This is a genomic window from Variovorax sp. Sphag1AA (assembly GCF_014192575.1).
Classification (GTDB): Bacteria; Pseudomonadota; Gammaproteobacteria; order Burkholderiales; family Burkholderiaceae_C; genus Variovorax.
Genome location: NZ_JACHYC010000003.1, coordinates 113,991 through 565,088, shown reverse-complemented (window position 1 = coordinate 565,088; position 451,098 = coordinate 113,991). Strand labels below are relative to the sequence as shown.

429 protein-coding genes, 6 pseudogenes and 1 riboswitch (2 of these 436 running past the window's edge) are annotated in these 451,098 nt (G+C 66.1%); of the genes and pseudogenes, 220 read left to right on the top strand and 215 right to left on the bottom strand.

Features of this window, described 5'->3' with window-relative positions; all coding sequences use genetic code 11:
- The 4 genes in view from FHW64_RS14500 to FHW64_RS14485 are tightly spaced (at most 39 nt apart) and all read right to left on the bottom strand, a layout consistent with a single transcriptional unit that may run on beyond the window.
- Positions 1-393, bottom strand: the beginning of a protein-coding gene (locus FHW64_RS14500; RefSeq protein WP_184527275.1) for a phospholipase D family protein. The gene continues 1,170 nt to the left of window position 1, outside the view; only the first 393 of its 1,563 coding nucleotides appear in the window; its start codon is at positions 391-393; its stop codon lies off the left edge, out of view.
- A gap of 17 nt (positions 394-410) precedes the next feature.
- The gene (gene ppk2, locus FHW64_RS14495) at positions 411-1,286 is read right to left on the bottom strand and encodes a polyphosphate kinase 2 (RefSeq protein ID WP_184527273.1); all 876 of its coding nucleotides are present in this window, start codon (positions 1,284-1,286) and stop codon (positions 411-413) included.
- A 28-nt stretch (positions 1,287-1,314) separates the two neighbouring features.
- Complete coding sequence (locus tag FHW64_RS14490; RefSeq protein ID WP_184527271.1) at positions 1,315-2,205, bottom strand: DUF2950 domain-containing protein; 891 nt, start codon at positions 2,203-2,205, stop codon at positions 1,315-1,317.
- Positions 2,206-2,244: 39 nt separating this feature from the next.
- Positions 2,245-3,702 (bottom strand): DUF3300 domain-containing protein, encoded by a 1,458-nt coding sequence (locus FHW64_RS14485; RefSeq protein WP_184527269.1) that lies wholly within the window; start codon positions 3,700-3,702, stop codon positions 2,245-2,247.
- A gap of 164 nt (positions 3,703-3,866) precedes the next feature.
- Between FHW64_RS14485 and FHW64_RS14480 the strand changes: the two genes are divergently transcribed.
- Both FHW64_RS14480 and FHW64_RS14475 read left to right on the top strand, forming a co-directional pair.
- Positions 3,867-5,501: a 3-(methylthio)propionyl-CoA ligase gene (locus FHW64_RS14480; protein ID WP_184527267.1), complete on the top strand. Its 1,635-nt coding sequence runs from the start codon at positions 3,867-3,869 to the stop codon at positions 5,499-5,501.
- A gap of 215 nt (positions 5,502-5,716) precedes the next feature.
- Positions 5,717-6,076 (top strand): putative quinol monooxygenase, encoded by a 360-nt coding sequence (locus tag FHW64_RS14475; protein WP_184527265.1) that lies wholly within the window; start codon positions 5,717-5,719, stop codon positions 6,074-6,076.
- Between the two features lie 14 nt (positions 6,077-6,090).
- Here FHW64_RS14475 and FHW64_RS14470 read toward each other — a convergent pair whose 3' ends face one another.
- Positions 6,091-6,951 carry an oxidoreductase gene (locus FHW64_RS14470; protein ID WP_184527262.1) on the bottom strand — a complete coding sequence of 287 codons (861 nt, stop codon included), beginning with the start codon at positions 6,949-6,951 and terminating at the stop codon, positions 6,091-6,093.
- Positions 6,952-7,066: 115 nt separating this feature from the next.
- On the opposite strand from FHW64_RS14470, the gene FHW64_RS14465 reads away from it, so the two are divergent.
- From FHW64_RS14465 to FHW64_RS14440, 6 genes are all read left to right on the top strand, one after another.
- Entirely contained in the window at positions 7,067-7,978 is a 912-nt protein-coding gene (locus tag FHW64_RS14465) for a LysR family transcriptional regulator (protein ID WP_184527260.1), read from the top strand.
- A gap of 25 nt (positions 7,979-8,003) precedes the next feature.
- Entirely contained in the window at positions 8,004-8,441 is a 438-nt protein-coding gene (gene trxC / locus FHW64_RS14460; RefSeq protein WP_184527258.1) for a thioredoxin TrxC, read from the top strand.
- A gap of 37 nt (positions 8,442-8,478) precedes the next feature.
- On the top strand, positions 8,479-9,030 hold the full coding sequence (locus FHW64_RS14455; RefSeq protein WP_184527255.1) for a nucleoside 2-deoxyribosyltransferase: 552 nt from the start codon (positions 8,479-8,481) through the stop codon (positions 9,028-9,030).
- A gap of 73 nt (positions 9,031-9,103) precedes the next feature.
- Positions 9,104-9,388 carry a hypothetical protein gene (locus FHW64_RS14450; protein WP_184527253.1) on the top strand — a complete coding sequence of 95 codons (285 nt, stop codon included), beginning with the start codon at positions 9,104-9,106 and terminating at the stop codon, positions 9,386-9,388.
- 181 nt (positions 9,389-9,569) lie between these two features.
- Positions 9,570-10,361, top strand: coding sequence for a dienelactone hydrolase (locus FHW64_RS14445; protein WP_184527251.1), 792 nt, complete (start codon positions 9,570-9,572; stop codon positions 10,359-10,361).
- Positions 10,362-10,469: 108 nt separating this feature from the next.
- Entirely contained in the window at positions 10,470-12,173 is a 1,704-nt protein-coding gene (locus FHW64_RS14440; RefSeq protein ID WP_184527249.1) for a phospholipase D-like domain-containing protein, read from the top strand.
- A gap of 3 nt (positions 12,174-12,176) precedes the next feature.
- Here the strand turns inward: FHW64_RS14440 and FHW64_RS14435 are convergent, their stop codons facing one another.
- Positions 12,177-14,933 (bottom strand): LuxR C-terminal-related transcriptional regulator, encoded by a 2,757-nt coding sequence (locus tag FHW64_RS14435; protein WP_184527928.1) that lies wholly within the window; start codon positions 14,931-14,933, stop codon positions 12,177-12,179.
- A 124-nt stretch (positions 14,934-15,057) separates the two neighbouring features.
- Between FHW64_RS14435 and FHW64_RS14430 the strand changes: the two genes are divergently transcribed.
- Both FHW64_RS14430 and FHW64_RS14425 read left to right on the top strand, forming a co-directional pair.
- Positions 15,058-16,893 (top strand): feruloyl-CoA synthase, encoded by a 1,836-nt coding sequence (locus tag FHW64_RS14430; protein ID WP_184527247.1) that lies wholly within the window; start codon positions 15,058-15,060, stop codon positions 16,891-16,893.
- A 5-nt stretch (positions 16,894-16,898) separates the two neighbouring features.
- A complete protein-coding gene (locus FHW64_RS14425; RefSeq protein WP_184527245.1) occupies positions 16,899-18,764 on the top strand; it encodes an alkyl/aryl-sulfatase in 1,866 nt (621 codons plus the stop codon).
- A gap of 6 nt (positions 18,765-18,770) precedes the next feature.
- Here the strand turns inward: FHW64_RS14425 and FHW64_RS14420 are convergent, their stop codons facing one another.
- Positions 18,771-18,971 (bottom strand): hypothetical protein, encoded by a 201-nt coding sequence (locus tag FHW64_RS14420; protein WP_184527243.1) that lies wholly within the window; start codon positions 18,969-18,971, stop codon positions 18,771-18,773.
- 459 nt (positions 18,972-19,430) lie between these two features.
- Here FHW64_RS14420 and FHW64_RS14415 point away from each other — a divergent pair, with 459 nt between their 5' ends.
- Positions 19,431-19,859 (top strand): gamma-glutamylcyclotransferase, encoded by a 429-nt coding sequence (locus FHW64_RS14415; RefSeq protein WP_184527241.1) that lies wholly within the window; start codon positions 19,431-19,433, stop codon positions 19,857-19,859.
- On the opposite strand, the gene FHW64_RS14410 is transcribed toward FHW64_RS14415, so the two are convergent.
- The 3 genes from FHW64_RS14410 to FHW64_RS14400 all read right to left on the bottom strand — a co-directional run bounded on the left by FHW64_RS14410 (position 19,851) and on the right by FHW64_RS14400 (position 22,173).
- A complete protein-coding gene (locus FHW64_RS14410) occupies positions 19,851-20,216 on the bottom strand; it encodes a hypothetical protein (protein ID WP_184527239.1) in 366 nt (121 codons plus the stop codon). The two genes, FHW64_RS14415 and FHW64_RS14410, sit on opposite strands and share 9 nt — an antisense overlap.
- 66 nt (positions 20,217-20,282) lie before the next feature.
- Positions 20,283-20,492 (bottom strand): hypothetical protein, encoded by a 210-nt coding sequence (locus tag FHW64_RS14405; protein WP_184527237.1) that lies wholly within the window; start codon positions 20,490-20,492, stop codon positions 20,283-20,285.
- A gap of 76 nt (positions 20,493-20,568) precedes the next feature.
- Positions 20,569-22,173 (bottom strand): GMC family oxidoreductase, encoded by a 1,605-nt coding sequence (locus FHW64_RS14400; protein ID WP_184527235.1) that lies wholly within the window; start codon positions 22,171-22,173, stop codon positions 20,569-20,571.
- 194 nt (positions 22,174-22,367) lie between these two features.
- On the opposite strand from FHW64_RS14400, the gene FHW64_RS14395 reads away from it, so the two are divergent.
- Genes FHW64_RS14395 through FHW64_RS14380 form a run of 4 tightly spaced genes read left to right on the top strand, consistent with a single transcriptional unit; the run spans position 22,368 to position 28,822 of the window.
- The gene (locus FHW64_RS14395) at positions 22,368-24,026 is read left to right on the top strand and encodes a DUF1302 domain-containing protein (protein WP_184527233.1); all 1,659 of its coding nucleotides are present in this window, start codon (positions 22,368-22,370) and stop codon (positions 24,024-24,026) included.
- Positions 24,027-24,034: 8 nt separating this feature from the next.
- A complete protein-coding gene (locus tag FHW64_RS14390; RefSeq protein WP_260303829.1) occupies positions 24,035-25,399 on the top strand; it encodes a DUF1329 domain-containing protein in 1,365 nt (454 codons plus the stop codon).
- A complete protein-coding gene (locus FHW64_RS14385) occupies positions 25,399-26,358 on the top strand; it encodes a YCF48-related protein (protein WP_184527231.1) in 960 nt (319 codons plus the stop codon). Before FHW64_RS14390 ends, FHW64_RS14385 begins: the two co-directional genes overlap by 1 nt.
- Positions 26,359-26,383: 25 nt before the next feature.
- The gene (locus tag FHW64_RS14380) at positions 26,384-28,822 is read left to right on the top strand and encodes an RND family transporter (RefSeq protein ID WP_184527229.1); all 2,439 of its coding nucleotides are present in this window, start codon (positions 26,384-26,386) and stop codon (positions 28,820-28,822) included.
- Here the strand turns inward: FHW64_RS14380 and FHW64_RS14375 are convergent.
- Positions 28,819-29,721 (bottom strand): LysR family transcriptional regulator, encoded by a 903-nt coding sequence (locus FHW64_RS14375; protein WP_260303826.1) that lies wholly within the window; start codon positions 29,719-29,721, stop codon positions 28,819-28,821. The genes FHW64_RS14380 and FHW64_RS14375 overlap by 4 nt on opposite strands.
- 126 nt (positions 29,722-29,847) lie before the next feature.
- Between FHW64_RS14375 and FHW64_RS14370 the strand changes: the two genes are divergently transcribed.
- Entirely contained in the window at positions 29,848-30,525 is a 678-nt protein-coding gene (locus FHW64_RS14370) for a type 1 glutamine amidotransferase domain-containing protein (protein ID WP_184527227.1), read from the top strand.
- Between the two features lie 3 nt (positions 30,526-30,528).
- On the opposite strand, the gene FHW64_RS14365 is transcribed toward FHW64_RS14370, so the two are convergent.
- The 4 genes from FHW64_RS14365 to FHW64_RS14350 are packed head-to-tail and all read right to left on the bottom strand — an operon-like array spanning position 30,529 to position 34,418.
- Positions 30,529-30,927 carry a cupin domain-containing protein gene (locus FHW64_RS14365; protein ID WP_184527225.1) on the bottom strand — a complete coding sequence of 133 codons (399 nt, stop codon included), beginning with the start codon at positions 30,925-30,927 and terminating at the stop codon, positions 30,529-30,531.
- A gap of 24 nt (positions 30,928-30,951) precedes the next feature.
- Positions 30,952-32,322 carry an NAD-dependent succinate-semialdehyde dehydrogenase gene (locus FHW64_RS14360; RefSeq protein ID WP_184527223.1) on the bottom strand — a complete coding sequence of 457 codons (1,371 nt, stop codon included), beginning with the start codon at positions 32,320-32,322 and terminating at the stop codon, positions 30,952-30,954.
- Positions 32,323-32,338: 16 nt separating this feature from the next.
- Positions 32,339-33,310 (bottom strand): tripartite tricarboxylate transporter substrate binding protein, encoded by a 972-nt coding sequence (locus FHW64_RS14355; protein WP_184527221.1) that lies wholly within the window; start codon positions 33,308-33,310, stop codon positions 32,339-32,341.
- Positions 33,311-33,347: 37 nt separating this feature from the next.
- Positions 33,348-34,418, bottom strand: a complete 1,071-nt coding sequence (locus tag FHW64_RS14350; RefSeq protein WP_311733306.1) for an Ldh family oxidoreductase — start codon at positions 34,416-34,418, stop codon at positions 33,348-33,350.
- A 102-nt stretch (positions 34,419-34,520) separates the two neighbouring features.
- Between FHW64_RS14350 and FHW64_RS14345 the strand changes: the two genes are divergently transcribed.
- A complete protein-coding gene (locus FHW64_RS14345) occupies positions 34,521-35,444 on the top strand; it encodes a LysR family transcriptional regulator (protein WP_184527219.1) in 924 nt (307 codons plus the stop codon).
- A 1-nt stretch (position 35,445) separates the two neighbouring features.
- Here FHW64_RS14345 and FHW64_RS14340 read toward each other — a convergent pair whose 3' ends face one another.
- The 4 genes from FHW64_RS14340 to FHW64_RS14325 are packed head-to-tail and all read right to left on the bottom strand — an operon-like array spanning position 35,446 to position 37,724.
- On the bottom strand, positions 35,446-36,174 hold the full coding sequence (locus tag FHW64_RS14340; RefSeq protein WP_184527217.1) for a YceI family protein: 729 nt from the start codon (positions 36,172-36,174) through the stop codon (positions 35,446-35,448).
- A complete protein-coding gene (locus FHW64_RS14335) occupies positions 36,171-36,737 on the bottom strand; it encodes a YceI family protein (RefSeq protein WP_184527215.1) in 567 nt (188 codons plus the stop codon). Before FHW64_RS14335 ends, FHW64_RS14340 begins: the two co-directional genes overlap by 4 nt.
- A complete protein-coding gene (locus tag FHW64_RS14330) occupies positions 36,734-37,321 on the bottom strand; it encodes a cytochrome b (RefSeq protein WP_184527213.1) in 588 nt (195 codons plus the stop codon). Before FHW64_RS14330 ends, FHW64_RS14335 begins: the two co-directional genes overlap by 4 nt.
- Positions 37,299-37,724, bottom strand: coding sequence for a hypothetical protein (locus FHW64_RS14325; protein WP_221220708.1), 426 nt, complete (start codon positions 37,722-37,724; stop codon positions 37,299-37,301). The genes FHW64_RS14330 and FHW64_RS14325 overlap by 23 nt, the downstream gene beginning before the upstream one ends.
- Positions 37,725-37,900: 176 nt before the next feature.
- On the opposite strand from FHW64_RS14325, the gene FHW64_RS14320 reads away from it, so the two are divergent.
- A complete protein-coding gene (locus FHW64_RS14320) occupies positions 37,901-38,644 on the top strand; it encodes a DUF899 domain-containing protein (protein ID WP_221210355.1) in 744 nt (247 codons plus the stop codon).
- On the opposite strand, the gene FHW64_RS14315 is transcribed toward FHW64_RS14320, so the two are convergent.
- From FHW64_RS14315 to FHW64_RS14305, 3 genes are read right to left on the bottom strand one after another with little or no spacing between them, the layout of a single operon-like run.
- A complete protein-coding gene (locus tag FHW64_RS14315) occupies positions 38,632-39,402 on the bottom strand; it encodes an adenylate/guanylate cyclase domain-containing protein (RefSeq protein WP_184527207.1) in 771 nt (256 codons plus the stop codon). The two genes, FHW64_RS14320 and FHW64_RS14315, sit on opposite strands and share 13 nt — an antisense overlap.
- On the bottom strand, positions 39,402-40,481 hold the full coding sequence (locus FHW64_RS14310) for a hypothetical protein (protein WP_184527205.1): 1,080 nt from the start codon (positions 40,479-40,481) through the stop codon (positions 39,402-39,404). Before FHW64_RS14310 ends, FHW64_RS14315 begins: the two co-directional genes overlap by 1 nt.
- Before the next feature lie 57 nt (positions 40,482-40,538).
- The gene (locus FHW64_RS14305) at positions 40,539-41,453 is read right to left on the bottom strand and encodes a LysR family transcriptional regulator (protein ID WP_184527204.1); all 915 of its coding nucleotides are present in this window, start codon (positions 41,451-41,453) and stop codon (positions 40,539-40,541) included.
- Between the two features lie 105 nt (positions 41,454-41,558).
- Between FHW64_RS14305 and FHW64_RS14300 the strand changes: the two genes are divergently transcribed.
- The 10 genes and pseudogenes from FHW64_RS14300 to FHW64_RS14260 all read left to right on the top strand — a co-directional run bounded on the left by FHW64_RS14300 (position 41,559) and on the right by FHW64_RS14260 (position 52,732).
- Complete coding sequence (locus tag FHW64_RS14300) at positions 41,559-42,527, top strand: tripartite tricarboxylate transporter substrate binding protein (protein WP_184527202.1); 969 nt, start codon at positions 41,559-41,561, stop codon at positions 42,525-42,527.
- A gap of 48 nt (positions 42,528-42,575) precedes the next feature.
- The gene (locus tag FHW64_RS14295) at positions 42,576-43,946 is read left to right on the top strand and encodes an MmgE/PrpD family protein (RefSeq protein ID WP_184527200.1); all 1,371 of its coding nucleotides are present in this window, start codon (positions 42,576-42,578) and stop codon (positions 43,944-43,946) included.
- Positions 43,947-43,973: 27 nt separating this feature from the next.
- Positions 43,974-45,053: an isocitrate/isopropylmalate family dehydrogenase gene (locus FHW64_RS14290; protein WP_184527198.1), complete on the top strand. Its 1,080-nt coding sequence runs from the start codon at positions 43,974-43,976 to the stop codon at positions 45,051-45,053.
- Entirely contained in the window at positions 45,046-46,038 is a 993-nt protein-coding gene (locus FHW64_RS14285; RefSeq protein WP_260303821.1) for a zinc-binding dehydrogenase, read from the top strand. Before FHW64_RS14290 ends, FHW64_RS14285 begins: the two co-directional genes overlap by 8 nt.
- 89 nt (positions 46,039-46,127) lie before the next feature.
- On the top strand, positions 46,128-46,889 hold the full coding sequence (locus FHW64_RS14280) for an ABC transporter substrate-binding protein (RefSeq protein ID WP_184527918.1): 762 nt from the start codon (positions 46,128-46,130) through the stop codon (positions 46,887-46,889).
- A gap of 43 nt (positions 46,890-46,932) precedes the next feature.
- Positions 46,933-47,910, top strand: coding sequence for an MBL fold metallo-hydrolase (locus FHW64_RS14275; protein WP_184527196.1), 978 nt, complete (start codon positions 46,933-46,935; stop codon positions 47,908-47,910).
- 165 nt (positions 47,911-48,075) lie between these two features.
- Positions 48,076-50,337: a type I secretion system permease/ATPase gene (locus FHW64_RS14270; RefSeq protein WP_184527194.1), complete on the top strand. Its 2,262-nt coding sequence runs from the start codon at positions 48,076-48,078 to the stop codon at positions 50,335-50,337.
- Positions 50,334-51,005, top strand: a complete 672-nt coding sequence (locus tag FHW64_RS14265) for a biotin/lipoyl-binding protein (RefSeq protein WP_184527192.1) — start codon at positions 50,334-50,336, stop codon at positions 51,003-51,005. The genes FHW64_RS14270 and FHW64_RS14265 overlap by 4 nt, the downstream gene beginning before the upstream one ends.
- Positions 50,936-51,157, top strand: a pseudogene (locus FHW64_RS34835) (hypothetical protein); the annotation flags it as partial. The gene FHW64_RS14265 and the pseudogene FHW64_RS34835, both read left to right, overlap by 70 nt.
- 21 nt (positions 51,158-51,178) lie before the next feature.
- Complete coding sequence (locus FHW64_RS14260; protein ID WP_184527190.1) at positions 51,179-52,732, top strand: calcium-binding protein; 1,554 nt, start codon at positions 51,179-51,181, stop codon at positions 52,730-52,732.
- Positions 52,733-53,074: 342 nt separating this feature from the next.
- Here FHW64_RS14260 and FHW64_RS14255 read toward each other — a convergent pair whose 3' ends face one another.
- The 3 genes from FHW64_RS14255 to acs all read right to left on the bottom strand — a co-directional run bounded on the left by FHW64_RS14255 (position 53,075) and on the right by acs (position 57,738).
- Positions 53,075-54,127, bottom strand: coding sequence for an Ldh family oxidoreductase (locus tag FHW64_RS14255; RefSeq protein WP_184527188.1), 1,053 nt, complete (start codon positions 54,125-54,127; stop codon positions 53,075-53,077).
- Between the two features lie 13 nt (positions 54,128-54,140).
- A complete protein-coding gene (locus FHW64_RS14250) occupies positions 54,141-55,658 on the bottom strand; it encodes a DASS family sodium-coupled anion symporter (RefSeq protein WP_409350623.1) in 1,518 nt (505 codons plus the stop codon).
- A gap of 88 nt (positions 55,659-55,746) precedes the next feature.
- On the bottom strand, positions 55,747-57,738 hold the full coding sequence (gene acs, locus FHW64_RS14245) for an acetate--CoA ligase (RefSeq protein ID WP_184527186.1): 1,992 nt from the start codon (positions 57,736-57,738) through the stop codon (positions 55,747-55,749).
- 149 nt (positions 57,739-57,887) lie between these two features.
- Here acs and FHW64_RS14240 point away from each other — a divergent pair, with 149 nt between their 5' ends.
- From FHW64_RS14240 to FHW64_RS14210, 7 genes are all read left to right on the top strand, one after another.
- Positions 57,888-59,873: a PAS-domain containing protein gene (locus FHW64_RS14240; protein WP_184527184.1), complete on the top strand. Its 1,986-nt coding sequence runs from the start codon at positions 57,888-57,890 to the stop codon at positions 59,871-59,873.
- Entirely contained in the window at positions 59,870-60,637 is a 768-nt protein-coding gene (locus tag FHW64_RS14235; RefSeq protein WP_184527182.1) for a response regulator transcription factor, read from the top strand. The genes FHW64_RS14240 and FHW64_RS14235 overlap by 4 nt, the downstream gene beginning before the upstream one ends.
- Before the next feature lie 110 nt (positions 60,638-60,747).
- Positions 60,748-61,122 (top strand): hypothetical protein, encoded by a 375-nt coding sequence (locus FHW64_RS14230; RefSeq protein ID WP_184527180.1) that lies wholly within the window; start codon positions 60,748-60,750, stop codon positions 61,120-61,122.
- Between the two features lie 24 nt (positions 61,123-61,146).
- On the top strand, positions 61,147-62,181 hold the full coding sequence (locus tag FHW64_RS14225; RefSeq protein ID WP_184527178.1) for an XVIPCD domain-containing protein: 1,035 nt from the start codon (positions 61,147-61,149) through the stop codon (positions 62,179-62,181).
- 87 nt (positions 62,182-62,268) lie between these two features.
- The gene (locus FHW64_RS14220; protein WP_184527176.1) at positions 62,269-62,598 is read left to right on the top strand and encodes an XRE family transcriptional regulator; all 330 of its coding nucleotides are present in this window, start codon (positions 62,269-62,271) and stop codon (positions 62,596-62,598) included.
- Positions 62,591-63,832, top strand: a complete 1,242-nt coding sequence (locus FHW64_RS14215; RefSeq protein WP_184527174.1) for a type II toxin-antitoxin system HipA family toxin — start codon at positions 62,591-62,593, stop codon at positions 63,830-63,832. Before FHW64_RS14220 ends, FHW64_RS14215 begins: the two co-directional genes overlap by 8 nt.
- Before the next feature lie 6 nt (positions 63,833-63,838).
- Complete coding sequence (locus FHW64_RS14210; RefSeq protein ID WP_184527172.1) at positions 63,839-64,588, top strand: metallophosphoesterase; 750 nt, start codon at positions 63,839-63,841, stop codon at positions 64,586-64,588.
- Between the two features lie 21 nt (positions 64,589-64,609).
- On the opposite strand, the gene FHW64_RS14205 is transcribed toward FHW64_RS14210, so the two are convergent.
- Positions 64,610-65,116, bottom strand: coding sequence for a Crp/Fnr family transcriptional regulator (locus FHW64_RS14205; protein WP_184527170.1), 507 nt, complete (start codon positions 65,114-65,116; stop codon positions 64,610-64,612).
- Between the two features lie 124 nt (positions 65,117-65,240).
- On the opposite strand from FHW64_RS14205, the gene FHW64_RS14200 reads away from it, so the two are divergent.
- A complete protein-coding gene (locus FHW64_RS14200) occupies positions 65,241-65,549 on the top strand; it encodes a DUF485 domain-containing protein (protein ID WP_184527168.1) in 309 nt (102 codons plus the stop codon).
- Complete coding sequence (locus FHW64_RS14195) at positions 65,546-67,279, top strand: cation acetate symporter (RefSeq protein ID WP_184527166.1); 1,734 nt, start codon at positions 65,546-65,548, stop codon at positions 67,277-67,279. Before FHW64_RS14200 ends, FHW64_RS14195 begins: the two co-directional genes overlap by 4 nt.
- On the opposite strand, the pseudogene FHW64_RS34435 reads toward FHW64_RS14195, so the two are convergent.
- The 7 genes and pseudogenes from FHW64_RS34435 to FHW64_RS14165 all read right to left on the bottom strand — a co-directional run.
- Positions 67,280-67,351: pseudogene (locus FHW64_RS34435) on the bottom strand (3'-5' exonuclease); the annotation flags it as partial.
- A gap of 39 nt (positions 67,352-67,390) precedes the next feature.
- A complete protein-coding gene (locus FHW64_RS14190; RefSeq protein WP_184527164.1) occupies positions 67,391-67,606 on the bottom strand; it encodes a YSIRK-type signal peptide-containing protein in 216 nt (71 codons plus the stop codon).
- Positions 67,607-68,057: 451 nt separating this feature from the next.
- Positions 68,058-71,768, bottom strand: a complete 3,711-nt coding sequence (locus FHW64_RS14185; RefSeq protein WP_184527161.1) for an RHS repeat-associated core domain-containing protein — start codon at positions 71,766-71,768, stop codon at positions 68,058-68,060.
- Positions 71,769-71,841: 73 nt separating this feature from the next.
- Entirely contained in the window at positions 71,842-72,477 is a 636-nt protein-coding gene (locus tag FHW64_RS14180; RefSeq protein WP_184527159.1) for a 3'-5' exonuclease, read from the bottom strand.
- Positions 72,474-74,315: a putative nucleotidyltransferase substrate binding domain-containing protein gene (locus tag FHW64_RS14175; protein ID WP_184527157.1), complete on the bottom strand. Its 1,842-nt coding sequence runs from the start codon at positions 74,313-74,315 to the stop codon at positions 72,474-72,476. The genes FHW64_RS14180 and FHW64_RS14175 overlap by 4 nt, the downstream gene beginning before the upstream one ends.
- 28 nt (positions 74,316-74,343) lie before the next feature.
- Complete coding sequence (locus tag FHW64_RS14170) at positions 74,344-75,576, bottom strand: aromatic ring-hydroxylating dioxygenase subunit alpha (RefSeq protein ID WP_184527155.1); 1,233 nt, start codon at positions 75,574-75,576, stop codon at positions 74,344-74,346.
- Between the two features lie 16 nt (positions 75,577-75,592).
- Complete coding sequence (locus tag FHW64_RS14165; RefSeq protein ID WP_184527153.1) at positions 75,593-76,609, bottom strand: tripartite tricarboxylate transporter substrate binding protein; 1,017 nt, start codon at positions 76,607-76,609, stop codon at positions 75,593-75,595.
- A gap of 83 nt (positions 76,610-76,692) precedes the next feature.
- Between FHW64_RS14165 and FHW64_RS14160 the strand changes: the two genes are divergently transcribed.
- Both FHW64_RS14160 and FHW64_RS14155 read left to right on the top strand, forming a co-directional pair.
- Positions 76,693-77,616 (top strand): LysR family transcriptional regulator, encoded by a 924-nt coding sequence (locus FHW64_RS14160; RefSeq protein ID WP_184527150.1) that lies wholly within the window; start codon positions 76,693-76,695, stop codon positions 77,614-77,616.
- A 28-nt stretch (positions 77,617-77,644) separates the two neighbouring features.
- The gene (locus FHW64_RS14155; protein WP_221210327.1) at positions 77,645-78,082 is read left to right on the top strand and encodes a DNA-binding transcriptional regulator; all 438 of its coding nucleotides are present in this window, start codon (positions 77,645-77,647) and stop codon (positions 78,080-78,082) included.
- A gap of 64 nt (positions 78,083-78,146) precedes the next feature.
- Here the strand turns inward: FHW64_RS14155 and FHW64_RS14150 are convergent, their stop codons facing one another.
- The gene (locus tag FHW64_RS14150) at positions 78,147-78,617 is read right to left on the bottom strand and encodes a MarR family winged helix-turn-helix transcriptional regulator (protein WP_184527914.1); all 471 of its coding nucleotides are present in this window, start codon (positions 78,615-78,617) and stop codon (positions 78,147-78,149) included.
- 123 nt (positions 78,618-78,740) lie between these two features.
- Between FHW64_RS14150 and FHW64_RS14145 the strand changes: the two genes are divergently transcribed.
- A complete protein-coding gene (locus tag FHW64_RS14145) occupies positions 78,741-80,639 on the top strand; it encodes an FAD-dependent monooxygenase (protein ID WP_184527146.1) in 1,899 nt (632 codons plus the stop codon).
- A 16-nt stretch (positions 80,640-80,655) separates the two neighbouring features.
- Here FHW64_RS14145 and FHW64_RS14140 read toward each other — a convergent pair whose 3' ends face one another.
- Entirely contained in the window at positions 80,656-81,702 is a 1,047-nt protein-coding gene (locus FHW64_RS14140) for an alkane 1-monooxygenase (protein WP_260303818.1), read from the bottom strand.
- Between the two features lie 131 nt (positions 81,703-81,833).
- Between FHW64_RS14140 and FHW64_RS14135 the strand changes: the two genes are divergently transcribed.
- Complete coding sequence (locus FHW64_RS14135) at positions 81,834-82,082, top strand: hypothetical protein (protein WP_184527144.1); 249 nt, start codon at positions 81,834-81,836, stop codon at positions 82,080-82,082.
- A gap of 44 nt (positions 82,083-82,126) precedes the next feature.
- Here FHW64_RS14135 and FHW64_RS14130 read toward each other — a convergent pair.
- Positions 82,127-82,264 (bottom strand): annotated as a pseudogene (locus FHW64_RS14130) (glycerate dehydrogenase); the annotation flags it as partial.
- A gap of 5 nt (positions 82,265-82,269) precedes the next feature.
- Between FHW64_RS14130 and FHW64_RS14125 the strand changes: the two are divergent.
- Positions 82,270-82,581: pseudogene (locus FHW64_RS14125) on the top strand (LysR family transcriptional regulator); the annotation flags it as partial.
- An 11-nt stretch (positions 82,582-82,592) separates the two neighbouring features.
- On the opposite strand, the gene FHW64_RS14120 reads toward FHW64_RS14125, so the two are convergent.
- Both FHW64_RS14120 and FHW64_RS14115 read right to left on the bottom strand, forming a co-directional pair.
- On the bottom strand, positions 82,593-82,799 hold the full coding sequence (locus tag FHW64_RS14120) for a hypothetical protein (RefSeq protein ID WP_184527142.1): 207 nt from the start codon (positions 82,797-82,799) through the stop codon (positions 82,593-82,595).
- An 88-nt stretch (positions 82,800-82,887) separates the two neighbouring features.
- Entirely contained in the window at positions 82,888-83,400 is a 513-nt protein-coding gene (locus FHW64_RS14115) for a hypothetical protein (RefSeq protein WP_184527140.1), read from the bottom strand.
- A 357-nt stretch (positions 83,401-83,757) separates the two neighbouring features.
- On the opposite strand from FHW64_RS14115, the gene FHW64_RS14110 reads away from it, so the two are divergent.
- Positions 83,758-84,153, top strand: coding sequence for a hypothetical protein (locus FHW64_RS14110; RefSeq protein ID WP_184527138.1), 396 nt, complete (start codon positions 83,758-83,760; stop codon positions 84,151-84,153).
- Positions 84,154-84,162: 9 nt separating this feature from the next.
- Entirely contained in the window at positions 84,163-84,735 is a 573-nt protein-coding gene (locus tag FHW64_RS14105; RefSeq protein WP_184527136.1) for an isoprenylcysteine carboxylmethyltransferase family protein, read from the top strand.
- On the opposite strand, the gene FHW64_RS14100 is transcribed toward FHW64_RS14105, so the two are convergent.
- From FHW64_RS14100 to FHW64_RS14085, 4 genes are all read right to left on the bottom strand, one after another.
- On the bottom strand, positions 84,693-85,493 hold the full coding sequence (locus FHW64_RS14100; protein ID WP_184527134.1) for a hypothetical protein: 801 nt from the start codon (positions 85,491-85,493) through the stop codon (positions 84,693-84,695). The two genes, FHW64_RS14105 and FHW64_RS14100, sit on opposite strands and share 43 nt — an antisense overlap.
- Positions 85,494-85,713: 220 nt before the next feature.
- Positions 85,714-86,076, bottom strand: coding sequence for a hypothetical protein (locus FHW64_RS14095; protein WP_184527132.1), 363 nt, complete (start codon positions 86,074-86,076; stop codon positions 85,714-85,716).
- Positions 86,076-87,116, bottom strand: a complete 1,041-nt coding sequence (locus FHW64_RS14090) for an FUSC family protein (protein WP_260303817.1) — start codon at positions 87,114-87,116, stop codon at positions 86,076-86,078. Before FHW64_RS14090 ends, FHW64_RS14095 begins: the two co-directional genes overlap by 1 nt.
- A complete protein-coding gene (locus FHW64_RS14085; RefSeq protein WP_184527128.1) occupies positions 87,106-88,203 on the bottom strand; it encodes a site-specific integrase in 1,098 nt (365 codons plus the stop codon). Before FHW64_RS14085 ends, FHW64_RS14090 begins: the two co-directional genes overlap by 11 nt.
- Positions 88,204-88,350: 147 nt before the next feature.
- Here FHW64_RS14085 and FHW64_RS14080 point away from each other — a divergent pair, with 147 nt between their 5' ends.
- Positions 88,351-89,382, top strand: a complete 1,032-nt coding sequence (locus tag FHW64_RS14080) for a DNA-binding protein (protein WP_184527126.1) — start codon at positions 88,351-88,353, stop codon at positions 89,380-89,382.
- 1 nt (position 89,383) lies between these two features.
- On the opposite strand, the gene FHW64_RS14075 is transcribed toward FHW64_RS14080, so the two are convergent.
- Positions 89,384-90,058 (bottom strand): protein-L-isoaspartate(D-aspartate) O-methyltransferase, encoded by a 675-nt coding sequence (locus FHW64_RS14075; protein WP_260303816.1) that lies wholly within the window; start codon positions 90,056-90,058, stop codon positions 89,384-89,386.
- Positions 90,059-90,184: 126 nt separating this feature from the next.
- On the opposite strand from FHW64_RS14075, the gene FHW64_RS14070 reads away from it, so the two are divergent.
- On the top strand, positions 90,185-90,418 hold the full coding sequence (locus FHW64_RS14070) for a DUF2789 domain-containing protein (RefSeq protein ID WP_184527121.1): 234 nt from the start codon (positions 90,185-90,187) through the stop codon (positions 90,416-90,418).
- Positions 90,419-90,520: 102 nt separating this feature from the next.
- A complete protein-coding gene (locus FHW64_RS14065; RefSeq protein WP_184527119.1) occupies positions 90,521-91,390 on the top strand; it encodes a lipase family protein in 870 nt (289 codons plus the stop codon).
- Between the two features lie 10 nt (positions 91,391-91,400).
- On the opposite strand, the gene FHW64_RS14060 is transcribed toward FHW64_RS14065, so the two are convergent.
- Positions 91,401-93,155 (bottom strand): DUF4157 domain-containing protein, encoded by a 1,755-nt coding sequence (locus FHW64_RS14060; RefSeq protein WP_184527118.1) that lies wholly within the window; start codon positions 93,153-93,155, stop codon positions 91,401-91,403.
- A gap of 104 nt (positions 93,156-93,259) precedes the next feature.
- Between FHW64_RS14060 and FHW64_RS14055 the strand changes: the two genes are divergently transcribed.
- A complete protein-coding gene (locus FHW64_RS14055) occupies positions 93,260-94,771 on the top strand; it encodes a DUF4157 domain-containing protein (RefSeq protein ID WP_184527116.1) in 1,512 nt (503 codons plus the stop codon).
- Positions 94,772-94,786: 15 nt separating this feature from the next.
- Here the strand turns inward: FHW64_RS14055 and FHW64_RS14050 are convergent, their stop codons facing one another.
- Positions 94,787-96,397, bottom strand: a complete 1,611-nt coding sequence (locus FHW64_RS14050) for a DUF4157 domain-containing protein (RefSeq protein ID WP_221220707.1) — start codon at positions 96,395-96,397, stop codon at positions 94,787-94,789.
- Positions 96,398-96,628: 231 nt separating this feature from the next.
- On the opposite strand from FHW64_RS14050, the gene FHW64_RS14045 reads away from it, so the two are divergent.
- From FHW64_RS14045 to FHW64_RS13955, 19 genes are read left to right on the top strand one after another with little or no spacing between them, the layout of a single operon-like run.
- The gene (locus tag FHW64_RS14045; protein WP_184527112.1) at positions 96,629-98,182 is read left to right on the top strand and encodes a phage tail sheath C-terminal domain-containing protein; all 1,554 of its coding nucleotides are present in this window, start codon (positions 96,629-96,631) and stop codon (positions 98,180-98,182) included.
- A gap of 10 nt (positions 98,183-98,192) precedes the next feature.
- Positions 98,193-98,711 (top strand): phage tail protein, encoded by a 519-nt coding sequence (locus FHW64_RS14040; RefSeq protein WP_184527110.1) that lies wholly within the window; start codon positions 98,193-98,195, stop codon positions 98,709-98,711.
- Positions 98,712-98,737: 26 nt separating this feature from the next.
- Positions 98,738-99,478, top strand: a complete 741-nt coding sequence (locus FHW64_RS14035; protein ID WP_184527108.1) for a hypothetical protein — start codon at positions 98,738-98,740, stop codon at positions 99,476-99,478.
- Entirely contained in the window at positions 99,475-100,272 is a 798-nt protein-coding gene (locus tag FHW64_RS14030; RefSeq protein ID WP_184527106.1) for a hypothetical protein, read from the top strand. The genes FHW64_RS14035 and FHW64_RS14030 overlap by 4 nt, the downstream gene beginning before the upstream one ends.
- A complete protein-coding gene (locus FHW64_RS14025) occupies positions 100,269-101,486 on the top strand; it encodes a Pvc16 family protein (RefSeq protein ID WP_184527103.1) in 1,218 nt (405 codons plus the stop codon). The genes FHW64_RS14030 and FHW64_RS14025 overlap by 4 nt, the downstream gene beginning before the upstream one ends.
- Positions 101,483-103,468 carry an ATP-binding protein gene (locus FHW64_RS14020; protein WP_184527101.1) on the top strand — a complete coding sequence of 662 codons (1,986 nt, stop codon included), beginning with the start codon at positions 101,483-101,485 and terminating at the stop codon, positions 103,466-103,468. Before FHW64_RS14025 ends, FHW64_RS14020 begins: the two co-directional genes overlap by 4 nt.
- Positions 103,465-103,680 (top strand): hypothetical protein, encoded by a 216-nt coding sequence (locus tag FHW64_RS14015; RefSeq protein ID WP_184527099.1) that lies wholly within the window; start codon positions 103,465-103,467, stop codon positions 103,678-103,680. Before FHW64_RS14020 ends, FHW64_RS14015 begins: the two co-directional genes overlap by 4 nt.
- The gene (locus FHW64_RS14010) at positions 103,677-104,348 is read left to right on the top strand and encodes a hypothetical protein (RefSeq protein ID WP_184527097.1); all 672 of its coding nucleotides are present in this window, start codon (positions 103,677-103,679) and stop codon (positions 104,346-104,348) included. The genes FHW64_RS14015 and FHW64_RS14010 overlap by 4 nt, the downstream gene beginning before the upstream one ends.
- Before the next feature lie 3 nt (positions 104,349-104,351).
- On the top strand, positions 104,352-104,639 hold the full coding sequence (locus tag FHW64_RS14005) for a LysM peptidoglycan-binding domain-containing protein (RefSeq protein WP_184527095.1): 288 nt from the start codon (positions 104,352-104,354) through the stop codon (positions 104,637-104,639).
- Between the two features lie 2 nt (positions 104,640-104,641).
- Positions 104,642-105,778: a hypothetical protein gene (locus tag FHW64_RS14000; RefSeq protein WP_184527093.1), complete on the top strand. Its 1,137-nt coding sequence runs from the start codon at positions 104,642-104,644 to the stop codon at positions 105,776-105,778.
- Complete coding sequence (locus FHW64_RS13995; RefSeq protein WP_184527091.1) at positions 105,775-106,272, top strand: phage baseplate assembly protein V; 498 nt, start codon at positions 105,775-105,777, stop codon at positions 106,270-106,272. The genes FHW64_RS14000 and FHW64_RS13995 overlap by 4 nt, the downstream gene beginning before the upstream one ends.
- A complete protein-coding gene (locus FHW64_RS13990) occupies positions 106,272-106,592 on the top strand; it encodes a hypothetical protein (RefSeq protein ID WP_184527089.1) in 321 nt (106 codons plus the stop codon). The genes FHW64_RS13995 and FHW64_RS13990 overlap by 1 nt, the downstream gene beginning before the upstream one ends.
- Positions 106,592-106,951: a GPW/gp25 family protein gene (locus FHW64_RS13985; protein ID WP_184527087.1), complete on the top strand. Its 360-nt coding sequence runs from the start codon at positions 106,592-106,594 to the stop codon at positions 106,949-106,951. Before FHW64_RS13990 ends, FHW64_RS13985 begins: the two co-directional genes overlap by 1 nt.
- Position 106,952: 1 nt before the next feature.
- On the top strand, positions 106,953-109,421 hold the full coding sequence (locus FHW64_RS13980) for a putative baseplate assembly protein (protein ID WP_184527085.1): 2,469 nt from the start codon (positions 106,953-106,955) through the stop codon (positions 109,419-109,421).
- The gene (locus FHW64_RS13975) at positions 109,418-112,207 is read left to right on the top strand and encodes a putative baseplate assembly protein (RefSeq protein ID WP_184527083.1); all 2,790 of its coding nucleotides are present in this window, start codon (positions 109,418-109,420) and stop codon (positions 112,205-112,207) included. Before FHW64_RS13980 ends, FHW64_RS13975 begins: the two co-directional genes overlap by 4 nt.
- On the top strand, positions 112,204-114,225 hold the full coding sequence (locus FHW64_RS13970; protein ID WP_184527081.1) for a hypothetical protein: 2,022 nt from the start codon (positions 112,204-112,206) through the stop codon (positions 114,223-114,225). Before FHW64_RS13975 ends, FHW64_RS13970 begins: the two co-directional genes overlap by 4 nt.
- A 19-nt stretch (positions 114,226-114,244) precedes the next feature.
- The gene (locus tag FHW64_RS13965) at positions 114,245-117,184 is read left to right on the top strand and encodes a DUF6519 domain-containing protein (RefSeq protein WP_184527080.1); all 2,940 of its coding nucleotides are present in this window, start codon (positions 114,245-114,247) and stop codon (positions 117,182-117,184) included.
- Complete coding sequence (locus FHW64_RS13960) at positions 117,177-117,881, top strand: hypothetical protein (RefSeq protein WP_184527078.1); 705 nt, start codon at positions 117,177-117,179, stop codon at positions 117,879-117,881. Before FHW64_RS13965 ends, FHW64_RS13960 begins: the two co-directional genes overlap by 8 nt.
- A complete protein-coding gene (locus tag FHW64_RS13955; RefSeq protein ID WP_184527076.1) occupies positions 117,878-118,783 on the top strand; it encodes a RimK family alpha-L-glutamate ligase in 906 nt (301 codons plus the stop codon). The genes FHW64_RS13960 and FHW64_RS13955 overlap by 4 nt, the downstream gene beginning before the upstream one ends.
- A gap of 107 nt (positions 118,784-118,890) precedes the next feature.
- Here FHW64_RS13955 and FHW64_RS13950 read toward each other — a convergent pair whose 3' ends face one another.
- From FHW64_RS13950 to FHW64_RS13930, 5 genes are all read right to left on the bottom strand, one after another.
- The gene (locus tag FHW64_RS13950) at positions 118,891-119,760 is read right to left on the bottom strand and encodes an NAD(P)-dependent oxidoreductase (protein ID WP_184527909.1); all 870 of its coding nucleotides are present in this window, start codon (positions 119,758-119,760) and stop codon (positions 118,891-118,893) included.
- A 65-nt stretch (positions 119,761-119,825) separates the two neighbouring features.
- A complete protein-coding gene (locus tag FHW64_RS13945) occupies positions 119,826-120,860 on the bottom strand; it encodes an ABC transporter substrate-binding protein (RefSeq protein ID WP_184527074.1) in 1,035 nt (344 codons plus the stop codon).
- A 13-nt stretch (positions 120,861-120,873) separates the two neighbouring features.
- Positions 120,874-121,752, bottom strand: a complete 879-nt coding sequence (locus FHW64_RS13940) for an ABC transporter permease (RefSeq protein WP_260303813.1) — start codon at positions 121,750-121,752, stop codon at positions 120,874-120,876.
- Entirely contained in the window at positions 121,749-122,783 is a 1,035-nt protein-coding gene (locus FHW64_RS13935; RefSeq protein ID WP_184527072.1) for an ABC transporter substrate-binding protein, read from the bottom strand. Before FHW64_RS13935 ends, FHW64_RS13940 begins: the two co-directional genes overlap by 4 nt.
- Positions 122,784-122,793: 10 nt before the next feature.
- Entirely contained in the window at positions 122,794-123,615 is an 822-nt protein-coding gene (locus tag FHW64_RS13930) for an ABC transporter ATP-binding protein (RefSeq protein ID WP_184527070.1), read from the bottom strand.
- 212 nt (positions 123,616-123,827) lie between these two features.
- On the opposite strand from FHW64_RS13930, the gene FHW64_RS13925 reads away from it, so the two are divergent.
- From FHW64_RS13925 to FHW64_RS13890, 8 genes are all read left to right on the top strand, one after another.
- On the top strand, positions 123,828-124,157 hold the full coding sequence (locus tag FHW64_RS13925; RefSeq protein WP_184527067.1) for an EthD family reductase: 330 nt from the start codon (positions 123,828-123,830) through the stop codon (positions 124,155-124,157).
- 13 nt (positions 124,158-124,170) lie between these two features.
- Positions 124,171-125,898: a hypothetical protein gene (locus FHW64_RS13920; RefSeq protein WP_184527065.1), complete on the top strand. Its 1,728-nt coding sequence runs from the start codon at positions 124,171-124,173 to the stop codon at positions 125,896-125,898.
- 61 nt (positions 125,899-125,959) lie between these two features.
- Positions 125,960-126,862: a LysR family transcriptional regulator gene (locus tag FHW64_RS13915; RefSeq protein WP_184527063.1), complete on the top strand. Its 903-nt coding sequence runs from the start codon at positions 125,960-125,962 to the stop codon at positions 126,860-126,862.
- A 98-nt stretch (positions 126,863-126,960) separates the two neighbouring features.
- The gene (locus tag FHW64_RS13910) at positions 126,961-128,106 is read left to right on the top strand and encodes a CaiB/BaiF CoA-transferase family protein (RefSeq protein ID WP_184527061.1); all 1,146 of its coding nucleotides are present in this window, start codon (positions 126,961-126,963) and stop codon (positions 128,104-128,106) included.
- A gap of 129 nt (positions 128,107-128,235) precedes the next feature.
- Positions 128,236-129,360, top strand: a complete 1,125-nt coding sequence (locus tag FHW64_RS13905; protein ID WP_184527059.1) for a polyamine ABC transporter substrate-binding protein — start codon at positions 128,236-128,238, stop codon at positions 129,358-129,360.
- Positions 129,357-130,448, top strand: coding sequence for an ABC transporter ATP-binding protein (locus tag FHW64_RS13900; RefSeq protein WP_184527058.1), 1,092 nt, complete (start codon positions 129,357-129,359; stop codon positions 130,446-130,448). Before FHW64_RS13905 ends, FHW64_RS13900 begins: the two co-directional genes overlap by 4 nt.
- Positions 130,412-131,323: an ABC transporter permease gene (locus tag FHW64_RS13895; protein WP_184527056.1), complete on the top strand. Its 912-nt coding sequence runs from the start codon at positions 130,412-130,414 to the stop codon at positions 131,321-131,323. The genes FHW64_RS13900 and FHW64_RS13895 overlap by 37 nt, the downstream gene beginning before the upstream one ends.
- Entirely contained in the window at positions 131,320-132,168 is an 849-nt protein-coding gene (locus tag FHW64_RS13890; RefSeq protein WP_184527054.1) for an ABC transporter permease, read from the top strand. The genes FHW64_RS13895 and FHW64_RS13890 overlap by 4 nt, the downstream gene beginning before the upstream one ends.
- A 12-nt stretch (positions 132,169-132,180) precedes the next feature.
- On the opposite strand, the gene FHW64_RS13885 is transcribed toward FHW64_RS13890, so the two are convergent.
- The 6 genes from FHW64_RS13885 to FHW64_RS13860 are packed head-to-tail and all read right to left on the bottom strand — an operon-like array spanning position 132,181 to position 137,753.
- Positions 132,181-133,095, bottom strand: a complete 915-nt coding sequence (locus tag FHW64_RS13885; RefSeq protein ID WP_184527052.1) for an NAD(P)-dependent oxidoreductase — start codon at positions 133,093-133,095, stop codon at positions 132,181-132,183.
- Positions 133,096-133,116: 21 nt separating this feature from the next.
- Positions 133,117-134,364: an ABC transporter substrate-binding protein gene (locus tag FHW64_RS13880; protein WP_184527050.1), complete on the bottom strand. Its 1,248-nt coding sequence runs from the start codon at positions 134,362-134,364 to the stop codon at positions 133,117-133,119.
- 43 nt (positions 134,365-134,407) lie between these two features.
- A complete protein-coding gene (locus FHW64_RS13875; RefSeq protein ID WP_184527048.1) occupies positions 134,408-135,259 on the bottom strand; it encodes an ABC transporter ATP-binding protein in 852 nt (283 codons plus the stop codon).
- A gap of 1 nt (position 135,260) precedes the next feature.
- A complete protein-coding gene (locus FHW64_RS13870) occupies positions 135,261-136,076 on the bottom strand; it encodes an ABC transporter permease (RefSeq protein WP_184527046.1) in 816 nt (271 codons plus the stop codon).
- The gene (locus FHW64_RS13865; RefSeq protein WP_184527044.1) at positions 136,073-136,912 is read right to left on the bottom strand and encodes an ABC transporter permease; all 840 of its coding nucleotides are present in this window, start codon (positions 136,910-136,912) and stop codon (positions 136,073-136,075) included. The genes FHW64_RS13870 and FHW64_RS13865 overlap by 4 nt, the downstream gene beginning before the upstream one ends.
- 16 nt (positions 136,913-136,928) lie before the next feature.
- A complete protein-coding gene (locus FHW64_RS13860; protein ID WP_184527042.1) occupies positions 136,929-137,753 on the bottom strand; it encodes an SDR family NAD(P)-dependent oxidoreductase in 825 nt (274 codons plus the stop codon).
- A gap of 180 nt (positions 137,754-137,933) precedes the next feature.
- On the opposite strand from FHW64_RS13860, the gene FHW64_RS13855 reads away from it, so the two are divergent.
- Both FHW64_RS13855 and FHW64_RS13850 read left to right on the top strand, forming a co-directional pair.
- Positions 137,934-138,842 (top strand): SMP-30/gluconolactonase/LRE family protein, encoded by a 909-nt coding sequence (locus tag FHW64_RS13855; RefSeq protein WP_184527040.1) that lies wholly within the window; start codon positions 137,934-137,936, stop codon positions 138,840-138,842.
- 6 nt (positions 138,843-138,848) lie between these two features.
- Entirely contained in the window at positions 138,849-139,982 is a 1,134-nt protein-coding gene (locus FHW64_RS13850) for a mandelate racemase/muconate lactonizing enzyme family protein (RefSeq protein ID WP_184527038.1), read from the top strand.
- Positions 139,983-140,213: 231 nt separating this feature from the next.
- Here FHW64_RS13850 and FHW64_RS13845 read toward each other — a convergent pair whose 3' ends face one another.
- Entirely contained in the window at positions 140,214-141,647 is a 1,434-nt protein-coding gene (locus FHW64_RS13845) for an aldehyde dehydrogenase family protein (protein WP_184527036.1), read from the bottom strand.
- 149 nt (positions 141,648-141,796) lie between these two features.
- Here FHW64_RS13845 and FHW64_RS13840 point away from each other — a divergent pair, with 149 nt between their 5' ends.
- A complete protein-coding gene (locus FHW64_RS13840; protein WP_184527034.1) occupies positions 141,797-142,693 on the top strand; it encodes a LysR family transcriptional regulator in 897 nt (298 codons plus the stop codon).
- Positions 142,694-142,699: 6 nt separating this feature from the next.
- Here the strand turns inward: FHW64_RS13840 and FHW64_RS13835 are convergent, their stop codons facing one another.
- From FHW64_RS13835 to FHW64_RS13820, 4 genes are read right to left on the bottom strand one after another with little or no spacing between them, the layout of a single operon-like run.
- A complete protein-coding gene (locus FHW64_RS13835; protein WP_184527032.1) occupies positions 142,700-143,332 on the bottom strand; it encodes a glutathione S-transferase N-terminal domain-containing protein in 633 nt (210 codons plus the stop codon).
- Between the two features lie 22 nt (positions 143,333-143,354).
- A complete protein-coding gene (locus FHW64_RS13830) occupies positions 143,355-143,774 on the bottom strand; it encodes an ester cyclase (RefSeq protein ID WP_184527031.1) in 420 nt (139 codons plus the stop codon).
- A 31-nt stretch (positions 143,775-143,805) separates the two neighbouring features.
- Positions 143,806-144,732, bottom strand: a complete 927-nt coding sequence (locus FHW64_RS13825; protein WP_184527029.1) for a glutathione S-transferase family protein — start codon at positions 144,730-144,732, stop codon at positions 143,806-143,808.
- Between the two features lie 28 nt (positions 144,733-144,760).
- Positions 144,761-145,519, bottom strand: a complete 759-nt coding sequence (locus FHW64_RS13820) for an SDR family NAD(P)-dependent oxidoreductase (RefSeq protein ID WP_184527027.1) — start codon at positions 145,517-145,519, stop codon at positions 144,761-144,763.
- A 208-nt stretch (positions 145,520-145,727) separates the two neighbouring features.
- Between FHW64_RS13820 and FHW64_RS13815 the strand changes: the two genes are divergently transcribed.
- Positions 145,728-145,943, top strand: a complete 216-nt coding sequence (locus FHW64_RS13815; RefSeq protein WP_184527025.1) for a hypothetical protein — start codon at positions 145,728-145,730, stop codon at positions 145,941-145,943.
- Positions 145,944-145,953: 10 nt separating this feature from the next.
- On the opposite strand, the gene FHW64_RS13810 is transcribed toward FHW64_RS13815, so the two are convergent.
- The 4 genes from FHW64_RS13810 to FHW64_RS13795 all read right to left on the bottom strand — a co-directional run bounded on the left by FHW64_RS13810 (position 145,954) and on the right by FHW64_RS13795 (position 153,784).
- Positions 145,954-147,363: an efflux transporter outer membrane subunit gene (locus FHW64_RS13810; protein ID WP_184527023.1), complete on the bottom strand. Its 1,410-nt coding sequence runs from the start codon at positions 147,361-147,363 to the stop codon at positions 145,954-145,956.
- Positions 147,356-150,568 (bottom strand): multidrug efflux RND transporter permease subunit, encoded by a 3,213-nt coding sequence (locus tag FHW64_RS13805; RefSeq protein ID WP_184527022.1) that lies wholly within the window; start codon positions 150,566-150,568, stop codon positions 147,356-147,358. The genes FHW64_RS13810 and FHW64_RS13805 overlap by 8 nt, the downstream gene beginning before the upstream one ends.
- Positions 150,569-150,582: 14 nt before the next feature.
- Positions 150,583-151,746, bottom strand: coding sequence for an efflux RND transporter periplasmic adaptor subunit (locus tag FHW64_RS13800; protein ID WP_260303809.1), 1,164 nt, complete (start codon positions 151,744-151,746; stop codon positions 150,583-150,585).
- 112 nt (positions 151,747-151,858) lie between these two features.
- Positions 151,859-153,784 carry a PAS domain S-box protein gene (locus tag FHW64_RS13795; RefSeq protein ID WP_184527020.1) on the bottom strand — a complete coding sequence of 642 codons (1,926 nt, stop codon included), beginning with the start codon at positions 153,782-153,784 and terminating at the stop codon, positions 151,859-151,861.
- 181 nt (positions 153,785-153,965) lie between these two features.
- Here FHW64_RS13795 and FHW64_RS13790 point away from each other — a divergent pair, with 181 nt between their 5' ends.
- On the top strand, positions 153,966-154,928 hold the full coding sequence (locus FHW64_RS13790; RefSeq protein ID WP_184527018.1) for a sulfonate ABC transporter substrate-binding protein: 963 nt from the start codon (positions 153,966-153,968) through the stop codon (positions 154,926-154,928).
- A 15-nt stretch (positions 154,929-154,943) separates the two neighbouring features.
- Here the strand turns inward: FHW64_RS13790 and aroQ are convergent, their stop codons facing one another.
- The gene (gene aroQ, locus FHW64_RS13785) at positions 154,944-155,387 is read right to left on the bottom strand and encodes a type II 3-dehydroquinate dehydratase (RefSeq protein ID WP_184527016.1); all 444 of its coding nucleotides are present in this window, start codon (positions 155,385-155,387) and stop codon (positions 154,944-154,946) included.
- 17 nt (positions 155,388-155,404) lie between these two features.
- On the bottom strand, positions 155,405-156,472 hold the full coding sequence (locus FHW64_RS13780; protein ID WP_184527014.1) for a Gfo/Idh/MocA family protein: 1,068 nt from the start codon (positions 156,470-156,472) through the stop codon (positions 155,405-155,407).
- Between the two features lie 87 nt (positions 156,473-156,559).
- Here FHW64_RS13780 and FHW64_RS13775 point away from each other — a divergent pair, with 87 nt between their 5' ends.
- Positions 156,560-157,489, top strand: coding sequence for a LysR family transcriptional regulator (locus FHW64_RS13775; protein ID WP_184527904.1), 930 nt, complete (start codon positions 156,560-156,562; stop codon positions 157,487-157,489).
- A gap of 13 nt (positions 157,490-157,502) precedes the next feature.
- Here the strand turns inward: FHW64_RS13775 and FHW64_RS13770 are convergent, their stop codons facing one another.
- Positions 157,503-158,819 carry an LLM class flavin-dependent oxidoreductase gene (locus FHW64_RS13770; protein ID WP_184527902.1) on the bottom strand — a complete coding sequence of 439 codons (1,317 nt, stop codon included), beginning with the start codon at positions 158,817-158,819 and terminating at the stop codon, positions 157,503-157,505.
- Between the two features lie 14 nt (positions 158,820-158,833).
- On the bottom strand, positions 158,834-159,853 hold the full coding sequence (locus FHW64_RS13765) for a sulfonate ABC transporter substrate-binding protein (protein ID WP_184527012.1): 1,020 nt from the start codon (positions 159,851-159,853) through the stop codon (positions 158,834-158,836).
- A 118-nt stretch (positions 159,854-159,971) separates the two neighbouring features.
- On the opposite strand from FHW64_RS13765, the gene FHW64_RS13760 reads away from it, so the two are divergent.
- The 3 genes from FHW64_RS13760 to FHW64_RS13750 all read left to right on the top strand — a co-directional run bounded on the left by FHW64_RS13760 (position 159,972) and on the right by FHW64_RS13750 (position 166,626).
- Positions 159,972-160,961 carry a zinc-dependent alcohol dehydrogenase family protein gene (locus FHW64_RS13760; protein ID WP_184527010.1) on the top strand — a complete coding sequence of 330 codons (990 nt, stop codon included), beginning with the start codon at positions 159,972-159,974 and terminating at the stop codon, positions 160,959-160,961.
- Between the two features lie 123 nt (positions 160,962-161,084).
- Positions 161,085-165,029: a GMC oxidoreductase gene (locus FHW64_RS13755; RefSeq protein ID WP_184527008.1), complete on the top strand. Its 3,945-nt coding sequence runs from the start codon at positions 161,085-161,087 to the stop codon at positions 165,027-165,029.
- Positions 164,983-166,626 (top strand): alkaline phosphatase D family protein, encoded by a 1,644-nt coding sequence (locus FHW64_RS13750; protein WP_184527006.1) that lies wholly within the window; start codon positions 164,983-164,985, stop codon positions 166,624-166,626. Before FHW64_RS13755 ends, FHW64_RS13750 begins: the two co-directional genes overlap by 47 nt.
- On the opposite strand, the gene FHW64_RS13745 is transcribed toward FHW64_RS13750, so the two are convergent.
- The 5 genes from FHW64_RS13745 to FHW64_RS13725 all read right to left on the bottom strand — a co-directional run bounded on the left by FHW64_RS13745 (position 166,623) and on the right by FHW64_RS13725 (position 171,771).
- Positions 166,623-168,473 (bottom strand): hybrid sensor histidine kinase/response regulator, encoded by a 1,851-nt coding sequence (locus FHW64_RS13745; RefSeq protein WP_184527004.1) that lies wholly within the window; start codon positions 168,471-168,473, stop codon positions 166,623-166,625. The two genes, FHW64_RS13750 and FHW64_RS13745, sit on opposite strands and share 4 nt — an antisense overlap.
- Positions 168,385-169,032, bottom strand: a complete 648-nt coding sequence (locus FHW64_RS13740) for a response regulator transcription factor (protein ID WP_184527002.1) — start codon at positions 169,030-169,032, stop codon at positions 168,385-168,387. The genes FHW64_RS13745 and FHW64_RS13740 overlap by 89 nt, the downstream gene beginning before the upstream one ends.
- Before the next feature lie 147 nt (positions 169,033-169,179).
- Positions 169,180-170,298, bottom strand: coding sequence for a kelch repeat-containing protein (locus tag FHW64_RS13735; RefSeq protein WP_184527000.1), 1,119 nt, complete (start codon positions 170,296-170,298; stop codon positions 169,180-169,182).
- Positions 170,299-170,350: 52 nt separating this feature from the next.
- Positions 170,351-170,770 carry an FHA domain-containing protein gene (locus FHW64_RS13730; protein WP_184526999.1) on the bottom strand — a complete coding sequence of 140 codons (420 nt, stop codon included), beginning with the start codon at positions 170,768-170,770 and terminating at the stop codon, positions 170,351-170,353.
- A 77-nt stretch (positions 170,771-170,847) separates the two neighbouring features.
- Complete coding sequence (locus FHW64_RS13725) at positions 170,848-171,771, bottom strand: DMT family transporter (protein ID WP_184526997.1); 924 nt, start codon at positions 171,769-171,771, stop codon at positions 170,848-170,850.
- A gap of 90 nt (positions 171,772-171,861) precedes the next feature.
- On the opposite strand from FHW64_RS13725, the gene FHW64_RS13720 reads away from it, so the two are divergent.
- Entirely contained in the window at positions 171,862-172,320 is a 459-nt protein-coding gene (locus FHW64_RS13720; protein ID WP_184526995.1) for a GAF domain-containing protein, read from the top strand.
- Here FHW64_RS13720 and FHW64_RS13715 read toward each other — a convergent pair.
- A complete protein-coding gene (locus FHW64_RS13715) occupies positions 172,308-173,258 on the bottom strand; it encodes a LysR family transcriptional regulator (RefSeq protein ID WP_184526993.1) in 951 nt (316 codons plus the stop codon). The genes FHW64_RS13720 and FHW64_RS13715 overlap by 13 nt on opposite strands.
- 103 nt (positions 173,259-173,361) lie before the next feature.
- Between FHW64_RS13715 and FHW64_RS13710 the strand changes: the two genes are divergently transcribed.
- On the top strand, positions 173,362-174,351 hold the full coding sequence (locus FHW64_RS13710; protein WP_184526991.1) for a tripartite tricarboxylate transporter substrate binding protein: 990 nt from the start codon (positions 173,362-173,364) through the stop codon (positions 174,349-174,351).
- 25 nt (positions 174,352-174,376) lie between these two features.
- Positions 174,377-175,414 (top strand): 4-hydroxythreonine-4-phosphate dehydrogenase PdxA, encoded by a 1,038-nt coding sequence (locus FHW64_RS13705; protein WP_184526989.1) that lies wholly within the window; start codon positions 174,377-174,379, stop codon positions 175,412-175,414.
- On the opposite strand, the gene FHW64_RS13700 is transcribed toward FHW64_RS13705, so the two are convergent.
- On the bottom strand, positions 175,371-177,128 hold the full coding sequence (locus FHW64_RS13700; protein WP_184526987.1) for a glycosyltransferase family 39 protein: 1,758 nt from the start codon (positions 177,126-177,128) through the stop codon (positions 175,371-175,373). The two genes, FHW64_RS13705 and FHW64_RS13700, sit on opposite strands and share 44 nt — an antisense overlap.
- Positions 177,129-177,325: 197 nt before the next feature.
- On the opposite strand from FHW64_RS13700, the gene FHW64_RS13695 reads away from it, so the two are divergent.
- A complete protein-coding gene (locus tag FHW64_RS13695; protein ID WP_184526985.1) occupies positions 177,326-178,384 on the top strand; it encodes a class I SAM-dependent methyltransferase in 1,059 nt (352 codons plus the stop codon).
- 18 nt (positions 178,385-178,402) lie between these two features.
- Here the strand turns inward: FHW64_RS13695 and FHW64_RS13690 are convergent, their stop codons facing one another.
- A complete protein-coding gene (locus FHW64_RS13690) occupies positions 178,403-179,320 on the bottom strand; it encodes a LysR family transcriptional regulator (RefSeq protein WP_184526983.1) in 918 nt (305 codons plus the stop codon).
- Positions 179,321-179,391: 71 nt separating this feature from the next.
- On the opposite strand from FHW64_RS13690, the gene FHW64_RS13685 reads away from it, so the two are divergent.
- The 4 genes from FHW64_RS13685 to FHW64_RS13670 are packed head-to-tail and all read left to right on the top strand — an operon-like array spanning position 179,392 to position 186,121.
- Positions 179,392-180,810, top strand: a complete 1,419-nt coding sequence (locus FHW64_RS13685) for an aspartate aminotransferase family protein (RefSeq protein WP_184526981.1) — start codon at positions 179,392-179,394, stop codon at positions 180,808-180,810.
- A gap of 54 nt (positions 180,811-180,864) precedes the next feature.
- Complete coding sequence (locus tag FHW64_RS13680; RefSeq protein WP_184526979.1) at positions 180,865-181,842, top strand: Bug family tripartite tricarboxylate transporter substrate binding protein; 978 nt, start codon at positions 180,865-180,867, stop codon at positions 181,840-181,842.
- On the top strand, positions 181,839-184,106 hold the full coding sequence (locus FHW64_RS13675; protein ID WP_184526977.1) for a LamG domain-containing protein: 2,268 nt from the start codon (positions 181,839-181,841) through the stop codon (positions 184,104-184,106). The genes FHW64_RS13680 and FHW64_RS13675 overlap by 4 nt, the downstream gene beginning before the upstream one ends.
- A gap of 11 nt (positions 184,107-184,117) precedes the next feature.
- The gene (locus tag FHW64_RS13670; protein ID WP_184526975.1) at positions 184,118-186,121 is read left to right on the top strand and encodes an acetoacetate--CoA ligase; all 2,004 of its coding nucleotides are present in this window, start codon (positions 184,118-184,120) and stop codon (positions 186,119-186,121) included.
- On the opposite strand, the gene FHW64_RS13665 is transcribed toward FHW64_RS13670, so the two are convergent.
- Positions 186,118-187,308: an MFS transporter gene (locus FHW64_RS13665; RefSeq protein ID WP_184526973.1), complete on the bottom strand. Its 1,191-nt coding sequence runs from the start codon at positions 187,306-187,308 to the stop codon at positions 186,118-186,120. The genes FHW64_RS13670 and FHW64_RS13665 overlap by 4 nt on opposite strands.
- Positions 187,309-187,420: 112 nt before the next feature.
- Here FHW64_RS13665 and FHW64_RS13660 point away from each other — a divergent pair, with 112 nt between their 5' ends.
- Positions 187,421-188,224 carry a helix-turn-helix transcriptional regulator gene (locus tag FHW64_RS13660; RefSeq protein WP_184526972.1) on the top strand — a complete coding sequence of 268 codons (804 nt, stop codon included), beginning with the start codon at positions 187,421-187,423 and terminating at the stop codon, positions 188,222-188,224.
- A gap of 47 nt (positions 188,225-188,271) precedes the next feature.
- Entirely contained in the window at positions 188,272-189,216 is a 945-nt protein-coding gene (locus FHW64_RS13655; RefSeq protein ID WP_184526970.1) for a LysR family transcriptional regulator, read from the top strand.
- A 10-nt stretch (positions 189,217-189,226) separates the two neighbouring features.
- Here the strand turns inward: FHW64_RS13655 and FHW64_RS13650 are convergent, their stop codons facing one another.
- The 8 genes from FHW64_RS13650 to FHW64_RS13615 form a co-directional block, all read right to left on the bottom strand.
- Entirely contained in the window at positions 189,227-190,231 is a 1,005-nt protein-coding gene (locus FHW64_RS13650) for an isopenicillin N synthase family oxygenase (protein ID WP_184526968.1), read from the bottom strand.
- A 32-nt stretch (positions 190,232-190,263) separates the two neighbouring features.
- Positions 190,264-191,082: an ABC transporter permease gene (locus tag FHW64_RS13645; protein ID WP_184526966.1), complete on the bottom strand. Its 819-nt coding sequence runs from the start codon at positions 191,080-191,082 to the stop codon at positions 190,264-190,266.
- Complete coding sequence (locus FHW64_RS13640) at positions 191,082-191,879, bottom strand: ABC transporter ATP-binding protein (RefSeq protein WP_184526965.1); 798 nt, start codon at positions 191,877-191,879, stop codon at positions 191,082-191,084. Before FHW64_RS13640 ends, FHW64_RS13645 begins: the two co-directional genes overlap by 1 nt.
- Positions 191,876-192,910: an adenosine deaminase gene (locus tag FHW64_RS13635; protein WP_184526963.1), complete on the bottom strand. Its 1,035-nt coding sequence runs from the start codon at positions 192,908-192,910 to the stop codon at positions 191,876-191,878. The genes FHW64_RS13640 and FHW64_RS13635 overlap by 4 nt, the downstream gene beginning before the upstream one ends.
- 12 nt (positions 192,911-192,922) lie before the next feature.
- Positions 192,923-194,038: an ABC transporter substrate-binding protein gene (locus FHW64_RS13630; protein ID WP_184526961.1), complete on the bottom strand. Its 1,116-nt coding sequence runs from the start codon at positions 194,036-194,038 to the stop codon at positions 192,923-192,925.
- A gap of 220 nt (positions 194,039-194,258) precedes the next feature.
- Positions 194,259-195,494 (bottom strand): FAD-binding oxidoreductase, encoded by a 1,236-nt coding sequence (locus FHW64_RS13625; RefSeq protein ID WP_184526959.1) that lies wholly within the window; start codon positions 195,492-195,494, stop codon positions 194,259-194,261.
- Positions 195,495-195,498: 4 nt separating this feature from the next.
- Entirely contained in the window at positions 195,499-195,852 is a 354-nt protein-coding gene (locus tag FHW64_RS13620) for a RidA family protein (RefSeq protein WP_184526957.1), read from the bottom strand.
- Between the two features lie 107 nt (positions 195,853-195,959).
- A complete protein-coding gene (locus FHW64_RS13615; RefSeq protein ID WP_409350622.1) occupies positions 195,960-196,874 on the bottom strand; it encodes a LysR family transcriptional regulator in 915 nt (304 codons plus the stop codon).
- Between the two features lie 147 nt (positions 196,875-197,021).
- Between FHW64_RS13615 and FHW64_RS13610 the strand changes: the two genes are divergently transcribed.
- Together FHW64_RS13610 and FHW64_RS13605 are read left to right on the top strand one after the other, a co-directional pair.
- Positions 197,022-198,011: a tripartite tricarboxylate transporter substrate binding protein gene (locus FHW64_RS13610; RefSeq protein WP_184526953.1), complete on the top strand. Its 990-nt coding sequence runs from the start codon at positions 197,022-197,024 to the stop codon at positions 198,009-198,011.
- A 5-nt stretch (positions 198,012-198,016) separates the two neighbouring features.
- Positions 198,017-199,561 (top strand): amidase, encoded by a 1,545-nt coding sequence (locus tag FHW64_RS13605; protein WP_184526952.1) that lies wholly within the window; start codon positions 198,017-198,019, stop codon positions 199,559-199,561.
- Positions 199,562-199,569: 8 nt separating this feature from the next.
- Here FHW64_RS13605 and FHW64_RS13600 read toward each other — a convergent pair whose 3' ends face one another.
- Together FHW64_RS13600 and FHW64_RS13595 are read right to left on the bottom strand one after the other, a co-directional pair.
- A complete protein-coding gene (locus FHW64_RS13600) occupies positions 199,570-201,096 on the bottom strand; it encodes an MDR family MFS transporter (RefSeq protein WP_184526950.1) in 1,527 nt (508 codons plus the stop codon).
- A complete protein-coding gene (locus tag FHW64_RS13595) occupies positions 201,093-201,605 on the bottom strand; it encodes a MarR family winged helix-turn-helix transcriptional regulator (protein ID WP_184526948.1) in 513 nt (170 codons plus the stop codon). Before FHW64_RS13595 ends, FHW64_RS13600 begins: the two co-directional genes overlap by 4 nt.
- Before the next feature lie 93 nt (positions 201,606-201,698).
- Between FHW64_RS13595 and FHW64_RS13590 the strand changes: the two genes are divergently transcribed.
- From FHW64_RS13590 to FHW64_RS13570, 5 genes are all read left to right on the top strand, one after another.
- Complete coding sequence (locus FHW64_RS13590; protein WP_311733301.1) at positions 201,699-202,274, top strand: DUF2889 domain-containing protein; 576 nt, start codon at positions 201,699-201,701, stop codon at positions 202,272-202,274.
- A 54-nt stretch (positions 202,275-202,328) separates the two neighbouring features.
- On the top strand, positions 202,329-203,489 hold the full coding sequence (locus tag FHW64_RS13585) for an acyl-CoA dehydrogenase family protein (RefSeq protein ID WP_184526946.1): 1,161 nt from the start codon (positions 202,329-202,331) through the stop codon (positions 203,487-203,489).
- A gap of 7 nt (positions 203,490-203,496) precedes the next feature.
- On the top strand, positions 203,497-204,654 hold the full coding sequence (locus FHW64_RS13580) for an acyl-CoA dehydrogenase family protein (RefSeq protein WP_184526944.1): 1,158 nt from the start codon (positions 203,497-203,499) through the stop codon (positions 204,652-204,654).
- Positions 204,655-204,681: 27 nt separating this feature from the next.
- Positions 204,682-206,238, top strand: a complete 1,557-nt coding sequence (locus FHW64_RS13575; RefSeq protein WP_184526941.1) for a long-chain fatty acid--CoA ligase — start codon at positions 204,682-204,684, stop codon at positions 206,236-206,238.
- 348 nt (positions 206,239-206,586) lie between these two features.
- On the top strand, positions 206,587-207,858 hold the full coding sequence (locus tag FHW64_RS13570; RefSeq protein ID WP_184526940.1) for a porin: 1,272 nt from the start codon (positions 206,587-206,589) through the stop codon (positions 207,856-207,858).
- Between the two features lie 28 nt (positions 207,859-207,886).
- Here FHW64_RS13570 and FHW64_RS34430 read toward each other — a convergent pair whose 3' ends face one another.
- From FHW64_RS34430 to FHW64_RS13550, 5 genes are all read right to left on the bottom strand, one after another.
- Positions 207,887-208,021, bottom strand: a complete 135-nt coding sequence (locus tag FHW64_RS34430) for a hypothetical protein (RefSeq protein WP_260303800.1) — start codon at positions 208,019-208,021, stop codon at positions 207,887-207,889.
- 14 nt (positions 208,022-208,035) lie between these two features.
- The gene (pyk, locus tag FHW64_RS13565) at positions 208,036-209,451 is read right to left on the bottom strand and encodes a pyruvate kinase (protein WP_184526938.1); all 1,416 of its coding nucleotides are present in this window, start codon (positions 209,449-209,451) and stop codon (positions 208,036-208,038) included.
- Between the two features lies 1 nt (position 209,452).
- Positions 209,453-210,742: a glycerate kinase gene (locus FHW64_RS13560; RefSeq protein WP_184526937.1), complete on the bottom strand. Its 1,290-nt coding sequence runs from the start codon at positions 210,740-210,742 to the stop codon at positions 209,453-209,455.
- A 17-nt stretch (positions 210,743-210,759) separates the two neighbouring features.
- The gene (locus FHW64_RS13555; protein WP_221210326.1) at positions 210,760-212,118 is read right to left on the bottom strand and encodes a dicarboxylate/amino acid:cation symporter; all 1,359 of its coding nucleotides are present in this window, start codon (positions 212,116-212,118) and stop codon (positions 210,760-210,762) included.
- A 117-nt stretch (positions 212,119-212,235) separates the two neighbouring features.
- Entirely contained in the window at positions 212,236-213,324 is a 1,089-nt protein-coding gene (locus FHW64_RS13550) for a tartrate dehydrogenase (RefSeq protein ID WP_184526935.1), read from the bottom strand.
- A 113-nt stretch (positions 213,325-213,437) separates the two neighbouring features.
- Here FHW64_RS13550 and FHW64_RS13545 point away from each other — a divergent pair, with 113 nt between their 5' ends.
- The gene (locus FHW64_RS13545; RefSeq protein WP_184526933.1) at positions 213,438-214,367 is read left to right on the top strand and encodes a LysR substrate-binding domain-containing protein; all 930 of its coding nucleotides are present in this window, start codon (positions 213,438-213,440) and stop codon (positions 214,365-214,367) included.
- 19 nt (positions 214,368-214,386) lie between these two features.
- Here the strand turns inward: FHW64_RS13545 and FHW64_RS13540 are convergent, their stop codons facing one another.
- On the bottom strand, positions 214,387-215,049 hold the full coding sequence (locus tag FHW64_RS13540; RefSeq protein WP_184526931.1) for a response regulator transcription factor: 663 nt from the start codon (positions 215,047-215,049) through the stop codon (positions 214,387-214,389).
- A 158-nt stretch (positions 215,050-215,207) separates the two neighbouring features.
- Between FHW64_RS13540 and FHW64_RS13535 the strand changes: the two genes are divergently transcribed.
- Positions 215,208-217,094, top strand: coding sequence for a hypothetical protein (locus FHW64_RS13535; protein WP_184526929.1), 1,887 nt, complete (start codon positions 215,208-215,210; stop codon positions 217,092-217,094).
- Positions 217,095-217,126: 32 nt separating this feature from the next.
- Here the strand turns inward: FHW64_RS13535 and FHW64_RS13530 are convergent, their stop codons facing one another.
- Entirely contained in the window at positions 217,127-217,384 is a 258-nt protein-coding gene (locus tag FHW64_RS13530) for a hypothetical protein (RefSeq protein WP_184526927.1), read from the bottom strand.
- Between the two features lie 221 nt (positions 217,385-217,605).
- Here FHW64_RS13530 and FHW64_RS13525 point away from each other — a divergent pair, with 221 nt between their 5' ends.
- The 3 genes from FHW64_RS13525 (at position 217,606) to FHW64_RS13515 (ending at position 219,729) form a co-directional block, all read left to right on the top strand.
- Positions 217,606-218,058: a MarR family winged helix-turn-helix transcriptional regulator gene (locus FHW64_RS13525; RefSeq protein WP_184526925.1), complete on the top strand. Its 453-nt coding sequence runs from the start codon at positions 217,606-217,608 to the stop codon at positions 218,056-218,058.
- Positions 218,058-219,314, top strand: coding sequence for an MFS transporter (locus tag FHW64_RS13520; RefSeq protein ID WP_184526924.1), 1,257 nt, complete (start codon positions 218,058-218,060; stop codon positions 219,312-219,314). The genes FHW64_RS13525 and FHW64_RS13520 overlap by 1 nt, the downstream gene beginning before the upstream one ends.
- Before the next feature lie 70 nt (positions 219,315-219,384).
- Positions 219,385-219,729: an FHA domain-containing protein gene (locus FHW64_RS13515; protein ID WP_184526922.1), complete on the top strand. Its 345-nt coding sequence runs from the start codon at positions 219,385-219,387 to the stop codon at positions 219,727-219,729.
- Here the strand turns inward: FHW64_RS13515 and FHW64_RS13510 are convergent.
- Entirely contained in the window at positions 219,726-221,141 is a 1,416-nt protein-coding gene (locus FHW64_RS13510) for a sensor histidine kinase (RefSeq protein WP_184526920.1), read from the bottom strand. The genes FHW64_RS13515 and FHW64_RS13510 overlap by 4 nt on opposite strands.
- Position 221,142: 1 nt before the next feature.
- Positions 221,143-221,817, bottom strand: a complete 675-nt coding sequence (locus tag FHW64_RS13505) for a response regulator transcription factor (RefSeq protein WP_184526918.1) — start codon at positions 221,815-221,817, stop codon at positions 221,143-221,145.
- Positions 221,818-221,963: 146 nt separating this feature from the next.
- Between FHW64_RS13505 and FHW64_RS13500 the strand changes: the two genes are divergently transcribed.
- The 7 genes from FHW64_RS13500 to FHW64_RS13470 all read left to right on the top strand — a co-directional run bounded on the left by FHW64_RS13500 (position 221,964) and on the right by FHW64_RS13470 (position 226,979).
- Positions 221,964-222,974 (top strand): ABC transporter substrate-binding protein, encoded by a 1,011-nt coding sequence (locus FHW64_RS13500; protein ID WP_184526916.1) that lies wholly within the window; start codon positions 221,964-221,966, stop codon positions 222,972-222,974.
- The gene (locus FHW64_RS13495) at positions 222,971-223,753 is read left to right on the top strand and encodes an ABC transporter ATP-binding protein (RefSeq protein WP_184526914.1); all 783 of its coding nucleotides are present in this window, start codon (positions 222,971-222,973) and stop codon (positions 223,751-223,753) included. The genes FHW64_RS13500 and FHW64_RS13495 overlap by 4 nt, the downstream gene beginning before the upstream one ends.
- A 39-nt stretch (positions 223,754-223,792) precedes the next feature.
- Complete coding sequence (locus FHW64_RS13490) at positions 223,793-224,647, top strand: ABC transporter permease (protein WP_184526912.1); 855 nt, start codon at positions 223,793-223,795, stop codon at positions 224,645-224,647.
- A gap of 137 nt (positions 224,648-224,784) precedes the next feature.
- Positions 224,785-225,099: a helix-turn-helix transcriptional regulator gene (locus FHW64_RS13485; RefSeq protein ID WP_184526910.1), complete on the top strand. Its 315-nt coding sequence runs from the start codon at positions 224,785-224,787 to the stop codon at positions 225,097-225,099.
- Between the two features lie 2 nt (positions 225,100-225,101).
- Positions 225,102-225,566: an SRPBCC family protein gene (locus FHW64_RS13480; RefSeq protein WP_184526908.1), complete on the top strand. Its 465-nt coding sequence runs from the start codon at positions 225,102-225,104 to the stop codon at positions 225,564-225,566.
- A gap of 15 nt (positions 225,567-225,581) precedes the next feature.
- A complete protein-coding gene (locus tag FHW64_RS13475) occupies positions 225,582-225,998 on the top strand; it encodes a GFA family protein (protein WP_184526906.1) in 417 nt (138 codons plus the stop codon).
- 48 nt (positions 225,999-226,046) lie between these two features.
- Complete coding sequence (locus FHW64_RS13470; RefSeq protein ID WP_184526904.1) at positions 226,047-226,979, top strand: LysR family transcriptional regulator; 933 nt, start codon at positions 226,047-226,049, stop codon at positions 226,977-226,979.
- 14 nt (positions 226,980-226,993) lie between these two features.
- Here the strand turns inward: FHW64_RS13470 and FHW64_RS13465 are convergent, their stop codons facing one another.
- The 7 genes from FHW64_RS13465 to FHW64_RS13435 are packed head-to-tail and all read right to left on the bottom strand — an operon-like array spanning position 226,994 to position 233,607.
- Positions 226,994-228,142 carry a cupin domain-containing protein gene (locus tag FHW64_RS13465; protein ID WP_184526903.1) on the bottom strand — a complete coding sequence of 383 codons (1,149 nt, stop codon included), beginning with the start codon at positions 228,140-228,142 and terminating at the stop codon, positions 226,994-226,996.
- Positions 228,139-228,849 carry a fumarylacetoacetate hydrolase family protein gene (locus tag FHW64_RS13460; protein WP_184526901.1) on the bottom strand — a complete coding sequence of 237 codons (711 nt, stop codon included), beginning with the start codon at positions 228,847-228,849 and terminating at the stop codon, positions 228,139-228,141. Before FHW64_RS13460 ends, FHW64_RS13465 begins: the two co-directional genes overlap by 4 nt.
- 14 nt (positions 228,850-228,863) lie before the next feature.
- On the bottom strand, positions 228,864-230,228 hold the full coding sequence (locus FHW64_RS13455) for an aromatic acid/H+ symport family MFS transporter (RefSeq protein ID WP_184526899.1): 1,365 nt from the start codon (positions 230,226-230,228) through the stop codon (positions 228,864-228,866).
- A 36-nt stretch (positions 230,229-230,264) separates the two neighbouring features.
- A complete protein-coding gene (locus tag FHW64_RS13450) occupies positions 230,265-231,518 on the bottom strand; it encodes an NAD(P)/FAD-dependent oxidoreductase (RefSeq protein WP_184526897.1) in 1,254 nt (417 codons plus the stop codon).
- A 24-nt stretch (positions 231,519-231,542) separates the two neighbouring features.
- Positions 231,543-231,857 carry a non-heme iron oxygenase ferredoxin subunit gene (locus FHW64_RS13445; RefSeq protein ID WP_184526895.1) on the bottom strand — a complete coding sequence of 105 codons (315 nt, stop codon included), beginning with the start codon at positions 231,855-231,857 and terminating at the stop codon, positions 231,543-231,545.
- 11 nt (positions 231,858-231,868) lie between these two features.
- A complete protein-coding gene (locus tag FHW64_RS13440; protein ID WP_184527896.1) occupies positions 231,869-232,342 on the bottom strand; it encodes an aromatic-ring-hydroxylating dioxygenase subunit beta in 474 nt (157 codons plus the stop codon).
- Positions 232,343-232,344: 2 nt separating this feature from the next.
- Positions 232,345-233,607 (bottom strand): aromatic ring-hydroxylating dioxygenase subunit alpha, encoded by a 1,263-nt coding sequence (locus tag FHW64_RS13435; RefSeq protein ID WP_184526893.1) that lies wholly within the window; start codon positions 233,605-233,607, stop codon positions 232,345-232,347.
- A 208-nt stretch (positions 233,608-233,815) separates the two neighbouring features.
- Here FHW64_RS13435 and FHW64_RS13430 point away from each other — a divergent pair, with 208 nt between their 5' ends.
- Positions 233,816-233,983, top strand: a complete 168-nt coding sequence (locus FHW64_RS13430) for a hypothetical protein (protein WP_184526891.1) — start codon at positions 233,816-233,818, stop codon at positions 233,981-233,983.
- A gap of 22 nt (positions 233,984-234,005) precedes the next feature.
- On the opposite strand, the gene FHW64_RS13425 is transcribed toward FHW64_RS13430, so the two are convergent.
- From FHW64_RS13425 to FHW64_RS13390, 8 genes are all read right to left on the bottom strand, one after another.
- Positions 234,006-234,815, bottom strand: a complete 810-nt coding sequence (locus tag FHW64_RS13425) for a hypothetical protein (protein ID WP_184526889.1) — start codon at positions 234,813-234,815, stop codon at positions 234,006-234,008.
- 24 nt (positions 234,816-234,839) lie between these two features.
- Positions 234,840-236,036, bottom strand: coding sequence for a CaiB/BaiF CoA-transferase family protein (locus tag FHW64_RS13420; RefSeq protein WP_260303799.1), 1,197 nt, complete (start codon positions 236,034-236,036; stop codon positions 234,840-234,842).
- 8 nt (positions 236,037-236,044) lie between these two features.
- Complete coding sequence (locus tag FHW64_RS13415; RefSeq protein ID WP_184526885.1) at positions 236,045-236,989, bottom strand: flavin reductase; 945 nt, start codon at positions 236,987-236,989, stop codon at positions 236,045-236,047.
- The gene (locus FHW64_RS13410) at positions 236,986-237,354 is read right to left on the bottom strand and encodes a VOC family protein (RefSeq protein ID WP_184526883.1); all 369 of its coding nucleotides are present in this window, start codon (positions 237,352-237,354) and stop codon (positions 236,986-236,988) included. The genes FHW64_RS13415 and FHW64_RS13410 overlap by 4 nt, the downstream gene beginning before the upstream one ends.
- Positions 237,355-237,365: 11 nt before the next feature.
- Positions 237,366-238,151, bottom strand: a complete 786-nt coding sequence (locus tag FHW64_RS13405) for an SDR family NAD(P)-dependent oxidoreductase (protein ID WP_184526881.1) — start codon at positions 238,149-238,151, stop codon at positions 237,366-237,368.
- A 16-nt stretch (positions 238,152-238,167) separates the two neighbouring features.
- Positions 238,168-239,235 (bottom strand): LLM class flavin-dependent oxidoreductase, encoded by a 1,068-nt coding sequence (locus FHW64_RS13400; protein WP_184526879.1) that lies wholly within the window; start codon positions 239,233-239,235, stop codon positions 238,168-238,170.
- A 198-nt stretch (positions 239,236-239,433) separates the two neighbouring features.
- A complete protein-coding gene (locus FHW64_RS13395; protein WP_184527894.1) occupies positions 239,434-240,387 on the bottom strand; it encodes a tripartite tricarboxylate transporter substrate binding protein in 954 nt (317 codons plus the stop codon).
- Positions 240,388-240,437: 50 nt separating this feature from the next.
- Positions 240,438-241,508, bottom strand: coding sequence for an LLM class flavin-dependent oxidoreductase (locus FHW64_RS13390; protein WP_184526877.1), 1,071 nt, complete (start codon positions 241,506-241,508; stop codon positions 240,438-240,440).
- A 109-nt stretch (positions 241,509-241,617) separates the two neighbouring features.
- On the opposite strand from FHW64_RS13390, the gene FHW64_RS13385 reads away from it, so the two are divergent.
- Positions 241,618-242,580, top strand: a complete 963-nt coding sequence (locus tag FHW64_RS13385; RefSeq protein WP_184526875.1) for a LysR family transcriptional regulator — start codon at positions 241,618-241,620, stop codon at positions 242,578-242,580.
- Here FHW64_RS13385 and FHW64_RS13380 read toward each other — a convergent pair.
- Entirely contained in the window at positions 242,577-243,488 is a 912-nt protein-coding gene (locus FHW64_RS13380; protein ID WP_260303798.1) for an SMP-30/gluconolactonase/LRE family protein, read from the bottom strand. The two genes, FHW64_RS13385 and FHW64_RS13380, sit on opposite strands and share 4 nt — an antisense overlap.
- Before the next feature lie 281 nt (positions 243,489-243,769).
- Here FHW64_RS13380 and FHW64_RS13375 point away from each other — a divergent pair, with 281 nt between their 5' ends.
- From FHW64_RS13375 to FHW64_RS13340, 8 genes are all read left to right on the top strand, one after another.
- Entirely contained in the window at positions 243,770-244,780 is a 1,011-nt protein-coding gene (locus FHW64_RS13375) for a tripartite tricarboxylate transporter substrate binding protein (protein WP_260303797.1), read from the top strand.
- Between the two features lie 31 nt (positions 244,781-244,811).
- A complete protein-coding gene (locus FHW64_RS13370) occupies positions 244,812-245,582 on the top strand; it encodes an enoyl-CoA hydratase/isomerase family protein (RefSeq protein ID WP_184526874.1) in 771 nt (256 codons plus the stop codon).
- A gap of 2 nt (positions 245,583-245,584) precedes the next feature.
- A complete protein-coding gene (locus FHW64_RS13365) occupies positions 245,585-247,726 on the top strand; it encodes an acetate--CoA ligase family protein (protein ID WP_184526872.1) in 2,142 nt (713 codons plus the stop codon).
- Positions 247,727-247,734: 8 nt separating this feature from the next.
- The gene (locus tag FHW64_RS13360; protein WP_184526870.1) at positions 247,735-248,940 is read left to right on the top strand and encodes an acyl-CoA dehydrogenase family protein; all 1,206 of its coding nucleotides are present in this window, start codon (positions 247,735-247,737) and stop codon (positions 248,938-248,940) included.
- Positions 248,941-249,094: 154 nt separating this feature from the next.
- Positions 249,095-250,060 carry an acyl-CoA dehydrogenase family protein gene (locus tag FHW64_RS13355; protein WP_184526868.1) on the top strand — a complete coding sequence of 322 codons (966 nt, stop codon included), beginning with the start codon at positions 249,095-249,097 and terminating at the stop codon, positions 250,058-250,060.
- 14 nt (positions 250,061-250,074) lie between these two features.
- Positions 250,075-250,836 (top strand): SDR family NAD(P)-dependent oxidoreductase, encoded by a 762-nt coding sequence (locus FHW64_RS13350; protein WP_184526866.1) that lies wholly within the window; start codon positions 250,075-250,077, stop codon positions 250,834-250,836.
- Between the two features lie 20 nt (positions 250,837-250,856).
- Positions 250,857-252,080 (top strand): SDR family oxidoreductase, encoded by a 1,224-nt coding sequence (locus FHW64_RS13345; protein ID WP_184526864.1) that lies wholly within the window; start codon positions 250,857-250,859, stop codon positions 252,078-252,080.
- Positions 252,077-252,850: a carboxymuconolactone decarboxylase family protein gene (locus FHW64_RS13340; RefSeq protein ID WP_184526862.1), complete on the top strand. Its 774-nt coding sequence runs from the start codon at positions 252,077-252,079 to the stop codon at positions 252,848-252,850. The genes FHW64_RS13345 and FHW64_RS13340 overlap by 4 nt, the downstream gene beginning before the upstream one ends.
- Here the strand turns inward: FHW64_RS13340 and FHW64_RS13335 are convergent.
- The 4 genes from FHW64_RS13335 to FHW64_RS13320 form a co-directional block, all read right to left on the bottom strand.
- Complete coding sequence (locus FHW64_RS13335; RefSeq protein WP_184526860.1) at positions 252,822-253,784, bottom strand: tripartite tricarboxylate transporter substrate binding protein; 963 nt, start codon at positions 253,782-253,784, stop codon at positions 252,822-252,824. The two genes, FHW64_RS13340 and FHW64_RS13335, sit on opposite strands and share 29 nt — an antisense overlap.
- A 41-nt stretch (positions 253,785-253,825) precedes the next feature.
- On the bottom strand, positions 253,826-255,046 hold the full coding sequence (locus FHW64_RS13330) for a CaiB/BaiF CoA-transferase family protein (protein ID WP_184526859.1): 1,221 nt from the start codon (positions 255,044-255,046) through the stop codon (positions 253,826-253,828).
- A gap of 101 nt (positions 255,047-255,147) precedes the next feature.
- Positions 255,148-256,287 (bottom strand): MaoC family dehydratase N-terminal domain-containing protein, encoded by a 1,140-nt coding sequence (locus tag FHW64_RS13325; protein ID WP_184526857.1) that lies wholly within the window; start codon positions 256,285-256,287, stop codon positions 255,148-255,150.
- A gap of 28 nt (positions 256,288-256,315) precedes the next feature.
- Complete coding sequence (locus tag FHW64_RS13320; RefSeq protein ID WP_184526855.1) at positions 256,316-257,875, bottom strand: acyl-CoA synthetase; 1,560 nt, start codon at positions 257,873-257,875, stop codon at positions 256,316-256,318.
- Between the two features lie 163 nt (positions 257,876-258,038).
- Here FHW64_RS13320 and FHW64_RS13315 point away from each other — a divergent pair, with 163 nt between their 5' ends.
- Positions 258,039-258,818 carry an IclR family transcriptional regulator gene (locus tag FHW64_RS13315; protein ID WP_184526853.1) on the top strand — a complete coding sequence of 260 codons (780 nt, stop codon included), beginning with the start codon at positions 258,039-258,041 and terminating at the stop codon, positions 258,816-258,818.
- Positions 258,819-258,843: 25 nt separating this feature from the next.
- A complete protein-coding gene (locus FHW64_RS13310) occupies positions 258,844-259,284 on the top strand; it encodes a PaaI family thioesterase (protein WP_184526851.1) in 441 nt (146 codons plus the stop codon).
- Here the strand turns inward: FHW64_RS13310 and FHW64_RS13305 are convergent.
- Complete coding sequence (locus FHW64_RS13305; protein ID WP_184526849.1) at positions 259,228-259,794, bottom strand: Spy/CpxP family protein refolding chaperone; 567 nt, start codon at positions 259,792-259,794, stop codon at positions 259,228-259,230. The genes FHW64_RS13310 and FHW64_RS13305 overlap by 57 nt on opposite strands.
- 137 nt (positions 259,795-259,931) lie before the next feature.
- Positions 259,932-260,360, bottom strand: a complete 429-nt coding sequence (locus FHW64_RS13300; protein WP_184526847.1) for an organic hydroperoxide resistance protein — start codon at positions 260,358-260,360, stop codon at positions 259,932-259,934.
- 248 nt (positions 260,361-260,608) lie between these two features.
- On the opposite strand from FHW64_RS13300, the gene FHW64_RS13295 reads away from it, so the two are divergent.
- Positions 260,609-261,409, top strand: coding sequence for an SDR family oxidoreductase (locus tag FHW64_RS13295; protein WP_184526845.1), 801 nt, complete (start codon positions 260,609-260,611; stop codon positions 261,407-261,409).
- A 6-nt stretch (positions 261,410-261,415) separates the two neighbouring features.
- On the opposite strand, the gene FHW64_RS13290 is transcribed toward FHW64_RS13295, so the two are convergent.
- A complete protein-coding gene (locus tag FHW64_RS13290; RefSeq protein WP_184526843.1) occupies positions 261,416-262,036 on the bottom strand; it encodes a DJ-1/PfpI family protein in 621 nt (206 codons plus the stop codon).
- Positions 262,037-262,274: 238 nt separating this feature from the next.
- Positions 262,275-262,652: a helicase SNF2 gene (locus FHW64_RS13285; protein ID WP_184526842.1), complete on the bottom strand. Its 378-nt coding sequence runs from the start codon at positions 262,650-262,652 to the stop codon at positions 262,275-262,277.
- 235 nt (positions 262,653-262,887) lie between these two features.
- Here FHW64_RS13285 and FHW64_RS13280 point away from each other — a divergent pair, with 235 nt between their 5' ends.
- The gene (locus FHW64_RS13280; RefSeq protein WP_184526840.1) at positions 262,888-263,118 is read left to right on the top strand and encodes a hypothetical protein; all 231 of its coding nucleotides are present in this window, start codon (positions 262,888-262,890) and stop codon (positions 263,116-263,118) included.
- Here FHW64_RS13280 and FHW64_RS13275 read toward each other — a convergent pair.
- Positions 263,070-263,774, bottom strand: a complete 705-nt coding sequence (locus FHW64_RS13275) for a gamma-glutamylcyclotransferase (RefSeq protein ID WP_184526838.1) — start codon at positions 263,772-263,774, stop codon at positions 263,070-263,072. The genes FHW64_RS13280 and FHW64_RS13275 overlap by 49 nt on opposite strands.
- 140 nt (positions 263,775-263,914) lie before the next feature.
- On the opposite strand from FHW64_RS13275, the gene FHW64_RS13270 reads away from it, so the two are divergent.
- Positions 263,915-264,838, top strand: coding sequence for a LysR family transcriptional regulator (locus FHW64_RS13270; RefSeq protein WP_184526836.1), 924 nt, complete (start codon positions 263,915-263,917; stop codon positions 264,836-264,838).
- On the opposite strand, the gene FHW64_RS13265 is transcribed toward FHW64_RS13270, so the two are convergent.
- The 3 genes from FHW64_RS13265 to FHW64_RS13255 all read right to left on the bottom strand — a co-directional run bounded on the left by FHW64_RS13265 (position 264,835) and on the right by FHW64_RS13255 (position 266,055).
- A complete protein-coding gene (locus tag FHW64_RS13265; RefSeq protein ID WP_184526834.1) occupies positions 264,835-265,290 on the bottom strand; it encodes a MaoC family dehydratase in 456 nt (151 codons plus the stop codon). The two genes, FHW64_RS13270 and FHW64_RS13265, sit on opposite strands and share 4 nt — an antisense overlap.
- Positions 265,291-265,355: 65 nt before the next feature.
- Positions 265,356-265,502: a hypothetical protein gene (locus FHW64_RS13260; protein ID WP_184526832.1), complete on the bottom strand. Its 147-nt coding sequence runs from the start codon at positions 265,500-265,502 to the stop codon at positions 265,356-265,358.
- A gap of 1 nt (position 265,503) precedes the next feature.
- The gene (locus FHW64_RS13255) at positions 265,504-266,055 is read right to left on the bottom strand and encodes a thioredoxin family protein (protein ID WP_184527889.1); all 552 of its coding nucleotides are present in this window, start codon (positions 266,053-266,055) and stop codon (positions 265,504-265,506) included.
- A gap of 248 nt (positions 266,056-266,303) precedes the next feature.
- Between FHW64_RS13255 and FHW64_RS13250 the strand changes: the two genes are divergently transcribed.
- Positions 266,304-267,608 carry an efflux RND transporter periplasmic adaptor subunit gene (locus FHW64_RS13250; protein ID WP_221210325.1) on the top strand — a complete coding sequence of 435 codons (1,305 nt, stop codon included), beginning with the start codon at positions 266,304-266,306 and terminating at the stop codon, positions 267,606-267,608.
- A gap of 20 nt (positions 267,609-267,628) precedes the next feature.
- Positions 267,629-269,170, top strand: coding sequence for a DHA2 family efflux MFS transporter permease subunit (locus FHW64_RS13245; protein WP_184526828.1), 1,542 nt, complete (start codon positions 267,629-267,631; stop codon positions 269,168-269,170).
- Between the two features lie 18 nt (positions 269,171-269,188).
- On the opposite strand, the gene FHW64_RS13240 is transcribed toward FHW64_RS13245, so the two are convergent.
- A complete protein-coding gene (locus FHW64_RS13240; RefSeq protein ID WP_184526826.1) occupies positions 269,189-270,139 on the bottom strand; it encodes a GlxA family transcriptional regulator in 951 nt (316 codons plus the stop codon).
- Positions 270,140-270,261: 122 nt separating this feature from the next.
- On the opposite strand from FHW64_RS13240, the gene FHW64_RS13235 reads away from it, so the two are divergent.
- On the top strand, positions 270,262-271,395 hold the full coding sequence (locus FHW64_RS13235; RefSeq protein WP_184526824.1) for a thiolase family protein: 1,134 nt from the start codon (positions 270,262-270,264) through the stop codon (positions 271,393-271,395).
- Between the two features lie 18 nt (positions 271,396-271,413).
- Here the strand turns inward: FHW64_RS13235 and FHW64_RS13230 are convergent, their stop codons facing one another.
- Positions 271,414-272,436 carry an ABC transporter substrate-binding protein gene (locus FHW64_RS13230; RefSeq protein WP_184526822.1) on the bottom strand — a complete coding sequence of 341 codons (1,023 nt, stop codon included), beginning with the start codon at positions 272,434-272,436 and terminating at the stop codon, positions 271,414-271,416.
- A 17-nt stretch (positions 272,437-272,453) separates the two neighbouring features.
- Positions 272,454-273,368: a LysR family transcriptional regulator gene (locus tag FHW64_RS13225; protein WP_184526820.1), complete on the bottom strand. Its 915-nt coding sequence runs from the start codon at positions 273,366-273,368 to the stop codon at positions 272,454-272,456.
- 108 nt (positions 273,369-273,476) lie between these two features.
- Here FHW64_RS13225 and FHW64_RS13220 point away from each other — a divergent pair, with 108 nt between their 5' ends.
- The 4 genes from FHW64_RS13220 to FHW64_RS13205 all read left to right on the top strand — a co-directional run bounded on the left by FHW64_RS13220 (position 273,477) and on the right by FHW64_RS13205 (position 278,209).
- On the top strand, positions 273,477-274,712 hold the full coding sequence (locus tag FHW64_RS13220; RefSeq protein WP_184526818.1) for an FAD-binding oxidoreductase: 1,236 nt from the start codon (positions 273,477-273,479) through the stop codon (positions 274,710-274,712).
- A 5-nt stretch (positions 274,713-274,717) separates the two neighbouring features.
- On the top strand, positions 274,718-276,727 hold the full coding sequence (locus FHW64_RS13215; protein ID WP_260303795.1) for a hydantoinase B/oxoprolinase family protein: 2,010 nt from the start codon (positions 274,718-274,720) through the stop codon (positions 276,725-276,727).
- Positions 276,728-276,812: 85 nt separating this feature from the next.
- Positions 276,813-277,811 (top strand): tripartite tricarboxylate transporter substrate binding protein, encoded by a 999-nt coding sequence (locus tag FHW64_RS13210; protein WP_184526816.1) that lies wholly within the window; start codon positions 276,813-276,815, stop codon positions 277,809-277,811.
- Entirely contained in the window at positions 277,811-278,209 is a 399-nt protein-coding gene (locus tag FHW64_RS13205) for a RidA family protein (RefSeq protein ID WP_184526814.1), read from the top strand. The genes FHW64_RS13210 and FHW64_RS13205 overlap by 1 nt, the downstream gene beginning before the upstream one ends.
- A gap of 19 nt (positions 278,210-278,228) precedes the next feature.
- Here FHW64_RS13205 and FHW64_RS13200 read toward each other — a convergent pair whose 3' ends face one another.
- The 3 genes from FHW64_RS13200 to FHW64_RS13190 form a co-directional block, all read right to left on the bottom strand.
- Complete coding sequence (locus tag FHW64_RS13200) at positions 278,229-279,590, bottom strand: homoserine dehydrogenase (protein WP_184526812.1); 1,362 nt, start codon at positions 279,588-279,590, stop codon at positions 278,229-278,231.
- Positions 279,591-279,862: 272 nt separating this feature from the next.
- A complete protein-coding gene (locus tag FHW64_RS13195; RefSeq protein ID WP_184526809.1) occupies positions 279,863-282,907 on the bottom strand; it encodes an FAD-binding and (Fe-S)-binding domain-containing protein in 3,045 nt (1,014 codons plus the stop codon).
- 10 nt (positions 282,908-282,917) lie between these two features.
- Positions 282,918-283,613: a GntR family transcriptional regulator gene (locus FHW64_RS13190; protein WP_184526807.1), complete on the bottom strand. Its 696-nt coding sequence runs from the start codon at positions 283,611-283,613 to the stop codon at positions 282,918-282,920.
- 124 nt (positions 283,614-283,737) lie between these two features.
- Between FHW64_RS13190 and FHW64_RS13185 the strand changes: the two genes are divergently transcribed.
- From FHW64_RS13185 to FHW64_RS13175, 3 genes are read left to right on the top strand one after another with little or no spacing between them, the layout of a single operon-like run.
- Complete coding sequence (locus FHW64_RS13185) at positions 283,738-284,979, top strand: alanine--glyoxylate aminotransferase family protein (RefSeq protein WP_184526806.1); 1,242 nt, start codon at positions 283,738-283,740, stop codon at positions 284,977-284,979.
- A 34-nt stretch (positions 284,980-285,013) separates the two neighbouring features.
- Positions 285,014-285,991 carry a tripartite tricarboxylate transporter substrate binding protein gene (locus tag FHW64_RS13180; protein WP_184526804.1) on the top strand — a complete coding sequence of 326 codons (978 nt, stop codon included), beginning with the start codon at positions 285,014-285,016 and terminating at the stop codon, positions 285,989-285,991.
- A complete protein-coding gene (locus FHW64_RS13175) occupies positions 285,988-286,743 on the top strand; it encodes a fumarylacetoacetate hydrolase family protein (RefSeq protein WP_184526802.1) in 756 nt (251 codons plus the stop codon). The genes FHW64_RS13180 and FHW64_RS13175 overlap by 4 nt, the downstream gene beginning before the upstream one ends.
- A 1-nt stretch (position 286,744) precedes the next feature.
- On the opposite strand, the gene FHW64_RS13170 is transcribed toward FHW64_RS13175, so the two are convergent.
- Genes FHW64_RS13170 through FHW64_RS13160 form a run of 3 tightly spaced genes read right to left on the bottom strand, consistent with a single transcriptional unit; the run spans position 286,745 to position 288,819 of the window.
- Entirely contained in the window at positions 286,745-287,230 is a 486-nt protein-coding gene (locus FHW64_RS13170) for an SRPBCC family protein (RefSeq protein ID WP_184526800.1), read from the bottom strand.
- On the bottom strand, positions 287,199-287,576 hold the full coding sequence (locus tag FHW64_RS13165; RefSeq protein WP_184526797.1) for a helix-turn-helix transcriptional regulator: 378 nt from the start codon (positions 287,574-287,576) through the stop codon (positions 287,199-287,201). The genes FHW64_RS13170 and FHW64_RS13165 overlap by 32 nt, the downstream gene beginning before the upstream one ends.
- Before the next feature lie 58 nt (positions 287,577-287,634).
- Positions 287,635-288,819, bottom strand: coding sequence for an MFS transporter (locus tag FHW64_RS13160; protein ID WP_184526795.1), 1,185 nt, complete (start codon positions 288,817-288,819; stop codon positions 287,635-287,637).
- 134 nt (positions 288,820-288,953) lie between these two features.
- Here FHW64_RS13160 and FHW64_RS13155 point away from each other — a divergent pair, with 134 nt between their 5' ends.
- Positions 288,954-289,901, top strand: a complete 948-nt coding sequence (locus tag FHW64_RS13155; RefSeq protein ID WP_184526793.1) for a GlxA family transcriptional regulator — start codon at positions 288,954-288,956, stop codon at positions 289,899-289,901.
- A gap of 84 nt (positions 289,902-289,985) precedes the next feature.
- Here the strand turns inward: FHW64_RS13155 and FHW64_RS34730 are convergent, their stop codons facing one another.
- Positions 289,986-290,546, bottom strand: a complete 561-nt coding sequence (locus tag FHW64_RS34730) for a YSC84-related protein (RefSeq protein WP_184526791.1) — start codon at positions 290,544-290,546, stop codon at positions 289,986-289,988.
- 95 nt (positions 290,547-290,641) lie between these two features.
- The gene (locus FHW64_RS13145; protein WP_184526789.1) at positions 290,642-291,415 is read right to left on the bottom strand and encodes an outer membrane protein; all 774 of its coding nucleotides are present in this window, start codon (positions 291,413-291,415) and stop codon (positions 290,642-290,644) included.
- A gap of 233 nt (positions 291,416-291,648) precedes the next feature.
- On the opposite strand from FHW64_RS13145, the pseudogene FHW64_RS34420 reads away from it, so the two are divergent.
- A pseudogene (locus FHW64_RS34420) lies at positions 291,649-291,978 on the top strand (aldo/keto reductase); the annotation flags it as partial.
- A gap of 21 nt (positions 291,979-291,999) precedes the next feature.
- Positions 292,000-292,374, top strand: coding sequence for a hypothetical protein (locus FHW64_RS13135; RefSeq protein WP_184526787.1), 375 nt, complete (start codon positions 292,000-292,002; stop codon positions 292,372-292,374).
- A gap of 12 nt (positions 292,375-292,386) precedes the next feature.
- Here the strand turns inward: FHW64_RS13135 and FHW64_RS13130 are convergent, their stop codons facing one another.
- The 3 genes from FHW64_RS13130 to FHW64_RS13120 all read right to left on the bottom strand — a co-directional run bounded on the left by FHW64_RS13130 (position 292,387) and on the right by FHW64_RS13120 (position 296,797).
- Positions 292,387-293,160, bottom strand: coding sequence for an SDR family NAD(P)-dependent oxidoreductase (locus tag FHW64_RS13130; protein ID WP_184526785.1), 774 nt, complete (start codon positions 293,158-293,160; stop codon positions 292,387-292,389).
- A 346-nt stretch (positions 293,161-293,506) separates the two neighbouring features.
- Positions 293,507-295,879, bottom strand: coding sequence for a DNA polymerase II (locus FHW64_RS13125; RefSeq protein ID WP_184526783.1), 2,373 nt, complete (start codon positions 295,877-295,879; stop codon positions 293,507-293,509).
- Positions 295,880-295,882: 3 nt separating this feature from the next.
- Positions 295,883-296,797 (bottom strand): LysR family transcriptional regulator, encoded by a 915-nt coding sequence (locus FHW64_RS13120; RefSeq protein WP_184526781.1) that lies wholly within the window; start codon positions 296,795-296,797, stop codon positions 295,883-295,885.
- Positions 296,798-296,932: 135 nt separating this feature from the next.
- On the opposite strand from FHW64_RS13120, the gene FHW64_RS13115 reads away from it, so the two are divergent.
- From FHW64_RS13115 to FHW64_RS13035, 17 genes are all read left to right on the top strand, one after another.
- The gene (locus FHW64_RS13115) at positions 296,933-297,970 is read left to right on the top strand and encodes an SMP-30/gluconolactonase/LRE family protein (RefSeq protein WP_184526779.1); all 1,038 of its coding nucleotides are present in this window, start codon (positions 296,933-296,935) and stop codon (positions 297,968-297,970) included.
- Positions 297,967-298,956, top strand: coding sequence for a fumarylacetoacetate hydrolase family protein (locus tag FHW64_RS13110; protein WP_184526777.1), 990 nt, complete (start codon positions 297,967-297,969; stop codon positions 298,954-298,956). The genes FHW64_RS13115 and FHW64_RS13110 overlap by 4 nt, the downstream gene beginning before the upstream one ends.
- Positions 298,957-298,973: 17 nt before the next feature.
- Positions 298,974-299,759: a cyclase family protein gene (locus FHW64_RS13105; RefSeq protein WP_184526775.1), complete on the top strand. Its 786-nt coding sequence runs from the start codon at positions 298,974-298,976 to the stop codon at positions 299,757-299,759.
- 2 nt (positions 299,760-299,761) lie between these two features.
- Entirely contained in the window at positions 299,762-300,748 is a 987-nt protein-coding gene (locus tag FHW64_RS13100; protein WP_184526773.1) for an NAD-dependent epimerase/dehydratase family protein, read from the top strand.
- Between the two features lie 66 nt (positions 300,749-300,814).
- The gene (locus tag FHW64_RS13095) at positions 300,815-301,801 is read left to right on the top strand and encodes a tripartite tricarboxylate transporter substrate binding protein (RefSeq protein WP_184526772.1); all 987 of its coding nucleotides are present in this window, start codon (positions 300,815-300,817) and stop codon (positions 301,799-301,801) included.
- Entirely contained in the window at positions 301,794-302,582 is a 789-nt protein-coding gene (locus tag FHW64_RS13090; RefSeq protein WP_184526770.1) for an SDR family NAD(P)-dependent oxidoreductase, read from the top strand. The genes FHW64_RS13095 and FHW64_RS13090 overlap by 8 nt, the downstream gene beginning before the upstream one ends.
- A gap of 101 nt (positions 302,583-302,683) precedes the next feature.
- Positions 302,684-303,871, top strand: coding sequence for a S9 family peptidase (locus FHW64_RS13085; RefSeq protein WP_184526768.1), 1,188 nt, complete (start codon positions 302,684-302,686; stop codon positions 303,869-303,871).
- The gene (locus tag FHW64_RS13080) at positions 303,868-304,839 is read left to right on the top strand and encodes a tripartite tricarboxylate transporter substrate binding protein (protein ID WP_184526766.1); all 972 of its coding nucleotides are present in this window, start codon (positions 303,868-303,870) and stop codon (positions 304,837-304,839) included. Before FHW64_RS13085 ends, FHW64_RS13080 begins: the two co-directional genes overlap by 4 nt.
- A gap of 27 nt (positions 304,840-304,866) precedes the next feature.
- A complete protein-coding gene (locus FHW64_RS13075) occupies positions 304,867-305,844 on the top strand; it encodes a tripartite tricarboxylate transporter substrate binding protein (protein ID WP_184526764.1) in 978 nt (325 codons plus the stop codon).
- A 52-nt stretch (positions 305,845-305,896) separates the two neighbouring features.
- Positions 305,897-306,487 (top strand): cupin domain-containing protein, encoded by a 591-nt coding sequence (locus FHW64_RS13070; protein ID WP_184526762.1) that lies wholly within the window; start codon positions 305,897-305,899, stop codon positions 306,485-306,487.
- Positions 306,488-306,652: 165 nt separating this feature from the next.
- Positions 306,653-306,985, top strand: coding sequence for a PRC-barrel domain-containing protein (locus FHW64_RS13065; protein WP_184526761.1), 333 nt, complete (start codon positions 306,653-306,655; stop codon positions 306,983-306,985).
- A 38-nt stretch (positions 306,986-307,023) separates the two neighbouring features.
- On the top strand, positions 307,024-307,881 hold the full coding sequence (locus tag FHW64_RS13060; protein WP_184526759.1) for a PIG-L deacetylase family protein: 858 nt from the start codon (positions 307,024-307,026) through the stop codon (positions 307,879-307,881).
- A 43-nt stretch (positions 307,882-307,924) separates the two neighbouring features.
- Positions 307,925-308,605, top strand: a complete 681-nt coding sequence (locus tag FHW64_RS13055; protein WP_184526757.1) for a glycosyltransferase family 2 protein — start codon at positions 307,925-307,927, stop codon at positions 308,603-308,605.
- Positions 308,602-309,615 carry an acyl-CoA dehydrogenase gene (locus tag FHW64_RS13050; protein WP_260303794.1) on the top strand — a complete coding sequence of 338 codons (1,014 nt, stop codon included), beginning with the start codon at positions 308,602-308,604 and terminating at the stop codon, positions 309,613-309,615. Before FHW64_RS13055 ends, FHW64_RS13050 begins: the two co-directional genes overlap by 4 nt.
- 8 nt (positions 309,616-309,623) lie before the next feature.
- On the top strand, positions 309,624-310,235 hold the full coding sequence (locus tag FHW64_RS13045; protein WP_184526755.1) for a bifunctional 2-polyprenyl-6-hydroxyphenol methylase/3-demethylubiquinol 3-O-methyltransferase UbiG: 612 nt from the start codon (positions 309,624-309,626) through the stop codon (positions 310,233-310,235).
- Positions 310,236-310,355: 120 nt separating this feature from the next.
- Positions 310,356-311,405, top strand: a complete 1,050-nt coding sequence (locus tag FHW64_RS13040) for a glycosyltransferase family 4 protein (RefSeq protein ID WP_184526753.1) — start codon at positions 310,356-310,358, stop codon at positions 311,403-311,405.
- 14 nt (positions 311,406-311,419) lie between these two features.
- Positions 311,420-313,591 carry an amylo-alpha-1,6-glucosidase gene (locus FHW64_RS13035; RefSeq protein ID WP_260303793.1) on the top strand — a complete coding sequence of 724 codons (2,172 nt, stop codon included), beginning with the start codon at positions 311,420-311,422 and terminating at the stop codon, positions 313,589-313,591.
- A 17-nt stretch (positions 313,592-313,608) separates the two neighbouring features.
- On the opposite strand, the gene FHW64_RS13030 is transcribed toward FHW64_RS13035, so the two are convergent.
- Both FHW64_RS13030 and FHW64_RS13025 read right to left on the bottom strand, forming a co-directional pair.
- Complete coding sequence (locus FHW64_RS13030) at positions 313,609-313,788, bottom strand: DUF3606 domain-containing protein (RefSeq protein WP_184526751.1); 180 nt, start codon at positions 313,786-313,788, stop codon at positions 313,609-313,611.
- A gap of 269 nt (positions 313,789-314,057) precedes the next feature.
- A complete protein-coding gene (locus FHW64_RS13025; RefSeq protein WP_184526749.1) occupies positions 314,058-314,852 on the bottom strand; it encodes a 2-keto-4-pentenoate hydratase in 795 nt (264 codons plus the stop codon).
- A gap of 145 nt (positions 314,853-314,997) precedes the next feature.
- Between FHW64_RS13025 and FHW64_RS13020 the strand changes: the two genes are divergently transcribed.
- Positions 314,998-315,288 (top strand): DUF1330 domain-containing protein, encoded by a 291-nt coding sequence (locus tag FHW64_RS13020; protein WP_184526747.1) that lies wholly within the window; start codon positions 314,998-315,000, stop codon positions 315,286-315,288.
- Positions 315,289-315,311: 23 nt separating this feature from the next.
- Here FHW64_RS13020 and tkt read toward each other — a convergent pair whose 3' ends face one another.
- Positions 315,312-317,366: a transketolase gene (tkt, locus tag FHW64_RS13015; protein WP_184526745.1), complete on the bottom strand. Its 2,055-nt coding sequence runs from the start codon at positions 317,364-317,366 to the stop codon at positions 315,312-315,314.
- Entirely contained in the window at positions 317,363-318,058 is a 696-nt protein-coding gene (locus tag FHW64_RS13010; RefSeq protein WP_184526743.1) for an HAD family hydrolase, read from the bottom strand. The genes tkt and FHW64_RS13010 overlap by 4 nt, the downstream gene beginning before the upstream one ends.
- Before the next feature lie 128 nt (positions 318,059-318,186).
- Here FHW64_RS13010 and FHW64_RS13005 point away from each other — a divergent pair, with 128 nt between their 5' ends.
- Positions 318,187-318,414, top strand: a complete 228-nt coding sequence (locus FHW64_RS13005) for a hypothetical protein (RefSeq protein ID WP_184526741.1) — start codon at positions 318,187-318,189, stop codon at positions 318,412-318,414.
- 6 nt (positions 318,415-318,420) lie between these two features.
- On the opposite strand, the gene FHW64_RS13000 is transcribed toward FHW64_RS13005, so the two are convergent.
- Complete coding sequence (locus tag FHW64_RS13000; RefSeq protein WP_184526739.1) at positions 318,421-318,891, bottom strand: cupin domain-containing protein; 471 nt, start codon at positions 318,889-318,891, stop codon at positions 318,421-318,423.
- 93 nt (positions 318,892-318,984) lie between these two features.
- Entirely contained in the window at positions 318,985-319,917 is a 933-nt protein-coding gene (locus tag FHW64_RS12995) for a LysR family transcriptional regulator (RefSeq protein ID WP_184526737.1), read from the bottom strand.
- A gap of 92 nt (positions 319,918-320,009) precedes the next feature.
- Between FHW64_RS12995 and FHW64_RS12990 the strand changes: the two genes are divergently transcribed.
- Both FHW64_RS12990 and FHW64_RS12985 read left to right on the top strand, forming a co-directional pair.
- Positions 320,010-320,984: a tripartite tricarboxylate transporter substrate binding protein gene (locus tag FHW64_RS12990; RefSeq protein WP_184526735.1), complete on the top strand. Its 975-nt coding sequence runs from the start codon at positions 320,010-320,012 to the stop codon at positions 320,982-320,984.
- Between the two features lie 37 nt (positions 320,985-321,021).
- Positions 321,022-321,948: an amidohydrolase family protein gene (locus FHW64_RS12985; protein WP_184526733.1), complete on the top strand. Its 927-nt coding sequence runs from the start codon at positions 321,022-321,024 to the stop codon at positions 321,946-321,948.
- A 13-nt stretch (positions 321,949-321,961) separates the two neighbouring features.
- Here FHW64_RS12985 and FHW64_RS12980 read toward each other — a convergent pair whose 3' ends face one another.
- From FHW64_RS12980 to FHW64_RS12960, 5 genes are all read right to left on the bottom strand, one after another.
- Positions 321,962-322,690: an alpha/beta hydrolase gene (locus tag FHW64_RS12980; RefSeq protein WP_184526731.1), complete on the bottom strand. Its 729-nt coding sequence runs from the start codon at positions 322,688-322,690 to the stop codon at positions 321,962-321,964.
- A 105-nt stretch (positions 322,691-322,795) separates the two neighbouring features.
- Entirely contained in the window at positions 322,796-323,782 is a 987-nt protein-coding gene (locus FHW64_RS12975; RefSeq protein WP_184526729.1) for a helix-turn-helix domain-containing protein, read from the bottom strand.
- 41 nt (positions 323,783-323,823) lie between these two features.
- The gene (locus FHW64_RS12970) at positions 323,824-325,248 is read right to left on the bottom strand and encodes an amidohydrolase (RefSeq protein WP_184526727.1); all 1,425 of its coding nucleotides are present in this window, start codon (positions 325,246-325,248) and stop codon (positions 323,824-323,826) included.
- Between the two features lie 39 nt (positions 325,249-325,287).
- Positions 325,288-325,509 carry a hypothetical protein gene (locus FHW64_RS12965; protein WP_184526725.1) on the bottom strand — a complete coding sequence of 74 codons (222 nt, stop codon included), beginning with the start codon at positions 325,507-325,509 and terminating at the stop codon, positions 325,288-325,290.
- A gap of 49 nt (positions 325,510-325,558) precedes the next feature.
- On the bottom strand, positions 325,559-326,557 hold the full coding sequence (locus FHW64_RS12960; RefSeq protein ID WP_184526723.1) for an AraC family transcriptional regulator: 999 nt from the start codon (positions 326,555-326,557) through the stop codon (positions 325,559-325,561).
- 104 nt (positions 326,558-326,661) lie between these two features.
- Here FHW64_RS12960 and FHW64_RS12955 point away from each other — a divergent pair, with 104 nt between their 5' ends.
- From FHW64_RS12955 to FHW64_RS12940, 4 genes are read left to right on the top strand one after another with little or no spacing between them, the layout of a single operon-like run.
- Positions 326,662-327,645: a tripartite tricarboxylate transporter substrate binding protein gene (locus FHW64_RS12955; protein ID WP_184526721.1), complete on the top strand. Its 984-nt coding sequence runs from the start codon at positions 326,662-326,664 to the stop codon at positions 327,643-327,645.
- Between the two features lie 2 nt (positions 327,646-327,647).
- Positions 327,648-328,679, top strand: coding sequence for an amidohydrolase family protein (locus FHW64_RS12950; protein ID WP_184526719.1), 1,032 nt, complete (start codon positions 327,648-327,650; stop codon positions 328,677-328,679).
- Positions 328,679-328,999 (top strand): NifU family protein, encoded by a 321-nt coding sequence (locus FHW64_RS12945; protein WP_184526717.1) that lies wholly within the window; start codon positions 328,679-328,681, stop codon positions 328,997-328,999. Before FHW64_RS12950 ends, FHW64_RS12945 begins: the two co-directional genes overlap by 1 nt.
- Positions 328,996-329,988: a fumarylacetoacetate hydrolase family protein gene (locus tag FHW64_RS12940; RefSeq protein ID WP_184526715.1), complete on the top strand. Its 993-nt coding sequence runs from the start codon at positions 328,996-328,998 to the stop codon at positions 329,986-329,988. Before FHW64_RS12945 ends, FHW64_RS12940 begins: the two co-directional genes overlap by 4 nt.
- Here the strand turns inward: FHW64_RS12940 and FHW64_RS12935 are convergent.
- The gene (locus FHW64_RS12935) at positions 329,963-330,724 is read right to left on the bottom strand and encodes a transcriptional regulator (protein ID WP_184526714.1); all 762 of its coding nucleotides are present in this window, start codon (positions 330,722-330,724) and stop codon (positions 329,963-329,965) included. The two genes, FHW64_RS12940 and FHW64_RS12935, sit on opposite strands and share 26 nt — an antisense overlap.
- A gap of 104 nt (positions 330,725-330,828) precedes the next feature.
- Between FHW64_RS12935 and FHW64_RS12930 the strand changes: the two genes are divergently transcribed.
- The 6 genes from FHW64_RS12930 (at position 330,829) to FHW64_RS12905 (ending at position 336,268) form a co-directional block, all read left to right on the top strand.
- Positions 330,829-331,929: an aminotransferase class V-fold PLP-dependent enzyme gene (locus FHW64_RS12930; protein ID WP_184526712.1), complete on the top strand. Its 1,101-nt coding sequence runs from the start codon at positions 330,829-330,831 to the stop codon at positions 331,927-331,929.
- Positions 331,930-331,963: 34 nt separating this feature from the next.
- On the top strand, positions 331,964-333,016 hold the full coding sequence (locus FHW64_RS12925; RefSeq protein WP_184526710.1) for an amino acid ABC transporter substrate-binding protein: 1,053 nt from the start codon (positions 331,964-331,966) through the stop codon (positions 333,014-333,016).
- A gap of 10 nt (positions 333,017-333,026) precedes the next feature.
- Complete coding sequence (locus tag FHW64_RS12920; RefSeq protein WP_184526708.1) at positions 333,027-333,974, top strand: ABC transporter permease subunit; 948 nt, start codon at positions 333,027-333,029, stop codon at positions 333,972-333,974.
- Entirely contained in the window at positions 333,971-335,086 is a 1,116-nt protein-coding gene (locus FHW64_RS12915; protein WP_184526706.1) for an amino acid ABC transporter permease, read from the top strand. The genes FHW64_RS12920 and FHW64_RS12915 overlap by 4 nt, the downstream gene beginning before the upstream one ends.
- Positions 335,087-335,093: 7 nt before the next feature.
- Entirely contained in the window at positions 335,094-335,852 is a 759-nt protein-coding gene (locus FHW64_RS12910; protein WP_184526704.1) for an amino acid ABC transporter ATP-binding protein, read from the top strand.
- Positions 335,853-335,944: 92 nt separating this feature from the next.
- Positions 335,945-336,268, top strand: a complete 324-nt coding sequence (locus FHW64_RS12905) for a hypothetical protein (RefSeq protein ID WP_184526702.1) — start codon at positions 335,945-335,947, stop codon at positions 336,266-336,268.
- A 313-nt stretch (positions 336,269-336,581) separates the two neighbouring features.
- On the opposite strand, the gene FHW64_RS12900 is transcribed toward FHW64_RS12905, so the two are convergent.
- The gene (locus tag FHW64_RS12900; protein WP_184526701.1) at positions 336,582-337,508 is read right to left on the bottom strand and encodes a LysR substrate-binding domain-containing protein; all 927 of its coding nucleotides are present in this window, start codon (positions 337,506-337,508) and stop codon (positions 336,582-336,584) included.
- Between the two features lie 74 nt (positions 337,509-337,582).
- Here FHW64_RS12900 and FHW64_RS12895 point away from each other — a divergent pair, with 74 nt between their 5' ends.
- Genes FHW64_RS12895 through FHW64_RS12875 form a run of 4 tightly spaced genes read left to right on the top strand, consistent with a single transcriptional unit; the run spans position 337,583 to position 342,562 of the window.
- A complete protein-coding gene (locus FHW64_RS12895; RefSeq protein WP_184526699.1) occupies positions 337,583-338,434 on the top strand; it encodes an HpcH/HpaI aldolase/citrate lyase family protein in 852 nt (283 codons plus the stop codon).
- Positions 338,431-339,309: an amidohydrolase family protein gene (locus FHW64_RS12890; RefSeq protein ID WP_184526697.1), complete on the top strand. Its 879-nt coding sequence runs from the start codon at positions 338,431-338,433 to the stop codon at positions 339,307-339,309. Before FHW64_RS12895 ends, FHW64_RS12890 begins: the two co-directional genes overlap by 4 nt.
- A 13-nt stretch (positions 339,310-339,322) precedes the next feature.
- Positions 339,323-341,587, top strand: a complete 2,265-nt coding sequence (locus FHW64_RS34200) for a DUF5624 domain-containing protein (RefSeq protein ID WP_221210323.1) — start codon at positions 339,323-339,325, stop codon at positions 341,585-341,587.
- 15 nt (positions 341,588-341,602) lie between these two features.
- Positions 341,603-342,562 carry a tripartite tricarboxylate transporter substrate binding protein gene (locus FHW64_RS12875; protein ID WP_184526695.1) on the top strand — a complete coding sequence of 320 codons (960 nt, stop codon included), beginning with the start codon at positions 341,603-341,605 and terminating at the stop codon, positions 342,560-342,562.
- Between the two features lie 3 nt (positions 342,563-342,565).
- On the opposite strand, the gene FHW64_RS12870 is transcribed toward FHW64_RS12875, so the two are convergent.
- On the bottom strand, positions 342,566-343,465 hold the full coding sequence (locus FHW64_RS12870) for a LysR family transcriptional regulator (protein ID WP_184526693.1): 900 nt from the start codon (positions 343,463-343,465) through the stop codon (positions 342,566-342,568).
- A gap of 96 nt (positions 343,466-343,561) precedes the next feature.
- Here FHW64_RS12870 and FHW64_RS12865 point away from each other — a divergent pair, with 96 nt between their 5' ends.
- Positions 343,562-344,575 carry an aldo/keto reductase gene (locus FHW64_RS12865; RefSeq protein WP_184526691.1) on the top strand — a complete coding sequence of 338 codons (1,014 nt, stop codon included), beginning with the start codon at positions 343,562-343,564 and terminating at the stop codon, positions 344,573-344,575.
- A 22-nt stretch (positions 344,576-344,597) separates the two neighbouring features.
- Positions 344,598-345,857, top strand: coding sequence for an MFS transporter (locus FHW64_RS12860; RefSeq protein WP_184526689.1), 1,260 nt, complete (start codon positions 344,598-344,600; stop codon positions 345,855-345,857).
- 236 nt (positions 345,858-346,093) lie between these two features.
- Here FHW64_RS12860 and FHW64_RS34415 read toward each other — a convergent pair whose 3' ends face one another.
- Both FHW64_RS34415 and FHW64_RS34410 read right to left on the bottom strand, forming a co-directional pair.
- Positions 346,094-346,750 (bottom strand): MFS transporter, encoded by a 657-nt coding sequence (locus FHW64_RS34415; RefSeq protein ID WP_260304451.1) that lies wholly within the window; start codon positions 346,748-346,750, stop codon positions 346,094-346,096.
- A gap of 51 nt (positions 346,751-346,801) precedes the next feature.
- Entirely contained in the window at positions 346,802-347,512 is a 711-nt protein-coding gene (locus FHW64_RS34410) for an MFS transporter (protein ID WP_311733299.1), read from the bottom strand.
- Positions 347,513-347,631: 119 nt separating this feature from the next.
- Here FHW64_RS34410 and FHW64_RS12850 point away from each other — a divergent pair, with 119 nt between their 5' ends.
- Positions 347,632-348,543 (top strand): LysR family transcriptional regulator, encoded by a 912-nt coding sequence (locus FHW64_RS12850; protein WP_184526687.1) that lies wholly within the window; start codon positions 347,632-347,634, stop codon positions 348,541-348,543.
- A gap of 64 nt (positions 348,544-348,607) precedes the next feature.
- Positions 348,608-349,411, top strand: a complete 804-nt coding sequence (locus FHW64_RS12845; RefSeq protein ID WP_184526685.1) for a phytanoyl-CoA dioxygenase family protein — start codon at positions 348,608-348,610, stop codon at positions 349,409-349,411.
- A gap of 36 nt (positions 349,412-349,447) precedes the next feature.
- On the opposite strand, the gene FHW64_RS12840 is transcribed toward FHW64_RS12845, so the two are convergent.
- Positions 349,448-350,998: a methyl-accepting chemotaxis protein gene (locus FHW64_RS12840; RefSeq protein ID WP_184526684.1), complete on the bottom strand. Its 1,551-nt coding sequence runs from the start codon at positions 350,996-350,998 to the stop codon at positions 349,448-349,450.
- A 141-nt stretch (positions 350,999-351,139) separates the two neighbouring features.
- Between FHW64_RS12840 and FHW64_RS12835 the strand changes: the two genes are divergently transcribed.
- Positions 351,140-351,472: a DUF1161 domain-containing protein gene (locus FHW64_RS12835; protein ID WP_184526682.1), complete on the top strand. Its 333-nt coding sequence runs from the start codon at positions 351,140-351,142 to the stop codon at positions 351,470-351,472.
- Here FHW64_RS12835 and phnE (FHW64_RS12830) read toward each other — a convergent pair whose 3' ends face one another.
- The 12 genes from phnE (FHW64_RS12830) to phnG form a co-directional block, all read right to left on the bottom strand.
- Positions 351,473-352,354 (bottom strand): phosphonate ABC transporter, permease protein PhnE, encoded by an 882-nt coding sequence (phnE, locus tag FHW64_RS12830; RefSeq protein WP_221210322.1) that lies wholly within the window; start codon positions 352,352-352,354, stop codon positions 351,473-351,475.
- Positions 352,351-353,241 (bottom strand): phosphonate ABC transporter, permease protein PhnE, encoded by an 891-nt coding sequence (gene phnE / locus FHW64_RS12825; protein WP_184526680.1) that lies wholly within the window; start codon positions 353,239-353,241, stop codon positions 352,351-352,353. The genes phnE (FHW64_RS12830) and phnE (FHW64_RS12825) overlap by 4 nt, the downstream gene beginning before the upstream one ends.
- 72 nt (positions 353,242-353,313) lie before the next feature.
- Positions 353,314-354,249 carry a phosphonate ABC transporter substrate-binding protein gene (gene phnD / locus FHW64_RS12820; protein WP_184526678.1) on the bottom strand — a complete coding sequence of 312 codons (936 nt, stop codon included), beginning with the start codon at positions 354,247-354,249 and terminating at the stop codon, positions 353,314-353,316.
- 50 nt (positions 354,250-354,299) lie between these two features.
- A complete protein-coding gene (gene phnC, locus FHW64_RS12815; RefSeq protein ID WP_221220706.1) occupies positions 354,300-355,106 on the bottom strand; it encodes a phosphonate ABC transporter ATP-binding protein in 807 nt (268 codons plus the stop codon).
- A 91-nt stretch (positions 355,107-355,197) separates the two neighbouring features.
- Entirely contained in the window at positions 355,198-355,821 is a 624-nt protein-coding gene (locus tag FHW64_RS12810) for a pyridoxamine 5'-phosphate oxidase family protein (RefSeq protein ID WP_184526674.1), read from the bottom strand.
- Entirely contained in the window at positions 355,818-356,957 is a 1,140-nt protein-coding gene (locus FHW64_RS12805; protein WP_184526672.1) for an alpha-D-ribose 1-methylphosphonate 5-triphosphate diphosphatase, read from the bottom strand. Before FHW64_RS12805 ends, FHW64_RS12810 begins: the two co-directional genes overlap by 4 nt.
- A complete protein-coding gene (phnL, locus tag FHW64_RS12800; RefSeq protein WP_221210321.1) occupies positions 356,954-357,727 on the bottom strand; it encodes a phosphonate C-P lyase system protein PhnL in 774 nt (257 codons plus the stop codon). The genes FHW64_RS12805 and phnL overlap by 4 nt, the downstream gene beginning before the upstream one ends.
- Complete coding sequence (gene phnK, locus FHW64_RS12795; protein WP_184526670.1) at positions 357,724-358,527, bottom strand: phosphonate C-P lyase system protein PhnK; 804 nt, start codon at positions 358,525-358,527, stop codon at positions 357,724-357,726. Before phnK ends, phnL begins: the two co-directional genes overlap by 4 nt.
- On the bottom strand, positions 358,524-359,405 hold the full coding sequence (locus FHW64_RS12790; RefSeq protein ID WP_311733312.1) for an alpha-D-ribose 1-methylphosphonate 5-phosphate C-P-lyase PhnJ: 882 nt from the start codon (positions 359,403-359,405) through the stop codon (positions 358,524-358,526). The genes phnK and FHW64_RS12790 overlap by 4 nt, the downstream gene beginning before the upstream one ends.
- Positions 359,406-359,410: 5 nt before the next feature.
- Positions 359,411-360,529 carry a carbon-phosphorus lyase complex subunit PhnI gene (locus FHW64_RS12785; RefSeq protein ID WP_184526668.1) on the bottom strand — a complete coding sequence of 373 codons (1,119 nt, stop codon included), beginning with the start codon at positions 360,527-360,529 and terminating at the stop codon, positions 359,411-359,413.
- Positions 360,520-361,182, bottom strand: coding sequence for a phosphonate C-P lyase system protein PhnH (gene phnH, locus FHW64_RS12780; protein ID WP_184526666.1), 663 nt, complete (start codon positions 361,180-361,182; stop codon positions 360,520-360,522). Before phnH ends, FHW64_RS12785 begins: the two co-directional genes overlap by 10 nt.
- Positions 361,179-361,655: a phosphonate C-P lyase system protein PhnG gene (gene phnG / locus FHW64_RS12775; RefSeq protein WP_184526664.1), complete on the bottom strand. Its 477-nt coding sequence runs from the start codon at positions 361,653-361,655 to the stop codon at positions 361,179-361,181. The genes phnH and phnG overlap by 4 nt, the downstream gene beginning before the upstream one ends.
- 87 nt (positions 361,656-361,742) lie before the next feature.
- Between phnG and phnF the strand changes: the two genes are divergently transcribed.
- Genes phnF through FHW64_RS12755 form a run of 4 tightly spaced genes read left to right on the top strand, consistent with a single transcriptional unit; the run spans position 361,743 to position 365,523 of the window.
- Positions 361,743-362,519 (top strand): phosphonate metabolism transcriptional regulator PhnF, encoded by a 777-nt coding sequence (phnF, locus tag FHW64_RS12770; protein WP_184526662.1) that lies wholly within the window; start codon positions 361,743-361,745, stop codon positions 362,517-362,519.
- Positions 362,516-363,223: a DUF1045 domain-containing protein gene (locus FHW64_RS12765; RefSeq protein WP_184526660.1), complete on the top strand. Its 708-nt coding sequence runs from the start codon at positions 362,516-362,518 to the stop codon at positions 363,221-363,223. Before phnF ends, FHW64_RS12765 begins: the two co-directional genes overlap by 4 nt.
- A complete protein-coding gene (gene phnN, locus FHW64_RS12760; protein WP_184526658.1) occupies positions 363,220-363,786 on the top strand; it encodes a phosphonate metabolism protein/1,5-bisphosphokinase (PRPP-forming) PhnN in 567 nt (188 codons plus the stop codon). The genes FHW64_RS12765 and phnN overlap by 4 nt, the downstream gene beginning before the upstream one ends.
- 6 nt (positions 363,787-363,792) lie before the next feature.
- Positions 363,793-365,523 carry an OPT/YSL family transporter gene (locus tag FHW64_RS12755; RefSeq protein WP_260303792.1) on the top strand — a complete coding sequence of 577 codons (1,731 nt, stop codon included), beginning with the start codon at positions 363,793-363,795 and terminating at the stop codon, positions 365,521-365,523.
- A gap of 10 nt (positions 365,524-365,533) precedes the next feature.
- Here FHW64_RS12755 and FHW64_RS12750 read toward each other — a convergent pair whose 3' ends face one another.
- The 7 genes from FHW64_RS12750 to FHW64_RS12720 form a co-directional block, all read right to left on the bottom strand.
- Positions 365,534-366,688 (bottom strand): M20 aminoacylase family protein, encoded by a 1,155-nt coding sequence (locus tag FHW64_RS12750; protein WP_184527872.1) that lies wholly within the window; start codon positions 366,686-366,688, stop codon positions 365,534-365,536.
- A gap of 65 nt (positions 366,689-366,753) precedes the next feature.
- Complete coding sequence (locus tag FHW64_RS12745) at positions 366,754-368,256, bottom strand: M81 family metallopeptidase (protein WP_184526656.1); 1,503 nt, start codon at positions 368,254-368,256, stop codon at positions 366,754-366,756.
- 32 nt (positions 368,257-368,288) lie between these two features.
- Positions 368,289-369,947 carry an ABC transporter ATP-binding protein gene (locus tag FHW64_RS12740; RefSeq protein ID WP_184527870.1) on the bottom strand — a complete coding sequence of 553 codons (1,659 nt, stop codon included), beginning with the start codon at positions 369,945-369,947 and terminating at the stop codon, positions 368,289-368,291.
- Between the two features lie 31 nt (positions 369,948-369,978).
- Positions 369,979-370,929, bottom strand: coding sequence for an ABC transporter permease (locus tag FHW64_RS12735; RefSeq protein ID WP_184526654.1), 951 nt, complete (start codon positions 370,927-370,929; stop codon positions 369,979-369,981).
- A gap of 10 nt (positions 370,930-370,939) precedes the next feature.
- On the bottom strand, positions 370,940-371,881 hold the full coding sequence (locus tag FHW64_RS12730) for an ABC transporter permease (RefSeq protein WP_184526652.1): 942 nt from the start codon (positions 371,879-371,881) through the stop codon (positions 370,940-370,942).
- 13 nt (positions 371,882-371,894) lie between these two features.
- A complete protein-coding gene (locus tag FHW64_RS12725) occupies positions 371,895-373,469 on the bottom strand; it encodes an ABC transporter substrate-binding protein (protein WP_184526650.1) in 1,575 nt (524 codons plus the stop codon).
- Positions 373,470-373,523: 54 nt separating this feature from the next.
- On the bottom strand, positions 373,524-373,982 hold the full coding sequence (locus tag FHW64_RS12720; protein WP_184526648.1) for a MarR family winged helix-turn-helix transcriptional regulator: 459 nt from the start codon (positions 373,980-373,982) through the stop codon (positions 373,524-373,526).
- A 201-nt stretch (positions 373,983-374,183) separates the two neighbouring features.
- Positions 374,184-374,300: riboswitch (glycine riboswitch) on the bottom strand.
- A gap of 179 nt (positions 374,301-374,479) precedes the next feature.
- On the opposite strand from FHW64_RS12720, the gene FHW64_RS12715 reads away from it, so the two are divergent.
- Positions 374,480-375,184 carry an SDR family oxidoreductase gene (locus tag FHW64_RS12715; protein WP_184526647.1) on the top strand — a complete coding sequence of 235 codons (705 nt, stop codon included), beginning with the start codon at positions 374,480-374,482 and terminating at the stop codon, positions 375,182-375,184.
- A 7-nt stretch (positions 375,185-375,191) separates the two neighbouring features.
- On the opposite strand, the gene FHW64_RS12710 is transcribed toward FHW64_RS12715, so the two are convergent.
- Positions 375,192-376,097 carry a LysR family transcriptional regulator gene (locus FHW64_RS12710; protein WP_184526645.1) on the bottom strand — a complete coding sequence of 302 codons (906 nt, stop codon included), beginning with the start codon at positions 376,095-376,097 and terminating at the stop codon, positions 375,192-375,194.
- A 172-nt stretch (positions 376,098-376,269) separates the two neighbouring features.
- Between FHW64_RS12710 and FHW64_RS12705 the strand changes: the two genes are divergently transcribed.
- From FHW64_RS12705 to gcvA, 4 genes are all read left to right on the top strand, one after another.
- Entirely contained in the window at positions 376,270-377,841 is a 1,572-nt protein-coding gene (locus FHW64_RS12705) for a long-chain fatty acid--CoA ligase (RefSeq protein WP_184526643.1), read from the top strand.
- An 11-nt stretch (positions 377,842-377,852) separates the two neighbouring features.
- The gene (locus tag FHW64_RS12700; protein WP_184526641.1) at positions 377,853-379,070 is read left to right on the top strand and encodes an acyl-CoA dehydrogenase family protein; all 1,218 of its coding nucleotides are present in this window, start codon (positions 377,853-377,855) and stop codon (positions 379,068-379,070) included.
- Positions 379,071-379,105: 35 nt separating this feature from the next.
- The gene (locus FHW64_RS12695) at positions 379,106-380,077 is read left to right on the top strand and encodes a tripartite tricarboxylate transporter substrate binding protein (protein ID WP_184526639.1); all 972 of its coding nucleotides are present in this window, start codon (positions 379,106-379,108) and stop codon (positions 380,075-380,077) included.
- A 307-nt stretch (positions 380,078-380,384) separates the two neighbouring features.
- Complete coding sequence (gene gcvA, locus FHW64_RS12690; protein ID WP_184526638.1) at positions 380,385-381,278, top strand: transcriptional regulator GcvA; 894 nt, start codon at positions 380,385-380,387, stop codon at positions 381,276-381,278.
- 7 nt (positions 381,279-381,285) lie between these two features.
- Here the strand turns inward: gcvA and FHW64_RS12685 are convergent, their stop codons facing one another.
- From FHW64_RS12685 to FHW64_RS12650, 8 genes are all read right to left on the bottom strand, one after another.
- A complete protein-coding gene (locus FHW64_RS12685) occupies positions 381,286-382,512 on the bottom strand; it encodes a CaiB/BaiF CoA-transferase family protein (RefSeq protein WP_184527868.1) in 1,227 nt (408 codons plus the stop codon).
- An 11-nt stretch (positions 382,513-382,523) separates the two neighbouring features.
- Positions 382,524-383,519, bottom strand: coding sequence for a tripartite tricarboxylate transporter substrate binding protein (locus tag FHW64_RS12680; protein WP_184526637.1), 996 nt, complete (start codon positions 383,517-383,519; stop codon positions 382,524-382,526).
- A gap of 39 nt (positions 383,520-383,558) precedes the next feature.
- On the bottom strand, positions 383,559-384,362 hold the full coding sequence (locus tag FHW64_RS12675) for an enoyl-CoA hydratase/isomerase family protein (RefSeq protein WP_184526636.1): 804 nt from the start codon (positions 384,360-384,362) through the stop codon (positions 383,559-383,561).
- A 10-nt stretch (positions 384,363-384,372) separates the two neighbouring features.
- Positions 384,373-385,137 (bottom strand): SDR family NAD(P)-dependent oxidoreductase, encoded by a 765-nt coding sequence (locus FHW64_RS12670; protein ID WP_184526635.1) that lies wholly within the window; start codon positions 385,135-385,137, stop codon positions 384,373-384,375.
- 1 nt (position 385,138) lies between these two features.
- On the bottom strand, positions 385,139-386,284 hold the full coding sequence (locus FHW64_RS12665) for a thiolase family protein (protein ID WP_184526634.1): 1,146 nt from the start codon (positions 386,282-386,284) through the stop codon (positions 385,139-385,141).
- A gap of 17 nt (positions 386,285-386,301) precedes the next feature.
- The gene (locus FHW64_RS12660) at positions 386,302-386,649 is read right to left on the bottom strand and encodes a Zn-ribbon domain-containing OB-fold protein (RefSeq protein WP_184526633.1); all 348 of its coding nucleotides are present in this window, start codon (positions 386,647-386,649) and stop codon (positions 386,302-386,304) included.
- A gap of 176 nt (positions 386,650-386,825) precedes the next feature.
- On the bottom strand, positions 386,826-387,830 hold the full coding sequence (locus FHW64_RS12655; RefSeq protein WP_184526632.1) for a helix-turn-helix domain-containing protein: 1,005 nt from the start codon (positions 387,828-387,830) through the stop codon (positions 386,826-386,828).
- 5 nt (positions 387,831-387,835) lie between these two features.
- Positions 387,836-389,161 carry an MFS transporter gene (locus FHW64_RS12650; RefSeq protein WP_184526631.1) on the bottom strand — a complete coding sequence of 442 codons (1,326 nt, stop codon included), beginning with the start codon at positions 389,159-389,161 and terminating at the stop codon, positions 387,836-387,838.
- A 240-nt stretch (positions 389,162-389,401) separates the two neighbouring features.
- Between FHW64_RS12650 and FHW64_RS12645 the strand changes: the two genes are divergently transcribed.
- The 3 genes from FHW64_RS12645 to FHW64_RS12635 all read left to right on the top strand — a co-directional run bounded on the left by FHW64_RS12645 (position 389,402) and on the right by FHW64_RS12635 (position 392,211).
- Positions 389,402-390,409 (top strand): helix-turn-helix domain-containing protein, encoded by a 1,008-nt coding sequence (locus FHW64_RS12645; RefSeq protein ID WP_184526630.1) that lies wholly within the window; start codon positions 389,402-389,404, stop codon positions 390,407-390,409.
- Positions 390,406-391,386: a helix-turn-helix transcriptional regulator gene (locus tag FHW64_RS12640; protein ID WP_184526629.1), complete on the top strand. Its 981-nt coding sequence runs from the start codon at positions 390,406-390,408 to the stop codon at positions 391,384-391,386. The genes FHW64_RS12645 and FHW64_RS12640 overlap by 4 nt, the downstream gene beginning before the upstream one ends.
- 81 nt (positions 391,387-391,467) lie before the next feature.
- Complete coding sequence (locus FHW64_RS12635) at positions 391,468-392,211, top strand: alpha/beta fold hydrolase (RefSeq protein ID WP_260303791.1); 744 nt, start codon at positions 391,468-391,470, stop codon at positions 392,209-392,211.
- Here the strand turns inward: FHW64_RS12635 and FHW64_RS12630 are convergent.
- Positions 392,208-392,990: a helix-turn-helix transcriptional regulator gene (locus FHW64_RS12630; RefSeq protein WP_184526627.1), complete on the bottom strand. Its 783-nt coding sequence runs from the start codon at positions 392,988-392,990 to the stop codon at positions 392,208-392,210. The genes FHW64_RS12635 and FHW64_RS12630 overlap by 4 nt on opposite strands.
- A 270-nt stretch (positions 392,991-393,260) precedes the next feature.
- On the opposite strand from FHW64_RS12630, the gene FHW64_RS12625 reads away from it, so the two are divergent.
- From FHW64_RS12625 to FHW64_RS12615, 3 genes are all read left to right on the top strand, one after another.
- Positions 393,261-394,250 carry a catalase family peroxidase gene (locus FHW64_RS12625; protein ID WP_184526626.1) on the top strand — a complete coding sequence of 330 codons (990 nt, stop codon included), beginning with the start codon at positions 393,261-393,263 and terminating at the stop codon, positions 394,248-394,250.
- 186 nt (positions 394,251-394,436) lie between these two features.
- On the top strand, positions 394,437-396,029 hold the full coding sequence (locus FHW64_RS12620) for a GMC family oxidoreductase (RefSeq protein ID WP_184526625.1): 1,593 nt from the start codon (positions 394,437-394,439) through the stop codon (positions 396,027-396,029).
- Positions 396,030-396,093: 64 nt separating this feature from the next.
- Positions 396,094-397,110 (top strand): catalase, encoded by a 1,017-nt coding sequence (locus tag FHW64_RS12615; protein WP_260303790.1) that lies wholly within the window; start codon positions 396,094-396,096, stop codon positions 397,108-397,110.
- An 80-nt stretch (positions 397,111-397,190) separates the two neighbouring features.
- Here the strand turns inward: FHW64_RS12615 and FHW64_RS12610 are convergent, their stop codons facing one another.
- From FHW64_RS12610 to FHW64_RS12600, 3 genes are all read right to left on the bottom strand, one after another.
- Positions 397,191-398,051, bottom strand: a complete 861-nt coding sequence (locus FHW64_RS12610) for an oxidoreductase (protein ID WP_184526624.1) — start codon at positions 398,049-398,051, stop codon at positions 397,191-397,193.
- Positions 398,052-398,183: 132 nt separating this feature from the next.
- Entirely contained in the window at positions 398,184-399,119 is a 936-nt protein-coding gene (locus FHW64_RS12605; RefSeq protein WP_184526623.1) for a LysR family transcriptional regulator, read from the bottom strand.
- A gap of 89 nt (positions 399,120-399,208) precedes the next feature.
- Positions 399,209-399,832 (bottom strand): TetR/AcrR family transcriptional regulator, encoded by a 624-nt coding sequence (locus FHW64_RS12600; RefSeq protein WP_184526621.1) that lies wholly within the window; start codon positions 399,830-399,832, stop codon positions 399,209-399,211.
- Positions 399,833-400,008: 176 nt separating this feature from the next.
- On the opposite strand from FHW64_RS12600, the gene FHW64_RS12595 reads away from it, so the two are divergent.
- From FHW64_RS12595 to FHW64_RS12585, 3 genes are read left to right on the top strand one after another with little or no spacing between them, the layout of a single operon-like run.
- Positions 400,009-400,812, top strand: coding sequence for an SDR family NAD(P)-dependent oxidoreductase (locus FHW64_RS12595; protein WP_184526620.1), 804 nt, complete (start codon positions 400,009-400,011; stop codon positions 400,810-400,812).
- A 31-nt stretch (positions 400,813-400,843) separates the two neighbouring features.
- Entirely contained in the window at positions 400,844-401,971 is a 1,128-nt protein-coding gene (locus tag FHW64_RS12590; protein WP_184526618.1) for a DUF5938 domain-containing protein, read from the top strand.
- 7 nt (positions 401,972-401,978) lie between these two features.
- Positions 401,979-403,526, top strand: a complete 1,548-nt coding sequence (locus FHW64_RS12585; RefSeq protein ID WP_184526616.1) for a long-chain fatty acid--CoA ligase — start codon at positions 401,979-401,981, stop codon at positions 403,524-403,526.
- A gap of 40 nt (positions 403,527-403,566) precedes the next feature.
- Here FHW64_RS12585 and FHW64_RS12580 read toward each other — a convergent pair whose 3' ends face one another.
- Together FHW64_RS12580 and FHW64_RS12575 are read right to left on the bottom strand one after the other, a co-directional pair.
- Entirely contained in the window at positions 403,567-404,952 is a 1,386-nt protein-coding gene (locus FHW64_RS12580) for an FAD-containing oxidoreductase (protein ID WP_184526615.1), read from the bottom strand.
- A 13-nt stretch (positions 404,953-404,965) separates the two neighbouring features.
- Entirely contained in the window at positions 404,966-405,643 is a 678-nt protein-coding gene (locus FHW64_RS12575) for an MgtC/SapB family protein (RefSeq protein WP_184526613.1), read from the bottom strand.
- Positions 405,644-405,810: 167 nt separating this feature from the next.
- Here FHW64_RS12575 and FHW64_RS12570 point away from each other — a divergent pair, with 167 nt between their 5' ends.
- From FHW64_RS12570 to FHW64_RS12555, 4 genes are read left to right on the top strand one after another with little or no spacing between them, the layout of a single operon-like run.
- A complete protein-coding gene (locus FHW64_RS12570) occupies positions 405,811-406,086 on the top strand; it encodes a YtcA family lipoprotein (protein WP_184526611.1) in 276 nt (91 codons plus the stop codon).
- Positions 406,083-407,126 carry a multidrug transporter subunit MdtN gene (gene mdtN, locus FHW64_RS12565; RefSeq protein WP_184526609.1) on the top strand — a complete coding sequence of 348 codons (1,044 nt, stop codon included), beginning with the start codon at positions 406,083-406,085 and terminating at the stop codon, positions 407,124-407,126. Before FHW64_RS12570 ends, mdtN begins: the two co-directional genes overlap by 4 nt.
- On the top strand, positions 407,107-409,104 hold the full coding sequence (locus FHW64_RS12560) for an FUSC family protein (RefSeq protein ID WP_184526607.1): 1,998 nt from the start codon (positions 407,107-407,109) through the stop codon (positions 409,102-409,104). Before mdtN ends, FHW64_RS12560 begins: the two co-directional genes overlap by 20 nt.
- Complete coding sequence (locus tag FHW64_RS12555; RefSeq protein WP_184526605.1) at positions 409,091-410,626, top strand: TolC family protein; 1,536 nt, start codon at positions 409,091-409,093, stop codon at positions 410,624-410,626. The genes FHW64_RS12560 and FHW64_RS12555 overlap by 14 nt, the downstream gene beginning before the upstream one ends.
- Positions 410,627-410,636: 10 nt before the next feature.
- Here FHW64_RS12555 and FHW64_RS12550 read toward each other — a convergent pair whose 3' ends face one another.
- Complete coding sequence (locus FHW64_RS12550; RefSeq protein WP_184526603.1) at positions 410,637-411,038, bottom strand: hypothetical protein; 402 nt, start codon at positions 411,036-411,038, stop codon at positions 410,637-410,639.
- 201 nt (positions 411,039-411,239) lie between these two features.
- On the opposite strand from FHW64_RS12550, the gene FHW64_RS34405 reads away from it, so the two are divergent.
- Positions 411,240-412,001 carry a hypothetical protein gene (locus FHW64_RS34405; protein ID WP_260303789.1) on the top strand — a complete coding sequence of 254 codons (762 nt, stop codon included), beginning with the start codon at positions 411,240-411,242 and terminating at the stop codon, positions 411,999-412,001.
- Between the two features lie 57 nt (positions 412,002-412,058).
- Positions 412,059-413,003 carry a hypothetical protein gene (locus FHW64_RS12540; protein ID WP_184526601.1) on the top strand — a complete coding sequence of 315 codons (945 nt, stop codon included), beginning with the start codon at positions 412,059-412,061 and terminating at the stop codon, positions 413,001-413,003.
- A gap of 391 nt (positions 413,004-413,394) precedes the next feature.
- On the opposite strand, the gene FHW64_RS12535 is transcribed toward FHW64_RS12540, so the two are convergent.
- Complete coding sequence (locus FHW64_RS12535) at positions 413,395-413,589, bottom strand: hypothetical protein (protein ID WP_184527954.1); 195 nt, start codon at positions 413,587-413,589, stop codon at positions 413,395-413,397.
- On the opposite strand from FHW64_RS12535, the gene FHW64_RS12530 reads away from it, so the two are divergent.
- Positions 413,570-414,322, top strand: coding sequence for a 5'-nucleotidase (locus FHW64_RS12530; protein WP_311733298.1), 753 nt, complete (start codon positions 413,570-413,572; stop codon positions 414,320-414,322). The two genes, FHW64_RS12535 and FHW64_RS12530, sit on opposite strands and share 20 nt — an antisense overlap.
- 11 nt (positions 414,323-414,333) lie before the next feature.
- Positions 414,334-415,542, top strand: coding sequence for a lipopolysaccharide assembly protein LapB (locus tag FHW64_RS12525; RefSeq protein WP_184526597.1), 1,209 nt, complete (start codon positions 414,334-414,336; stop codon positions 415,540-415,542).
- A 33-nt stretch (positions 415,543-415,575) separates the two neighbouring features.
- Here the strand turns inward: FHW64_RS12525 and FHW64_RS12520 are convergent, their stop codons facing one another.
- Positions 415,576-416,532 carry a tripartite tricarboxylate transporter substrate binding protein gene (locus tag FHW64_RS12520; RefSeq protein WP_260303788.1) on the bottom strand — a complete coding sequence of 319 codons (957 nt, stop codon included), beginning with the start codon at positions 416,530-416,532 and terminating at the stop codon, positions 415,576-415,578.
- Positions 416,533-416,582: 50 nt separating this feature from the next.
- The gene (locus FHW64_RS12515) at positions 416,583-417,497 is read right to left on the bottom strand and encodes a LysR family transcriptional regulator (RefSeq protein ID WP_184526593.1); all 915 of its coding nucleotides are present in this window, start codon (positions 417,495-417,497) and stop codon (positions 416,583-416,585) included.
- Between the two features lie 118 nt (positions 417,498-417,615).
- Between FHW64_RS12515 and FHW64_RS12510 the strand changes: the two genes are divergently transcribed.
- The 6 genes from FHW64_RS12510 to FHW64_RS12485 all read left to right on the top strand — a co-directional run bounded on the left by FHW64_RS12510 (position 417,616) and on the right by FHW64_RS12485 (position 426,332).
- Complete coding sequence (locus tag FHW64_RS12510; RefSeq protein ID WP_184526591.1) at positions 417,616-420,369, top strand: tannase/feruloyl esterase family alpha/beta hydrolase; 2,754 nt, start codon at positions 417,616-417,618, stop codon at positions 420,367-420,369.
- Between the two features lie 20 nt (positions 420,370-420,389).
- Positions 420,390-421,745 carry a hypothetical protein gene (locus tag FHW64_RS12505; protein WP_184526589.1) on the top strand — a complete coding sequence of 452 codons (1,356 nt, stop codon included), beginning with the start codon at positions 420,390-420,392 and terminating at the stop codon, positions 421,743-421,745.
- Between the two features lie 43 nt (positions 421,746-421,788).
- Positions 421,789-422,763 (top strand): tripartite tricarboxylate transporter substrate-binding protein, encoded by a 975-nt coding sequence (locus tag FHW64_RS12500; RefSeq protein ID WP_184526587.1) that lies wholly within the window; start codon positions 421,789-421,791, stop codon positions 422,761-422,763.
- Positions 422,764-423,172: 409 nt separating this feature from the next.
- A complete protein-coding gene (locus tag FHW64_RS12495; protein ID WP_184526585.1) occupies positions 423,173-424,324 on the top strand; it encodes an ABC transporter substrate-binding protein in 1,152 nt (383 codons plus the stop codon).
- A 134-nt stretch (positions 424,325-424,458) separates the two neighbouring features.
- Positions 424,459-425,742 (top strand): alpha/beta hydrolase, encoded by a 1,284-nt coding sequence (locus FHW64_RS12490; RefSeq protein ID WP_184526583.1) that lies wholly within the window; start codon positions 424,459-424,461, stop codon positions 425,740-425,742.
- Positions 425,739-426,332: a uracil-DNA glycosylase family protein gene (locus tag FHW64_RS12485; protein ID WP_184526581.1), complete on the top strand. Its 594-nt coding sequence runs from the start codon at positions 425,739-425,741 to the stop codon at positions 426,330-426,332. Before FHW64_RS12490 ends, FHW64_RS12485 begins: the two co-directional genes overlap by 4 nt.
- On the opposite strand, the gene FHW64_RS12480 is transcribed toward FHW64_RS12485, so the two are convergent.
- From FHW64_RS12480 to FHW64_RS12455, 6 genes and pseudogenes are all read right to left on the bottom strand, one after another.
- On the bottom strand, positions 426,329-426,871 hold the full coding sequence (locus FHW64_RS12480; protein ID WP_184526579.1) for a hypothetical protein: 543 nt from the start codon (positions 426,869-426,871) through the stop codon (positions 426,329-426,331). The genes FHW64_RS12485 and FHW64_RS12480 overlap by 4 nt on opposite strands.
- A 159-nt stretch (positions 426,872-427,030) precedes the next feature.
- Positions 427,031-428,161 (bottom strand): porin, encoded by a 1,131-nt coding sequence (locus FHW64_RS12475; protein ID WP_184526577.1) that lies wholly within the window; start codon positions 428,159-428,161, stop codon positions 427,031-427,033.
- Between the two features lie 264 nt (positions 428,162-428,425).
- A pseudogene (locus FHW64_RS34830) lies at positions 428,426-428,684 on the bottom strand (helix-turn-helix domain-containing protein); the annotation flags it as partial.
- Between the two features lie 108 nt (positions 428,685-428,792).
- A complete protein-coding gene (locus FHW64_RS12465; RefSeq protein ID WP_184526575.1) occupies positions 428,793-429,503 on the bottom strand; it encodes a Crp/Fnr family transcriptional regulator in 711 nt (236 codons plus the stop codon).
- Between the two features lie 289 nt (positions 429,504-429,792).
- A complete protein-coding gene (locus tag FHW64_RS12460) occupies positions 429,793-430,986 on the bottom strand; it encodes a M20 aminoacylase family protein (protein WP_184526573.1) in 1,194 nt (397 codons plus the stop codon).
- Positions 430,983-431,966 carry a tripartite tricarboxylate transporter substrate binding protein gene (locus FHW64_RS12455; RefSeq protein ID WP_311733296.1) on the bottom strand — a complete coding sequence of 328 codons (984 nt, stop codon included), beginning with the start codon at positions 431,964-431,966 and terminating at the stop codon, positions 430,983-430,985. Before FHW64_RS12455 ends, FHW64_RS12460 begins: the two co-directional genes overlap by 4 nt.
- Before the next feature lie 110 nt (positions 431,967-432,076).
- Here FHW64_RS12455 and FHW64_RS12450 point away from each other — a divergent pair, with 110 nt between their 5' ends.
- Entirely contained in the window at positions 432,077-433,120 is a 1,044-nt protein-coding gene (locus FHW64_RS12450; RefSeq protein ID WP_184526571.1) for a GlxA family transcriptional regulator, read from the top strand.
- A 14-nt stretch (positions 433,121-433,134) separates the two neighbouring features.
- Here FHW64_RS12450 and FHW64_RS12445 read toward each other — a convergent pair whose 3' ends face one another.
- The 12 genes from FHW64_RS12445 to nac form a co-directional block, all read right to left on the bottom strand.
- Entirely contained in the window at positions 433,135-433,977 is an 843-nt protein-coding gene (locus tag FHW64_RS12445) for an ABC transporter substrate-binding protein (RefSeq protein WP_184526569.1), read from the bottom strand.
- Positions 433,978-434,027: 50 nt separating this feature from the next.
- Positions 434,028-434,762: an amino acid ABC transporter ATP-binding protein gene (locus FHW64_RS12440; RefSeq protein ID WP_184527860.1), complete on the bottom strand. Its 735-nt coding sequence runs from the start codon at positions 434,760-434,762 to the stop codon at positions 434,028-434,030.
- A gap of 39 nt (positions 434,763-434,801) precedes the next feature.
- Complete coding sequence (locus FHW64_RS12435) at positions 434,802-435,560, bottom strand: amino acid ABC transporter permease (protein WP_184526567.1); 759 nt, start codon at positions 435,558-435,560, stop codon at positions 434,802-434,804.
- 3 nt (positions 435,561-435,563) lie between these two features.
- Entirely contained in the window at positions 435,564-436,265 is a 702-nt protein-coding gene (locus tag FHW64_RS12430) for an amino acid ABC transporter permease (protein ID WP_184526565.1), read from the bottom strand.
- A 40-nt stretch (positions 436,266-436,305) separates the two neighbouring features.
- On the bottom strand, positions 436,306-437,058 hold the full coding sequence (locus FHW64_RS12425; RefSeq protein WP_184526562.1) for an SDR family oxidoreductase: 753 nt from the start codon (positions 437,056-437,058) through the stop codon (positions 436,306-436,308).
- Between the two features lie 88 nt (positions 437,059-437,146).
- A complete protein-coding gene (locus tag FHW64_RS12420; protein WP_184526560.1) occupies positions 437,147-437,941 on the bottom strand; it encodes a LamB/YcsF family protein in 795 nt (264 codons plus the stop codon).
- Between the two features lie 19 nt (positions 437,942-437,960).
- Positions 437,961-438,374, bottom strand: coding sequence for a biotin/lipoyl-containing protein (locus tag FHW64_RS12415; protein ID WP_184526558.1), 414 nt, complete (start codon positions 438,372-438,374; stop codon positions 437,961-437,963).
- A gap of 1 nt (position 438,375) precedes the next feature.
- Entirely contained in the window at positions 438,376-439,362 is a 987-nt protein-coding gene (locus FHW64_RS12410; RefSeq protein WP_184526556.1) for a biotin-dependent carboxyltransferase family protein, read from the bottom strand.
- Positions 439,359-440,078, bottom strand: coding sequence for a 5-oxoprolinase subunit PxpB (pxpB, locus tag FHW64_RS12405; protein WP_184526554.1), 720 nt, complete (start codon positions 440,076-440,078; stop codon positions 439,359-439,361). The genes FHW64_RS12410 and pxpB overlap by 4 nt, the downstream gene beginning before the upstream one ends.
- The gene (gene accC, locus FHW64_RS12400; RefSeq protein ID WP_184526552.1) at positions 440,075-441,427 is read right to left on the bottom strand and encodes an acetyl-CoA carboxylase biotin carboxylase subunit; all 1,353 of its coding nucleotides are present in this window, start codon (positions 441,425-441,427) and stop codon (positions 440,075-440,077) included. The genes pxpB and accC overlap by 4 nt, the downstream gene beginning before the upstream one ends.
- A gap of 4 nt (positions 441,428-441,431) precedes the next feature.
- Positions 441,432-441,875, bottom strand: coding sequence for an acetyl-CoA carboxylase biotin carboxyl carrier protein subunit (locus FHW64_RS12395; RefSeq protein WP_184526550.1), 444 nt, complete (start codon positions 441,873-441,875; stop codon positions 441,432-441,434).
- A gap of 117 nt (positions 441,876-441,992) precedes the next feature.
- Complete coding sequence (gene nac, locus FHW64_RS12390) at positions 441,993-442,931, bottom strand: nitrogen assimilation transcriptional regulator NAC (RefSeq protein WP_184526548.1); 939 nt, start codon at positions 442,929-442,931, stop codon at positions 441,993-441,995.
- Between the two features lie 170 nt (positions 442,932-443,101).
- Between nac and FHW64_RS12385 the strand changes: the two genes are divergently transcribed.
- The 6 genes from FHW64_RS12385 to FHW64_RS12360 are packed head-to-tail and all read left to right on the top strand — an operon-like array spanning position 443,102 to position 448,361.
- Positions 443,102-444,310 (top strand): aspartate transaminase, encoded by a 1,209-nt coding sequence (locus FHW64_RS12385; protein ID WP_184526546.1) that lies wholly within the window; start codon positions 443,102-443,104, stop codon positions 444,308-444,310.
- A gap of 17 nt (positions 444,311-444,327) precedes the next feature.
- Positions 444,328-444,999 carry an RraA family protein gene (locus tag FHW64_RS12380; protein WP_184526544.1) on the top strand — a complete coding sequence of 224 codons (672 nt, stop codon included), beginning with the start codon at positions 444,328-444,330 and terminating at the stop codon, positions 444,997-444,999.
- 9 nt (positions 445,000-445,008) lie between these two features.
- Positions 445,009-446,004, top strand: coding sequence for a D-glycerate dehydrogenase (locus FHW64_RS12375; protein ID WP_184526542.1), 996 nt, complete (start codon positions 445,009-445,011; stop codon positions 446,002-446,004).
- A gap of 3 nt (positions 446,005-446,007) precedes the next feature.
- The gene (locus tag FHW64_RS12370; protein WP_184526540.1) at positions 446,008-446,556 is read left to right on the top strand and encodes a gluconokinase; all 549 of its coding nucleotides are present in this window, start codon (positions 446,008-446,010) and stop codon (positions 446,554-446,556) included.
- On the top strand, positions 446,519-447,304 hold the full coding sequence (locus tag FHW64_RS12365) for a glucose 1-dehydrogenase (protein WP_184526538.1): 786 nt from the start codon (positions 446,519-446,521) through the stop codon (positions 447,302-447,304). Before FHW64_RS12370 ends, FHW64_RS12365 begins: the two co-directional genes overlap by 38 nt.
- A 22-nt stretch (positions 447,305-447,326) precedes the next feature.
- Positions 447,327-448,361: an L-idonate 5-dehydrogenase gene (locus FHW64_RS12360; protein WP_184526537.1), complete on the top strand. Its 1,035-nt coding sequence runs from the start codon at positions 447,327-447,329 to the stop codon at positions 448,359-448,361.
- 27 nt (positions 448,362-448,388) lie between these two features.
- On the opposite strand, the gene FHW64_RS12355 is transcribed toward FHW64_RS12360, so the two are convergent.
- The 3 genes in view from FHW64_RS12355 to FHW64_RS12345 are tightly spaced (at most 23 nt apart) and all read right to left on the bottom strand, a layout consistent with a single transcriptional unit that may run on beyond the window.
- Positions 448,389-448,814, bottom strand: coding sequence for a heme-binding protein (locus FHW64_RS12355; RefSeq protein ID WP_184526535.1), 426 nt, complete (start codon positions 448,812-448,814; stop codon positions 448,389-448,391).
- Positions 448,815-448,837: 23 nt separating this feature from the next.
- Entirely contained in the window at positions 448,838-450,580 is a 1,743-nt protein-coding gene (locus FHW64_RS12350) for a thiamine pyrophosphate-binding protein (protein ID WP_311733295.1), read from the bottom strand.
- 2 nt (positions 450,581-450,582) lie between these two features.
- Positions 450,583-451,098 carry the 3' portion of a Bug family tripartite tricarboxylate transporter substrate binding protein gene (locus FHW64_RS12345; RefSeq protein ID WP_184526533.1) on the bottom strand. The gene runs 471 nt beyond the window's last position, so the window shows 516 of its 987 coding nt (coding positions 472-987); its start codon lies off the right edge, out of view — the gene reads right to left on this strand; it ends in the stop codon at positions 450,583-450,585.

Below are 451,098 nucleotides of genomic sequence, written 5' to 3'. Positions count from 1 at the left end.
GAGATCGTCGAGCAGGATGCGCACGCGGACGCCGCGCTCCGCAGCGCGCATCACCTCGTCGAAGAGCAGCGTGCCGGTCGCGTCGTTGTGCCAGATGAAGGTCTGGATGTCGATCGACCGCGTTGCCGCGCGCGCCAGGGCCATGCGCGCGCCGAAGGCCACGTGGCCATCGTCGATCCCGACCACGCCGGTCTTGTCCGGATGCTGCTGCGCCATCGGCATGACCGCGCTGCTGAGCGGCCCTTGCGCGGAGGGAGCGATCGCGTGCGTCTCGGGCCGGTCTTCCTGCGAGGGCAACGTCGCGCAGCCGGCGAAGAGCGCGAGCGTTGCGATGCAAGCCGCACCCAGCGCGCGATGGATTCGATGACGAAGCCCTTGCAACAGGTGAGCCATCGACGGGGCCGACGTAGCTAGTAGACCTCGGGCACGTACTTGACCGGGTAGCTCGTTTCGTGCGAGCCGCTCTTGATGTGCCGTTTCGGAAGCTTCACCTTCTCGCGCGGTGCTTCCTGGTAGGGGATCTGCGAGAGCAGGTGGCGGATCATGTTCAACCGCGCGCGCTTCTTGTCGTCCGAGCGCACCACGAACCACGGGGCCCAGGCGGAATCGCTGGACTTGAACATGTCGTCGCGTGCGCGGGTGTAGTCGTCCCAGCGGTTGTAGGACTTGAGGTCCATCGGCGACAGCTTCCAGATCTTCCGTCCGTCCTCGATGCGGCCCTTGAGGCGACGGGTCTGTTCGTCGGGATTCACCTCGAGCCAGTACTTGAGCAGGATCACGCCCGAGTCCACGATGGCCCGCTCCACAAGCGGCACGCCCATCAGGAAACCCTTGGCCTGCTGCTCGGTGCAGAAGCCCATCACGCGCTCGACGCCGGCGCGGTTGTACCAGCTGCGGTCGAAGATGATGATCTCGCCGGCGGCCGGCAGGTGGCCGAAGTAGCGCTGGAAGTACATCTGCGATTTTTGCCGTTCGGTGGGTGCGGGGAGCGCCACCACGCGGAACACGCGCGGGCTCACGCGCTCGGTAATGGCCTTGATGGTGCCGCCTTTGCCCGCGCCGTCGCGGCCCTCGAAGACGATGCACACCTTGAGGCCGGCGTGCTTCACCCACTCCTGGAGCTTCACGAGTTCGATATGCAAATCCTTCAGGGCCTTGTCGTAGGCCTTGGTGGACAGCGGGCCCGCTTCTGCGTTCGGTGCCGTGCTGTCGGGCACCGTCTCTGGTGGCTTCGCCTGGGCTGCAGGCTCGGCATCGCTCCGGCTCGACTTCTTGTCTCTCTGCATGGCGACCTCCTCGGTGTCGGATCTGGATCTACTGCACGTTCACCTTCTGCCAGCTCGTGTCGGGATCGAAGCGCGTCATGGCCCGCGCGGTCGCGTCGGTGTTGGGGCCGAGGTTCTTCTCGTACACCACGCCGTCGTGGCTGACCATGAAGCTCATCACGCCGGTCTCGCCGTATTTCACCGGCCACGCGACGAGCGCGAAGCCGCCGCGCATGCGCTTGCCGATGACGTAGTCGTAGGCCCCGCCCGGCGCATTCGCGCCCTGCGCCTTGAGGATCTTGAAGTGGTAGCCGTGATAGCCCTCGCCGGGCCGCACGGGCGCATAGATCGGGCCGAGCGGGCTTTCGGGTTGGCCGGCCGCGGTGGGCCAGTAGAGGCCGTCGTGCTTGCCCGGCGAACTGGCGAACTTCTCCGCGTATTCGAGCACGCCGTTGCCGTCGCGATCGACCTGCGCGTATTCCTTCTGCGCGTCGAAATACGCCAGCACCGCGTTCATTGCCGCAAGCTCGTTGCGGCCGATGCGTCGGGTCTTCATCTGGTCTACACCGGCAGCCGGATCGAAATGCCAACCGGCCGCTGTCTTCACGATGGGGACGGGCAGCGTCCAGTCGGCATTGCCGGCGGAGAGGAGCGCGCGGTTGGGGCCATCAGCCACCACCTTGTGCTGCTTGGCGTAAGCCGCCAGGAAGTCGTAGATGTCTTCGCGGTCGACCTCGCCAGCAGGCACGAAACGCTTCCAGTCGTTGCCCAGCACGGTGCGAAGGGCGCTCTCGTCGTAGTGCGCGATCGCGTCGAAGAAGGCCTGCGCCGCGGCGTCGGCGCTGGGATAGACCTTCTGCGCAAACGCGGGAGTCGAAGCCAGCGCAACAGCCGCAACGGCCATCGCGACAGCATGCTTGATGCGGATGAAATGGGGCATGGTGTGTCCTCGTTCGGAGATGGTTTGCTTCATCGGAGATCAACGGCGTCCGCCGCCTCTGCCGCCACCACCTCCGCGCATGCCACCGCCTCCGCCGCCGAAGCCGCCGCCCCCGGCGCGGGCACCGCCACCACCGCTGAATCCGCCGCTGGCCCTTGCACCGCCACCGCCGCCCATGGATTGCCGGCTTGCTGCGCCACGGTCCATCTGCTGACGGGCCTGGCCGCTGTTCGCGCCCCGCAGCGCGTTGTCGCCGCCTCGGTTCCCGACCTGCTCGAAGCCCTGGCTGCCGCGACCGCCTGCACCGACGCTGCCGCGATCACCGCCGCCGAATTGGCCGCCACGGTCGCCGGCGCCGGCACCGCCACGGTTGGCAACCTGGCCGCGATCGCCGCCGGCACCACCGCGATCACCGAACTGGCCGCCACGGTCCCCGCCGGCACCACCACGGTCGCCACGGCCAGTGCCCTCGGCGGCCCGCTCGGCGCGATCGCGCGTGCCCGGGTCGTTGCGCAGGTTCTGCCGACCCTGCGCCGGATCCATGCCGCGCTGCTGGAGGGCCGACTGTGCCTGCTGGCGTTCCGCGTTGCGTGCGCTGTCGTCACGGCCGCGGAAGTCCGCACGGTTCTCGGCGCCCGGCACGTTGCGGCCGAACTGCTGCTGGCTGCGCTGGTCGCGGTACGGTGTGCCGCGCCGGTTGGCTGAGTTGTGCTGCCAGTTGTTCTGGTTCGCAGAGATCTGCCGGTTGGTGTTGATGCTGTTGTAGCGGTTGGTGTTGATGTTGACGTTGCCGCCGCCCCAGTTGCAGTTGCCCCAGAGCGCACCCACCGCCGCCACGCCGACACCGAACGCGATGCCCGTCGCGAGCGCTGCGCCCGGATACCAGTACGGGGCCGGCGCATATGCATACGGCGGGTAGGCAGGGTAGGGCCACGAACCATAGACCACGGTCGGGTTGTACGAGGGCACGTACACCACCTCCGGATTCGCGGGCTCGATCTTGATGACTGTCTGCTGGGTCTGCGGCTCCTGCTCGACACTCACCTTCTGCTGCTCGTTGCTCTTGAGGCTGCCCTGTTGCTGCGCCTTGGTCCGCAGCCGCTGTGCCGAGTCGAGCACGTCCTTGGACGAAGCGAGGAAGGCATCGCCGAGGTTCTGCACCCAGTCGGGCTGGTCGCCCATCATCTGCAACACCTGCGGGAAGGCGACGAGCGATTGCACGCTCGGGTCCCACGGCTTGTCCTGCACGGCCTTCACGGCCGCGTCGCCTTTCTGGTTGGGGTTGGCCTTGGCCCATTTGGCCGCGTCGGCCACGTCGGCCGGGTAGGTCGATGCCATCAGTACCTGGGAAAGCAGCGAATCCGGATAGAGGGCGATCGGCGCCATCATCTGGTCCAACTGCTCGCGGGTGAACCCCTGCTGTGCCGTGACGGTTGACGAAAAGACCGCCAGCATCAACACGAGGATGCGCGTGAAGCGGCTGAAAAGAAAACGCATGTGTTCGCTCCTCTTCCTGTAATAGCTCGCCGAAGCCGGTCCGGGCGTATGACCCATACGACCCAAAACCGGCGCACCAGCATACGAGCCTCAGGCAAACCCCGCAATTGGATATTGGTGCATGGCGCCTACGATCCAAAGGGCAAGGTGACAAGGAGACATACATGCTGGGACTAATGCAGGACAGACCGCTTCTCATTTCATCGCTGGTGGAGCATGCCGCCACTTTCCACCCCGAGACGGAGGTCATCTCGCGCCGGCCCGAAGGCGGCACCCATCGCACCAACTGGCGAGGCATCCGCGACCAGTCGCGGCAGGTGGCGGGCATGCTGCGCGACCTCGGTGTGCGGCAGGGCGATCGCGTCGCCACGCTGGCGTGGAACTCGGACCGGCACCTCGCGCTTTACTACGGCGCATCGGGTTCGGGTGCGGTGCTGCACACGGTGAACCCAAGGCTCTTTCCGGACCAGATCGACTACATCGTCAATCACGCCGAGGACTCGGTGCTGTGCTTCGACGTGACCTTCGCGCCGCTGGTCGAGAAGCTCGCGCCCAGGTTGAAGACGGTGCGCCACTTCATCGCGATGTGCGGCCGGGAACACATGCCTGCCATCGATGTGCCCAACCTGCAGTGCTTCGACGAACTGGTTGCGGCGCAGGGTACCGACTACACATGGCCCGAGTTCGACGAGCGCACTGCGTCATCGCTCTGCTACACATCGGGCACCACGGGTAATCCGAAGGGCGTGCTGTATTCGCATCGCTCCACGGTGCTGCATGCGCTGATGGAACTCGCGCCCGACACCTTCGGCCTCAACTCCGGCGAGACCCTGATGCTGATCGTGCCGATGTTCCATGCCAACGGCTGGGGCGCGCCCTATGGTGCCGCGATGGTCGGTGCGAGGCTCGTGTTGCCAGGCCAGTTCCTCGATGGCAAGAGCGTCTACGAAATCATGCGAGACGAGAAGGTGAGCTTCTCCCAAGGCGTGCCGACCGTGTGGCTGATGCTCTTCCAATACCTCGATGCCAATCCCGATGTGGACGTCGGCGCATTGACGCTCAAGCGCGTGGGCATCGGCGGCGCCGCAGTGCCGCGTGCGATGCTGGAGCGCTTCGAGAAGCAGTTCGGCGCGGAGGTCGTGCAGGGTTGGGGCATGACCGAGACCAGCCCCATCGGCGTGATCAGCAAGCTGCTGCCCAAGCACGCATCGCTGCCGACTGAAGAGCTGATCAAGATCAAGCTGAAGCAGGGCCGTGGCGTTTGGGGGGTGGACTTGAAGATCGTCGATGACGATGGCAAGCCGCTGCCTTGGGATGGCAAGGCATTCGGTCATCTGCGCGTGCGGGGCCCGTGGATCGCGAGCGGCTACTACAAGGCCGAAGGCGGCGCGGTCACCGATGAAGAGGGCTACTTCAGCACCGGCGACGTCGCGACCATCGATCCCGACGGTTTCCTGCAACTGGTGGACCGCGCGAAGGACGTCATCAAGTCCGGCGGCGAATGGATCTCGTCGATCGATGTCGAGAACGCGGCCGTCGGATGCCCCGGCATCGCCGAGGCCGCGATCATCGGCGTGGCGCATCCCAAGTGGGGCGAACGGCCGCTGCTGATTGCGGTCAAGCGCGCGGGGGCAGAGGTGGACCGTGGTGCGGTGCTCGACTACCTGTCGGGCCGCATCGCCAAATGGTGGCTGCCGGATGACGTGGTGTTTGTCGATGAACTGCCGCACACGGCGACCGGCAAGCTGTTGAAGACGAAGCTGCGCGAGCAGTACCGCGACTACAAGCTGCCGACTTAGAGACATATCTCACGGGCGGCCGCAGACAAGTTTCGGCCGAGTCCGTTAGTTGGTGGACACTCTGACGCATTCGCGCGAGCCAGGTACGCAGCGCATCTTGGGTCGCCAGCGCGACCCGCCCGACGGCGAGTCGCCGAAGTCGACGAGGTACGATAAAAGGCTTCGTCGGCCGAGAAGCCGCCCCACACCAACAAAATATTGATCAGTGAGCCGAGATGGGCAAAGTCTTGCGTGCGTGGACATTCTGGATTCGAGCGGAACTGCGCGGAGAGTGCAGCGACCACCTGGATGCCACCGTACTCCAGCGGCTCAGGGCGGCTAAGGGCAATCAGCGCGCGGCGGCGCTGTTCCGGGACCTGAACGACGGGACGACCGAGGTCGTGGTCGTTTCGGTATGGGATTCGATGGAAAGCATCCGCCTCTATGCAGGCGACCCGCACACGGCGCCGACCATCGATCCGGGCGACGTGCGCAAGCTGTTCGATCGCGAGCCGAGCGTTCGCCACTACGCGCTCTCCGACCCGCACGTGGTCGCGACCCTTCCTGCCGAGTGGACGGTGCCCGACAAGGACTGACCCGTCTCCGGCGATCACGCCTCCGGCGTTTCGCTATCGAAATCCGTCCCGCGCGCGACGGATTCCCATTCCCCCATTTCCTTCAGCAGCGCCTGCGCATGGGCCCGCACTGCGTCGACGGCATCGCCGCCGAGCTGCAGGCGCAGCGGGGTGTGCTCCGCCTTCAGCGCGCGCTCGATCGCTGCTGCTGCCTTGCGCGGATCACCCGCCTGCGTGTTGTGCATCGTGCGTGCGAACTCGCGCGTGCCGCCGACCACCGGTTGATAGTCCTCGATGACGGGCATGTGGCGCATGCCGCTGCCCGCAAGCTGTGTGCGGAACTGGCCTGGCTCGACGATCAACACCTTGATGCCGAATGGCGCGGCCTCCTGCGCGAGCGCCTCGGACGCGCCTTCGATTGCGAACTTGGTCGCGGAATACGCGCTGAACCCGGCAAATGAAAGCTGCCCGCCGAGGCTGGAGATGTTGACGATCGCGCCCGAGCGCTGCGCACGGAGGAAGGGCAGCGCCGCCCGTGTGACCGCTATTGCGCCGAAAAAGTTGGTGTTCATCAGCGCGCGCAGTTCGGCATCGGGCGTTTCCTCGAGCGCGCCCACCACGCCATAGCCCGCGTTGTTGATCAGCACGTCAATCCGACCGAAACGTGCGATGGCGGCCTTGACGGCATCTTCGGCCGCGCCGAGCGCGTCCACGTCCAGGGCACAGGCCAGTACGCGGCTCGGCGCGAGCGCAACGAGATCGGCAAGCTTGCCGGGATCGCGCGCCGTGGCGACCACGTTGTGCCCCTGGGCGAGGGCGTGTTCGGCAAACGCGCGTCCGAAACCGGACGACGCGCCGGTGATGAACCAGGTGCTGGTCGGGGCGGAAGTTGTCATGGCGATGTCCTTTCTTGGGAGTGGGGCCCGGCAGGGCATGGACGTGACTGTTCCGCAATCCTCATTCATCGACTAGACCGTATAAATCGAAAGCACTGCGCGATACGATGCATGAATGGACCGACAACTTCTTCCTCATCTCGCGATCGTCCTGGCCGTGCATCGTCGCGGCGGATTCGCCGCCGCCGCGGGCGAACTCGGTATGAGCGCATCTGCCGTCAGCCACGCGGTGCGGGCGGTCGAGGAGCAGCTTGGCCAGCCGCTTTTCGCGCGCACCACGCGCAGCGTGCGACTCACCGAGGCAGGGGAAGCCTTCCTCGGCGTGCTTGCACCGGCGATGTCGGAGATTGCCGATGCCGTCGATGGTTTCGGCGCGAGCTTCGGGCGCGTAGGCGGGGTATTGCGCATCAATGCGCCGCACGTGGCACTGCCGATGGCCATCACGCCGCTGGTGGCGGAGATGTCGCGGCGCCATCCGGATGTGGAGGTCGAGGTGACTTCCGAAGACGGGCTGGCCGACATCGTGGCCGGCGGCTACGACGCCGGCGTGCGCCTGGGCCATACGGTCGCGCAGGACATGGTCGCGGTGCGGCTCACGCCGCCCTTCAAGGCGATCATGGTGGCCTCGCCGGCGTATCTGGCGTCGGCGGGCATGCCGCGCAGCATTGCCGCGCTCGCCGGACACAACTGCATCGGGTTTCGCTTCGTGACTTCGGGCGGCGCCTATGCGTGGGACCTGCTCGACCGCAAGGCCCATGTTTCCGTCGAAGTGAAGGGCACGGTGCGCGTCACCAATGCGCTCTATGCACGGGATCTCGCGCTTGCCGGCGTCGGAATCGCCTACATCTTCGAGCCGCTGGTGCGCGCCGAGCTCGCCGATGGGCGGCTGCGGCAGATCCTGCCCTCGTCGGCGTTCGAGGAGCCCGGGCTTTTTCTCTACTTTCCGCGCCGGGCCGCGCAGGCGCCAAAACTGCGGGCCTTCGTCGATCTGGCCAGGGAGATGCAGGGCCTTGCGGACTTGCAATAGCCGGCGCAGGCCCCAGTTCCGGGAAATGACCGAATCGCTGCACATCGTCTGCCCGCACTGCCACACCACGAACCGCGTGAAGAGCGACCAGCTCGGCAGCGCGCCGGACTGCGGCAAGTGCCATCAACCGTTGTTTACCGGCCACTCGACCGCACTCGACGAAGCGGCCTTCGACCGGCACGTTGCGCGCAACGAGATCCCGGTTCTGGTCGACTTCTGGGCGCCGTGGTGCGGGCCGTGCCGCCAGATGGCGCCCGGCTTCGAGCAGGCCGCCGCGCGGCTTGAACCGAACGTGCGCTTCGCCAAGGTCGACACCGAGGCGGTGCCGTCGCTGGGCGCGCGATTCGGCATCCGCAGCATCCCGACGCTCGCGCTCTTCAAGGGCGGTCGCGAGATCGCGCGGCAGGCGGGTGCGATGGGCCCGGCCGACATCGTGCGCTGGGTCGAAGCCCACGCGCGCTAGTGGCGATTTCCTGGTTCCGGCCGATACCATCGGTCGGATGACGCCAGAGAATCCCGCCTCCCGGCCGCGCATCTACCTCGCCGGCCCCGATGTCTTTTTCCCCCATCGCGACGACATCTTCAACGACCTGAAACGCCGCTGCGAGCGCGCAGGGCTGATCGGTGTCGCGCCGATCGATGCGCCGATCCAGCACAACGCGGCGGACGGTGAAGAGCACCTCGCGCAAGCCATCTACGACGGCAACGTCGCGCTGATCAAGGCCGCGGATGGATGCATCGCCAACCTTCAATCCTTTCGCGGCCTGGAGCCGGATTCAGGCACGGTATTCGAGGTCGGTTTTGCGGTGGCGCTCGGCAAGCCGGTCGTGGTGTACGGCGTCCCGCCGGGCACTTACGCGGAGCGCGTCGCCGCTGCGCTCCCCTGCGAGCGGGACGCCGCAGGATCGTTGCGCGAAAGAGAGAACGGCACGACCGTCGAAGGGCTCGGCCAGCGACTCAACCTCATGCTCACACGATCCACGCATCTCGTGCCGGATGCTGAAGCGGCGATCGCGTTGATGGCGCGACTACTGGTGGGCGGACATCCCTGAACGTTACTGAAAGTGTTCAGCCCGGCTTAAGCGTCGCGGCCGAGACTGAGGGCATCTCAGAGAGGAATCCGCGATGTCGTCCCAATCACAAGTCCTGAATGCCCGACAGATCAGCCACGTGCTCGAGCTGATCGAGATCAACCTGCTCGCACCCCGCGAGGCGATCCGGAAGCTCGAGGCGTTGACCGCGGATGGTGAATTCACCCAGGCCGAGTGCTATGCGATCCGCATGCTGCTCGTGCTCGACCATGCGGACCTCGTCAACGCGCTGCGCGAGGCGAGCGAAGACGACGAAGCACTGGGCCTTGTGCGCGACCATCTCGTGCACGAGGCGCGCGTGGTCTGCGAAGGGGGCTGAGCTTCGCGGGCGAGACGGGCTGCAGTTGGCGCCAGCGGACGACGTCCGGCGCCTGCATGGCGCAATTCGTCGCAAATCCATGGAACGTCTCCGGTCGATGACCAAGATAGACGGATCGGCAACCCATGGAGATCTCCAATGCTTATCCGTCTTCGGCGCACGATGCTCGTGCTCGGAGTGCTTGTGTCCATCAACTGCCTTGCGGCACGGCGGCACCGAACTCGGGCAGAACAGCCTGGCGGAGGCATTGGCGCGCGACGGCTACCTCGTCGCCGCGCTGCGCCATCCGGGCGACAACTGGCAAGACAGTTCGTTGCTGTCGAAGAGCCCCACGCGCTTCTTTACCGAACGTCCGCAACAGGCTTCGCGTGTGATCGATGCCGTGCTGCAGGACCCCGATTGGAAGGACCGAATCGCCAAGGACGAGAAGGGGCCCATCGTAGGCGCAGTGGGTCATTCGGCGGGTGGCTACACGGTGTTGGCGCTGGCCGGCGGCAGACCTGACCTCGGACTGATACGCGCGCATTGCGATGCGCATCGCGCGGAGGACCCCATCTTCTGTGGCATGGGGAAAACTGGGCAGCCGAGGGCTGCTGCGAGCACTGCTCAACCGATCCCCGCGATCAGTGATGCGAGGGTTCGCGCCGTCGTGGCACTTTCGCCGGTAGGCGTCGTGTTCACGGCGGACTCGTTATCCGCGATTGCGATTCCGACACTGGTCTACGAGCCCGAGCTGGACCGCTTCCTGGTTCCTCGCTTTCACGCGGAGCGCGTTGCGCGCGACGTTCCCGGTGCACAGCTTCGCCGCGTCCCCAATGCCTGGCACTTCGCATTCATGGATACGCCCAACATGCCGATCGAAACGCCGGACGGAGACATCAGGTCTGATCCTCCTGGCTTCGATCGCCAGGCTTTCCTGAAGCAGATCGGCGAAGAGGTTCCAGCGTTCTTCGATCGCGTGTTTCGCAACTAGGACCAGGCGAGTCAGTCATCGGTCAGCATCGGCCGTCTGACCGATTGACCCTGTTGGAGCGCGGACGCAGAGTGCGTACCCAGCAGCATCACAACAGGAGGACGGATCGTGAACATCCAAGCCAAAGCCTATGCGAACTGCGACGAGATCACGATTGCCTGGCGTTGCGATGGAACCATCGCGGACTGTCTCGGCTTCGCGCTTCATCGCGAAGAACAGGACGCCAACGGTGCGCTGACGGAAACCTGCGTGGAGACATGGGTCGGGTTCGCAAGTGATCCGAATGCCAAGTCGGGGACGCACCAGCTCAGCACGGTCTGGCCCATTCAGCGCTACGTCTGGAGCGACTACTTCGCCAAGGGCAGCAAGATCCGCTATCAGGTCGTACCCATGATCGGAAAGCCCGGCAACCTGAAGCCTTCCGACACGGTCAGCAACTGGACGGAATGGGTCACGCTGGGGACCGGACACTCACCCGGGTTCAATGCCTACTTCAACCGCGGCATGATCGCTTCGCAGTGGGTCGCTCGCGCGCTGGCCACGGGCACGGGCAGTTCCACGGCGGTGCTGGGCGAGAGCATCAAGTCGATCGGCAACCCGCTGCGGACGGAACTCGGCGGCTGCCTCATCACCGCGATGGTCGATCTGTTCACCAAGGCCAACCAGGCAGGCATGACACTCTATGCCGCGCTCTACGAGTTGAACGATCCGCAGCTCATCGACTTGTTGAAGGCCTTCGGCAAGCGATGCAACTTGATCCTCGGGTCCGGTGCGTACAAGGCCGGCGAGAAGGACGAGAACGCCGAAGTGCGCGAGGCGCTCAAGGCATCGAACACCGTCACCGTTCTTGATCGGCTCGTCGGCAGCCCGCATTTCGCGCACAACAAGTTCGTGGTGTTCTGCGGCGCCGACGGCAAGCCCGCGAAGCTGTGGACCGGCAGCACGAACTGGACCGTCACCGGCTTGTGCACGCAGGTCAACAACGGCGTGGAGATCCAGGACCCGGGCATTGCGCAGGCCTATCTGAATCGATGGAACCAGATCAAGGCGGCCGGCAGCGGCTATCCCGCGGAGTTGTCGGCGGCCGGCTCGACACCGGGTCGCAGCCAGTTCGGCAGCGTTCACATGACCGCGTGGAACGCACCGGTGAACGGGTTGGTGGACTTGACCGATGCGCGAAGGCTGATCCAGGGCGCGCGGCAGGGCGTGTTGTTCCTCATGTTCAACCCCGGTCCGGCGGGCACGCTGCTGAACGACATCCTGGCGCTCAACCAGCAGCACCTTTATGTGCATGGCGTCGTCAACCAGGACCCGGGTGGCTCGAAGGCGCCCATCCTCACGCTTCACGATCGGGGAACACCTCTCGATGCCTCTCCGGAGGTGGTGATACCCGAACAGATCAAGGGCATCCTGAACCACTGGTTCGGCGACGAGGCGCGCGGGAACATGGTCATGGTGCACAGCAAGGTGGTCGTGATCGATCCCTTCGGACCGCATCCGGTGGTGATGACCGGATCGCACAATCTCGGCCCCAAGGCCAGCGGCAAGAACGACGACAACATGATGATCATCGAGAACGCACCGGGGTTGGCGGCCGAGTACGCGGTCCACATCATGGGTGTCTTCGGCCACTACAAGTACCGCTACAACCTGAAGGTGGGCCAGAACGGGACGCAGGCGCAGAAACAGCAATCGTCGAAATGGGCCGGACTGGAGCCGACCGACGAATGGCAGCAGGGCTACTTCGAGAACGCGAAGCTGCGCGAGATCAATTTCTGGATGGGCGACATCGCGCCGACGCCGGTAGCCTGACGACTAGCCGCCCAGGCCGAGATCCCGCGCGCGGCACACCGCTTCGTCACGGCCGGCCACCTGCAGCTTGCCGTAGATGCGGCTCAGGTGCCACTTCACCGTCTCCGGTGAGAGGCCCAGTGCCCGTGCGATCTTCTTGTTGGGCATGGCCTGCGCGAGCAGTCGCAACACTTCGATCTCGCGCTCGCGCAGTGCCTCGATGCCGACCATCGCGGACGCGCGCCCCTCGCCCGGTTCGGTGGCAAGCGGCGCGACCTGGCTCGACTGGAGCCGTTCGACATAGAAGGCCAGCACCGGGTCCAGCTTCTCGTTCTGCGCCACTTCTGCGATCAGCTTTCTTGAATGCAGGTCGGCATCGAGCAGCGTGCGCATCAGTCCGAGCCGATGCCCGCGTCGCAACGCCTCGATCGCCTTCTCGCGTGCCGTGGCGGTCTTTCCGCGGCGCGCGTCGAGCACTGCGCTCTTGAGCAGCAGGCTCGCCGCGAAGCGCTGCCGCCCGCGCGCCTCGCAACGTTCGACCAGTGCAGCGGTGCGCGCAGCCGCACCGTCCAGATCGCCATGGATCGTCGCGACCTGGATACGCGCGCGCTCGGTCACATCGCTGATCTCGCCAAGCGCACTGTGCGTTGCGCCTGGATGCCGCGCATCGAGCGCTTCGAGCCGCTCCAGCTGGGCCTCCGCGGCCATCAGCTCACCGCCGATGAGCCGGAACTGCACCTGGTCGGCGAGGCTGTAGGCCAGCAGCCGGTCGAGCCCGTAGCGCAGCGCGTAGTCCTCCAGCCGATCCATGTAGGCGAAGGCTTCAAGGCGGTTGCCCGCCAGCCAGTGCGCCGACCACAGCAGTCTCAGTGCGCGCAGCACCGCATCGGGAATGGACATGCGCTCCAGCACTTCGAGCTTGTCCTCGAGCAGCATGCGCGCCGCATGCGTGTCGTTGAGCTCGTAGAGCACATCGCCCAGCAGCGCGATCGCGAAGTAGTAGGTCTCCGCGCAGGCCTTGCCGCCTTGCTCGGCTTCGGCGATGACCGCGCGATAGGTGCGCTCGGCCAGCGTCATGTGGCCTTCGAGTGCATGGCTCAGCCCGACGAGGCAGCGGCCATGCAGTGTCCCGCCAACCGTGCTCGTCAGGGGAACGCCGTCGACCATCTGACGCGCAGCGCTGGTCTGCACCTGTCGCGCCTTCTCGTACTCGCCCCGATGCATGTAGAGCCAGGTGAGCAGGTTGTCGCGCCCGCCGAGCGCCAGCGCATCGGCGTCAGGCGGTGCCTGCAGGATGTCTGGCAGCAGCACGAGCGCGCTGTCGGTGTCGTCGCGCTGCACCGCCAGCGCGGCGCGCAGCATGGCGATGTTGAAGCGCTGTCCCGCATCGCCGCCGCCCACGTCGCGCTCCATGCCATCGACGGTTTGCTCGCATGCATCGAGTTCGCGCTGATAGAGCTGCGAGCGCGCCATCCACAGGCGCAGGCCGAAGCGCTTGTTGATCTGTTCGTCCGGCAATTGGCGCAGCAGAGAAATCAGATGCCGCCGTTCGCCGCGCGAGAAGAGCGATACCGCGCGCTGCTCCACCAGGTCGGCCGCGCGGTCTTCTTCGCCCGCCTGCACGGCATGGCGCACCGCATCGTCGATCAGCCCCCGATCGCGGAACCACGCCCCTGCGCGCGCATGCACGTCGCGTTGGCGTGCGGGAGCGAGCAGCGCAAAGCGACGCAAGAGGGTTTCGCGCAACAGGGGATGCAGCCGATACCAGGTGTCCGGCTCGCCGCCATCCATCGCGACGACGAAAAGATCGTCCGCTTCGAGCCGCACCAGCAGTGCCATCGCGGCTGGTGCGAGGTGTCCGCTTATCGCTGCACAGAGCGCGGCGTTGAACCGGCGACAGGGCGCGAGGCAGGTGAGCGTCTCCAGTGCCTCCGGAGAAAGCTGCGACAGCACTTCCGCCTCGAAGTACCGCGCGAAGCCTTGCGCATCGCGGATCGGTACGTGGTTGAACGCATCGCCTGCCGGGGGCGCACCCGCGGGGTATTTTTTCTTCCATTCGACGCACAGCAGTTGCAGGCCCGCGATCCACCCATCGGTCAGCTCGTGGATCATGCGGGTCGTGCGCGGGTCCAGCTCGCCGACCTGCGTCTTCAGAAAGTCCTCGGTCTCCTGCAGTGAAAAGCGCAGCTCGCGCAGGCCGATGTCCAGCGTGTGCCCCTGCGCGCGCAACCGTTCGAGCGCGAGCCGCACCGTGCCGCGCGACGAGAGCGCGAGATGCAGATTGGGCGGTGCGTAGTCCAGCAGCCAGTCGAGCGCCGCGAGGATGTCGGGATGCGTGAGGTGGTGCAGGTCGTCCAGCACCAGCACCAGCTCGCGCGGATGCGCCGCAATGCCACGCACCAGCGAGACGATGAGCCGCTCGATCGCGTCGTTGTCGTTGCGGTCGCCGCCGAGCAGCGCCGCCTCGCGCACGATGCCCCCGTCGACCTGCGCGAAGCCGGCCACCAGCGCGTCGAGAAAGCGCGAGACGTCGTTGTCCTCCGGCGTCACCGTCAGCCACGCAATGTCGAAACCCAGCGGCACCAGCACCTGCCGCCATGCGGCGAGCAGCGAGGTCTTGCCCGAACCGGCGGGGCCCGAGATCACGATGCAGCGCCGGCGCCGCGCCTCGGCCAGCCGCGACATCAGCGGCTCGCGCGCGATGAAGCGCGGCGCACCGCGGGGCGGGGCCAGCCGCGCGCCCGCGGCGTCATGGGATGAATCGTGGTGTCGCGTCTCCATGCGGTTCGTCATTCTGCCAACTCGGGAGCGGGTGGAAACCCCGCCCCCCGGCTCGGGTGGTTGCCACGGTGGGTGCCGGCGGTACTGTCACGGGCAACGAACAGCGACCCGGAGACAAGACGACATGACCCCAGCTTCCGAGATCCACGTCGAGACGCGCGCCGACGGCACCCTGATCCTGACCCCGAAAGACGCCCTCGCGCCGGCGGACCACCGCAGCTTCGCGGAATTCCTCCCGTACTGGGCCGAACGCCGCGGCGACACGCCGGCGATCTGCGAGCGCGATCCCGCCGGCGGCTGGCGGCGCATCACCTGGCGCGAGTTCTGGCGCCAGGCCCAGTCCGTGGCCGCCGCCTTGCTGGAGATGGGGCTGGGCCAGCAGCAGCCGCTGATGATGCTGTCCGGCAATTCCATCGAGCAGGCAGTGCTTTTCATGGCGGCGGAATACGTCGGCATTCCCACGGCGCCGGTCTCGCCGGCCTATTCGCTGCTCAGCCGCGACTTCGCGCGCCTGAAGGGCGTGGCCGAACTGGTGCCGCCGGCGGCCGTCTTCGTGCAGGCCATGCAGCCCTTCGGCCCCGCACTCGATGCACTGCTGGCCATGTCGCCGCCCGGCGTGCAGGTGATCGCTGGACAGGGCGCAGGCACCGGGCAGGTGAGTTGGCAAAGCCTGATCGCCACCGAACTCACGCCCGAGCGCCGCGCCGCGGTCGAAGCGGCCCACGCTGCGATCCGTCCGCAGGATGTCGCGCGCGTGCTGTTCACCTCCGGCTCAACGGGTGTGCCCAAGGGCGTCGCGACCAATTTCGGCGCGCTGGCCTTCATGGTCCGCTATCTCGACAACATCTTCAGCCACCTCACCGAGCAGGATCCGGTCTTCCTCGACTGGCTGCCGTGGCACCACGCATTCGGGTTGATGGTCAACTTCAACCGTTCGATGCTCACTGGCGCGTCGCACCACATCGACGACGGCCGGCCTGTGCCGGGCATGTTCGAGCGCACGGTGCGCAACCTGCGCGAGGTCTCGCCGAGCGTGTTCAACAGCGTGCCCTCGGCATGGGCCATGCTGGCGTCCGAGCTGGAGCGTGACCCGGCGCTCGCGCAGAGCCTGTGCGCGCGGGTCGTCAGCTTCGGATACGGCGGCGCGAGCCTGCCGCGCGAAGTGTGGCAGCGCGTGCAGCGCGCAGCCACGGCCGCCGTGGGCCGGCATGTTCCCTTCCATACCGGACTGGCTTCGACCGAGACCTGCGGCTCCGGCTGCTTCTTCACCGGCGACGAGGACGACCTCGGCAACATCGGCGTGCCGCGCCCGGGCGCGCAGGCCAAGCTGGTGCCGCTCGAAGGCGTCGACGGGCGCTACGAGATCCGGTTGCGTGCCGGCTTCGACTTCGGCGGCTATGTGAAGCGGCCCGACCTCACCGAAGCCGCACTCGACGAAGAGGGCTACTTCCGCATCGGCGACGCGGTAACGCTGGTCGACCAGAACGATCCGGCCAAGGGCCTGCGCTTCGTGGGCCGCGTGGTCGAGGACTTCAAGCTCGTCAACGGCACCTGGGTCCGCACGGGCGCGCTCCGGCTGTCGCTGGTGGACCAGTGCGCGCCGCTCATCAGCGATGCGGTGATCTGCGGCCACGACCGTGACTTCGTTGCCGCGCTGGCGTGGCCCAACGTCGCCGAATGCCAGCGCCTCGCGCCTGAACTCGCCGGACTCGACGCAGCCACGCTGGTGCAGCACCCCACGGTGGTGGACGCCATTCGCCAGCGCCTGCGGGCCGTTACCGCCACGAGCAGCCTGCGTGTCGAGCGCCTCATGCTGATGGCTGAACCGCCCTCCATCGACGCGAACGAGATCGCCGACAAGGGCTACGTCAACCAGGCCACCACGCGTGCGCGCCGCGCTCATCTCGTGGAAGAGCTTTTTCATCCTCAACCCGCGTCGCATATCGCCTGCAGCCAGTGAGTTCCATGAACGCCATCGACAAGTTTCTCGCCGCTGAAGACAACAGCGATTTCGACAACGCCTCGCGCGGCTTTATCGGCAGCATTCCCGACGCGGAGATCCGAGACCCAAAGGGCCGGGTCGTGTGGACGCTGCGTGACTACGCCTTCCTCGACGACCCGCAGCCTGCGCCCACGGTGCATCCCAACCTGTGGCGGCAGGCGCGGCTGAACATGGCGCACGGCCTGTTCAAGGTCACCGACCACATCTACCAGGTGCGCGGCTTCGACATCGCGAATGTGAGCTTCATCGAAGGCGACACCGGCGTGATCGTGATCGACCCGCTCACCGTTTCGGAGACCGCCGAAGCCGCATTGAAGCTCTACCGCGCGCATCGCGGCGACCGCCCGGTCACGGGCCTGATCTACACCCACAGTCATGCCGACCACTTCGGCGGCGCGCGTGGCGTGCTCGACGAGACCGATGCCATCGCGCGGCGCGTGCCGATCATCGCGCCGCATGGGTTCATGTGGCACACCGTCTCGGAGAACGTCATCGCGGGCAACGCGATGATGCGGCGCGGCATGTTCCAGTCCGGTGCGACGCTGCCGCGCAGCGTGTGCGGGCAGGTCGATTGCGGCATCGGCAAGGGCGCGCCGATGGGCACCATGACGCTCATCCCGCCGACACGGACCATCGAGATGGAAGTCGAAACGCACGTCATCGACGGCGTGGAGATCATCTTCCACCTCGCGCTGGAGAGCGAAGCGCCGTCGGAGATGTTCATGCACTTCCCGACGCTGCGTGCGCTCAACACGGCCGAGATCGGCGTGCAGACGCTGCACAACCTCTGCCCGCTGCGTGGCGCGCAGGTGCGCGATGCGCGACTGTGGTCACGCTACCTCGATGAGGCGCTCGACCGCTACGCACCGACCGCAGACGTGGTCTTCGCGCAGCACAACTGGCCGACCTGGGGCAACGAGAAGATCCGTACCTATCTGCGCCAGCAGCGCGACCTCTACAAGCACCTGCACGACCAGACCGTGCGGCTGATGAACCGCGGCCTCACCGGCATCGAAGTGGCCGAGGCGATGAAAGTGCCGCCGTCACTCGCGGACACGTGGTCGAACAAGGGCTTCTACGGAACCATCTCGCACAACGTGAAGGCCATCGTGCAGCACTACCTCGGCTGGTACGACGGCAACCCCGCGCACCTGCACGCGCTGCCGCCCGAGAAGTCCGGCCCGCGCTACGTCGACTACATGGGCGGCGCCGAAGCACTGCTGGAGCGGGCTCGCGCCGATTTCGCGCGCGGCGAGCATCGCTGGGTGGCCGAGGTCACGAACCATCTCGTCTTCGCGCAGCCGGACAACGCCGACGCGCGCGCTCTCTGCGCCGACGCGCTGGAACAACTCGGATTCGCGGCCGAATCCTCGACATGGCGCAACGCGTACCTGCTCGGCGCGCAGGAGCTTCGCAAGGGTGTGCCCAACATCCGCCGCAGCCATGTGAGCCGCGACATCGTCTCGGTGCTGCCGCTCGAGTTGCTGCTCGATTCCTTCGCGGTGCGCCTCGATGCGGCGCAGGCCGAAGGTCTGCACATGCAGGTCGAGTGGTTCAACCCGGAGACCGACGAGCGCTGGGCGATGACGCTGGAGAACGCGACGATGACCTATCTGCCCGGCGCGTGCCGGGGCAAGGCAACCGCGCGCGTTTCGCTCGGCCGCGCGGCGCTGACGGAATTGCAGATGGACCGCGCCGGCCTCGGCCCTGCGTTCGAGCGGCTCGTGGAGCAGGGCGCGATCAACGTCGAAGGCGATGCGGGCAGCGTCGCGCGCCTCCTGGGGATGCTCGAAGAGTTCGACGCCATGTTCCACGTCGTCGAACCCTGAGGCCGTTCAGGCGTGTGCGAGCCAGTGGGGCATGAGCGTCATCGCGTGGCCCCACGCGCCTTTCGAGTGACGCTGGAATTCAGCAACGACGAGTGAGATCAGGGCACTCACGTCGGCGCTGTCGAAACGTCTCTGATCGCTCGGCACCGTTTGCGCGTCATGCAGCAGATCGGTGATGCATTGAAGGCAGCGCTGTGCATTGCGCATCCCCTCGATTTCGTCCTTGGCCTGTTGCCACGACGCGGCTGGGTCGAGCTCGGTGTGAGACGCGATTGCGCTGTCGGGGGGCGATTCTGGGGGGGCGCGCGGGCGCGCAAGTAGGGTGGACCATGGGTGGCCTCCAGGAACTTCGGTTTGCAACAACCGCCGCACCCGACGCCAATCGGGGGCGGCAGCTCGAACGGGTTGGCGTACCGGGAAGCTCCTGCGAGAACCGGCGAGCCGTGAGGCTCCCCGCCCGAGCCGCCAAAAATGGTGGCACGAACGACGAAGCCGCAGGACTACTGCGGTAGTGGCTGCGGCTTTCGTCGCAGAACTTCAGCGGGACGCCAATCCCGGTCACATCTTTTGTTGACGTGACGCTTTGAAGTATAGCGACGGGTCGTTGGACCTTCGCCTTGCAAGTGAGAGGAGGACAATCGCCGCAGCCTCCTTTCGTGACTTTCCATGCCAAACCTCGTATTCGTCTTCGGAACACTGAAGGAAGGTTTCCCGAACTTCACGACCAACAAGGGCGTGCGCGTCGGAGGGACCTTCATGACAGTGGAGCGATATCCGCTTTACCTGGTCGGTGAGCGCTTTACCCCTTGGCTGGTGGATGCGGCAGGAGAGGGCGAGCAGGTCGTTGGTCAGGTCTTCGAGGTCGATGAACCTGCGCTTGCGGCCATGGACGCTCTGGAGCGAATCACAGAGCCGGACGGCTACCGGCGGGTGACGCTGGAGGTCGAGACGCTAGGGGATGCGCAAAGGACGACGCTTGGCGTGCAGGTCTACATCAAGCCCCGCGAGCAACTAACCCCGACTGAAGTCCGTCTGGGGCCGCTGCAGGAATACACGCTCGAACACGCGAAGCTGTACCGCAGACGATCACTGTGACAGCGGCCTCGACCCGTCGGCGGGGAGGACGATCGTCGAGTCCCCGTCGGGCGACGTGATCATGTCGGAGCCACTGCGGGGTAGTGGTGCGGCTTGTGGGAGGATGACCGTCGCGCGACCATCGGGCGTGGTGATGTCGGTGGCAGACGACTGCCCCCTTCGTACGCGGTCCAATGCCTGCCCGGCATCACGCACACACGCATCGCGCTCCGGACGGGGCAGATTGCCGCTGTTGCATGCGGCGATGGTGCGTTCATAGCGCGCCATTGCGGCGTCGATGTCTTGTTGAGCGAAGGCGGCCGTGCCCGCTGCCAGGGCAACGCCAGAGATCAAGGCTTCCCAGTGACGATGGGCCATGGAGCGTTCCCCGAATGTCCGTCCAGCGGTAAATGCTGCGCCCGTCCGGTCAGCCCGTCAACAAGGTCAATCAGAGCCGCCGCGAAGCGCATCGCGCCCTGCGTCGGTGATCTGGGCGTACACGGTCTGGAAGTCGTCGGGGCCGCCACCGATCATCCTGGTTCGGCGAATCGTGACCCAGCCCTTGCGTTCGTAGTCTTCGGCTCTTCGGGTCTCTTCCAACCCGACGAGCTCCGTCAGTCGATTCGTAGCGGCAATCCGGCGTAGTAGTCGCATTCATAACTCCAGCTTGTCCAGCGGTGACGGAAGCGAGTCATTTTGCGTGCGGGTGGATGCCGGACCTTGATGCAGATCATTGCCCGAGGATCAAATCTGCCGCCTTCTCCCCGATCATGATCGTCGGCGCATTCGTATTGCCGCCGATCAGCGTCGGCATGATCGACGCATCGACCACGCGCAGGCCTTCGACGCCACGCACCCGCAACTGCGGGTCCACCACCGAACCGGCATCCGAGCCCATGCGGCAGGTGCCGACGGGGTGGTATGCGGTATCGGCGCGCGCGCGAATCAACTCGCGGATCGCTTCATCGTCGCTCCCGTCGCATTGCAGATGCGCGTGATGCAGCGGTCGTGCGCCGAAGCGAGCCAGTGGTGGCTGCGCAAGGATGCGCCGCACGATCTTCGTGCCGGCCACGAGCGCGTCCATGTCATGCGGGTCCGAAAGCATGTTGAGGTGAATCTGCGGTGCGCGTCGCGGATCGGACGATGCCAGGCGCAAGGTACCGCGGCTTCGCGGTCGCAAGACGCAGACATGGCATGAATAGCCGTGGCCGAAGCGGTCCTTGCGGTCCACCAGCGCGGGAATGAAGTGAAGCTGCAGATCGGGCTCGGCCAACTCGGGTCGACTCTTGAGGAACGCACCGGCCTCCGCGAGATTGCTCGACCACATGCCGCTGCGACGGCTGTGATAGCGCCCGAGTTCGAGTGCCATGCGCACGCCGCCGCGCCACGAGACGCCGAAGAGGTCGGTCGTCGTGAGCCGCTCCGCGAGCAGCACGTCCACATGCTCCTGCAGGTTCAATCCGACTTCGGGGCTGTCGTGGATCGGCGCGATGCCGAGCGACTGGAGATGCGGGGCAGGCCCGATGCCGGAGAGCATCAGCAACTGCGGGGAGCCGAAGGCGCCCGCGCTCACGATGACTTCTCGGCGTGCGTGCAGCAGGGCTTCGTGCCCGCCGCGCACCACCGCGACGCCGACCGCGCGCTTTCCTTCGAAGACGATGCGCTGCACCTGGCAGCCGGGCAGCACGTTGAGGTTCGTTCGTCCGCGGCCGTGCAGGTACGCACGCGCCGCGTTCCATCGCTCGCCGTTGCGCTGGGTCACCTGGTAGAGCCCGACGCCTTCCTGGGCCGGGCCGTTGAAGTCGTCGTTGCGTGCAAAGCCTGCCGCCTCCGCGGCTTCGACGAAGAGCTGCGAGAAAGGGTTCGGCGAGCGCAAGTCCGCCACGTTCAGCGGTCCGCGTCCGCCATGCAGCGGATCGTCGTCGCGTCCGGCCACGCGCTCATTGCATTCCGAGCGCTTGAAGTAGGGGAGCACGTCGTTCCATGCCCAGCCGCTGCAGCCGAGCGCAGCCCAGCCGTCGTAGTCGCTCGGCGTGCCGCGGATGTAGACCATGCCGTTGATCGACGAGCTTCCGCCGAGCCCACGCCCGCGCGGCTGGAAGCCGCGACGCTGGTTGAGCGATGACTGCCGTTCAGTCCTGAAGGCGTAGTTGCGCGCGCCGCGCTGCACCGCCGTCACAGCGAGTGCCACCGGCGTGGTGACCATGGGGCTGCGATCGTGCGGGCCGGCTTCGAGCAGGGCCACGCTGTGGTTTCCGCCGTCGGCCAATCGTGCGGCAAGTGCGCATCCGGCGGAGCCAGCGCCGATGACGATGAAGTCGTAGTGGGTGGTCATGGGCTCGGAGTAGATCGGCGCACCCACCCATGCGTCGCCACCCGATTCGGGGAGAGCCCCGAGGGTTTGCACTCAGGGGTCAACCCGGCCCCCCGCCTCGGGTGGCGATTCGCACCCACCCACCGACCTACCGTATCGCCCCAGTAGCTCAACACCCCACCAACGAAACGAGGAGAAGACAAGGAATGGCAGGCATGGAAGACAAACGGCAGCGGCTGCGGCAGCACGCACTGGCCAGCGCGGTAGCGGCGCTTTGCGCGGGGCTTTGCGCCGGCGCGGCGGCGTTCGAGATCAACACCGGCAACGACGACGTCGAAATGCGGTGGGACAACACCGTCCGCTACAACCTGGGCCGCCGCGTGCAGTCGCAAGACCCGGCGATCCTGCGCAACATCGGCGCGGACGACGGCGACCGCAACTTTGGCAACAACAGCATCGTCAACAACCGCGTCGATCTGCTGTCGGAGTTCGACGTGGTCTATCGCAAGCAGATCGGGGCGCGCGTGAGCGCAGCGGGCTGGTACGACGATGCCTATGCGGGCGGCTTCGACAACACGAGCCTTGCGACGTCCAATCACCTGGACAACGGCCGGCCGGCCTTCGGCATCAGCGACTACGCGAAGCGCTACTACAGGGGGCCGTCGGGTGAAATCCTCGACGCGTTCGTGTTCGGCAACTTCAACCTGGGCGATGCGCCGACCAGCGTTCGCGCAGGCCAACACACGGTGAACTGGGGCGAGGCGCTGCTCGGCGGCGGCGCGATCCACGGCGTGACCTATGCGCAGGCGCCGCTCGACCAGGCCAAGGCTTTCGCGAGCCCGGGCATCGAGGCCAAGGAGCTGTATCGCCCTCTGAACCAGCTCTCGGGCACGCTGCAGGCCACGCCGGAGCTGTCGTTCGCGGCACAGTACTTTCTTGACTGGCAGGCGACGCGCGCGCCGGAAGGCGGCACCTACCTCGGCTTCAACGATGCGCTGCAGTTCGGCGGCGAGTCGCTCTTCCTCGCGCCGGGCGTGCGTGCGCTGCGCGGCCCGGACATCCGGCCGAAGGACAGCGGCGACTGGGGCCTGGCCTCGCGCTGGAGCCCGCAGTGGCTCGACGGCACGGCGGGCTTGTACGTGCGCAACTTCTCCGACCGCCTGCCGCAGGTGATCGTCAAGACCACCGGGGTGCGTCAGTATTTCCTGGCCTATGGCGGCGACGTGGACCTGTATGGCGTGAGCCTCGCGAAGCAGATCGCCGGCATCAGCTTCGGCTTCGACCTCAACTACCGCCGCAACATGCCGCTAGTGAGCGATGCGGTCAGTGTCACTTCGGTCGCGGCGCTGCCGAAGCCGGGCGATCTGCTCGGTGCGCGCGGCAACACCTCGCACGGCGTGCTCAACGCGCTGGGTTCGCTAGGCTCGACGCCGCTATTCAACAGCGCGACCTGGGCCGCGGAACTGACATGGAACCGCTGGAATTCGGTGACACAGGGTGCTGCCTACTTCAAGGGTCGCGACAACTACACCGCCATCGACAAGGTCAGCCGCGACTACTTCGGCCTTGCGTTCAACTTCTCGCCGACCTGGTACCAGGTGTTCCCGGGTGGCGACCTCTCGATGCCGATGAGTTATTCGCGCGGCCTGTCGGGCAACTCGGCCGTCACCTTCGGCGGCAACGAGGGCGCGGGCAGCTGGTCCGCCGGGTTTGCGCTCGACCTCTACAGCAAGTACCGCTTCGAGCTGAAGTATGTCGGCTACTTCGGCGACTACGTCACGGGACCCACCGGCGCCGTCACCGTGGCGAATGGCAGCACCGCGCTGCTGAAGGACCGCGGCGCCGTCTTCTTCACTTTCAAGACCACGCTCTGATCCGCATCATGAAGACACAAGCATCAGCCATCATCTGCGCGGGAGCCTTGCTCCTGCCGTTCATGCAAATTGCGCCGGCACACGCGGCGCCGAGCCCAGAGGAAGTCAAGCGCCTCGGCAACGACCTCACGCCCTTCGGGGCGGAGAAGGCCGGCAACAAGGACGGCACCATCCCGGCCTACACCGGCGGCCTCACTGCGCCGCCTGCCGGTTTCGACAAGGCCGGCGCGGTGCGCCCCGATCCATTCGCCAACGAGAAGCCGCTCTTCTCGATCGACGCGAAGAACGCCGACAAGTACGCAGACAAGCTCAGCGAAGGCACCAAGGCGCTGATGAAGCTTTACGGCGACTTCCGCATCGATGTGTACCCGAGCTACCGCACCGTCGCCTACCCGAAGTTCGTCATCGACAACACGCTCAAGAATGCGGCGCGCGCGAAGATGACCGACGACGGGCTCGGCATGTCCGGTGCGCGCGCGGGCATTCCGTTCCCGATCCCGGCGAACGGCAACGAGGTGATGCTGAACTTCCAGGCGCGCTACCAGGGCCTGTCGTTCCAGGTGCCGAAGTACTCGGCCTACAACGTCGACAGCAACGGCAAGCTGGTGCTCTCGTCCCAGGGCTCGTGGACGATGGAGTACCCCTACTACGACGAATCGAGGACCGACGAGCCGGTGGTGCTCAACCGCGCCCGTGCGAGCTACACCGGTCCCGCGCGTCGCGCCGGCGAATCGCTGCTCGCGATGGACCCGGTCAACTACGCCGACAAGGGCCGCCGCGCGTGGCAGTACCTGCCGGGGCAGCGCCGCGTGCGCCTCGCTCCGGACATCGCCTACGACACGCCGAACCCCGGCACCAACGGCATGTCGACCTATGACGACGTGAACCTCTTCAACGGCAAGCTGGACCGCTACGACTTCAAGCTCGTCGGCAAGAAGGAGCTCTACATCCCCTACAACACCTACCGCTTCTCGTACAACGACAAGCCGGAAGATGTGTTCCAGGCGAAGTTCATCAATCCGTCGGTGGTGCGCTGGGAGCTGCACCGCGTGTGGGTGGTCGAGGCGAAGCTGAAGGAAGGCCAGCGCCACATCTACTCGCGTCGCACCTTCTACGTGGATGAAGACAGCTGGACAGTGGTCGCGAGCGACCAGTACGACGGCCGCGGCCAGCTCTGGCGCGCGGGCTTCGCCTACCTGAACCAGGCCTACGACGCGAACGCACCGATCAGCACGGCCGGCCATTACGACCTGATCTCGGGCAGCTACTACATCAACATCTGGCCCGGCACCGGAGGCGTGAAGTTCATGAGCGCCTTGCAGCCGGACGGCGCGTGGACGCCGGACAGCCTCGCAGGGCAGGGAGTTCGCTGATGCCGGGTCGGGCCCTTCAGGCGGGCGTGCTGGCCTGCGCAGCGCTCCTTGCGAGCGTGGCCTCGGCCGAGGCGGTGTTCCAGCCGCCGCCGAAGGTGCCCGCGGCAATGACGCAACTCGCGCAGCGCGCGCCGTTCAATGCGCTGGCAATGGCGGGCGGCCGCATCGTCGCCGCCGGGCAGCGCGGGCACATCCTGTATTCGGACGACGGCAGGAACTGGTCGCAGGCGGCGGTGCCGGTGAGCTCCGATCTGACCGCGCTCTGCTTCGTCGATGCGAAGCAGGGCTGGGCGGTGGGGCACGAGGGCGTGATCCTCCACACCACCGATGGCGGCGCGACGTGGGCGCGGCAGAACGATGCCGACCCGACGGCTGATCGCAGTTTTCTCGACGTGTGGTTCGAGGATGCACAGAAGGGCTATGCGATCGGCGCATTCGGCCTCGCACTTCGGACCGTGGACGGCGGCGGGCACTGGACGCTCTTCGATGCCATCGACAACCCAAAGGGCCTGCATCTCTATGCGATGCGTCCCGCAGGCGGCGCGCTCTTCATCGTTGGCGAGCAGGGCCTGGTGCTGCGCTTCGACCGCGAGACCAGACGCTTCGTGAATCTGCCATTCCCCTATCAGGGCACGCTGTTCGGCGTGACCGGCACGGCTGACATGGCGTTGGTCTTCGGCCTGCGCGGCAACGTGTGGCGCAGCACGGATGGCGGCGCGAACTGGAACCGGGTCGCGACCGGCCTTGGCGCGGGCATTGCCGCAGGCACCGTGCGCGAAAGCGGCGCGGTCGTGCTTGCGAGCCAGGCCGGTCATCTGCTCGTGAGCCACGACAACGCAGAGACCTTCCACCCGATCCAGCGCGCGAACCCGACGCCGGTGTTTTCGCTCGCGAGTCCCGGCAAGGGTGCGATGGCGCTCGCCGGCATCGGCGGCGTGCGGATGGAATCCATCGATTGAGCCGGTCGGCACAGGAATCAAGGACATGCAAACAATTCGCGAGCCCGAAGACTTCGATCGCGCATCGGGCAGCCGCATCGAGCGGTTGATCTTCAACCACCGGCTTTTCGTCGTCATCGCCTGCCTGCTGACAACGGTACTGCTCGGCTGGCAGGCTTCGAAGGTGAGTCTCAACGCCGCCTTCGAGAAGACGATCCCGCACAACCAGCCTTACATCCGCAACTTCCTCGACAACCGGGGCGAGCTGCGAGGCCTCGGCAACGCGGTGCGGATCGTGGTGGAGAACAAGAGCGGCGACATCTTCGACGCGGCCTATCTGCAGACGCTGAAGAAGATCAACGACGAACTCTTCCTGATGCCCGGGGTGGACCGGGCCAACGTGAAGTCGCTGTGGATGCCGGTGGTTCGATGGAACGAAGTAACGGAAGAGGGCCTGACCGGCGGCCCCGTGATGCCCGACAACTACGACGGATCGCCGCGCAGCACCGAGCAGCTGAAGCTCAACATCGCCCGTGCGCAGATCGTCGGCAGCCTCGTCGGCAAGGACTTCCGCTCCAGCATGATCTTCGTGCCGCTGATGGAGAAAGATGTGCGCACCGGCGCGGCGCTGGACTATTGGGAACTGTCTCGCCGCCTCGAGGACATTCGCGGGCGCTATGCGAACGGTGCTGACGGTTCGCCGCAGCTCGAGATCCGCATCGTCGGCTTCGCGAAGGTGGTCGGGGAATTGCTCGCCGGCCTGCAGCAGATGATGGGTTACTTCGCGGCCGCTGCGACCGTGGCGGCGATCATCATCCTTGCGTGGACGCGCTGTGTGCGCAGCACGGTGCTGGTGATCGCCTGCTCGCTCGTCGCGGTGGTGTGGCAACTGGGGCTGGTGACGATGCTGGGCCACGAACTCGATCCATATTCGATCCTCGTGCCCTTTCTCGTCTTCGCGATCGGCGTATCGCACGGCGCGCAGAAGATGAACGGGATCATGCAGGACATCGGCCGGGGCATGCACCGGCTGGTGGCCGCGCGCTTCACCTTCCGGCGGCTCTTCCTCGCGGGCCTGACTGCGCTCGCGGCGGACGCAGTGGGCTTCGCAGTGCTGATGCTGATCGACATTCCCGTGATCCGCGAGCTTGCGGTGACCGCGAGCGTCGGCGTGGCGCTGCTGGTGTTCACCAACCTCGTGTTGCTGCCGGTGATGCTGTCGTACACCGGAGTGAGCTCCAAGGCTGCTGCGCGCAGCGTGCGTGCGGAGCAGGGCGAACCGGGTGCGATCTGGCGATGGCTGGAGCGCTTCTCGCATCGGCGCTGGGCGACGGCGGCAGTTGCATCGGCGGTATTGCTGTCCGCGGTCGGCCTCGCAGTGAGCACGCGGCTGAAGATCGGCGATCTCGATGCGGGCGTGTCGGAGCTGAAGCCCGACGCCCGCTACAACATAGACAACGCCTACATCGGCGAGCGCTATGCACTGTCGAGCGACCAGTTCGCGGTGATCGTGAAGACGCCGCCGGAAGGCTGCCTCGAATACGCGACGCTGGTGGAGGCGGACCGCCTTGCATGGACGCTGCAGCAGGTGCCCGGCGTGCAGGCCACCGTGGGGCTGCCGGATGCGGTGCGCAAGATCACCGCGGGGTCGTTCGAGGGCAACCCCAAGTGGCTGACGCTTTCGCCCAACCAGGATGTACTCAACTACGCGGCGCGCACCGCGAGCGTCAGCAATCCGGAGCTGTTCAACAACGAATGCTCGGTGATGCCGGTGGTGGCGTACCTTGCAGACCACAAGGCGGAGACGCTGGACCGCGTGGTCAAGGCCGCCGAGCAGTTCGCCACCGAGCACGACGCGCCCCAGCGCCGCTTCCTGCTTGCAGCGGGCAGTGCCGGCATCGAGGCCGCGACCAACATCGTGGTCAAGCAGGCCAACCTGATGATGCTGGGCTATGTGTACCTGGGCGTGATCGCGCTGTGCTTCGTCACCTTCCGGAGTTGGCGGGCCGTGGTGGTTGCGGTCGTGCCGCTCGCGATCACCTCGATCCTCTGCGAAGCGCTGATGGTGATGCTCGGCATGGGCGTGAAGGTCGCGACCCTGCCGGTGATCGCACTCGGAGTGGGCATCGGCGTGGACTACGCGCTCTACCTGCTCAGCATCCAGCTTGCGCGCCAGCGGGCCGGTGATTCGCTGGCCGATGCGTATCGCCATGCACTGCGCTTTACGGGCAAGGTGGTCGCGCTGGTCGGCGTGACGCTGGCTGCGGGCGTGGTCACCTGGGCGTGGTCGCCCATCAAGTTCCAGGCGGACATGGGCATCCTGCTGACCTTCATGTTCCTTTGGAACATGGTGGGGGCGCTGGTGTTGATTCCCGCGCTCTCCCATTTCCTGCTGGGCCGGGTTGGCAATGCCGGCCGTGCCGACGAGCCTGCGCGCGGGGTGAGCGAGCGCATTGCGCCCGACCCGGCCGTGCGCTTCAGCTAGACGCTTTCCTGCATCGCCGCCAGGAGAAAGTCCCGAAGCAGCCGTGCACTCGGGCCGATGCGCCTGCCGTGCACCAGGTAGATATCGAGTGCGGGTGTCTCCAACTCCGGCAGCACGTGCACCAGTTCGCCGGAGGCGAGTGGTGCAGCGGCGTCGTAGGCGGGTAGACGTGCAATGCCTTCGCCGGCCAGCACGAATGCCAGGCGCGACGCCGCACTGTCGGTGACGATGTCGCCCCGTACCGGCACCTCGATGGACTGTCCGTCGCGGGTTGCTGTCAATGCGCGCTGACTCGGCGGATAGACCACCCAGCGATGCTCCGCGAGTTCTTCCACCGTCGCCGGTGTGCGGTGGCGGCGGAGGTAGGCGGGCGAGGCGCACAGCATCGTCGGCTCACTCACCAGTCGACGCGCGACCAGTTCCGAATCCGCCAGCGGACCGGCGCGCACGGCCAGTTCGATGCCTTGCTGCACGAGGTCGACGTTGGCGTCGTTCATCGCGACGTGGAGGCGGATCGCCGGATAGCGCCGGCGGAAGTCCAGCAACGCCGGAAGGATGCGCTTGTTGCCAAAGTGATGCGAGCAGGTGATGCGGGCTTCCCCACGCGGCTCGGCGCGCAGCAACTCCATGCCACGGATGCCGTCATGTGCTTCGTCGAGCAAGCGCTCGCAGTGCACGCGAAATGCCTCGCCGGCGGGCGTCAGACTGAAGCTGCGCGTGCTCCTCTGCGCCAGAGGCACGCCCAGCTTGGTCTCCAGGCTGCGAACGTGGTGGCTCACCACAGCCCGGGTCAGGCCCAGCGCGCGGGCGCCGGCGGCAAAGCTGCCAGTGCGCACGACGGTGGCAAAGACCGCCATCGCTCGCAGTTCGTCGAGGATCGGCGAGACGGGATGATTCATGGGGTCGATTGTCAAATCGGCTGAGTCAATCCGTCAACATCCGCGCATCTACTCGCGATGCGGTTGATTCCTTAATCTTCACCTCACCCGGTATCGCCGGGCATTCATTGAATCAAGGAGTCAATCATGAGCGTGAAGCATGTACTGTTTGTTGTGACAAACGCAGCGGCCGTCGGCCCGAACAACCGGGCGACCGGATTCTTCTTCCCTGAGATCGCCCACCCGTTCGAGGCGCTGGACAAGGCCGGCATCGCGGTGGAATACGCCTCGCCGCTAGGGGGCAAGCCCCCGGAGGATGGGTTCGATGCCAATGACCCGGTGCAGGCCGCATTCCTGGCCAGCGATTCGTACCGCCGCCTGGCGCACAGCCGCAAGCTGTCCGAGGTCGACGTGCTGGACTACGACGCGATCTTCTTCCCCGGTGGCCTGGGCCCGATGGTCGACATCACCGGCAACCCCGAAGTGCAGGCAGCCGTGCGGCGCGCCTGGGACGCCGGCAAGATCGTGTCCGCCGTCTGCCACGGCCCATCGGCACTGCTCGGCGTCACCCTCGCCGACGGGACGCCGCTGATGCAAGGCCGCAAGGTGGCTGGCTTCTCGACCGCGGAGGAAGACGGCTATGCACGGGCCGACGTGCCGTTCGACCTCCAGGGTGCGCTCACCGACGAAGGCGGCCTCTACGAGTCGTCCGCCCCGTGGACGCCCAAGCTCGTCGTCGATGGACGCCTCATCACCGGACAGAACCCCCAGTCGGGCACCCTGGTGGGCGAGGCGATCGCAAAGGCCCTGGCGGCCAATGCATGAAGCCTACGTGTGCTCGGCGGATACCGGCCGCGTCTCGCCGGTTTCCACCAGCGTTCGCGTTGCATCGACGCGACCGTAGATCCACAGGATCTTCATCCCCTGCGTCTCGGACTTGTTGCGGAACCGGTGCGGCACGCCGGGCGGGATGAAGGTGGTGTCCTGCGCTTCGAGGTCGTAGTGCTCGTCACCGATGTCGAAGACGGCCGAGCCTTCGAGCAGCATCACGCTCTCTTCGGCGTTGTGCGAATGCCAGGCGATCTTTGCGCCGGGGCCGAACTCGGTGATGCCGTTGATGAACGTGGTCGCGCCGAGCTTCGGCGTCACCAGCGGAATCGTGCGAGCGCCGCCGCCGCGCTCATAGGCTGTGAGATCGGCGGGATGGAGGATCGTGGGTTGGGTCATGGCTTGTGGAAGGGAAGGGGAGACTCAGACGGCCGGGCCGGTCCAGACGGTCTTCACGTTGGTGAACTCGTGCAGGCCGTAGATGCCGAGCTCGCGCCCGTAGCCCGAGTGCTTGACGCCGCCGAAGGGCAGGCGCGCATCGGAGGCGACCATGCCGTTGACGAACACGGCGCCCGCGTCGATCTCGCGGGACAGCGCTCGCGCTCGGTCGGCGTTGCCGGTCCAGAGCGCTGCGCCGAGCCCGAACTCGGTTGCATTGGCCAGCGCCACGGCATCGTCAGCGTTGCGCACCCTCAGGATCGCTGCGGCGGGGCCGAAGGTCTCTTCGCGCGCCACGGTCATGTCGGGGGACACATGGTCGAGCACCGTCGCCGGGTAGAAGTAGCCCGGGCCGCTCGGCAACTTGCCGCCCAAGGTCACCGTGGCGCCTTCGGTGATGCTCGCGCGCACCTGCTTGTCGAGTTCGTCGCGCAGGTTGCCGCGTGCCATCGGCCCGAGTGTGGTGGCGTCTGCCAGCGGATCGCCGAGCACCAACTTCGCGGCGCCGGCTGCAAATGCCTTCGCGAACCGGTCGCCGACCGATTCCTCGACGATGAAGCGCTTGGCCGCGATGCAGCTCTGGCCGTTGTTCTGAAAGCGCGCCTTGACCGCCACCGCAGCGGCGGCCTCGACGTCGGCATCCGCGAGCACGATGAACGGATCGGAGCCGCCGAGCTCGAGTACCTGCTTCTTGAGCGCCTTGGCTGCCTGCGATGCAATTGCGCGACCGGCGGGGGTAGAACCGGTGAACGTCACGCCGGCGATCCGCGGATCGTCGATCACGTCCGCGACGCGGGGAGAGCCAATCAGCAGCGTCGTGAACAAGCCCTCCGGGGCGCCGGCTTCGCTGAAGAGGGTCTGCAGCGCCATCGCGCACTGCGGCACGTTGGCCGCGTGCTTGAGCACCACGCCATTGCCGGCGGCAATCGCCGGGACCGCGGCGCGGATGGCCTGCCAGAACGCGTAGTTCCACGGCATCACCGCGAGCACGAGGCCGAGCGGGTCGAAGACCACGCGGCTGTCGGTCGCATTGCTCGCGACACGCACGTCGTCGAGCATCTTCGGCGCGTTGTTCGCGTAGTAGTCGGCCGTGACGGCGCTCTTCTCGACTTCGGCGCGGGCCTCGGAGATCGGCTTGCCCATCTCCAGCGTGGCGAGCCGTGCCCACTCTTCCTTGTGCTTGCGCAGCACCGCCGCGACGTTGACGAGCAGCCTGGCGCGCTCGGCGGGGCTCTTCTTTCGCCAGCCGCGCTGGGCGTCGGCTGCGCGGGCGAGCGCCGCGTCCACGGCCTTGGCATCGGGTTCTTCGAACGAGGCGAGCGTTTCGCCCGTTGCTGGGTTGATCGAATGCAACATGCGGATTCCTTGTGGCTTAGTCGGCCTTGATGTTGTTGCTCTGGATGACCTTGCGGTAGAGCGCGTACTGGTCCTTCAGTGCCGCGCCGAACTCGGCGGGCGTGGTGCCGCGCACGGTGATTCCGAGGTTGACGAGCTGCTTGCGCGTCTCGGCGTCGTCGAGCGACTTGCGCATGGATGTGTAGAGGCGGTCGATGATCGGCGCTGGTGTTCCCTTGGGTGCGACCAGGGCGAACCACGAGTTGAAGTAGAAGTCCTTCAGCCCTGATTCGGTGACCGTCGGCACGTCGGGGTATTGCGCGAGACGCTGAGGTGTCGACACTGCCAGCAGCCGCAGCTTGCCGCCCGCGATCAGCGAGGTGACAGTGCCCAGCCCCTGGAACGCGGCATCGACCTCGCCGCCCGCCACCGCGATGGCTGCCGGCGTCGCGCCTTTGTAGGGCACATGCGTCAGTTCGATGCCCGCGCGCTGCGCGAACATCGCCATCGCCAGATGCTGCGGACTGCCGCTGCCGCCCGAGCCATAGTTGAGCTTCGCCGGGTTGGCCTTCGCGGCCTTGATGAAGTCGGCCACCGTCTGGAAAGGCGAGTCGGGTTTCACGACCAGCCCCCATTCGATGGTGCCGACCAGCGACACCGGCACGAAGTCCTCCAGCGGATCCCAGGTGGCCTTGTAGATGTTCGGCACCATCGTGAGGACGCTGTCGTTGAAGCCGCCGATGGTGTAGCCGTCAGGCGCGGCCTTGGCGACGCGTTCCGCACCGATGAGTCCTGCCGAGCCGGGGATGTTCTCCAGGTAGAACGAGGAACCCAGCTCCGTGCCCATTCGCGTCGTCAGCACGCGCGCGCCGTTGTCGACCGCGCTGCCCGCCGCGAGCGGGATGATCATGCGGATCGGCTTGTTCGGGTACGCGCCCTGGGCTGCCGCAGTGACCGCCGCGCAGGCAAGGCAGGCCACCGCGAGCAGGCGGTTCAGGAAGGATGTCATCGTCTTGTCTCCGTCTTGTTTTGTGTGAGGTGCGCGGCTAGCGTTCCAGCTTTTCGATGCCGAGTCGTGTCGCCAGCCGGTCGAGATCATCGACCAGCGCAGCGGCGAGCGGTGCGCCGCTTTCCGCATTCGCGGCGCGGCGTGTATGGCTCTGCTCGCCTGGCAGCCAGATGCGCTCGACACCGGGCAGGCGCTCGCTCTCGCGGATGTCGCGGACCAGCGTGTCGACGGCGCCCTTGAAGGGCCCCGCGCCGCCGAAAGCCGCGAGGTCGATCACGAGGATGGCTTGTCCGGTGTTGGTCGGTGTCTTCGAATCGACGTTGAAGTCGACCACGTCGCGGCCCATCGCTGCGCCCTGCAGAGTGCCCGCGAGCAACCCAACGATGAGTGCGAGCCCGTAGCCCTTGTGGCCGCCGATGGGCAGCAGGAAGCCTTCGCTCGCGCGGGTGGGGTCGGTGAGTGGACGGCCTTGCCGGTCGATCATCCAGCCTTCCGGCATCTGTTCGCCGCGCTTGGCTTTCGCCTTGACCTTGCCGTAGGCGGCCACGGTCGTCGCCATGTCGAGCACCACCGGCGGCTCGTCGCCCGCGGGGATGCCGGCCGCGATCGGATTGGTGGACAGCAGCATCTCCATCCCGCCCCACGGTGGCAGATGGTTGGCGTTGCCCACTGCGAAGTACAGGCCGATCATGTCGTGCGCCAGCGGCATGCGCGCATAGAGCGACGCCGGCCCTGCATGGTTGCTGTTGCGTGTGCCGACCCAGGCCACGCCTGCATCACGCGCCTTGGCGATCGCGATCTCGACAGCACGCGACACCACCAGGTGCCCCATGCCGTTGTCGCCATCGACCACCGCCATCGCGGCACGCTCATGCACGACGCGGATCTCGGGCCGGACGTTGATGCCGCCGGCCTCGATGCGCTGCACGTACTGCGGAAGGCGGATCGCCCCGTGGCCGTCGGAGCCTTGCATGTCGGCCTCGGTCATCAGCGTGGCGACGCGGTCGGCGTCGGTGTCTGGAAGTCCGACGCGGACCAGCGCCGTGGCGATGAAGTGGCGCAGGCTTTCCGCGCGGGCCCATATGGTTTTGCTATCTGTCGTTGCCACCCATGTCTCCGGAATGTCATCGGGGTATCGAAGGTGACGAGTCTAGGGATGGCCGTCCCCGGCGTCCAATGCCGAATTGGTCGCCAGCCATATCATGTTGATATGAATCTGAAAACCCTGCGCTATTTCGTCGCGATTGCGGATGCCGGCAGCTTCACCGCGGCGGCGTCGGCAGTCGCCATTGCGCAACCCGCGCTGACACGGCAGCTGCGCGACTTGGAAGCCGAACTTGGCGTGCAACTGCTCCAGCGCGGCCCGCGCGGCGTGCGGCTCACGCAGGCCGGCGCGACGCTGTACGAATCGGCACGGCGCATGCTGGCCGAGGCTGCGCGCGTGCGCCAGCAGCTCGGCGGGGAGGGCGCGACGGGCGATCTTTCGGCGGTGCTCGGCGTTTCGCCGACGCTTGCGCGCATCCTGCTGCCCGGCGTGTTCGAGCGCTGCCATCACGGCCTGGCTGGCGTGCATCTCGGCGTGCGCGAGGCCTTCACGCCGCAACTGATGGAAGGGCTCGAGCGCGGCCTCGTCGACATGGCGGTGGTCACCAACCCCGAGCCGCATCGGGCGCTCACGCTCGAGCCCCTGCTGGTCGAGCCCTTCGCGCTGATCTCGCCCGCATCGCGCAAGCTGCCGCCGGTCGTGGAACTGTCCACGCTCGCGCGCGTGCCGCTCATCATGACCAAGCTGCATCGCGGCATCGTCGACCGCATGCTCGCGCCGTTGTCCGCGCGGATCCATGTGGATGCGGAGATCGATTCGGTCGATGCGATCTACGAACTGGTGCTGCGGGGGCAGTGGTCCACCGTGATGCCGGTGTCGGTCTTCAACCAGCCACGACCTGCATCGGTGCGCCTCTCGGAGATCTCGGGGGTGCAGCTCAACCGCATGCTGGTGCTGGCGACGCGCATCGAGCGCGCGCAGAGCCCGGCAATCGCGATCGTGGGCGACGTGGTGCGCGCGGAGGCGGCGAAGCTCGCGGCCGGTGGGGTTTTCAGCTTCGGCGCCAGGCAGCGGCGCAACGCGGCCTAGATCATGGGCTCGCCGGCGCGTGGGCACGGATATCGAAGCGGACTCTGAATGCGTCCTCGACCTGGAGTGCACCCCCGAGCAGCGAGAAGGGGGTGATGCCAAAGTCGGACTGCTTCAGCTCCATCGAGCCGATCACGCGCAGGGCGTCCTGCGTTCTGACCAGTGTCAGTGGCACGGTCGAGGTCCGGGTGGTTCCGAGCAATGTGATCGAGACCGACGCCGATGCCGGGTCCTTCGCGTCCACGTCGCGCACCTGCACAAGCGCATACGGAAACTCCTGCACTCGCAGCACCTTGTCCTGCATGTTGGTCCGCGTGCCTTCGATGTCGGATGCCGTCGGCTGCGTGTCGAGCCCGGCTTCCGTTCGGAGTGCCGGCTCGTCGACGGAGAGATCGTCCAGCGGCATGAAGAGGTCCGCGCGGCCCTGTGCGGGCGCGACGAAGCCCTGCAGCGACCGGCTGGCGATGACGTGGTCGTGTCCGAATCGTGCGAGCGATCCACCGCGCCGCACGGTGATCACCACGAGCGCGTCGGGCGGACTGACGCGATAGACCACGGCGCCCTGCGCCGCCGCGCGCTCGTAGACATCCGCAGGAAAGCCCGGTGGTGCGCGCGCAAGGGCGGCCTGCTGCGCGACCTGGGGCGCTGGAGCGGTTCCGCACGCGGCCAGCGCCACCGCGAGCGACAGAACCGCTGCCTGCGCAGCATGGGCAAGGCGCTTCGATGTCATGCGGCCTTGCGCAAGCGCACCTTGAACGTGACCGTGACGTCCGCGCCGATGGTGGTCGTTGCCGTCCACTCCCCGGTGCCGATGCCAAAGGCAGCGCGCTTCACGACGAACTTGCCTTCCATGTTCGCGGTGCTGCCCGATTCGCTCCACGAGAAAGGAACCTCGACCGGCTGCTTCACGCCCTTGAGCGTGAGCGTGCCGCGCGCGACGAAGGCGTCGGGCTGCACGCGCCGCACCTCGGTCGCGTGGAACTCCGCCTGCCGGAACCGCGCGAAGTCGAACCACTCGGCGCCGGCGATCGCCTTGTTGATGTCGGCACTCGCCATGTCGGCGCTCGCGACGTTGATCGTCACGTCGAGCCGGCCCGCGTCTTCCTTGGTGGGGTCGAGGCTGAGCTTGACGTCGAACTCCCGGAATACGCCCGGCGCCGGCGTCTTCTCGAACGTGGCGGCGAACTCGAGACGGCTGCTGGCAGGCTCCAGCTGCCAGTCGGCCGCGCGGGCCCAGGCGAACGGTAAGGCGAGGCCAGCGAACAGGACGGCGGTGACGGCGGGTGTCCTCATCGGGATGTCCTTCTCCGTGGAAGCATGCGGACCAGCACATCGTCGCGCTTGATGTAGTGATGCCGCAGGGCCGCGCCGACGTGGATCACCAGCAGCACGATCAGTGCGATGCCGAGCGCACCATGGACGTTCCCGACGACTTCGACCAGGTGACGGTCCGTCGGCGCGATCGAAGGCAGCGGAATGCGCCAGTAGATGCTGAACGGCACGCCGGCCGCCGAGCTGACCACCCATCCGGTCAACGGAATCGCGATCATGGCTGCGTACAGAAGAGCATGCGTGAGTGCCGCCGCGAAGCGCTCCCAGCGCGGCATGTTCGATGGCAACGGGGGCGGGTGATGCGTCGCACGCCACGCCAGTCGCAGCACCACGAGCGCGAGCACGAGCATGCCGGTCGACTTGTGCCACACGAAGAGATCCAGCTTCATCGGCGAGAGCCGCCAGCTCACCGCCATCCACCCGACCACGAACTGCGCCACGATGAGCGCGGCGATGGTCCAGTGCAGAAGCTTGGCAATGGCGCTCCAGTTCGCGCCGGTAGACACCGGCGCGTCCGTAGGGTCAGTCGAGCGGCTGGTAGGCATCGATCGCGTCGATCGGCATGTCGCTTCGCAAGGCGCCGACCGGCTCCTGGCCGATATGGGCGATGGCCTGCAACTCGGGCACGAGCGTCAGCAGGCGGCGGGTGAGCCAGTACAGGTGCGAAGGATCGAGCGGGTTGGGCTGCCGGAGCACGGCGATCAGCCGCTGGGGACGGTTGCCGAGGGGGAGGCCCGCCAGGCATTCGAGGAGGGTCGCGAGCTCGCTGCGTATCTGCTCGTCTACGAGGTCATGCTCGTCCAGGCTGCGCCAGATCGCCCGTACCGCCCGTTCGCACTCCTCGGCCTGCGATGACGGCAACGAAGCCTCATCAGAGCGCCATGCGCTCATGGGCATCGCTTGCGCGGACCGTGCCGCGACTTGGACAGGGCTTGTTGGCGAAGGCATGGGTCGCTCCCTCAACGCCGCCCACGATACGCCGCGCCCGTGCCAATGGCAACGTCGGGCCGGCAATGCTTCACAGGAAAGCCGCCAAACTTGTTACTCCCACCGCAGGCCCGTCGGTGACAGACTGGCCTCTTCCAGACCAGGAGATCGCAAACATGACCTCAGGAATCCAGAAGATGCAAACGCCGCCGGTCGTCTCGCCAGAGGCGTGGGAAGCGGCTCGCGAGCAGCTGCTCGTGAAGGAAAAGGCGCTGACCCATGCACGCGACGCGATGGCTGCCGAGCGGCGGCGAATGCCGTGGATGGCGGTGGAGAAGCCGTATGTCTTCGAAGGGCCATCGGGCAAGCGAAGCCTGCATGAGCTGTTCGATGGCCGGCGGCAGCTCATCGTCTATCGCGCCTTCTACGAACCCGGCGTGTTCGGCTGGCCCGAGCATGCCTGCCGGGGCTGCTCGATGGTGGCGGACCAGGTCGCGCACCTGTCGCACCTCAATGCCCGCGACACCACGCTCGTCTTCGTCTCGCGCGCACCGCAGGCAGACATCGCGAGCCTGCAGAAGCGGACGGGCTGGGGGCACATCCCGTGGTTCACCGTCACCGACAGCTTCGACGCCGACTTCGACGTGGGCGAATGGCACGGCACCAACGTGTTCATCCGCGACGGCGACCGGATCTTCCGCACCTATTTCGTCAAGAGCCGTGGCGACGAACAGATGGGCGGTACCTGGAACTACCTCGACATCACCCCGCTGGGCCGGCAGGAAGTCTGGGAGGACTCACCGGAGGGCTACCCGCAGACACCACCCTACAAATGGTGGAACTGGCACGACAGCTACACCCCCGAGGCCGTCCCCGACAAGAAGTGGGTCGAGGTGTCGGACGCGGGCGAGGCAGCGTTCCGCAAGGATCACTCGAGGTAGTAGGTCTGGATCGGTTCCGCCTTGCCCTTGACGATCGCGGGTGGCATCGGCCGCAGGCGGAACTGCTCGTCGAGCGCGCGGCGGATGTCCTCGGTGATCAGCAGGTCGACCTCGTATTTGCTGGTCAGTCCCTCGACCCTTGATGCGACATTGATCGGATCGCCGGTCACGCTGAACTTCGAGAGGCCCGCGGTGCCGATCACGCCGGCCACCACCTCGCCACCGTGGATGCCCACGCCGAAGCGCAGCTCTGGCAGGCCCTTCTCCCGCAGCGTCGCGTTGTAGCGCGCGAGCTCGGCGCGCATGTCGAGTGCGGCCAGCACCGCGTCGCGTGCCTGCCAGGGGTTGGGCTCCATCGCACCGAACAGCGCCAGCAGGCCGTCGCCGACGAACTCGGTCACATGACCGTGGTGGCGGGTGATCGCCAGCGTCATGTGGCGGAAGTAGTCGTTGAGGATGCTCACGGTGACCGCGGGATCGAGCCGGTCGCACAGCGCGGTGAACCCGCGCAGGTCGGCGAACAGCATGGTCACCTGTCGCCGCTCGGGAGCAAAGCTGTCGCCGCCATGGGTCAGGCGCTCCACCACGTCGGCCGGCACGAAGCGCTCGAACTGGCGCTGAAGCTGCTCCAGCTTGTCGTCGGCGGACAGCAGCAGCTTTTCGAGCTGGCCGTTCTGGTGTCGCATGCGCAGCGTCAGCGCGGCCAATGCCGCCACGGCGGCGGCCCCGAGCGCGACCAGCACCCAGCCCAGCGCCATCACTCCAGCAGCATCGCGAGCCGGACAGTGCCGTTCGCGAGCGCTGCGACGCCGATGGCTTCCAGCAGTGCCTGAGGCCCGAGCTCGGCGCCGAGCGTACGGGTCTTCTGCTGGATGGACGAGGGTTCGTAGTAGACCGTGTCGCGAGCCCACGAGAGGAGGCCGTTCTCGCGCGGTGCAAGGCGGGGCGAGCGCAGCGTGCCGATGGCGCTGTCGATCTCGGCCTGACTCAGTCCTTCGTCTTGCAACAGCCGGACGGCTGCCGCTTCGCAATGCGGGCAGGCAACGGTGCGCGCGATGACCGCGAACATCAGCACCTTGGCGCATCGGCTGAGCTCTCCGGACTCGAACGCACCGTCGAGCGCGGCCTTCATGATGCTGGCCGCCCGCAGCCCGGCCAGCGGCGCGAGTACGGCGCCGAAAGGGCCTGACGTCAGCGCAGCCGGGTCAGGAAGTGCTTGAACAGCGGCTTCCGGCTTCTTCATCAATCGCATGGCAAGGCCGATCACCCAGCGCATCGGGCTGGCGGCCATGCGCTCGAACTTCTGTTCGGGCGGGGCAGCCATCAGCGTGCTCACGCGGTTGTAGAAGCAGCCGAAGGAGATCGCAAACGCGATCTCGCCGACCTGCGTGGGTGTGTAGCCGCTGGCGAGCAGGGCAGTGCGCTCGGCGGCAGCTGGGCGTGGCTTGGATCGCGCAAGGCGGCGGCAGAAGGCGATGTACGCGCGCTGCTTTTCGTCGAGCTCGGCCATCAGCACGTCGCGCTCGACCTGCTGGATGAAGGACTCGCGGTAGCCCAACACCTTCATGAAGGCGCGGTTGGCGCCGTAGCAGTAGCGGCAGGCGTTCTCTTGCGCCGTCACCATGCTGCCCATGCGGTGCAGGCGCTCGGGCACGGCGCCGGGGATGTAGTTGGTGGCCTGGTAGGAGGCCTCGCGCAGCCAGCGGACCGAGGCGACACGACGGTCCACCTCGAGGACCTGGGCGCCACGCCGCTTGAGCTCGGCTTCCCATTCAGCATCGGGCGACGCCGGCAGCACCGGATCGCTCCACTGGATCTCGCTCAGCAACATCGCCATCGGCCACTCCACCGGAAATCGAAGACTGGAGCGGATTCTGCCCTTGTCCTGCAGGCGCTACCGGCGTTTCCTGGAATTCAATGCCGCGCGACTCGCATTCGCGAGCAGTTCCGCAAAGGCCTCGGCCGCCGGCGACAGGCTGCGTCCGGCGCGCTTGATGATGCCGATGGGCCGGCTGATTGCAGGCCGCTCCAGCCGCACGCCGACCACCGAACCGGGCCTGAGCGGCAGCGTGAGTTGCGGCACGACGGCAACGCCCGTGCCGTGCTCGACGAGGTCGATCAGTGTCGAGACGTGCCGCACCTCGCAGACGGGGCGGGGCAGGGGCGGCAATTCAGCCAGGGCCTGGTCGATGAAGAGCCTGTTGCGGCTCGCCTGCGACACGCGTGCGTGCGGGTAGTCGGCGAGTTCCTCCCACCCCACCGATCTGCGCCTTGCCAGCGGATGCCCCGTGGGAACGGCGAGCACATAGGGCTCCTTCAGCAGCGGCGTGAACTCGACCTCCGGGTCCTGCATGCCGATGTAGTTGAGCGCGAAGTCCGCCTCGCCCTGCTTGACGGCGGCCAGCACCTCGTCCGCGCCTTCTTCGATGATGCGCACCAGCACGCGAGGGTGCTGCTCGCGGAAGGCGTTGATCACCGGCGGCATGAAGTGGTGGATGGTCGAGAGCACCACTCCGATGGTCACATCGCCTGCTTCCAGCTCTGCTGCGTCGCGCAGGCTCAGCACTGAGCGGTCGAGTTCTTCCATCAATCCGCGCACCTGCCCGAGGAAGCGCTGGCCGAGCGTGGTCAGGGCGACGCTGCGCGTGGTGCGGTCGAAAAGACGCACCTCCAGCATGTCTTCGAGGTGCGAGATGCGGCGGGACAAGGCGGGCTGCGACAGGTACAGCGCACGGGCCGCGGCCGCGAAGCTCTGTGTCTCGGCGACGGTGACGAAGGCCCGGAGGTCCGCGAGCGTTGGCTTGGTCATGGGAATCGATTCATGCAGAAAGTGCAATAAAGCACCAGAAAATTGCAATTTACCGCAAGGACGCGAATGACGAAGATCGCGCCACAAAACGAAGGAGACATCGATATGCAACGCCGCCATCTACTGCAGGCTGCGGCAGCCGCGCTCGCGACGCCGCACCTGGCGTTCGCGCAGAGCTATCCGACCAAGCCGATCCGCTACATCGTCCCGGTGGCTGCCGGCGGCGGCAACGACATGATCGCCCGCGTGGTCGCCGAACGCTGGGGTCGCCTGCTCGGGCAGAGCATGGTCGTCGACAACCAGAGCGGCGGTGGCGGCGTGGTCGCGAGCCAGATCACCGCGCATGCCGCGCCCGACGGCTACACCCTGATGCAGGGCTATGTGGCAACGCACGGCACCACACCCGCGACCCGCAAGGTGAGCTACGACGCGATCAAGGACTTCACGCCCATCGGGATGATCGGCGCCACGCCGAACGTTCTCACGGTCAACGCCTCGGTGCCGGCGACCACGGTCGACGAATTCATCAAGTGGTTGAAGGCGAATCCGGGCAAGGTGAGCTACGGCTCGGCCGGGGCGGGCTCGCTCACGCACCTGACGATGGAGCTCTTCAAGCAGGAGACGGGGACCATCATGGTCCACATCCCCTACCGCGGCATCGCACCCGCGATCACCGACCTGCTGGGCGGCCAGACCCAGGCCATGTTCCCCGGCTTGGCGGCGGCGCTGCCGCACCTGCGCTCAGGCCGCATGCGTGCGCTGGCGGTCACCGGCAAGGCGCGAAGCTCGCAGCTCAAGGATGTGCCGACGATGGAAGAGGTCGGCTTCAAGGGCTTCGACGCAATGCAGTGGTACGGCTCGGTCGGCCCGGCCGGCATGCCTGCGGACATCGTGCGCCGGCTCAACGAAACGCAGGTGGCGGTGCTCAAGGCCCCGGACCTCGCCGAAAAGCTGGCGAGCGAAGCGGTCGAGCCCTGGCCCATGACGCCGGAGCAATTCGGCCAGTACATCACGTCGGAGATCTCACGCTGGAGTGCGCTCGCCAAGGCGCGAGGCATCCGGCTCGACGAGTGACGTCGCACCGACATCCTTTTTCTTCAACCCGCAAACGAATCAGTTCCAGTGGCACGCAACACGCACGTTCCAGCCGACACATCGGCTCCTCCGGTCACCGCCATCCTTGCCCGCTTCGTCTCCGGCCACGCCTCGCGCGGCTGGTCGGACGCGGTGGAACGGGAGGCGCATCGCACCTTCTACAACTGGCTCGGCTGCGCAATTGGCGCGGTATATCATGAAGCAGCGACCGCAGCGCTCGGGGCGGTCCGCCTCCTGCAGCCCGCACCGCAAGCCACAATGCTCGGCAGCAAGGAAAAGCTGGACATGGCCAGCGCGGCGCTGGTCAACGGCATCACGTCGCATACCTTCGACTTCGACGACACGCACCTCAAGACCATCATCCATCCCGCCGGGCCGGTAGCCTCGGCAGTGCTCGCGCTGGCTGAGCACCGCGGCTTGAGCGGCCGGGCGGTGATCGATGCACTGGTGCTCGGCATCGACGTGGCCTGCCGCATCGGCAACACGATGTACCCGGACCACTACGACCGTGGCTGGCACATCACTGGCTCCACCGGCATGCTGGGTGCGGCCGCTGGTTGCGCGCGCCTCCTGGGCCTGGACGAGAAGAAGACCGCGATGGCGCTTGGCATCGCCGCGTCGCAGCCGGTAGGCTTTCGCGAGCAGTTCGGCACCATGACCAAGCCTTTCCATCCGGGTGGCGCCGCGCGGGCCGGTCTCATGTCCGCTCTGATGGCGAGCCAGGGCTTTACCGCCAGCGAACGTGCACTCGAAGCGCCGCGCGGCTTCGTGCAGGTGGCCTCGGACAAGCGCGCGTGGAACGAGGTGACCGATGAGCTCGGCGAGCGCTTCGAGATCTCCTTCAACACCTACAAGCCCTTTGCCTGCGGGATCGTGATCCACCCGAGCATCGATGCGTGCGTGCGTCTGCGCGAACAGGGCATCAGCGCCGATCAGGTGGAGCGCATCGAGTTGCGCGTGCACTCCCTCGTGCTGGAGCTCACCGGAAAGAAAGAGCCGAAGGACGGCCTGCAGGGCAAGTTCAGCGTCTATCACGGCTGCGCCGCGGGCCTGCTCTTCGGCCGCGCAGCGGAGGAGGAGTTCTCCGATGCAGTGGTGAACGACCCGCGCGTCGTTGCGCTGCGCAACAAGGTGCAGGCGACGGTGGACGACAGCATCGACGAAGCGGCAGTGCGCGTTGCTGCCGTGTTGACCGATGGCAGCCGCGTGGAAGTGAACGTGGACCACGCCATCGGCTCGATGGAGAACCCGCTCACCGATGCACAGCTCGAGGCCAAGTTCGCTTCGCTCGTTGTGCCGGTGCTCGGCCAGGCGCGCGCGGACGAGATCACCAGGCACTGCCGCACGCTGGCTTCGATGACCGATATCCGCACGCTCACCGCGCTGTGCGCGGGTTGAAGAGAACCCATTCCCCCGGGACCTGACGTGACACAAACCGCACCCCTCCGCATCGGCATCCTCAACGGCGACGACATCGGCCACGAGATCGTTCCCGCATCGGTCGACATCGCGCGCGCCGCTGCAGAACTGCATGGCGTGCAGATCGACTGGCACCCGCTGCCCATCGGCGCGCGCGCGCTCGAGACGCACGGGCACACGTTGCCGCCCGAGACGATGGCCACGCTCCAGACGCTCGACGGCTGGATCCTCGGGCCCATCGGCCACCGCGCCTATCCCAAGGTGCCGAACGCGATCAATCCGCACCCGATCCTGCGCAAGCAGTTCAACCTGTTCGCCAACGTGCGGCCGACGCGGTCGTACCCCGACATCGGCTGCCTGCATGACGACGTGGACCTGGTGATCGTGCGGGAGAACAACGAAGGCTTCCAGCCGGATCGCAACATGGTGGCGGGTTCAGGGGAGTTCCGCCCCACGGATGACGTGACGCTGTCGGTGCGCGTCATCACCCGCGCGGGCAGTCGCCGGGTGGCGCGCGCGGCCTTCGAGCTCGCACGTCAGCGTCGCGGGCACCTCACCTATGTGCACAAGGACACTGTCTTCAAGCTGAGCTGCGGGATGTTCGTGGAGGAGTGTCGCAAGCTCGCGGCCGAGTACCCGGACGTTCGTGTCGACGACGTGATCGTCGACACCTTCGCGATGCGGCTGGTGCGTGATCCGCAGAGCTTCGACGTGGTGGTCACGACCAACATGTTCGGCGACATCCTTTCCGACGAGGCCGCCGGTCTTGTCGGTGGGCTTGGCATGGCGCCGGGGCTGTGCATCGGCGACGGTGATGTCGCGATGGCGCAGGCCACGCATGGTTCCGCGCCCGACCTCGCAGGGCAGGGCATTGCCAACCCCTACGCGATGATCGAATCGACTCGCATGATGTTCGAGTGGCTGGGCCACAGCCGTCGCAACGAAGGCGCGGTGCGCATGGGCGCATCGATGTCGAAGGCCACCACCGCGGCGCTGGCCGATCGTCAGGCGCGCACGGGTGACATCCGGGGCACTGGCAACACGGCATCGTTCACGCGGGCCGTGCTGAAGAACCTGCATGTCTGAGGGCCCCATGCAGTCCTACTGGATGCAGATGAGCGGATCCGATGCGCTCCTGGAGCTTCGCGATGCGCCGATACCCACCCCCGGTCCGAAGCAGTTGCTGGTGCGCGTGCACGCCTCGTCGCTGAACCGGGGCGAGTTTCTGCCCGGGCACGGCAAGCCTGGCGCATGGAAGGCGATCGGCGGTGAGGGTGCCGGTGAAGTGGTTTCCGCCGGCTCAGGGGTGAGCGGCTTCAACCCAGGCGATCGCGTGATGGGACGATGCGCCGGATCGTTCGCGGAGTACGCTCTGCTGGATGCTGCCGAAGCGATCCCGATTCCGTCGAATCTCAGCTTCGAGCAGGCCGCGAGCATCCCGCTGACGTTTCTCGTCGCCTTCGACATGCTGGTCCTGCAGGGCCGTCTGAAGGCGGGAGAGTGGTTGCTGATCAACGGCATCTCATCCGGTGTCGGCGTGGCCTCGCTGCAACTCGGCAAGGCGCTCGGCGCCAAGGTGATCGGTACATCCGGCTCGGCCGAGAAGCTGGCATCGCTTCGATCGCTGGGCCTCGATCTCGCGCTGTGCACCCGACAGCCCGACTTTGCGCTGGCGGTCCTGGACGCGACCGAAGGGCAGGGTGCAAACCTCATCGTCAACACGGTCGGCGGCACGGTGTTTGCCGAAGACATCCGCGCGCTCGCTTTCGAAGGGCGCCTCGCGACGGTGGGTTATGTCGATGGCGTGGTGCATGCCGACATCGACCTTGAAGCGCTTCACGCGAAGCGTCTGACGTTGTTCGGCGTCTCGAACAGGTTGCGCTCCAAGGAGCAAAAGGCAGCGGCGGTGCCGCGCTTCATCGCCGAGGTGCTGCCGCTCTTTGCCGAAGGCCGCATCGTGCCGCGCATCGACCGCGTGATGGATTTCGCGCATCTGCCCGAAGCCAAGGCGCTCATGGAAGCAGGCGCGCATGTCGGAAAGGTCGTACTGAAAATGCCGCGCGCCACCTAGAGCGCGATTCGTTCAAAAGTGCAAGGTCAAGTCGGATGAAAAACATGTGCTCGACAAGCCGGCGCGCCATATGCAGCGCCGGCGTATTGATGCTCGCCGGCTGCGGCGCGAAGCCCCCGGCCGATCTGCGCGCGGTGCAGAGCGAACTTGCGCCCACGGGCACGCTGCGCGCGGCGATCAACTTCGGCAACCCGATCCTCGCGACGCGCGGCAAGAACGGCGAGCCGCTCGGTGTGTCGGTCGACCTGGCGCGCGAGGTCGCGAAGCGGCTGGATGTGCCGCTCGATCTGGTGCAGTTCAACTCGGCGGGCAATGTGGTCGAGGCACTGAAGGCCGGCAAGGTGGATCTCGCCTTCGTCGCAATCGACCCGGTACGGGGCGCCGACATGGACTACACCGCGCCTTACGTGATCATCGAAGGCGCCTACCTGGTACGCAAGAACTCGCCCTTGCAGCGCAACGAAGAAGTCGATCGTGTCGGCACGCGCGTGGTGGTCGGTCGCGGCAGTGCCTACGACCTGTTTCTCACGCGCGAACTCAAGTCGGCCACGTTGGTGCGCGCGCCGACCTCGCCCGCGGTGACCGACATGTTCCTCGCCCAGAACATGGAAGTGGCCGCCGGGGTGAAGCAGCAGCTCGAAGCCGACGCGCAGCGGGTCGGCAACGTGCGCTTGCTGCCCGGCCGCTTCATGGTGATCGAGCAGGCCATGGGTGTGCCGAAGGGGCGTACCTCGGCGCAGCTCTGGCTCAGCGACTTCATCGAGCAGATGAAGCGCACCGACTTCGTGGCTGCCGCGCTCAAGCGGCACGCCGTCGAAGGCGCGGCAGTCGCGCCACCGCGCGCCGGCTGACCGCAGACAAACCCGTTCTTGCAACCCTGTTGATGGAGATTCCATGAAGCGACTGAACCGACTGGCCGCCATCGGCGCCGCCCTTGCAGCCCTGGCACTGCCCGCCGTGGCGCAGAACGTGAAGGTGACGCCACTGGGCGGCATCGATGGCGAGTTCTGCCCGCAGGACCGCGCGCTGGTCTTCGAGGACCCCAACGGCACGCGCATCCTCTATGACCCGGGCCGCACAGTCGCTGGCGCATCGGACCCGCGCCTGGGCAAGATCGACATCATCCTCGTGAGCCACATGCACGGCGACCACCTGGGCAACGCGCACAACAAGGCGCCCAACTCGGGCTCCTGCGAGTCGCCGGACATGTCGGTGTCGTCGATGCCCAACTCGCTCGCGGTCGAGATCGCGCTCGCGAAGAAGTCGAAGATCGTGACCGGCAGCGAAATGCCGCCGTTCTTCGCGGCCAAGCTCAAGGCCAACGGCGGCAATCCGGCGGATTCGATCCTTGCGCGCTTCGGCGGCAGCGTGACCCTCGGCGGCGTGCGCATCGCGACGGTCACCGCGCTGCACAGCAATGGCGTCGATCCCGACTACATCGGCGGCGAGCTCGGCAAGGCAATGAAGGATGCGGGCATCGCCGGCGACGTGGGCCTTGCGACCGGCTATGTGCTGCGCTTCAGCAACGGGCTGGTGGCGTACCTTTCGGGCGACACCGGCATCGTGGCCGACCAGGAGCGTGTGGTGCGCGACTACTACCACGCCAAGCTTGCGGTCATGAACATGGGCGACGGCTTCACGACCGGGCCGTCGGAATCGGCCTTCATCATGAATGAACTGGTGAAGCCGGTCTCGGTGATCGCATCGCATGCCAATGAGGTCGGCACCGTCAACGGCAAGATTCGTCCGGGCAGCAAGACGGAGGCCTTTGTGAGGGCGGTCAAGGTGCCGACCTTCGTTCCCTTGTCGGGACGCACGATGGAGTTCAACGCCGACGGCAAGTGTGCTGCAGGTTGCGTGTCAACTGAATAGATCTGTCAGACGTCTGTCGTTTCACTTTCGGACAAAGATCAAGACCATTCTCGCCACGGCGGAAGATATATCGAAGTTGGCGCGCAATAACATCGGACCACATTGATAAAAATGTTGGCCGAACTCTCGCTCTGCGAGAGGTTGCCACCAACCAGGGAGGAGCCCATGGCGGGCGTAAATGCGGGGATTCCGGCGCTCGTCGGTTTATCGCGCGCCAATACAGATGCGCTTTTGGGGACCGGGGCGGTTGCACAAAAAGCGAACCCGGCCTTACTCGCGCTCTGCACGCTGGCGCGCATTCACCAGATCGCGGCAGACCCGGCAACGCTTGCCCATCAGTTGGGCTTGAGCCCCGGCGAAGCGATCGACACCTCGACGATCCTCCGCGCCGCACGCCATCTGGGCCTCAAAGCCAAGCGATCCCGCACGGCTGTGGACCGTTTGCCGCTCACGCCGTTGCCCGCGTTGGCGCTTCTGCGTGACGCCGAAGGGCAAGACCGCGTGGTGATCCTCGCCCAATGCGATGCGCAGCGCGTACTGATGCAGGACCCGTCCACCGCATCACCCGAGGCCTCGCGCCCAGTGATCGAGCCGATGGAAGTGTTCGCCGTGCACTGGACTGGCGAATTGATCCTCGTCACAAGCCGCGCAAGCCTCGTGGGCGAACTGGCCAAGTTCGATTTCTCCTGGTTCATCCCGAGCCTCGTCAAATACCGTCGCCTGCTCGGTGAAGTGTTGGCGATCTCGTTCGTGCTTCAGCTCTTCGCGCTGATCAGTCCGTTGTTCTTCCAGGTGGTGATGGACAAGGTGCTGGTGCATCGGGGCCTCACCACGCTCGACGTGCTGGTCATCGGCCTGGTGGTGGTCGTGGTGTTCGAGAGCGTGCTGAATGGACTTCGGTCCTACGTTTTCAGCCACACCACCAGCCGCATAGACGTCGAACTCGGCGCGCGGCTGTTCCGGCACCTCGTGCAATTGCCGCTGGCCTACTTCCAGGCGCGGCGCGTCGGCGATTCCGTGGCGCGCGTGCGCGAGCTGGAAAACATCCGCAGCTTTCTTACGGGCAACGCACTCACCGTGGTGCTCGATGTGGTGTTCTCTGTCGTCTTCGTCGCGGTAATGCTGTTCTACAGCGTGCCGCTCACGCTCATCGTGCTGGCGAGCTTGCCGCTGTATTTCGGGTTGAGCCTCGCCGTGGTGCCCGTGCTGCGTCGACGCCTGGACCAGAAGTTCGCGCGCGGCGCGGAGAACCAGGCGATGTTGGTCGAAGCCGTCAGCGGCATTCAGACAGTCAAAGCCACTGCGCTGGAGCCGGCCTTCGCACGCCGCTGGGACAACCATCTCGCCGCCTACGTCTCCGCGAGTTTCCGGACGCAGAACCTCGCGACCTGGGCGCACGAGGGCGTCAACCTCATCGGCAAGCTCGTCAACGCCGCAACCCTCTGGTACGGCGCGCATCTTGTAATGAACAACGATCTCACCGTCGGCCAGTTCGTCGCCTTCAACATGTTCGCGCAGCGCGTGGCGCAGCCGATCATGCGCATGGCGCAGTTGTGGACCGACTTTCAGCAGACGGGCATTTCGATGGCGCGGCTCGGCGACATCCTCAACACCCGCACCGAGGTGCCGCCGAGCGCGACGGCGCAGCTTCCGGCGCTCAAGGGGCGCGTGACGCTCGATGGCATCACGTTCCGCTACCGGCCCGAGGCGCCGCCGGTGCTCAATGATGTGAGTCTCGACGTGCGGCCCGGCGAAGTCATTGGCATCGTCGGTCGCTCGGGTTCGGGCAAGAGCACGCTGACCAAGCTCGTGCAGCGTCTGTACACGCCTGAGCAGGGACGATTGCTGGTCGATGGCATCGACATCAGCCTGATCGACGCGGCCCAGTTGCGGCGGCAGGTCGGTGTCGTGTTGCAGGAGAACCTGCTCTTCAACCGCAGCGTGCGCGAGAACATCGCGATCGTCGATCCGGCCGCGCCGATCGAAGTCGTGATTCAGGCCGCCCAGATGGCAGGCGCGCACGACTTCATCAGCGAGTTGCCGGAGGGATACGACACCGTCGTGGGTGAGCAGGGATCGGGCCTGTCCGGCGGCCAACGGCAGCGCATCGCAATCGCGCGGGCGTTGTTCACGCAACCTCGCATCCTGATCTTCGACGAGGCCACGAGTGCGCTCGACTACGAAAGCGAGGCGATCGTGCAGCGGAACATGGCGCGGATCTGCCAAGGGCGGACGGTGTTCATCATTGCCCATCGGCTTTCGGCGGTGCGCAATGCCAATCGCATCATCGTGATGGACAAGGGGCGGATCGTGGAGGGCGGCACGCACGAGTCGCTCCTGAAAACCCCGAAGAGCATCTATGCGCACCTGTGGGCCATGCAGGCCGGTGGACGACCGAATGGACCGAGCGAGGAAGGCGCGCAATGAGTGAACAGGAAGCGGCCAACTCGCCCAAGGTCCGGCATCCGGGCTTCGATCTGCTCGCGCGGTATCGTGCGGTCTTTCGCGCAGCTTGGCAGCATCGTCATGAACTTGCCGGGCCGAAGCGCTTGTCCGACGAAGCGGCGTTTCTTCCGGCAGCGCTGAGCTTGCAGGACACGCCGGTGCATCCGGCGCCGAGACGTCTGGCATTCGGCTTGATTGCACTGTTTTTCATCGCGCTGGCCTGGGCCATCGTCGGCAGGATCGACATCGTTGCCGTGGCGCCGGGCCGGATCATCGTGAGCGAGCGCACGAAGCTCATCCAGCCGCTGGAGCGCAGTGTGGTGCAGCGAATCCTCGTGAACGACGGTGACCACGTCGAGGCCGGACAGCCGCTGGTAGAGCTTGACCCGACCACGGCAAGCGCGGACAGAGTCAGCATCGATGAGCAGTTGAAGTCGGCCCAATCAGAGGTGCAGCGCACGCGCGCACTTCTCCAGTCGATGTCGAGCGGAGTGCGGCCAACGCTAAATGGGTCGTCCGGGCTCACGAGCGGCTGGAGCAACTCGGACACTGTCGCCGCCAACGTCCTGCTGGCATCCGAGTGGAGCGATATCAATGCCAAGCTTGCCAAGGCGGCGGCGGAGATCCCTCGGCCCTCCCATTGCGAATAGAGTTTGCAAACGGCACGTGTTGGGACGCTGACACGATCAGTTCGAAGGCCAGCGGTAGCCCCACTGAAGCGAACGATTCGCTGTTTGGGACCAACGGCTCCGACACGATCAACGGACTCGCTGGGGACGATCTGATCGATTCCGCAGATGGAGATGACGTCGTCAATGGAGGCGTGGGCACTGACACCGTTTTCGCGGGAAAGGGCAACGACGTCCTGAGTGGTGGCGAAGGTGCCGATCAACTCAACGGGGAAGACGGGGCAGACACGCTCGACGGTGGAACTGGCAACGATCAGCTGAACGGCGGCACAGGCAACAACGTGTACCTGTTTGGCAGGGGCGATGGGCAGGACATCATCACCTCGACCTACGACTCGACAGTGAACAAGCTCAGCGTGCTGCAATTCAAGGCGGGTGTGATGCCGTCGGATGTGGCTGTCAGACGTGTAGTCGATGCCGGACGCGAGAGCCTGGAATTGAGCATCGTTGGTTCGACCGACAAGATCATCGTGCGGGACTTTTTCTACTCGAACAGCCCTGGTAATCCTTACAACCCGGTCCAAGTGGTCAAGTTTGCGGATGGCACGGTCTGGAACACCGCCGAGCTTTTGGCTGCAGCATTCACTGGTACCGCGGCAGTAGATACGATCACTGGCACGAAGCTCAATGACACGATCTTTGGCCGGGACGGTGCTGACGTGCTGAATGGAGATGGTGGCGATGACACGATCTACGGTGAGGACGGAGCCGACGTGCTGAACGGAGGCGCCGGCAATGACACGCTCGACGGTGGAACTGGCAACGATCAATTGACCGGCGGCACCGGCAACAACGTGTACCTGTTTGGCAGGGGCGATGGGCAAGACGCCATCATGACGAGTTATGACTCAACGTCTGGAAGGCTCAATGTGCTGCAGTTCAAGGAAGGCGTATCGCCCTCTGAGGTGTCTGCACGATGTGTCTACGAAGGTGGCTACGAAAACCTCGAATTGAGCATTGTGGGGACGAACGACAAGATCACTGTTCGCGGTTTTTTCGACGAGAAAAATTCATACAACCCCCTTCAACTGCTCAGGTTCTCCGATGGATCGGAGTTCGACGTTGCTGCGATCACCGCCGTCGTTCTCGGGGGCACCGATGGTGCGGATCGAATCCCGGGCACAGCTGCGGCGGACACCATCAACGGCTGGGGAGAGGTCGATACCATCTATGGGCGCGCGGGCGACGACGTGCTCAGAGGGGACGGTGGCGATGACTTCCTGAGTGGGGACGATGGGGAGGACACGCTTATTGGCGGAGCCGGCAACGACACTCTATACGGCGGTGTTGGCAACGACACGTACCTGTTCGGTCGGGGCGACGGCCATGACGAGGTCCGCGATGAAGACTGGACAGTGGGGAATACTGACGTGCTGAGCTTCGGGGCTGGCATCTCGGCGGATCAGCTGTGGTTTCGCCAGGTCGGCAGTGCCCTGGAAGTGAGCATCATCGGGACGAATGACAAAGTGTCTGTTCGATTCTTTGATTTGGAATACACGGGCGCCACTCCGTTCCCCTACCACATCGAACAGTTCAAGACGAGCGACGGCAGGACTTTGCTTGATAGTCAGGTACAGAATCTGGTGAACGCAATGGCAAGCTTTGCACCGCCAGCGGCCGGACAGACGACGTTGCCGGCGAACTATCAAGCTGGTCTGAACCCAGTGATCGCCGCGAACTGGCACTAGACCTCTGGTGGATCGGTGCGTCGGCAAGGCCGACGCACGCACCCCCTCCTGAGTTGCCGGCAGGTGTGGCCGATCTGGGATCCGGGACTTGCGCCGATGGCGTATTGCCGCGTGCGACTAAGGCATAGCCTGCGTGACGCGGTGCCCAAGGTGATTCGCAATGAAATGAATGGGCGGTTGGTTGACTTCTTCGGCGAGGACCGGTTCGCGCAGACGGCGCTCTACGTCTTGAACGATCCAGCGGCCCAGCGACCTTGCTCCAGCGGGCAAGTCGATGTTCAGAAATACGGCCGCGAGTATGGCCTGGGCCGGCTATGACGAACTGATTCACGAGGCTCCCCGCTAGCCCTGCGCCGGCACCGCCACCCCGAGCGATTCGGCAAGCCCTGAAAGCGAGCGCCAGATCGCCGGGGCCATCTCCAGGTGCCTCGCGTTGCGCTCGCGGTTCTGTGCTTCGTACTCTCCCGGGTACTGCACGCGGTCAAAGCCGGGCGCGGGCGGCGTGTCGTGCAGGTAGTTGAGAAAGCCTTCAACCTCGGCACTCTTCCATTCGAGCCCGAACTCCATCGCGGGATCGATCAACACCGCGAACATGTTGTTGACCGCCATGCCGTCGCGCGGGTTCTCCGGCTGGATGGTGCCGCCGCCGGAGAGCACCCCCGCAAGCAACTCCGCCACCACGCCCAGCGCATAGCCCTTGTGCGCGCCGAAAGGCAGGATCGCGCCGGGCGGGTCGGCGAACATGACCGAGGCATCGGTGGTTGGGAGGCCGTCCGCATCGATGATGCTGCCCTCGGGCAGCGGCTCGCCTTTCTCGGCCGCGACACGCGTCTTGTTGAAGGCGACTGCGCTGGTCGCCATGTCGACCACCAGCGGCGGGCGGCCGTTCGGCATCGGTCCGGCGAAGCACACCGGGTTGGTCGTCAGGCGCGCGACCTTGCCACCGTAGGGTGCGACCATCGGCGGGCGGTTGATCACGTTGGTGAAGCTCAGGAGCACATAGCCGGCCGCCGCCGCCATCTCGCCGTAGTGCCCCATGCGCCCGAGATGGTGAGACTTCCGGATGGTCAGGATGCAGTGGCCGGTCTGCTTCACGCGCTCGATGCCGGCCTGCATCACGACCTTGCCGACATGCTGGCCGAAGCCGCCGTGACCGTCGTACATCAGCAGGCCGCCACGGTCCGCGATGCATTCCGCGCGCGCATCGCCATGCAAGTGGCCGCCCTGCATCGACTTGCGGTAGCTGGGAAGGATGGAGAGCCCGTGGCTGGTGTAGCCGCAGCGGTCGGATTCGACGAGGTGCTCCGCCACATCCGCCGCGATGTCGTCCGGCACGCCCTGCGCCACGAGGATCTGCGTGCCCAGTGCGCGCGCGTCGTCGAGGGTGATCTTCATTTCGTTCACTCCGTCAGGTCCAACCCAGCCAACGCCAATACGTGACCGCGAACAGCAGCATCAGCAGGTATCCGATCACGGTGACCGGGACGCCCACCTTCGCGAACTGCTTGCCGTTGAAGGTCTCGGTGCCGAGGCACACCATGTTCTGTGGCGCGTTGATCGGCAGGATGAAGCCAAAGCTCACCGTGAAGCCGAGCAGCATCGTCATGCCGACCTTGTGGATGTCGCCAGGCAGCGTCTGCAGCACCGAGATCAGGATCGGCAGCAGCGCCGCAGTGAGCGCGGTCGCGCTCGCGAAGCCGAGGTGGATCAGGATCAGGAAAGCCGCGAGGATCGCGAACACCATCACCGACCCCTGTGTCGCAAGCCCCGAATGCGCGACCACGAAGCGGCCCAGCCACTGGCCAGCCTGCGTGGACAACAGCGCCGTGCCCAGGCTGATGCCGACGCCGAAGACGATCAGCGTGCCCCACGGGATGCGGCCCTGCAGCGTCTTCCAGTCCATCACGCCGACACGCGGCAGCATCAGGATCACGAGCCCGACGTAGGTGATCGACGCCGTATCGATGTCATGCAGCTTGCCTTCCGTGGCCCAGAAGAGCAGCAGGCCGATCGACACTGCCGCGAGCCGCTTCTGCGGCCCGGTCATCGGGCCGAGCGAGGCCAGTTCGCGCTGCACCGCTTCCTTTCCGCCGGCAATCGATTCCGATTCGGGCGGCAGCAGCCAGCGCACGACGAAGTACAGGACGATCGACATCACCACTGCCCAAGGCGCGCCGGCGACCAGCCACTGGATCCAGCTCACACGCTCGCCGAGCAGCTTGTCCATGAAACCGACGGTCAGCAGGTTCTGCGCTGCGGCGGTCTGGATGCCGACGTTCCACACGCTGGTGGCCTGCGCAACCATGATCATGATGCCGGCCGCGATGTTGGAGCGCTTGTCGACGCCGAAGGCCGTGATCACGCCCATCATGATCGGCACCACGCAGGCGCTGCGCGCGGTGGCGCTCGGCACCACGAGCGACAGCACGATGGTCACGACGATGCTGCCGATCAGGATGCGTCGGGTGGTCGTGCCGATGGTGGACAGCGTGACCAGCGCGATACGCCGGTCCAGCCCCGTGATGGTCATTGCGGCCGCGATGCACAGCGCCGCACCGACCAGCGCCAATGCGGTGCTAGAAAAGCCCGCGAGCGCCATGCCCAGCGCCGCACCGGTGCCGTAGGTTGTCGATGGCGCGTCCACCTTCGGCGCGAGGCCGATCAGGGCGGCCATCAGCGAGGTGATCATGATCGCGCTGGCTTCGTAGCTCACCGCCTCGCTGATCCAGACGATCACTGCGAAGACGAGGATCGCCAGCATGCGATGGCCTGCGACGGGCAGGCCCTCTGGCTGCGGCAGAGCCAGCACCGCGATCATGGCGATCGCCGCGATGTAGAGGCCCCACGGGATCGGTTTGCGCGCGGCGGGCTTGGCGGCTGGTTCGGCCCCAGAGCCGGCTGCGCGGACCGGCTCGTTCGTGCTGATGCTCACGGATGCTCCCTTCGCTGGGTGCTTCGGCAGAAGCGTCGGGCGCAAGCGTAGCAGTCGATGCCCATCAGGGCCAATCCCGCACTCAGTATGTTTTGTCGAGCTGTTCCAGGATCGCGGGGTTCTCCAACGTCGAGATGTCCTGCGTGATCGACTGGCCCGCCGCCACGCTGCGCAGCAGGCGCCGCATGATCTTCCCGCTGCGCGTCTTGGGCAGGTTGTCGCCGAAGCGGATGTCCTTGGGCTTGGCGATCGGGCCGATCTCCTTGGCGACCCACTCGCGCAGTTCGGCGGCGATCTTCTTCGCTTCATCGCCTTGCGGCCGGTTGCGCTTGAGCACCACGAAGGCGCAGATCGCCTCGCCGGTGGTGTCGTCGGGCCGGCCCACCACGGCGGCCTCGGCCACGAGGTCGGTCTTGGCGACCAGCGCGGACTCGATCTCCATCGTGCCCATGCGGTGGCCGCTGACGTTCAGCACATCGTCGATGCGGCCGGTGATCGTGAAGTAGCCCGTCTTCGCGTCGCGTATCGCGCCGTCGCCCGCAAGGTAGTAGCGGCCCTGGAATTCGTCGGGGAAGTAACTTTTCCTGAACCGGTCCGGGTCGTTCCAGATGGTGCGGATCATCGACGGCCACGGCCGCTTGACGACCAGCATGCCGCCTTCGCCCCATGGCATTTCCTGGCCGGTCTCGTCGACCACCGCGGCGGCGATGCCCGGGAAGGGCAGCGTGCAGGAACCCGGCACCAGCGGCGTGACGCCCGGCAGCGGCGTGATCATGTGGCCACCCGTCTCAGTCTGCCAAAAGGTGTCGACAATCGGACACCGACGGCCGCCAACGTGCTCGTGATACCACTCCCAGGCGGCAGGATTGATCGGCTCGCCCACCGACCCGAGGATGCGCAGGCTCGACAGGTCGTAACGCGACGGATGCACTGCCGGGTTGCCATCCGCAGCCTTGATGAGCGATCGGATCGCGGTCGGCGCGGTATAGAACACCGTCACATGGTGATCCTGGATCATCTTCCAGAAGCGGCCGGCGTCGGGGTAGGTCGGCACGCCTTCGAACACCACTTGCGTCGCGCCGAGCGCCAGCGGCCCGTAGGTGATGTAGGTGTGGCCGGTGACCCAGCCGATGTCGGCGGTGCACCAGAAGACGTCTTCGGGCCGAAGGTCGAAGGTCCAGTGGCAGGTCAGCGCCGCATGCAGCAGGTAGCCGCCCGTCGAGTGCTGCACGCCCTTGGGCTTGCCGGTCGATCCGGAGGTGTAGAGCAGGAAGAGCGGGTGCTCGGCATCGACCCACTCAGGCTCGCAGCTCGGGCTTTGCGCGGCAACCAGGTCGGCCAGCCACAGGTCGCGCGGCGCCTGGAAGGGCACCGCCCCGCCGGTACGGCGCGCCACCAGCACGTTGCGCACGCTGTCGCAGCCGCCGAGCATCAGCGCTTCGTCGACGATCGCCTTCAGCGGCAGGTGCTTGCCGCCGCGCGCCTGCTGGTCGGCCGTGATGACCAGCACCGCGCCGGTGTCGGCGATGCGGTCGCGCAGCGCCTGCGCCGAGAAGCCGCCGAACACCACCGAGTGAATCGCGCCGATGCGTGCGCAGGCCTGCATCGCCACCACGCCGTCGATCGACATCGCGATGTAGATGACGACACGGTCGCCCTTCTTCACGCCGAGTGACTTCAGCGCGTTGGCAGTGCGGCAGACGCGCTCCAGCAGGTCGCTGTAGCTCACGTGCGTGACCTGGCCGTCGTCCGCCTCGAAGATGAGCGCGGTCTTGCTGCCCAGGCCGCGCTCGACATTGCGGTCCAGGCAGTTGTAAGAAGCGTTGAGCGTGCCGTCGCCGAACCAGCGGAAGAAAGGCGCCTGGCTGCTGTCCAGCACCTGCGTGAAGGGCTGCTTCCAATCCAGGTACTCACGTGCGAGACGGGCCCAGTAGGCCTCGTGGTCCGCATCGGCCTCGGCCACCAGCCGGTCGTAGGCTTCCCGGCCGGACACATGGGCGCTCCGGACGAGGGCTTCGTCGGGCGCGTACAGAGCGGGGGCAGCGGAAGAGGGCGTTGTCGTCGCGAGGGTCATGTCGGCTCCTGAAGGTTCGTTCGACTTCGGGCAGGCCTCTTTGCGCGGGGTTTGACGCGTGTCATGCTTGCCGTCGGTCTTGTGCTCAAGAATTCGAGAAAGGGTGGCCGAAGGATCGCCCATGAACTTTTCAGGAGACACACAAGAACATGACGAATGTTTGCAGCCCTGAAGAGGTGGTGGCAGCGGCTCCGGCGCCGCTGGAGCGCTATCTCACCCTGCAGACCGGTCTCGACCTGCTCGACCAGGGCCTGTCGATCTTCGACCGCGACCTGCGGCTGGTGGCCTGGAACAAGGCCTACGTCCGCCTGCTCGACTTCCCGGAAGAGATGGCCTACCTGGGCGCGCCGTTCGAGAGCTTCATCGGCTACAACGCCCGCCGCGGCGAATACGGCCCCGGCGACCCCGATGCGCTGGTGGCCGAGCGCGTCGCTGCCGCGCGCACCTTCAAGCCGCACGAGATCGAGCGCGTGCGGCCCGATGGCCGCGTGCTGCGCATCCGTGGCGAGCCGGTGCCGGGGCATGGCTTCGTCACCCTGTATCTGGACGTGACCGAGCAGCGCCGCGCGGAACACATCATTCGCGAGCACAACGCCGAACTCGAAGCGCGGGTCGCGGCGCGCACCGGCGAGCTCCAGCGCAGTGAAGAGCGAGTGCGGCTCATCATGGATTCGATCCCCGCGCTGGTGGCGTACTTCGACCGCCGCCGCGTCTATGCCTACCTCAACCGGGGGTACCGCGACTGGTTCCTGGTCGACACCGCGCGGCCCGAATGCGCCAGTGCCAAGCAGTTCCTGGGCGAGTCGGTGTATGCGGTGGTCAAGCCGCACGTGCTGCGGGCGCTGGCGGGCGAGACGCGCAGCTTCGAGTACGAGCTTTTCACGCACGAAGGCCAGCGGCGCGCGGTGCGGACATCGCTGGTTCCCGACCATGGGCCTGATGGCAGCGTGGCCGGCTGCTTCGAACTCACCTTCGACATCACGGAGGAGAAACGCTCGCAGGCCCTGCTCGCACGTGCGCACAAGCTCGAATCGCTGGGGCATCTGACGGGCGGCCTCGCGCACGACTTCAACAACATCCTGACCGTGGTGATCGGCAACCTTGCCGCCCTGGCCGACGAACGGCCGGGCGACCCCGCGTTGCCCGAGTACGTGGAGCCTGCGCTCGAAGCCGCTCGGCGCGGCGCGGATCTCGTGCGCGGGCTCCTGAGCTTTGCGCGCAGGCAGCCGCTGCAGGCGGCGGCGGTGCATGTGGGCGCGCTGGTCGAGACGGTGGCGCGTCTCGTGCGCCGGTCACTGCCCGAGACCTTGCGCCTCGAAGTGGACGTGGGCGACGCGCCGTTGTGGACGTGGATCGACGCCACGCTGCTGGAACAGGCGCTGCTCAACCTCGTGCTGAATGCGCGCGATGCGAGCGGCGCTGACGGATGCATCTCGCTGCGCGCACGGGCGGCGCATATCGACGCGACAGTCGCCGCACCGCTGCAATTGTCGGAAGGCGACTGCGTGCGCATCGAGGTGGAGGACCACGGCAGCGGCATGGACGAATACACGCTGGCGCATCTGTTCGAGCCCTTCTTCACCACCAAGGCACCCGGCCGCGGGACCGGGCTCGGCATGGCGGTGGTCTATGGCTTCATCAAGCAGTCCGGCGGTGCGATCGATGTGCGCAGCGCGCCGGGGCGCGGCACCACGGTGACCGTCTGGTTGCCCGCTGCGGAGCCGCCTGCGCCCGAAGCGGGCACCGATGAGGCCGGCGGGGCCCTTCATCGCGCCGCCGACCGTGGCCTTGCGCTGCTGGTGGACGACGACGCGCAGGTGCGGCGCGCCATCCGGCGCAGCCTGCTAGAACTCGGCTATGTGGTGCTCGAAGCCGACAGTGGCCCCGAAGCCCTGAAGCTGCTCGCCAACACGCCGGGCATCACGCTCCTGCTGTCGGATGTGGTGCTGGGTGGCGAGATCGACGGAAGCGCTGTCGCGCAGGCGGCGCGCATGCAGGGGCAGGCCGGCGCTGTGGTCCTCATGAGCGGCAATGCGCCCGGCGACCTGCCGAGGCTGCCGGGCATTCCACTGCTGACCAAACCCTTCACTTCGGAACAACTTGCCCGGGCCATCGAGGAGGGATCGTCGCCATGAGTGAAAGAGAGCAGCAAGCCGGCACCGGCACGGTGCATCGCGCCGGAGGAGAGGACGCGGGCACGCCTGCACTGGTCTATGTCATCGAGGACGATCCCGGCGTCGCGCGACTCGTCATCTCGGCCCTGCGGGAATTCGGCTTCAACTGCGAGACCTTCGGCAGCGGCGCGGCGGCACTCCGGCGGCTGCAGGTCGAGAAGCCCGACCTCTGCATCATCGATCTCGGCCTGCCGGACATGGACGGCTTCGACCTCATGCGCCGCATCACCGCGACCTCGAACGCGGGCGTGCTGATCCTGACCGGACGCGGGCACCCCGCGGACCGTGTGATGGGATTGGAGATGGGTGGCGACGACTACGTGGTGAAGCCCTTCGAGGCGCGCGAACTCGTCGCGCGCGTGCGCAGCATCCTGCGGCGGCGCGGCCTTTCACCAGGGCAATCGCCGGGCAAGCGACGCTACGCGAGCTTTCTTGGCTGGCGTGTCGATTGCGCGGCCAACTTGCTGCGCGCACCCGATGGTGCCGAACATCAGGTGGGCACCGCCGAGATGCAGGTGCTACGCGCCTTCATCGAACGCCCTCACCAGATCCTCACCCGCGAGCAACTCACCGGCTCGCGTGACCTTGCGCCGACGGACCGGAGCATCGATGTGCGCATCTCGCGGCTGCGGCGGAAGCTGGAGCCCGATCCGCATGATCCGGCGGTGATCAAGACGGTGTATGGGGCGGGGTATTTGTTTGCGGCGGATGTGAGTTGGGAGTGAGTGCGGCGCGAATTTTCGGGCGCTTATTGAGAACGGCATCGGTGAATCGGCCTTTTCGAATTCAAAGGCCATTGCTAGCATCCCGCGGTTCGCACAATAAATACGCCACGATGCAAAACCTTTTTCGCGTTCTCGCGATCTCTTTGATGCTCCTTTTTTTCCAAATTGCGGCGCTCGCGAAACCTATTTCATTTAACTCTGCCAGCCAAATAAAAGGCAAGATTGTCGGGCCGATTTCCTCGGGGCAGGTCGAAGACGGAAATCAAATAACGGCCTATTGCCTTCAAGTCGAACGCACGCTCTCGCTGAACGATCCGAATAGCTCTTGTGGCCCTCAAGAAGTCGATAGTTTGCCCATCCTGGCGGAAGGAGTGGGCCAGTACAAAGGCCAAAAAGTCAGAATGACCGTATCGATTCGCTGCATCGAATCAAAGCTTGGCGGCTACGCGATCGAGCGCGTTCATGCCATCAGGACAGTCCGGTAGCTCTCCTTCTCGAACAAACTCCTCATGTCGAAAGAAAGCGAGACCATTGATCATCTGATCGTGGCCGAGGAAACCAGGCGCATCTACCGAATGGCGGATGACTCCACCGAAACCCGTGACGGCGGGACGGTGGCGTGGCGCAACAACAATCCGGGCAATTTGAAGTTCGAGTACGCCACAAGCGCCGACGCGACTGTTCAATCAAAGCGAACCAAAGATGAAGCCTTGAAGGCGGCTCAATCCAATTACGACGGAGTCGTCGCGCTCGACCAATGGGGCAATGCCGTGTTTGCGACCGAAGAAGCCGGTCGCGCCGCGCAGGCGGCCTTGCTGACCCGCATACATGGCAGCCGCACAATCGAGCAAACGCCGCCGCTTTATGCGGTTAGCGATTATTCGGGAAAATCCAACGTTCAGGCTTATGTCAAGTCGATTTATACGGTGGGTGACGCGCAAGGCGTTGACTTGCGCAAGAAGAAGATTGGCGAAATGAGCGCAACTGAAATTTCGGCCTTGCAAGACGGCATGCGCAAAGTCGAAGGTTTCAAGGTAGGTGAGGTCGCGATATCACCCCCATCTTTTCGCTGGCATGAAGAAAAATCATTGCAAAGGATGCATGCGCAGGGATTGGGTCCTCACACCCCAGCGGCATCATCGATCGCCGAAGCCGGTCATTCCGGCAATGCGCTGTATCGGCAAGCTTTGATCGGCCTAGAGAAGTACGACATCGAGCACAGCATCAAGCTGCCGCCGGAACAGGCCCGGAATGTCGCGGCCGCATTGGCTGTCGAGGCTCAAAAATCTGGCTTCAAGCAGATCGACCACGTGGCGGCGGGCACCGACGGGCGGAATATCTTTGCCGTGCACGGAACCCCGGGCACGGCACGCTCCAAAGTGATTGGTGTGGAAACTGTGCCTGCAATGGCCATGTCCATTGCGGAAAGCTCCAAGGCCTTTGATCAGGCACACCGGGCGCAGCAGGCAACACAGAGGATCGCTCCGCCGGAAGTCCAGCCAGCTCAGAGCAACCCGGTGCAGCAGCCGGGAATGGCTCGCTGATGTCCCAGGTGGCTGTACATCTCATCGCGTGCGACTGGAATGCAATTATTGTTTAATGAAAAAAGAAATTTGTGAAATAATAGTTTCATGCCAAGGCGCTCAGAAGCACTCGACAGCCTCCCTTCCGCCGTGACGGGCGCGTTGAGCCGCTTGGGCGCGGACCTCGCGCTGGCACGCAAGCGGCGCAAGCAGTCGCTCAGGAACTGGGCGCTGCGCCTGAATGTCTCGGTGCCCACATTGGTCAAGCTGGAGAAGGGCGACCCGACTGTGTCCGCAGGCGTCTATGCGACAGCGCTCTGGATGATCCAGCGGCACGAAGCGCTCGCCGCGCTGGCGGACCCGCGAAAGGACTTGGCGGCTTTGGAGAGCGAGGTTCAGGCGGCATCGCGTCGCGGAGCGAGGGCAGTAAATGTCTGACAAGCGTTCGTATGAACCGAAGGACGCATTGACGCTCTGGATGCTCGCGGACCCGCGCCATCCTGTGCTGGTTGGCGAGATTTCGCTGGTGCTGGGCGGGCAGGGCGTAGCGCTCCGATACGGGGATGAGTGGCGTGCGGGAGGTTTTTCATTGAGCGAGGACCTGCCACTGGTCGACGAACTCTTCGTTCCGTCTCAGAAGCAGGAAGCTGTCGGTGCCGTCGATGACGCCCGGCCAGACCGTTGGGGCGAGCGCGTCATCCGCAAGTTCGAGCGCTCCAAGAGAATGTCGCTGCTCGAATACCTGCTGTTCGCCGGCGACGATCGCTACGGGGCGCTTGGCGTGAGCCAGCTGCCCGACGTCTACAAGCCGTGGCCCGCATCCCCCATGCCTACGCTTGGCGATCTGCCGGCCATGCAAGACGTGGTGCGCAAGATCATCGCCAACGAGCCCGTGGGAAAGATCGAGGAGCGACTCTTGCGCCCAGGCGTTTCGCTCGGCGGTGCGCGCCCAAAGTCGGTCGTCGATATTGACGGCCATCCATGGCTGGTCAAGTTCGGCGAGGGCGAGGCTGAAGACACTCCGCTGATCGAACACGCGACGATGCTGCTGGCGGCGCGATGCGGCATCGATGTCGCTTCCACGCGGGCGCTTCCTGTCGGTGGCGGGCATGCGGTCGCGGTGCGCCGCTTCGACCGCTTGCCCGGCGTCCGTCTGCACGCGATCTCTGCGCACGTCGCGCTGCGCGCCGTCGGCGAGGAATACGGCTACCCGCAACTCGCCCAGCAGCTGCGCAGGCTTGCGCGGCCGGACGACATCGCGCGTCAACAGTCGCAGCTCTTCCGACGCATGATCTTCAACATCCTCATGGACAACACGGACGACCATGAGAAGAACCATGCACTGCTGCGCGAAGCCGACGGAAGCTGGTCGCTGTCTCCTGCGTTCGACATCGTGCCTAGCATGAGCGGGCTCGGATACCAGGCGATGATGGTCGGCAAAGAGGGGACTGCCTCGACGCTCGACAACGCGCTGTCCAGCATCGGCGCCTTCGGCCTGAAGCTCAGGGAAGCCAAGGCCATCGTGCATGAAGTCGTAGAGGTGGTCAGCGACTGGCAAGGGGCGTTCAGGGCCTGCCAGGTGACCGCCACTGACATGGAAGTGCTCGCGCAGTACCTCGACAACGACCGGCTCGGCGCGCAGAGATCTTCGGGCACGCGACTTGCGCGCTGAAGCGCCGTGCGCATCCTGCTCGTCTCCGACCTTCACTACGCGCTTCCCCAATTCGACTGGGTGGTCCGCGCGGCGCCGCAGTTCGATCTGGTCGTGCTTGCGGGCGATCACATGGATGTCAGCTCGCCGGTCTCTCTCGACACCCAATCGGTGGTGCTGCTTCGCTACTTCACGCTGGCCCGGCCGGGTAAATCGCTGGTGGTCGCATCCGGCAATCACGACCTCACGGGCGCAGACAGGCATGGCGAACGCGCTGCGCTCTGGCTGCCGGAAAGCCGCCGGGCAGGCATCGCCATCGATGGCGATTCGCTCGTGCTCGGCGACACCCTCGTCACCGTCTGCCCGTGGTGGGATGGACCGATCGGCCGCGCCGCGCTCGAAGCGCACCTGGCGGCAGATGCACAGCGCCGCCCCGCGCGCTGGGTGTGGATCTATCACTGGCCACCGTCGGACTCGCCCACTTGCTGGACCGGCAAGCGCCACTATGGGGATGCGGACGTGGCTGGCTGGATCGCGCAATACCAGCCGGAATTCGTGCTGACCGGCCATGTGCATGAGCCGCCGTTCAAGCCCGAGGGCGCTTGGGCGGACCGTGTCGGTGCCAGTTGGGTCTTCAATCCCGGTCGGCAGATCGGGCCGGTTCCCGCCCACATCGTGATCGACCTCGACGCCGGCACCGCGTCATGGAACTCCCTGATGGGCGAGGAAGCGCTCCAGCTTGGTGCGGAACACGCACCGGCGCGGTCGGTCTTCTGAGGTCTTCGGCTTGCGAGCGGATCAATAGTCGGGGTGTGGCTCGCGCGCCGAGCCGGGCTGCGCCGCCGGCCCCTGTCGATGCGCAAGCTGGCCAAGCACATGCGAAACCATCGCGAGGCCCGGCGAATCGCCGTACTGATTCTTCAGGTCGGCGAGATAGGTGGTGACGAAATGCAGCCGTTCGGCCAGGCCCTTCGCGACCAGCCGGATGATTGCCGGATCACTCATGAGAAAGGCGCGCCCGTCGACCGCATGACGCACGACGCAAGGCGTGCTTGCCGCAACCGTGGCGCTGATGGGCGAATCCAGCAGGAGCGAGATCTCGCCGATGGCGGCACCGGGCTTGCTGATCGAGTTGATCACCGTGCCGGCCTTGCTGACCTGCAGCGCGCCCGAGACCAGCACCCACAGCCCGCCGCCGGCTTCGCCCTCCCGCACCACCGTGTCGCCAGGTGCGAGCGCGATCTCGGGCAGGCCCGCGGTGTAGTGCAGCAGTTCGTCCATGCGCGAATGGTAGGCAAGGGTCATGCCGTTGACGAGTGCACCGCAATGCTGCACCGGTGCGACCCAATGTGACGAATGATTGCACCGCCCACCTCGGCGGATGACCGCCTCGCAGAATCGTTTCGAACCCCAATCAGGAGACCGAACGATGAGCGAACCCGTGGTGGAAAAGATCCAGGCCAGCGCCAAGTACCGCGAGTTGCGCAGCAAGCGCAACCGCTTCGGCGTGTGGTTGACCGTGCTGATGCTGCTCGTGTACTACGGCTACATCGCGTTGATCGCCTTCAACAAGCCCTTTCTCGCGCAGCCCATCGGCAGCGGCGTGACGACCATCGGCATTCCGATCGGCCTGGGGGTGATCGTGTTCACCATCGTGATCACGGCCTACTACATCCGCCGCGCCAACAGCGAGTTCGATCGGCTGACGCGCGAAATCATCCAGGAGGCGACGCGATGAACCACCGTGCACTTTCACGCGGCGTCGTTGCACTCGCGCTGGCCGGCGCGGCAGGCGCTGCTGTCGCTGCCGGCGGCGACGTCGGCCAGGTCGCAAAGCAGCCGACCAACTGGATCGCGATCGGCATGTTCTCGGGCTTCGTGCTGCTCACGCTGTGGATCACCAAGTGGGCCGCGTCGCGCACCAAGTCGGCTGCCGATTTCTACACGGCGGGCGGCGGCATCACCGGCTTCCAGAACGGCCTCGCGATCGCGGGCGACTACATGTCGGCGGCCTCTTTCCTCGGCATTTCCGCGGCGGTGATGGCAACCGGCTACGACGGCCTGATCTATTCGATCGGCTTCCTGGTGGGCTGGCCGATCATCACGTTCCTGATGGCCGAGCGGCTGCGCAACCTCGGCAAGTTCACCTTTGCCGATGTCGCGGGCTATCGCTTCAAGCAGGGACCGATCCGCGGCTTCGCGGCGTCGGGCACGCTGGTGGTCGTGGCGTTCTACCTGATCGCGCAGATGGTCGGCGCGGGGCAGCTCATCAAGCTGCTCTTCGGCCTCGACTACTGGGTGGCGGTGGTCATCGTCGGCGCACTGATGATGATCTACGTGCTCTTCGGCGGCATGACGGCAACGACCTGGGTGCAGATCATCAAGGCGGTGCTGCTGCTCGCGGGCGTGACCTTCATGGCCATCATGGTGCTCGCGGCCTTCGGCTTCAGCCCCGAGGCGCTGTTCGCCAAATCGGTGGAAGTGCGCACGCAGATCGCAGCCAACGGCGGCAAGAGCCCGGCGGAAGCCTCAGCTATCGGCCTGTCGATCATGGGCCCCGGCGGCTTCGTGAAGGATCCGATCTCGGCCATCTCCTTCGGCATGGCGCTGATGTTCGGCACCGCCGGCCTGCCGCACATCCTGATGCGCTTCTTTACCGTGCCCGATGCGAAGGAAGCCCGCAAGTCGGTGTTCTGGGCGACCACCTGGATCGGCTACTTCTACCTGCTGATCTTCATCATCGGCTTCGGCGCAATCACGCTGGTGCTGACCAACCCCGAGTTCGCCGATGTCGCGACCGGCAACATCAAGGGCGGCGCGGGCGCTGCCAACATGGCGGCGGTGCTTGTGGCCAAGTCGGTGGGCGGCAACGTGTTCTACGGGTTCATCTCGGCGGTGGCCTTCGCGACGATTCTTGCCGTGGTGGCGGGCCTTACGCTCTCCGGTGCTTCGGCCGTGTCGCACGACGTCTATGCCACGCTCATCAAGAAGGGCCAGGCAGACAGTCGCGCCGAACTCAAGGTCTCGCGCATCACCACGCTCGCACTCGGTGTCGTCGCGGTGCTGCTGGGTATCGCATTCGAGAAGCAGAACATCGCCTTCATGGTGTCGCTGGCCTTCGCGATCGCGGCGTCCGCCAACTTCCCGGTGCTGTTCATGTCGGTGCTGTGGAAGGACTGCACCACGCGCGGTGCGGTCATCGGCGGTTCGCTCGGGCTGGTCTCGTCGGTGGCGCTGACGATCGTGTCGCCTTCGGTCTGGGAAGTGACGCTCGGCAACCCGAAGGGCTCGGCGCTCTTCCCCTACGCATCGCCGGCGCTGTTCTCGATGGTGATCGCCTTCCTCGGCATCTGGATCTTCTCGCTGATGGATCGCAGCAAGCAGGCGCAGAAGGAGAGGGCGGCATTCCCGGCGCAGCAGGTGCGGTCGGAAACCGGGCTGGGGGCGGCGGCAGCGTCAGCGCACTGATCATGCGGCGAGGCTGCGCAGCTTGACGAAGGCCAGCGCAGCCATCACCGCATCGTTGAGCGCATCGTGCGCTCGAGCATCGAGCCGGCGATCTCGGGCAGCACTTCACATTCATTTTCGATAATGGCGGTAGATCGCATGCCAAACGACGATCAGTCCGACCAAGATAGCAGGCATTCCACCTGCCCACGATTCAAGCGACGGCGGAAGAAGCATTTTGAACAAGCTGTCGAGCCAGCAAGTTGTGCGACACATCCGCTCACCGGTCATTACTAGCGTCACGCCAATAAGCACGCTGGCTATGCCAATGCTCAGTTTCACCTTCATGGGCTTTACCGCGCGCAACGCAAAGCGGTTGTGACTATCAATTAGAAGAGCTCATTTCAACTGAATCGGCGCAATAGACATGCAGGATTTCCTCTCTGGAGTTAACAGTGATGTAAGAGGAATGCGGGCAGCGGGTCTTTAGGTGATGGCTTGCAACCTGAAACGCCGCTCGCTTGCCGGGAGAGAATCTATTCATCGAATTTCAAATCCCCTCTTCGAATCCATAACGAATTGAACTCCTCATTGTGACAATGGAGTCCGAATTGCGAAACATTCTTATCGAAGCGAACTAGCAATTTGTTTTTCCCCTCAATCCCCCAAATTTTTCTTCCGTCGCGAAGTACAGTCCCGGCTTCCCCAATTAGAAGCCAGTAGTTCTCTGCCTCCTTCGTCGCAGGTGGGGCCACTACTTCACCCAAAAACGAGACTAGTCTCACTCTTTTATTTGCACTCATTTTGCGCTGTATTTCTTTGAAGGATACGTCGGCGTGTGGGTGCCATCAGGGTGCTGAACATCCCAATGGGGTGCGTGAGTGCCGTTGTGGTCGGTCGGCTCCCACACATCTCCCTTTTTGTCGCGCCATCCTTTGCATTTCACATGTGGCCAATATTTGTAATGTCCGCTTCCTGGACTTGGGACGAAGCCGTCCCCAGGCCCAGGACGCCCCGGTGCGGGAGGCTTGGTGCCTCTTGCGCCGTTGTGAACAACAACCCCTTCCTCCCCCACGAAGAAGGTATGGAGGTTGTCGACCTCGAGATTGAAGACCCGAACGACCTTCGTCTCGACCTGGACGTCCGCGATGGTGACCGTCGCAGGGTCATCATCCCCCTCGCCACTGCCCCTGAGCAAGAGCTTGCCGCCCTTCTTGAGCAGGATGGCATCGCGCCAGCCCTCGCTCGTGCGGAAGGGGTGGCCATCGGTAGCCGTGAGCTTCTCGCCCGTTGCCAGCGTGAGATGCACCAGCCGCTGCTGCTTCTCACTCGTGGCGATCTCGTTGACCTTCTCGTAGCGCGTGGCATTGACCGGTCTTGCGCTGGATGCGCTCGTCTGTAGCCCGATGGGCCGGCTCTGACTGAGCTGCCCATCCACCAGCGCCATCTCGTCCCAGGCCAGCACTTCGTCACCGATGCGGATCTCCGCAATGGCCTTCAGGCTCGGCTTGCCGTTCACATCGCGCACGTGCACCAGGGTCTCACCCGGGAAGCTGTTCATCAGGCCCGCGCCCAAGCCGATCGCAGTGCTGAAGAGCTTGCCGAACTTGCCGCACGGGTCGGGGATGGGCAGCATCGCCCACAGGCAGTCCACCGCGCAGTCCTTGGCCGCGCCCATCAGGTCGAACTCGTTGCACCCGCCCGTGGCGCGGTCCAGCCCTTGCATGGCGAGGCTCTGCAGACCGCACATGGCCATGCAGCGCACGTAGTTGGCCGCCAGGCAGGGGATGATTTCGCCGGTCGGATCGCTGTAGCGCCCCGGAGCGCCGGCCGCGTAGGTGTAGAGGTTGATGCCGCCTTCGAAGCCCAGCGGATCGCGCGCGGTGTAGCGGCCGGTGTCCGGGTCGTAGTAGCGCCGGTCGTTGTAGTGCAGGCCGGTCTCGGCGTCCCAGTACTGGCCGGGCAGGCGCAGGTTGCTCACCACCGCGGTCGCTGGCTCGGACGTGGTCTGCGTGGTGGCCTTGCCGAAGGCGTCGTAGGTAGCGCTCCAGACGACAGCGCCGCTGTGGTCGGTGATGCGCTGCGGGGTGCCCAGGTGATCGTTGTGGTAGTAGACGGTGCGCCAGCTATCACCGACATCGTGCAGTCTCGCGAAGACGGGGGCGACGCTCGATTCGCGCTGCGGGCTCCAGCCGTAAGCGATCTGCACCTGGCCCGCAGCGTCGGTCTCGGCCAGGGTGCCCCATTCGCTTTGCAGGTAGTGGGTGACGCTGTTGCGGATGTCGCTGCCGCCCGGGCCGGCGGCGTTCAGGGGCGCGGAGTCGCCCATCTGCTTGCGGATGCGGCGGTCGAAGGGGTCGTAGGCGTAGCGCGCGATGAGTGCGTTGGCACCGTCGCGGGCTTCGGCCAGGCGGTTGAGCGCGTCCCAGCCGTAGCGGGTGGTGCGGGCAGGCTCGGACTTGCTGGTGTCGGTCTTCTGGATCAGGTTGCCGGCATCGTCGTACTCGTAGGTGACGGTGCCGCTTCCGCCGGCAGAGGGACGCTGGGTGAGTTGACCCGCGTCGTCGTAGACCCACAGGCCGCTGCCGGTCTTGCTGTGGGTCTTGCGATTGCTGTTGGCGTCGAGGGTGAAGGTTTCGCCTCGCCGGCTCAGCAGACTCGCGCCGATGGCGGTGAGGCGGCCGGCGTCGTCGTGCGTGTACTCCAGGCCTACGCCGTCGAAGGTGGCCTTCTTGATCTCGGCCAGCTTGCCGAACTGGTTCTGCAGGTCGAAGACGGTGGCTTGGGTCGGGTTGACCACCTTCAGGCGGGTGAGGCTCTGGTAGCCGTCGTACTCCATGCGCTGTTCGGTGCCGCCGGGGAGGATGACCTTCTTGGGCTGGAACCACTGCCAGTCAGCCACGGAGAGCACACCGGCGCCAGGGATGTCCACGCGCTGGAGTTGGGCCGCGCCGTCGTAGTCGTAGCTGATGGTGGCGCCATCGGGACCGGCATAGGTCTTGATCTGGCCGTTGGCGTGGTAGGTGTAGCTATGGGCGAGTTCAAAGGCGCCGTACTTGACGGTCTCGCCGCTCAGCCGGTCGGCGTCGTCATAGCTTCGGCTTGAACTATAGGTGCCGTCGTCCCAGGCAAGAAGGTTGCCTGCGTCGTCGTAGGTGAAGCTTGTGGTCTTCACCAGCGTGGCGCTGATGTCGTACTCGCGCTGCGTGGTGACGCGGCCGATGGCATCGAAGTCATACGTGACGCTCTGGCCGTTGGCCTGAACGATGCTGGCAAGCCAGCCGTTCTCGTTGTAGGTGTATCGCGTGGTCTTTCCGAGTGGATCGGTGCTGTCTGCAAGCAGATTTCGCCGGTCGTAGGCCATGCGTGTGGCCTTGCCGTTCGGGTCGATGACCTCGATGACGTTGCCGCGCGTGTCGCGAAGCAGCCGCATGGTGTTGCCCAACGGGTCCTTGACCTCGTTGACTTCCCCGAACGGGTTGTAGGCATAGAACTTGGTCTTGCCGTTGGCGTCGGTATAGGTCTTGTTTCGACCTGCGCCGTCCCAGGTGAAGCTCTCGATGCGGGTCTCGGCACCGGCCTGGTCGTTGCGCAGGGTGAGGCGCTCGCGGGTGTTGTAGCGCATGATGCGCTGGAAGGTGGGATAGGACAGACGCGTGGGGCGATTGGCGTTCTTCTCGGAACCATCGGGGTCGGCATAGTCAAGGGCGTAGGTCTGGCCTTTGCTGTCCGTCGCCTTGGTGAGGCGGACCATGGCGTCGTAGTCGAGGCTCATGGCCTTGCCGCTGGCATCGGTGACGCTGGACATGACGCCCAGAACGTTGAAGCTGGTCCTGTAGTCGCCGCCGAGCGGATCGGTGCGCTGGGTTTGGCGATTGCCGGCGTCGTAGGCGAACTGATAGGTCTTGCCGCGTTCGTCGGTGGCACTTGAGAGGTTGCCTTTCTTGTCGTAAACGTAGCTGGTCGCGTGACCGAGCGGGTCTGTTTCGCTCAGGACGTTGCCGTCGGCGTCATAGGCGTAGCGCCACACGCGGCCCTTGGGATCGGTGTATTCGAGGAGGTCGCCCGCTCGGCTGGCCGGATCGACGGGAACAGGTTCGAGGGCGCCGCCCGGGTTGAAGCCGACCACGGCGTCGCCGGGCTGCCAGTCTTCGTCGACCCAGATCCAGCACACGGCAGGGGCACCGCTGAAGCCTGCGGAGGCCACGCTGGGCGAGCCGCCGCCATCGTTCTGCGTCATCACCGGCTTGTAGCTGGCGCTGATGCCGTCCCAGTGGCGGTTGAAGCGCCAGCCCACGCCGTTGAAGGTGCGCTTCCATTCCACCGGGCCGGCGGAGGTCTGAACGCTCAGGTCCGCCACCTCGGTGGTCAGCGTGCCGTTGGGGGGTGTCACTGTCACCGATTGGGCAGTGACGGCCGTGGTCGCCAACGTGATGGCAAGACCCAGTGCTGCTCGCACGTGCACGCGCGCACGGCGCAGCTTCGCCCAGACGGCGAAAGCTCGATTCATTGTTCTACTCCCTGACGCTTCTTGTGTTGTGGCGGCACCTGTGAACCGGTGCCTACCATCGAAGCCGCGCATCTTAAGACATGGATAGTCCGCGCAACTTGAGAAACGCCAGCGCAGCCATCACCGCGTCGTTGAGCGCGTCGTGTGCCGGCCTTTGCGGCAATCCGAGGTCGGACATGATGGTCGCGAACCTCAAGTCCATGTCACCGCCACGCTCGTGCATCGGGCGCTGGCGGTTTCTGTATTCGTAGTAGAGCGCGGAGACTTCGATCTTCGGTTGCGGCAGGCCCATGCCAAGCATCGGGAAGAGGGCGCGGTCGATCATCGCGACATCGAACTCGAGGTAGTAGCCGACCAGCGGACGGCTGCCGATGAACTCGAGCAGCCGGCGCAGGGCCTCATCCATCGCGATGCCCTTCGCCACATCGCGCTCGCGCAGGCCGTGCACGCGCACGCTGTCCGGCGACACCACGCGGCGTTCGGGCTTCACCAGTAGTTCGAGGCGATCGCTGCACAGCACACGGTTGCCGTGAATGCGCACCGCAGCGATGGCGACGATCTCATCGCGGCGCGTATCAAGGCCAGTGGTCTCGCAATCGATCGCCACCCATTCATCGGCCGGCGGCGTATCCCACATGAAGCGGAAACGCGGATCGCCCAGGTGGTACAGCAGCCACTGGCGCTTGATCGCCGCGAACGCGCCGCTCACACCACATCCAGATGAAAGCGCAGCCGCAACACGCGGCGAAAGCGCTTGACGACCTGCAAGGTGTCTTTCAGCAGATCGCGGTCGAGGCTGTTGAGCTTCGAGGGATCGACCCGGCCGCTCACCGGCTTGCCCGCCTCGAGCTCTTCCAGCCCGGCGGCGAGGCGGAGGCTCATGAAGAAATGCAGGCTTTGCAGCACTTCATCGGCCAGCGTGCGTTCGATCAGCCCGCGTGCGACAAGCGCCTGCAGGCGCGCCGCGGTCGATGTGTCCGGCAACTGCGCAGCAATCGCAAGACTGCGCACGCCGTGCACGAGCGGGAAGAGGCCTTGTTTCTTGATGTCCAGGCTGCGCTCCGCGTCGTCGCCAAAGTCGAGGATGCGGTGCCACCAACCGGTGTCGGCCGCAAAGGCATCGACCGCCGAAGCGAAGCGCGCGAGCATGGCTTCGTTGTCGGTGGCGATCGTGAACAGGCGTTCCCGCACGGCGGCGAGCAGCGAAGCATCGCCGCAGACCGGATGCGCATCGAGAAAGATCGCGAGCGACATGAGGTTGTCGCCATCCGGCTGCAGCAGCCAGTCTTGCGCACGACTCGCGAACTCGCGCTCGCTGCCACGCCAGAGTGGGTTCGACAACATGACACCACCCGGGCAGGGCGGATAGCCGAAGTCCACCAGCGCCTGCGTCATGCGCGCGCAGATCGATTCGAGATCGTCGGGCGGCGCGTACCCCTCGCGCAGCAGCAGGCCGTTGTCCTGGTCGGTCTTGAGCAATTGTTCGCCCCGGCCTTCGCTTCCCATGACGATGAGGCAACTGTTGGCGACCAGCTCCGTTGGCGCAACCAGCTGCCATGTGCGTTCGAAGAGCTTGGCATTGAGCGCCTGCACCAGCGTCGCAATCTGCCCGACCCGGGTGCCGCCGCGATGCAGCAGCGCAATGAGCCGCGTGATGTGTTCGCACGCCTGTGCAAGCGCCGGAAGGTCGCGGGCTTCGGCGATCTCGCGGTTGATGAGGTACGAATGGTTCGCGAGGAAGCTGAAGAGGTCCATCGCTTCCAGCACGCCGATCACGCGTTCGCCGACCTCGTCCGCCGTCACGACCACGCGATGCACCTTGTGCCGGACCATGACCGTGAGCGCATCGCCCACCGGATCGCCGGCGCGCACCGAGATGAGCCCGAAGTTGGCGACTTCGCCAACGGGCAAGCGGTCGAGCGGCGTGCCGTGCAGCACCGCGCGCTGCAATGCGGTCACGGTGAAGATGCCGAGGCGCGGCGGGTCGGCCCGCTGGTCGCGCACCAGCACGTTGGTCGCGCGCTCGGACTGGAAGAGACGCACCACCGACAGCACGTCGCAATCCGCATCGACGAAATGCGGCGCGCGGATCGCGATCGCATCGACGCGCGCCATCTCCAGCGATTGCAGCTCGTGCCGTCCGCGCTGGCCTGCGATCGCCGCGAGCTTGTTCGAGAGATCCGAGAAGAGTCGTGCGCCGAAGGGCGCATTGCGCGCGATGAGCCCGTTCACCACCTCGCGCGAGAGCTGGTAGGCCAGCACCTCTTCCGCTGCGACGAAGCGGCCCGCGACCTGCCCGGTCAGCAGGCTGCGGCCGTCGAAGGTGTCATTGGGACCGAAGCCTGCGACCGGCTCCGCCCCGCCCAGCTCGTACTGCCGCACGAAGCCCTTGATGACCACGAAGAGATGCGTGGGCGCGATGCCCGCATCGAGGATTGCCTCGCCTTCGCGAAAGTAGGCGATGTCGACCCCGGCGCGGACAATCTGCTGCTCGTCGGCATCGAGGCAGTCGAAGGGCGACGCCTGGAAGTTGAAGGCGTTGGGCATCCGCGCACGATAGCGCGGGATGCCCGGATCAGGAACTCTTGCCCGGCTCTTCGAGCCAGTTGCCGGCGTCGAACTCGACCGGCGGCGCATCAGGGTCGAAGGACACGCCAGCCGGGTCTTCGCCGCGCTCGATGCGCTCCAGTTGTGCCTTGAGGTAGCGCCGCAGCATCACGATGCCCTTGTCGGAGGTGGCGAGGTGCTCCTCCGAATGCCTTGCGATCGCGCCCTGGCTGACCATCGCCTCGTAGTCGCCGGGCATCTGCTGGTGCTCGGCTTCGGTGAGCTCTTCCCACAACCGACCATTCATGCGCGAGCGCATGCGGGTGAGTTCGCCCTCCGAGCTCACGCGGCCGACCACGTAGATGCGGAAGCTGTGGTCATCGATCGGCAGCACCCAGCCCAGCGATTCGAGCCGGCCGTACTTGCCCACGCGCGGGCTCGGGATCACGCGCAGCGTCGGCATGCCGGCCTGGCTGATGCGGCGGAAGACCTTGCCGTCGGGCAGATGCCGGATCGAGGTGGTGCGCACGCCTAGTTCGACCGCGTCCCAGGTCACTTCGGGCATCGCCGCCATCTGCTCGACGAACTGCGTGCCGCTGAAGGTGGAGTGCAGCACGACCACATGGAAGGGATCGACGAGGTTTTCGTAGTGCTGCAGCCAGTTGCACGGAATGACCTGCGGGCCCCCGCCGCCGATGCTGGCATCGTTAGTTTCGAGGAACTCGCCCTCGTCGAGCCGCTCCAGCGCGTCGTAGCGCGGCAGTACGGGCTTCTTTTCAGGCGGGCCCATGTAGGCCCAGATCAGGCCATAGAGCTCCTGCACCGGATACCAGGGCTGGCGCACCCTGCCGCGCGACTTGCCCATCTCGGCTTCGCAGGGCTGCTCCACGCAATGGCCTTCGACATCGAAGAGCCAGCCGTGATAGCAGCAGCGGATGCCGCGTTCCTCGACCTTGCCGTAGTAGAGCGATGCGCCGCGGTGTGCGCAATTCGGATGCACGAGGCCTGGGCGACCGGTGCCGTCGCGGAAGAGGATCAGGTCTTCGCCCAGCACGCGCACCTGGCGCGGCGTGTCGTTCGCGTCGGCACTAAGGCCGATCGGATGCCAGTAGCGGCGCAGCAGTTCGCCCATCGGCGTGCCCGGGCCGACTTCGGTTAACTGCGGGTTGTGCACGCCCGGCTTGCGTCCGTAGGCGGTACCAGTGTCGACGGTGATCGGGATGACCTTCTTTTCAGCGGTCTCTGCGGTCGAGGGATTCATCGGGGTTCCTTGTCTTTCATTCGGCGGTGACGCCGGCAGCCTTGATCAGCTCGGCCACGCGCGGGAAGTCCGCCTGGTAGCTGGCCCGGAATTGCGCCGGCGTGTTGCCCAGCGGCTCGAAGCCGAAGGCGATGAGGCGGCTCTGCACCTCGGGCATGCGGGTGATCTCGCGCAGCGCCTGGTTCCATTGCTCGATGACGGCTGTGGGCGTCTTGGCCGGCGCATACACGCCGATCCAGCTGTCGAGGTCGAATCCAGCGAAGCCCTGTTCGGCGAAGGTCGGCACGTTCGGCAAGGTCGACACGCGGCGGCTGCCGGCGATGCCCAGCACCTTCATCTTCCCAGCCTGTGACTGAACGCGCGCGGTGGAGGGATTGGCCCAAGCGAAGTCGAGCACGCCGCCGATCATGTCGGTATGCGCGGCAGCCTCGGCCTTGTAGGCGACGTGCGTGAGTTCGATGCCGGCCTGCCGCTTGAGCAATTCGCCCATCAGGTGCGCTTGCGAGCCGTTGCCCCACGTGCCGTAGGTCATTCCGGGATGCGCCTTGGCGTAGGCGACGAACTCCTTGAGGTTGGAGTAGGGCGCGTTGGCAGGCGCTACCAGCATCGGTCCGCCGCTCGCGAGCTGGGTGATGGGCTCGAAGTCCTTGACCGGGTCGTAAGGCAGCTTGGCCTGCAGGATCGCGTTGTTGATGTGCGTGAGCGGCAGCGTGAACAGCACCGTGTGGCCGTCAGGCGGTGCCTTGGCGACCGCGTCGCTGGCGATGATTCCGCTCGCGCCGGGCTTGGGCTCGACGATCACGCTCTGGCCCCAGCGCTGCTGGAGCTTGTCGGCGTAGACGCGCGCGATCACGTCGATCGGGCCGCCGGCGGTACCGAAGGGGACGATGCGCACCACCCTGCTCGGGAAGGTTGTGGAAGGCTGCTGGGCGAATGCGGCGGGCATCGCGCCGGCGAGGGCGAAGGCGCCGAGGCCGCCGAGGCAGGCGCGCCGGCGTGCGCGAAAGTCGCCGTCGTGGGGGCGAGCGGACATGCTTGTCTCCTGGATTCTTGTGGGGTCCGCGTACGATAGAAGTCCGCTCCAAGAGAATCAATTCGAAGATTTGGATAACTGATATGGGCCGCCCTGATATCCGCGGCGTCGATCTCGCGATGCTGCGGACCTTCGATGCCTTGTTGAGGGAGCGCAGCGTGTCGCGCGCGGCCTCGCGCCTCTTTCTGAGCCAGCCGGCGGTAAGCGCATCGCTCAAGCGGCTGCGTGAGACTTTCGACGACCCGCTCTTCACCCGTACCGCGCACGGCGTGGTGCCGACGCCGCGCGCGCTTGCGCTTGCGCCGCGCGTCGAGGCTGTCTTGCAGGAGCTTCAGCAGTTGCTGCATGCGGATCGCGCGTTCGACCCGGCAACATCGGACCGCATCCTGCGTATCGGCGGAAGCGACCACAGCAGCCACACCATGCTGCCGTCGCTTTGCCGCGACTTGCACGCCTGCGGTTCGCGCATCCGGCTGGCGTGGGAGCTGGCCGACTACAGCCGCATGCCGGAGCAACTCCGCAAGGGCGACATCGACATCGGCCTGCTGCCGAAGATGGCGCCAGCTGCTGGTGTCGAGTCGGAACTGCTCTACGAGGACGCCTACATTGCGGTCGTGCGACGTGGACATCCCGCCTTCGCGAAAGGGATGAGCATCGACGCCTTCTGCACCGTGCCGCACGTGGTGCTCGGGCAGAGCCGCTCAGTGCTCGACGACACGATGGACCAGATCCTCGCCCGGCAGGGCCGCACGCGCCATGTTCAGGCCGCAGTCACGACCTTCGGCCAGATGGCAGATCTTCTCGCCAGCACCGATGCGATGGCCGTCTTTCCGAAGCGCGTGGCCGAGCGGTACGCGGCGGAACTCGTTGCGATGCCGCTGCCATTCGAACTGCCTAGCTACAGCCTCTACGTGTGCTGGGACGCGCGATCGAACGCCGACGAGGCGGTCATGTGGCTCAAGGAGGCCCTGGTGCGCATGGGGCGTTCGCAAGGGCTGGCGGAATGAGCAAGAGCACGCCGGACTGCCATGCAGAATGCACCCCGTGACAAACATCGCATCCGTTCTCAAAGCCGAAATCTCTCGCGTTGCTCGCAAGGAAGCGCGGGCTGAACTTGAGAGTTTGAAGAAGGCAAGCACGCAGTACCGAACCGCCATTGCCCAACTGCGACGCGACGTGGCTGACCTGCAGAAGCAGCTCAAACTTGCGGAACGCGAGAAGAAGGCTGCCTCCCGAGCGGGCGCTGCAGCGACGGACGAGACGCCACGGCGGTTCAGTGCCACTCGATTGGCGGCGCATCGCGCAAAACTCGGACTCTCTGCTGCTGCTTACGGAAAACTCGTTGGGATGAGCGGAGCAACCATCTATCTTTGGGAGCAAGGCAAGTCGCGGCCAAACCCTGACCAGTTGAAGCGACTTGCGGCAGCCCGTGCACTTAGCCGTCGCGAGGCACTGGAGCAGGTTGGCGAGTAGCCTGGAATTCTCGCCGGCGCCACTGCCGGCTGTTCACACGCGGGTTCTGGACTGCCCGCGAGCGTCAATCCTGGCTTGGCGCGCGACTCAGGTCGTTGTTGGCCTTCACGATCTCGCGCAGCATTCGCATGAACGTCTGCTGCTCTTTCTTGGGCAGCGGTTCAAGCATGCGCGTCTGGGCGCGTAGCACGGCTGGCTCGACTTGGCCCAGCAAGGCCTGTCCTTCGTCTGTCAGGCTCAAGAGCCGCACCCGCCGGTCGTCCGGCGAGGCGCTGCGCACCATCAGGCCGCGCGTTTCCAGCCGGTCGATCACGCCCGCCATCGTCGAGGTGTCGAGCCCGATGGAGCGTGCGAGCGAGCGTTGGTCGATTCCCGGCGTGCGTCGGATCGCCTGAAGGCTGGCGTACTGCACTGGCGTCACGCCGAAGGGTTCTGTCTCCTGCAGGAACACCGCGACGGCGATCTGTTGCAGACGGCGGATGAAGTGGCCGGGAAGGGCTTCGAGATCGAGGTCCGCTGGATCGGTCGGAGTCATGAGATGGGTCAGGGTTAACCCTTTATTGATAAAGATCAATTCTATCCTTACACTAATCATCAGCACACTGATTATCAGCACTCGATCTAATCCCCTCCATCTCACTTCATTCGGAGCACAGTCATGCAGTTCTATCGCGACGGATACCGCCCTGGCGACCCTGACATCCACCCAGCCTCGCCTCAGGCACTCGCCCGGACGGCGGAGCTTCCTGCCGAAGTCGACGTGTTGATCGTGGGCACCGGCCCGGCCGGCACAGTGCTCGGCGCACAGCTGTCGGTGTTTCCGGGCATCAATACCCGCATCGTCGAGCGTCGGGCAGGACCGCTGCAGGTGGGCCACGCCGACGGCGTCGCGTCGCGAACCGTCGAGACCTTCCAGACCTTCGGGCTCGCAGATGCGCTGATGCGCGAAGCGTTCTGGATCAACGAGGTGCGGTTCTGGGGTCCGTCCGAGCAAGACCGTTCGAAGATCGTGCGAACCGGATGGGTGCCAGACGCCCCTGAGGGCCTGAGCGAGTTCCCGCATGTCATCGTGAACCAGGCGCGCATGCAGGAGTACCTGCTGGACTACATGGCCAAGTCGCCGAGCCGGCTCACCACCAACTACGGCATCGAGTGCGCCGCCATCGAGGTCGGAGAAGGCGAGTACCCCGCGAAGGTCACGCTGCGGCACGTGAGTGGCCCCGACGAGGGCAAAGAGTTCACGGTGCACGCCAAGTATGTCGTCGGCTGCGACGGCGCGCGCAGCAATGTGCGCCGCGCGATCGGGCGGGAACTGCACGGCGATGCCGCCAACCATGCCTGGGGCGTGATGGACGTGCTCGCGAACACCGACTTTCCCGACTGGCGTACCAAGAACGTGATCCAGTCCGCGGGCAAGGGCAGCCTGCTGATGATCCCGCGCGAGGGCGGGACCATGGTGCGTCTGTATGTCGATCTCGGCGAGGTGCCCGCGGGCGATTCGGAGATCCGCAAGACCACGGTAGAGCAGATCACGGCGGTCGCGAACTCGATCCTGCATCCGTACTCGATCGACGTGAAGTCGGTCGCGTGGTCGTCGGTGTACGAAGTGGGCCAGCGCGTGACGGACCGTTTCGATGACGTGCCGATCGGCGACACCACCGGACGCCTGCCGCACGTGTTCATCGCCGGCGACGCCTGCCACACGCACTCGGCAAAGGCTGGTCAGGGCATGAACGTGTCGATCCAGGACACCTTCAACCTCGGCTGGAAGCTCGCCGCGGTGCTCGAAGGCCGCTCGCCCGCGTCGCTGCTGCACAGCTACTCGGCCGAGCGCCAGTCGGTCGCGCAGGATCTGATCAACTTCGACCGGCATTGGTCGGCCTTCATCGCCCAGCCCACGGTCGACCCGGAGCATCCCGAGCGCGGCGGCGTGACTTCCGAGCAGATGAAGGCGGAGTACGGGCGGCAGCTGCGTTACGTCGCCGGCCAGGCGACGAAGTACAAGCCGTCGCTGCTGACCGGGAACGATGCCTACCAGCACCTGGCCACGGGCCTCGAGATCGGCACCCGCTTCCATTCCTCGCCGGTAATCCGGGTCGCCGACGGCAGGCGGATGCATCTCGGCCACGCGCACGTCGCCGACGGGCGCTGGCGCATCTACGCCTTTGGCGACACCGCTCACGGCCTGCGTGACTTCGCGCGCTGGTTCACCGAATCGCCCGCTTCGCCCGCGCTGCGCTTCGCACCCGCAGGCGCGGACCTGGACGCCATCGTCGACGTGCACGGCATCTTCCGAAGCAGCCATCACGACGTCGACATCGGCACGGTGCCCGCGATCCTGCGACCCTGCTCGGGGCCGTTGGGATTGCAGGATTGGGAAAAGGTGTGGGCGATCGACCCGCGCGACGACATCTTCGCCGCGCGTGGGATCGCAAGCGCCGGCGCGATCGTGGTGGTCCGACCCGACCAATACGTCGCGCATGTGCTGCCACTGTCTGCGCGCGATGAACTGAGCGACTTCTTCGCCGGATTCCTCCTCGAGCCCGCGCGGCGTTGAGTCGCGCACGAGCAGCTCACGCCGGCAAGCTCTCGTTCGCTTGCCCCACCTTGGCGTACCTGGCATAGAGCCTTGCACGGCGTTCCGGATCCTGGTCGATGTTGACGCGCGCCAGATCACCGTTCACGTGCGGCAGTGCCAGCAGCCGCGGGTCCATCACGCGGAACCACAGCGCGGGAACATACGAGAGCGGGAACATCCCGAAATAGCCGCTTGGCAATTGAGGAAGATCCTCGAAGTGCCGCAGCGACTGATAGCGGCGCAGTGGGTACGCATGGTGGTCCGAATGCCGCTGCAAGTGGAACAACGCAAGGTTGGTGACCAAGTGGTTGGTGTTCCACGAGTGGTGCGGCTTCGGCGTTTCGTACTTGCCATTCGGCAGTCGCTGGCGCAGCAGGCCGTAGTGCTCGACATAGTTCGCCGACGTGAGCTGCCACCACGCCACCATGTTGTGCACGGCCAGGAAGGGCACCATCACCCATCCGAAAGCGATGATCAGTGAGATCTGCAGCACCGCCGTCACGGCATAGCTCTGGAGCATGGTGTTGTGCACGCTCCAGACCGACCTGCGCTGCTGGGCGAGGCGCTCGGTTTCCAGTGACCATGCGCGGCGGATGCCGCCCGGCAGTTCCCGAAGCGCAAAGCGATAGATGCTCTCGCCCATGCGCGAGCTTGCGTGGTCCTCGGGCGTCGACACCGAGCGATGGTGCCCGCGCCCGTGTTCGACGGTGAAGTGCCCGTAGGCCGGCACCGCCAGGACGAAGCGCGCCAGCCATTGTTCGACCGCGGTGTTCTTGTGTCCCAGTTCGTGCCCTGTGTTGATGCCCAGTCCCGAGTCCGTTCCGGCCACATAGGCGAGCATCAGGACCGCCCACCATGACAGGTTCTGCGTTCCCACCCACCAGGCGCAGCCGATGAGCGCGACGAAGTGAAGCGGCACCGTGAGCCAGGTGAGCCAGCGGTAGTAGCGCTCTTGCTCGAGCTGCGGCACGACGGCCTCGGGTGGATTGTTCTGGTCCTCTCCGATCAGCAGGTCCAGCAGCCCTCCACATTCTTCGCCCAAGCGCTCCTTATGGCAATGCGGCCCGTTGCCAGCGCTGTCGGCGGCACCGGTCAGCCCAATGTAGGCGGTCGCTGATTGCGCCGCTTGTGGCTGAGGGGATATTCGAATGGACCCAACGATCGGAGACCTCCATGAGCCACCTCACTGTCGACCTCTACCAAAGCGCGACCCAACCCGAGAAATTCCTCGCGCTGCCCGCTGGCACCGACCCAACCGAGCTCACCGGGCCGATGGTCTTCGACCGGGACTACGGGGAAGTCGTGCTCTACCGCGAGGGATTCGAGTTCGATCCGGAGCAGACGTACGTCGGGGTCGACGCAGCCAAGATCGCTGCGGACATCCTGACGGTGCGCTGGTCAATGTACGGGCGCGGCCACTGAGACGCTCCAGTCTGCACGCCCCCGTTCAACGTGGAATCACCGCATCAATAGGCGCCGAGGACCACGTTCGTCGGTGTGCCGGCCACGAAGTTTTCGACGTTGTCCATCAATTGATCGGCCAGTGCCTGCTGTGCTTCGTCCGACGCCCATGCCACGTGCGGCGTGAGGATCACGTTGTGGCGCGATCAACGTCAGCGTGGTGCAGTGGTCAGACTGGTTCAAGGCCCACAGCAACCAGCGCGCGCCCGAGCGATTCGCCCTTCGCTTCGACCGCGCGATGATGTCGCTCGACGCAGCGCTGGGCTTGGGCGTGGCGCTGGAGAGCTGCACCATTGCCGGACGGCACATGGCAGAGGGAAAGGTCAAACCGATCCTGAGCCTGGACAAGGCCGTGCGCATCAAGGCGCACTTTGTCGTGTACCCGGCGCGCCACGAGAAGCGCGCACCAGTCGAGGCCTTCTTGTCATGGCTCCACGGCGAGGCAGCGAAGGGTGCGTAGCGTTGAAGGCCTCAGCCCGTGAAGCAGGCGTCCGACGACTTCATCGTGCGAAGCACGTCCTCAGCGCGACCTTCCGCAACCAGTCTTTCCGCGGTCTTGTAGCCCAGCAGAACGATCGGCTCAGTCCGATACCAGCGAATCGCTCGCGCGATGTCGCCTCCACTGGCATCTCGCGCGGCGTTCAGGATCTGGTGGCTGGGTGGAAGGTCAATGATCATGGTTGTGATCTCTCTTGCCGAGTGTGCCTCGGGTCCGCTGCTATCGGACGACTGATTCATCATCAACGCGGATGAGGAACGCTCCAGATCACGATGCATCGGGCGACACCGTTGGCGAAGGAGGAGGCGTCGTTTCAAAGTCGAATCCGCTGAGCCCCAGCCAGATACCTGTAAGTGCCTCGTGCGTAGGTTTGGCCGCGCTGCGCTCCTCGGTGCGTGCGAGGGTACGTTTGAGATACCAGGAATGGGCGAGTTCACCAGGGGCCCGAAAGGGCTCGAATGCACTGGCCGCAAGCCACTGGCACAACGCCGCACTGCTCGGATGCTCAATGACAAGCGCTTCAGCTTCGAGAGCGTGATGCTCGCTGGAGAACCAGTCGGCCAAGGCGTCTATGAAACCTTGGCCCGTGGCGGCCTTGAAGAAGCGAAGGTTGGAGATGCAAACGCTGGGCGAACCTGCGACCGCGGCTTCGAACCAGGAGTACTGAATGCGAGCTTCCAACCCGGAAGAGGTGTACCAGCGAGCGCCGCCGTCGACACCTCGCACCTTCGTTTCAAACTCCCGGAGCCAAAAGAAAAACTGGCTCAACTCATCTTTCATCCACGACCCTGCACCCATGACTCAATCGTAGAAGGATCGTCCAGGATGAACGCGAACGTGAATGCAAACCGAGGACATTTGGCTTCATCTGCTGCGCGGCAACAACAGTCCGAGCCACTGCAGAGTTGAAAAGAATCGGGGCCATAACTTTTTCTGGCCATCGTGCCGACGGCCTGGCTGCAAGAGCTATCTCGTCTGTCTTGGTGTTCGATGCGCGCACCGTCCATATCATCACACTCGGTTTCGCTCTGTCACAGATGCGGTACTTGCATCGAGCACTCGAGCCGGATGAACGTTTTGCGATACGCACGAATGAGCCACCCTTCATGGTCTGACCTCTTTACCGAAGCCTCTCACATGGACTTCAGGCGCTTGCTTGCTCTGTGGCCCAAGACCATCACTGGTCCTCTTATGCCCATCGGCGCTTCGGCATTCGGTGACGTCTTCTTTCAGAGACCGCGCGGCAACGTTGAGAAGCTGGACGTACTGGTCGGTGGTGTTCACCACGCCGCCTCCAGTTACGACGAATTCAAGAGCTTGATGAACTCCAGGTACTGGCGAGATACGAACCTGATGACAGGGGGCGTTCATTTGACGAGAAGCAAAGGCCTTTCCAGGAAGAAGTCCCAGTTCTTGGGCTTTGCAGCGCATCCCTCGATTTCGGGAAAGCTTGATTGGGCTTTGGCAATGCCAATGGATGCAGTCGTGTGGCACGCGGTCTGCGCGAAGACGCTGGACGGGAGTTCGCGTTAGAGCCGAGACATGTCTCTTGTGTACCGACACACGATCCCGGCCTTGTGGTTCACATGGGCGGTGTACTGGTTGGTTGTGTCGCGAGAGGTCAAGGTCACCGTGCGACGGGAATCGGTTCGCTCGCGACTCTTGCACATCGTTCCCCTCGCTGTGGCCCTCGGCCTGCTGTGGGTTCCTACTGCACCCATCCCGTTGCTCGGCATTCGCATCGTTCCTCGTGCTGCGTGGGCCTTCTGGGTCGGCGCATCGTTGACTCTCGCGGGGCTGCTATTCAGCGTCTGGGCGCGAGCCTACCTGGGCAGAAACTGGAGCGCTGTCGTGACTCTCAAGCAAGATCACGAGCTCATCACGACGGGTCCATACAGCCTCGTGCGACATCCTATCTACACCGGCCTGTTGCTGGCATTTGTCGGCTCCGCGATCGCTCGTGGCACCGTCGCGGGCGTGGTTGCAGTGGCACTGGCCAGCTTGGCCCTGTGGCGAAAGCTGCGCATGGAAGAGCGTTGGATGGGTGAGCAGTTCGGTGAGAAGTACGTCGCCTACAGGCGGCGTGTTGCGGCCTTGGTGCCGTTCGTTCTGTGATCGTTCTGCGGGTGCACGACGGCGCGCTCAAGGCGCATCGGCTTGAGCAGCGCACGAGCAATCTCAAGTGCGCTCTCGTGAGCTCGCACGCGGTCGTTGATGACGCTCAGCAACTCATGCTCACCGCAGACCTGGGTCGCGCCTGAGCCGGCTTCGCCGTCGGTCATCTCGCCCGGGAAGGTCAGACTCCAGTAGGGCCAGCTCAGTGGAATCACCTCGATGTTGTAGGCGTCGGCGAGCGCGAAGGCCGGAATGGCCAAGGACTCGAGGAACTTGTGATCGGGCGAAGCGATCGGCGTCAGCTTATCGGGCACGATGGTGATTGCGAAGCGAACCTCCGCGTTCAGGTCGAGCTCGCCGAGCCGCACGAGCTCGGCGAGGTTGGATACCGTGTTCCTCGCACAAGACGATGCGGATCCTCCAAAGAACGCAAAGGCCGAGCCGTTCTCGCAGATCGCGAGGAGGGCCTCCGGCTCGCCGGGCGCCTGCCCGTGTGTCGTCAGCAGCTCGCCCAACGCTCGGTGCCGGCGATGGTCAGCGTACAAGCGGTGCGGCTGATAGCCGAAGCGATAGAGCGCTGCGTGGCAGGCATCCTCGGGAGCAACCTCTTTCCCGACGCCCGCCAGTGGCTTGAGGTCGACAAAGCACCTGCGGAGCGTGCTCACAACGGCAGTGACAGGCTGCCCGGTCAGAGCCGCAAGGGCTGCGGGAATCGGCTGGAGGTCGCCGGCACAGTCGCGAATGATGGGGTGAAGCATCGCCTTCAAATCCTGAACCTCTTTGCAAAGCAAAAGAAGCGGTCTCCGCACGCGGACGCGGCAATTCGAACGTCGACCGTGACATAGGGCACACACTCAACCGAGATCCGTCGCCGGCCTTTTGATGCGGGCCGCCTCGATCCGAAATCTACCTGCGGGGATACGTTTGCGATTGGTCGATCAAGAGCAGAAAAGCAACGTTGAACGCTTCCGAGGCCAGCTAGCGTTGGCCAGGAGGGCGAGTTCGCTGTTCGAGCGCGCTGCTTGCTCGGCGGTAGGCCCAGATCATCGACGCCAATCCTGCGAGGGAGCCCATGGCGAAGAGGAGGGCGATGACGAATAGACCGACGGGCACGCCGTCGTCAGCCGCAAGGATTGACAGGACGACAGAGCAGAACCACAGCACGCCCCATCGCAGGATGTACATGTCCATGTACGTCTTGAGCCAGACGTTGTTGCGATGTCTGATCGCCTCGGCTTCTTCCACTACCGCATCGTCCGGTACCGCCTCGAGCAGGCTCGTGGGTGACCAGAAGCGCTTCCAGATCGAAGCGGGTTTGTGGGAGTGCGTAGGGGAGTCCATTATTCGCGGAGCGGAAAGATGAAAACCGTCGCGCACCAGGCTAGCAGGGCGCCGAGCGCGGTCTCCCAAAGGCGCGCTGACAGATGCAGCACGGAATGCTCGCCGCTGGCCGCAAGCGTGATCACCAGCGCGAAGGCGAACGTCCCGCACGCGATGTCATAGCGGTCCGCGAGCGCCATCGCGTAGATCACGACAGCAACCGCCGCGCACGCCCAAGCGAGCAGGGGCCATTGGACCGCGAGCGGCACGCACAACAGGCCCAACGGCACGCCGATGGCAGTCCCGAGCATGCGACGGCGGATGCGGTCGATGGTGCCGGACCGCGTCATGGCGACGACGTAGACGCAGGCGGTCATGGCCCAGACCGATTCATCCATGACCGTGCGTGCGTTCAGCAGAACGATCAACGACGCCGGAAGGGCCGCCTGCAAACCCATGGCGAGAGCCGGCGGCGTGCCGAAAGGCGCATGTGCGCCGCCCGGCTGCCATGGCGTGATGCGACTCTGGCGCGGGGCGAAGCTCACGCGCGCCGCGATGACCGCGAAGAGCGCGATCAGGCCCGCGAGCCCGATGCGCCTCAGGTCGTCCGCACCGAGTTCTTGCCCGTAGGCCAGCAATTGCCCGATGTAGAACTGCGAGCCGATGCCTGCTGCCAGTGGCCCGATCGGCTTCATGAATCCGACCGCGAAGGCGCCGATCACCAGCGTCCATTCGGCGCCGGCAGTGATGCGCGCAGCCAGGGGCGGACCGATCAGGGCCGTCACTGCGGCGCCGAGGCACGCGCTGCCGGTCAGCAGGAGAAGATCGCGGCTGCCTTCGTAGCGGCCGGCGCGCGCCTCCGACACCATGGCGAAAAGTGCGGCGCCGGCAGCCAGCGTGCCAAGCGATTTCAGGTCGGATGCAGCATGCGCCGTGTCGAACAACGCGCCCAGCACCACGGCGATGCCATACGCCGCCACGAGGCGCAGCCCCTTGATGAACTGGTGGCCCTGCGGATCGACCTCGGCCAGCCGTGACGACAAGGTTCGTTCAGTCGCCATCGGCATCCACCATGCGCGCGACCTTGCTGTCGAGCGCGCTCTCGGCGCGGTAGTAGCCCATCGCCACGGCCACGCTCTGGTGGCCTGACAACGCCATGGTTTCGGGCAGCGAGAGGTTCTGCCTGCCGGCCTCGGTCACGAATCCGGCGCGCAGCGAATGGGCGGAAAACTCGCCCTCGACGCCGGCAAGTGCGCAGCGCTCCTTGACGATGTTGCGCACCGTCTGCGGGCCGAGCGGCTCGGCGACGTGATCGCCCGCGCGAATGCGACGAAAGATCGCGCCTTCGGTGATGCCGCTGGCGTCGAGCCAGTCACGCATCGCCTCGGCAGCGGAGCCGACCAGCGGCTTGTTGTCTTCGGGCCGCTCGACACCGGCCTGGTTCGTCTTCGAATGCGACAGGCGATAGAGATAGGCGTCTGCATTGACGCGGCGCAGGTTCTCCATCGTTGCGCCGGCCACTTCGGAACGGCGGCGTCCGCCGGTGGACCATGCAAACAGCAGCAGTGCGCGATCCCGCTTGCCGCGGAGCGAATCGTCGCAAGTGTCGAGCACGGCAAGCAGAGGATCCTTGGTGAGCGCGCGCTGCTTGCGCGGACGCGCGCCACGTTGTGCATAGGCGCGCCGCGTGCGCCCGAGAAGCTCGCGCACCACCGGATCGGCGCACGGGTTGTGCTCGATCTCGCCCTTGAGCTGGTGCGCCTTGGACAGCACCGCGATGCGATGGACCAGCGTATTGAGCGACGGCGGCCCGAGCTTGGCCTTGAAACCCTGTTCGACGAGCGCCCGGTCGATCTCGGGCGGCAGCTCGGTCACCAGCTTGCCCGGCTCGCTGCCACGCGCCGCGTGGTCGACGATGAACTGGATCACGACCGGAACAGGCACCGGCAAGCCCAGCGTTTGACCGTAGCGCGCCGCGTACCAGGCATCCCAGTAGCGCATCGCCGAGCCGTATGAAGCGCGGGTGTTGGCGGATTCGCCTTCCTTCATCAGCTCGCGTGCTGCGTCTTCCGCGACGCCGGTCAGACGCGTTGGATCGAGCGCGGGGCGGGATTCAGGGCGGGTGGCGAGATGGCGACGAGGTTTCATGGTGAATGTTGGATATCTTATCCGTATATGTATGATGTACAACAATCACACATATCAACTAACGGTAACCATCGCTTATCGATAGTAGATAGTGGGGCGAAGCGTACCTGAAATCAGGCCGCCGTCCAAACTTAAAAAGGATCGGAAATGAGCCAGCTCATCGAATCGAGAAGCCGGGGAATCCAGGAAGCAGACGTCTTCGCGGCTGCAGATGCGCTGCTGGCCGACGGCAAACGGCCCACGATCGAACGCGTGCGGCAGCAGATCGGACGTGGTTCGCCCAACACGGTCAGCCCGATGCTTGAAAGATGGTTCGCGACCCTTGGTGGACGGCTGGTTGGCTCACCGGGCACGCGGACTGCGGGCAACGATCTGGATGGCATGCCCCTGGGAGTGCGCAACGCGGCAAAGCTGCTGTGGGAAACAGCGCAGAAAGAAGCCGAGGAAACCCAGCGCGGCGAATTAGCCACGGTGCGCTCGGAACTGCAGGCGCGAGAGGATTCGCTGGCCGAGGCGCAAGGTGCGCTGGCACAGCGAGAGGACGCATTCAAGCAAGCACGGGTGAGCCTCGATGCGGCGCTGTCGTCATCGCAGCAGGCGCGCGAAACGCTCGAAGGGCAGCTCAAGGCGCAAGCCATCGAGACACAGCGTGTCCGCACAGGGCTCGAAGACGAGGTCCGGCGCCTCACTGCCCTGCTCTCCCAGACCGTGGAGGCGCAGGAACAGATGCGGCGCGAACATGCCGCAGTGGTCGCTGCAAAGGACCAGGATCTGCGCCACGCCCAGGAGCGCCATTCGAGCCAGGAAAAACGGATGCTCGCCGAGGTCGATCGCGCGCGACAGGCGGCCAAGGCGCTTGAAGCCGAGCTGGCCAAGGAACATCAGAAGCGCACCAAAGGTGAAGAAGCCGCAGCGAAGCGGCTCGATGCAGCAGCCGAGAAGCTCCAGCAGGTGCGCGACCAGCTTGCGGCGCAGGCGATCGAACTCGCGCAGGAGCGGGTGGCGGCCGCTGTGCAGAAGGACCGCGCCGAAGCACTGCAGCAGCGGATCGACGAAGAACGCGGCGCCCATGACGCCACCCGACGCCTCTTGTCGGAGGCTTTGGCGCGATCGCAGAAATCAGGGGGGCAAGCCCGTGCGCGCGCCACCCAGGCGAAGCCGCGCCGCGGTGCCGGGTGACTCACGGCAGGGCGACCTCTTCGAGTGTCGAGAAAAGCACCTGGAAGATTTCCCTCGTCGTGACCGAGCCTCGCGCATCCTTCTTGAGCTGGATGAGCTGCTGTGCATCAGGCAACCCCGCAGGTATCACCATCGTTCCACCCGGCTTCAGCTGGTAGATGAGTGCCGGCGGAATCAACTCCGGAGCCGCTGTCACGATGATCTTGTCGAATGGCGCATGTTCGGGCCAGCCCTGGCAACCATTTCCGATGCGGATATCCACGTTGATGTGCCCCTGGTCGGCCAGCCGATGGGCCGCCTGCTCGGCCAGCTCATCGATGATCTCGACAGAGAAGACGCGATGCGCGAGTTCGGCCAGGACGGCCGACTGGTAGCCCAGCCCCGTGCCGATCTCCAGCACCGTGTCGGTTGGCTGCACGCCGAGCAGGTCGGTCATCACCGCGACGATGAAAGGTTGCGAGATCGTCTTGCCGAAGCCGATCGGCAGGGGTGTGTCGACGTAGGCGTACGGCCGCAGCTCGAAGGGCACGAACGCATGGCGCGGCACGGTGCCGATGGCGTTCATGACCCTCGAATCCAGCGCCGCCTTGCCCAGGTACGTGGTCGAGAAAATCGTCTTGGCGGCGATCTCTGCCAGCATGCGCTGTCGCAGCATCGTGAAGTCCGGTTCGCTCATGGCTCGCATGGTGCCTTCTGCAATAGACCCTGATGGGCGAGGAGGCACTCGGCCCGGGTATACGCAAGTTCTTCAGAATGGGCGAAAGACGCCTCAAACATACAAACGCAATCGGAGCGAAGTCACATGGAGTTCTCGAACCACACCCTCAAGGATCTTTTCGGCCAGCTTGGCTTGCCCGACTCGCACGAGGAGATCGAAGGGTTCATCTCGAGGCATCGCCCGCTCGCCGACGGCGTCCGGCTGGCCGACGCCCCGTTCTGGTCCCCGGCGCAAGCGAGCTTTCTGCGCGAAGAGATCAACGAAGACGCGGACTGGGCCGAAGTGGTCGATCAGCTCAACCTGCGCCTGAGGGAATAGGCGCCGTCATCAACCTTGTGGAGGAGGCGGGCAACCGTCTTCCAAAAGAAGGATCTGATCCGGGACTTCGCGCACCCCGCGTCGAACGAACGGAGGACTTTCATGAGCAAGGCAGACGATGTCGAAAAGGGCTTGATGGTCATGTTCGCGGCCGACATGCACACGGCCTTCCCTTCTGCGATCGCACCGCCAGTGGACGGTCGGCTGAGTGCCGACTGGAGCGTGCTTGGATACCTGACCGCCCTCGACGCGGTCTTCCGGCCCAGGCAGAGCATGGTCGAGGGCTCTGAAGTCTGCTACGGCGTGCTCGCGCGAAGCCTGGCGAACCCGAGCCAACATGTGGTTGCGATTCGCGGCACGCAGGGCATCACGGAGTGGATCGAAGACGCGCAGTTCGTCTCGATCAATCATCCGGGCGGCCACGGACGCGTGGAAGGCGGCTTCTGGAACATCTACGCATCCATGAAGTTCAAGGTCGACGCCAAGGATGGCGGCGTGCCGGCAAAGGAAGGCATTGCCAAGGCCGTTGGCCCGGCGGGCACCATCACCGTCGCCGGGCACAGCCTCGGGAGTGCACTGGCGACCTACCTCGCCCTGGACCTTGCCGATGCGGACCTGCTGGGGGCGCGTACGTCGGCAACCCTGTTCGCATCTCCGCACCCGGGCGACAGCACCTTCGTGAATGCTTTCGACGCCGCGCTTTCGGGTCGATACGTCCTCTACAACTACTTCCTCGACGCGGTTCCTCGCGTGCCCTTCGGCCCCGACTACGCACACCTGCCGGACGTCACCGACCTCCGCCCTAGTGATGCCGAGGCGCGCATCCGGTTCGAGCTTGCGTGCAATCACCACATCGTCTGCTATTGCGCGATGCTTGACTTCGCGGAGACGGCCGAAACCCCCAAGATCGCGATCGATCAATCCTGCGTGAGCTGCATCAGGGGGCCTTCCGGGGTCAGCAATACCGCTTGACCGCGCCGGATCAATCGTCGGTATCCCCGAACCACGGCTTCGATCCCGGCCGCGGGTTGAAGCCCTTCCCGCCCTTGTGGATCTCCGCGTGATGCAGTTCCCATTCGGTGCGCACCACGTCGACGACGATCTTCAGATTCAGGCCAGAAGCAATCCGCCGGACTGTGAAGGTGTAGGCCGACGGCCGCGAGATGTTCTCCTTCGCAATCGCGATGGCCTCGCTGTCGGTGGGCGGCGTCTCCAGGGTGATGTCGACGGGGCCGTTCTTGAACTCGTTCTTCGGTTTGAAGGTGAAGACCGTGTCCTTGCCGACCGCACGGCTGGACCCGAAAGTGAAGTCGTTGACGTTGAGGTTCTTGGCCTGTGACTTGAGCAGGTTCAGTTCCTTGCCTCTCTGCGGGAAGACGCCGCTGTACGCCACTTCCTGGCTCTGGTCGGTGGTCCGCCTGAGCTTCTTTCGCATCGCGGCCCAGTCCGTGATGAAGGCGTACTCGGGCTTGGCCTTCATTGCCTTGAAGGCGTCTTCGTCGGACATCTTGCTCGCGCCGGGCACCTCGAAGAACGGATCGGCCAGCGATTCGGTCCCGCCGCCGTAGCGCTGGCCGTGCGTTGGCGCGATCACACGCGCGCTGCCCCCGAAAGCGGTTCGGACCTGGCCCAGCATCTCCTCGCTGCGCCCAAGGTTGCAACCCCGGATGAGGACATTGGTCCAGAAGCCGACCAGATCGGACTTGGGCTTCGTGATGCTGCCGGCGTCGTTGGCCTTCTTGAGTTCGCTGTACTCGACCTTGCCCGGTGTCGTGTCCTTCGCATCGAGCGAGAACTGGAGTGTCCCGTCCGGATGCGCGTGCGAAACGATGATGAGGTTCGCCACCGGTTTGGCGCCATCGTTGATGCGCTGGTTGATGGCATCGAGATCGCGCACGTCCTCCACCATCGTTGCGGCAGGATATTCGGCCTTGAAGAACTTCTTCGCCTCGGTATAGAACTTGTTGTCGCTCTTCGGCGCGTCCTTGCCCATGATGAACACGTAGTCGATGGCGCCTCGCGCGGTGTCGACGCGGCCAATCTGCGCTTCGATTTCCTTCGCGACTGCTGGCGCATCTCCCTTGGCGACCCGCTGCAACGTGTCCTCACCCGCGACGATCGTGCCGGTGGTCCTGGGCCCGCTGCCCTTGAAGTCGACGAACACGCCCTTGCGGCCTTTTTCGTAGCGGCTACCGTTCAACTCGAAGTGCATGTCCAGGCCGTAGGCGTTGATCAGCCGCCATACGACCTCGTGTACGGCGAACTCGGGCTTGGAAGAAGCCAGGGCCCGCTTGGCCAGCGCGGCGAGCGCCGTTTCCTCCTTGGCGATGGCAGCCGCCTCGTCGGGATCGCGCGGGCTGCGCTGGAGTTGCACGCCTGCGGGAGAAGCACCGCGCTGCTGGATGACGTGGGTCAGTTCATGCGCAAGCAGTCGCCGCCCTTCGCCGGCATCGCTCGCCTGCCGGCCCGCGCCGAAGACGATGCTTTGGCCGACCGTGTAGGCCTTGGCATCGACATCGCTCGCCGACGCTTCCGCTGCAGGCCCCGAATGAATCCGCACGGACGAGAAATCGGCATCGAAGCGCCGCTCCATGTCGTGCCGCAGGCCCGGCTCGATGGGGCTTCCCGACTCCTGCAGCACGCGATGAACGCTGGCAGGCACTTCGACCCGGGGCCGCGTCGCGGACGCCGGGCGTGGAGCGCCGAACAAAGGGCTTGCGCGATGCATGGCGCGCATGGTGCGCTCAACACCGCCGGGTCGCAAGGACACCCGACCTTCGGGATATGCCCAAGCAGCGACCCCGGGGCTACCATGCCAGGCGCACAGGAAGGGATCGACCGATGCATGCGCCGCAGATCGCCAGGGCACGAACGAGGGCCTCCGCCGTCCGGACGCCCCCTGCCCTGCCTGCGCCGCTGCAGGGCATCCTCCAGCGCAAGCTCACGATCGGCTCGGTGGACGATCCACTCGAACACGAAGCCGACAGCATCGCCGAGAAGGTGATGAAGTCGCCGGACAACGAACTCTCCTTCTCGCACGCTCCACCGCGCATCAGTCGCGCATGCGCCCACTGCGAGCGCGAGGAAGAGCAGGAGAAGGGCCTCGTCCAGCGATCGCCCGAGCCGGGCGAGGCCGTCACGGAAACGCTGTCGCGCAATCTCGGCACCACCGGCGGAGGCCGTGCGCTGCCGCCTTCGACCCGTGTCTTCATGGAACGACGCTTCGGGGCCGACTTCTCCGCAGTGCGCATCCACGCCGATGCCGAAGACAACGAGCACGCGCAGCAGTTGAACGCGCAGGCCTTCACGATCGGCAATCACATCCACTTTCGGCGCGGCAAGTTCAACCCCGATCATCACGCCGGCCGGTTGCTGCTCGCGCATGAACTCGTGCACACCCTTCAACAGGGGCACGGGGTTTCGCTGGTGCAGCGCAAGACGGATGCCGAATGGAAAAACGAGGCGGCTGCCTTCGAGACCCAGATCCTGGCCGCCCCCGAATACAAGGCATTGGACGCGGTGGCCAAGGGCAATGTGGCCTGGATCATCGCGCAGGCCAGGACCAAGCCGCTCGGGGACGCCAAAGGCCAGCGTCTCTACTACCTCTTCATGCTGTTGAAGGCGATCACGACGCACTTTCAAGGCGCTTCGTCGGGGTCGGGCTACGGCTGCTCCGCGGACATGGCCAAACAGAACCGCGAGGTCGTCGACAAGGCCCTGAAGACGGAAGAGATGTGGGGCGGTGCGTACAACGACGTCGACGAGCGCGCCGTCGCCACGGCCGCGAACATGGTCGAGCGCACCGGCGAACAGGGCAAGAAATACAAGGTCGACCGCACCGATCCGAAGAACATCCGCGTGAGGATCAAGGTCAAGCTCAATGGCGTGCCCGACGAGGTATCCAAGATCAAGGGCTTGGAGGATGCGATCGAACGCGCGATCTCCATGACGACCAAGGGCTACTACGTCGACATCGTGTTCGTGAATGCCTCGGGCCCCGACGTGTTCGAGTTCACCGTCAAGTTCTGCGAATGGCCGAACTCGGGAAACTGGGCGTCGAGCCCGGTCACGCTCTCGCACGAGGTCCATCATGCGCTGGGCCTGGCGGACCGCTACGACTACATCGAAGCGCATGCCGGCAGGTCGAGCATGCGTCTCGAGATGCGCCTGGACTTGTTCGTCCAGCAGATGAGGAAGACCGCCGGTCCCCGCGATCCCTACAGCAAGATGGCCTACAACAACAATCCGCTGCTGGCGGAGGACGTCTGTGCCGTGGCTTTCCCGGCCGGCGCCGATCGCAACAAATGCATCGAGGCGCGCAAGAGTCTCGACCCGGCCGGCGTGCCGCCCTGAGCCGGCGCGTCGGCGTCAGGGGTTGAACCAGTTGTCGCTGAGGATCGTGGGGTCGAGATTCAGCAGGCTGTTGAGAAGCTTCTTCGCTTCCGCCTTGTCAGCCGTCGACCCTGCCGCGTCGGCATCGAATTTGGCGATGGCGGCGACCGCATCCTTGCGGGACATCTTCGCGAACGCAGGGACCTTCGCCTTGCCGTATCCCTTTGTGACCGTCGCGCCGAATTTCTTCCAGAAGCCGGAGACCATGCCGGGCCAGAAGCGCAGCCGGAAAGACTGGTCCGCGTGGGTGGCTGCATAGGCGTGGTCGGCCCCCTTGATGGCCGACTGTTGCTCGGCACTGCGCGCGCGATGGTAGTAGTCCGTCAGCGGACCGGAATGGGAATTCGAGTCCGCCTTCTTACCAGCGAAGTAGTCCGCAAACTTCGCCTCGTCCGCGCGCAGGTCTGCCATCAACGCGACCGGATCGACCGGGTCACCGCTCTGGAAGTTACCCAGCGCCCAATTGGCCTGCCCTTCCGGCGGCGCGGGTACCTTGGTGGGATCGGCGTCGGTGCGCGTTGCCCATGCCGAGAGCGCAGAGACCGCGCCGGGTCCGCTCGGGCAACTCGAGGTCCAACCCTCCACCGTCTTGAGATTCGGGAACGCCTTCAGGTAGAAATTCTTGATGGTCGACTCTTCCGCTGCCATGCACGCCAGCACGAGGAGGTGCTTCGTTTGCGCGGCTGCTTTCGGGAAGATGCCGGCCAGCGTGACCAGCGCGTCGAAGTAGATCGCGCCCTTCGCGTCTTCGTTGTAGATCTTGGTCCCGTAGCTGTGGCCCGACAGCACCACGCGTGACATCCGGTCAGCGCCGTCTTTCTGGCACGCCGAATAGACCGCGATGACATGTGCCAGATCGTCACGGTCGTAACCGGACTGGCTTTTCAGCAGCGCTTCGAGTGCCGCCGTATTCGCCTTGTCCAGCGATTGCGCGGCGACGAAGTCCTTGATGCCCTTGTCCTGTGTCAGGTCGAAGGTGGCGCCGCCGGAGACGGTCTTCTCCTCGTGCTCGCTCAGCGTGACCTTGGTGACCTTGACCGAGGTGCCTGCGTACTGCTTCGCAAGCTTGGCAACCTCCGAGCGATAGTTGTTCATGCCGACATAGAGCACGTTCCCGCCCGCGACGGGCGGAGGCTTCGACCGCTTGGGTTGACGATGCACGCGCGGCGCCGCGCCGTCCTGCATGACGTGAGAAAGCTCGTGCGCGAGCAGCCATCGACCGGCGCTCGTACCGGGCGCATATTGCTGCGGCCCGAAGACGATGTGACGACCGACCGTGTACGCGTCTGCGTTGAGTTCGTCGGCGGTCTGGCGGGAGGCCGCATCGTCATGCACGCGCACCGAAGAAAGGTCGTGGCCGAAGCGTGGCTCCATGTATGCAAGCGTGTCCGCATCGAGCGGACGACCTGACGATGCGACGACCTGGCTCACGCTGGCCGGTGCCCGGTCCGGGGCGTGCTCGCGTGCCCCACCTGATTGCGACGACCGGGCCGGCTCGGAAGTCTGCGTGATGCGCTGTGCATTGAGATCGGCTTCGCGCTCTTCGGCATCGGAAGGGCTGCTGACCTTCATCGAAGTGTCATGCATCCCACTGCTGGTGGCCTTCCGGCGAACCAGGCCCTCTTCTTCCCGCTCGCACGCGGCGCACTTGCGCCGGATGATGGAACCGGCGACCGATTGAAAACGAAAGGCCAACGGAGGAGCGAACATGGGCTATGCCTATGGCCCTCAGTCTATTGCGGTTCGCGAATCACGCGGTTAATGTCTGCACGCCTTTTTCACGTCGATCGATCGATCTGCCAATAAGGAGAGTCGACCATGCCATCCGCATTGCTGTCCCCTGGCGTCTATATCGAGGAGGTGCCGAGCGGGGTTCGCACCATCACCGGCGTGGCGACTTCCATCGCCGCGTTCATCGGCAGGACATCGCAGGGACCGGTGAGCGAGCCCGCGTTGATCACGAGCTTCGGTGATTTCGAGCGACTGTTCGGGGGTGTCCAGATGGACTATCCGCTCAGTTATGCGGTGCAGGATTTCTATCTCAATGGCGGCAGCCAGGCCGTCATCGTGCGCCTGCAATCGGGCGCAGTGGCTGCCTCGGCGCCGGTGGTCACTGGCGGCGCCAACAACGAGGCGCTCGATCTCGTCGCGTCGAGTCCGGGGACGTGGGGCAACGCGTTGAAGGCCATCATCGACAACGCCACGCGCGACCCGAGCGACACGACGCTCTACAACCTCACGATCACGCAGGCCGGAGGCGCGACCGAGAAGTTCCTGAATGTCTCGTCCAACAGCGCCAGCCCCCGCTTCGTGGCGCGCGTCCTCGACAGCGGTTCGCTGCTCGTCAAGGTGGCGCTGGACAGCAACGGACACTGGATCGCACCTGCCACGCGCCCTCTTCCGGGTACGGTCTCGTTCGCGGGCGGGGTCGACAGCGCCCACCTCGCAAACTCCGACTACCTTGGCTCCGCAAGCCTGAAGACCGGCATCTTCGCGCTCGACAAGGCCGATCTCTTCAACCTGATGTGCATTCCGCCGGACACGCGCGGCGGTGACACGGCCGCGGCGGTCTATCAGGCTGCGATGGCCTATTGCGCGACGCGCCGCGCGGTGTTGCTGGTCGATCCACTGGCCGCCTGGGGCCAGGTCAAGGAGACTGCCGCCGCGAAGGCATCCGATCCGAACACCGGCGTCGCCAGCCTCGGATTGAACGGCGACGCGGCCCGCAATGCCGCGATCTTCTTCCCGCGCGTGATCAAGTCAGATCCGCAACTCAATGGGCAACCGGATGTGTTCGCGCCCTGCGGCGTGGTGGCCGGGATCATCGCGCGCACCGATGGCACGCGGGGCGTGTGGAAGGCACCCGCGGGCCTCGACGCAGCGCTCAATGGCGTGCAGGGCCTGCAAGCCAACCTGAGCGATGGCGACAACGGCGTGCTGAATCCGCTGGGCATCAATTGCCTGCGCTCTTTTCCGGTGTCGGGTCGGGTGGTGTGGGGTTCGCGCACGATGCGCGGCGCGGACCTGCTGGCCGACGACTACAAGTACCTGCCGGTGCGTCGCCTCGCGCTCTACATCGAAGAGAGCCTCTATCGCGGCACGCAGTGGGTCGTGTTCGAACCCAACGACGAGCCGCTGTGGTCGCAGATCCGCCTCAATGTCGGCGCCTTCATGCAGAACCTCTTCCGGCAAGGCGCCTTCCAGGGCCACACCCCCGCAGCGGCGTACTTCGTCAAGTGCGACAGCGAAACGACGACGCAGAACGACATCAACCTCGGCATCGTGAACATCCTGGTCGGCTTCGCGCCGCTGAAGCCCGCCGAGTTCGTCGTGATCCGCCTGCAGCAGCTGGCCGGCCAGATCGCCGCCTGAGGAGAACACCATGGCCCAGTTCACCGTCAACACCTTTCGCGTCGACCCCTACAAGAACTTCAAGTTCAGGGTCAAGTGGGACGGCAAGTACGTCGCCGGCGTGAGCAAGGTCGGCATGCTCAAGAAGACCACCGAGGTCGTCAAGCACCGCGACGGCGGCGACCCCAGCACGTCGCACAAGTCGCCGGGACGCACGGAGTTCGATGCCATCACGCTGGAGCGTGGCGTCACGCACGACCCCGAATTCGAGAAGTGGGCCAACAAGGTCTGGAACTTCGGCGGCGGCCTCGGGGCCGAGGTCTCGCTCAAGGATTTCCGCAAGGACATCATCATCGAGGTCTACAACGAGGCAGGCCAGAAGGTGCTGGCCTACAACGTATACCGCTGCTGGGTGTCCGAGTTCCAGGCCCTGCCGGATCTCGATGCCAACGCGAACGCCATCGCCATCCAACACCTGAAACTCGAGAACGAAGGCTGGGCACGCGACACGTCCGTCACCGAACCAACCGAGCCGACCGTCAACGTCTGACGGTCAGTCATTGCGGCGCCTCTGCCATGAGCAGCCTGGCCGATTCCGATCTGCTTCACGTGTGGGAAACCATGCGGCGCCAGACGCTTCCGCGCCGCGCGGCGGCGCTGCTCGCTGTAGCCACGCCGGGCATGACGAACGCTCAACTGGCCGGCATGAGCCTCGGCGAGCGGGAACGCCGGCTGCTGGATCTGCATGCGCGATGCTTCGGCGCGCGGCTGTCGTGCGTGGCGGACTGCGTGGAGTGTGGCGAGACCTTCGAATTCGAACTCGATGCCCGCACGCTCTCGTCGGGATGGCCGACACCGGCCGAAGTCGCGCAGCCGCTGTCGATCGAAGCGCAAGACTTGCACATCGACATCAGCCTGCCGACCGTGGCGGACAGCATCGTAGCCAGCGACGAACATGACGCTGCGCATGCCTACAGAACCCTGCTGCAACGCTGCCTCGTCTGCACGACGCAGAGCGGCGACCCCGTTGCGCCGGAAGCGTTGCCGCCTGCACTGTTGCAGGAAGCAGCCGCGCGGATGGAGTCCGCCGATCCTGCTGCGGAACTCCTGATCTCCATGCCCTGCCCCGCGTGCGAGGCCGTCCTGACCGAGCCGCTCGATCTCGCCGCCTTCTGCTGGGCCGAAGTCGAAGCCCGCGCGCCGCGCCTGTTGGCAGAAGTCCATGCGCTGGCCTCGCACTACGGCTGGAGCGAAGCGGACATCCTCGCGATGAGCCGCGTCCGCCGCGATGCCTACCTGGAAATGGTGTCGTCGTGACGGGCTACCTCGACCGGCTTGCAACGCGGCTCGTCGAGCCTCGGAGCCACATCAGGCCACGGCCGCTTTCGCGCTTCGAGGCGGTCGATGCGCCTGCAGCCATCTCGGAAGACATCGGCACGAAGGACGCTGACACTTCGCTCGCGCCGTCGGAGCGCGCGCAGCCGTCGCGTGTTGCAGTCGATCGGCGCGATACCGTTCACGACGCGCCATCGAAAACGCCGCCGCCCGCAAAGTTCATCGAGACCCCCGAGGAAGAACCGCACAGGGCTCCCGTTGCGAACGTCCCGCGTTCCATGCCTTCCGCGCTCGATGCCCCGACGACTGAAACGCAGCAAGGTCGTGCGCCGTCACGGCACGCGCCTTTCGTGCCTGCGCCGGAAACCAGAGAGGCTCCTCGCTTGCAATCGTCAGCATCGCGCAGCGCCATGCCAACGGGCACGACGACACTTGCGGAGCCCTCACCGACGGCGAAGGAACCCGTTGGGCCGCCAGCCATCGAAGAGCGCATTTCGCCTTGGCGCGCTCCGCTTGAGCACCCTGCGGAGCCCGCGATCGAAGCACGCGCGACAACGCAGGCACCTCTGCCCGCGACCACACCCGCGCCGCGACAGCGCGCCAAGCCCGAAGCGCAGGTCGACGACAGCCCGTCCGTGGTTCAGGTGACGATCGGAAGGCTTGAAGTCCGCGCACCCGAGCCACCGCGCCGGCCCTCCGCGAAGCCGACGCGCGCCGCGCCGCGAATGAGCCTGCAGGACTACCTGCAGCGCCGCAGCGAAGGACGCGCCCGATGAGCAACGCGCTCGCCATCGCCAGCGTGACCCGCGGCCTGCGTGCATTGGTCAACCAGGCCTTGCAGGCGCCCCTGCCCGCCAACCTCCCGGCCGACACGCTGCCCACGACGCAGATCCAGGTGACGACGCTGCCGCTCGACAAGGTGCGGACCTTCTCGGCGAACGGCAACGTACTCAACCTGTACCTCTACAGCACGGTGCCAAATCCGGCGCTGAGCAACGGCCTGCCTCCACGCGGCGGGCCTGCGGGTGGCGAACCGCCGCTGGCGCTCAACCTGCACTACATGCTCACGGCCTTCGGGCAGGACGACAACGAACTCATCGCACAGTTGCTGCTGGGGCGCGCCATGCTGGCGTTGCACGACAACCCGCTGCTGATGCCGTCGGACCTCGCCGATGCGTTGGGTGCGGCCGATGTGCAAGGACAGATCGAGCGCGTACGCATCACGCCGCACTCGCTCGGCTTCGAGGAAATGTCGAAGCTCTGGATGGCCTACCAGACGCAGTACCGCCTGTCTGCCGCATACGAAGCCTCGGTCGTGCTGATCGACAGCGCAAAGCCCGCCAAGGTGGCTCCGCCAGTGCGCAGCGCGAGCATCGTGGTGTCGCCCTTCCGCACACCGGCGATCGAACAAGTGACACCCCAGGTCGCGGCGCCGGGTGCGTTGATGACGCTCGCGGGCTGGAACCTTGGTGCGCCGAACACGCAGGTCGTCGTGGCGGGGCTACGGGTCACGCCTTCGACGATCGGCGATCGCACGCTCTCCTTCACGCTGCCCGTGGGCGTGCCGGCCGGCGTGAACACCGTGCGGGTCGTGCAGGAAGTGCCGTTGGGCATGCCCCCTGTGGTGCACCCGGGTGTGGGTTTCGAGTCGAACGCCGCGGCTTTCATGCTCAGCCCGAGCATCACCACGGCCTCGCCGATCAGCGTCGCGCGCGGTTCGGTGTTGCAGCTGTCCGTGGCGCCTGCGGTGGGGCGTAGCCAGCGGGCCGTGCTGCTGCTGGATGACCAGCAGATCGCATCCGCGCCCCACGCGCCGGGTGACCCGGACATCAGCAACACAGTCTCCTTCCCGATCCCGGCGGCATTTGTCGCGCGCAGCTACCTCGCCCGGGTGATGGTCGACGGCGCTTGCAGTTCACTCGTGACGGATACGAATTCCGCCAGCCCGACCTTCAACCAATACGTCGCCCCGAAGGTGACCCTGACATGAACGCCGGCGCCACCCCCCTGCAAAGCAACGAGCTTGCGCTCGGCGCGGCGCTTGCATGGCTGCGCGATCGCCTGCAGCGGTTGGCCGGGCACCCGGAGCCTTCGGGCCAAGGCGATGCGGATGACCTCGTTCCCGTGCCGACGCTCGTCGTCCTCCAGCAACGACTGGGACTTTCGAACTTCGAGCGCAACGTGCTGCTGCTCTGCGTCGCGGCGGCGCTGGACACGCGCATCGGCGCGCTCTGCGCGCAGGCACTCGGCGAGTCCTCGCGGCCGAGTCCGAGCTTTGCGCTGGCGATGGTGCTGTTTGACGATCCCGCATGGGAAGCTCTCTCGCCCGACCGGCCTCTGCGCTACTGGCATTTGATCGATGTCCATGCCAGCGGTGCGACGCCCCTGACGATGAGTGCGCTGAGGGCAGACGACCGGATCGTCGACTACATCAAGGGCCTCAATCGTCTCGATGAACGCATCGCACCGGCGCTGCTGTCGATCCCCACGGACGGCCTGCAATCGCTGCCGCCTTCGCAGCAGTCCGCTGCGGACACCCTGCTCGCATTCGTCCGCAGGTTCGCCGAAGGCGGGCCCGCACCGACCCTGCAATTGACAGGCATCGATTCGACGAGCAAGCAACTCGTGGCCGCCCATGTTGCCGCGAGCGTGGGATTGCGCCTCGAGCGCATCGGTCTCGCTGCGCTGCCGACGCAGAGCGTCGATCTCGACGACTGGTGCAGGATCTGGCGTCGCGAATGCCTGCTGATGCCCCTCGCGCTCTACATCGATGCGCATGACGTGGCGCCGGGAGAGTCCTCTGAAGCGAGTGCCGCCGTGCTGGGCCGCGTCCTCGACCGGCTGCGCGAACTGGCCTTCGTCGCGACGCGGGACGCTCACGCGCTCGGCGCCGGTGGCCGCGAAAGTCTTCTCGTGATGGCGATCGACCGGCCCACGGCCACCGAACAGACGCAGGCCTGGATCGACCTGCTCGGCGAAGAGCGTGAGCCGCTTGCGTCGCGCCTGGCGAGCCAGTTCAACTTCAACCTGCCGCAGATCGCTTCCATGGCACGCAGCGCCGGGCTTTCGGACGAAAGCGATCCGCGCGACGCCGACGTCGACACAGTACTGTGGACAGCCTGCCGTCAGAGCGCGCATTCGAAGATGGACCTGCTCTCGCAGCGCATCCAGCCCAAGGTCGACTGGGACGACATCGTGCTTCCTGAAGATGCGATGTCCTTGCTGCACCAGATCGTGGCGCAGGTCGCCTTGCGCCGAAAGGTCTACGGGGACTGGGGCTTCGAGCGCAAGATGAGCCGCGGCCTCGGCCTGAGTGCGCTGTTCCACGGCGAGAGCGGCACCGGCAAGACGATGGCCGCGGAAGTGATCTCGAATGCGCTCGCGCTCGACCTCTATCGCATCGACCTGTCGGCGGTGATCAGCAAGTACATCGGCGAGACCGAGAAGAACCTGCAGCGCATCTTCGATGCGGCGGAAGACGGCGGCGGCATCCTCTTCTTCGACGAGGCCGATGCACTCTTCGGCAAGCGCAGCGAGGTCCGCGACAGTCATGACCGCTACGCGAACATCGAGACCAACTATCTGCTGCAACGCATCGAGGCGTTCAGGGGTTTGGCGATCCTCGCGACGAACCTCAAGGGCTCGCTCGATTCGGCGTTCATGCGGCGGCTGCGCTTCGTCGTTCCATTCACCTATCCCGGTCCGCGCGAGCGTGCATTGATGTGGCGGCGCGCCTTCCCGGCCGACACGCCGACCGAAGGGCTCGACGCGGAGCAACTCGCGCGCCTGGACTGCACCGGCGGAAGCATCCACAGCATCGCGCTGAACGCCGCCTTCCTCGCAGCGCATCGCGGCACCAGCGTGACCATGGAACTGGTCCACCAGGCCGCGCGCAGCGAGCTTCTGAAGCTCGGCCGACCCATCAACGAAGCGGATTTCCGGCCTGCGGCCACGCAAGGAGCGCACGCATGAAGAAGATCGAACTGCGCATCGACCGGCTGGTCATCGATGCGACAAGTGGCCCCGCGCTGAATCGCGAGCAGCTGGCGCACGCGGTGTCGCAGGCGCTCGCGCAGCGCATCGACACGCAACGCGCCCCGGCGTCGGGCCAGCGCATCGAACACCGCATCGCCGCCGCGGTTCATCAGGCCATTCCCGGCACATCGCGCGGAGGCCAGTCATGAGCAGCTTTCCCGGTTCGCCACGGCTCGTGAAAGGCGCGATCGTCGGCATCGATCCGTTCAATCCGCTCGCGAGCATCATCACTTTCCAATACAACCCGGACACCATGACGCGCCAGATCGAGGCGCAGACGACGCGCTCGGATGACGGCGACCGTGGCGAAGCCCTGCGATTGAAGGGCGCACCGGTCGAGACCATCTCGCTCGATGTCGAGCTCGATGCCACCGATCAGCTCGAACAGGCGAACCCACTCGCCGTGAGTTCCGGCATCTACCCGCAGCTCTCGGCGCTGGAGATGCTGGTCTACCCCAAGAGCAGCCTCGTGATCGCCAACACGGTGCTGCTGGCCGTCGGCACGATCGAGATCATTCCGCCGGCCGCACCCTTCACGCTGTTCATCTGGGGGCCGCAGCGCGTACTGCCGGTGCGCATCAGCACCTTCTCGATCACCGAGGAAGCCTACGACGTCAACCTCAATCCGACGCGCGCGCGCGTGCAGCTCGGCCTTCGTGTGCTGAGCTACAACGATCTGCCGATCACGCATCCGGGCTATGCGCTCTTCCTCGCGCACCAGGTGGCCAAGGAAACGATGGCCACGCTCAACACGGTCGGCAATGCGTCGGCGTCGGGTTCGCTGTCGTTCAGCGGCAGCGTCAGCACGGGGATGTAGACCATGGCCACGACCAGCCGCTATGCCAATCTGCCGGTGCTGACCCACGTGGGCGCGGATGGGCGCGTCGTCAGCTACCTGAGCCGACGCTTTCTGCCGCCGGGCAGCAGCATGCCGCTCATGGTGGGTGTGACCGTGACGCAGGGCGACCGACTCGACCTGATCGCCGCGCGCACCTTCGGCGACCCGGAGCAGTTCTGGCGCATCTGCGACGCCAACCATGCGCTCGATCCCTTCGAACTCACTGCGACGCTCGGCCGCGTGCTGCGCATCGCATCGCCACAGTTCTGAGCATGGACTTCCTCGGCATCCACCTGACCTTGCTCATCGGCCCTTCGGTGCCGGTGCCGGCGCCCATGGTGCTGATGGAGGCGCTCGAGGAAGTGGAGGTGCACACGGGCGACGAGCGCTCGGGCTTCCAGATCCGCTTCCAGGTCGGGCGCTCGGGGCCAGCCGACCTCGTCGACTACGCGCTGCTCGCCAGTCCGCTGCTGCAGACCTGGAACCGGGTGATCGTAATCGTCACATTCAATGCCACCCCGCGCGTGCTGATGGATGGCTTCGTCACGCAGCGCGAGTTTTCGCCGAGCGACGAGCCCGGTCGCTCGTTCGTGACCCTGACGGGTGACGACGTGAGCGTGAAGCTGGACCTGGAGGAAAAGAGCGCGGAGCACGTGGGCCTCGACGATGGACTGGTCGCGCTGAAGCTCATCGGCAGCTATGCCGAGTACGGCCTTATTCCGAACCTGATCCCGCCGCCGGTGATCGATCCACCACTGCCCATCGACCGCGTGCCGGTGCAGATGCGCACCGATCTCGAACACCTGCGGTTCCTCGCGCTGCGTCATGGCTATGTGTTCTACATCGTGCCGGGGCCCGTGCCGATGACGAATACGGCCTACTGGGGACCACCCGTGCGCGCCGGGCTGCCGCAGAGCGCGATCACGGTCAACATGGGGCCGAACACCAACGTCTCCGACTTCAGCGTGCACAGCAACGGCCTCGGGCCGACGCAGGTGAGCGGCAAGGTGCAGGACCGCCTGACCAACCAGGAGTTGCCGATCCGGCTCTTCGCGAGCCTGCGGCCGCCTCTTGCTGCACTACCCGCGTGGCTGGTGGACCAGCCGAACGTGCGCACCACGCAGTTCCGCGAGACGGGCATCGACGGCATGCAGGCCTATGGGCGCGCACAGGCGCTGCTGGAGGACTCGATGGATCTGGTTGTCGCCAACGGCGAACTCGATGCGCTGCGCTACGGCGACATCCTGCAGCCGCGTGGGCTGGTGGGCGTGCGTGGTGCGGGCTACCTGCACGACGGCCTCTGGTACGTGAAGAACGTCAAGCATCGCATCCGCAAGGAAAACTACTCGCAGTCGTTCACGCTCGCGCGCGAGGGCTGGGGATCGACCGTACCGGTGGTAAGAACATGAATCCTTTCTACGGCAAGTACCGCGGCAAGGTCGAGAACAACGTCGATCCGATGATGCTCGGGCGCGTGCAGGTCAGCGTCGCGGCGGTGCTCGGCGACGGCACGCTGTCGTGGGCCCTCCCCTGCTCGCCCTACGGTGGCTCCGGCGTGGGCTTCTTCGCGGTGCCGCCGGTCGGCGCCAACATCTGGGTCGAGTTCGAGGGTGGCAATCCCGAGCAGCCGATCTGGAGCGGATGCTTCTGGGGCGCGGGCGAAGTGCCCGCGATGCCCGCAGTCGCGGAGATGAAGGTCTTCAAGACCGACTGCATCAACCTCCAGATGAGCGACCTGCCCGGCGTGGGCGGCTTCATCCTGGAGGTGAGCCCTCCGGCAGTCGCGGTGCCGCTCAAGCTCACGCTCGATGCGAACGGCATCAAGCTCGCGATGGCGGCATTCAGCATCGCGATCGGGAACACGGGCGTGTCGATCAACGACGGCGCGCTGGAGGTGATCTGATGCCCGGCTTCCTACTCGACCAGACTTCGATGGTGACCTGCATGCATGCCGGCCAGGCGAAGGCGACCGTGCCCTTCCCGCGCGTCACGTTGAGCAAGCAGGCCGTGGTGACGCAGACCTCGGCCTACATGGTCTCGGCCTGCGCCTTCAATGTGTCCGGCGCACCGAGCCCCTGCGTGAGCGCGATGTGGACGACCGTGGCGACACGCGTCAAGGCCGGCGGTGCGGCCGTGCTGCTGGTGGACAGCCAGGCGCAGTGCGTGCCCAACGGCACCGGCGTGCTGATCGCACCGTCGCAGATCCGCGTGAGGGGGATGTGATGCAGCTCGGCTATCCCTACGGATTCGACGCGCAGGGCCGCACGGCGCAAGCCGCGGGCGACGACCACATCCGCGACCTCATCGAGCAGGTGCTCTTCACCGCGCCGGGCGAACGCGTGAACCGGCCGACCTTCGGCACCGGCCTCGCGCAGTTGCTCTTTGCGCCGACGAGCCCTGAACTGGCCACTGCGACGCAGTTCCTGGTGCAAGGTGCGCTGCAGCAGTGGCTGGGCGACCTCATCAAGTTCACAGGCGTGCAGGTGGAGAGCGTGGACAGCACCGTGACGGTGACGGTGCAGTACGTGGTGCTGGCAACGCAGCAGCGCATGTCGGCGGAGTTCACCCGAGGTGGCGGTTGAGATGAACCAGACGATCTGCTGCGACGCCCAGCGACGCATCGACGTCGCCAACTCGACGACGCTCAACGGCATCGACTTCGTCGAGGTCGTGGATGTGGGCGCGCAGTTCCAGCAAGGCCTGCGCGTGCATTTCCTGCGCACCCCGCCGCCTGCCGGCATCACGGCGGCCAACGTGCGTGTCAGCGGCGGGGAGCGCTTCACCGGCATCGTGGTCGACCAGGCGCCGACCTACGACGGCAACGTGCTGGTGCTACACGTCAACCAGCCGGGCGACTTCTCCACTTACACGCTTCAGCTCGTGCAGCCTGACGGCAGCGGCCTGCCGTTGACGGGGATGGACCCGGTGCTGGCGTCGGCGCAGTTCTCGTTCAAGGTGGATTGCCCCTCGCCCTTCGACTGCCAGCCTGCCGCGACATGCGCACCGACCGTGACCGCCGTGCCGGAACTCAACTACCTCGCGAAGGACTACGCGGGCTTCCGCCAGCTCATGCTCGATCGTCTCGCCACGCAGGTGCCGGGCTGGCAGGAAAGCCATGTGGCCGACCTTGGCGTCGCGCTGGTCGAAATGCTTGCCTACGTCGGCGACTACCTGAGCTATCAGCAGGATGCGGTCGCGACCGAGGCTTACCTCGGCACGGCGCGGCTTCGCACCTCGGTTCGGCGACATGCACGCCTCGTTGACTACTTCATGCAGGAAGGTTGCAGCGCTCGCGCCTGGGTGCAGGTGCAAGTGCAGGCGGACAACGTGACGCTGCCCGCGCACACGCCGATCCTCAGCGGCAAGACGGGCATGGCGCCGGTGGTTGCGAAGGCCGGCTACGCAGCCGCGCTGGCCGCCCGGCCGGTGGTGTTCGAGACGGCGCATGCCGTCACGCTCTTCCAGGCCCATCAGCAGATCGGCTTCCACACCTGGGGCGACCGTCGCTGTGCGCTGCCACGGGGCGCAACGCGGGCTACGCTGCGTGGCCGTTTCCAGCAACTGAAGCCCGGCAACGTGCTGGTGTTGGAGGAAGTCCTCGGGCCCGAGACGGGGCTGGCAGCGGACGCCGACCCGACCCACCGGCAGGCGGTGAGGCTGATCAGCGTGACGATCAACGACGCCAAGGGCCAGCCGCTCCAGGATCCGCTCTACAAGCAGCTCGTCACGCAAATTGCGTGGGCCCCCGAGGATGCGCTCGCCTTCCCGCTGTGCCTCTCCGCGCGCATCAGGAAGAACAGCACCGAGTCCGACGTGAGCGACATCAGCGTCGTCCGCGGCAACATCGTGATGGCTGACCACGGACAGCAGCTTGCAGTGGCAGAGGCCATCGGCGAAGTTCCGCAGCCGACGCTCTTTCGCGCGCCAGTGGCCACGGGCACGATGTGCACCACCTCGCAACGCGAGCCCGTACCGCCGCGCTTCCGTCCCCGTCTGGCCCAGTCGCCGCTCACGTGGACGGTGTCTTTCGATCCCACCGATACCAGCGCGTCCGCATCGGCACTGCAGCAGCCCGACGCGGCGAGCGCGGTGCCGGCGATCCAACTCACCGGCAAGCTCGAAGGTCAGTCGGTCGACTGGTTCGCGCAACAGGATTTGCTCGGAAGCCACGCAGACGATCCGCACTTCGTCGTCGAGCCCGATGACGCGGGCGCGGCATGGCTGCGCTTCGGCGACGGCACGCACGGAAGGCGGCCCGCGCCCGGTACGCAGTTCAGCGCCAACTACCGCACCGGCACGGGTGCCGTCGGCAATGTCGGCGCCGGAACGCTGGTGCGCATCGTGACGGACGACCCTGCCATCGTCGGCATCCGTCAGCCGCTGCCAGCGAGCGGCGGCGCCGAGCCGGAGAGCATTGCCTCGGTGCGTGCCAAGGCGCCCTATGCGCTGCGCACGCCGCAGCGCGCAGTCACGACCGACGACTACGCGCGCCTCGCCACGAAGCTCCCCGGTGTGCAGAGCGCGGCCGCCACGATGCGCTGGACCGGAAGCTGGCGCAGCGTCTTCATCACAGTCGATCCCTTCGGCGGTGGTTCGCTGGATGCGGCAGCGGAGTCGCGCCTTGCGCAGTCGCTCGATAGCCTGCGCATGGCTGGTCACGACCTCGAGATCGAGGCCCCGATCGCGGTGCCGCTGGAGATCACGATGCAGGTCACGGCGCGGCCGGAGTACTTCCGCGCGGAGGTGTCGCAGGCGCTGTCCGAGGTGTTCAACAGCCGCGTGCGGGCCGATGGCCGGCTTGGTCTTTTCCATCCCGACAACTTCCGCATCGGGCAGGACGTGTATTCGAGCCCGCTGTATGCGGCGGCGATGGCGATCGACGGGGTGGCATCGGTGCAGATCACCACCTTCCAGCGGCGCGGCGAACCGGGCCGCGCCGCGCTCGATGCAGGCGTGTTGCCGATCGGGCGGCTCGAAGTCGCGCGCCTCGACAACAACCCGGACTTTCCGGAACGCGGCGTCTTCAGCTTTGTCGTGCGAGGTGGGAAATGAGTACGGCGCCGACGTCTCTGGATACCTGCGGCGCGTGTGCCGGTACTTCGCCGCAGACGCCGGGCGTCGTGACGAACCGCGCGGGCCTGTCGTCGGTGAGCTATCGGGTCGGAACGCAGCCCCTCTTCAAGGAGAGCATGCAGGCGCGCCTCGGCACGCTGCCCGAGCTGCGCACGCGCGACCCCGGCGACTTCACGCTCGGCTTGATCGACGCGTGGGCCAGCGTGGCGGACGTGCTGAGCTTCTACCAGGAGCGCATCGCCAACGAATCCTTCCTGCGGACCGCCACGGAACGCCGATCGCTCGCGGGCCTCGCGGAACTGGTCGGCTATGTGCCGCAACCCGGCGTAGCCGCGGGCACCTGGCTGGCCTTCACGATGATGCAGGCGCCCGGAACGCCGGGGTCGCCGTCGACGTCGGTCGACATTCCCGCCGGCACACGCGTGCAAAGCATTCCGCTGCCCGGTGGCTTGCCGCAGACCTTCGAGACCACCGAGACGGTGCCGGCGAGGGTCGAGTGGAATGCCTTCCGCCCGAGCCTGACCGTCGAGCAGACCGTGGATGCCGACACCACGGATGTCCTGCTGAACGGCGTGTCGAGCGGCTTGAAGGCGGGCGATAGCGTGATCGTCGCGCCCGACGAAGCAGGCAGCCGCCCGGTGCTGCGCACGGTGTCTGGCGTGACGCCGATGGCGGCCGAGCAGCAGACGCGGATCACGCTGCGCCCGGCGATCTCCGGCGCACAGGTGCCGGCGCCCGCCCCACCCCCGCCGCACAAGTTGCGTCCGCTGATCGCGCTGGAGTCGCTGCGCATCGACACGGTGCCGCTCCACATCGCGACCACTTTCGCGGCGCCTCGCAACTGGTCCTTCGTGACGCAGCAGGTGCTGGCCGCGAAGACGCCTTTCATTGCGCGCGCGGACGACCTGAAGGTCTTCGGATGGCGCTTCGGTCTCAAGCTCACCCACTTGTTCAGGACCCTCGCCGCGTGGTCGCCACCGGCCGCGCCGAGTGTGTATGCCTTGCGCGCGAAGGCCTCGCTCTTTGGCTACAACGCGCCCGATCCGCGCAGCCTGCCGGCCGCCATCGCCGGTGCGTACAAGGACGACATCAGTACCGGCGGCGACTGGCAGCCGCCCACCGACACGCTGGACCCGCTGCTCGATGCCACCTATGCGCGCATCGCACCCGGTGGCTTCGCCGCGCTGAGATGGAGCGACAGCGACGGCGACCACTGGGTCGTCGCCAACGTCGATGGTGTGGCCGAACACGGCATCGCCAAGTACACGATGAGCGGCAAGGTCACGCAGTTGCGGCTGTCGGTGGTCGGCCAGAGCGACAGCGGGCCGGTGTCCGTCAGCTATCCGAACTTCAGCAGCTACCGCGGCGCCACCCTGCAGGCTGAAAGCGAAGCGCTCCCGCTCGCACGCCTGCCGAATGAGGACCCGTTGCCGGCCGGCAGCCAGATCGACCTCGACACCTGGGTCGATGGCCTCTACGCCGGCCAGCGCCTGATCGTCACCGGCGAATTGGACGACTCGCCCGGCAATGTCGCGAGCGAGATGGTGCAGATTCAGTCGGTCGAGCACGCAATCGGCGCCGACGGCGGCACCACGCTGACGCTGGTCAGTGCGCTGACGCAGGCCTATGTGCGAAAGACCGTCACTATCAATGGCAACGTGGCAGCCGCCACGCATGGCAGCGCAGTGAGCGAAGTCGTCGGCAGCGGCAACGCGAGCGTGCCGTCGCAACGCTTCACGCTGCGGCAATCCCCGCTCACCTACGTCAGCGCGGCGACGCCGAGCGGCGTGGCATCGACCCTCGCGCTGCGTGTGAACAGCGTGCGATGGCGCGAGGTGCACGACTTCTACGCCAGCGCCCCCGGGGACCGCGTCTATGTCGCCCGCCTCAACGATGACGGCAGCACCAGCCTCACCTTCGGCGACGGCGTCAACGGCGCACGCCCGCCGACTGGCACCGAGAACATCGTCGCCAGCTACCGCAAGGGCATCGGCGCGGTCGGCAATGTTGCGGCGGGCCAGCTCACGCTGCTGCAGACACGGCCGCTCGGCGTGCAGGGGGTCATCAATCCGACGCCAGCCACAGGCGGCACCGACGCCGAGACGGCGGACGACATCCGCATCAACGCTGCGCTCGGCCTGAGCACGCTCGGCCGCATCGTGTCGCTGCAGGACTACGAGGACTTCGCTCGCGCCTTCGGGGGCATTGCCAAGGCACTCGCTACCTGGACCTGGCACGGGCAGACCCGCGGCGTCTTCCTCACGGTTGCTGGCATCGGAGGTGCGGGGGTTGAGCCGGATGGTGCCGTGTTCGGCAACCTGCTCTCCGCGATCGGCGACGCCGCGGAGCCGGGCGTGCCGGTGAAGTTGAGCAGCTACCGGCGCGGGGCCTTCACGTTCAGCGCGAACCTGATGGTCGACCCGGCCTGGGACATGGATGCGGTCCTGGCCGCCGCGCAGCAGGCCGCGCGCGATACGTTCTCTTTCGCACGTCGCAGCTTCGGCCAGCCGGTGACGCGCAGTGAAATCATCGCGCTGCTGCAAGGCGTTCCGGGCGTGGTGGCGGTGCAGGTCTCCGCGCTGCGGCGCACCGACACCGCCCTCTTCGTCGCGGCCTCGCGCCTTGCGGTGCTGCGCGAAAACGCGCAGATCGATGCGGCATTGCCCCAGGTGGGCTCCGATGCAAGCGTCCTCGCCGCCGAGTTGCTGACGCTCGACCCGAGGCCGCTCAATCTCGTGGCTACCTGGGCGGAGGCACCCCCATGACACTCGACGGCGCAGCCCTCCTTCAACTGCTGCCTGCGATCTACAGGCTGCGCGACGCCGACCAGGGCGGTGCGCTCGCGCGGCTGCTCGACGTGCTGGCCGAGCAGGTGCAGGTGCTGCAGGAAGACCTCGCGCAGCTCTATGACGACCAGTTCATCGAGACCTGCGCCGACTGGGTCGTGCCCTACATCGGCGACCTGATCGGCTACAGGCAGCTCAACGGCGTGACCGCGACCGTCAGCAGCCCGCGCGCGGAGGTGGCCAACACGATCAACCTGCGGCGCGGCAAGGGCACGATCACCGTGCTCGAACGACTGGCGCGCGACGTCACGGGCTGGGACGCCCATGTCGCCGAATACTTTCTCGGGCTCGCGGTCACCCAGTGCGTGAAGCACGTGCGCGCAGGTGCGGGCGGCACGGTCGACATGCGGCGCCAGCCGGTGCTCGAGCGCATCGGTTCGCCCTTCGACAGCGCGGCCCATACGGCCGAGGCGCGCGGGCTTGGGGGCGGCGGACGCTGGAACCTGCCGAACGTCGGCATCCATCTGTGGACGCAGGAAAGCGCTGGCCTGTCGCAGGCCACGGCTTTCGCGCTGGACGACCTGCGTTTCTTCTTCAATCCGCTCGGCACCGACACGCAGTTGTTCAACCGCCCGTTGCCCTTGCCCGCCGATGCGCCGCTGGCCCGCGAATCGAATCTGCCGGTGCCGATCAGCCGCCGCGCGTTTGCGGCCGCGATGAACAGCTTCTACGGAGCGGATCTCTCGTTGTTCATCGGCGGTGTTCCGGCGGCCACGGTGCTGCTGTCCGCGGACCTTTCCGACCTCGACGCCGCAGGGACGAAATGGGCCCACGTCCCCGCGCCGGGCAGCGTGCTGATCGACCCGCAACGCGGACGCATCGCATTTGCCACCGCACCACCGAAGCCGCTGCAGGTCTGGTTCCATCGCGCCAGCGAATCCGACATCGGCGGGGGCGAGTACGAGCGACTGTCGACGCTGTCGCTGGGCCTTCAACCGGTGGTCGAGGTGCAGTCCGCCAGCGGGAGCGTGCAGACGGCCATCACGGCTGTCGCGTCCGGTGGCGCGGTGCAGTTTCCGAGCAGCGCCACCTGGGCGGAGACGCCTTCCGTCGCGCTCGCGGCCAATGCCGTCGTCGAACTGCGTGCCGCGGACCAGACGCGACCAGTCCTGCAATTGGCGGGCGAGTTGAAGATCAGCGGCGCGACCGGGTCCGAGCTGACGCTCAACGGGCTGGTCATCAGCGGCGGCGCCTTGCATCTCGCGGCCACGGCGAACGGCCAAGGGATCGACACGCTGAGGCTGGTGCATTGCACGCTGGTCCCCGGCTCGACGCTCAAGAGCGACGGCAGCGCGGCGCGCCCCGGCGCGACAAGCCTGATCGTCGAGACCAAGGGCACGAAGGTCGAACTGGACCATTGCGTGGTCGGTGCGCTGCGCATCGCCGCGGAGTGCAACGTGCAGCTCACCAACTGCATCGTCGATGCAGGCGACCCCGCTTCGGTGGCGTATGCGGCTGTCGATGGCGATGCTGCCGGTGGCGCACTCCAGGCCACCGACTGCACGCTGGTCGGCCGTGTCCACAGCGCGGCGATCACGTCGGCGTCGAACTGCATCTTCCACGCGCGCACGAGCCTCTCCGGCGGCGGCACGCCGTGGGCCGGGCCAGTCTGGTCCGAGCGGCGGCAGGAGGGATGCCTGCGCTTCTCGTACCTGCCGCTCGAATCGAGCGTGCCGCGCCGCTACCGCTGCCAGCCCGCGGCGGCGGCGGATGCGAGCCGCGTCGTGCCGCTTTTCGATTCGCTTCGCTACGGCGACGCTTCCTATTGCCAGCTCGCCCGGCGCTCGGCGCACGAGATCCGCACAGGCGCGGACGACGGCGCCGAGATGGGCGTCCACCACGAACAGATGGCTCAGCAACGCGAGAGCAACCTGCGCCTGCGCCTGGCGGAGTACCTGCGCGTCGGACTCGACGGCGGCCTGCTCTTCGCCGACTGAGCCCAGGAGGAGGAATCACATGAAAGCCGACTTCAGCCGCAATACCTTCGATCCGCGCAAGCACTACAGCCTCGTGCTGCAGCAGCAGGGCCGGGTGCAGGTCGACGCCGACTGGAACGAGCAGCAGCTCATCCATGCCCACCAGCGCGAGCGCGTCGGGATCGACGTGATCGGCCCGAGCGGTGCACCGCAGTCCAATCCGGGCTTCGGCCTGGGCTTTACCGCCGACGGCAGCGACCTGACGATCACGTCGGGCCGCTACTACGTGGACGGCATCGCGTGCGACATCGAGCCGGGCGAGAGCCTCGTCTTCACCAGCACCGGTGACAACAAGGCCCAGGTGGCCCTCGCGCGCGCGGACCTTGCCGACTTCCGCGTGGGCCAGTGGGTGGTGGTGAACGTCACGGCGGACACGTCGCAGATGCTGCGCGTCACCGCCGTGGCGGTCTCCGACGGTTCGCTCACGCTGACCTTGGGCGCTGCGATCACGCGCCCGCCGACGCCGGCTACGGGTGCCTTCAACGGCGTGCTCCGGCGCATCACGACCTACCTGACGCAAAGCGACTTTCCGGGGCCCGATTTCGCGACGGCCGCGGCTGGTGCCAACCCGGCCACGCTCTCGCTGCCCAAGGGGCTCTACGTTGCCTACCTCGATGTCTGGCATCGGCTCGTCAGCGCGGTCGATGACCCGGCCATCCGCGAGAGCGCGCTCGGCGGTCCGGACACGGCCGTGCGCACCAAAACCATCTGCCAGCTCAAGCTGCTCGCAGTTACACCGCCCGCGACTGATGCGCCGGCCTGCGGAACGACCTTCCCCGAATGGGACGCGCTGATCGGCCTTGGCAGCGGCGCGCTTTCCGCCCGCTCGGCACCTTCGCAGGGGCAAACGGGCCCGTGCCTGATTCCGCCCGGCGGAGGCTACCGCGGTCTCGACAACCAGCTCTATCGGGTCGAGATCCATGCCGCCGGCGCCGACGGCAGCGCGACCTTCAAATGGTCGCGCGACAACGGCAGCGTGGTCACGCACATCCGGTCGTTCAACGGCAGCACGCTGACCGTCGACAGCACCGGCCCCGACGATGCACTGGGGCTGGCGAACGGCCAGTGGGTCGAGATCTTCGGCGACGCCGACGAGCTGCACGGCAGGCCCGGGCAACTGATCCAGATCGCCACCGTGCAACCCGCCACTTCGACGGTGACGTTTGCCGCGTCGCCCACGCCGATCGATCCCGCGCTGAACCCGAAGATGCGGCGCTGGGATGGCGGCGCGACCGTGGTGCCTGCCGGTGGCGGCGGCTGGCTGGAGCTCGAACTCGGCGTGCAGGTGCAGTTCACCGCGGGCCAGTACGCCACGGGCGACTACTGGCTGATCCCCGCACGCTCGGGCGCCACGGCCAGCGTCGAGTGGAACCATGCCGTCCCGCAACCGCCGGGCGGCGTCGTGCATCACTTCGCCCGCATCGGGCTGGTGCGCTGGGCCGGCGCCGTCGCCGGCAGCCTGATCACGGATTGCCGCCGCAACTTCGCGCCATTGACGCACGTGCCGCCGGCGCTGCATATCACCGGGATCAGCTGGCAGAACGACGATGTGCTGTCGCTGTCGCAGTTCGTGGCCGGTCTGTCGATCTCGATGGATGGGGCGCCGATCGGGCAATACAGCATCAACATCGACCCGGGAACCGGCACGCCGACGCCGACCAATGTGGCGCTGATGACTGCTTCGGACAACTCGATGATCGTCACCGTCGAAATTCCGACACCTGTGCCGAACCAGCCCGCCAATGCCCAGCCACCACTGACGATGCCTGTGCCAGTGGTGCTGCCCGGAAATCCGATCACCTGGCAGGCGAAGACCAATACCCTGCTGTGGGTTCCGAGCCCTGCGGCCCAGAGCGTGGTCAACGCATTGAGCGGCGGGCAGGCGCGCGTCCGCGTGCGCATGAAGGGCAATTTCATCTGGGGCGATCTCGGCCAAGGGCGGCTCTATCTGGACGGTGAAGTGCGCGGCCAGCCCGGTCTGAGCGCATCGCGCACCAACAGCCTGCGCACGGACCTGAGCTTTCCTTCGGGCTGCGGCCGCCGCCACAGCGACTTCGAGAGCTGGTTCACGCTCCAGCTTGCTGCGACGCCGGTCTCGCTGCGCAGCTTCGGCCTCAACGCCACGGTGCTGCTCGGCGACGGCACGATGACCGGGCAGGTCGTCCTCGCCAGCGTCGCGCAGTCGCCGGTGACCGTGACGCTCGCGGCCACGAGCGCGCCGAACATTCCGGTGGTGCTGAACGGCGGCAACCCGCTCACGATTCCGGCCGGCCAGACCACCGGGACCTTCCCGATCACGGTGTCGGCACCGACGTCGAGCAGCGTGGTCAACGTGACCGCCAGCGTGCCGGCCATCCCGAACTCGCAGTTGACGACTTCGCTCACGACGAACTTCACCGTCGTGGTCCTCGCTGTGGCCGTCTCCCCACCGACTGCACTGCTGCTCACCGGCACCTCGCAGCAGTTCACGGCCAGCGTCAGCAGCAGCGGGGTCGCCATTCCGGGCGGTGTCGACACCGGCGTGACCTGGAGCTGCAGTGGCGGCTCCATCAGCGCCTCGGGCAACTACGTGGCACCGGGCGGCGAAGGCGTGTTCAACGTGGTAGCGACGAGCATTGCCGATCCGCGGCGCAAAGCCCAGGCTGCGGTGACGGTGCGCGTCAAGGGCAAAGACAAGGACAAGGACAAGGAGGCGTCTGCCGACAAGGCCGTGCGCATCGACAAGGTGGCGCTCGCCGAGAAGGTCCGCGACGTGGTGCTGAGCCCGGCGGTGGCCGCCGGCCCAGTGGTGGCGGGCCCTGTGATTTCGTCGCCGGTGATCCTGCAACGCTCCTTCATCGCACCCGCGCAGCGGCCGGACGTCGGTACGCCGGCCGCACCGCCCGCGCCCACCGACCCGAACAAGAGCGACGGTGGCTGAGCGGCCGCTGCTCGTGCTCGCCGACGAGCAGGATGTTGCGGCGCAGGCCTTCGTCGCACGCCACCGCAAGGACGGCGCGCGCCTGCTGAAGCCCTCGGATCTGTCGCGTGCGGGCTGGTGCCATCGCGTGGGAGATCCGGCCGCTTCCGTCGCCATGGTGGAGGGTCGCGCGGTTCCCGCGTCGATGCTTCGTGGCGTGGTCACCCGGCTCGCGGCTATCTTGCCGACGCAGCTTCCTCACGTGGCTGAGGCCGATCGGAACTACGTGGCGAGCGAGATGAGCGCTTTCCTCGGTGCGTGGCTCTCGGCGCTGTCGTGCCCGGTGATGAACCGCCCCTTCGTTCCGTCGCTTTCGGGCCCGGCGTGGACCCGTGAACAGTGGGCGAAGCTGGCGCTCGACCTGGACATTCCTGCCATCCCGGTCCGGCGCGAGGTGCGACCCGGTTCACCCTTGCCGACCCTGCAACCCGTGCCGGAAGGCTGCGTCCGCTTCGACGTCATCGGCCCGACGATCCTCGGCCAAGGTCATCTGCGACTGCGAGCCCATGCGCGGCGGCTGGCCGACGGTGCCGGCATGGCGATGCTAGGCGTGCTCTTCGATGCGGAGGACGGCGACGCACGCTTCGTCGCCGCCGACCGCTGGCCCGATCTCTCCGATGAGGCCATCGGCGAGGCCTTGATGGAATGCATGCCATGAGCGGCCCGGTCCTCCTGTGGGGATCTCCACTCGATCTGCCCATCGCCTCTGTCTGCACCGCGCTGAGCCGGCTCGGGACGCCGATGTTCCTCGTCGACCAGACGCGTGCCGAAGAGACGTCGATCGGCATCGAGCTCGACGGTGCTCCCACCGGCTGGGTCCAGGTCGGCGATCAGCGCTGCGAACTGGACCGCATCCGATCGGCCTACGCGAGGCCGCAGGACTCGGCGCGCAACGAGCACGCGGCCGCGATCGACGAGGCGCTCGGCTGCTGGCTCGAAATGACACCGGCACTCGTCGTCAACCGGCTCTCCACGATGGGGTCGAACAGTTCGAAGCCCTACCAGGCGGCACTGATCGCGCAAGCCGGCTTCGCGGTGCCCGACACACTCGTGACGAACGATGCCGATGCGCTTCACCGGTTCTGGAAGCGCCATGGCAACGTCATCTACAAATCCTGCAGCGGCGTGCGCAGCATCGTTTCGCGCCTCTCGGCGGACGAGGCGGACCGGCTTGCGCATCTGCCCACCTGCCCGACCCAGTTCCAGGAATACGTGCCCGGGACCGACTACCGCGTACACGTGATCGGCAACGAGATCCACGGCCATGCGATCGATTCGGATGCCGACGACTATCGCTATGCCGGCGCGGCCGGCGTCCGGTTGCGGCGGTGGCAAGTGCCCGACGATCTCGTGCCCCGCCTGCGCGCCTTGGCTGCATCCCTGGGGCTCGTGATGGCCGGGATCGACCTGCGCCGCAAGCCGCAGGGCGAGTGGGTCTGCTTCGAAGTCAATCCCTCGCCGGGGTTCACCTTCTACGACGACGAGGATGAAGCGCCGCTCGCGCGCGCCACGGCGCGTTTGCTCAGCGAGGGTTGTGTGGAGACGGACAGCGGTGCGTAACTATTTGATTTCTAAAGGTTTTCACCAAGAAATCAGATTTCGGCGATTTGCAGTGAAAAAGTGATCCGCACGCCGACGCGCCGCTGAGAACATCCCGCTAGTCGCCCTCAGGCTTGGCCAAGAATCGCCGGCAACTCCGGCACTAGCGCCTCGGGCGCCCGCTCCAGTGCCAGCTCCAGCGTCGACAGCACCGCCTCGGCGATCGCTCTGTGCGTGCCGGCATCCGCGGCCATGGTGTTGTAGTAGTCCAGGTCCTTGCGCGCGTTGGCGACGGAGAAGCGCAGCCCGGACACATCGCCGCTCAGCAGGAAGGGCTTGAGCCGCTCCAGCGCGATGCCGCCGCCGCCGCCCTTTGCAAGCACGTCGACGAACGCGTCAGGAGCAACGCCGTTGCGCTGCGCGCACGCAGCGGCCTCCGACAGCAGCGTGACCATGCCGAGCGACACGTAGTTGTGCAGCAGCTTCATGCTGTGGCCCGCGCCGACCGGACCCACATGCGTGATGTTCTCGGCAAAGCACTTCAACAGTGGCCGGCACTCCTCGAGCAGCCCGGCATCGCCGCCGACCAGCAGGTTCAGGCGGCCCTCGGCGGCTTCCTTGGGCGTGCGCGTCATGGGGCTGTCGAGAAAGCGACCGCCGGCGGCCTCGACCGCCTTCGCCATGCGCGTGCTCGACGAGGGGATCGCGGTCGAGCAGTCGATCACCACTGCGCCCGGCTTGAGGCCCTCGAGGATGCCGCCCGCGCCCTGCAGCACCGCTTCGACCTGCGGCGAGCCGGTGAGCACGAGGATGATCGCGTCGGACTGGGCGGCCAGCTCCTTCAGGCTCGTGTAGGTGGTGGCGCCCGCGGCCTTGAGGCTGTCCAGCGGCTGGTTGCCCGGGTGCTCGAACAGGCCGAGCGCGTAGTCCCGCTTGACGATGTTGCTCGCGATGCCGTGGCCCATCATGCCGATGCCCACCATGCCGATGCCCACCATGCCGATGCTCTTCATTGATTCACCTTTCAGGATCGTTGTCGTCGATTTCAACCATGCGCAGCGACTCAGTTCGAACGACGTTCGGCCGCGAAGCGCTTCAGGTATTGTGGATCGACTGACTGCTGGATCACATTGAGCGGAATCGGCTCCGGGATGGTCTTGGTGGTGTTGAGCACTTTCATGGCTAGCGCCAGCTTGCCGACCAGCCCGGTTTCGGTCGCGACCATCGAATGGGGCGACTTCGGGTCGAGCTGCTCGGCCAGCGTCGGCCGCTGCATGTAGACGCGCTCGACCGCGGCCTTGGCGACCTCGGGCGTAAGCGACAGCCGCTTGACCAGCGCATCGACCGCCAGCTGCGGGTTCTTCGCCACCGCATCGGCTGCTGCGGCTTCGATCTGCAGCAGCTTCACGCCGACCTCGGGGTGCGCCTTCAGAAACTCGGGCCGCGCCGCAGTCATGCGTGGGCAGACGCCACCATCGGGCGTGTATTCGGGATCCCAGCTCACGACGCGGAAGCCTTCGGCATCGAGCGATGCCGAGTACGGCGACCACGCAATGCCCGCGTCGATCGACTTGCTGAGGAACGAGTTGCGCAGCAGCGGCGCCGCAAGGTTGACCACGTCCATCTTGGCGTAGTCCATGCCGACCTTCTGCGCCATGAGATAGAGCGCGACCTGCGCGCAGGTGCCCGATGCGACGGCGATCTTCTGCGCCTTGCCGATGTCGCGGAAGGACTTGATCGGGCTGTCCTTGTTGACCACGAGCCCTTCGCCGGTGGCGTCGTTCGAGTTGATGTAGAGGATGCTCAGCGGGATCTTCTGCCCCAGCGCAAAGGCCAACCCGAGACCCGCCGTCACCACGTCAAGGCTCTCGCTCTTGAGGCCGGCGATCAACGGCGCGCCCGACGGGAAGGTGAAGAACTTCGGCTTGATGCCCGCCTTCTCGAAGAGACCGAGATCCTGCGCGACATACAGCGTCACGTGGTCGGCGGTGGTGTAGCCGTAGTTGACCTCGACCGGTGCCCCTTGTGCGTGGGCTCCACCGGCAATGAAGCTCGCGGCCGCAACGACGCCGGCGAGCAGGTGTTTCCATGCCTTCATGGCGATCTCCTATTCAACGGCCCTTCCAGTGCACGATTCGCGCTTCGAGCCAGTTCAGCGCGAGATTCATCGCCAGGCCGATCGCGCCGATGAGCGCGATGCCGATGAAGACCACCGGGATGCGGAAGAGCAGCGCCGCGTCCGAAATCATGAAACCCAGCCCGCTCTGCGCGCCGACCAGTTCGGCGGCCACCACCACCGCCCAGCTCAGCGCGAGCGCGACCTTGAGCCCGGTGAAGATCTGCGGCAGTGCGCCCGGCAGCACGATGCGCGCAAACGTCTGCCAGCGCGTGAGGCCGAGCGACTCCGAGGCGCGGCGATAGGCGATCGGGAAGTTGGCGGCGCCCGCATGCGCGTTGGCCTGCACGTAGTTGAACGAGACGAAGAAGATCAGCACGATCTTGCCCAGCTCGCCAAGACCGAAATACAGCACCGCCATCGGGATGAACGCGATCGGCGGGATCGGCCGGATGAAGGCCATGATCGGCGAGATCATCGCGCCCGCGCGGCTGTTGTAGCCGGTGAAGAGGCCCAGTGGCACACCCACCAGCACACCGGCGGCGAAGCCGGCCAGCGTGCGCAGCAGGCTCACCTTGATGTGCTCCAGCAGCGGCTGGCCCTGGTAGCCGTCCCGGATCAGCTCCATCAGCGTGCCCCACAGCGATTCGGGCGTGGGCAGGTAGCCGGGCTTGATGAAGCTGGAGTGCGAGAGCGCGGTCCAGATCACGATCAGCAGCGCGACCGAGACGATCGAATAGACCACGTTCGGCACCTGCCGGCGCTCGCGCGGCTCCGGTTGCGGCGGCGTCGATGTGCTCGCGGAGGGCCTGATGCTTGCCGGCTCGACGCTGCGCATGCCGGCCATGTCTGTTGGGGCGGTCATGGTGTTCATTTCGGGTTCTGCTTGAGGAAGGCGAGGATGTACGCCGGCTCGATCGCGTCCTGGATCTTCGCGAGCGGCACCGGTTCGGCGATAGCTTTGGTGGCGTGCAGCACTTCGCTGGCGAGCTTGAGCTTGCCGGCAAGGCCGCCTTCCTTCGACGTCATCGAGTAAGGCGACTTCGGGTCCGCCTGGTCGGCGAAGCTGGGCACACGGCCGCAGCATTCCCGCTCCAGCGTGGCCTTGGCGACCTCGGGCGTGACGCCGAGTCGCTTGACGAAGGCATCGACGCCCAGTTGCGGGTTCTTCGCGAGCGCTTCGCGAGCCATCGCTTCGACCTGCACCAGCTTCAGGCCCACTTCCGGGTGCTTCTTCAGGAAGTCCGGCCGCGCGGCGGTGAGGCCGGGGCACACGCCGCCTTCGGGCGTGTAGTCCTCGTCGAAGCTCACCACCGGAAATCCCTCCGACTGCAGCTGCAGCGAGTAAGGCGGCCACGCCACACCCGCATCGATCGAATTGCTCAGGAAGGAGTTGCGCAGCAGCGGCGCCGCGATGTTGACCACGTTGAGCTTGCTCCATTCGATGCCGGCCTTCTGCGCCATCAGGTAGAGCGAAACCTGCGCGCAGGTGCCCACGGCGGCACCGACCTTCTTGGCCTTGCCGATGTCGCGAAAGCTCTTGATGCCCGACTTGGGATCGACCACCAGCCCTTCGGCGGCCGAGTTGTTGGCTTCCCAGAAGATGAACTTGAGCGGGATGTCCTGCCCCAGCGCGAAAGTGAGCGCGAGGCCTGCCGTGACCACGTCGAGACTCTCGCTCTTGAGGCCCGCGAGCAGCGGCGCGCCGGACGTGAAGTTGAAGAACTTCGGCTTGAGGCCCACCTTCTCGAAGAGGCCCAGGTCTTGCGCGACGAAGACGGTGACATGGTCGGCCGTCGGAATGCCGTAGTTGAATTCGATGGGTGCCGCGCCCTGCGCGCGGGCGCCGCCGGAGATCATGAGGAGGGATGCGATCGCGCAGCCGATCAGCTTCTTGAGGCTCATGTCGTCCTCCTCACGCAGCGGCGTGCTCGCGGTCTTCGACTTCGCCCTGCACCGCCAACACCAGTTCGTGCTCCAGCGAGGTGAATTCGCTCGACGCCATGAACTCGTAATCGCGCGGCTTGGGCGCATGCACCCGAACCTCGCGCTTCACGCGGCCGGGGCGCCGCGTCATCGCGATCACCCGGTCGGAGATGAAGATCGCCTCCCCCACGTCGTGCGTGATGAACAGGATCGTTGGACGGAAGTGCTCCCACAGGCGCAGCAGCAGCTTCTGCATGAGCAGGCGCGTCTGATAGTCGAGTGCGCCGAAGGGCTCGTCCATCAGCAGGATGTCCGGCTGGCTGATGAGTGCGCGTGCAATCTGCACCCGCTGCTGCATGCCGCCGGAGAGTTGATAGGGGTAGTGCTTCTCGAAGCCCTTCAGGCCCACTTCCTCGAGCAGGCGCATCGCGCGCGGCTCGTACTCTTCCGCGGGCACGCCGCGGCACTTCACGCCCAGCACCACGTTCGCGAACACGTTCAGCCACGGGAAGAGCGAAGGCTGCTGGAACACCACGCCGCGGTTCGGACCGGGGCCCGTCACCGGCTTGCCATCCACCGTGACGGTGCCTGCCGATGCGAGCTCGAAGCCTGCGAGCACATTGAGCGAAGTCGACTTGCCGCAACCCGTGGGGCCGACGATCGAGACGATCTCCTGCGGCGCGATCTGGAGGTCGAAGTCAGCAAGCGCCAGCGTGCTTCCACCGCGCGAGCCCTGCGTTCCGTACGACTTGTTGACGCCGGTGAACGATATCTTTGGCGCCTGCTGTTGAGTTGAGCTGCGTTCGTCCATGACGTTGTCTCCTGCGATTTGTTTCTTGCAATTCATCGTAGGACGCGGGTCTGCAGCGGGCCATCTGAATTTGGGCAATGCCGCGCACGAGGATTCCGAATGCGAAGCCCTCCGGGGGTCTTCGCATTCGTCGAAGCCCCCATCGCTGAAATCTGATTCCCGGTGTGACCGCGCAGGCATAGCATCTGACCGATTCACGATCCGGAGACACCATGGCGAACGAGAAGATCATGTACAAGCGCATCGGCCTTGTGCAGCGCAAGAAGAGCCTGACGCGCGAACAGTTCGAGGCGCACTGGCTGAGTACCCATGCGGAACTCTGCAAGAAGCTGCCCGGCATGCGCCGCTATTCGGTCAATCTCATCGAGCCGGGCCGCTTCCCCCACTTTCCCTACGACGGCTTCTCGGAGCTTTGGTTCGATTCAGAAGACGCGCTGAAGTCCGCGTTCGACAGCCCCGAAGGCCGCACGCTGCTGGCGGACCTGCCGAACTTCGTCGAGAAGATCGATCCGCTGGTCGTGCAGGAGCATCCGAAGCTCTGATTGCACGGCGGCAATGACCCCGGACTCGTTGCTGTTCGGCACCGACGAGGTCGTCGATCCGCCTGTCTTGCTCGGCACGGGACGGCTGACTGCACAGTTGCGCGGTACACGCCTCGGGCCCGTCTGCTACGACGGCCACGAGGTGTGGCATGGCGTGGACTTCCTCTATCGCGATGCCGATTGGGGAACGCCGAAACCTGTGGTCGATGCATCGACGCACCGGGCGCATGACGACGGGTTCCACGCCGAACTCCGGGGCCACATCGATGCGGGCGCCGCGCGCATCGTGTTCGAGGTCGCGATAGAGGCGCGTGGTCGCACCTTGCGCTACGAAGCCACTGCGCATGCAGAGCGCGACATCCATACCAACCGCACCGGCGTTGTCGTGATGCATCCGCTGTCCGTCTGCGGACAGCCGGTCGAAGTCACGCATGTCGATGGCCGCACCAGTGCATCGACCTTTCCGACGCTGATCGCGCCCTGGCCGCCGTTCATGCTGGTGCGGGCGATACGCCACATCTACGCGGACGGCGCATGGGCGTCCTGCCGCTTCTCCGGTGACGACTTCGAACTGGAAGACCAGCGCAACAACGCCGACGCTTCCTTCAAGACCTACAGCCGGTCGAACCTGATGCCGCGCCCCTACCTGCTGCGGGCGGGTGAAGAGATACGGCAGTCGGTAGTGCTCGAGATCGAGTCGCCACCAGCGCAGCAGCATGCGGCGCGCCCGGGGCCTGTTCGTGTTTCCGTCGGTGCGATAGCGGGCGCCCTACCCCTCGTCGGCACGGCGATTTCCATCGAGGACGTCGACGTGCCAGCCTTGCGCACGCTGGCGCCCGGGCTGCTTCACCTGACGCTCGACGCGCCGGACCAGCCGTTCGATGCCCGCCGGGTGAGCCGTCTCCTGGTCGATGCGGGAGGCTGTGCGCTACGCATCGACATCGCCGGTGTCGACCCGACGCGTGCTGCGCCGCAACTGAACCACATCGCAGCCGCACTGCGTGATGCCGGCGTCGTGCCCACTGTGGTGGTCGCCTTCCCGAGCAGCCCGCCCGTGGTCGAAGCGGCGCGCCATGCATTCCCGCAGTCGCGCATCGGTGGCGGCACGCCGCATTTCTTCACCCAGCTCAATCGCATCGAAGGCCTCGGCCCTGTGGACTTCATCAGCTTCACCACCGCGAGCGTGGTGCACGGCGCAGACGATACGGAGATCATGGCCGGCCTACGCAGCCTGCCCGCCATGGTCCGGACGGTGCATGCCCGCCATGGGCCTGTGCCGGTGCACGTCGGCCCGAGCAGCATCGGCGCGCGACACAGTCCGCTCGGAGGGCAGCCTGAGTCCGACGGAACGCGCCGCCTCGCGTTGGCACGACGCGACCCGCGCACGCGTGGGCTCTATGGCGCGGCCTGGGCACTGGGCTACATCGCGCAACTCGCGTACGCAGGCGCCGAGGCGATCACCCTCTTCAGCCTGCAGGGCGACGCAGCGCTGGTGGTCGATGGTGTGCCGACGCCCGCCTTCGAAGTGATGCAACGGCTTGGCGCGCCGGGACGATGCCGGACGGTCGATGTGTCCGATCCCGAGACGGTGGCCGCGTTGGCAATCGAGCGCGATGGCCGTTGCGAGGTGCTCCTCGCCAACCTGCACCATGAGCCCGTCGAAGTGGCGCTCGTCGGAAACGCCGGCCTGCCGCTCGACGCGCGTGTGTCCCTCGCCCCCTACGCGCTCGCCTTCGTGTAGACCCTGCTGTCCTTTGCGACGGCCCGTGGGCATACTCCGCCGACATCACCGAGGGTGACTCATGCTGCCTGACATCGACTCGCTGGCCTTGTTCGTGCGCGCCGCCGAACTCCGCAGCCTGACCAAGGCCGCGGAAGCCTCGCACATCGGCCTGGCCGCGGCCAGCCGGCGCATCGCGCTGCTGGAGCACCGCTTCAAGACGGCGCTGCTGGAGCGCTCGCCGCGCGGCGTCGAACTCACGCCCGCCGGTGCCTCGCTGCTGCCGCACGCCAAGGCGCTGCTGCACGAGATCAACGAGATGCAGGCCGAGATGCGCGACCACGCCGATGGCCGCAAGGGCGCGCTGCGCGTGCTGGCCAATACCTCGGTGATGACCGAATCGCTGCCCGCCGACCTCGCGACCTTTTCGAAACTCCATCCGGACGTGCGCCTGTCGGTGCAGGAGCGCTGGAGCAGCGAGATCATCCATGCGCTGCTGGCCGGCGACGCCGACGTCGGCATCGTGGTCGAGGGCACGCAGACGCAGGGCCTGGAGACACGCACCTACCGCACCGACCGCATCGCGGTGGTGATGCCGGCTGCGCATCCGCTGGCTTCGGTGCCCGAGATGCGCTTCGCCGACATCCTGGACGACGACCTCGTGGCGCTGGAGTCCGGCGCTTCGATGATGCGTCTCTTGACCGAGCAGGCGGTGATCGAGGAACGCACGCTGCAGCTGCGCGTGCAGGTCCGCAGCTTCGAGGCGGTGTGCCGCATGGTGCAGGCCGGCCTCGGGCTCGGCATCCTGCCCTACGAGGGCTCCAGCGTGATGGGGCAGGCCCTCGGGCTTGTGGTGCGGCCGCTCAGCGAGGCCTGGGCAGAGCGCAACATGCTCATCTGCGTCAAGAAGGAGCGCGCGAGCAATCCGTCGGTGAACATGCTCATCGACTACCTCGTGGCCGCACGCCCCGCCGCGGCCGGCTGAGTCTTCGCTTCGAAATTCCACAAGTCAGGCTTGCCTGAATTCCCATGGACGCTTCGGGCCGCAGCCCGAAGAATCACTGCATTCAAGCAGAGGAACACATGGACAGCAGCAAACCTCTCGATGGCATCTTCGTCGTGGCGCTCGAACAGGCCGTCGCCGCACCCTACTGCTCCAGCCGCCTCGCCGACGCGGGTGCGCGCGTCGTCAAGGTCGAACGGCCCAGCGGCGACTTCGCACGCGGCTATGACCGTGCGGTCTTCGGCGAATCGTCCTACTTCGTCTGGATCAACCGCGGCAAGGAATCGGTGGCGCTCGACCTCACGCGCGAAGCGGACAAGGAACGGCTCCATGCGCTCGTGGCGCAGGCGGACGTTTTCATCCAGAACCTCGCCCCGGGGGCTGCGGCACGACTGGGCTTCGGCGCCGACGCGCTCCGCACCAAGTACCCCCGGCTCATCACCTGCGACATCTCCGGCTACGGCGAATCCGGGCCGCTGCATCTGCTGAAGGCCTACGACCTGCTGGTGCAGGCCGAGAGCGGGCTGGTGGCGGTCAGCGGTGCGCCGGGGCCGTGGGGCCGGATCGGCGTCTCGATCTGCGACATCACCGCCGGCATGAACGCACTCATCGGCGTGCAGCAGGCGCTGCTGCAGCGCGAGCGCACCGGGCGCGGCAGCGGCGTGAAGGTGTCGCTCTTCGATTCGGCGAGCGAGCTGATGGCGGTGCCCTACCTGCAGGCCCGCTACGGCGCCGGGGCGCCCGACCGGGTCGGCCTCAAGCATCCGAGCATCGCGCCCTACGGTTCCTTCGTTTGCTCCGACGGGCGGGAGATCGTGCTGTCGATCCAGAACGAGCGCGAGTGGGAGAGCTTCTGCCGCACGGTGCTCGACGACGCCGCGCTTGCAACGGATGCACGCTTCACCGGCAACAACGCCCGGACGTCCAATCGCGAAGTGCTGGAGGAGAGCATCCAGCAGGTCTTCGGGCTCCTGACCTACGCGGAGGCGGTCGACCGCCTCACCGAGGCGCAGACCGCCTACGGGGCGATCAACTCGGTCCACGACCTGATCGCCCATCCGCAACTGCGCACCCGGCCCATGGATGTGCACGGACGCACGGTCGAAGTGCCCGCACCGCCCTACGTCATGGAATGGGACGACCGGCAGTTTCCGCCGGTGCCGGCCATCGACGAGCACGGGCCACTGCCCGAGCCCGAGGGACGGGCGGCCAAGGTCGCCGCATAGGAGGGAAGGAGGAGCCCGGCAATGCCGGGTTTTTTTTCGGGGCAGATCCGCCCGACGGCCGGAACTCCGGAGGCACCGGACGGGTCACCGTCAGTCAGGGTGGTCGTCCGTTCCATAGGGAGTCCCGAAATGAAACCATGGCTGCTTCGCTCCGTGATCCTTCATGCATTCCTGGCCCTCGCCGCGCTGGCACCCGCTCCGGCGCGGGCGGACGACGAGCAACAGGTGCTCAACGTCTACAACTGGGGCGACTACATCGCCGACGACACGATCAGGAACTTCGAGAAAGAGACCGGCATCAAGGTCCGCTACGACCTGTTCGACAGCAACGAGGCCCTGCACGCCAAGCTGGTCGCCGGCATGTCCGGCTACGACGTGGTCGTCCCCGGCTCGCACTTCGCGAAGATGCAGATCCAGGCCGGGCTGCTGGAGAAGCTCGACAAGTCGAAGATCCCCAACCTCGCGAACCTCGACCCGGCCATCCAGGCACAGCTCGCGAAGATGGACCCCGGCAACGACTACCTGGTCGACTGGCTCTGGGGCTACACCACGGTGGGCATCAACGCCGACAAGGCGAAGAAGGCGCTGGGCGGCCTGCCGATGCCGGACAACGCCTGGGACCTCGTCTTCAAGCCCGAGTACATCTCGAAGCTGAAGAGCTGCGGCGTCTCCTTCCTCGACACGCCCTCGGAGATCCTGCCCATCGCGCTCAAGTACCTCGGCAAGGACCCGCGCAGCAAGGACCCGGCGGACTACAAGGCCGCCGGAGACATGCTCAAGGCCGTGCGCCCCTACGTGACGCGCTTTTCCGGTTCGGGCTCGGACTACATCGACCAGATGGCGAAGGGCCAGCTCTGTGCGGTGATCGGCTGGTCGGGCGACATCATGATCGCCAAGGACAAGTCGAACAAGGCGCACACCCCGCAGGACCTCCAGGTGCTGCTGCCGAAGATGGGCGGGTTGCTCTTCTTCGACACGATGGCAATCCCCAAGGACGCGAAGCACAAGGAGAACGCCTACAAGTGGATCAACTACATCCTGCGGCCCGAGGTCGATGCTTCGTTGACCAACAAGGTGTTCTATGCCAACCCCAACAAGGCCGCGATGAAGCTCGTCGATCCGGCGCTGGCGAAGGACAAGGCGGTCTTTCCCGACGCCACCGCGCTCGCCGGGATGATCGCCCCCGACACGCCTGACCAGGCCACGCTGCGCCTCGTCACGCGGACCTTCACCAACTTCAAGGCCAACCGGTGACGACGGCGGAAGACACCGGCTTCCTGCGCATCGAATCGGTCACCAAGGACTTCGGTGACTTTCGCGCGGTCGACCAGGTGAGCCTGGACATCGTGCGCGGCGAGATCTTTGCACTGCTGGGCTCGTCCGGCTGCGGCAAGACGACGCTGCTGCGGGTGCTCGCGGGCTTCGAGACGCCGACGTCGGGGCGCGTCGTGCTCGACGGCGAAGACCTCGCGGGCCGGCCGCCGTACGAGCGGCCGATCAACATGATGTTCCAGTCCTATGCGCTCTTTCCGCATCTGAGTGTGTGGGACAACGTCGCCTTCGGCCTGCGCCGCGACCGGCGGCCCAAGGCCGAGATCGCCACCCGCGTCGAGGAGATGCTGCGGCTGGTGCAGCTCGCTCCCCTCGCCCGCCGAAAGCCGCACCAGCTTTCCGGCGGCCAGCAACAGCGCGTGGCGCTCGCCCGCAGCCTGGCCAAGCGTCCGAAGCTCTTGCTGCTCGACGAGCCGCTCGGCGCGCTGGACCGCAAGCTGCGCGAAGCCACGCGAATCGAACTGGTCAACATCATTCGCCAGGTCGGCGTGACCTGCGTGGTGGTCACCCACGACCAGGAAGAAGCGATGACGATGGCCTCGCGCATGGCCGTGATGAGCGAAGGCCGCTTCGTGCAGGTCGGCAGGCCGGCCGAGGTCTACGAGATGCCCGCGACGCGCTTCGTCGCGGATTTCGTGGGCAGCATCAATCTCATGGAAGGCACGGTCGTCGCGATCGAGCCGGGGCGTGCCGAGATCCGATGCGCCGATGTCCTGCACCACGTCGGGCACGGAGTCGCAAGCCGACAGGGCCAGCCAGTCACCGTAGCGATCCGGCCGGAAAAGATCCTTCTTACGCACGAGAAACCCGCCGGCGACGCCAACCAGGTGAAAGGCGTCGTGACTGCCCAGTCGTACTTCGGCGACTACACGCTCTATCACCTGGGGTTGCCGAGCGGTGCGAGCCTGAAGGTCCACGTCGGCAGCCATTCGATCGACAAGGCGCCGACCGAGGGCGATGCCGTCTGGGCGCAATGGCTGCCGACCTCGCAGGTCGTGCTGACCGAGTGAAGACGCCTCTTGCCTTCAAGGCCCGGCATGCCCTGATCGGCGTGCCCTACCTCTGGCTGCTCGTCTTCTTCCTGCTGCCCTTCCTGATCGTGCTGCGCATCAGCTTTGCCGAGATGGAAGGCGCGAAGACTGCCGGCTTCCACCTGGGCAGCTACGCGATGCTCTTCGGCGATGAGATCTATCTCTCGACCTACGCGCATTCGCTGATGTATGCGGGCATCACGACGCTGATCTGCCTCTTCATCGGCTATCCCTTCGCGTACTTCATGGCGCGCGCCTCAGCCGCGGCGCAGCCTCTGCTGCTGATGGGCGTGATGCTGCCCTTCTGGACCAGCTTCCTGCTGCGCGTCTATGCCTGGAAGGGTCTGCTGGATGCGGAGACCGGCTGGGTCGGCCGGCTGCTGAGCCAGGTGCACGCCGACCAGTTGCTGCTGCCGCTCGGCCTCATCTCGGCACCGGGGCAGTTCATGTACACGCCCTTCTCGCTCATCCTCGGCATGGTCTACACCTACCTGCCGTTCATGGTGCTGCCGCTGTACGGCACGCTCGCCAAGCTGGACCTGCGGCTGCTCGAAGCCGCGCAGGACCTCGGCGCCACGCCCTGGCAGGCGTTCTGGCGGATCACGGTGCCGATGTCACGGGCCGGCATCCTCGCCGGGTCGATGCTGGTCTTCATCCCGTGCGTGGGCGAATACGTCATCCCCGAGCTGCTCGGCGGCCCGGAGACGCTCATGATCGGCCGCGTGCTGTGGGACGAGTTCTTCTCCAACAACGACTGGCCGATGGCCTCCAGCATTGCGGTGACGATGGTGCTGCTGATCATCGTGCCGCTCGCCATCTTCAACGACAGCCAGGCGAAGGCGGCAGCCCGATGATCGCGACACGCGCCGCCCGCTGGACCAGCCGCGTGTGGCTGACGCTCGGGTTTGCTTTCCTCTACTTGCCGATCGTCTCGCTGGTTGTCTTCAGCTTCACCGATTCGCCGGTGCCGAATGTGTGGGCGGGATTCAGCCTGCGCTGGTATCGCAAGCTGATGGCGGACGATGCGATCCGCGAGGGCCTCTTCCTTTCGCTGCGCGTGGCGGCTGGCACCGCCACCGGGTCCATCGTGCTGGGTACGCTCGCCGCCTTTGCGCTGCAACGCTTCCCGCGTTTCAGGGGCCGCGTGCTGTTTTCGGCCATGGTCAGCGCCCCGCTGGTGATGCCGGAGGTGATCGTCGGCCTGTCGCTGCTGCTGATGCTCGTGCTGGTCCAGCGATGGCTGGGCGTGCCGGAGCGCGGGCTCGTGACGATCTGGCTGGGCCACCTGCTGGTCGGCATCGCCTACGCCACCGTCGTCATCGGCGCGCGCCTGCGCGACCTGAATCCGCAGTACGAGGAAGCCGCGCAAGACCTGGGTGCCCGCCCGCTCGAAGTGTTCTTTCTCGTCACGCTGCCCATGATTGCGCAGTCGATGGCGGCGGCCTGGCTGCTGACCTTCACGCTGTCGCTGGACGACGTGGTGATGTCCGCCTTTCTCTCGGGCCCGGGGTCGACGACGCTGCCGCTGGTGATCTTCTCGCGCGCACGGCTGGGGCTGGACCCGACAGTCAACGCGCTGGCGACCGTCGTGGTCGCCGTCGTCGGCGTCTTTGTCCTGCTCACCAGCTACTGGATCGCCGCGCGCGAGCGCCGGCGCTTCAGGGAGCAGTTGGTGCAGCCCCTGCCTCACTCCGGTTGAGTCGCGCGGCGCTCAAGCCGCCTTGCGCTGCTCGGCTGCCTTCTGGCGCACCTCGATGCCGAGCTGCTTTTCGCGGATGAACATCAGCGTCGCGGTATCGCGCTCGCCGAGGCCCTGCTCGATCGCCTGCTCCATCGTCTTCTGCGCGCCGCGTCCGACGAGGGCATCGAAACCGAGGTTCTTCGCGAGGTCGCACGCCAGGCGCACGTCCTTGCAGGCCAGCCGCACCGCGAAGCCCGGGCTGTCGTCGCCAAGGAACGCCTTCTTGGGCATCGCCACCGCGAGCTGCTGGTTCCAGCCCATGGTGGTTCGCATCACTTCCTGCATCAGCTCCAGCGTGAGGCCCGACTTGATGCCGATCGCGAGCGCTTCGGTGTTGGCGACCATGATGGTCGTCGCCAGCAGGTTGTTGGTGATCTTCATCGCATGGCCGGTGCCGGGGCCGCCGCAGTAGAAGGTGTCGGTGCCCATGCACTTGAGCACCGGCGTCGCCGCATCGATGGCCGGCTTGTTGCCGCCCACCATCAGCGTCAGCGTGCCGGTGGCTGCGTGCTCGGAGGTCTTGCCGACTGGCGAATCGACCAGCTCCATGCCGCGCTCGCGCAGCACGTCTCCGACGCGGCGCGAGGTCTGCGGGTCGATGGTGCTCATTTCGATCACGATCCCGCCCTTGCGCAGACCCTCGGCCACGCCGTCCGGGCCGAGCACCACCTGCTCGACATGCTGCGGCTCGGGCAGCATCGTCACGACGATGTCGCTCGCCGCACCCACTTCCCTGGGCGTTGCGGCGGACTTCGCGCCTGCCTTCACGAGGCGCGCGATCGCCTCCGGGCTGCGGTCGAACACCGTCAGCTCGTGGCCGCCCTTGAGGATGTTGAGCGCCATGGGGCCGCCCATCACGCCGAGACCGATGAATCCAACTTTCATGATGACTCCTGTGAATGTGTGTCAGGCCGGGTTGGCCCACTTGTCGATTTCCCACACCGGCCGGCCGCGCAGGTCGGACACATCGGTGCGCGTGAATTCCGAGGCCGCCGGCTTGCTGCCGAGCTTTTCGTAGGCCTGCTTGACCAGCGGCGCGGTGCGCTGGAACTGCGTGCGGACCTTGTCCCACGGGAGCGGCTTTTCGATCTGCTTGTTGTCCGCCATGTAGCGCGACGATTCGAGGATCGCGAGCGCGTCCTTCTCGGTCGGCCACGACCAGCCGCGCGAGAAGAGCACATCGTCTTTCACGACCTTCGCACCCTGCGTGGCGTCGAGCTTCCAGTAGTCCTTGACCAGTTGCGAGACCGCGCCAGGGTCCATCACACTCAACGCTGCCACGGCCTCCTGCTGCGCCACGATGAAGGCAACCACTGCCTGCGGATGCTGCTCGATCAGCGCATTCCGGCCGATCCAGAACGAGCGATGCAGGTAGTAGCCATCGGGATAGAACTGCGATTTCTTCACCGAAGGCAGCAGGATGCCTGCGCCCTTGCCGGCGGGTCCTTCGTAGTAGTCCTCGGTCTGGCCGAAGGAATTCATGATCGCCACCGTGCCCGAGGCCTGCGCCGCATAGAACGCAGGAGAAATGGTGCAGGTGGCATCCACGCCGGTCGGCACCGAGGCGGCCTGCGCGTGCGTCGGCATGTTCACGTAGCGGATGCCGGCTTCCTTCGCCACGTCCTGCACGCCCAGCTCGTGCTTGAGCATCTGCGTGAGCGCGCTCTGCGGATCGCCACCGAGCGACACGCCGATGGTCTTGCCCTTGAGCGCCTGCGCGTTGCGGATCGGCGAGCCATTGCGCGTGGTGATCAGGAAGCGCAAGTGTCCCTCCCCAACAACGATCGGGCTGATCGGCAGGCCAGACGAGATCGCACGAATGATCGGGGTGTTGCCCCACATGCCGATGTCGAGGTTGTTGCCCACCATCGCTTCCACCATCGGCAACGCGGTCGGGTATTCGCGCCAGTCGATCGTGAGGTCGTAGCCGAAGTCCGCGGCCCGCTTCTCCAGCAGCTTGTTGTTGATCATGTACTGGGTCATCGGCGAGTTGCCCGCCGCCCAGGGAATGCGGCCGATGGAAAGCTTGAGCTGCTGCTTCGAGCCCTGCGCGCGCACGAAGGCGGGCATGGCAAAGCCGGCCGCGAGCGCGGCGCCGCCCAGCAGGATCTGGCGTCGGGGCAGCGCGGCGGCGATGGAGGTCGATCCGGTCATGGCATGTCTCCTTGGTTGGTATGAGGTTCGGCCGCGAATGCGTTCAGTGCGCTTCTGCGGCTTCAGGCTGGGGTTCGTCGGCACCGCCGATGGCGCGGTACGCCTCGTCGCGGATCAGTCCCCAGATCTGTTCGGTGAGGTGGCCGAAGCGCGGGTCGGCGCGCAGGCTCTCGTCGCGCGGGCGCGGCAGGTCGATCGGCAGCACCGCACGCACGCGGCCCGGGTGGCTGCTCATCACCACCACGCGGTCGGCGAGGAACACCGCCTCTTCGATGTCGTGCGTGATGAAGACGGCGGTCTTGCGCTGTGAGCGCGGCGCTGTCTGGCCCCAGATGCGAAGCAGCTCGATCTGCAGGATGAGGCGCGTCTGCGCATCCAGTGCGCCCAGCGGCTCGTCCATGAGCAGGATGTCGGGCTCGTTGGCGAGCAGCCGCGCGAGCGCCACGCGCTGGCGCATGCCGCCGGAGAGCTGGTGCGGATACTTCTTCTCGGAGCCCTTGAGGCCCACGAGTTCGACGAAGTGGCGGATGCGTTCCTCGCGCTGTGCCGGCGTGAAGGCCTTGCCGGGCGTGCCGTAGCGCAGGCCGAAGCCCACGTTGTCCTGCACCGTCTGCCAAGGCATCAGCGCGTAATCCTGGAACATCACGCCGCGATCCGCACCGGGGCCGTTGATCGGTTTGCCATCCTTCTCGAGCACGCCGGCCGTCGGCTTGTCGAGGCCCGCGATCAGGTTCAGCACGGTGGACTTGCCGCAGCCCGAAGGCCCGACGATGCAGATGAACTCGCCGTCCTCGATGTCAAGGGAGACATCCGCGAGCGCCAGCGTCTCCTGGCCGGTGCGCGGCGCGATGAAGCTCTTGGTGATGCCTTTGAGGTGCAGCTTGGGGGTGGTCATCTCAATGTCTCCAGGGGGTAAGGAAGCGCTCGGCCGCACGGAAGACGCGGTCGATCATCAAAGCGACGATGCCCACGACGACCATGCACACGACGATCGCGTTCATGTCGATGTTGTAGGCGTAGAAGACGAACATCATTTGCCCGATGCCGCCCGAGGTGCCCCCGCCGGACTTCGAGCCCACGGCGAGTTCGGCGGCGATGATGGCGGTCCATGCGACGCCCATCGCGAGCCGCGAACCGAGCAGGATGCTGGTCGCCGCGCCCGGCAGGATCACGCGGGTCAGGATGGTCAGCCGCGGCACGCCCATGGTGAGCGAGGCCAGCACCAGCTTGCGATCGACCCGGCTCACGCCGTGCACCGTGTTGATGACCACCGGAAAGAACGCCGCGTAGCTCACGATCGCGAGCGCGGTCGGCGTGCCGGTGCCGAACCACAGGATCGCTACGGGCAGAAGCGCCATCGGCGCGATCGGGCGGAAGCTTTCGATCAGCGGATCGAGGTTCTCGCGGATGGTGCGATTCGATCCCATCAAGAGGCCCAGCGTGACGCCGAGCGCCAGCGCGCAGACGAAGCCGACCACGACGCGGCCCAGGCTCTGCACGGTTGCGATCAGCAGCCCGCCGTTGAGCACGAGGTCGACTGCTGCCTTGGCCGCACGCAGCGGTGTCGGCGCGGGACTGTCGGCCGGCAGCGTGGCGGCCCAGGCCTGCCATGCGACCAGCAGCACGACCGGCAGCGTCCAGAAGCGGACGATCTTCTGCAGGCGAGATTCCTGCGCGAGCGAAGCGGTGTTGGTATTTGCAAGCGCACTCATGACAGCTCCGTTCCTTCGGCCCACGGGGTCAGCTTGTGTTGCAGCGCGCGCAGCGCCACGTCGCAGAGATAGCCCACGAGCCCGATCACCGCGATGAAGCCGAAGACCTTGGGCGTCATCAGCATCTGGCGATACCACTCGATCGCGAAGCCGAGGCCGCTGGGCGAGCCGATCAGCTCTGCCGCGACGATCGCCGCCCACGAGGCCGCGAAGGCGAGGCGGATGCCCACCATCACCACCGGCAGCGCGCCCGGCACCAGCACATGGCGCAGCATCGCGCTGCGGCTCACGCCCATGGTCTGCGCAGCGGAGATCAGCTTGCGGTCCACCTGGCGCACACCGGCGACCGTGTTCAGCAGGATCGGGAAGAAGCCGACGTAGACCATGATGAACACCGGCAGCGTGTTGCCGATGCCGAAGATGAAGAGCGCCAGCGGCAGCCAGGCGATGCCGGAGATGGGCCGCAGCAGCTCGACCACCGGGTCGATGTAGGCCTCGGCGGTGCGACTCAGGCCCATCCAGAAGCCAAGCGGCACCGCAAGCACGATCGCGACGGCGAGCGCGAGCAGCAGACGCGATGCGCTGATGCTCGCGTGCTCGATCAACTCGCCGCTGACCGCGAGATCCCACAGCGCGCTCACCACAGCGAGCGGCGACGGCAGTTGCAGAGGGTTGTTGTTCCAGAGATAGACCGCATACCAGAACGCGATGAAGACCGCGAAGGTGCGGATCGCGATGAACCAGCGCTGGCGCATCGCGCGGCGCATCCATCCATGCCCCGGTGCGACCGGCGCCTTGGCGCCAGCGAGGGCATGCGGAACCTTGGTGAGTTGCATGACGCTCTCCATGGGGCTAGCGCGTGACCGAGAGGAAGCCACCGTCGATGTAGAGCGTGTGGCCGTTGATGTACGCACCGGCATCGGACGCCAGCAGCATCGCGGCACCCGCGATGTCTTCGGGGCGGCCCCAGCGCTTGGCGGGTGCCCAGTCGGTGACGAAGGCGTTGAAGTCCTTGTCGTTCGCCTGGCTGAACTCGGTGGCGGTGTAGCCGGGCGCGAGCGCGTTGACGGTGACACCGGTGCCCGAGAGATCGGCCGCGAGCGCGCGTGTGAAGGCCGACACGCCGCCCTTCGCCGACACATAGGGCACCAGCCTCGGCCGCGCCACGTGGTTCATGATCGAACCCATGTTGATGATGCGGCCGCTGCCCTGCTGCACCATGATCCGTGCGGCTTGCTGGGCGACCAGGAAGCAGGCGGTCAGATCGACATCGATCACCTTCTGCCACTCTTCGCGGGTCAGTTCTAGGAACGGCGTGCGGACGATCACGCCGGCGTTGTTGACCACGATGTCGAGGTGGCCTCGGATGTTCTTGGCGTCCTGCACCGCACGCGCCACCGCATCGGCATCGGTCACGTCGAACACGAGGCCGTGCGCATCGGCGCCTGCATCGCGGAACTCGCGGACGCGCTCCTGGACGGCCTCGGTGCGGTCGGCAAGCACGATGGTGGCGCCGGCCGCGGCAAAACCGCGTGCCAGGCCCGAAGCGATGCCGCCGGCCCCGCCGGTGATCAACGCGACCTTGCCTTCCAGCGAAAAGAGCGATGCGGGCGCGAGGCCCTTGAACAGATGCTGATCCGCATTGCGCGCGCCAGGGATCGGTGTGGCGATGGTCATCGACTTGTCTCCGTCGTTCTGTGTTGCGACGAATGTAGGAGCCGGCACCTGTTCGCAGGAATTGGAACTTCGTCAACCCGCTCTTCGCACAAAGCGAAGCCCTGGGCTTGCCCGGTTTCGAACCCCCGGTTGCCGCAATACAGATTCCGCGCGGCGGGCGTCGTACCTACGATGACTCGCATGAACACACCCTTGGCCAACGTGCGTCCGGCGCGGGTCGGAACGCAGCGCGACATCCTCGGCGAGAGTCCGCTGTGGGATGGACGTGCGAACTGCCTCTGGTGGGTGGACATTCGCCAGCCCGCGATCCGCAGGCTCGATCCCGCGAACGGCGCACTGCAGAGCTGGCCGATGCCTGCGCTGGTCGGCTCGATCGCGCTCACCGAAGACGATCGCCTGCTGGTCGCGCTTCCGCAGCAGATCGCGCTTTTCGATCCGCACACCGGGCGGCTCGAAGCCTTCGTCGAGCCGCCGCCCATGCCGCCTGATCACCGCTTCAACGACGGGCGCTGCGACCGCCAGGGCCGCTTCTGGGTGGGCAGCATGCACAACATCACGCGCGCGCCGGAGGGGGTGCTCTACTGCCTCGAAGGCACCGAGCTTCGGCCGGTGCGCGAAGGCGTGTGCATCCCGAACAGCCTGGCGTTCAGCCCCGACGGGCGAACGATGTTCTTCGCGGATTCGCTGCGGTACGAGCTCTACGCCTACGACTACGACATCGCGCGTGGCGCCATGGGCCCCGAGCGCGTGATCGCGACGACGGTGCCACCGGGGTTCCCCGACGGCTCGACGGTGGATGCCGAAGGCTTCCTGTGGAACGCCGAATTCAATGCGGCGCGCCTCGTGCGCTACGCGCCGGATGGACGCGTCGACCGGATCGTGCCGGTCCCGGTCCCACGGCCGACCTGCTGCGCGTTCGGCGGTCCGGACCTCGACGTGCTGTACGTGACCACCGCCAGCCAGAACATGACGCCCGAAGAACTCGAAGCGCAACCGCTCGCCGGCGCCCTGCTCGCTTATGACGTCGGTGTGCGCGGCCTGCCGGAACCGCGCTTCTCGATATCGGGCCCCCGAAACAACAACCGCTGAGACACCATGAAACCTGTCCGACTTGCTTCAGTTGAAGCCTTTGCATATCGCGTTCCAGTCAAGATGCCCATCAAAGTCGCCTTCGGCACCTTCCGCGACCGGCCTTTCGTGCTGGTGAGGGTGACGGATGAGGACGGCAATGTCGGATGGGGCGAAGCCTGGGCCAACTGGCCCGCGGTGGGTGCGGAGCATCGCGCGCGGCTGGTGGTGGACTTTGGCGAGCGGCTCGTCGGCAAGGCCTTCGATTCGCCGCAACACCTGTTCGAGCAACTCAGCCGTCAACTCGAAGTGCTGGTGATCCAGACCGGCGAAGTGGGCCCGATCGCGCAGGCAATCGCCGGCATCGACATCGCGGTGTGGGATCTGGTCGCGCGCCGCGAAGGCAAGCCCCTGCACAAGCTGCTGAGTTCACGTGCGGTCGAGACAGTGCCGGTCTACGTAACCGGGATCAATCCCGACGAGCCCGAGCGCTTTGCCGCTGCGCGGCAGGCGGAAGGCCACCGCGCCTTCAAGCTCAAGACCGGCTTCGGCCACGACATCGACGTCCGCAACCTGCGTGCGATGCGCGAAACGCTGGGCCCGCAGGCGGTGATTACCTGCGACTCGAACCAGACGCATGACTTGCAGCAAGCGACCGCCTTTGTGCGCGCGATTGAAGACCTGAAGCTGAGCTGGTTCGAGGAGCCGATACGCGTCGACGCGCCGCAATCCGACTGGGAAGCACTGGCGGCCGCATCGACCACGCCGCTCGCCGGCGGCGAGAACCTTCAGGGCGCACAGTTCGACGCAGCCATCGGCGCGAAGGTGCTGCAGGTGATCCAGCCCGACGTGACCAAGTGGGGTGGCATCAGCGGCAACTGGGAAGTGGCGCGCAAGACGGTCGCGGCCGGCAAGCGCTATTGCCCGCACTACTTTGGCGGCGGGATCTCGGTGCTGGCTTCGCTGCAATTGCTGGCTGCCGCCGGCGGCGAAGGCCTGCTGGAGTTCGACTGCCACCCGAACGTCGGACGCGAAGCCGTCGTGGGCGACCTGCTGCCCGTGACCGACGGACGGGTTCCAGTGCCGCAAGGGCCGGGCCTCGGCGCCGTGCCGGATCTCGATGCGCTCGCGGGCTATCGCACCTGGGCCCCCAAAGGCTGAGGCGCGCAGCAAGACCAGGGACTTCGCGGAACCGGCTTGCCGGCGTGGCCGGGACGCCTGTCGGTGGGCGGTGATGCTTCAGTGGGGCGGTCGGCTTCGCACCGACTTCCCTGCGGTGCTCGCGCGGCCGGCTGCACCGCAGTGAAGTCGGCGCAAAGCGCCGACCGCCCCGGCAGGAGCCCGCGCCCCAGACCCCCTGCCGCGACGCGCGCTCTCGACCCAAGTCCCATATCAGCCGTGATAGTGGACGAGCGTCTTCGTGGCGCTCACTTCCTCCAGCGCGAGAAGTCCCTTCTCCCGGCCATGGCCGCTGCGCTTGGTACCGCCGAAGGGCAGCTCCACGCCACCGCCGGCGCCATAGCAATTCATGAAGACCTGACCGGCCTTGACTGCTTTCGCCACGCGATGCAGGCGGCCCGAGTTCTCGGTCCACACTGCGGCGAGCAAGCCGTAGTCGGTGCCGTTGGCCAGGCGGATGGCGTCGGCCTCGTCCTCGAAGGGCAGCACCGCGAGCACCGGCCCGAAGACCTCTTCGCGCGCGATTGCGGCATCGCGCGGCACCGGTCCGAAGATCGTCGGCTTCACGTAGTAGCCGGTCGCGGGCACGCCATCCTCGATCGCGCCTTCGGCGATCACCGGGATGCCGGCGGCGCGCGCCTCGTCGATGTAGCGCTGCACGCGGCGATGCTGCGCCGGGTTCATCACCGGGCCGCAATCCTTGTCCATCGCCGGCGTACCCACGCGCACCTTCGAAAAGGCTTCGGCCACGCGCGCGACGAAGCTCTCGTAGATCGAGCGCTGCACCAGCAGGCGGCTGCCCGCGGTGCAGGTCTGGCCCGCGTTCTGCACGATGGCGCGCACGATGATCGGCACCGCGCGGTCGGCGTCTACGTCTTCGAACACGATCTGCGGCGACTTGCCGCCCAGTTCGAGCACGCACTTGACTGCGTTCTTCGCCGCGGCCTGCTGCACCAGCGTGCCGACTTCGTTGGAGCCGGTGAACGAGACGAAGTCGATGCCCGGATGCGCTGCCAGCGCCGATCCGACCTCTTCGCCGAGGCCGGTCACGACGTTCAGCGCGCCATCGGGCAGGCCGGCTGCCGCCGCGATCTCTGCAACCCGCAGGGCGGACAGGCTGGTGTCTTCAGCAGGCTTGAGCACGGTGCCGTTGCCCATCGCGAGCGCGGGCACGACGGTGCGGCCCAGCATCTGCGCGGGGTAGTTCCAGGGAATGATGTGCGCCGTCACGCCGAGCGGTTCGCGCACCAGGCTGACCTGGTGGCCCGACAGGAAGGGGATGGTCTCGCCATGCACCTTGTCGGCAGCCGTGCCGTAGAACTCGAAGTAGCGCGCCAGCACCTTGATGTCGTTGCGCGCAGTGGTCAGCGGCTTGCCCGTGTCGCGCGCTTCGAGTTGCGCCAGCTCTTCCTCGTTCGCGAGGATCGCCTGCCCGATGGCGACCAGGATGCGCCCGCGCTCGGTCGGGTTCAGCCGGCCCCAGGGGCCATCGAGCGAGGCACGCGCCGCCGCCACCGCAAGGTCGACTTCATGCGCGCCGCCGCGCGGAATCTGGTCGAAGGTTTCGCCGTCGGAGGGCGACACCACCGGGAGCGTGCGGCCATCGCTCGCCGCGAGCCAGCGGCCGCCAATGAACATCTGCTTCATCTCGAAATCCTCTCGTCGTGTCTCTGGGGAATGGATTCAGAGGACTTTAGGGAAGGAGGCGCCCGCCGTGAATTGGAAGCTGGTCAAGGTGGTCTTGCCCGGAGCGCAACGCTCGCGCCGAAGCCGCACAACGCGGAGAATCGCGAGCCATGCTGCCGGACATCGACTCTCTGGCCCTCTTCGTGCGCGCTGCGGAGATGCAGAACCTCACGCGCGCTGCCGAGGCCAGCCACATCACCGTGCCCGCGGCCAGCCGCCGGCTCGCGCTGCTGGAGCACCAGTTCAAGGCGCAGCTCTTCGAACGCCACTCGCGCGGCATGCAGCTCACGCCGGCCGGCGAGCATCTGCTCAAGCTCGCGCGCGACGTGGTCGCGGGCGTGCACAACATGCGCGCGCAGATGGGCAACTACGCCAGCGGCCAGCAGGCGGTGCTGCGCATCCATGGCAACACCTCGGCAATGACTCAGTTCCTTCCGGCGGATGTCGCCGGCTTCCAGGCTGCGCACGAAGCGGTGCGCGTCGTGCTGGAGGAATGCTGGAGCGACGAGGCGGTGCGCCGCGTGCGCAGCGGCGAGGCCGATCTCGGCGTGGTGGTCGAAGGCTGCGACGTGGCCGGGCTCTGGTGCCGCCCTTATCGCAGCGACCGGCTGGCGGCGGTGCTGCGCTCGGACGATGTGTTGCAGGGCGACTCGGCGAGATTCGCGGACCTGCTCGATCGCGACCTCGTCGGCCTCGAAGGCGGCAGCACGCTCACGCGCCTGCTCGCGGCGCAGGCGGTGCAGCAGATGCGTCCGATGGCGCTTCGGGTGCAGGTGCGCAGCTTCGAAGCGGTGTGCCGCGCGGTGCAGGCAAAGCTCGGGATCGGAATCCTGCCGCTGGCGGCGGCGCGCGGGTTCGAGCAGGCGCTCGGCCTCAAGGTGCTGCCGCTCTCGGACGAATGGGCGCTGCGGCGGATGCGCCTGTGCGTGCGCGGCGAACCGGCCGCGCAGACGCCGATGCAGGCGCTCATCGCGCACCTCGAAGGCTGCGCGAAGGAAGAGCCCTGAACCCGCTCAGGCGGCGCGCGGCATCGTCTTCGCGAACGAGGGCCGCACGCGCATCGCTTCGGCCAGCGCCTTGAGCTTGGGTGTCGCCGGCAGCCAGGGCTGGTCGCCGTAGCGGAACTGCTGGTAGTCGTACAGCACCACCGCACAGATCGTGTCCAGCGTCGGCACTGCTGAGCCGGGTTTCGGACCGGCCAGGATGTCGGCCACTGCTTCGAGCCGTTCCAGCCCTTCGATCATGCTGCGCCGCCGCCTGAGGCCTACCGGCGTTTCGTCGAAGAGCACGGGCGCCGTCACCTTGCGGGTGATGATGGTGTGCACGGAGGCATCGATCGCCCCGAGCGCCACGCCCGCGCGGGACACCACCGCCGTTGCCGACTTCGCGTCGGGGCCGAGCAGGCCGGGCCAGTCCGGCGCCGGCCGTGTGGTCTCCAGCCACTGCACGATCAGCGGGCATTCGGTCAATGGCGTGCCGTCGTCGAGGACCAGCGTGGGTACGCGCGTCGCGCAATTGGCGGCGCGCAGGCGCGGGTCATCGGCCCACGGATCGACCAGCGTCGGCTCGACATCGAGCCCCTTCTCGATCATCGCGATGTGCGCGATCCGGCCGAATGGCGAAGTGGTGTTGACAAGAAACTGCATGGCGGAATCCTCCGTTCAGTCTTCAGGCCGGAAGCGCGCCGAGCTGCTTGAGCAGGCCCAGGTTGTCCAGCAGGGCCCAGTGCTCGATCAGCACGCCATCGCGGAACTGGAACAGGTCCAGCACACCGATGTCAATCTTGCGCCCGGTCGGCGCGAGGTCGCCGAAAGCGCCGGTGTGGGTGCCCTTCACGCGCAGGCGCACCAGCACCTTCTCGCCCTCTCCGACGAAGTCCTGCAGCGGCAGCTCCATGTCGGGAAAGGCGGGCATCAACGCATCGTGCAGCTTGGCGACGCCTTCCGGCCCGCGCACTTCGAAAGGCAGACCCGGATCGTGGCGGACGAAATCGGGCGAGATGTGGCGCTTCATCCACTCGGTGTCGCGTGCGATGAAGGCGCGGAAGTACTCACGGCAGAGCTGCTTGTTGGCTTCGATGGTGCTCATGGCATCGGTCCTCGGAGTGTGGGTGGAAGGGTCAGACCGCCTCGACGGTGAAGCCGATGCGGGGGAAGTGCAGGTGCAGGTCGCTGGCTTCTGATTCGCGGCGATGGATGATGATTTCCTGATCGCCGGCCGCGACCAGCGTGCCCGTGACCGGCACGCGCGCGTTGTCGTCGGGCGTGACGCGCACCGGGCATCCGGCGCGGAGGCCGCCCGGGTCGCCGTCGGCTTCGAGATGCGTGACCGGCGCGGGCCGTGCCTCGCGGGCCACGGCAAAGGCTTCCTCCGGCGTCATCGGCGTGGGCGAGCCATGCCCCAGCGCGACGATGCGGTCGTACCAGCCGGTGAGTGGCGCCAGGCCGAGCAGCGCATCGACCTCCGCCGGGCAGTTCTTGCGCAGCAGGTAGATCGTCTGCCAGCAAGCGAGATCAGCCGCGCCCGGCGCGTCGCCGAAGAGGAAGCGACGGCCCGACAGCGCCTGCCGCAGCCACGCGACCTGCGCGCGCACGGCCTGCACATCCTGGTCGAAGCGTGGCGCCATCGCTTCCTTCGAGATGTCGATGCCCAGGTAGCTTTCCTTGCGGTCCTTGAGGAACTCAGGCGGGATGTGCTCGCCGATGTAGTGCGTCAGCACGCTGATCGACGGGATCCACATCTGGCGCTCCCACGCGAAGGCCAGTGCGCGCGCGAGGCCTTCACTGCTGTTCGGATAGAAGCTCGGCACCGGATGCAGGCGCTCCAGCGTGGGCAGGATGATGTTGGTGTCGCAGTAGATGTCCGCGCCGATCTGCATCACCGGCGCGCGGCGGTAGCCGCCGGTGAGCTCCGGCGAGAGCAGCGGTCGCGGCGGCAGGCCCGGGATGTCCACCGAACGCCACGCGAGCCGCTTGAGGCCGAGCGCGGTGCGGACCTTCTCCGAAAAGGTCGAGAACTCGTAGTGGTGCAGGATGATGTCGTTCACGTGTGTCTCCTTGGTTGTCCTGCGCGGCTCAGTACATGATGTGGCCGCCGTCGACCACGATGGTCTGACCCGAGACGAATCCCGCGAGATCCGACAGCAGGTAGAGCGCGGTGCCGACCAGGTCGTCCGGGCGCTGCTCGCGCGACAGCGCCCGCGCCTTCAGGAAGCTCTGCTGCCATTCGGCTGGCCGATTCTTGGTGGCGTCGGTCAGCACGAAGCCCGGTGCGATCACGTTCACGCGCACGTTGCTCTGGCCACATTCCTTGGCGAGCCCCTTGGTCATCGACAGCACCGCGCCCTTGGTCGCGACGTAGTGCAGATAGCCGGGCTGGCCGGCCACCGCGACGACCGAGGCGATGTTCACGATCGAGCCGCTCTTCTGCTCACGCATCGCGGGCATCACCGCCTTGCAGCACTGCCACACGCCCTTGACGTTGACCTGGAAGATGCGGTCCCACTGCGCCGGGTCCAGCTCCTCGAAGGGCGTGAGCTTGACCTCACGGAAGTAGGCGGCGTTGTTGACCAGACCGTCGATGCGGCCGAAACGGTCGAGGGCGGCGCGGGCCATCGCCTGAACCGATTCGCTGTCCGCCACGTCCACCCGCACGGCAATCGCCTTGCCGCCCGCCGCTTCGACCGCGGCGACGGTTTCGTCAGCCGGGTTCATGTCGGCGACGACGACGTTCGCGCCCTGCGCTGCGCAGCCGACGGAGAAGGCCTGTCCGATGCCGGTGGCGGCGCCCGTGACGATGATGGTGCGGCCGGCGAGGAGGTCGTGAGCGGGCATGACTTGTCTCTTTCTGTGCGTTGGAGGGGGTTTCGCACTGTGAAGCAGGCCGGCCGCGGAAGCCATTTCAAAGAGATTCAGGCTGTGTTGCCTGCGCGGCAACGGCGCGTGAAAGCACACTCGCCTACAGGGGCATGCGGGGTTGGATGACGGCCGCCGCCCTGCGCTGCCCTACGCTCAGCAGCACGCAGACCGCACGGAGATCAGAATGGCCGCGAATGCACGAGTGAAGGGAACCGTCGAATACAGGGCCGGCGACGGGCCCCTGATCGCGATCCCGGAAGGACCGTTGGAGGTCCAGCTGAACCCCGACAGCGCGGTGCTGAGCTGGGGCGAAGGACGCAGCGCGCAGATCGCCGCGATTCCGCTCGAAGACTACGAGCGCTACATCCAGCAGGGGCTGATCGAACTGCAGCCGGCCTGAACGATTTGGCTCAGGGCTGGAGCCCGCCGCCCAGCGCCACGTAGAGCGCCACCCCGTTCTGCAGCGCCGTCGCGCGAAGCTGGATCAACTGCTGCTCGGCGGAAAAGAGATTCCTCCGCGCATCCACCACTTCAAGATAGATCGAGATGCCGTTCTCGTAGCGCAGCTCGGCGACTTCGGCCAGCCGCCGCTGCGACTTGACTGCCGCTTCCTGCGCAACGATCTGCTCCTGGTAGCGCCGCCGCCCAATCAGCGCTTCGGAGACTTCGCTGAACGCCGTCTGCACCGTGCGCTGGTAGACGGCGACCAGTTCGTCCCGCCGCGCCTGCGCCACGCCGAGTTGCGCCTGCCGGAGCCCCGCATCGAAGATCGGCAGGCTCACGAGGCCGCCGACGGACCACGCCTGGCTGCCGCTCCGGAAAAGATCGCCGAGTTCCGGCGACGCGTAGCCGAAGTTGCCGGTCAGTGCGATGCGCGGAAAGTAGGCGGCCCGCGCTGCGCCGATGTCGGCGTTGGACGCGCGAAGCTGCTGCTCGGCCTGCAGGATGTCCGGCCGGCTCACGAGCAGGTCCGAAGGCAGACCGGCATCGAGGTTCGCGAACTGCCCCGGGTCCTCGATCGCCCGCGCGTTCGGCAGCGGGCCTTTGACCGGACCGCCGACGAGCACGCTCAACTGGGCGCGCCGCTGCTCGGTTGATCGCTGTAGCTCGGCGAGCTGCGTCTGGGCCTGCGTCACGAGGATCGCCGCCTGATCGTGGTCGACGGTCGAGGTCACCCCCGCATCGAGGCGCAGCTTGGCGATCTCCAGTGCGTATTCCCGCGCCGAGACGGTGTGGTCGGCAAGCTCGATGCCCTCCTCGCCGGCGCGGATCGAGTAGTAGGCCGCCGCGACGCTGGCAATCAGCGAGAGCCTGAACGCGCGATCGCCCTCCAAGGTTGCCAGATACCGTCGGCGAGCGGCTTCGCTCAGGTTGGCGACCCGGCCCCAGAAGTCGAGCTCATAGGAGGCCATCACGGCCTGCACGTTGTACTGGTTGAAGATGAAGGTCGCGTCGTTGGGCGGCAGCTCGGGCTCCAGCTGGCTGAGCGGCGCCTGCGTGCGCGACGCGCCGGCGGTGGCGTTCACCTGCGGCAGCCGCGCCGCGTCCTGGATGCGGTACTGCGCACGCGCCTGCTCGATGCGCGCGACCGATGCCGCAAGGTCGCGGTTGTTGGCGAGCGCGGTCCTGATCAGGAACTTGAGCTGCGGATCGCCGAAGAAGCGCTCCCAGCCGATCTCGGAGGCCAACTGCGCGCCTGGCACCTCGGCCGTGTCGAAGCTTTCGGCCACAGGCAGTTCCGGCTGCTGGTAGGTCGGCGCGTGGTTGCACGCGGCCAGTGCGCAGCAGGCGGCCAGCAGTGCGATGCGGCACTTACGCATGGCCCTGCCCTTCCCCCGCGGGCTTGGCCGCCTTCTCGCGCAGTGCGCGTTCGTCTTCCTCCTCGCTGAACTTCTTCTTGCGGCTGAGCCACTTGCGCGCGGTGACGTAGAAGAGCGGCGTGAAGAAGATGCCGAAGAAGGTCGCCGCGAGCATGCTGCCCATCACGCCGGTGCCGACCGCCTGCCGGCTCGCCGCACCCGCGCCGGTCGCGAGCACCAGCGGCAGCATGCCGAGCACGAAGGTCACGCTGGTCATGAGGATGGGCCGCAGCCGCTGCCGCGCGCCGTTCATCGCGGCTGTGAACGCGTCCTTGCCCTCGGACTCCTCCTTGATCGCGAACTCGACGATCAGGATCGCGTTCTTCGCCGCGAGGCCGATGATGGTGATGAGGCCGATGTTGAAGTACACGTCGGCGGAAAGCCCGCGCGCCATCGTGAGCAACACCGCGCCCGCGATGCCGAACGGAAGAATCATCAGCACCGCCACCGGAATCGCCCAGCTTTCATACAGCGCTGCGAGCAGCAGGAACACGACGACGAGCGACAGCCCCAGCAGCAGCGGGATCTGGCCACCGGCCTGCCGCTCCTCGAACGCGGTGCCCGTCCACTCGAAGGCGAGGCTGCCGGTCAGCACGTGCCTGGCGATGCGCTCCATCTCCACGAGCGCGGCGCCGCTGGACTGGCCTGCCGCAGCCTGCCCCGAGACGGTGGCCGATGGAAAGCCGTTGTAGCGTTCGAGCTGCTGCGGGCCGGAGATCCAGCGCACGCGGGTGAAGGCCGAGAACGGCACCATCTCGCCCTGGGCATTGCGCAGCCGCAGCGCGCCGATGTCCTCCGGACGCATGCGCTGCGCCGCATCGGCCTGGATGAAGACGCGCAGCACGTTGCCTTCGAACACGAAGTCGTTCACGTAGTTGGCGCCGAAGTTCAGCGACAACGCCTGGTTGACTTGCCCGATCTGCAGTCCCAGCGCACGGGCCTTGACGCGGTCGATCTCGACGTAGAGCTGCGGCGCCGGCGGAAGGCCTTCGGCTCGCACGCCGGCGAGGATCGGGCTCTGCGCAGCCTCGGCCATGATGCGCAGCGTGGCCTGTTGGAGCGCCGCGCCACCGACGCCGCTGCGGTCCTGGATCTTCATCGTGAAGCCGGTCGCGTTGCCGAGCGAAGGAATCGCGGGCGGATCGAGCGCGAAGATCAGCGCCTCCGGAATCTGCATGAAGGCCGCGTTGGCCCGACGCACCAGCGCGCTCGCGCTGTTCTCTTCGCCGCGCCGTTCGCTCCACGGCTTCAGGTCGACGAAGGAGAGCGCTGCCGATTGCCCCTGCCCGAAGAAGCTGAACCCCGTGACCGACGCGATGTTGCGTACCTGTGGCTGCTGCTTCAGGAAGGCTTCGACCTGATCCACCGCATGCTGCGTTCGCGCCGTGGTCGAGCCTGGCGCACCGGTGTACGAGACGAAGATGAAGCCTTGATCCTCCGTCGGCAGGAAGCCGCCGGGCAGGCGCGTGAAGAAGAACGCAGTCGCCACGCATGCCGCGACGAAGACCAGCAGCCAGCGTCCCGGCTTGCCGAGCATGGCATTCACGCCGCCGATGTACCGGTTGGTACCCGCTTCGAGGCCCCGGTTGAAGCCGCCGAAGATGCGGTTCAGCAGCCGTGTCATGGGGCCGGGCGGACCAGCGGCCGCTTCGCGCGCGAGCGTCGCGTCGTCCTTGAGCAATGCAGCGCACAGCGCGGCGCCGAGCGTCAGCGCAAGCACGGTCGACAGGAAGATCGACACCGTCAGCGTGACCGAGAACTGCCGGTAGATGCCACCGGTCGACCCCGGGAAGAACGCCATCGGCACGAACACCGCGACCAGCACCAGCGTGCTCGCGATGACCGCGCCGGAGATCTGGCCGATGGCCTTGACCGTGGCCTGCCTTGCGTTGAGGCCGTCTTCGCGCATCACGCGCTCTACGTTCTCCACCACCACGATCGCGTCGTCGTTGAGGATGCCGATCGCCACCACCATGCCGAAGAGCGACAGCAGGTTGATCGAGAGCCCGAAAAGCTGAAGCCCGAGACAGGTGCCGACCAGCGCGATCGGCACCACCAGCGTGGGGATCAGCGTCGCGCGCCAGCTCTGGAGGAAGAGGAACACCACCACCGTGACCAGCAGCAGCGCTTCGACCATGGTCTGCACCACGCTCTGCACCGACGTGGTGATGAAGGGCGTGGTGTCGAAGGGCACGCTCCAGGTCATGCCCTGCGGGAAGGTGGGCTCCAGTTCCTTCATGCGGCTTTGCACCTGTCTCGCGACCGCGAGCGCATTCGCGCCGCTGGCGAGTTGCACGGCAAGGCCGGCGGACTCCTGGCCGTTGACCGTGAGCCGGAAGCCGTAGCTGTCGTTGCCCAGTTCGACGCGCGCCACGTCGCCGAGCCGCACCGTGGAGCCGTCGGGATTGGCGCGGACGATGATCTCGCGGAACTGCTCGGGCGTGGAGAAGCGGCTCTGCGTGACGATCTGCGCGTTGAATTCCGATCCCGGCGCGATCGGCTGGTCGCCGAGGCCGCCGCTGGCGGTCTGGCTGTTCTGCTCCTGCACCGCGGCCAGCACTTCGGAGGCCGAGAGGCCGAAGCCGTTCAATCGATCGCGATCGAGCCAGATGCGCATCGCATACGACGACCCGAAAAGCTGCACGTCGCCTACACCGCCGATGCGCCGCAGCTCGTTGACGATGTTGTTCGACGCGAAGTTGCCCATCGTGGTGGCGCTCGATACGCCGCCCGTCGAATGCAACGCGATCAGCATCAGGAAGCCCGACGACGACTTGGTCACGGTAATGCCGAGCTGCCGCACCTGCTGCGGCAGCCGAGGCTCCACGCGGCTCAGGCGGTCTTGTACCTGCGAGCGCGCGACGTCGAGATCGGTGCCGGGCCGGAGCGTGACCGTGATCTGCGCCGACCCGTTCGCGCGGCTGATCGACGACATGTAGAGGAAGTTGTCGATCCCGTTCATCTCGTCTTCGATGATCGAGGTGACCGAGCGATCGAGCGTCTGCGCGTCCGCGCCGGGGTAGACGGCCGAGACGGTGAGCGAAGGCGGCGCGACGTCCGGGTATTGCTCGACGGGCAGCAGCAGCACCGCGATGAGGCCGAAGAGCGCCATGAAGAGCGCTATCACCCAGGCGAAGACCGGGCGATAGACGAAGAAGCGATCCATGTCGTGCGTTCCGCTCAGCGTGTGGTCGGCGCGGAACCGGGCGCGGGCTGCGGGTTCACCTTCTGCCCGGGGCGGACCTTGTGCCAGCCGTCGACGATGACCTTGTCACCCGGCTGCAGCCCATCGAGGATGACCCATTCGCCATCCTCCTGCGTGCCTACCTTCACCTCGCGCCGCTGCACGGTCGAATCCGGGCCGACGAGTGCCACGCTGGCCGCGTTTGCATCGAGCTGCACCGCGCGCTCGGGCACGCGCATGCCGGTCTTCTGCACGCCGGCGGTGATGCGCCCGCGCACGAACTGGCCCGGCAGCAGCGTGCGCGAGGCATTCGGGAACTGCGCGCGGATCGTCTGCGTGCCGGTGGACGGGTCAACCGCGAGATCGCGAAAGTCGAGGAAGCCGGGCTCGGAGAACTCCTGGCCGTTCGGCAGGATGAGCCGCACCTCGACATGCGACATGTCCGGCATCTTGAAGGCGCCGGCGCGCACCTGCTGCTCGAAGTCGAGGATTGCGGTGTTCGACTGCGTGAAGACCGCGCTGATCGGCGAAAGCTGGTTGATCTGCGTCATGAGCGTCGCCGCGCTCGCGCTGACCAGCGCGCCTTCGGTGACCTGCGCGCGGCCCACGCGGCCGGCGATCGGTGCGCGGACGGTGCTGCGCTCGAAGCGCAACTGTGCGCGCGTGACTTCGGCGCTTGCGTCGGAGACATTGGCTTCGGCCTGTCGAAGGGCGGTCTCGGCCGCTTCGAATTCCTGGGCGCTGACCGCCTGCCGCGCGACCAGTGGCCTGAATCGCGAGACGATCGAGGCCGCATTGGATCGCGCCGCTTCGGCGCGGGCGAGCGCCGCCTGCGCCTGCTGCAGCAGCGCGCGGTAGTCGCGCGGATCGATGAGGAAGAGCGGTGCATTGGCCTGCACATCGGTGCCTTCCTGGTAGAGCCGCTTTTCGACGATGCCGTCGACGCGCGCCCGGACTTCCGCGGTGCGGACGGCTTCGATGCGCCCAGGAAGCTCGACCATATTGGAGACAGGTGCGCTCTGCACCGTCGTGACCAGCACCGTCATCGGCGGAGGTGCCGCCGCCGCGGGTGCGCCCTGGTCGTTGCCGCAGCCGGCGGCGAGGAGCGAGAGCAACAGGAGGACAGTCAGGGCGGGACGTCGGGCACGGCGTTGGATCAAGCGATCTCCTTCCACGAGGAAGCTCTGAAGCTGGCAACTCGCGACAGGATAGCAAGAGGAGCGCCAACCGGTCGTGTCAGTCGCGCGGCTTGACAGCGCGGGCGCCGGTGCGTCAGGGAGCCCGAGGTGGGTCGATAGGCAGCACGCGATCGAGCAACGACTGCAATTGCTCCAGCGCCACCGGCTTGGTCAGGTGGGCGAAGAAGCCCGCGTCGTAGCTGGTGTCGCGATCGCTTTCCTGGCCATAGCCGGTGACTGCGATCAGCGTCGGCTGCTGGTGGACCTCGACCTTGACCCGCTTCGCGACCTCGATGCCGCTCAGCCCCGGCAGGCCGATGTCAAGCAGCACCACGTCCGGCGACTGTGACTTGATCGCGTCCAGACCGGTCACGCCGTCGTAGGCGACGGTCGCCTCGTAGCCGAGGGCTTCGAGCAGGAGCTGCATCGTCTCGGCCGAATCGCGGTTGTCGTCGACGACGAGGATGCGGCGCCCGCGTGCGTCATCTTCGTGATCCTGATCCGCGGTGACAGGCGCCGCCGTGACCGGAAACTGCACCAGGAATTCCGCGCCCTCCCCCTTCTTGCCGCTGCTGAAGGCGCTGACCGTGCCCCCTTGCAGGGTGACGAGCTGTTGCACGAGGCTCAGGCCCAGCCCGAGGCCGCCCTGCGTGCGCGCGACGTCCTGGTCGCCCTGCGCGAAGAGGTCGAAGATGCGCTTCAGGTCCGGGACCGGGACGCCCGGTCCGTTGTCGCGCACCGAGATCTCGGCCAGCGCGCCGTTGATCGCGAGCCGCAGTTCGATATGGCCTTCGATCGGCGTGAACTTCGAAGCGTTGTTCAGCAGGTTCGAGATGACCTGCACGATGCGCGCCTGGTCGCCGATGACCCACGGGTCCGCCGCGGCTTCGAATCGAAGCGTCTGCGACTTGGTGCCGCACATCGGCTGGATCGATTCCATGGCCTGGTTCGCCGCGTCGCGCAGGCGCACCGGCTTGGCCTCCAGGTGGATCTTGCCGCTGGTGATGCGGCTCACGTCCAGCAGGTCATCCACCAGCCGCGTGAGCTGCTTGAGCTGGCGCACGACCGTGTCGCGCACTTTCTCGACGATCCTCGTATCAGAAGGCCCGCGCGCCAGCAGTGCCATCGCGTTGGAGATCGGTGCGAGCGGGTTGCGAAGCTCGTGGCCGAGCATCGCGAGGAAGGTCGCGACGCGGCGGCCTTCGTCCTCGAGGCTGCTGACGCGCCGGCGCTCGGTCAGGTCGCGCGTGACCTTGGCGAAGCCGCGGTGGCGTCCCGAAGTGTCATACAGCGCGGTGATGACCACGCTCGCCCAGAACCGGCTGCCGTCCTTTCGCACGCGCCAGCCCTCGTCTTCCATGCGTCCGTCGCGCAGGGCCAGGCGCAGTTCCTGTTCGGGCCAGCCGCGCGCCGCGACCTCCGGCGGATAGAACACCGAGAAGTGCTTGCCGATGATCTCCGATGCCTCGTATCCCTTGGTCTTCTGCGCGCCGAGGTTCCAGCTTGCGATGTGGCCGGACGGGTCGAGCATGAAGATCGCATAGTCCTTCACGCCTTCCACCAGAAGGCGGAAGCGCTCCTCGCTCGAACGCAGGAGCTCGTCCTGCCGCCGGCGCTCGCTCAGGTCGCGCGTGATCTTGGAGAACCCGCGCAGCGCGCCCTGCTCGTCCAGCACCCGCGTGATCACGATGCTGGCCCAGAAGCGGGTGCCGTCCTTGCGAAGCCGCCATCCTTCGTCTTCGAAGCGGCCGGTGGCCAGCGCCTGCTCCAGTTCGTGCTCGGGCCACTTGCGCGCCAGCAGCTCGGGTGGATAGAAGATGCTGAAGTGCCGCCCCAGCACCTCGTCGCGTTCGTAGCCCTTCAGGATGCGCGCGCCCTCGTTCCAGGTCTCGATGAAGCCGTTGGGGTCGAGGAGGAAGATCGCGTAGTCGGTGACCGCCTCGACCATCAGCCGAAAGTCGGTGTCGCTGATCTGCATCGGCGGACGCGACTGCGGCAGAGGTGCGGTGTGATCTTTCATTGGGCGTCCGACATTCGGCGGCATTTTGCCGCTGTCGGCTGACAAGCGGCGTCGGCGAACGCCGCATTTCGCTGGGGCCCGCAACGAAGCAATCCGGATATCGACAGGCGGATTCCTTCGTGGGCGCCGCGGCGCCCCGGGGAAAGAATCCGAAGCCCGATTCATCCTCTCGTTTTCCCTTATGACGCAGCAACTCTCCCTGCCGCGCCGGCGCTTTCTCCAAGGCGCGGCGGCCATCGCCCTTCCCCTCGGCGCCGCCGGCGCGTGGAGCCAGGGTCCGACGCGCGAACTGCGCATCGGCAACCAGAAGGGCTATCTCAGCCTGCTCAAGGGGCGCGGCACCCTCGAAAAGCGGCTCGCGCCGCTCGGCGTGTCGGTGAAGTGGACCGAGTTCACCGCCGGGCCGGTCCAGCTCGAGGCGCTGAATGTCGGTTCCATCGACTTCGGCGATGTCGGCGAGGCGCCGCCGATCTTCGCGCAGGCGGCCGGCGCACCGCTGGCCTACGTTGCGGCGACGGTGCCGCGTCCGGGGTCCGAAGGCGTGCTGGTGCCCAAGGGCTCCGCCATCAAGACGGTCGCGGACCTCAAGGGCAAGAAGGTCGCGCTCAACAAGGGCAGCAACGTCCACTACTTCCTCGTGAAGCTGCTGCAGAAACACGGCCTGCAGTACGGCGACGTCAACGTCGTCTTCCTGCCGCCCGCGGATGCGCGCGCCGCCTTCGAGAAGGGATCAATCGACGCCTGGGTCATCTGGGACCCCTTCTTCGCCTCGGCGCAAAAGACGCTCGACGCCACGCTGCTGGCCGACGCCGCGGGCGTGGTGGGCAACCGGGCCTACTACTTCTCGTCGCTCGACTACGCCGCGAAGAACGGCGACATCATCAAGATCGTGATCGAGGAACTCGACAAGGTCGACCAGTGGGGCAAGGCCAACAGGAGCGACCTGGCCGGCGAGCTGGCGCAGCTCTGGGGCATCCCGAAGCCGGTGGTGGAGGTCGTGGTGAACCGCTCGGCCTTCGGAACCGGTCCGATCACCAAGGCCATCCTCGGCGAGCAGCAGCAGATCGCCGACACCTTCTTCGAGCTGAAGCTGATCCCGAAGCGGATCAATGTGCTGGAGGCAGCCGCCCCCGGCATCGCCTGACGGTGGTTGGCGCTGTCAGCGTGAATCGAGCGATGACAGTGCCGCCCGCAACCCCAGCAGATAGCTCTCGGCACCAAATCCGCAGATCTGGCCTTTCACGATTTCTGCGAACACCGAGTGATGGCGAAACGCCTCGCGCGCATGGATGTTCGACATGTGGATTTCGACGACGGGCACCGTCAGGATGGCCAGCGCGTCGCGGATGCCGTAGCTGTAGTGGGTCCAGGCACCCGCGTTGATGAGCACCGCGTCCACCCGGTCTTCGAAAGCCTGGTGGATGCGTTCGCACATGGCGGCTTCGCTGTTGGTCTGGAAGCTGGTGACCTCCGCGCCCAGTTCCGCTCCTAGCTTGCGCAGGTTGCCGTCGATCTCGGCCAGCGTCACCGTGCCGTATTGCACCGGGTCACGTTTGCCGAACATGTTGTGGTTGATGCCGTGCAGCATGAGGATCTTCTTCATGGCGGTCTTTCCTTGGTTCAAGAGTTCTCGATTTCGACGATCGAGCCACTGCGGGCGGCCTGCACGATGGCCTCGGTGACGCGCAGGTTCTGCAATCCGTCGCGGGCGCTGACGATCGGCGCGGCTTCGCCACGGATGACCTGGCCGAAGTGCTCCATCTGCAGCGCGAGCGGGTCGTCGCGCGTCAACTCGACCACGCTGACATCGAAGGGCTTCCACCAGGAGCGCTCGCCGGCTTCGCGGTAGGTCTTCAGCCGCATCGTCGGAATCGACAGCGAGCCGAAGGTGCCGGCAATGACGTAGCAGTCCTCGTCCGGGTAGCTCGGATAGGCCTTGTTCTCTTGTGAGGTCTGCTCCCAACTGCGCGCGCTTGCGGCGGTGTCGGAGAGCATGAATGTGCCGAGCGCACCGCTGGCAAAACGCAGGTTGATGGCGACCGTGTCTTCCACCGGAAACCCGCGCGTCGCATTCGAGGAGAAGGCTTGCACCGCGACGATGTCGCCGCACAGCATGCGCAGGTTGTGCACCTCGTGAATCATGTTCAAGAGGATCGGGCCGCCGCCCACTTCGCGACGCCATGGCGCATCGGCGAAATAGTGATCGGGCTTGAAGAACACCGCACTGCCCATCACGGCGACAAGTGCGCCGAGGCGGCCTTCGTCGATCACCTGTCTGGCGCGAGCCATGAGCGGGCTGTGCGCGCGGTGATGGCCGATCAGCACCTTGGCGCGGGTTTCGTCCACGGCGCGCACCAGCGCTTCGGCTTCTTCGACCGTGGGGGCGATGGGCTTCTCCAGCAATGTCGGCATCTCCGCGGCGACGCAGCGCATCGCGTGTTCGACGTGCAACTGATTGGGCGTTGCGAGCACCACGCCATCCGGGCGGTCCTTCTCGAAAAGCTCGTCGAGCGATTTGTAGAGCGGCACGCCCGCCTGCCTGGCGACGGCCTCGGCCGCAGGCGCTGGATCGACGATGGCCGAGAGCGTGCAGGTCGCGCTGCGCTGTGCGACGCCCATGTGGGCCAGGCCGATATAGCCGGCGCCGGCCACCGCGATGCGAGTCTGTGAATGCTTGAAATCGGCCAATGTCGTCTCCGTGATTGCGTATGGCCGCAAGATTACTTATTCCCGACAGTTTCATAATCAGCCAAATCGTTCTATCGGAAATCACGAATCGTGAACAATAGGCCCGCCCTCGACGACCTGCATGTGTTCTGCACCGTGGCGCAGCGCGCCAGCTTCGTTGCGACGGCAACCGAACTCGGTGTCTCCCAGGCGTTCGTCAGCAAGCGGATCGGCATCCTTGAAAAGCAGCTCGGCGTGCGCCTCTTCCACCGCACCACGCGGCGCGTGCACATCAGCGATGAGGGCGAGCGCATCTATGCGGCGGCTCGCAAGATCCTCGAAGACGTCGGAACCCTGACGGAAACGGCCGTCAGCGCAAAGGGCGAGCCGAGCGGGCAGTTGCGGATCAGCACCAGCCTGCGGCTCGGGCGCAACCACGTGTCGCATGTGTTGTCGCTTTTGCAGCGGCGCTACCCCAAGCTCGACATCTGGCTCGAACTGCTCGACAGACGTGTCAACCTCGTCGAAGAGGGATATGACATCGACATTCGCGTAGGAGAGCCGACCCAGCCGCAACTGATCGCGCACCGCATCGCCGAAAGCAGCCGCATCCTCTGCGCGGCACCCAGCTACCTCAGGCGGCGCGGGCACCCCAAGTCACTGGCCGACCTGGCGCAGCATGACTGCCTCGTCTTTCGCGATCGCGAGCAGGCTTTCGGCGTGTGGCGCCTGCAAGGCCCGAATGGCACGGACACGGTGAAGGTTACCGGCCGCTTCGGATCGAACCACAGCGATGTCGTCCTCAACTGGGGCATCGACGGAAACGGCATCCTGCTCCTATCGGTCTGGGACATTGCATCGCACTTGAAGGACGGCACGCTGGTGCGCGTGCTGCCGGCCTATCGCGAACCCGCGGATGTCTGGGCCATGACCAGCAGCCGGTCGCTCGACTCCGCCAAGGTTCGCGTTTGCGTCGAATTCATGAAGCGCCATCTGAGCAAGGGGAAGTTCGCGCTCGATACGAAGCTCCCCGAATAGGCTGGCTCCCCGGTCAGCGCGCCTTCGGATGCGCGGGCCGTGCGAGGCCGAGGTGCTCGCGCAGCGTGCGGCCCATGTACTCCTTGCGGAACAGGCCGCGCCGCTGCAGTTCAGGAATCACGAGATCCGCGAAGTCGCGCAACCCGTGCGGCAGCGTCGGCGCAAGCACATTGAAGCCGTCTGCCGCGCCCGTCGTGAACCAGTGTTCGAGCTGGTCCGCGATGCTCTCCGGCGTACCGACGATCGTCCAGTGCCCGCGCGCGCCGGCCACCTTTTCGTAGAGCTGGCGGATGCTGAGCCCGTCGCGCTTCGCGAGCGAGGCGAAGAGTTCCTGGCGGCTCCTCCACCCTTCGGTGACCGGCAGGTCCTGCGGGAACGGGTCGTCCACCGAATAGCGCGACAGATCGACATTGCCGAGAAAGGTCGACAGCAGTCCGATGCCGAGCACCGGATCGATCAGCGATTGAAGCTGCTCGAACTTCTCTTGCGCCTCCTGCTGGCTGCGCCCGACGAAGGGCGAGATGCCCGGCAGGATCTTGAGCTGATCGGGCGTGCGTCCATACGCGGCGAGCCGGCCCTTGAGCGACCGATAGAAGTTGCGCGCGTCCTCTGCGGTCTGCTGCGCAGTGAAGACCACCTCGGCCGTCGCAGCAGCGAGGTCCTGCCCGTCCGCCGAAGACCCGGCCTGCACCAGCACCGGGTAGCCCTGCGGCGCGCGCGGCGTCTGCAATCCGCCGTGGACGGTGAAGTGCTCGCCCTCGTGCGCGACGCGGTGCAGCCGCGCGGGGTCGAAGAAGCGATTCGCCGCCTTGTCGTGGATGAAGGCGTCGTCCTCCCAGGTATCCCAGAGGCCCTTCACGATCTCCACGTACTCGTGCGCGCGGGCGTATCGATGGGCGTGCTCGAGTTGCTTGGGCAGACCGAAGCTGCGCGCCTCGAAATCGCTCCCCGAAGTCACGAGGTTCCAGCCGCTGCGTCCGCCGCTGATCTGGTCGAGCGAAGCGTACTTGCGCGCGAGGTGATAGGCCGGCAGGTAGGTCGCCGACACCGTCGCGACCAGCCCGATGCGACTGGTCGACTGCGACAGCGCCGCGAGCGTGATGAGCGGATCGAGCGGATACCACAGCGCGTTCTTCGCCACTGCGTCGTCCGGCGGTCCGGGCAGGCCGACGTTGTCGGCGAAGAAGATCGCGTCGAACTTCGCTTCCTCTGCGATGCGCGTCCACTCGCGCAGCGATTCGATGCGGCTGGCCGCACCGGGGTCCACGTCCGGATGCCGCCACGCGGCAAGGTGATGGCCGACGCCGAAGAAGAAGGCGCCGAGGTGCATCTGCTGGCGGGCGCTCACGGCTTGGCGGGCAACACGGCGTCGCTGATACGGATGGCCTTCGGGATGAGCTTGAGCTGATGAAAGGTGTCGGCGATCTTCTGCTGGCCCGCGACCACGTCGGGCGCGATCGGCTTCACGTTGAACTCGTAGCGGCGCAGCGCGGTCTCGACCACGTCGACCGGCAGGCCCTGCAGCGGCGCAATCAGCTCGGCTGCCTGGCGCAGGTTCTTCTTGAGCCAGATGCCCTGCGAGACCGAATCCTCGAAGAGCGCGTCGATCACCTGCGGATACTTCGCGACTAAGCCGCGCTCGGCCAGGTAGAACTGGTAGTTGTTGACCACGTCCGGCGTGCCGTCGGCGAGCACGCGGGCGCCGATGGCCTTCTCGGCGGCGGCCTGAAAGGGATCCCAGATCACCCAGGCGTCGACGTTCTTGCTTTCGAATGCCGCGCGGCCGTCTGCGGGTGCGAGGTAGACAGGCTGGATGTCCGCGAGCGAGAGGCCGTGCTTCTCCAGTTGCTTCACGAGCAGGTAGTGCACGTTGCTGCCCTTGTTGAGCGCGACCTTCTTGCCTTTGAGGTCCGCGACCGACTTGATCGGCGAATCCTTCAGCACCAGGATCGCCTCGGCGCGCGGCGCGGCCGGATCGAAGCCGATGTAGGCAAACTTGGCACCGGCCGCCTGCGCGAAGATCGGCGGCGCTTCGCCGACATAGCCCACGTCGACAGCGCCGACGTTCAGCCCTTCCAGCAACTGCGGGCCGGCCGGAAATTCGACCCACTTCACACCGAAACCGAGCGGCGCGAGCTTCTTCTCGAGCGTGCCCTGCGCCTTCTGCAGCACGAAGAGGCTGGCCGATTTCTGGTAGCCGATGCGAAGCTCACCCTTCTGCTGCGCATGCGCAGGCGAGACGCCGAAGAAGAGTGCGGCGAGTGCGACCGCCGCGACCAGCAGCACGCCGGTGATGAAACGTCTCGACCCTTGTCGCGGCGAGGATGGAATGGCGCAGGATTCGCAGTGTCTGGCTGTCGGCATGAGGTGTCCTTGAAACGAGCGGCATTGTCCGAAGGCCCCATGCAAAGCGGAACGACCGTTAATTCAGATGCATATGACGCAAACAACCAAGCGGACCGCGGCGCACAATCCCCGGACGATGCGCGCCATGGTTCTTCACGCCGCCGGTCAACCCTTGCGACTCGAGCAGCGCCCGGTCGCGGAACCTGCGGCCGGCGAACTGCGCTTGCGCGTGCTGGCCTGTGCGGTCTGCCGCACCGACTTGCACGTGGTGGATGGTGACCTGCCGCTGAATACGCTGCCGATCGTGCCGGGCCACGAGATCGTGGGCGAGGTCGAAGCGATCGGCGCGGACGTGCAAGGGCATCGCATCGGCGACCGTGTCGGCGTGCCCTGGCTTGGTCACACCTGCGGGCATTGCACGTTCTGCCTCGCCGGTCGCGAGAACCTCTGCGACACGCCCCGCTTCACCGGCTACGACCGCGACGGTGGCTTCGCGAGCCATGTGATCGCCGAAGCCGACTTCTGCCTGCCCCTCGGCGATTCCGCGCAGGATCCGGCGCACATCGCGCCGCTGATGTGCGCCGGGCTGATCGGCTGGCGCAGCCTGAAGGCTGCCGGCGACAGCGCACGACGGCTCGGCCTCTATGGCTTTGGCGCAGCGGCGCATCTCATCGCGCAGGTGGCAGTGGCACAGGGACGCGAGGTCTACGCCTTCACACGAGCGGGCGACGCTGCGGGCCAGGCTTTCGCACGCTCGCTGGGCGCGGTGTGGGCCGGCGCATCGGACGAGATGCCCCCCGAGCGGCTCGACGCGGCGATCATCTTCGCGCCGGCCGGCCCCCTCGTGCCGCTCGCGCTGCAGGCGGTGCGCAAGGGCGGCCGCGTGGTCTGCGGTGGCATCCACATGAGCGACATCCCGGCCTTCCCCTACCGGCTGCTGTGGGAGGAGCGCGAGCTGGTCTCGGTCGCGAACCTCACGCGCGCAGACGGCCGCGAGTTCCTCGACGTGGTGCGCGTGCATCCGCCGCAGGTCCACATCACCACCTACCCGCTGGAACAGGCCAACGAGGCAATGGCCGATCTGCGCGCGGGACGTATCGAGGGCGCCGCAGTGCTGATTCCCTGACACCCGACTTACGGTGTCGTAAAAGATACGGTCTAGTCCCTTATGCGGATGGACAGCGCCGACCCGCTCTGTTGAACTCGCACACCGCCGCAATCTCGCGGTCGCCCAGCGAGTGCGCAGCGCATGAATCAACAAGAACAAGCGGCCACGGCCTGGCTTTCCGCCGACCTGGCCGAGCTGGCGAGCGATCTTCGACTCGACCAGCCGGCGGACCCGAGGAGTGAACCCCATTTCGACGTCCTGATTGTCGGCAGCGGCTATGGCGGCGCGATGGCGCTGAACGAACTCGCGGGCTGGGGTGTCGATGGCCGGCCGCTGCGCATCGCGATGCTCGAACGCGGCCACGAATACGTGCCCGGCTCTTTCCCCTCGACCATGGCCGACCTGGCCGGGCATGTGCGCTTCAGCCGCAGTGGCGACGCCTCGGTGATGGGACGCACCTGGGGCCTCTTCGACATGCGGCTCGGCGCCGATGTCAACGTGGTGCTTGCCAATGGGCTGGGTGGCGGTTCGCTGATCAATGCGGGCGTGATGGCCTCGCCGTTGCCCGCGGTGTTCGCCGACCCGCGCTGGCCTGCGGGCATCCGCAAGGACCATGGCCTCATGGACGCGCTCGCAGAAGTACGGGGTCAATTGCAGGCCTCGTCGAGCGGCAAGTTCGCGAGCCGCGCCGGGTTGATGGATGCGCTCGGCGGCAAGCCGGCCAGCGTGCTCGATGTCACCGTCGCAGACGAGGACGAAGCGGATCGGGGTATCCGGGCCTGCAACGGCTGCCGCGATTGCGCGACCGGCTGCAATGTCGGCGCAAAGCTCTCGGTCGATGCCACGCTGATCGCGCAAGCCTGTGCTCGGCATGCCGCTCCCGTGCGCATCGTGACGGGTGCCACGGTCACCACCTTCGAGAAGGTCGGCGAATACGACTGGAAGGTGTTCGTCACCCACACCGACACGTCGCTGCGCCGGCACATCAAGGCGCCCTACGAGATCCGCGCGAGCCATCTGGTGCTCGCGGCCGGCACGCTTGGTTCGACCGAGCTGCTGATGCGTGCCCGCAAGCGCAAGCTCCCCGTGTCGGCGGTGCTCGGCGAGCGCTTTTCAGCCAACGGCGACAACCTGAGCACGATCCTGCGCGAGCCCGGGATCGCGCCGTCGCTCGGCGACCAGTGCGGGCCGACCATCACCCGGATGATCGACCGGCGGCATGAAGACCCGCCGTGCGTCATCCAGGACCTCGCGATCCCCGGCCCCTTGCGGCGGCTCTTCGAGGAGACCGCGACCACCGTCGCCACCGTCCAGTCGCTGACCGGCGCCGACAGCCGGCGCTACACCGGCGATGCGGACGAACCCGATGTTGCGGGCATCGATGCACGGCTGATCGACAACAGCATGGTGGTCGCGGTGATTGGCCACGACAGCGCGAACGGTCGGCTGCGCCTGCCCGGAGACGCCATTGATGGCGAGCAGGGAACGCTCGGCGTCGATTGGCCCGAGGTGCGCAGCGACACGAGCTTTGACAAGCATCAGGAGGTGCTCGACACGCTGGTCGCAAAGAACGGTGCCGGCGCGCGCGTGCTGCCGAACCCCGTCTGGCGCCCTCTGCCAGGCATGCTCGAGCGCCTGTATGGCGCCGCGCGTGGCCCGGTGCTCACGGTGCATCCGCTGGGTGGCTGCCCGATGGGCGACCACGCGGCGATGGGCGTCGTCGACGAGTTCGGCCGGGTCTTCGACGGCGATTCGAAGCGCGTGCACGGAGGGCTCGTGGTGCTGGATGGCGCGATCGTGCCGACATCGCTCGGCATCAATCCTTCGCTCACCATCGCGATGCTGGCGCGTCGTGCGATGCGGCATCTGCGCCGCGCGTGGCAGTTCGATCGGCTGGACCCGGCCACGCATCCGGCCGACCCGCCTTCTGAATGGCAGCCGCTGCGCCCGATGTCCCGCAAGGTCGTTCCGAAGCCGCAGGAATCGACCTTGATCGAGATGACCGAGCAGATGAAGAGCCGGGTGACCATCGAGTTCGAAGGGAAGGCAGTCGCCCTGGACCTTGAGCTTCGGCTCTGGTTCGAGCCGCAGTCGGTCTCGTCGCTGATCGCTTCCCAGTCTCCACGCCAGTTGGTCGTCGATGCCTCGCGAAGCCATGTGCGGCTGCTCATGCCGGCCGAGCCATGGCCTTCGTCGCTCCCTCTCGGCACACGAAGCCGGCCACCAACGTCGAGGCAGGCGTTGCTGCTGGAGGCGCCCCTGAGTGGCACGCTGACACTGATGCGGCATGAACCGTCCAGCCAGGCGGGACGGACGGTGCGCGGGCTCTGGGCATGGTTCCTCAACCGGGGCCTGCGCGATGCCGTGCAGGGCACGTTCGAGAGGATGCGGGGACGCGGCCCGAAACCCGCGCCGCCGTGGAGCGAACTCGTCAAATCCGCGTTCTATCTCGCATCGCGCGCGGCGGACGTGCGGCGGCTCGAATACGACCTGGAGATTCTTTCGCCGAAGCTGCTCGACAGGCGGCTTGGCGACGCCATGCACTGGCAGGGCCGCCCCATCCGTGCGGCCAAGCGGCTCACCTACGAGCGCGCCGCGAACCCGGTCAACCAATGGCTCTACGCCGAGCTGAACGAATTCCCGAACCGCGATCCGGCCGACCAGCGCAAGCCGCTGGCGGTCGACCTGCCCTACTTCGGCCGCGTCAACGTGCCGCTGGTGCGCATCGCGTCGCAGCCCGATCACGCGACCGCGCTGATCGACATGGCTTCGCTGCTGCTGTACCTCGCGCGGGTCATGCTGCCGCTTCATGCGTGGTCGCTGCGCCTGCCTGATCGGCCCCACGGGCGCACCCCGCAGCGCCTGCCCGGTGCCATCCCGCATGCGCCGGCGCCGCAGGTCTTCGACATCACCGTGGACGTGATGCGCGACGGCACGCCGGTGCGGATGCGCCTGACACGCTACGGCCCTGGCAAGGACAGCCGGCTGAATCCGGTGATGCTGATCCACGGCTACAGCGCCAGCGGAACCACCTTCGCGCATCGACTGCTGCCCGAGGGCGGGCTCGCGGGACATCTCCACGCCAAGGGACACGACGTGTGGGTGCTCGACCTGCGCAGCAGCGCCGGCATGCCGACCGCACGCGAGCCGTGGTTCTTCGAGCAGATGGGCTGCCAGGACATCCCGCTCGCCATTGATCACATCTGCCGCTACACCGGCGCGAAGAAGGTCGACGTGGTTGCGCATTGCATGGGTGTGGCGATGCTGTCGCTGGGTCTCTTCGGCAAGCACATCGAGCGGGGTGCCGATCGCTTTCCTGAATTGCGGGCCGCATTGCCCGGGCGATTGGGCCGGCTCGTGATCTCGCAGGTGGGGCCGGCGCTTGTGATGTCGCCGGCCAACATGGCACGCGCCTACCTCATGCAATGGCTGCGCGAGTTCATCGGGCTGGGCGCCTTCGAGTTCACGCCTGAAAAACCCACCTCGGCCGACGACATGTTCGATCGGCTGCTCGCGGCAGTGCCTTATCCGCGCGAGGACTTCTTCCGCGAGAACCCTTTCTGGCCGCCAGGCAAGCGCACGCCTTGGGTCGGGGCGCGGCACCGCATGGATGCGCTCTATGGCGTGACCTTCAAGCTCGACGGCATGTCGGATGCAGTGCTCGGAGCGATCGACGATTTCTTCGGTCCGATGAACCTGCAGACCGTCGCGCAGGTGATCGCCTTCGCGCGCTACGGGGTGGTGACGGACCGCGGCGGGAACGGCGCCGGCATGGTGCCGGGCCACATCCGGCGCGTGTGGAACAAGGACCCCGCGCATCGCATCCTCTCGCTGCACAGCAGCGACAACGGGCTGCTCGACATCGCCACGCGACGGCGCGTGGTCGATCTGCTGAACGACGCGCACAGCGGCGGCAGATCGGTCGAGTTCCGCGACATGGGGCACCAGGACAGCCTGGTCGGCGTGAACGCGCCGCTTGCCTATCGCGAAATCAGCGCCTTCCTTGGCGAGTCCTCCGAGACCTCCACGAACACGAGCCATGACCCAGAATCCGAAACCGCTTCCGTCGGCGTCGCAGCTGCATAAGGCGCTGCCGCCGAGGTCCTTCGCCGCGCCGCCGGAGATGGTGGCCGGCGGGCTGCTCGCGTGCCGGGTGACTTTCGACCAGCGCAACGGCGTGCCGCACAAGGCGGCGCTGGTGCCGGTCGAGGACTTCGAAGGGCGCTGGAAGATCCGCCAGGGCGGGCGGCTGGTCGACCTGCCTGCGCTGCGGCGCATCGATGTCGAGCCGGTGGACGTCGAGCTTTGCGCCGACCGGCAGTGTGTGACCGCGACGCTGCCATGGCCCGGCAATGCGCACCGCGCGCTGCTGCTCCTGCTCCATCGGCAGGTGACGATCGGTGGCGAGGTGGAGTACGACGAGATCGCCAACCACCGCGAACCGGTGGCCCTGGAAAGCGGCGTCGTGACCCGGCGCATCGATCAGGCGCTCGCGCCCGGACGCGCCGCGAGCTTTGCGCTGGGCAGCTGCCAGTATCCGGCCGGCATGCTCGACGCCACGGTGCGCGTGCGCACCCGCGCGCTGGACGATCGCTACATCGGCCCGGCCGAACGTTCGCTGTGGCGGCTCGGCGAGCGGCTGGAGAACGACCCGTCGATCCGATTCACCGTGCTCACCGGCGATCAGGTCTACGTCGACCGGACCGCGGGCCTGTTCGATCCGGGCAAGCTGCTGGAGCGCCTGTCGTTCGCTTACGAGGCCTTCATGCTCAACGCCGGTCTTCAGCGCGTGCTGCGTGTGGCGGGGTCCGAAATCTTTCCGATGCTGGACGACCACGAGGTGGCCGACAACTGGGAGCCGCGCCCGCGCGGCTACGGCCACGACGAACTTCAGGACGCCATGGCGCAGGGCCGCAGTCTCTACGTGACACGTCAGCGCAGCATGTGGCCGCAGGCGGTGCGTAGCACGGTGAGCGACAAGCGCCTCTGGCTAGCCGCGGAACTGCACGGGCATGCGTTCTTCTTCACCGATACCCGCTCGAAGCGGCGGGGCCGCACCATCGGCAACCTCGCCTATGCATCGATCCTGCGCAAGCCGCAGTCCGCCGAGCTGCACAAGTGGGTCCGCTCGCAGGGGCCAACATCGCCGCCGGGCTTCGTCGTTTCCGCGTCGATCCTGCTGCCGCGTTATCTGTCGATGCGCGGCCGGCCACGCAGCCGCAACCCGATCGGGCTCGCGCTGCAGACGGATTCATGGGCCGGCTATCCGGGTTCGCTGCACAAGCTGCTCGCACGGCTGTACGACGCCGACGCGCAGCGGGTGGTGTTCCTTTCGGGTGACGAGCACCTGTCATGCATCGCGACCATCACCATCGAATGCATGTTCGAGGCGCGCAAGGTCGTCGTGCACTCCATCCACAGCTCGGCGCTGTATGCGCCCTACACCTTCGCGAACGCGTCAGTCGATGACTTCGCGGCCGACGAAACATTCGAGTTCGTCGACGAGCAGAAGCACGCCGGCCTGAGTCGCAAGTTCAGGTGCCATGTGAAGACCTTCTTCCCGGAGAGCGGCGACGGCTTTGCGGTCCTGCGGCCGTACCAGTCGGCGCAGGGCGCGTGGCATCTCGATGTCGAGTTCGACGGCGCGCGGCGCAAGGTGACGCGAACGATCGACTTCGCCTAGGCGTTGGCCGCGCCCAGCGCCTGCCCCATCGCCTGCAGCAGCTGCGCGCCGTCGACGGGCTTGTAGAGCACCGTGATGCCTGCTTCCCGCGCGGCCGCGATGCGGCGCGGCTCCGTTTCGCCCGTGATCATCAGACCCGGGGCGTCGCAGCCGCGCCGCTTCAGCGCCCTCCACGCGTCGAGTCCCGATGCGTTGTCGCGCAACCGGAAGTCGATCAGCAGCACATCGGGCGAGAAGCCCGCCTCGTGGATTTCCTCGGCTTCCTGCTGGTCACTGGCGGACCGTACCTCCCAGCCGAGGGTGGACAGCAACGTGGTGAACGATTCCCGGATCTCGGGCTCGTCGTCAATGAAAAGCACCCGCTTGCGCGAGGCACCCAGCGCAGCTTCGGTGCCATCGGGGACCAGTTCCGCGCCTGCGCCACGCGGCGCGGGGATGCGCGGCATGCGCAGTTCGAACACAGCGCCCTGGCCGGGCTGGCTGGTGAGCGTGACGTTGATCTTCAAGAGGCCCGCGATGCGCCGCACGATCGCCAGCCCAAGGCCCAGGCCGCGGCTGCGGTTGCGCTCGGGATTGCCGACCTGATAGAACTCTTCGAACACGTGCTCCTGCAGCTCGTCGGGGATGCCCGGCCCGGTGTCCGACACGCGGATGCAGACGCAGTCCTTGCCGGTGCGGTCATCGGCGAAGGCCTCGATCGACACATGGCCCTCGTGCGTGAACTTGATCGCGTTGCCCAGCAGGTTCTGGATGATCCGCCGCAGCAGTGCGAGATCGGTTCGCACCCAGAGGCCTTTATGGTGACCACCGAGGCAGCGCAGTTCCAGTCCGGCTGCGTTCGCAATCGGTGTGAAAGACTCGGCGATGCGGCCGAGCAGCTTCATCACATCGACCTCGCGCTCTTCCGCGCGCACGGCGCCGGCATCGAGCTTGGAGACTTCGAGCAGGCTGTCGAGCAGCGAGCTGCTTTCCGACAAGGCACGGCGGATGCCCTGCCCCACGCGGTCGAGCATCTCGTCGCCGCTCAGACGCGCGAGTTCCTGCACCGTGGCGGCGTTGTACGACAGTGCGGTGAGCGGCTGGCGCAGGTCGTGGCTCGCGGCGGCGAAGAAGCGTGTCTTGGCCTCGCTGGCCTTTTCCGCGCGGTCGCGTTCCCGCCGCAGTGATTCGGACAGCGTGACGAGCTGCACCAGCGTGCGTCCCTGGTCGCGCACGTAGAACGTGAGCACCACGAACAGCATCAACAGCAGCGTCGCGATGGCCGCGCCTTCGAGCGTGCCGCGCGTGACCCAGGCGATGCAGAGCGCACCGCCGACGATCGCGCTCCAGCCCACGTAGCTTCGCAGATGGCCCGCCACCGGCGAGATGGCACCCACCGCGCTGCCGAAGGAGACCATGGTGAGCACGTAGTGGTATTCGCCCACCGGGCGGCTGAAGATCATCAGCACCATCGCCGAACGCAGCACCGCCAGCCCGATCAGCGCGGAAGCTGAGCGCGACAGCCATGTCGCAGGTTCGACGCGGCCCGGCTCGCCGATGCGCAGCAGGTAGGCCCAGCGCGCGGTGTGCGCAACCACCATGCACGCGAACCAGACGACAGCGATCGTCTGCAGACCGACCTGCCAGCCCACCCAGGCGACGAAGGCGTCCGCAAGGATCAGCGGCAGCAGGAGCCGGCGCAACTGCTGCACCGACAGCCGCACCTGCTCGGCCTCGACCAGGGGCTGCAGCTCCCGGGCAGACAGGCCGTTGCTCGCGTCAGAGATCACCTGCACCCCTGACGCGAGCTTCGTGCGCTGCTTCTCCTCGCTTGTGTACGCCGACGATCTGGAGGATGGCGCGAACATGCGTCTTCACCGTGGTGTCGGAGATGTCGAGTTCGCGCGCGATCTGCTTGTCCGAGCTGCCGCGCATCAGCGCCCGGAAGACTTCGGCCTGACGCGGGGTCAGGTCCGGGTAGAGGATTTCGACGTCGACCGGCTGGGCGATGCCGCCCGGAGCACCATCGACGGGCTTGCTGTTCTGTCGCGGCGGCCGGCTCACCCCGCCTTGCAGCGCGACGCGCACCGCTTCGAGCAGCGCGCCGGGGTCGGCACTCTTGGGCACGTAGCCGGAGGCGCCGAGGGCCAGCGCGCGGTCCATCACCACGTCGCGGTCGTCGCCGGAGACCACGATGATCGGCGTGTCCCGCCCCGCGTCACGCAGCATCTTGATGGAGCGCTCGCCGTCATGCGTACCCAGCCACCAGTCGAGCAGCACGAGCTCGTAGGGGAAGGTCTCCATGAGCCGCCTTGCGCTGTCGAGATCGCGGGCCTTGTCGAGTGAGGCATCGGGCATGATCAATTGAAGAAGAAGCTCGAAGGAGTCCCCGACGAGTTGGTGATCCTCGATCCATAGCGCGCGCATTTGCTGATAGCTCTCCTGGCTGCACTTCACGTCTTGCACATGTTCCGGAGGTTGCGGCAGCCGGCGCGCAACGCGGAATTCAGGTCGGCGCAGCCTAACATTTCGCCGGCGCGCGCGATCTCCTTCTTTTGGACGAGGGACGGCCGGTCAGGCCCCGAGGGTGAAGGCCTCGTGCACCGCCGATTGCACGGAGCCGCCGAGCACCGCGCCCCCGCCGGCCACGTAGATCCAGTCGCCGATGGCGGCCGCGCCGACCGCGTGCCGCGGCGTGATCATCGGGGCGTGACGCTGCCAGCGGTCGGTGCCGGGGTCGTAGCTCTCCATCTGGCCGAAGACCTTCGCCTGGACCGGCACGCCGCCCATCAGGTAGCCGCCCTCCCCGCCCATCGCGAAGAACCGGCCGCGATAGACCACCAGCCCATGTCCCGAACGGGCGGTGGGCATCGGGGTGCGCAGCTCCCAGGTGTCGCGGTCCGGCAGGTAGACGTGGTGCAGGTCGGTGTTGTATTCGAAGGTGTTGAAGCGCCCGCCGATCACATGAATGCGCCCGGCGTGGGCCACGCAGCCGACGTGGTCGCGCGCGCCGGGCAAGGGCTTGCGGGCGCTCCAGCGGTCGGCCTGCGGGTCGTAGACCTCGTGCCAGCTCACGCTCGCGCGTTCGGCCGCCGGCTCAGAGGCACCGCCGATCAGATGCAGCGACCCGTCGAGCACCACCGCGGCAGCGGCTCCGCGTGGACGCGGCAGCGGCGCGATGGCGGTCCACTTGTCGCTCGCGATGTCGTAGACATAGGCGTTGGTATCCGACCGCCGGTTCTGCTCGATGAAGCCACCGAAGGCCCAGACCTTCTGGTCGGTCGATGCCACCGCGACATGGTTGGCGCCGCGCGGCAGCGGTGCGCCGGTCAGCCAGCGATTCGCGGAAGGGTCGTAGATGTGGTGGTAGGCGCGGTTCACCGCTCCTTCACCGTAGCCGCCCACGACGTGCATGCGCCCGGCCGCCGCGGTCGCCCATGCCATCTCGCTACGCGGCAGCGGAAGTGCGGCACGCGGTACCCAGCGGCCGGCTGGGCCGGGTGGCGCGGGGCTGTCGATGAAGCGCTGGGCTTCCTGTTCCGGCGTGAGATGGTGCGGCGTGCCGCCCTGAAGGCGCGCGAAGGGATCGGGCGAGGACGGCGCCTCGGGCAGCGAGGGATGCCCATCGTGCTGGGCGTGCGCCCAGCCGGCCAGCAGGACACTGGCGCCACACATGAAGCGGCGGCGTTGCATGAGGCGCTCCTTTCCGCGATGAAGGGGAAATCGCGGCGGAGCATCGTAGCCGCTAGAGCTTCCCGCGTCCGCTGAGCGGTGCCTCCGGTGCAGTCGGTGCGTCGGGCGCGGCCGGACGCGGAATGTTCACCAGCAGCCCGTGCATCGTGAGCATGCGCAGCGCCTCGATCTGGGTGAACTCCTGGTCGGTCGCGACGAAGCGCATCTCGTAGGTGCCGAGGCGGATCGCGTCGCCGTCGACGAGCACCTGGGTCTCGATCTGGATGTCGTTGACGAAGGTGCCGTTGCGGCTGCCGAGGTCGGTGATGGTGACGAAGGCCTGCTCGACATCGATCAGCGCATGGTCGCGGCTGGCCTGGCCGGAATCGACGATCACGTCATTGGTCGGGCCGCGCCCCACCCGGTTCCCCTGGGGAGCGAGTTGTACCTGCCGGGTTTCGCCGGTCGCGGTCATCATGAGAAGGGTTGGCATGGTTGGTTGTCCAGGCGCGCGGACACAAGACTCCGCACGCACATCGAATATCGGCTGGGTGGCGCGATCTTGAAGGGTCAGCCTTCAGCGGGCTGGCCAGCGCCAGGTGCCGGATTGTCGCTCCGCTGTCGCTGCGGCCACAGTACCGAGACGATGGCCACCATCATCAGCGCGACGGCGGTCCAGTCCTGCCAGTACACCGTCTCTCCGAGCCACAGGGCGCCGCTGAAGACGCCGAGCACCGGGATCAGCATCACGCTCAGCGTGGAGGCAACCGGCGGCAGCCCGCGCGCGAGATAGAACCAGGCGGCATGCGCGAAGCCGAAGATCAGCACCGCGTTGTAGGCGATCGCCGCCCAGGCGGCCGGGCCCGGCGTGTGCCACTGCGGGCGCTCGAAGAGCAGCGAAAGCAGTCCCATGACGACGGCGGTCAGCGCCGTCATCCAGAACGACAGCGTGAGCGTGGGAACCTCGATGCGCGTGTGCCGCAGCAGTTGCGTGCCCAGCGCCCAGGTCGCGGCCGCCACCAGCGCCAGCGCGACATAGCCGGGGCGTCCGGCCAGATCGGTGAACTCGTGCCACAGCAACAGCCCCACGCCGAGCGCGCATGCGCTCACGCCGAGCCATCCGCGCCGCGTGAGCACCGTCTTGAAAAGCAGTGCGCCGATGACCGCGGAAAACACCGGCATCGTGTAGCCGAGGATGGCCGCACGACCGCTGGAGAGTGCCTTCACCGCGAGGATGATGCAGGCGTGCCAGACGAACATGTTGGTCGCGGCGAGCCACACCAGTTCGGGCCAGTGCCGGCGCGGCACACGGAACGGCGTCTTCATGACCACCAGCGCCAGCCCCAGCACCGGCAAGCCCAGCCAGAGCGACAGGGCCCGGAACGTCAGTGGCGGATAGTCGGCCACGCCCAGTTTCATGACCGGCCAGTTGAGGCCCCAGGCCAGCGTCAGCGGAACGAGAAGCGCGATCTGGCGAAGCGAGATGGTTTGCATGGGGAAGCATTGTGTTCGCAGGTGAAACCCTGCCCCGGAGCGTCGTAAGAATTGCGTAAGATTCGCGCTCGCGCCTCAAACAGTTTATTCATGCTCGATGTCGATTTGCCTACACCCGCGACAGCGGTACGCAACCTACTAGCCAACCGCGGGATCGTCCCGGCGCTGGCGATGCTCAACGACAGGACGCCTTTCCGGTTCACGGCAATCTACAAGCTCAATGGCGACGTGATGCATGCGGCGCACGCCTTCGATCGCGAGTCCGAATACCGCACGTGGCTGACGGTGGTGCCGCTCGGAAAGAGCTTCTGCCAGCACGCCGTCGAGCATGGCGAATTCGTGACCAGCCACGCCTCCCAGGACCACCGCCTGACCAACCGGCCCTACACCGGGATGGTCGAGTCGTACTACGGCCGCCTGCTGACGAAGGATTGCGGGACGCCCTACGGGACCTTCATCCATTTCGATCTCGAGCCGCGCAGCATTCCCACGGAGGAGATCCACTTCCTGCGCGAAGTGATCCCGCAGTTCGTCGGCTACCTGACCTGAGCCTGAGCCGGCCGCAGCAGCGCCACGAACTCGGCCGCCGCAGGCGACAGGCTGTACGCGCGACGCGTGATCAGGTAGATCGGCGGCACGCGGATCGGCAGCTTTGCCGGCAAGACGCGCAACACGCCGAGCCGCGCATAGTGCGCCGCCTGCGACTCCGGCATCACCGCGCACATGTCCGAGTGCTCCAGCAGCGCGGTCATCGCGATCGGCGAAGCCGTCTCCGTGATGCGCGGCCGCTCCTGGATGCCCGCCTCGTGCAAGGCGGCCTCGAAGCGTCCGCGCTGCGGCGAACCCGGCGGCTGCAGCAACCACGGCCATTCGACCAGTTCGCGCAACGACACCGACCTGCGCCGAAGCAGCGGATGCGTCTTGCGCACCACGACCACCTGCGGTTCGCCGAGCAGCGGCACGCAGTCGAAGGCCTCGGCGCTGTGATCCTCGGTGAGGCGGCCGAGCATCAGGTCGACTTCGCCGCGCGCGAGCTGGCGCAGCATCACGTCGCTGGTGTCGACCACCACGCTGACCGCCACGCGCTCGTGCTTCTGCTGGTAGGCCACCAACGTCGGCGCCAGCAGTTCCGGCACCGCACCCGGCACACTGCCTACGCGCAGCGCGCCGCTGAGGCCTGAGCGCAGCGCCTCGACCTCTTCGCATACCGCACCGAAATCGGTGAGCACCCATCGCGCGTGGCGTACCAACGCCTCGCCGTAGGGCGTGGGCGTCATCCCGCGCGCGACGCGGGTGAACAGCGGCACCGAGAAGGTCTCCTCGAGTTGCTGCAGGAGCTTGGTTGCTGCCGGCTGGCTGATGCTCATCGCCGCCGCGGCGCGGCCGAGGTTGCGGTGCTGGTCCAGCAGCGCGAGCAGCACCCATTGCCGCGTGCGCAGTCGCAGCAACAGGCGCCATGGCGGTAGATCGGCGGGCGGACGTTTCATATACGTATGTATATGGATTCTTCAGAACTCGCGATTGGATTGGAATGGCGAACATCCCTAAGCTGCGTGCGTCGGACTTCAAAAAAACTCGGAGACACACCCCATGCCATTCCAGCCTCTGCTGCGCGGCGCCGCTGCCCGCGGCCTTGCCGCCCTGCTGCTGATCGCGGCGCCGCTCGTGGCAGCCGCGCAGGGCACCTACCCGGACAAGCCCGTGCGGATCATGGTCGGCGCATCGGCGGGCGGCGGCACCGACATCCTCGCGCGCCTGCTCGCGGACAAGTTCGCGGTTTCGCTGAAGCAGCCGGTCGTCGTCGAGAACCGGCCCGGCGCCTCGAACACCATCGCGGCCGAACTCACGGCGCGCGCCGTAAGCGACGGCACCACGCTGCTGCTGGCGACCAACACCGGCCAGGCCGTCGCGCCACACCTGCTCAAGCTGAAGTACGACCCGCTCAAGGATCTGCAGCCGGTGGGCCTGGTGGCGGTGATGCCCAACATTCTGGTGGTGCCCTCGACCTCTCCGTACCAGAGCGTGAACGAGCTCGTGACCGCCATGCGCGCCAAGCCCGGCACCTTCAGGTACGCCTCTTCGGGCATCGGCAGCACGCAGCATGTGGGCGGCGAGGCCTTCGCGCTCGCGACGGGGACGAAGGCCATCCATGTGCCCTACCGCGGCAGCTCGCAGGCGCACATCGACATCATCGGTGGGCAGGTGGAGATGATGTTCGACAGCGCTTCTTCGGCGATGCAGCAGATCAAGTCGGGCAAGCTGCGGCCGCTCGCGGTTGCCGCGGCCAGGCGAATCCCGGAGCTGCCCGACGTGCCGACGCTCGCCGAGGCCGGCGTCACAGGGGCCGACGTCAACACCTGGTACGGCCTCTTCGTCACCGGGGGTACGCCGCGAGCCGCGGTGGAGCGCCTCAACGCAGAGCTCATCCAAAGCCTGCGCATGCCCGATGTGCAGGACCGCATCAAGGCGCTCGGCGGCGAGATCACGCCGATGGACATCGCGACCTTTGCGGAGATGAACCGCACCGAATTCGAACGCTACGGCAAGCTGGTGCGGGACACCGGCATGCGCGCCGAGTGACATACAACCTGAGGAAAGAACGTCGATGAAACCCAGAATCGCAGTGCTGCCCGGCGACCCCAGCGGCATCGGCCCCGAGATGACGGCCAAGCTGCTCGCCCGCGCGCACAACATCGAGGCGGCGGACCTGCTGCTCATCTCCGACCCGCTGGTGCTCGACAGCGGCTGGCGCATCGCAGGCGCCGCCGCGCCCGATCCGCTGCGTGTCGCGGGCCTCGATGCGCTCACCTTCGAAAGCGGACGGCCGAGTCTGTTGGCGCAGGACACGATGCACGGACGGGCGCCGGTGCTCGGCGAATCGAACGCCCACTCGGGCAAGGCTTCGTTCGAGGCGATGCAGCTCGCCACCGAGGCCGTGCGGCGAGGCCTCGTCGACGGCATCGTCTTCGCGCCGCTCAACAAGCATTCGCTTCGCCTCGGTGGCCTGCAGCACGAGGACGAGCTGCGCTACATGCAGGAGCGCTTCGACGTGCCGGGCTTCGTCTGCGAGTTCAACATCACGGGCAACCTGTGGACTTCACGCGTGACCTCGCATGTGCCGCTCAAGGATGTTGCGGCTCTCATCACCGGCGACGCGGTGCAGGATGCGGTGCGCATCATTCATGGCGCTCTTGTCCGCGCAGGCGTCGAGGCGCCGCGCATCGCGGTGTCGGGGCTCAATCCGCATGCCGGCGACGGCGGCTCCATCGGCACCGAGGAAATCGAAGTCATCGCTCCGGCCGTCCACGCACTCCAGGCCCAGGGCATCGATGCGCGCGGCCCCTACTCGCCCGACACGGTCTTTATCGGCGCGCGGCGCGGCGACTTCGACGCAGTGGTGTCGATGTATCACGACCAGGGCCAGATCGCGATGAAGCTCATGGGCTTCGAACAAGGCGTGACGCTGCACGGCGGCTTGCCGGTGCCCGTGGCGACCTCCGCGAGCGGCAGCGCCTTCGACATCGCAGGCAAGGGGGTCGCGAAGATCGAAGGCCTGCAGCATGCCTTCGATCTGTGCGTGCGCATGGCGCGCGAGTCGGCTACTTCCTCATCACCACGACGCGGCGCCAGTCCTGGTAGATGACGCGCATCGGGACGCCGCGCTGGTGCAGCTCGGTCCAGATCGCCGGGTTGATGTAGGCCGCGGCCTGTGGGAGCGACTGCCATCGCGTGACGAACTCGTCCACGGTCTTGATCCACTTGTCGGGCTCCTGGACTTCGCCGAGTGCGAATTCGTCCATGTAGGCCACCAGGGTCACGTCGCGTCCGAGATAGAACGGCAGCGTCTGGTCGTACGCGGCGACGGAAAATACCGGCGTGCCCGGACGCAGTTCCGAGCGCAATGCCGAGACGAACGGCGTCGCGCTCTTGAGCTGCCCATACGCATCGTGCGATTGAAGGACCACCGTGGTCGCGATCAGATGACCGAATGCCACGCTCAGAATCGCCGTGGTCACCTTCTGGCGGGACAGGCTGAACCAGCCCAACCCCGCGCACGCCACGAAGATCACCGCGCCGACGCGCACGGCCTCCGCCATCGGCGCGAGCACTTCCGCAGGCGTTGCGGGTGATGCCAGGCGGCTGGCTTTCGTGGAGATGACGAAGGCGGCCACCCATGCGAGCGTGGGCAGCAGCAGATGCCAGCGCAAGGTACTCGGCTGCACATCGCGGAGCGCGCGTGCCGCAAGCAGCGCAAGCGCCGGGAACATCGGCAGGATGTACGAAGGCAGCTTCGAGCCCGATGCACTGAAAAAGAGGAACACGAAAGCGCACCACACGACGAGCAGGTCGCGGCTGCGGTCGTCGGCACGTTCGCTGTCCGCCCCGCTCCGCTGGGCCAGCCACGGCAAGGCGCTGGTCCACGGCAGCATGCCGCCCAGCAGCAGCGGCACGTAGTACCACCACGCGCCCTGCCGCTGATGCACGGTGGTCAGGTAGCGGGCAAAGTGCTCATGCACGAAGAAGAACTGCGCAAAGATCGGGTTGCGCATCGACACCATGACGAACCACGGCGTCGCGAGCGCGAAAAAGATCAGCAGGCCCGACACCCAGTGCATGCCGCGAACCAGCGTGGCATCGCGGCGCCACAGACTCGTGAGGAACAACACGCCAGCCGGGATGACCACGCCCACCAGACCCTTGCTGAGCACCGCACCCGCCATGGCCGCCCAGGCAAGCCAGATCCAGCGACGCCGCACCGTCGGATCCGACGTGGCACCTTCGGCCAGAAGGACCGCGCAGAGCGCGAGGGTCAGGAAGAAGGTCAGTCCCGCATCGAGCGTGAGGAAGTGGCTGTTGCCGACGACCCATGTCATCGACGCTGCGATCGCCAGCGCGCGAATGCCGCTCTCGCGCCCCCAGAGGCGCGCACCGGTGAAGCCCACCATCAGCAGCGTGAGGAAACCCGAGAGCGCCGGCCACAGCCGTGCCGAGAATTCGGACACGCCAAAGCTGAGGAAGGCCAGCGCGCCGAGCCAGTACTGCATGACGGGCTTCTCGAAATAGAGCAGTCCGTTCAGGCGCGGCGTGATCCAGTCGCCACTGCGCGCCATCTCCAGCGCGATGGATGCGTAGCGCCCTTCGTCGGGGCTGATGAGCGATCGCGATCCGAGGCCGGCGAACCAGAGCACGGCCAGGGCCACGAGCATCAATGCGAGCGCGAGAGTCCCGACGGCGACAGGGCTGGCGACGCTCGCCGCACGCGAACGGGTCAGCCGGCTGTCAGCAGCGGCGGACGCGGTGCCGTTGCCGGCAAGCGCGCTCTTCCTGGATGTGGATAGTCGAGTAGCAGGAAACACAGGGTCGGTGATCGCCAGAAGTGAACCGACCGAGGTTGCTCCGCGGGAATGAATCTCAGGTTAATGCACATGAACCGGGTCTGAATGCGATGCGGTGAACCGCGCAGCGCCACGGGCGTAACCAATCGGGCCCGCCACGCGAACTATCGACCGAGGGCGCCCGCATGCAGCACGACGATGTTCACAGGAGCAACACCATGCAGATCGACGAAGACAAGCTCAATGCCCTGCTCGGCCGAATGGTCGAAGAGTTCGGTGCGCTCGCCAGCGCACCGCTCACGATCCTCGGCGACAGGCTCGGGCTGTACAAGGCAATGGCCGGCGCCGGACCGATGACCGCCGAACGATTCGGCGAAAAGACCCATCTGCGATTGCGCTATGCGATCGAGTGGCTCAACGCGGAGGCCGCGAGCGGCTTCGTCGAGTACGACCCCGGCGCGGAAACCTACACGCTGTCGCCCGAGGCCGCGCTGGTGCTCGCGGACGACGCCAGCCCTGCTTTCATGGGCGGCGGCTTCGAAGTCCTGATGTCGTTGTTCCTCGATCTCGACAAGGTCCAGAAAGCATTCCGCGACGGCACGGGCCTGGCGTGGCACGAACACCATTCGACCCTTTTCTCGGGCACCGAGCGCTTCTTCCGCGCGAGCTACAACGCGAACCTCGAGCCGAGCTGGATCCCCGCGCTCGACGGGATGCGCGAGCGACTGCACGACGGCGCTCGCGTTGCCGACGTGGGCTGCGGCTTCGGCGCGTCGACGATCGTGCTGGCGCAGGCCTACCCTGAGTCGACCTTCGTCGGCTACGACTACCACGAGCCTTCGATCGTCGCCGCGCGCGAACGCGCAAAGGCGGCGGGCGTCGACGATCGCGTGAGCTTCGAGGTCGCGGGCGCGAAGACCTATCCGGGCCGGGAGTTCGACCTGGTCGCCTTCTTCGACTGCCTGCACGACATGGGCGATCCAGTCGGTGCGGCGCGGCACGTGCGCGAAACGCTGTCGCCCGACGGCCTGTGGATGATCGTCGAGCCGTTCGCGAACGATCGACTCGAAGACAACCTCAATCCGGTCGGACGCATCTACTACTCCGCGTCGACCATGGTGTGCACGCCATGCTCGCTGTCGCAGGAGATCGGCCTCGGGCTCGGCGCGCAGGCCGGTGAGCAGCGTCTGCGCGCGGTCGCCCGAGAAGGTGGCTTCAGCCGCTTCCGGCGTGCGGCACAGACGCCGTTCAACCTCGTGTTCGAGGCACGGCCCTGACGTCCCTCGCGGCGGACATCACATCGCCGGGCGAAACCCGCGCATGTCCTTGATCCGCCGTCGCAGCGCATCGATGAACGCGGTGACGCGCGCCGGCCGATGCAGGCCCGGCGGCAGCGCCACATGGATGCCCACCGGTTCGAGCCACAGCCGCGGCAGCACACGCTTGAGGCGGCCCGACTCCAGATCGGCCTGGCACATCCACGGCGCGGCAGCACCGATACCGTCGCCGTTGAGGATCGCGCGGTAGCTCGACAGCAGGCTGTCGGTGCGCAGGGGCGTGTCGATCGACACCGTCTGAGAACGCCCGGCCTTGTCGAGCAGGCGAACCGCATCGACGAAGTACGGCACGAGGCCCACGCATGGCAGCGTCGGCAGGTTGGCCGGCGTCACGGGGCCGATGCGGCGCAGCAGCGCGGGATGCGCGACCAAGATGCGCTCCATGTCGCCCAGATGCCTGCTCACGAGGCCCGGGTCACGCACTTCGCCCACGCAGACCCAACATTCCGCGCCGGTCGCGACGAGATCGACCACGCGGTCGGTCAGCGTGAGTTCCACGCGCAGTTGCGGCCATGCGGCACGGAGGTCCGTCACGGCATCCGTGAGAAAGCCAGTGCCGTAGCCCGAAGGCCCGATCACCCGCAAAGTGCCCTCGGGTCGGCTGCGGCCACCGGAGATCCGTTCGGACAGACTGGCCCAGCGGTCTGACAGCGCCCTTGCCTCGACCATCAAGAGCCGTCCCTCGTCGGTCAGCGAGAAGCTGGCGGTGGTGCGCAGCGCCAGCCTGCAGCCGAGCAGCCGCTCCAGTTCGAGCAGGCGCCGGCTGGCAGTTGGCTGGGTGATGCCCAGCAGCCGCGCGGCCTTGCTGAGCGAGCCGGTCTCGGCGATGCGCAGGAAAGTCGCCAGCAGGTCGATGCGGTCGTGTACGAGCTTCATGCGCCGAGCGTATAGGACTTCATCCTTCCATGCTGCTTCTTTTGCGGGCGCGATCTCCGTATCGTTGCGGGATGAATCAACCCGTTGCCAGTTCTCCAGCGACCACCGCTGCGCCACGCCTCCTCGGCGACACACCGCACGGTGGCTCGGTCCTCGCCTTCTACAGCCCCAAAGGCTCGCCGCGTCCGCCGCGCGTAGGCCGCGGCGAAGGCGTCTACCTGTGGGATGCGGACGGCCATCGCTACCTGGATGCGACCGCCGGGGCGGTGGTGGCCAACATCGGCCACGGCAATCCGCATGTGCTGTCGGCCATGCAGGAACAGGCCGCGCGGGTGAGCTTCGCGTACCCGCGCTTCTTCGAGAGCGAGCACAACATCGCACTGGCCGACCGTGTCTGCGCGCTGGCCGGCGACGGCTTCGATCGCGCCTTCTTCGTCTCGGGCGGATCGGAAGCGAACGAATCGGCGATCAAGCTCGCACGCCAATACGCAGTGGTGAGCGGCCAGGGAAGCCGCTGGAAGGTGATCTCGCGCAACCCGAGCTACCACGGTTCGACGCTCGGTGCGCTTTCGGTCACCGGCGATGAACACACGCAGGCGATCTATGGGCCGATGATCAAGCCGATGCCCAAGGTGCCGGCGCCGCTGTCGTACCGGCTGCCCGAAGGCCACACCGAGGAAAGCTACGCGATGGCCTGTGCCGAGGATCTGGCCCGGACCATCGAGCGCGAAGGACCGGAGACGGTCCTGGCCTTCATCCTCGAACCGATCGGCGGCCTCTCGACGGGCGCAGTGGTATCGCCGGACGCGTATTTCGAGCGGGTGCGGCAGATCTGCGACCAGTACGGCGTGCTGCTGATCTACGACGAGATCATGAGCGGCGCTGGTCGCACGGGCGAATTCCTCGCCGCCCATCACTGGCGCGCCGCACGGCCCGATCTGGTGACGCTGGCAAAGGGCCTCGCCGCAGGCTACACGCCGCTGGGCTGCCTGCTGGCACCCGACCGCATCGTCGACGCGGTCGCGGGCAGCGGCGGCTTCGTACATGGGCATACCTACTTCACGAACCCGTTGTCGTGCGCGGTCGCCAATGCGGTGATGGATGAAGTCGAGCGCCAGGACCTCGTGGCCCGCGCCCGCGAGCGCGGCCTGAGCCTGCGCAAGCGGCTGCAGGCGCTTGCCGAACGCTCGCCGATGGTGGGCGATGTGCGCGGCCTGGGCCTGCTCAGCGCCATCGAGATCGTGGCCGACAAGGGTTCGCGTCGCGCGCTGCCGCCGGAATTCAACGCACCCGCCAAGCTCACGGTTCACGGGCTTCGCCACGGCATTGCGCTCTACAACCGCCGCGCCAATCTCGGCAAGTTCGGCGACTTCCAGATGATCACGCCGCCGCTGACGATCAGCGAAGCCGAGCTCGATGAACTGGTCGAAAGGCTGGAACGCGCGCTGGCCGATCTGGCCGACGAAGTGACGCGGCTCAAGCTGATCTGATCTCCCCTTTTCTCTCGCTTCCCACTCCACAGACCCTCCTCGAAGGATGACCCCATGACGCTGCCTGCCCTGCTTCGCTTCTCGCTCGCCCTCACGAGCATTGCCTTCGCCTGCGCGGCGTCCGCGCAGGTGCCCACGGGCAAGGGGCCGCTGCGTTTGATCGTCGGGTATCCGGCGGGCGGGTCGGCTGATGTGCAGGCACGCACGCTGGCCGACAAGCTCTCGTCGGAACTCGGTACGACCGTGGTGGTGGAGAACCGCACCGGCGCCGGCGGCCAGATCGCTGCCGACTTCGTGCGTGGTGCGCAGCCCGACGGACTGACCGTGTTGCTGGCCAACATGCACATGATGGTCATGCTGCCGCTGACCTCGAAGTCGGTGCGCTACGACCCGACAAAGGACTTCCAGGCGGTCGGTCGCATCGCGACCTTCTACGAGGGCATCGCGGTGCCGACAGCAGTGCCGGTGCGCAACGTGAATGAATGGCTGATGCTGGCCCGAAACGACAAGTCGAAGTCCAGCTACGGCGTGCCGGCGGCCGGCAGCGTGGCGCAGTTCATGGGCTATCGCCTGGGCCACGACGCGAAGATCGAACTCACTGCCGTTCCCTATCGCGGCGCGGCGCCGCTGGTCCAGGATCTTCTGGGTAACCAGGTGGCTGCCGGCATCACCCCGATCGCGGATCTCGTGCAGTACCAGCAGAGCGGCAAGCTCAGGGTCCTGGCCGTGAACGGCGTCAAGCGCACCTCGCTGCTGCCGGATGTGCCGACGCTGAAGGAATTGGGACAGCCGAATTTCGACACGCTTGAATGGACCGGCCTCTTCGTGCCCACTGGCACACCCCGCGCCACTGTCACCCAACTGCACGCGGCACTCGGCAAAGCCCTCGCGCTGCCCGAAGTGCAGGAGCGGCTTGCCAAACTCAGCAGCGATGCGAATCCGAGCACGCCTGAAGAACTCGCGACGTTGATCGCCGACGACCTCAAGCGCTGGGGACCGGTGGTCAAGGCTTCGGGCTTCACCACGGAATGACCCGTCCGATCCCGCCGCACCGCCCGCTGGTCGTGCCGGGCGTGCATGGCTACGCGAGTGCGAAAAGCGTGCATGCCGGGCAGCGCATCGACTTCCACGTCAGTAGCGATCGCCCCTACGACATCTCGGTGTGTCGTCTGGGCCAGGATGCGGACAGCCGGCGCGATGACGTCGAAATCTCAGACCTCGGTGCATCGGCCGCTTGCGTGCAGCCGATTCACCCGGGCTCTTACGTGCATGTCGAGAGGGGACTGCCGGCGACCTTGCCGCTTTCCGGTCTCACGCTCGAATGCTGGGTCATGCCGTGGCGTTGCACCGGCGAGCGGCAGGCGTTGATCACGCAATACGACGCGCCGGCGCAGTGCGGGTTCGGTCTTTTCATCGAGGTCGATGGCGCGCTTGCGCTGTATCTCGGCGATGGCGGTACGCAACGTAGCGCATGCCTGCACACCGGCGGCCCGCTGACCGCACGGCGCTGGCAGCACGTGGCTGCGACATGGGACGGCCAATGGGCGGCGTTGTGGATCGACGGCATATGCACCGGCCGATGGCCGTCGACGGGTCTCGTGTTCCCGGGCCCGGCACCGCTGCGCCTCGGCGCAGCCGGTGAACGCCACGGCGCGGACGCGCTGGCCGATGTCGACCTCGCAATGCCTGCGATCTACGAAAGAGCCCTGCCCGCCGACGAAATCGCCGCGCGCGTGGCGTTGCGTGCGCAACAACTTCCATTCGATCCAGCGGTGCGCGCCTGCTGGCCGCTGCGCGAAGGACGTGGCGACGGCGTGGCCGATGCCAGCGGTCACCAGCGCCATGGACGCATCGTCAACCACGGCGCATGGATGATCCGCGGGCCGGCTTTCGATGAAGAAACCGAAGATGGCGGCGATCCATTTGCCGCGCCCGGCCAGCGGCAAGGGCTGCGACTTGCCAGCGACGACCTCTACGACTGCCGCTGGGACTCGAACCACAGCATCACCTTGCCCGCCGACGCGCGCCCCGGGCTGCATGTGGCACGGTTGCGCTTCGACTGGGAAGGACGCGAGGCGATCTACGACATCACCTTCCTCGTCAAGCGGCCCGCGGATGCGAAACCCGCGCCGCTGCTGGTGCTTTGCGCGATGAGCAGCTGGCTGGCGTACGCGGCAACGCCCTTCGCGCGCAATCAGGTGGAAGACCCGGTGTGGCCGCGCCGCTCCACCGGTCTGCCGAACAGCCATCCGCAGGCGCCCGCCTTCTGCAGCTACACCTACCACCATGCGGGTCAGCCCAGCTACTTCACCGGGTTGCGCATGCCATGGCCCAACGCGAGCCCGGCCGCGCTCTACGATCCGGCCGGCAGCGGCTTCTCGCAATGGACACGGCTGGAACGCCGCCTGCATGCGTGGCTTGAACGCGAAGGCTACGAGTTCGACCTGCTCGCGGACCTCGACGTGCACGCCAACCCCGAGTTGCTCGCGCGCTATCGAACGGTCGTGGTCAATGGCCACAGCGAGTACTGGTCCACGCCGGTGGTCGATGCCTTCGACGCCATGCTCAAGCGCGGCGGAAACGCGGTGGTGCTCTCGGGCAACACCATGTACCTGCGCGTCAGCTTCGACGAAGCGATGGGCGTGATGGAGCAGCGCAAGAACGAAGACCGCGGCGCCGATCCCGCCAATGCCGAACTTCGCCCGCCCGCCGGTCCCTTCGGCGAGGCGTTCCACAGCCAGGACTGGGCGCGCGGCGGACAGTTGCGCGCGGTCGGGCGATCGGCGGCGAGCATCATCGGCCTCGAAACGGCGGGCTGGGGCTTCGCCGATGCGGAGGATTTCGGCGTCTACCACGTGGCCGAGCCCGGACATGCGCTGTTCAACGAGCCGCACCGGCTGGGCCTCGAGCGCGGCCGGACCTTCGGCCATGCGCCCGGCGGCGGACTGCCGCGCGCCATCGGCCACGAGTGGGACCTGAGCACCGCGACGCTGCTGCGCATGACGCATGACTCTCCGCCTGGCGCCGCACTGCCCGAACCGCCGGCCGGACTCACAGTGATCGCGCAAGGTATTCGCCGCGTGCCCGGTGCGATGGATACCTACCTGGACTGGCATTCGCGCGTGACCGATTCGCTCGATGGCCTGTCCGCGGAGATGATCTATTGGGAACGCCCCCAAGGAGGCCACGTCTTCCACGCAGGTGCAGTCGGAGCCGCATGGGTGGTCGGCAGCGATCCAGTGTTCGACGGCCTGCTGCGCAACGTGCTGCATCGCTTCGGTTGCGAACCGCTGTAAAAACGACCCCTATGCAACCCCAGTCCCTTCCAGAAGGCCACGGCGAACTGCTGTGGTCACCCTCGCCCGAGCAGGTCCGCGCCAGCCGGCTGAATCACTATCAAGAGTGGCTTGCCGCGCATCGGGGCGTAAAGACCGCGAACTACGAAGACCTGTGGCGCTGGTCGACCGACGACCTCGAAGGCTTCTGGCAATCGATCTGGGACTACTTCGACGTAGCCGGCGAAGGCGAGCGCAAGCCTGCATTGGCAGACCGCCAGATGCCGGGCGCGCGCTGGTTTCCGAACATGCGGCTCAACTACGCCGAGAACCTGCTGCGCAACGCCACGACGGAGCGCCCGGCGATCATCGCGCGCACCGAGAACGCGCCAGTGCGCGAAGTGAGCTGGGCCGAGCTGGAGCGCGACACCGCGGCCCTCGCCGCGCGCATGCGTGCGTGGGGCGTTCGGCCCGGCGATCGCGTCGCGGGCTACCTGCCCAATCGACCGGAAACCGTCGTGGCCTTTCTCGCATGCGCGAGCATCGGTGCGATCTGGTCCAGTTGCGCGCCGGACATGGGGCCGTCGGTCGTGCTCGATCGCCTGCGCCAGATCGAACCTTGCCTGCTGCTTGCGTCCGACAGCTACAGCTACAACGGCAAGCTGCACGACCGCGCCCCGCAGGTCGACGAGTTGCTGGCACAGTTGCCGAGCGTGCAGCGCGTGATCCATGTGCCCGGCCCGCTGGCTCCCGGGCGTTCCATCGGCTGGCGCGACTGCCTGGAATGGACCGAGGCGCTGTCCGAACCGGCACCGCCACGCTACGAGCGCCTTCCCTTCGACCATCCGCTGTGGATCGTCTATTCCTCCGGCACGACCGGGCTGCCCAAGGCCATGGTCCACAGCCACGGCGGCATCGTGCTCACGCATCTGAAGACCATGGTGCTGCAGCACGACCTGCGCGCCGGCGACAGGCTGACGTTCCTCGGCAGCACCGGATGGATCGTCTGGAACCTGCAGGTCGGCGCGTTGCTCACCGGCGCGAGCATCGTGCTTTTCGATGGCAATCCTGCATGGCCCGACGGCGAGTCGCTCTGGCGCTTCATCGATGCGCAGGGCGTCACGCTCTTCGGCTGTGGTGCGGCGTACCTCATCAACTGCATGAAGGACGGCCTGCGGCCGCGTGACCTGGTGCCACTCGAAAAGCTACGCGCCATCAATGCCACAGGCTCTCCCCTGCCGATCGACGCCTATCGCTGGGTCTACGACGCGGTCAAGCCCGACCTCTGGCTGGCCTCGATCAGTGGCGGCACCGACATTGCGTCGGGCTTCGTCGCCTGTGCGCCGACGCTGCCTGTGCATGCGGGCGAGATCCAGTGCCCCGAGCTGGGTGTCGCTGCCTTTGCGTACAACGAAGCCGGCCAGCCGGTGATCGACGAAGTCGGCGAACTGGTGATCACGCAGCCCATGCCCTCGATGCCGGTGTTCTTCTGGAACGACCCGAGCAACAAGCGCTACCTGGAAAGCTACTTCGACACCTTCCCGGGCGTTTGGCGCCATGGGGACTGGATCCGCTTCACGCCGCGCCGCAGCTCGGTGATCTACGGGCGTTCCGACAGCACCATCAACCGCTTCGGCATCCGCATGGGCACGGCCGAGATCTACCGCGTGGTCGAAGAGTTGCCCGAGGTGCGCGACAGCCTCGTGGTGGACCTCGAATACCTGGGCCGCCCTTCGTTCATGCCGCTGTTCGTCGTGCTCCAGCCGGGCGCGACGCTGGACGATGCGCTCACGCAGCGCATCAGCACGCAGATCCGCACCAAGGCCTCTGCGCGGCACGTGCCGAACGAGGTAGTGCAGGTCGATGAGATCCCGCGCACGCTGAGCGGCAAGAAGATGGAAGTGCCAGTGCGCAAGCTGCTGCTCGGCGCCGCGCCCGACAAGGTCGCGAGCCCGGATGCGATGGCGAATCCGCACAGCCTGCGCTTCTTCATCGACTACGCCCGGCACGTGGAGCAGCTTCTCGGACAAGCCTAGCTGCGCACGGGGGACGCCACCGCGACACCGGTGGCAGCGGCCTCCGCCTGCGGATTGCGGTTGCGCAGCCGCAGCGCCATCAACGCCGCGATCGCCAGCACGCACAGCACCGCAGTCAACGTGAAGCGCAGGCCGCGTGCGTCGGAGAGCAGCCCGAACAGCGGCGACACCATGCCGCCCACCGAGAGCGCCAGGCCGAGCGTGATGCCGCTCGCGGTCGCCGGGTTGCGCGGCAGGTAGTCCTGCGCCAGCGTCACCTGCGGCGCGAACGGCATGAACATGAACAGGCCGACGAGCGTGGTGCAGGCCATTGCAGTGGCCACATTCGGTGCCATCGCAAGCCCTGCGAAGGCCGGCAGCGCAAGCAGGTAGCCCGCACGGATCGGCCACATGCGCCCTCGCCTGTCGCCCAGCCAGCCACCGAGCAACGTTCCGACCGCGCCAGACGCGGTGAAGGACGTCAACGCGGCCGCCGCCTGGAAGGACGAGCCGCCGAGCTCGCGCCCGATGAACAGCGACAGCATCGACATCGCAGTCACGTACGGAATGGACCAGCCGACGATGACCGCGACCAGCAGCGCGAAGGCGCGCCAGTCGTTGGTGGCGGTGACAGGGCTTCGGCGCGCCGTCTTGTTCGCTGACGTCTCGCCTGAAGTGCGACGTGCCATCAGCAGCCACAGCAAGCCCATGGCCAGTGCAGGCAGGCCGAGCAGATGGCTGCGCGCAAGGCCGTCGCTCACCGTCGCGGCGGCCAGCATGGGTGCGAAGGAAGCACCGATGGTCCCCCCGACCGAGAACACGCTCATCGCGCGCTGCGATGCGCCGCCCGCGGCGCGCGCGGCCACGGTCGCGGGCGGATGAAAGGCCGCCGTGCCGAGTCCGCAGAGCGCGGCCGCGCACCAGGTGAGCCAGTAGTCGCCGCTCAGTCCGGCAAGCACCACACCGAGTGCAGCGACCATGAATCCCACCGGCACCAGCCACGCGCGCGGATGCTTGTCCGCATACAGCCCGAAGAGCGGTTGCACCACGCTCGACAGCCCGGTCGCAGCAAGCATCAGCCCGCTGACCGCGGTGTAGCTGTAGCCGCGCTCCAGCACCATGAACGGCAGCAGTGCCGGTATCAGCGCCTGGTAGAGATCGTTGACGGCATGCGTGCCGGTGAGAAATGCGAGGCGACCCCGGTTCATTCGCCGCCTCCTGCGTTGCAGGTCATTCGATGGCCTTTCTTTCGAAGAAAAACCCATCGTAGGAAGCCGTGCCATGATCGTCGCGCTACGAAGACACAAGAATCGTCGAGAAATGGACAAACAAAAGCCCGCCGCCATCGACTTGAAGCCGGTTCACGGCGAACGCACGCCCCGGCCGGTGGCCGTGCTCGCCACCGACCCCGAGGGCGACATCCCGCAGCATCGCCATCGGCGCGGGCAGCTCATTCACGCGATCCACGGCGTGATGATGGTGAGCACCGCGCAAGGCAGCTGGGTGGTGCCGCCGGGGCGCGGCGTGTGGGTGCCGTCGCGCATGTCGCACGAGATCCGCATGGCCGGCGAGGTGCGCATGCGCACCGTCTTCGTCGAGCCCGGCGCGCGTATCGGTCTTCCCGACACCTGCCGCGTGATCGAGGTCAGCGAGTTGCTGCGCGCGCTGATCCTCGAGGGTGTCGCACTGCCGCTGGACTACGCGGCCGAAGGCCGGCCCGCGCGGATCATGGAGTTGATCCTCGACGAGATCGAAGCCGCGCCCGCGCTGGCGTTGCATGTGCCGATGCCCCGGCACGCGCGGCTCGCGCGCCATGTGCGGCGTTGGATCGCCGATCCATCACAGCCCGTGAGCCTGGAGGCCTGGGCGCAGCAGCTTCACATGAATCCACGCACGCTGGCCCGCCTCTTCGTGCGCGAGACGGGCATGAACCTCGGCGCGTGGTACCGGCAGGCGCGGCTGCTTCTGAGCCTTGCACGGCTGACCGAAGGCGCCTCGATCCTCGAAGTCGCGCTCGCCCATGGCTACGAAAGCCCGAGCGCCTTCGCGGCGATGTTCCGCCGCCAACTCGGCGTACCGCCGAGCCAGTACATGCGATCGGGCGCTCGCAGCGAGGCGACATAGCCGCGGTGCATGATCCAATGCGCTGATTGCTTTCAAAGGCCGGTCCATTGAACCTCGTCTCTTCGACCTCGCTTCGATACTTCGCCGAAGTCGTGCGCACCGGCTCCATCCGGGCCGCTTCGGAAAACCTCTACGTCGCTTCGTCAGCGATCAGCCGACAGCTCGCGATGCTCGAAGACGCATTGGGCGCACCGGTGCTCGAACGCCGCCAGGGTCGCGGCAAGGTCAAGCTCACCGCCGCAGGCGAAGCGCTCATGCGCTACTACAAGAACGTGAGCAACGAATCCCGCCGGCTGCATTCGGAGATCGAATCGCTCCAGGGCATCAAGCGCGGGCATATCAACTTCGGCATGCCGGAGTCGCTGGTGCGTGACCTCATGCCGAAGTTCCTTTCGGACTTCTCGAACCGCTATCCCGGCATCTCCTTCAACATCCATGTCGCGGGCAGCCCGAGGCTCGCGGAAATGCTGCTGAACGACGAGCTGGACGCCTGCTTCACCTTCGGCGACGTGCCGCTGCAGGATCTATCAGTGCTCTACACGCGCCTCCTGCCGCTGTTCGTGCTGGTGCCCAAGGGGCATCCGCTGGAGCACTTCGAGACGCTCAGGCTCAGCGATTGCGCCGAGTACGGCCTCTCCACACTGGACTCGTCGCTGTGGGCCAAGCAGCAATACGACGAGATGCTTGCCAAGGCCAAGATCCGGCCGCGGGTCGCGCTGGAAACCAACTCCTACGAACTCATGCGCAATGTCGCGGCCGAGGGCATGTGCCTGACGTTCACGACCCGGCCGCTGGATGATCCCTTCGGCAATCCGCGGGCCGGTTCATACATTCCCCTGAAGGATTCGCGCGCGAGACCGCAGCGCTTCGCGCTGAGCGTCCACAAGGGGCGCAACCTGCCGTTGGCGGTCGATGCGTTCCTGCGCGAACTCACGCGCGTGCTCGCGGAGGTGGAACGGCGCGCCAAGTCGCCGCGCGCCGCCGCGGCTTGACGAACCCGGCCTAGCCTTCAGCCAGCTCCGCCGGCGTCTTGTACTTCTGTACCGCCGCGAACCGTTGCACGAGGTACTCGCCCGACTTGATCGGCGCATGACGCGGCTCGCCCGACGACGGCGCGAACTCGGGCAGGCAGGCGACCGGCGTGTCGTAGTCCAGGTTGAAGAAGGTGGGGATCGAGTAGCGCTCCTTGCCCGTGCGGTTCGCGACGCGGTGCGGATTCGAGACGTAGACGTCGTTGGTCCAGACCTTCACGAGGTCCCCGAGGTTGATGACGAGCGTCCCTTCGATATAGGGCGCGGCGACCCATTCGCCGTTGCGGGTGCACAGCTCCAGGCCGCCGATCGGGTCCTGCGCCAGGAGCGTCAGCATGCCGTAGTCGGTATGCGCGGCCGCACCCAACTCTAGGTTGGTGAATGACTGCTGCGGCGGATAGTGAAAGAGCCGCGACTGCACCATCGGCTTCTTTGCGTACTGCAGGAAGAAGTCCTCTTCCTTGCCAACGGCGGTTGCGAAGACTTTCAAGAGACTGCGACCGAGCTGGATGGTGGCCGCGAAGTACTTCATGGCGGCTTCTTCGAGCCACGGCTTGTCGGCAGGCCATCGATTGGGGCCATGCAGCGGCCGGCCCGAAGCGACATCGGGATCGCTCAGGGCGAGATCCATTCCGAGCTCGTAGCTTTCCTTGAGATCGGGCTTGTGGCCCGGGTGCTGCGTCACGCCCATCGGCATGAAGCCGCGGCGGAAGCGCTCGTCGATCTTGTCGCGAAGGCGCTCTTCCATCGGCAGCGACATGTAGCGCCGGGTGGCTTCGAAGACGCCATTGATCGTCTCTTGCGGCACGCCGTGGTTCTTCACATAGAAGAAGCCGGTGTTGGTGCAGGCCGCCTTGAATTGCTCCACGACCGGCCCGATGGGGCCGCCGGCGAGCCAGTCGCCGAGGTCGAGGATCGGCATTTCCGTGGCAGACGCGCGGCGCGGCGCGGCCACCTGGTGTTCAGACAGGTTCATTGATTTGCTCCTAGGTTGGCTTTGGGGGGTGATCAGGTGCCGCGCGACAGGTCGGAGAACGCATCGGCCCAGAAGATGACCCGACGGGCGATCGCCTTGACGATGCCGTGCAGCACGATGCCGATGAGCGACAGAATGATGAGGATGGCGAACATGCCGGCTGCGTCCATCGAGAAGTTGCGCTGCAGGATCAGGTAGCCGAGGCCCGCTTGCGCGCCCACGAACTCGCCGACGATCGCGCCGATGACCGCGAGCACGATCCCGATGTCGAGCCCCGCGAAGACATAGGGCAACGCATGCGGCAGGCGGACCATGCGGAACACATGCCAGCCCGAGGCGGTGAACGCACGCATCAGGTCGATCTGGTCGCGTGGCGCCGAACGCAGTCCGACGATGGTGTTGGCCAGCACCGGAAAGAAGACGATTGTTGCAGTGATCACGACCTTGGACGCGGTGCCGAATCCGAACCACAGCACGAACAGCGGCGCGATCGCGACCTTGGGCACCGTCTGGAAGGCAACCACGTAGGGATAGAGCACCGCTTCGAGCAGGGCGCTCTGCCCGATCAGCGCACCGAGCAGGAACCCCGCGAGCGCACCGACGGCGAAGCCGGCAAGGATCTCGTAGAGCGTGACCCACAGGTGCGACCAGATCTCGCCGGACACGAGCACGTCGTAGACTGCGCGAGCAACCCGCTCCGGCCCCGGGAAGATCAGGTGCGAGACGCCGAATGCGGAGATGGCGACATGCCAGATGCCGATCACTGCGACAAAGAAGAACCCGATCAGCATGCGGCGTTTCAGCGGCGTGAGCGCGGGCGCAGCGTCGGGGCTGGTGGCGGTCGTGGTCATCAGTCGAGCCCTCCGCTCGCGTTCAGGTTGGCGCGGATGCCGGAGACATAGGCGCCGAAGCGCTCGGTGTTGATCACGTCCAGCGTGCGTGGCGACGGCAGGTCGACCTCGATCACCTGCGTGACGCGACCGGGCCGCGGAGACATGACGATCACCCGGTCGCCGAGAAACACGGCCTCGGGAATGCTGTGGGTGACGAGCATGATGGTCGCGCCGGTTCGCTCGCGAAGCTTCAGCAGTTCGACGTTCATGGTCTCGCGGGTCATCGCGTCGAGCGCGCCGAAGGGCTCGTCCATGAGCAGAAGCATCGGGTCGTTGACCAGTGCGCGCGCGATGCCCACGCGCTGCTGCATGCCGCCCGAGAGTTCGTTCGGGTACTTGGTCTCGAAGCCCGCAAGGCCGACGAGCTGCAGGTAGTGCATCGCACGTTCGCGTGCAGTCTTGGGGTCGCGGCCCTGGATCTGCGCGGGAACGAGCACGTTCTCCAGGATGTTGCGCCAGGGAAGCAGCACCGGCGCCTGGAAGACGACGCCGATCTCGCGGCTCGGGCCGGTGTGTTCGCGGCCACCCAGTTCGACGTTGCCGCCGGTCGCCCGGTCGAGCCCCGCAAGAATGCGCAGCAACGTGCTCTTGCCGCAACCGCTGGGGCCGACGACGGTGACGAACTCCCCGCGCTGCACCCGGAAGTCGACGTTCTGCAAGGCGATGACGTCGCCCCCATCCTTCGAGCGGAAGGTCTTCTGCAGCCGGTCGAAGCGGAACGCAGGTCTGGTTTCAGAAGCCACGGCCGAATTCATTCGCGCTCCCCTGCGCGCGCGCCCGATCGAGTCAGCCAGTCGTCGATGCGTGCGATCGCGTCGACGCGTTGCGCCTCAGGCATGAACGCGGCCTCGAAGCTGTTGCGGGCAAGCCGCGCAAGATCCTCGTGATCGAGGCCGAGCGCCTGCTGGCACGCCACGTAGTTGTCGTTGACGTAGCCGCCGAAGTAGGACGGATCGTCCGAATTGACGGTCACGCACAGGCCGGCATCCAGCAGACGCTTGAGAGGATGCGCGTCGACTGCGGGAATCACCTGCAGCTTGAGATTCGAGAGCGGGCACATCGTCAGCGGGATGCGCCGTCCGGCAAGCTCCGCAACCAGCGACGGGTCGTCGACGCAGGCGTTTCCGTGGTCGACGCGATCCACCTCGAGCAGCTCCACCGAGTCACGCACGTATGCGGCCGGCCCTTCCTCGCCTGCATGCGCCACGACCTTGAAGCCGAGTTCGCGGCATCGACGGAAGAACTCGGCGAACTTGGCGGGTGGATTGCCGACCTCGGCGCCGCCGAGGCCGAAGCCCAGCAGTTGCCCATACCAGGGCTGAAGCGCGTCCAGCATCGCGAGGGCCTCTTCCTCGCTGCGGTGCCGTTGCGCCAGCACGATCAGTCCCGAAGTCACGGCGTCTTCGGCGTGCGCATCGGCCATCGCGCCGAGCACGCCCTCCATCACGGCGGCAAGCGGGATGCCGCGCGTGGTGTGCCCCTGCGGCCCGAGGAAGAGTTCGGCGTGCAGTACGTAGTCCGCATGGGCGCGGCGCAGGTACTCGCGCGTGACGTCATGGAAGTCCTGCGACTTCACCAGCACGCGGCAACCGTCGTAGTAGAGGTCGAGGAAGTCCTGAAGGTCGGTAAACCGGTAGGCGGCACGCAATTCCTCTTCCGTCTGCCAGCGCACGGCCACACCGTTGCGACGGGCGAGGCGAAGGAACAGGTCGGGCTCGATCGAGCCCTCGATGTGCATGTGAAGCTCCGCCTTCGGCAGGCCGGCCACGAACTGCTCGGGTGTCATCGCGGGTGTCACTCAAACGCCCTTGCAGGCCTTGGCGGCATCGATGACCGCCTTGTGGTCGAAGTTGTTGATCGCCTCGACGAAGCCGGGCTTGAGGTACAGCATCGAATCGGGCGCCACCGTGCGCTTGATCAGGCCGTCCTTCACCATCTGTTCCTGCATGCGGCCATAGGCGGCCGGGCTCATCGCGCCGATGAGCTTGCCGCCGTTCATCGTCTGCGCGGCGGACATGGTCTCGAGTTGCGTCTGCAGCAGCGCAAGGTCCCACTTGGCGAGCGTGGCTTCATCGGCGCCGGTGGGCTTGGTGCTCGGGAAGTACTTCCAGTGGATCTTGCGCGCGCATTCCGGGTTGGTCTGCGCGAAGAGCGTCGCCTTGGCCGCGCCGCGCGAGATCGCCTCGACCATCGCGGGATCGGTGTCGATCGTCTTCTGCATGGTCGCGAAAGTGAAGTCCGGCAAGGCGCGCCATGACGGATCGAAGAGCACGCGCATCTTCGTGCCCGCATTCTGGAAGCCCGTGAGGGCCGAACCCCAGAACATCAGCGCCTGCACGCGATCGGATTTCAGCGCTTCGAGCGCGGGTGCGCCGGCACCGGTGGCGATGATCTGCACGTCGGTGTCGGGGTTGATGCCATTGGCACGCAGGTAGCCCTTGAGCAACGGCATCCCGCCCGTGCCGAGGCTGAAGATGCCGATCTTCTTGCCCTTGAGGTCGGTCACCGACTTGATGCCGCTGTCCTGCGGCACGCCGACGCCCCAGTCGATGACGCCGGTGCCCATCAGGCCGCGCACCGCGACCTCGTTGTCGACGTTGGCCTGGATCAGCCCGGTCGAGTTGACCTGCGCGAAGTCCACGCCGCCGGCGACCATCTGCTGGATGCCCTGCAGCGAGCCGGCCGTCGTGACGATCTTGACGTCGTAGCCGTCGTCCTTCCAGTAGCCCAGCGCGATCGGCAGCGTGAGCCACGGATAGGTCACATTGACCACCTGCGTGCCCAGGGCGATGGTCACCGGCTTCAGGGGCTTGGCCGCGGTCTGGGCGGTTGCGTCGACGGCCACCAGGCCGAGCGTGGCGCCGGCGACAAGGGTCGCGAGGCGTGCGAATTTGGGAAGAAACGAGGCTTTCATCGAGCGTCCTTGATTGCGGAATTCGCTCGAAGATTAGCAACGCAAATGCCTTCGCTGTGATCAATATTCAGAAGAAAATGATCTACAAATTAGCGCATTTATTTCAGTCTTTTCTGCATTGATTCGGGGCAAAAGGCATCGTCGTTGGGCGTGTTCCGGCGCCTTGAAACGCCTTTGCGTTTCGAGGCACTGACATGGTGCGATGCCTGTCGGCAGGCAGCTAGAAGCGGCTTGCTGAATAGGGGGCCGGATCGACGAAGGGAGTCGCGCCCTCGATCATGTCGGCCATCAATCGGCCGCTCGCGGGCCCCAACGTGAACCCCTGGTGAGCGTGGCCGAAGTTGAACCAGAGTCCTGCATGGTTTGGCGCCGGACCGATCACCGGCTTCATGTCTGCGGTGCAGGGCCGGTTGCCCATCCAGGGCTGTGCTTCGACGGGGTCCGGCAGATCGATCAACTCCCGAGCCGCTGCTTCCGCCTTGGCCAATTGCACCGGCGTACCCGGTGCACCGATGCGGGCGAACTCGGCACCCGTCGTGATGCGAACACCCTGCGCCATGGGCGCGAGCACAAGGCCGCGCTCGGCATCGAGCATCGGCAATTGCAACCCGGGGCCGCCGCGATAGTGACGGTGATAGCCGCGCTTGACGAACAAGGGCAGCCGATAGCCGAGCGGCGCGATCAATGCATCCGCCCAGGGGCCGAGGGCCACGACCGCGTGTCGCGCCGTAATCGGACCGGTGCTCGTCCGGACTTCCCAGCCACTCCCAGCAGCTCGCAGGCTGGCTGCATCACCCTCGACCAGTTGGCCGCCCAGTGCCTCGAAGCGTTGCGCGTAGCGCGCTACCAACGCGCCCGGATCGCTCACGGACCACGGGTCCAGCCAGTGCAGCGCACCGGCCATGCGTTGGCGCAGGCCGGGTTCTGCCTTTGCCAATTCATCACCGCCCTGCAGCGTGTGCCGCACACCGTAGTCGGCCGCGAGCCGGGTCGCACGCGTCGCAGCCTCTTCCATCGCGGCCGATGTGCGAAAGACGAAGCGGTAGCCTTCCTTGCGCGCGAGGTCGTCCGCACCAGACTCGGCCATCAGCACCTCGTGCTCGGTCAGGCAATGCGCAATCAACCGGCTGTAGGCCTGCGCGATCGGTGCGTAGCGCGCGGGCGCGGAAGCGTGCCAGTAGCGCGCCAGTCGCGGCAGCACCTCCGGCAGTGCGCTCAGGTGGTAGTTGACGTCCATGCCGCGCTTGAACGCGACGTCGAAGACGGCTGACCACTCGCGCGGAAAGGCATAGGGCTCGACCGCTTCGCGCTGGATGATCCCTGCGTTGCCGTAGGAAGTCTCGCTTCCGGGTGCCCGGCGGTCGACCAGCGCAACGGAGTGACCGCGCCGCGCAAGCTGCAACGCGGTGCAGGTGCCGACCATGCCGGCGCCAAGAACGATGACGTCGGCGGACATGCGATCAGTCGCGCTGCGCCGCCGTCACGGTGACCTCGAGACGAGCTCCGGGCGCCAGCAGGCTCGCGACCACGGTGGTGCGCACCGGGAGCGGGTCACTGAAGTGCTTGCGGTACTCCGCGTTGAAGGCTGCGAAGTCGCCGCCATCCACGAGATGCACCGCCACTTGCACCACGTCGTCGAGCGTCAGGCCGGCGGTGCCGAGCGTGGCACCGATGCGCTGCAGCACCAGCGCGGTCTGCGCCGCGATGCCGTCGGGAATGCTCCCGTCGTCCGAAAAAGGCATCTCGCCAGACAGGAAGGCCAGGCCCTTGGCGAGGCGAATCTTGGAAAAAGGGAGGGTGGGTGCCTGGGTCATGGGGGAGAAGTCCTAGCTGTGATCGCCCGATTGTGGAACGCGGCCTCGATCTCCGGTTGGCAATATATAGAAGTCATCGTTGCGATTCACGCAATTCAATGGCAGCCCTACCCTTCCACGCGAACCGCCTCCCGCAAGTGATCGAGGAATGCGCGGCAGGCGCCGGGCAATGTCCGCCCGGCCATGGTCTGGATCTCGAAGTGGCGCTCGTTCATCTCGCGGTCCCGCAGCGGCACAGCGACAAGATGGCCGGCCTTCAGGCGGTTGCGGAGGGCAGCTTCGCCGCTGAGGGCGATGCCGCCGCCGGCCGCCGCGAATGAAATCGAAGCATCGAGGCGGTTGCTCAGGAACGCAGGGTCGCACTGCAGGCCCTGGCGGCTGCAACTGATGTCGAACAACTGGCGCAGCGTCGAATACGCGCCCCCCGGCAATGCCATCGGATAGCCGACCAGCTGCGCCAGCGACAGCTGTCGTCGCGAGGCAAGCGGGTGGTCCTTGGCCATGATGGCCAGGATGGGCGACGGATGCCGCAGCTCCACGTTGATCTGGCGCTCCGAGGTCGTGCTGAGCGTGACGCCGATATCGACCTCGCCATCGCGCACCAACTGGGGAATCTCGGCCTGCATGTGAACGTTCAAAGCGAAGCGGATGCCCGTGTACTCGCGCTGGAACTCGGCGATGAGGCCGGGGAGGAACTCGGATGCAAACCCCTCGGTACTTGCGATTCGCACGAGGCCGGTCTGCAGGCCGCGTAACGCCTGGATGTCGTCCGTCACGCGTTCGATGTCCTGCCAGGCGCGCTTGGCGTGCGCGGCGAGCAGCTCGCCGGCCGCGTTGGGCACCATGCCACGGGCCCTGCGCTCGAACAGCAGGGTGTCGAGTTGGCTCTCCAGATGCGCGATATGCCGGCTGACGGCGGACGGCGCGACGCTCAGCCGCTCGGCCGCGGCCGTGACGGAACCGGTGCGTACGACCTCGAGGAAGTGGCGCAGGGCCGTCTCCTGGAGGACACGCCGATTGATGTTCTTGGACACGGGTTGACCCTTATGTGAATTGCGATTATCGCAACAAAACATTCAAATCATGGTCATTGCTTGGAACGATCGGCCTTCCTACGATGAGGGCTCGTCTCCGCAATCCTCGCCCCCACACACTCACCCGCCGTCGCCATGCACACCCCGCTCCTGCGTACTCTCGGGCTCGTCGCCCTCGGCGCTTTCAGCGCACTCGGACTCTCTGCCGCCGCCCTGGCCGAAGACAGCTTCCCCTCGCGGCCGATCACGATCGTCGTGCCGTTCCCTCCCGGTGGTGGCGGCGACGTGCAGACGCGCCTGGTGGCCCAGAAGATGGGCGAAAAGCTCGGCCAGACCGTGATCGTCGACAACAAGCCTGGCGCCGGCCCCGCCATCGGCGCGGCCTTCGTCGCCAACGCCAAGCCCGACGGCTACACGCTGCTGATGAGCTCCGCCTCCACCTACACGCTGAACCCGGCGATCCGCAAGTCGCTGCCCTATGACCCGATCAAGAGCTTCGAGCCGATCGGCATCATCAGCCGGGTCGGCCTCGTTCTGCTGGTCAATCCCAAGGTGCCGGTGAACAACCTGAAGGAACTGGTGGCGACCGCGAAGGGCGCTCCCGACAAGTACAGCTATGCGTCCTTCGGCGCGGGCACGAGTTCGCACTTCGCGGCCGAGATGGCGTTGCAGGCCATGGGGATCCGGCTGATGCACGTTCCGTACAAAGGCAGCGGGCCGGCGATGACCGACCTGATCGGCGGACAGGTGCCCTTTTCCTTCGACACCGTGACCGCCGCCTTGCCGCAGATCAAGGCGGGCAAGGTCAAGGCGATCGCGATCACCACGGCCAAACGTTCGCCGTTGCTCCCCGAAGTGCCCACCTTTGCGGAGTCAGGCTATCCGGCCGCGGTGCTCGACAGTTGGGGCATGGTGGCGGCGCCGCGCGGCCTGCCGCCTGCAGTGCATGCCAAGCTCGAGAAGGCGCTGGCCGATTCGATCGCCGACCCGGCGGTGCGCAAGGGCTTCGCCGAGCAGGGTGTCGAGGCCAGCTTCGTCGACTCGGCAAAAGCCGCCGCGCAACTCAAGGCCGAGCTGCCCCTGATGCGTGCGGTCGCGGTGCGCGCCAACATCCAGCCGGAATGAGCAGCATGAGTCAGCCACCGAACACCACCGCTTTGGTCGAGCACACCGCTGTCGAACTGCGCCGGATGATCGCGAGCCGCGAGGTCTCTCCGGTCGAACTGCTGGAGGTGTGCATCGAACGGATCGAGGCGGTGAATCCCTACATCAACGCCGTCACTGCGACCTGCTTCGATCGCGCACGCGACGAAGCCCGCGTTGCCGAGAAGGCGGTGCTGCGCGGCGAATCGCTGGGCCTTCTGCACGGGCTTCCCGTGGGTGTGAAAGACCTGGAGCCGACCGCCGGACTGCTGACCACTTTCGGCTCGCCCGCCTTCCGTGCGCACGTGCCTGACCAGGACATCGAACTCGTGGCGCGACTGCGGCGCGCGGGCGGCATCGTCACCGCCAAGACCAACGTGCCCGAGATGGGCGCGGGGGCCAACTCCCGCAACCCGGTCTGGGGCGCGACCGGCAATCCCTTCGACCCGCGCTTGAACGCCGGGGGCTCCTCGGGCGGCTCCGCGGCCGCGCTGGCGTGCGACATGCTGCCCGTGTGCACCGGCTCGGACACCGGCGGCTCGCTTCGTATCCCCGCCTCGAAATGCGGCGTGGTCGGCTTTCGCCCGTCGCCCGGCGTGGTGCCCAGCGTGCGCAAGTTGCTGGGGTGGACGCCCATCTCGGTGGTCGGACCGATGGGCCGCACGGTCGCGGATGCCTGCCTGCAACTCGCGGCCACGGCCGGGATGCATGCTGGCGATCCGCTCAGCCATCCACTCGACCCCCTCGCCTTCCTGTCGCCTGAAGCGGCCGATCTAGGCCGGCTGCGCGTTGCCTACACGGCCGACTTCGACTGCTGCGACGTGGACCCGGACATCCGCGCCACCTTCGCCTCGCGGATCGCCGCCATGCGGCACCTGTTCGCGCGCTGCGACGAGGTGCGCTTCGACCTGGGCGACGTGCACCGGTGCTTCGACGTGCTGCGTGCCGAGGCCTTTGTGGCCGGCATGCGCGAGGCCTACGAGAAGGATCCCACCGCCCTCGGCGCGAACCCGCGAGCCAACTACGAGATGGGCGCACGAATGAGCCTGCTGGACAGCGCCTGGGCCCAGGCCGAGCAGACCCGCATCCTCGGTCGATTCCAGGCCACCTTTGCCGACTACGACCTGGTGCTGGCGCCGACGACGCCGGTCTCGCCGTTCCCATGGACCGAGCCCTACGCCCACATGGTCGATGGCAAGCCGCAGGCCAACTACTACCGATGGCTCGCGCTGACCTACGTCACGACGCTCACGACCCATCCCGCGTTGTCGCTGCCCTGCGGCACCGACGCCAAAGGCATGCCCTTCGGCCTTCAGGTCGTCGGCCCGTTCCGGGGCGACCTGCAGGTGCTGTCGGCCGCGCTTGCGATGGAGCAGGCTTTTGCGTCCGACCCGGCATTGCGCCGTCCGCGCCCCGACCTCAGGGCACTGCGCATGCCCGACCCAGCGCTGGACTCGATCGTCACCGCGCCACCACCGACGGACTGGCGCAACGGTGCAAACGCCCCTGTTACGACGAGTTCCGTCGTCTGACCCCGAAGCTAGTGCGGGACTTCCGCCGGGCCGCTTGAAGCGCGGCGCGGCTTGCGGATCAGCAGCAACAGCGGGATCGACACCGCGGTCATCGCCATCATGATCCAGAAGTCGTTGAGGTAGGCGATCATCGCCGCCTGCCGCGTCACCTCCGCGTTCAGCGCAGCGAGGCCGGACGGCGTTGCGATGTTCGCAGCCGCTCCCAGGTAGGCCAGACCCGCATTGCCGGGCGCCACCAGCGACGCCAGGTTGGCGTGCGCGCTGCTCGAGCCTTCGGTCAACAGGGCCTGGACGATCGAGATCCCGACGCTGCTGCCGATGTTGCGCAGAAGGCTGAAGATGGGCGTGCCCTGGTGCCGCAGATGCGGCGCCAGCGTGGCGAAGGTGGCGGTCGACAGCGGCACGAAGGTGAAGCCGATGCCCAGCCCCTGGATGAAGCCCGAGGTGATGATCAGCGTGCTGTCCATGTCGGGCGTGAAGCGCGTCATCTGCCACAGCGAGAAGGCCGTGAGCCCGAAGCCCACCGCCATGATCCCTCGCACGTCCACGCGCTGAACCAGCCGGCCGACGACCATCATCGCGATCATCGTGCCCACGCCGCGGGGCGCGGTGACGGCGCCGGTGTAGACCACCGGGTAGCCCATCAGGCCCTGCAGGAAGGTCGGCAGCAGCGACATCGTGGCGAACAGGATCATGCCGACGATGAAGGCGAACAGCAGCCCGGTGACGAAGTTGCGGTCCTTCAGCAGCTCGCGGTTGAGGAAGCTCGCGCCTTGCACCGTCCAGGTGTGCACCGCGAAGAATGCCAGCGCGATCACGGCGCCGGCCGCTTCCAGGCGGATCTCCCACGAATCGAACCAGTCGAGTTGCTCGCCGCGATCGAGAAACAACTGCAGGAGACCGATGCCGAGGCTCAGCGTGACGAAGCCGAAGACGTCGAGCTTCTCCGCGCGGGGACGGCTTTCAGGGAGATATCGCCCGATGCCCCACAGCGCGAACAGCCCCACGGGCAGGTTGATGAAGAACACCCACCGCCAATCGAACTGATCGGTGAGCCAGCCGCCCAGCAGCGGCCCGAGGATCGGGCCGACCATGATGCCGGCGCCCCAGATCGCCATGGCCTGGCCGACCTTCTGCGGCGGATTGATATCCAGCAGCACCGCTTGAGACAACGGAACCAGCGCCGCCCCGAAGATGCCCTGCAGCAGCCGCGCAGCGACGATCTCGGTCATCGAGCCGGCAAGCCCGCACAGCGCGGACGCAATCGTGAAGCCGACCACCGAGACCAGGAAGACCCGCCGGCGCCCCCAGTGCCCGCACAGCCAGCCGGTGAGCGGCAGCGCGATGGCCGAGGCGACGATGTAGGAAGTCAGCACCCAGGTGATCTGGTCCTGCGAGGCCTGCAGGCTGCCCTGCATGTGCGGCAACGCGACGTTGGCGATGGTGGTGTCCAGCGCCTGCATGATGGTCGCGAGCATGATCGAGATCGTGATCATTCCGCGATTGGGCACGGGGAAGGTGGTGGACGCGCTCATGCCTTCCCCCCTTCCGCGGCGGCAGGCTCCCAGGCCAGCAGCCCTTCGCGCGCCTTGCCAAGCAGCGCGATGAGTTGCTTGCGCTCGGCCGCGCTCAGCTTGCGCAAGCCGTGCGCCTGCACCTCGTCGCTGATCTTCAGGGCTTCGTCGAACGCGGTCAGCGCGCGCGGCTCCGGGTGCACCCAGTTCGCCCGGCGATCGGTGGGCGACGTTTCCCGGCGTATCCAGCCCGCCGTTTCCATGCGGTCGCACAGGGCGGCCACGCCCATCGCGCTGAGTTCCAGCCGCTGTGCGAGCTCTGCCTGGGAAAGTGGGACCGCGCCTTCATGAGTGGCCAGCGCGCCGATCAGGCGGCACTGGGCCAGCGACAGTCCGAGTCGTTCGCGTGCCAGCCGGTCGAAATGGCCACCGTGCAGCTTGGCCACATGGTTGACCAGGAAGCTGAAACGCTGCGTGTGGTCGTATTTCATAAACACGTGGATATTAAACTGGTTTATTAATTGCTGCACGCCCCCCCGAGCGGGGTGGGCACGCAGGCAGGTGCCAAGACCTATCTTCGAAGCCCCGGCATCAGCCTTACGACAGATCTACTGGAGACCCCTGTGCAACTCGAACGCGATCAGGCTATGGCGCAAGGGCGCCGCCTGCTGCACACACGACAGGTGCAATGCACAGGCTACCTGCGCGACGACGGCCTGTTCGACGTCGAAGCGACGATGAAGGACATTTCGCCCGACGGGACCGAGATGTTCTTCAAGCGCCTTTCGGCCGGCGAGGCGCTGCACGACATGCGCCTGGTCGTCAGCTTCGACACGGACATGGTGATCCGCCAGGTGCAGGCTCACACCGTCGCGGCACCGACCCCCTATTGCGGAGACAGCAACGCACGCTATCAGGAGTTGGTAGGGTTGAAGATCGGCCCCGGCTTCTCGAAGAAGGTGAAGTCCCTCTTCGGAGGCGCCCAAGGCTGCACGCACCTGACCGAGCTGCTCGGCCCCCTTGCCACGACGGCCATCCAGACCTGGTTCTCGCTCTGGCGCGAGACGAACATCATCAGCGAGGCGCATCGCAAGGAGGGCCCTCTGCCCCGTCCGATGCTCGTCGACAGCTGCCAGGCCTATCGCATCGACGGCCAGGCCATGCAGCTGCTGTGGCCGCCGCATCGGCGCGCCGCCTGAAGCGCGAACCCTGCGCCTGCAGACCCGTTCATTCACCCTCTCCTTCTTCTCCCGATGGACCTCGAACTCACTGCCTCGCAAAAGGCCTTCCGCGAGGAAGCGCGTGCCTTCATCCGCGAGCGCCTGCCGGCCGACATCCGCGAGCGCGTGCGCAACGGCAGCGCCTTTCACAAGCAGGACACGGTGACCTGGCAGCGCATCCTGCATGAGCGCGGCTGGGCCGCGCCGCACTGGCCCAATGAATACGGAGGTGCGGGCCTGGGCACCATCGAACGCCTAATCCTGCTGGACGAATTGCAGCGAGCGGGCGCGCCGACGCCACTCGCCTTCAACGTCGCCATGCTCGGGCCGGTGCTGCTGCGCTTCGGCACCGAGGAGCAGAAGCGCTTCTTCCTGCCCAAACTGGCCAACCTCGACCTGTGGTTCTGCCAGGGCTTCTCCGAACCCGGCGCCGGCTCCGACCTCGCATCACTGCGCACCCGGGCCACGCGCGACGGCGACCACTACATCGTCGAGGGCCAGAAGATCTGGACCACCGGCGCCCACAACGCCGACTGGATCTTCGCGCTGGTGCGCACCGAGAGCGCTGCGCGCAAGCAGGACGGCATTTCATTCCTGCTGATCGACATGCGTTCTGCAGGCGTATCTGTGCGCCCCATCGTCTCGATCGACGGGGAGCACCACCTCAACGAAGTGTTCTTCGACGCCGTGCGTGTACCGGTGTCGAACATGATCGGCGAGGAAGGCCGCGGTTGGGATTGCGCCAAGTACCTGCTGGGCAGCGAGCGCGCCACCATTGCCAGCGTGGGCCTGTGTTGGGAGCGCCTGGAGCGCGCGCGCGAACTGGCGGCCGCCACCCGCCAGGGAGATCGGCGCCTGATCGACGACCCAAAGCTCGCGACCGAGCTGGCCATGCTGGGCGCGGAAGTCCGTGCGCTCGAACTCACCAACTGGCGCTTCCTGACCGATCCGGAGATGGGCCGCAAGATGCCCGCCTTTGCCTCGGTGCTCAAGCTCAAGGGCTCGGAGCTGATGCAGGAGCTCACCGCCTTGCTTGCACGCCTGTCAGGCCCGGCCGGGTTGGAACGGCGCGATGGCGAATCACACGCGCAGGCCGGTGCCGTGTCGCGCTACTTCTTCATACGCGCCGCGACCATCTACGGCGGCTCGAGCGAGGTCCAGAAAGACATCCTCGCCAAGCAGCTCCTGGGATAAGCAAAAAATGAACTTCAACCTGAGCGACGAACAACAGCAGATTGCAGACAGCCTCGAGCGCCTGCTGACGGACCACTGCAGCTTCGAGCAGCGCCGTGCCATCGCGGCCAGCGAGCCCGGCTGGAGCGTCGGGCTCTGGGGCCAACTGGCCGAACTGGGCGTGACGGCCCTGGGCATCCCCGAGGCCTTCGGCGGCCTGGGAGGCGGCGCCACGGACCGTCTTCCAGTGCTGCAGGCCTGCGGCCGTGCACTTCTGCTGGAGCCTTACCTGGCGTCGAGCGTGCTCGCCGCCACCGCCGTTCGCGAGGCGGGCAGCAATGCACAGCGGGACACACTACTGCCGGCACTCGCGAGCGGCGAGCTGCGAATGGCCTTTGCGCTTGACGAGACGACGGCGCGCCACGAACCGCTGTGGGTCGAGACCCGCGCGCGCCAAACGCCGCAGGGCTGGCGCCTGGACGGTGGCAAGGTTCTGGTGCTGCACGGCGCACACGCCCACCGCCTGGTGGTCACGGCGCGAACGCACGGCGAGCCCGGTGACGCCGATGGGCGGATGTTGTTCCTGGTCGACTCGCAAGCAGCCGGTGTGGCGTTGCGTGACCATCGCCTGATCGACGACACAGCCGCCGCCGAATTGACGCTGCGCGATGCCGTGGCCGAACCGCTGGGCGATCCGGCAGACGGTGCACGCGCCCGCGACGCGATTGCGGCCACGCTTGCCGCAGGCACGGCTGCCGTCTGCGCCGACATGGTCGGCACCATGGAGCGCGCCTTCGCCCTCACCACCGAGTACGTCAACACGCGCCAGCAGTTCGGCCGCGCGATCGGCCAGTACCAGGCGCTGCGTCATCGCATCGCCGAGATGGCGGTACAGCTCGAACTGGCACGCAGCCTCGCCATTGCCGCGGCGGTCGCCGCCGACTCGCCGGATACACCTGAGTCGGCCATGGACCTGCCGCGCGCCAAGCTGGCCATCGGCCGCTATGCGCGCTCGCTGTGCCAGGCGGCCATCCAGTCGCACGGCGGCATCGGCATGACCGAGGAATACGCGGTGGGCCACTGCCTGCGCCGCGTGCATGTCCTGGATCAGTTGTTCGGCGACGTCGGCGCGCAGGCCGCGCGACTGGTTCTCATGGATTCACGCCTGACGCCGACCTCCCGCTGATTCGCACCGCTGTTCCCTGTCTCCCCTATGCATCTCACTCTGAGCCTGCAGCGCTCGCTGCAACAAACCCCTGACCGTCTGGCGACCATCTTCCACGACCGGCGTCGGACCTTCCGCGAAATGGCTGACCGCGTGGCGCGCCTGGCGGGCGCCTTGCGCTCGCTCGGCATGCAGCCCGGCGATCGCGTGGGCATGCTGGCCCTCAACTCGGACCGCTATCTCGAATACGTGATGGCGGTGTGGTGGAACGCGGGCGTGATCAACCCCGTGAACATCCGCTGGAGCGTGCCAGAGATCGTCTATTCGCTCGACGACTGCGACACACGCATCCTGATCGTTGACGACGCATTCCTGCACATGGTGGATGGCATTCGCAGGACGGCCAAGGCACCGCCGTTGTTCATCTACGCCGGCGACGCAGAGCCGCCGCAGGACATGGCGTCCTACGAGCAGCTCATCGACGAGGCCGCGCCCGTTCCTGATGCCGGCAGTGGGGGGAGCGATCTTGCCGCCATCATGTACACGGGAGGCACGACAGGCTTTCCCAAGGGCGTCATGCTCTCGCACACGAACCTGGGGTCTGCGGCCGTACAGCGCATGGCCGAGATGCCGCCGCTGCGGGGTGGGCGCAATCTGCATGTAGCGCCGCTCTTCCACATCGGAGGGCTGGGCCGCGCGATGGTGCAGTTCATGGCGGGCGAGACGCACGTCGTGCTGCCCGGCTTCGATGCCGTCCAGGTGCTTCAGACCATCGAGCGCGAATCGGTGGACGAGACCATGTTGGTGCCAACCATGATCCAGATGCTGATCGCGCACCCGGACTTCCACAAGTACAAGCTCGGCAGTCTGCAGCGGCTGGCCTATGGCGCATCGCCCAGCGCCGCAGCCACGGTGGAACTGGTGCTCGAGCGCATGCCTTGGCTGCAGTTGTCGCATTCCTATGGAATGACCGAGGCCAGCCCCATCATCGCCAGCAATCCGCCCGAGAACCACACCGAGCCGGCACGCAGGAGCGGGCTGTCGCGCTCGGTGGGGCGGGGCGTCGTCGGCATCCACGTCCGAATCGTCGATCCGGAAGGCCGCGAACTGCCGCGCGGCACGGTGGGCGAGATCATCGTGCGCGGGCCCAACGTCATGCAGGGCTACTGGAACAAGCCGGACGAGACGGCCAAGGCGCTGAAGGATGGCTGGCTATGGACCGGCGATGGCGCATACATGGACGAGGCCGGACACATCTTCATCGTCGATCGCATGAAGGACATGATCGTGACGGGCGGCGAGAACGTGTTTTCGGCCGAGGTCGAGAACGCGATCTCGCGCCATCCTGGCGTCGCGATGTGCGCCGTCATCGGCGTGCCGAGCGCGCAGTGGGGCGAAGCGGTGCACGCCGTCGTGATGCCCAAGCCCGGCGTGGTCCTGACCGAAGAGGAGATCCGTGCGCACTGCCGCGAGTTCGTCGCCGGCTTCAAGTGCCCCAAGACGGTGGAGTTCCGCAGCGAGTTGCCGCTCTCGGGCGCCGGCAAGATCCTCAAGCGCGACCTGCGCGCACCCCACTGGGCCGGGCAGGCGCGGGCGGTGGCGTAACGGCACACGGCACAAACCTCTGGCCCTGCGGCGCGCCCCGGCCTGCCTGACCAAGACGCTCACCTTCGTGGTCGCCACCCCGGCGGGTGGCGGCCTGCACGTGCTCACGCGCGCCCTGACCGACGTGCCGAACATGCCAGAGGCAGGATTTCCCGAACCGGAATTCAAGACCTCCGGCTGGGTCGCCGTCATCGGCCGAGCCGCCGGGTCTCACAGGCGCGGCCAGCAGACGAGCGGTTGGATATGGGTGAAACCCGTCCCCCTCTTCTCGGGGGGGTTCGCAGTGGGGATGGGCCGTAACTTACAGGCCGCCCGTCTGGGCGTCTTCCAGTTTCTCCAACATCACACATGAAAAAAACACTCATCGCGCTTTCGACTCTCGCAGCGGCCGGCGCAGCCTCGGCGCAGTCTTCCCTCACCCTCTTTGGCGTCGTGGACGTCGGCGTCAGCTACTACGAAGCGACCAGCAAGTATCAGAACAACGGTGTGCTGCCCACGACGCCGAAGCCCGACATCAAGCAAAGCCAATGGGCGCTGTCGAACAGTGGCAATGCATCCTCGCGCCTGGGGTTCCGCGGTCAGGAGGACCTCGGAGGCGGCTATGCGGCCGCGTTCTGGCTCGAATCGACTCTGTGGCCCGACAACGGCAGCACGTCGCCGACCGGCATCCTCTTCGATCGTCGCTCGACGGTGAGCCTGATCATGCCCGCCGGCGAAGTGCGCCTGGGCCGCGACTACAACCCGACGTTCTGGAACGACGCGGTCTTCGATCCGTTCGGGGTGGTCGGCGTCGGCACTTCGCTCATCGCACAGACACTCGGTGGCGCACTGCCCACGCTGTCGCTCAATCGTGGCAACTACGCGCGCAAGGCCAACTCGGTGAGCTACTTCCTGCCGGGCGGACTGGGTGGCTTCTATGGCCAGGCGATGTACGCGTTCAACGAAAACGTTACCGGTGTGCAGGTGCAGAACGACCCCAAGGCAACGAACAATTCACGCACTGGTCGCTACGTCGGCGCACGCGTCGGCTACGCCAACGGCCCGCTCGATACAGCGATCGCGTTCGGCACCAGCACGATCGCCGACAACTACTTCTACGGCTCCACCACCAACGTGAACACCGCCAACCTCGGCGCGTCGTATGACTTCGGGCTTGTGAAGCTCTATGGCGAGTACTCACGCGTGGACGTCAAGACCGATTTCGCGAACGTTGCAGCCTTCCCCTTCACGCCCACGCTGACGCCCCCACTGGACGTGAACACGAACAACTTCATCGTCGGCTTGAGCGTGCCCATCGGCGCGAGCCAGATCAAGGCGTCGTACGCCCAAGTCAAGGGCCAGTTCTTTAACTTCACGAAGTTCGGCCCGGTGCCGATGCTCACGCCTGATCCGAAGGCGGAGAAGTTCGCGCTCGGCTACATCTACAACCTGTCGAAGCGCACTGCGCTCTACTCCACCTTCGCCGTGACGAAGAACGAGAACGGCGCAGCGATCGCCGTCGTCAATGTCGCATCGGCAGCCGTCGCGCCCGGCTACACGAACGCGATCAATTCGGCTGCACCGGGCTATCGCGCGGACCGCGGCTACGGCTACGACTTCGGCATTCGCCACGCGTTCTGAGCGGGCACAGCGAACCGTTGTCTCCTTGTCAGTGGCGACTTCGGATGGCCGATCGCCCTGCGAAGACGGCGTGCCGACCCAACTCGGCGACCTCCGCAGCGACCGTCGGATTGCCTCGCGAATCGAGGATCTCGAAGCCGCGGATTTGCTGGATCGATGCCATGTGTTGTTTCCCGATCAGATCTGCGCGATGCGCAGGAGGTTGGTGGTGCCGGAGGTGCCGAAGGGCATGCCGGCTGAGATGACGACGGTCTGGCCCGACGTGCCGAACCCTTCCTTGAGTGCCGTGCGGCAAGCGAGCTCGCTCATTTCCGGCACGTCCACCACTTCGTGGCAGAGCACGGCATGCACGCCCCATGCGAGCGCCAGTCGGCGCGCAGTAGCCAACCGGGGCGTCATCCCGATGATGGGCGCGCGCGGACGTTCGCGCGCCATGCGCAGGGCCGAGTAGCCCGAGCTCGTATACGCGACGGTGGCCGCCGCGCTGAGCAGGCCGGTGATGTCGCGCATCGCCAGTCCAATGGCGTCGGCGGTGCGGGCGACGGGTTCCGTGCGCGACGCGTCGATGGCGGAGCGGTAGTTCGGATCGCTCTCGGTGTGCGTGATGATGCTGCTCATCATCTTCACCGCCTCCACTGGGTAGCGGCCGCTGGCCGATTCCGCAGAGAGCATGACCGCGTCCGCACCTTCGTAGATCGCGGTTGCCACATCCGACGCTTCGGCCCGGGTTGGCACCGGTGCGGTGACCATCGATTCGAGCATCTGGGTCGCGACAATGACCGGCTTACCAGCGCGGCGACATGCGCGAACGATCCGCTTCTGGATGGATGGCACCTGCTCCGCAGGCATCTCCACACCGAGGTCGCCGCGCGCGACCATCACGGCGTCTGTCTCCGCGAGGATGGCATCCAGTGAAGCGATTGCGGCCGGCTTCTCCAGCTTGGCAACGATACCCGCGCGCCCATCGACGATGGTGCGGACTTCGATGATGTCCTCCGGGCGCTGCACGAACGACAGCGCGATCCAGTCGACGCCCAGCTTGAGTCCGTAGGCCAGGTCGGCACGGTCCTTCTCGGTCAGGGCCGAGAGCGGCAGCACGACCCCGGGCACGTTCACGCCCTTTCGGTCCGAGAGCTTGCCGCCGATCACCACGCGGGTTTCGGCGAAGTCCTTGCCGAAGGTCTCCACTCGCAGGCGCAGACGGCCGTCGTCGAGAAGCAACTCGGTGCCCGCCTCCAGCGCCGCGAAGATCTCGGGATGCGGCAGCGCCACGCGCGTCGCACTGCCAGGTGTCTTGGTGTCGAGATCGACACGGAACCCCTTGCCTTCGACGAGCTGGATCGAGCCCTCCGGAAAGGTGCCGATGCGCAGCTTGGGGCCTTGCAGGTCGAGCAGCACGCCGATGGGCCGTCCGCTGTCGCGTTCTACTTCGCGGATGAGGTCTAGGCGACGCTTGTGGTCCTCGTGGGTTCCGTGGCTGAAGTTCAGCCGGAACACATCGGCGCCTGCGTCGAACAGCGCCTGAATGGTCTGTCGTTCATCACTCGCCGGGCCCAGTGTGGCCACGATCTTCGCGTGCTTGTTTCTGCGCATTTCAGTCTCTCCTGTTGGCGCGATCGGGTGCAATCACGATCGCGCGGAAGTCGTTCACGTTGGTCAGCGTCGGACCGGTCACCACCGAGTCACCGAGCGTCTCGAAGAAGCCGTGTCCGTCGTTGTCATCGAGCCGCTCGCGTGGGTTCATGCCTTGCTTCCAGGCGCGCGACAGCGTGTCCGGTGCGAGCAATGCGCCGGCGATCTCTTCCTGTCCGTCGACACCGTCCGTGTCGCCAGCCAGCGCGTGGATGCCAGGCTCGCCGTTCAACGCGATACCCAGCGAGAGCAGGAACTCGACATTGCGGCCGCCTCTGCCCTTTCCGCGCAACGTGACGGTGGTTTCGCCACCGGAGAGCAGCACGCACGGGGCCGCGACGGGCTGGCCGAGGCGTGCGACCTGCAGTGCGATGCCGGCCATCGTCTTTGCGACCTCGCGCGCTTCGCCTTCGATGGCGTCGCCGAGGATGTATGGCGTCAGTCCCGCGTCCCATGCGACCGCAGCCGCTGCTTCGAGCGCCATCTGAGGGGTTGCGACGAAGCGGGTCTCGATGCGCGGAAGGCGGGGATCGTTCGGCTTCAAGGTCTCACCTTCGCCCGACTCAAGCAAGTCAAGCGCACGGGGCGGCACGTCGATCCGATAGCGGCGCAGGATGGCGAGCGCGTCGGCGCAGGTCGAGGCATCCGCGACGGTGGGCCCCGATGCGATGTCGACCGGATCGTCACCCGGCACATCGGACAACAGCAGATTGACGACCCGCGCCGGATGGCACGCTGCAGCCAGTCGCCCGCCCTTGATGGCCGACAGGTGACGCCGGACGCAGTTCATCTCGCTGATGCTGGCGCCGCTGGCGAGCAAGGCGCGGTTGAGCGCCTGCTTGTCCTCCAGCGTCAACCCAGGCAGCGCGAGCGGCAGGAGCGACGATCCATCGCCGGAGATCAGGCACAGCACGAGGTCATCGCTCGTGAGGCCCCGCACGATCTCCAGCATGCGCCGTGCCGCGGTTTCGCCAGCCGCGTCGGGTACCGGATGCGCTGCCTCGGCGATCTCGATGCGCTCGCATGGCACTGCATACCCGTAGCGCGTCACCACCAACCCGGTGAGCGGACCGCGCCAGTGGTCTTCGACCGCACGAGCCATCGCTGCGGAGGCCTTGCCGGCACCGATCACGACCACTCGACCCTTCGGGGGTTCCGGCAGATGGCGCGGGACACACAAGGCAGGCTGCGCGGCAGCGATCGAGGCGTCGAACATGGCGCGCAAGGCGATGAGCGGTTCGACCAGCTTCATGACGGTTCTCACCCGGCTCAGGCCGCGACGCGTACGCCGCCGAGGTCGGCGCGGATCGGCTTCACGACGCCGGACGGTGCATCCTCGTCACCTTCGTACAGCTCTTCCAGGTCCTCCGGATCGGTCTTGCCGTCGAGCACCTGTGCCAGGCGCTGCCGGTCGACCGAGCCGACCCAGCGGCCGATGGCAATGGTGCCCACCGCGTTGCCGATCGTGTTGGTGATGGCGCGTGCTTCCGACATGAAGCGGTCCACGCCGAGCAGCAGCACCATGCCGGCCACCGGAATCTTGCCCATCGAGGCGAGCGTCGCCGCCAGCGTGATGAAGCCGGAGCCGGTGACACCGGCAGAGCCCTTGGACGTCAGCATCAGCACGCCCAGCACCACGAGTTGGTCGGTGAGCGAGAGCGGCGTGTTCGTTGCCTGCGCGATGAAGATGGCCGCCATCGTGTAGTAGATGCACTGGCCGTCGGGGTTGAAGGTCAGGCCGGAAGGCACGACCAGGCCGACCACCGGCTTCGACACGCCGGCGTGCTCCAGCTTGCGCATCAACTGCGGCACGACGGATTCCGACGAACTCGTGCCGAGCACGGTGAAGAGCTCGTCCTTGATGTACTTGAGGAACTTCCAGAGGCTGAATCCCGACAGTCGCGATATCGCGCCGAGCACCAGCGCCACGAACAGGAAACAGGTGATGTACATGGTGCCCATCAGCTTGCCGAGCGAGACGATCGAGCCGAGGCCGTACTTGCCCACCGTGAACGCCATCGCGCCGAACGCGGCCAGCGGTGCGACGCGCATGATCATTCCGACGACCGCGAAGACGCCGTGCGTGAACGAGTCGAGGAAATCCACGACCGGCTTGGCGCGCGGGCCGATGTGGGAGAGCGCGATGCCGAACATCGTGGCGAAGACGAGGATCTGCAGGATGTCGTTCCTCGCGAGCGCGTCGAAGAGACTGGTCGGCACCAGGTGCATCACGAAGTCGACGAAGCCTTCGGGCTTGGCACTGGCCGCCGTGTAGGTCGCGATCGCCTTGGTGTCGAGCTGGGCGGGGTCGATGTTCATTCCACGGCCCGGCCCGACGATGTTCACCACCACGAGTCCGAGTGCGAGTGCAAAGGTCGAGAGGATCTCGAAATAGAGAAGAGCCCGGACGCCGACACGGCCGAGCTCTTTCATGTTCTCCATCCGGGCGATGCCCAGCACGACCGTGGCGAAGATGATGGGCGCGAACACCATCTTGATCAGCTTGATGAAGATGTCCCCCATCGGCTTGAAGTCGCTGGCGAAATTGGGGGCGAAGAAGCCGAGTGCCGCACCGGCGAACACGCCGATCAACACTTGGACGTACAGGGTGCCGAAGAAGCGGCGCATGATTTGTCTCCTGGTGGATATGTGGGCACGAGCTCGACCCGGCAGCGCTTGGCGGCTGCTTCTGGGGTGTTCACGAAAGGAGGCCCGGCCGCTGCCTCGCAGCCGGGGCGGCGGTCGTCAGGCTGCCTTGCGCTGCGCGCCGCCCGTGACCTGATCGCACACGGCCTGGGTGACTTGCGCCGTCGTTGCCGTGCCACCGAGATCGCGCGTGTGCAGCGAGGGGTCCGCCGTCACGGCCTCGACCGCCCGCATGACGCGCTTGGCCGCATCGAACTCACCGAGGTGCTCCAGCAGCATCACGACGGACCAGAAGGTGCCGACGGGATTGGCCAGCCCCTTGCCCATGATGTCGAAGGCCGAGCCGTGGATGGGCTCGAACATCGACGGATAGCGGTGCTCGGGGTCGATGTTGCCGGTGGGCGCAATGCCGAGGCTGCCGGCGAGTGCGGCGGCCAGGTCGCTCAGGATGTCGGCGTGCAGGTTGGTCGCGACGATGGTGTCGAGCGAGGCCGGGCGATTGATCATTCGGGCGGTGGACGCATCCACCAGTTCCTTGTCCCAGGTGACATCCGGGAATTCCTTCGCGATCTGCGTGGCGATCTCGTCCCACATCACCATCGCGTGGCGCTGTGCGTTGCTCTTGGTGATGACGGTCAGCAGCTTGCGGGGCCGCGACTGGGCCAGCCTGAAGGCGAAGCGCATGATGCGCTCGACGCCCGCGCGGGTCATCATCGATACGTCCGTGGCCGCTTCGGTCGGGTGACCCTGATGCACGCGGCCGCCGACGCCCGAGTATTCGCCTTCGGAGTTCTCGCGCACGATGACCCAGTTCAGGTCCTCGGGCTTGCAGCGCTTCAGCGGTGCGTCGATGCCGGGCAGGATGCGCGTCGGACGCACGTTGGCATATTGGTCGAAGCCCTGACAGATCTTCAGGCGCAGGCCCCAGAGCGTGATGTGGTCGGGAATGTGCGGGTCGCCGGCCGAGCCGAACAGGATCGCGTCCTTGTTGCGCAGGGCGTTCAGGCCGTCGTCCGGCATCATCACGCCGTGCTCGCGGAAGTAGTCTCCGCCCCAGTCGAAATTCTCGAATTCGAAGCGGAAGCTGCTGCCGGCCGAGGCCAGTGCCTCGAGAACCTGCTGCCCGGCGGGCACGACTTCCTTGCCGATGCCGTCGCCGGGAATGGTTGCGATCTTGTACGTCTTCATGGGCTGTCTCCGTATGGTGGTGAGGGGGTAGGGAGACTGTAAGAATTCGACGCCCATCCGGATCGTCGCTAAAGTGAACCCATTGTTAACCTGAGTTCGAGAGTGGAGCGTCCATGACGAACGCGATCGTGCCGGCGGATCTCGGCTTCTTTTCCACGCTTGCAAGTGCCGGCAGCCTCAGCGCCGCGGCACGCGAACTCGGCGTGACCACGCCAGCCGTAAGCAAGCACCTTGCACTGATGGAATCGCGGGTCGGGGTGCTGCTGGTCAATCGCTCGACACGCCGCATGAGCCTTACGCCCGAAGGCGAGCTCTACCTGGAACATGCGCGCCGCATCCTCGGGGAGATCGATGGCCTTGAGGAGCTGCTGGGCGTTTCCAAGGCAACGCCGAAGGGCCTGCTGCGAGTGAACGCCACGCTGGGGTTCGGTCGCAGCCATGTGGCGCCGCTCATCTCGCGCTTCGTACGGAAGCACCCGCACGTCGAAGTGCAGCTGCAGTTGTCCGTCAATCCACCGGCGCTGACCGAGGACACATTCGATGTCTGCGTGCGCTTCGGTGCGCCACCCGACAGCCGGGTCATCGCGCGGAACATTGCGGCCAACCGGCGCCTGCTGTGCGCGGCACCGGCCTATCTGGCCAAGCGAGGAATCCCCAAGGTGCCGAACGACCTGACGAAGCACAACTGCATCGGCATCCGCCAGGGCGAGGAAGCCTATGGCGTGTGGCGACTTGCGAGCGGGCGGGGCCGCAACGCGAGCACCGAGACGGTGAAGATACGCGGCAACCTGACGACCAACGATGGCGAGATCGCCGTCAACTGGGCTCTCGAGGGTCACGGCATCCTGATGCGGGCCGAGTGGGACATCGAGCGCTACCTGCGCAACGGACGGCTGGTGCAGGTGCTGCCGCAGTACTTCACCCCGGACGCGGACATCTACGCGGTCTACCCCCAGCGCCACCAGATGGCCGCCCGGGTGCGGGCGTTCGTGGACTTCCTGGCGCTTTCGTTCGGACAGCAGGCCGGTGCGATGACGCGATAGACGCTTCGCCGTCCGCCAGTCAGTTCAGGATGCCGAGCTGCCGTGCTTCGAACAGGGCCTCGGCCTTGTTGTGCACATCGAGCTTGCCGTAGATGTTTCGCACGTGGCTTTGAACCGTCGACAGGAGGATGTCCATCCGCTCGGCCACCTCGGAATAGGTGAAGCCACGTGCGATCAGGCTCAGCACTTCCGTTTCGCGCGGCGACAGCGCGTCGCTTGCGGGAGTTGCCGTGGGCTGCGCGGGGGCACGCCCCCGCCATCGCACGAGAAGCTGCCGCGCGATGGTCGGTGACATCGGCGAGCCGCCTGCATGAAGGCTCAGGATGTGCGCGGCCAGGTCGGCCTCGGTGCCGTCCTTCAGCAGATAGCCGCTGGCCCCTGCTTCGAAGGCGCTGAGCATGTTGACCTCGTCGCCGAAGATCGTCAGCACCATGGTCGCGCACTGCGGCTGCATCTCGCGGCAGCGCCGGATCACTTCGAGGCCCGGCAGATCCGGCAGGCCCAGGTCCACCAGAAGCACATCGGTCGGATGGGTCTCGAACCACGCAAGCAGTTCGGCGGCGGTCGAAGCACCGAACGCAAAGCGCAGGCTCGGCTCGGCACGGATCACGCGCTCCAGGGCATTGCGCATGGCCGGATCATCTTCGACAAGGGCGACGCTGATGGAGTCTGGATTCGACATTTCGGCGGAAAGGCGGCGAGGTGGGAGGCGGGGTGTGAATATTCGCACGTCCCGACGAAATTTCTTGGGGACCCCCACCCCATGAACAAGGGATGTGAGCTGAACAGCCCGTCAGTAGCCTCTCTGGGTCATCCTTCAAAAGACCGAAAGAGAGTTCGATGAAATCAGCAAAGCGTTGGGGAATTCATGGTGCCGTCCTCGCACTGGCGGCCTCGTTGGCCGCATGTGGCGGTGGAGGCGGCGGCAGCAGCGGCCTCGGTGCGCTCGGCACCGGGAGCAGCACCAGCACGGGCACGTCAAGCAGCGGATCGGGCACGCAGTCGAGCACCTCGATCACCGGCGTCGCAGCGGTCGGCGCGCCGCTGGTCGGCACCGTCACCGTGAAGGACGCACTGGGCGCGACCCGGACCTCGCCGATCGGCACCAACGGCAGCTATTCCATCGACGTGACCGGCATGACCGCGCCGTTCGTGTTCCGCGCCGAGGGCACCGCCAACGGCGTTCGCGCGGTCGTGCATTCGGTCGCAACCCAGGCCGACCTGAACGGCCGTATCAACATCACGCAGCTCACCGACCTGATCGTTTCCAACATCGCGGGCCAGCTCGCACAGAACTACTTCGACAGCTTCGAGCAAAGCGGCAACAGCAGCCTGGCCGACAAGGCGCTGGTCGATGCCGAGGTCGCCAAGCTGAAGGAGAAGCTGCTGCCGGTGCTGACCGCGCTCGGCGTCGATGCCGCGATCGACCTGCTTCACAGCTCGTTCACGCCGCTGTCCGACCCGATCGACAAGGCGCTCGACGTGATCCGCGTGAGCTACGACACAACGGCGAACACGGCGACCATCTCGAACGTGCTCAACACCATCACGGTGACGGACCAGCTCGCAGTCAAGGCCGCGGCTGAGACCTCGCCGGCGACACTGAGCGACGCCAATGTCGCCTCCGGCGCGAGCGACCAGGAACTCGTGCGGCAGGTGCTCAAGGACTTCACCGCGAAGTTCGCGAGCGGGTCCCCCACCAATGCGGACCTGACGCCGCTGATGACCAACGGCTTCCTCTGGAGCGACGCGGACCGCGCGACCTCGCTGGTCGAGTTCACGCAGAACACGGCGCTCGTCGGCGCGACGTTCACCGACGTCGAGTTCCGCCAGATCGACTACGACAACCCCAACGGCGTGACCGCGCACCTGTCGTTCTCCGTTAAGACGAGCAACGGCGTGGAGCTCGGCCGCCTCGACAACTGGAAGGTCCGCAAGAGCCTGACCGATGGACTGTGGCGACTGCATGGCGACCAGCGTTCGCTCAACCTCGAGTGGTTCGCGGTCACCACGCGGCACCATGGATTGGCAGACAGCCCCGACTGCGTGAAGACGGGCCTCGAGTTCAACATCGAGAACCCCAACACGGCCAATGACGGCGGCACCATCGCCTACATCATCGTGCAGGGCCCCGGCCTGCCGGCGAACGGACTGCGCTATTCCGCGCCGGCGCTCGGCGGACGCTGGATGATCGACGGCATCGGCACCGAGACCTACCTGCTGGCCACCACCTGCGCGAACACCACGGCTGCCGGCATGACCGATGCGCAGATCGCCGCCATTCCGGACAACGCGCAATACACACTGACGCCGTACGACAGCAGCAACACGATGCTGAAGTCGTCGAGCGCGCCGTCCGACGGCATTTATCGCTTCAAGATCGAGAAGCGCCCGCTCACGCTGGCGGAGGCTGGCGCGAGCGGCGTGTTCCCGGTGATCGACGAATCGACCATCGGCGCATTCAACGCCTTCGGGACCGCGGGCGGCACGATTTCGTTCGGCGCGAGCAACCTCTATCCGCTGTCGCAGGCCTATGTGCAGATGAAGCGTTCGGATGCGGGCTACGTGACGATCGACAGCGTCGAGAAATCCGCGCTGCCGAGCGCGTCCGGCACCATCGCGACCACCCTCGCGTTCGGGGCGGACCCGACCGTCGCGTCGCAGATGATGTGGGTCGAGTCGCCCGACAAGAATCGTCGCAGCATCCAGACCTACTATCACAAGTAGACCGGCAGGCCGCGTGGCGGTTGGCGCAGGCGCTAGCTTGCGACCTTCTCGCCGCGCGGCGTCACGGAAGGCGACGTCGAATCGTCGATGACGCTCGCGGGCTCCAGCGTTGGCGGCATCGTCACCTCTTCCATGATGAGAACGCGCCGGACAACGAGCTCATCGATCTCCAGACGCTTGATTCGAGCCCGGCCGACAAAGAGCCGGCCGATCGACAAGGCTCCGACGGCCAAGGCACCGACCGCCACGGCGGCAATCGATGGAGCCCAGCGCAACGGTGCCGATGGCATGCGCGCCTGTCGCAGCTGCCGGCGTTTTCCGTGCGCGTCCTGATCCGGGGGGCATCAATTTCATTGCAACTCCTGGAGGGGCGCGGCCGCTGGGGATCGGCTGACCACGCCTGGCGGACTGTGCCATAGCCTTTCGCCGTACGGCAGCAAGGGACAAGATAGGAAGCTAAACTTCGCAGTCTTCCTGTCCAATGCTGCCGATCCGACCGGCGGCCAAAAGCATGTCCGCAGACCTCGCCGATCACGAAACCGACACAGCCCACGCCTTGGCCGTGGAACTGCGCATGCTGGCGGGGCAATTGCGCCGTCGCCTGCGCCAGGAAGCCTCCCTCGCCGACTGGACCGAGTCCCAGCGCGCGGTGCTCCTCCGGCTGGAGCGCCAGGACGGCGCCACGGTGACCGAACTGGCGCAGGCAGAAGGGGTGCGCTCGCAGTCCATGGGGGCCACGGTGTCCTCGCTGATGGAGGCCGGCTGGATCAAGGGCGCGCCGGACCCCGTCGACGGTCGCCGCACGCTGCTGTCGATCACGCCGCAGACGCGCAAGGTCTTCCGGCAGGTTCGCGCCGCGCGAGAGGACTGGCTGCAGCGCACCATCTCCGCACGCTACTCGGCGGCCGAACAGAAGCAGCTGGCCAGCGCCGTGCGCCTGCTGCAGCGGTTGCTGGAGGCGTGATGGGCAATACCTTCCGTTCCCTTCGCATCCGCAACTACCGCCTGTGGGCCGCCGGCGCGCTGGTGTCCAACGTCGGCACCTGGATGCAGCGCACCGCGCAAGACTGGCTGGTGCTGACGCATCTGACGAACCACAACGCGACCGCCGTCGGCATCGTGATGGCACTGCAGTTCGGCCCGCAGCTCGCGTTGTTGCCCTTCACCGGCCTCGCGGCCGACCGGCTGAACCGTCGCAAGCTGCTGATCGCCACGCAGGCCTCGATGGGCCTGCTCGCGCTCGGCCTGGGCCTGTTGACGATAAGCGGCATGGCGCAGTTGTGGCACGTCTACGTGTTTGCTCTGCTGCTGGGCTGCGTCGCGGCCTTCGATGCGCCTGCGCGCCAGACCTTCGTGGCCGAGCTGGTCTCGGATGCCGAACTGGCCAACGCGGTGGCGCTCAACTCCACGTCCTTCAATGCCGCCCGCATGGTGGGGCCGGCGGTGGCTGGGTTGGTGATCGCGGCGACGGGCCCCGGCGAGGCCTTCCTGCTCAACGCGCTTTCTTTCTTGGCGGTGCTGATATCGCTCGCGTGCCTGCGCCAGAGCGAACTGTTCCGGCGGCAGGACGCGCCGGGGCGCAAGAAGGCCGGCCTGCTGGAAGGCTTCCGCTATGTCTGGAACCGGCCCGATCTCCGCGCCCTCCTCGGCATGCTCTTCCTCGTGGCCACGTTTGGCCTGAACTTTCCGATCTTCATCTCCACGATGTCGGTCGGCGCGTTCCACGGCGGGCCCAGCCAGTACGGCCTGCTTTCGTCGACCATGGCCATCGGGTCGGTCACGGGCGCACTGCTGGCAGCACGCAGGGCCAAGCCGCGATTCGGGCTGCTGATGGTGGGGTCGGCGGTGTTCGGCCTGAGCTGCCTTACAGCGGCGCTGATGCCGAACGTCATCGGCTTCGGACTCGCGCTGATCGTGACCGGCGTGGCGGCGCAGACTATCACCACGTCGACCAACAGCCTCGTGCAGCTTTCCACCGAGCCCGCATTGCGCGGTCGCGTCATTGCCATCCTGCTGGCAACCTTGCTCGGCAGCACGCCGATCGGCGCGCCGGTGGTGGGCTGGGTGGCCGATACTTTCGGCCCGCGCTGGGCGATGGGTGTGGCCGCTGCCGCGGGCCTGGGCTCTGCAGCGATCGGGCTGCGCTACCTGTTCAAGTACCACGGCCTGCGCCTGTGGCGCGAGGGATACCGGGTGCGCTTCGGTACGAAGTCGATTTAATTCGACGATGTAGGCATTTAGGTTACACTTTGTTGTAACATAAAGTCTTACATCCTTGCACCTTCACCTCATGGCCCGCTTGCTCCTGATGCGAAAGAACAGTGCCCCGAAACAAATCGAACTGTCAGCCGAACGAACGCTCGTCGGCCGCGATGCAAGCAATGACCTCCGGATCGACCACCCCCAGGTGAGCCGGCACCACGTCGAATTCCGCGTCGAAGGCGGCACCACCTGGCTCATCGACCTGGCCAGCCGCAACGGCACGCGGGTCAATGGCCGTCGGGTCAAGCACTGCGTGTTGCAGCACGGAGACGTCGTCGCCATCGGCGACTGCGACATCCGCTTCCTGACGCGCCACACGCACTTCGAATTGCCCAAGGACCTGTCGCTGACGGACTGGAACCGCGCAGCCTAGCCCTGCGCCGGAAACAGCACGGACGCGCGCAGACCCGTCCGGCCCCCTTCGTTGGAAGCCAGCGAAACCGTGGCACCGAATGCACGCGCGATCTCGCGCACGATGGCAAGGCCAAGCCCGGTGCCCTCGGTGTTCTGGGACACGCGATAGAAGCGCTCGAACACACGCGCCAGCGCCTCGGCCGGAATGCCGGGGCCGTTGTCCTCCACCGAGAGTTCCACCTGATCGCCGACGCGGTCCAGGCGAACGGTCACCCGACCGCCCTCCTGCGTGTAACGCAACGCGTTGTCGACGAGGTTGCTCACCAGCGCATCGAGCAGCGCGGGTTGCGCCCGCACCCAGACAGGCTCCGCGTCCTCCGGCCGCTCCATGCCGAGGTCGATTCGGCGGCGATCGGCCAGCGCAGCCAGTTGCTCGATGCAGTGCAGGGCTGCTTCCGCGAGATCGACACGCTCCAGGCTCGCCGAAGCATCGCGGTGTTCGGCCTGTGCAAGCAGCAGGAGCTTGTTGGTGACGTCGACCAGCCGCCGGTTGCTGGTCTGCATGGCGATCCACATCGCGTCCATGTCGGCGCGGCGCGTCTCCCACTCTCCGCGATGCTGTCGCGTATAGCGCGCGTACTCGATCTGCGAGGCTTGCAATGCGAGCGGCGTGCGCAGCTGATGCGCGGCGTCGGCGATGAAGCGCCGTTGCGCCTCCGAGTGCGCTCGCAATTCGTGCACGAAGCTGTTGATGGTCTCCGCCACCGGGCGCAGTTCGGCGTGGAGCGCGCGTGGATCGACCGAGAAGTCCAGCCGCAGCGGATCGTGCCGTGCGAGTTGCCGACTCAACTTGAGCACCGGACGCAATTCCCAGGTCAATGCGAGCGTGGTCAGGGCAATGGCCAGGATGAGCGCAATGAGCAGGAAGCCGACGGTCGGCAGCCACAGCTTGCGCAGCATGTGATCGCGGCTGTTGGTGGTCTTTCCCACGGCGATAGTGACTTCCGCGCCCCCACCGACGTCGTACATCGCGCGCTGGGTCACGACGGCGCGTAGCCGCATGCCGTTGAACTCGGCGTCGTACCACTGCGCGCGATCCACACCCTGGAGTTGCCGCTTCGAGGGCAACGGAAACCCGGGCGTCCCCGCAAGCACGGTGCCGGCGGCGTCGGTCACGCTGAGAAAGACCTGGTCGCGATCGGGCGAAGCGAAGAGGCTCAGCGCCGACGGCGGCACGCTGGCCTGCACGTTGTTGCCTTCCCAGATCAGGCGTTCCGACAGGACCTTGGCAGAAGCCAGCAGGTCGTGGTCCTGCACATAGTCGGCAACCGCCGCGGCGTTGCGCCAACTGAGGTAGCCGCAAACGCCGACGAACACCGACAGCGGCAACAGCAGCCAGGCGGCCAGTCGAACGCGCAGGCTTGCCAGCAAGTCAGCCTTCGTCGCGCGTACGCAGCAGATAGCCAACGCCGCGCAAGGTGATGATGGTGGCCTGCGCCGCTTCCAGCTTGCGCCGGAGGCGATGCACGTAGAGGTCCACTGCGTCGATGCTGGGCTCGTCTTCGAGACCGAAGATCGCATCGACCAGCGTTTGCTTGGAGACCGTGCTGCCCACCTTGAGCATCAGTGTCTCGAGCAGCGTGCGTTCACGCGGCGGCAATGCCAGCTCGGCACCGGCAAGCGTGAACTGACGCGTGCGCAGGTCGTATTGAAGATCCCCGCACGAGATGTCGTTGGCCTTGCCCGGCACCTGGCGGCGGACCAGCGCTTTGATGCGCGCCACGAGCTCGCGCACTTCGACAGGCTTCACGAGGTAGTCATCGGCGCCGATCTCCAGGCACATCACCTTCTGATCGAGCGATGCAGTGGCCGTCAGGACCAGCACGGGCACATCGTCGCGGCGCGCCCGCAGCCGTCGCAGAACGCCCTTGCCCGACAGGCCCGGAATGTTGAGGTCGAGCAGCACCACGTCATAGCGCGTCTGCTGCAGGAGCTGATCGGCGGCGTCGCCGTCCTCGACGTGATCGATGACGAAGTCCTGTTCGCGCAGCAGGTTGGCCAGCCACAGGGCGAGCTGCGGGTTGTCTTCGACGAGCAGGAGTTTCATGACGGAGCGGGATTCTAGGAAGGCGCGAAGCGGCCGCTGAACCTAGGGTTAACCAGCAAGAATTGCGACACGCGCCGAAAGGAAGCCGAAAGATCGCGCCACCTAGACTGGCTTTCACCTTTCAGACACCCAGGAGACATTCCCAAATGCGCGCCTTCCACCGCAACCTGCTCGCCACCGCCGTGTGTTCATTGATGGCAGCGGCAGCCCCGTTCGCCCAGGCGGCCGAGCCGATCACCATCATGGTGGGCGGCATCAACAAGATCATCTACCTGCCGGCCAAGCTCGCCGAATCGCTGGGCTACTTCAAGGACGAAGGGCTCAACGTCGAGCTGCAATCGCAGCCGGCCGGCGTCGACGCCGAGAACCAGCTGATCGCCGGTGCCGTGCAGGGCGTGGTCGGCTTCTACGACCACACCATCGACCTGCAGAGCAAAGGCAAGGAGATCGAAGCCATCGCCGTGTTCTGCAAGGTGCCCGGCGAAGTCGAGCTCGTGTCGACCAAGGCGGCGCCCGGCTTCAAGTCGATGGCCGATGCCAAGGGCAAGACGCTCGGCGTGACAGGCCTGGGCTCGTCCACCGAATTCCTCACGCGCTACCTAGCCGACCGCCAGGGCGTTGCCACCAAGGACTACTCGCTGCTGCCAGTGGGCGCCGGCAACACCTTCGTCGCGGCCATGAAGCAGGACCGCATCCAGGCCGGCATGACCACCGAACCCACCGTCTCCGAAATGCTCAAGACCGGCGACGCGAAGGTGCTGGTCGATCTGCGCACCGAGAAGGACACGGCCGCGGCGCTGGGCGGCCTCTATCCCGCAGCGAGCTTCTACGTGCAGAACACCTGGGCCGAATCGCACAAGGAGCAGGCCGCGAAGCTCGCCCATGCCTTTGCACGCACCATGGAGTACATCCAGACGCACAGCGCCGAAGAGATCGCCGAGAAGATGCCGCGCGACTACTACGGCAGCGACAAGGCGCTGTACGTGCAGGCGCTGGCGGCATCGCTCCCGATGTTCACCGCCGACGCGAAGATGCCCGCCGGCGGACCCGAGACCGTGCTGAAGGTGCTGTCCACCTACAAGCCTCTCATCAAGAGCAAGAACATCGATCTGTCGAAGACCTACACCAACGCGTACCTCGCGGCGAGCGCCAAGTGACCGATACCCCTGCCATCGAGTTTCGAGACGTCTCGCTCCGCTTCATCTCGGCAGACGGCAATGCGACCGTCGCCCTGCGCAACTTCAGCATGTCGGTGGCGCGCGGCGAGTTCGTCGCCATCGTCGGCCCGACGGGCTGCGGCAAGTCGACCACGCTGAACATGGTCACAGGCCTGCTGCGCCCCACGGTGGGTGAAGTGAAGGTCATGGGCCAGCCGGTGCGGGGCATCGACCCGCGCATCGGTTTCGTGTTCCAGGCCGATGCAGTGTTCCCGTGGCGCAGCGTGGTCGAGAACGTCGCAGCCGGACCGATGTTCCGCGGCAAGTCGAAGAAGGAAGCGCACGAGTTGGCCAACGACTGGATCCAGCGCGTGGGCCTCGGCAAGTTCGGCGGCCACTACCCGCACCAGTTGTCGGGCGGCATGCGCAAGCGCGTCGCGCTGGCGCAGACATTCATCAACAGCCCTGAGATCCTGCTGATGGACGAGCCCTTCTCGGCGCTCGACATGCAGACCCGCACGCTGATGCAGGACGAGCTGCTCAAGCTCTGGTCGGGCACCGGTGGCTCGGTGGTCTTCGTTACGCACGATCTCGAAGAAGCGATCGCGCTCGCCGACCGTGTGTTCGTGCTCTCGGCGCGGCCCGGCATGCTCAAGCGTGTCTACGACATCGACCTGCCACGCCCGCGCGTGACTTCGCAGGTGCGCTACGAACCCCAGTTCATCGAGCTCTCCAAGCACATCTGGGAAGACCTTCGCCAGGAAGCCGTCCTTGCCTGAACCTTTTGCCGAATCCCGTTTCCTGGAGTCTCTTCAACAATGACCGAACTCGTCTTGCCGGCCGTCCTGAGCGACGAAGCGCTGGCCCGCGAATCCGAAAGCGCGCAGGCGCGCATCCGCCGTCGGCGCACCATGATCATTTCGCTGCGTCTGCTGGTGCTGGTGGTTGCACTGGGCGGCTGGGAAGTCGCCGCGCGCCACAAGTGGATCGATCCGTTCTTCTATTCGATGCCTTCGATGATCTGGGACCAGCTCGTCGAATGGATGCGCGAAGGGACTGCACAAGGCTCGCTGTGGATGCAGGTCGCGGTCACGCTCGAGGAGACCGTCATCGGCTTCCTCATCGGCTCGATCGCCGGCGTGATCTGCGGCATCCTGCTGGGCCGCAACAAGCTGCTGTCGGATGTCTTCAGCCTCTACATCCAGATTGCCAACTCGATTCCGCGCGTGGTGCTGGGTTCGATCTTCGTGATCGCACTCGGGCTGGGCATGGCGTCGAAAGTCGCGCTCGCAGTGGTGATGGTGTTCTTCGTCGTTTTCGGCAATGCCTTCCAGGGCGTGCGCGAAGCTGACAAATACATGATCGCGAACGCGCAGATCCTCGGTGCGTCGCCGCGCCAGGTCACCATGTCTGTCGTGATTCCGTCGGCCATGTCGTGGATCCTTGCGAGCCTGCATGTGAGCTTCGGTTTCGCGCTGGTCGGCGCCGTTGTGGGTGAATTTCTCGGTGCCAAGGAAGGCATCGGCCTGCTGATCTCGACCGCGCAAGGTGCGTTCAACGCCAGTGGCGTGTTCGCCGCGATGATCGTGTTGGCAGTGGTGGCACTTGCAGCGGACTTCCTGCTGACGTCGCTCGAGAAGCGCCTCCTCAAATGGAGACCCGCGGCCTTCTGAGGTCGCCCCCAAGTGCACGGGCCGGGTGCAGCCGATGAGGCTGCCCCGGCCCTTTTCCTTTGTTGGAGCGATGCGTTGCCCGTGTTGACATGCAGGCATTTGCCTGCATATCATCCGCCCACGCATGAACGCAACGGATGGACACTGACAAGGTTTTCAAGGCGCTGAGCGACCCGACTCGCAGAAGGCTGCTCGACCTGCTCTACGAGAGCAACGGGCAGACGCTGGGCGAGCTTTGCGAGCACCTGGACATGGCGCGGCAATCGGTCACGCAGCACATCGGGCTCCTCGAGGACGCCCAACTTGTGAGCATCGTCTGGCGCGGCCGGGAGAAGTTGCATTTCATCAATCCGGTGCCGCTGCACGCGGTCTACGAGCGGTGGGTGCGCAAGTTCGAACGGCGGCGGCTCAGCCTGCTGCACGACCTGAAGAAGGAACTCGAAGGAGAGTGACGATGAGCAAAGAGAAAACCAGCTTCGTCTACGTGACCTACATCCGCTCGACGCCTGAAAAGGTGTTCGAGGCCATCATGAAACCGGAGGTCGCGCGGCGCTACTGGGGCCACGAGAACGTCTCCGACTGGAAGCCCGGATCGACCTGGCAGCACGTGCGGGACAACGAACAGCGCACGGTGAACATCGTCGGCAAGGTGCTCGAGGTGTCGCCGCCGACGCGCCTTGTCATCAGCTGGGCGAGCCCCGCCGAGGCGGCCAATCCGGACAGCTACAGCCGCGTGACTTTCGATGTCGCACCCTACGACGGCATGGTCAGGCTGACCGTCACCCACGACGAACTCGAGGTTGGCAGCGGGATGGCCAAGGGCGTGACGCAAGGTTGGCCGGTCGTGCTTTCGAGCCTCAAGTCCCTGCTCGAAACAGGACAAGGCATCGACGTCTTCGCCAAGCCGAAAGAGGCCTGAACCAGGAGTCGTCCCATGACACAGCCCTACACCGGTGGATGCGCGTGCGGCGCGATCCGCTATTCGACGAATCACGCGCCGATCTTCCAGAACCATTGCCAATGCCGCGACTGCCAGCGACGAAGCGGCACCGGGCATGGCTCCTACCTCACCTTCCCCGCGCGCGCCGAGATGACGATCACCGGCGAGGCAACGCACTGGGAGGTCGCGGGGGACAGCGGCAACATGAAGATCCACGCCTTCTGCCCGGTCTGCGGAACGCCGGTCTACCTGCGCTTCGCAGCGATGCCGGACCTGATCGCGGTGCCGGCGACCAGCCTCGACGAGCCCGACCGCTTCACGCCTCAGGTGCTGACCTACAGGGTCCGCGGTCTGCAGTGGGATGCGATCGATCCATCGTTGCGGGCATTCGAACGGATGCCCACCGCGTGAGTGCAGCGGCGGTTTGCCCGTTATCACGATCTGTGATAACACCGCCGCATGGAACTCACAGACCTTGATCTCAACCACCTCGTCCTCTTCCATCAACTGACGGTAGAGCGCAGCGTCTCCAGGGTTGCGGAGACGCTCGGTGTCTCGCAGCCTGCGGTCAGCAATTCACTCGCCAAGCTACGGCGCCACCTCGGGGACGCCCTCTTCGTCCGTACGGGCGCAGGCATGGTCCCGACGCCCTTTGCCGAACAGCTCGCAGAGCCTGTCGGCAAGGCGCTGGGCATGATCCACAGCGGCCTGAACCAGCAGCCGCAATTCGACCCGGCGAGTGCGAAGCGCCTTCTGACGATCGGAATGACCGACATCGGCGAGGTGGTGTTCCTCCCCGCGCTGCTGAAGCGCCTTCGCGAAGTCGCGCCTGGTGTGCGACTCAACACGGTGCGCAACTCGGTCACCAATCTTCGCGAGGACATGGAGTCCGGCAAGGTCGATCTCTCGATTGGCCCGCTGCCGCAGCTCCGCGGCGGCTTCTTCCAGCGAAAGCTCTTCCGCCAGCGCTATGTGTGCGTGTTCCGGCGCGGACATCGCCTCGACCGCAAGCGCATCACGATGGCGGATTTCAAGGCGGCCGAGCACCTCGCCATCGTTTCGGCCGGAACGGGGCACGGCAAGGTCGACGACCTGCTGCGCCGCGCCGGCATCGATCGCAACATCATCCTCTCGGTGCCGCACTTCGTGAGCGTCGGGCACATCCTTCGCGAGACGGACCTCGTCGCAACGGTGACCGAAACGCTGGCCGCGAGCCTCGTGGAGCCATTCCAGCTCAGCTATCGCCCGCATCCCGCCGCGCTGCCCGAGGTGGCCATCAACGTGTTCTGGCACGCGAAGGTGCATCGCTCCCCGATCCATCAATGGCTCAGGGAGCTGATCTTCGAACTCTTCGGCCAGGACAGCGGCCGGGTCGGTGCGATCTCGACCTGACGCCTCTTGCGCCGCTACGCGCCCGGTTCGCCGATCTGAATCCGGTGCGCGTGAAGTGCCTCGAAGATCGGCGCATCGCCAAACCGGAAGAGATCGAGGCTCGGCACGTCGCGGGACGCGCGCGCCGTGAAGGACGCCCACGAGGGCACCACGAACATGTCGCCGCGAGCCACTTCCCATCGGCGCTCGCCGACGGTCACGGTCCCTGTGCCATCGAACACCTGGTACACCGACGAGCCGACCTCCCGCCGCACGAGCGACTCGGTGCCGCCACGCAGACGATGCATCTCGGCGCGGATGGTTGGTATCACGTCGCCGCCAGTGCTCGGATTGGTGAAGCGCACCGCCGCGTGGCCCGGGCTCAGCGTGACCTGGTGACCCTCTTGTTCAAGCGCGAGCTGGTCCGCGAGTGCCCTGTCGGTGTCGACCCAGCGATAGGCGAGCAAGGGCGTCGCCGACGGCGAATCCGCCTGGGAGAGCGGGCGCAAGCCGGGGTGGCCCCACAGTCGCTCCGATCGCGAACGTTCGGGCGTGCTCTTTTCACCGGCGCTGATGCGCTCGCGGCCGACCTCGAAGAACTGGCTTTCCGTGTAGTACGAGAACGGGATGTCCAGCCCGTCGATCCACGCCATCGGCTGCGTGGCCGCGTTGTGGTGCGCGTGCCAGTTCCAGCCCGCCTGGGGCAGGAAGTCGCCGCGCGACATGCGCACCGGATCGCCATTGACCACCGTCCACACGCCCTCCCCTTCGACAACGAAGCGGAAGGCATGCTGCGTGTGGCGATGCTCGGGAGCATCCTCGCCGGGCATCAGGTACTGGATCGCCGCCCAAAGCGTAGGCGTGGCGAAAGGCCGGCCGCCAAGCGAAGGATTCGCCAGCGCAATCGCGCGTCGCTCGCCGCCACGCCCGACCGGGACGATCCGACCGGCCTCCGAAGCCAGCTCGACAAGGCGATCCCAGCGCCACAGATGCGGACTGGCCTTCGACTTCGGTTGGCGCGGCATCAGGTCGCCGATCTCCGTCCACAGGGGCACCAGCAACTCGCGCTCGAATCCGCGGTAGAGGCGCTCGAGCGCTTCTGTCGGCTCGGGCTGCCCTGGACCATGCACGGCCTTGAGCCGCACAGGCGATGGGACCGGCGCGGTCGGATCGACGCCAGTCATGCGTGCTCCGGCCCGACGTTCAGCGCGATGGACCCAACGCCATCGACATGGCCTTCGATGCGGTCGCCCGGCTTCACCGGTCCGACACCTTCAGGCGTGCCGGTGTAGATCAGGTCGCCCGGCTGCAGGTGGTAGTACTTCGAGAGATCAGCGATCAGTTCAGGAATCGACCAGATGAGCCGCGACAGATCGGACTTCTGCCGCACCGCGCCGTTCACCGTCATCACGAGTTCACCGCTGTCACGCACCGCGCCGGGGGCCGGGACGATCTCGGAGATGACGGACGAATCTTCCACGTCTTTGCCGAGATCCCAGGGACGACCTTTTTCGCGCGCAACCAGTTGCAAGTCGCGCCGGGTCATGTCAAGGCCGCAGGCGTAGCCGTAGATCAATGACGCAGCCTGGTCCTCGCTCACGCGAAAACCCTCCGCGCCGATAGCGACGACGAGTTCCATCTCGTGCTGGTAGTCGCGCGTGCCCGGCGGATAGGCGACCGTCGCACCCGAGGCGACCAGCGTCGAAGGGCTCTTCGTGAAATAGAACGGCACCTCGGCCGACTTGTCGACGGGTCGCCCCATCTCGATTGCATGCGCGTGATAGTTGCGGCCGACGAAGAAGATCCGGTTGACCGGGTAGCGTTCGGTGCGTCCCTGCACGGCGATCGACGGCACCGGCGGTGGGTTCCAGAGGTACGTGGGTTGGTTCATGGCTTGTCCTTTCTTCAGATGTTTGCGGTGCGCGCCGAGGGCTGCGCCGATGCGGGAGCCGACTGCGCCCGATGCGAGGCCGATTTGTCGTGGTCGATCAGCAGCACGGCCACCATGCCGATGAGCGCTGGTACTGCAATGGCGAGGAAGTTCTGCTGCAGCGGCAGGTTCATGCCGACCAGCACGCCGATAAGGATCGGCGCGATGATGGCGCCGCTGCGCCCGATGCCGAGCGCCCAGCCGAGCCCGGTCGAGCGCACCGCCATCGGATAGAACTGCCCGGTGTAAGCGTTGGCCACGATCTGCGTGCCGATCGTCGAAGCACCTGCGAGCGCGACGAGCACGTAGAGTGCTCCGGTCGACATCTTGAAGCCGAGCAACGTGATCGACACCGCGGCCAGCGCATACATGCCGGCCAGCACGTACTTGATATGGAAGCGGTCGGCAAGCCAGCCACCGCCGACCGAGCCGACGATCGCGCCCACGTTCAGCACGAGCACGAAGGTCAGCGCCGAGCCAAGGCTGTAGCCCGCATTGGCCATGAGCTTGGTGAGCCAGGAGCTGAGCGCATACACCATGAACAGGCACATGAAGAACGCGACCCAGAACATCACGGTGCTGAAGCCGCGCCCTTCGGCGAAGAGATGACGGATCGGCGCGTTGTCGGCCTTGTCCTCGCGCGGCACGACGAACTCATCGCCTTTCTCCGCACGGTAGCTTGGGTCGAGGCTGGCGGCGATCGATTTCAGTTCGTCCGTCCTGCCCTTCGCGAGGAGGAAGGGCATCGACTCGGGCATCAGCCGGAGCATCGGCGGGACCAGCACGATCGGCAGCGCCGCCGCGAAGAACACCGATTGCCATCCGTAGCTTTCGATGAGGCCCTTGCCGAGCACCGCCGCGATGATGCCGCCGACCGCATAGCCGCTGAACATCAACGTCACCAGCGTCGCGCGCATGCGCCTGGGCGAATACTCGGTCATCTGCGCCACCACGTTCGGCATCACGCCGCCGATGCCGACACCCGCGAGGAAGCGCGCGATACCGAAGACCATGGGATCCCGCGTCAGGCCCGCCGCGGCAGTGAAAAGGCTGAACAGCAGGATGCAGATCGCGATCGTCCAGCGACGCCCGATACGGTCGGCCACCGTGCCGAAGACGATCGCACCGAACATCATTCCGAACAGCGCCGAGCTCACCATGAAGCCAGCGTGCGTCGGGTCGACATGAAGGTCTTTCATGATCGAAGGCAGCGCGGCGCCCACGACGGCGAGGTCATAGCCGTCGAAGATGATGATGAGCGCGCAGATGATGAGGACCCGCAGATGGAATCCGCTGAAGCGGGCCTCATCAGCCAGCGCGTGAACATTGATCTTTCGCATGAAGAGTCGTCTCCGTCGTGGTTCTTGAAATCGTGGTCAGACCTTGGCCATCGGCACGCTGGCGTCTGCCAGACGCGTGGCCTCGACCGGCTTGCGCTGCTCGATCAGGCGGCGCGCGAAGCGCAGGTCGCGCGCGGCATTGACGCCGATCGCGGCCTTGACCACCTCGCCGTCGAGATAGAAGAGCAGGAAGCTGCTCGCGCCGGGCTCTCCTCGCATGACGACGCGATCCGTCGCCGAAGGCATGCCGTAGATCTGCAGATTCATGTCGTACTGGTCGGACCAGAACCACGGCAGCGGCTGGTGGTCCACCTGCTGGCCCAGCGCCGAGCGTGCGGCAGCCATGCCCTGCTCCTGCGCGTTCTGCCAGGACTCGAGACGCAGGCGCCGTCCGGCCCAGTGGTTGGGCGTCACCGCCACATCGCCCGCGGCGAGGATGTCCGGATCGGAGCTCACGCAGCGCGTGTCGACGATGACGCCGCCATCGCATTCCAGGCCTGCATTGCGTGCGAGTTCGTCATTCGGAACCAGGCCGACGCCAACGAAGATCGCATCCGCTTGCAGGGTTTCGCCGTCGCCGAGTTCGATGGTCGAACGGCCTTCATAGTCGGTCGACAAGGCCTTGACCTTCGCATCGAGCACCACGCGCGTGCCATGCGTGCGATGGAGCGCCAGCAGGTGTTCGGATACCTGCGCCGGAACGCTGCGCTCGCAAAGACGGCTTTGCGATTCGAGCACCACCACGTCGAGGCCCTTCTTGCGCGCCGTCGCAGCCACTTCAAGGCCGATCCATCCGCCACCGATCACGACGAGGCTGCGCGCATGGTCCAGCACTGAACCGAGCCGTTGCGCGTCGTCGATGGTGCGCAGCGTGTGGATGCGGGCCGTCTCTGCACCCGGCACCGCAAGGGCACGCGCCCGTCCACCGGAACAGAGGATCAGCTTGTCATACGCCAGCGGCTCGCCGTCGATCAATTCGACCCGCCTGGCTTCCCGATCGATGCGGGAGACGCGCGTCGCGGGTCGCCAATCCAGATCGAGCGCCGCGAAGGCGGCCTCCTTGAAGAGCCAGGTACTCGCCGGAGCAGCTTCACCCGCCAGCACCGACTTCGACAGCGGCGGTCGCTCGTGCGGAAGATGCGCCTCATCGCCGAGCAGCACGATGCGGCCGCCGAAGCCTTCGCTGCGCAAGGTCTGCGCAGCCCAGCCGCCAGCCTGTCCCGCACCGACGATCACGATCGTCGCGTCCGGGCGAACGCCCGCCGCGACACCCATTTCCATGGTGTCCATAGAGACCTCGGGAGTGGAGAAGGACTATTCGATCGCGAGCCAGATCCGGCCGCCTTCGACCTTCACCGGATAGCTGCGGATTGCTTCGGTGACCGGCGCGCAGTTCGGCTTGCCGGTACGCACATCGAACTTGCCCTGGTGCAGCGGGCACTCGATCTCGTGGCCTTCGAGGAAGCCATCGCACAGGCGTGCGTGGCCGTGCGAGCAGATGTTGTCGGTGGCGAACACCTCGCCTTCGACGCTATAGAGCGCGATATCCCGTCCGGCAACCGCCAGACCGATCACGTCTTCCTGCGGCACATCGTCATGCGCGGCCGCGTCAACCCAGTTGATGGTCATGGAGTGCCTCTTCAAATCGGATAGATGATCGAGTTCGGGATCATTTCGCTGTCGTAGACGACCACGCGCGAAGCGAACCGGAGTCCCTCTGGCGTGCGCACGATCTCGTCGATCGTTCGTCCCACGTTGAAGACGGTGCTCTCCTTTGACAGCCGCGTCCTGAACACCGCGTAGTTGGCCTCGCAGTGGATACGCCCGTCGGGATCGGTCTTGTGCACGATCGGCGTGCCGACCACATGGCGCTGGTAGTACGGATCGTGGAACAGCGTCTCCCGGATGCCGTAGACGCGGTCCTTCAGCATGCCCTTGCTGTCGAAGGCCAGCGTCGCGAGCGGAAAGCCCCGCTCGTGGTTCTCGCGCGGCTGCAGCTTGTAGACGCACTCCTCCGTGAAGAACTCAGGCCATGCATCCCAGTCGGCCCTATCGAGGGCCGAGGCGTAGGCGGCGTAGAGCTGCGTGAGTTCGAAGTAGTCCTGGAATTCCATCATCAGGCCTCCATCGCCTTGCGCCAGTACTCGTACATGCCGCGGATCAGCGTCTCGGTCACCATGTGATCGGTGTCGCCGACTTCACGGCCGCCGAGCTCTGCGACCGTGCGGTGGAAGGGCTTGGTTTCGAAGCCTTCCTGCGACCACTCGATCACTTCGCCGTCGTCAGCCGACACGAATCCGGCCGGGCCGAAGAGGTTTGCCTGACGGAGGCGCCGCTGGGTCATCTCCTCGGTGTCGTCTTCGAAGCCGAAGTGGGTCCAGACGAAATCGAAGGCGCCATGTCCGTCGGGCTGGATGTGCCGCGTCGACACGCTGTTGACCTGCTGCTGGAAGATCACGCTCGGGAAGATGGTGGTCATCACCGCAGTCGGCCCGCCCCACCAGGGCTCCTGCACGATATCGAGGAAGCGTGCGTCGTGCAGCTGCATGCTGTCCTTGAAGCTCGACACCTGCGTCACCTGCTCCGCCTTGCCGGCCGCGCCGCGCGTCGACACCATCGCCGCATGGCGATGTCGTTCGTCCATCAAGAGCTGCGACTTGTTGTCCGCACGCCAGAGCCCGAAAGTCACGAACCAGGTGTGGAGCAGCCCGGGGTGATACGGGTCCTTGATGTTCTCCTGCATCAGCTTCCAGTTGCCCGGAATGCGCTGGCGGTTGTAGCCGAGGATCTTGAGCTTGCGGCCGTTGAAGAGTCGATCGAAGTAGCCGAGGATCACCGGCCCGAGAAAGTCCTCCAGCGACTCGACCTCGTGATCGAACGACGCGAACACGACACCGCCGCGCGTCGCCACCTTGAGTTTGGTCAGCCCGTGGTCCGTCGGCTTGAAGTCCGCGGGCATGCCGCCGTGGACCTTGCCGTCCTGCTTCACGCCGCGCCTGAAAGGAACGCCCTGCAGATCGCCCGAAAGCGTGTAGTTCCACTGGTGATAGGGGCACGTGAAGCTCTCGCGATTGCCGTGGCGCTCGCGACAGAAGGCCATGCCGCGATGCGCGCACACGTTCTCGACCACATGGATCGAGCCGTCCTTGTCGCGCACCATGATGACCGAACGCTCGCCGACTACCGTGCGCTTGAAGTCACCCGCATTCGGGATCTCGGCTTCGAGGCCGACATAGCACCAGTGGTTTCGGTAGAAGAAGCGATCGAGTTCCTTCTTGTAGATCGCTTCATCGGTGTAGGCCTGGAAGGGAATCCGGCTCGTTCCATCGCTTTCCCACTGGATGCGGGGCGGGAACACCGTGACGGGGCATTCGCTCATGGGGTCTCCTTGCTACTCGGCAACCACTGATGGGTGCCTTGGCTTTGATGTCTGGCCGCACTACCTCGCGGCGTGGAGCGAATGATTGATTTCACGCAATATTCCGTCAATGCGGCACGCGTGATTTGGCACATCACCAGATCAAATAACGCTCTGAGAAGCCATACCCGGCGTACCATCCGGCCCTCGCCGTCTGGAGGCCGCCGCCATGCCCGATGAAAACGCGAAGTTCGACAAGGGTGCCCTTTCCCTGATCGAGTCCCTGAAGGGACGGCGCAAGCCCGCCAAGCGCGCACCCCGGAAGGATGCGGCGGCGCAGGGCGAGAAGCCGCCGGCCAAGACGGCGGTCCAGCGGCGGGCGACGGGTCGCTTCTAGCGTGCCGGAGGCGATATAGCGTTCAGTCCCGAACTTCCCGCTCACAGAAATCGGTCGCGGAGCGCGACAACGGATCTCGGCAGAACGCGCCCAGGTAGCGCGAACCGCTCAGGTCATTCAGGTAACGGACAGCCACTGTCTCGTTCAGAAGGTCCTGATAGGTGAACTCGGGCGCCATGACTTCTGCAAGCACCTCGCTCCGCTCGAACTCGATCGACAAGAGCGGGGCCATCCCGCTCGAGTCGGTATCGGTCGGGTGCAAGGGGGCCTTCACCACGAATCGAACGATCCGGTTTTCGACCTGCGGGAAGAACTCCCGCATCCGTCGCAAGACCACGAGTGCGTCGCTGGCGAATCCGACCACGACGTCCGCCGGGTACATCGGCGCGGCCTGGACAAGCGTGATTTCAAGTGCGCCGTCCTCCGGCGCCTTCTCGATCACGTCGCTGATGTTGGGATGGAGTTCACCGATGAACAATGGCGTGGACGCAAGGGAGCGTGGCTGCTCGCGACCCTCCTTGTCCATCAGGATCGCCATTCCGAACACCAGGAATATCGCCGCGAGGGCGCCAGAGAAAACCCATTCGGACCACTTCGACCCCGGCAGGGTGCGGGGCGGCTGCTCCGGCTGTTGCTGCTGCGTCTCGCTATTGCGCTTCGGCCGCCGATCCGGCGTTTCCAACGGCGCTCGCGAGGTGACGATGTCGCCAGGATTCACCTCTCCTGCGGGTTCTCCCGCACCGGATCGGCTTTTCGAGGAATCAGGCATTGCGCCAGTATCTTGCATCTGGCGTGGATGAGCTCGCTTCCCGATCCCCGCGAATGCCCGCATTGCGCGCCAATGCGGCGCGCCTCGTCAGGCGATCACGCGCTTTTCGCTGAGCGACTGCAGTTGAGCGTCATCAAGGCCGAGCAGCTCGCGCAGCACCTCATCGGTGTGCTGGCCCAGATGGGGCGGTTGCCGGTTCACGCTGGCGCGCTGTCCGTCGAGGACATACGGCGGCGCGTGGACTGCCTGCGTGCCTGCTTCGGAGTCCTCGAACTCGCACCACACCTTCGCCTGCGCCGTACGTTCCGAGCGAATGGCATCGTAAAGCCCCAGCACCTCGCCGCAAGGAATGCCCACGCGCTGCATGCCCTCGATGAGCTCTGCACGCGAATAGGCCTTGAACCGCTCGTGCAGGATCGGCAGCAGCGTCCGGCGATTGCGCGAACGCTCGGTGTTGGTCGCAAAGCGCGGATCTTCGGGAAGCGAAGGACTGTCGATCACCGACTCGCAGAGCTTGCGGAACTGGCCGTTGTTGCCGACCGCGATCACGAGCGGACCATCCTTCGCATCGAACACGCCGTAGGGAACGATCGAGGGATGCGAGTTGCCGAACTTCGCCGGGTCGGCCTGATTGAGCCAGGCCGTCAGCCCGTAGTAGGAGGTGATCATCATGCCGCTGTCGTAGAGCGACATCTGGATGTGCCGGCCCTCGCCCGTGCGTGCGCGCTCGTACAGCACCGCAAGAATCGCCTGCGCGGAATACATTCCGGTGAACATGTCGACGGCCGCGATGCCGAACTTCAGCGGGCCCTGCCCTTCCTCGCCGTTCATCGCCATCAGCCCGGTCTCGCCCTGGATGACGAGGTCGTAGCCCGGCCGGTCCTTCTCGGGGCCGAGCGCCGAGTAGCCCGAAATCGAGCAGTAGATGACCTTCGGATTCACGGCGCGCAGGTCTTCGTAGCCCAGCCCCAGCTTCTCGGCGCCGCCGTGCTTGAAGTTCTGGATGACCACGTCGCTCTGCGCAGCCAGCTCGCGAACGACGCGCTGTCCAGCCTCATCCTGCAGGTCCACGCAGATGGAACGCTTGTTGCGGTTGCAGGCGTTGAAGTAGGAGGTGTTGTTGCGACCGATGCGCTGGCCCCAGTCACGGGTATCGTCGCCGCGCTCCGGGTGTTCGACCTTGATGACGTCCGCGCCGAGATCGGCGAGCGCCATCGCACACATGGGGCCGGCAAGCACGCGCGAAAGATCGAGCACGCGCACGCCGGAAAGCGGTTGAATCATGGATCTGTTCATTGCCCTGTTTCGTTGGCGCGGAGCACCGTGATGAATTCGTCCAATGCAGCAGCGGCGCCGTCGGCGTCGCGAGCACGCAGGCGCTCGACGACCTTGCGACGCAGCGGAAAGACATCGGGGCGCGGATGCGCCGGAATGACGAGCGCCATCCGCTCGCGCAGCACCGCGGTCATGGTCCGTGCCATGAGCTGCAACGCCTCGTTGTGCCCAGCCAGCGCGATCGACGAGAAGAAGCTCGCCATGGCTTCGATGCGCTGCGGGAGCGCCTTCTCGCCCTGGTGCTGCTCGATCTGGTCCACCGCGCGTTCGATCGCATCGACCTCTTCTTCGGATGCGCGCACGCAAGCCAGGCGCAGCAGCGTTCCGTACAGCGAGCGATAGGCCTCGTCCATGTCGTTCGTGCCGAGCTGGCCGTCGAGCACCAGCTTGCGCAGCGACTCGGCCAGCATCATGTAGGCGCCCTTGTAGAACACCAGTGCATGGTCCGGAGAGCCGGGCGTCATGTGCTTGACTTCGCCGATGAAGATCTCGTGGTCTCCGGCCTCGTGGCGTGCATAGACGGTGCACTCGAAGCTGGCGAGGCAATCGTCGATGAGCGGCGTTCCGAGCGGCCCTTTGCGCCATGCGACGCCCTCGAACTTGTCCGCGATCTTGCTCGACGCGAAGCGGCCGGAGAGCACGTCCTGGCTCTGCGACAGGATATTGATCGAGAAGGTGCCGGCCTCCACGAAGGTCGGCAGCAGGCTGCTCGCCTTGCGCAGGCTGAAGAGCACCAGCGGCGGCTCCAGCGAGACGGAGCTGAACGAGTTGCACGTCAGGCCCGCGGGGCGTCCGTCGGCAGTGGTCGTCGTGACGACGGCCACGCCTGTCGGGAAGCAGCCAAGCAACTGACGGAACAGCTTGGGTTCGATCGCGTCGATCTGCGGCGTTTCGTAGCTCATGATGCTGGCGTCGCCTGACGCTTGAAGAGTTGCACGATGTTGCCTTCGGGGTCGCGCAGCGACATCACCGCGCCATGCGAGCCCATGTCGCGCATGCCCAGCACTTCGCCGCCCGACGCGGCGACCCGCTCCGCGACGGCCGTGAAGTCATCCACCTCGAACACCATCACTACGCCCGATGTCGCGGGAACCGCTTCTTCGCGGCAGGCCAGCGCGACGTTGCTGCCGCCCACGCCGTACTGGATCCAGCGGTCCTTGTCGCGGAACTTGAGCTGCAGCCCCAGTGCCGACTCGTAGAAGTTGTTGAGTTCCGCCGGCCGTTCGGCGACGACGAATACGTTCTGCAGGCGCTTTGGCGAGTCCATGGTGGTGTCGCTCAGGTTGCGTTGTTGTAGATGTTGGTCAGCGATGCCTTGAGGAAGCCACCGTCGACGACGATGTCCTCTCCGTTGACATACGCCGACGCGTCGCTGGCCAGGAAGGCGACGACCGACCCGATGTCCTCCGGACGGCCGACGCGGCGCGCGGGGATGGCGGCAGTGCGCCTCTCCAGCGTGCCTTCCTTCTGGTAGTGCGGCTCCGACAGCGGCGTGCGGATCATTCCAGGGCTGACCGAGTTGGCACGAATGCCGCGCGGACCCCACTCCACAGCCATCTGGTGGGTCAAACCCCTGAGTGCCGCCTTGGTGGGCCCATAGGCGCCGTTGCGCGTGGGCACCTGCGCGCCGATCGAAGCCACGTTGACGATGCTGCCCATCTGCTGGTCGAACATCATCGGCACCAGTGCCTGTGCGCATAGCAGCGCGCCACGCAGGTTGACACGGAAGATGCGATCCCAGAGGTCGATCGGAAAATCATGCAGGCCAACCGGCAATGCAGTGATGCCGGCGTTGTTCACCAGCACATCGCAGCGACCGAAGCGCGAACGCACCTGTTCCGCCATGACGGCCACGGATGCGGGCTCGGCGATGTCGCAGTGCATGGTCAGCACGCCGTCGCTTTCGGTGGGCTCGGCCGCATAGCTGATGTCCAGCTGCACCACCGATGCGCCCGCTGCACGCAGGTGCTCGCAGATGGCAAGACCGAGGCCGCCGGAGGCGCCGGTGACCACCGCCACCCTGCCCTGCAGGGCCTTGCTGTCGAAAGCAGTCTGGGAAGGCATCGACGACATGCGCGCTTCAGGCGGACACGGAGTTCATCGAATCGACTTCCTTGCGGATCGCCGGGATGATCTTCTCGCCCCACAGTTCGATCTGGCGCAGCATCGTCTTCTGGTCGAAATCGCCGAGTTGGGTCTGCAGCGCGATGTGCTTCGGACGGAGGATGCTGATTTCTTCCAGCATCTTGTCGATCACCTGGTTGACCGACCCAACGGGCAGGTTCTTGCGAAGTTGCTCGAAGGTCGGATCGGTGGCCGAAGGCACTTCCTTGACCATGTAGCCGTCGTCGGACTGTGCACGGCGGAACTTGAGGCTCTCGGAAATGCGGCGCTGGAAGCGTGCGTTGTCGAGGTAGCTGTCGATCTCGGCCTGGTTGTCGGATGCGAATGCACAGCGCAGGAAGCCGAACTTCACGTCCTCGTCGAGGTCCGCACCGTTGTCCTGCGCGACCTTGTCGAGGCGCTCGCGCAAGGAGACGATCGCTTCGTTGCCATTGAGCAGCGCGGTCACGAAGAGGTTGTGGCCTTCGCGCACGCCGCGGCCGAGCGTGACCGGATTGCCCGAGGTGATCCAGAGCGGCGGCATCGGCGACTGCACCGGGCGCACCGCGATCGAGCTCGGCGGCAGCTTGAGGTGCTTACCCTCGTAGGAAACGATCTTCTGCGTGAGGCCCTTCGGGATGATGTCGAGGAACTCGTTGTAGATCGCGCCCGACTCTTCGATCTTCACGCCGAAGCGCTCGAACTCGAACTCCTGGTAGCCGGAGCCGATGCCAAGCTCCAGGCGGCCGTTGGACACCGTGTCGACAAAGCCGACTTCAGCCAGGAAACGTGCGGGGTGATACAGCGGCAGGATGCACACCGCGGAGCCCAGGCGGATGCGCTGCGTCTTGGCGGCCATGTGCGCGATCATCATCAGCGGCGACGGCGAGAGCGAGTAGTTGTTGAAGTGGTGCTCCGCATACCAGGCCGTGTTGAAGCCCGCCTGCTCGGCCACCACGGTCTGCTCGATCGAGTTGCTGATGACCTGCTGCGAAGTCTGGTGATAACCGCGCTGCTGGGCCAGGATGAATACGCCGAATTCCATGTGTTCCGCCTTCCGAGGGGTGATGTGCAATGACGGAAATTCTCTTGTTCGATCCCCCGGTCGTGAATACCGAAGGAACGTGATTCAGTCCTGCAAAAAACGGTGGGATGCGCGATGCGGACGCGCAAAAAAAAGACCGGAGCGTTTGGCTCCGGTCCGTTTGTGGTCGCAGGGAGCGCGACGGGCGCGCGGCCGTGCTTACTTTTCCTTGAGGTCCGTCGTGCGCGCGAGTCCCTGCCAGATGGCGGCGTCCCGCTTGATGGAAGCCGCGAACTGCTGCGCGCTCGCGCTTGCAGGGACGATCATGTTCTGTCCTTCGATCTTCTCGCGCACTGCGGGGGTCTGCTGCAGGCGATAGATCTCCGCGTTGAGCCGGTTGATGATTTCCGGCGGCGTTCCTGCCGGCGCGAACACGCCGTACCAGCCATCGGCCTCGAACTTGTAGCCCTGTTCCGAGAGCGTGGGCAGGTCCTTGGTCGCTGGCCAGCGTTGCGAGCCGGTCTGGCCCAGCCCGACCAGGCGGCCGGCCTTCATGTGCGGAATCGGCGATGCGATGTCGGTGAAGCCGACGCTGATGTTGTTGCCGATGAGATCGGTCACTTCCGACGTGAGCGTCTTGTACGGCGCATGCGGCATGTCGAGGCCATAGCGTGCCTTGATGCCTTCCATGGCGAGATGACCCGATGAACCGGTGCCCCAAGAACCGTAGGCCAGCTTGCCCGGATGCGCCTTGGCGTAGGCCACCATGTCCGCGAGGTTCTTGAACCCAGTGCTGGGATTGGCCACCAGCAGGATGCCGGCCGCGCCCACTTGCGCGACGGGGACCAGGTCCTTCTCCGCGTCGTAAGGCAGCTTCGGATGGATCACCGGGTTGATGAGGATCGCGGACGACGGCGCGAACAGCAGCGTGTAGCCGTCGCCGGGCGCCTTGGCGACCGCGTCGCAGGCGATCAGGCCATTGGCGCCCGCCTTCGGGTCCACCACCACCGGCTGCTTGAGCACTTCGGAGAGCGGCGCAGCAATGAGGCGCGCGAAGATGTCGCCGCCGGCACCGGACGAGCCCGCGACGATGATGCGGATCGGCCGGTTGGGCCAGTTGCCCGTGTTCGCATTCGTGTTCGCGAAGCTGTTGACGCCGGCGCCCAGCAGCATGCTGCCGAGCAGGACGGTGCGTCGGTTGATGGATGGTTGGGTCGGGGTCGTCATGCAAGTCTCCTGATTTGATTTGGGGCCAGTTCCTTCTGGATGGCCGGGATGATCTTTTCGCCCCAGAGCTCGATCTGCTTGAGCATCGTCTTCTGGTCGAAGTCGCCCAGCTGGGTCTGGATCGCGATGTGCTTGGGCTTGAGGATGCTGATCTCTTCAAGCATGCGGTCGATGACCTGGTTCACCGAGCCCACCGGCAGGTTGCTTCGCAGCTGCTCGATGGTGGGGTCCGTCTCGTACGGCACTTCCTTGATCATGTAGCCGTCGTCGGACTGCGAGCGGCGGTACTTCAGGCTCTCGGAGATGCGGCGCTGGAAGAGCGCGCATTGCAGGTAGGCGTCGATCTCGGCCTTGTTGTCGGACGCATAGGCGCAGCGCAGGAAGCCGAACTTCACGTCGCGGTCGAGGTCCTTGCCGTTCTCAGCGGCCACCTTCTCCAGCTTGCCGCGCACGCCGCGAATGGCCTCGGTGCCATTGAGCAGCGCGGTCACGAAGAGGTTGTAGTTCTCGCGGACCCCGCGGCTCAAGGTGGCCGGGTTGCCCGAGGTGATCCAGACCGGCGGCATCGGCTCCTGCACGCAACGCACCGCGATGGAGCTCGGCGGCATCTTGAGAAGCCGGCCCTCGTACGAAAAGATCTTCTGGGTCAAGCCCTTCGGAAGGATGTCGAGGAATTCGTTGTAGATCGCGCCCGAGTTGGCAATGTCGACGCCAAAGCGCTCGAATTCGAATTCCTGGTAGCCCGATCCGACGCCCAGATCCAGCCGGCCATTGGAGACCGTGTCCGCAAAACCGACCTCCGCCAGGAAGCGGGCCGGCTGATAGAGTGGCAGGATGCAGACGGCGGTGCCCAGGCGAATGCGCTGCGTCTTGGCCGCCATGTGGGCCACCATCATCAGCGGCGACGGCGAGAGCGAATAGTTGTTGAAATGATGCTCCGCGTACCAGGCATTGTCGAATCCAGCCTGTTCCGCAATCACGGTCTGCTGGATCGAGTTATTGATGACCTGCTGCGAAGTCTGGTGATACCCGCGCTGCTGGGCGAGAATAAATACGCCGAATTCCATTTTTGTCTCCGGGAAAATACCGCCCGCACGGATCGGGAAATTCTAGGGAGACGAACCGGATCGGCTATGACTGAAACTGCAGATCAGAACTGCATCAACTGGAGTATTCATGGATAGGTTGCGCGCCATGGAACTGTTCCTGTCGATCTCCCAGACAAAGAACTTTTCCGAGACCGCACGTCGCTTCGGCATCTCGGCGACAGGGGTGTCGCGGATGATCACGGACATCGAGGAAGAGCTGAAGGTCAAGCTGCTGCTGCGCTCCACGCGCCAGATTGCGCTGACCGAATCGGGGCAGGAATACGCGCGCCAGCTCGAGGGCATCCTCTGGCGCATCAACGAGCTGCAAAGCAACATCACCGCCATCAGCACCGCGCCGCAGGGTTCGCTTCGGGTGCATTCGCGGATGATGTTCGGCCTGGGCGTGCTGCCCAACCTGATCGCCGGCTTTCGCAAGCGCTACCCGGAGATCCACATCGAACTCACGCTCGGCGAAGCGGCTGTCGACCTGCGGCGCAACCAGTTCGACGTCGACTTCCGCATCTCGCCGCCGGTCGAGGCTGGCGTCAAGCGTCGCATGCTGTTCCAGAGCGATCGTTACCTGGTCGCATCGCCCGCCTACCTCGCCGGCAAGCCGGAGCTGACGGCACCCGAGAGCATCCTCGCGCACGACTGCCTGGCCTACCAGCTGCCCGGTGAGGAATACACCTGGCTCTTCAAGCAGCAGGGCTCACTCGAGCAGATTGCTTTCAAGCCTCGCCACATCACCAACAGCGGCATGGCCCTGCTGGAACTCGCCCGGCTTGGCGAAGGTATTGCGCTGCTCGACGACTACACAGTGCACAACGACATCCGGCAGGGACGCCTCGTGCGGGTGCTGAGCGACTACCGGATCAGCAACAAGGGCTTCGACGAGGGCATGTACGCCACCATCCTCGACACGCCGATCATTCCCGCCAAGATCCGCCTCTTCCTGGACTTCGTGGCGGAGCATGTGGCCGGACCCGAGCTGCGGTTCTCGGCCCACGGCAACGCGGCGGGCCTCGATCGCCCGCCGGCCGGCTCGCCCTAAAGCGGCAGGCGGCACACAGGGCGCGCGACGCCCCGGAAGCCCACTCCCGTCAGTTTCAGCACCGCGCCATCCATCGGCCCAGATGCGCTGAGGCGCCCGCTGGCGCTGATGCTGGTGACGAACAGATCCGCCATGTCGGGACCGCCGAAGCACAGCGCGCTCGGGTAGGTCACCGGCAGATCGATGCGGTGCGTGAGCCGGCCCTGCATGTCGAAGCGGCCTAGCGCGCCGACGCGGACCAGCGCGGTCCACAGGCCGCCTTCGCTGTCGAACGTGCAGCCGTCCGGGCCGGAGTCGCAGGCGTCCGTCCGGACGAAGACCTGCTTGTCGGCGAGCGCTCCGTCCGCCGTGATCGCATACGAATAGATCACCCGCGCCGCACTGTCCGCCACGTGCAAGCGCCCATTCACCGGATTCACGCACGGCCCGTTCGCGATGTCGATGCCGTCGTCGAGCTTGTGCAGGCGCAGCGCGGTGTCGAGGCGGTACAGCCCGCCGAGCGCCGGCTCGCCCTCTTCGCGAAACACATGCATGGTGCCGGTCACGAAGCTGCCGTCGGCCAGCGCCGTGCCGTCATTGATTCGCAGGTTCGGATGGCTGGCGTCGATGCGCGCCAGCGACTGCAGCTTGCCGGTGCGCAGGTTCAGCGCCGCGATTTCTTCCTTAAGCGACAGCACGATGCAATCGCCGCCGTCACCGTTGAACGCAAAAGAGCCGAGGGGCGCAGGCGCTTCATGCCGCGCCGTCACCTCGCCGGTCTCCGGGTCCAGCGCGAGGACCAGTCCCTGCCGGCAATCCAGGAGCCAAAGCCGGCCGCCGTGCCACATCGGGCATTCGCCCAATGCCAGTTTCAAATTGCCGAGGCGCTGAATTTCCATTTGATTTTCCTGGCGCTCAAATTCGCTCATCAATTAATTGAATTAATTTGGCGGCGAATTCGAATTGAATTGGTTTCCGTAGACGGACCCCTGCGCCGGCGCATCGTAGCAGTCCCCTCGCGGGGCACTCCTTCATTTTTTGCAGAACACTCCTTCAGGATAAAGGGAGACCGAATTGGGGTGCGATTTCTATAATTTTCCGCAAGAGACAAACAACAGAATTCCCTTCAGGCGAAGGCCCGTTTGTCGAAAGCGTCCTTTTATTTCAGACGGGTGCCGCATCCAGCCGGCCCCTGTTGCCGAGGTGATGTATGAGCGATGAATGGGTTTGCGCAAAGCCGGCTGCCATGGTCTCCATGGGTCGTCGCGCGCTGCTCGGCATGGCCGTGTTCTGCGCCGCGGCGAGTTCGCTGCCTGTGGCGGCGCAGGCGCAGCACTATCCCTCGAAGCCGCTCAAGCTGATCGTGCCCTACCCCCCGGGCGCCGCGACCGACAACATCGCACGCGCCTTCGGCCAGGAACTCGCGAAGATCGTGGGCCAGCCGGTGATCGTCGAGAACCGCCCCGGCGGCGGCTCGTCGGTCGGCATCGTGGCCGCGAAGGGCCAACCCGCCGATGGCTACACCCTGCTGGTGCGCGCCGAGGGCTTCTACAGCGCCAAGATCGCCACACCCACCCTGGCCTACGAGTTCTCCGACTTCGAGATCCTCGCGCCGCTGGCGCAGAGCAGCTATGCCTTCATCGTGGCCGCAGATCGCGGTTGGAAGCGGCTCGACGACCTCAAGAATGCGCACCGCGAAATCGACGTCGGCAGTCTCGATCTCGGCGTGGGCGTCTATTCGATGCTGGCCGCGAGGATGGCCAGGGACATGGGCATCCAGTACCGCGCCATTCCGTTCAAGGGTGGCGCCGAAGGACTCACCGCGATCCTCGCGGGCCAGATCGACGCCTACTTCACGACGATCGGCACCACCCAGGCGGTGAAGGACAGCCCCAAGGTCAAGGTGCTGGCCACCACCGGCGTGCCCGGCAGCAACAACTTCCTGCCCGGCGTGAAGACCTTCCAGGAACTCGGCCTGCCCAACATGGCGTTCAGCAGCAGCTACAGCCTGAACGTGCGGAGCGACACGCCGGCCCCGATCAAGGAACAGCTCTCGCGCGCCGTGCAACAGGCCCTCTCATCCGAGGCCATGAAGACCGCACGCCGGCAGCTCTACCTGGAACCGTACGCCGGCAGCGTCGAGGACTACAAGCGCGACCAGACGCGTGTGCTGAAGGAATTCGAGGCCGTTGCGGCCGAAGACAACAAAGCGGCCAGGTAACCAAGGCGGCTCTCTTTTTTTGAGGTGATGTATGAGTGATCAATGGGTTCGTTTGGAAGTCTCCGAGGGCGTCGCCCTCGTCACGATGGACCGCAAGCCGGTCAATGCGCTGAATCGCGAGATGCGCCGCCAGTTGGTGGCCACGTTCGACGCCATCTCCGAGCGTGAGGACATCCGCTGCGCCGTGCTGACCGGCACCGGCAGCGTCTTCTGCGCGGGCGCGGACTTGAAGGACCGTCCCGACAACACCGTCGCCGGCGACTTCCTCGATCACAACCGCATCACGCGCGAGACCGGCAATGCGATCCGCGAATGCGCCAAGCCGGTGATCGCGGCGATCAACGGCACTGCGCTCGGCGCAGGGCTCGGCCTCGCGGCATCGTGCGACATCCTGTATGCGTCGGAGAACGTCACCGTGGGCATGCCCGAGATCAACGTCGGGCTGGCCGGCGGCGCCTCGATGCTCAAGACGCTGTTCGGTCGCTCCACGCTGCGCCGCATGTTCTTCACCGGCCAGCGCCTGACCGCCGAAGAGCTCTTCCGCCGCAACGTGATCGAGGAAGTGGTCTCCGAAAAGGATCTGCTGCCGGTGGCGATGGCACTCGCACGCGAGATCGCATCGAAGGCACCGCTGGCCATCATCTATGCCAAGCGCGCAGCCAACATGGTCGACCTGATGCCCCAGCGCGATGCGTACCGCTTCGAACAGGAGTTCACCGTCGCACTCTCGAAGACCGAAGACGCGCGTGAAGCGCGCATGGCCTTCCTCGAGAAGCGCACGCCGGTCTTCAAGGGGCGTTGAACATGCTGACCCAGGTTCAGGCCGCGCCGGGCGCGGGGCTCGAAGCGTTCTTCAACGCAAGCAGCGTTGCGGTGATCGGTGCATCCGACGACGTGACCAAGATCGGCGGCCGTCCCGTGCAGCTGCTGCGCAAGTACGGCTACGCCGGCGCGATCTATCCCATCAACCCCAAGGGCGGGACCATCCAGGGACTGCAGGCCTACGCCTCGGTGCTTGAAACGCCCACCGCGCCTGAGCTCGCCATCGTGGCAGTGCCCGCGAACGCAACCCTGCAGGCCGTTCGTGATTGCGGCAGCCGCGGCGTGCGCGGTGTGGTCGTTCTCTCCACCGGCTTTGCTGAAGCGGGTCCGGAAGGCGCAGAGATGCAAGCCGAACTGGTGCGCGTCGCGCGCAACCATGGCATGCGCCTGCTGGGCCCGAACTGCCTCGGCGCAGTGAACGTCGTGGATCGGCTGGTCGCTTCGTTCTCCATCGCGCTCGAACAAAGCATGCCGCCCGCCGGCCATGTGGGCATCGTTTCGCAGTCCGGCAACATCGGCAGCTTCACGATGCGCTGCATGGCCGATCGCGGCCTCGGCGTGAGCCGGTTCATCGCCACCGGCAACGAAGCCGATGTGGATGTGGCCGATGGCATCGCCGCCCTGGCGAACGATTCCGCCACCCGCATCATCCTGTGCTGCATGGAGACCTGCCGCGACGCAGGACGGTTGATCGAGGCCTTGGACATGGCACGCCGCCAGCGCAAGCCGGTGATCGCGCTGAAGATCGGCGCCACGGAACAAGGCCAGGCCGCGGCCGCTTCGCACACCGGCGCGCTGATGGGTTCGGACGCAGTGTTCGATGCCGTCTTCCAGCGCTACGGCGTGCTGCGCGTGCGCTCGTTCGAAGAACTGCTTGACGTCGGCCATGCTGCCGCCCTGCTGGGTGCGGATCGCCTGCCCTCCACGGATGCGGTGACGCTGGTGGCTGCATCCGGCGGCTTCGGAATCATGATGGCCGACGCGATGGTGGAAGCCGGCATGACGCTTCCGCAACTGGCCGACAGCACCAAGGCGCTGATCCGCGAGGCCGTGCCGCAAGCCGGCACCAACAACCCGGTGGACGCATCGGCGCAGATGTCCGCCCGCCCGGACATCCTGCTCAAGATGCTCACCGCGCTGCAGAGCGATGCCGGCGGCAGCACGCTGGTCCTGCTGCTCGCACTGTCGCTCTACAACCCGCGCCTGCGTGGCGTGTACATGGAAGCGTTGTCGAAGATTCGCGAGAGCCATCCCGATCGCCTGATGGTCCTCATCAGCAAGGGGCCGGCCGATGCGGTGGCCGAGATCAATGCGCTGGGCATTCCGGTGTTCCCGAGCATTCCTGCAGCCGCCAACGGCATGGCCGGGCTGGTTCGGCTGGGGCAACTTGCCAGCCTCTCTCCTGCGGCTGCGTACAGCGGCCCTGTCGAGAAGGTGGACGCGGCCGTGTTCCGCAACGAGTTCCACGCCAAGAAGGCACTGGCAGCCGCCGGCATCAGCGTGCCACGTGAAGAGGTGGTCTCGTCCGCCGACGACGCAGTGCGCAGCGCGCGTGCGACGAGCTATCCGGTGGTCCTCAAGATTGCATCGGAAGACATCGCCCACAAGACCGAGATTGGCGGGGTGGCACTCGACCTGAAGGACGACGACGCAGTGCGTCAGGCCTACGACCGCGTGATGGCCAATGCACGCCAGCATGCGCCGAAAGCGCGCCTCGACGGCGTGCTCGTGGCACCGATGGTGCGCGGCGGCGTGGAACTGATCGCCGGCGTCTCGCGCGACCCGGTGTTCGGCCCCGTGGTGATGGTCGGAATGGGCGGCATCTACGCCGAGATCCTGAAGGACGTCGCGGTGCAGGTCGCGCCGGTCTCCGAGGAAGAGGCTGCGCGGATGATCCGCAGCCTCCGCATGTTCCCGCTGCTGAATGGCGCCCGGGGTCAGGCCAAGGCCGACGTGGCCGCAGCCGCGCGCACGGTGGCAAGGCTCTCGGAGTTCGCATGCCGGCATGCCGACGACGTGGCCGAGATCGACATGAACCCGATCCTGGTCAAACCGGAAGGCGAAGGCGTGCTCGTACTCGATGCGCTGATGGTTCCCACCTCTTCCAACACCCCTGGACATTGAAGGCACTCATGCACACGGAAAAAAACCCGGCCATCCCCGACGCTTCGGCGGGCCCGGCCGTCTACCGACAGTACGCGCGCGAGTGGCTGCGCGCCAATCTGCCCGAGCACATGCGTGCCGACAGCCTAGCGTATCGCACGCCCACGGTGGATGAATGCCGCGACTGGGAGGCGTCGATGTACGACGCGGGCCTCGCCGGCATGACGTGGCCCAAGGTGTATGGCGGGCTTGGACTCACGCTGCGCGAGCACCTCGTCGTCAACAAGGAAGTGGGCGCGCTCGCCATGCCCGAGAGCGTGAGCTCGATCGGCAAGGAACTCGCGGGCCCGATCATCCAGACCGTGGGAACGGAAGAGCAGAAGCAGTTCTTCCTGCCGCGCATCCTTTCGATGCGCAACTACTGGTGTCAGGGCTTCTCCGAGCCCGATGCCGGCTCCGACCTCGCGCGCCTGCGGACCAAGGCGGTGCAGGAAGGCGACACCTGGCGCATCAACGGCCAGAAGATCTGGACCAGCGGCGCGGCCAAGGCGCACTACTGCCTGCTCCTGACCCGCACCGGCACCGTCGCCGACAAGCACCGCGGCCTCCTGATGTTCGCGGTGCCCATGGACACGCCCGGCATTCGCGTGGTGCCGATCAAGTCGATCGACGGCAAGGAGTCGTTCGCCGAAGTCTTCTTCGACAACGTCGTGGTGCCCGACAGCGCGCGTCTCGGCACGCCAGACGAAGGGTGGAACGCCGCGATCCGCGTGCTGTCGATCGAACGTGCAACCAACCGCATGTACCGCGCATGGCGCTTCGAGTGCGAGCTGCGCCAGCTCATCGCCGCGTGCAAGTCCGACCCCGAGCTGTCGAAGCTGCTCGACGATGGCTACTACCAGCGCCGCATCGGCGATGTGCTGGGCGAGATCGATGCCCTCAAGGGGCTGGTCGAGCGCACGGTCGATCAGCTCATGGCCGGCGACAAGATCGGCGCCCGCGGGTCCTTGACCAAGCTGCACTGGTCCGAATGCCACCAGGCGTTCATGGGTCTGGCGCTTTCGATCGTCTCGAAAGTGACCCCGCGATCGAGTGCACTGGCCCAACGTGCCCGCAAGCACTTCACCACGGCCTACCTCTTCGCGCGGGCCGAAACCATCTATGCCGGCACCACCGAAGTGCAGTTGGACATCATTGCCCAACGCATCATGGATTTGCCCAAGGACCTCAAATGAAGCTCACCCCCAGGCTCGCGCACTTCGTGTCACTCTCCACCCCCTCTCCGGGGGCAACCCCGGCGGCCCGGCAAAGCCGGTTCCGCGGGGTTCCTGGGTTCGCATGCACGAGTTTCATGCGTGGCCGCACGTTCAACGCACCGGAGCAACTGAAATGAGCGGAATGGACAACGACCTCAAACCCGAAGAGTTCGCACAGGCCGCGGCCGATGCGATCGCCGATGCACAGGCCCGCGACTTCCGCGAAGCAGCCGCAGTCCTGGCCAACGCGGGACTGTGCGGCGTGTGTGCAAGCGAAGGTGCCGGCGGACTCGCGCTGGGCATCGAGTTCGCGCTGCCCATCGTGGCGGAGGCGGGCAAGCTGCGCCTTCAGTGGCCACTACTCGAAACGCTCCTGATCGCCAAGGCGCTCGGCGATTCACCGCTTGCTGCAGAACTCGCCGGCGGCACGCGCGTCGCGACCTGGGCACTGCAGGGAAGCCTGCAGGAAGGCTTCGCAGGCCATGCGCGCCATGCACGCCACTGCGACTGGGTGCTGGTCGCCAACGGCAATGGAGGCGCGGCCCTGCTCGACCTCGCTTCCATCGAGATCCAGGACGATGTCGCGCTCGACCCGGACTATCCGCAGTCATGGCTCATGCTGGGGAAGGCCAAGGTGCTGGCCGAGATCGATGCGGCGGCTTTCGCCACGCTACAGCGCGACGGTGAAATCCTGATCGCCGGACTGGTCAACGGTGCGGCCGAAGGTGCACTCGCCACCACCGCCAGTTATATGGCGACCCGCGTGCAGTTCGGGCGGCCTCTCTCGGCCAAGCAGGCCGTGCGGCACCTGCTCGCTCGGATGCGGCTGGTACAGGAGGCCTCCAGCGCCGGCATCCAGCGTGTACTGCACACGGACGAATACGGCCATGTGCGCGCGACCGGCCCGGTGCTTTCCAACGCCCTCACGAATGCGGCTTTCGTGCTCGAGAAATCCATCCACCTGCACGGCGGGATGGGCTTCACCTGGGAAGTGCCCCTGCACTACGCGCTGCGCGAAGTGCGCAAGTTCGATGCGGCGTTCGGATCGGGATCGCTCGCGCAGCAAGCCGGACTGGACTTCATCCAGTCCGCAGCATGAATCAAGGAGTTCGAATGAATCAGGACCTGCTCGGCCGCGTGGCCCTCATCACCGGCGCGGGCGCCGGCATCGGTCGCGAGACTGCACTGCAGATGGGCGCCCGCGGTGCCATCGTCTGCGTGAACGACATCAAGGAAGAACTGGTCATCCCGGTGGTGGACACCATCAAGGACCGCGGCGGAAAGGCGTTCGCGGTGCCGATGAACATCGCAAGCCGCGAAGGCATTCGCGATGCAATCCGCAGCGCGTTCGAGCAGGGCGGCGGGCGCTTCGACATCCTGGTCAACAACGCGGCCTGGGTTCGCTACCAGGCCATCCCCGAAATCATGCCGGAGACGATGGACCGCATGCTGGACGTCGGCTTCAAGTCGGTCGTCTGGAGCCTGCAGGAAGCGGTCGCCGTGATGGACCCGCAGCGCGGTGGCTCGATCGTGAACGTGGCCTCTGTTGCCGCTCTGCGGTCGGCGGCCAACTCGGTGGTCTATTCGGGCATCAAGTCCGGGATCATGGGGATCACGCGCGCGGCAGCGGCGGAACTCGGGGCGCGCAACATCCGCGTCAATGCGGTGTGCCCTTCTGCCGTTCCCACCGAAGGCACGCAGCGCAACCGCGACGCCGCGCGCGACGCCAATCGCATCGCCCGCACGCCGCTGGGACGCCTCGGCACGGTGGAAGACATCGCGCGCGCCATCTGCTTCCTTTCGAGCGACGACGCAGGATTCATCACCGCGCAAGGCCTGACGGTGGACGGCGGTATCACGCTGACCAACATCTGAAGCACGAGGAACACGCGCTGATGCAGACGGTCCTCATCACCGGTGCCGCTTCGGGCATCGGCCGCGATGCCGCGCGACTCTTCGCCGCCGCGGGCTGGCAATGTGTACTCGTCGATCACAACGAAGCGGCGTTGCATGCGCTGGGGCGGACGCTGCCTTCGCCGGCTTCTTGCGCGCATGTGCTGCGCACGATCGACCTCACCGATGCGGCGCAGGTCGCATCGCTTCGCGACGGCACGCCGGCACTCGACGCCATCCTCAACAACGCCGGCATGTCCGATGCGTCGAACACGCCGCTGGTCGAACAGTCCCCGGCGCAGATGGCCCGACTGCTCGCGCTCAACCTGGCTGCGCCGGCGGCCGTGATCGACGCGTGCACGCCTCTGATCAAGCCCGGCGCGCGAATCGTGAATGTCTCGTCTGGCGCCGGCCTGAACGCCATTCCATGGCGGGGCGCCTACAGCCCGAGCAAGGCGGGACTCATCGCCCAGACGCGCGCGCTCGCAGCAGCACGCCCCGACTGGTGCGTGACGGTGCTTGCACCCGGTTTCGTGCGGACCGAGTTGGTGGATGGCTTGATCCAGGCCGGCCGCATCAAGCCCGAGAACGCCGTCGGAAAAATCCCGCTCGGCCGCATGGCCCTCCCTGCCGAGATGGCGCAGGCGCTCTTCTTTCTTGCAACCCCCGGAGCAGCGCCCCTGCATGGACAGGTGCTGGCGTTCAACGGCGGCTCCTCCGTGTTCGGAGGCAGCCAGCGCTTCGAGCCGGCCACGCTGGAGCCGTTGCCCTTGGACCTGCCGGTGCGACTCGAAGTCGTGGGCGGCGATGGCGCTGCGTGGCAAGCCTTGGCGACCAAACCGGCAACCGGTCCGCACTATGACGCGTGCCTCGACCTGTCCCCACTGTCTTGCAAAGGACCGGGTCTGCTGCAGGCAGTGCACGCCGCGGCCGTGCGCTTTCATACCCGCAATGCGCAACAGGCCAGTCTGACGTTGCTCTTGCCCCGGACCCGCAACACCCGCTGGCAAGACGCCGGCGACGCCGCAGCCGCACGCATGCTGGTCTCGACGCTCGCCTGCGAGTGGGGTGGTCGCGCGCTACGCATCAATGCGCTGGAAGTGCCTGAAGGCCTCGATCCGGACTCGCTGCACCCGCTGCTGCGCTTCGTCTGCGGCCCCGCTGCGCAGTACCTGACCGGACAGACGCTCGTTTGCGGTAGCACCGCACTTGGAGATACACGATGAGTGCGCAACCACACGACATCACCGATCCCGAGCTCGCGCGGATCAAGGCGACCTTCATCGCAGAGCGCGGCTACTGGCGCCCATGGACCGAGACCATGCTGCAGGCGTGCCCCGGCTTCGTGGAGCAGTACGCGCACTACGCCGGCTACCCCGCACGCACCGGCCCGCTCTCGCCGCGCATGGTCGAGCTCATCTATGTGGCGCTCGACAGCTCCTCGTCGCACCTCTTCGAATCGGGGTTGCAGACGCACATGAAGAAGGCGCTCGAAGTCGGCGTGACACAGTCCGACATCTTCGACGTGCTGCACCTTGTTGCGGTGCAGGGCGCCGTCAGCGTGGGCCAGGCTGCCGACATCCTTGCGGAGCTTGTCGGCACAAACGAAGCTGCTCCCATCGATGACGCACTTCAGGCCCGCATCGATTCGCTCGGGCCCACGCATGCGCTTTCTCTTGCCGCCGTGGCAAGGATGGATCCGGGCTATGCAGAGGCGCTGCTCGACTTCATCGACAAGGGCCGGCCGGGAACGGGGTTGAGCCCTGCGGAGCGCAGTCTGGTCCAGGTGGCCTTGCACGCGTGCTTCACGGCCTTCAATCCCGATGCGACGAAGCAGATGCTGTCTGTGGCGCTGTCACAAGGCGTCGCACCCGCCGAACTACTGCAGGCGATCCAGCTCGGATCGCATCTGGCGGTGCATGGCACGGCGCTGGGTGCGAATGTCTTTGCGTCCGTGCATCGCAGCCCTACTCCAGCTTCATCCCCGCGCTCTTGATGAGTGGGCCCCACTTCTCGCGTTCGCTGCGGGCGAAGCGGTCGAGGCTGTCGGGCGTCCCGCCCGCCGGCTCATGGCCAAGGTCCAGAAGTCGCTGCCGTGCCTCGGGCAACGCGAGGACCTTGAGGATCTCCGCATTGAGTTTCTGAACGATGGCCGCAGGCGTACCGCGCGGCGCATAGAGCCCGTTCCATGCGACGACCTGGAAACCCTCCAGCCCCTGGCTGGCGGCCGGCTGGGTGCCCGGCAGAAGCGCCGAGTCCTTGAGCGACGTCACTGCCAGCGCCTTGAGCTTGCCGTTCGCGATGAAGGGCCTCGCCGCGCTCGCCGTGTCGATGCCGACCATCACCTGCCCGCCCATGAGATCGGTCATGGAGCTGCCAGAGCCCTTGTAGGGGACGGAGCGCATGACGGCGCCGCTCTGCTTCTGCATCAACTCGAGCACCAGTCGCGAGGTCGTGCTCGGCAGACCGACGTTGACGGTGTCGGGCCGCGCCTTGGCGTCCGCGAGCAGGTCCGCCATGTTCTTGTAGGGCGCGTTCGGGTTCGCGAGGATCACCATCGGAAAGGTGCTCACCAATACGACCGGCTCGAAGTCCTTCTCGGGGTCGAAAGGCATCGACGGATAGAGAAACTGGTTGAGCACATGGGTTCCGTTGGTTCCCATCAGCAGGGTGTAGCCGTCGGGCGCGGCGCGCGCCACTTCGGCCGCTCCGATGTTTCCACCGGCACCCGCGCGGTTGTCGATCACCAGCGGTTGGCCCAGAGCGCGGCCCAGGTGTTCGGCGAGATAGCGGGTTGCAACATCGGTCCCCTGGCCTGCCTGATAGGGAACGACGACCCGTATCGGCCTCGTTGGATAGGCTTGGGCAGAGGCGAAAGAAGAAATCAAGAGCGCTACCAGCGCGATCAAGATGCTGACGATCCGTTTCATTGCTTAGTCTCCTTTATGTTTGTTTGCGCACCTGCCCTGCTTCAGGGCACTGCTTCCGGACAGACGTCGCTCGCTTTCAGATGGCCGATCTGTCCCGGATCGAATCCGGCTTCATCGAGAACCTCTTGCGCATGCTGGCCAAAGCGCGGCGGCGGCCGGCCTGGCCGGCCAGGCGTTCGTGAAAGGCGCACCGGGATGCCGATGCCCCTGTAGCCGTCGCTGCTCACGCTCATGCCGCGATGCATCGCATGCGCCTGCGAGAAGGCCTCCGGCACGGTATGGACGGGCCCGACCGGCACGCCGCTTCGCATCAACGCGCTGCACACCGCTTCCCGCTTCCAGCCGGAAAGCACGGCTTCGATCTCCTGCCGCAGCGCATCGCGGTGCTGCAGGCGCGCGGCATTGGTCGCGAAACGCGGATCGCCCGCAAGATCCGGAAGATCCACCACGGTGCAGAACCTGGCGAACTGCCGATCGTTGAGGATGCCGAGAAAGACCTGTCCGTCCTCGCACTGGAACTTGTCGTACGGCGCAATGTTCGGATGCGCGCTGCCGAGCAGGCCGGGAACCTGCCCAGAGTGCATCCAGTTGGCACCGTGCGGCACCAGCAGGCTCAGCGCGGTGTCGAACAGCGTGGCTTCCACGCGCTGGCCGAGACCCGTTCGATCCCGGTGGTGCAGCGCCAGCAGGATGCCCGTCAGTGCGGTGTAGCCCGTCAGGTGGTCGACGATCGGGATGCCCATGCGCGTCGGGCCCGAGGCAGGATCGCCGTTCACGCTCATGAGCCCGCACATGGCCTGCAGCACGGCGTCGTAGCCCGGCAGGCCGCCGAGCGGGCCGTCGGCACCGAAGCCCGAGATCGAGCAATAGATGAGGCCGGGAAAGCGCGGCTTCAGCTCGTCCTCGAAATCCAGTCCCCAGCGCTGCATCGTCCCCGGAATGAAGTTCTCGATGAGCACGTCGGCGTCTTGCAGAAGACGCAGCAGCGTTTCGCGGCCCTCGGGGTGCGCAAGGTTCAGCGCCATTCCGCGCTTGCCGCGGTTGACTGCGGTGAAGTAGGCCGCATCGCCGTCGTCGTTGAACGGCGGGCCGAGCGTCCGCGTCTCGTCGCCGGCCGGCGGCTCGATCTTGATCACGTCGGCGCCATGATCGGAAAGGATCTGGGTGCACAAGGGACCCGCGAGGACTCTGGACAGGTCGATGACCCGCAGCCCTGCGAGCGCCCCGTTCCCGTGGGCACCTCGCCCTGAAGTAGTTGGCATGGCTGATCCGAGAGGGATCGCCCTGGCAGCCGGCGCGAACCGAGCCGCAAGGCAATCCGATTTGCAACCCAACCTGCGCCCCCGCACGGGGGCGAGGCCACTCAGCCGCGCGAAGGCAGCTCGACGATGCCCGAGCCGATCACCGACAGCTCGTCGTCCTGGTTGTGAGCTTCCTGCGAAATCTCCACGAGGTGGCGTCCGTTCTCGACGAACTTGCGCTTGACGTAACCCTTGATGAACAGCATGTCGCCCTCGGGGTTGTGGCGGCGGATCTTGCAGTGCGCCTTGCGCAGGAAGCCGTCGTCGCCCATCCAGTTCGTCAGGTGGTGCGTGAGCCACGAGGTGCGCTCCGGACCGTAGTCGTAGGCACCAGGCGCGCCAACCTCGAGCGCGAAGTCCTCTTCCCAGTGGACGCGCTCAGGCACGTCGGGAATGCCGAAGCGGTTCGTGATGCCAACGCCGGGATGCGCATCGATGAGTTTCCACGCCAGCTTGTTGGCCCGGATGTAGAGGCCTCCCCAGCCTTGCGCGTAGGCAATGAAGCCGGTCACGGTCATCGGCCCCTTGAACATCACCGGCAGGGCTTCGCCCTCCTTCACGTCTTCCCAGTAGCGAGGCGTGCTGCCGCGGACTTCTTCCTTGGCATAGAGCTTGTAGGCTTCCTGGATCTCCTCGGTCGAGTAGCGGCGCGGCGCGCGTGCGCGCACTTCCTTGTACTTGCTGCCCTGCTCGCGCGCATGGTCGCGCTCGGTGCGGAAGCACCAGCTGTCCGCCTCGGCCACCTTGTCGCCTTCCTGATTGAAGAAGTCGACGTGATAGATCTGCTGCACCGCGCGGCCGGCAAAGCGCGTCTGATGCTCGATCAGGTCCTTGAGGTAGGCCTCGGTCCTGATGGTGTCGTTGCGATTGACGGGCTTGTGCCATTCCCAGTCGGCGCCCGACCACATTGCGTGGACGCCCGGCAGGCCGCCGACATAGCCGGAGACGATCCGGCTCGTGGAGAACAGGAAGCTCGGCAGCGCGATGATGCCGCCGTACTTCGTCTTCGCGGCGTAGTCCGGATCGCACCACAGCGGGTTGTCGTCGCCAATGCCGTGTGCGTAGTGGCGGATGTTGTCGCGCGTCGCCTCATAGCACCACGGTTCGGCCGTTGCGCCAATCTTCTGACCGATGCGCTCCCTCAGCTCGTCCAGGCCGTTATCGGTGATCTTCGGGAAGGTTCTTTCTGTGGTGGTGGACATGCCGTCTCCTGTTGAATAAATGGGGGGATTACGAATGGGCGGATGCGCCGGCCGCTTCCTGCTCGCGCAGCTTCTTGCGGTGGATCTTTCCGGCGGGGGTCTTCGGCAGTTCTGCGACGAACGCGACCTGCCTCGGGTACTCGTGCTGGCTCAGGCGGGTGCGGACCGCCTCCTGGATCTCTTCGATGAATTGCTCGCCCGCCGGTCGGTCGGACACGACGAAAGCCTTGACCACCAGTCCGCGCAGCGCGTCCGGCACGCCGATGGCGGCGGCTTCCTTGACGTCGGGATGCTTGAGGATCGCGTCCTCGACTTCGACCGCGCCGATGGTCCAGCCGGCCGAGATGATCACGTCGTCCGCGCGACCGCCGTGCCAGAAGTAGCCGTCCTCGTCGACGCGGCCAAGATCCTTCGTCGCGACCCATTCGCCACGGCGCCAGAGCTTCAGCTCGCCCGTCACGCCGGGTGCGCACGCATTGCCGCTGGCGTCGTGCACCTCGACGCGAAGTCCTGGTATCGGCTTTCCGAGCGAACCGGACTTGACCGGGAAGTCGGCGGCACCGGGGTAGGACACCAGGCACACGCCGATCTCCGTGGTGCCGTACATGCTGCAGGCCTTGTGGCCGAAGGTTGCCTCGATGAATGCGGCGGTCTCGCTGTCGATGGGCTCGCCGGTGAACGACACCTTGTCGAGGACGTACCCGTACTTCGACGCCGCACCCGAGTTGCGCATCATCCGGTAGTGCGTTGCCGCGGCAGACAGGTTGTTGAACCGATGCGACGCCAGTGCCTGCAGCAACCGTTCGCCGTTGAACTTGCCGGCGTAGGCGCCGATCGTCACGCCCATCGCAAGCGGCGCCAGCGTTCCGTGCCAGAGGCCATGACCCCAGGCCGATGACGACGGGCACATGAAGCGATCGCCCGGCCGTACGCCGGTTCCGTACAACGCGGCGAGCATCAGCGTGACGATGGCCCGGTGCGTGTGCTTGACGGCGTCCGGCAGCTCCCGCGTGGTGCCGGATGTGTACTGGAAGATCGCAAGGTCGTCGGCCCGCGTGTTCACGTCGAAGCGCGACGGGAAGCGTTCGAGCGATGCGACAAAGGCATCGTCCGCAACCACCACCTTGAGGCCATCGGATGCGGGCACGACTTCGGCCTTCTCGTGGTTCGTCACGAGCAGCCTGGGCTTGCAGTCCTGCACCCGAAGGCGAATGCCGTCCGGACCGAACAGCGTGAAGAGCGGGACTGCGATCGCCCCCATCTTGATCGCGCCGAAGATGGCCACGTAGAAGGCCAGGGAAGGCTCCAGCATCACGGCGACGCGGTCGCCCGGCTGGATGCCCTGCTCCGCGAGGAAGTGCGCGAATCGCGACGACCCTTCCGAGATCTGCCGGAAGGTGAGCGTCTCGTCTTCGCCATTGGCACGCACCAGGATCACGGCCTCGTTGTCGCCGTCCACATGGCGATCGATGCACTCGTGCGCAATGTTCATGCGCTGCGCGTCGCCATCAAACAGTTCCCACAGGCCCGCGGTGTTGCAGTGCGCCTGCGCATCCGCATAGGAGGTGAACTCCGTCAGTTTCGTCATCGCTGTCTCTCGTTGCTCGTGTTGGAGAGACTTTGCGCGTCGGCCGGTAAATTGTCAATAGCGTCTATGAATTGTCTATGTACAATTTCCGAGATCGACTGAACCGGGCAGTTCGCGAGACAAAGCGTCGTATGCTTTGTCAACTTTGTGACCTGCCTTCCCCATGCCTGTAGCAGCACCTGCATCTCCACCCCACAAGAGGCCTCGCGTGCGCCCCGTGCCCGCGGTCTCCCGAGCGCTTTCAATCCTTCGCTTGCTGGCCGCAAACGCCGAGCCGATGACCCTCAAGGCGATCTCGGAAGAACTCGATCTGGTGACAAGCACCTGCCTGCACATCCTTCGCGTGCTGGTCGATGAAGGCATGGTCAAGGTCGAACCCGGCACCAAGCGATATGCGCTCGATGTCGGCGTGTTGGCGCTGGCGCGGAGCGTGGTCGAGAACAACCCGTTCCCGGCGCGCGTGCAAAGCGCTCTCGACCGGATTGCCGAACGACGGAACGTCACCATGATTGCGATGAAGGTCTCCGGCCTCGACGACCTCGTCGTGCTGGCCCTGGGTAAATCGAAAGGACCGTTTCGCCTGTACGTCGAAGTCGGCAGCAGAGTGCCGGCACTCACCAGCGCCACGGGGCGAATCGTTGCCCACCATTCCGGGCTGAGCGATAGCGAACTTGCACGTCACTTCAAGTCCTTGACGTGGGAGAACCCGCCTTCATTCGAGACGTGGCTGAAGGAAGTGAAGTCGGTCCAGCGCAAGGGGTTCGCCGTCGATCGTGGCAACTACATCAACGGCATCTCGGTACTGGCCGTTCCCATCCTCGATCCGCAGGGGCGGATGACTCACGCGCTTGCTGCGCTCGGCGTGGCGGACACGCTGCCCGCTTTGAAACTTCAGGCCCTTGCTGCAGACATGAAGGTAGAGGCCGAGGCGCTCGCACAGTGATCGAACGCCATCGGCGAAAGCAGAGATGAACGATCTTTTGGAACGTGAGAAAGCGCTGCAGGCAGAGGGCTGGAAACAGCGTTCGCTTGGCGGCTTCGCCAATCGCTTCGGACCCCTTTGGACCCGAAAGGAAAGCGACGGATGGGCCTACGGCGTGCTCGCAACGCAAGAGCATCTGAATCCGGCAGGACTCGTGCATGGCGGCGCCCTCTGCGCGCTCTTCGATCACGTCGTAAGCGCTGTCGCCTGGGAAGCTGTCGGCCGACGTGCATGCGTGACGGTTCAGCTCAACACGCAGTTCCTCGCTGCTGCGCGTGAGGGACAGTTCCTGGAAGCCCGCGGCAGAGTGACGAGAGCGACGAATTCACTGGTGTTCGTCGACGGGGTCGTCGAGTCGTCGCAGATCGAACTACTCCGGGGCTCTAGCGTGCAGAAGATCGTTGGGCAAGGCGGCACCACTGCCTGACCCTGCCGCACCCGTCGCCGCTTCTACGCCACCAGGCAGTACCTTCAGAAGCTCCTGATCGGCCGTCTGCCGCTGCTCTGGCGACAGACTTTGGTAGAGACGGTCGACCGCGTCTGCCAACGCTGCCCACTGCTGCGCGTTCGTCTGAATCCGGTCCGCGCGCGCCCGCACTGCCTGCGCCGCAGTGGCTTCGCTGTCGCCCGGTGCGTGCACCGCGTTGTGCACGAGCAAGTCCCAAGCCTTGGCCTGGAAGGCATCCCACAAAGCCGACTGCTCCTGAGTGATCCGCAGGCGCAACCGCAGGTCGTAAAGACGGCTGCTCGCGGCACTGGCAAGAGTGGCGGGGCTGCTGGACGTGTCGCGGCGTGGCGCCGGAGCACTTCCGCCACCCGACCCGTGACGACCCCCCATACCACCGCCGCCCATGCCGCCCCCGAACTGCGCAAAGCCGGAGCCGGCCAGCGTGATGAGAAGGAAGGCGGCCGCAAGCCTTGGTACGAGTCTGGTCATGGAGAGGGTCCTGGTACGCGTCGCCGGCGTGGGGCCGGAACCCTCGCATTAAAGAGCGTGGCACGCAGGCCAATATGGCCGAGCGGTAAAGCCGGCGTAAAGGCGCCGTGGCCAACGGCATCTGCGCGCCGACGCTATCAGGCGACCGTGTAGGTCACGTCCACGTTGCCTTTCAATGCCTTCGAGTAGGGGCACGTCTTCTGCGCGGAGTCGACCAGTGCTTGTGCCGTATCGCGTGGCAACCCGGGAAGGCTCACATTCAGGCGCGCCTGAAGGACGTAGCCATCCGGCCCGAAGACGAGATCCACCTCCGCATCGACCGCCGTGTCCGCCGGCACTGCAACCTTGAGTTGACCGGCGGCCAGCGCCATGGCGCCCTGGAAGCATGCCGACCAGCCTGCGGCGAGCAACTGTTCCGGATTGATCCCGCTGCCCCCCTTGCCCGGCACGCTATGCGTGATGTCGAGATGACCGTCGTCGCTGCGCGAAACGCCGCCATCGCGATTGCCGGCTGTGTGGACGCGAGCCGTGTAGAGCACCTTCTTCGTGTTGACTGATGTGGTCATGTTGACTCCTGGAAGTGGAATGAAGAAAAGAGAAAGTCCGCGCCCGTCACGACGCGTCCGGCGAATCTAGGAATCGCGACCGCCCGTAAAAAGGGCCGACCGTGCAACACGCTTTTGCTGGAGTTGGAAAGGCGCGGACTTTTGCAGTCTTCGCAATGCGGTACTCCTGAACGGATGGTTTTTCTTCCCGGCCCCGCGCCGCAAACTTCCTCGCACCAAGTCCTTTCAACCCCTACCGAGGAATTCACATGAACACGAACCACAACGCCAAGTCCGTCGCGCTGGTGACCGGCGCTTCAAGCGGCATCGGCGCGATCTACGCCGATCGACTGGCCCGACGCGGCCACGACCTCATCCTGGTCGCGCGCAGCGCGGACAAGCTCAAGACCCTTGCAGAGAGACTGCACGCCAGCACCGGCCGCAACGTCGAAGTGCTTCCGGCCGACCTGACACTCAAGGAAGACGTGCTGCGCGTCGAGCAGCGCTTGCAGTCCGACGACCGCATCGACGTCCTCGTCAACAACGCCGGCATCGGCGCCACAAGCCCGCTCGTCGATTCCGACGCCGATCGGCTGGAGGAAATGATCCAGCTCAACGTGACGGCCCTCACGCGTCTGACGCGCGCGGTCGCTCCCGGCATGATCCGCCGCGGCAAGGGCGCCATCATCAACATCGCATCGGTCGTGGCGATCAGGCCGGAGCTACTCAACGGCACGTACGGCGGCAGCAAGGCCTTTGTGCTTGCCTTCACCCAATCGCTGGCGCACGAACTCGGTCCGCACGGGATCCAGGTTCAGGCCGTCCTGCCTGGCGCGACACGCACCGACTTCTGGGAAATCTCCGGCAAGCCGGTCGACGAACTTCCGGAACAGATCGTCATGAGTGCCGAGGACATGGTCGACGCATCGCTGGTCGGCTTCGATCGGAAGGAACTGGTGTCCATCCCCGCGCTGCCTGATGTCGCCGACTGGGATCGCTTCGAAGCTGCACGCCAGGTGCTCGCCCCCAATCTCTCGCACGCCAATGCGGCGCAGCGCTATCGCGTCTGAGCCAAATCACGGCAGCGCTTCGAGCGCTCCTTCGAGGTACGGCGCGATGTTCCGCATCGCGCGATCGACGTACTCGTTCTTCTCCCCGACAGGCGCGACATAGTGCATCGCGCCTTTCGCCGCTTCGACGCCCTCCAGCCGGGCGATCATCCACGCGGCCAGATACTGCGACGCGAGGCAGCCGCCCGCGGTGGCAACGTTGCCCTTGGCGAAGAATGGCTGGTTCAGCACGCAGACGCCGGCCTCCTCGACCCAGGGCTTCGTGATCAGATCCGTGCAGGCGGGCACGCCTTGCAGCAGCCCCAGCTTCGCGAGGATGAGCGTGCCCGAGCACTGCGCACCGAGCAGCTGCCGGGACGGGTCGAGCCGCAGGCGGGCCATCAGCGCCGCGTCGGCGACAACTTCCCGCGTTTGCATGCCACTGCCCACGATGACCGCATCGGCAGCGCTGGCCTCTTCCAGGCTCGCCTGGGCCTCGAGCACCACGCCATTCATCGACCGCACCCGTGCCGTCGGGCTGGCGATCGACACCCGCCAGTCCGCCTTCCTGATGCGGTTGAGGATGCCGAGCGCGATGAGCGAATCGAGCTCGTTGAAGCCTTCGAAGGTGAGGATGGCGATGTGCATGGTGGTCTCTCTGCGACGCGTCGTCGCGGCGAATCATCGTAGCCGTGGAGCGATCAAAAAATATTCTCCCCTGCTCATTCGGTGAGCATCGCAAGGAAACCCAATCAGGAAGCCACTCCGGCGAGATGCTCATCCGGTTATCCACAGGGTCATGCACCGGCGAAGGGGAAAAAGGGGGCTTGACGGCTCAAAAAAAAGCCGGGACATGCCCGGCTCCTCTTTCGACGGAACGACCCTCTCACAGCGGGAGGCTCTGACCGTGCGCTGCTGCGTAGGCTTGCGAGCGCACTGCCGAGCGGTCGACAGCACTGGCCGACGCCGAAGCGACGCCCTGGCCGTAGCCTTCCGCATACGGGTTCGCGCTGTGCGCGGCGGCGACTGCTTCGTTGCGCACCGTCCCGCGCGGGGCCGATGCGGTCTGCAGCGGTGCGACGCGCGAAGAGACGGCTTCGGCATACGGGTTGTCCTGGCGCGCGGCGTCCACGGCCCCTGCACGCACTTCGGCGCGGCTGTTGCTCGACACGAGCGGATGCACGCCTTCATAGGTTTCAGCTTGCGCACCGACAGCAGCCAGAAGCGACACGGCAGCGGCGACGATGATCTTCGAGGTCTTCATTTCAGTTCCTTCAATATTTGGGGTGCTTCGAAGTGTGCGCCGAATTGCTAGGTAAAAACCCTAGCAAAACTGAACAAGCGTGTTGATGCGATCGAAACAATCAAGCTGGATGCATAGGCCTTCGATTGTTGTCGTCCGACCAAAAGCGCTTTGTCATTCCCATCCTTTTTCTCCCGGTCCGCGGCGCCTAGAGTGACTCACATGCAATGAGCAAACGGCACGACGGAGGCCCGCAATGAACACCCGCAACGAAAGCGCCAAGTCACATCCTGCAATGCGCCGTGTGACGCTTCGAAACTGCCTCTTGGCGGTTGTGAACGCGTTGGTGGTGGCAGCGGGCATCTACAGCGCGTGCTCCCTGGCGGTGAGCCACCATGCGTGGGCAAGCACCACCGAAGCGCAGCACGAAATCGTGCTCTACAAGGCCGATCGGACCGCCAGCGCTCCCGTGTGCACGACGTCGTGAAGGCGTTCCATCGCGACGTCGCGGATGCCCAGTTCTCCGAGCTTGAGTAACGTCGCGTCGAAGTATTCCCGAGATGTTCCGAGCGCGCCGCGACCGCAGTTGATGAGCCGTGCCGTCTCTTGCACCGGCAACCTTCCGACGTAGCGCTCGTGCCGCCGGTCGACGATGAAGACCAGGGCACGCACCGGCACCGAATCGACCACGGCCGTCGTCCAGCGCGCGTCGTAGGTGCCCCAGGTCATCTCACGGCGCCACAGGAGCGCCACTTCCTCGTCGACGTTCGATGGAGGGATGCGCAGGAGCATTCCGTTGCAGGAGCCGCCCTTGTCGAGCGCGAGCATCAAGCCGGGACATTCGGGCGTGCCGCGGCCGACGAAGCTGCGGATGCAGAAGCTGCGATGCCAGCCATGGATGCGCGCCCTGAACTGCGCGTCATGCACCAGCGCCGGGTTCCACATCAGGGAGCCATAGGCGAAGACGTGTAACGGATCGCCCGGGCGATGGCTGCGCATGATCCGCTCCAGCGTTCCCTCGAATTCCGCGTGCGTGCGCATCCTGAATCCGTCTGGCGCGCTTGCGCGTGCGTTAACAAGAAAGTCGGCATGCGACAGGCGTTCGCGCATTCCGAGCGCACCCGGGTCCAGTTCGATTGGCATGCCCCGAATCTACGAAAAGGCGCGCCAAACAGACATCGCTGGCGAAGCAATACGTCATTCCGAAACGCACAACAGGCGACCGGTGTTGCGGAGGTGCAGCGTTATCATCCCCCACCACTTCAGCCGGGAGGGTCTTCCTGATGGACCGCATTGCCGCAATGACAGCCTTCGTGCGTGTCGTGGAGGCCGGCACCTTCACCAAGGCAGCCGACACGCTCGGTCTCCCGAATGCCACTGTCACCCGGCTGATCCAGAGCCTGGAGGAAGACCTCAAGATCCGGCTACTGCATCGGACGACCCGCTCGGTCACGGTGACGGCCGAGGGCGCGACCTACTACGAGCGCGTCGTCCGCCTTCTCGCCGAGCTGGCGGACATCGAGTCCTCCGCAAAGCAGTCGGTCGCGTCGCCCTCCGGAAGCGTCCGGATCGAAACAGCGGCGGGCCTTGCCGCACTGGTCATCGTGCCCGCGCTCGACGAGTTCTATCGACGCTATCCGCAGGTGCAGGTCGAACTCGGCGCCACCAACCGCCAGGCCGACCTCGTGGCCGAAGGCATCGATTGCGCGATCCGCGTGGGCGAGGTCACGGACCAGTTCCTCGTTGCGCGCCGGGTTGGCGAGTTCCGCTTCACGACCGTCGCAACGCCGCAGTTCCTCGCTGCACATGGAACGCCCGCGAATCCGCAAGACCTCTACACATTGCCGACCATTGGTCTGAGTTCTTCACGCGCGGGCAAGCCGCTGCCGTTCCGCTTCAGGCAAGGCGAGGAGCGCCTCGAACTCTCGCTCGCGCATCGGCTGGTGGTGAACGACACGAACGCCTACCTGGCCGCAGGCATCGCTGGGCTCGGGATCATTCAGGCGCCCACGTATGGCGTGGAGCCGGTGCTGGCGGAAGGCGGCCTGGTCACGCTGTTCGACGATTGGACAGTCGACCACATCCCGGTCAACGTGATCTATCCGCCCAACCGCTATCTCAGCGCGAAGGTGCGGGTGTTCATCGACTGGGTGGTCGAGCTTTTCGAAGGCCACCAGTTCCTCAGGCGGCCCCGGCCGGTGCGCTAGGAAGGACTACGGCGCGTCGCCATCAGCTTGGCCGTCGACACCTGCACGACGTCGCCGCGCTGCGTGATGGTCTTCGAGCGCAGTACAACGACACCCCGGTCGGGCCGCGAACGCGACGGGATCAGGTCGATCACTTCGCTCTCGACATGCAGCACATCGCCAGGTCGCGTCGGCGCCTTCCACTCGACATCGCCGCCGGCGCCGATGATGCCGTTGGCGAGGCGCGGCCCACCTGTGACGAGCAACCGCATCGTGATCGCGGCGGTATGCCAGCCACTGGCGGCGAGCCCGCCGAAGAACGTGTCGCGTGCCGCATCCTCGTCGAGATGAAAAGGCTGCGGATCGAACTCGCCCGCGAAGCGCTTGATGTCCTCGGCCTTCACTTCGAAGGTGCCGGTCGTGAACGTGTCGCCGACCTTCAGATCGTCGAAGTAGAGAAGTTCCTGGGCCATGAATTGCTCCTCGTTGGGTCGGCGCCCAATTTAAGGCCGCTCGTCCCCGCGCGAAAGGGCCGCCCCTACAACAGTCTTTTGCGGGATCCGGAATGCTCCGGGTCCAGCTCTTCCGTGCGGCGCGCCGTGATGCACAAGCAGTTGAACGGGTTGCGCACTTCGTGCGCCAGGCCCCCGGCGAAGAAGATGAGCGCGAACCACAGCTTCTTCATGTCATGACCCGGACGGCGCCGGCTCCGCGAGCAATGCCTGGATCTTCTTCTCGGTCGCCGCATAGCTGCCTTCGCCGAAGTGCGAGTAGACGATCTTTCCGTTCTTGTCGATCAGGTAGACGGCCGGCCAGTACTGGTTGTCGAACGATTTCCAGGTCGCGTAGCTGTTGTCCTGCGCGACGGCGTGCTTGATCTGCAAACGCTTGACTGCCTCCTGCACGTTCGAGGTGGACTTCTCGTAAGCGAACTCGGGTGTGTGCACGCCGACCACCACCAGGCCCTGGTCCTTGTACTTCTCGTTCCATTCATTCACGTACGGAAGATGGTTGAGGCAGTTGATGCAGGTGTACGTCCAGAAATCGACCAGCACCACCTTGCCGCGCAGCGCTTCGAGCTTGAGCGGCGGCGAGTTGATCCAGTTGTCGATGTTCCTGAACTCGGGCGCGGCCGGGGACTGCGGCGCCGAAGCGCTGCCTGGGCCGGAAGCGGCAAAGGACACGACCGCTGCGGCGGCCGCGGCGGCAATGAGGACTTGATTGAAACGAACGCGCATGCTGCTTGGGATCTTCACGATGGTTCCTTGGCAAGAGAGAGGATTGAACTGGGCACGCCGTGAATGTTGGGCTCCCAAAGCCGTTTCGCCGCGAATTGCGTATTGCTATGTATCTGAGAGAGGCAGGGCACACAGTACTTTTCAAAGTTCGATTGTTGAGACTTCGCCAATAGCGTTTTGGCCGTTTCGCGCTGTTTCATCTTCGTGTCAGTTCCTACATTGCCGTACACGCAATGGAGAGCCTCACCATGACAACGAAGACTGAAGCCACCGATTCAACCGTCGCGACGAACCGAGCGAAGCGGCGCAAGTGGCTGACTGCCGTCGCGGCACTCGTGGCCGGCGGCGCGGTCGCGTACGGCGGCTACTTCGCAGTGGCCGGAAGTCGCTATGAGTCAACGGACAACGCCTATGTGCAAGGCAACATCGTGCAGATCACGCCGCAGGTCGCCGGCACGGTGGTCGCCATCGGCGCAGACGACACGGATTTCGTGAAGGCAGGTCAGGACCTGGTGCTGCTCGATGCGGTCGATGCCCAGGTCGCGCTGGAGCAGGCAGAGGCCCAGCTTGCGCAGACCGTGCGCGAGGTGCGAACCTTGTATGCCAACAACGGCACGCTTGCGGCGCAAGTGAAGCTGCGCGAGGCAGACGTCGACAAAGCGCGTAGCGACGTCGCCCGAGCCGAGGACGATGCGCAGCGGCGGACTGCCCTCCTCCGCGACGGCGCCGTGAGCAAGGAGGAGTTCAACCACACCAACGCGCAGTTGGCTTCGGTGCGTAGCAGCCTCGTTGCCGCACAGGCAGCGCTGGTGGCCGCACGCCAGCAGCTCGCCTCCAACCAGGCGCTCACCGACGGCACCACGGCCGAGACGCATCCGAGCGTGCTCCGCGCCGCCGCGCGGGTCCGCGAAGCCTTCATCGCGCTTCATCGCACTGCGCTGCCGGCGCCGGTCGACGGTTACGTCGCCAAGCGCGGCGTGCAGGTCGGGCAGCGGGTCTCGGCGGGAACGCCGCTCATGGCGGTGGTTCCGCTGCGCAGCGTCTGGGTCGATGCGAATTTCAAGGAAGGCCAGTTGCAGAAGCTGCGCATTGGTCAGGCAGCGAGTCTTCAGGCGGACTTCTACGGCAAGAAGGTCGAATACCACGGCAAGGTGGCAGGACTCGGCGCCGGAACCGGCTCGGCCTTCTCGCTGCTGCCCGCGCAGAACGCAACCGGCAACTGGATCAAGATCGTGCAGCGCGTGCCGGTGCGCATCGAATTGCAGCCGGAAGAACTCGCAGCGCATCCCCTGCGCGTCGGCCTTTCGATGGATGTCACCGTGGATGTGCACGACGCCACGGGCAAGACGCTGGCCGATGCGCCGCGCGCCCACGCCGTGGCGAGCACGGCGGTCTTCGACGACCTTCTGCACAACGCCGACGACCGGGTGCGCGACATCGTCGCGGGCAATAGCGCGACGCATGCGCCAACGGCCTCGGCCGTCCCCGCAGCGCCGGATGTACGCAAGGTTGCCGGGATGCCGAAGCCACCCGCCGCGGTGTCGGCTCTCTGAGCGCCAAAGGAAGCCGCGCCATGTCCGCCGCACCCCGCCCGCTCTCGGGCATCCCGCTCATCCTGGGGACGCTCGCACTCTCGCTGGCCACGTTCATGAACGTGCTTGACACCTCCATCGCCAACGTGTCGTTGCCCGCCATCGCCGGCAACCTCGGCGCGAGCCCGAACCAGGGCACGTGGATCATCACCAGCTTTGGGGTCGCCAACGCCATCTCGGTGCCGCTGACCGGCTGGCTGGCGCAACGCGTGGGCGCCGTGCGCCTCTTCACCGCGAGCGTGCTGCTCTTCGTTCTTACCTCCTGGCTGTGCGGCTTCGCGCCCACGCTGGAGGCGCTGATCGTCTTCCGCATCCTCCAAGGCCTCGTCGCGGGGCCGATGATCCCGCTGTCGCAGACGCTGCTGCTGTCCACCTATCCGCCGGAGCGCTCCGGCACCGCGCTGTCGATGTGGTCGATGACGACGCTGGTTGCGCCGGTCGCGGGGCCGCTGCTGGGCGGATGGATCACCGACAACGTCTCATGGCCGTGGATCTTCTACATCAACATCCCCGTGGGCCTCCTCGCGGCGGCCGTCACCTGGGGCATCTACCGCCACCGCGAGACGCCGACGCGCAAGCTGCCGATCGATGCAGTGGGGCTCGGCCTGCTCGTGCTGTGGGTCGGCACGCTGCAGGTGCTGCTGGACAAGGGCAAGGAACTCGACTGGTTCCATTCACCCGCCATCGTCGCGATGGCGGTCGTGGTGGCCGTCGGCTTCGTCGTCTTCCTCATCTGGGAACTGACCGCAGAGCATCCCATCGTCGACCTGAGGCTCTTCGCGAGCCGCAACTTCGCCATCGGCGTGATCACGCTGTCGCTGGCATGGCTCGTCTACTTCGGCAACGTGGTGCTCCTGCCTCTGTGGCTGCAGCAGTACCTGGGCTATACCGCCACGGCCGCAGGCTTCGCGTTGGCGCCGGTCGGCGTGCTCGCGGTGCTGCTGTCGCCGTTCATCGGCCGCATCCTGCCCCGCGTGGACCCGCGGTGGATCTCGACGACCTCCTTCGCCGTCTTCATCGCCGTGCTGCTGCTGCGTTCGCAATACACGCCGCAGGTCGACCAGTGGTCGATCATGGTGCCGACCTTCATCCAGGGTGCGGCCGTTGCATGTCTCTTCACCCCGCTGGTCGCGGTCATCGTCTCGGGGCTTCCGCCGTCGAAGATTGCATCGGCCACCGGCCTGAGCAACTTCGTGCGCATCACCGCCGGCGCTTTCGGCACCTCCATCACCACGACACTCTGGGACAACCGCGCGACTCTGCACCATGCGCACCTGACCGAGTTCTTCACCTATGCCAGCCCCGATGCGATCGATGGCTTCGCCGCCCTCGGCAAGCTGGGGCTCGATGCGCAACAGGCCGCGGCGCAGCTCAACCGGTTCATCGACCAGCAGGCCTTCACGCGTGCGGCGGACGACATCTTCCTGGGCTCGGCCCTGCTGTTCGCGCTGCTAATTGCCGTGGTGTGGCTGACGCGGCCGGCCCGGACCTCCGGCCCGGTGGACACGGGCGGCGCCCACTGAGCGATTGCCTGCCGCGACTCAGTTTCGCGGCATGCGCGCCTCCCTGCGCACTGCCTGCGGCGGTACGCCGAATCCCCGCATGAACGCCTCGCGCAAATGACGCCGGTCGCGAAAGCCCGTCTCCTTCGCCACCACTTCCACCGGATGCCGGCTGCTTTCGAGCATGAGCCGCGCCGCTTCGATCCGCAGCCCCTCGACCGCCTTCGCCGGCGACTGGCCCGTCTCCGCCGCAAACACTCGGCTGAACTGGCGCGGGCTCAGGTGCGCGACATCGGCCAGTTCCTCCACGCTCAATGGCTGGGCCAGATGGCGTCGAGCATGCTCGAGCACCTGCTGGATGCGGTCGGACTTCGGCGCGAGCCTGAGCATCTCGGAGTGCTGCGACTGCCCGCCCGAGCGGCGCTGATGCATCACGAGCCGGTGCGCGACGGACCGGGCAAGCTCGGGGCCGAGATCCGCCTCGACCAGTCCGAGTGCCAGGTCGATCTCCGCCGTCATTCCGGCCGAGGTCCACACGGACCCGTCGGTGATGTAGATGCGATCTGCCTCCACCTGGACTTCGGGATGTCGCCGCTGCAGCGCATCCGCCCAGTACCAGTGCGTCGTCGCGCGACGACCATCGAGGAGCCCCGCGTCCGCCATCACGAAGGCGCCGGTGCAAAGCCCGCAGATCCGGCGGGCCTTGCTTCCGAGTTTGTCCACCAGCCTCAGCAGCGCGGGCGAGGTCGACGTGGCCAGCGGATCGACGGCGCCGGCCACCATCCAGGTGTCGGCACTGCTGCGGGCCGTGAGCGGCCGTGCGTGGACGGTCAGTCCGAACGACGCGCTGACCGCTCCGCCTTCGAGCGCGTAGTTCTCGACCTCATAGACCGTCCTGCGGGCCAGCAGGTTGGCGAGCTCGAAGACGGGTTGGGTACTGAAGGTCATGACCTGAAAGCCTTCAGGAAGCACATAGCCGATGCGATGCATGGAAAAGTCCCTCGTCAGGGTATGTCCGGATTCATGACTATATGCGTCCTTTACGCCATTGCGTGCACAGCGCACCATTTGACCTCGTCGAACACGTTGCATTACCGCCTGGAGAGCACTTCATGAAAGCCGTCATCAGCGCCTATGCGCGCTCACCCTTCCACTTCGCCCGCAAGGGCCGCCTCGCCGAAGTGCGGCCCGACACCCTGGCCGCACAGGTCGTCCAGGGGTTGCTGCGCCGCACCGATCTCGATCCGGCACTCCTCGAGGACGTGATCCTCGGCTGCGCCTATCCCGAGGCCGCACAGGGCAACAACCTTGCGCGCATCGTGGGCCTGCTGGCCGGCCTGCCGCAAGAGGTCGGCGGCATGACCGTCAACCGCTTCTGTGGTTCCTCGATGCAGGCGGTGCACATCGCCGCCGCGCAGATCGAGGCCGGCATGGGCGACGCGTTCCTCTGCGTCGGCGTGGAGTCGATGACCATGGTGCCGCAGGGCGGCTTCAACTTCTCGCCCAACCCGGAGCTGCTGGCAAACAGCGACGCCTACCTGTCGATGGGCGAGACCGCCGAGAACGTCGCGCAGCGCTGGAATGTCAGTCGCGCGGACCAGGACCTGCTGGCCCTCCAATCGCACCAGAAGGCTGCTGCGGCCCGTGAGCAAGGTCGCCTGGCGGCCGAGATCGTGCCGATCGCGCTACCCGACGGCGAGGTGATCGATGCGGACGGCTGCATCCGCCCCGGCACCACGCTGGAGGCGCTTGCCGCGCTGAAGCCGGCCTTCCGCCCCGATGGCGTGGTGACGGCCGGCACCTCGTCGCCGCTCACCGATGGCGCTGCGGCGGTGCTGGTCACGAGTGACGATTTCGCTGTGCGCCACGGCCTGAAGCCGATGGCCCGCATCCGCAGCTTCGCAACCGTGGGTGTCGATCCGGCCATCATGGGCATCGGCCCGATCCCGGCCACCCGCAAGGCGCTGAAGCGCGCTGGCCTCAGCGTCGGCGACCTCGATGTCGTCGAGATCAACGAAGCCTTCTCGTCGCAGGCGCTGGCCTGCATCCGCGACCTCGGCCTCGACATGGCCAAGGTCAATCTCGACGGCGGCGGCCTCTCGATCGGCCATCCGCTCGGCGCGACCGGCGCCCGCATCACTGGCAAGGCCGCGGCCCTGCTGCAACGCCAAGGTGGCCGCTACGCGCTGTCGACGCAATGCATCGGCGGCGGACAGGGGATAGCCACGGTGCTTGAGCGCCCGTAAGGAGCACACCGCAGGGCTTCACTTCGCACCGAGCGCAGGCAGGATTTCCTTCACTTCCTGCTTGCCGTTGCGCACCTCGGTCATGAAGCTCTCGCGGTCCAGGTCACCATTGGCATCGAAGGACACGTCCATCAGAACGCCAGGGTTCTGCGCCGCCTTGATCGAAAGGCCGTGCAGGGCCTGGGCGATGGCCTTCGGGTCCACCTTGCCGGCCTTCTCCGCAGCCGCCTTCAGGATGAACACGGACGTGTATCCCTTCACGCCGTTGTGGTCCGGGATGAACTTGTATTCGCGCTCGAAGCGTTCACGGAAGGCGCGCACCGCAGGGATCGGCGCATCGGTCGTCAGGCCGACGTGCGCCACCGCGCCATTGGCTGCGTCGCCGGCCAGTTCGATCACCTTCTGGCTGGTGAGCACGGTCTCGCCCACGATGGGCTTGGCAACGCCCTGCTTGCGCAGTTCGCGCAGCGCGCGAGCGGATTCCTCTTCATTCGAATAGACGAACACCACATCCGCATTGCTCTGCTTGGCCTTGAGCACCGGTGCCGAGAAGTCGAGCTGGTTCTGGTCCGTGGAGATGTCGGCCACGACCTTCACGCCCAGGGGCTCGAGCGCTTTCATCAGCGCCTCGCGTCCGCCCTTTCCGAAGTCGTTGTTGACGTAAATGAGGGCAAGCGTCTTTGCATTGAGCGTGTTCGCGATGTAGCGCGCCACCTTCGGCATCGCGGTGTCTTGCGTGAAGCTGGTCCGGAAGATGTACGGGTTGCCCTGCTTGGTGATCGCAGCGGCTTCGCCGCCCGTGAAGTTGGGAATCTCCGCGCGCTTGGTCTCGGCCATGCTCATCTCGAACAGTGCACCCCACACGGACTCACCGGGCGCCGGCACGATGTCGGCGACGCCGCACTGGCGCTTCGGCGAATAGCGGGTGAATGCCAGTCTGTAGCCGGGCAACTCCGCGACACAGATGAATTTCTGGGACGGACAACGTGCGCCGATCTGGTCGTGCAACATGTTGGAGCCGTAGGCGAAATATCTGGGCATTGACAGAACCTCCTGAGCTATGCGGCCTGCGCAGCCGCCCCGCGCCGCGTGCCGGCCCGACGCAGCATTTGAGCGAACGCCTCCGCCGCCGGCGACAGGGCCAACCCGCGCCGCTGGTAGACGAAGAACTCCCGGTTCAGCGCCGGCGCGCGCAGTGCGATGAAGCGGATGCCGAAGTTGCCCGCGAACCCGCGCGCATAGTCGGGCACCGTCGCCACGCCCATGCCGGTGCCGACCAATGCGAGCGCGGTCGTCAGATAGCTGACCTCGGTCGCGGTCTGCATCGACAGCGAAGTGTCGTGCTCGTGGAGCCGCTGCTCCACGTAGCGGCTGAAGTCGCCCGAATACACCACCCAGCGCTCGTCGCGCAGCTCGTGCCAGGACACCGTCTGGCGTTCTGCAAGGGGATGCGACGCAGCGCACACAAGCCGCATCGGCACGTTCATCAGGAAGCTGCGCGTCACGTCGTCGCCGGTCGGGCGCTCGGGGCCGATGCCCAGTTCGGCGTCGCCGCGCCGCACGGTGCCGACGATGTCGTCGGCCGTGGCGTCCACCAGGCGCAGGCCGACCGTCGGGTGGGCCTGCTCGAATCGACCCAGCACGCCCGCGACCCAGGTACAGGCCATCAGCTGCGGCGCGACCACGCGCAACATGCCGCTGCGCAGCGTGCGCAGGTCGCTCGCACCTTCCTCGATTTGCCGCAGGTCGTCGAGCATGCGCCGCGCGAGCGGCAGGAGCTGCCGCCCGGCTTCGGTCAGCGTGATGGCATTGCGCGTGCGATCGAAGAGCTTCAAGCCCATGGTGTCTTCGAGCTGCTGCACGAGCATGCTGACCGCCGACTGCGTCAGGTTGAGCTGTCGCGCGGCGATCGTGAAGCTGGCGGTGCGTGCGACGACGGAAAACGCACGCATCTGGCGAAGGGTGATGCTCATGGGCGCACCATTGTCGCGCCCAACAGGCGGCCGGATCAATAAATCTGATGCCGGCATCAAATGAATTCGTTTGATTGATGAAGACGCGATCAAGACAATGCGTCTCCTATGCACATCGCAGTCATCGGTACCGGCATCGTCGGCACCTGCACCGCCGCCTGGCTTCAGCGCGACGGTCACCAGATCACCTTCATCGATCCACGCGAGCCGGGCGAGGCCTGCTCGTTCGGCAACGCGGGTTCCCTCTCGCCCAGCGCTTGCCTGCCGGTGGGCATGCCGGGCATGTGGAAGCGCGTGCCCGACTGGCTGCTGGATCCGCTGGGGCCGCTCACGGTTCGCTGGCGCTATGCGCCCGCGGTGGTGCCATGGTTGCTCGCGATGCTCCGCCACTCGTCACGCGAAGAGGTGACGCGCATCGCCACGGCGCTGCGCCGCCTGCTCGAACCCATCTTCGACTGCTACACGCCGCTGCTGCAGGCGGCCGACGCCGAGAGCCTGGTGCGTCGCACGGGTTGCCTCTACGTCTATTCCTCGCGCGAGAAGGCCGCGCAATGGGCCTGGGGCATGAACCTGCGGCGCTCGCTGGGCGTGAAGATGCTCGACGTCGGGCAGGAAGAACTCGAATCGCTCGAACCCGACCTCAAGGGTCGCTTCCGCTTCGGCATCCTCGCGCCGGAGAACGGCTCCACGCTCGACCCGTCCGCACTCGTGAAGGCGCTGCACGCGCACTGCATGGCGCAAGGCGCCGGCTTCGTGCGCGAGAGCGCAACCGGCTTCGAGCGGCTGGGGCGGCAGGTCACGGCCGTGCGCACCAGTGACGGCGCGCGCACGCCAGTGGATGGCGTGGTGGTGGCTGCTGGTGCGTGGTCGGCAAGACTTGCGGCGCAACTGGGCTCGCGCGTTCCTCTGGAGACGCAGCGCGGCTATCACGTCACGGTGCACAGCTCCAATCTCCAGCTGCGCCACACCGTCATGGCGGTCGAGAACAACCTGATGGTCAATCCGATGGCGATGGGGCTGCGTCTCGCCGGCACCGTCGAGTTCGCCGGGCTCAAGGCACCGCCGCGCTACGAACGCGCGCAGGCCCTGCTCCGACTGGGCAAGCAGCTCTTCCCGCACCTCGACACGCGCGAAACCACGCAATGGATGGGGCACCGTCCTTGCATGCCCGACAGCCTGCCCGTGATCGGCCGCGCACGGAACGCGGAGAACGCGTGGCTGGCCTTCGGGCATGGCCACATGGGCATGTGCATGGGCGCGAGCACGGGCCGCGAGGTGGCGCACCTCGTGGCGGGCCGTCCGACGCAGGTGGACCTCGCGCCCTTCAGCCCTGACCGCTTCTGACTTCCATGCAAGACATCGCCCTCATCTGTACGCAAGGCTTCGCCGATGTGCTGACGCTGGCACGGCAGAACCGCGCCGACCCGTACGCCTTGCATGTGCCGGCATCGACCTGGCCGCAGCGGCTGCCGCCCGAGTGGCGCATCGAGGCGCGTGGACGCATCGATGCCGCTGGCACCGAGGTCGAGGTGCTGGACGTCGACGGCGTGCTGGCGGCGCTGGCCGCACTGCCGCGTCCGCCAAAGGCCGTGGCGATGAGCCTGCTTTTCGCGCATCGCAACCCGGTGCACGAGCAGGCCTTGGCGCATCGCATCCGCGAGCACTGGCCCGACCTGTCAGTGGCGTGCTCGCACGAGGTCTTGCCGCAGGACGGCGAGTACGAGCGCACGCTGGCGACCGTCGAAGCCATTGGGCTTCACGGGCCGGTGCCAGAGACCATCGATGCACCCACCCATACCGACCCGCTGACGCAGCGACTCGAACAACTGGCCGATCGCATCCAGCAGTGCCTCGTCGCGAAGGCCGTCTCCAGTGTCGTGCGCGAGGCGATGGATTGCGCGGCCGCGATCTTCCTGCCCGACGGCCGGCTGGTCGCGCAGGCGCGAACGCTGCCGCTGCTCCTGGGGAGCCTGTCGCCAGCGCTTGCCGGTCTGCTGCAGGAATGTCCCATCAGCGGCATGGCTGACGGCGATGGTTACCTTCTGAACGACCCGTGGCATGGCGGGACGCATCTTCCGGATCTGACGCTGGTACGCCCGGTCTGCGTCCATGGCGTCGTGGTCGCACTGGTCGCCTGTGTCCTGCACCACCAGGACATCGGCGGCATCGCGCCGGGGTCTGTGCCGACCGACGCGACCAGCATCCAGCAAGAAGGCCTGCGCATTCCGCCCGTTCCGCTGTATCGCGCGGGTGTTCTGGACGCGCCTCTGATGCGGCTGCTGCGTGCCAACAGCCGCATGCCGGACAACCTGGAAGGCGACCTTGCCGCCCAATGGGCATCACTGGCACAGGGCGCGGCCGAAGTAGCAACGTTGTGGCAATCCGAGCGCGACGTGGCCGGGCGCTGCATCGCCGCACTGGCTGCATCCGAGGCGACCGCTCGCGCAGCCCTCGCCGCTGCGCCCGACGGCGACTACATCTTCGAAGATGCGCTGGATGGCGACGGCCTCAGCGCCGAACCGGTCAGGGTATCGGTGTGCATTCGCAAGCGCGGCGATCGCGCGGTGCTGGACCTGACCGGCTGCGCGGACCAGACCCGCGGCCCGGTGAATGCATCGCGCGGTGCCGTCCAGGCGGCAGTCGCGTACTTCGCGCGCATGCTGGCGCCACAGGCGGCGTGCAATGACGGGAGCCTGGCGCCGATCACGCTGCACACGCGGGCCGGAAGCATCGTCGACCCGACCTTTCCGGCGGCACTCAACGCGCGCACCAATCTCGTCAAGCTGCTGGCGAATGCCTTTCTGGGCGCGTGGTCGCGGGCACTGCCCAATCAGATGCCAGCGCCGAATGCGGGCGAAGCGGTGGTGCTCTCGCTGGGCGGAACACACGCCGATGGGCGGCCTTGGCTGTTGACCGAGATCATCGCGTCGGCTGCCGGTGGTGCGCCTTCGGGGCCCGGGGGCTCGGGCGTGTCCACGGATGTGGGCAACGCCCGCAGCACACCGGCGGAATCCATCGAAGCGCAGGCGCCGCTGCGCATCGAGCGCGTTGCCGTGCGTGTTGGCTCGGGCGGTGCAGGCCGTCACCGCGGCGGGGACGGCGTGGTTCGCGTCTACCGCCTTCTGCACGGCAGCGGCAGCATTTCCTATCGGGGCGAGCGCCACGCCATCGTGCCCCAGGGCGCGGCTGGCGGCCTCCCGGGCAGCCCCGCCGCCGCACGCATCGAGCGGGCCGACGGACGCGTCGAGCCACTGCCCGCGAAAGCGCGTGCGCAATGGCAGGCCGGCGACCGCCTCGTGATCGAAACCGCGGGTGGCGGTGGCTGGGGACAGCCCGCCGCCAAGGAGACATCCGCATGACGGCGCGCAGTGCGCGCATCCCTGCCAGCCATGCACATGAGGTGCATGGCGGCGATGTTCCTCACACCTTTTCCTGGAGTGCCCCATGAAGTCCCTGTTGTCGCGCCGCCAGACGCTGCGCCATCTCGCCGCCGGCGCCTCGTCCGTCCTGGCCCTGCCCCTTCTCGCTCCGCTAACCGCGCAGGCTCAAGGCGCGAAGACCGTGCGCATCGTGGTGCCGTTCACGCCCGGAGGCAGCACCGACCTGCTGGCGCGCCGCATCGGAGAGAAGCTGGCCGCCGCGTGGAACCAGCCCGTGATCGTGGAGAACCGTGCGGGCGCAGGCGGCACGGTCGGCGCGGACTTCGTCGCCAAATCACCACCGGACGGCACGACCCTGCTGATGGGCGTGACCGGCAGCAACGCGATCGCGCAGGCGCTCTACCCCAAGCTGCCGTACGACGTGATCAAGGATTTCGCGCCCGTATCCATGGTCGTGAGCGCGCCGCTCGTGGTCACGGTGAACCCGGCGGTCAAGGCCAACACGCTGGCCGAATTCATCGCGCTCGCCAAGGCCAAGCCGGGGGCGATCAGCTATGGATCGGCAGGCAACGGCACGTCCATGCACCTGACCGGCGAGATGTTCAAGCAGGCCACGAAGACCTCGATGGTGCACATACCGTACCGGGGCAGCGCCGGCATGCTGACGGACCTGATGGGCGGGCAGATCGATGCGACCTTCGGCGACCTGCTGGTGGTCATGCCGCAACTGGAGGCCGGCAAGCTGCGGCCGCTCGCCGTCACGTCGAAGCAGCGACATCCCCTGCTGCCCAATGTGCCGACGGTGGCCGAGAGCGGCTACCCCGGCTTCGAGGCGCTCTCCTGGCAGGGCCTGTTCGCCCCCGCGGCGACGCCGCCGGACCTGGTGGCGAAGATCAGCGCCGAGGTCAACAAGGCCATCAAGGCACCGGACATCCAGGACTACTTCGCATCGCGCGGCTTTCTCATGGAGGGAACGACGCCGGCCGCGTTCAAGACTTTCCTCGATGCGGAGGTGAAGAAGTGGTCAGCGATCGTGAAGAGCTCCGGCGCCAAGCCCGACTGATGGACGCGACACAACCGTCCATCGAGCGCATCGGCGCCGTCGTTCGAGGCGGCCAGCGGCAGCCGATCTCGGCCGCCGTGGCGTGGGACCGGCTGGTCTTCGTCTCGGGCCAGGTGCCCATGGTTTCGGGCCGTCCGAGCCACTCCGACATCGCCGGCCAGACACACGCCACGCTGGACAGCATCGCCGCGATCCTCGCCGAGGCGGGCTGCACGCTCGCGGACGTGGTAAAGACCACCGTGTGGCTGACCGACTCTTCGGACTACGCGGGCTTCAATGCGGCATACGCGGAGCGCTTCGCTCCGGAGCGCGCGCCCGCGCGATCGACGGTGATCGCCGGGCTGATCGCGCCCGTGAAGGTGGAGATCGAGGCGGTGGCGGTTCGACCCGCTGCTTGAGCACGCGCCCAGGCCGCGCTCAAGCGCCAAGCTCCTCCACCCGCAGCGTCGTCACCGCGCCAGCCGCAACGGGATGCGCCTCCAGCATGCGCGCCGCCAGGTCCAGTGATGCCTGCACGACAGGCTCCGTCAGCACAAGGACCTGTGCGCCCATGCCGGGCCGCTCAGCCGCCAGCACCACCTGCCGCACCGGAAGCTTCTGCACTGCCAGCCAGGCAGCCACCGTTTCGACATCCGCCGCGGACCGCACAGGCACGCGCATGTAGTGCGGCGTGCATACGGAGGCGCCGGGCAATACGGGCAAGGTGTTCATCGCGTGCGCCTGGAAACCCAGGTGCGGCACCCGCTGCGCGGCATGCGTGCCCTCGAGGCGAGCCACGTCCACGAGGTCGGCAATCACCGCTGATGCGGTCTGCTCCGAACCCGCCCCCGCGCCGTAGTACATCGTCAGGCCTGCCGCATCGCTCTTGACCATGACGGCGTTCATCGACCCGTTGACGTTGGCCATCAGGTGCGCAGCCGGCACCAGCGCGGGCTGCACGCGCAACTCGACGCCCTCTTCCGTCCGGCGGGCCACGCCCAGCAGCTTGATGCGAAAGCCGAGCTGTTCGGCACAGGCCACGTCCACACCTTGCAGTGCGTCAATGCCCGTCACCTGCGCATCGGCAAATCGCAACGGCATGCCGAAGGCATTGGCGGCCAGCAGCGTGAGCTTGTGGGCAGCATCGACGCCTTCGACGTCGAAGCTCGGGTCGCTCTCTGCATAACCGAGTGCCTGGGCTTGCGCCAGCGCGGCGCCGAAGTCCAGGCCTTCGTCGCGCATCTTGCTCAGGATGAAGTTGGTCGTGCCGTTGATGATGCCGGCCACCCATTCGATGCGATTGGCCGCGAGGCCTTCGCGCAGGGCCTTGATGATGGGGATGCTCACCGCCACCGCGCCCTCGTAGGCGACCGCGACGCCGTGTTGCCGCGCGGCGGCGAAGATCTCCGTGCCGTGCACCGCCAGCAGCGCCTTGTTGGCGGTGACCACATGCTTGCCATGGCCGATCGCGGCCAGCACCCAGTCGCGCGCCGGGCCGGTGCCGCCGGCCACCTCGACCACCACATCCACGTCGGGATGGGTGGCCACGTGCAGCGGGTCATCCGTCAGCGCGACGTCCTCGCCCACGATCCCGGCGGCACGCGCGAGGTTGCGGGCCGCGACGATCACCATCTCGATCGACCGACCCGCCCGGCCGGCAATATCGGCCTGGTTGCGGGCGAGCACGCGAAAGGTGCCTGCGCCCACAGTGCCGATGCCGATCATGCCCACGCGCAAGGGACGGATGAACGCGCGAGGGCTGCGCAACGGTTCGAGAGACTGGACGGGATCGCGATACATGGACTTCTCCGGACATGAACGAAAAAACCCAGCTGCCAGAGCTGGGTTTCATTCATTCGGGGAGAAGAGAGAGACACCAGGTGGCTGCCGGAACGGCCACCTGCGCGTGCTCAGGTGGCCGCGGTGGTAATGGTGGTAATCATTCGTGCATCCATTGCCCGCACTGCCCGCGCGAAGGCGGACGGCATCATGCGGCCCATGGGGGCGGCGCTGATGGCGGTCTGGAGTGGAAGGCACGACATGGGGCCGCAGTGTACAGGAGCCTTGGTTCCTCAGTCGAGTTGCGCAGAAAGCAGCATCGCCACGTGGATCGCATCGCGCTGTGCGCCGTCGGCGATCTGGTGGCGGCAGCTCGTGCCGTCTGCCACGACGATGGCGTCAGGGTTCTTGCGCACCGCAGGCAGAAGACTGGCCTCCGCCATCTGCATCGAGACCTCGTAGTGAGAGGCCTCGTAGCCGAAGCTCCCCGCCATGCCGCAGCATGAACTCTCGATCAATTCCGGCTTAGCGCCGGGGATCAGCTTGAGGACATCGAGGATCGGACTGACGGCGCCAAAAGCCTTCTGGTGGCAATGCCCGTGCAGCAGGATCGGCTTGTCGACCGCCTTGAGCGCGAGCTGGAAGCGCCCCGCCTTCACCTCGCGCGCAATGAACTCCTCGAACAGCAACGCCTGGCCGGCAACCGCCTCCGCTTTCGCGCCGAGGCCCATGACCAGCGCCTCGTCGCGCAGCGTCAGGAGGCACGAGGGTTCGAGCCCCACGATCGAGATGCCCGCCTCGGCCAGCGGCAGCAGTGCGTCGATCAACGCCCCCGCCTTGGCCTTGGCCTCGCTCACCATGCCGTTTGCTAGATAGGTGCGGCCGCAGCAGTGATGACCTCCATCCTTCTGCACCGTGTGCAGCGCATAGCCGGCGGCCTTCAGCACGCGCACCGCCGCCAGTACGTTCTCACTTTCGAAGTTGCCATTGAAGGTGTCGACGAAGAGAACCGCCACCTTGCGGCCTTCGCGCGCAGCAGCGATGGCCTGCTCGCGGCTCGCGAACATCGATGCATCGCTGGTGCGCCAGAAGGTGTCGCTGCGCCACTCGGGCAGCGAGCGCTTCGCTGAAAGCCCCAGCACCTTTTCGCCGAGCCAGCGCGCACCCGGCACCGTGTTGCGCAGATTGAGCAACCACGGCACGCGACTCGCGGCATGCGCGTAGTCCGGCAACCGGGCGATGAGCTTGTCCTTGAGCGTGTGCCCGTGCTTCTTCTTGTAGTGCGACAGGAACTCGATCTTCATCTTTGCCATGTCGACGCCGGTCGGGCAGTCGCGCTTGCAGCCCTTGCAGCCGACGCAGAGATCCATCGTCTCGTGCATGGCCTCGCTGGTGAAGGCGTCGGGGCCGAGCTGGCCGGAAATCGCGAGCCGCAGCGTGTTGGCGCGGCCGCGCGTGAGGTGCTGCTCGTCGCGCGTCACGCGGTAGCTCGGGCACATCGTGCCGGCGTCGAACTTGCGGCAGTGGCCGTTGTTGTTACACATCTCCACGGCCTTGGCGAAGCCACCCGTGACGTCGCCGCCGGTGCCCGGCGTGGTCGTCACTTCCGTCACCGGATCGGCCTGCACATTCCATGCGGACCAGTCGAGCACGGGCGTGAGCGCGATGCGCCGGTACGGCTTGGGCGCAGTCGCGGGCGCGAAGCGGAAGAGCGAGCCATCGTCCATCTTCGGTGGATCGATGATCTTGCCGGGATTGAAGAGATTGATCGGGTCGAGCTTCTGCTTGATGGAACGGAAGGCTTCGTTGATCGCCGGACCAAACTGCCATTCGATCCACTCGCCACGGCACAGGCCATCGCCGTGCTCGCCGCTGAAAGCGCCCTTGTACTTGCGCACCAGTGCACCAGCTTCCTCGGCAATGGCGCGCATCTTGGTCGCGCCGTCGGTGCGCATGTCCAGGATCGGCCGCACATGCAGCGTGCCCACTGATGCATGCGCGTACCAGGTGCCGCGGCTGCCGTACTTCGCGAAGACTTCGGTGAGCCCGTCGGTGTACTCCGCCAGATGCTCCAGCGGCACCGCGCAATCCTCGATGAAGCTCACCGGCTTGCCGTCACCCTTGAGGCTCATCATGATGTTGAGGCCGGCCTTGCGCACTTCCCAGAGGTTCTTCTGCGGAGCGTCGTCGCGCATCTCGACCACGCTGCCCGGCAGGCCGAGTTCGCCCATCAGGTCGACGAGGTCCTTGAGCTTCGGCAGCAGCGAAGCCTTGTCGCTGCCCGAGAACTCGACCAGCAGGATCGCAGCGGGCCGGCCGATCAGCGCGGTCTCGACCGTCGGCTTGAAGGCCGGGTTGGCGAGGCTCAGCTCGATCATCGTGCGATCGACCAGCTCGACCGCCGTGGGGCCCAGCTTGACGATGTGCTGCGCCGAATCCATAGCCGCATGGAAGCTCGGGAAGTTGACGATGCCGAGCACCTTGGCGCGCGGCAGCTCGGACAGCTTCAGCGTGAGGTCGCGCGTGTAGGCCAGCGTGCCTTCCGAGCCGATCAGCAGGTGCGCGAGGTTGACGCTGCCGTCGCTGGTGTACGGCTTCTCGCTCTGGTTGTCGAAGATGTCGAGGTTGTAGCCGGCAACACGGCGCATCACCTTGGGCCAGCGGGCGTGGATCTCGCTGCGATGCTGCACCGCCAGTTGCTTCACGTGCAGCGCGATGTCGCTCGCCCGCGCGTTCAATCCTGACACCGGTCCGAAGTCGACCAGTTCGCCATCCGACAGCCACGCACTCGCGCCAACCACGTTGTGCACCATGTTGCCGTAGGCGATGGAGCGCGAGCCGCAGGAGTTGTTGCCCGCCATGCCGCCGAGCGTGGCCTGCGCGCTGGTGGACACATCGACCGGATACCAGAGCCCGTGCGGCTTGAGTTGCGCGTTGAGGTGATCGAGCACGATGCCCGGCTCGACGGTGACGGTGCGCCGTTCGACATCGAGGTCCAGCACGCGCCGGAAGTGCTTGCTGTTGTCGATCACCAGCGCCGCACCCGTGGTCTGGCCGCACTGGCTGGTGCCGCCACCGCGCGCGAGCACCGGCACCTTGAGATCGCGCGCGATGTCGATGGCGGTCGCGATGTCGTGCACGGTCTTGGGCACCAGCACGCCCACCGGCATGACCTGGTAGATCGACGCATCGGTCGCGTAGCGGCCGCGCGATGCGTCGTCAAAGAGCACTTCGCCCTGCGTTTCGGCCGCCAGGCGCCTTGCGAGCGCCTCGCAGGTTTCGTTGGGGGGAAGGACGGTACCGGCTGGCTGGAGATGGCTCGCTGGCTCGATGCGCATGGGTGAGGCTTCAGGTCTTGGCCGCGTTGGGCCGTGGATAGATTTCGCCGGCGCGCAGCAGCTCCAGCACGGTGTCGCGCTTGCGGTTGAGGTGCTCGATCAGCACCTGGCGCATCGCGGCGGGGTCGCGCGCACTGAGCGCCACGATCATCCTTTCGTGTTCGGCGACCGCATCCGCCCACTTCGTCTCGTTCTGGTTGGTGCGAAAACGCAGCGACTGCACGCGCGCGTTGATCGAACGATAGGTGCTCGTTAGCAGCGGGTTCTTCGCCGCGTCGTTGATCGCCGCGTGGATTCGCGCGTTGATGCGGTAGTAGCCGGAGAGGTCGCGCCGCGAGAAGCACGCCAGCATTTCGTAGTGCAGCGCACGCAGCTCGGCCAGTTCTTCGTCGGTGATGCGCTGGGCCGCCAGTTCGCCGGACATGGCTTCGAGCATCGACAGCAGTTCGAAGGTGTTGACCACATCGGCCTCCGTCAGCTTGACGGCCACCGCGCCCCGGTTGGGCAGCAGGTCGACCAGCCCCTCCGCCGCCAGCAGCTTGATGGCTTCGCGCAGCGGGGTCCGCGAGACGCGCAACTGCTCGCACAACTCGCGCTCGTTGAGCTTGGCGCCGGGTGCGATCTGCCCTTCGATGAGCATCGTGCGCAGCCGGGACGCCACCTGGTCATGCAGCGCGAGACGCGAGATTTCGATTACTTCCGCCATGGGTTCATTTCCTTGAGTTGCATTTTGAATGCAAATTCAGACGGTCTCAAGCACAGTGTCTAGGTGATAACCATCATGAGATTTTGCGTTTTGAATGCAAAACTGAAAAAGAAAGGACGGCTCCATGCTTCAACTCGACTCCCATCCCACCGGCAGACACTTCCTGCAGATCCCCGGCCCGAGCCCGGTGCCCGACCGCATCCTTCGCGCGATGAGCCTGCCCACCATCGACCATCGCGGGCCCGAGTTCGGCGTGCTCGGCCGGCAGGTGCTCGCGGGCATCCGGAAGATCTTCAAGACGCAGCACCCCGTCGTGATCTACCCGGCTTCGGGCACCGGCGCCTGGGAGGCCGCACTGTCGAACACACTGAGCCCCGGCGATCACGTGCTGATGTACGAGACCGGCCACTTCGCATCGCTCTGGCAGAAGATGGCGACGCGGCTGGGCATCTCGACCGAGTTCCTCGCCTTCAACGGCACCGACGAGCATCTGCCGTACGCGCCGGGTTGGCGCCGCGGTGTGCAGGCAGACCAGATCGAGGCGCGCCTGCGCAAGGACACGGACAAGAAGATCAAGGCCGTATGCGTGGTGCACAACGAGACCTCCACCGGCGTCACCTCCGACATCGCTTCGGTGCGCCGCGCCATCGATGCGGCTGGCCACCCCGCCCTGCTGATGGTCGACAGCATCTCCGGCCTCGCGAGCGCGGACTTCCGCCATGACGAATGGGGCGTGGACGTGACCATCAGCGGCTCGCAAAAGGGCCTGATGCTGCCGCCGGGCATCAGCTTCAACGCCATCTCGCCGCGCGCGCTCGAAGCATCGAAGAGCGCCAAGCTGCCGCGCTCGTTCTGGGCCTGGGACGAGATCGTCGAGATGAACAAGGACGGGTACTGGCCGTACACGCCCAACACCAATCTGCTCTATGGCCTCTCGGAGTCGCTGGACATGATCCTCGGCGAGGGCCTGGACAACGTCTTCGCGCGCCATCAACGCTGGGGTGCCGGCGTGCGCGCCGCGGTGAATGCATGGGGCCTGCCGATCCAGTGCGCGGACCCGGCTGTGTACTCGCCGGTGCTGACGGGCGTCATCACGCCCGAAGGCGTCGATGCGGATGCGCTGCGCCGGTTGATCCACCAGCGCTTCGACTTGTCGCTGGGCACGGGGCTGGGCAAGCTCAAGGGCCGCATGTTCCGCATGGGCCACCTCGGCGACAGCAACGACCTCACGCTCGTCGCGATGGTCGCGGGTGTCGAGATGGGCCTGAAGCTCGCCGGCGTGAAGCTCGCCGGAAGCGGCGTGCAGGCCACGATGGACTACTTCGCCGCACATGCCGCGCCGGCCGCGCTGCGGAAGGCCGCCTGAACACCCACGCGTTCACCAAAAAAACGGAGACAACATGCAGCGACGTTCATTCATCCAGGCCGCAGGCGCGGCAGCGGCCACTCTCGGCATGCCCAGCGTGTTCGCACAGGACTGGCCCTCCGGCCCCGTGCGCATCGTGGTGGGCTTCCCGCCGGGCGGCGGCACCGATGCACTGGCCCGCGTGGTCGCACAGAAGCTCTCCGTGATGTGGAACCAGACGGTCATCGTCGAGAACAAGGGCGGCGTCGCGGGCGTGCTCGCAGCCGAGTACGTGGCAACTCAGCCGAGCGATGGCAGCACGCTGCTGATGGCGCACATCAACAGCCACGCCCTCGCGCCCAGCCTGCAGCCCAAGCTGCGCTACAACGTGGAGCGCGACTTCGTGCCGATCGTGCTGGTTGGCGTGACACCCAACCTGCTGATTGCCAGCCCCACGCAGAAGGCCGTGACGGTCAAGGACATCGTTTCCCTTTGCGCCGCAGAGCCCGGCAAGGTGAGCTTCGGCTCGGCCGGCTCCGGCTCTGCGCAGCATTTGGCGCTGGAGATGTTCAAGCTGCAGGCGAAGGTCGATGCGATGCATGTGCCCTACAAAGGCAGCGGGCCCCTGCTGACCGACCTAATGGGCAGCCAGATCCAGTACAGCTTCGAGACGATGACGGCGGCCACGCCGCACGTGAAGAGCGGCAAGGTGATTGGCGTGGCCCAGACGCGGACCAAGCGCGCCAAGGGTCACCCCACCATTCCGACCATGCAGGAGCAGGGCTTCGACGGCTTCGAAGCCACCACCTGGTACGGACTCGCAGGCCCTGGCAAGCTGCCGTCCAGCATCGCGGACAAGATCAATCGTGACGTCAACACGGTGCTGGCGATGCCGGACGTGCAAGAGCGGCTCGATGCCTACGGCGCCGAAGACGGCGGCGGCTCGCGCGACAAGTTCGCCAAGTTCATTTCGAGCGAAATCGACAAATGGGCGAAGGTCGTCAAGGACGGCAAGGTGAAGGTGGACGCATGACAGACCTCTCGGCAGCCCTCGCCTCGGCATGGCGCGAGCGCCGCACCTTGGACTCTGCGGCGTGGACAGGCAGCGTCCGCGACGCTGCGCAGGCCTATGCCATGCAGGATCGCGTGGCACAAGCGATGGGCTGGTTCGGTGCGGCCGTGCCCGGCCATTGGAAATCCGGCGGCCCTTCGCGCGATGCCGTGCTGACACACGCCCCCTTGCCACCGCCGGGCGTGCGCGCCAGCCCAGCGAACTACGGCGACATGCACTTCAATACGCCGGGCATCGAATCCGAAATCGCCCTACGCCTCGGCGAGGCTGTGACGCCCAAACGCGCTGCGACGCTCACGCCGGAGAGCGCAGCAGCCTTGATCGACGCGATGACCGTCTCGATCGAGATCGTCGATTCGCGTTGGCAAGACCCGGCGCAGACAGCAGCCCTGCTGAAGCTCGCAGACCAGCAATCGCATGGCGCGCTTGTGCTGGGCGCCTGGGTGCCTTATGCAGCACGCGACTGGGCTGCGCAGGTTTGCGAGACGCGCGTCGGCAGCAACGCGCCTGATCTGCGCAAGGGTGCGCATTCGATGGGTGACCCTGCCTGGCTGCTGCCGATCTGGCTGCGACATGTGACGCGCGATGGCGCAACCGTGCCAGCAGGCACCGTGGTCACAACAGGCTCGTGGGTCGGCGTGCTGCCGGTGCAGAGGGGTGACACCGTGGTGGTCGAATTCCCGGGCATCGGGCGCGCCGAAGCGCGACTCTGACTCAGCGCAGCGTCAGCGCAAACTCGTCGAGCTGCGTGATACAGGTGTCCCAGCCGTCGTAGAAGCCCATCTCCTCGTGGCGGTCGCGCGTCGCCTTGTCGGGATGCATCACCGTCGCGACATAGCGGGTCCCTTCGGCCTCGTCGGCCATGGTGATGACGGCCGAGAAGGCCATCCACGGCGTCGCTGGGCGCCATCCGCCCGTCAGCATCGATGTGAACGCGATGCGCGATTCAGGTACCACTTCGAGGAAGCAACCGGGGTTGTCGCTGGTACCGCCATCCGGCCCCTGCATGAAGGTGTGGAAGTTGCCGCCGGGACGCATGTCGAAGGCGCGCACCTCCGTGGTCCACGGCCGTGGGCACCACCATTCCTTGAGCAGTCGTGGGTCGGACCACGCCTGCCACAGCAGCTTGCGTGGCGCGCGGACGATGCGCGAAATGACGAGGTCCTGCTCACTGGCGGCGTTTGCGTTTTCCTTGGGCACGGGTGTTCTCCTGGTGAAGTCTCTCTACGAAGGCGACCATGCGATCGGTGCGCGCTTCCCATGTCGCACGCTCCTCGGCCAGCCAGCGCTCCGCGTCGTTCAGCGACGCTGGCACAAGCTCGCAAGTGCGCACGCGGCCAACCTTGTCCGAGCGGATGACCCCGCTTCGCTCCAGCACCGACAGGTGCTTCATGAACGAAGGCAACGCCATGTCGAACGGCGCTGCGAGCACCGAAACTGTTTCCGGCCCGCGGACCAGCATGCTCACGATGTCCCGGCGCGTGGGATCGGCCAGGGCATAGAAGATGTCGGTGAGAGCTGCGGGCTCGGCGCATTGGTTAGCCATTTGGATAAGTATAGGGAGTGGCCGGGTGTCCTGCAAGCTACCGATCACCGGGCCGCATTCAGGCACGCACCGGCTGCGACGCGATCGCGGAGGCCGCAGTGTGGCGGGCATCAATGCGGCGACCGGCCATGTAGGACGTGAAGATCGCCAGCACGAAGACGCCGACGCTCAGGAAGCTGAGGTAGTGGGCACCCATCAGATGAATGCCGACTGCGCCCAGGATGCCCGCCGTCGTCACTCCCAGATAGGTTGCTGCAGTGTTCAAGCCCAGCAGGACCGGTGCGATGCTCGGCGCGATATTCACCAGCCGAAACTGCTGCGGCCCCTGGATGCCCCAGCCAGTGGCGCCCCACACCGCGATGGCCAGCGCGGCCGACCAGACCGAGGCGCTGGTCCAAGGAAGAAATGCCATGTCAATGGCTTGAACGGCCAGCACGGCAAACATCAGCTTCGTGGGGCTGACCCTGTCCAGCACCCGTGAGAGCACCACGTTGGTGACGGTGCCACTGACACCCCACACGACCAGCAAGGCGCCGAATATGAACGCATTGACCAAGACGCGATCGAAGACCACAGAGAAATAGACATAGACGAGGAAGTTCCCTGCCATCCCGAGGTAGGTGGTGAGCAAGGTCCACCCGACCCGTGCGTCACGCAAGGGAGCCAGGCGGTCCCTGAGAGCGATCTTCGGCGGCAGCGGCACGTGATGCAGGAGCCCCCCGATCCCGAGACCGGCTGCCACGCCGATGGCGGAGACGAAGTACATGGTCCATCGCCAGTCGTTGAGCCCGCCCAGGACGGTGCCGATCGGTGAGCCGAGCGCCGTGGCCGCCGTCAGTCCGGCGACGATGATGGCAATTGCGTGGCCTCGACGTTCTGGCGCGACGATCGTCGCGCCCGTTCCGGTCGCTGTCGGTGCGTACATCGCCGCCCCAAGGCCCGCGAAGGCGCGTGAGATCAACGCGATCGCGAACGTTGGTGCCATCGCCGTCGCGAGATTGGAAAGCACGAACACGATCAGTGCGGCGAGCATCAGTTGCTTTCTGGGAACGTTGCCGGCGACCGCGGCGACAGTCGGTGCCAGCAGCGCATAGGCGATCGCGTAGACCGTCGTCAACTGGCCGGCGATCGCGATGTCGACGTTGAATGAGTGGGCGATCTGCGGGAGCACGCCGGCCACGACGAAAGTGTCCGTTCCCAACGCAAACATCCCTAGTGCCAATACGAGTAGTCGCTTGTCCATCGTCTTTCCTTTTGTTGTGACCAAAGACGGTGAGCGAGTGCATCGCCGTTCTCGACCTGGACAAATCTTCGCGTTAAACTCCCATGGCGTAAACGTCGCGTTTCCGTCTTTTCAGGCCATGAAGGAGAGTTTCAATGATCCGCGTCGGCGTTGTCGTGTATCCCGGATTCCAGCTGCTCACGCTGGCAGTCGTTTCAGTGTTCGAGTACGCCAACATGTCCTTGGATGAGCCGCTCTACACGCACGAGTTGTTGTCCGAGCACGGGGGCGCAGTCGCGTCCTCCTGCGGCGTCGAGGTCGGGACGAAGCCGTTCGGCAATGCGCGCTACGACACCGTGCTGGTGGTGGGCGACACCGTCGTGACCGAAGGGTCCGCCGGGCTGCTCGCCTTTCTGAAGAAATCGCAGCGGCGCTCACGCCGACTCGGCGCAGCCTGTACCGGCGCCTTCAACCTGGCGCAAGCCGGGCTGCTCGATGGCAAGCGTGCAACGACGCACTGGGCGCACGTGGGCAAGATGAAGCGCGACCATCCCGCGGTCAAGCTGGAGGAAGACAGCATCTTCGTGCAGGACGGGGCCATATGGACATCGGCCGGGGCGACGGCATGCATCGACCTGGGACTGGCGCTTGTCGAAGAAGATTGCGGCTCCGAAATTGCCAAGTTCGTGGCCAAGCGAATGGTGGTCTATCACCGACGCATGGGTGGCCAGTCGCAACACTCCGCCCTGCTGGACCTGACGCCACGTACCGATCGCATCCAGAAGGCGCTCGAATATGCGAAGCGTCATCTGACGAACGAGCTTTCAGTCGACGAGTTGGCCGAAGCGGCCCATCTGAGTCCGCGGCAGTTCGGCCGCGTGTTCCGGGAAGAGACCGGGCAGACGCCGGCGAAGGCCGTCGAGCGACTACGGACCGAGGCGGCCCGACTGATGATCGAATCGCAACATCTGCCAATCGAAACCGTGGCGAGGGACACCGGTTTCGTCGATCCCGATCGGATGCGCAGAGCGTTTCTGCGCGCGTATGGCCAGCCGCCACAAGTCATCCGCCGGGCGAATCGGACGCAGCCGCCGAGCACCTAGTCGATATGGCTGCAGCTGGCGCTGCGGCGCAGCCATCCATCGGAAGCAGCACCCGGCGCGCGTCTACCGATCGCGCCGCTTGCCCTAGTTCAGATCCTTGTCCTTCCAGACCTTGGAGCCTCCAAGGGCGACTCCAGCCTGAAGTCCCGTCTTCGTCAGAACATAAGCAGTGCCGCCCGTGAAAGCGATGGCACCCGCCTTGACATTCGCCTCCTCCTTGCCCGTGCCTGCGCCCGCGCCAGCTCCGACAGAGGCATCCCAGCCTTTGTTAATGAAGTCGGCGAGCGACTTGGCGTCATTGAAGACGAAAAGGTATCGCGTGTCCGATGCCCCCACCTGCAAGCCCGCGCTTGCCTGCGCGATGCTCATGTAGGTGTCCTTCTTGGACTTGCTGTCGTGCGCCAATCCCTTTCCGCCCGCTCCGCCAAGGCCGAAGCTCAAGCCGTAGGTAGTGAACACCGCGTAGCCGGGTGCCTTGTTCACCGCGTCCTTGATCGCGGGATCGGCCTGGTAGAAGTCTTGAAGCGCCTGCATGGCCTTTGCCTTGACCTCTGCCTGGTGCGCGGCCTTGTCTCGCGCGTACGCGCTGCTGGCCAGCAACGAGGTGAGCGCTGCAACGATGATCAAAATTTTTCGACGTTCCACAGCTTTCTCCTTTTCAGGTCTTGTGAGCCACTACAACTCCCTGCACTTTCGGTGAGCATTGGCTCCTCCGATCCGGCGATCGAATGGCGGCACGATCAGAACTTGAATCCAACGCCCGCGTACAAGCCTCCCATGCTCGCCTTGATTACCGGCGCGTCATCGCGTTTGAAGCTGAAATAGCGGTAGCCGAACTTGACCGCGATGTCATTCGAAAAGCGATAGTTCGCGCCGGCGATCGCCTGCCAGCTCAGTTCGGAGCCACCTCCTCCGACGTCGAGGTAGCCCAGCAACGACCACTTCGCGTCGATTGGCATGAGCGCGCGGGCGCCGACAACGCCGTCCCACCAGCCCTTGTTCCGCGTCCCGCCAACGATGCCTGGCAATGACAGCGCACTGATTTCGGTGTCTGTCTTGACGTGGAGATAGCGGGCACCGGCGAGAAGGTCGATCGCAACAGGGCCATCCGTCACGCGATAGAGCCCAAGCAGATTCCAGATTTGCTGGGCATACGTCAGGTCGACGTTCGAGAACGGCGTAAGCGTCGCGACTATCGGAGAGCCCGTGACGCCGAGCTTGACGTACTGAGCATCGACGAGCGCTCCCCAAGGTCCCTTGCGCGCCTCCATGGCGACCATGCCGGCGAAGTCCAGGCTCGTATCAGCGACAGGGAAAGGGGGGTTGGCTCCGTTCGATCCAGTGGCGCCGACGTCCACGTGCAGTGGCATGGTCGAAAGCCACAAGTAAGGGGTGATTTCAAATTGCCAGGTGGACCCCGGTTCGCTGACCTGAGCCGCTACTGGCAGGCAGCAAATGCTGCCCACAAGACCGACAACCTTCTTCGAGAGACCAGTCCTGTTTGATGCCGTCATATCGCCTCGTCCTTGAAGCCACGCCGTTCAGCAACACGAGCGGATCATCACACTGCCGTCGCGTCGTGGCAAATCCGCTCCTTCGAGGCAACAACGCGACGGCGAAGCTGCCTGTCGACTCCTTGATCAAGCCGACCGAACCTCGCCATCGACCTGAGGATTCGGGCGCCAAGATTGATCGAGCGAAGCCACGACGCCTTCGGCCAGGTCCAAGCGACGCGCCAGGCGTTCAAGTACCGACCGACGCGCGTGTGAACCGCCCGGGTGCCGGCTCGCTCAAGGCGGAGCACCTGTCGGAAGACAACCTCGTGCGTGCTCGTGCCCTGCGCGAGATCGCGCGGCGGCGTGGCCAGAGCCTGGCGCAGCTCGCACTGGCCTGGACGCTGCGCGACCCGCGCGTGAGTTCGGCGCTGATCGGTGCCAGCCGGCCCGAGCAGATCGTGGAGAACGTCGCCGCACTGAAGCATCTGGCGTTCACGGCCGAAGAGCTGGCGGAGATCGACCGTCACGCCATCGAGGGTGGCATCGATCTGTGGCACAAGCCCTCTCACGACTGGCAATGAAAGACAACAAAGCACTCGCATATGGAACGCTCCCCTGCCCACCATCTTCGTTGCCTGTCGCCGGACCGTCGACGCGTTCTCGCTGCTGCGCTGCTCGCGCCTGTCTGCAGCTTCGCGGCACCACGACGCGAGGCCGCCGATCCTGATGGCGCACTGCTGCGCGCCGTCATCGACGGACCGCAGCGCAACGCAGCCAATCGCGCGCGGGACCCTGCGCGCCATCCCTTCGAGACCTTGCGCTTCTTCGGCCTGGCGCCGACACAGACCGTGGTCGGGCGTTGGTCCACCGCCGACACGGTGCTTCTGCCGCTCGCTTACGCGCAACTGCGCAGCTACGAGGCCCGGCGGGCACGCGAAGCTGCCGATGCGGGGCCCGCGCACAGGCTCGCTGCGTAACGGGCACGCTCCTCAGAAAGGTTCCTTGAACGGTCGCAGGTCGAGTTCCTGCGTCCAGGCGCTGCGATGCTGCAGGTGCAGTTGCCAGTAGCTCTCCGCGATCGCGTCCAGGCTGAGCAGTCCGTCTTCACCGGCTTGCTCCACGCGCTGGGGTGCATTGCTGCGGAGCCTCTCGCCATCGATGCCGCCGTCGATCACCACGTGGGCCACGTGAATGCCCTGCGGCCCAAACTCTCGCGCCAGGCTCTGGCTGAGCGACCGTAGACCGGCCTTGGCCGCAGCGAATGCAGCGAACGGCGGCTTGCCCCGCAGGGCGGCCGTCGCACCGGTGAACAGGAGGCTGCCGCGTCCGTTCGGCGCTCGCGGATCCAGCCCATTTGCCTGCAGCAGTTGAAGCGCTTCACGCCCGAAGATGAAGCCCCCGAGGGTACTGGTGCGCCACGCCTGCGTGAACTGCTCGACCGTGAGCTCGAGCGTCGGCGCTCGCACAGCACTCGCGGCGTTGAAGGCAGCGAACGTCAACGCGCCGAGCGCTTGCACGCGCTGCCCGATTCCGTGGATCTCCGCTTCGCTTGCAACATCCCCTGCGAAGGCATGTGCCTGCCCGCCCGCTGCCTCGATCTCGGAGGCCACCACTTGTAGCTGCTGCGCGGTGCGCCCGGTCAATGCAACTGCGAAGCCGCCGCGGGCGAACCGACGTGCCAGGGCCGCGCCGAGCCCTGCGCTGGCGCCGACACCGGCGATCCATGCCACCTGCGTGCGCTCGACCGAAGACTTGCTGCTCATGATTCAGTCCTTTCGTTCTGCCAAAAAAAAGCGGGCCGCATGGACCCGCGAACGTCGCCCGAATACGACGAGGAGACAACCCCACTATCAATTTCAGACGGTAGTCACAGCACGCGACGCTGACAACTACGTTTCCCGAGGATTCATATTCGGTGGCTCGTCCACGTTCCTTGAATTTTCGTGCGCGGACCGCATGAACATCACTGAATTCATCACTTGGGATGTGACACGGCGGTTTCGAGAATGACCCGCATGAGTTATCGCCTGTCATTGCTCGACAAGAGCCCAATCCCAGAAGGTGCCACTGCCTGTGAGGCCGTTGCGCGCGCCGTCAACCTGGGCACGTTCAGAAAAGCCCTTGCTGCGCGCTCGTCAGTGCCACGAAACTCTCCCCCATTGGCTGGAGGATGGCATCGGCAATCGGCTGGAGCTGCTTGGTCAGGTAGTGTTCGTAGTCGATGCGCGAATGCCGTGTCTCCAGCGGCTCCGGGCCGTTCTGCGTCATGACGTATTGAATCCACCCGCCCTTCTGGTACTGGAGAGGTCGGTTGACCCGGCCGTTGTATTCGTCGGCAATGCGAGCGGCACGGACCTGCGGCGGCACGTTGACCTGATAGGCATCGAGACGATGGCGCAGCCGCTTCCGGTAGACGAGCAGGTCATCTTTCTGCCCGGCCAACGTCGAGCGCGCATAGTCGGCCACGAACGCCTTGAAAGGGTCGCCGTGGAAGATGCGTGAGAGCAGCCCTTCCTGGAACTGGCGCGCCAACAGAGTCCAGTCGCTACGGGCCATCTCCAAGCCGCGGTAGACCATCTCTTCCTTGCCCGCAGCATCCACGCTCAGGCCCGCGTAGCGCTTCTTGCTGCCCACGTCTGACCCGCGAATGGTCGGCATGAAGAACTTCTTGTAGTGGGTGTCGAACTCGATTTCAAGGAAGTTCGCCAAGCCGTGCTCCTCGCGCAGCGTGCGGGTCCACCAGTCGTTGATGTCGCTCACCAGATTGGCCGCGATGGCATGCGCTTCCTCGTTGGTGTGGGTGCGCTTGAGCCAGATGAAGATGGAGTCGGTGTCGCCGTAGATGGCCTCGTAGCCCCGCTTCTCCACGAACGTGCGCGTGAGCTTCATCATCTCGTGCCCCCGCAACGTGATGGCGGAGACGACCTTGGGATTGAAGAAGCGGCAGTCGGCTGCACCCAGCACGCCGGCAAAGGAATTCATGAGCAGCTTCAGCGCCTGGGACAGCGACTCGTTCCTGGCGAGCTTGGCCGCGTCTCGAGCCCGCCAAAGGGTGGTCACGATTGCAGGCAGGCAATGCTTCTCGCGCGAGAACAAGGTGCCTTGCGGTCCCTTCACGAGCGTTGCCGGGTCGCTCGCGTTCGCGCCTTCCACAAAGCCGACCGGGTCGACCAGAAACGTTCGAATGATCGAGGGGTAGAGGCTCTTGTAGTCCAGGACGACGACCGAGTCATAGAACCCCGGCTTGGAGTCCATCACATACCCACCGGGGAACGCCTTGCTCTGAATCTCGCCCACATTCGGCGCGACGTAGCCCAGACGATGCATTCGCGGCAGGTAGTGATGGCTGAACGCGGCAATGGAACCACCGAAGTGGTCTACCTGAAGGCCCGTGGTGTGGGCACGCTCCATCATGAACTGCAGAAGGTTCGTCTTCTCGAAGATGCGCAGGACCAACTCGCAGTCCCGGATGTTGTAGAGCGCGAGCGCAGGCTTGTCCTCCTGGTAGCGCCGCTCGATCTCGGCCATCTTGTCGTACTCGTCGCCGATGGCCTTGCCCTCGCCCAGCAGTTCCTGTGAAACGGACTCCAGGCTGAAGGACGAGAAGCTCCTCGACGCAGCTCTGAGCGCCTCGATGCCGTCGATGACCACTCGGCCGGGCACCGCCGCGAACAGATAGCCCTGCTTCCCCGGATGGGTCCGCCAATCGATGGGCCGACGCTCGCGGCCCAGGAGAAGTTGCGCCCCGCACGCGTCTGCACCCTTCTGCAGAACGCGCAGGTCGAACTGGATGACGCTCCATCCGATGATGACGTCCGGGTCGTTCCTCTCGAACCAATCGTTGAGCTTCTCCAGCAAGGCCTTGCGGGTCGGGCAATAGATGAGGGAGAAGTCCGTGGGGTCGTTCGATTCGGGTGGCCGCTCGCCGAGCATGAAGACAACACGTTCAACCGCCCCGTCCAGCGCAATGGAATAGAGCTCCTCGTCCTGGCTCGTCTCGATGTCCAGCGACACCACTTTCAACACCGGCCGGTAATCGGGCGCAGGCTTCAGCTTGCAGTCGACGATGGTGGAGGAGTCCGCTTTCCCTCCTTCGACCAGCACGCCGGCGGTGATGAACCGTTCCATCAGGAAGCGATCGTGCGGACGCACATCGGCTTCGAACAGTGGGATGCCCTGTGTCCGGAGGGCACGCGCCAATCGACCTAGTTGGCGGAAATGCTTCGAGTAGACGCCGACGACGGGTTCCTGGTGAAAGGACTTCAGTTCGAGTTCGCGCAGCTCCAGCCCTGGCATCGCGGCGAGATGCGTTTCGACCGACGCTCTGTGCTTCGTTTCGACGAACGCGACAGACGTCTGGGAGGTCAGGACCACTTTCCTCGGCCCCGCATCTGTGGCCAGCCAGTACTCGATCTCGGTACCTGTCGTGACATCCCGCCAGTGGCGAGTGAGGATGAAACCCTTGATTTCAGTGGGGACCACAACTCAAATCGCAGGCATCACATGGGCCAAGGAAACGACCTGGTCGCGAACCCATTGCACTCCCGGGTCGTCATCGCGATATCGATGCCATTGCAGCACTTCGGTAAGGCGGGGCGTTTCCAGCGGCGGCTCCAATAGCCTCAACGGCATTGCTTGAACAAACTGCTTGGCCAGGCGGGTCTGGATGGTCGCGATTCGGCCTGTGCCCACCACGAAGCGTGGCATCAGCAGAAAGCCGTGCGCCACCACCTCGATACGCCGGGTGTTGCCGTGCTGGTTGGCGTACCACTGCTCGAACCAGGGATTGGTCCCCTGTTCGGCCTGGTAGACCACATGACCCACCGACTGGTATTGCTCGAGGGTGATGCCATCCACCATCTCGCGGTTCTGCTGGCAGGCGATCACATGGTAGGTGTCGTCGAACAGCACGGCCTGCGGATGGTCCGAGAGCGTAAGGTGGGCCGGCGTGATGAGGAAGTCGACGCGACCCTGATCCAGGTCCTGCGCCATTCCGGCGTAGGTGGGACGCACGTCGAAGCTCAGATGGGGCGCCAACTGTGCGATGCGGCGCAGCACCTCTGCGAGCAGCACCTGCGTCACGTAGTCGGACGCGATGATGCGAAAGTGGCGCTGCGCAGTGGCCGGCTCAAACTCCGGCTTGACCCCGAGGGTGGCGTCCACCTGAAGGATGATGTTGCGCACCGGCTCGATCAGGCTTTCGGCCCGCGGCGTCAGCTGCATGCTGCGGCCCACCGGCACGAGCAGGGAGTCATCGAGGTATTCGCGCAGCCTCGACAGCACGCCGCTCATGGCCGACTGGGTCATGTGCATGCGCTCCGCGGCGCGGGTAACGTTGCGCTCGGCCAGCAAGGCGTCGAGGGCGATCAGCAGGTTGAGGTCGATGCGCTGGTAACGCACTGTGTGTCTCCATAGGTCCGAGGCCATCTTAGCGAGGCGCAGGCATTGCGTCCGACGATGGCTGGTATCGGAAGAATCGGTTGGTGCCCGCGAGATGGCGGACCTAAGCTGCGCGCTCTTCGAGACAAGAGCCGCATGGTCAAGAACAATCCCCTCAGAGGCTGGCAGGTCGATCGTGCTGCGATCCGGCATGTGGGCCAGAACCTGCAACGCCCGGAATGCGTCCTGGCGGAGCGCAACGGAACGCTCTGGGCAGCGGATGCACGAGGCGGCGCCATGCGCATCTCGACCGATGGGCAGCAGCAGCTGGTGGTCCCCTTTGACGCCGCAAGCCCTGATGCCGCGATCGACTTCGACAGCCGCTATGTGCAAAGCCATGGATCGCTTCCCAACGGGATGGCCTTCCTGCCTGGAGGCGAGATCGTGGTGGCCAACTGGGGCACCGATTCCGTCGACGTCATGACGCGCGAAGGCCAGGTACGCCGGTTGTTCGATCGACTGGACGGCGAACCGCTGGGCAAAGCCAACTTCGTCCTGCGAGATCGACGCGGGCGGGTCTGGCTCACGGTCACCACGCGAATGAACCCGTGGACCGACTCCATCAACGCGCGCGCCGCGGATGGTTACATCGCGGTCATCGACGAGAAGGGCCCGCGCATCGTGGCGGACGGCTTCGAAGGCACCAACGAGATCCGAATGGACGCAGCGGAAGAATGGCTCTACGTGGTGGAGAGCAACGCCCGCCGCATCTCCCGCTTGCAAGTGCGCGCAGATGGCTCGCTGGGTACGCGAGAGGTGTACGGGCCGAGCAAGCTGCCAGGCTTTCCCGATGGCTTTGCCTTCGATGCTTTCGGCAACCTGTGGGTGACGCTGGTCATGGCCGACCGCCTGGTGGCCATCACGCCTGACGGCGAACTGCTCACCCTGCTCGACGACGGAAACCCCGAGGCCACGCGCGAACTCGACGCCCACTACGAAGCCCGCACCCTGACACCCGAAATCATGGCTGCCGCCTGCGGCACCCTGGCCCCCTGGATGGCCAGCCTGACATTCGGCGGGCCGGACCTGCAGACCGTCTACTTGGGCAGCCTGCGTGGCACCACGCTGCCCAGCTTCCGCTCGCCCGTCCCCGGGCTGGCACCCGTCCACTGGAACGAAGACTTTCCCACATGAAGCTTGCAACCCTCAAGAACGGCCACAAGGACGGCCGCCTGGTCGTGGTCTCGACCGACCTGCGTCAGGCCGTCGATGCGACCCATATCGCGCCCACGCTGCTGGACGCAGTGGAGCGCTGGGTCGACACCGCGCCGCTGCTCGCCGCGCTGTACGAAACGCTCAACGCAGGGGCCGCCATTAGCGCCTTCGATTTCGACCCGGCGCAGGCCGCCGCTCCGCTTCCTCGCGCGCCCCAGTGGTGCGACGGCTCAGCATTCCTGAACCATGGTCGCCTGATGGAAAGGGCCTTCAACATGCCGCCCATACCGGACATCGAACGCATTCCGCTGATGTACCAGGGCGGCTCCGACGACCTGCTCGGCGCGCATGACGACATCCCCCTGCCGGACGAAGCCGACGGGATCGACTTCGAGGGCGAGTTCGGCGTCATCGTGAGGGACGTGCCGATGGGATGCCCGGCCGTCGCCGCGCTCGATCGCATCGTGCTGCTGGTGCAGATCAACGACGTGAGCCTGCGCGCCTTCGGCCCTCGCGAGATGCGCACCGGCTTCGGCTTCTTCCAGGCCAAACCCTCTTCGAGCTTCGCACCGGTGGCCGTGACGCCCGACGAGATCGGCGCCAACTGGCACGATGGCCGCGTGCAGCTGGACCTGGAGGTCCAGTACAACGGGCAGTGGTTCGGCCATCCGAACGGCCGCGAGATGAACTTCGGCTTCGATCAGCTGATCGCGCATGCCGCCCGCACGCGCAGGCTGTCGGCCGGCACCATCATCGGATCGGGCACGGTGTCGAACGAAGGGGGTGCCAACGGTTCTGCGTGCATCGCCGAGCGGCGCGCCATCGAGCAGATTGCCGGCGGCACGAGCACCACACCCTTCATGCGCTTTGGCGACCGCGTGCGCATGGAGGCCCGTCGAGACGGCCGGCCAGTCTTCGGCGCGATCGACCAGCGCGTGGTGCAGGCGCCGGCGTCCGGCGCCTGAGAGGGGAGCACAGCAAGATGCCCCGCTTCGTCGACCTGTCGATCTATCTGGAGAACGACGTTCCCTCCGACCCGCCGCCGCTCGCACCGAAGATCACCTACCAGACGCACGGCGAGACCGTGCAGGAGTTCATGCAGCTCATACCGGGCACGCGGGCCGAGGACTACCCGGACGGCGAGGCCGCGGCCGCCGAGTGGGTGAGCCTGTCCACGCACAACGGGACGCACCTCGATGCGCCCTACCACTTCCACTCGACGCAGGATGCGAAGCTGGGCGGCAGCCGCCCCTCGATCACCATCGACGAGGTGCCGCTGGACTGGTGCTTCCGCCCGGGCGTGAAGCTGGACTTCCGGCACCTGCCGGATGGCTACGTCGCCACGGCGGCGGACGTCGAGGCGGAGCTGGTGCGCATCGGTCACGTGCTGCGTCCGATGGACATCGTGGTGGTGAACACGCGCGCCGGCGAGCGCTACGGCCACGGGGACTACCTCTCGGCGGGCTGCGGCATGGGCTACGAGGCCACCATGTATCTCCTCGAGCGGGGCGTGCGCCTCACGGGGACCGACGCCTGGAGCTGGGACGCACCCTTCAGCTACACCGCCCAGCGCATCGCGCAGACAGGCGACGTGTCGCTCATCTGGGAGGGCCACAAGGCCGGGCGCGACATTGGCTACTGCCACCTGGAGAAGCTGCACAACCTGGAATCGCTGCCCGGCGACGGCTTCACCATCTGCTGCTTCCCGCACAAGATCCGCGGCGCTTCGGCCGGCTGGACGCGCGCGGTCGCGATCTTCGAGGACTGAACATGCGCGTGCTGGTGACTGGCGCCGGTGGCTTCATCGGCGCGACCCTCTTGCGCCTGCTGGCTGCGCGGCCGCGGATCGGCCAACGGCCTATCGAGCGGCTGGCGGCCTGCGATCAGCGATTGGCCGTGCTCCCCGCCGGCGTCGTCGGTATCGAAGGAGACCTGGGCCATGCGCAGTTGCAGGAGCGCCTCGCTGAGTTCGCGCCCGATGTGTGCTTCCATCTGGCCGCGGTGCCCGGCGGTGCCGCGGAAGCAGATCCTGCGCTCAGCCGCCGGGTGAACCTCGATGCAAGCCTGGACCTCTTCGACACGCTCGCAGCGGTGAAGCGCGGGGTGGGCGAGCCTCCGCCAGTGGTGGTCTATGCCAGCACCATCGCGGTCTACGACCATCCGCTGCCAGACCTCGTCAATGCCGCTACGCCTGCGCGCCCGCCCATGACCTACGGCGCGCACAAGCTGGCTTGCGAAATCGTGCTGGCCGACCACACACGCCGCGGCAGCCTCGACGGCCGCTCGCTGCGGCTGCCGGGCATCGTGGCGCGCCCTCGCACGCCGTCCGGCCTGGTCTCGGCCTTCATGAGCGACGTCATGCATGCGCTCAAGGTGAACGAGGAATTCACTTGTCCGGTTGGGCCCGAGGCCACCGCCTGGTGGATGTCAGCGCGGCGCTGTGCGCAGAACCTGGTGCACGCGGCGGCGATGGATGCGGCCGGCGACGCTGGCCGTTCCTGGGTGCTGCCGGTGCTGCGCCTGTCGATGGCCGAGCTCGTGCACACCCTCTCGACGGTGTATGGCGTGAACGGCGAGCGCCTCGTGCGCTATGCGCCCCAGCCTGCCGTGGAGGCCGTGTTCGGCCGCTACCCGCTGCTGGACGACGGTGCGGCGCGCGCCATAGGCCTGCGCGACGACGTCACGCCTTCGGCGCTGGTGCGGCGCGCACTGGAGCCCGATTACGAAGCTGCGGCAGAAGAGGAAGGCTGGCGATGACTGGCGCTTCTCTATCTGCGGCCTATCCGATTCCTCCTTATCTCCTTACTTAGAGACTTGACCACCATGAATTCAACTCGACGCTCTCTGCTGTGCACGGCCGCTGCGCTGCCGCTCGCGTCCCTCGCAACCCGGGCCGGTGCGCAGGCGGCGCCATTTCCGACGCGCCCCATCACCTGGGTCGTGCCCTACCCGGCAGGCGGCTTCGGCGATGCGCTGTCGCGCATGCTCGCGCAAAAGCTTTCGGCCAGCCTCAAGCAGCCCGTGGTGGTCGACAACCGACCCGGGGCCGGCGGCCAGATTGGCGCGAACCATGTGAAGCAGCAGCCTGCGGATGGCTACACCCTCTTCTACGGTGACCTGGGCCCGTTCTCCATGAACGCGGGGCTGTATCCGAAGCTCAGCTACGACACGCTCAAGGACTTCATGCCGCTGACGCGGCTGCTGGTCTCGCCCACGTTGCTGATCGTGCCGGCCAACAGCCGGCTGAAGACCTGGCAGGACCTGATCGAGGCGGCACGCTCCGGGCAGGGCCTGAACTACGGTTCCTACGGCATGGGCAGCCAGCCACACATCTGGATGGAGATGCTCCGTCGCGAGATCAAGGGCAACCTCACCCACGTGGCCTACAAGGGCGGCGCCCCGGCGGTGCAGGACCTCATGGCCGGCCACATCGACCTGCTGCTGGACGTGACACCGAGCAGCATCCCGCTGGTGCGGGAGAACAAGGCCCGGGCGTTGACTGTGGTGGGCAGCGAGCGCCGGCTGCCGCAACTGCCGGAGGTACCCACCATCGGCGAGCTGGGCATGCCTTCGCTGAACGTGCCGGGCTGGACCGGCGTCGTGGTGAAGGCCGGCACACCCGAGCCCATCGCCAACCTGCTGCATGACGAACTGGTCAAGGCGGTGCAATCACCGGAGGTCGTGCAGCGCTACACCGACCTGGGCCTCTTGGTGGCGCCGAGTTCGCGTGCCGAGTTCACCGAACTGATCCGCGCGGAAACAGCCCGCTGGGGCAAGGTGATCCGCGAGGTCGGGGTCCAGCTTGACTGACGCCGCAGGCCCCTCCCTCTTCGGCCTGCATGGCCAGGTTGCCCTGGTCACGGGGGCGTCCGGCGGGTTGGGCCAGGCGATAGCTCAGGTCTTCGCAAGCCAGGGCGCAGACCTGGTGCTGTCCGACCGGCCCGGGAGCGACTTGGAAGCACTCGCCACGCAATGCCGGGCGTGGGGCGTGCGCGTGCAGACCGTGACGGCCGATCTGTCCGACGCCAGAGACGCTGCGGACACCGGACCGCGCGCCATCGAGGCATTCGGCCGCATCGACACCGTGGTCTGCAATGCCGGGATGCAAGGTCCGGCGGGGCCGCTGCTCGACGTGGACCGCGACGACTGGGATCGGGTCTTCCAGGTCAACCTCGCCAGTGCCCATGCGCTGTGTGCCGCGCTGGTGCCCGGCATGGCCGCGCGCGGGCGCGGCTGCGTCATCCTGATGGCCAGCATCGCCGCGTTGCGCGGCAACCGCGCGATCGGCCTGTACGGCCTCACCAAGGCGGCGCTGTCGCAGATGGCGCGCAATCTCGCGGTCGAATGGGGGCCGCGCGGGGTGCGTGTCAACGCCGTTGCGCCGGGGCTGATCCGCACGCCGCTGTCGCAGGGACTGCTGGTCGACGAAGCCTTCATGGCCAAACGCCTTGCCATGACACCGCTGCGGCGGGTCGGCGAGCCGCACGAGGTGGCCGGCGTTGCCGCGATGCTCGCCTCGCCGGCCGGCGGCTTCATCACAGGACAGACGCTGGTGGTCGACGGCGGCACGCTGGTGTCGGACGGCGGCTGAAGCAGGTATGGCGCGGGCGCATACCTCGCATCGAGAAGAACCATTCGTCACGCAGCACACGCACCCCTAGCATCGACGCCGCTGGATGAGACAGGAGACAAATGTTCAAGTACTTCCCAACCAACTACGTCTGGAATCTTTCGGTCGACCTCGCCATCGAGATGGGCGCGCGCATCGGCGAGATCGAGACCATGTGCGCTCCGCTGCAGGAAGCCGCGCGCCAGCCCGACGCCGCGGCCTCGGCCGCCTTTCGAGAAAGCTGGGAGCGCATGGCCGACCAGCTGTGCGAGCTCGCGCAAGAGGACGAGGCTAGTGGCCGGCTCATCTCCGCCGGCGACAAGCTGGGGCGCGCCGCCACCTACCTGATGACCGCTGAGCGCCTGCAGGCGCACGGCGCACCCGGACGCGAGGCGCTCTACAGGCGCTTTCTCGACACCTTCGAGCGCGGCGTGCGGCTGGCCAACGAGAACTGCGAGCGCGTCGAGATTCCCTACGGCGACACACACCTGGCCGGGCTCTATGTTCGCGCCGAAGGCATCGCGCCCGGCACGCGCGCGCCCGTCCTGGTGCAGCTCAACGGCCTGGACTCGACCAAGGAGATGAAGTACCGGGTCGGGCTGCCGCGCTGGCTGGCGCAACGTGGCGTGGCTTCGCTGCTCATCGATCAGCCTGGCACCGGCGAGGCCCTGCGCCTGCACGGGCTCACCGCGCGTTTCGACAGCGAGCACTGGGCCAGTCGCGTGGTCGACTGGCTGGAGGCCCGCGCGGACATCGACCCTGCGCGCATCGGATGCGAGGGCGTTTCGCTGGGCGGCTACTACTGCCCGCGCGCGGTGGCCATGGAGCCTCGCTTCGCCTGCGGCGTGGTCTGGGGTGCGAACCACGATTGGCGCGACGTACAGAAACGGCGCCTCGAAAAGGAAGGCAGCTTTCCGGTCCCGCACTACTGGTCGCATGTGTGCTGGGTCTGGGGTGCCAAGGATGTCGATGACTTCATGCGCATCGCCGAGAACGTGCACCTGGATGGCGTGGTCGAGAAGATCCGCGTGCCTTTCCTCGTGACGCACGGCGAGAAGGACTCGCAGATCCCTCTCAAGTGGGCCCAGCGCACCTTCGATCAGCTGGTGAACAGCCCGAAGCGGGAGCTGAAGGTGTTTACCGACCGGGAAGGCGGTGCCCAGCATTCCAGTTTCGACAACTCTGCCAACGCCGGTGCCTACATCGCCGACTGGGTGGCGGAAACACTCGGCGGGCGCACCGCGTTCCCCGGCACGGAGACACACGCATGAGCACTCGCAGATCGTTCCTGGCCACTGCGGCGCTGGCGCCCCTGGCCGCTAGTCAGGCATGGGCCGATGGCGCCTTTCCGCAACGTCCCATCAAGCTGGTCGTACCCAACCCGCCGGGCGGCCCGTCCGACATCGTGGCGCGCTTCCTGGCCGAGTCGATGCGCGCCGAGCTGGGCCAACCGCTGGTCATCGACAACCGGCCGGGCGCGGCCGGACTGATCGGCAGCGCTGCCGTCGCCAACGCACCAGCGGACGGCTACACGGTGCTGGTGACTTCGCGGTCGAACCACATCGTCGCGCCCCTGGTCCAGCAAGGCGCGCAAGTGGATCCGCCGCGCGACCTGGCGCCAGTGGGGTTGGCGCTGCGCGCCGTCGGCATCTTCGCGACGCCGGGCAAGTCGCCTTGGCACAGCCTGCGCGAGTTCATCGCGCAGGCAAAGTCGCAGCCTGGAAAACTGTTCTATGGCAGCGCCGGCATCGGGGCGACCAACCACATCGCCATCGAGCAGTTCAAGTCGCTGGCGGGCATCGACCTGGTCCATGTTCCCTATAAGGGCTCGGGGCCGCTGATCACCGGGCTGATGGCTGGTGAGGTGCAGCTGGCGCTTCTCGACTTCTCGTCTGCCCAACCGGGGCTCAAGGGCGGGACCATCGTGCCGCTGGTGCAGACTGCATCCAGGCGGCTCACCTCGATGAGCGAGGTACCGACGCTGGCCGAGTCCGGCTTTGCCCGCTATGACCCGTCGTTCTGGATTGGCCTGGCCGCGCCGCGCGGCACGCCGCCCGAAGTCATCGCCCGCCTCAACAAGGCACTGGACAAGGCGCTTGCAGACACGCAGATGAAAGCCCGTGCCCAGGTCAACGGCTGGGAACTCGTGGGCGGTGCACCGCAGGTTCTCGAAGCCACCATCCGCCAGGACATGGCGGACTTCCCACCACTCGTGCGGCGCCTGGACCTCAAGGCCTGAAAGAAACAAAGATACGGAGACCCACCCATGACATCGAAGAACATCACGCGGCGAGGCGCGCTGGGCATGACCGGCGCACTGCTCGCCGCCGCAACGCTGCCCGTCGGCGCACAGGCGGCCTACCCTTCCCGGCCGGTGAAGCTGATCGTTCCCTTCCCGGCCGGTACCTCGCCGGATGTGATCGCGCGCCTGTGGGGCGAGGAGTTCACCAAGGCGACGGGCCAGGCGGTCGTGGTGGAGAACCGCCCCGGCGCCAGCACCATCATCGCCGCGCAGTCGGCAGCCAATGCCGCGCCGGACGGCTACACCCTGCTCTGGACGGTGAACAACACCTTCTCGATCAATCCCTATGTCTACAAGAAGCTCCCCTACAAGGCGGAAGACTTCGTCCCGGTGACGCGCATCCTGTCGGTGCCCTATGTGCTGGTCACCTCGACCGATTCGAAGTTCCATTCGCTGCAGGACCTGATCCGCGAGGCCAAGGCACGGCCGGACGCGCTGACCTATGCAAGCGCCGGCATCGGCCAAGGCACCCACGTGGCCATGGCCAGGTTGCTGGGCCAGGCAGGCATATCGATGACCCACGTGCCCTACAAGGACTACTTCCTGCCGGATGTGATTGCACAGCGCATCGACGTCGCCTTCGACGCGAGTACCGGCGCCATTCCGCAGGTGAAAGCCGGAAAGGTGCGGGCGCTGGGCGTGTCGAGCCCGAAGCGCATCGACGGCCTGCCGGACGTACCGGCCATCGCCGAAGTCGTGCCCGGCTTCGTCGGCGACTCCTGGCACGGCATCTTCGCCCCCAAGCGCACGCCCGAGCCGGTGCTGGCGAGTCTGCTCGCGCAGTCGCAGAAGATCGTGGCCCAGCCGGCATTCCGCGCCAAACTCGACGGCTACGGGCTCACGCCGATCGGCGAGCCGCCGGAAGCCTTCCGGCGCTTCCTGGACGAAGACGCCCGCGCGTGGGCCAAGGTGGTGAAGGACAACAACATCACCGCCGAATAGACGGCCCCGATAGACGGCCCCACCAGCCATACGAAAGTAAAGGAGACGACAGATGAGCCTTCCTCCCATCCATCGCGTTGTGACTGGCCATGACGGCCAGGGCCGCGCAGTCGTGGCAACCGACGGCCCGCTTGCCACCGTCGTCGAGCTCAAGGGCATCGAAGGCGTGGTGTTCCACGAGGTGTGGGCCACCACAGGCACGCCCGCTGTGATCGACAACGGGCCGGATCCGACTCCCGGTCCGCTGATGCTGCCGCCGCCGCGGAACGGCACGCGCATCCGCTTCGTCGACATTCCGCCAGACACCCCGGAGCTGCTTGCGCGAAGCGCGGCTGATATGAAAGCCGGCTTCCTGGAAATCGGCGACGCAGGCGCCTCGACCGCCGGAGACTCCGCACCCCACCCGCTGATGCACAAGACCGAGACGGTGGACTACGGCGTCGTGATCGAGGGAGAGCTGACGCTGGTGCTGGACAAGGGCGAAGTCGCGCTCAAGCCAGGCAGCGTGGTGGTGCAGCGCGGGACAAACCATGCCTGGGCCAACCGCTCTGGCAGGCCCTGCAGGATGCTGTTTGTGCTCGTTGACGGGGTGTATGCCGGGGAAACCAAACCGAAGATGCCGGCTCACTCTGACCCGCACTAACAACTTCAAGCCCCGCAAGGAACTTCTTGTCGCGCCCCCTCGGCGAATGGCCTACATCAGAACGGACATGACACCTATGCAGACTCGCCGTTGCCCAAACAAGCATGGATCGCTGGGCTTTGCAGTCGAGCCGGTAGTCCCAGCCATGCCGGCGTGGAGACTTTCATGGCTTCTGATGTCATTTCTTCCGAGCGGGTCGAAGGCACCAACGTCTACAACGTATCGGGCGACAAGCTCGGCAGCATCGACGATCTGATGATCGACAAACTGTCCGGCCAGGTGCGCTATGCCGCGCTGGAGTTCGGCGGCTTCCTGGGCATTGGCGCCGACCGTTACCCTGTCCCCTGGAGCATGCTCAAGTACGACACGGCGTTGGACGGATACGTCGTGCCCCTGGACAAGGCCCAGCTCGAAGGCGCGCCGCGCTACGCCAACGATGCTGTGCCCGACTACGACGACACCTACCGCTCGAACGTCGACAAGTACTACGGCCTCTGACGCCCGCGCGTGGGAACCCCGACCCGCAGAGGGTCCGCATGAAAGCGTCCCGTCTGGCCGAACCCGTCATCCGCCCGGGAGGAACCTCCGAGGAATCCTGGGCCGGGTGGGCCGGCCTCGCGAGGCTGCGGCAGGTGGACACCGAAACGCTGGTGCCCGCCAATGCACGCGTGGTGGTCGTTGCACCCCATCCCGATGATGAAGTGCTGATGATCGGCGGCCTTCTCGTGCAACTGGTGCGCAAGGGCATCCCGGTGCGCGTGATCGCGGTGACCGATGGCGCCGCGAGTCATCGCGGCTCATCCGAGTGGACGCCTAGGCGTCTTCAGCAGATGCGGCCCCTGGAGAGCCGCGCCGCACTGCGATGCCTCGGCATCACCGAGCCACCGCTGCGCCTCAGGCTGGACGATGGCGGACTCGCAAAGCAGCAGGGGCGACTCGCCGAACGACTCTGCGGGCTCATCGACCGGCGCGATGTCGTGTTCACCACGTGGCGCCGCGACGGACATCCGGATCACGAAGCAACCGCACGTGCCTGCGCGAGCGCGACACGGCGGCGCTGCGCACGACTTGTCGAAGTACCCGTATGGGCATGGAACTGGGCCGATCCGGGCGATCCCCGCCTGCCCTGGCGCGATGCCTTCCGCCTGCCGCTCGACGCCGATGCGAGACGACGCAAATGCTTTGCGATGCAGGCCTACCAGAGCCAGATCGTCCCCGACCGCTCAACCGGTGCGGGCCCCGTGCTCGACGCCGTCATGCTGCAACGCGCGGCGCGGCCCTTCGAGGTGATCTTTGCCGGCGAGGACCTGGCGCGTTCCATGTCGACTGTCAGCACGGCATGCCGCGGCCTCCTACTTCACCCAACGGGCACCGCCGACAGAAGGCGCGCATAGCGGACCGTACTTTTTGCCGAACTTGAAGGAACGGAGCGGACTCATGATCGGCATCGTCATCCCGGCCCACAACGAAGAACAACTGATCACGGCCGCGGTCGATGCGGCCATGAAGGCAGCAAGACATGACCGATTGAGGGGTGAGGCAGCAGAAGTGCTCGTAGTGCTCGACAGTTGCCACGATGCGACCGGCATCCTCGCGGCGCAACATGGCGCACGCACGTTGCCCCTTGGCGGACGCAACGTGGGCTTCGCACGCGCGGCGGGCGCGGCGGCACTTCTGGCCCTGGGCGCGCGATGGCTGTCCTTTACCGATGCCGACAGCGAAGTGTCGGACACGTGGGTCGCGGAACAGCTCTCGCTCGATGCGGATGCCGTGTGCGGCACCGTCAGCGTCGAGGACTGGTCCTGCCACGGCGATGCAGCCTCCTGGCTGGCGTCGCACTTCCATGCGACCTACCGCGACACCGACGGGCATTGCCATGTGCACGGCGCCAACCTCGGTGTTTCAGCCGCGGCGTATCGGCGCGCTGGCGGTTTCCGTCATCTGCGTTGCGGCGAAGACAGGCACCTGGTGCACGACCTCGCCGCGAGCGGAGCCCATATCGCATGGAGTGCACGGCCCCGCGTCCTCACCAGCGCACGGCGCGACGTGCGGGCGAAGGGTGGCTTTGGAAGCACGCTTGCAGAAGTGGCCGGTTCCCGTCGTGCCCCTTCGCCATGACCGACGCACGCACGTTCGACGATCCGCTGCCTGCGCTGCGCGAACTGGCACGAGACGACGGTCGCGAACTGACGCTTCGCAAACTCGTCGACGCGGGCATCGCCAGCCTGCCCTTCCCCGCATCCGGCGCCACGCTGGATCGCTGGAGGATGCTCGCCGAAGTCGCGGCGCTCGATCTCTCGCTCGCCAAGCTGTTCGAGGGCCACACGGACGCACTCGCGATCCTCCACGAGCTAGAAGGACCCGCGCCTTCCGAGGGAAGCCTCTGGGGCACATGGTGCGCGGAGCCACCTGACGCACGCTTGCGAATCATCAGCGCCGGCGGCAGCCATGTCAGCCTCTCCGGCCGCAAGGCGTGGTGCTCCGGTGCTGCCGAGGTGACCCACGCGCTTGTCAGCGGATGGACCGACGACGGTCGCCCATGGCTCGCCACCGTTGCGTTGCAGCAGGCCGGTGTGCGGGTGACCGATGACGGCTGGCCTTCCGTCGGCATGGCCGCCAGCAGAAGCGTCGACGTGCTTTTCGACGGGGCGAAAGCAGTGGCAGTCGGAGCGCCAGGCGACTACGTGAACCGCCCCGGCTTCTGGCACGGTGGCGCCGGCATCGCCGCATGCTGGTTCGGCGGTGCGGCCGGCATCGCGCGAGACGTGCGGGAGCGCAATGTCGGCTCGCGCGATCCCCATTTCCATGCGCATCTCGGCGCGATCGAGACCGCGCTTTCCGCCTCCGCCGCGCTGCTCCGCGAAAGCGCCCGCTGGATCGACGCGCATCCATCAGCCGATGCGCACTCGCTCGCACTGACGCTTCGACTTTCGGTGGAGAACGCGGCAAGTGCAGTTGTGACGCATGCCGCACGCGCTCTCGGCGCCGGGCCGCTGTGCCGCGATGCGCGCCTGTCGCGCGCAGTGGCAGATCTGCCGATCTACCTACGCCAGAGCCATGCCGAGCGCGATCTGGAAGCCCTGGGCAAGCTTTTGACGCCATCGACCGCGAGCCCCTGGACGCTCTGAGGTGGTACATGGACAAGCGACAGGCCCGCTTCGAACAGCTCTACGAGAAGGCCGACGACCCCTACCAGTTGAAGACCCGCTGGTACGAGGCACGCAAGCGCGCGATTCTTCTCGCCACACTGCCCCGCCCCCGGTATGCCTGCGCCTTCGAACCCGCATGCGGTATCGGCGAGCTCACGCATGCGCTCGCACTCCGGTGCGACGAACTCATCGCCAGCGATTTCTCGTCGCGGGCACTTCTCATGGCCGTTGAGCGCAATCGGGAGTTCTCACACGTGCGGTTCGAGCGACAGGTGCTGCCGCAGGACTGGCCGCGATCGCCGTGCGGCTACGACCTGATCGTGATCAGCGAAGTCGGCTACTTCCTGGATGAAGAAGAGATGACGGCTGTCGCCCGACATTGCGGCGAAACACTCGAGCCCAGCGGCACGCTGGTGGCCTGCGACTGGCGACCCGCATTCGAGGGACGAACGCTTTCGGCAGATCGCGTGCACGAGATTCTCGGAAGCCTTGCGCTCCCCCGGATCGCACGTTACGAGGACGCCGATTTCCTGCTCACCGTGTGGGCCCGCAGCGGCCTGTCCGTTGCTCAGCAGGAGGGCATCAGGGCACAGACTTGAAAGGCTGTGTGATGGCACTCAGACGGGCGAGACGGCACATCTTCCTCTTGTTTTTCCGCGCGGAACGGGCCTATTTTTTGGAGATCAATTCCCCGTTCGCCTCATTCGCAGGAGACAAAGATGAAGATCGCCCAGGTCTCGCCGCTTTGCGAGGCAGTGCCACCGACTTTCTATGGCGGCACCGAGCGCGTTGTCGCCAACCTCACCAACGCCTTGGTCGACCAAGGCCATGACGTCACCCTCTTCGCGGCCGGTGGCTCGCGCACGCGCGCGAACCTCTTGCCGGTGCGGAAGCAGGCTCTGCGCCTCGATCCGGCGCCGCTCAAATCGGACCTGGCCGCACACCTGCTGCTCATGAGCGAAGTGAGACGTCGCGCCGACGCGTTCGACGTAGTGCACTTTCACATGGACCTGCTGCACTTTCCTTTCTTCGATGACATGCCCGAACGCACACTCACCACGATTCATGGCCGGCTCGATCTGACGGACCTGGCAGAGGCCTACGGCCGGTGGAACGAGTTTCCCCTGGTGTCCATCTCGCAGCAGCAGCGCAAGCCCATACCTTCCGCGAATTGGATCGGTACCGTCTACAACGGTGTTGACGAGGCGCTCTTGCGTCAGCCGACGAGGCCGACGGGCGGCTACCTCGCATTCCTCGGCCGCATCGCGCCCGAGAAGCGGCCGGATCGGGCGATCGACATTGCAGTCCGCGCGGGCCTGCCCCTCAAGATCGCTGCGAAGGTCGATCCGGTCGACCGTGCCTATTTCGAGACCTGCATTCGTCCCCTGCTTCAACATCCGCTCGTGGAGTACCTGGGCGAAGTGAGTGACGATCAGAAGCCCGCGTTTCTAGGCAACGCGCGGGCACTGCTCTTTCCAATCGATTGGCCGGAGCCCTTCGGACTCGTGATGATCGAAGCGATGGCATGCGGCACGCCGGTGATCGCTTGGCGCTGTGGCTCGGTACCCGAAGTGATCGAAGTGGGAGTGAGCGGCCTCATCGTCGACAACGAAGAGGAGGCCGTGGCCGCGGTGAAGCGTGCGGTGCAGTTCGACCGTCGTCGCGTGCGTGCGGCCTTCGAACGCCGGTTCTCCGCCCGTGCGATGGCGACCGCGTATGTCGAGCTCTATCACCGGCTGCTAGCGATGAGCCTGCCCGCGGTCGCTTGAGGAAAGGCGCCGCGATGAGCCAGGGACAAGGAATGACCCAGGAGCCTGCGCTCCAGGGAATCGACACGCAGGAACTCATCGAACGCAGCCCGCAGCGGCTGTTCGTGCTGAAAGAAGGCGACACCTTCCTCGTCGCCGACGTCTACGGCGATGTGACCGGCGCTGCCGACGGCCTGTTCGTGAACGACACGCGCCTGCTTTCGACTTTCCGTCTTCGCTTTGGCGGCCACCGGCCTTCGCTGCTCTCGGGCGGGGTGAGCCAGGACAACGTGTTCTTCGCGGCCCACATGACCAACCAACCCTTGCCGCCGCTTGGAGCTTCGGCGACGCCCGAGGGCGTAGTGCATGTCGAACGGGAGCGTCTGCTGTGGTGCGGCCGCATCTTTGAACGCATCAGCCTGTTCAACTATGGACACGCACCAGTCAGGGCACCGCTCACGATCCACTTCGGCGCCGATTTCCGCGACATGTTCGAGGTGCGCGGACAGCAACGCTCGCAACGCGGTGTGTCGCGGCCCGCAGTGGTCGAGGAACGCACCGCGCAGCTCAGCTATGAAGGACTCGACAAGGTCCTGCGAAGCGTAAGCATCACGTTCTCGGAGGTGCCAGCAAAGCTCGACGAATTCCATGCGGAGTTCCTTGTCGATGTGCCTGATCGCACGCCGTGGGTGCTCTACATGGAGGTCGGGCCTTCGTCCGGCGAACCGCCCGGCCGCATACGTCACCGCGCAGCCGCTTCGTCTGCACGGCGCAGCATGCGCAAGCGGCAACGCCGTGGAGCGCGCACCTATTCGTCGGCCCGCCTCTTCCAGCACTGGATGGACAAGTCGCGCGCCGACCTCGCGCTTTTGACGACCGAACTGCCGACCGGCCCGTACCCGTATGCGGGGATTCCGTGGTTCTCCACCCCCTTCGGGCGCGATGCGATCGTGACCGCATTGCAGACGCTGTGGCTCGACACATCGCTTGCGCACGGCGTCATGTCGTTCCTCGCGCGCAACCAGGCAGTGCAGACCTCCACCTTCCGCGACTCGGAGCCCGGAAAGATCATGCACGAGACGCGCAAGGGCGAGATGGCAGCCGTCGATGAACTGCCCTTCGCCAAGTACTACGGCGGGGTCGACACCACGCCGCTGTTCATCGTGCTCGCAGGCGCCTACGCGGCTCGCATGGGCGGCGCAGACGCGGTCGATGCCTTCTGGCCCGCACTGAACAATGCGGCCCGCTGGATCGAACGCAGCAGCACGGGCAATGCGGACGGCTTCCTCACTTACGCGCGCGGAGAATCCAGCGGACTGGCCAACCAGGGGTGGAAGGACAGCGACGACTCGGTATTCCACGAGGACGGCAGTTCGCCGGAGGGACCGATCGCGCTCATCGAAGTTCAGGGCTACGCCTACCGCGCCTATCTCACGATGGCCGAACTCGCGGCCGCGCGTGAAGAAGATGATGCAGCGGCACATTGGAAGAGCCGCGCTGAAGCCCTGCGCCGCGCAGTCGAGCAGCGCTTCTGGCTGGACGACCTGCAGTTCTACGCGCTCGCGCTCGACGGCACCGGACGGCCTTGCAGAGTTCGCTCTTCGAACGTGGGCCATCTGCTGTACTGTGGCCTGCCCTCACCCAAGCGCGCGCAGTCCGTCATCCGCCAGCTTCTGACGGGCGCCTTCGATTCAGGATGGGGCATCCGCACCCTGCCGCCGGAGGCCGCGCGCTACAACCCGATGTCGTATCACAACGGTTCGGTATGGCCGCATGACGTTGTGCTGTGCGCGGCAGGCATGGCGCGGTATGGCGAACGCGACGGCATCGTGCACCTGATGAGCGGCATGTTCGAGGCAGCCGCTTTCTTCGGCATGCGCCTGCCCGAGCTGTTCTGTGGCTTCAAGCGCGACGCGGGCGAGCCGCCGATCGCTTATCCGGTCGCCTGCCTTCCGCAGGCGTGGGCAGCGGGATCGGTCTTCATGCTGTTGCAGGCCACCCTGGGCCTCCAGGTAGATACCGCACGGATGACGCTCCACGTGAATCAGCCACGCCTGCCGCATGACATCGATCGCCTGCAGGTAAGGCACATGAAGGTTGGCGATCAACTGGTGGATCTCGGCTTCCAGCGGGTGGAGCAGCGCGTAGTGGCCTTCATCGAGAACCAGCACGGCAGCCGCCAGGTCCATCTGTCTGTTCACTACTAGCCCGACTTGCGCCCCAGTCACTTACGCTCGACAAGGTATGCGCGGACCTTCTCGGGTGCGTTGCCGACCGCAGCGACGGCCTTGCGGAGCGTGAGTTCGTCGCAGTCGAGCGTCTCCTTCCAGTACTGCAGTTCGTGCAGCCCGTTGAGAGAGATGTGCTCGGAGTCCAGCTCTGGGCTCTTGAGATCCTCAGTCATGACTTCTCCTGAAGTATTCCGGACCTGCCTTTCCGGCCGCGCGATGGCGCTGTCTCAAGATATTGGCGGCGGGCGCAATGAGAAGTCGATCAGGGCCTCAATCCTTGTCAGCCGCCACCTGCGCGGCAGAGCAAGCCAGACTAGGACGAGAGAAGCAACTGCGCCGCATGGGTTGAATCCGCCGGCTTCACGAGGTGATGACCGAAGCCCATAGCACGCGCACGCAGCACATCGTCGTCCTGCCCCAAACCGGTGAGCGCGATGCGCGCTCAGGTCTGGATCTCGAGCGGCCTGAATGGCGCGTCGAATTCGGCGCGCCACACCTGGCCCGGCTCGATCGGCCAGGCATCGGTCCAGGTGCCGGTCGTCACCACGTCGCCGGCCTGCAGCGCGGGGGCACCGGGGCAGCGCTGCAATTCGCGCACGAAGTGAAGCAGCGCATGCAACGGGCCGTCGAGCACGTTGACGCCGGTCCCCTCCTCTTTGAGCTCATCGCCGCGATGGAGCCGCACATGCGTGCGCGCAAGCAAACGGTCGAGCGCTTCGCCGGATTCGGCGAACGACCGGGCCGGCGTCCTCTGGCCGACCAGGAGCCGTGCATGAAGGGCGCCGTCCATCACCGTCTCCGCTGCGGTGAACTTCCAGTCGGCGCAATGCGACTGGACGATCTCGAAGCCGGGTGCAACCCAGTCGACGCAGGCAAACAGGCTTTCGAGGCTTGCATCGGAAGGCGGCGTCGCCGCGATGCCGAAGACGATCTCCGGTTCGAGCCGCGGCTGGCAAGTGCGCGCCACATTGATGAAGCCGTGTCCGTCGCAGTGCGTGACCGTGGTGTCCCACACCGGCCCCCAGATCGGCGCATAGACGCCGTAGCGCTCCCAGATGGTCCGGTTCGTGAAGCCGATCTTGTAGCCGACCGGACGTTCGCCGCGCGCGATGCGCAAGGCGCGCACCTTCAGGGCTTGCTGGTAGGCGACATCGAGGTCGGTCGGCGCAGGGCTGGTGCCGTCGCGGGGCCATAGCGCCGCGTCGTCATAAGCTTGCAGCAGGGCGTCAGGAGTCATGGGGCTGACGATGGTTCGAAGGAATCAGGCAGTGTTCTTGGCGGGCTTCGGGCTGTCAAGAGTTCGCGGTCGAAGCTTGCCGCGAATCGGGACACGCGGCACAGTTGCACCTTTTCATGTCCGATCACACCGAAGAAGGAATCAGATGCCAAAAGCCTATTGGATATCCACGTATCGCGCAGTCAAAGATGCCGACAAGCTCGCCGCGTATGCGAAGCTGGCCGGCCCCGCACTCACGAGCAATGGCGCGCGCTTCCTGGCGCGTGGCATGCCGTCCAAGGTCTACGAGCTTGGCGTGATGCAACGCACCGTGCTGATCGAATTTGACAGCGTCGAGCAGGCAACCGCCGCGCACGACAGCCCGGCCTACAAGGAAGCACTGGCCGCGCTGGGCGACGGAGCCGACCGGGAGATTCGCATCATCGAAGCGGTTTGAATGGATGCTTCGAGACAGGGGTTTCAGGCAGCGAGAAGCTTCTTCGCTCGCGCGACGACGTTGTCCACCGTGAAGCCATACTTCTCGAGCAGCACTTCTGCCGGGGCTGACGCGCCATATTGGTCGATGCCAAGCATGTCGCCACGTATGCCGACATAGCGATCCCAGCCTTGCCGCACGCCGAGCTCCACCGCGAGGCGAGCGGTGACCTGCGGCGGAAGCACCTCGTCGCGATAACTCTGCGGCTGCATTTCGAACAGATCCCAGCTCGGCATCGACACGCAACGGACCGCGATACCTTCGGCGCCGAGGCGCTCTGCGGCAGCGAGGATGAGGCCGACCTCGGAGCCGCTTGCCATCAGGATCAGCGAAGGCAGCGTTGATCCTGCATCACTGAGGACGTAGGCACCTCGTCGCACGCCTTCAGCGCTCGCGTACCAACTGCGGTCGAGCGTGGCGACGTCCTGCCGCGTCAGCGCCAGCAGCACGGGCCGGTCGCGTGCTTCGACCGCGATCTTCCAAGCAACCGCAGTCTCGTTGGCATCGGCCGGGCGCAGCAACGTCAGGCGAGGGATCGCGCGCAAGCTGGCGAGTTGCTCGATCGGCTGGTGCGTCGGCCCGTCCTCGCCCAAGGCAAGGCTGTCGTGCGTGAAGACATGGACAACGTGCAAGCCCATGAGCGCAGCGAGGCGGATGGGCGGCCGCATGTAGTCGGAGAAGATCAGGAAGGTCGAGCCGTAGCCGATGAACCCACCATGCGCCGCCAAGCCGTTGACGATCGATCCCATCGCGTGTTCGCGAACGCCGAAGTGGATGTTGCGGCCGGCGTAACTCCAGCCGGCACTGTCGGAGCCTTCGCTGTCCCCGTTCGGGGCAAGCATCGGATTGAAGTCGCCCTGCCCTTTCATCGCCGTGTGCGTCGACGGATCGAGGTCAGCCGAGCCGCCCATGAGCGCCGGCAACTTCGGCGCCAGGGCGTTGAGCACCTTGCCGCCGGCCACGCGCGTTGCCATGCCCTTGGCATCGGCGGCAAATACTGGAACGTCCGTATCCCAGCCGCTTGGCAGTTCGCTGCGCATGCGATCCTGCAACTCGCGCGCAAGCTCGGGGAAGGCCTTCCCATACGCCGCCATGCGCTGGTTCCAGTCGGACTCCGCAGCCATGCCGGACGTCAGCACTTCACGGAACCGGGCCAGCGCAGGTTCGGGCAATAGAAACGGCGGCTCGACCGGCCAGCCGAGCGTTTCCTTGGTCTTCTTGACGTTGGCCACGCCAAGGGGCGAACCATGCGCCTTGAAGCTGTCCTGTTCGGGCGAGCCGAAGCCCAGGTGGGTGCGAACGAGGATCAGCGACGGCCTCTCCGTGTCGGCGCTGGCAGTGGCAAGCGCCGCATCGATCGCCTGTACATCGTTGCCGTCATCGACGTTCAACACCTGCCAGCCATAGGCTTCGAAACGCTTGGCGCGATCCTCGGTGAAGGTCATGTCGGTGCCCGCAGAAAGCGTGACCGAGTTGTTGTCGTAGAGGCAGACCAGCTTGCCGAGTTTCAGGTGGCCGGCCAGCGATGCGGCTTCAGAAGCGACACCTTCCATCAGGTCTCCGTCGCTGGCGATCACCCATGTGCGGTGATCGACGATCCGGTGGCCGTCGCGGTTGTAGCGCGCTGCGAGTTGTGTCTCAGCGATGGCCATGCCGATGGCGTTGGCGAGGCCCTGGCCGAGCGGGCCAGTGGTGACTTCGACGCCTGCCGTGTGCCCGTGCTCCGGGTGCCCCGGCGCCTTGCTACCCCACTGCCGAAAGCGCTTGATGTCGTCGATCGACAGGTCGTAGCCGGTCACATGCAGCAAGGCATAGAGCAGCGCCGAGCCGTGTCCGGCTGAGAGTACGAAGCGGTCGCGGTCGGGCCACAGCGGGCTTGAGGGATGGTGCTTCAAGTAGCGCGTCCACAGCACGTAGGCCATCGGTGCGGCACCAAGTGGCAACCCAGGGTGGCCGCTGTTGGCCTGCTGCACCATGTCCACCGAGAGGAAGCGCAGCGTGTCGATGCATTGCTGATCCAGCGAGGCAGGAGCATTCATATCTTCTCCAGAATGGCTTTGAGCCGCGATTCGAAGTCGGGTTCGAGCAGGTCGCCGATGTGGTCGACGCTCATATCGGCGGCAGGATAGCGGGCCAGGTTCGCCGGGTCATGCGCGTAGTGGCCCTGGCGCGGAAAAACAGTGACGAGGCGCTCGCCCAGCACCTCCTTCATCGCCGTCAGAATGCGCTGCTTATCATCGACCATGACGTAGTGGCGCGCCGGATAGCAGCGCTGTACGGCATCGAGCTTCTGCTCTTTGTGGACATAGATCAGGACCCGCCCCTCGACTGCATCCCAGAGGCCGGAGCGCTTCACCTTTCGCGGCTGGAAGACGACGTCGCCGTCCGAGAGGATCACCGTCGTTCCGAGGCGGCCGAGCCGAGCGATGACTTCAAGGGCGCTCGGATAGAGGCGCTCGTGAAACGGGTAGTCGATCAGGAAGGTCGACAACGACAGCAGCCGATAGGCCGTGGCGTCGCTTTCTTCGACATCGGCGCGGTAGCTCTGCAAGGCACCGAGGTAGTCCGTGTAGCCGAGCCGGTCGCGCAGCGCCTCGAAGATCGCCCAGTAGCGATCGAAGCCGGCGACACCGATTTCGCGCTCGAGATGGTCGCGCAGGTCGGCAATGATCCGATCGTTGTCGAGCAGGGTGTTGTCCACATCGAGGAGGAAGACAGGATCGGTGTTCATGGGTCTACGAGTCTCTCGCGTCGCGATATTCCATGTTTGTAAGGCGACCTTGCCGATCGGTCTGTAGGCTTGATGCCTACGTAGCCCGTGCGGACAATGCACCTTTCACCGAAACACCAAGAAACTCCGTGAGTCACTCCTCAGCCTGGCCCGTCAAGATCGTGGCGCTACTGCGCGCCGGCAACCCAACGGCGGCGATCGCCCAGATCAGGGTGGCCCCCAGCGTTCGCGATCTCCGTGCCCTGGAGAAAGCGCTCGCCGCAGCGCAACTATCAGGAAAGTGGGCCAACGTCGATGCAGCCATCAGCGAAAGCCTGCAGGCGCTCTCGGCGCCGCGGCTTCACCGTTCGCCATGAGCCTTTTCAGTTGAGAAACACGGTGTCGTCCGCTGGCTGAGGCGGGATCTTGATGGCGATGGCCTTGACCGGACCGCTGGTCACCACGGTGCCGCCGTGTGCCGTTCCCTTTGGAATCACGATCAAGGTTCCCGGCTTGAAGTCCTTGCGCTCGCCTCCCAGCCACATCGCCCCGCTGCCCTCGATGATGTATTGAATCTCGTCGGTCTTCGGGTGCATGTGCTTTGCCACATTGCCGGACTGGATGCCGATCGTGGCGTTGTCCGTGATCACAAGGCCCTTGGCGTTCATCTCCGGGTTTGACGTGGTCGGCAGATCGCCATGCTTCAGTGCCATCAGGTCGATGACGGCAGGCGTCAGTGGCGCCGACTGCGCGTGCGCCTCGGATATCGCGAGGCGCGCTAACGGCGACATGGCGACGCCCGCAGTGAACGCAACGACAACAGCAAGGCCAAGGGTGGTCGCGGTATAGCGCATGAATGGTCCTTTCTGACGAGCTAGGCTGGCGCAAGGGGAGCGACGGCCGCCGCAAATGTGCGCTCGTTGCGTCGATACCGCAAGAGTTCGTAGCTAACGAGGACTCCGCCGTCGCTGGACGGGCTCGGCACCAAACTCCTGCGCGATCAAGTCGCGCAGCCATTTGCTGCCGGCGTCCTCGCTGAAGCGCCGATGCCAATGCATGCGGATGACGGAGGCGGGCACGGGGACCGGCAGCGCCAGCGTCACAAGACTGCCGTGCCTCGAGAAGGCGTCCGCCAATTGGCCCGGTACGACAGCCAGGAAGTCACCCGCCTCCAGCAATGGCGGGATCATCAGGTACGAAGGGAGCTCGACACATTCGCCGCGGACAAGCCCGTGGCTGGCCAGATAGGCTTCGATTCGATCCTGTACGCCGGACGGCCCCCGCACCACGATCTGGGGCGTTGCCGCAAAGCTGCGCAGCGTCAGCGTCTTGCGCGCGAGCGGATGACCGTCGGCCACCAGCGCAACGTAGACACGATCGAAGAGACGCTGCTGAAACAGCGAATCGGGAAGGTCTGGATAGCTGCCAATGGCCAGATCCACCTGACCCTCAGCCAGAGCAGGCCCGATCTCCGACTGCGTCAAAGTCTTCAGTACCAGCCGGACACGGGGCGCCGCGGTGCGGACGGCACGAACGACCCGGGGCCACAACACGTAGGCCCCAACGTCCGAATGCGCAATCCGAAACTCGCTCTTCGCGGTTCTTGGATCGAAGGTCGAGCTTTGCAGGATGCGATCGCGCACACGCTCGAGGATCTCTGCAACAGGCTCACTCAACGCACTGGCTCGCGATGTCGGACGAAGGCCCCTTCCAGTCCGGACGAACAACTCATCGCCAAGGAGTTCGCGCAGCCGCCGCAGCGCCGTACTCAGCGCCGACTGGCTCATGTTCAGCTCCCGCGCGGCCAAGGTCACGCTGCGATGCCGGAGCAGCGCATCCAGCACCGGGAGCAGATTCAGATCGACCGCCCTGATATCCATGGCGTGGATTTTAAAGATGTGCGATCTGCGCTATTCAGGAATTCTTCCTCGACCTACTCTCGGCTCCAGATCTACAAAACGGAGACACGCCAATGTTCAGGCTGATGGGTCGGGCCGCGGTATTCGCTGCCGTCACGATGACGTTCCACGGTGTGGCGCAAGCCCAGGCTCTGGCCTCGAGCACGCCCATGATGATGGTCGTGCCAGCCGCAGCCGGAAGTGCGCCGGACATCGTGGCTCGATTGCTCAGCGACGAGCTGCAGCAGCGCCTCGGGCAGCCCTTCATCGTCGAGAACAAACCCGGCGCGGGCGGCATCATCGCCGTCATGGCGGCCAAGTCCGCGCCCGCTCGTGCGAACACGCTCCTGTTCGTTCACGCGGCGATCGCGACGGTGACGCCCTTGACCTACCGCGCGGCAAAGTTCGACCTGGCCACTGACTTCGAACCCATCGCGATCGTTGCCGACACGCCGATGATGTTTGTCGCGAACCCGGCCAAGGGCCCCAAGTCGCTGGCCGACGCCATCGCCCAGGCCAAGGCCACGCCGGACGGCATTGCACTGGGTAGCACGGCCCGCGGCTCGATTCCTCATCTGGCGGGCGTGCTGCTCGGACAAATGACGGGAACGCAGTTCAACAACGTGGCAATGAATGCCAGCGGCCAGGCGCTGCAGTCGGTCATTGCGGGCGACACGGTGATGTCCGTCGACGGCATCGCGCCCTTGTTGCCAATGGTCAAGGCAGGACGCATCCGCGCATTGGCCGTCACATCCAACAGGGCATTGCCAGGCCTGGAGGGACTTCCCTTGGCCAAGGAGACTGTGCCGGGGTTGGAACTGACGGGCTGGTTCATGCTGCTCGCCAACAAGGGCACGCCCCAGGCACGAATTCAGGAGATCAATTCAGCCGTCAACGCTGCGCTGAAGTCGCCCGACATGGTCAAGAAGCTGCAGAACACCGCCAACTATCCGGTCGGCGGTTCGCCCACGGAGGCTCGTCAGTTTCTTGAGTCCGAAAAGGCCAAGCTGGCCCGCGCAGTAAGGCAAGCCGGCCTGACGCCGGAGTGACCCACCTTTCCACCCCACCCAGTTGAGGATCCCGAACATGACCAAGGGTCGCATTGATACCCACCAGCACATCGTTCCCCCTGCCTACGCCGCCTGGCTCGACCAACAGGGCGTCACCGCCGGCGGCCTTCCCATCCCGAAGTGGAGCGCAAGCGGTGCGCTGGATCTCATGGAAAGCGCAAGGATCGAGACCGGCATCCTGTCCGTGTCCACGCCTGGCGTGCATCTCGGCAACGATGGAGCGGCCCGAAGCATGGCGCGCTCGGTCAACGAGTTCGCTGCGGATGTCGTTCGGCAGCATCCAGGCCGATTCGGATTCTTTGCGACCCTGACGCTGCCCGACGTCGATGGCGCGTTGGCGGAAGCCGCCTATGCCCTGGATGTCCTGGGCGCTGATGGGGTGGTGCTGCTCACCAACGTCCGGGGCGTCTACCTTGGAGACGCATCGATCGAACCGCTGATGGAAGAGCTCGAGCGAAGGAAGACCGTCGTATTCGTCCATCCCTCCGAACTGCCTGCGCCTGCGGTGCCGGGCATACCTCCCTTTGCGGCCGACTTCCTGCTCGACACGACTCGCGCTGGGATCAACATGGCAAAGCGAGGCTGGCTGGAGCGCTATCCCGACGTGAAGATCATCCTCTCGCACGGGGGCGGCTTCATTCCCTATGCAGCGGAGCGGATCGCACGGATGTGTTCGGCCGACGGCGACTCCGCCCGGGGCATCGAGAACCTGCGCCGCTTCTACTTCGACACCGCGCTGGCGAGCAGCCCCTATGCGCTGCCATCCTTGCTTGCCTTCGCGGACCCGAGCCACATCTTCTTCGGCAGCGACTGGCCCTATGCGCCCAAGGAGCGCTCCTTGCACTTTGCCGGTCTGCTCGACAAGTTCGAACTCGCAGCCGATCTGCGGATGAAGATCGACCGCGGCAATGCCGAGCGCGTGTTCCGTCGCCTGGCGGGCTGAAGCCCACCCACACTCAATCTCGCCCAGCCGCCAGAATCGCCTGGGCCAGCACCGACGGATTGCTGAACCACATCTCGTGGCTCCCGTCGCATTCAACCAGCCGGAAAAGCCCCAGTCGTTCCGACAGCCTGGGATGCCAGGGCAGTCCATGCGGCATCGCGGTGTCCTGCCGGCAGTTCACGTAGGACTTGCCCAGCGCCAGCGCTGCCAGTGGACCGCGCAGCTGGATCTTTTCCGTGAACGTGCGATAGGGATGCGGGTTGAGCTTGCCGTAGCTGCTTTTGGCCAGCGCCAGGTCCGCGTCGTTGATGAAAGCCTCCCGCCAGACTTCGAAGGGCAGCGTCACGGCGTTGCCGTTCGCTTCGGCCACAGCGTCGAACAAAGTGACGTAGTGCGGCGGCACGAGGTCATTCAGGCATTGACCATCGAGCGGGACGAATGCGTTCACGTAGACCAGTCGCCGCAGGCGTTCGGGCGCGCGATCCGCGGCACCCGAGATGACCATGCCGCCATAGCTATGCCCGACCAGTCGCACGTCGCGCAGGTCCTGCTCCTGCAAGAAGCTCACCAGCGATTCGATGGCGCCCGACAGGTCCGACGTGGCGCGGTCGTCTCCGGGCCTGTTGCCAGCCAGGGTGGGACAGTGCACCGTGTGGCCTGCCTCCCGCATGTGGGCCGCCGTGGCTTCCAGTTCATTGCCTGTGTGCCAGGCCCCGTGGACAAGGACATAGGTGTCCGACATTGCAGTCTCCTTCGTTGGAAATCGAAGACTGCAATCTAGAAGGGCATCGGGCGACCGCGTGGCCGCCGCGTGCCATGCCCGTGGCCGCTTCGCGCCACGCGCTGGTCACTTCTGAGCCTTGCGGCGGAGCTGTGCGGGCGTGGCACCCAGGTGCAATCGACATGCGCGCACGAAGTGCGACGCGTCGAGCAGCCCCACGCGCCGGCCGATCTCGGCCACGGTGAGCCGGTCGAAGCGCGGGTCGGACAGCAGGCGCGCGGCCACGGTCATCCGGCAGCCCATCAGGTGTTGTGCGAATGTCATGCCCTCTTCGGCCAGGCAGCGGTGCAAGGTCCGCGGCGAAATGCCGAGGGATGTGGCGACGGCGCTGGCCGTCAACCCGGGCTGCGCATGCTGCTCCCGGACGCGGTCAAGGATGCGCTGTCGCAGCGACGCAAGAGCATTGCCCCGTGCGTCTGGCGTTGGCCCACCACCCATCGCGAGCGCCATCAGCGCGCCCAACTGATCCATGAGCACGCTCGATGGCAGCGGCGGCGCCGCCGCCAACTCCGGTGTGAGTTCGCGGGCGAATGCGCTCAGCACTGCACCCCAGCCGGCGCTACCGTCGATCCGCCGGCACAACGCGGCCTGAACGTCGGGAAGCCACGCAGCCAGCCAATCGGGATGCAGTTGCAGCGACACGGTGTTTGCCGAAGTCGGAAAGTGAAACTCATAGCGCTGCGTGGAGTCCACGAGCACCAGGTCACCCGGCAACAGGCGGGCGCTCCGCTGCTCCTGGACCGCCGTCCAGGCCGAGTCGCTCTTGCAGAGCAGGTAGAGGTAGTTGTCGCGGCTGCGCGCGATGGCCGCGCGCGTTCGGTAGACGTCCTGCGCGCTGCCGCGCACCCGGTTGACGGCGACGTTGCCCCACGAGACAGATTCCAGGCTTGAATCAAAGGCCGTCGCCGAGGGACTGGTGGCATCCATTTCCAGGAAGCCTTCGCAGATTGCGCCTACCCAATAGTCCAGTCTCTGTCCGGGCGCGACGGCGTCTGTCGACCAGCGCCGTATGCAGGCGCTCGCCGCAGGGGACTGGGTTTGGATGGCGGGCATGGGAGCAAGTGTGGGGGCGGTGAAGGTGCAGGCGCAAGACGTCAGACGGCCTTCGGCACCGCGCCGTAGACGAGTCTTCCCTTGTGAAACACCGCATTGCGCACGGGGAGTCGCGCCACCGCTTCAGCCGAGCAACTCGCCGGCAGAAGATTGAAGCTCGCTTCGTCACCGGCTTTCGGCCACGCCTGCTCACCTTTGTCGTTGAGTGGCGTGACGAAGCCCGTCGCATAGCCCAGGGTTCGACTGATGTCGTACTCGGTGCTGGGGTACTGGAGTCGGGCAATCTCCTGTGCCTTCTGCAGGATGTCGCAGTTGCCAAACGAATTCCACCAGTCCATCACGCTGTCAGTGCCGCAAATCACCTTGACGCCCGCCTCATGCACTTCGCGCAGCGGCATGGCGCCCTTGCCCAACGGAACCGCGCTGGCGAGAGTGATGTCCAGCGCCTTCATGCGGGCCGCGATGTCCTTGAGTTCATCCTTCGAGAGTTCGGCCAATGAATAAGCGTGGCTGAAGGTCACGTTGCCTTGCAGCTGCTTGTTCTTCTCCACGTGATCCATGAAGCGATTGAATGCGGGAATGGCGGTTGCGCGCGGCTCATGGATGTGGATGTCGATGCCGGCGTTGAAATCGATCGCGAGCTGAACGGTCGTGTCGACCGACTTCTCCATCGCATGATCGAAAGAAGTTGGATCGACCCCGCCGACAAAGCTGACGCCGCCCGACTTCAACGCCTCGCGCATCAACCCCACGCTGTCGGAGGCCAACAGGCCGTGCTGCGGAAAGATGATGATCCTTGAATCAAGCGTATCTTTGAAGCGCGCGAGCGACGCCTTGAGATGTTCGAGATTGCCCAGCTTGCTGACCGGATCGACATTGCAGTGGCTGCGGCACACGGTCGTGCCTTGCGAGTGCATGAGACGAATCATTGCAGCCGTGCGCTCTTCGGCCACCGGAAGAAGTTTAGGCAAGAGCTCTTGCTCCTGCGCAACGCGGTCTGCCCGGCCATGCTGCGTGGGAAGCGTCGCTTCCCACGGGCCGCCGTAGAAGGTCTTGTCCAGATGGATGTGCATGTCCCGGAAGGTTGGCAACATCAACTGCCCTTGCGCGTCGTAGACCGCTGCGTCTGGAGGCACAGCCGACTTCGCCTCCAGGATTTCGGTAATCGCGCCATTGGTAACGCACACCGTTTTCAGTTCAGTCCTGGTACGGGAGATGACCGGCGCATCGAGCCAGGGTCTCTTTTCCTCGACGAAGCCAGTCTCGAAGCGGACGTTCGTCAGGTAGTAGGCGTTCGGCAGGGCCTGCACGCTTGTCACGGGCGTGGTGACCTTGCTCACGTCGATCGCGGATGCGGCGGTTGCCCTTCCGGAGTGCCCCATCAGACTGGCCCCGACGGCCAGACCGCCAGCACCAACGCTGCCCATGAAGCCGCGACGCGAAAGCCCTGACGATGGCTTGTCCATATTCGTCTCCTTGATGACGCTGGCGAAATACCGCCTCGCTCAGGTGAGACGGTACACATCCCCGTTCGTCGGGGTGGCATTTTCGTGGAACAGGTCGTAAAGATACTGCTCCAGTTCTTCGTCGGGGATGAAGTCTGGCACGACGAAGCCCGCAGGGCTGCGCTTGCCGTCCGAGCCGTGGAGGAACGCAACCCACCGGGAAGCCTTGCGCTCGATGGAATAAATGCGGCCGAACACGTTGAAGCGATGGACGGTATTCATCGGGCTCAGTGTGGCACGTGCCGGCAAAGACACCATCAGCGGGCACCGGTCAGCCAGCTCGCTGCCTCCATTCCCGGGGGCCACATCCGAACCCCTTCCTGAACCACCTCGAGAACGCACTCGTCTCTGAAAAGCCGAGCAGCCCCGCAATGGCCTCGATCGTCTTGTCGGAACGCTCGAGATAGCTGTGGGCCAGCGCACGCCGCGCCGCTGCCAGCTCACTCGCGAAGGTCACGCCCGCATCGGCGAGATGCCGGCGCAAGGTGCGCTCCTGCAGGCCCAGTCGCAAGGCCACGTTCGCCATCGTGCAACGACCGCTCGGCAGCATCACGCGGATGATTTCGCGGACCTGCACATCGAGTGGCCGCGCCACGAGGCCGGCCCAGGCCTCCACCTGGCGCTCGGAATCGCTGCGGAAGATCGGGTCGGCCTCGGCGAGTGCCTGGTCAAGGTCCGCCGGCGCAATGATGAGCGCATTGCCGCCGGCATCGAACTCCACCGGGCAGCCGAAGTAGCGGCGATAGGGGCGCGAATCCGCCGGCGCCGAATGGGCAAGGCACACGGCCTGCGCATGCCATTGCGGGCCGCACAGGTGCCGCATGATCTGGAAGATCCCGCCCATGACGAGGTCGACCACCTGGGGCGACGATTCGGCCACGGTCTCGGCATGGAACGCGCTCAAGGCGACGCTGCCTTCGCCCTCCTGCAGATCAAGGATCACCTCCGAATGCAGGTGCAGCCACGCACTGATGGCCTGCAATGCATGGCGCACGTCGGGCTCGTCGCGCGCGAGCTTTCCGACGACGCCGAAGTGCGACAGCCGCCGTGCCTGCGACAGGCGCAGCCCGAGGTCCGGGAAGTCGAAGCGCAGCGCCGAATCCTCCAGCAGCCGCACCACTGACGCCACGGGCAAGCGCGCCTGCGGATCGCTCAATGCCGACAAGGGAATGCGCGCACGCCGCAGAAGCTGCGCCGGGTCGGCTCCCTTCGTGCGCATGAGTGCCGCGAAACCGGTCAGGACATTGGCGCTGGCAGTGGCACGGGGCATGTCCGCGAATGTCAACAAAATGTCCGCGATGGTCAAGGCGTCAACCGCCTCCGGGGCCTAGATTTCCACCAGCGGCAACCCACGACGCCGCAGGAGACAAGACCATGAATATCCGCCGCCTCGGTCGTGCCGCGACCGCGCTTGTGCTGGCGTGCGCCGCAGCGGGCATCCACGCGCAATCGCAATCGCAACCGAACTGGCCCACCCGTCCTGTGCGTGTGCTGGTTCCCGCCCCTGCAGGGTCCGGCCCGGACGCCTTGTGCCGCCAGGTCACCCAGCGGCTCAGCGAGCTGCTCGGCCAGCCGGTCACGCCCGACAACCGCCCAGGCGCAAGTGGCCATGTGGGCGCCGAAGTCGCAGCCAAGGCGGCACCCGACGGCTACACCGCACTCTGTGGTGCTTCCAGCACGTTCGTCACCACGCCGCACCTGATGACGAAGCTCGCGTATGACCCCAACAAGGATCTGGCACCGGTAGCGATGCTGGCGCGTGCGGACCTGCTTCTCATCGCAAGTCCGAGCGTGCCGGCCGATGACCTGCCGTCGCTCATTGCATGGATCAAGGCGAACCCCGGCAAGGTCTCGTATGCATCGCCGGGTATCGGCTCCAACGCACACCTGGCGATGGAGGTGTTCAAGGCGCGTGCCGGCCTCGACATCGTTCATGTGCCCTACAACACGCTCCCGGCGCTGACCGACCTGGCCGCCGGCCGCGTCCAGATCATGGTGGAACCGAGCGCCAGCGCGACGCCATTCGTGCGGGACGGCAGGGTGAAGCTGATCGCCGTGGCCAGCCCCACGCCCGTGCCCGAGTTTCCCAAGGCGCGGCCGACGAACGAGACCGTTCCCGGTTTCGAGGTGATCGGTTGGGGAGGCCTGTTCGTGCCCGCTGCAACGCCGCGCCCGATCGTCGACCGGCTGGCCCTCGAAGTCCACAAGCTTCTGCAGCAGAAGGATGTTCGCGATTCCTTCGCGACGCTCGGCTTCGTGCCCTATGACATGGGGCCGGACGAGTCGCGCCGCTTCATCCGTTCCGAATACGACCACTGGGGCGAAGTGATCCGCTCCGCCAACATCCGCCTGGAGTAAGCATGATCGACAACCTCTTCGTCTTCGACAACGTCATCCACCTCTACGACCTGTCGGCAGGCAATGTGCGCACCGATCGCGAGGATGCACTGCCGGCGCGAGACCGGATCCTCGACTACATCCGGGCGCAGGTGCGCGACCCGAGGTCCGCACCGGGCGGTCGGACCGACTTCCGCTGGGACACCCGCTGGAGCGTCGAGGAAATGCACGAACTCGTGTTCAACGGCTCGTCGACCGACATGGCGATGGCCCAGACCGTCCCGATGTTCGACTGGTTCAAGGACTGGTATTCGCCGGTTCGCACGCAGCACGCAATGGCTGCCGCGTATCCGGACCGCGTGCTGTTCTGCGGCGGCGTGGACCCGGGCTATCGGGGGCTGGCGGATGCGCTCGAGCAAATCGACCACCAGGCCCGCGTGCTCGGTGCGCGCTCGTTCAAGTTCTACAACGGCCACGCGAAGCTGAAGGACTGCTGGCGTTGCGACGACGAGAAGCTCGCCTATCCGATGTACGAACGCGCACTCGCCAACGGTGTGCGGGTGCTCCAGTTCCACAAGGGCAACCCCTACGGCCTGCAGAACATGGAATGGCTCAGCCCCGTGGACCTGCAAGCGCCGGCGCGAGACTTCCCGCAGGCCGACTTCATCGTGCACCACCTCGCCCTGCCCTACTTCGAGGAGATGGTGTCGATCGCCACGCGCTTCCCGAACGTCTACCTGTCGCTGGCCGGGTTCATGGCGTTCTACCGCGTGGCGCCGCGGCGGGTGCAGGAGCACATCGGCCGACTGCTGCAGACGGCCGGGCCGGACAAGATCCTCTGGGGCTCGGAGGCTGCGCTCGCGGGCAATCCGCAACCGTACCTGGAGGCTTTCATGACGCTGCAGATTCCCGACGACCTGCGCGCCGGCTACGGCTACCCGCAGATCACGCGCGACGACCGCCGCAAGATCCTCGGCGAGAACTTTGCGCGGATCATGGGCATCGACCTCGAAGCGGCCAAGCGAAAGCTCGGCCTTGTGACGGAGGTGGCGTGATGGAAACAGTGCAAGTCCGCGTGCAGGCGCTCGACAGCCTGCTGCGCTCGCACGCCGGCGGGCTCGAGCTGCAGTCCTTTGACGAACGCGGCGTGGTGCGCGTGCGCTTCACCGGGATGTGCGTCGGCTGCGAGCTCAGGGCCGTGACCGCGTCGCGCGTGATCGAGCCCGTGCTGCGGGCGCTCAATGGGGTGACCGCGGTGGAGATTGCGGGCGGGCGTGTCTCCGAGCACGCGCTGGCGGCGCTCGAAGCGTCTGCCGGCTGCGACGACCTGCAGGCGATCCTGCGGGCGGTTCGTCGTCACGAGGGGGACCTATGAAGCTGGTCACCTTTGTCGAGCCGGGCGACGCCGCGCCGCGCGTTGGCAGCCTGCAAGGCGACCTGGTCGTCGACCTCGGACGCGCCTATGCAGCGACGCTTTCGAACGAACCGTTCGCTGCGGAGATGGCCGCCGTCCGCATCCCGGGCGACATGGTCCGATTCCTTGAAGGCGGGCCGTTGTCGATGCAGGCTGCGCGCGCTGCCGACGAGCATGCACGTGGCTGTGGCAGGGATGAACTGATCGCTGCCCGCGTGGCCCACGCAGTAGACGCCGTGCGTCTGTTGGCGCCGGTTCCCCGGCCGCCCAAGATCATTTCCACGGGTGGAACCTACCGTTCGCACGTGGATGAGGTACACGCGCAGAAGGTGCGGCTGGACGTGCCGGACTACCCGCTCGCTTTCCTGAAGATGCCGTCGGCGGTCATCGGACCGGGCGAGGACATCGTGCGGTCGCACCTCACCGAGGAGCTCGACTACGAGATCGAGATCGCGCTTGTCATCGGCACGCGCTGCAAGAACGTGCGCGCAGAAGAATGGCGCTCGGTCGTGGCCGGGATCACGGTGGTCAACGATGTCAGCATGCGCGACATCATCCTTGCCGAGCAATCCCACGGCATTCCGTTCCAGGGCAAGAACCTCGACACCTGCTGCCCGCTCGGCCCCTGCATCACCACCCTCGACGAGATCGGCGACACCGGCAACCTGAACCTGGAGTTGCGAGTCAACGGCGAGGTGCGCCAGCGCGACAACACCCGCAACATGGCGTATGACTTTGGCGCGATCGTCGCGTACTGGTCACGCGTGACGCTGGAGCCAGGCGACGTGATCACGACCGGGACCACTGCGGGCGTGGCCGGCTTTCACAAACAGCGGCCGGACAAGTTGCTGAAGCCGGGTGACGTCGTGGAGGCCGAGGTACAGGGCGTGGGTGTGCTGCGAAACCGGGTGGTCGACGAGAGGGCTAGCCCCTCGCCCTCGTCCCGTTGAGCGATGCTGCTGCTTCCCCGCGGCGGGCCTTCACATCGTCGAGGTAGTTGTAGATGGTGAAGCGCGTCACCCCCAGTGCACCGGCGGCGCGCTCCACGCCACCGCGGACCATGAAGAGGCCCCGGTCGAGCATCATCTCGACCGCCGAGGTCTTCTCGTCCTTGCCCATCTTCTGCACCGGCTTGCCATAGCGGCGCACGGCGCTGGAGATGATGTCCAGCATCAGCGCCTCCGTGTCCAGCACCTCGACCTTGGGCGCTTCCTGCGCGGCGCCATTGCGCGCGGGCAGCATTCGCGCAAGAAGGGCCTGCGCGGCCTCGATGCTGTGGAAGTCCGCGTTCAGGCACAGCGCCGCGAAGGTATGGCCCAACGAGTCGCGGAACATCGCCGTGGCCGAGACCAGCGAGCGCCCGTCGCGCGCGAAGGTGGGATAGGGAAACACCGAGATGTGCTCATGCGACTTTGCCGACAGCTTGCCGTCCGCGAGGATGGCCAGCGCCTTGTCGTTGCCAGGGCCCGCGAGCACCGGGCTGCCGGGCTGGCGACCGGTGACATGGCCATTGGCGATGCGCAGCACCGAACTCTCGGGGCGGGTCAGGTCGTGCAGCACCACCTCGATGTGGTCGCCCACCATGGCGCCGAGCATCGGCACGATCGCGTCGAGCGCAGAGAGGATCAGCTCCCGCTCGCGCTGCACCTCGGGCGACAGTCTTGGCGCGCGCTTCTTCTTCTCCATGCGGTCCTTTCTTTCCCTTAGTCGGCTTGACACCCTCGGCGTGCACCGCTCTAATCGATGTTAAACAGCTTGTTGAATAGTTTCAACTAAATATCAACATCGCCATGGCCTCATTGGTAGCCGTCGAAAGGACCGCGCAGTTGCGCGAGCTCTTCCCCCATCTCGATGAGCGCGTCTACCTCGACACCGCCGCTGCGGGGTTGTGCTGGAAGGGGCATGGCGCCGCCGTCGCGCGCTTCTATGACGAAGTGAAGAACCGCGGCTACGACGCGCGGCCCGAGTGGTGGGCCATGATCGCCAAGGTGCGCTCGCGGCTCGCGCAGTGGCTGGGCGTGACGGCCCAGGACATCACCTTCGTCTCCAACACCACCGAGGGCCTCAACCTCGCGGCGAACAGCCTCGAGTTCCGCAGCGGCGACCGCATCGTTTGCGCGCAGGACGAGTTTCCCTCGGTCATCCGCATCTGGAACAAGGCGGAACGCGAAGGCGCCGAACTCGTGGCCGTGCCCATCGCGCACGAGAGCGAACGGCAAGCGCGCCTCATGGAGGCGACAGACGCCGGCGCGCGCGTGCTCGTCGTGTCGCAGACTCACTCAGGCACCGGCACCACACTGGACCTGGGCGTGCTCGGCCGGCATTGCCGGGAGCGCGGCACGCTCCTCATGGTCGATGGCATCCAGGCACTGGGTGCGGTGCCGACGCAGTTGGATGAAGTCGACATCTACGCTTCTTCCTTCTTCAAATGGATGCTCTCGGGCTTCGGCATCGGGATGCTCGTGACCTCCGCGCGCGCCCGCGAGGCCATGGCACCGGCATGGCAGGGCTACGCCAACATGGACGACTCCCACCAGTTGCAATACGCCCATGTCAACACACCGGCGCTGTACGGGTTGGACAGCACGCTGGAGCTGCTCGAGGGCATCGGATGGGACACCATCCATGCGCGCGTCCGTGCACTGGGCCAGGAGCTCATCGCGCAATCCGACCGGCTGGGCCTCGACCTGGTCACGCCGCGCGACCAGCACGCCGGCATCTTCGTGTTCCGCGCACCTGATGGCGAAGCCACGCGCCTGCGACTGGCCGAACGCAACATCAGCGTGTCGGCGCGTGGCGAAGGCGTGCGTGTCTCGCCCCACTTCTACAACAGCACGCAAGACGTCGAGCACTGCGCAACCGCGCTGGCCGAGGTGCTTGCGACGACCTGAACAACCCGCATCGCTTCCCGAGGAGAACCACACCATGCAGCAAACGAGCATCCGCCGACTGGCACTGGTCACCCTGCTCGTCGCCACCGCTGGCCCCACAGCCTTCGCGCAAGCCCCAGCTGCACCGGCAGCAGCGCCGGCGGCGTCCCCCACGCTCGCAGCGGTGAAGGCGCGAGGTGTCCTCAACTGCGGCGTGATCGGCAGTTCGCCCAACTTCTCGCTGCCTGACAGCACCGGCGTGATGCGCGGCCTCGATGCCGACCTGTGCCGCGCCACGGCGGCCGCGGTGCTGGGCGATGCGAACAAGGTGAAGTTCATCAATCTCACACCAGCACAGCGGCTCGTGGCGGTGCAGTCGGGCGAAGTGGATCTCTCGTTCTCGCAGATCACCTGGACATTGGCGCGCGAGTCCAAGTCCGGCGTGCAGTTCACCGGCACCTATTTCTTCGATACCTATGGCGTGATGGTGCCGAACGCGCTGAAGGTAAACAGCACCAGCAAGCTCAACGGCGCGAGCATCTGCATGATCACCGGCCCGGGCGAGACCAATGCCGCCGAGTACTTCGGCAAGATCAAGGTGCGCTACAAGCCCGTGCCCTTCTCCGAGGGCGAGCAGATGCGCAAGGCGTTCCTGGCCAAGCGCTGCGACGCGATCTTCCACAGCCTGTCCGCCTTGGCCACCTTCAAGGGCACGCTGGGCGCGCAGGCGGCCGACTACACGCTGTTGCCCGAGACGCATGCGCGCGAGCCGCTGGCCGGCGTGGTGCGCAAGGGCGACGACCGCTGGTTCGACATCGTTCGCTACACGCTGAACGCCATGATCAATGCCGAAGAGCTGGGCGTGACCTCGCAGAACCTGAAGACCTTCGCCAGCTCCACCGACCCCGACATCAAGCGCCTGCTGGGCACGGAAGGCGACCTGGGCCCTTCCATGGGCCTGGACAAGGAATGGGCCACCAACGTGATCGCGCAGGTCGGCAACTACGGCGAGACCTTCGACCGCGCCTTCGCCGCAAGCGGCATGCCCCGCGCGCAGAACCGCCTTGCCGAGAAGGGCGGCCTGCTCTGGGCGGTGCCCATGCGCTGACGCCGCGCGCATGAACCGCCCCGCACCGCCGGCTCGCTGGAACTGGAGCGCCGCACTCAGGCAGGCCGCGGCCTTCGCACTGCTGGCGGCCCTGCTGGTGCTGATGTTCCGGGTGACGGGGGCCAACCTGCACGCGCGCGGAGTGCACACAGGCTTCGACTTCCTCGGCAAACCGGCGATCACGCCGGTGTTCAACTCGCCGCTCGAATTCCAGCCCGGCGTCGACACCTTTGCGATGGCCTTGCTGGCGGGCGCCCTCAACACGCTCAAGCTGACCGCCGCGTCGATCGTGCTGGCGTCGGTCCTCGGCCTGCTGGTCGGACTGGGCGCGCTGGCGCGCAACCCGCTCGCTCGCTCGCTGGCCCGCGCCTATGTGGAGCTGATGCGCAATGTGCCGGTCCTGCTTCACGTGGCCTTCTGGTATGGCCTCTTGCTCGAGCTGCCGCCGGCCTCCGACAGCGCGGGCTCGCTGCTGCTGGCGAGCAATCGCGGCATCTTTCTGTTCCCGACCGTCGACGGGCTGGATGTGCATGGCATGGTTTCCATGTCGCCCGAGTTCGCGGCGCTCCTGATCGGCATCTCGCTCTACACCGCAGCCTTCATCGCCGAGATCGTGCGGGCTTCCGTCGGCGCCCTGCCTCGCGGCCAGCTGGAGGCTGCCTCGGCGCTCGGGCTGTCGCGTTCGGCGACGCTGCGGCGGGTGCTCGGGCCGCAGGCGCTGCGGGTGGGCCTGCCGCCGCTGGCCAGCGAGTACATCGGCATCTTCAAGAACAGCACGCTGGCCGTGACGATCGGCTACCAGGACTTCATGGCGGTGAGCGACACCATGCTCACAGACACGGGCCAGGCGGTGGAAATCATGGCGATCGTGATGCTCTTCTACGCCTGCGTGAGCCTGGCGGTGAGTGCCGCGATGCACGCTTTCGAGCAGCGACACCGGCGCTGGGAGCTCGCTTGACGCACTACGTCGCGACCACTCGCATCGAGGCGTCGCCGCCACCGATGGCTCGCCGCTTCTGGCTGCATCAGCTGCGATCCGACTTCTTCGCGACACCGGCTACGGGCGCTACGACGCTGGTGCTGGCCCTGCTGCTCCTCGCCTTGGGCTGGAAGCTGCTGGACTGGGGCGTGCTGCATGCGGTCTTCAACACCCACGGCCAGGGACCGGACGCCTGCCGCGTCGCGGGCGCAGGCGCGTGCTGGGCCGTGATCAACGAAAAGTTTCGGCTCATCGTCTTCGGCATCTACCCCTATGCGCAGCAGTGGCGCGCTGCACTGGGCATGGCGATATTGGTCGCGATGTACATGCTCTCCACCCGCCGCAGCTGGTGGAACCGTCGACTGGCCATCGCATGGGTCGTGGCGCTGGCTGCCTTCGGTGCGCTGATGTGGGGCGGCGTCATGGGCCTGCCCTTCGTGCCGGACGACCAGTGGGGCGGGCTGCCGGTCACGCTCATACTCGCCACGCTTGGCCTGGCGGCCGGCTTTCCGCTGGCAGTGGCGCTCGCGCTGCTTCGCCATTCCAGCCGCCCGGGCGTGGGCAAGGCGCTGGCCGTGGCCTACATCGAGATCGCACGCAGCGTGCCGCTCCTGGCGGTGCTGTTCCTCGCCAGCGTGATGATCCCGCTCTTCCTGCCGCAGGGCATGGACCTGTCCAAGCTGCTTCGCGTCTTCCTCGCCTTTGCACTCTTCACCGCCGCGTATCTCGCCGAGGTGATCCGAGGCGGCCTGCAGGTCGTCCCGCGCGGTCAGTACGAAGCCGCGGCCGCACTGGGCCTGAGTCCGCGCGTGACCACGTTGCGGGTCGTCCTGCCGCAGGCCCTTACCGCCGTGCTGCCCGCATTGGTGAACGTGTTCATCGCCTTCTTCAAGGCCACCTCGATCGTGGTGATCGTGGGCATCTTCGACCTGATGACGGCTGCCAAGCGCGCCATTGCGGATGCGCAGTGGCAGGGCTTCGGCACCGAGATCTACCTGTTCGTGGCCGCCATCTACTTCATCTTCTGCTTCGCCATGTCCCGCTACAGCGCCCGGCTGCATGCCTCGCTGGACGTGGGTCGTCGCGGCTGAGCCTTCCATGTCAGCAACGCCGCCTCCCCACTCCCCCATCGTGCGCGCCAAGGCGCTGAACAAGTGGTACGGCGACTATCACGCGCTGCGCGACATCCATCTCCAGGCGGGCGAGCGCGAGCGCATCGTGGTGTGCGGGCCCTCGGGCTCCGGCAAGTCGTCCCTGATCCGCTGTTTCAACGGGCTCGAAGGCTTCGACACCGGCGCGCTGCAGGTGTGCGGCATCGATCTGGGCGCATCCGCGGCGGGCCTTGCCTCGGTGCGCCAGCAGGTGGGCATGGTGTTCCAGCAGTTCAACCTCTTTCCGCACATGACGGTGCTGGAGAACTGCACGCTCGCCCCGGTCTCCACCCGCCGCATGAGCGCGCGCGATGCGCACGAGGCGGCCATGCACCTGCTCGCCCGGGTGCGTGTGGCCGAACATGCGCACAAATACCCGGCGCAACTGTCGGGCGGCCAACAGCAGCGCGTCGCCATCGCGCGTGCCTTGTGCATGCGCCCGCGGCTGATGCTCTTCGACGAGCCCACGTCTGCGTTGGACCCGGAGATGGTGAAGGAGGTGCTCGACACCATGGTCGGACTGGCTGCCGAAGGCATGTCCATGGTGTGCGTGACGCACGAAATGGGCTTCGCCCGCGAGGTGGCCGACCGCATCGTGTTCATGGACGAGGGACAGATCCTCGAAGTGGCAACGCCGACAGAGTTCTTCGCCGCGCCACGGCATGAACGCACGCGGGCGTTCCTGGGAGATGTGCTGAGGCACTGACCGTCAGAGCCGCGCAACGCGACAGCAAACTCTCGCGTCTTCGTGGTGGATTCCACAGGCGGCGACGCCGGACGCCCCGCACAATGATCTGCATGAACACAGACAGGTCGCCCTTTTGGTATCGCCACGCATGGTGGGTCCCGTCCTTTGGTACCGCCCTCGCCGTGCCGCTGGTCGCGGCGACGCTGAAGCCCTCGGAACAGAGTGTTCTGCTGGCCATCGCGATCCTGTGTGCACTGCCCTGGACGCTTGCCTTGCTGCTGCTGGATCTCAGCACGGGCTTCGCAGATCGCGCCGGGCTGATCGTCTGCCTGGGCCTGTTCGCGAACGTGGCGTTTCTTTGGTGGGCGACAGCCCTGCTGCGCGCTCGCGTGGCGCACCGGCGAGTCCGCCAATCCGACGCGCTCGAAGCCTGAGGATCTGGGCGCACAAAGAAAAAGGCCCCGAGCATCGCTGCGCGGGGCCGAGATCGGGTCCTTACCGGACCCGAGGAGACATTGGGTCGATCAGGTCAGAGCTGCTGGTCACCTTCGGACGTGCTGACACCGTGGACAACGAGGCCAGCGGCAGCGGCGAGTACAAGTGCGAGGGTGAGCATGTGAACCTTGTGAATCGGAAAGCCTCGATTCTAGGGAAAACCCTATCCGCCGTTGACTCCCCCTGAAATAGCCACAAGACCGAAGGGGCCGCCCTTCATGCGGGACGCCGGACGTCGCAATCCCGGCAAGGTCAGCGCACCGTCGCGCGCGCCGTCTTCGGCGAGGCGGCCCGTTTGCGCTCGGCACGCAACATACCGATCATCAGCGCGGTGAAGGGACTCGGGTCCGACACCCGTCGCACGAGCCACAGGCTCGACACTGCACCTTTGTCACGCACCGGCTGGTAGACGGCGCCCTGCAGCTGGATGCAGCGGGTGTCGCCCGGCACGAGCGCGATGCCAGCCCCGGCCGCCACGAGTCCGACGATGGTCGAGGCGTCGCGCGCCTCCTGCACCATCTGCGGCCGGAAGCCCGCCTTGGCGCAAAGATCGTGGACCTTCCAGTACAGGCCGATGCCCGCATCGCGGGGGTACATGATCAGCGGCTCGTCACGCAGATCGGCCAGGCGGATGGGGCCGTCGCTCAGCCGATGCCCGCGCGGTATCGCGGCGATCAAGGGCGACTGGTGCCACTCCTCCATGGCGAGATCCTCGGGGATCACCACGTCAGGGCGACGCAGGATGCCGATGTCGAGCGCACGGTCGTGCACAGCAGCCAGTTGATCGAGAGATGTCATCTCGCGAAGCGTGAGCACCACCTGCGGTTGCTCCTCGCGAAAGCGCCTCAGCGCCGCAGGCAGTACCAGCGACAACATTGACGACGCGGTGTACCCCAGTGCGATGCGACCGATCTCGCCCGAATCGGCGCTGCGCGCCTCACCCTTCGCGAGATCCACCTGCTCCAGGATGGCCCGGGCCCGGTCGAGGAAGTGCCGCCCCGCCTGCGTCAGGAAAACGCGCCGCTTGTCGCGCTCGAACAGGCGCACCTTGAGCTCTTCCTCCAATGCGCGGATCTGCATGCTCAGCGGCGGCTGTGCGATGTGCAGCCGCTCCGCGGCGCGCGTGAAGTTGAGCTCCTCGGCGACGGCCACGAAGTACCGGAGGTGACGGAGTTCCATGATACTTTTTGAATATCGAAATCAAGCCGAAAACTGTATTTCCAAATATATCTCTGTCTGCCTACGATGAGCGCATGACTGACAGAGACAACATGCAGGACGCACCTGCGGGGCCTCGATTCCGAGGGCATCCGGTGCTGCAGCGACTTACTCGCGGCGAACCGGTCGCCGCCTTCGGAGTGCGCTTGTGCCGCACTTCGGACGTTGCTCGGCTCGCCAAGGCAACCGGGCACCACGCCCTCTGGATCGACCTCGAGCACAGCACGATTCCACTGGACGCAGCCGGCGCAATCTGCGCCACCGCGCACGACCTCGGCCTGCTCGCATTGGTGCGCGTGCCGGAACGCGAATACGGGGCCATCGGGCGGCTGCTCGATGCCGGCGCATCCGGCCTGATCTTTCCGCGGGTCGAGACCGCAGCGCAGGCGGCCGATCTCGCGGCGGCGTGCCGCTTTCCTCCGTACGGCCACCGATCGGCCATTGCCGCTTTGCCTCAGTTCGGCTACCAGCGACTGCCGGCGGCAGAGACCTACCAGCGGGCCAATGACATGGTGCTCGTCAACATGCTGATCGAAAGCCCGCAAGGCATCGCGAACGCGGAAGCGATCGCACGCACGCCAGGTGTCGACCTGATCAGCATCGGCGCCAACGACCTGAGCGCCGAGTTGGGCGTTCCGGGTGACTATCGGCACCCATTGATGCGCGAGGCACTCGATGCAGCCCTGAACGCCTGTCAGCGCGCCGGCAAGCCGCTGTCCATCGGTGGCATTGGCGATGCCGCACTGAACGCCGAGTTGCTCGCGCGCGGCGCTGCGCCCTTCCTCATGACCGGCATCGACACCGACGTGCTCGGCGCCGCCATGCAGGAACGCGCGAACAACGCACTGGCAGCTTTCGAGACACCCGCACTTTCCCCTTCACCATGACCGACGAGATCCTCACCTCCAAGCCCATGCGCGATGCGCAAACGCTGACGCGCCCTCTGTTCGAAGTACCTCTCGGTGCCTGCGACGCGCATGTCCACGTCTTTGGCCCTGCAGAACACTATCCGCGCGTGCCGCATCCGCACTACACGCTGCCCGACGGCAATCTCCAGCAGCTCCAGCGCGCCACGGGCGTGCTCGGTGTCGAACGCTTCGTGATCGTCCAGCCCAGTTACTACGGCACGGACAACCGCTGCATGCTCGACGCGCTCGATGCTGCCGGCGATAGCGCCCGCGGCGTCGCGATGGTGGAAGACGACGTGAGCGACGATGCACTGCGCGCGCTGCACGACCGTCGGGTACGCGCGCTGCGGCTGGACCTCTTCCTGCGTTCGAAGCTGCCGACGGCCGAGCTGCAGGCGTTCATCGAACGCAGCATCGAGCGCGTCAAGCCACTCGGCTGGCACGTGCAGTTCTATACGCCGGGCTGGGTGGTGCGCGATCTCATTCCCGCACTGCCGTCACTTGCGACGGACTTCGTGATCGACCACATGGGCTACATGCTCGAAAGCGACGGCCTCACGCGTGCGGACTTCGACCGCCTGCTGCGCGCCGTGGCCGATGGGCGCGGATGGTTCAAGCTCTCGGGCCCCTACCGCCTCGCGAAGGATGGCAACTACGCCCGCCTCAAGCCGCTCGCGCAGGCGATCGTCGACGCGGTGCCCGACCGCGTGATCTGGGGCAGCGACTGGCCGCACATCCCCGAGGGCGGACGCGACACCGGCGAGCTGCTCAATCTGCTGGCCGACTGGATTCCGGATCCGGACGCGCGGCGCAAAGTGCTGGTCGACAACCCGACCCGCCTTTTCGGTTTCTGACATCGGGCCCATCATGCAAAGCATCCAGGAACTCGACACCTCGGGCGCACGCGCCGTGGAGGTCTTCGAGCACGCCGGCGCGCGCTACCTCGTCGTGCCGCAGCTTGCCGAAGACGTTCCAGGTCAGCCCCCGCTGATGACACTCGGCAACAGCAATGTCGACGCGCTCGTCTACCGATGGGAGAACGGCCGCTTCATCGAACACGCGCGGCTGCCTGTGCCCGGCGGCGAAGACGCGGAGTTCTTCCGCGTCGGCACACGCGCCTTCGTTGCGACCGCCAGCCTGCGCACCGGTGCAGACCCCTATTCGCTCCACACTCAATCGACCATCTTCGAGCTCATCGGCGGGCGATTCGAAGTCTTTCAGCAGGTGCCGACCGTAGCTGCCAAGCAGTGGACGCATTTCCGGATCGGCGAGCGGCACTTCCTTGCACTCGCACAAGGCGCCGCGCACGAGGAGGCGGAAGCCGGCTCCGATGCCCAGTCGCGCATCTTCGAGTGGGATGGCGACACCTTCCGTCCGTTCCAGACGGTGCGCTCGGGCTGGGGATACAACTGGGCCTTCTTCGAGATCGGCGACGAGAAGCTGCTGGCCTATGCGGACCATGCCGTTCCATCGCAGCTCCTGCGCTGGAACGGCGAGCGCTTCGAGGCGTTCCAGCAACTCGCCGGCAAGAGCGGTCGCGCCTTCTGCCACTTCGAATCCGGAGGAACCCACTGGCTGGCGTTCGCCTGTCTGCTCGATGACTCCACGCTGTATCGATGGGGCGAGGGCCGCTTCGTGCCGCACCAGAAGCTGAGCGGGCCGGGCGGTCGCGAGTTCGAATGGATTCCGCAGGGTGACGGCGGCTGGCTGGTGCAGATCAATTTCCTGCAAGGCTCGCGAGAAGCCCCCATCACGCAGCTCCAGTCGGTGGTCTACCGGATGCAACAGGGAAGGCTGAGCGAGGCCCACACCTTCCCGACCTCAGGCGGCACCGATGCGTGCACCTTCCAAGCCGACGGCCATCGCTATCTGGTCGTCGCCAACAGCCTGAGCGCCGATGTGCGCTTCCACACGCCGAGCCGCGTGTACCGGCTCGACCTGACCCCCTCTTCCTCCACCGCGCACCAGAGCCCCGAACTGCTGCGCCTCTTCGAAACCTACACGGGCGGCCCGCACAGCATCGGAGCGAATCTCGCCGCGATGACCGGCGCAGCGACGGCCGCCGATCCACTGATCGTCGCGACGAGCGCCGACATCATCCTGTTTCCCGGCGGCGGCCGTGATCCTGAAGTCGAAGGCTTTCGGCTGTCGACGCGCGGCTTCAAGGAACTGGCTGGCATCTCGCATCACGGGCCGGCCGTCGCATCCATCCTCCAGATGCGCCTCGTCGAGCCCGACGGCATGCTCTGGCGGCGCGAGGCCGAGCGGTTGATCGCGGCAACCCGCGACGCGCGCGAAGGCAACTCCGTCGCACTCTGGCGCGATGTGATCTCGGTGGCCGCGTATCGCGGGCGCGAAGAGCGTATCGCGGAGCTGGTCCACTATTCCTGCGTTCTCACCGAGCGCTACCTCGAACGCGTGCTGGCGCAGCCCGACCTGTTCACCGCGGCAGACATGCGAGAGCACTATCTCGAAGCCACCGGTTCGGCCGTCGGCGCCACGGTGCCGATGAACGCCGTGATGATCGCGACCTTCTTCCTCGTGGGGATGGACATCAGCCACCGCGTGATCACTTGGCTGGACCGCCACCGCATCGACTGGTCACGCGCAATGGCGCTTGTCATAGGCCGCCAGGGCCGGCCGACCGCGGGCGTGACATGGACCACGAATTCGGTGTGCGCCATGATCCTCGGCGCCTCGCGCCAGCAGCTTGCGCTCGAACGGCTCTTCATCGCACCGCACGCGCAGACCTTGCCGCCCGAAGCAGCTTCCGATCTCGCGGCACTGCGCGCCTTCGAGAGCCCGATGCGCAGCCTGTGGGCACACACGCGCGCGGTGAGCGAGCTCGGCGCGCTGATGTACGAGGGCTATCCGCGCTACGAGCCCCAATCGACGATGCGGCCTGTGCTGACAGCGGACACGCAAGCCGTGGCCGAGATGCCGGCCATCACCAGCCCCGGTGACTGGCGTGCGCTCAACACGCGATTGCGCGTAGTGCTCGAAGACCCCCGGCAGTTGCTCTCCGGCTGCGTGACCGACTACGCGGTCGATCAGCTCCAGGCCAACGACAACGATCCGTCGCGCGTCATCGTGCCCGGCCTCGACGCCACGACGTACCCGCCATTGCCGTAGCAACAAGGAACATCGATGAAGCTCGCCCGTTCACTGCTCGCGGCGCTGGCCGTGAGCCTGTCCATGTCCGCATGGAGTCAGAGCAACTGGCCCAGCCGGCCGATCAAGATCGTCACCCCCACGCCGGTGGGCGTGGGCTCCGACATCTTCGCTCGCGCTTACGCGGACCGTCTGAGCCGCGCTCTCAACACGCCGGTCATCGTCGAAAACCGCCCCGGCGCGCTGTCGTCGATCGGCGCCGATGCAGTCGCCAAGGCCGCGCCCGACGGCTACACCATCCTGTTCTCGACGAGCAACCCGTTCACGATGACGCCCTTCCTGCTCGCCAGGACGCCCTACGACGCGAAGAACGACCTGACGCCCATCACGCAGGCGCTGAAGGGTGGCTCCTTCATCGTCGCCAACCCGACGGTTCCGGCGCAGAGCATTCCGCAACTTGTCGCGCTGGCGAAGAAGGAACCGGGCAAGCTGAGCTTTGCTTCCTACGGCTCGGGCAGCACGTCGCACCTGGGCTTCGAACTGCTCCAGGAAGCGGCGGGCATCGAACTGCTGCATGTGCCCTACAAGCAGAGCCCCGCGCCCGACCTCATCGCCGGGCAGGTGATGCTGGGCATGGAGCCACCGATCTCGGCCCTGCCGAACATCAAGGCCGGACGGCTGAAGGCGCTGGCCTATACGGGCGGCAAGCGCAGCACCGCGCTGCCGGAAGTCCCCACGCTCTCGGAAAGCTACCCTGGCGTGGAAGTCCTGACCTGGCTCGGCTTCTGGGCGCCCGCCAAGACCCCTCCTGCAATTCTCGAGAGGCTCCACAAGGAGATCGTCGCGATCACGCACGCGCCGGACATGGCAAGGCTGATCAGCGATTCCGGACTCGATCCGATCGGCACCACTCCGCAAGAGACCGCGGCGATCGTTGACCGGGAGGCGCAGGCCATGCGCCGGTTGATCAAGGCCAAGGGCATCCACATCGAGTGACGCTCACAGAGACCCGGCAACCTCCGCGACCAGCGTGCGCAACCAGACATGCGCCGGGTCGTTGCGATAGCGCACATGCCAGGCCATCTGCATCGGAAAAGTTCCCAGGTCGACCGGCGTAGGCAACACCTTCAGCCTCGCATCGCTGGCCAGGCGCCGGCAGATGAGCTTCGGCAGCGTCGCACAGTAGTCAGTGGCCGCCACGATCTCGGGGATCGACATGAAGTGGGTAACCGTCACCGCGACGTCCCTCTTGAGCCCTCCCCGCTCCAGCGCCTGGAAAAGCCCTGCGCGCAGGCGCCCTCCCGCTGGCAGCAGGTTCACATGCTTCATGCGCTCGTACTGCGCCTTGGTGATCCTGGTGCCGACCTTCGGATGGTCGGCACGCACCACGCACGCCAGGCCGTCTTCCGCCAGGTGCTGAACGACGAGGTTGTCCGGCGCATCGGTGATGCGACCGAGCACCATCGCCGTGGCACCGGACGTGACGCCCGTCGCCGCGAGATCCATGCCGAAGGGCAATGTGCGCAAGCGGATGCCCGGTGCCAGCTCGCGCAGCCGCGCCGTCAACGCGGGCACGAACACGAATTCCACATAGCTGTTCGGCGCGATGGTGATCAGTTGATCGGCCCGTGACGGATCGAAGGCCTGCTGGCCCAGCACCACCGTGTCGATCGCAGCCAGCGCCGATGTCAGTGCCGGGGCCAGCAACTCAGCCTTCGGCGTGGGGCGCATGCCATAGCGCTCGCGGATGAACAGCGGGTCCTGCAGCATGTCGCGCAGGCGCGCCAGAGCGTTGGACAACGCGGACTGAGTCATGCCCAGGCGATCCGCCGCACGGGTCACGCTGCGCTCTTCCAGCAGGGCCACGAAGATCGGCAGCAGATTGAGGTCGTATCTCATTCAGAAGTATTGTTGACGATAAATCTGGAATGGAGGAAATACATTTGATGAATGTCTTGTGGGTGCCCATCATTGGCTCATTCACAGGAGATCACCATGCAATTGAAGAACCTTCTCCCCGGCAAGCTGGGGTTCGGCACTGCCCTTCTGGGCAACATGTTTCGCGCGATCCCAGAGGAGGAAGCACGGGCCACCGTCGACGCCGCGTGGAACGACGGCATCCGCTTCTTCGACACCGCGCCCTTCTACGGCGCGGGCCTCGCGGAAGCCCGTCTGGGTGAGGCGCTGGCTGCTCGCAAGCGCGACGACTACGTCATCAGCACAAAGGTCGGCCGCCTGATCCTCGACGAGCTGGAAGACGTCAGCGCCCGCGACCTCGGCGAGAAGGGCGACGTATTCAGGCACGGCCGCGCCAACCGCATCGTGAACGACTACTCGGAAGACGCCACCCTACGTTCGATCGAAGACAGCCTGAAGCGCCTGAAGACGGACCGTATCGACATTGCCTGGGTACACGACGTCGCGCAGGACTTCTACGGCGACGAGTGGCTTGGCGTGTTCGAGACGGCGCGCAAAGGTGCCTTCAAGGCGCTCGACCGCTTGCGCGACGAAGGCGTCATCGGTGCCTGGGGCCTGGGCGTGAACCGGGTCGAGCCGATCGAACTGCTGCTGGGGCTTGAAGGGCCTCGCCCGGATGGCTTCCTGCTTGCTGGCCGCTACACGTTGCTGGACCACGCGCGGGCACTGCAGCGCGTGATGCCGCAAGTGGTGTCGCGAGACCTCGGCATCGTCGTCGGCGGCCCCTACAGCTCGGGTGCGCTGGTGGGCGGGCCGAACTTCGAATACGCGCCGGCCACGCCCGAAATCCTCGCGAAGGTGCAAGCCATCAAGGCCATTGCCGATCGCCACGGCGTGACGATGAAGGCGGCAGGGCTGCAGTTCTCGCTGGCGCACCCTGCGGTGGCCGCTGTCATTCCAGGGGCCAGCAAGCCTTCGCGGATTGCAGAAGACCGCGCCGCGCTCGAAGCGGTGGTGCCGGACCACTTCTGGCGCGAGCTGCGAGAGGCTGCTCTCGTGCACGCCGAAGCACCGCTGCCGCACGGCATCTGAACCGCGCGCGAGGAAGACAAGCATGCTCAACGAAGCCTACGAACCGCAGTGCACCTCGGTGAAGGTGCATTGCTCCGACGCGCAGCAATCGCGCCGTCGCACGCTGACCCTGCTGGCGCTCGCACTCGGCACCTTCTCCATCGGGACGTCCGAGTTCGCAAGCATGGGAATTCTTCAGCTGTTTGCTGCCAGCCTGGATCTGGACGTCGCCACCGCCACGCATGCCATCGAGGCTTACGCCTTTGGCGTCGTGCTCGGAGGACCGATGGTGACCATCCTGGCCGCGAAGCTGAACCGCAAGCACCTGCTGCTGGCCCTGATGGCGGTCTTCGTTCTAGGCAATGTCCTGTCGGCCACGGCCACGGGCTTGGGCATGTTCACGCTCGCCCGCTTCGTGAGCGGCATTCCGCAAGGCGCCTACTTCGGTGCGGGCGCGGTGGTGGCTTCGTACATCGTCGGACCGGGTCAAGGCGGGCGCGCGTTCGCTCTGGTGATGACGGGTTTGACCGTCGCCACCATCGTCGGCTCGCCCCTTGCCACGCTGCTCGGACAGAACCTCGGCTGGCGAAACGCGTACCTTGCCGTATCGGCACTTGGCGCGGTGGCATTCCTCGCACTCTGGATGTGGGTGCCGCGTTCGGACGCACTGAGCGGTGGCCCTGTGCTGCAGGAACTGAAGGCCTTGAACCGGCCATCCGTCTGGGCGATGGTGGCTGTCGCGGCGCTGGGCGTGGCGAGCATCTTCGCCGTCTACACGTTCATCGGGCACTTCGTCACCGAAGAGGCGTCGCTGTCGGAGACGTGGATTCCTGTCGCGCTGGGTGTGTTCGGCGTCGGCATGACCGTGGGCAATGTCGTCGGCGGACGGCTTGCAGACCGCCATCCAACACGTGGCTTGACCGCCGGCTTCGGCAGCGCGCTGGTTGCACTGGCACTGTTGGCCGTCGGCGGCGGGAACGCGTGGATCCTGATGACAGGCTTGTTCCTCGTCGGCGGCACGATAATGGTCGCCATCCCCACGATCCAGGTGCGGCTCACCCAGGCGGCACCGGACGCACCGACATTGATGGGCGCGATGAATCTGGCCGCCCTCAACGTAGCGAACGCGATCGGCGCATGGGCTGGCGGTCAAACGATCGCACAGGGCCACGGACTGCTCTCGGCGGTATGGGCAGGCTTCGCGCTGACGCTCGCGGGGCTGGCGTTGTTCCACTTCGTATCAAGGCAGCGTTCCAACGGTCACGAGGCTGCCGCTCCTCGCGAGCTCTCTCTCCGTCCCTGAACACCTGTCGGCGCGCAGGCCACCTTGCACCTTGGTGCATGCCTGCGTGCCCTCAGGTTCAAATGACCGCGCTCGAGCCCGGCGATAGGATGACCGCTCATTCGTACCCACACTCCGACAGGGAAACATGCAATGAAGCTCACCGTTCTTGCGCTTTCCTCCGTGACCCTTGCAGCCGCATCAATGACAAGCTCCGCATCGTCGACGCGCTGATGCGGTCACACGATGCGACCCAGCTACAGCCTGCTTCTCGACAAGCTCAGCAAGCTACCCGCCAGTGCGGCCACGGCCGCCATCGTCAGCCCCCATTGCACCGCGCCGTGCGACGGCAGCAGCCCGAAGAGCAGGCTCATCAACAGGCTTCCGAGCGTCAACCCGGTGAGTCGGGCGGTCCCTTGGGCACCGCCGGCTGCACCGCTTCGCTCCTTGGGTGCGGACAGCAGCATGTTCTGGTTGTTGGGTGTCTGAAAGAGACCGAAGCCGAAGCCCGCGAGGCTGGTGAACAGCACGATGGGCAAGGCGGGGTCGCCATGCACTGGCCACAGCGCGCACAGTGCCAGGCCACCCGCGAGACATGCAGCCCCGGCGGCGCAGAGCCACGCGGTCGGCACCCGTTGCGCGAGGCGCGCCGACAGCGGTGCGGCAAGCATCACGGCCAACGGCCAGGGCGTCATCAAGAGGCCCGTGGCGGCCGTGCTTTGGCCGAGCTCATGCTGGATGAAGAAAGGCAGCGCTACATAGCTTGCCATCTGGCCAGTGAAGCAGCAGACGGAGGCGAGGATCGAGATCCGAAACGAATGCACGCGTAGCAGGTCGAGCGGGACCAGCGGCGCCGACTTGGGCATCTCGCGTCTGACCAGCAAGATCATGCAGACGGCCGCCAAGCCAAGCAACGCGCCGCCATGCAGTGGGTTCGTCGGCAACCGGTCACTTCCGAGAACGAACTAGGCGAACATGGTCGCGTTGAGCGCGATGCTCCAGAGGTCGATGCGGTCCTTGGTTGGCGATGTCGCTGGCAGGTTCGCACATGCGGCAAGCACGAGCACGCCAATCGGCAGATTCACCGCAAACAGCCACGGCCAGCTAGCCTCGGAGAGGATGAACGCGCCAACGGCAGGCCCTGCCGCGGTAGCCCCGGCGACCATCAGCGCATTCCAGGAGATCGCGCGCGCCAGCAATCGACGTGGATAGGTAAAGCGCAGCAACGCAAGTCCGAGGGGCATGACCGCGGCGGCACCCAGCCCCTGGAGGCATCTCGCGCCAAGCAGCCATGGCAGCGTCGGAGACAGCGCGCACAACACCGACGCCAGGGTGAACAGCGCCACACCCGCGGCAAACACCCGGCGATAGCCGAACCTCGCCCCGATAGCCGAAGCGGGCAGCAGGAACATGACCACGGCAAGCTGATACGCGGTGATGACCCAGACGGCATCCGCCGGCGACGCGCGCAACTGCTGAGCGATGCTCGGCAAAGCAACATTGGCAATGGCGCCGTCGAGCACCACCAGGGCGCCTGCGCCGAGGATGGCGGCAATGGCGAACAGGCGTCGCGGCATCGGCAGGCCGTCGGACTCGTTCGCGGTCGTGTCGGTGCTGGCTGTGGATTCGGAGCGAATGGCAGGTGAGAGCAGCATGGTGGATGGCACGGAAGGCACGCTGGATTGCGTCAATTCAGAATAGGAAGCCGCGCCGGGCTTGCCCAGAGCGCCACGCGCAAGTTGTTCCTGCGTGCGGCGCCAGACGAAATTCGCGCGGCTGTGCTAGCTTTGCGCGCATGCCGGACATCGATCTCAACCTGCTGCCTGCGCTCAACGCATTGCTTTCCGAAGGCAACGTGGTAAAGGCCGCGGAGCGCATGGGCCTGAGCGAATCGGCCATGAGCCGCACGCTGGCGCGCTTGAGAGAAGCGACCGGGGATCAACTGCTGGTGCGCGCCGGTCGCGGGATGGTTCCCACGCCGCATGCACTCGCACTGCGCGACCGCGTCCGGGAACTGGTTCGTGAATCAAGCGCAGTCCTTCAACCCACCGCCGCGAGCATGAATCCCCGCACGCTCGAGCGCTTGTTCACGATACGGGCCAACGACGGCTTCATCGAGGCCTTTGCGCACCGGTTGGTGGCTCGCATCGCACAAGACGCACCCGGTGTCCGCCTGCGGTTCGCACCCAAGCCCGACAAAGCCGTGCGTCCGCTGCGCGAAGGATTGATCGACCTCGACGTCGGCGTCCTCGGCGAGTCAGGGCCGGAGGTGCGCATCCAGGCCCTCTATCGAGACAGCTTTGTCGCAGTCGTGCGCGAAGGGCATCCTTTGCTCTCCGAGACCGAAGTCACGCCCGAGCGCTACGCTGCGTGCGACCACGTCGTCACCTCGCGCCACGGCCGGTCTGCAGGGCCAGTGGACGATGCGCTGGAGTCGATGGGCCTGGCGCGAAACACCGCCGTCGTCGTGCCCAGCTTCAGCACTGCTCTATCGATCGCTGCCGCGACCGACATGGTGGCCCTGATCCCATCGTCGTACTTCGAACATCTGCGCGTACGCGGCGCGCTGCGCTCGTTCCCTCTGCCGATGCCGACCGAGCAGATCACCGTGTCGCAGATGTGGCATCCGCGTCTGGACCGCGATCCTGCGCATCGATGGCTGCGCGGCATGGTGCTGAAGGTGTGCCGGCCTGCGGCTGTCACCTGATGGTGCGATGGGCCGCGAAACGGTATATATCAACGCCTATCCACGAACGAAATCGAGACACGAAATGGCGCAACTCACTGCTGATGAGTTCATCCGCTACCAGGAAGAAGGCTGGGTCCGCCCCGCGTACCGCCTGCCTCACGAGCGAACGACATTGATGCGCGAGGCGCTGAACGATCTGATCCGAAACAATCCTGGCGTGCGCCCTGAGAAGCTGGTGTCGGCGCATATCGAGGGCGACAACGGGGAAGGCGTTCGCGGCAGTGCGGCTTTCCTGGAACTGGCGCGCGATCCGGAGTTGGTGGAGCTGGTGTCCAGCGTCATCGGTGACGACGTCATCTTGTGGGGCTGCCACGTGTTCTGCAAGCCTGCGGGCAACGGCTACGAAACGCCGTGGCACCAGGACGGCCACTACTGGCCGATCCGCCCGCTCGCGACGTGCACCGTGTGGGTTGCGCTGGAGGACTCCGACACAGGCAACGGCTGCCTCCGCGTGATCCCCGGTTCGCACAAGGAGAAGCGGCTGCATGATCACCTGCACGAAGACCGCACGGACTTGACGCTGGCGCAGCGGCTCGCACCCGGCACCTTCGACGAAGACACCGCCGTCGACGTCGAGCTCGCGGCCGGCGAGATGTCACTGCACGACGTCCACATGATCCACGGCGCGCGCCCCAACACGTCGAATCGCAGGCGCACCGGCGTGGCATTGCGCTACATGCCGTCGACTTCGCTGTTCGACCGTTCGCTGCGCCCCGTGGACGGCAAGAGCGGCGTGCCCGTCGACTTCGCGCGCCGTCCACTCTGGCTGGTGCGCGGCGTGGACCGCTGCGGGGGCAACGATTTCAGCGTCGGGCACAAACGCTGACGCGCGAGCCCCTTCCCAAGGGCTCCTTCAGAACGCTTAACCGATCGAACGCTGCAGCTTGAAGACACCGACCGCGCGCGACAGCTGGCTGGCCTGGTCCTGAAGCGATCCCGCCGCGGCGGACGCCTGTTCGACCAGCGCAGCGTTCTGCTGGGTCACCTGGTCCATCTGCGTGATCGCCTGGTTGATCTGCTCGATGCCCGAGGTCTGTTCCTGGCTCGCCGCGGTGATCTCACCCATGATGTCCGTCACCCGCTTCACGCTCTCGACGATCTCGTCCATCGTGCGGCCCGCTTCGGCGACCTGCTTGCTGCCTTCTTCGACCTTGCCGACCGAATCGTCGATGAGGGTCTTGATCTCCTTGGCCGCCGCTGCAGAACGCTGTGCGAGGTTGCGCACTTCGGAGGCGACCACTGCGAAGCCGCGGCCTTGTTCACCGGCGCGTGCGGCTTCAACAGCTGCATTGAGCGCAAGGATGTTGGTCTGGAACGCGATGCCGTCGATCACACCGATGATGTCGACGATCTTGCGCGAAGACGAATTGATCGAGCCCATGGTGTCGACCACTTGCGAGACGACGCTGCCACCGCGCACAGCGACTTCCGACGCAGACACCGCGAGCTGGTTGGCCTGACGCGCGTTGTCCGCGTTTTGCTTCACGGTGCTGGTGAGTTCTTCCATCGACGCAGCGGTTTCTTCGAGCGAACTCGCCTGCTGTTCGGTGCGCGACGACAAGTCCTGATTGCCCGTCGCAATCTGGCCGGACGCCGTTGTGATCGTGTCCGTTCCGGTGCGCACCTCGCCGACGATCTGGATAAGGCTTGCATTCATCTCGCTGAGTGCAAGGAGCAGCTGGCCTGTTTCATCGCGACCACCCGCCTCGATCCTGCTGGAGAGGTCACCGGCCGCTACGGTTTGCGCAGCCTCGACAGCGCTGCGCAACGGCCGCGTAATGCCAACGGACAGTCGCCATGCGCAGAAGACGCCCAGGCACAGAACGAATGCGCCGAGGCCCAACAGCAGATCCCGGCTGGCCCTGTAGCCGGCGCCGATCTGGACCACGGTCCCATCGATCGCCCGCCGCTGCATCTCGAGCAGGCGCTGCACGTTGCCCAAGTAGGTGTTGGCAACAGGGATGAACTGCTTGTCGAGAACGGCGTTCGCCTCTTCCAGCTTGCCCTCACCCTTCGTCTTCACCACGGCGTCGCGTGCTTCGAGGTACTTGGTCCGGATCTCCTGGAAGTCCTTCCACAGCGCCCTTTCCTCGTCGCTGGACAGCAGAGGCTCAAGTTGCTTCTGCATCGCTTGTGCCGCCTTCGTGGAGTTCGCGCTTTCCTCGGCGAAGTAAGGCCCGAGCGACGGATCCGAACTCTTGGCGATGGCGGTCGTCCGGCGAACGCCGATCTCCACCAGCCGATACCAGTCGCTGATGATGCGTTCCTTCGCGAGCGGCTGATTCGTGATCTCCTCGGCGGCCATGGCCGTCTCGTGCAGGCGCCATATCCCGAGCGTCGTCATCAACACCATCAACGCCAGCACAAGGCCGAATCCCATGCCCAGCCGGGCACCGATCTTCCAGTTCTTCACGGCAGTTCCTTTTTTGGCCGGCTCATCCGACCGTCTCGTGGATATCGGCAGGTCGACGAGAAAATAGAGGCCCCCTGCTGGCGACGGGCAGCGCTACACTGCCCTTCCTGGACGGACAAGCTCCTTCGAGGCAAGCATCCGATGCTGAAGCTATCCCACCTCTCCCTCGTCATATTGGCGTTTGCCGGGTCCGCGAACGCCGCCAGCAACTGCGACGACCTTCTGGCCGAGATCGACGCGAAGATTCGCAACGCGGGCGTCACGCGCTTCGCGCTCACCACGGTCGCAGCCGATGCGACGGTCAGCGGCAAGGTCGTCGGCACCTGCGAACGGGGCAGCAAGAAGATCGTCTACGAAACCGATACGCCCTCCTCCTCGCCCGGTTCATCTCCCGCCCCGCGGCGCGGCAATGACGGCATCCTGACCGAGTGCAAGGATGGTTCGGTATCGGTTGGTGGGGACTGCAGGAAGTGACTACCGCTGCCGCCCGGCGCGGCCGATCAGCGCCAGCCGGAGCTTCTCCGAGATGAAGTCGATCACCACCACGGCCACCAGGATCAGGATGACGATGAAGGTGACGACCGAGAGATTGAGCACGCGGATGTTGTCGGTCAGGTAGATGCCGATGCCGCCCGCCCCGACGATGCCGAGGATGCTCGCCGACCGGGTGTTGCTCTCGAAGAAGTAGAGCACCTGGCTGCCGATGACAGGCAGCACCTGCGGGAGGACGGCATAGCGCTGCACGTGCAGCGCGCTCCCGCCGGCGGACGTTACGCCCTCCACCGGACGGCGATCGATGTTCTCGATGGCTTCGGAAAACAGCTTGCCGAACGAGCCCACGTCCGAGCAAGCGATGGCCAGCACGCCGGCGAACGGCCCCAGGCCGACGACGTTGACCCACAGCAGGGCCCAGATCAGGATGTCGACGCCGCGTATCACGTCGATGGAACGCCGCACCGCGAAGTGCGCGAAGACATTCGGGATGACGTTGCGCGCAGCCATGAAGCCGAGCGGGAACGCAATCAACGCGGCCACGGCGGTGCCCAGAAAGGCCATCGCCAGCGTCTCGGCCATGGCTTCGAGAAACACCATTGCCTTGCCGTCCGTGGTCGGCGGAAACATGATCTGCGTGAAGTCGAGCAGGCGGCTCAACCCGCCGAGGATGCGGGCGAACGAAAAGTCCAGCACCCACATCGCAAAGACTGCCAACACGACGGCGGCGGCGCTCCAGGCAAACAGCTCGCGTGCGGCCAGCCAGCCGGGGAACAGTCCCGGCTGCTCGCGCCGCAGGCGGACCATGTCCACATCGATGACTGCGCGCCCGGAAGGCGTGTTGGCATTCATGTTGGAACTCATGCGCTTCGCTCCCGGTGCATGCTGCCGGACAAGGCATGACGCAGGCGCTCGCTGGCAAAGTCGATCAGCATCACGGTGGCAATGATCAGCAGCAGGATCGCGCTCACGTCGGTGTAATAGAACTGGCGGATCGCCACCATCAACTGCTCGCCAATGCCGCCCGCGCCGACAAAGCCCATGATCGAAGCGGCGCGCACGTTGATGTCGAAACGCAGCATGGCGTAGGACGCGAAGTTGGGCGCCACCTGCGGCAGCACGGCGTAGCGCACTGTCTGGCGCCACGAGCCGCCCGCTGCCACGATGCCATCCACCGGCTTCATATCGATGTTCTCGACCACTTCAGCGAACAGCTTGCACAAGGCGCCCGCCGTGTGCACAGCCAACGCGAGCACGCCGGCCATCGGGCCAATGCCGAAGGCCACCACGAACAGCAGCGCGAACACCATGTCCGGCACGGTGCGGCAGAACTCCGCGAGCCGGCGGACCACGAAGCGCATCCACGGCGAGGGCGTCAGGTTCGACGATGCGACGAAGCTCAGCACAAACCCGCCGAGCGCGCCGAACAGCGTGCCGAGATAGGCAATGAGCAGCGTTTCGCCGAGCAGCACCAGCCAGCGCCCCAGTCCCCAATACCACTCCTGCACGTCCTGGATCGGGTGCGCTGCGGAGATGTCCGGCGTAATGCGCTGCAGGTAGCTCATGAAGCCGCCGAGCTGCTGGACGAAGACTTGCGGCCGGACCTCCGCGATGGGTCCGGCGATGGCCGCCAGCACGACGAATACGGCCAGTCCGATCCACCAGTTGCGGCGTCGGCGAGCGGACTCCAACGCATAGGCATGCGCCCAGCTGTAGGGTTCGGGCGCGGTGGCCTGGGGCGAAGTACTCATTGATGCGTGATTGCAGAGGAGCGAACAGCAAAAGGCCCGGCACAGAGGCCGGGCCGCCGCAGGCGAAGCCTCCTACTGCTGCTTCTTGCGTTGCGCGTCGTTGTACTGGAGCATGCCGACGACCGGCTCGTAGGCCTTCGCGTCGATCGCCACCAGTTCCTGGTCTTTGCCACCCGACAGGCCATCGAAGACCTTCTTGTCCTTCTTGGGCAGATCGAGCAGGGCCTGCTTGATCTTCTGGCGCGTCTCCGCCGGCACCGATTCGAGCACCGAGAACGGGCCTTCGGGCAGCAGGTCCGACTTGAACACGACACGGAAGTCGCTCGGGCTCAGCGCCTTGCCGTTGGCGTCCTTCAGCAGGCCCTTCTCGGCGAGGCGGGTCGGCATGTTGTCGGTGGGCGAGAAGTATTCGTTGGCTGCAGCGTCGGCCGTGCCTTGTGCCAGCGCCAGGAGCGCGTTCTGGTGGCCGCCGGCGAAGAACACCTTGCCGAAGAAGCTGTCCAGGCTTGCGATGCCTTCGTTCTTCGAGAGGAAGTAGCGCGGTGCGTTGTTGCCCGACGTGGAGTTGGGGTCCACCAGCGCGAGGGTCTTGCCCTTGAGGTCCTGCACCGTCTTGTAGGGGCTGTCCGCGCGCACCCACAGTACCGAGTAGTAGCCGTTGATGCCCGTCTCATGGCGCTGGTTGACCAGCGGTTCGGTCTTCACGCCCGTCATCACGGCGCGTGCGTACGAGGCAGGGCCGTAGAACGCGATCTGGGCGTTGCCGGCGCGCTGTGCTTCGATCACGGCGGCGTAGTCATTGGCGATACGCAGTGTGACCGGAATGCCAATGGCGTCGGTCAGGTACTTGGCGAGCGGGCCGAAGCGATCGGTCGTCAACGACGCGTTCTCGATCGGGATCACCGCGAAGGTCAGTTCCTTGGGCGTGCCCTGTGCCAGCACGAAAGGCGCGGCGGTAGCGCCCGCGAGCGCTGCTGCGCCCGTGACAAAAGTACGACGTGTAACCACGATTCAGCTCCTCAAATGAACAGGAAAACGAAAAAGGGAGAAATGAAGGCTCAGGCCACCTGCGCTTGCGGCAGCAGGGTGCCCATCGACTTGCTCGCCAACTCGTGCCGGGGAACGCTCACGGCTTCATTGGCTTCGATGCCATACAGCTCGCTCGCGGCTGCGTGGGTCAATTGCTGCGGCGTGCCGTCGAACACGACGCGACCGGCGGCCATGCCGACCAGGCGGTGGCAATAGGTGCGTGCCAGGTCGAGCGAATGCAGGTTGCAGATGATGGAGATGCCGTACTGCTGGTTGATGCGTTGCAGCGTTTCCATCACCACCACCGCGTTGCGCGGATCGAGCGAGGCCGTGGGTTCGTCGGCCAGGATGATGCGTGGCTCTTGCACCAGCGCACGGGCGATGGCCACCCGTTGCTGCTGCCCGCCCGAGAGGTTCTCCGCGCGGCGTGCGGCGAGGTTGCCGATCTCGAACTGTTCCAACACCGAGAACGCCACGGCGCGATCGCGCTCCGGCCACAGGCCAAGCAGCGTCGCCATCGTGCCGGCACGATTCAGGCGGCCCATCATCACGTTGGTCAGCACATCGAGCCGGCCCACGAGATTGAACTGCTGGAACACCATTGCGCACTCGGAGCGCCATCCGCGCAGGGCCTTGCCCTTGAGCGCGGTGACGTCACGACCGTCGAAGCTGATGCGCCCCGAAGTCGTTGCCTGCAAGCGGTTGATCATGCGCAGCAACGTAGATTTGCCGGCGCCCGAACGCCCAATGACACCGACGAAGCTGCCTGGCTCCACGGTGAGATTCACGTCAGCCACAGCGGTCTTTTCACCGAAACGGCAACTGACTCCGGTCATCGTCAACATTGGCGGTCACTTTGATTCAACTGCAGTAACTGTAGAAACGTTACAAGGCAAACACGTGACAGCCATGCGCATCGGAGCCCAATCAGTAGAGCGTTCGTCGCTGTCGCTCCGGCATTTCGCGATCGTAGGCAGGGCCATCGATGCGCTCGCCGCTCAACGTCTGGAGGATGTTGCCGATGCTCGGCAGCGAGGCGCGCTCCACCTTGCCCGCCTCTCCCCAGAGGCCTGACCGGATCACCGCACGGCCGCACTGGAAGAAGACTTTGTCCACCGCGATGACCAGCACCGAACGCGGTTCGGTGCCGTCGTGCGCACAACGCGCGAGCAACCCAGGCGCCACGCTGATGCGTGCACGGCCCATGACCCGCAGCGTCTCGTTGCAACCAGGGATGAGAAACAGCAGGCTCACGTCCGGATGCGCCACCACGTTGCGCAGGCTGTCGATGCGGTTGTTGCCCCGCCGGTCGGGCAGCAGCAACGTGCGTTCGTCGGCGATTTGCACGAAGCCGGGCGCATCGCCACGCGGCGAGCTGTCGAGCCCGTCCGGGCTGCGCGTGCCCAGAACGACGAAGGGCGATGCCTCGATGAACGGCCGATACAGCGGGTGGATGTGGTCCACCTCCTTGGCCAGCGACGTATCGCCGGGCAGGTCGGAATAGACCTCGCGCAGAGCTTCCAGGCTGGTGATCAGGTGCGACTCTTTCATGCGACTCGCCTTCCGCGCGACCAGACCTCGCGCACCGCCGGCGAACTGCCGACCTGGCGCACGCGAAGCACGTCGGCACGCAGACCCTGCGCGATGCGGCCTCGATCATGCAAGCCGCTCGCAAGTGCCGGGCCCTTGCTGACGATGGCCACGGCCTGCGGCATCGTGCATGCGCCCTCTTCCGCAAGCCGCCAGGCGGCCTGCAGGAGGCTGGCGGGCACGTAGTCCGACGAGAGACTGTCGACCAGGCCTTCGCGCGCCAGGTCCATCGCCGCCGCGTTGCCCGAGTGCGAGCCGCCGCGCACTACGTTCGGCGCGCCCATGACGGTCGACAGCCCCAACGCACGAGCGCGACGCGCCGCTTCGAGCGTGGTCGGAAACTCGCTCATCGACGCGCCCATGCGATGTGCCTCTTCCACGTGCTCGGCCGTGGTGTCGTCGTGCGTGGCGAGCGAGATCTCCTGCGTGCGCGCGAAGTCGGCGAACCAGCGGCGATTGGGTTCGGCGTAGAGCGCCTGTCGCTCAGGCGCGATGCGTACCTCTTCGGCGAACTTGGCGTCGCTCCATCCCTTCTTGCCCGTGTAGTAGACGCGGGCATGCTCCAGGTTGTGCCATTGGCGCTGGCCCGGCGTGTGGTCCATCAGCGAGATCAGACGCAGCCGGCGGTGCCGGGAAAAGGGCTCGAACAGTTCACGCGCATTGGCAGCGGGCAGTTCGCAGCGGATGTGGATGAAGTGATCGGCGCGCAGCGTGCCTGCTTCGTCCAGCGTGTCGAGCACCCGCAGCAGATCGCTCTGGTCGTGCGAGCGGAAGCCGTCGCCGTAGGGGTCGCCAACGCCGATCGCGTCGAGGACCGTGGTGATGCCGTTCGCGGCCATCTCCGCGTCGTGCGCCTGCACCGCGGACTGCATCGGGAACCTCACCTTGGGGCGCGGCATCACGTGCCGCTCGAGGTTGTCGGTGTGCACCTCCACCAGGCCGGGCAGCAGCCAGTCGCCGTTCCAGTCGAGTGCGCCGGGCTGCGTGCTGGCGCCATGGCCGACGGCGGTGATGCGCCCCTCGTTGATGCAGACGTGGCCCGAGATGACTTCGTCATCGAGCACGATGCGGGCGTTGTGGATTACGGTTTCTGTCATCGTGTGGTTTCCAGTTCGGCAGATGCCGCGGGCAGCGTGACGCAGCGGGTCGCGACGGCGTCGCGCACCTCTTCGTCGTGAAAGATACCGATCACGGTGGCACCTCGCGTCTTGGCTTCGTGGATCAGCTGGATCACCACGCGGCGATTGGCGGCGTCGAGCGACGCGGTCGGCTCATCGAGCAAAAGCAGGTCGGACGGGAGGATGAACCCCCGCGCGATGTTCACGCGTTGCTGCTCGCCACCCGAGAAGGTCGCGGGCGGGAGTTGCCACAGCGCGCGCGGTAGGTTGAGGCGCTCGAAAAGCGCGGCCACTTCCTCGCGAGCCGCTTCCTGCGCGGCTTGCCAGGCGTCGGTTTGTCCCAGGTCGGCGGTGACTGGATGCGCCTGCAGAAGCCGCTCGGCCACCACGTCGATGGCCGGCACGCGCGGCACGGCGCGCAGGAACTGGCTCACGTAGGCAATGGCGCGTTCGCGCAGGCCGATGATCTGCTGCGGGGTGGCGCGCGCCATGTCGATTTCGCCGCCGTCGGTGCGCAGCAGGATCGAACCGCTGTCGACGCCGTAGTTTCCGTACAGGCACTTGATGAGCGTCGACTTGCCTTGCCCCGACGCGCCGACGAGTGCCACGCATTCGCCGGCCGCAGCGTCGAGATCGACGCCGTGCAGCACGGGTAGGTCGCGGCCGTCACGCAGGTGAAGGGTGAAGTGCTTGCGCACGCCGCGCACGCGCAGCGTCGGCAGATCGGCTGAATCTGATTCGTGGGTCATGGCGTCACGACGGAAGAAACGAGCAGTTGGGTATAGGGATGGCGAGGGTCGTCGAGCACGCGGTCGGTCAGGCCATGCTCGACGATGTGGCCCTCTCGCATGACGAGCGTGCGATGCGCCAAGAGCCGCGCCACGCCGAGGTCGTGGGTGACCACGACGGCGGACACGTGCATGCGCGCCACCAGCAGGCGGATCAGGTCGAGCAGCTTGGCCTGAACGGAAACGTCGAGCCCGGTGGTGGGCTCGTCCATCAGCACGAGTCGCGGCCGGGTCACGAGGTTGCGGGCGATCTGCAGGCGCTGGCGCATGCCGCCGGAGAAGTTGCGCGGTGATTCGTCGATGCGCCCGGCATCGAGCTCCACACGCGACATCCAGCTTGCCGCCGTCTCGCGCAGCTTGCCGTAGTGCCGGTCGCCCAGGCCCATGAGCCGTTCACCAATGTTGGCGCCCGCGCTGACGCCCATGCGCAGGCCGGCGGTGGCTTGTTGCTCCACGAAGCCCCATTCGGTGCGCGCCAGCAGGCGGCGCCGACGTTCGGGCATGGCGTGAACGTCGAGCCATTCGCCCTGCGCATCGCGATACCGGACGCTGCCTTCGCGCGGCGTCAATCGGCCGGCCATGCAGTTGAGCAAGGTGGTCTTGCCCGATCCGGATTCACCGACGACCGCAAGCACTTCACCCGGAAACAGCTCCAGCGTGGCCTGACTCACGGCGTCGCGCCCGAGGCCGTCGCTCGGGAACCTGAAGCACAGCGAGTCGACACGCAGAAGCGGCGTGGCTTTGTCCTGGCCGGCGTTCATGGTTGCGCTCCGGCGCGCTGCTGCTCGCACCAGTCGGTGTCCGAGCAGGTCCACAAGGTGCTTCCGTCCTCATGGGCGATCTCGTCGAGATAGCTCGTGGTGCAGCCGCACAGTGCGCACGTATGACCCTGCGTCTTGACGCTGAAGGGATGGTCCTCGAAGTCAAGGCTCTGCACCGAGGTATAGGGCGGGATGGCGTACAGACGCTTTTCGCGTCCAGCGCCGAACAACTGCAATGCGGGCATCTGATCCATCTTCGGGTTGTCGAAAGCGGGAATGGGCGACGGGGACGTGATGTAGCGGCCGTTCACGCGCACCGGGTAGTCGGAGGTGGTCTCGACATGGCCCCACTGTGCGATGTCTTCGTAGAGCTTGACGTTCATCAGCCCGTATTCCTCGACCGCGTGGAGTGCGAGCGTTTCGGCGCGTCGCGGCTCCAGCTTGTAGAGCGGCTCCGGCTGCGGCACCTGATAGACCATGATCTGCCCTTCGCGCAGCGGCGTCTCGGGAATGCGGTGGCGCGTCTGGATGACGGTGGCACGCGCGGTCTGCGTGGTGGTCTCCACGTTGGTCACCCGCGCGAAGAACTCGCGAATGTTCACGGCGTTGGTCGTGTCGTCAGAACCCTGGTCGATCACCTTGAGCACGTCGCCCTGGCCGATGACCGCGGCCGTCACCTGGATGCCGCCGGTGCCCCATCCATAGGCCAGCGGCATCTCGCGCGAACCGAAGGGCACCTGATGGCCCGGAATGGCGACTGCCTTGAGCAACGCGCGGCGCAGCATGCGCTTGGTTCGCTCGTCGAGATAGGCGTAGTTGTAGCCTTCGACCGGCATGTCGGCCTGTGCGGCCTCGACGCGATCGGATGCGGTTGTCATGTCCATCAGCGGGCCTCCTCGGCTGCAGCGCCATCGATGCGTGCTTCGCGCTCGGCGCGGAGCTGCCGGATCAATTGCAATTCGGATTCGAAAGTCACGTAGTGCGGCAACTTCAGATGCTGCACGAACCCCGAGGCTTCGACGCTGTCGCCTTGCGCGAGCACGAACTCCTGGTCTTGCGCCGGGGCCTCTGCCAGTTCGTCGAACTCGTCGGTGCGTAGCGCGCGGTCGACCAGCGACACTGCCATCGCCTTGCGCTCCCCATGGCCGAACACCAGCCCATAGCCGCGCGTGAACTGCGGCGGCGCGCCGTCGCTGCCCGCGAACTGGTTGACCATCTGGCACTCGGTCAGCTCCACCTCGCCGATCTCGATCGGGAAGTCGAGTTCGTCCGGCACCAGGCTGACGGTCACCGCGCCGAAGCGCACATCACCGACAAAGGGATGGCTGTGCGCGTAGCCACGCTGGGTCGAATAGCCCATGCCCAGCACCCAGCCTTCATCGGCACGCGCCAGCATCTGCAGGCGGCCGGCGCGCGACAGCGGGTAGCGCGGCGGATCACGCGTGATGTCCGGCGGCACCGGATCGCCGTCCGATGGGATCGCAGGTTCGACGAGGTTCTGCGCGGAGAGGGTGTCGAGTGCGTTGGGAATCTCTTCGGCCTCGGCATCCGGTCCCTGGGGGTTGGCGTTCGCCGGGACGGCATCCGGGTTCGACGGCCGCAGCAGCGAGAAGTCCAGCAGGCGCTGCGTGTAGTCGTAGCTCGGGCCGAGGACCTGGCCGCCCGGCAAGTCCTTAAAGATAGCCGACACCCGGCGTTTCGCACGCATGGCATCGGTATCGACCGGCTCGGTATAGGCCACGCGGGGCAGCGTTGTGCGGTAGGCGCGCAGCAGAAACGCGGCTTCGACCGCGTCGCCCTGCGCCTGCACCAGCGCCAGCGCGGCGAGTTCGGGGTCGTAGAGCGAGGCCTCGGCCATGACGCGGCTCACCGCGAGGCCCATCTGCGACTGCACCTGCGCCACCAGCAGCGGCGGCAACGCCGGGTCACCACGGCGGGCTGCAGCCACGAGGGCGCGTGAGGCAGCAATGGCGCGCTCGCCTCCTTTGACGGCTATATACATGGCGGGGTCTCCAATGCCAGCAAGGTGGAACGTGGAATGGCGGCAACATGATCGCCGCTGCACAGCAGCAGGTCGATTCCACGGGGAAATGCATCGCCCTGCTGGGCGCGCCAGCGCCACAGCGCCGGCAGGCTGCCGCGTACGCTCAGCACGGATTGGGTCTGCACGCCGGGGCCCCGCGCGCGAAGCACCTGCACCTCGCCCTTCTGGGCGTGCATCGCAAGGCCGTCGACATCGAGGACCAGCGTGGCGCCGTCCTGCGGTGCCGTGTCGCTGCCTTGCTGCATGCGCTCGCACGACTCGCCGTCGACATGGCTGCCGCGCCCATACGCGAACTGGCTCTGATCGAGCGAAACCGTCCGCACGCCGCAGTGGAAGCGGAAGTAGCCAGCCAAGGCGGACGCATCCTGCGGGCCGGCGAAATGCACGCTGCTCTCGGCGTCGAGCAGCGTCAACAGGCTGACGGTGGCCGCGATCGACATCGCGTGCCCGTCGCTCACGCTGGGCGGCTGAACGCCCGCGATGGCCGCCGGCGGCAAGGAATAGACGCGCCCCGGGTGCGACATCGCGGCAAGCAGCACCCGGAAGGTCTGCTGTGCGCCGTGAACGGGATGTTCCCAGGCCAGGCCCAGGTCCGACAGAACTGCGCTCACGACGAGGCCTCCGGTTGCAGGTTGAAGAAGTGCACGCGGCTGGTGGCCGTCTCGCGCTGCTCGCTGGCGCGCAGGCGGGCAGATTCAGCCGCCAGCGGGGCGATGACGTCGGCTTGCAGCGCATCGTGCCAGCGGGGGTGCTGCAGCAGTGCGTCCAGACGCGCGATCCAGTCCACGCGCTCTGGATCGCGGCCGAGGACATAGCCGATGCCAATGCTCGCGGTCTCGCCGTCGCGATGACGCACGACACAGCGTGTAATGGTGGCTTCGCCGACGTTGAAGCGGTCGCCCTTGTTGCCGATGCGGCCGCGGAGCATGGCCAGCCCGATTTCTGGAGCGCGCAATACTTCGAAGTGAAGCGAAGGCAAGGATTCGACATGGCGCTTCAGCAGGTCGCGCGGCGCATGCGCCAGCACGGCCAGCCATCTGGCGCGAGCCGGCGGCGTGGGGGGTGGGGAGTGAGGGAAGGTCATGTGGATGTCATCTAGATGACTCAAGATACTACGCACTTTGACAGGCCGACGTGACAGTTTGTTGACCCAACGAAAATTTCCATTGAAATGACAACACCAACGCCATCGAGCGACATCCCCGGCCCTGCTCTCGCAGCCGCCACCTCCGACCTCCGTCGCTGGGAGCTCATCGCCGACACCCTGCGCGCCGACATCACCGCAGGACGCCTCGCCCCAGGCCAGCGCCTGCCGAACGAACAGGTGCTCGCCCAGCGCTTCGACGTCAACAGGCACACCCTGCGCCAGGCCATGCAGGCCCTCATGCGAGAAGGCTTCGTGCAGGTGCGCCACGGCGCGGGCACCTTCGTGCGCGAGCTGGTTCTGGACTACGCCTTGCAACGGCGCACCCGGCTGACCGAGAGCGTGGCCGATGCCGGCGAACGTGCGGCGCGCGAGATCCTCGAGCACCATGAGGCAGAGGCGGCGCCTTGGTCGAAAGAGCTTCGCGTGCCTTCGAAGAGCCGGGTGATCGTGCTTACCACGCTCGCCTCCGTGCGTGGCAGGCCGGTCGGCCTGAGCATCGGCGCCTATCCGCTGCCCCGGTTCGAGGGACTGGCCGAACGGGTGGCCGAACTCGGGAGCTTCACGCCGGCGCTCGAGGCGCTGGGCGTGCGCGACTACACGCGTGCGAAGAGCGTCGTGTCGGCCCGCCTGCCCACGGCGCTGGAGGCAGATCGACTGGCGAGATCCGCGGGACAGCCTGTGCTGGTGGTCAACTCCGTCGATGTCGATGCGCAAGGCACGCCCATCCGATCGGGCATCACCCTCTTTGCCGCAGACGCCGTGCAACTGACCGTGCGCCCTGACGAAGGCTCGAAGGCATGACACCGGGCAACGAACGCTACGCCATCTACTGGGCGCCCGATCCTGCCCATCCCTTGTGGGCCGCCGGGTGCGACTGGCTCGGGCGCGATCCATCGCAGGGGGCGGGGACAGGGCTCGAATCGCAGCGCCCGAATGTCTCCGCGCCCGCACGCTACGGCTTCCATGCCACCCTGAAAGCGCCCATCCGCCTGGCGGCCGGGAGGTCGTTCGAGGACCTGCGGCGCGCTGCTGCCGCAGTGGCGAAGCGGCATCGCGTCTTCGAGATGCCCACACTCCACGTCGCGTGGCTGCAGGACTTCGTCGCGTTGCGCCCTGTGGCACCGCTGAACGCGGCACATCCTCTGAGGCAACTGGCCGACGCCTGTGTCGGCGAACTCGACGAATTTCGCGCGCCTGCACCTGCCAACGAAACGGCGCGCCGCGCGGCGGAAGCCACCGACGCAGACGCGCCCGCCCTCGCGCTGCTCGCACGCTGGGGCTACACGCATGTGTTCGACGGCTGGCGCTTTCACATGACCCTGAGCGACCGCTTCGACGATCGGGACTCTGACGCAGCGAAGCACTTCGAACGCGACGCATGCGCCTGGTTCTCGCGCAGCCTGGCGCAGCCACTGCATTGCACCGCCCTGTGCATCTTCCACGAGCCCGCCGCCGGCGCGCCGTTTCGCCTGATCGAGCGGCTGCCTCTGGAGGGCGCGGCATGAAGGGCACCCACGCCGAGGTGCCGCACAGCGAACGTCTGCTGGTGGTCGTCGGCCCCTCCGGCGCCGGCAAGGACACAGTGATGACCGCGTGGCGGCAGCGAGCCACGGAACTGGGCAAGCGCCTGCACATCGCCCAACGTGCCATCACGCGTCCGGCGCACGCCGGAGGCGAGGCGCACGAGGCCCTTTCCCATGAGCACTGGCAAGCCGAATGCGATGGCGGTGCCTTCGCGATGCACTGGCGCGCCAACGGTCTGGCCTACGGTGTGCGGATGCGCGAATTGCAGGCGCTGGCGGCAGGCACCGTCCTCCTCAACGGCTCGCGGGCAGCACTGCCGGCCATTCGCGCGAGTGCGCCCCGCTGCCGTGTGGTCCAGATCACGGCCAGCGCAGCGGTGCTGGCACAGCGTCTGCAGGCCCGCGGACGCGAAGATCCGAAGGCGATCGAACACCGCCTGGCACGAACGGCGCTGGTGCCGGCCGACTTCACGCTGGCAAACGATGGGTCGGTGGTGGAAAGCGTGGCAGCACTGATGCGGTGGTGGGATGCGCCGATGAGTTAGCACGCCATGGAACGGAACCCGAACCTGCGCTGGCGCTGGCTGCCCGTAGAAGGCAGTTGGCGATACCACCTGCTGCTCGCGGTGGCAGGCATGCTCGTACTCGGCCCACTGGCAGGTGTCACCGCGGCCTACATGAACTTCTCGCTCGGCTTCTTCGTGGGCGGGCAGGTGCTTGCGGGGCTGCTGGGGTCCGCGGTCACTGCGGGCTACGGCGCGGCGGGTCGCCACGGTGCGAACTACATCCAGACGGCCGCTGCCTCCGTTGCAAGCATGAGCGGACTCGGCGTGCTGCTGCAGGCCATGGCCTGGATGGGGCTGCCGCAGCCACCGGCCTGGCAGATGGTGCTGTACCTCACCTGCGTCGGCATGTTCGGCGTCGGCGTGGGCATGCTCTACACGCCGGTGCTGGTGGATCGCATGCGGCTGACCTTTCCGTCGGGGCTGGCCGTCGCGAACATCCTCCGGGCGCTGACCGATCCGGATCTGCTGCGCCGATCGGTCAAGCAACTCGGCAGCGGCGCAGTCGTCGGGCTGGTCTCGGGGCTCGCAACGACGCGCCTCCCTCTGCTTGGGGCGATCGAGCTCTCGGCATCCACGTTCGGCGCGGGCTTGGTGATCGGCGCACGCATCGGCATCCCGGCGGTGGTGGGCGGATTGATCGGCGTCGCGCTCAAGCCCCACTTCGTGAGCATCGGCTGGCTGCAGCCGGGCGACCCGCCGCGCAAGATCATGTTCCTCATCGCGCTCGGCGCAATCATGGGCGCGGCGCTGATCGACCTCGCGCTGATCTTCGCGCGGGCCTTGCCGCATGCGCGGCGTGAAGCGGCAGCCAGTGCGCCTGCGCCCGCGGTCAATGACTGGAAGCGGGTGAACATCGTGCGCCTCGTGCTGTGGGTGCTGTTCTGGGGAATTGCCACCGTCGTCTGCGGCCACTTGCTGCTGGGGCAGCCGGTGTTCTATCTCGCGGTGGCCGTCGCGCTGGTGTTCCTCTTCGCGCTGGTGAACGGCATCTCGGTGGGCATCAGCGATTCGAATCCGATCTCGTCGGCCTTCGTGGTCACGGTGATCATCCTGGCCGCGCTGGGCCTGCGCGATCCCGGCGTGGGCCTCATGGCCGGTGCGGTTCTGCTGGTCGCGACCAGCGTCGCCTGCGACATGCAGCAAGACCGCTCCACCGGCTGGCGGCTCGGCACGCCGCGCGTCCTGCAGTTCCGCTACCAGGTGCTGGGCATCCTGATGGGCGCGACGATGGCGGTGGTCTTCGCACGGCTCTTCATGGCCGCGTATCCGGTGCTGCTGCAGGACCAGACCGTGATGAAGGCCGACCAGCAGCCCACCGAATGGGCATCGGCCATGACGTACAAGCTCGTGGGCGTGCTGCGCGGGCTGACCGATGCGATGCCCTACCAGCGCACCGCCATCGCGATCGGCGTCGCAGCCGGCGCATTGATCGAGGTGCTGCGCAAGTGGCTGCGCCCGCGCAGCTTCGTGCTTGACGCGATCGTCCTGCCTTCGCCCTACGCGCTTTCGTTCGGCGGCTTCGTCAACCTGCCGACCTCGCTCTGGCTCGGTGCGGGCGGCGTGGTCGGCAGCCTGCTCGGTGCGCGCACTTCCAGACGCAAGGACCTGCCGCAGGACATGGGCAGCGCCTCGCTGTTCGGCGGCGGCCTGATCGCCGGCGACGCTCTGGCAGCCGTCGGGATCGGTATTGCAAGCCTGCTCGCGGCCTTGGTCTAGCGGCCGGGGGCTACGGTGTCAGATAGCTCTCCGCCAGCAGGGCCCAGTAGGCTGCCCCGATCGGCAGGTTGCTGTCGTTGAAGTCGTACCCGGGGTTGTGGACCATGCACCCGCCGTGCTCGCCGCCGCGCCCATTGCCGATCATCAAGTAGCAGCCGGGCCGCTTCTCCAGCATGAAGGCGAAGTCTTCGCTGCCGGTCACCGGCGCTGCCTGCATCTCGACATGGGCGTCGCCGACCAACTGGCGGCCGATGCTGCGCGCGAAGTCGGTTTCCTCCGGCGTGTTCACGAGCACCGCATAGCCCGGGCGGAAGTCGATCTCGGCGCGCACGCCGAAGCTCTCGGCCTGCGCATTCACCACCGCCTTGAGACGCTGTTCAAGCAGCGCGCGCGTCTCGCGGGTGAGCGCGCGCATGCTGATCTCCAGCGTCGCAGTCTGCGGGATCACGTTGTTGGCCTTGCCGCTGTGGATCGCGCCCACGGTGACGATCGCCACCTGCTGCGGATCGGCGTTGCGCGAGACCAGTGTCTGCAGCGCCATGACGATGCTCGCGGCAGCGACGATCGGATCGCGCGCGTGGTGCGGCATCGCCCCGTGTCCGCCCACGCCGTGCAGCGTGACGGTGGCGTAGTCGGACGAGGCCATGGTCGGCCCGTCGCGGAAGGCAAGATCGCCCTGCCTGCGGCCGGGCATGTTGTGCATCGCGAAGATGGCGTCGCAGGGGTACTTGTCGAACAGGCCGTCATCCATCATGCGCACCGCGCCGCCCATGCCTTCCTCGGCCGGCTGGAAGATGAGGTTGAGCGTGCCCGAGAAGTCGCCTTCGGTCGCGAGGTACTGTGCAGCACCCAGCAGCATCGCAGTGTGTCCGTCGTGGCCGCAGGCGTGCATGATGCCGGGCCGCCGGCTGCTGTAGGCAAGTCCGGTCTTCTCCTCGATGGGCAGCGCGTCCATGTCGGCGCGAATGCCGATGCTCCTGCCGCCGCTGCCGCGCGAGATGCGACCGACGACACCAGTGCCGCCGAGGCCGCGCTCGACCTCGTAGCCCCACCTCTGCAGGCGCTCGGCCACCAGCGCGCTGGTGCCGTGTTCCTCGAAGCCAAGCTCGGGGTTCTGGTGGATGGTCTGCCGCACGGTGACGAATTCGCTCGCGTGGTCGCGCATGTACTGCAGGTAGTGTTCGGGGCGCTTAGGCACAGGTTCTCCTTCAAGATCGATGGGGGGTGGGTTCAGGGGCGCAGGGACATCGAACCGGGCAGCTTCGTCCACGGCAGGTCGGCCGGGTCGGCGGCCATCGGGCCCTCCGCCTTGGCCACCAGGATGTGGCTCGCGATGGGCGCGAAATCGGCGCGGAAGTGCACCGAGCTCTTGTTGACAAGGATCTTCATCGCCTCGGGCGCGATGCCCAGGAAACGGAAGAGCTCGCGGTCGAGCATCTGGGTCTTGCGGGTGCACACGCCGACAAGCACGCCCTGCACTTCGAGGCAGGCGCTGGGGCCAAGGCGCACTTCGCCGCCCATGCCCATCGGGCCCTTGAGCGTGACGTGCCCGTCACTGAGGCTGCGCACAGTGGCGCGCACCATCACCGGCGCGTCGCTTTGCCGGCCGCCCCAGGTGGGGACGGTACGGCCGAGCTGCACATCGATCTGCGCGCCTTCGCCCGCTGCGTGAGCCTGCGCCGCCGCTTCGGGGTCCGCGAGCAGGCCGATCGAAACCTGGCCCGGAAACCGTTCGCCAGCCCTGCAGGCCAGCAGAGCATGCAGCATGCCGGTCGTGTTGCTGTCGCCGCCAGCGCCGGGGTTGTCCTGCGTGTCAGCAATCACGACAGGCTTGGCTTCCTCGGCGGCGAGTTCCATCGCCTGCCGGACCGCCGCGTCGGGCGTCTTCAGATCCAGTCGCCACTGACTGCGCGGCTGGTCCACGCGTGCGAAGAGCGACTCGACCGCCGCCGCGGCTTCGTCGCCGTAGCCCCAGATCACCGGCCCGCACTCGGCGATGTCGGCGGCGGGAAAGCCCATGGCGAAACTCAGCACGCTGCCGTGCCTTTGATCGAGCCGCAGCAGTTCGTCGTAGACCGCATTGGCCGGCGCGGTCATGGTGCTTTGCGCATTGAGCGGCAGCAGGAAATCGAGCCGCCGCACCGCCAGCGGTTCGCGCACGCCGCGCTCGATGCGGCGCGCGAGCAGCGTCGCGGCGAGCGCGCCGGTGTCCTTCATGTCCACATGCGGGTAGGTGCGGTAGGCCACCAGGGCATCCGCCACCTCCAGCATCTGCGTGGTGACGTTGGCATGCAGGTCGAGGCTCGCGACGATGGGCACCTGCGGGCCCACGCGGGCGCGGATGCGTGCGAGCAGTTCGCCTTCGGGGTCGTCCAGATGTTCGGTGACCGCAGCGCCGTGCAGATCGAGATAGACCGCATCCACGCCCGGGCCCGCGAGAGCGCCACGCAGGTCCTCGTCGACGTCGCCCGCGATGCGCTCGAAGGCGTCGCGCGTGACATGTGCCGACGGGTTGGCGCCGGCCCATCCGGATGCGGTGAGCGACCATCCGCGCGCCTCGGCCGCCTCGATGAAGCCGCCGACCGGAATGGCCCGCCCGCGATAGGCCTCGATGATCGCGGGCCCGCGCCGGTACGGCGGAAAGCCCGAGCCCGCCTCGAAGGCGGCCCAGTCGGCGCGGGTGGGGGCGAAGGTGTTGGTCTCGTGCTGGAAACCGGCGATGAAAACGTTCATGGAGTCGATCCTGGAAATGGGTGGGGTTCGGGTCAAGGTGCAATACCCGCGGATGACCCGCGGCCGAAGGCGAAGCCTCGTCCGGGCGCGGCCGCGAGCAATGCGCGGGTGTAGTCTTCGCGCGGCGCGAGCAGCACGTCGCGCGCCGGCCCCTGCTCGACGATCGCGCCCTGTCGCATGACGATGACGCGATCGCAGATCTGGCTGGCCACGCGCAGGTCGTGGGTGATGAAGAGAATGCCCACGCCGGTCTTCTGCTGGATCTCTTCGATCAGCTTCAGGATCTGCGCCTGCACCGTCACGTCGAGCGCGGAGACCGCCTCGTCGGCGATCAGCAGCTTGGGCTCGCAGGCCAGCGAGCGCGCGATGCACAGACGCTGGCGCTGGCCGCCGGAGAACTCGCTCGGATAGCGCCGCAGCGCCTCGGGCTTGAGCCGCACGAGGTGCATCAGCTCCTCCGCGCGCTTCCACGCCTTCTCGTAAGGCACGCCGAAGTTGAGCGGCCCTTCGATGATCGAGGCGCCGACGGTCTGGCGCGGGTTGAGCGAGCGATACGGGTCCTGGAAGATCACCTGCACATCGCGCCGGAACGGCGACAGCAGCCGGCCGCGCAAGTGCGCGACCGAACGCCCGTTGGCGTGGATCTCGCCGGCGGTCGGGTCGATCAGCCGCGCGATGCAGCGCGCCAGCGTGGACTTGCCCGAGCCCGATTCGCCCACGATGCCGACGGTTTCCTTCGGCCGCACGACCAGCGACGCCTCCTTGACCGCGTGCACCTCGCGCCGCTTGCCGGGCCAGCTTCCGCTCACGTAGGTCTTGACGATGCTGCGCGCATCGAGCAGCGGGAAGTTGTCGGTGATCGGCGGGCGCGGATGCGCCGCAAGCTCGGGCACCGCGGCCAGCAGCATCTTCGTGTAGGGCTCTTCGGGCTGCGTGAGCACGCGGCGCGCGGGGCCGCGCTCGATCATCTTGCCAAGTTGCAGCACCACCACCTGGTCTGCGATCTCGGCCACCACGCCGAAGTCGTGCGTGATGAACAGCACCGCGGTGCCGTTCTCGGTCTGCAGTTCGCGGATGAGCTTGAGGATCTCGGCCTGCGTGGTCACGTCCAGCGCGGTGGTCGGCTCGTCGCAGATGAGCAGCGCCGGCTTCAGGATCAGCGCGATCGCGATCACGATGCGCTGGCGCTGTCCGCCCGAGAGCTGGTGCGGATACGAGTCGTAGATGCGCGGCGGATCGGGCAGCCGCACGCGCGCCATGATGTCGAGGATCGCCTGGCGGCGCGCCGCCCTGTCCATGCGCACATGCTGGGTGAGCATCTCGTCGATCTGCTCGCCGCAGGTCATGACCGGGTTCAGTGCGGTCATCGGTTCCTGGAACACCATCGCCATCCTCGGCCCGCGCAGCGCGCGGAACTCGGCCTGCGTGGCACCGACCAGTTCTCGGCCATCGAGTTCGATCGAGCCCGCGACCGGCGCGAGGCCGGGCGGCAGCAGGCCCATCACCGCGCTCGCGATCACCGACTTGCCCGAGCCCGATTCGCCCAGCAGGCAGACGATCTGCCCGGGCGGCACCTCGAAGCTGATGTGCTCCACCGCATGGGGCCGATCGCCGCCGCGCGGCAGCGCCACCGCGAGGTCGCGCACCGACAGCACCGGTTGCAAGGCCGCGCGCGCGTCGGCCGCCTCCATCACTTCCTTCTCGACGGTCATATGCATCGTCCTACTCCGCGCGCTTGTTGAACTTGGGGTCGAGCGTGTCGCGCAGACCGTCGCCCAGGATGTTGACCGCCAGCACCGTGACGGCCAGGAAGATGCCCGGGAAGAGCACGTTGTGCGGGTACTGGTTGAACTGGGCACGGCCCTCCGCCATGATGTTTCCCCAGGTCGCCATCTCGGCCGGCAGGCCCACGCCGAGGAACGACAGGATGGCTTCGACCAGGATCGCCGACGCGCACACGTAGGTGCCCTGGATGATCAACGGCGCGATCGCGTTGGGCAGGATGTGCCTGGCGAGCAGCTTCCAGGTCGGCGTGTCGAGCGCGATGGCGGCTTCGACATAGGGCTCTTCGCGCACGCTCAGCACCACCGAGCGCACCAGCCGCGCGACGCGCGGAATTTCCGGCACCGCGATCGCGAACACGACCGTGGCCAGCGTGCCGCCGAAGAGTGCGACCAGGCTCACCGCGAAGAGGATTCCCGGGATCGCCATCACGCCGTCCATGAGGCGCATGACGATGCCGTCGAGCTTGCGGAAATAGCCGGCGGTGAGGCCGACCATCAGTCCGAACACCAGCGCCACCACAGCAGCCGCGAGCCCCACCGTGATCGACACCCGCGCGCCGTAGAGCGTACGGCTCCAGATGTCGCGGCCCAGGCTGTCGGTGCCCATGATGAACAGGTGGTTCTCGATCACGTCGCCCGAGAGGTTGTTGAAGTCGCCCCGGCTGCCGGGCATCAGGTTGCCGCTGCCGGGGTCCATCGCGACCGGGTCGATGGTGCCGAGCCACGGCGCGGCGATGGCCATCGCGACCAGCAGCACCAGCGCACCACCGCCGAAGCGAACCGCGCCATTGGCCAGCACGCGGCGCCACAGCGGCTTGCGCCTGGCCGGCGGCGGCGCTTCGGTCGCGGGATCGATGGACAGGGGGTCCAGGAAGGCTTGTTGCGTCATGGACGTTCCTTCAATAGCGGATGCGGGGATCGAAGACCAGGTAGCTCAGGTCCACCAGCAGGTTGACCAGCACGTAGATCACCGAGAAGAAGAGCGTGATGCCCTGGATGAGCGGGAAGTCGCGCGAAAGCACCGCGTCTACCGTGAGCGAGCCGAGACCGGGAATCGCGAACACCGACTCGGTGACCACCACGCCGCCGATGAGCAGCGCGATGCCGATGCCGATGACGGTGACGATCGGCACCGCCGCATTGGCGAGCGCATGGCGCATCAGCACGCGCGCTTCGGGGATGCCCTTGGCGCGCGCGGTGCGGATGTAGTCCTCGGTCATCGCCTCGGCCACCGCGGCGCGGGTGACGCGCGCGATGAGCGCCACGTAGATGACCGACAGCGCCACCGCCGGCATGATGAGGTTGCGCAGCCACGGCCAGAAGCCGTCGCCGATGCGGTTGTAGCCCTGCACCGGCAGCCATTGCAGCTTGAGCGCGAAGAACCAGATCAGCAGATAGCCGATCACGAACACCGGCACCGAGAAGCCCAGCGCCGAGAAGCCCATCAGCGTGCGGTCCAGCCAGCCACCGTGGCGCCACGCGGCGAGCACGCCCAGCGGCACCGCGATCAGCAGCGTGAGCAGCAGTGTCACGCCGGCGAGCGCGAGCGTCGGCTCGATGCGCTGGCCGATCAGCTCGGTGACCGGCTTCTTCATGAAGAAGGATTCGCCGAGATTGCCCCGCAGCAACTGCGCGCCCCAGCGTCCGAACTGCACCGGCAGCGGCTCGTTCAGCCCGAGGTTGGTGCGCACCTGCGCGAGGTTCTCGGTCGTGGCGTTGTCGCCCACGATGGCCGCCGCCGGATCGCCCGGGGCCAGCCGCGTCATCAGGAAGACGATCAGCGCCACAACCACCAGCACGGGCAGCGTGGCGACGATGCGCCGCAGCAGGAAAGCCAACATGGTTCGTACCCGGTCAGTTCTTCTTGATGCCCCAGAGCACGCCCACCGGTCCCGACACCAGTCCGGAGACCACGCCCTTGCGATAGGCGGTCAGCGGCTTGTACTCGCCGACCGGCGCGAACACCGCGGCGTCGTACACGCGCTCCTGGATCTTCGTGGCGAGCGCCTTGCGCTGTGCTTCGTCGCTGGTCTTGAGGAACTCGCCCTTGAGCTTCTCGAGTTCGTCGTCGCTCGTCCAGCCGAACCAGCCCTTCTCGCCGTTGCCGGTCATCGGCGCGAAGAACATCGGGTTGATGTTGTCCGCCAGGCCCCAGCCGGTGATGAAGGCATTCCAGCCGCCTTCGCTCGCGGGCTTCTTCACCGCGCGGCGGGTGACCAGCGTAGGCCAGTCCATCGATTGAAGGTCGACGTTGAAGCCGGCCTGCTTGAGCAGCGCCGCCATGACCGGCGGGAACTTGTTGATCGCCGGGAAGTTGGCGGGGTAGAGGAAGACGATCGGCTCGTTCTTGTAGCCGGCTTCCTTGAGCAGCGCCTTCGCCTTCTCGAACTGCGGCTTGCCGGTGAAGTACGAGGTCTTGGTCGAGTGGAAGGTGGTGCCCGTCGGGTAGATCGACGGATTGGTGTTGTAGAGCTCCTTGTGCACCATCTGGGCGCGCAGCAGCGCCTCCTGGTTCATCGCCATCAGCGCGGCCTGTGCGATCTTCGCGTTGTTGAAGGGCGGCACGAGGCGGTTCAGGTGCAGCGCGTAGGAGCCGGTGGGCACCGGGCTCGCGAGTTCGATCTTCGGGTCGTCCTTGAGCGCGAGATATTGCTCGGAAGGCACCCACTCGATCATGTCCACTTCACCGTTGGCGAGCGCGTTGGCCTGGGTCTGCGCGTCGTTGAGCACCACCCATTCCATGCGGTCCACGTTGACCACCTTGCCGCCCGCGGTGCCGCTCGCGGCTTCCTTGCGCGGCACGTACTTGGTGTTCTTGACGTAGACGATCTTCTCGCCCGGGCGGTATTCATCGGCCTTGAAGATGTACGGGCCCGAGCCGACGGTGCTGGTGATCTGCTGGTCGGCCGGCGTCTCGGCCACCGCCTTGGGCATGATGAAGGGCGGGTTCGACGAAGGCTTGGACAGCGCCTCCAGCACCAGGCCGAAGGGCTCCTTGAAGGTCATCACGAAGGTCTTGTCGTTCTTCGCCTCCATGCTTGCGAGCGCGGCCATCATCTTCTGGCCCAGGCCGTCGCGCTGGCCCCAGCGCTTGATGGACTGGATCACGTCGGCCGACGTCACCGGCTTGCCGTCGTGGAAGGCGAGTCCGTCGCGCAGCGTGAAGGTCCAGGTGTTGCCGTCGGCGCTGCGGTTGTAGTCGCCCACCATCTGCGGTTGCACCTTGCCTTGCGCGTCCACGCCGAAGAGCGTGTCGTACACCGCGTAGCCGTGGTTGCGGGTGATGAAGGCGGTGGTCCAGATCGGATCGAGGATCTTCAGGTCGGACTGCGGCACGATGCGCAGCACCTTGTCCTGCGCCTGGGCGAGCGGCGCGAGGCCGACGAGTGCGGCACCGATCAGGGCGGCGGCGAGAGACTTCTTGAACATGGATCAGCTCCTGGTAAATGAAAGCAAAGGGGAAAGGGGGAAGCAGAAGGTTGGTCAGGTCATGAAGCGCCGCGCGTTGTGCGCATCGCGCTCGACCTGCTCCGTGAGGCGTTCCAGGCATCTGTCGAACAGCGCAAGCTCCGAATCGCTGAGCACGCCGAGCAGGGACCGCTCCATCTTCTTGCCCAGCCGGTTGCACTGCTGGACGATGTAGCGGCCTTCCTCGGTGAGATGCAGGTGCACCCAGCGTGCGTCCTGCGCACCGATCTCGCGCAGCAGCAGTTGCCGACGGACCAGTGCCGTCACCAGCTTGGACACCAGCGTCTTCTCCAGCCGGCTCGCGGCCACGACCTCGCCCTGCGTGATGCCCGGTGTGGCATAGGCGAGACGCAGCACCCGCAGTTCGCGCAGGCTCACGCCATGCGTCTCTTCATAGACATCGGTCGCCAGTTGCTTGGCCTGGTCGTTGAACACGTCGATGCGAAAGGTGAGGAAGTCAGTCAGGGCGGTCATGTGCGTCTCCATCGATGCACCATCAGGTGCGATTGGCAACAGTTGAAATTTGCAACCATTGCGCGAAGGGAGAGCAGCATTCGTGCCCAGCGTCGGCACCATCAACGCGCGCTCGACGACGAATGAAGGAAGAACGAAAAGAGGATTGGCAGTGACACGGTGACCTCGGCGACAGACGCGGACGCGGCAAGGCCACGTCCGTCATCCCGCGCTGTCCCTTGTGCCTGAGAGATTCACCGCACGCGCACTGTGCGCCTGCGGCTTGCCCCTTCGGCGGCTGGCCGGTCGATCCGTCCAGCGCTCTCCAGCGTGTTGTTGCATCCAGTCCTGGAACCTGAGCGTTGGTGGGAACTCGCCTTCGGTAATGCACCGTCATGAATCACGAACGGGCATTTCTCCTGGATGCTGCGGATGAGAATGCACGTTGCGTGCCAACCTGCTCGCGACCTTGGTCTAGCATGCGGGCGCATCGAATCCATCAGAAGGAACACACAGCAATGACATCCGACAAAGTGGCACTCATCACCGCCGGCGGCAGCGGCATGGGCGCAGCCGCCGCCGAACGCCTTGCGGCGGACGGCTTCAAGGTCGCGATCTTTTCGTCATCGGGCAAGGGCGAAGCGCTGGCCCAGCGCCTTGGCGGCATCGGTTTCACAGGATCGAACCAGTCCGTCGATGACCTGCGCAAGTTCGTCGATCTCGCAATGAACCAGTGGGGCCGCATCGACGTGCTGGTCAACAGCGCCGGGCATGGTCCGCGAGCGCAGATCCTCGACATCACGGACGAGGATTGGCATCGCGGCATGGACACCTACCTGATGAACGTCATCCGCCCGACGCGCCTCGTCGCGCCCGTGATGCAGCAGCAGAAGGCAGGCGCGATCATCAACATCTCGACCGCGTGGACCTTCGAGCCAAGCGCCCTCTTCCCGACCTCCGCGGTGTTCCGCGCCGGGCTGGCGTCGTTCACCAAGATCTTCACGGACACCTACGCGGCCGACAACGTCCGCATGAACAACGTGCTTCCGGGCTGGATCGACAGCCTCCCCCAGACCGATGTCCGCCGCGATTCCGTGCCGATGAAGCGCTACGGCAAGAGCGAAGAGGTCGCGGCGACGATCGCGTTCCTCGCATCCGAAGGCGCGGCCTACATCACCGGCCAGAACATCCGGGTCGACGGCGGGCTGATGCGTTCGGTCTGACCGGCCTTCACGTGCGCGGTGCGGCGGTTTCGCGCAGGATCTCGAGGAAGCGCTTCGCGAGCGGCGAGAGCACATGGTCCTTGCGCATCAGCGCGCCGATCTCTCGCGCAAAGCGGGCCTCCGCGAACGGCAACGGCGCAAGCCCTTCACCGGCCGGGCCCGCCAGCATGGCCTGGCTCATCAGGGCCACGAGGTCGCTGCGGATCACGAGCCTGCTGAGCTGCGATGCGGTATTGCTCACTTCGACCGCGACGCGCGGCGGTGGCATGCCCGCCTCCGCCAAGCGCGCTTCGACGCCGCGCCGGCCTGCAACGCCGGGGCCCGGCAGCATCCAGTGCGCATCCACCAGATCCTGCAGGCGCACGCGCCGGCGCCGGAGCAGCGGATGGTCTTCGCGCACCACCATGCACAGGTCGTCGTTCATCAGGGGCACCGCTTCGAGGTCCTCGGACGGCACGCGCGGAATCGCGTTGATGCTCAGGTCCAGATCACCCAGGCGCAGTGCGCCGAGGAGCGCATCGTTCAGGTTGACCATCACCCGCAGCCGCGCGGCCGGCCGCTGCTGGTGCAGCTGGAGGCACGCGGGCACGAAGAGCCGTTCCGCATAGAGCGGTGACACGCCGACGCGCAGCAGCCCCATCGCACCGAGGTGCAGATCCGAGGCTTCCTTGATTGCGTCGCCGAGGCTCGTGCGCAAGGTCTGCGTGCGCTGGCGGAACTGCTCGGCGACCGGGGTGAGCGTCATGCCGCGCGCGCCGCGCTCGAACAGCGGGAAGCCGAGTTCCTTTTCCAGTCGCTGCAGGCCCTTCGTCAGCGCCGGCTGCGAGAGGCCGAGTGCCGCGGCCGCACGGCGCACCTGGCCGTGCTCGGCCACCGCGAGGAAGTAGTCGATGTCGTCGAGGCGCAGTGCCATGGTGTCTCCGTGAAGATTCCCGCCGAGTGAGGGCGTTGCAGCTCCGATAACGCAGCGTTATCGGAAAACGCGGCTGGATTATCCGCAGACGGGCGATCGATTCCTAGACTTTCCCCATCTACTTCAGGAGACACGCAATGCAGCACCGCCCCGCCCGACCGGAGGTCCGTCCATGAATCTCGGCATGTACCTTGCGCGCGGCGCGCGCCAGTGGGGCGACCGCCCCGCCGTGCTGTTCCGGGACCGCTCGCTCAGCTATCGCGACCTGGAATTGCGCTCCAACCGGCTCGCCCATGTGCTGAGAGCGCTCGGTCTCCAGCGCGGGGATCGCGTCGCGGTGGTTTCGCCCAACCGGCCCGAGATCGTGGAGCTCGAATGCGCGCTCTACAAGGCAGGACTGGTGAAAGTGGCGCTCAACTCGCGCCTGGCGCCCCAGGAGCTGGCGGATGCGCTCGCCAATGCCGAGCCGGTCGCATGCCTCGCAGGTCCCGAGCATCGCGGGATGGTTGACGAGGCTTCGGCCGGCGTGTCTTCGCTACGGCACCGGATCGCGTTCGACCCCACGCCCGAGAGCGACAAAGGCGGTTGGCTCCAGTACGAAGCGCTACTCGCCGGCGTGTCCGACGCCCACATGCACGAGGAGATGAAGCCCGATGAACTCGCGGTGCTGCACTACACCTCGGGTTCCACTGGCAAGCTCAAGGCCGCGATGCAGACCGTAGGCAATCGCTTCGCATCTCTCCGCAAGAACGCGATGGGCCGCATGAACGCAGAGCCCGGCGATGTGTTGATGCTCTCCGGTCCGATCACGCACGCCAGCGGCATGTTCATCCAGCCGATGCTCTACCAGGGCGCGACCATCCTGCTGATGGAAGGCTTTCGCCCTGCCGAATACCTCGATGCGATCGAGAAACATCGCGTCACGATGGCCTTCCTGGTGCCCGCGATGATCTACGCGCTGTTGGCGGAGCCAAGCCTGAAGGGACGCGACCTCTCCAGCCTCCGGCTGCTGAGTTACGGTGCCGCGCCGATGTCGCCGGCACGCATCCGCGAAGCATGGGCCGCGTTCGGGCCGGTGCTCGCGCAAGGCTATGGCGCGGGCGAGACCACCGGCGGCGTGGTCGGGCTCGGCATCGCCGATCACGCGGCGGCCATCGAAGGCGGCCACGAGGCGCTGCTCTCCGCCTGCGGTCGTCCGTTCTGCGAATCCGACGTGCAGGTCCTCGACGACGCGGGCCAGCCGGTAAGCGGCGACGCGATCGGCGAGATCTGCGTGCGCGGCCCCGATGTGTTCGCAGGCTACTGGCGCGCGCCCGATCAAACCGCACAGGCGCTCGACGCCAACGGATGGCTGCACACCGGCGACCTCGCGCGCGTGGACGACCGGGGCTACATCTACATCGTCGACCGCAAGAAGGAAATGCTGGTGTCGGGCGGCTTCAACATCTACCCGAGCGAAGTTGAATCGGTGCTGGCGCAGCATCCTGCGATCTACGAAGTGTGCGTGGTGGGTGTGCCCGACGACCACTGGGGCGAGACAGTGAAGGCGGTGGTGGTGCTGCGCGACGGCGCAGAAGCCGACACCAGCCAGATCATGGATTTCTGCCGCGGCCGCCTCGCGGACTTCAAGCGCCCGCGTTCGGTGGACTTCGTTCCGCAATTGCCCAAGAACGCGAACGGCAAGCTCTCGCGCAAGGACGTGCGCGAGCACTACTGGCGCGGCCGCGAGCGGCGCGTGAACTGAGGAGCCCTGCAATGGATGCAACGACCACCACCCTCCCGACGCTGCGCGCGCCGATGCCGCCCTTCGAGGGCTCCGACGGCGCCCGCGATTTCATCGCGCGGCTCGACACCTTTATCCGCGACGAACTGCACCCGCTGGCCGACAAGCACGGCATCACCTCCGAGAACGGCGCGCCGCGTGCGTTGCTGGAGCAGGTCTGGAGGCGCTCGCACGAGCTCGGCTTCTATGGCGTGACCCTGCCCAAGGCCCTCGGGGGTGCGGGCTTCAGCGTGGTCGACCACACGCTCATCAAGGAATTCATCTATGCGAGCGGATCGCCATTCGCGCCGCACGTACTGGGTGAACTGACCGGACCTCCGCGCGTCGGCGCACTCGCCAAACAGGCGACGCCCGACCAGATGGAGCGCTTCATCCTGCCAGTGGCACGCGCCGAGAAAGCCATCTGCTTCGCAATCACCGAACCGGAGGCTGGCTCCGACGCCGGCGCGCTGCAGACGCGCGCGGTACGCGATGGCGATGAGTTCGTGCTCGACGGCACCAAGCGCTTCATCTCCGGATCGCCCTTCTGCGATTTCGCAGTGATCATCTGTTCGACCAGTGATGATCCGGCGGTGCGCGAAACCACCGCCTTCTTCGTGGAGCGCGACCGCCCTGGCTTTCGCGTGGAGGCTGGCTACAAGACGATGGCAGGCCAGTCTCACACCGGCAGCATCGTGCTGAGCGGCTGCCGCATCCCGGCGGCCAACCAGATCGGCGAACGTGGACGCGGCCTCGCACTGGCGCTGGGGCGCATCACCGTCAACCGCCTGCTGCATTGCCCGGCGATGCTCGGCCTTGCGCGGCTGGCGCTGGAGGATTCACTGGCCCATGCCATCAGGCGCCGGCAGTTCGGGCAGCCGATCGGCGCCTTCCAGGCCGTGCAGCATCTGTTGGCCGACATGGCGACCGAGTTGGCAGCGGCACGTGCGTTGATGCTCAGCGTGGCGCGCAGCCTCGATGCGGGTGACGACGCACGCGCAGAGGCCTCGATGGCCAAGCTGTTCTGCTCCGAGACCGCCTTCCGCATCGCCGACCGCGCGGTGCAGGTGCACGGCGGCGAAGGCATCGTGCAAGGCAGCCGCGTCGAATTCCTCTTCCGACTGCTGCGCATGTACCGCGTGCTGACCGGCACCAGCGAGATCCAGCGCAATACGATCGCACGCGAACTGCTAGGCCCAACGTTGCGCTGAGCGCCGAACAACAAGACACAAGCAGGAGACAAAGCATGCAGACATTCAACCGACGCAAGCTGCTGCTGACAGTGGCAGGCCTTGCACTCGCAGGCACCGGATGGGCGCAGGACTTCCCCTCGCGGCCGATCAAGTGGATCGTTCCCTACCTCGCAGGCACCGCACCGGACATCACGGTGCGCATCACCGCCGAGGCGATGTCGTCGGTCCTCAAGCAGCCGGTGGTGGTCGAGAACCGGGGCGGCGCGGCCGGCAACCTCGGCGCGCAGATCGCAGCGCGCGCGCCGGCCGACGGCTACACATGGGTGTATTCCGCGACACCCATGGCGACCAACATGCGCATGTACCGCAAGCCCGGCTACGACGTGATGAAGGACTTCATCCATGTCGGCGGCATCACGCGTTCGGACGTGGTGCTGGTGGTGTCGGGCGACTCCGACATCGACAGCGCGAAGGCGCTGGTCGATCGCATGCGCCAGCAGCCGGGCAAGCTGTCGTACGCCTCGGGCGGCGTGGGCACGCCAGCCCACATGGGGGCCGAACTCATCCTCAAGAGCGCGGGGGCGCAAGCGCTGCACGTGCCTTACAAGGGTGCTTCGGAGTCGGCGAACGCGGTGCTGGGCAAGCAAGTGGACTTCGCGCTCACCATCAGCTCCGTCTCGCTGCCGCACATCAATGCCGGCAAGCTCAAGGCGCTGGCAGTGACCGCCCCCACGCGCAATCCGCGCCTGCCTGACGTGCCAACGCTCGCCGAGGCGGGCATCGCGGGCGTCACGCTGGTGTCCTTCGGCGGGCTGTCGCTGCCGGCCGGCACGCCGCAACCGATCGTTCAGCGCGTGCAGCAGGCACTTCAGCAGGTATTGGCCGACCCCGCGGTGCGCGCCAAGCTGGAAGCCAACGGCGGCGAAGTCGTGGCCAGCAAGCCGGATGAATATGCGCGCAACCTCGCTTCGGAGATTTCGTTGACCGAGAAGATGATGAAGGTTGCGAACATCACGCCGCAGTGAGGCGCGACAGAGCGCTCAATCGACGTTCTGGTAGCGCTCGATCTGGCAGGCGTAGCCACCGGGGTCTGACGAGCAGACCCCATAGTCCCGGGAGTCCCGGGGCTGCGGGGCAGTGCAGCCGCACAGTGCGACGAGGCAACAGAGAAGAAGCGCGTTCAAGAGCTTGTGCATGGGGATCCCGCTTCGGTGACCGGCCATCGGTCTTGCCGGATCACTCTACTTCTGTTCCTGACGAGAAGGAAGTCAGCCTGATCCCGGGGACATGTGAGAGGATCGCCTCCCACTCCCGGATGCCCCGCCCTTCCCGATGGATCCACTGCCGCCCCTCAATGCCCTGCGCGCCTTCGAGGCGGCGGCACGGCATCTGAGCATCACGGTTGCGGCCGATGAACTGCACGTCACCCCAGGCGCGGTCAGCCGGCAGATCCGCATGCTCGAAGACCTGCTTCGCGTGCAGCTCCTGCATCGCGGCCATCGGCAGATCACGCTCACGCGCCAAGGCGAGGACTATTACCGCGCCGTCACGAAAGCGATCGATTCGCTGCGCGAGGCCACGGTGCGGCTTACGCGCCGTTCGCGGCGCAAGCAGCTCAAGGTGCGCGCCTACACCACCTTTGCGATGCGCTGGTTGATTCCGCGCCTGTCGAGCTTCCACACGGCGAATCCGGGCATCGAAGTGCTGCTGACCGCATCGCTCGACGAGGTTGACTTTCGTAAGGAAGACATCGACGGCGCGATCCGTCTCGGCGACGGCAAATGGAGTGGCGTGAACACGTACCGCCTGGTGCCCAACGTGCTGGTGCCGGTGTGCAGCCCGGCCGTGCTGGCTGGCCGCCCCAAGGTTCGCAAGCCGGCCGACCTTCAGCATCAGACGCTGCTGCATTCGATCGCCCGGCCCGACGACTGGGGCCACTGGCTAGAAGCCACGCGTGCGGACGGTCAGGTCGACGCACGCAGCGGCATGACCTACCAGAGCTCGGCAATGGCCTATGCCGCAGCGATCGAAGGACAGGGTTTTGCGATCGCGCAGCGCTTCCTGGTGGAAGCCGATCTCGCTTCCGGCAAGCTGGTGGCGCCTTTCAAGCAGACAGTCGACATGGGCGACTTCACCTACTACCTGCTGACACCATCGGACCGCAAGGAGAGCGCGAGCATGACCACCTTCCGGCAGTGGCTGCTCGCGCAATTCGCGGAGCCATAGCGCACGCTCAGGAGACCGCCTGCACCGCGCAGGAAGCCTCCGCACAGTGGATGGCGCCGGCGTCTCGCAATGCGCCCAGCTCGCCCTCGGCATAGCCCATGCCGAGCAGCACCGCACGCGTGTGTTCGCCACAGGCCGGTGCCGGGGTCGAAGGCCGCGCGTTCTCGCGTGCGCTGTTGATCGGGAAGCCCGGCATACGGATCGCGCCAAGGCCTGGATGTGACACCTGCCCGATCATCCGGTTGGCCGCCACCTGCGGATGCCGCGCCACGTCCTCATAGCTTGCGACGGGCGCGCAAAGGATGTCGACCTCTTTCAGCGCAGAGAGCCAATGTGAGGTCGGGCGCGTCCGGAAGACCTCCGTCAGACGCACGACGAGTTCGGCGCGGTTGGCCACCCGCTGCGGCGATGTGGCAAACCGCGGGTCCTGTGCCAGTTGCTCGAGCCCGAGAAGGCTGCACAGCCGATTCCAGCGATCGGGCATGTAGGCCGCGACCATGACCCATCCGTCGAGCGTCTCGAAAGCCTGGTTGGGCGCCGAGTACGGCGCAGCGCTGCCGGCGCGCACGGGCAATTCGCCATCCGCGAGGTAGCTGGTGATCGAGGACTGCTGCAGCGCGAGCGCCGAGTTCAGCAGGTTCACATCGAGGTACCCGCCCTGCCCACTGCGTGCGCGCTGGGCCAACTTCGCAAGAATGCCCATGCATGCAACATAGCCGGTCATCACGTCGACCACCGGCGCCTGCACCTTGCAGGGCTCGCCGTCCGGCAAGCCGATGAGGCTCATGAGGCCGGAGTCGGCCTGCACGATGCCGTCGACGCCTGCACGGGCGGCGTAGGGGCCCTCTTGCCCATAGGCGGAGATCGAGCAATAGATCAACGCGGGATCGGAGTCCATCAACGCCTCGGGGCCAAGGCCCAGCCGCGCCATCACACCGGGTCGCATGCTTTCGACCACGATGTCCGCATCGGCCACAAGCCGCCGCGCGATGGCCAGGCCCTGAGGCGACTTGAGGTCCAGCGACACGCCCAGCTTATTGCGGTTGAAGGCATGGAAGAGCGCGCTGTCATCGCCGATCCAGCCCGGGCCCAGGCCACGGCCCAGCTCACCGCCCGGTGCCTCCACCTTCAGCACGCGGGCACCCATGTCGGCGAGCAGCATGGTGCAGGTCGGGCCCGCGCCGATCTGGGTGAAGTCGACGACCGTGAGGCCATCCAGCGCATCGCGCAACAGGGTTGGCGTGTTCACAGCGACACCTTGATGCCGTTGTCGTTGATGACCTTTTCCCAGCGCGCCAGCTCCTGCGCGATGTAGGCCTTGAGCTCGTCGGGCGTCGAAGGCTGCGATTCGAAGCCCTGCTTCGTCAGTTGCTCCGCCACTTCGGGCGACTTGAGCGCCGCAACGAGCGCCGCATTGATCTTGTCGACCACCGGGCGAGGCGTCTTCGCCGGTGCGAGCAGGCTGTACCAGAGATCCGCCTCATAGCCCTTCAATCCGGCTTCCGCGAAGGTCGGCAGCTGGGGCATCAGCGTCGAGCGCTTCGCACCCGCGATGCCCAGCGCCCGCAGCTTGCCGGCCTGCACATGCTGCGCTGCCGAAGCGTAGGTCGCGAACGAGATCTGCACCTGCCCGCCGATGAGGTCGGTGATCGAAGGGCCGGTGCCTTTGTACGGCACGTGCAGCAGTTCGGTCTTGTTGAGCTTCGCGAAGACTTCGCCGGCCAGGTGCTGCGGCGTGCCGTTGCCGGGGCTGCTGTAGCTCAGCTTGCCGGGGTTCTGGCGGCTGTAGTCGATGAACTCCTTGAGCGTCTTGAAGGGCTGGTCGTTGTTCGCAACGAGGATGATCGGCACCGAGGCGATGCGCCCCACCGGCTCGAAGTCGCGCTCGATGCGGAACGGCACCTTCATGCCGAGGAAGGGATTCATCGTCACCTGGCTCGATGCGATGACCAGCGTGTAGCCGTCGGGCGCCGCATGCGCGACGAGATCGGCGCCGAGGTTGCCACCCGCGCCCGGCTTGTTGTCGACCAGGATGGTCTGCCCGAGGGTCTGCGACATCTTCGGTGCGATGACGCGCGCGAGCAGGTCGTTGCCGCCGCCGGGTGCAAAGGGCACCACCAGCGTGATCGGCTTCTGTGCAGGAAATGCAGGCTGCGCAAACGCGGGAGCGATCGGGCCGATGAGGGATGCCGTCAACGTACCGAGCAGGCCGGCGCGCGCGAGGAAAGTCGGAAGTCGCATGGAAGTCTCCTGATGTGGTGATTCGTGTCGGGAAGGCGTTCAGCGGCCGATGTAGTTCGGCGCGCGTTTCTCGGCGAATGCCTTTCGGCCTTCGAGGCGGTCGGCGGTGTCGCGCAGCACGCCCCAGTACAGCTCGGTGAGCTGCTGCGCATCGGCCTCGCCAAGATGTCCTGTCTGGCGCGACAGCTTCTTGACCGCCTGCACCGCGAGCGGCGCATTGCGGGCGATCTGCGTGGCGATCGTCATTGCGCGGTCGAGCAGCGCGCCGGCTTCGAGCGCCTCGCTCACCAGCCCGATGCGCTCTGCCGTGCGCGCGTCGATGCGCTCGCCGGTCAACACCATCTGCATGGCATGGGCCGCGGGGACGGCCTTGAGCAGCCGGTGCAGGCCCGAGACCGCGGGGATCGAGCCCACCTTCGTTTCGGGCAATCCGAAGCTCGCGTCGAACGATGCGAGCAGAAGATCGCATTGCAGTGCGATCTCCAGGCCTGCGCCGAGGCAATGGCCGTTGACCGCGGCGATCACCGGCTTCCACAACCCGATGTCTGCGAGATCCATCAGCCGGATGTACAGCCCGAGGTCGGCAGCCCGCGCGGGCGACTGGAACAGCGCCTCTGGGTAGCTGGCTGGAGAGCTCTGTGTGCCCTTGAGATCGGCACCTGCACAGAAGGCACGCGAGCCCGCGCCGGTGAGGATCGCCACGCGAACCTCGTCGCGGTCGCGCACTTCGCACAGGTGCGCGCGCAGCGCATGCAGCGCGTCGACATCCAACGCATTGAGTGCATCGGGGCGATCGATGGTGATGACGGCAACCGCGCCGTCGACATGCATATGTACGCTCATGACGACCTCCTCAGACGCTGGGCGAAGAGAGGCTGCGACCGCCGCACACGTACAGTGTCTGCCCGGTGACGTACGACGACAGCGGATCGAGGAAGAAGGCCACCGCGTTCGCGATGTCGTCTGCCGTGCCGATACGCTGCACCGGCACGGACTTCCTGAGCCGCGCCTGCACGTCATCGGTGAAGTTGCGGAACAGTGGCGTATCGACGATGCCCGGCGCGACCGCGTTGACCGTGACGCCCTTGGCCGCGAACTCGATCGCGAGCGAGCGCGTGAGACTCACCACGCCGCCCTTCGCCGCCGAGTAGTTGGCCTGCCCGAAGCCGCCGAGCCAGGCACGCGACGAGATGTTGACGATGCGGCCGAAGCCGCGCTCGACCATGCCCGGCAGCGCTGCGCGGCAGCACAGGAATTGCGAGCGGAGGTTGGTGTCGATCACGACGTCCCAGTCCTCGTCGCGCATCGTGAGGAAGCGCATGTCGCGCACCGCGCCAGCGTTGTTGACCAGATGATCGATGCGGCCCGTGCGATCCACGATGCTCGCGAAAGCGTCGTTCACCGCCGTGGAGTCAGTCAGGTCGACCGTCGCGCCGATGACTTTCAGACCCTCGGCAGCGAGCGTGCCCACGGCTTCGTCGAGCGCCGCGCCGTCACGGTCCAGCAGTGCAACGGTGAGGCCCTGTCGCGCAAGGCTCGCGGCAATGCCGAAGCCGATGCCGCGCGCCGCACCGGTGACGGCAGCGACCTGTGTGGTGTCGAAACGTGTGGTGGTCATCTCAGACTCCCAGCAGGTGAACCGAAGACGCGGCGTGATCAACGCCGGCGATGCCGCCGCCCGTGCATTGCGTGAGGCCGATCGAGGCACCGGCGACCTGCCGGGCACCCGCCCGGCCCTGCAGGTGCCACATCACCTCGACCATTTGGGCCACACCTGTCGCACCGAGCGGATGCCCTTTCGCGAGCAGTCCGCCGCTCGGATTGACGGGCACGCGGCCACCCAGTTGCGTGGCGCCGGACTTCAGCAACGACACCGCTTCGCCGTGCGGTGCGAGGCCGAGCGCTTCGTAGTACAGCAGCTCTGCAATGGTGAAGGCGTCATGCAGTTCGACCACGTCCACGTCCTGCGGGCCGACGCCGGCCTCTTCATAGGCCTGCCGCGCGGCGCGCGCCGTGATCTCTGCATCCAGGATGTCGTCGCGGGCCTCTTCGCGCAGTCCGGAGACGACTGCAGACGAGAGCACTCGCACCGGACGCGACTGCGCAGGCCTGCGGGTGCTCACCACCACCGCCGCTGCGCCATCGACCTGCGAAGGACAGCACTGCAGCAGCGTCAGCGGGTCCGCGATCATGCGGGAGGCCAATACTTCCTCGACGGTGGTCGTGGTGCGCTGCTGCGCGTACTCGTTGAGCGACCCGTTGTGCCGGTTCTTCACCGCGATGGCGGCGAGGTCGGCGCGGCTTGCGTCGCGCTCGTGCAGGAAGCGCGTGCCGCGCATCGCGTAGACCGCTGGAAGCACCATGCCGGCCTTCGCATAGAGATCGGTCTTGTGGTCGTTGCGCTGCATCGGGATCGTGCCGCCGCCGAGCGCGGTGAGCTGCTCGACGCCGAACACCAGCACGGTCTCGTATTGCTGCGCGAGCAATGCGTGCCGGGCGAGATGCACGCCCGTCGCGCCACTGGCACAGGCGTTCTCGACGTTGTAGACCGGGACGCCATTGAAGCCGAGATCGCGCACGATGAGCTGGCCGAGGATCATGCCGCCGAGCACGTTCGCGCAGTAGATCGCCTGGATGTCGCGGGGCGACACGCCGGCATCGTCCATGGCGCCCAGAATGGCTTGCTGTGCGAGTTCAGGCGCCAGCACGCCGGTGTGGCGGCCGAAGGCGGTCATCGCGCCGCCGGTGATGTAGATGTCTTGCATGGTGGGCTCCTCGTGCGTCAAGCCGCGACGGCTTCGAAGACATAGCCGAGGTTGTCGTCCGCACACGGGCGATAGCGGTCGCCGATGGCCGGCTGCGCCTTGCCCTGCAGGCGGCCGAAGATGCGGACAGGGCCGTCGAAGTCCACACAGCCCAGCGCATACGGCGGCAATCCGGTCTTGGCGCCCGGGTGGATGATCGTGAAGCTGTAGACCGTGCCGTTACCCTGCACGGGGAGTGTCTCGTGATGCGGCGCCAGCGGCGAGGCATCGGGCACGGCGGGGAATACCCATTCGCCGTTGCGGCGGTCGCGCGACGCGAGTAGCTCGCGGTTCGCACTCCAGAGTGGGTAGGGATGGATGGACATGTCGGTCTCCTAGAGTTGGCAGGGCGGTTGCGCCTCGATGACGCGTGCCGCAATGGTTGCCAACGGCCGACTTCCCGACAAACGATATTTGGACCGTGTTCGATTGAGGAAAAGTCAAGCGAACGCGCTGCACGAAGTCAGCCGGACCTGACGCGATGGTGGGGCGCGGGTCCGCCCTACGGCGTTGTCGTCAAAGACGATGCGCGCCGAATCTGCGTCGGGGTTGCCCCATATCTGGCGCGCATGGTGCGCGTGAAGTGCGATTGGTCACGGAAGCCTGCGCGAAAGCCGATTTCGGCAGTCGTCAGGCGACGCAGCAGCGGGGACTCCAGCATGCGCAGTGCGGTCTGCGCACGCGCCGCGATCAAGAGATTGCCGAAGCTCTCGTTGAAGCGTGTCAGCGTCCGATGCAAGGTTCGCACCGAGATTCCCAGCGTCGCGGCAAGCTCGCCTGCGGTCAAGGCAGCTTCGGTGCATCGCTGCGCGATCAGGTCCTTGATGCGCTGCCGCAGGTCGATTTCGCCCCTTGTGTTGCGCGCTGGCGGCGGCCCTGCCTCTGCAGCCACCAGTGCGAGCAGTGAGCCAACATGGTCAATGACGGTGGCGATCGGAAGCGGAGACTGGTGGACGATCTGCGGCGAAAGCTGGGAAGCAAATGCGGTGAGTGCCCGGCCCCATCCTTTGCTCGCCCGGATGTGCTGGCCCACCAGCATGTCAGGCGACGGCAGCCATTGCCGCAGCCAGGCTTCGGAAAACCTCAGGTTCGCAACCTCGTAGTCGCGGGTGAATTCGAGATCACTCGGCAGCGCGGAATCGGTGAACACGCCGTCCCCGGGCGCCAGTCGCGCCTGCCCCCGATGCACGATGGCCCAGGGTGCGTCCAGGCTGACGATCAAGTAGAAGGTCCGGTTGGAGCCTCGCGCAGCCCCCTGCTTCTTGCGATAGACGCGGTGAGCACTGCCGTGCTGTCGAATGATGGCGAACGACTCCAGTTCGGCCACTTCCATCGTGGAGTGAAACTGCGAGGGTGCCGGGCTTTCGAGGTGCAGGCGCATCTGCGAGTTCAGCCCCGACATCAGCGCGTCCGCGTAGAAGGCCATCCGTTCGTGCGCCGGAACGACGTCGGTGGACCAACGCCGCACGGTGGCGCGGGTCCCGATGTCCGAAGGCGTCGATGTCATCGGGCTCAGGGCAGCACGGACCTTCGCGCGACCGCAACGCTGCCAAGAACGATCAAGCCGACCACCATGAGATAGACGGACACCGGCCAGGTCGCGCCGCCTGCAGCGTTCTGCAGGGCCTGGGCGATGAGCGGACTCAGGCCTCCGCCCAACACGCCACCGAGATGAAAGCCCAGCGACATTCCGCTGTAGCGCATCTTCGGCTCGAACAGCTGGGCGTAGAGGGCGGCCACCGGCGTCGCAATCAAACAGGTGATCAGGAGGCCGATGCAAAACACCAGGTAGACCAACATCACCGATCCGGTGTTCACCAGCCAGAACATCGGAAAGCCCCACGCGATCATGGCGGCGCCGCCGATGGCAATCGGCGTCGTGGGCCCGAAGCGATCGCTGAAATGCCCCACCAGCGGCGTTGCGGCCAGCGCAACGAGGCTGGCTGCAATCGTCGCGCTCAGCACCGTGTTCGGAGACAGGCCCGCATGCCGCGTCGCGTAGCCCAGCACGAAGATCACAAGAATGAATCCGTTGGCCGTGTCGCCCATCTTCACGCCCATGCTGGCCAGCACCTGCACCGGACGTCGACGCAGCGCCGCGAGCACGGGCAGACGCGACTGCGCTTTCATGGCCTCGAGCCTGCGGAAGACCGGCGTCTCCTGCACGCGCAGCCGAAGGTAGATGCCGACCAGCAACAGGAACACGCTCAGCAGAAAAGGCAGGCGCCAGCCCCACTCCAGCATCTGCTCGGTGCTCAGCAGGCCCGACACGACGGCGATCACTCCGCTCGACAGGATTGTTCCTGCAGGAGCGGCTGCGTGCGCAAGGCTCCCGTACAGGGCGCGGCGCGAGGCGGGCGCGTGCTCCACCAGCATCAGGGCGGCGCCACCCCACTCCATTCCCACGGCCACGCCCTGCACGCATCGCAGTAGTACGAGCAGGATGGGCGCCCAGATGCCCCAGAGTGCATAGGTCGGCAAGCACCCGATCGCGAATGTCGCCAGACCCATGATCACGACGCTGGCAAGCATGGGCCTCTTTCGTCCGAACTGGTCACCCAGGTGGCCGCCCACGACCGCGCCGATGGGCCGCGCCAGAAACCCGATGGCGAAGGTCGCAAGCGACAGCAACAGCGCCGTCCCTTCTGCCTGCTGGGGAAAGAACACCTTGGCAAAGACAAGGGCCGCGATCGGCCCATAGATGAAGAAGTCGTAGTACTCCAGCGTCGTGCCGACACAACTGGCGAAAAGCACACGTCGAGCGACTGGCCATTCCGAACCCGTTTCAGCCACAGGCGCCTGGGCCGGAAACTCTGCGAAGACGGAAGCAACGTTCATGGCAAGACTGCAATGGACTGAGGGCCAAGTTTGGAGGCGGAGTGTAAGCATCTCTTGTTCCAATGTGCCAGACATGCTTCGCCGCCTGGTCCTTGTGTGCCAAGGCGCTCTGGCAGCGCCGGGCGGCCACAAACTTGGCGCTCAGAGGCCAAACTGCCGGCACGCCGTGGCACGACAGGCAAAGTTCGACCGCTGGAACTGCGCACAATCCCCTTTGCGCAACGAGTTGTGGAGTCCGAAGTGCAGTCTCCCTTGCAATTGCCGGTTCAGCGCTGGTCGACGGACGATGTTCCGTCCACGCAGCGATTCGACTACTACGCAGACGCGCTGGGCTCGGCCCTGGTCCCGATGCAGATCGCGCGAAAACCGGGCGCTGACTTTGCAGCCCAGATGACAGTGGCCGATCTCGGCGGCCTTGCGGTCGTGCGGCAGACAGGCACCGCGCACAGGTGCTTTACCGAGGCGCGCGACCTCGCCCGCAGCCAGGAGCGCAGCTTTCACCTTCTCGTGAATGTGAGCGCCCCGTGGACCATCCGCCATCGCGGACACGCAAGAATGGCGCCGGGCGACGTGATGCTGGCCGACTCGCAGATCGTCTACGACATCGACACCGCGACCGACTACGAATTTGTCCATGTCAAGTTCTCGGAAGGCTGGATGCGCCAGTGGATGCCGTCTCCAGGCGCGCTCATCGGGCGGCCCATCGAAGCGACGACGGGTTGGGGCCGGGCCCTGTCCGCCTTCATCGCGCCGTTGTCGGCGGAGTTCCTACTGCGCTCGCCACTGCCGATCTCCGTCATTGCGGACCAGATCGGCTCCTTGCTCGCACTGACGCTGAACGACATGGGCCCCCCGAGTTCCAGGCCCACCCGTTCGGACACCGCCTTGTTCGACCGGATCGTGGAACACATGCGCCAGCGAAGCACCTCCCCATCCCTGACCGCGAGCGAGGTTGCCGCATCCCTCGACCTGCCCCTGCGGAGCTTTCATCGATGCTTCGAGAAGTGCGGCGACACCTTCGGCAACGTGCTGGTGAGGATGCGTTTCGAGAACGGGATGCGCATGCTCCAGTCGCCGCTGCTGAGGCGCCTGACTGTTTCCGAGATTGCGAGGCGCAGCGGCTTCTGCGACGCGTCGCATTTCAGCCGCGTGGTGCGCGCACGTTCGGGCCATAGCCCCTCCCAGATCCGGCGTGACGGATTGCCCACGCTACCGGAAGCCTTCATCGCGGGAGCCGAGACGCCATGAACCTGCAGATCTCACCGCCCACCATCGCCCGCTGGTCGACGGACGACATCCCTCCTTCGCAACGCTTTGACTACTTCGCCAACGCGCTGACGACTGCCATCGTTCCCATGCGCGTCGAAAGCGGCGACCCGAAGCTGTTTACTTCCAGCATGACGATCGCGGATCTCGGGCCGGTTTCAGTCCTCCGGCAGACCGGCACGCCGCATCGTTCGTATCGCAGGCGCGGCGATCTTGCATGCAGCGGCGATCACACCTTCCACCTCATCGTCAATCTTGCTTCGCCTTGGACTATTCGGCACCGCGAAGAGATCTTCCTCGAACGTGGCGACGGCGTACTGACCGATTCGAACGTCACGCATGACCTGCACCTGGCCAGACCTTACGAGGTCGTGCACCTGAAGCTTTCGGCCAACTGGGTCCATCGGTGGATCCGTTCGCCCGAGCAAATCGTCGGCAAGCGTCTGCCGCTGAACTCGACGTGGGGTCGGCCGTTGATGGCCTACGCTGCTCAGCTATCGCCACAGGCCGTACTGGGTGCGCCCGTGGCACCAAGCGTCATCGTTGACCAGGTCGGTGCGCTGCTCGCCCTGGTCGCCAGCGAACTGAGCGGCTCGACCCGGCGTTGGACTGGCAGGACCACGCAGATGCGCAACCGCATCGAGGACTGCATGGCGCAGCGCTGCATGGAACCCTGTCTCGATGCCAGCGCCGTGGCGAAATCCCTGAGTGTCGAAGTGAACGTCATTCACGAGACGCTTCGCATGCACGGGCAAACGTTTGGCGAGTTGCTGGTGAGCATGCGGACCAACATCTCGGTGCGGATGCTGACCTCGCCTGCCTTCCGGCTTCTGTCCGTGTCCGAGATCGGCCGGCGTGCCGGGTTCGCGGACATGAACACCTTCTCTCGCACCTTGCGCACGCGCTGCGGACTGACCGCGACGCAACTGCGCCGTCGCGGCCACGGACTCATGATCTGAATGCCTTGCATCGCGCGATGACGCCAATCGCCGCATGCCTGTGCAAGACACGAGGCCATGGAGGTGCAAAGCTCCTTCTTCATGAAGACAGCTTCAGCTCCATCCAGGAAGCGGGCGACGGTGATGCTCGTGCATGGCGCCTGGCTCGACGGCTCTTCATGGATGGAGGTCATTGCGCGCCTCCAGAGCCACGGGTTGCGCGTGGTCTCCATCCAGATATCGCTCGCTTCTCTCGGCCAGGATGTCGCGACGGTCATCCGGGCTCTTGAGCGCGAAGTCAATCCCGTCGTTCTGGTGGGGCACTCCTGGGGCGGAACCGTGATCACGCAGGCCGGCGCATCGGAACGCGTCGCAGCACTGGTCTATGTCGCCGGCTTTGCCCCGGCGCCCTGCGAATCGACCCTGGACACGCTCTCGGCGTACATACCCCTCGGCTATTCCAGCCTGCTGCAAGCGGACTCGGGCGGCTATCTCTGGTTTCCGCAGCGCGCAGTGCCTCAGTGGTTCGCGCAGGACCTGCCATTGCCCAATGCCGCTTTGCTCGCGGCAACCCAGCGCCCCATCCATCCTCAGGCACTCGGCAACAAGGTGGCGCTGGCCGCATGGCGCGACAAGCCTTCGTGGTATCTGGTCACCGAGGACGACCGGGTGATTCCTCCGGCGCTGCAGCAAAGCACGGCGCGGCGCATCAGCGCTCGCACCCGTTCCGTGGCGTCCAGCCATGTGCCGTTCCTGTCACGGCCCAAGGAAACCTGCGCGATCATCTTCGCGGCCGTCAGCGCCATCGACGCAGAGGCGGGCGAAGCCCCGGACCCGAAGGACTAGCGGTGGCGGCGCCTGAAGGCGCGCGGCGTCTCGCCCATGTACTGCATGAACGTGCGCGTGAAGTGGCTCTGATCGCTGAAGCCAACGTCCAGTGCAATCTCTCCGAAGGGACGCTCAGTCTGGCGGATCACCGCAGCAGCCATCTCGACGCGGCACTCCATCACATACCGGTGTGGCGGGCAACCCATGCTCTGCCGGAAGGCGCGGCTGAAGTGGCAGGCCGACAGGCCGGCGATTGCGGCGAGTTCGCGCAGTTCGATTCGCTCCGCGAGCTTGCTCCACACATGCTCACGCACGCGGCGCAAGACCCACGGCGCAAGACCGCCACGCGCGTCCGAAGGCAGGGCCGCCCGCATGGAAGGCGCTTGCGACGCCAGGCGGCGGACGGCGTCGATCAACTCGTCCGCACCGCAAGCGAGCGAGACGCTGCCATCGACGTCGTCTTCCGCCATGGAGTCGGCAACCGGCTCCTCTCCGCGCACCAGCAGCACCCGTGGTCCTGAGGGGCCGCCGTTGCCACGAGCCGCCTTCGCCTTCTCGAGTGCCCTGCCGATCATCGGCGCGTCACCCACAATGATCGGTAGGTGCCGGGAGACCGGGTGACGCTGCTGCTCGCTTGAATCGTCCCAAAGGCAGACATCCCAATGGCTCGTCGAGCGCAGCATCGCAGCCAGCCCTGCGCCCACGAGCGCAGCGCTGTGCGCAACGATGATGCGGGCAGTGATGGCAGGCTCCTTCCAGACGCTGGATGGGGCTGCAAGTCGAGGCGCCGATTCCATTGCACAACTCCAATGCTTTGCACGCCTGCAGTGTGCGGGGCAGCGCCCACGACGGATGTTTCTCCAGTGCCATGACCTCCTGTCGTTTGGCCCGCAAGCGCCACGGCTTTCGAGAGATTCCCTTGGCTCATGCGTCTCATCGCGAAGACGTCCGCAAGAAGACGCCAATCCTCGCTGATGCATTCAATCGGCGAATCGCACTGCGCACCAAACTGACGGCGTGGCCTCGAAAGCCCAAAGACGCATGACCCGTTCAACTGGAGAGCTGCAATGTCCGCTTCAACTCTTGAAGTCCAGAGTCAAACGAAGGGCCCGGTCGACCCCGGCTCGCGAGGGCCTGCGATGCCCCTGGCGATCGTCGACGCGCTCAAGTCCGTTGCTGGAAATCCTCGAGGTGTGCGCGCCAGCTTTGCCAAGGGGTACTGCGTGCGCGGCACGTACACGCCCTCGGGAGAGGCTCCACAGGTAACGCGTTCCCACACCTTCACACAACCCTGCAGCGTTGTGGGGCGCTTCTCGGTGGGTGGCGGCAATCCGCTCGTGCCCGACATCAACAAGCTGGTCCTGCGCGGTTTCAGCTTCCGGCTTGAAGCCAACGGCGAAAGTTCCGACCTGCTGACCGAGAGTGCGCCAGTGCATTTCGCCAGGACGCTCGAGCAGATGCTTGCATTCATCCAGGCGCGCATCCCAACAGCGGATGGCAAGCCGGACGCAGACAAACTCAGGGCGTTCTCGGAGGCAAATCCTGAGACGCTCAATCAGGCCAGGTTCATCGCTGCAAGGCCCCTGCCTGGCAGCTTCGCCGGCACCACGTACTGGGCCGTCCACTCGTTTCCCGCGACGAACTTCGATGGCAAGGTGCGATTCATCAAGTTCAAAGTGATACCAGTCGGCGGGGAGATCACTTTCCCGGACGATGAAGCAAAGAACCTGCAAGCGGACTTCCTGCTCGACGACCTGGCCCACCGGATCGCCGATGGTGGCGTGAAATTCCACTTGCTGGCCATCCTTGATCGCCCCGGCGATCCCACCATGGATGTCACGGCGCGCTGGCCTGACGAAGATGAGCGCAGCACTGTCCGGCTGGGCACGATAGAGATCACCGCGATCGATCGGAGTCAGTCGTGCGACGGCGCGATATTCGATCCGGCGAATCTTGCCGAAGGCATTGGCGAGCCGCCCGACGAGATCTTTGTTGCGCGGCACGCTGCGTACCAGATCTCGCTGGCCAGGCGCACTCGCGAGATCCAGAGCGCGTAGAGGAGCGCGACAGTGGATACCCGTTCGTCCTCTCCAGTCCGACAAGTCATGGAACTACTCGGCGCGTGCAGCCTGGCGCTCGGCCTTGCCGGGATTGGATGGGACCTGTTTGCACCGGAGCAACCGGTGTCGACCGAGACCGCAGTAACGCCTCCAACCTCCATGCACCCAACCAAGGATCACGCCATGTCGACCCATTCCGATTCCATTCAACCCGGCATCAACGTCGGCGACGGCGAGCGCTTCGACTTCATCGTATGCGGTGCCGGTTCGGCTGGTTCTGCGCTGGCCGGCCGCCTGGCCGAGGTTTCTTCCGTCCGCGTGCTCCTGATCGAAGCCGGCGGTGACGACGATGTCCCCGAGGTCATGACGCCGGGTCAGTGGCCGTCAAATCTGGGCACCAGCCGAGACTGGGACTTCCGCGCCGAGCCGAACGCACATCTGAACGGCCGCTCGATTCCTCTGAACATGGGTCGGGTGCTGGGCGGCGGCTCCAGCATCAACGTGATGCTCTGGGCCCGCGGCCACCGCAACGACTGGGAAGGCTTCGCGCGCACTGCGGACGATGCAAGCTGGAGCTATGCGTCGGTGCTCGACGTCTATCGCCGAATCGAGAACTGGCAGGGCGAGCCCGATCCGAAGCGGCGCGGCAAGGGCGGTCCGGTGCTTGTGGCGTCTGCCGCCAACCCCCAGCCCATCGCCGTCGCGATGATCGAGGCGGCCGGTCGGCTTGGCATTCCCGGCTACCCGAACCCCAACGGCGAAATGATGGAAGGCCGCGGTGGAGCGGCGATCAACGAGCTGATCGTTCGCGACGGCCGCCGCCAGTCGATCTACCGGGCCTACGTTCATCCGAAGATCGGTCAGGACAATCTGGTGGTTCTCACGCAGACACACGTGTGCCGTCTGTTGCTGCAAGGCGGCACAGCCGTGGGCGTCGAGGTACGACGCAACGGGCAGACGCAGCGCTACATGGCCGACCGAGAAGTCGTCCTGTCGCTCGGTGCCGTCCATACGCCCAAAGTGCTGATGCAGTCGGGCATCGGTCCTGCCGATGAACTTCAACGCCACGGGATCACGGTCGTGCAGGACCTGCCCGGTGTTGGCGAGAACCACCAGGACCACGTTTCCTTCGGCTGCATCTTTGAATACAGGCAGGCCCAACCGATAGGACATGGCGGCTCGGAAGCCACGCTCTACTGGTCGAGCGACCCGTCGCTGTCTCTGCCGGACATGTTCCACTGCCAGGTCGAGTTCCCGGTGCCGAGCGCCGAAACCGCTGCGCTTGGCATCCCCGAGCACGGCTGGACCATGTTCGCCGGCATCGCACACCCCAAGAGCAGAGGCAAGGTCAAGCTCTCCGGGCCGGGCCCTTTCGATCCGATGCTGATCGATGCCAGGACGCTTTCACATCCCGACGACATGAAGACGGCACTTGCCAACATCGAGCTGTGCCGGGAACTCGGCGCCCATTCCGCCATGGCCTCCCTGGTCAAGCGAGAGGTGTTGCCAGGTCTTCGCGACCGGAAGTCCATGGAGGACTTCGCGCGCAACGCGGCGGTGACCTATTGGCATCAGTGCGGCACCGCGCGCATGGGCCATGACGCCATGTCTGTCGTCGATGGACGGCTTCGCGTGCATGGCATCGAAAGGCTCCGGGTGGCCGACTCGTCGGTGATGCCCGAAGTCACCAGTGGCAACACCATGGCCCCTTGCGTGGTCATCGGTGAGAAGGCAGCCGAGTTCATTCTCGCGGCGCACCGCCTCCGCGCTGTCTGAGCCGGCCGCCATCGAATCCTTCCGTTCCCCATCCCAACGTAGTAAGGCTCCAAGGAGAATCCACATGAAGTCCGTCAGTCAGCGCACCGCCATGTTCCGTCGCACTGCATCCTTCTGCGCCGTGCTCGCAGCCATCGTCAGCTCGCCAGTGCAGTCGCAGGACACGTCACCCAAGCCGAGCCCTGCCGATCTGGTCGACGCGCTCAAGACAATGGCCGGCAACCCGCCGCACGCGCGCGCCAACTTCGCCAAAGGCGCATGCGTGCGCAGTCATTACGTGCCCGCAGCCACTGCTGGACGCGTGACACGCTCAAAGAGCTTTACACAGGCTTCCGATGTGCTGGCACGGTTTTCGGTCAGCAGCGGTAATCCGCATGTTGCGGACACGAACAAGGGCGCACTGCGCGGCCTGTCCTTGCACCTGGGCACCGAGAGCAATCGCTCGGATCTGCTGCTGGAGAATGCGCCGGTGCACTTTGCGCGAGACCTCACGCAGATGCTGGCCTCGCTGAAAGCCCGTACTGCGGGCCCGGATGGCAAGCTCGATCCGCAAGTGTTCAAGGACTTTGGAGCTGCCAACCCCGAGGCATTGAACCAGGCGCACTTCGTCGGCGCGCGGCAACTACCGGGGAGTTGGGCGGGAACGTTCTACTGGGGCGTCCACGCTTTCCCGGCGACCAACAACAAGGGAGAAACTCGCTTCATCAAGTTCAAAGTGGTGCCCCTGGCCGGCGAAATCACCTTGAACGAGGAGGAAGCCAAGACCCACCCGAACGACTTCCTGCGAGCCGACCTGGCGCAGCGCCTGTCCTCAGGTCCCGTACGATTTGAAATTCTGGCGATCCTCGACCAACCGGGTGACCAGGTGATGGACACGACGCAACGTTGGACCGATGAGGACAAACGGGAGACCGTGCGGCTGGGCACGCTGTCGATCATCGACCTCGCACCGGATGGAAGCTGTGATGGCGACATCTTCAATCCAGCCAGATTGGCCGACGGCATTGGACTGCCGAAGGACGAAATCTTCGCGGCACGCGCTCCGGCCTACGCGATCTCACTGGGCAAACGGCTCAACTGAGAGGCTGGCAAGAGGTCCGGCGCAGATGCCCCGGAGGGCGAGTCGATCACACCAATCTTCGTACCCGCCCGCCGCTGCGATCAGACCGCGACGTCGTCATGGTTGGTGGAGACGGCGACCGCACGCCAGGTCTCGAGCTCACCTTCGACGAACCGGTTCTTCTCGAGGATTCGCGCGACCGTGTCACTGCCGAGTGGGAGGCGCACCGGCGGTTGCTTCGCATCGGCCAGCACCAGGAGTGCCTGCGCAAGCTTCTTCGGATCGCCCGGCTGCTGATGATTGGCACCCGCCATGCGGCTGCGCATTTCGCCGACGGTCGGTGCGTAGTCCGCGATCTCGTGCGCGACCTTGAAGAGCGACGTCGGATCGAGGAAGTCAGTGCGGAAGAAGCCCGGCTCAACGACCGTCGCATGCACGCCAAGCGGCTCGAGTTCACGCGACATGGCCTCCGACAGCCCTTCGACCGCGAACTTGGTCGCACCGTACACGCCCCAGCCCGGGTAGGCGGCATAGCCACCGACCGACGAGATGTTGATCACGTGGCCCTTGCGTTCGCGGCGCATGTGCGGAAGCACGGCGCGTGTCACCTTCAGCAGACCGAAGACGTTGGTGGCGAACTGCCGTTCGACTTCCTGCGCGCCTGCCTCCTCGACGGCGCCCAGCAGGCCATATCCGGCGTTGTTGACCAGCACGTCGATGCGGCCGAAGCGCGTGATCGCGGCATCGACCGCTGCAGACGCCTGGGCCTCGTCGTTCACGTCGAGTGCGACGGCAAGCAGGTTGTCATGGCGGCCGAGTTCGGCCTCGATCGATTCCGGCTTGCGAGCCGTGGCAACGACGCGATCCCCACGGGCCAGCGCGGCGCGGGCGATCTCGGCGCCAAAGCCGCGTGAGCCGCCGGTGATGAACCAGACTTTGGAGGAAGAGGGAATGGTGGACATGGCGATTACCTTTCAGTGGTGGTGGAACAGGGTTGGCATGGACGTGAATTTAGGTCTGCCAACCGTTCCGCACTAGAAGATGAATCGCTGTTTGATTGACAACTCTCAGTTGTCAATCTTGGTCCATACCGCTCACGGCTTTGCTGCCCCTCGCGCCCGCCCGATCGAGAAGTGGTCGCTGTCCTTGAGTCGCGCAGAAGCGAAGTCGATGAACGCCCGTGCCCGCGCTGGCAGCCGGGCGCCCTGCAGGTAGTAAACGTAGAGCCCAATTCGCTCGCTCGTGTGGCGCGGCAGGAGTTGCACCAGCAGGCCCGCCTGGATCAGCGGCATCGCGGCGTAGCCGGGCAACTGCCCAATGCCGATGCCCGTTAGCACCGCCTGCACCTCCGCATCCACGTCGTTGGTCGAGAAGACTGCCGGCACGTCGCGAAAGGCCGTTTCCTGGCCTTCGAGGTACTCCCAGGGCATCAGCTTGCCGGTGTTGACGTGGCGAAAGCCGGTGCAGCGATGCCGCGCCAGGTCGGCCCAGGTGCGTGGCCGGCCGAAGCGTTCGATGTAGCCCGGAGACGCGCAGATGCAATGCCGGATGTCGGCCAGCCGCCGGGCGACGTAGTTGCGGTCGAGCTGCGCGCCAACCCGGAAGCCGACATCGATGCGCTGCGCGACGAGGTCCGTGATCCGGTCCTCGAGCTCCAGTTCGACGCGCACGTCGGGATGCTCCGCCATGAAGGGCTCGATCAGCGGCACCACGATGCGCAGCCCGATCGAGCGCGAGGCCGTCACGCGCAGCACGCCTTCGACGCCTGTGCGGGCCTCCTTCGTCGATTCGACCGCGTGCCGGAGCGCCGCGATCCCGGGCTGAACCTGCGCAAAAAGACGCGCGCCCTCTTCCGTCATGCTGAGCTTGCGGGTCGTGCGATGCAGCAGGCGGACGCCGAGTCGGTCTTCCAGCTGGCGAACCGTCTTGCTCACCGCCTGGGGTGCAAGGCCTTGCTGAACCGCGGCCCGGCGGAAGCTACCGGCTTCGACTACGCCGGCGAAGGCAGCCAGCGCCTTGAATTCGTCCATTGGAGGTCCCCTTCCACTCTCGGAAAGCGACCATTGTGAAGGCGGCGGCAACCGCAGGTTGCCAATCAGCGATCGATTGCGACGCTCTCTCAGTGAGCCAGTTGCGGCTCGCCGAGCAACTGGAGGATCGCGACGCGCACATGCTTCTGCATCGTCGAGATCGCGCGCTTGTCGCCATTGAGGTGCCTCAGCAGGCACTGCTGGAACAGGCCGTCGAACACCGCATACGCGACGCTCGGCGGTACCGTCAGCGCGCGGCTTCCCAGTTCGGAGAAGCGAACCATGATGCGCCAGATCATCCGCTCAAGACTCTTGTCGATCTCCGCCACATCGGCGCGAAACGCATCTTCGAAGAGCGACTGCGAGCGCAAGTCATACCAGAGGCGATGCAGCGGTGCCTCGTCGCGCACCGTAGCGCCGAGGGCATCGAGGAAGCCCTCCATCAGCTCCTCGAAGCGGGTCGACTCTTCGATCACCTCGTCATAGCGCTTGACGCACACCGCCTTGTATTGGCGCACGCTGCACAGGATGAGATCGACCTTGTCCTTGAAGTAGTAGTGCAGAACACCATGCGAGTACTCGGAGTTCTGTGCGATCTCGCGCAGGCTGGTGCGTGCGTAGCCGAGCGATGCGAGTGTCTGCAATGTCGCTTCGCCGAGTTCGGCTCTGCGCTGCGAAAACTTGTCGACCTGAGTGCGGGAAATGCGGTCCATCGGCAGTTGGGAATCGAGTTGAGCCTCGGTGTTTTCCCGGGGCATGACGCCCGAAAAGATAGCACAGAGCGGCGATTTGACACATGCCCAGTTTTTTCTTGACACGTGTCAAGGCCACTCCTAGCATGGCCTCCGCTTCGTTTTCCCGATCCACAAATCACAACCGGAGACAAGACATGACGAAGATCGACCTGAGCGGCCGAAAGGCCCTGGTCACTGGTGCCGCGCGCGGCATCGGTGCAGCGATTGCCAAGGCCCTGACCGACGCAGGCGCGTCAGTGATGATCGGCGACGTGCTCGCCGATCTAGGGAAGGAAACGGCGCAGACACTCAGCGCCGGCGGAGCCACCGCCCGTTTCGTCAAGCTCGACGTCACGAGCGACAGCGACTGGGAAGCCGCCGTCGCAGCCACGGTAAAGGAACTCGGCTCCTTCGACCTCCTCGTCAACAACGCAGGCATCGAGATCACCTCGCTGGTGATCGATGTGAAGGCCGAGGACCTGCGCCGCATGTTCGACGTCAATGCCGTCGGAACGCTGCTCGGCATCAAGCATGCCTTCCGGGCGATGAAGCCCGGCGGTTCGGCGGGCCATGGCGGCTCGATCGTCAACATCGCATCGGTGGCCGCGACCATTGCCTTCCCGGCCATCGCCGGCTATTCGGCCACCAAGTCCGCCGTGGACCGCATGACGCGCATCGCCGCGAACGAGTCGGGCAAGCTGGGCTATGGCGTTCGCGTGAACTGCGTCTACCCCGGGCTGGTGCCGACCGAGATGGGCATGAAGCTGGCGAACGACATCGTGGCCGCGGGCCTTGCACCGAGCGTCGATGCGGCCGTTGCCGATGTGATCGGGCAGACGCCGCTGGGTCGTCTCGGCGAAGTCGGCGACATGGCCGACGCAGTCGTATTCCTGAGTTCAGATGCCGCTCGCTTCATCACCGGCATCGGCTTGCCGGTCGACGGCGGCATGGGCATGTAGGCACCTCTCTAACAACACCCAGGAGACACGCATGAGCAGCAAGAAACCCGTCGTCGTCTATGGCGCATCCGGCTACACCGGACGCCTGGTGTGCGAATACCTGCGCGAGTACGGCATCCCCTTCATCGCCGCCGGTCGCAGCGCAGAGAAACTCAACGACGCGATGAAGAGCAACGTGCCCGGCATCGAGACCGCGAGCTTCGAGGTGGTCGAGGTCCAGCACACCACCGATGCACTCACCAAGCTCTTCAGCGGCGCTTCGGTCGTGCTGAATACCGTCGGTCCGTTCGCCAAGTTCGGCCACGAGGTCGTGCAGGCTTGCCTGGCGGCCAAGTGCCACTACACCGACACCACCGGCGAGCAGGACTGGCTCATCACGCTGGAACGCGAGTACGGCGCGAAGTTCGCATCCGCAGGCTTGCTGCTGTCGCCAGGGCTCGCGCAGATGTACACCACGGGCGAGATCGCGGCGCAGTTGTGCCTCGAAGAGCCGGGGCTCGACACGCTCGACATCGCGGTGTTCTGGGGCGGCAGCCCGACGATCGCTTCCACGCAGACGATCCTCGTCAATGCGGCGACCTCGAAGGCCTACTACCTCGAGCAGAAGCAGTACGTCGAATGGCCCGCCGATGCCGGCCTCTACCAGGTCGCGATTCCGGGGCAGCATGAACTCGCGCTGGCACTGCCGTGGGGCGGCACCTCGCACCCCGTGTGGTTCAAGCGCGATCCGCGCGTGGCCAACGTGAAGGTGCTAGGTGGCGTTTTCAATCGCCCACTGATGCTTGGCGTGCCGCAGATCGTGGCCGCGGCATTGAAGGCCACCGAAGGCATGAACGAAGACGATCGCTATGCCGCGCTGGCACAGACGGCCGCCAGCGTGATGAACACCATGCCACCACGCGAGAACCCGCGGCTCAACCGTTCGCTCGACTCGGTCTTTGCCTCGGGCCCGATGGGACGCGCGCATTGCGTGATCCATGGCCACTGCAACTACAAGCAGACCGGACTGATGCAGGCGTTCGCCGCGTACTCGCTGCTGCAGCAACCGCCGCGTCGCGCGGGCTTCGCGTCGGGCTGCCAGGCTTTCGGACATCGCGAACTGCTCGGCGCGCTGAAGACGTTCGGCCTTGTGATGGACCCGGTGCTGACCCGATCCTGAGCCCATCATGCGGCTGACCGACTACCTCGACAAAGGCGCGCAGCTCGGCGCCGATGCGCCCTGCCTGACGATGAACGGGCAGGACCTGAGCTACGCGCAGGTGCAGCGCTTCAGCCATCGGGTCGCGCGCGCCTTGCAGCGCTCGGGCATCGCGCCCGGCGACAAGGTCGCGGTGCTGTCGGGCAACGATGCGCATGCCTTCGCGTGCGTGTTCGGCATCTCGCGTGCCGGTGCGGTGTGGTGCCCGATCAATCCGCGCAACGAGGCGGCCGAGAACAGCTACGTGCTCGACGCCTTCGATTGCGCGGCGCTGGTCTTCCACAGCGCGTTCCTGCCGATGGTCGAACAGATGCGTTCCCAGCTGCCCAAGCTGAAGACATGGGTCTGCCTTGACCGCGCGTGCGACTTCGCGCCGTCGTGCACCGACTGGCTCGAAGGCGTCTCCGATGATCCCCTGCAGGTCGAGCCGCCCGACGACGTCGCGATGATCGCCGGCACCGGCGGCACGACCGGCCGCCCCAAGGGCGTGATGCTGACCGGCCGCAATCTCGAGACGATGTCGGCGCTGACGCTGATGGGTTATCCGTTCGATGGCCGGCCGGTGTATCTCGCGCTCGCGCCGCTGACGCACGCGGCCGGTGTGCTGTGCCTGCCGGTGATGACGCTCGGCGGGCAGATCGTGATCCTTCCGAAGCCCGACATCGGCGACTTCCTCGCCGCAATCGAGCGCCATGGCGTCACGCATACCTTCTTGCCGCCGACGCTCATCTACATGCTGCTCGCGCACGAAAAGCTCGGCGCGACGAACCTCGACTCGCTGCAGTGCTTCTGGTATGGCGCCGCGCCGATCTCCGCCGCGCGGCTCGAAGAGGCGCTCACGAAGATCGGTCCGGTGATGGCGCAGCTCTTCGGCCAGACCGAGGCGCCGATGATGATCTCGATGATGCATCCGCAAGATCACTTCAAGGCTGACGGAACGGTCGCGCGCGAAAGGCTCTCATCGGCAGGCCGCCCCGGTCCACTGGTGCAAGTCGCGATGATGGACGGCGAAGGCCGCCTGCTGCCGCGTGGCGAGACCGGCGAGATCGTGGTGCGCAGCTCACTCGTGATGGCCGGCTACTACAAGGACGCCGAAGCCACTGCGGAAGCATCGCGGCACGGCTGGCATCACACGGGCGACATCGGCTACCTCGACGCGGACAACTTCCTCCATATCGTCGACCGCGCGAAAGACATGATCATCAGCGGCGGCTTCAACGTCTATTCGGTCGAAGTCGAACAGGCGCTGATGCAGCACCCCGACGTGCAGGACAGTGCGGTGATCGGGCTGCCCGACGACAAATGGGGCGAGCGCGTGGTCGCCGTGCTGCAGTTGCGCGCGGGCAAGAACGTCGATCCGGCCGAGATCCAGGCCTTCGTCAAGGCACGGATCGGCAGCGTGAAGGCGCCCAAGCAGGTCGAGATCTGGCCCGATCTGCCGCGCTCGAAAGTCGGCAAGGTGCTCAAGAAGGACGTGCGCAGCGAGCTGCAGAAGCGCAGCGGCCCGGCGCACTGAGCGGCGCGTGAGGTCCCTGCGATCGATTCCTTGATCTGCGTCAGAGCGGCTGGAGCCGTTGCAGCATGGTCGGGATCAGTTCGCTGACGGTGGGGTGGATCGGCACGCTCGTCGCGATGCTGCGCACGTCGACACCGGCGTTCATGATCGCGATCAGCGAGTGGATCACCTCGTCAGCCTCGATGCAGACGAAGGTGGCCCCCAGGAGCCGCATCGAATCGGCATCGACCAGCACTTTCATGAAGCCGCGCGTCTCGGAGCGCTCGCGGGCGCGACCCACGTTCTCCATGGGCATGCGCCCGACGAGGACACGCCCGCCGCGTTCGCGCGCCTGGTGCTCCGAATCGCCGATCCGTGCCAGCGGCGGATCGACATAGAGCGCATAGCGCGCCACGCGCTCGTCGATGCTGCGCGCCTCGCCGTCCAGCAGGTTCGCGGCCACGACCTCGTGGTCGTTCCAGGAGGTATGCGTGAACGCGCCGCGGCCGTTCACGTCGCCCAGCGCCCAGATGCCGGCGACGCTGGTGCGCAGTTGGCCGTCCACACGGATGAAGCCCCGTTTGTCCGTCGCGACGCCTGCAAGATCGAGACCGAGGTCTTCGGTATTGGGCTGGCGACCCACGGCTACCAGCACATGCGTCGCGGCCCTGTGCTCGCGAAGCGGCCCGCATGCGAAGCTCACCACGACTGGCTCATCCTTCTCGCCGCGCTCGAGTCCGAAGCAACTCGAACCGAGCTCGAAGCGAACGCCGTCGCCTTCGAGTGCGGCACGGACCTCAACGGCGGCCTCCATGTCTTCGCGGGGAAGGAGTCGATCACCCATCTCGAAAAGGGTCACCTGGCTGCCCAGGCGCCGGAAGATCTGTGCGAACTCGAGGCCGATCGCGCCGCCTCCCACGATCGCAAGATGCGCCGGGAGCACCTCCAGCGAGAGCAGCGTGTCGCTCGTGAGGAAGGCAACGCCCGAATCGCGTGCCCAGTCCGGCACCACCGGGCGGCAGCCGACATTCAGGAAAATCTTCGACGCCTTCAGCACGCGCTCGCCCACGACCAGCGTGTCGGGCGCTGAGAAGCGCGCATGGCCCCGAACGAGTTCAAGGCCCTTGGTCTGCGTCAGCCACTCTTCAAGGCCGTTCGACGACCGACCGACGACGCCACGCATGCGTTCCATCACCCGCGCGAAGTCGATGGAGACTTCGCCACCGATGCCGACGCCGAAATCCGCCGCCCGGCGCGCAAGCGCCGCGACGCGCGCACTGGCGACCAGCGTCTTCGTCGGTGTGCATCCGGTGTTGACGCAAGTGCCGCCGAGGCGGTCGCGTTCGATGAGGGCGGTCCGGTGGCCGGCCTGCGCAAGCCGCACGGCCAATGCGGGTCCCGCCTGGCCGGCGCCGACGACCAGCGCATCCCAATGCTCGGGGGTCATGTGTTCTCCTTCTTCAGGCGCGGCTGGATGGCGCCACGTTGAAGCGCTCCACCTCGGGCAGATCTCTCAAGTCGCTGACGATCTGGCTCATCACGCGGGTGTGCGCAATGGAATTGGCGAAGACCAGGCAATGCAACTCGAAACCATCCCCGTCATAGTCGATCGACAGGCTGTCGGACGGAATGCTGAAACCGCGCTCCACCAGAAAGCGATGGATGCGGTCGGGGTCCGGCCGATGGCCACGGCGGAAGCGCAACGTGGTCGCGATGGCGGAGTGCGCAGGGAGGCGATGCTCGATCACGGGGACGATCGCGGTGCTCACCACGAACAAGGCCGTGAGGCCGAGCGCAGGGCCATAGAAGCCGATGCCGACCAGGATGCCGATCGCCGACGAGCCCCAGATCGAAGCGGCAGTAGTCAGCCCACGCACATTGAGCCCGCTCTTGACGATGATGCCCGCGCCCAGGAAGCCGATGCCCGTCAGCACCGCACCGATGACGCGCGTCGGATCCGCACTGCTCGTGTCATGCACCGTGCCCCAGTACCAGAGCGTCGGAAAGCCGGCCAGCAAGGCGACGGCGCAGGACGTGGTGCACACCAGGCAGTAGACCTGGCTGCCCGCGGCACGTCCACTGAAGAAGCGTTCGTAACCGACCACCCAGCCGAGCAGCAGCGCAACGGTCATGTTCATGACCATCCAGAGTCCCGGAGGCAAGGCATTGACCCAGTGAGCCGGTACGAACATGGAGGCACCGCGGTTGGCGAGTTCGCGCAGTCTAGCGCGCGTGGACTTGGCTTTCGCGTGTTCCTTTGGGAAGATATGTCCGCCGAGCTTCGTTCCATGCACGGGGGAGGGTCATGCTTCAGGCACGTATTGCTGCCCGTTTCGCGCTGTTGTTCGTGGCCGCCTCGGGCCTGTGGGGCTGCGCTGGCGCGCCGTCGATCCCGCTTGCCGGCGCGTACTTCCCCGCGTGGCTGCTCTGCGCACTGGTCGGCGTGGTCGGTGCCGCCGTCGCTCGCGCCGTCTTCGTGATGAGCGGCGTGGCGCAATTGCTGCCGCTGCAGCTTTTCGTGTGCACGGCCATCGGCGCCGCCATCGCCGCGCTGCTCTGGTGGGTCTGGGTGGGCCTGTGACGAAGAACGCCAGTCGCTCATCGTGGGGACGCCGCCTGGCGCTTTCGCTGGCGATCATCGCGGTCTGCACCGTGGTGGCGGTGGGCGTCAACGTGGCAAGCCGGCCTTCCACCGACGACGCCACCATCGACGCCGACATCGTGCATGTGGCGTCGGCCGTCGGCGGCCGCATCATCGAACTGCCGGTGCGCGAGAACCAGCAGGTGCGCAAAGGCGACCTGCTGTTCCAGATCGATCCCCTGCCCTACAAGCTGGCGGTGACGCAGGCGCAAGCCAACGTCGACGTGGCACGCGCGGCGCTCGATTCGCAGCGGCGCCTCGTCTCCACCCAGCGCTCGGCGGCGGTGACCGCGGCCGACCAGACGCGCCGCGCGACAACGAACCTGAGCCTGACCGAACGCACCGAGGAGCGGCTTCGCCCGCTCGTGCAGAAGGGCTACGTGCCGCAGCAGCAGCTTGATCAGGCGCAGACCGCGCGGCAGGACGCCGCCACCTCGGTGCGTCAAGCCAAGGAGCAGGCAGCAGCGGCGGAACGCGCGATCGCCGACGATGCGGGCGGCGTTGCCGCAGTGGCAGCGGCTGAAGCGGCGCTGGCCATCGCGAAGCGCGCGCTGGACGACACCTCCGTGCGCGCACCGCACGACGGGCGCGTCGTCGGGCTCACGGTCTCGCCGGGCGAAATGGTCATACCGTCGCAGTCGTTGTTCACCCTCATCAACACCGAGGAATGGTTCGCCATTGCGAACCTCCGCGAGACCGACCTGCATCAGGTACAGGAAGGCCAGTGCGCAACGGTCTATTCGATGCTGGATCGCCGCCAGCCGATCAGGGGTGTGGTCGACGGTATCGGCTGGGGCGTGCTCGCCGACGATCGCGTCAACCTTCCGCGTTCGCTGCCCTATGTGCAGAGTTCGCTGAACTGGGTGCGGGTGGCGCGGCGCTTCCCGGTGCGGGTGCGGCTCGAAGAGCCTCCGCCGGCGCTCACGCGCGTCGGCGCCAGTGCCGTGGTCGAGGTGGGGCATGGCGCCGCCTGCCGCTGAGGCGGCCCCGTCGGAGGCCACAGCCTCGACGGATTGGCTGCGGCTGCTCGCGCCGGAACCGGGCCGGCTCGAATTCGCCGCGCGGCTCGCGCTGATCTGCACCCTGGCTGTGATGGTCACCACGCTCTATGGCACGCCCGAACCAGCACTCACGGCCTACGTGGCTTTCTTCCTCGTCAAGCGCGATCGTGCGACCAGCGTGCTCCTGAGCGTTGGTGCCGCGGTGCTGATCACGCTGCTGATCGGCTTCGTGCTCTTCGTCGCTAACGCCACGCTGGAACGGCCGCCCTTGCGCGTCGCGAGCATGACGGTCATCGCCTTCGGACTGCTGTTTCTCGTCTCGGCGAGCAAGCTCGGGTCGGCCGGCGGGATCGTGGCGCTGATCGTGGCCTATGCGCTGGACGTGCTCGGCCGGATGCCGATCGGCGAACTCGCGACCCGGGGGCTGCTGTACGCGTGGCTGTTCGTCGGCATTCCAGCCGCTGTGGGCGCGGTGGTCGCATTGCTGATCGCGCCCTCGCCGCGACAGCTCGTCCAGCGTGCCCTCGCACATCGCCTGCGGCTCGTGGCCGCGATGCTGCGCGGAGCCGATCCACAAGCCGCGCACGCGTTCGCCGAGAGCGCGCGAGAGGGCGATGGCGAGATCCGCACGTGGCTGAAGCTCGCAGGCGTTGAGCGCAGCACGCCGGCGGCAGAAATGATTGCGCTGCGACGGGCTGCGGGCGGCACTTCCGAATTGATGTCTCTCACCGCCTTCACGCTGCAGACGCCACAGGCGCAACTGCCAGAGGAAGCGCGAGAGGCACTTGCGCGCTCCGCCGAAGCGAGGGCACAGGAAGTCACGACGGGTCGCCTTGTTGCTCTCTCTCCAGATGCGACAACGGACACGAAGGGCAGCGGATCGGGTGCCACGCTCGCGGCCCGACTGCAGCGCGCCTTCGCATCACTGCTCGCACGCCTTGCGACACCCGCTCCACCACCCGAGGCCGCGCATGCAGGAGCAAAACCAGCCGGCGGCTTCTTCCACCCCGACGCCTTCACCAACAGCGACCATGTCCGCTTCGCGCTCAAGACCACCGGCGCGGCGATGTTCTGCTACCTGCTCTATTCGCTGCTCAGCTGGCCGACGATCCACACCTGCTTCATCACCGTCTTCATCGTGTCGCTCGGCACGGTTGCGGAGAGCGTCGAGAAACTCACCCTCCGCATCGCCGGATGCCTCGTGGGTGCGGTGCTCGGACTCCTCACCCTGCTCTACGTCGTGCCCGCGCTCACCTCGATCGGCGGGCTGATGGCGGCGGTCTTCGTCGGTACGCTGATCGCCGCCTGGGTCGCGGCCGGCAGTCCGCGCATTTCCTACGCGGGCTTCCAGATCGGCTTCGCGTTCCTGCTGTGCGCCGTGCAGGGGCCGGGCCCTTCGTTCGACATGCTGACGATCCGCGATCGGATCATCGGCGTACTGATCGGCAACCTCGTGGCCTATGTGGCATCGGCGCACTTCTGGCCGCTGGGCGTCGCAGCGCGGATCGAATCGTCCATTGCGGGTCTTCTCGCGCGCCTGGCGGACGAGTCGCGCGCCGGTGCGCGGCCGCCCGAAACCGCTGGCGACTGGCTCGGCAGCCTGGGTGCGATCGAGTCCGACCTCGACATCGCGCGCTACGAACCGGATTCGGTCCGCCCCGCCGACGAATGGCTGGCGCAGCGTCGCGAGATCGTGCGCCAGATCGGCGCGCTACAGGAGCCGCTCGCGATGCTGACACGTGAAGGCGCCGCCTTCGCCTTCCAGCCGCGACTGGACCGTCTCGCGGACGCAGCGGCTGCTGGCGCGGAAGCGTTGCCCACGCCGGACACGCGCGACCCACTCACAGCGCTGGTCGACGAGCGCCTTCACGAATTGGAGACCACGCTTGCAGCGTCGGACTCGCTCGATGCAACTGCAGTCGAGACTTCGCCGGAGCGGCCTCATGCGGCGGCGTAGCGTGTCGATGTCCTTGGCAGCGGCGTGCGTGCTCGCCGCATGCGCTTCGCCACCGCCCGATCTCGCGCCACCCACACCTGACCGGCCCTGGAGTCCCTCGGTCGATGCTGCCGGGAACATCCGGCCTCCGAAGACGGCCAGCGATGCGGGTGGCACCTCCGCTTCGCATGTGCTGCCCTCCAACCCTGTGCTCGGGGCCTTGCCGCCCGCGCTGCCTTCCATCGACGCGGACCACGCCTACACGCTGCCCGAGCTCATCGACATCGCGCAGTCCAACAGCCCGCAGACGCGGTCCGCCTGGGCCACTGCGCGCGCGGCGGCATCGGCAGTAGGGATCGCGCGCGCGACCTATCTTCCACACCTGTCGGCGAGCGCCGTCGGGGGCTACCAGCGCTTCGATGCTCGCAACTCGACGCTCGGCATCGGCGTGGACAACAACGTCTCGGGCAGCGGCGCAGTCGGTGCGCTGGCGCTGCAATGGCTGCTCTTCGACTTCGGCGAGCGCGACGCGGTGGTCGACGCGACCGAGCAGCTCTCGTCGGCCACGAACATCGCGTTCACCTTTGCGCACCAGCGTGTGATCCACGACGTGAGCCTCGCCTTCTACGCACATGCAGCCGCACGAACGCACGTCGACAACGCGGAGAAGGCGCTGGTGAACGCCCGCGAGATCGAAGCCGCAGCACAGGACCGCTACAAGCACGGCGTCGGCACCGTCATCGACGTCGCGCAGACGCACCAGGCGACGGCACAGGCGCAGCTCGCGCGCGTGCAGGCGCAAGGCGCGGTGCAGACCACGTACCTGGCGCTGATCTCGGCGATGGGCGTCTCGCCCCTCACCCGGCTCAAGGTGGCGGATGTGTCGGGCCGCAAGCTCTCCGCGTCGATGGCGGAACCGGTGGAGAAGATCGTCTCCGAGTCCCTCGCAAGGCGCCCCGACATGCTGGCCGCCTATGCCGCGCAGAAGGCGAGCATGGCCAAGGCAGCGGCAGCCGAGGCGGCCTTCAAGCCCAAGGTGTTCATGTCGGCGGTCGGCACCTACGGCACCGGTCGACTGGGCGTGACTGCCCTTCCCTCGTTCGACCAGCAGTCGATCACCAACAACGTCACGAGCCGCGGGGCCGGCGGATCGGTGCTGTTCGGCGTGGCGGTGCCGCTCTATGACGGAGGCCTTCGCAGCGCCACGGTCGAACAGGCGCGCGCCGACGTGGACAAGGCGGCGGCGGCGCTGGACAAGGCACGCTCCGATGCGGTGCTGCAGATCGTGCAGGCACAGTCCGCGCTGCAAACGAGCCTGTCGGCCCACGAAGCGGCAACCGCACTGGAGGCCGCGGCGCGCATCACCTACGAGGCGCGCCTGGATGCCTATCGCCACGGTGTCGGCACGGTCACGGAAGTGGCTCTTGCCGATACGCAATGGCTGCTGGCGCGCAATGCGGCCGCCGATGCCTACAGCCAGGCGCTGTCGTCGGCGGCGACGCTGGCCTTCGCGACCGGCTCGCTCGGCGCGGCGCCGCCGTAGTAGCGAAGGCTCAGGCCTTGCGCAGGAGCCATGCAACCGCGCCGACGCCCGCTAGAACCGCAACGAGGGTCAGCACGAGATCGGCGGTATCGGTGCCCTGCGACGCCTTGGGCGTCGCACCGTGAGGAGCCGGCACATTCGCTGGGGACGCCGAGGCGTTCGAGAAGGGCATGAACACGGCACCGCCTGCGCTCGCCGCCGACCCCTGACCCTGGCCCACGTCCTTCGCCGCGTTCGATGCGGGACGCGGCGGAGGCGTCCATGCCTGCGGCTGCGCGGGCGCGCTCGATTGCTCCGAATCCGAAGGCATGGGCGCCATGCTGATGTCGCTCTCCGCACTCCAGGTTGGCGCCGAGCCGAACAGAGCAATCAGGGCCGCGCCGATTGCGGCAGGAGAGAGAAAGCGTTGCATCGATGAAAGCGCCGTCAGAAGCAGCGAGCCATTCTGGGAAGCGCACATGACAGAAACATGACCCCATCGTAGCGTCCGCGACGCGCCCTGGGGCGTCACCACATCGTCACCGTCGAACTCGATAGTTGCCCCGCTCGTGAGCGCACTCACGTGCTCACGACTCCCATCCCGCATTCCATTCAATGACCCGGAGGGCAACTCATGTCGAAACACCGTTTCTCGCTCCTTTGCGCGCTGACGATGGTCGCCGCAGGCATCGGACCGATGTACACCCCCGCGCACGCGCAGAACGATTCCGCGTCGCGCCGTTCGGACAACGCGGACAAGGATCGGGGACGCGATGACGATCGCGATCGCGGCCGTGACGACGACAAGGGCCATGGGCACGACAACGATCACGACCATGATCATCACGGCCGTCCCGAGCCGATCAAGGTCAAGATCATCGGCTTCAACGACTACCACGGGAACCTGCAGACGCCGGGCACCTTCGGCGTCAACACGGTCGTTCCGGCGGCGCAGCGGCCTGCAGTCGGCGGCGCCGAATACCTCGCCGCGTATGTCGCGCGGCTGAAGGCGCAGAACGTCAACAACGTCGTGGTGGGCGCGGGCGACTTCATCGGCGCATCGCCGCTGATCTCCGCACTCTTCTTCGACGAACCCGCGGTCGAGACGCTCAACAAGATCGGCGTCGAGTTCAACGCGGTCGGCAATCACGAGTTCGACAAGGGCTCGGCCGAACTGCGCCGCCTGCAGAACGGCGGCTGCAAGATCACCAACGGCGTGCCGGACCCCAACAGCTGCAAGGGGCTGGGCTCGAACGCGGCAGGCACCTTCGACGGCGCTCGCTTCAAGTGGCTGTCGGCCAACGTCTTCGAGACCGCGACCGGCCGCACGCTGCTGCCGGCCTATGGCATCTATGCAGGGAAACTGGAGGAAATAGCGCCATCTAGCCCTCTGTGAATGGCTGTGCGAGACAAAGCGGGATACAGTAGCGTCCCGCACAAATCCCGCACACCCATGGCGTACATCAGGAAGTTCCGCGACGGCTGGAGAGCCGAGGTCCAGAAGCATGGAACGCGAGCCAGCAAGGTCTTCGAGAAGAAGCTGGAGGCTCAGAAGTGGGCCAGAGACAAGGAACTTGAGCTAGACGCCCTCAAGGGCGCTGGAGGGATGACCTTCGGGCAAGCAAGCATCAAGTATCTGGCAACCACGGCCAAGGAGAAGGCTCCAGGCGCTGCGGAGTGGGAGTCCAATAGGCTGGACGAGATGGCGGCCTACTTTGGGGAGCACACGCCACTTGCGCAGATCACCAGCGTCCAGCTAGGCGAATGGCGGAACAAGCGCCTTGAGACGGTGAGCGGTTCGACGGTCATCCGGCAGTTCAGCGTGTTGCGTTGCCTGTTCCGTGAAGCGGTCGATGAATGGAAGGTGCTGGCCATCAATCCGTGTGGGGATGTGCGGATGCCTGAGCACAACCCGGCACGCCATCAGGTCTGGACGTGGCGGCTGATCAAGCGGGTTCTACAGGCCAAGAATCGGAACGAGCGCGAGGCAGAAGCCATCCGAGCCTTCCACATTGCCCTGCACACGGGGATGCGCCTGAATGAGATCCTGGCGGCGAAGCTGGTCGGGAAAGTGGCCGTGCTGGAGCGCGACAAGAACAGCGGCAAGGCTTCCCCGCCTATCAAGGTGCCACTGGCCCGAAAAGGGGCCGAGCTATTCGCCAAGTACCCGCCCTTCACCATGCGGCCAGACATTGCGAGCGCGACATTCTCCGACCTCACGGACGCCCTATCCATTGAGGGGCTGACCTTCCATGATGCCAGAGCAAGCGCCCTCACATGGCTATCCCGAAGAATGGACGTGATGACCCTGGCCCGAATCAGCAGGCACAAGGATCTCAAGATACTGATGGACACCTACTACCGGGAGTCGGCTGAATCCATCGCGGATCGCATCTAAGTAGACAGGGTGCCGAGCATCGGGGAGAATCGAGGCTCCCTCACGCATGCGCATTGTTCAGCGCCAGCAATTCCACCAACTGTGGGCCTGAACTAGGCGAGAGCCGAATGACAAGGCAGTGCGCAGCCGTGAGGGCCATCACGCATGCGGAATGCCCGGAACGTGAACACCGGGAGGCGGCAGCCGGTCACGCGGCAATGAATACGTCGCCGAGGCCCCAGTCGGGCCGAAAACATTCCGTATGCTTGATGGTGACAACGCCAGTCAATGCATGGGCTGGCACATGGGTAGAAGCGCATGAGGTCGCACCAAACAGCGGGTGAAGGCGGGTTCAATTCCCCCTGTTGCCACCATCCCCCATCCCCGATATTCGCCCCTTATCGGGGAGAGGCTATTTCTTCGGATCTGCCTGCGCGAGCATGTCCGACTTCCGGTTGGACTCTCGCGTGGTCCCGAACCAGTAGGCCAGCACGCTACCCCATGCGGTCGTCAGCGATCCCAGCATCATCAGGGCGACCTGCGAATCGTTGATCAGCAGCGTCTTCGTCATCATGCCGATGAGCACGGTGAAGTACCCAACCGTCACCCCACAGCTCTCGCCGCTCGCCAACCAGGTGATCGGCACCATCACCACCGGCCTGCCGAACACGGCCAACGCCGCGGGCGAGATGCCTGCCGGCAGCCTGATCGCCGATGCACAACTGCAGGCCACGCAGCCCGCGTCGCTCGGCGGCGCGGTGATGGCCTTCATGAATGCGGGTGGCGTTCGCAGCCCGGGCTTCGTCAACGCGGCTGGCACGTACCCGTACAACGTGACCTACGGCAACGCCTTCACCGTCCAGCCCTTCGGCAACAGCCTGGTGACGATGACGCTGACCGCGCAGCAGCTCAAGGATTTCCTCGAGCAGCAGTTCACCGGTTGCATGGGCCAGACGGCGCAGCGCGTGATGCAGGTGTCGAACGGTCTCAAGTACGCCTGGAGCGCCTCGGCACCGGCCTGCTCGAAGATCACGAACGTGACGCTCACGCCGACCGACGTGACCGTGACGCCGCCGGCGGTGACCGGTCCCGCCGACAACATCGTCGTCAATGGCGTGGTGCAGAACCCGAGCAAGACCTACCGCGTGACGGTGAACAACTTCATGGCGACGGGTGGCGACGGCTTCACCGTGCTGCTGGGCGGCACCAACTCGCTCGGCGGCGCGCAGGACATCGACGCGCTGACTGCGTACCTGGTCGGCGGCTACAAGGCACCGAAGGCGGCCTACGACCCGACGCTCCCGGCGATGGCGATTCCGCGCATCACGGCGCTCCCCTGAAGGACGGTCGATTGAAAGCCAGAGCCGGTGTTCTGCTGATGGCGGTGCTTGCAGGGGCACTGCCGGCGCATGCCGGCGCGCAGGAGCCCCGCTCCGCCGCCGCCATCACCGACTTCCGCGTGAACGATCCGGCGCAGATGGATGCGCGCGCGAAGCTGCTGGCGCGCGCCGAAGGCGAACTGGCGCGCGGGGAGGTCTCGGCGGCCAACGACACCTTCGAGCGCGCCGCCATGATGCTGCACGCACCCGATACCGAAATGGGCCTGGTGCGCACCTACATGCAGGCCGGGCAATACCGCAAGGCGCTCGCGTTCTGCGCGCACGTGGCCGGTGCGCATCTCGAATCCGGCCCTGCGGGCGGCCTCTACGCATGGTTGCTGCGCGCGGGCGGACAGAACGAATTCGCCGACCGCGTGCTGCGCGAGACGCTCGCACGATTGCCGCAGGACCCGGTCGCGCTGGAAGTGCGCCGGGCCTTCGCATCGCCCACGCCAGTCGCGACCGGAGCGATGCTGCAGACACCGCAGCGCATGGCGCCACAGCCTCTCCTGATGGGCGACCAGCCACCGATCACGGAGGCGGCTCGCGTGGTGTCGGGCGGCGTGCTGATCGCCAACGGGACGTTGGCCCTCGTGCCGAGCGCCGCGCTGCGGCCCGATGCAACACAGGCCATCTGGGTACGCGACGGACTGGGCCGGACCACGCGCGCACATGTCGATTCAGCGACGCAGCCGCTGGCGTCGTATGCGGTCACGGTGCTGCGGCTCAATCCGCCATTGCCCTCCGAGGGGCTCCCAGCGCTGGCGCCCCGCGATCCGTTCGCGGGAAGCGCGGGCTTCGCATTCGAATATGCCGCGCAGCAGGACGCCACGCCTGCGTGGCCGTGGCTGAGCCAAGGCTTCTTCGGAACGCTCCAGAGTGGCGATGCGCCGCGCAAGCTCGGCATCGGCATCGGCGTCGCCGGGACCACGCATGGAGGACCTGTGCTCGATGCGGCCGGACGTCTCGCCGGCATGGTGCTGCCGGGGCGCGACGAGCCGATGATGCTGGCCGCCTCACGCTGGGCGGAGGCCCTCCCCGAAAGCAGCCAGGTCGCCAAAGCGCCCGTGGCTCCGCAAGCTGGCGCCATCACGCGGCCGGGCGGCGCGATTCCTTCCGATGAGGCCTATGAAGGCGGTCTGCGCAGCGCACTGCAGCTGATCGTCGTTCCGCTCAAATAGCGTTCCGGATCGGGGCCGCGACCGCATCGAACCTCACTCGAACTGCGCGCGACCTTTTTCCATCAGTGCCCGGTTGCGCTGGCGGTCTCGGGCGATCTCACGTGCGAAGTCGTCGCTGCTGCCGGTGAAAGGCAGGTTGTACGCATCGCGCAAGCGCTGGCGCAGCGTCTGGTCCTGCAGTACGGCCTCGACTTCCGCGTTCAGCCGCTGCACCAGCGCGGCGGGTGTGCCTGCAGGAGCGAACAGGCCGAACAGCGAGTCGCGATTGGCACTCTTGAATCCGAGCTCTGCCAATGTGGGTACGTCAGGGAGCGCATCGACGCGCACCGGCGCGCCGACGGCCAGCGCCCGCAGGCGGCCCGCTGCGATGTACTGCAGCTGCTGCGACGCCAGGTTGGTGGAAAGCACTTCGAACTGCCCACTGAGCGCGTCGTTGAGCTGAGGCCCGCCGCCCTGATACGGGATGTGCGTGATGGCCGCGCCGCTTTGCAGCCGCACCTGCGCGAGCACCAGATGCCCGATCGTCGCCACGCCTGAAGTCGCCCAGCGCAATGCGCCGGGTCGCTCGCGAGCCTGCGCGATCACATCGCCGAAGTCGAGGCCCGTGAAGGCCGGCGTGCCGACCACCAGCACCGGCGTGCGCATCACACCGGCCACCGGCACGAAGGCGCGCATCGGGTCGTAGGGCGTGCGCACGATCAGCGGCATCAGCGTCAGCGGGCTGATGGCGGAAAGCGCCAGCGTGTGGCCATCGGGTGCGGCACGCGACAGGATGTCGAGGCCGACGCTGCCGCCGGCACCGGGGCGGTTGTCGACCAGCACCGGCACGCCAAGCGCGTGCGACAGCGGCTCGGCCAAGGCACGCGCCATCAGGTCGCTCACGCCGCCGGGCGGATAGACCACGATGAGCCGCAGCGGGCGTTGCGGCCAGGGCATCGACAAGGCCTGCGCCCGGCACGTCAGACCGGTCACGCCGATCGAAGCAGCCATCCCCAGTCGCAACACGGCGCGGCGAGGCAGGAGAGTCGAGAGCCTGTCCTTCATGCCTTGACACTGGCGCGCAACTGCGCCGCGAAGTTCAGCGCCGGCAGACTGTCTTCGCCGATGCGCGAGGCTAGCGTGAGCGGTGCGTCCAGCGAGCGGCAACCGGCCAACGGCGCATAGGCGATGGCGTGCGCGTGCACCCCGCTCATGGAAGCCGGCACCACCGACAGGCCGACGCCGGCGGCCACGAGGTTCAGGTTGGTCATCATGCGATCCACCTCTGCGACCACGCGCGGGCGCAGGCCGCGCGTGTGGCACAGCGCCAGCAGCTCCGCGTACATGCCCGGCGCGCCCGGACGGCGGACCAATATCAATCCGTCCTCGCACAACTGCGCGAGCGTGAGCGGTCGCGGCGACGACTGGCGCGCCCGTCTCTGCACCAGACGATGGTCGATCGGCAGCGCGGCGATCATGGGTTCGCGCAGCAGGGTGTCGAAGCGCAGGCCTTCAGGATGCGCCACTGGTGCACGCAGCAACGCGCAGTGCAGGCGCCCGGCAGCGAGTGCCTCGATGAGGTCGGCGGCATTGGCCTCGCGCACCTGCAGTTCGACGCCGGGGTGCTGGCTCCGAAAGCTGCGCAGCGCCTCGGGCACGAAGCGGTGCGATGCGGCCGAACTGGTGAAGCCCACCGACAGGCTCCCCTCCTGCCCTTTGGCCACGCGGACCATGCGTTCGCGCAGGGCCTGCATCTGCCCAAGCATGCGCGTCGCTTCGGCCTGGAAATGATGGCCCGCATCGGTGAGCGTGACGCCGCGCGGATGGCGACGGAACAGAAGCACGCCCAGCTCGCGTTCCAGCTGTTTGATCTGCTGGCTCAGCGGTGGCTGCTGGATGCCCAGTTGCTCGGCCGCACGCGTCATGTGGCCGGTCTCGGCCACCGCAACGAAGTAGCGCAGCGCGCGGATGTCCATATTTTTTTCGTCTGAAAAGTGGTCGATTATTTTATTTGACCCTATATCGGGCCGTCTCTATCGTCGCGCCTTCCAAAAGACAAAGCGGTCGATTTCCAGGCCGCAACGGAGACAACGGATGCCCTTGCACCATCGCGCAAATGCGCTTTCCCTTCTCGGCGGCCTTGGCCTCGCCCTGCTGCTATCCGCCTGTGGGGGCGGTGGCGGCAACAGCGGCTTCGCGGCCTTGCCATCGTCCTCCACAAGCCCCAGTGGCGGCGGCACAACGGCCTCTTCGGCGAACAGCGAAACCGGCGGCAGCACCGGGACATCGGACAACGGCAGCACCGGTGCGCCGATGGTGGCCGCTTGTGATTCGCTCGCCGGCATGAGCATCGCGGCCAACCAGATCGGCCTGCCGAGCGGCAGCGCGAGTGTCGTCAGTGCCACTGCGGTGGCGGCGGGCGACGCAGGCAACAGCCTGGGCAGCTACTGCAAGGTGCGCGGCACCATCCAGCCCCTGGACTCGAGCGCGCCGGTGATCAACTTCGCGGTCAACCTGCCGGATACATGGAACACCAAGGCCATTCACTTCGGTGGTGGCGGCTTCGATGGCGTGCTCATCGACGGCACCGAGCCCGTGCGCTTCGGCCCGCCCGGCCAGCAGGCGCCGCTGGCGATGGGGTACGCCACGTACGGGGACGACGCCGGCCACCAGAGCGGCAGCATCACCGACGGCACCTTCGCCATGAATGACGAATCGCTGGCCAACTACGGCGGCAATGCACTCAAGAAGACGCACGACATCGCCTACGTGCTGATCAAGGCGCGCTATGGTCGCCTGCCGAGCAAGGCGTACTTCCTCGGGACTTCGACCGGAGGGCGCGACGCATTGCTGCACATCCAGCGCTGGCCGAATGACTACGACGGCGTGATCGCCAACGAGCCGGCGCTCAACTACAGCGGCACGCGGCTGTCGAACATCGCGGTGGGCCGCGCGCTCTACAACAACGGCGCCGCAGGCTGGCTCAACCTCACCAAGACCCTGCTGGTTCAGAAGACCGTGAAGGACGCCTGCGACAAGCTGGATGGCGTCGTGGACAACATCGTCAGCAACGTCGAGAGTTGCCGTCAGCTCAATGCGTACATCCTCGCCGAGTTGCGCTGCCCTGGCGGCATCGACACTGGCAACACTTGCCTGTCGGACGCGCAGCTCGCCACCGTGCAGACCATCGAGTCGCCGCTGACCTTCAGCAGCTACGCGCTGGCCAATGGCGTGACGGTCGCCGGCGGCTACAACTTGCTGGAAGGCGCGCAGGTCGCCGGCCCCTACACCACGCGCGACCTCGGCACCCGCCCGGTGCCCGGCAATCCGGCCACCACCGCCGACGCCAACATGTATGTCACCGGCGATCAGTGGGCCAAGTACTTCGTCACCCGCGTCCCGACACTCGACACACTGACCTTCGATCCGCTCAACCCCGGCAGCTACACCGCGCGGGTGCAGCAGGTGTCGGCCATGACCGACGCCACCAACCCGGACCTGTCGCCGTTCCTCGCGCACGGCGGCAAGCTGATCCTGCTGCATGGCCTCGCGGACGAGGTGATCAGCAACAACTCCACCATCAACTACTACAAGCAGGTGGTGTCCACGCTGGGACAGGGCGCAGTGGACAAGGGCATTCGCTTCTACACCGTCCCGGGCATGGGCCACGGCACCGGCGTCTTCATTCCCGCATGGGATTCGCTGAGTGCACTCGACAACTGGGTGCAGAACGGATTGGCACCTGCCACTGGCGTGGCGATGGACACGGTAGCCGGCACCTACGGGCGCACGCGCCCCCTGTGCCTATTCCCGGCATGGCCCAAGTTCAACGGCAGCGGCAGCGCCGACGCAGCCATCAACTACAGCTGCGTTCAGGAAGCGGGCGACCCGCTGGCATGCGCCAACCTGCCGACCAGCGCAACCACCTACAAGGGCGGCGACGCGCTCGGCGAAGAGCTGAGCTTCACGCTGAACCCTTCCACGCTCGCCTACACCGTGACGGTGGACGCCAGCCTGCAGCGCGCGGGAGGCACGCAGCGCAGCGGCACGCTGGTGGCCGGTGGCAACTGCACCTACACGAGCAACGAGAACGGCGCGAGCTTCACCTTCGGGGCCGGCGGGGCCGTGCAGGGCGGCGTGGCGGCGCCCACGGGTTCGGGCTTCGTGCCTCTGCTGGTGTTCCAGAACACGTTCAACAACGCGAGTTCGCCCGCGGTCTTCAACCCGGTGGCGAACATCTTCAACGTGGTCGGCGTGCAGTACGCCGCGAACGGCAGCGCCACCGCCTATGGCGCCGCATCGCGGGTACGCAATGCCGGCACCTTCCAGCATTGCCAGGATCCGACGAGCGGCAGCTTCATGGTCTATGACGCCGCCTGCACATCGACAGCCAAGGGCTATCTGAGCTACAACCAGTCGCGCAATGCCTTCGATGTCTTCACCACTTCGCCCACCGGCAGCGCCGTCACCACGGGTGGCACGCTTTCGGGCTCGGCGATCTTCGGGCAGGTCGGCGCGGTGACGGTGCCGCTCTTCCTGGTGCGCGAGTCGGCCAGCAGCTACGGCATGCGCCTGTTTGCGCCGCAGACCACGTTGGCTTCGGGCACGGCCGACGGCCAGTTCGCGGTCGCGGACAACAACGGGCAGGCAAGCGCGGCCGTCGTGAACGGCACCAACCTGTCGCTGGGCAGCAGCGTGGACACGCTGGCCTACGACACGCCGGTGCTGGGCGTGGCACAAGGCAGCGGCGCAGCGCCGGGCAACTTCATCTTCAGCGGCGGCCTGCTCGGATTCATTTCGGCCAACGGCAACAACGGCGCGGCTCTCCAATTGGGACTACGACATTGAACTCATCGCTCGATCGATCCATGTATCTGAAGCTCGCGTGCGCGGCGATCATCGGCGGAGCCGTCTGCTCCGCGGCCGCCGGCGCCGCCCCTGCGCCAGCCGCAGTGAACCGGGGGCCGCACGTCACCCACTGCCCCGCACCCGTTCCTGAATCGGCCAGGTGCTTCACCGGTGAAGACAGCGCAGGCGCCTTCTACTGGATCGCGATCCCGAAGGACTGGAACCGCGTGCTCGTGATGCACGCGCACGGCGGCCCCGAGACCGGGCCACCGAAGCTGGAGCGCAGCGAAGAAGACCTCAAGCGCTGGGCTGTCACCGTGCGTGCAGGCTATGCATGGGCTGGGTCCACGTATCGGCGCGGCGGCTATGGCGTGACGATGGCGGCGGAGGACACCGAGCGCCTGCGGCAGATCTTCGTGAGTCATTTCGGCACGCCGCGCCGCACGCTGCTGCACGGACAGAGCTATGGCGGCGGCGTGGCCTCGAAGGCTGCGGAGCTGTATGCACCGCCGGGCGCGAAGAGCCCGTACGACGGCCTTCTGCTGACGAGCGGCGTGCTTGGCGGCGGCAACAACGCCTACGACTTCCGCCTCGACCTGCGTGCGGTCTACCAATACGTCTGCCGCAACCACCCGCGGCCCGATGAGCCGCAGTACCCGCTCTGGATGGGTCTGCCGAAGGACTCGAAGCTCACACGCGCCGACCTCGCTGCGCGCGTGAAGGAGTGCACCGGCGTGGGCCTGCCGGCAGCGCAGCGCACACCCGAGCAGGCTGCGCGGCTGAAGACGATCCTTACCGCCACCAAGATCGAAGAACGCTCGCTGGTCGGCCATCTGACGTGGGCGACCTGGCTCTTCCAGGATCTGGTTCAGTCGCGGCTGGACGGGCGCAACCCCTTCGGCAACATCGGTGTGACCTATCACGGCTCGAACGACGACGCGGCACTGAACGCTGGCGTCGCGCGCTATGCGGCCGATCCGCAGGCGCAGGGCGAACTGGCCGCCGACAGCCTGCCCACGGGCCGCACCTCGCTGCCGACCGTGACCCTGCATGCGATCAACGACCCGACGGCCTTCGTCGAGCTGGAAGACCTCTACCGCCGCATCCGCGAATCGGCCGGCACCGGCGACAAGCTGGTGCAGACCTTCGGCGACGAACGCGAACACAGCTACCTGAGCGATTCGGAATATCCGGCGCTCTTCACCGCATTGCTCGACTGGATCGACAAGGGCGAGAAGCCCACGCCGGAGAGCATCGCCCTGCTGTGCAAGGCCGTGATGCCGCGCTATCGCCCGGACGGGAAGAACGACTGCCACATCCAGCCAGGCTGGCATCCGGCTTCACTCGAGAGCCGGGTGCCGATGCGGCAACCCTGAGCGCCTTTCCTTTTTTCTTCTTTCCTCTCCGGAGTTTTTTCTGATGAAAGTCTTTGCATTCGCCGCCCTTGCTTTCGCCACCGTTGCTGCTGCCCACGCCCAGGACTATCCGGGCGGCAAGACGATCAACATCGTGGTGCCTTTTGCCGCGGGCGGCCCGACCGATCGCGTGGCACGCGACCTCGCCGAAGCGCTGCGCAAGCCACTGGGCGCCACGATCGTGGTCGACAACGTGCCGGGCGCCGGCAGTTCGATCGGCGCGGCCAAGGTGGCGCGCGCTGCACCGGACGGCACGACGCTGCTGCTCAACCACATCGGCATGGCGACCATCCCGACGCTGGTGCGCAAGCCGGGCTTCAAGGTCGAGACCGACTTCGAATACCTCGGCATCGTGAACGACGTGCCGATGACGCTGATCTCCAGGCCCAGCATCCCGGCCAACAACTACAAGGAACTCGCCACCTGGATCGCGGCCAACAAGGGCAAGATCAATCTCGGCAACGCGGGCGTGGGCTCGGCTTCGCACCTGTGCGGCCTGCTCTTCCAGAGCGCCACCAAGACCGAGATGACGCCCGTGCCGTACAAGGGCACTGCACCCGCGATCACCGACCTGATCGGCGGCCAGATCGACTTGCTGTGCGACCAGACCACCAATACGTCGCCACAGATCGAAGGCAAGAAGGTCAAGGCCTTCGCGGTGACGACTGCCAAGCGGCTCAACACGCCATTGCTGAAGGATCTGCCCACCCTGCAGGAGGCCGGCCTGAAGGACTTCCAGGTCACGATCTGGCACGGCCTCTATGCGCCGAAGGGCACGTCGCCTGCGATCACCAAGAAGATCAACGACGCGCTGAAGGTCGCGCTGAAGGACCCGGATTTCATCCGGAAGCAGGAAGACCTCGGCGCGGTGGTCGCGAACGACGGCCGCATCGAGCCCGAAGGCCACAAGAAGTTCGTGGCGGCGGAGATCGCCAAGTGGAGCCCGATCATCAAGGCGGCAGGCGTGTACGCGGATTGAAGCGACTGCTCGCCGGCGACGCCTCCTGCAACGCCGAATCAAGCGTGAAGTAGCCGCTCGCCTCGGATGTGGAAAAGTCCGAGGGCGCGGCAACAGCCCGACGGCCCGGCACGCATGCCGCGAAGCCGCGAATGTGCGTCACTCCCAAGGGACAGTTGCATGGTCGCGAACGGCGAAACGTGAAAGTCAAGGGGCGCTTTTCCCCGCGGCCGGTGGAAAACCTTGTGGATAACACGCTGGACATCTCGCCCGAGGCGCATCCCGCTTGGCTTCCATTGCGATGCCCACCGAAAGAGCAGCGCAAAGAAATATTTCCCTTGACGCGCTGCACGAGGATCCGTGACCTAGTTCACGCCGGATAAGTAACCAGACGTATTTTTGAAATATTAAGTTCGTAGCCTCGCGGCGCATGGATTCACAGAAATTTCTCCAGCGCCGCCGCCTGCTCCAGGCCACGACGGCAACCGCCGCGTGCGCCGTCGCCGGCATGCCGGCGCTCGCATTGGCCCAGTCGCGCGCCGCAGACACCGCAGGTCCGCGGGTCACGCAGTTGCTCGATATGTCGCCGGACCAGCAGGAATTTTCCCGGGACTATGCGACTGGCATCCGGCTCGCCTTCGCTGAACTGCGCAAGGCCAACAGCGCTGCGCCGCAGCTCTCCACGGTGGAAACCGACGGCACGGCCGTGGCGGCGCGCAATGCCATCCAGCTCGTCAAGAACGACCCCGCGCAGGTGGCCTTGCTCGGCACCGTGGGTGAGGCACTGGCACTGTCGAGCCTGAAGGAAGCGGCCGCGGCCAAGCTGGACATCGCGCATGTCGCACCGTGGCTTGCCGACTCGCAGTTCGACAGCGATCCGCACGTGTTCAGCCTGTTCGCCTCGCGCGAGGACCAGATCCGCTACGTGCTCAAGAACCTCGCCGAGATGGGTGTTTCCGAGCTCGGCATCGTCTACCCGAACCCGGCGCGGGCCGAAGCCCTTCGCGCGAGCACCGAAGCGATCGGCGGCCGGCTGAAGATCAAGCTGCGCACGCTGACCGTCCCGGCCGGGCAGGATCCGGCGACCTACGCCTCTCAACTGCGCCCCGACGCGCCCTTCTTCCTGGTCTTCATGGGCGCAGGCATCGAGCTCGCGCAGTTCACGCAGGGCCTGAGCCGGCGCGGCACGCAGCGCTACGTGGTGTGCCTCGCCGACGTCGACACCAACACCTTCCTGCAGCTCAATCCGGGTAAATCGGTGCCGATCATCTTCACGCAGGTCGTGCCCAACCCGCGTTCCAGCAAGGTGCCGGTGGTGCGTGCGTATCGCGATGCGCTCCAGCGCCTGTTCGACGAGGCACCGACGCCGGTGAGCCTCGCCGGCTACCTTGCCGGCCGCTATGCGGCGCAGGTGATCGCGAGCACGGGCGCGAACCCCTCGCGCGCAAAGGTGCTCGCGGAATTCCAGCGCCGCCGGTCGGTCGATGTCGATGGCTGGCGCATCGACTACGCGGACGGCGGCCGCGCGAGCAGCTTCGTCAGCCAGACGCTCCTGAACGCACAGGGCGCCTTCGTCGGCTGAAGTGCGGGGCGGGGCCGCTGCCTATACTCGCGAACGGGTCCGGAACCTGCCTGCGGCAGGCATCCGTCATCAGCCATCCACGCCCTGCCATCCGTTCACGAATGACCGCTACGCACGCCCCCGATTCGACCGCCATGGAACAACGCAACAGGGGACGTCTCGGGACCACGGCAAGAATCGTCTGCGCGGTGCTTCTGGCCGGGCTGCTTGCAGCGTGCCATGCGCCAGTACGGCTCATGCCGACGCCGGCGTCCTTCAGCAACGGCGACGTGGACCCCTTCGAGAAGATCGGCGCCAAGCTCAAGACCACCGAGGTGCCGGTGTTCTACGCCACCAACCGGCTGGCGCTGATCGAACACCCGGACCCGATCCACACCATCGTGCCGAGCGACGATCTGCGCATGGGCGTGGCGCACGTCCGCGTCGGCGACGAAGCGCTCGACTGGGAAACGCTGCATCGGCTTTCCACCAGCGCGGATCCGGACGAACGGCCGATCGTTCACCTCGACCGCCTCGAGCAGATGGCCAAGCTGCGGTCCGGCGAGGCGGTCAAGAACTCGCCCGATGCCCAGGCCTTCTTCAAGATGGTGAATGAGGCGCTGGCCGCGAGCCCGAACAGCGAGCTGCTGATCTACGTGCACGGCTCCAACAACACCGTGCCCCGGGCAGCCGCGCAGGCAGCGCAGTTCCGGCACTTCACGGGGCGGCGCATGGTGGTGCTGGTGTTCATGTGGCCTTCGGCCGGATCGATCCTGCGCTACCTCACGGACGTCAGCAATGCCGAAGCCACGGTCGAGCCCTTCGCGCGCATGGTCGAGCTGCTGGCCGAGAACACCACCGCCTCGAAGATCGACGTGCTGGCCTACAGCGCCGGTGCGCAGGTCCTGAGCCCCGCGCTGGTGCGCCTGGGCACGCCTCGCCCCGGCGAGTCGCGCGAGCAGCTCCAGAAGCGCCTGAGGCTCGGGCAGATCTACTTCACCGCGCCCGACATCGACACGCGCCGCTTCGTCAACGAGCTGGGCGGCTACTTCGACATCATCGAGCGCGTGAGCATCGCGGCGAACCTCAACGATTCGGTGCTGCGTTTTGCAGCCATGGTCGGCCGGGCTTCGCGCGCGGGCCGGCCCGACGTGACCGAGCTCAACGAGGAGCAGACCCGCTTCCTCGTGGACGCATCGCGAAAGCTGCGCTTCGACCTGATCCGCGTCGATCCGAAGGACATCCCCAACCTGCCCGAGAACTCGCATGCCTTCTGGTACGACGACCCGTGGGTCAGTGGCGACATGCTCGCGCAGTTCGTGCTGAACGCGCCGCCGCCCCGGCGTGGGCTCGACGAGCAGGTCACGCCCGGCGGCGCGCGCTACTGGCGCTTTCCTTCAGACTTCTACGACCGGATCTACCGGTTGTTCAGGCCGTGACAACCCGCAGCCTCGGACCCTTGCTGCGCGACATCCGCGCGTGCACCTTGTGTGCGCCGCAACTGCCGCAGCCGCCGAGGCCCGTCCTGCAGGCGCATCCGGCCGCGCGCATCCTCATCGCGGGCCAGGCGCCCGGGAGAAAGGTGGACCAGAGCGGCATCCCCTTCGACGACGCGAGCGGCGACCGTTTGCGGCTCTGGATGGGCATCGACAGCGAGACGTTCTACGACCCCACCGTGGTCGCCATCGTGCCGATGGGTTTCTGCTACCCCGGAACCGGCACCTCGGGCGACTTGCCGCCCCGGCCGGAATGCGCAACGACGTGGCGAGAACGGGTGCTGGCCCGCCTGCCGAACATCAAGCTGACGCTGGCGATCGGCCAATACGCGCAGGCCTGGCATCTCGACGGCGGTGCCGGCAGCGCGGTGACCGAGGCGGTCCGTGCATGGCGCACCCATTGGCCTGCAATGCTCCCCCTGCCCCACCCGAGCCCCCGCAACAACGTCTGGCTGAAGCGCAACCCGTGGTTCGACGAAGAGGTGATTCCGGCACTCAGGGAGCGGGTCCGGCAGGTGCTGGAACAGCCCTAGCGCACCAGCAGGCTGCGCAACCCCTTCAGGACGCCCGGCGCCGGCCGTGCTTGCGAGGCCCACTTCGTGTAGCGCAGGCGCTCCTCGACCAGCACGACGCCGAGTGCCCGGAGGTTCTCCCGGTTGTAGTGCCAGCACCCGGCCACCACGAAGTGGCCGGCCATGGCGTGGGGCGCGATGGTGACGTTGACCGCACCGATGCGCTCCATGGTCTCGGCGCGCGCAGCGGCCTGCTGCGAACCACCACCGAGGATGTCCACCCGGCGCGTGAAGGCGAAGCTCACGGTCTGCACCTGGTGGAAGCCTTCGGCCAGGAACTGGCAGATCTCGAGAAAGATCAGCCGGCCGATATGGATCTGCGCATCGCGCACCACGTTCGCGGGGCGGAAGTGCTCGATGTGAACCTCGCTGCCGTCGCTGGTCACCGGTACCGGGTCGAGCGTGCCGAGCAGGACCTCGCCGTCATGGACGTTCATGATCCCGCCCAGGCGATAGGGCAAGCCGGAGGGACCGGTGATCTGGAGTCTTCGAAGGTTCATGGAACGCTCGCGCGGGTTGCACGCGCCTTGCCGAACGTCCGACGTTGCACGTGCAGCAAGGCCTGCTCGTGTTATCGGCGCTTGCGGCCGGATGTTGAGGCGGAATCGACGAGTATGTCGCAAGCCGCACTCGATTCCGGCCGAGCCGACGGACGGCGCCTAGAACGCGTGGCGCATGCCGAACTCGGTTCCGGTCGAATCGTGGTTCGGCGAAGTCGTCGAGCCGCTGAGCGCCTGCGCGGCCCCGTTGCTGTTGGAAATGCGCGCCACCGTCGCGTACACGGCGCTGCGCTTGGAGAGGTTGTAGACATAGCCCAGCGCCCACTTCGACGTGGTCGGCTTGGGCACATTGCCCGCCGGCTCGCGCTCGTAACGCGCGTACGACAGCTTGATCTCGCTCGCGCCGATCGGCAGGTTGAAGCCCACCAAAGCGCCCTTGCCGTCCACAGTGCCTTGCGACTCGTCGTAGTACTCGCCCATCAGCTTCAGGCTCCAGAGTTGCTCGAAGGTCCACGATGCGCCGATGTTCGACACGCGCAGGTCGTTCGACACGGGCTGGCTGGCCGCGATGGTCGTGTAGGTGGTGCGACCCGTAGCGATGGCGATGTTGAACGGGCCATTGAGATACCCGACGCGCCCGCCGACGTAGTTGCCGTCGTTGTGGTTCCACGTCGGCAGCACGCCTACAATGTCCGAGCGCGAGTCGTTCTCGCCCATGGCGTACATCAACTGCCCGTAGAACCCACCCAGCGTGGGCGGCAGGAAGTAGCCCACGCTGTTGGAGGCACGCGTGCCCGTCGCCGACGTGAGGCCACCAAAGCCGGTGAAGTAAATCTGGTTCGCCCCGATGCCGCCGCCCGTGCCGAACGGATCGAACAGCGCCGTGTTCCAGAAGGTGGGCGTGTAGTCGCGGCCCGCGCGCACCTCGCCGAAGGGGCCCGACAGGCTCACGGTGGAGCGGCGGTTGAAGGTCAGGCCTCCGGGCGTGGTGTTGCCGCTGGCCTGGTTGTTGGTGTTGGTGGTGAAGCCGCTGCCGTTGTCGTTCTGCAGGCCCGCTTCGAGCCAGAAGTTCGCCGCGTAGCCGCCGCCGAGGTCTTCAGTGCCGCGGAAGCCCAGGCGGCTGAAGGTGTTGGCGCTGTTGCTCAGTTGCCATTTGCTGGTGGACAGCGGGCCGGAGCCCGTGGTGTAGGTCACGGCTGCGTCGAGCACGCCGAACAGCGTCACGCTCGATTGCGCGCAGGCGACGCCCGCGGCCATGCAAGCGGCCGCGGCCACTACTGCTTTCTTCATTTTTTCTTTCGGGAGTTGGGAAACTTGTCGCTCAGAGGCGGGGGTCGGCAGCAGATACACCGCTGCGCAGCGGCACGACGGTGCCGCCGCCTGTGGCCGGCGCCGGATTCAGGAGCGCCGCAATACCCGCGACCTTGGCTCGCACGCGCTGCGCCATCGCTGCCATGCGGGCTTCATCGGCGTCCTCGTCGCCGGTGAGCGCTTCGCACGGCAGGTCCAGTTCCTCGCAGAGGCCCTGCAGCACTGGCGCTTCGAGTTGCGCGGGTTCCAGCATGGCGAGGTAGTCGAGGCCCATTCGCAACGCCGCGCGGCCGAGCCGGTAATCACGCCCGCTTTCGGAACGCTCGACGAAGCCCAGGCTCTCGAGCGTGGTGAGCAGCCGGAAGACGGTCGAACGCGGCAAGTCGAAGCGACGCACCAGTTCAGGCGCGGACAGAACGCTGTCCTCCTCGCCGAATGCGCAGAGCATCCGCAGGCCCCGCTCCAGCGCGGGGACGTTGTAGCGATCCGTCGGGTCGTCCATCGCGGCGTCGCGCGAGCCGGCCAGCAGCGCATCGAGGGTGACTTCATGAGGCGTGGTATTGAGCGAGTTCATGATGTTGGCGGTGCTTGGGTGTGACATGGGAGGGAATCAACTCTTCGCGGGCTTGGACTTGGTCGCGAGGTATTCGGCGAGCTTCTCGACGTCGTGGATCAGGACCGAGCGCCCTTCGAGCGCGACGAGGCCGCCGTCGCTCATTTCCTTGAAGTACCGTGACAGCGTCTCCGGCGTCAGGTTGAGTTGTGCAGCCACGACGCTTTTCTTGATGGTGAGTTCGATGCGGGCCGATCGTGAGGCGCCCGGCGGCACGAGCCGCATCAGGTACGTCGCCAGTCGCGCGGCGGGCGGCTGCAGGAGGAACGACTCCATGTCGTCCACCACCATGCGCATGCGCAGCGAGAGGCTCGCCATCATGCGCAGCGCGAAGTGGCTGTCGCGCTGGATCAGTTCCATGATCGACTGGCGCGACACATACACGAGCAGGCAATCTTCCAGCGCCTCGGCCGTGAGGTAGTAGGGCCGCTCCAGGAACATCGTGATGTCGCCGATGGTCTCGCCGGGCTCCACGATGTGCAGCGGCTTCTCCACACCCTGCGAGGAGATCAGCGACAGCTTGATGCGCCCGTAGGCGATCACATGGAACCCGCTGCAGGTATCGCCGCGCTCGAAGAGGATCTCCTTGCGCGGCAGCATGTCGAGCCGGGCGAGGCTCGCAAGCGCGTCCAGGTCCGCCTCCTTCGCGGACTGGAACAGCGGCAGCTTGCGAAGCATCTGCTTGCAGCGCTGTGCCGAAGTGACCATGCATCGCTTTCGAATTCAGGAGATCGCGATGCGTGTGCACGGCATGTCCGTGCCGGACGAATGTGTGTTCTTGTCGACGCTCATCGTGATTACCTTCTCTTGACGGCCCTTCGGGGGCCGTGCCCCTCATCGGGCACGAGCCGCAAGATTAGTAATCACTGTCAACTTTGTTAACCCCTTTGCTTGATCCAAATCAAGAATCAAGCGCGATCTAGGGCAATCCCTAGCGCCTGTATGGGCAGGTATGTCCCAGTCGGATTGCGACCATCCGCGCCGCGTATGTCGATCGTCAGGCAGCAGGCAGGTATTGCTCCACCAGGCGGGCCCAGTAGGCCGCCCCAACCGGCAGCAGCGTGTCGTTGAAGTCGTAGTGCGGGTTGTGCACGCTGCAGCCGCCTTCCATGATGTGCGTGCCGTTGCCGATGAAGAGATAGCACCCCGGCACCTTTTCGAGCATGAAGGCAAAGTCCTCGCTCGCCATCACCGGCGGACCCATCTCCACCATGCCTTGCGCACCCACCAGCGAGCGCGCGACAGAACGTGCGAACTCCGTCTCGGCGGCAGCGTTGACCAGCACCGGATAGCCGCGCCGATAGTCCACCTCGGCGGCGACACCGAAGCTCTGCGCCTGTGCGTTCACCAGTTCATGGATGCGGCGTTCGGCCAGGTCGCGCGCACCCCGGTCCAGCGCGCGCACGGTGAGCTGCAACTCGGCGCTGTCAGGGATCACATTGCTTGCGGTCCCGGCATGCAGCACGCCGACCGTCACCACCACCGAATGCAGCGGGTCGGTGTTGCGCGACACCACGGTCTGCAGCCCGAGCGCGATGCTCGCCGCCGCCATGACCGGGTCGGTCGCGAGATGCGGCATGGCGCCATGCCCGCCGCGTCCATTGAGCTTGATGACGACGGTATCGCCCGACGCCATTTGCGCCCCATCGCGAAAAACGAGCTGGCCCGCCGGAAGGCCCGGCATGTTGTGCATGGCGAAGACCGCGTCGCACGGATAGCGCTCGAACAGGCCCTCCCTCATCATCCGCGAGGCGCCGTTGAGCCCTTCTTCCGCCGGCTGGAAGATCAGGTTCAGCGTTCCGTCGAACCGGCACTGCGAAGCGATGTATTCGGCCGCGAACAGCAGCATGGTGGTGTGACCGTCATGACCGCACGCGTGCATCACGCCGGGGCGTCGGCTTGCATGCGGACGCTCTGCAAGCTCGGTCAGCGGCAAGGCGTCCATTTCCGCGCGGATGCCGAGGCGGCGTGTGCCCTGCCCTCGCCGCAATTGCGCCACCAGCCCGGTGCCGCCGATGCCGCGCTCCACCTCGTAGCCCCACCCTTGCAGGCGTTCGGCCACGAGATCGCTGGTCTTGTATTCCTCGAAGCCCAGCTCCGGGTGGCTGTGGATCTGCCGGCGAATGGCGGTGTAGTGGCCCGCGCGCTCGTGTGCCCAGGCGCGTACCGGCTGCATGGTGTTCTGCGTCATTGCGGTTGAAGCTGGATGGACTTTGCCAATGCCTGGAAGCGTGCGGCCTCGGCCGAGAACTTGCGCGCCGAGTCCTCCAGCGATTGCGGCGCGGCGGGGCGCGAGCCGGTATCGAGGATCGCCTTCTTCACCTCGGGCTGCGTCAGCACCGCAGTCAGGGCCTGATGCAGACAGCTCAACGTCGCAGCCGGCGTCTCCTTGCGGACCATCACGCCCGACCAGGTCGAGTATTCGAAGTTCTTCAGAAGCGTGCCTTCGCCGAAGGCCGGCACCTCGGGCGCGAGCTCGTCGCGGTTCGGGCCCACCCAGCCGAGGATCCGCAGCCGGCCGTCCTTCTCGAGTCCCCGGTACATCGTGGCCCAGGGCATCATCGTGAAGTCCACCTGGCCGGCGCCCATGTCGGTCATCAGCGGCGCACCGCCCTTGTAAGGCACGTGCAGCATCGGCACACCGATGCGAGCCGAAAGATCCTCACCGGCGAAGTGATAGAGCGAGCCGTAGCCCACGCTGCCGTAGCTCAGCGGCTTGTTCGCCGGATTGCGCGCATAGGTGACCAGTTCGTCGATGTTTCGCACCGGGAGGTCCTTGCGCACCAGCATCACCAGCGGGTTGACAGTGACCGGGTTGACCAGCGTGAACTGGTCATGGCGCAGCTTGACTGCCGCATTCGCAAGCGGCGTCAGGATCACTTCGTTGGGCGACCCCAGGAACAGCATGTGCCCGTCCGCCGGCGCGGACAGCACCTTCTGCGCGGCAATCGATCCACCCGCGCCGCCGAGGTTGTCGACGAGCACCGGCTGGCCCAACTGCTGCGACAGCGGCTGGTTCAGCGTCCGCGCGATCACGTCCGACAGGCCACCCGCCGGATACGGCACGAGCAGCGTCACCGGCTTGGAGACGCAGGCGGCAGCCGCATTCCCAGCCAACACGGCGCTGCAACACAGCGCGACAAAGGACTTCCTGGTGCGAGGCGAAATCACGGCGAACGGCTCCTGGGTTTGAAAGATGCGGCGAATCGTAGGTTCGCGCCCTCGCTGTCACAATGTTCGATCCGGCCATTTGATGTGCTGTTTCGGCCACTCCGTTTCCAATGGTTCATTTCGACCTGATGCTTCCCGAAGGCGGTGCGCCCGGCGCGCTGTGGTCGGCCATCGACGTTCTTCGCGAGCTCAATGCACTTGCGCGAACACGCAATCCTCGCGATCGATTGCCGGCCGTCGCATGGCGATTCGTCGACGCACAAGGTCGCACGCACAAGTGGCACGCGCAGGTCTGCATCTGCGATGAAGAGCGCCTCTACGCCCGCAAGCCCATCGCAGGGCCACGCGTGCTGCTCCTCCCTCCGTTGGAGATGCGGTCGATACCCGCGCTGCGCCGGCTGGCCTCGCGCAACGCGAAGCTGGTGGAGACGATTCGCGAGCGACTCGATGCAGGCCATCTGGTCGGCGCATGCGGCACCAGCGTCTGGTTGCTCGCGCAATCCGGAAGGCTTACCCTCGCGCCGATCCCGTGGCTCTACCAGTCTGGATTCGAAGACCAGTTTCCGGACGTCAGGATCGAAGCGCGCGAGCCGATCGTCGTCCAGCACGGCATCGTCTGCGCAGCGGCGCCGCCGCTGATGCACGCACTGGTGCTGCACCTTGCCGCCTATGCCGGTCTCGCAGACCTCGCCCATGCCGGTGCGGAGAAGCTCCTGCTCAATGCAGAACGGCAGGCCCTGTCGGCCACCATGACGCGCAAGGAAGTGATGGGCCAGTCACGCGACACGCCGCTGTATCGCGCGCAGACCTGGATACAGGCCAATGCCGGCCGGCCGCTCAAGCTGGCGGATGCCGCGGCAGCCGCTTCGATCAGCGAGCGAACCCTGTCCCGGCTGTTCCGCCAGCATCTGAACAAGACGCCGCAGGAATATCTGCAGGAGCTGCGCGTGCAGCGTGCGCAGATGTGGCTGGAGGGCACCTGGCGCTCAGTCGAAGAGATCGCGCACGACTGCGGCTATTCGGACACCAGCGCCTTCTGCCGCATGTTCGCGCGCGCGACCGGCACCAGTCCGCGCGGCTACCGTGATCGCTACACCTTCCGCGGGCCTCGAGCCCACTGGCGGTTGAACGAGAACGGCGAGGGCCGTCAATGAGGCATCGATGAGGACTAGGGCAGCAGCTCGAACTTCAGGTCCGCCAGCGGCGTGACCTTCTCGTCCCGCGTCAGCTTGTATTCGGTGTTCGGCCCGAGCCACTTGGCCCACAGTTTGTCGATCTCGCCCGACTTGTCGAGCGCATAGAGCGCGGCATTGACCTTGGAGAGCAGCACCGGCTCGTCCTTCTTCATGCCGATGCCGATCGGCTGGTAGACCATCGGCTCCTTGATCATCTTGAGCTCGACGCCCGAGGTCTTCGACTGGTTGACCAGCTTGGTGATGGTCATGGTGTTCGCAACCATGCCGACCGACTTGTTCTGCTGCACCGCCATGAATGCAGAGCCGGTGTCCTGGAAGGTCACGGGCTCGGAGCCGTTCATCTTGATCGACAGTTCGGAGGTCGAGCCCTTCGTCGAACTCAGGCGCTTGCCCTTGAAGTCGGCCTTGCTCGTGCCCGGATCCGAGGCCTTCACTGCAAGCATCTCCTTGGCGATGTAGTACGGGTCGCTGAACTGGATCTGCTCACCGCGGCTCTTGGTATAGGCAAGGTTCGCGACCGTGACGTCGACGCGCCCGAGCTTGACCTCCGGCACGCGCGCCTCCACCGACAGCGGCGTGACCTTGGCCGTCACACCGAGCTGCTTCGCTAGCGCATTGCACAGGTCGACGTCGAATCCGACCATCTCGCGCGTCTTGGGATCGGGCGCGGCGAAAGGCGGGACGTCGGCGAAGGTGCCGCACTTGAGCTCCTTGCGCTGGCTGATCTCGTCCCATTGGTCCGCGTGCGCGAGCACCGCGAACGCGGACAGGCTGCAGCCGATGACGGCCAGACGGATCGCAGTCTTCTTCGACATGATGAACTCCAGGTGACGTGGTTTGCTGTGAAGGGTGGAATGGCGGCGACTCAGTGCGCGCGCAGGTCGGAAAGAAATCGCTTCGCGCGCGGATGCTGCGGGTTGCAGAAGAACTCCTTGGGCTCGGCCTTCTCGAGGATCTGGCCGGCATCCATGAACCAGACACGGTCCGCAACCTCGCGCGCGAAATTCATCTCGTGCGTGACGCACATCATGGTCATGCCCTCGTTGGCGAGGCTGCGCATGACGGAGAGCACTTCACCCACCATCTCGGGGTCGAGCGCGCTGGTCGGCTCGTCGAACAGCATCGCGGGCGGCTCCATCGCAAGGGCACGCGCAATCGCCACGCGCTGTTGCTGACCGCCGGAGAGTTGCGCGGGATAGGCGCCGGCCTTGTTGGAAAGGCCCACGCGTTCGAGCAGTTGCATGGCCTTGTCTTTCGCCACCGCGCGCTTCACGCCGAGCACCCGCGTCGGCGACAGCATGATGTTCTCCAGCACCGAGAGATGCGGGAACAGGTTGAAGCTCTGGAAGACAAAGCCGATTCGGCTGCGAAGCTTGTTCAGTGCACCGCTGCCCATCGGCGCATGGATGTCGTGGCCGTCGAAGAGCAACTGCCCTGACTTGATTTCTTCAAGCCGGTTGACGGTGCGGATGAGCGTCGACTTGCCCGAGCCCGACGGCCCGCAAACCACGACGACCTCGCCGCGCTTCACTTCAGCATTGACGTTGGTGAGCGCCTGGTAGTCGCCGTACCACTTGTTGATGTTGGAGAACAGGATCATCGGGGTGTCGACATCGGGGGCCATGCTTTCTGTCTCCTCTCAAGGATTCGTTGCGACCGTCGGCGGCAGGGAAGCCGGGTTTTCGACGGGTTTTGCCGGCTTCATGCCGAGCCGCTTGTGGGCAATGCGCCGCTCCACCCACTGCGCCAGTTGCGTGAGGCTGAAGCACACCACGTAGAAGGTCACGGCAAGGATGAAGAACACCTGGAACGGCTTGGTCAACAACTGGTTGTTGATCTGGTTAGCGGCAAAGGTGAGTTCCTGCACGTTGATCACGTAGCCGAGCGTGGTCTCCTTGATCGTGGAGATGAACTGGCTCAGCATGCTCGGCAGCATGTTGTAGAGCGCCTGCGGCAGGATCACGTACCACATGGTCCCCAGATGGCTGTGCCCGAGCGATCTCGCCGCCTCGACCTGCCCCTTGGGCAGTGCCTGGATGCCGGCGCGAACGACCTCCGACAGGTAGGCGCCTTCGTAGATCACCAGCGTGCAGAGCATGGTCGTGAAGCCCGAGACATCGCGCCCGATCAGCAGCGGCACCAGGAAGTAGACCCACAGGATCACCATCAGCAGCGGCACGCCGCGCACCACGTACACCAGCACTGCCGCAGGCCAGCTCAGGAGCTTCCACGGCGACAGACGCGCCAGCGCGAGCAGCACCGACAGCGGGAACGCCATCAGGATGCCGAGCACCGAAAGAATCAGCGTCGCGCAGATGCCGCCGAGCGGGCCGCTCGGGTACTGGCCGACGAGCAGCAGCAGCCAGTTGTCGCGCAGGATCTCGAAGATGCTGTACATGGCTTACCTCGCTCCTGCGATGCGATAGCGCCGTGCGACCCACGCGCCGATGGTCATGATGATCAGCGACAGCACGAGATAGAGCACCGTGGCCACGCTGTAGGCCTCGAAGGCACGGAAGCTCTGGCTCTCCACTTCCTTCACCGCGTGGGTCAGTTCGGCGACGCCGATCGCCATCGCGAGGCTGCTGTTCTTGAACAGCGACACGCTGTGGTTGACCAGCGCCGGAATCGCGTTGCGCATTGCCTGCGGCAGGATCACGTGTCGCATCGAGCCGATGTAGCCGTGGCCCAGTGCACGCGCGGCTTCGGCCTGCCCCGCTGGGATCGCGCGGAGCCCCGAGCGGATGTCTTCGCTGAAGTACGCGGCCTGGCAGAGCCCCAGCGCGATGATCGAGATGAGCGCCTCGGCGTTGTGGTCCGACAGCCAGGCCTGCACCGCATCGGGCAGCACGCTGAAGATGCCGAAGTACCAGAACATCAGCTGCACCAGCGTCGGCACGTTGCGGTGGTAGGAGATGTAGGCAGCCACCACGCGTTCGGCGATGCGGTTGGGCGTGAGCCGCACCACCAGCAGGATGATCGCGATCGCCATCGCGAGCAGCCAGGAGCCGGCCGCGATCTTCAGCGTCATCTCCACGCCATGCAGCAGCATGGCGCCGAACTCGGGCTTCAGAAGGACGGCGAGTAGATCGAAGTCTTTCATGATCCGTGCCCCCTTTCGTGGTGTTCCGTGGCGCCGGGCCTCAGGCCTTGGCTTCCTGCGGCCGGGTGGTGGAGAGTCCGCCCGGCACCTGCAGGGTCGGCGTGATCTCCATGTGGCCGACGTTCACCGCGATCGGCGCGGCGATCGCGAAGGCGATGGCGTTGGCGATGTCCTCGGCCTTCGGCAACTCGAATCCTTCGACGAAGCGCTTGTAGGTTTCGTCGGAATCGCCATGCACGTGCGCAAAGATGTCCGTCGCAACGCGGCCCGGGCAGATCTCGGTGACGCGCACGCGCTTGCCGAAGAGGTCGATGCGAAGCTGGCGCGACAGCATGCTGACCGCCGCCTTGGTCGCGTGGTAGGTGCTGTTGCCGTTGAAGTTGTAGGCACCCGCGATCGAGCTGATGTTGACCACATGCCCGCGATCGCGTGCCGCCATGCCCGGCACTACCAGCCGGCACAGATGCAGCACGGCGCGCAGGTTCACGTCCACCAGCAGGTCGATGCCCTCGGCGTCGGCCGCAAGGATCGAGCCCGGCCGGTCGACGCCGGCGTTGTTGACGAGCACGTCGAAGGGCACTTCCTTTGCCAGCCGCGTGATGCCTTCGACGTCGGCGACGTCCAGTGCATGGGGAATGCAGCCGGTGCGGGAGGCAAGCTCGTCCAGCTTGCCGGCACTGCGGGCGATCGCATGGACCTGCAGGCCTTCCTTGCAAAGGCGCTCGACGACGGCGGCGCCGATGCCTGACGAGGCGCCGGTGACGAGAGCGGTCTTGTAGTCGGAGAACGGCATCTTTGCTTCTTTCCTTAATGAAATTTCACTGTATCGATCAGCGCAAATTGGCGCCAAGACGGAATGTCTGTGGAGAGATAAGGCGTCCTTATGTCCGGGTGAACGCTTGGGTGGAAGCCCCCGCAAGCTGCTGCGAGACCGGCACCACGCGCCCGCCGGACTCGACCACGCCGCGTACCGCGCGCGCCAGCGCCACCGCGCCCGGCGTGTCCCCGTGCACCAGGATCGAACGGGCCTTCATCGGGATGCGCTTGCCGCTGTAGCTGGTGACCGTGCCGTCGTCCAGGAGCTGCCGCACCCGGGCCAGCACCGCATCCGGATCGTGGATCACCGAATCCGGCAGTTTGCGAGGCACCAGCAGGCCCTCGTCATCGCAGGCCCGGTCGGCCAGGAAGGTGGTGACAACGCGCAGGCCGCATCGTTCGGCCGCGCCCTCGATCGCACGGCTCACGGATGAGCTGATGATGAGATCGCGGTCGAAATCGGCGACCGCTTGCACCAGCGGCTCCGCCAGCGCGGCATCCGCCGCCGCCATGTTGCCCAGGGCGCCATGGAAGCTCATGTGCGTCATGCGAAGCCCGGCCGACTTCGCCATGCCCGCCAGCGCGCCGAGCTGGTAGGTCACGTAGGTGGCGAGTTCCGCGGTGTCGATCTGCATCTGCCGGCGGCCAAAGCCCATGAGGTCGGGAAAGCCCACGTGTGCGCCGATGTCCACGCCCTTGGTTCCTGCCGTACGCACGGTGCGGTTCATGATGACCGGATCGCCGGCATGGAAGCCGCAGGCGATGTTGGCGGAGGAGACGATCTCCAGCAGCGCCTCGTCCTCACCCATCCGCCAGGGGCCGAAGCCTTCGCCGAGATCGGCGTTCAGATCGATGTCCATGTGAATGTCCTTTGCGCGTTCAGTCGATGTGCAGTTCGAAAAGCGCGGTGCCGTAGCCCACTGCCGCGCCAACCTCTTCCCGCACACCAGTCACCAATCCGGCAGCGGGCGCAGTGACCGGCAGCAGCAGCGGGCCGATCCGCACCAGACCGAGGCCCTGCCCCGCCTTCACCCGTTCGCCCACGCGGACGACGGGCTTGTTGTGCAACGGATGCGCGTGCAGGAACACGCCCACGCTCGGTGCGCCTGCAATCGCCTGCGCGGGTGCGGCTTCGTCGTCCAGCGCTTCATCTTCCAGTTGCACGATCTCATCGCCCGCCGCCGGCTCGCGGCCGAGCCGCACGACGCCGTGGGGCGTGCGCAGTTCCAGCAGGCCGATGTCGGTCCCGGCCAGCCATGCCGCCATCTGCTTCAGTTCGTCTGCGGTCGGCATGTCACTTCCTTTGCGGCGCGCTGCGGTGGAGTTCCACGATGCGGCTCACCTTGCCGAGCCACGCTTCGGTCTCGTCCAGCGCGGCGACGGCTTCGGCCCAGTCGACCTCGATGAATCGGATGCGGCTGCCGATGGGCGCCTGCCCGAGGCGCCACAGATCGGCCTCGATGACCGTCCCGAACTTGGGATAGCCACCTGAGGGCTGCGCATCGCGCATCTGGATGATGGGCTGCCCGCTGTGCGGAACCTGGATCACGCCGGGCACGATTCCGTGCGAGCGGATCTCCATCGGCGCCACCGGTTGCAGTGCTTCGCCCTCCAGCCGGTAGCCATAGCGGTCGCTCTGCGCGGTGATCTTCCATTCGCCGGCCCAGAAGGCGGCGCGCGAGGATTTCTCGAATCCCAGGTATTCGGCGGCCGGCAGGACGCGCACCGCTGGCACGCCATCGACCTGCAACGGCAGCGTCAACGAAGGCGGAACAAGCCCGAAGTGGGTGCGGTGCGCTTCACCCGCGCGGCCCGCGCGCAGCGAGTCGCCACGCCGCAGGGCGCGGCCTTCATGCCCACCGAAAGCACCGCGGAGTTGCGTGCTGCGAGAGCCCAGCACCTCTGGCACGTCCACGCCGCCGGCGACGCACAGCATCGCGCGGCTTCCGCGCTGCGCACCACCCTGCGGCAGGCCCAACGTGAGCACCTGGCCCGCTTGCGCCTGATGCACCCACCAGGGCATCAGCGGCGTGTCGTCGAGGCGCGCGGCGCAATCGGCGCCGGTCAGCGCGAACGCGCAATCTTCGCCAAAGCGCACCTTGAACGGAAACACCGGCACTTCGATGGCCGCTGCGTTCACGTCGTTGCCGAGCATCAGGTTGCCGGCAGCGAGCGCGAGGTTGTCCATGGCGCCGGAGGTGCCCACGCCCCAGCGCAGGCTGCCCTTGCGTCCCGCGTCCTGCACGGTCGCGAGCGCGGCGGATGAGAGGACTTCGATCATCGGATGATTCCTTCCACCCGGAAGCGGATCATGTCGCCGGGCTGCAGCATCGCAGGCGGGTCCTGCGTGGGGTCGAAGAAGCACATCGAAGTGCTTCCGATGGTGTTCCAGCCGCTCGGACCGGCCGAGGCCGACACGCCGGTCTGCGCGCCGCCAATCGACACCGCGCCGCCCGGAATGCTCAGCACCGGCACCTTGCGGCGCGGCGTGGCGATGCGCGGGTCCATGCCGCCGAGGTAGCAATAGCCCGGATGGCTGCCGAGTGCGTACACCGGATAGGTCGGCGCACTGTGCAGCTCGACGATCTCGTCCACGCTGAGCCCGGTGTGCGAAACCACATCCGCCATGTGCGGCCCGCCCTCGCCGCCGTAGACCACCGGCAGCTCGACCACGCGGCCCTCCAGCGGCAGCGCAACGGCCGAGTCCCATGCGGCATGCACGCGCGCTTCCAGCGCCGCGAGTGCCTTGGCATCGCGCGGCGGGCGCTCGAAGGTCAGCATCAGGTTGTTCATGCCCGGCACGGCTTCGCGCACCTCGGACCAGTCCTGCGCCTCGCGGGCCAGTGCCCAGATGCGCTGCTGCGATGCGAGAGCCATTTCGCCCGGTGCCTCGAACAGCATCCCGGTGGTGCCGAGCAGGCTGATGGTGCCGGCGAGCGGCACGGTGGGCGCCTTGACGGACGCGTGCGACTTGGCAACGGTCGCCTGCGGATTCATGTCGTGCTCCTTTGCTGAAGCCAACGCTCGAGATGATGGATGTCCACGCCCCCGGCCGCAAAGCCTTCGTCGCGCAAGATGTCGCGATGGAGCGGCACATTGGTCGCGATGCCATCGACCTGCATCTCGGCGAGCGCGAGCCGCATGCGGTCGATCGCGTCGTCACGGCTTGCGCCCTGCACGACGAGCTTGGCAATCATCGAGTCGTAGTACGGCGGCACGCGGTAGCCCGCACCCACGTGCGAATCCACCCGAACACCGAAGCCACCGGGCACTTTCCAGCCGGTGATGCGGCCGGGCGATGGCGCGAAGTTCGACGGGTCTTCCGCATTGATGCGGCACTCGATCGCATGGCCCTGGCAGCGCACATCGCCCTGCGCGAACGAAAGGCGCTCGCCGCGCGCCATGCGAATCTGCTGCTGCACGATGTCGATGCCGGTCGTCATCTCGGTCACCGGATGCTCGACCTGCAGGCGCGTGTTCATCTCGATGAAATAGAACGCGCCGCGCTCGTAGAGAAACTCGAAAGTGCCGACGCCGCAATAGCCGATCTGCCGGCAAGCAGCCGCGCAACGCTCGCCGACTTCGGCGATCAGCGCTTCGTCGATGCCCGGCGCCGGCGCTTCCTCGATCACCTTCTGGTGACGGCGCTGGAGCGAGCAGTCGCGGCTGCCGAGCCACACCGCATGGCCATGGCTGTCGGCCAGCACCTGGATCTCGACATGGCGCGGATGCAGCAGGAACTTCTCGATATAGACCTCGGGATTGCCGAAGGCGCGGCGTGCTTCCTCGCGCGTCAGCGCCATCGCTTCGGGCAACGAAGCCTCGTCCTGTACGACGCGCATGCCCCGTCCGCCACCGCCGCCTGCGGCCTTGACGATCACGGGGTAGCCGACATCGCGTGCCAGTGCCTTGACGGCTTCCGGATCGTCCGGCAGGCCGTTGTCCGGCCCCGGTACGCAAGGCACGCCAGCCAGGCGCATCGCGCGCTTGGCGGCAACCTTGTCGCCCATGGTGCGGATGCAGTCGGCGCTCGGGCCGATGAACACGAGGCCCGCCTGCGCGACTCGGTCGGCGAAGCCCGCGTTCTCCGAGAGGAAGCCATAGCCCGGATGAATCGCCTGCGCGCCGCTCACTTCGGCGGCGAAGAGGATGGCCGACTGGTTGAGATAGCTCTCGCCAGGCGCCGAGGGGCCGATGCAAAGCGCCTGGTCGGCCTGCGAGACGTAGCCCGCGTCGCGATCGGCTTCCGAGTGCACCACCACGGTCCTGAGCCCGAGGCCGCGGCAGGCGCGCAGGATGCGCAGCGCGATCTCTCCACGGTTGGCGATGAGGACGGTATCGAACATCGCGTCACCCCTGCGCCATCAGGCGGAACAGCGGCCGGCCGGCTTCGATCTCTTCCCCGGAACGCACCAGCACTTCGGCGATCGTCGCGTCGTGATCGATGTGCACTTCGTTGAAGACCTTCATGGCCTCGATCACGCACAGTGTCTGCCCGGCCTTGATCGCCTGGCCCGGTTGGACGAAAGGCGGCTCGCCGGGACTCGATTGCAGATGGACCACGCCGTACAGCGGCGCCGGATATTCGGCGGGCGTCGGTGCGGCAGGTGTCGCCTGATCTTGGCTATCGGCCGCGGGGATGCGCGATGCCTGCCGCGTTGCGCGGCGCGGTGCGTCGTTCAGTGCCGACCGTTTCACCAGCCGCAGCGTGCTGCCGTTCTCGCTGTACTCCAGCTCGGAGAGGTCCGAGGTGGCCAGTGCGTCGATGAGCGTCTTGATCTGTTCCTGTTTCATGCCGGGTCCGTCGTCGAGACAGAACGTCCTTGATTGGCATGAAAGGTACCGGCCCGGCAGCCTGCTGCCAAAGACGGAATGGCTGTGCCGGGATAAGGCCCGCTTATGACGGGCCGGTCAGGAGAGCGCGGTCAGCTCCGGCTCGGGCGTGGACGTGACGGTCCCAGCAAGGTCGACCACCAGCTCCAGCAGGATGTCCTTGACCGCCTGCGCGGGCTCGGAGAGCGGCAGATGGTCCGACTGGCACAGCGCAAGCGGCGCCTCGATCACCGGCTCGACGATCTGGAACTGCCACGCGCCGCAGGCCGCAACCACTTCGCGCGCCATGGAAGCGGGAAGGATGCTCGCACCCAGCCCGTCCGCGATCGCGGCGGTGAGCGTGAACGCCGATTCGATCTCGGCCACCACATGCGGCACCATGCCCGCGCGCACGAAGGCCGCATCGACCAGCTTGCGCACGACGTTGTACGGGCGCGGCAGCATCAGCTCCATGTCTCGCAAGTCGGCGAGCCGCACCGGGGCCGCCGGCGCAGGCGTGGTCGCCGGACCGACGAGGTACAGCGGCTCCTTGAGCAGCGGCAGGAAGGTCAGCCCGTGGATGGCCTTGTCGCCATAAAGAACGGCCAGGTCCATTCGGCCGTTCATGATGAGTTCGCTCAGCGTGGTGCCGTAGTTCTCGTTGAGGTAGAGCAGGATGCCCGGATGCCGCGCGCGAACGGTGCGCAACAGCGGCAGCGACAGCGCCGAGGCCGCGGTGCCTGGCGCGAGGCCCACCGACACCTGACCCGAAAGCCCTTCTCCTGCCGCTTCCATGTCGACGCGCGCCTGCTCGCATTGCCGCAGGATGATCTGCGCGTGCCGGTAAAGCACCTTGCCGGCTTCGGTCGGCGTGACGCCGCGTTTGGTACGCACCAGCAACTGCTGCCGCACTTCGCCTTCGAGCGTCGCGAGCTGCTGGCTGAGCGCCGGCTGGGCAATGAAAAGCACTTCGGCGGCCTGTGTGAGGCTGCCGATGTCCACGATCTTGACGAAGTATTTGAGGCGTCTGAGGTTCACGCCTTGTCCCCAAGCAAAAGCCAAGCCCGAGCCTAGCACCGGGGCGCCGAAGCGGCTATGGGGCGGCACCATAAGCTCTGCCTATCGAACCAGAGCGAACTCGTCTTGGCCGAGTGGGAGCGATCTGCGTACCGTACGCCCCATTGCATCCCCCACCCCAAGGAAGAGCCGTGAACACCTCCCGCATCGCCGCCCGCGTCCGGCGAATCAAGCCGTCGCCGAGCACCTCCGCCGCCGACCGGGCCAACGAACTGCGCCGCCAGGGCAAGTCGATCGTGAACCTCGTCGTTGGAGAACCGGACTTCGACACGCCGCAACACATCCGCCGCGCCGCCGCCGAAGCCATGGACAAGGGCGCGACCCGCTACACCCTGATGGCCGGCACCGTCGAGCTGCGGCAGGCGATCGTCGCCAAGCTGGAGCGGGAGAACGGCCTCGCCTTTGCGATGAACGAGATCATCGCGACCAGCGGCGCCAAGAGCGCGATCTACAACGCGCTCGCGGTCACGCTTGAACCCGGCGACGAAGTCATCTTCCCCGCGCCCTACTGGGTGTCGTATCCGGACATGGTGCTGGCCTGCGAAGGCGCGCCGGTGATCGTCGCGTGCCCGGAGGCCAACGGCTTCAAGCTCACGCCAGAGCAGCTCGAAGCGGCGATCACGCCGCGCACGCGCTGGCTGCTGATCAACTCGCCGAGCAACCCGACCGGCGCGAGCTACACCGCCGCCGAATACCGCGCGCTCGCCGAAGTGCTGCTGCGGCATCCGCACGTCATGGTGATGACCGACGACATCTACGAGCACATCCGCTTCGACGGGCAGGCCACGCCGCACATCCTCGCGGTCGAGCCCGCGCTGCGCGACCGCACGCTGGTGGTCAATGGCGTGTCGAAGACCTATGCAATGACCGGCTGGCGCATCGGCTACGCGGCCGGACCGACGGACCTGATCTTCGCGATGGACACGCTGTTGTCGCAATCCACCGGCAACTGCTGCTCCGTCAGCCAGGCCGCCGCCGCGGCGGCGCTGAACGGCGACCAGAGCTTCGTGACCGAGAGCGTGGCTGTCTACAAACAGCGGCGCGACCGCACGCTCGCACTCATCAATGCGATCCCCGGCCTGAGCTGCGCCACGCCACCCGGCGCGTTCTATCTCTACATCAACTGCGCGGGCCTGATCGGCAAGTCGACGCCTTCGGGCAAGCAGTTGAACGAAGACGGGGATGTCGTGATGTACCTGCTGGAAAACGCAGGCGTGGCCACCGTGGCGGGCACGGCCTACGGCCTCTCGCCGTACTTCCGGCTGTCGATCGCCACATCCATCGAGAACCTCGAAGAAGGCTGCGCGCGCATCGCGCGCGCGGTCGCCGAACTGCGCTGAACATCGAAAGAGACACCATGCCCTACAAAGCCATCCGCAAGAACCCGTCGGCCAATGCGGTCGATCCGAAGATCCTCGCCGCACTGCGCGAGATCCCCGTCGCGGCGCTCAGCGACAACATGCATCGCAACATCGGCACCACGGGGCTCGCCCCTTATCACAAGCCCGTCGCCCCGACGATGGCGGGCACCGCGGTCACCGCGCGCTCGCGCGGCGGCGACAACCTGACCTACCTTCGCGCGCTCGAGTTCTGCCGCCCCGGGGACGTGCTGGTGGTCGATGCCGGCGGCGACCTGAACAACGCGGTGGTCGGCGGCATCCTGACGTTCTATGCGGCCCAGATCGGCCTCCAGGGCGTGGTGATCGACGGCGCGATCCGCGACGTGGCGGAGATCCGCGAGCGCGAGTTCCCGGTGTATGCGCGCGGCATCACGCATCGCGGCCCCTACAAGGACGGCCCCGGCGAGATCAATGTGCCGGTGAGTGTGGGCGGCATGGTGGTCAATCCCGGCGACATCGTGGTCGGCGACCAGGACGGACTGCTGGCCTTCGCGCCGGACGAAGCCGGGCTGCTGATCGAGAAGGCGCTCGCGCACCTGGCGGCCGAAGCCGAAACGATCAAGGCGATGAAGGAAGGCCGCTGGGACCGGTCCTTCATCGACGCGCTCGAGGCGCGCTGCAACAACTGAGGAGACAACGTGCGCCCATCGATCCTCGTCACGCGAGCCACCTTCGACGACATCACCACCCGCCTCCGCACGCATTTCGATGTGGAAGACAACCCGGCCGACACGCCGTGGAGCCGCGATGAACTGAAGGCCCGCCTGCAAGGCAAGCTCGGCGTGATGAGCACCGGCAGCGAGCGCATCGACGCTTCGCTGCTCGATGCCTGTCCGTCCCTCAAGGCCGTCTGCAATGTGGGCGTCGGCTACAACAACATCGATGTCGCGGCCTGCACCGCGCGGGGCGTGCTCGTGACCAACACGCCAGACGTGCTGACCGAGACCACCGCCGACTTCGGCTTCGCGTTGATGATGGCGACCGCTCGCCGCATCACCGAATCCGAACGCTTCCTGCGCGGCGGCGGCTGGAGCCGCACGGGCATCTACGACATGTTCGTCGGCAGCGACGTGCACGGCGCGACGCTCGGCATCCTCGGAATGGGGCGCATCGGGCAGGCGATCGCACGGCGCGGCGCGGCCGGCTTCGGCATGAAGGTGATCTATCACAACCGCTCGCGCCTGCCCGAAGCGCTTGAGGTTGCCAGCGGCGCACGCTATGTCGACAAGCAGACGCTGCTGAAGGAAACCGACCACCTCGTGCTGGTGCTGCCCTACTCCCCCTCTTCACACCACGTCATCGGCGCGGCCGAACTGTCGCTGATGAAACCCACCGCCACGCTGACCAACATCGCGCGAGGAGGGATCGTGGACGACGCGGCGCTCGCTCAGGCGCTGCGCGAGCGCACCATCGCCGCCGCTGGCCTCGATGTCTTCGAAGGCGAGCCGGACATCCATCCGGACCTGCTCACCGTGCCGAACGTGGTGCTCACGCCGCACATCGGCAGTGCCTCGGTGCGCACACGTCTCGCGATGGCGTCGCTCACGGCCGACAACCTGATCGCCGCGCTCGGCTTCGGCCAGGCCGCGGGCCGTCCGCCGACGCCGGTCAATCCCGAAGTGCTCGCGAGCTGAACGATGCCGCACAAGCTTCTCGTCATGGGTGTCGCGGGTTGCGGCAAGTCGACGGTCGCCGCGGGTCTCGCGCGCGCCCTACACGGCCTGCTCATCGAAGGCGACGACCATCACCTGCCCGAGAGCCAGGACAAGATGCGCCGCGGCGTCGCGCTGGACGACAGCGACAGGGAACCCTGGATCGCAAAACTCGGCTCGCTGCTGGCCTCGGCCCCGGATCACGCGGTGCTCACCTGTTCCGCGCTCAAGCGCAGCTACCGCGCTCGCTTGCGTCGTGCGGAGCCTTCGCTGAAGATCGTCTACCTCGAGATCAGCCGCGAGGCATCGAAAGCGCGTGTGGCCGCACGGCCGGGACACCTGTTCCCGGCCAGCCTGGTCGACAACCAGTTCCTGGTGCTCGAACCGCCCGCCGGCGAACCGGCGGTGTTCCGGAGCGACGCCATGGCGCCGGTGCAAGCGCAGTGCGATGCCGTCCTGCGGTGGCTCGAGGAAGCGGAAATCACAACTGGAACCCATGGAGACACTTTTGCAGCCCATCCTCAAGCAGTTTGACCTGACCGGTCGCACCGCCCTCATCACCGGCTCCAGCGCCGGTATCGGCTATGCCATTGCGCGCGGGCTGGCCGGCGCCGGCGCGCGCGTAGTCCTCAATGCACGCTCTGCCGACAAGCTTGAACGTGCCGCCGCGCAGTTGCGCGACGAAGGCGCAACAGTCTTCACGTCCTGCTTCGACGTGAGCGCAGGCGATGCGGTGAACGCCGCAGTCGACCGCATCGAAGCCGAAGTCGGTCCGATCGACATCCTCGTCAACAACGCTGGCATGCAGCGCCGCGCGCCGCTCGACCAGTTCGAGGAAGCCCACTGGCACGAGCTGATGAAGACCAACCTCGACAGCGTGTTCCTCGTCGGCAAGGCGGTCGCGCGCCACATGATCGGACGCAAGCAAGGGAAGATCATCAACATCTGCTCGGTGCAGAGCGAACTCGGCCGCCCCGGCATCGCGCCCTACACCGCGAGCAAGGGCGCGGTGAAGATGCTGACCAAGGGCATGGCGATCGACTGGGGTCCGCATGGCCTGCAGATCAACGGCATCGGTCCGGGCTACTTCAAGACCGAACTGAACGATGCATTGGTCAAGAACGCCGACTTCAGCGCCTGGCTCATCGGCCGCACCCCTTCGCGCCGCTGGGGCGATGTCGAGGAACTGATGGGCGCGGCCGTGTTCCTCGCGAGCGACGCATCGCGCTTCGTGAACGGCCACATCCTCTATGTCGACGGCGGCGTGACCGCAACGCTCTGAACCAACCGCAACAGGAACACTGATGGAAGCCCTTGTCATTCACGCGCCCGGCGACCTGCGCGTCGAAGAAGTCCCCACCCCTGAACTCGAAGCCGGCCAGTTGCTCGTGCGCGTGCGCTGCGGCGGCATCTGCGGCTCGGACCTGCACTACTACCAGCACGGCGGCTTCGGCACCGTGCGCATCCAGGAGCCGATGGTGCTGGGCCACGAGGTGGCCGGGATGATCGAAGCGGTCGGTCCGGGCACGGCCTTCAAGGCCGGCGAGCGCGTGGCGATCAGCCCGAGCCGCCCGTGCGGTCGCTGCAAGTACTGCCAGGAAGGCCTGCAGAACCATTGCCTCGACATGCGCTACTACGGCAGCGCGATGCGCACCCCGCATGTGCAGGGCGCGTTCCGCCAGCAGATCGTGGTCGAGCAATGGCAGGCGCATCGCCTCGCCGACTCGGTGAGCGATGGCGAAGGCGCGATGGCCGAGCCGCTGTCGGTCGCGCTGCATGCGGTGCGGCGCGCGGGGCCGCTGCTGGGCAAGCGGGTGCTCGTCACCGGCTGCGGGCCGATCGGTGCGCTCGCGATCATTGCGGCGCGTCGTGCGGGTGCATCGCACATCGTCGCGACCGATGTCGGCAACCACACGCTGGGCAAGGCACTCAAGGTCGGCGCGGACGAGGCGATCAATGTCGCCGAGCAGCCGGATGGGCTCGACCGCTTCACGGCCGACAAGGGCAGCTTCGATGTGCTGCTGGAGGCGAGCGGCAATGCGCGCGCACTGGTGGGCGCCTTCGCGGCGCTGCGGCCGCGCGGCGTGATCGTGCAACTGGGGCTGGCCGGCGGCGAGATCCAGCTTCCGATCAACACCATCGTCGCCAAGGAGTTCGACCTGCGCGGCGCCTTCCGCTTCCACGAGGAATTCGCGGTGGCGGTCGAGTTGCTCAACAAGGGGCTGGTCGATGTGAAGCCGTTGATCTCGGCAACGCTTTCCTACCGTGATTCAGCCCGCGCCTTTGCGCTGGCGGCCGATCGATCGCAGGCAATGAAGGTGCTGCTCAGCTTCGAGTAGCGCCCTCGATCAGGCAGAGGCGCCGGCTCAGCCGTGCGCCAGGCCCGCGGCCTGCACGCCGGCGATGCAGATGGCTTCGTCTTCATCGCCCGTGCCGCCGCTTGCACCCACAGCGCCGATCAGCTTGCCGGCCGCATCGCGGATCACGACCGCGCCGGTTTGCGGCAGGAACTTGCCGTCGGCAGTGGCTGCAAGCGAGACGAAGAAGTTGGGGTTGTCCTTGGCGCGCTCGGCGAGCTTGCGGCTCGCCACGCCCATGCCGACCGCGCCCCAGGCCTTGGCGCGCGCGACATCGAAGCGGAACATGCTCGCGCCGTCTTCGCTCGCGAAGGCCTTGAGATGGCCGGCGGCATCGAGCACCGCGATGCCCATGGGCTGGTAGCCCGCTTCCTTCGACTTCTTCAATGCGGCGTCGATGATCGTCTGGGCTTGCTGCAGGGTCAGGCTGGTCATGAGTGGTTCCTTGATTTCTCGGTTCATTGGCTGGTGTCGGGCGCGGACAGCGCATCGAAACCATAGCGGTTCATGCTGCCGAAGGCGGGCATGGCCGGATGCGGCACGAAGCGGGTCTGGCAGTCGATCACGGCCGGCAGGCCCGAAGCCAGCGCACGCCGGATCGCGGGGCCCACTTCGGCCAGCGAAGTGACCCGCTCGCCATGGCAGCCGAATCCGCGCGCGATGGCGGCGTAGTCCGTTTCGTCGAGCGCGGTGCCCAGTTCGAAGCCGAGCGCATTGCGCTGTCCAGCGCGGATGATGCCCCAGGCCGCGTTGTTGTGCACGATGCAGAGCACCGGTAGCCGATAGCGTCGCGCGGTGTCCAGTTCGTTGAGCGTGAAGCCGAAGGAGCCGTCGCCCGTGATGAGCGCGACCCTGCGCGCAGGATCCTGCGCCTGCAGCGCAATCGCATAGGGCAAGCCGAATCCCAGGTGGCTCATGCCCGGTTCGTGGAAGCGCGTGCGGGCCTCGCGCACCGGCGTGAGGTCGTTGCTCCAGAAGGTGGTGTGGCCGCCGTCGAAGACGGCCAGCGCATCGGCGGGCAATGCCTCTCCGATGGCACGGGCCAGTGCAGCCGGATGCATCGGCTGGCCGGGTTCGCCCTGCCCGGACAGTTCGCCGATCCATGCCTCGTAGGCAGTGCGCGCTTGCCGAAGACCCGGCAGCCAGTCGCGATCGACGCTGGCGGTCAGGTCTTCGCCGCAACGGGCCAGCAGATCGTCGAGCGCCGCGCCTGCATCGGCCTGCAGCGCCACCTCGTGCAGCGCAGGCTGCCCCAATGCGGAAGGATCGATGTTGATGCTGATGATGCGCTGCGAGCGACGCGCGAGCGGACCCCGCTCATCCCACATCCACGACGACCATCGGCACCCCACGGCGAGGATCAGGTCCGCACGCTCGAAGGCCTGTCGGATGGGCTCGCCGGCAATCAGGCCGCCGTGGCCGATGAAATGTGGGCTGTCCGATGCGACGACGCCCAATGCCATCTGTGTCGGCAACACTGGTGCGCTCCAGCGCCGTGCCAGATCGCGCACCTGCGCGGTCGCGCCGCTGGCGACCACCCCGCCGCCGGCAACGATCAGCGGCCGCTGGGCGGACCGCATGAGCGCCGAAGCCCGCGCGAGTTCACCGGCATCCGGGCGAATGCGACCGAGGGCACGATAGCGCGAAGGCGCAAGCGCGAACTCCGCGTCGTCGATCCGGCAAGGCTGGCCGAGCACGTCCTGCGGAATATCGAGATGCACCGGGCCGGGCCGACCGCTGAGCGCTTCACGAAAGGCGCGGCGCACCAGTTCCGGCAGTCGCCGCGCATCGTGCACCACCGCGTTCCACTTGGTGATGGGCTTCGTCACAGCCACCGTGTCGAGGTCCATGAACATGCCGCTGTGCGGATAGCTCGCGGCGCGATGCTGATTGGTCGTGATCGCCAGCAACGGCAGGTTGTTGCCGAAGGCCACTCCGAGGCCCGACGCGAGGTTGAGCCCGCCCGGTCCCATCTCGCCCAGTGCCACCGCGATCTGGCCCGTGCCGGCGTAGGTCGCCGCGGCCATCATCGGCCCCGCGGCTTCGTGCCGCACGCCCAGGAAGCGAAGCTGCTCCTGTTGCGAGATCGCATGCAGCAGCGGCCCGAGCTTGCCGCCGACGATGCCGTAGATGTCGCGCACGTTCTCCGCGAGAAGCAAGCGCGTGAGGACCTGTGCGCCATTCAATTGCACGACCGCCACTGTCAGTCCTCCGCCGTGAAGTTGGCCGCCTTGACGATCGGCGCCCAGCGCTGCTGGTCGGCGCGCACGATGCGGGCGAATTCTTCGGGGCTCTGGTGCACCGGCTGCAGGCCGACCTTGGCCAGCGACTCGATGAACTCGGGCGACTGCAGGCCTTCGCGCACCAGCGCATTGAGTTTCTGCACGACGTCCGCGGGCGTGCGTGCGGGCAGGAACCAGCCGAGCCACTCCTGCACCACGATGTCGGCGAAGCCCTGCTCGGCGAAGGTGGGCACGTCCGGCAGGAAGGGCGAACGCTGCGGGCTCGACACGGCAAGTCCGCGCAGCTTGCCGGCGCGGATGTACGGCATCACCTCCCCGAGCACGCTCACGCTGACCGGCACCTGCCCGCCCAGCACATCGTTAAGCAGCGGCGCGCCACCGCGATAGGCCACCGCGGTGAGCTGCGTGCCGCTGGCCTTCTGCAGCATCATCCCGACGAAGTGCAGCGCGGAGCCTGCGGCGGGAACGCCGTAGTT

Bases quoted from the DNA above. Each gene is read 5' to 3' on its own strand.
- ppk2 (WP_184527273.1), bottom strand. From the start codon at position 1,286: ATGCAGAGAGACAAGAAGTCGAGCCGGAGCGATGCCGAGCCTGCAGCC.
- FHW64_RS14490 (WP_184527271.1), bottom strand. From the start codon at position 2,205: ATGCCCCATTTCATCCGCATCAAGCATGCTGTCGCGATGGCCGTTGCG.
- FHW64_RS14485 (WP_184527269.1), bottom strand. From the start codon at position 3,702: ATGCGTTTTCTTTTCAGCCGCTTCACGCGCATCCTCGTGTTGATGCTG.
- FHW64_RS14480 (WP_184527267.1), top strand. From the start codon at position 3,867: ATGCTGGGACTAATGCAGGACAGACCGCTTCTCATTTCATCGCTGGTG.
- FHW64_RS14475 (WP_184527265.1), top strand. From the start codon at position 5,717: ATGGGCAAAGTCTTGCGTGCGTGGACATTCTGGATTCGAGCGGAACTG.
- FHW64_RS14470 (WP_184527262.1), bottom strand. From the start codon at position 6,951: ATGACAACTTCCGCCCCGACCAGCACCTGGTTCATCACCGGCGCGTCG.
- FHW64_RS14465 (WP_184527260.1), top strand. From the start codon at position 7,067: ATGGACCGACAACTTCTTCCTCATCTCGCGATCGTCCTGGCCGTGCAT.
- trxC (WP_184527258.1), top strand. From the start codon at position 8,004: ATGACCGAATCGCTGCACATCGTCTGCCCGCACTGCCACACCACGAAC.
- FHW64_RS14455 (WP_184527255.1), top strand. From the start codon at position 8,479: ATGACGCCAGAGAATCCCGCCTCCCGGCCGCGCATCTACCTCGCCGGC.
- FHW64_RS14450 (WP_184527253.1), top strand. From the start codon at position 9,104: ATGTCGTCCCAATCACAAGTCCTGAATGCCCGACAGATCAGCCACGTG.
- FHW64_RS14435 (WP_184527928.1), bottom strand. From the start codon at position 14,933: ATGGAGACGCGACACCACGATTCATCCCATGACGCCGCGGGCGCGCGG.
- FHW64_RS14430 (WP_184527247.1), top strand. From the start codon at position 15,058: ATGACCCCAGCTTCCGAGATCCACGTCGAGACGCGCGCCGACGGCACC.
- FHW64_RS14425 (WP_184527245.1), top strand. From the start codon at position 16,899: ATGAACGCCATCGACAAGTTTCTCGCCGCTGAAGACAACAGCGATTTC.
- FHW64_RS14420 (WP_184527243.1), bottom strand. From the start codon at position 18,971: ATGCGCAATGCACAGCGCTGCCTTCAATGCATCACCGATCTGCTGCAT.
- FHW64_RS14415 (WP_184527241.1), top strand. From the start codon at position 19,431: ATGCCAAACCTCGTATTCGTCTTCGGAACACTGAAGGAAGGTTTCCCG.
- FHW64_RS14410 (WP_184527239.1), bottom strand. From the start codon at position 20,216: ATGGCCCATCGTCACTGGGAAGCCTTGATCTCTGGCGTTGCCCTGGCA.
- FHW64_RS14405 (WP_184527237.1), bottom strand. From the start codon at position 20,492: ATGCGACTACTACGCCGGATTGCCGCTACGAATCGACTGACGGAGCTC.
- FHW64_RS14400 (WP_184527235.1), bottom strand. From the start codon at position 22,173: ATGACCACCCACTACGACTTCATCGTCATCGGCGCTGGCTCCGCCGGA.
- FHW64_RS14395 (WP_184527233.1), top strand. From the start codon at position 22,368: ATGGAAGACAAACGGCAGCGGCTGCGGCAGCACGCACTGGCCAGCGCG.
- FHW64_RS14390 (WP_260303829.1), top strand. From the start codon at position 24,035: ATGAAGACACAAGCATCAGCCATCATCTGCGCGGGAGCCTTGCTCCTG.
- FHW64_RS14385 (WP_184527231.1), top strand. From the start codon at position 25,399: ATGCCGGGTCGGGCCCTTCAGGCGGGCGTGCTGGCCTGCGCAGCGCTC.
- FHW64_RS14380 (WP_184527229.1), top strand. From the start codon at position 26,384: ATGCAAACAATTCGCGAGCCCGAAGACTTCGATCGCGCATCGGGCAGC.
- FHW64_RS14375 (WP_260303826.1), bottom strand. From the start codon at position 29,721: ATGAATCATCCCGTCTCGCCGATCCTCGACGAACTGCGAGCGATGGCG.
- FHW64_RS14370 (WP_184527227.1), top strand. From the start codon at position 29,848: ATGAGCGTGAAGCATGTACTGTTTGTTGTGACAAACGCAGCGGCCGTC.
- FHW64_RS14365 (WP_184527225.1), bottom strand. From the start codon at position 30,927: ATGACCCAACCCACGATCCTCCATCCCGCCGATCTCACAGCCTATGAG.
- FHW64_RS14360 (WP_184527223.1), bottom strand. From the start codon at position 32,322: ATGTTGCATTCGATCAACCCAGCAACGGGCGAAACGCTCGCCTCGTTC.
- FHW64_RS14355 (WP_184527221.1), bottom strand. From the start codon at position 33,310: ATGACATCCTTCCTGAACCGCCTGCTCGCGGTGGCCTGCCTTGCCTGC.
- FHW64_RS14345 (WP_184527219.1), top strand. From the start codon at position 34,521: ATGAATCTGAAAACCCTGCGCTATTTCGTCGCGATTGCGGATGCCGGC.
- FHW64_RS14340 (WP_184527217.1), bottom strand. From the start codon at position 36,174: ATGACATCGAAGCGCCTTGCCCATGCTGCGCAGGCAGCGGTTCTGTCG.
- FHW64_RS14335 (WP_184527215.1), bottom strand. From the start codon at position 36,737: ATGAGGACACCCGCCGTCACCGCCGTCCTGTTCGCTGGCCTCGCCTTA.
- FHW64_RS14330 (WP_184527213.1), bottom strand. From the start codon at position 37,321: ATGCCTACCAGCCGCTCGACTGACCCTACGGACGCGCCGGTGTCTACC.
- FHW64_RS14325 (WP_221220708.1), bottom strand. From the start codon at position 37,724: ATGCCTTCGCCAACAAGCCCTGTCCAAGTCGCGGCACGGTCCGCGCAA.
- FHW64_RS14320 (WP_221210355.1), top strand. From the start codon at position 37,901: ATGCAAACGCCGCCGGTCGTCTCGCCAGAGGCGTGGGAAGCGGCTCGC.
- FHW64_RS14315 (WP_184527207.1), bottom strand. From the start codon at position 39,402: ATGGCGCTGGGCTGGGTGCTGGTCGCGCTCGGGGCCGCCGCCGTGGCG.
- FHW64_RS14310 (WP_184527205.1), bottom strand. From the start codon at position 40,481: ATGGCGATGTTGCTGAGCGAGATCCAGTGGAGCGATCCGGTGCTGCCG.
- FHW64_RS14305 (WP_184527204.1), bottom strand. From the start codon at position 41,453: ATGACCAAGCCAACGCTCGCGGACCTCCGGGCCTTCGTCACCGTCGCC.
- FHW64_RS14300 (WP_184527202.1), top strand. From the start codon at position 41,559: ATGCAACGCCGCCATCTACTGCAGGCTGCGGCAGCCGCGCTCGCGACG.
- FHW64_RS14285 (WP_260303821.1), top strand. From the start codon at position 45,046: ATGTCTGAGGGCCCCATGCAGTCCTACTGGATGCAGATGAGCGGATCC.
- FHW64_RS14280 (WP_184527918.1), top strand. From the start codon at position 46,128: ATGCTCGCCGGCTGCGGCGCGAAGCCCCCGGCCGATCTGCGCGCGGTG.
- FHW64_RS14275 (WP_184527196.1), top strand. From the start codon at position 46,933: ATGAAGCGACTGAACCGACTGGCCGCCATCGGCGCCGCCCTTGCAGCC.
- FHW64_RS14270 (WP_184527194.1), top strand. From the start codon at position 48,076: ATGGCGGGCGTAAATGCGGGGATTCCGGCGCTCGTCGGTTTATCGCGC.
- FHW64_RS14265 (WP_184527192.1), top strand. From the start codon at position 50,334: ATGAGTGAACAGGAAGCGGCCAACTCGCCCAAGGTCCGGCATCCGGGC.
- FHW64_RS14255 (WP_184527188.1), bottom strand. From the start codon at position 54,127: ATGAAGATCACCCTCGACGACGCGCGCGCACTGGGCACGCAGATCCTC.
- acs (WP_184527186.1), bottom strand. From the start codon at position 57,738: ATGACCCTCGCGACGACAACGCCCTCTTCCGCTGCCCCCGCTCTGTAC.
- FHW64_RS14240 (WP_184527184.1), top strand. From the start codon at position 57,888: ATGACGAATGTTTGCAGCCCTGAAGAGGTGGTGGCAGCGGCTCCGGCG.
- FHW64_RS14235 (WP_184527182.1), top strand. From the start codon at position 59,870: ATGAGTGAAAGAGAGCAGCAAGCCGGCACCGGCACGGTGCATCGCGCC.
- FHW64_RS14230 (WP_184527180.1), top strand. From the start codon at position 60,748: ATGCAAAACCTTTTTCGCGTTCTCGCGATCTCTTTGATGCTCCTTTTT.
- FHW64_RS14225 (WP_184527178.1), top strand. From the start codon at position 61,147: ATGTCGAAAGAAAGCGAGACCATTGATCATCTGATCGTGGCCGAGGAA.
- FHW64_RS14220 (WP_184527176.1), top strand. From the start codon at position 62,269: ATGCCAAGGCGCTCAGAAGCACTCGACAGCCTCCCTTCCGCCGTGACG.
- FHW64_RS14215 (WP_184527174.1), top strand. From the start codon at position 62,591: ATGTCTGACAAGCGTTCGTATGAACCGAAGGACGCATTGACGCTCTGG.
- FHW64_RS14205 (WP_184527170.1), bottom strand. From the start codon at position 65,116: ATGACCCTTGCCTACCATTCGCGCATGGACGAACTGCTGCACTACACC.
- FHW64_RS14200 (WP_184527168.1), top strand. From the start codon at position 65,241: ATGAGCGAACCCGTGGTGGAAAAGATCCAGGCCAGCGCCAAGTACCGC.
- FHW64_RS14195 (WP_184527166.1), top strand. From the start codon at position 65,546: ATGAACCACCGTGCACTTTCACGCGGCGTCGTTGCACTCGCGCTGGCC.
- FHW64_RS14190 (WP_184527164.1), bottom strand. From the start codon at position 67,606: ATGAAGGTGAAACTGAGCATTGGCATAGCCAGCGTGCTTATTGGCGTG.
- FHW64_RS14185 (WP_184527161.1), bottom strand. From the start codon at position 71,768: ATGAATCGAGCTTTCGCCGTCTGGGCGAAGCTGCGCCGTGCGCGCGTG.
- FHW64_RS14175 (WP_184527157.1), bottom strand. From the start codon at position 74,315: ATGCCCAACGCCTTCAACTTCCAGGCGTCGCCCTTCGACTGCCTCGAT.
- FHW64_RS14170 (WP_184527155.1), bottom strand. From the start codon at position 75,576: ATGAATCCCTCGACCGCAGAGACCGCTGAAAAGAAGGTCATCCCGATC.
- FHW64_RS14165 (WP_184527153.1), bottom strand. From the start codon at position 76,609: ATGTCCGCTCGCCCCCACGACGGCGACTTTCGCGCACGCCGGCGCGCC.
- FHW64_RS14160 (WP_184527150.1), top strand. From the start codon at position 76,693: ATGGGCCGCCCTGATATCCGCGGCGTCGATCTCGCGATGCTGCGGACC.
- FHW64_RS14155 (WP_221210327.1), top strand. From the start codon at position 77,645: ATGCACCCCGTGACAAACATCGCATCCGTTCTCAAAGCCGAAATCTCT.
- FHW64_RS14150 (WP_184527914.1), bottom strand. From the start codon at position 78,617: ATGACTCCGACCGATCCAGCGGACCTCGATCTCGAAGCCCTTCCCGGC.
- FHW64_RS14145 (WP_184527146.1), top strand. From the start codon at position 78,741: ATGCAGTTCTATCGCGACGGATACCGCCCTGGCGACCCTGACATCCAC.
- FHW64_RS14135 (WP_184527144.1), top strand. From the start codon at position 81,834: ATGAGCCACCTCACTGTCGACCTCTACCAAAGCGCGACCCAACCCGAG.
- FHW64_RS14120 (WP_184527142.1), bottom strand. From the start codon at position 82,799: ATGATCATTGACCTTCCACCCAGCCACCAGATCCTGAACGCCGCGCGA.
- FHW64_RS14115 (WP_184527140.1), bottom strand. From the start codon at position 83,400: ATGAAAGATGAGTTGAGCCAGTTTTTCTTTTGGCTCCGGGAGTTTGAA.
- FHW64_RS14110 (WP_184527138.1), top strand. From the start codon at position 83,758: ATGGACTTCAGGCGCTTGCTTGCTCTGTGGCCCAAGACCATCACTGGT.
- FHW64_RS14105 (WP_184527136.1), top strand. From the start codon at position 84,163: ATGTCTCTTGTGTACCGACACACGATCCCGGCCTTGTGGTTCACATGG.
- FHW64_RS14100 (WP_184527134.1), bottom strand. From the start codon at position 85,493: ATGCTTCACCCCATCATTCGCGACTGTGCCGGCGACCTCCAGCCGATT.
- FHW64_RS14095 (WP_184527132.1), bottom strand. From the start codon at position 86,076: ATGGACTCCCCTACGCACTCCCACAAACCCGCTTCGATCTGGAAGCGC.
- FHW64_RS14090 (WP_260303817.1), bottom strand. From the start codon at position 87,116: ATGGCGACTGAACGAACCTTGTCGTCACGGCTGGCCGAGGTCGATCCG.
- FHW64_RS14085 (WP_184527128.1), bottom strand. From the start codon at position 88,203: ATGAAACCTCGTCGCCATCTCGCCACCCGCCCTGAATCCCGCCCCGCG.
- FHW64_RS14080 (WP_184527126.1), top strand. From the start codon at position 88,351: ATGAGCCAGCTCATCGAATCGAGAAGCCGGGGAATCCAGGAAGCAGAC.
- FHW64_RS14075 (WP_260303816.1), bottom strand. From the start codon at position 90,058: ATGAGCGAACCGGACTTCACGATGCTGCGACAGCGCATGCTGGCAGAG.
- FHW64_RS14070 (WP_184527121.1), top strand. From the start codon at position 90,185: ATGGAGTTCTCGAACCACACCCTCAAGGATCTTTTCGGCCAGCTTGGC.
- FHW64_RS14065 (WP_184527119.1), top strand. From the start codon at position 90,521: ATGAGCAAGGCAGACGATGTCGAAAAGGGCTTGATGGTCATGTTCGCG.
- FHW64_RS14060 (WP_184527118.1), bottom strand. From the start codon at position 93,155: ATGCGCGCCATGCATCGCGCAAGCCCTTTGTTCGGCGCTCCACGCCCG.
- FHW64_RS14055 (WP_184527116.1), top strand. From the start codon at position 93,260: ATGCATGCGCCGCAGATCGCCAGGGCACGAACGAGGGCCTCCGCCGTC.
- FHW64_RS14050 (WP_221220707.1), bottom strand. From the start codon at position 96,397: ATGCATGACACTTCGATGAAGGTCAGCAGCCCTTCCGATGCCGAAGAG.
- FHW64_RS14045 (WP_184527112.1), top strand. From the start codon at position 96,629: ATGCCATCCGCATTGCTGTCCCCTGGCGTCTATATCGAGGAGGTGCCG.
- FHW64_RS14040 (WP_184527110.1), top strand. From the start codon at position 98,193: ATGGCCCAGTTCACCGTCAACACCTTTCGCGTCGACCCCTACAAGAAC.
- FHW64_RS14035 (WP_184527108.1), top strand. From the start codon at position 98,738: ATGAGCAGCCTGGCCGATTCCGATCTGCTTCACGTGTGGGAAACCATG.
- FHW64_RS14025 (WP_184527103.1), top strand. From the start codon at position 100,269: ATGAGCAACGCGCTCGCCATCGCCAGCGTGACCCGCGGCCTGCGTGCA.
- FHW64_RS14020 (WP_184527101.1), top strand. From the start codon at position 101,483: ATGAACGCCGGCGCCACCCCCCTGCAAAGCAACGAGCTTGCGCTCGGC.
- FHW64_RS14015 (WP_184527099.1), top strand. From the start codon at position 103,465: ATGAAGAAGATCGAACTGCGCATCGACCGGCTGGTCATCGATGCGACA.
- FHW64_RS14010 (WP_184527097.1), top strand. From the start codon at position 103,677: ATGAGCAGCTTTCCCGGTTCGCCACGGCTCGTGAAAGGCGCGATCGTC.
- FHW64_RS14005 (WP_184527095.1), top strand. From the start codon at position 104,352: ATGGCCACGACCAGCCGCTATGCCAATCTGCCGGTGCTGACCCACGTG.
- FHW64_RS14000 (WP_184527093.1), top strand. From the start codon at position 104,642: ATGGACTTCCTCGGCATCCACCTGACCTTGCTCATCGGCCCTTCGGTG.
- FHW64_RS13995 (WP_184527091.1), top strand. From the start codon at position 105,775: ATGAATCCTTTCTACGGCAAGTACCGCGGCAAGGTCGAGAACAACGTC.
- FHW64_RS13990 (WP_184527089.1), top strand. From the start codon at position 106,272: ATGCCCGGCTTCCTACTCGACCAGACTTCGATGGTGACCTGCATGCAT.
- FHW64_RS13985 (WP_184527087.1), top strand. From the start codon at position 106,592: ATGCAGCTCGGCTATCCCTACGGATTCGACGCGCAGGGCCGCACGGCG.
- FHW64_RS13980 (WP_184527085.1), top strand. From the start codon at position 106,953: ATGAACCAGACGATCTGCTGCGACGCCCAGCGACGCATCGACGTCGCC.
- FHW64_RS13975 (WP_184527083.1), top strand. From the start codon at position 109,418: ATGAGTACGGCGCCGACGTCTCTGGATACCTGCGGCGCGTGTGCCGGT.
- FHW64_RS13970 (WP_184527081.1), top strand. From the start codon at position 112,204: ATGACACTCGACGGCGCAGCCCTCCTTCAACTGCTGCCTGCGATCTAC.
- FHW64_RS13965 (WP_184527080.1), top strand. From the start codon at position 114,245: ATGAAAGCCGACTTCAGCCGCAATACCTTCGATCCGCGCAAGCACTAC.
- FHW64_RS13955 (WP_184527076.1), top strand. From the start codon at position 117,878: ATGAGCGGCCCGGTCCTCCTGTGGGGATCTCCACTCGATCTGCCCATC.
- FHW64_RS13950 (WP_184527909.1), bottom strand. From the start codon at position 119,760: ATGGTGGGCATCGGCATGGTGGGCATCGGCATGATGGGCCACGGCATC.
- FHW64_RS13945 (WP_184527074.1), bottom strand. From the start codon at position 120,860: ATGAAGGCATGGAAACACCTGCTCGCCGGCGTCGTTGCGGCCGCGAGC.
- FHW64_RS13940 (WP_260303813.1), bottom strand. From the start codon at position 121,752: ATGAACACCATGACCGCCCCAACAGACATGGCCGGCATGCGCAGCGTC.
- FHW64_RS13935 (WP_184527072.1), bottom strand. From the start codon at position 122,783: ATGAGCCTCAAGAAGCTGATCGGCTGCGCGATCGCATCCCTCCTCATG.
- FHW64_RS13930 (WP_184527070.1), bottom strand. From the start codon at position 123,615: ATGGACGAACGCAGCTCAACTCAACAGCAGGCGCCAAAGATATCGTTC.
- FHW64_RS13925 (WP_184527067.1), top strand. From the start codon at position 123,828: ATGGCGAACGAGAAGATCATGTACAAGCGCATCGGCCTTGTGCAGCGC.
- FHW64_RS13920 (WP_184527065.1), top strand. From the start codon at position 124,171: ATGACCCCGGACTCGTTGCTGTTCGGCACCGACGAGGTCGTCGATCCG.
- FHW64_RS13915 (WP_184527063.1), top strand. From the start codon at position 125,960: ATGCTGCCTGACATCGACTCGCTGGCCTTGTTCGTGCGCGCCGCCGAA.
- FHW64_RS13910 (WP_184527061.1), top strand. From the start codon at position 126,961: ATGGACAGCAGCAAACCTCTCGATGGCATCTTCGTCGTGGCGCTCGAA.
- FHW64_RS13905 (WP_184527059.1), top strand. From the start codon at position 128,236: ATGAAACCATGGCTGCTTCGCTCCGTGATCCTTCATGCATTCCTGGCC.
- FHW64_RS13895 (WP_184527056.1), top strand. From the start codon at position 130,412: ATGGCTGCCGACCTCGCAGGTCGTGCTGACCGAGTGAAGACGCCTCTT.
- FHW64_RS13890 (WP_184527054.1), top strand. From the start codon at position 131,320: ATGATCGCGACACGCGCCGCCCGCTGGACCAGCCGCGTGTGGCTGACG.
- FHW64_RS13885 (WP_184527052.1), bottom strand. From the start codon at position 133,095: ATGAAAGTTGGATTCATCGGTCTCGGCGTGATGGGCGGCCCCATGGCG.
- FHW64_RS13880 (WP_184527050.1), bottom strand. From the start codon at position 134,364: ATGACCGGATCGACCTCCATCGCCGCCGCGCTGCCCCGACGCCAGATC.
- FHW64_RS13875 (WP_184527048.1), bottom strand. From the start codon at position 135,259: ATGACCACCCCCAAGCTGCACCTCAAAGGCATCACCAAGAGCTTCATC.
- FHW64_RS13870 (WP_184527046.1), bottom strand. From the start codon at position 136,076: ATGAGTGCGCTTGCAAATACCAACACCGCTTCGCTCGCGCAGGAATCT.
- FHW64_RS13865 (WP_184527044.1), bottom strand. From the start codon at position 136,912: ATGCAACTCACCAAGGTTCCGCATGCCCTCGCTGGCGCCAAGGCGCCG.
- FHW64_RS13860 (WP_184527042.1), bottom strand. From the start codon at position 137,753: ATGACCATCGCCACACCGATCCCTGGCGCGCGCAATGCGGATCAGCAT.
- FHW64_RS13855 (WP_184527040.1), top strand. From the start codon at position 137,934: ATGAACACACCCTTGGCCAACGTGCGTCCGGCGCGGGTCGGAACGCAG.
- FHW64_RS13850 (WP_184527038.1), top strand. From the start codon at position 138,849: ATGAAACCTGTCCGACTTGCTTCAGTTGAAGCCTTTGCATATCGCGTT.
- FHW64_RS13845 (WP_184527036.1), bottom strand. From the start codon at position 141,647: ATGAAGCAGATGTTCATTGGCGGCCGCTGGCTCGCGGCGAGCGATGGC.
- FHW64_RS13840 (WP_184527034.1), top strand. From the start codon at position 141,797: ATGCTGCCGGACATCGACTCTCTGGCCCTCTTCGTGCGCGCTGCGGAG.
- FHW64_RS13835 (WP_184527032.1), bottom strand. From the start codon at position 143,332: ATGCAGTTTCTTGTCAACACCACTTCGCCATTCGGCCGGATCGCGCAC.
- FHW64_RS13830 (WP_184527031.1), bottom strand. From the start codon at position 143,774: ATGAGCACCATCGAAGCCAACAAGCAGCTCTGCCGTGAGTACTTCCGC.
- FHW64_RS13820 (WP_184527027.1), bottom strand. From the start codon at position 145,519: ATGCCCGCTCACGACCTCCTCGCCGGCCGCACCATCATCGTCACGGGC.
- FHW64_RS13815 (WP_184527025.1), top strand. From the start codon at position 145,728: ATGGCCGCGAATGCACGAGTGAAGGGAACCGTCGAATACAGGGCCGGC.
- FHW64_RS13810 (WP_184527023.1), bottom strand. From the start codon at position 147,363: ATGCGTAAGTGCCGCATCGCACTGCTGGCCGCCTGCTGCGCACTGGCC.
- FHW64_RS13805 (WP_184527022.1), bottom strand. From the start codon at position 150,568: ATGGATCGCTTCTTCGTCTATCGCCCGGTCTTCGCCTGGGTGATAGCG.
- FHW64_RS13795 (WP_184527020.1), bottom strand. From the start codon at position 153,784: ATGAAAGATCACACCGCACCTCTGCCGCAGTCGCGTCCGCCGATGCAG.
- FHW64_RS13790 (WP_184527018.1), top strand. From the start codon at position 153,966: ATGACGCAGCAACTCTCCCTGCCGCGCCGGCGCTTTCTCCAAGGCGCG.
- aroQ (WP_184527016.1), bottom strand. From the start codon at position 155,387: ATGAAGAAGATCCTCATGCTGCACGGCATCAACCACAACATGTTCGGC.
- FHW64_RS13770 (WP_184527902.1), bottom strand. From the start codon at position 158,819: ATGCACCTCGGCGCCTTCTTCTTCGGCGTCGGCCATCACCTTGCCGCG.
- FHW64_RS13765 (WP_184527012.1), bottom strand. From the start codon at position 159,853: ATGCCGACAGCCAGACACTGCGAATCCTGCGCCATTCCATCCTCGCCG.
- FHW64_RS13760 (WP_184527010.1), top strand. From the start codon at position 159,972: ATGCGCGCCATGGTTCTTCACGCCGCCGGTCAACCCTTGCGACTCGAG.
- FHW64_RS13755 (WP_184527008.1), top strand. From the start codon at position 161,085: ATGAATCAACAAGAACAAGCGGCCACGGCCTGGCTTTCCGCCGACCTG.
- FHW64_RS13750 (WP_184527006.1), top strand. From the start codon at position 164,983: ATGACCCAGAATCCGAAACCGCTTCCGTCGGCGTCGCAGCTGCATAAG.
- FHW64_RS13745 (WP_184527004.1), bottom strand. From the start codon at position 168,473: ATGTTCGCGCCATCCTCCAGATCGTCGGCGTACACAAGCGAGGAGAAG.
- FHW64_RS13740 (WP_184527002.1), bottom strand. From the start codon at position 169,032: ATGCGCGCGCTATGGATCGAGGATCACCAACTCGTCGGGGACTCCTTC.
- FHW64_RS13735 (WP_184527000.1), bottom strand. From the start codon at position 170,298: ATGCAACGCCGCCGCTTCATGTGTGGCGCCAGTGTCCTGCTGGCCGGC.
- FHW64_RS13730 (WP_184526999.1), bottom strand. From the start codon at position 170,770: ATGCCAACCCTTCTCATGATGACCGCGACCGGCGAAACCCGGCAGGTA.
- FHW64_RS13725 (WP_184526997.1), bottom strand. From the start codon at position 171,771: ATGCAAACCATCTCGCTTCGCCAGATCGCGCTTCTCGTTCCGCTGACG.
- FHW64_RS13720 (WP_184526995.1), top strand. From the start codon at position 171,862: ATGCTCGATGTCGATTTGCCTACACCCGCGACAGCGGTACGCAACCTA.
- FHW64_RS13715 (WP_184526993.1), bottom strand. From the start codon at position 173,258: ATGAAACGTCCGCCCGCCGATCTACCGCCATGGCGCCTGTTGCTGCGA.
- FHW64_RS13710 (WP_184526991.1), top strand. From the start codon at position 173,362: ATGCCATTCCAGCCTCTGCTGCGCGGCGCCGCTGCCCGCGGCCTTGCC.
- FHW64_RS13705 (WP_184526989.1), top strand. From the start codon at position 174,377: ATGAAACCCAGAATCGCAGTGCTGCCCGGCGACCCCAGCGGCATCGGC.
- FHW64_RS13695 (WP_184526985.1), top strand. From the start codon at position 177,326: ATGCAGATCGACGAAGACAAGCTCAATGCCCTGCTCGGCCGAATGGTC.
- FHW64_RS13690 (WP_184526983.1), bottom strand. From the start codon at position 179,320: ATGAAGCTCGTACACGACCGCATCGACCTGCTGGCGACTTTCCTGCGC.
- FHW64_RS13685 (WP_184526981.1), top strand. From the start codon at position 179,392: ATGAATCAACCCGTTGCCAGTTCTCCAGCGACCACCGCTGCGCCACGC.
- FHW64_RS13680 (WP_184526979.1), top strand. From the start codon at position 180,865: ATGACGCTGCCTGCCCTGCTTCGCTTCTCGCTCGCCCTCACGAGCATT.
- FHW64_RS13675 (WP_184526977.1), top strand. From the start codon at position 181,839: ATGACCCGTCCGATCCCGCCGCACCGCCCGCTGGTCGTGCCGGGCGTG.
- FHW64_RS13670 (WP_184526975.1), top strand. From the start codon at position 184,118: ATGCAACCCCAGTCCCTTCCAGAAGGCCACGGCGAACTGCTGTGGTCA.
- FHW64_RS13665 (WP_184526973.1), bottom strand. From the start codon at position 187,308: ATGAACCGGGGTCGCCTCGCATTTCTCACCGGCACGCATGCCGTCAAC.
- FHW64_RS13660 (WP_184526972.1), top strand. From the start codon at position 187,421: ATGGACAAACAAAAGCCCGCCGCCATCGACTTGAAGCCGGTTCACGGC.
- FHW64_RS13650 (WP_184526968.1), bottom strand. From the start codon at position 190,231: ATGAACCTGTCTGAACACCAGGTGGCCGCGCCGCGCCGCGCGTCTGCC.
- FHW64_RS13645 (WP_184526966.1), bottom strand. From the start codon at position 191,082: ATGACCACGACCGCCACCAGCCCCGACGCTGCGCCCGCGCTCACGCCG.
- FHW64_RS13640 (WP_184526965.1), bottom strand. From the start codon at position 191,879: ATGAATTCGGCCGTGGCTTCTGAAACCAGACCTGCGTTCCGCTTCGAC.
- FHW64_RS13635 (WP_184526963.1), bottom strand. From the start codon at position 192,910: ATGACACCCGAGCAGTTCGTGGCCGGCCTGCCGAAGGCGGAGCTTCAC.
- FHW64_RS13630 (WP_184526961.1), bottom strand. From the start codon at position 194,038: ATGAAAGCCTCGTTTCTTCCCAAATTCGCACGCCTCGCGACCCTTGTC.
- FHW64_RS13625 (WP_184526959.1), bottom strand. From the start codon at position 195,494: ATGTCCGCCGACGTCATCGTTCTTGGCGCCGGCATGGTCGGCACCTGC.
- FHW64_RS13620 (WP_184526957.1), bottom strand. From the start codon at position 195,852: ATGACCCAGGCACCCACCCTCCCTTTTTCCAAGATTCGCCTCGCCAAG.
- FHW64_RS13610 (WP_184526953.1), top strand. From the start codon at position 197,022: ATGCACACCCCGCTCCTGCGTACTCTCGGGCTCGTCGCCCTCGGCGCT.
- FHW64_RS13605 (WP_184526952.1), top strand. From the start codon at position 198,017: ATGAGTCAGCCACCGAACACCACCGCTTTGGTCGAGCACACCGCTGTC.
- FHW64_RS13600 (WP_184526950.1), bottom strand. From the start codon at position 201,096: ATGAGCGCGTCCACCACCTTCCCCGTGCCCAATCGCGGAATGATCACG.
- FHW64_RS13585 (WP_184526946.1), top strand. From the start codon at position 202,329: ATGGACCTCGAACTCACTGCCTCGCAAAAGGCCTTCCGCGAGGAAGCG.
- FHW64_RS13580 (WP_184526944.1), top strand. From the start codon at position 203,497: ATGAACTTCAACCTGAGCGACGAACAACAGCAGATTGCAGACAGCCTC.
- FHW64_RS13575 (WP_184526941.1), top strand. From the start codon at position 204,682: ATGCATCTCACTCTGAGCCTGCAGCGCTCGCTGCAACAAACCCCTGAC.
- FHW64_RS13570 (WP_184526940.1), top strand. From the start codon at position 206,587: ATGAAAAAAACACTCATCGCGCTTTCGACTCTCGCAGCGGCCGGCGCA.
- FHW64_RS34430 (WP_260303800.1), bottom strand. From the start codon at position 208,021: ATGGCATCGATCCAGCAAATCCGCGGCTTCGAGATCCTCGATTCGCGA.
- pyk (WP_184526938.1), bottom strand. From the start codon at position 209,451: ATGCGCAGAAACAAGCACGCGAAGATCGTGGCCACACTGGGCCCGGCG.
- FHW64_RS13560 (WP_184526937.1), bottom strand. From the start codon at position 210,742: ATGAAGCTGGTCGAACCGCTCATCGCCTTGCGCGCCATGTTCGACGCC.
- FHW64_RS13555 (WP_221210326.1), bottom strand. From the start codon at position 212,118: ATGCGCCGCTTCTTCGGCACCCTGTACGTCCAAGTGTTGATCGGCGTG.
- FHW64_RS13550 (WP_184526935.1), bottom strand. From the start codon at position 213,324: ATGAAGACGTACAAGATCGCAACCATTCCCGGCGACGGCATCGGCAAG.
- FHW64_RS13545 (WP_184526933.1), top strand. From the start codon at position 213,438: ATGACGAACGCGATCGTGCCGGCGGATCTCGGCTTCTTTTCCACGCTT.
- FHW64_RS13540 (WP_184526931.1), bottom strand. From the start codon at position 215,049: ATGTCGAATCCAGACTCCATCAGCGTCGCCCTTGTCGAAGATGATCCG.
- FHW64_RS13535 (WP_184526929.1), top strand. From the start codon at position 215,208: ATGAAATCAGCAAAGCGTTGGGGAATTCATGGTGCCGTCCTCGCACTG.
- FHW64_RS13530 (WP_184526927.1), bottom strand. From the start codon at position 217,384: ATGCCATCGGCACCGTTGCGCTGGGCTCCATCGATTGCCGCCGTGGCG.
- FHW64_RS13525 (WP_184526925.1), top strand. From the start codon at position 217,606: ATGTCCGCAGACCTCGCCGATCACGAAACCGACACAGCCCACGCCTTG.
- FHW64_RS13520 (WP_184526924.1), top strand. From the start codon at position 218,058: ATGGGCAATACCTTCCGTTCCCTTCGCATCCGCAACTACCGCCTGTGG.
- FHW64_RS13515 (WP_184526922.1), top strand. From the start codon at position 219,385: ATGGCCCGCTTGCTCCTGATGCGAAAGAACAGTGCCCCGAAACAAATC.
- FHW64_RS13505 (WP_184526918.1), bottom strand. From the start codon at position 221,817: ATGAAACTCCTGCTCGTCGAAGACAACCCGCAGCTCGCCCTGTGGCTG.
- FHW64_RS13500 (WP_184526916.1), top strand. From the start codon at position 221,964: ATGCGCGCCTTCCACCGCAACCTGCTCGCCACCGCCGTGTGTTCATTG.
- FHW64_RS13490 (WP_184526912.1), top strand. From the start codon at position 223,793: ATGACCGAACTCGTCTTGCCGGCCGTCCTGAGCGACGAAGCGCTGGCC.
- FHW64_RS13485 (WP_184526910.1), top strand. From the start codon at position 224,785: ATGGACACTGACAAGGTTTTCAAGGCGCTGAGCGACCCGACTCGCAGA.
- FHW64_RS13480 (WP_184526908.1), top strand. From the start codon at position 225,102: ATGAGCAAAGAGAAAACCAGCTTCGTCTACGTGACCTACATCCGCTCG.
- FHW64_RS13475 (WP_184526906.1), top strand. From the start codon at position 225,582: ATGACACAGCCCTACACCGGTGGATGCGCGTGCGGCGCGATCCGCTAT.
- FHW64_RS13470 (WP_184526904.1), top strand. From the start codon at position 226,047: ATGGAACTCACAGACCTTGATCTCAACCACCTCGTCCTCTTCCATCAA.
- FHW64_RS13465 (WP_184526903.1), bottom strand. From the start codon at position 228,142: ATGACTGGCGTCGATCCGACCGCGCCGGTCCCATCGCCTGTGCGGCTC.
- FHW64_RS13460 (WP_184526901.1), bottom strand. From the start codon at position 228,849: ATGAACCAACCCACGTACCTCTGGAACCCACCGCCGGTGCCGTCGATC.
- FHW64_RS13455 (WP_184526899.1), bottom strand. From the start codon at position 230,228: ATGCGAAAGATCAATGTTCACGCGCTGGCTGATGAGGCCCGCTTCAGC.
- FHW64_RS13450 (WP_184526897.1), bottom strand. From the start codon at position 231,518: ATGGACACCATGGAAATGGGTGTCGCGGCGGGCGTTCGCCCGGACGCG.
- FHW64_RS13445 (WP_184526895.1), bottom strand. From the start codon at position 231,857: ATGACCATCAACTGGGTTGACGCGGCCGCGCATGACGATGTGCCGCAG.
- FHW64_RS13440 (WP_184527896.1), bottom strand. From the start codon at position 232,342: ATGGAATTCCAGGACTACTTCGAACTCACGCAGCTCTACGCCGCCTAC.
- FHW64_RS13435 (WP_184526893.1), bottom strand. From the start codon at position 233,607: ATGAGCGAATGCCCCGTCACGGTGTTCCCGCCCCGCATCCAGTGGGAA.
- FHW64_RS13430 (WP_184526891.1), top strand. From the start codon at position 233,816: ATGCCCGATGAAAACGCGAAGTTCGACAAGGGTGCCCTTTCCCTGATC.
- FHW64_RS13425 (WP_184526889.1), bottom strand. From the start codon at position 234,815: ATGCGGGCATTCGCGGGGATCGGGAAGCGAGCTCATCCACGCCAGATG.
- FHW64_RS13420 (WP_260303799.1), bottom strand. From the start codon at position 236,036: ATGATTCAACCGCTTTCCGGCGTGCGCGTGCTCGATCTTTCGCGCGTG.
- FHW64_RS13415 (WP_184526885.1), bottom strand. From the start codon at position 236,989: ATGAGCTACGAAACGCCGCAGATCGACGCGATCGAACCCAAGCTGTTC.
- FHW64_RS13410 (WP_184526883.1), bottom strand. From the start codon at position 237,354: ATGGACTCGCCAAAGCGCCTGCAGAACGTATTCGTCGTCGCCGAACGG.
- FHW64_RS13405 (WP_184526881.1), bottom strand. From the start codon at position 238,151: ATGCCTTCCCAGACTGCTTTCGACAGCAAGGCCCTGCAGGGCAGGGTG.
- FHW64_RS13400 (WP_184526879.1), bottom strand. From the start codon at position 239,235: ATGGAATTCGGCGTATTCATCCTGGCCCAGCAGCGCGGTTATCACCAG.
- FHW64_RS13395 (WP_184527894.1), bottom strand. From the start codon at position 240,387: ATGCTGCTGGGCGCCGGCGTCAACAGCTTCGCGAACACGAATGCGAAC.
- FHW64_RS13390 (WP_184526877.1), bottom strand. From the start codon at position 241,508: ATGGAATTCGGCGTATTTATTCTCGCCCAGCAGCGCGGGTATCACCAG.
- FHW64_RS13385 (WP_184526875.1), top strand. From the start codon at position 241,618: ATGGATAGGTTGCGCGCCATGGAACTGTTCCTGTCGATCTCCCAGACA.
- FHW64_RS13380 (WP_260303798.1), bottom strand. From the start codon at position 243,488: ATGAGCGAATTTGAGCGCCAGGAAAATCAAATGGAAATTCAGCGCCTC.
- FHW64_RS13375 (WP_260303797.1), top strand. From the start codon at position 243,770: ATGAGCGATGAATGGGTTTGCGCAAAGCCGGCTGCCATGGTCTCCATG.
- FHW64_RS13370 (WP_184526874.1), top strand. From the start codon at position 244,812: ATGAGTGATCAATGGGTTCGTTTGGAAGTCTCCGAGGGCGTCGCCCTC.
- FHW64_RS13365 (WP_184526872.1), top strand. From the start codon at position 245,585: ATGCTGACCCAGGTTCAGGCCGCGCCGGGCGCGGGGCTCGAAGCGTTC.
- FHW64_RS13360 (WP_184526870.1), top strand. From the start codon at position 247,735: ATGCACACGGAAAAAAACCCGGCCATCCCCGACGCTTCGGCGGGCCCG.
- FHW64_RS13355 (WP_184526868.1), top strand. From the start codon at position 249,095: ATGAGCGGAATGGACAACGACCTCAAACCCGAAGAGTTCGCACAGGCC.
- FHW64_RS13350 (WP_184526866.1), top strand. From the start codon at position 250,075: ATGAATCAGGACCTGCTCGGCCGCGTGGCCCTCATCACCGGCGCGGGC.
- FHW64_RS13345 (WP_184526864.1), top strand. From the start codon at position 250,857: ATGCAGACGGTCCTCATCACCGGTGCCGCTTCGGGCATCGGCCGCGAT.
- FHW64_RS13340 (WP_184526862.1), top strand. From the start codon at position 252,077: ATGAGTGCGCAACCACACGACATCACCGATCCCGAGCTCGCGCGGATC.
- FHW64_RS13335 (WP_184526860.1), bottom strand. From the start codon at position 253,784: ATGAAACGGATCGTCAGCATCTTGATCGCGCTGGTAGCGCTCTTGATT.
- FHW64_RS13330 (WP_184526859.1), bottom strand. From the start codon at position 255,046: ATGCCAACTACTTCAGGGCGAGGTGCCCACGGGAACGGGGCGCTCGCA.
- FHW64_RS13325 (WP_184526857.1), bottom strand. From the start codon at position 256,287: ATGTCCACCACCACAGAAAGAACCTTCCCGAAGATCACCGATAACGGC.
- FHW64_RS13320 (WP_184526855.1), bottom strand. From the start codon at position 257,875: ATGACGAAACTGACGGAGTTCACCTCCTATGCGGATGCGCAGGCGCAC.
- FHW64_RS13315 (WP_184526853.1), top strand. From the start codon at position 258,039: ATGCCTGTAGCAGCACCTGCATCTCCACCCCACAAGAGGCCTCGCGTG.
- FHW64_RS13310 (WP_184526851.1), top strand. From the start codon at position 258,844: ATGAACGATCTTTTGGAACGTGAGAAAGCGCTGCAGGCAGAGGGCTGG.
- FHW64_RS13305 (WP_184526849.1), bottom strand. From the start codon at position 259,794: ATGACCAGACTCGTACCAAGGCTTGCGGCCGCCTTCCTTCTCATCACG.
- FHW64_RS13300 (WP_184526847.1), bottom strand. From the start codon at position 260,360: ATGACCACATCAGTCAACACGAAGAAGGTGCTCTACACGGCTCGCGTC.
- FHW64_RS13295 (WP_184526845.1), top strand. From the start codon at position 260,609: ATGAACACGAACCACAACGCCAAGTCCGTCGCGCTGGTGACCGGCGCT.
- FHW64_RS13290 (WP_184526843.1), bottom strand. From the start codon at position 262,036: ATGCACATCGCCATCCTCACCTTCGAAGGCTTCAACGAGCTCGATTCG.
- FHW64_RS13285 (WP_184526842.1), bottom strand. From the start codon at position 262,652: ATGAAGACCTCGAAGATCATCGTCGCCGCTGCCGTGTCGCTTCTGGCT.
- FHW64_RS13280 (WP_184526840.1), top strand. From the start codon at position 262,888: ATGAACACCCGCAACGAAAGCGCCAAGTCACATCCTGCAATGCGCCGT.
- FHW64_RS13275 (WP_184526838.1), bottom strand. From the start codon at position 263,774: ATGCCAATCGAACTGGACCCGGGTGCGCTCGGAATGCGCGAACGCCTG.
- FHW64_RS13270 (WP_184526836.1), top strand. From the start codon at position 263,915: ATGGACCGCATTGCCGCAATGACAGCCTTCGTGCGTGTCGTGGAGGCC.
- FHW64_RS13265 (WP_184526834.1), bottom strand. From the start codon at position 265,290: ATGGCCCAGGAACTTCTCTACTTCGACGATCTGAAGGTCGGCGACACG.
- FHW64_RS13260 (WP_184526832.1), bottom strand. From the start codon at position 265,502: ATGAAGAAGCTGTGGTTCGCGCTCATCTTCTTCGCCGGGGGCCTGGCG.
- FHW64_RS13255 (WP_184527889.1), bottom strand. From the start codon at position 266,055: ATGCGCGTTCGTTTCAATCAAGTCCTCATTGCCGCCGCGGCCGCCGCA.
- FHW64_RS13250 (WP_221210325.1), top strand. From the start codon at position 266,304: ATGACAACGAAGACTGAAGCCACCGATTCAACCGTCGCGACGAACCGA.
- FHW64_RS13245 (WP_184526828.1), top strand. From the start codon at position 267,629: ATGTCCGCCGCACCCCGCCCGCTCTCGGGCATCCCGCTCATCCTGGGG.
- FHW64_RS13240 (WP_184526826.1), bottom strand. From the start codon at position 270,139: ATGCATCGCATCGGCTATGTGCTTCCTGAAGGCTTTCAGGTCATGACC.
- FHW64_RS13235 (WP_184526824.1), top strand. From the start codon at position 270,262: ATGAAAGCCGTCATCAGCGCCTATGCGCGCTCACCCTTCCACTTCGCC.
- FHW64_RS13230 (WP_184526822.1), bottom strand. From the start codon at position 272,436: ATGCCCAGATATTTCGCCTACGGCTCCAACATGTTGCACGACCAGATC.
- FHW64_RS13225 (WP_184526820.1), bottom strand. From the start codon at position 273,368: ATGAGCATCACCCTTCGCCAGATGCGTGCGTTTTCCGTCGTCGCACGC.
- FHW64_RS13220 (WP_184526818.1), top strand. From the start codon at position 273,477: ATGCACATCGCAGTCATCGGTACCGGCATCGTCGGCACCTGCACCGCC.
- FHW64_RS13215 (WP_260303795.1), top strand. From the start codon at position 274,718: ATGCAAGACATCGCCCTCATCTGTACGCAAGGCTTCGCCGATGTGCTG.
- FHW64_RS13210 (WP_184526816.1), top strand. From the start codon at position 276,813: ATGAAGTCCCTGTTGTCGCGCCGCCAGACGCTGCGCCATCTCGCCGCC.
- FHW64_RS13205 (WP_184526814.1), top strand. From the start codon at position 277,811: ATGGACGCGACACAACCGTCCATCGAGCGCATCGGCGCCGTCGTTCGA.
- FHW64_RS13200 (WP_184526812.1), bottom strand. From the start codon at position 279,590: ATGTATCGCGATCCCGTCCAGTCTCTCGAACCGTTGCGCAGCCCTCGC.
- FHW64_RS13195 (WP_184526809.1), bottom strand. From the start codon at position 282,907: ATGCGCATCGAGCCAGCGAGCCATCTCCAGCCAGCCGGTACCGTCCTT.
- FHW64_RS13190 (WP_184526807.1), bottom strand. From the start codon at position 283,613: ATGGCGGAAGTAATCGAAATCTCGCGTCTCGCGCTGCATGACCAGGTG.
- FHW64_RS13185 (WP_184526806.1), top strand. From the start codon at position 283,738: ATGCTTCAACTCGACTCCCATCCCACCGGCAGACACTTCCTGCAGATC.
- FHW64_RS13180 (WP_184526804.1), top strand. From the start codon at position 285,014: ATGCAGCGACGTTCATTCATCCAGGCCGCAGGCGCGGCAGCGGCCACT.
- FHW64_RS13175 (WP_184526802.1), top strand. From the start codon at position 285,988: ATGACAGACCTCTCGGCAGCCCTCGCCTCGGCATGGCGCGAGCGCCGC.
- FHW64_RS13165 (WP_184526797.1), bottom strand. From the start codon at position 287,576: ATGGCTAACCAATGCGCCGAGCCCGCAGCTCTCACCGACATCTTCTAT.
- FHW64_RS13160 (WP_184526795.1), bottom strand. From the start codon at position 288,819: ATGGACAAGCGACTACTCGTATTGGCACTAGGGATGTTTGCGTTGGGA.
- FHW64_RS13155 (WP_184526793.1), top strand. From the start codon at position 288,954: ATGATCCGCGTCGGCGTTGTCGTGTATCCCGGATTCCAGCTGCTCACG.
- FHW64_RS13145 (WP_184526789.1), bottom strand. From the start codon at position 291,415: ATGACGGCATCAAACAGGACTGGTCTCTCGAAGAAGGTTGTCGGTCTT.
- FHW64_RS13135 (WP_184526787.1), top strand. From the start codon at position 292,000: ATGGAACGCTCCCCTGCCCACCATCTTCGTTGCCTGTCGCCGGACCGT.
- FHW64_RS13130 (WP_184526785.1), bottom strand. From the start codon at position 293,160: ATGAGCAGCAAGTCTTCGGTCGAGCGCACGCAGGTGGCATGGATCGCC.
- FHW64_RS13115 (WP_184526779.1), top strand. From the start codon at position 296,933: ATGGTCAAGAACAATCCCCTCAGAGGCTGGCAGGTCGATCGTGCTGCG.
- FHW64_RS13110 (WP_184526777.1), top strand. From the start codon at position 297,967: ATGAAGCTTGCAACCCTCAAGAACGGCCACAAGGACGGCCGCCTGGTC.
- FHW64_RS13105 (WP_184526775.1), top strand. From the start codon at position 298,974: ATGCCCCGCTTCGTCGACCTGTCGATCTATCTGGAGAACGACGTTCCC.
- FHW64_RS13100 (WP_184526773.1), top strand. From the start codon at position 299,762: ATGCGCGTGCTGGTGACTGGCGCCGGTGGCTTCATCGGCGCGACCCTC.
- FHW64_RS13095 (WP_184526772.1), top strand. From the start codon at position 300,815: ATGAATTCAACTCGACGCTCTCTGCTGTGCACGGCCGCTGCGCTGCCG.
- FHW64_RS13085 (WP_184526768.1), top strand. From the start codon at position 302,684: ATGTTCAAGTACTTCCCAACCAACTACGTCTGGAATCTTTCGGTCGAC.
- FHW64_RS13080 (WP_184526766.1), top strand. From the start codon at position 303,868: ATGAGCACTCGCAGATCGTTCCTGGCCACTGCGGCGCTGGCGCCCCTG.
- FHW64_RS13075 (WP_184526764.1), top strand. From the start codon at position 304,867: ATGACATCGAAGAACATCACGCGGCGAGGCGCGCTGGGCATGACCGGC.
- FHW64_RS13070 (WP_184526762.1), top strand. From the start codon at position 305,897: ATGAGCCTTCCTCCCATCCATCGCGTTGTGACTGGCCATGACGGCCAG.
- FHW64_RS13065 (WP_184526761.1), top strand. From the start codon at position 306,653: ATGGCTTCTGATGTCATTTCTTCCGAGCGGGTCGAAGGCACCAACGTC.
- FHW64_RS13060 (WP_184526759.1), top strand. From the start codon at position 307,024: ATGAAAGCGTCCCGTCTGGCCGAACCCGTCATCCGCCCGGGAGGAACC.
- FHW64_RS13055 (WP_184526757.1), top strand. From the start codon at position 307,925: ATGATCGGCATCGTCATCCCGGCCCACAACGAAGAACAACTGATCACG.
- FHW64_RS13050 (WP_260303794.1), top strand. From the start codon at position 308,602: ATGACCGACGCACGCACGTTCGACGATCCGCTGCCTGCGCTGCGCGAA.
- FHW64_RS13045 (WP_184526755.1), top strand. From the start codon at position 309,624: ATGGACAAGCGACAGGCCCGCTTCGAACAGCTCTACGAGAAGGCCGAC.
- FHW64_RS13040 (WP_184526753.1), top strand. From the start codon at position 310,356: ATGAAGATCGCCCAGGTCTCGCCGCTTTGCGAGGCAGTGCCACCGACT.
- FHW64_RS13035 (WP_260303793.1), top strand. From the start codon at position 311,420: ATGAGCCAGGGACAAGGAATGACCCAGGAGCCTGCGCTCCAGGGAATC.
- FHW64_RS13030 (WP_184526751.1), bottom strand. From the start codon at position 313,788: ATGACTGAGGATCTCAAGAGCCCAGAGCTGGACTCCGAGCACATCTCT.
- FHW64_RS13025 (WP_184526749.1), bottom strand. From the start codon at position 314,852: ATGACTCCTGACGCCCTGCTGCAAGCTTATGACGACGCGGCGCTATGG.
- FHW64_RS13020 (WP_184526747.1), top strand. From the start codon at position 314,998: ATGCCAAAAGCCTATTGGATATCCACGTATCGCGCAGTCAAAGATGCC.
- tkt (WP_184526745.1), bottom strand. From the start codon at position 317,366: ATGAATGCTCCTGCCTCGCTGGATCAGCAATGCATCGACACGCTGCGC.
- FHW64_RS13010 (WP_184526743.1), bottom strand. From the start codon at position 318,058: ATGAACACCGATCCTGTCTTCCTCCTCGATGTGGACAACACCCTGCTC.
- FHW64_RS13000 (WP_184526739.1), bottom strand. From the start codon at position 318,891: ATGCGCTATACCGCGACCACCCTTGGCCTTGCTGTTGTCGTTGCGTTC.
- FHW64_RS12995 (WP_184526737.1), bottom strand. From the start codon at position 319,917: ATGGATATCAGGGCGGTCGATCTGAATCTGCTCCCGGTGCTGGATGCG.
- FHW64_RS12990 (WP_184526735.1), top strand. From the start codon at position 320,010: ATGTTCAGGCTGATGGGTCGGGCCGCGGTATTCGCTGCCGTCACGATG.
- FHW64_RS12985 (WP_184526733.1), top strand. From the start codon at position 321,022: ATGACCAAGGGTCGCATTGATACCCACCAGCACATCGTTCCCCCTGCC.
- FHW64_RS12980 (WP_184526731.1), bottom strand. From the start codon at position 322,690: ATGTCGGACACCTATGTCCTTGTCCACGGGGCCTGGCACACAGGCAAT.
- FHW64_RS12975 (WP_184526729.1), bottom strand. From the start codon at position 323,782: ATGCCCGCCATCCAAACCCAGTCCCCTGCGGCGAGCGCCTGCATACGG.
- FHW64_RS12970 (WP_184526727.1), bottom strand. From the start codon at position 325,248: ATGGACAAGCCATCGTCAGGGCTTTCGCGTCGCGGCTTCATGGGCAGC.
- FHW64_RS12965 (WP_184526725.1), bottom strand. From the start codon at position 325,509: ATGAATACCGTCCATCGCTTCAACGTGTTCGGCCGCATTTATTCCATC.
- FHW64_RS12960 (WP_184526723.1), bottom strand. From the start codon at position 326,557: ATGCCCCGTGCCACTGCCAGCGCCAATGTCCTGACCGGTTTCGCGGCA.
- FHW64_RS12955 (WP_184526721.1), top strand. From the start codon at position 326,662: ATGAATATCCGCCGCCTCGGTCGTGCCGCGACCGCGCTTGTGCTGGCG.
- FHW64_RS12950 (WP_184526719.1), top strand. From the start codon at position 327,648: ATGATCGACAACCTCTTCGTCTTCGACAACGTCATCCACCTCTACGAC.
- FHW64_RS12945 (WP_184526717.1), top strand. From the start codon at position 328,679: ATGGAAACAGTGCAAGTCCGCGTGCAGGCGCTCGACAGCCTGCTGCGC.
- FHW64_RS12940 (WP_184526715.1), top strand. From the start codon at position 328,996: ATGAAGCTGGTCACCTTTGTCGAGCCGGGCGACGCCGCGCCGCGCGTT.
- FHW64_RS12935 (WP_184526714.1), bottom strand. From the start codon at position 330,724: ATGGAGAAGAAGAAGCGCGCGCCAAGACTGTCGCCCGAGGTGCAGCGC.
- FHW64_RS12930 (WP_184526712.1), top strand. From the start codon at position 330,829: ATGGCCTCATTGGTAGCCGTCGAAAGGACCGCGCAGTTGCGCGAGCTC.
- FHW64_RS12925 (WP_184526710.1), top strand. From the start codon at position 331,964: ATGCAGCAAACGAGCATCCGCCGACTGGCACTGGTCACCCTGCTCGTC.
- FHW64_RS12920 (WP_184526708.1), top strand. From the start codon at position 333,027: ATGAACCGCCCCGCACCGCCGGCTCGCTGGAACTGGAGCGCCGCACTC.
- FHW64_RS12910 (WP_184526704.1), top strand. From the start codon at position 335,094: ATGTCAGCAACGCCGCCTCCCCACTCCCCCATCGTGCGCGCCAAGGCG.
- FHW64_RS12905 (WP_184526702.1), top strand. From the start codon at position 335,945: ATGAACACAGACAGGTCGCCCTTTTGGTATCGCCACGCATGGTGGGTC.
- FHW64_RS12900 (WP_184526701.1), bottom strand. From the start codon at position 337,508: ATGGAACTCCGTCACCTCCGGTACTTCGTGGCCGTCGCCGAGGAGCTC.
- FHW64_RS12895 (WP_184526699.1), top strand. From the start codon at position 337,583: ATGACTGACAGAGACAACATGCAGGACGCACCTGCGGGGCCTCGATTC.
- FHW64_RS12890 (WP_184526697.1), top strand. From the start codon at position 338,431: ATGACCGACGAGATCCTCACCTCCAAGCCCATGCGCGATGCGCAAACG.
- FHW64_RS34200 (WP_221210323.1), top strand. From the start codon at position 339,323: ATGCAAAGCATCCAGGAACTCGACACCTCGGGCGCACGCGCCGTGGAG.
- FHW64_RS12875 (WP_184526695.1), top strand. From the start codon at position 341,603: ATGAAGCTCGCCCGTTCACTGCTCGCGGCGCTGGCCGTGAGCCTGTCC.
- FHW64_RS12870 (WP_184526693.1), bottom strand. From the start codon at position 343,465: ATGAGATACGACCTCAATCTGCTGCCGATCTTCGTGGCCCTGCTGGAA.
- FHW64_RS12865 (WP_184526691.1), top strand. From the start codon at position 343,562: ATGCAATTGAAGAACCTTCTCCCCGGCAAGCTGGGGTTCGGCACTGCC.
- FHW64_RS12860 (WP_184526689.1), top strand. From the start codon at position 344,598: ATGCTCAACGAAGCCTACGAACCGCAGTGCACCTCGGTGAAGGTGCAT.
- FHW64_RS12850 (WP_184526687.1), top strand. From the start codon at position 347,632: ATGCCGGACATCGATCTCAACCTGCTGCCTGCGCTCAACGCATTGCTT.
- FHW64_RS12845 (WP_184526685.1), top strand. From the start codon at position 348,608: ATGGCGCAACTCACTGCTGATGAGTTCATCCGCTACCAGGAAGAAGGC.
- FHW64_RS12835 (WP_184526682.1), top strand. From the start codon at position 351,140: ATGCTGAAGCTATCCCACCTCTCCCTCGTCATATTGGCGTTTGCCGGG.
- phnE (WP_221210322.1), bottom strand. From the start codon at position 352,354: ATGAGTTCCAACATGAATGCCAACACGCCTTCCGGGCGCGCAGTCATC.
- phnE (WP_184526680.1), bottom strand. From the start codon at position 353,241: ATGAGTACTTCGCCCCAGGCCACCGCGCCCGAACCCTACAGCTGGGCG.
- phnC (WP_221220706.1), bottom strand. From the start codon at position 355,106: ATGACCGGAGTCAGTTGCCGTTTCGGTGAAAAGACCGCTGTGGCTGAC.
- FHW64_RS12810 (WP_184526674.1), bottom strand. From the start codon at position 355,821: ATGAAAGAGTCGCACCTGATCACCAGCCTGGAAGCTCTGCGCGAGGTC.
- FHW64_RS12805 (WP_184526672.1), bottom strand. From the start codon at position 356,957: ATGACAGAAACCGTAATCCACAACGCCCGCATCGTGCTCGATGACGAA.
- phnL (WP_221210321.1), bottom strand. From the start codon at position 357,727: ATGACCCACGAATCAGATTCAGCCGATCTGCCGACGCTGCGCGTGCGC.
- phnK (WP_184526670.1), bottom strand. From the start codon at position 358,527: ATGAACGCCGGCCAGGACAAAGCCACGCCGCTTCTGCGTGTCGACTCG.
- FHW64_RS12790 (WP_311733312.1), bottom strand. From the start codon at position 359,405: ATGACAACCGCATCCGATCGCGTCGAGGCCGCACAGGCCGACATGCCG.
- FHW64_RS12785 (WP_184526668.1), bottom strand. From the start codon at position 360,529: ATGTATATAGCCGTCAAAGGAGGCGAGCGCGCCATTGCTGCCTCACGC.
- phnG (WP_184526664.1), bottom strand. From the start codon at position 361,655: ATGACCTTCCCTCACTCCCCACCCCCCACGCCGCCGGCTCGCGCCAGA.
- phnF (WP_184526662.1), top strand. From the start codon at position 361,743: ATGACAACACCAACGCCATCGAGCGACATCCCCGGCCCTGCTCTCGCA.
- FHW64_RS12765 (WP_184526660.1), top strand. From the start codon at position 362,516: ATGACACCGGGCAACGAACGCTACGCCATCTACTGGGCGCCCGATCCT.
- phnN (WP_184526658.1), top strand. From the start codon at position 363,220: ATGAAGGGCACCCACGCCGAGGTGCCGCACAGCGAACGTCTGCTGGTG.
- FHW64_RS12755 (WP_260303792.1), top strand. From the start codon at position 363,793: ATGGAACGGAACCCGAACCTGCGCTGGCGCTGGCTGCCCGTAGAAGGC.
- FHW64_RS12750 (WP_184527872.1), bottom strand. From the start codon at position 366,688: ATGCGCGACCACGCGAGCGAATTCGTCACCGTGCGGCAGACCATCCAC.
- FHW64_RS12745 (WP_184526656.1), bottom strand. From the start codon at position 368,256: ATGAACGTTTTCATCGCCGGTTTCCAGCACGAGACCAACACCTTCGCC.
- FHW64_RS12740 (WP_184527870.1), bottom strand. From the start codon at position 369,947: ATGGAGGCGGCCGACGCGCGCGCGGCCTTGCAACCGGTGCTGTCGGTG.
- FHW64_RS12735 (WP_184526654.1), bottom strand. From the start codon at position 370,929: ATGACGCAACAAGCCTTCCTGGACCCCCTGTCCATCGATCCCGCGACC.
- FHW64_RS12730 (WP_184526652.1), bottom strand. From the start codon at position 371,881: ATGTTGGCTTTCCTGCTGCGGCGCATCGTCGCCACGCTGCCCGTGCTG.
- FHW64_RS12725 (WP_184526650.1), bottom strand. From the start codon at position 373,469: ATGTTCAAGAAGTCTCTCGCCGCCGCCCTGATCGGTGCCGCACTCGTC.
- FHW64_RS12720 (WP_184526648.1), bottom strand. From the start codon at position 373,982: ATGACCGCCCTGACTGACTTCCTCACCTTTCGCATCGACGTGTTCAAC.
- FHW64_RS12715 (WP_184526647.1), top strand. From the start codon at position 374,480: ATGACATCCGACAAAGTGGCACTCATCACCGCCGGCGGCAGCGGCATG.
- FHW64_RS12710 (WP_184526645.1), bottom strand. From the start codon at position 376,097: ATGGCACTGCGCCTCGACGACATCGACTACTTCCTCGCGGTGGCCGAG.
- FHW64_RS12705 (WP_184526643.1), top strand. From the start codon at position 376,270: ATGAATCTCGGCATGTACCTTGCGCGCGGCGCGCGCCAGTGGGGCGAC.
- FHW64_RS12700 (WP_184526641.1), top strand. From the start codon at position 377,853: ATGGATGCAACGACCACCACCCTCCCGACGCTGCGCGCGCCGATGCCG.
- FHW64_RS12695 (WP_184526639.1), top strand. From the start codon at position 379,106: ATGCAGACATTCAACCGACGCAAGCTGCTGCTGACAGTGGCAGGCCTT.
- gcvA (WP_184526638.1), top strand. From the start codon at position 380,385: ATGGATCCACTGCCGCCCCTCAATGCCCTGCGCGCCTTCGAGGCGGCG.
- FHW64_RS12680 (WP_184526637.1), bottom strand. From the start codon at position 383,519: ATGCGACTTCCGACTTTCCTCGCGCGCGCCGGCCTGCTCGGTACGTTG.
- FHW64_RS12675 (WP_184526636.1), bottom strand. From the start codon at position 384,362: ATGAGCGTACATATGCATGTCGACGGCGCGGTTGCCGTCATCACCATC.
- FHW64_RS12670 (WP_184526635.1), bottom strand. From the start codon at position 385,137: ATGACCACCACACGTTTCGACACCACACAGGTCGCTGCCGTCACCGGT.
- FHW64_RS12665 (WP_184526634.1), bottom strand. From the start codon at position 386,284: ATGCAAGACATCTACATCACCGGCGGCGCGATGACCGCCTTCGGCCGC.
- FHW64_RS12660 (WP_184526633.1), bottom strand. From the start codon at position 386,649: ATGTCCATCCATCCCTACCCACTCTGGAGTGCGAACCGCGAGCTACTC.
- FHW64_RS12655 (WP_184526632.1), bottom strand. From the start codon at position 387,830: ATGACATCGACGCCTTCGGACATCGGGACCCGCGCCACCGTGCGGCGT.
- FHW64_RS12650 (WP_184526631.1), bottom strand. From the start codon at position 389,161: ATGAACGTTGCTTCCGTCTTCGCAGAGTTTCCGGCCCAGGCGCCTGTG.
- FHW64_RS12640 (WP_184526629.1), top strand. From the start codon at position 390,406: ATGAACCTGCAGATCTCACCGCCCACCATCGCCCGCTGGTCGACGGAC.
- FHW64_RS12635 (WP_260303791.1), top strand. From the start codon at position 391,468: ATGAAGACAGCTTCAGCTCCATCCAGGAAGCGGGCGACGGTGATGCTC.
- FHW64_RS12630 (WP_184526627.1), bottom strand. From the start codon at position 392,990: ATGGAATCGGCGCCTCGACTTGCAGCCCCATCCAGCGTCTGGAAGGAG.
- FHW64_RS12625 (WP_184526626.1), top strand. From the start codon at position 393,261: ATGTCCGCTTCAACTCTTGAAGTCCAGAGTCAAACGAAGGGCCCGGTC.
- FHW64_RS12620 (WP_184526625.1), top strand. From the start codon at position 394,437: ATGTCGACCCATTCCGATTCCATTCAACCCGGCATCAACGTCGGCGAC.
- FHW64_RS12615 (WP_260303790.1), top strand. From the start codon at position 396,094: ATGAAGTCCGTCAGTCAGCGCACCGCCATGTTCCGTCGCACTGCATCC.
- FHW64_RS12610 (WP_184526624.1), bottom strand. From the start codon at position 398,051: ATGTCCACCATTCCCTCTTCCTCCAAAGTCTGGTTCATCACCGGCGGC.
- FHW64_RS12605 (WP_184526623.1), bottom strand. From the start codon at position 399,119: ATGGACGAATTCAAGGCGCTGGCTGCCTTCGCCGGCGTAGTCGAAGCC.
- FHW64_RS12600 (WP_184526621.1), bottom strand. From the start codon at position 399,832: ATGGACCGCATTTCCCGCACTCAGGTCGACAAGTTTTCGCAGCGCAGA.
- FHW64_RS12595 (WP_184526620.1), top strand. From the start codon at position 400,009: ATGACGAAGATCGACCTGAGCGGCCGAAAGGCCCTGGTCACTGGTGCC.
- FHW64_RS12590 (WP_184526618.1), top strand. From the start codon at position 400,844: ATGAGCAGCAAGAAACCCGTCGTCGTCTATGGCGCATCCGGCTACACC.
- FHW64_RS12585 (WP_184526616.1), top strand. From the start codon at position 401,979: ATGCGGCTGACCGACTACCTCGACAAAGGCGCGCAGCTCGGCGCCGAT.
- FHW64_RS12580 (WP_184526615.1), bottom strand. From the start codon at position 404,952: ATGACCCCCGAGCATTGGGATGCGCTGGTCGTCGGCGCCGGCCAGGCG.
- FHW64_RS12575 (WP_184526613.1), bottom strand. From the start codon at position 405,643: ATGAACATGACCGTTGCGCTGCTGCTCGGCTGGGTGGTCGGTTACGAA.
- FHW64_RS12570 (WP_184526611.1), top strand. From the start codon at position 405,811: ATGCTTCAGGCACGTATTGCTGCCCGTTTCGCGCTGTTGTTCGTGGCC.
- FHW64_RS12560 (WP_184526607.1), top strand. From the start codon at position 407,107: ATGGCGCCGCCTGCCGCTGAGGCGGCCCCGTCGGAGGCCACAGCCTCG.
- FHW64_RS12555 (WP_184526605.1), top strand. From the start codon at position 409,091: ATGCGGCGGCGTAGCGTGTCGATGTCCTTGGCAGCGGCGTGCGTGCTC.
- FHW64_RS12550 (WP_184526603.1), bottom strand. From the start codon at position 411,038: ATGCAACGCTTTCTCTCTCCTGCCGCAATCGGCGCGGCCCTGATTGCT.
- FHW64_RS34405 (WP_260303789.1), top strand. From the start codon at position 411,240: ATGTCGAAACACCGTTTCTCGCTCCTTTGCGCGCTGACGATGGTCGCC.
- FHW64_RS12540 (WP_184526601.1), top strand. From the start codon at position 412,059: ATGGCGTACATCAGGAAGTTCCGCGACGGCTGGAGAGCCGAGGTCCAG.
- FHW64_RS12520 (WP_260303788.1), bottom strand. From the start codon at position 416,532: ATGGCTGCTTCGATCGGCGTGACCGGTCTGACGTGCCGGGCGCAGGCC.
- FHW64_RS12515 (WP_184526593.1), bottom strand. From the start codon at position 417,497: ATGGACATCCGCGCGCTGCGCTACTTCGTTGCGGTGGCCGAGACCGGC.
- FHW64_RS12510 (WP_184526591.1), top strand. From the start codon at position 417,616: ATGCCCTTGCACCATCGCGCAAATGCGCTTTCCCTTCTCGGCGGCCTT.
- FHW64_RS12505 (WP_184526589.1), top strand. From the start codon at position 420,390: ATGTATCTGAAGCTCGCGTGCGCGGCGATCATCGGCGGAGCCGTCTGC.
- FHW64_RS12500 (WP_184526587.1), top strand. From the start codon at position 421,789: ATGAAAGTCTTTGCATTCGCCGCCCTTGCTTTCGCCACCGTTGCTGCT.
- FHW64_RS12495 (WP_184526585.1), top strand. From the start codon at position 423,173: ATGGATTCACAGAAATTTCTCCAGCGCCGCCGCCTGCTCCAGGCCACG.
- FHW64_RS12490 (WP_184526583.1), top strand. From the start codon at position 424,459: ATGGAACAACGCAACAGGGGACGTCTCGGGACCACGGCAAGAATCGTC.
- FHW64_RS12480 (WP_184526579.1), bottom strand. From the start codon at position 426,871: ATGAACCTTCGAAGACTCCAGATCACCGGTCCCTCCGGCTTGCCCTAT.
- FHW64_RS12475 (WP_184526577.1), bottom strand. From the start codon at position 428,161: ATGAAGAAAGCAGTAGTGGCCGCGGCCGCTTGCATGGCCGCGGGCGTC.
- FHW64_RS12465 (WP_184526575.1), bottom strand. From the start codon at position 429,503: ATGGTCACTTCGGCACAGCGCTGCAAGCAGATGCTTCGCAAGCTGCCG.
- FHW64_RS12460 (WP_184526573.1), bottom strand. From the start codon at position 430,986: ATGACGCAGAACACCATGCAGCCGGTACGCGCCTGGGCACACGAGCGC.
- FHW64_RS12450 (WP_184526571.1), top strand. From the start codon at position 432,077: ATGGTTCATTTCGACCTGATGCTTCCCGAAGGCGGTGCGCCCGGCGCG.
- FHW64_RS12445 (WP_184526569.1), bottom strand. From the start codon at position 433,977: ATGTCGAAGAAGACTGCGATCCGTCTGGCCGTCATCGGCTGCAGCCTG.
- FHW64_RS12440 (WP_184527860.1), bottom strand. From the start codon at position 434,762: ATGATCCTGTTCTCCAACATCAACAAGTGGTACGGCGACTACCAGGCG.
- FHW64_RS12435 (WP_184526567.1), bottom strand. From the start codon at position 435,560: ATGTACAGCATCTTCGAGATCCTGCGCGACAACTGGCTGCTGCTGCTC.
- FHW64_RS12430 (WP_184526565.1), bottom strand. From the start codon at position 436,265: ATGAAAGACTTCGATCTACTCGCCGTCCTTCTGAAGCCCGAGTTCGGC.
- FHW64_RS12425 (WP_184526562.1), bottom strand. From the start codon at position 437,058: ATGCCGTTCTCCGACTACAAGACCGCTCTCGTCACCGGCGCCTCGTCA.
- FHW64_RS12420 (WP_184526560.1), bottom strand. From the start codon at position 437,941: ATGGACATCGATCTGAACGCCGATCTCGGCGAAGGCTTCGGCCCCTGG.
- FHW64_RS12415 (WP_184526558.1), bottom strand. From the start codon at position 438,374: ATGCCGACCGCAGACGAACTGAAGCAGATGGCGGCATGGCTGGCCGGG.
- FHW64_RS12410 (WP_184526556.1), bottom strand. From the start codon at position 439,362: ATGATCGAAGTCCTCTCATCCGCCGCGCTCGCGACCGTGCAGGACGCG.
- pxpB (WP_184526554.1), bottom strand. From the start codon at position 440,078: ATGAATCCGCAGGCGACCGTTGCCAAGTCGCACGCGTCCGTCAAGGCG.
- accC (WP_184526552.1), bottom strand. From the start codon at position 441,427: ATGTTCGATACCGTCCTCATCGCCAACCGTGGAGAGATCGCGCTGCGC.
- FHW64_RS12395 (WP_184526550.1), bottom strand. From the start codon at position 441,875: ATGAAACAGGAACAGATCAAGACGCTCATCGACGCACTGGCCACCTCG.
- FHW64_RS12380 (WP_184526544.1), top strand. From the start codon at position 444,328: ATGCCCTACAAAGCCATCCGCAAGAACCCGTCGGCCAATGCGGTCGAT.
- FHW64_RS12370 (WP_184526540.1), top strand. From the start codon at position 446,008: ATGCCGCACAAGCTTCTCGTCATGGGTGTCGCGGGTTGCGGCAAGTCG.
- FHW64_RS12365 (WP_184526538.1), top strand. From the start codon at position 446,519: ATGGAGACACTTTTGCAGCCCATCCTCAAGCAGTTTGACCTGACCGGT.
- FHW64_RS12360 (WP_184526537.1), top strand. From the start codon at position 447,327: ATGGAAGCCCTTGTCATTCACGCGCCCGGCGACCTGCGCGTCGAAGAA.
- FHW64_RS12355 (WP_184526535.1), bottom strand. From the start codon at position 448,814: ATGACCAGCCTGACCCTGCAGCAAGCCCAGACGATCATCGACGCCGCA.